Origin of the sequence: Ruficoccus sp. ZRK36, from assembly GCF_019603315.1 — a bacterium.
Lineage (GTDB): Bacteria > Verrucomicrobiota > Verrucomicrobiia > Opitutales > Cerasicoccaceae > Ruficoccus.
On the sequence record NZ_CP080649.1, the window covers coordinates 444,053 to 903,123 of the forward strand.

The window sequence follows — 459,071 nt, forward strand, 5'->3', positions numbered from 1 at the left end:
AGAACAACCGGAAGCTGTCCGTCGGATGCATAAAGACTGCGAAGGAGCGGTCGTCATAGTACATCTGTACCATCTCCAGCATGACCTTCATCCTTGCCCACACCTGACGCTCGTAGCGGTTTCGGGCGTGCCTGCCCAGAGAGTTGCCCGCCTTAAGAATCGCTGTCGCGGCGAGGTCTGCGGACTCAAGCGCCAGATAAACGCCCGATGAGAAAACCGGGTCGATAAAGCCTGCCGCATCCCCCAGCATGAGCCAGCGATCTCCGGCGAAATGCTGGTGGACAAAGGAATAGTCGGACTCGACACGAAAACGATCCTCCAGCTTGGCCTCAGCCATACAGGCCCGCATGTAGGGATTTGTCGCTACACGCCGGTCAAAAATTCTCTCCGGCGTAGCTCGCTCACCCTCGTGTTGAGCGACCAGCCCAACCGACGTCCGCTCTTCATCCAGTGGGATCATCCAGAACCACCCCTTGGGGATGCGCGTGAGAATGACATTACCGCCCTCGGGCCCCTCCGCACGGGCCACACCCGTGAAGTGGCCATAGACCGTAAAACGCTTGTGCAGGGGCAGTGGCTCCGTAGGCACACTTAACTGACGCCCCAGCCAGCGCCCACGACCAGCCGCATCGAGCAGCCAGCTCGCCTCTACAGTCCGGGGGCTGCCATCTACATCCAGCTCGACCTGCCAGCCTGTATCGGTCTGGGTCAACGTACGCGCCTCTGCGGGCTGGAGTACCTCGCACCCAGCCTCCCTCGCGCGCGCTAAAAGCAGTCGGTCAAACTGGGAACGCTCCACCTGATAGGTGTAGTCGAGGCCCGGCACCCAGCCATCCTCGAATCGGTTGTGGACCCGTTTTTCTCCGGTACCGAAGGTAAATTCCGCCCCCTCCTTGCGGACAAAGCCAGCGCGCTCGACCTCGTCCCACACGCCCATCTTGCGCAGGACGCGGTTGGCAGCAGGGATCAGAGACTCGCCGATGTGGAAGCGCGGAAAAGGCGCCTTGTCCACAATCAATACCCGACGCCCGGCCTGAGCCAAGAGCGTCGCGGCTGCGGTGCCCGCAGGCCCGGCACCGATCACCAGACAATCATACACGCTCGCAGCCATAAGTATCAGCGTGATCGCAGCCGTCACGCTCGGCGAGCGTGGAGCGCGAATTTAAAGTGTTCATTAAACCGCCGGGCCAGGACAGCTCGACCTCGACCATCAGCTCCTGCCGGCAGATGTCTGCCTGCACCACAGATGTCAGCTCTGCGGCGTACCAAGGCTGCTCCTCCAGCCAGGCAAGAGCAGTCAGTGTGTCCTCGGCTCGCCGCAGATAGACTCGGCCGATAGGTTTGCCCAGCGCACGAAAGGTATCTGCGCCCAGCGCGTGCTCCGTCTGCTTCTGCATGCGGTCGAGGTTTTCACCGGTGGTCTTGAGCTGCGCCTCCAGCATGCCAGGGGCCACGCTGGCCGAGCCAAGCACAGCCGATGTCCCGGAGACATAGACGACCGGTTCACCGCCCGCCACCAGACTGGCGCGGCTGAAGCTCGGCGGGCGAGGCCCGTACTCCTCAGGATATTCATAGGCCGGGCACTGGAATGGGTTTTCGAGTTGGACGACCGAGCGCTCGCTAGCCAGTGCGACAACCGTCAGCCGTGGCTCTTCAATGCCGACAGCCGAGGCCGCGCAGAAATGCCGCTCGGGGACGCCTTTAAAATGAGCGCTGAATGCCTCATGACGCCCCAGACAAAACGCACGGTAATTCTCCAGCCCATCCCTGTGCTCGTTGATCCATGGGACGAAGTTCCAGATACGCAGACAGTGGTCCGTACCAAGCTCACCGAGTAAACGCCCGAAAGCCAGACGTGTGGCTTCGGCCAAGTCATCCCCCGTCGGCATGCTTAGAGCGATACAACGCCACGGGCCCTGCCTGCCCTGCCACAGCAGGTCGTCAGCCGATGTCAGCTCGCCCGACCAGAGAAACTCCTGACCTGACCCCGCCAGTAACGGCAGTGCCAGATCAAGAACACTCTGCTGCGGCGAATAAGCGGAACGACTCGCCCCGAATCGGACGCTGACAGACATGGTGGGGCGCCCCGCGCTTAGCGCTGGAGATTGGCGATGCGCTCGGGCAGGTCCTTTTGCAGGTTTTCCAGCCAGCCCAACGGAACAGCCGGTACCGGCTTGCCGGTTTTGAAGTCCTCCAGCTGCGTGGAGTCCGAATAAAGCTTAACCACATTACCTTCGCGCTTCATGGTGACCTTGGCCTCGAAACCACGGTGATCCAGGGTCCCGACAACTTCGTTCGGAGAAGATGAAACAACCGTCCACTGGCGCTCCTGGAAGGTATCAACCATGGCCTCCTGCAGCACCTGCGGGGAAACATCCGGGGCCACGGACACCGTCAGCGGATCGGCATTGTACTCAGCCACATCGTCGCTACCGGAGATGGTGGTATTGCAGCCAGTAAAGGCAAAGGCACTCAGAAGGAGAACACTAGAAACGAAAACAGCTTTTATAATCATAGGAACAAGCGTGCACGATCCCGACATAAGTATCAAGCTTGTATGGCGTTTTATAACGGTCTGATAGCGTTAATATCGAAGCATCGCTACCCCTGTGCGGCACGCTTAACGCCGAGCGACATGCGTATGCCTACGCACACCTGATTACCCCTGCAGGGGCGTCCAGGCTGCGTTGCTCTGGCTGCTTTTGACACAGGCTTCAATGAAGGCCAGTCCACGGACCCCGTCCTCAATCCCCGGATAGTCGGCGCTCGACTCCGAGCCCGCATCGCCACTGAGGACACGCCGCAGGTCCGCCGCAAAGCTGCGGTAGATATTGGCGAAAGCACCGAGGTAGCCCTCCGTGTGCCCGGCGGGAAGCCGGCACATACTGCTGGCCGCCGGGCTGAGGTAGTCCTGCCCACTGCGGTAAATCTGACTGGGCTGGCCAAGACGGTGAACGATCAGCGTATTGGGCTCCTGCTGTTTCCACTGCAGGCCGCCCTTTTCACCATAGAGGCGGATGTTCAGATCGTTTTCCTCACCGGTGGAAATCTGCGAAGCATGCAGGACGCCCTTGGCTCCGCCCTCGAAGCGCAGGAGGACGTTACCGTCGTCATCGAGTGTACGCCCTTCGCCGAACCGGCTCAGGTCAGCGGCCAGCTCCTTGAGCCTCAAGCCGCTGATGTGCTCGGCCAGATTCTCGGCATGGGTGCCGATGTCTCCCATACAGTTTGAGCTTCCAGCGCGTGTGGGATCCGTGCGCCATCCCGCCTGTTTCTGCCCGGTCTGCTCGACCATGCTGGCCAGCCACCCCTGCGGATACTCGACCACGATCTTGCGAATGGCCCCCAGCTCGCCACTGGCCACCAGGTCACGGGCCTGGCGCACCATGGGGTAGCCGGTATAGTTATGGGTCAGGCAGTACTTAAGGCCGCTGGCCCGGACCCGGTCGCGGAGCGCACAGGCCTGCTCGAGGCTGACGGTGGCGGGCTTCTCCGACAATACATGGAAGCCGGCCTTCAGCGCGCACTCAGCGATCGCAAAGTGCATGTGGTTAGGCGTAACAATCGCGACAAAGAGCATCCGCCGCTCGGGCGGCAGTGCAGCCTCACGCGCGATCATGGTCTGAAAATCCGGGTAGCAGCGCTCCGGCTCCAGCCCGAGGCTATGCCCGAAGGACTCGGAGCGGGCAGGGTCTGAGCAAAACGCGCCGCAGACCAGCTCTATCTGCCCATCCATCGCGGCGACACAGCGGTGAACTTGACCGATGAAGGCATCGGGACCACCGCCAACCATTCCCATGCGAATTTTGGTTTCCGGGGTAATCATAAGAGAGAAGGGGTTGAGAGTTTTTGAAGTAGGAGAAGTTGCCCGACGTAAGACTCAGGCACCTGTCGAAAGTCCGCCCGAGGGCATAGCCTCAGACTGTACGCAGGGCGTGCTCAGGTCAACCCTGCGCCCGGTGCGCTCGGCCTCATCAAAGGCGAGCATGGCCTCAAGGATGTGGCAGGCTTTTTCACCACTGGCCCGGTGCGGACGCCCCTCGCGAATGGCCAGCGCCATATCGGCCAGCCCCAGTCCGCGCCCGGCCGGATAGGCATGGGTGGCGGGAAGCTCGGTATAGTTTTCTTCACCGGCCCGGCGAAGATAAACCGTCCCGTCAAAGCGGTTCGGGTCGGAAGACTTGAGCGTCCCCAGCGTGCCGATGATTTCAGGCATCTTGTCAAATTCACCACGCCCGGGCATGTCAAAGCTCATCAGCGTGAGAGCATGGGCACCACTCCGGGTCTCCACGACACCGGAATAATGCGTGGGAACCTCGACGGGGACGCGCGTGCCATTCAGCGGCTCACTCGTGATCAAGCGCTCGCTCAAAGCCTGGCGGGAGCGACCCGTGACCGAGCGCAGCGGCCCGAGCAGCTCAACCAGCGCGGTCAGGTAGTACGGTCCCATGTCCAGCATAGGGCCGCCACCGACCTGATAATAAAAGGCGGGATTGGGATGCCAGGATTCGTGGCCACCCCCGCCCCACATCAAGCGCGCTGCTACCGGCTCCCCGATCAGCCCATCGGCGATCGCCTGCCGCGCGGTTTGCGTACCGGGGCCCAGGACGGTATCCGGAGCACAACCGACCCGCAGCCCCTTTTCCTCTGCGACCTGCAAGACACGCTTCCCATCATCTAGGTTGAGCGCGAAGGGCTTCTCGCAGTAGACGTGCTTGCCGTTTTCCAGCGCTTGCAGGTTTATCTCAGCGTGCGCAGCCGGATGCGTGAGGTTCAGGACCATGTCGATCTGTGGATCGGCCAGGAGCGCATCGACAGATAACACTCTCGGGATTTCGAAATCGGCGGCAAGCGCCTGTGCCATATCGGCGCGCAAATCAGCGCAGGCAACGATGCGAAAATCTTCACAGGTGGCCGCGAACGGCAGGTAGGCCTTGCGGGCGATGTCGCCACAGCCGATGAGGCCGACGCGCAGAGGTTCAGGGGTATGCTTAGTCATACAAGATCAATAGTTAGGAGTGATAATCCGGGGGGGGATATTTATGTCATGATTTTCCATGACAAGCAGGCGTTGAGCATTTAGCGGCAGGCCCAGACCAGGCCGCGCACTGTCATATCCCAGACGTGAGGATATTTTTTGAACTCGTCGGACTTATGGCCGAGAGCCGAGCAGAAGACCCGCCCCTGCCCCCAGGACTTCGTCCACACGACCGGCATATTCACGCACTGCCCCTCGCGCTCATAAACGGTGCTCGCGAGGACGCGAATGCCCGGGTCAACCTGCAGGTAATACTGCTCGGAGTCGTAGTCGAAAGAGGCAGCCAGTCCCGCCATGATCGGGTGCTCAGCATCCATGACATGCACGCGATAGGGCCCGACATAAGGGTGCCCGACAAAACGCCCGCCGACCATCCACTCGTAGTTGAGGCTGCCCCGAAAGGCATCGGCCATGCCCCCGTGAAAACCTGCCAATCCCGTACCTGTCCGCACGGCTTCGCAGAGATTTTTCTGACGCTCGGGGGTCAGCTCACCCATCGTCCAGACCGGGACAATGAGGTCAAATGCCTGAAGTGCCGTCAGATCATCCAGACAATCCAGCGAGCTCTGCGACTGGACCTCGTAACCGGCCTCGCGAAGTGCGATCGCGGTCAACTCGGACATAGGGCCGGGCTCGTGGCCGTCCCATCCGCCTTGGAAAATCAATGCTTTCTTAGTAGGGGTGTTATTCATAAATAGACTTTTTAGCTACTATATCAGCATTGCGGCCCCTTTAAAATAGGGCTTTTATTCAAACTCATGGATAATTTATCCATTCATTCCGGACAAACGCCTCGCCTGCTACGCGGCGCGGAGGAGATCCAGCACGCAGGCTATCTGCCCGCCAAGCAAGACGTTATCGACTGGAGCTTCGACAGCTTCAACTACTCGTTCATCCTCTCCGGGGGCGGGTTTTATTCCATCGATGGACGACGTGTGCAGATCAAAGCCCCCTGCGTACTCACCCAGTGGCCGGGCGTGCACTTCCACTATGGGCAGGATGAACAACAGGCCGGGTGGGAAGAGCTTTTCTTCATTTTCCCCAAGCGCAGTCAGGCGCAATTCCAGAGCAAGGGCATGTGGAGAAAAGACCGCCCCTGGTGGCCGATTGCGATGGCCGAGACGACCCGCCGCCTCGCGGACGCGGTCACTACGCTGATGAGGCATCCCCGCACCGTCGAAGTCATCGATCTACTGGACCGACTGGCGGAGGCGATGGTCGTCGCCAGTCTGGGCGCAAATCTCCATATCCGCGAAAAGCAGGACGAGCGCTCCAGCCGCATCGCCCAAGTGCGTGAAGAGCTCGCTGAAAACCCACGAAGACAACTCGACTGGGAGCGCTGCGCGCAAGACTGCGGGTGCAGTCTATCGACATTTCGGCGACTGTGGATCGAGCAGGTCGGCATCCCGCCACAGCGCTATGTCATGCAAATCCGGATACAGGAAGCGGCGCGCATGCTCCTGGAGACAGACCTGACCATCGCGGATATTTCAGCCGCTATCGGCGTGGACGATCCGCTGTATTTCTCGCGACTCTTCCGCCAGCAGACGGGAGAGTCCCCCACCCTTTACCGTGAGAACAAGCGTACCATCTTCGCCAAGCTCGGCGGGCACACCTACGACGCATAGACCGATCACCGTTTACTCGGATGAGCGCACAAGCTCTTGATCGAAGAAAACCTTTAGCGCGGCCTGCTCGGCCTCCAGCGTGAGCGGGGTCTCCCCAGCCACATCGCCATCGAGGATAAAGCTCTGCGCAGGCTCAGTCTCGATACGGATTTTCTTTCCCGAGAAGTGAAGCACGGTCTGGTCGCGACTTTCGCTCTCGGCATAGGTGCCCACAAAGAGTTTGCTCATCGTCTCGACGGCGTGTGCGCGGGATTTGAAGTCGGTCACGATCGTGACGTCGAGCTTACCATCTGCCAGATCGGGCGTCCCCCGCCCCTGAGCAAAAACCGATGAGGGGGGAGCGGCGTTGGCCACGGTCACGCAGCTGGCCTCCAGTTTTTCCTCCTGTCCATCAACCTCCAAGCGAAGCTGAAAGGGCTTCTGCTCGTCAATCTGCTGCCAGGCTCCGACCAGATAGGCGAGCACGCCCCACTGGTCTTTGGCCTCGCGCTCGGCCTTTTCGATCATACCGGCCTCGATCCCGATGCCAGCCAGCAGCACCATCACGCGCCCGTCACAGCGAGCGATGTCAATCGCCCGCGTGCTGCCCGCCAGGATATGACGGCAACAGGTCCCGACCGGGTCCGCCTGCACAGAGAGTCCGTAGAGGCAGGTGGCCAGAGCGTTGGCGGTACCGCGCGGGATGATCCCCATCGGCACATCGGTGCCAGCGAGAACTCCCGCCACCGCCGCCACCGTGCCATCACCACCGGCAGCCAGCACCTGGTCGGCCTTTTCCTCGAGCGCGCGTCGGGTCAGCTCTTCTGCACCGATGTCGGGCGTCGTTTCGAGTATCCGAAGTTTGTAAAAAGGTCCCAGCAGCTCGATCAACAGCGAGCGGTCCTTCTGCGGATCCCGCTTACCGGAGACAGGGTTTAATACGACAAACATGCGCGGCTTCTGGCGGCGCGCCTCCGATCGCTGAAAGCGTGCCAGCAGGCGCAGCTGGAGGGCATTGGGATTAGCAACCGAGCGTATGCCCTGAATCTCCTTTAGAATATCGTGGAGGTCGGCATCCGGATCGGAGTACAGCAGATACGCCATCAGCGCCGTCACCGAGCGCCCCTGACCCAGCGCACAGTGGATGAGCACCTGCCGGTTGTGCGCACGCTGCCGGGCGATCCACTTGACCGCAGCGGCAAGCTGGCCGATGCGCGGGCGATGACGATCAAAGACCGGGATATTCAGATAGGCGATATCGTCGCTGAGAAGGTCAGAGCAAGGAGTGTCAAACTCCGCGGTGACATCGAGGATGGCGGTGATGTCGTTTTCCTCCAGGAGCGTGCGCTCCGTCAGCGTCAGCCGACGCCCCAGCCACAGACCGGGGCGAATCTCGTGCAGCGGCTCTGCCTGGTCGAATTTCTTGGCGATCCGGTGATAGACGACCACCCCTACCAATACCGGCAAGAGGAGGAGCTTCATCGCCCAAGGCAGCCGACCATGGCGCGACTTGGCCATGATCTCCCCCCAGGCAGTCACATAGCCGATGCCGAAGTACAGGCCGGAAAGCCCGATCCACGTCAGCAGAGCTTTCCAGGGCCAGGCCGCATCCGTCAACCAGATCGAGAATGCTGCCAGTGCCAGCACGAAGTAGAGATAACCACGGTTCATGTTCTTCGCATCAATACATCCAGCTCGGCCAGCAAGTCAAACGGTCGCCCGAAAGGGAGCACCGACAATCCTGCAAGGCCCGCATCGCTGGCACGTTTAACGGCAGGCAGCCACCCCCGCATGCAGGAGGTGCCCCGGACACCCTAGTGGTGGTAGCCGGTCGCCTCTTCAGAAGTCACCGGCGAGGACACCGGATGCTTTTCAAAGTACTCCAGGCAGCGCTTGAAATCCTCGAGGAGCAGGTTGATCAAGTCCCGCGTCACGCCGTGGCGGACCAGTACACGCTGGATGACGAGGTCCTCACGCTTGGGCGGCATCGAGTAGGCGGGCACCTGCCAGCCACGCACACGCAGGCGGTCAGCCAGGTCGTACAGGGAATACGAAAGCTCTGCTCCGGGCTTGACCATCCAGCTCACACAGGGGATGCCCTCTGCGGGATTACCGTCGTAGATCACGGAGAAGGGCCCGAGCTTTTCGATCTCACGGGCAAAGTGCTGGGCAGTTTCGTAGCAGGCGCCATGGATCTTGCCGTAGCCCTCCTTACCCAGGCGGACGAAGTCATAGTACTGCGCGATCACCTGCCCACCGGGGCGGGAGAAATTCAGCGCAAAGGTCGGCATATCGCCACCGAGGTAGTTGACTTTGAATACAAGGTCCTCGGGCAGGTCCTGCTTTTCACGCCAGATGATCCAACCGGCCCCGAGCGGAGCGAGCCCGAACTTGTGCCCGGAGGCATTGACCGACTTAACGCGCGGCAGACGGAAGTCCCACAGCAGGTCGGGGGCACAGAAAGGAGCGAGGAAGCCGCCGCTGGCACCGTCCACGTGGATCGGAATGTCCAGCCCGGTTTCGGCCTGCAGTTTATCCAGCGCGTCGTTGACGGCCTTGACCGGCTCGAACTGGCCGGTGAAAGTGACCCCGAGAGTCGGTACGACACCGATCGTGTTTTCGTCGCAGCGCTTGATAACCTCCTCCGGTGTCATGATCAGGCGGTCGCCCTCCATGGGAATTTCGCGCAGCTCGATGTCCCAGTAGCGGGCGAACTTATGCCAGCAGACCTGGACGGGGCCGCAGATCATGTTAGGCTTTTCAGTGCTCTTACCCTCAGCGCGACGCTTGGCCCGCCAGCGCCATTTCATAGCCATCCCGCCAAGCATGGCGGCCTCACTGGAGCCGGTAGTCGAGCAGCCGACGGTGTTGGCGGCGTCGGGAGAGTTCCACAGGTCGGCGAGCATGTGCACGCAGCGGGCCTCGATCTCGGCGGTCTGCGGGTACTCGTCCTTGTCGATCATGTTCTTGTCGATGCACTCGTCCATGAGCTTGTGCACCTCAGGCTCCTCCCAGGTCTGGCAGAACGTGGCCAGATTCTGGCGGGCGTTACCATCGAGCATAAGCTCATCGTGCACGAGCTGGTAGGCATCGCGGGCGGCGGTCTCGTCTTTGGGGAAACGGTACTTGGGCAGCGAACCGGACAGACCGCTGGAGGCGAAGACCTCGTCGTTTATCTCAGAGAGAATGGAATGCTTGGCGTGTAGGGACATATCTGGTGAGGAGGATGGTGATTATAATCGGTGAAAGCGTCTCGGGTAGAAACTCGGGATGAGTCTTAACGTAAGCCCCCGCAGCGAGTCCAATTTAAAAGGCCCGGACACCCGGAGCATTAAGTGCCGTAATCCCATCGGGGCGTAAAAAAAACCGTCCATGAGCCAAGCCCATGGACGGTTTTAACAAAGCGATTCGACTGAATACGACTAGAAGCCCTTTATATCGAAGAGGCCGGTCACGCTCTCATTACTGTGAATGTGCATGATCGCCTTACCGAGGATCTCATTCACGCTGAGCACGGTGATCGGCAGGCCACGAGCCTCAACCGGAGTGGTGTTGGTCGTGATCAGCTCGTCAATCGGGCCGTTGCGGAGGCGGTCGTAGCCAATCTCGTTGAGGACACCGTGGCTGACAGCAGCACGCACCGAGCGAGCGCCATTGAGCTTGAGCAGATTGGCAGCGGCCGTGAGCGTACCGGCGGTTTCGGTCATGTCATCGACGAGGAGGATGTCCTTGTCGGCGACATCACCCACCAGGTTGAAGGCCTCGACCTCGGTCGCGCTGGTGCGCTTTTTCGCCACAAAGCCGAGCGGGCACTTGAGGATATCAGCGTAGGCAGCAGCCATCTTCATCCCGCCAACGTCGGGCGAGTACACGACGAGGTCACTCTCGAGCTTAAGCTGCGTGAGATAGTCGGAGAACACCGGCGAAGCATAGAGATGATCGACCGGGATATCAAAGAAGCCCTGAATCTGCTGGGCGTGCAGGTCCATGGTCAGCACGCGATTGGCACCGGAAGCGACCAGGAGGTTTGCCACGAGCTTGGCCGTGATCGGCACGCGCGGCTGGTCCTTGCGGTCCTGCCGGGCATAGCCGTAAAACGGCAACACCGCGGTGATGCGGCTGGCCGATGCACGCCGGGCTGCATCAATCATGATGAGCAGCTCCATAATATGGTCGTTAGCCGGCGGGCACGTGGGCTGGATGATAAACACATCCTGACCGCGGACATTTTCGTCGATGCGAACGAAGGTCTCCCCGTCCGGGAAGCGCTTAACTGTCGCGCGCCCCAAGGGGATATTCATGAACGCGCAGATTTCCCGCGCCAGTTCAGGGTTCGCATTGCCGGTGAAGACTTTTAGTCCCTGCTCTCTCATAAAAACCGTGTTTTCATCCTGCCGTCATCTTCTCCAAAGAGGCAACCCTTTTAAACAATTCAGGCAAACGTTTGCTCAAAATATCGATACGGTGCTGGAGCGCGGCGGTGTTCGCGGGCGAGCCGCGATAGTATGCACCGGGCTGTGTATCGCTGTGCAGACCCGCCTGGGCGCCGATCACACTGCCCTTGGCCAGCGTCAGATGGCCAGTAATCCCGGCCTGCCCGGCCACGATGACAAAGTCCTCCATCGTCGTGCTGCCGGAGATACCCGCCTGGGCAACGATGAGGCAGCCCTTGCCGATGACGACGTTGTGGGCGATCTGGACGAGGTTGTCCAGTTTGCTGCCCTCCCCAATACGGGTGCTGCTGAAGCGTGCGCGGTCGATGGTAGTGTTTGCACCGATCTCGACATCGTTCTCGATGACGACGTTACCAATCTGGGGCACCTTCTCGTGGACTCCCGAGTTCGTCTCAAAGCCAAAACCGTCCGACCCGATAACAACACCCGGATGCAGGCGCACGCGGTCGCCGACCTCGCAGTAATCGCCAATCGATACGTGGGCGGAAATACGGCACTGCGCCCCCACCGATGCCTCACGGCCAACAGTGACAAGCGACTCCAGGTTGGAGCCAGGGCCGATCTTCGCGCCTGCGCCGACGACACAATACGGGCCGACCCATGCGGTCGGGTCAACCTCCGCACTCTCGTCGATCACGGCAGTGGCGTGAACGCCCGGCTGAGGCTTGGGCCAGAGCATGGCCTCGATCGCACCGCAAAGGCGAGCGAGCCCGAGAGACGGATTCTCGAGGCGGACAAAGGCCTGGCCGGGAGCAGGAGCCCCCTCGTAGTCATGAAAAAGCAGGATGACCGAGGCGCGGCAAGTTTTGACGTCAGGGGTATACTTACGGTTCCCGAGGAAAGCGAGATCACCCGGCTGGGCCTGCGCCAGGGAGGCGATACCGGTGATGGGCTGATCGAGCGATCCCTCGACCACCCCATCCTGCAAAATGCGGGTAATGTCCTCCAGGAGGAAGGATATGTTCATGCCGGGCATTGTCGTAAGGATGCAGGTGTCTGTAAAACCAGAAAACTCCCTTCGCAGGGAAGGGAGTTTTCTAAAAAATGTCTTTAAAATTAGTTCTGAGAAGCAGGGCCAGCAGCCGATGCAGTATCCTTCTCAGCATTAAGCTTGTTCAGGACTTCCTGAGTGATGTCAAAGGACTCGTCGAAATAAACGACAGCCATACCGGCGCTATTGAGCACGAGGTCAGCTCCCTTTTGCTTGGCCACTTCGATCACTTCTTCACGGATTTCAGTGACGTGCAGCTCAACGATGCTCTGACGGCGCTGCTGGAGGGTCTTTTCGGTGTTCTGGCGGTAGCGGTTGACTTCGGCTTCCTTTTCACGGATGGCCTGAGCCTTTTCCTGTGCCTCAGCATTGAACTTCTCACGGGCTGCCTCAGTCAGGGCCGGGTTGTTCATTTTGCTCTGGATGTCCTGGAGCTGGTTAGCCATGCCCATGCCTTCTTCGATCATGGCCTGGATCTCCTGCTGGGCGTTTTCCACCGAGCTCTGGAACTTTTCGTCAGCTTCCTGAGCTTTCCAGTAGTTTTTGTAAAGTTCGCCCATGTTCACGGTGACGACCATCGGGGTCTTTTGGGCTTGCAGAGCGCCGACCATCAAAAATGCGGCCAGGAAGGTGAGTAAGAATTTCTTAGTCATGAGTGGGTTTGAATAGAGTTATAGGAACTATGAGTTCAAAATGTGCAGAAAGTTCCAAAGTGCCGGGAAAGCGGAAGGGGTTCAACCCCGAATTTCAGTCTAATTAAACGTTAGTAAGCGGCCTAGAAGACCGTACCGAAGGAGAAATTGAACTGCATACCGTCGTCGTTGAACTCGTCGGAGGTGAGCGGGAAGCCGAAGTCGATGTTCAGCGGAGCCCCCATCAGCAGGATGCGGAAACCAAAACCGTAGTCGTCGTTGTAGGCGCTCGGGTCCCAGTTCAAGTCACCAGAGTTAACATAGCCCCAGTCATAGAACAGGGCGAAGCGCAGAGGCTCAAGGATCTGGAAGGTGTACTCGATCGAGGCGAAGGCCATGGTGTTACCGCCCAAGGTCTCCCCATAGCCGGGCTTACTCTTGTCCGTCTGCTTCGGGCCAACATCGCGGAACTGGAAGCCACGCAGGCTGTAGGGACCACCCAGATAGTACTGGTCGAAGAAGGGAACGACGTTGTTGTCGTATGGGATGACGGTACCGGTGCGGCCACGGAAGCTGATCACCTGGTTGGCCCAGTCAAAAGTCTTGATCCACATGGCACCCGAGAGTGTCTGGCGCACATAGTCAGTCTGGCCACCCAAGGGGCCACCGGCAAACTCGGTCAAGCTCTCCAGACGCGTCCCCCGATCCGGGAAGATCAGGTTGTTACGCGTATCACGCAGCAACTCAAAACCGATCTTGGACACACTGGTGTTACCGGCCTGCTGCTGCACATCCAGCGGAGCACCCGTGCTGACGTCCTTAATGTTCACGTCTTCAACCGTGTAGGAAAGCTTACCCTCAACCAGCTCGAAGAGGCGCTTGCGGAGATAGAACGTAGCCCCCATGCGCAACTCGTTATAGTTGACGGACAGGTAGTTAGACTCCGTGCGGTAGAGCTCGAAGCCACCTGCCAGCTCACGTTCCCAGAGCCAGGGCTCTTCGAAAGCGAGCAGCACCTGATTGGACTGAGAGCCAAGAGAGATACGCAGGCGGAACTTCTGACCACCGCCCTGGAACCACGAGCCCGGGCTGAAGATGTCGAAGTTACTCTGTGAAAGCTCAACAAAGCCAACGATGGACTCGACCGAGCTGAAACCGGCACCAAAGGTCAAGTTACCCGTTTGCCCCTCCTTGACCGTGATGCGCAGATTGCGGCGACCAGGGATGTTGGTGGCTTCGGGCGAGAGGCGGACCTCGTCAAAGAAGCGGGTGTTCTCCAAGCGGGCCTGGCTGCTTTTCATCCGCACCAGGTCAAAGGTATCGCCCGGGGCGAGCGCAAGCTCGCGGACAATCACGCGGCTACGCGTCTTGGTGTTGCCCTGCAGGTTGATGCTTTCGACGAAAAACTTCTCACCCTCGGTGACGATAAACTTAAGGTCAATGGTGCCGCCCTCGATATTCGGGTAGCGCTCGACACGTACAAAGGTATCCAGATAGCCAACCTGACCGTAGTAGTCCTTGAGGTTCTCGATCGTCAGATCGATCTGGCTCGGAGAAAAGGGGTCACCCGTACGCAGGCGGATGGCGCGGAGCAGTTCATCGGTCGGGAACAAGGTGTTACCCTCGATATTGATATCACCGATGTAGTAGCGACGGCCCTCGTGGATGTGGATAACGACGTTCAGCTCGCCTTCATCCGGATACTCCAGCACGACCTCAGACTCGGGGATCTCTACGTCGAGGTAACCCTGGTCCTTATAATAAGTGCGGAGCTTTTCCAGGTCGTCCTGAAAGATTTCCTCCTGCAAACGACCGGTGCCCATGATCCAGGAAATCAGCCAAATGTACTCGCTGGTCTCCATCTGGCTCGTCAGATCGCTGGACTCGACATGATCGTTGCCGACGAACTCGATGTTGTTGATAGCCAGGCGCTGGCCCTCATCGATATCGAATACGACCACCCCGGTGCCGAGCTGGTCGTTACGCTCGATCTCGTAGGAGACCTTGGCGTTGGTATAGCCCTGCTTCTGGTAGTAGCGGTAAAGCTTGGTCGCGTCGCGCTTGACCTGCACCTCGTCCAGCGGCAGGCCCACCTGGCTCTCGATCTCGTCCTGCAGGTCGCTATCGGACTCCCCGTCGTTACCCTCATAGAGGATCTGCGAGATACGGTACTTCGGGACGACAATAAAGGTCACGGAGATGCGCTCATTAGCCATCATCTGGCGGCGCACTTCGATAAACTCGAAATTCCCGGTCTGGTAAAGGGCCCGGATCGACTGGTCCACCAGATTTTGACTGAAGGTCTCCCCGACCCGCAGCCGCACGTGGGCCATGATGTTTTCAACGCTGACGGTCTTAACGCCCTCGAATATAACCTCGATATCCCCCACTACCGGATCCGCATCGGGAGCCAGCTGGGCCCGTGCCGGGCTGGGGGCGAATACAGAAATTAATAGTGTGAGGACGAGAAAGTAGCGTAGCCTAAGCAGAGTGTCTCTGTGAATTTTCAAAACGCGTCAGGTGCTTGATGAAATATAAAGGCACAGTTCCTATGGGGCCGTTTCGCTGCTTGGCAACGATTAAATCCCTCGGGACGGCCTCGGCGGCCATTTCTTCATCCTCATTATGATCCCGGGACTTGGAGAGGAGCAGGACCACGTCGGCGTCCTGCTCGATAGAGCCGGACTCACGCAGGTCAGAAATACGCGGCTGGCGCTTCTCTTTTTCAGACTCACGGTTGAGCTGTGCAAGGACGATAACGGGGACGCGCAGTTCCTTGGCCATGCCCTTCATACCACGGGAAATTTCTGCGATCTGCTGCTCACGCGGGATGCGTGAGTCGGTGCCATTGACGAGCTGGATGTAGTCCACGGCGATGAGGCCGAGCTTGCCCTTCATCTGGCTGGCCACACGGCGGGCCTTGGCACGCAGCTCGAGGATGGTCAGGCCGGAGCTGTCATCGATCATGAGGGGGGCGCCCTTCAGCTCCTGAGCGGCGCGAACGATGTCCTGCTGTTTTTCCTTCGGGACGAAGCCGTCGCGCAGCTTGGTCATGTTGACCCGGGCCCGCGAGCAGAGCAGACGCATGGCCAGCTGCTCGGCAGGCATTTCCAGTGAAAACATCAGCGCACCGACCGCCTCGTGGCCCGGACGCGGGCAGATGGCCGGCTCGATCATGTTCAAGGCGATGGAGGTCTTACCCATCGAGGGACGGGCGGCGACGACGATCATTTCCCCGTCGTGCCAGCCGGTGGTCATCTTGTCCAGGTCGGCAAAGCCGGTTGTCACACCGGTGATCTGCCCCTTGTTCTGGATCATGTTGTTGACCAGCTGGACAGCGTCGTCAATGGACTTTTCCAGCGGCTGGGCAGCGTCGGTGATGCGGTTCTCGCTGACAGAGAAGATGTTCTGCTCGGTCTTTTCGAGGAAGCTGGCGACGTCCTGTGTCTCGTCATAAGCGCCCTCAATAGCCTCGTTAGAGAAGCGAATAACTTCGCGCAGGAGGTAGGCGTCGCGCACGCGCTGGATGTAGTAGCTGAGGTGCGCGTGGGTGTCGATGCGGTTGGAAAGCTCGATCAGGTAGGCATCGCCGCCGGCGGCCTCGAAGTTCCCGTCCTGACGCAAACGGTCCCCCAGGGTAATCTCGTCGATGGGGTTCTGCTTCTCATAGAGCCCGATCATCGCCTTGTAGATGAGCTGGTGGCGGGCATTGTAGAAGCTGGCGTCCCGGACGCGCTCCTGCACGCACAGAGCCATGGTCTCGCTACCGCCTTCCAGGATAATGGAGCCGAGCAGGGCCTGCTCCATGTCGATGCTGTAGGGGACGCGCCGGGCGATCGCAGGAGAATCCTTGCGGCGGCGGGAATCGTCGGGAGAGGGTTGGAAAGATGTGGCAGTGGCCATAGGCGAAAAAGCTGTCCGAAACAACACAGGCGCGCGGCGAGGTCAAGCCCGCCCCGTGATCTCATGAGAGGCAACCACCCAAAGACTCCCGCCCCCGACAGGCAACAAGGACTTGTTGGAAAAAACTCCCTGATTATTCACAACGATTTGTGGATAACGGGAATAACTCCCTATTTTTGGGGCATTTAAGGCACTTTGGCCCCAATCCGTGACGCCTTTTTTACAATTCGATGCGCCGGGCATCACTTTCGGGGTACGGATACTCCATATGGCGGGCGGTGGCTCGGGCCACCGGCTCCCCCAAAACGTCCGCCACGAGGGTCAGCGCCATGTCTATCCCGGCGGAAATCCCGGCCGAGGTGTAGAGGTTGCCGTCGCGCACGAAATGCTTGTCGCGCACCACCTCGGTGCCCGGAAAAAGCTCCGCCATCCAGTCCAGCGACTTCCAGTGGGTGGTGGCGCGGCGGCCCTTGAGCAGCTCGGCCTGCCCCAGCAGCAGTGAGCCGGTGCAGACCGAGGTCAACAGGCGCACCTGAACGGCGCGTTCGCGCAGCCAGCCAAGGAACACCGCGTCCTCCAGCAGGGGACGCGTCCCCCACCCGCCCGGCACGAGCAGGATGTCCAGCGGCGGACAATCGGCAAAAGCGCAATCGGGCGTCACCCGCATCCCGCCGGAGGTGGTGACAGACCCGGCACGGGACGAGACGAGCTTGACGTCGAAGGGCGATTGCGACTCGCGGCGCTTGTCCTCGTCCAGCCGCACGGTTGAGAACACCTCAAACGGCCCACAGTAGTCGAGCACCTCGACCTCGTCAAAAATCACGATCCCGACCGTCATTCGCTCCATGCCCTACCCTTCGCTCAAGTTTGGAGCGGTGTCAAAGTGATCCGCGTCGTGGAATCTATGGCCTTTTTTCGCGGGGCTACGCGCCCCGCACCCGCGGTGCGTGACCGCACAGGACATTATTAAACAAAAAAGCCCCCGGCGGTGAGCCGGAGGCTTTGAAAACTTGTTAGATCGTTCGGGTGCGCCCCGCTCAACCCACGGCGGTGGTCTGGGTGAAGACCAGCTTGTCGCCGTCGAGGGTGACATGGATCGGGTCGCCGGCCTTGACCTCACCGCGCAGGATGGCCTCGGCGAGCGGGTCCTCGAGGTGGCGCTCGACGGCGCGGCGCAGCGGACGTGCACCGTACTTTTCGTCGTAACCATTCTCGATGAGGAACTCCTTGGCCGGGGCATCCAGGGTGATGTGGATGTCCTGATGGGCGAGGCGCTTCTGAACCTTGGCCAGCTCGAGATCGACGATCTTGATCATGTTCTCCTTGGAGAGCGGCTTGAAGAGGATGATCTCGGTCAGGCGATTCAGGAACTCGGGCTTGAAGACACGCTTGGTCTCGTCGAGCACGCGGTCCTTGGCCTTGTCGAAGTCGCGCATCATGTCGATGCCCATATCGAAGCCCATGGCGCTGTTTTTCTGGAGAATGTCGGCGCCGACGTTCGAAGTCATGATCAGCACGGTATTACGGAAGTCCACCGTGCGGCCGAGACTGTCGGTCAGGCGGCCATCCTCCAGCACCTGCAGGAGGAGCTGGACGACGTCCGGGTGCGCCTTTTCGATTTCGTCGAAGAGGATGCACGAGTACGGCTTGCGGCGGACGGCCTCGGTGAGCTGGCCCCCTTCCTCGTACCCGACGTAGCCCGGAGGCGAGCCGATCAAGCGGCTGACCGCGAACTTCTCCATGTACTCGGACATGTCGATCTGGATCAGTGAGTCCATGTCGCCGAACATCTGCTCGGCCAGAATCTTGGCGAGGTGCGTCTTACCGACCCCGGTCGGCCCGAGGAACATGAACGAACCGATCGGGCGGCGCGGGTCCTTCAGGTCAGCACGCGAGCGGCGCAGGGCCTTGGCGATGACCTCGGTGGCCGGGTCCTGCCCGATGATGACCTTCTGAAGTTCGCTTTCGAGGGCGAGCAGTTTCTTGCTCTCGGCCTGCTCCATGCGGGTGAGCGGGATACCGGTCCAGTCAGAGACCACGCGGTGCAGCTCGTCAACATCGACGGTGATCTGCTTCTCCTCGCGGTTCTGCTTCCAGTCCTCGATCATCTGCTCACGCTTGGAGCGGAGCTGCTTCTCGCGGTCGCGGAACTTCGCGGCCTCTTCGAAATGCTGCTTGCTGATGGCGTCTTCCTTCTGGGCGCAGACCTCCTCGATCTCCTTCGCCATGTCCTCGATCTCCGGCGGGCGGTTGAGCGACTCGATGCGAGCGCGGGAACCGGCCTCGTCGAGCACGTCGATCGCCTTGTCCGGCAGATACCGGGCGGTGATGTAGCGGTCGGAGAGCTTGGCGGCGGCTTCGAGGGCCTCGTCGGTGTAGATGACCTTGTGGTGATCCTCGTACTTGCCCCGGATGCCCTTCAGGATCTTGACGGTGTCCTCGATGTTCGGAGCGTCCACCTTGACCGACTGGAAGCGGCGGTCCAGGGCGCTGTCCTTTTCGATGTACTTGCGGTACTCGGCCAGCGTGGTGGCACCGATGCACTGCAGCTCGCCTCGGCTGAGGGCGGGCTTGAAGATGTTCGAAGCGTCCATGGCGCCTTCGGCGGCACCGGCTCCGACGATCGTGTGCAGCTCGTCGATAAAGATGATGATGTTCTTGGCGCGGCGGATCTCGTCCATCACGGCCTTGATGCGCTCCTCAAACTGGCCGCGGTACTTGGTACCGGCCACCATGAGGGCGAGGTCGAGTGTGATGACGCGCTTGTCCGCGAGCAGCTCGGGGATGAGCCCCGAGGAAATCTCCTGGGCCAGTCCTTCGACAATGGCCGTCTTACCGACACCCGCCTCCCCGATCAGGACCGGGTTGTTCTTGGTGCGGCGGCAGAGGATCTGGATGACGCGGCGGATCTCGTTCTTGCGGCCGATGACCGGGTCGAGTTCGCCGTTGCGGGCCAGCTCGGTCAGGTCGCGCCCGAAGGCCTTCAGAGCGGGAGTCTTGACTTCCTTCTTCTCGTCAGCGGCACTGGCCTGCGTCGGGCCGGAGCCCGCACCGGTCGGCTCTTCACCAGGTTCACCGGCGAAGTTCGGGTCCAGTTCAGCCAGAATGGCATTGCGGCACTGCTCGATGTCCACATCGAGGCTCTTGAGCACACGTGCGGCCACACCCTCTCCTTCGCGGAGAAGGCCGAGCAGGATGTGTTCGGTGCCGATATAAGAATGGTTAAGCGCCTTGGCTTCCTTACCGGCGAGGGCGAGGACCTTTTTGACGCGAGGTGTGTAGGGGATATTACCACTGGGCTTGGTTTCAGGCCCGGTACCGACCTGCTTCTCGACGGCCGAGCGGACTGTTTCCAGATCCAGGCCCATCTTCTGCAGGACGTTCACGGCTACCCCCTGGCCGAGATTAATGAGACCGAGCAGCAGGTGCTCGGTGCCCACGTAGTTGTGGTGAAAACGGTCAGCTTCCTTACGCGCGAGCGCCAGGACCTGCTGGGCACGGGGGGTGAAGTTGTTCATTGGCTCCGGCATATCGGTTAGTGTCGTGGATGATCGTTTATCCTTTCAAAGGATTTATGGTCTAAATGGTTGGGACTTATTGTAGGTTAGAAAGTGCCATGCCAATTCGCTCATGGCTCAAAAGTTGGAGAAGGAACCTTGCTGATTTCTTCCCGGATAAGTCGGGCACGGGCCGTATCACGCATATCGCTCTCGATGGGCTCGTGGGCGGCCAGCTGGATGTGGCCGGGCTGCAGCTCTATGAGCAGACGGTCGATGGAGACCCGCCATTTCTCGGCAATGAACTTGCAGTCGATGCCGAGACGGAGGAGCGACAGAAGGTTCATAGCTTCTGCAGAGCTTAAAAGATGCCCGTTTTGCAAAATTCCGTAGGCACGGCCAATCTTGTCGCAAACGTGCTCGGGTTTCGTCTCCAGCAGGCGGGCGCGGGCATTTTTCTCCTGCTCGATGATCGAGTGGATCGCCTCGCGCTCCAGGCGCGAGATAATCTCCTGCTCGCTCTCACCCAGCGTCTGCTGGTTGGAAATCTGGAAAATGCTTCCCGTGGCGTCCGAGCCCTCACCAAAGAGGCCGCGTACGACCATCCCCATCTGGTTGACGGCGCGAATGACTTTCTCCATGTCGTTCGACATGACGAGACCGGGCAGGTGCAGCATCACAGAGGCGCGCATCCCGGTACCGAGATTGGTCGGGCAGGCCGTCAGGTAGCCCAGATCTTCGGAAAAGGCGAAATCGAGGAGGTCTTCGAGCTTGTTGTCGATGGCGTCAATGACCTCCCATATATCCTCGAAACCGAGCCCCGTGCGAAGCACCTGGATGCGCAGGTGGTCCTCCTCGTTGATCATGATCGAGCAGGCCTGATCGCGGCTGATAACGACCCCGGAAGCATCCTCCGACTGGGAAAGCTCCCGGCTGATCAAATGGCGCTCGACCAGCACCTGCCGCTCAAGCTCAGAAAGTTCCTCCAGGTGCAAAACGGTGCCCCGCTGCATCTGCGGCAACTGCGCCACGGCCTTCTCGCAGGCGGACAAAATTTCCCGGCGCTGGGTCTTTTTGGCCCAACCGGGAAAGGCACGTCCGTCGAGGTTACGCGCAAGCCGGATCCGGGAACTCATCACGATGGGTTCCCCCGGTGCCCCGCCGCTGGTTAGCTCGGCGTTGGCGTCAAGTAGGGGTTTAATCGTCATCTGGGAATCAAAGATCACCGAGCCGGGGGCTCGGATTGGGATTTAAGCTGGTCGAGTTCGTCGCGATAGCGGGCGGCGTCCTCGTACTTCTCCTGCTCTACGGCGTGGGCCAGTTGGTCCTGGAGGCGGTTAATCGCCTTGCGGAGCCCGACGCGGTGCAGGAGCTCATGGGGGATCTTACCGGTATGGTGCGTGCCGCGATGCATCCCCTTGAGCAGCGGCTGGATAAGGCTGTCAAAGGCTTCGTAGCAGTCCGGGCAGCCCAGACGGCCATTACGCTTGAAATCGCGGGGGGTGCAGCCACAGCTCGGGCACACCACTGAGGGCACCTCGACGGAGTCGGGGCCGCTGGTGGACTCGATGTTCTTGGCCATGAAGTCAGCCAGAGAAAAGCCTTCCGGGTCGGTCACGCCCTTTTTCTGGGCACATTCCTCGCACAGATCGACTTTCTGGATCTGATTATTGATAATCTGCGTCAAATGCACGGTGGCAAGCTTGCCGCAGATGTCACATACTAGCGATTCACCCATATCTTATACCTATCACAAGTTACTCTATATGGAAAGAGAGTTTGATGGATTCGCAGTTTTCATGCCGGTTTGGCCCGTCAGCCTCAGGGAGGCGAAGTGATATGTAAAGGTCTTCTCTTATCTATCGGATTTTTCGCATAAAATTGAAGCAAAATGACCGTTTCGCACGCCCCTGCCCCCATCTCCAGGTCGACAGCACGGAAATTCACCTAAAACCTTGACCCTGCGCCACGCGGGACAATCTTTTCTAGCACCAACGTCTCCATGCCCTTATCCCGCTTTTTTACCCTATTCGCCCTTTTTAGCACACTCGCCTCCCAGAGCGTACAGGCCGCCGATGCCAACGTTCAGGCCGGGCCAATGGTCGGCTACGTCGAGATGCGCGAAGCCGCCCTGTGGGTGCAGACGAGCGAAGCCGCCCTCGTGCAGTTCTACTACTGGCCCGAAGGCCAGCCAGATCTCCGCACGCACACGGCAAGCGCCCTCACCCAGCAGCAGGACGCCTACACGGCCACCCTGATGGCCGACCGTCTGATGCCCGGCACGACCTATCGCTACGAGCTCTATCTGGACGGTGAAAAGGCTCCGGTCCAGTACGACACGAAGTTCTCCACGCCCCCCGACTACCGGGACCGCACTCCCCCGCCAGACTTTACGGTGGCCCTCGGAGGCGGTAACTATGTCAACGAGCCGCTTTACGATCCGCTTAACCGGACCCCCGGCGACAGCTACCACATCTTTCTCGCCCTCCTGGCCAAGGAGCCGACGTTCATGATCTGGCTGGGGAACAACATTTACCTGCGTGAGGCCGACTGGGGCTCACGCTCGGGCATGCTTGCCCGCTACAGCCGTAACCGCTCCCAGCCCGAGATGCAGCCCCTCCTCGCCTCTGTCCCCAGTATCGCCACCTGGAGCAGCCACGACTACGGCCCACCGGAGGCGGACGTGACCTTCCTCGGCCGCAAGCATACCCAGGAAGCCTTTCACCGCTTCTGGCCAAACCCCGATTACGGGTTGACCGAAGAGCTCGGGATGGCCTGCACCATGCGCTGGGGCGACGCTGAGTTTTTCATCCTCGATGACCGCTCGTTCCGCGACCTGACCTCCCTCAGCGACGAGCGCAAGCAGGTACTTGGCAAGCAACAAACAAACTGGCTCATCCAAGCCCTGCGCAAGAGCACCGCGACCTTCAAAGTCGTTGTCATGGGCTCTCCCATGCTCAACCCCGCTGAAAACCCCGGGCACTTCATCGCCGCCCCGCAGGAGCGCAACGACCTCATCCAGCAGATTACCTGGGCTGAAATTGAGGGGCTGTTCTTCGTCAGCGGGGGCAAGGATTTCGGCGAATTGACCAAGATGGTCCGCTCGGCCGCCCCGGATGTCTACGAGCTCACGCTCGGGCCCTTAACCGGACGCCCCGCTGAGGAAACCAGCGAGCTGAATTACTTCCGCGTGCCGGGCACCACGGTCTTTGAGCGGCAGTTTGCCACCCTCTCCTTCCATGGGGCCGAGGGCAGCCGCCAGCTGACCGTCACGGTGTACGATGCCGACGGCAACCAGAAGTGGACGCGCACCTTTGACCGTGCGGACATGGGCGAATAAAAGCCGCTCAGCAAGGGGAGCCTCGCATCAGCCAATCCGGCCGTGAGTGCGTCGGCCTCGCGGCTAGCAAACCAGCGCTAAGGCAAGCAGGCCTAACGCCATCGCCAGCACAAGCCAGGCCACCGTCATGGTGGTACGTCGCTCCAGAATAACGGCCATCACGACGATCAACCCTACGCACAGGGCGAGGAAAAAGGTACACATCCGCAGCGTATCGCTGAGCTCACATTGAGCATGGACAAGTGCCGGACTGTAGTCACTCCCGGTAAGTGCACATGGCAAAGCGATAGAAGTCGGATAAACCAGCACGACACCCATCGCGACCATGACCGCTAACACACCGAAAAACCATAACAACACCGGCCGCTGGGGTGGCGTCGGTTCGTCCCGGCTGTCGGGAACTGGCGATGGCGATAGCTCCGCTCCCATGGAGCTAGTATAACCGCTCATTTTACATCAATTTAGCAACCACAAAAACAGGCAGAGCACCGTTAGCCAGGCACAAAAAAGGGCGGGCCCGCAGGCCCACCCCGGAAATCAGGCGCTTGGAGCACCGTCCAAGCTACTTACACTCGCACTTGCAGCAGCAGGAATCCTTGCCGGAGTCCTTGCAGCCAGAGTCACCGCTCTTGGTAGGGGTTCCGGCGAAGGCCATGGCGCTACCGATGAAAATAAGGGCGCTAACAGTGCTAAGAAGTTTCTTTTTCATAATGATATTCTTTTGTGTGTACTTAATGTTTGTTGATGGGTCTTGAGTTGGTCGAGAGGACGGATGAATCGCCCCATCGACGTCCTCAGAGCAACAAACGCACACTGCTGATATGATCAGAAATACCGGGTGGCTGCAGCAACGGCGACCACACCGAAACAAATGCTACGCCCGTATAGGCGGCCACTGTCAGCCGCCCGGTTTCTACTGAAACTGTCGCCGGAACAAGGATCGCCCCCGAGGTCCGATACAGATCAAGCCGTTCACCGAGGAGCTGCTGACAGGGGCTGATGGAGCAGGCGCAGTCATCACCCTGAGTCGGATCATGACCACCGTGCGAGGGTGCATCTTAGGAGCAGCCGCATCCACTCACCGCTTGGGTATCCGCATATGCCATGCAGGTTACCGGTGTAGCACCGAAAACCAGGGCCAGGATAACAAGCAGGCTGAACAGACTCTTCATGGGTGGGCGACGGAAGCATACACAGCCCCGCACACTTGTCTAGGGGCAGCGGGCCAAAAAACGGTAATTCGATGCATCCAACAGCCCAATAAGGCCGTTGCGCCTAGTTGGGATACACGAAGTCCGGCTGCGAGATATTGGTCAGGCGACCGGAGGGCAGCTTGGTCTTCTTGCCCGTCTCCGAGTCGATCAGCCAGAGAGTCTGCTGGCCCCGCGCGGCATAGGTAGCCACGAGGTGACGACCGTCATTGAGCCAGCGCGGTTGACTGAAGCTGCCACCGCCACTGGTCAGGAACTGACTCTTGCGGGCGCTCAGGTCGTAAAGGGCGATCTGGTAGCTGCCACGCGTCGAAGCGGTAAAGGCGATCTTGTTCATGCCGCTGACCGGGTTCCAGGCCGGCTCGGTGCAGTACCCACTGATGTTCGTGGGCAGGCGGCTCGGGCGGCCCCCACGGGCAGATACGACAAAAAGCTGCGGTCCGCCAAGCTGGTCGCTGGTCAGGACCAGGCGACCTCCGTCCGGGGACCAGTCCGGGTCACTCTCGACGCTGCGCGTCGTACCCTGGCTGACCAGCCGGGGGCGCTGCCCGTCCGGGCCTGCAACATATACCTCGGGAGAGCCGGAGGACGACAGCACCATAGCGATGGACTGCCCACTCGGGCTAAAGACAGCTCCGGTGTTTGTCCCCTTGTACCCGGCCACCGTGACGCGGCGCCCGGTGTCCAGGTCGATCATGAACACGTCCGGGAAGCCTGTGCGGTAGTAACCGGTGTAGAGAAGCTTACGGCCATCGGGAGACCAGCGCGGGTGCTGGGAGTAGGAGTTATCGCCCGTCAGGCGCTTGGTGTTCCGGAAAAACAGGTCGCTAGTGTAGACCTCCTGCTTCTTGCCGTTGGCGCCGACGAAGGCGAGCTTCCCGGCGAAGAAGCCGGGCTTACCCGTGGTACGAAGGACAGCCAGGTCCCCGGCCCGCAGGGCGGCGTCGGCCAGGCTGTTACCGCGGACGGTCTCGGTCAGCTGCGTCACGGCCGGGCGGCCAGACTTGATCTGAAGCTGCACCGCGTTGGAGCCAGCGGGCGTCACAACAAAGGTGAAGACGCCCTCACCGGGCTTGACGACACGGAATCCTCCGTGCGTGCTAAAAGCGACCTCCAGCAATCCGGCGACGTCGGCATTTGAGCTGACGATGGCAACGGGCTTTGTACCGGCCTGTACGGTCGACTGGATGACGCCCCCGTCAATCACTTGAGCCTGAACGGCAGGGCGAGCGACAAAAAGAAGCGCGGACAGGGAGAGGAACCAGAGAAAACGGGTGGCGACTGTCATATCTCTTAGAGAAAAACAACTTACCCCGCCTGTTGAAACGAAAATCGGGAAGAAAAAATAAATTCTGCCCCTCATACCTCCACTGACCCTTGCCAAAGCCGCCATTTTCCCCATGGATGGAGTTTTTCCACTCATGATCGACGACACGCTACTGCCCGCCCTCAAACAGGTAAAATATCCCGGTTTCAGCCGGGACATCGTTTCTTTTGGTCTCGTCACCGGGGCCACCGTCGAAGGCAATCGCGCCGTCGTCGCACTGGCCGTGAGCACTGCCGACGAGCGCATCCCCCGCCTCCTCAAGCAGGACGTGGAGCAGGCCCTGGCCACCGTGCAGGGCATTGAGGGAGCAGATGTCCACATCTCCGTGACGGTCCCGAAAAACGCCGGACACGGCCAGAAGCGTAACGTGCAGGGCCCTGAGCAGCAGCGTCTGCCCGGTGTGAAAAAGATCATTGCCGTGGCCAGCGGTAAGGGCGGTGTGGGCAAAAGCACTGTGGCGGTTAACCTCGCCTGCGCCTTTGACAAGCTCCTCTCCGAAAAAGGCCGCCCCCACCAGGTCGGCCTCATGGACTGCGATATTTACGGCCCCTCCGTCCCCCTGATGATGGGTATGAGCGCACGACCCGAGGTCCGCGACAACATGCTGACCCCGCTGGAAAACTTCGGCATCCGGGTCATGTCGATGGGCTTCCTGCTCGACGAGTCCACCCCGGTCGTCTGGCGCGGCCCGATGGTCATGAAGACCATCCAGCAGTTTGCCGCTAATGTGGACTGGGGCGAAATGGACATCCTCGTGGTGGACCTGCCGCCGGGCACCGGCGACGCGCAGCTGTCTCTCGTGCAGACCCTACCGCTGGACGGAGCCGTCATCGTCACGACGCCACAGGGCGTCGCCGTCAGCGTCACCCGCCGCGGTGCCATGATGTTCGGCAAGGTCAACGTCCCCCTCCTCGGCGTGGCTGAAAACATGAGCTACCTGGAAAACCCGGACGGCTCGAAGAGCTACATCTTCGGACAGGGTGGCGGTGAGGTCGCCGCGCGTGATCTGGAAACGCCCCTGCTGGGGCAGATCCCGCTCGACCCAAGCATCAGCCAGGGCAGCGAACGCGGGATACCCTCCGTCATTGGCCACCCGGATAGCACCGCCGGACAAAGCTTTGTCGAAATGGCCCGCACACTGCTGACAAAACTTGAACTATAGAAAAAACACGTGAGCAGTGATAGGTTATAGGTTCAATCGTTTGAGCAAGATGCTTTGCGAAGCGGCTTTACAAAGATAGGACATTACTTAATAGTTAATTCGTAAATGCAACCTAGCGGCACATCATCGTCCCCAGGTCAGCTATGAAAGCCCCGTCACGCAGATCCAACCCCAACGGCAAGGATTTCGTCCAGCGCTCCAGTCTTTATCAGGAGTTCCTGGCCGAACGGGAGGAGATTCTCAAACACAAGTGGCTTGAGTCCGAAAAGGTCGGCCACGACATCGGATTTGAGCGAGCTCTCCTGGACTGGATCCGTAATCATCGGGATAACTGGCGCGCCGGACGCCAGAGCCAGGCGAGTAACTAGCCTGCGCGCGAAGCGCTAAAACGGGCCCCCGCATTCGGGATTTCAGCCTTGGCAGGCGACGCGTGGCACCCGGCCAAGAGCGTGGGCATTTTTCTGCTTGCATTGGGCTGCCGGGCGCGTATGTTGGCACGCTTTTCAACACCTAGCAGCCATGCCCAGAGAAGTCGTAATTATCGAATGCACGGAAGCGCGTAAGGAAGGCAAAGCAGCCTCCCGCTACATGACCACGCGTAACAAGAAGCTTTCCCAGGAGAAGGTTGAACTGAAGAAGTACAACCCGCACCTTCGCCGTCACACGGTGCACAAGGAAATCCGTAGCGCGGCCCACTAAGCCCTGCTTCCGATCGCACACTTTTACCAACCGGTACTCCAAGGAGTGCCGGTTTTTTTGTGCCTGCCGACCGGCATAGAGTGAATTCGCGCACACCCCTGCAACAGGCACAAAAAAAAGGGGGCGCGAAGATCCGCGGGTTTCCCGCCTTCACGCCCCCATTTGGGGTAATCAGTGTAAAGCTTTACGCTCTGCTCCAGAGCTTAGAAGTCCACCTGGAGCTGCAGGCCGATGACGAGTGCGTCATCCAGCTGGTGCGTGCCACCCGGATTGATGATGCCCTGGATGTTCGGTTGGACGTAGAAATACTCCGTCACCTGATAGCGGTAGCCCAACTCCAGCTCGAGCTCATAGTCAGGAGCGCCCTGCCCGATGCTCTGCTGGGACTGCGAGTAGCTGTCGCTGAAGTTCAGCCAGGCCGCACCAAAGGCGAGGATGTCCTGATCGCGGCCGGGGAACAGCCCCCGATAGTAGGCACCACCACTGACAAAGAAATCTGACTGGAAAGCCTCGTCACTCAGGTTGAGTTGACCGCTGCTCCACACGTAGAGCCCCTGCACGACGTCCATAAAGCTCTGGTCGGAGCCCCAGACCTGCCGGTCTTCCAGACGGGTGGAGTTCGGCTCAGCCATGTTTCTGCCTTCACGGAAGACATTCTGCTCAAACATGTAGTAGATACCGCCGATGTTGTCGGTCGTACCGCCGAGGTTCTTCTGGAACGGGCCGGTGAAGACCCAGCCGCCTATCGAGTACTTACCGGGGTGGCCGGTCGTATCATCGGTCCAGTTACGCTTGTACCCGATCTCACCCATGATGTTGGCGCCCTGATCGAAGTTGAAGCTGAAGTTCGTACCGTGGTTGTCGGGGTTACCGAGGTCCGAGTCAGCACCGTAGGCACCAAGCTTACCATAAAAGCCATCCTGATCGCCCGTGGCTGCGCCACCACTGACGAGGGCACCCCAAGTCGTTACCGGGTAGGCGGTGAACGGTCCCATGAAGAAGAACCCGACCGGCTGCCCGTCGAAACCGTTGTTCATGTAGAAACTGAACGAAGGCGTGATTGAGAAGTCGTCAAACTGTGCGATACGACCAGCTTTGATCGCCATGGTATCATTCAGGAAAGTCTGCTGCGCGTAGAGGTTAACCAGCCGGTAAGTCTGGTTCCCGTAGAGCTGCTGAACGCTGACGATGTTATGGATGTGTCGCTGGGTCAGGCTGGTACCACTGCGGTAGGCCATCGAGGCGAAGAACGTCAGCCCGTCAACTTCGGCCAGTTTTTCAAAGTCGACGCCGAAGTTTACACCCGTGCTGTTAACCTGCGTCACGCCCTGGTTATTCCCGCCTACGGCGTTACCGGCGATATTCATGGCAAAGGAGATGTCCAGCGACAGGCCAAGCTCTTCAAGCGTCGGTCTCGCTCCCCAGGCATCGCCGAGGAGGTATTCGCGCTGCGCCATGTCATCCCAAAACGAGGTGGGCTGAGAGGCCTGCGTGTCCGCCTGAGCGGTCGCATCTGCGGGTTGATTAGCGGTGGGGGTACTATCGGTGTTGTCAGCCGCATACATGGGGCCGGCAAGCAGGGTGCACAAGCACCCGATACGGAGAGCGGTGGGGTAACGCATCGTTCAATGGGGGTTGGAGTGATTGTGTATTCGCGGACGTGAACCAAGCAAAAATTCGCGTCCCGAGATGTAGAAATTCGCAACTCATGCGATGGTTTCCAATATGCACGCAACCCCCCGTTCACAAGTTGAATCGTATCCAATTTACATGACAGTAAAGCTAACGTCCCTATGAAAAAGCGTAGCCATCCAGCAGAGAGCCAGCGAACCCTTTGTTCATCGACGGGGGACTGCCGCCTCAGCGTATTTCAAGTGAAAATGGCAGGCGTGCGTAAATCCCCTTCGGGTCATTGAAAGAGCGGACCATCCCCAGCTCGGCCTTGAGGCGGGCTTCGAGCTGGCTGAGCAGGTCGGCCGATGTCTTCGCCACAGGAGGCTGCTGTCCCCCACCCTGCATGGCGCGTTCCAAAGCCTGCGGGAAGTTCATCCGCTCAGGGATCTGGGTGACGGTATAGTAGTCAGCGACTCCTGCCTCATCGGCGGCATAGCGGATAGCGTCCCCAAGACCGCCGATCTCATCGACCAGCCCGATCTCAAGCGCATCCTCACCGGACCAGACCCGCCCCTGTGCAATACGCTGCACCTGCTCGGGACTCAGGTCGCGCCCCTCGGCCACCTTATTGATAAAGGCATCGTAGAGAAAATCCGTGTACTGCTGCACGAGGGCCATCTCTTCCTCGCTCTTCGGGCGCGAGATGGTGAACAAGTCGGCGTAGGTCGAGGTTTTCACACCGTCAAAGGTGATGCCGTGCTCTGCCGCGATATCTTCGACATTAAAGAACAATCCGAAAACACCAATCGAACCGGTGATGGTCGTCGGCTCGGCAAAGATCCGGTCTGAGTAGGCGGAGATCCAGTAGCCACCACTGGCGGCCAGCGACCCCATGGAGACGATCACGGGCTTCTTGTCCCGAGCCTCACGCATTTCCCGCTGGATGACCTCAGAAGCCAGCGCGCTGCCTCCGGGGCTGTTTACGCGTAGCACGATAGCCGCGACGTCGGGGTCATCGCACAGGTTGCGCAGATCACGGGCGAGCCGATCACCCCCGACTTGATTTTTAAAGCCCTCACCATCGACAATGTCGCCCTCTGCGTAAACGACTGCGATCTGGTTACCGCCATAGCGGTGCTCGGGCCCGAACCCGGCCAGCTTCACATAGTCTGCCAGTGCGACCTGCCGGAAGGACTCGGCCTGCTCATCGTAGCCGACCTCATCCACGAGCGTGTCGATCACCTCGTCCAGATAGGCCACTCGGTCGACCAGTCCAGCCTCCAGTGCCATCTGCCCGGTAAAGAAGCCCTGCTCGTTGCTCAGCGCACGAAGCTGCTGCACATCGAGCTCGCGGCCACTGGCGACATCGGCGAGGATCTGACCCCAGATGTCATTCAGCAGCTCGGTGACCTGCAGCTTGTCGGGCTCGCTCATCTGTGAACCGGTAAACATCTCGACCGCGGACTTATACTTACCGACCCGCGTCGTCTGCACGCCGATCCCGTACTTCTCGAAAGCCTGCCCGAAGTACATCATCTCGCTGGCGAGACCGTTGATGCTGAGCAGGCCAAAGGGGTTCAGCACCACTTCGTCCGCGGAAGCCATCAGGTAGTAGTCCCGCATGGTCGGGTCGATGGCATAGGCGTAGACAGGCTTGCCGGTCGCCTTAAAGTGCTCGATCGCCTCACGCACTTCGCGCAGGGCGGCCAGCCCCGATCCGTAGTTATCAGGGATCAGGCTGCCATAGAGAAATAGAGCCTCGATGCGGTCATCCTGAGCGGCACGCTCGATCCCGTCCACGACCTCCAGCACAGACAGGCGCGGGACCTCGGGGCCGTAGATCACCTGGTTGACGGCGGCGCCCAGGCTCGCCTCGGGGGGTGCGTCAGAAATATTCATCCACAAGTCCACTACGAGGACCGCCTCGTCCTTGACGGTGGGCTTGGGCTGATTCGCCGAGACCAGCGCAAACAGGATCATGAGGAAAAACCCGCCCATGATACACACGCCCAGGGCGATGGAGAGCGCGGTGAGGTTGGCCGCAACCATCTTAAGGAAGGCTTTCATACGGCCTAGTATGCGCACCTGTGCCCGTCCCTCAAGCGCGAAGGTAACAGCCGGATATTTTACCCCAATGGGTCCCGCCCAACCCCAGATTCTCAAATCATCCATGTAACGAATCGGCAACCTCAGGATCGGGCATTGCCGAAACGGCAGGATTTCTGCTTAATGGCTCCCACAATCCATGAAAGATCCCCAGCTCGAACCCAGCGAACTCACCACTAATCGCAAGGCTCTCCTGGTCAATCTGGACCAGAACGTTTACGGCACCTTTGCAGAAATCGGGGCCGGACAGGAAGTCGCCCGCCACTTTTTTAAAGCCGGGGGGGCGGCCGGTACCATCGCCAAGAGCATGTCGGCCTACGACATGAAGTTCAGCGATGAGATCTACGGCAAGGCCAGCCGCTACGTCTCCCGGGACCGGCTCAGCCAGATGCTCGACCACGAGTACAACCTGCTCATCAACCGCCTCGACGAAAGCCGCGGCAAGGACACGACCTTCTTTGTCTTCGCCAACACCGTCGCAGCCGCCAGCTACAACAACAACAAGAACTGCCACGGCTGGATGGGCATCCGCTATCAGATCTCCCCCGAGGCTCCGCCAAACGACATCATCATCCATGTGCGCATGTGGGACAAGACCGGCAGCGCCCAACAGGAGGCGCTCGGGATCGCCGGGGTCAACTTCATCTGGGCCGCCCTCGTCTACTACGACGACATGGAGGAGTTTATCCCCTCCCTGCTTCACAGTCTCGGTAACGAGCGCCTGGAGGTGGACATGCTGGAGTTCCACGGGCCGGACTTCGATGACAAGGTAGAAAACCGCGTGGTCTCGCTCCAACTGGTCGAGCACGGCCTGACGAACGCCGTCATGTTCGGCTCCGATGGCTCCGTGCTCCAGCCCTCCGAGTTCCTTTACAAGAAGTCGCTGCTGGTCGAGCGCGGGTCGTTCCGCCCGATCACGCACGTCAACACCGACATGCTCAAGTGCGCCGGGGCGCAGTTCATGCAGGAAGACTCCGTCCAGGGCGAATCCGTCGTCGCCCTGCTGGAGATCACGATGAAAAACCTCCTGGCCGGCGGCAAGGACATCGACTACGAGGACTTCCTGGCACGCGTCGACGCCATCAACGTACTGGGCTACCATGTATTGGTCTCTAACTACATGGAGTACTACCGGCTCAGCGCGTACTTCCGGCGCTATACCCAGAAGATGATCGGCATCGTCCTCGGCATTAACCACCTGCAGGAAATCTTCAACGAGGAGTACTACGAAGACCTCGACGGAGGCATTCTGGAGTCCTTCGGGCGCTTATTTAAAGCCAACGTCAAGCTGTACGTCTACCCGATGAAAGGCACCAGCTACAACAGCTACATCGGCCACACCGACCTGCAGGAGAAGCTCGTCGAGAGCGGGGCGGGCGGATTCGCAGACGATATGCTCATCAGCGCCGACAACCTGAAGGTCAAAAGCAAGCTGCGCCACCTCTACACCTACCTGCTGGAAAACCACTACATCGAGCCCGTCCTCGGCGCCGACGCCAGCCACCTGAACATTTTCTCCCGCAACATCCTCAAAAAGATCACCGAGGACGACCCCAGCTGGGAGGAATGCGTCCCGCCCCGTGTCGCCGAGCTGATCAAGGAACGCGGCCTCTGGGGCTACCACGACTAGCCCAGAGCATGATATGGGGGCTCTGCGCCCCGTGCGTGACAGCACAGGACATTGGGGCTACGTTCTGACAGTCCGCGACCCCGAGTGAAGAGTGTGTAAGTTCCGGGTTTGATAGCCTCACATCAATGGTGGCGCACAATTTTGATGCTCTGCTCAGCGATTGCTAAAACCAGCGAAGCTGGTTTTAGCAATCGCTGACACGATGCGTAGCATCAAAAGTGCAGGCTCCGCCTGCCGCGGGGCGTGGGGGGGGGGGGCGCGCAGCCCCCACACCTCACACTTCCCCACTCAGAACTCCAGCTCGACGCTGACGAGGCGATGGTCGCTGCCGGTGAGGCTGGCCGGGACGATGTCCACGATCTTGGCCGAGCCGGGCACGAGGCGCTTATCCAGTGCCGGGGAGAGCAAAACAAAGTCCACCCGCTCGTAGATGTCTCGCTTGCGGTAGTGGAAGGTCCACGCTTCGTCGCGCGAATCCACAGCCTCAGCCATACGGGAGAGTTCGCGCCCGCTGACCTCCAGAAACCGCCGGAGCGGAGCGGTATCGCGCAGGTCGTTAAAATCACCCACGATGAGATAGTTGTCCGACTCGGGATCTGCAAACTGCGCACGGATGAAGTCGCGGCAGGCTTGCGCCTCGGCGGTGCGCTCGCGGGCGGCCGTTGGGTCGTCCTCGCGGACCGTCCAGCGGCTTTTCAGGTGCACGACAAACAGCGCCCACTCGACGCCATCGGTTCGGAAGTTCAGTTCCAGCAATCCGCGGCGGACCTGCCCGGCCTCCCCCTTCAGGGTATAATCCACCGTCTCGTGGGCGAGGGCGCGCCTGAACGGCAGGCGTGAGAGCACGGCGCACATGCGCACCGTATCCGGCCCCTCCAGGATCGCAGCATGGGGATAGTCCAGTCCCTCGGCCTTCAGATCGCGCTGCAACTCCTCCAAAAAGGCAGGACCACCGATCTCCTGCAGGGCTAGCACATCGGCATCGGCCGCACGGATAACCTCTCGCAGGGCGGCCTTCTCGGCTTCGGGCTTGGGATACTCCTCGCGCCAGTGCCCGTCCACCGAGCGGTCCATCACGAGGTAGTTCTGCAGGTTAAACGTCGCCAGCCGGACGGTCTCCGCCCCGAGCGTGAGGGGGAGAATAAACAGAACAACCGTCCCGAGGAACCGGTTTAAAACCACGGATAACACGGATGGGCACGGATATTTTGGCGGCTGACTGCTATCCGTGGCCATCTGTGTCATCCGTGGTTCATTACTACCTATTTAAATCTATACGGTGCCGCCTTTGAGGGCGGTTTCGCGCTCAAGGAGGGTCGGATGCGAGTAGTGGAAGGCGCTATAGAGCGGATGCGGGGTGAGGTTGCCGAGATTTTTCTCGGTCAGCTTATGCAGGGAGGTGACCAGCGGCTGCGGGTCGTCCCCCATCACATTGCGGGCAAAGGCGTCCGCCTCGTACTCGTGCTTGCGGGAGAGGCCGTTGAGCAGGGGCGAGAGCCAGAAGCTGAACAGCCCGCTCAGGAGCATAAACAGCAGCAGCGCCGGAACCATCCCGTCGGCCACTTGGAACCCAAAAGCCTCGAAGAACCACGCCTGCCCGGCCAGAAAGCCGAGCACACCGAACCCGGCCAGACTGGCCAAGGCGGAAATGATCAGCATTTTCGGCACGTGCCCCTTCTTATAGTGGCCGATTTCGTGCGCGAGTACGCTCTCCAGCTCCACATCATCCAGCTGCTCGACCAGCGTATCGTAGAGCACGATGCGGCGGAACTTCCCGAAGCCGGTAAAAAAGGCGTTGGAGTGAGTGGAGCGCTTGCTGCCGTCCATCACGTGGATGGTCTGAGCGGAGAAACCCGTGCGCTCCCCGAGCTTAAGCAGGCGGGCGCGCAGGTCTCCCTCCGGCAGGGGCGAGAGCTTGTTAAAGAGGGGCAGAATCAGGCGCGGATAGAGCAGCAGCAGCAGGAGCTGGAAGCCGAAAAACGCGAAAAAGGCCCAGAGCCACCAGGTGTGCGGTAATGCCTGGAAAAACCACAGCAGCAGGCAGAGTAGCGGGTAGCCGAGGATGGCGGCCAGCAGCAGGCCCTTGAGCTTGTCACTAAACCAGGTCCCGAAGGTCGTCTTGTTAAAGCCGTAGCGGGCCTCGATCTTGAAGGTGCTGTAGAGCTCCAGCGGGATACCCGGCAGCGAGAGCGCGATCAGGATAATAAAAAGCACCAGCGCCTGCCCCCAGAGGCTGATCCCCAGCCCGGCCGTCAGCCCGTTAAAGAGCCACGGCAGGACACCGGAGGCCAGTACGACAGCCAGCACGACGGCATCCCAGGCCGTCTCGATCATGCCAAAGCGGGTATGCGTCTGGGTGTAGGAGACGGACTTTTTATAGGTTTCCTCGTCCATTACCCCGGCAAAAGCTTCGGGGATGCGGTCGGCATGGCGGCGGACTTCGCCCAGATTGAGCCAGTCGAGGACCAGCTCAGTGGCCAGTTTGAGCCCGATGAGGACAAGAATTGCGATCAGGAAGGGATGCATACGGTAATTTTTTAGGCCAGGGCGACCTCTGAAACCCCCATGCCATATCGCCCGAAGCCCGCTGGCAAGGGCGAATTGCGCGCCTATAAGCGGGGCTTTTAGGGTACCAGAATCAGGCTTGCGTTTCCGGCACTCCGGGGTTTCACTTGGCCGTAACCTAAATATGCCGAAAACGCAAACGACGGAAGACGCTGCGTCTTTTGAGGAAGCCCTGGAACGATTGGAAAATATCGTCGAGAGCCTCGAAAGCGGAGACATCCCGCTCGCCGACCTGGTCACCAAATACGAATCGGGAACCCGGCTGGCGAAGTTTTGCCAACGCAAACTCGACCAAGCAGAACAGAAAATCGAAAAACTCAGGCAGGAAGACGGTCAGATCAGCCTCGAAGCGTTCGACGCCGATACCGCCTCCTGAGACCTCTCATTTCTTATATTCCGGGATCAGATATTCTCTCTCCCTGACGACTCAGACTATACGCTATGGCTATACTTCCCTCCATTAAGGGCCCGCAGGACGTTAAAGCACTCAACAAGGAAGACCTTCCCGAGTTGGCGAAGGAAATCCGCCAGGAAATCCTGGAAGTGACCTCCGAGAACGGCGGCCACGTCGGCCCGAACCTCGGTGTGGTCGAGTTGACCATCATGCTGCACCGGCACTTCAACACGCCCGAGGACCGCTTCATTTTCGACGTCTCCCACCAGGGCTACGTGCACAAGCTGCTCACCGGCCGCCAGGGCGAGAAGTTCCGCAAGCTGCGCCACAGCGACGGCTACTGCGGCTTCCTGACGCGTGACGAGTCCGAGCACGACTGTTTTGGCGCCGGCCACGCCGGTACCGCCCTCTCCGCCGCTGTCGGTATGGCCACCGCCCGTGACCTCAACGGCACGCCCGAGCACGTGGTCGCCATCATCGGTGACGCCGCCCTGACCTGCGGTATCACGATGGAGGCGCTTAACAACATTAAGAGCAGCTGCAAGAAGCTGATCGTGATCCTCAACGACAACAAGTGGTCGATCGCCCCGAACGTCGGCGCCATCCCCACCTACCTCAACGAGCTGATCACCAACCCGGTCTACAACCGCTTCCACCAGGACGTGGAGAGCTTCCTCAACTCCGTCCCCGGCGGTAAGGCGATCAAGAAGTTCGGCAAGAAGGTCAAGCAGGAGGCCAAGGACTTCCTCATCGACCAGAATCCCTCCCTTTTCGAGAAATACGGCCTGCGCTACATCGGCCCCATCGATGGTCACGACATGGACCTGATGGACCAGTACCTGCAGTTCGCCAAGGAATCGGACGAGCCGGTCATCCTCCACACCCTGACGACCAAGGGTAAGGGCTTCGATGTGGCCATGGGCGACCCGGAAAAGTGGCACGGCACGAGCCCCTTCTGCCTCTCCAACGGCAAGGCCAAATCCGGCAAAGTCAGCGCCCCCCCCGCCTATCAGGATGTCTTCGGCAAGGCGCTGGTAGACTTCGCCAAGGCGGACAAAAGCGTGGTCGGCATCACCGGCGCCATGCCCTCCGGGACTGGCATGAAGCACCTCGCCGATGAAGTTCCCGGTCAATACTTTGACGTCGGCATCGCCGAGGAGCACGCCGTACTCTTCGCAGCCGGTCTGGCCACCAGCAACATCAAGCCGGTTGTGGCCATCTACTCGACCTTCCTCCAGCGCGCGATCGACCAGATCATGCACGACGTGGCCCTGCAAAAGCTCGACGTGATGTTCTGCATGGACCGCGCCGGGCTCTCCCCCAACGACGGCCCCACGCACCACGGTCTCTTTGACATCTCCTACCTGCGCGCCGTCCCGAACGTCGTCGTCATGCAGCCCAAGGACGAAGACGAGCTGGTCGATATGATGAAAACCGGCCTCGACCACAAGGGCCCGAGCTTCATCCGCTATCCGCGCGGCTCCGGCGTCGGCGTCCCTATGAAGGACGAGCCCGAAGCGATCGAAATCGGCAAGTCCGAGGTCCTGCGCGAAGGCGACGACATCATCATCTGGGCCCTCGGCACGATGGTTCAGGATGCCTTCAAGCTCGCTAACAAGATTTCCGCTGAGCAGGGTCTGAGCGTGGGTGTGGTCAATGCCCGCTTTGCCAAGCCCATCGACACCACCCAGCTTTTCAAGGACGCCAACCACGCCCGCCTCATCGTCACGATGGAAGACCACGTCCGCAAGGGTGGCTTCGGCAGTGCTGTCCTCGAAGAGCTTCAGGACGAGGGTATCATGACGCCGGTCGTCCGTCTCGGCTGGCCGGACAAGTTTGTCGCCCACGGCAGCAGCGGCAGCGACCTGCGCGCCGCCAACGGCCTCAGCCCGCAGGACATGGAGAACGACATCCTCAAGCGCTACCGCGCCCTGCCCGTACAAACCGCCGAGACCTCGGACACCTCCGTCCCCTTCCCCTCCGGTAAGTAAGCGCGGCAGAGCAGTCGCTCAGCCACCACCATTTTCTACGCACGGGTCTTCGGCCCGTGCGTTTTTTTGTGCTCTACTCCGTCTCCTCGACCTTGGGTATCATCCGCGTCACAAGCTCGAGACGTTCGACCGGCTCAGTACATACGACCACGATGGTTGCCATATTCAGCATTCTGTCCAACTCCTCCGGTTGGGCGGAATCACTCTCAATAGAGGACGCCTTATAAGCACGTAGTTCAATCGGAACATCTGCATCAAATATGAGCGTGAACTCGGCCGACTCCAATACGGCCCGTTTACCATCCTGCGTGCGAGTAAACCCCCCTGGACAATAGAACGAACCGACAAAGGAGAACGCGAACGCCTCTCCCTTTTCGGCGACCATCTCGTCGTAAAGGCGGATTTCCCAATCGTCACGCCAGACAACGTCTCGGCTCCAGGCCGCAAGCTTAGGATCCACCTGGCTGAGATCCATATGCACCTCACCACCAGCATTATCCAGTCGACGTACCAACACCGGAATATCCGCTGTCCCTACCTGGGAGAAGCTTAAGCCATAAGCATAGGATGGGTCCTCCAGCCGCGATAGGGGTAAAACCGGCATCAGACCGAATAGAGGCTCTTGGTTATGGGACAAGCCGACAGCCCCCGGCATCATTCGCATTCCCTCCATCATTCCGCATATGATGATGCCACTCCCCTCCAGATTCAGGCCCTCTCCCCAAACCAGCATCGCAATCGGCTTATCATTACTGACAGGTGATCTTCCACTCGCTGACCAGCTTGAGGCCCCTTGTCCCACCACATATACAAGCTGCCGCATCGTCTCATCCTCAGCAGCCGTAGCGGCTGCTATGGCCTCGGATAACTCCTCGGAACTCATGGGCTCTCTAGAGGATGAAGGCTTACAGGCGCTCATGACCAAGGCAAAAGCGATAAGAAGAAACAGCGAGATTAGACGGAACATAGTCTGAGTACTATCGTCGCGACCCTAAGAAAAAGGACAATCCAAGAATAGCTAACTGATCATAGCGCAAGCTTCCTCAGTGCACGAATAACAAACAGCTACTCTTGACTCACCGTCGCGGTGTGGGCCTTAGCGAGGGCCTTTTCCGGAATCAGGCGGGTCATGACGCGGATCTCCGGCGGTTCTTCTACACTCTCGACCGTCAGCAGGGTCAAGGAAGCGGATTGCCCCGATGCATCTGCAGCCAGCGGCGTAGCCGTTACGCGCAGGGATGCCCCCGACTGGACGATCAGGGTGGCCTCCGGCCAGTCGACGATCGTTTTCTTTTTATCCTGCTCAAGGGTAACGGGGCCCTCCGTCCAGAGCCACCAGGTCACCCGGTAGCGGTGCTTCTCGCCCAGGCGGGTGGCGACGTTATCGATCACGCGGACCTCTCCCTCGTGCTCCCAGAAGACATCCCGGTTCCAGACGGACACTCCGAGCTCCGACTCGCTCAAGTAGATACGCCCCTCGCCGCCGGTGTCATCAATACGCCGCAGCAGGATCGGAGCACGCGCATCAGCGACCTTGCCGGATTCGGCAGCGTGCGTACCCGACACCTCGGCCGCCTGCGGGCTAAGCACGTCGCTATCACCCCGTGTAATCAAGGGGCGTCCCCCCACGCTCAAACTCAATCCACCGGGCTCCTGTACCTCTCCCGGCGCCCCTCCCCATATTTTAAGCTGCTCGGCCCCACTCTCCCAGACCGTAAGCAGGACGGGGTCCGTAGGGATCGGCGCCCGACCCTCTGAGCTGGCGGGCACTCGCGTGGTCTTCCCACCGGCCACATGCTTAACCAGGCACAAGGGCCCTGCCAGTACGTCGGCACCGTGCTCCACGGCGTCGTGGCTCGTGGCGGGACGGCAGGCAGCCAGCATGCAACCTAGAACAGCGACAGCGGCCAGAAAGCTCAATCGGGGCATCACACCCGTAAGTGTGCCGGCCTCTCCTAAAAAAACAACCGGATATGCGGCCACTCCTTTAGTATTTCAGGTAAAAAGGGAATAAATCTCACCTCACTGCATCATAAAGACGCCCCATACGGGCAAGATACCCGACCCAAGCCTGAAAATGAGATACAAATCCGCCCGGTGAAATTGTAAAATTAATGCGAAACGATATATTATTCTTCTCGAATATGCCGTTTTTCGCGGCATGAGCCGACAAAAGGTAGGGTTTTTGCTTTATTTTGAAAAAAATTTAATATTAGCCATAAAGGAACACCTCAAACTGACGATGTATCAGGCCTGAGGTAGGGGTATACCTTTCGATACGCATACATTTCTTACACTTCCGACTATGAACCTGAATTTCAGCAAGACGACCATCGCCAAGGCCGCCCTGGGGGTAGCAGTGATCTTCGGCATGAGTGCCGCAGCGGACGCCACACCGGTGTCTTTCTCCTTCGATAGCTTTTCGAACAGCCACAGCGTCCGGGTAAAGCTCAATGGCTACACCCGTGACCTCCACGTGGGCACGATCGACCTGACCATCAAGGGTGATAATGTCGCCAGCAACATGCAGACGGTAGCCTTCTGTGCCGAGATCGCACAGAGCATCACCAGAGGCCAGACTTACGACAATTACAGCGTCAGCCCGCTGACGACCGCCAACAGCGGCCTCAGCAACGCTCAGGCTCGTAACATCGCGATTCTTTACGACCTCTACTATCAGGGCCAGGACGCCAGCTCCTGGTCGACTGAGCAGTCGACAGCCTTCCAGCTCGCCCTGTGGGAGCTCTCCCACGACGATGACGGCAGCATGACCTCCAGCGGTCTCAGCCGTGGCGACTTCCAGGTCAGCATTGATGCCCAGATGGACGGCAACCAGCCCGACAACACCACCCGTAACTATGTTAACCGGGCCATGGACTACCTGAATGAGGTAGAAGCCAAGTCCAAGAACAACTACAATCCCTACACCGAGCTCGTCGCCCTGACCAGCACGGCCAATCAGGATTTGGTCGTTCTCGGTGTGGCTATCCCCGCCGGCGGTGGTAGCGGTGGCGGTGAGCCGACTGCAGTTCCCTTTGGCGTCAACCCGCTGCCGGGCCTGGCCATTGTCGGCCTGTTCGGATGGCGCCGCCTGCGCAAGCGCCTGAACCGGGACACCCCGGAGCAAGCCGCCTGAGGGACTTCCGTCCTATAAATTAGGTTGAAGTTACCGGGTTTTAAGCCTAGAGCCTGTCCTCAACCAGACGAGTGGTACGCATCACTCACGCCATGAGAACTATGCCGTGGCAACTCCAGCTGACGGTGAAGATGCGTCCTCCACTCTAAGGCAGCGCTCTACAGCAGCACTAAAAGACCCGTCTCTCCACCACCCGGTAAATGAAACTCACCGAACGCCTTAAACAGTATTACCGTCCCCTGGAAGTCCAGGACAGCACGCCCAGCCCGCTTCCCATCGTTGGGGCCGCGTTGGTCATCTACTCGATTTTCCAGTACGCCTACATCATCTATCCGGTGCAGGCGGGTAATTTCGACTGGGAGTTTCGCGTCATCAACGCGCTGGTGGATAATGCGTTCACACCGATCCTCGGTATCGCCCTCTTCTTGTTTGGCTCGACCATTGAAATGCCCCTGTGGCGTCTCATCGGCTCACGCATTTTGACGTGGTTGAGTATTGTCCTCGCTCTGAGCTTCATCCTGCTCATCCCGCTCGCGGTTAACGATGGCCTGCGCCTGGGGCGCGTGATGAGTAGCCAGATGGCCACGGCAGAGAACGTCTCGCGGACACAGCTGGACAAGGTCCGCAAGGCACTCGACAGTGCCACCACCATGCAGGAGCTTGAGGTCCTGACCACTGTGCTCAACCTGACTCCCTCCATGGAGCAGCGTGACAAGCAGATGCCCAATGATTCGTTTGTCGCAAGACGCGAATGGCTGTGGGAAACGATCCGGTCCAACCAGAAGCGGATCCTGGAGAACGCGAAAGATGTCTATACCGCCAATCGTACGACCCTCCGCAAGGACGTCACCAAGGCGACTTTCGGGTGTGCCTTTATGGGCACCGTATTCGGCTACTTCTTCTTTGCCTTTAAAAATGTCCGCAAGAAGCACCGCATCCTCGAAGAGGACGAGTAGTCGCACCTGCGAAACATCCTGTATTTCATAAAAAAATCCCGACCGCACAGGCCGGGATTTTTTTATGCCCTCAGCATAGGAGCTGATCGGACAGCGCCCCTCAGTCCTCCTCGGGCAGATCCGGGACGTTGCGCTTACGCATCGTAAAGGTGTTCGTATCGTCCACTCTGCGGTACTCGATGTGGTCCATGAGCTTTTTGCAGAAGAAAATACCCAGCCCTCCAATCGGGCGATCCTCCAGCGGCGCGTTGATGTCCGGGTCCTTGGCATCGCGCAGCGGGTCGAAGGGCTTGCCGTGATCTTTCACGATGGCCTCGACCTCCCCCTCATGTAAGCGCATCGCCAGATAGATGTGGTGCTGGGCGGGCCGCTCATAGGCATAGGAAATGATGTTGGTCAGGACCTCGTCCAGACAGAGATTAAAGGTGTGGACCACCGCAGGGTGCACATCGTGCGCCTCGCCAAAGCTTTCGAGATCGGCGGCAAGCTGGTCGAGTTCCTTGAAGTCATTGATGTAGGTAAAGTCCATCGTGGCAGAGAGAAATATGCAGATCAGGGGGGTTAAGGGTGCGGGGACAATCAGGCCGCGATTCGGCTATTTAAAAATAATCTCCATGAGAGAAAAGTCGTCTTCAAAGGCGTCCTGCCCCTGAGCGCGACGGACCCAGTCAACCATCCCGGCGACTTTGGTTTTACCTTCCTCAGCGGGCAGGCAGAGCCCCTCGGCAAACTCCTCCTCGGTCATCATCCCGTTACCGTCAGCGTAGTTCACCTCGTACACCCCGTCGCTGAAGACGTAGAGCTTACTGCCCGCAGGGACCTCAGTGCTGTCCGTGGTAAAGGGTGCATCCGGCATCCCGCCGATGACCATGCCCGGCGTGGCCAGTGTCTGGAGAGAGCCTTGTGGGTTGGTCGGGTCAGTGATGAGCACGGAGGGCGGGTGCCCGCCGGAGGAAAACTTGAGCGTGCGGGTGGGCAGGTGGTACACGCCGTACCAGAGCGTGAAGTACATCTGGTTGTGCTTGTCCATGTCAAAGGCCTCATTGAGCCCGGCCAGCACCGCTCCGGGGTCCTTAAAGTCCACCCCCGGCAGCGACTGCGCACGCATGACGTTAATAGCCGAGACGGAGTGCAGGGCCGCTCCGACCCCGTGCCCGGTCACATCCAGCAGGTAGATGGCGAAGTGCTCGTCGTCGAGGTAATGGTACCCGAAGGTATCTCCGGCCAGGTCCGAGGACGAGATAAAGACCCAGTCAGTTTTAACAGTGGCATCCTCCATCGGGTCGGGAAAGAGGGAGCGCACGTAGCGGGCCGCCTCGTCCAGCTCAGCCTTCAGGGCGGCCTCGGCCTGCTGGCGCTGCAGGAGGTTCAGGTAGCCCTTCGAGTGGTAGCGAATGCGGGCGATGACTTCCAGCTTGTCGGGCAGCTTGACCATGTAGTCGTTTGCGCCCAGCTCGAAGGCCTTCTTTTTCGTTTCCGGCTCTTCCTTTGAGGAGAGCACGATCATCGGCACCTCCTTCGTCTCGGGTTTGGCCCGGAAAAACTTCACCAGCGTCAGCCCGTCAATATCGGGCATGACCAGATCCTGCAGGATGACCGTCGGCTTGATCTCCATGGCGGTTTCAATGGCCTTGGAGGGGTCGTTGATGGCGTGAAAAGAGATATCCGGCTCATCGGCGAGCATACGGCGCACCGCCTCGCAGACCATCATCTGGTCGTCTACCATCAGAACTTTGATGGCCGGTTCCTGACCGGGATTATCGGGACTGGCAAGAGCCTGGGTGAGAGCGTCCTTCATGCACGGATTGAAAACACCTGCGCCCCCGGCGGCAAGAACGTAAGTGCCTGATCTCACCACACCTCACTTTCCCGGATAAACGTGGGCATTTAACCGCTAAAATCAGCCTCCGTGAAGGAAAAGCTCGCCACTGGAGGCCGACTGGGCATCCTCCTGCAGACCGGAGCAGCATGGAAAAAGAAAAAAACCCTTGCCAAGCGCCCCGGAACGTCTACTTTTCCACGTTTTTCACTTAAGAGGAGAACCAATTCCATGTCACGCATCTGCTTCGTCACCGGCAAGGCCCCCAAACGCGGCCGCCGCATCCACCGCAAAGGTCAGACCAAGAAAAGCGGCGGTATCGGTACGCACGTCACCAAGACGGTTAAGCGCACCTTCCGCCCCAACCTGCAGCGCGTCCGGGTCAAGCTCCCCAGCGGCCAGGTCAAGCGCGTATGGGTGTCCGCCAAGGCTCTGAAAGCCGGCAAAGTCGAGAAGGTCTAAGACCTCTCCACTGCAAACACCGCAACCTTTCCAAAACCCGGCTATGGCCGGGTTTTTTTATAGCTATACCGTTGCATAACCTGCCCCGGCCCACTAGCTTGTGCGACCATGCAAGCGGGCCAAGCCGTCAAGCGCCACTACCCTATCCCGCGGATCGACTTCGCCGACTTCTGGGACATTTGCGGGACTTTTATGCGGGTCCAGCCCGGACTCTCGCATATCCGCTACACGATCGAAGGCAGCGACTCCACCGTGGCCGACCGGGAGAAGGACGTCTCTAAAATCCTCAGCCGCCTCCAGCGCCATCCGCAGGACATCCTGCTCATGGAGGCCGAGTTCGAGGGCCCCAACACCCGTGAGGGCCATGCCAGGGCCATTTACCGCCCCGTCGCAGTCGAGGACGAGCCCGCCGGGCTCACCATCATGAGCCAGAGCCTGTCCAAGCTCCTGCTCTTCCAGTTCGAGAGCCTCCTCTACGACAAGTACGACCTCGACGACAGCGCGCACACCACCATCGAGTTCGGACGCCCCTGCGAGGTCCTCGCCGCCATCATCGACCTGCGCGGCTTCTCCCAGTTCTGCGAAAAGCCCAGCATCGAGTCCCCCTACACCTGCGGGCTCATGCACTCCTTTTACCAGGCCGTCCACCACAGCTTTATCAAGTACCCGCCCGAAATGGTGAAATTCCTCGGGGACGGCGTGCTCGCCCTCTGGGAAACCACCGCGCAGGACCGCGAGATCGCCATCGACATCTGCCTCTCCGGCTCCCTGGAGATCCATAACCGCTGGCAAGTCGTGCGCCGCAGCCCGCAGTTCACCCATGGTGCCCCCGAGGAGGTAGCCATCGGCATCTCCTTTGGGCTGGCCAGCCGCCTGCCCGAAGTCGGGGACTACATCGGCCGCCCCATCAACATCGCCAGTCGCCTGAGCAGCGTCTGCCCCGGCGGCCAGATCTACATCGACAAGTCCGTCCCCAGCATCAGCGACGACTATGCCAAGGACGATGCCACCGCCCACATCAAGAGCTTCGGGCGCTACTACATCTGGCGCATCATCGCGGGCTAAGCGGCAGCAAGAGCATAATCCTCCCGATACTTTCCCCAAGCGGCACAAATCGAGCTCAATCGTGCCGGGCGCGAAACGCCCTCCCCTTTCTCTCAAATCTCCAAACTCTCACGCACTATGGTCATCATCCTCATGGGCGTCTCCGGCTCAGGTAAAACTACCATCGGAGAAAAACTTGCCGCCGCCACCGGCGGAACCTTTTTCGACGGGGACGACTTCCACCCCGAGGCCAACATCCAAAAGATGCACGCAGGCATCCCCCTCACCGACGAGGACCGCCTGCCCTGGCTCCAGCGCTTGCGTCAGCTCATCGAAGAGCAGGAGCCCAAAGACACTCCGACCTTTATCGCCTGCTCAGCCCTCAAACTCAGCTACCGCCACATCCTCGACCCCGATGATGCGCAGGTACGCCTCGTCTATCTAAAAGGCTCCTTCAGCCTCATCTCCGAGCGCCTGCACGCCCGCCACGGACACTTCATGCCCGAGAGCCTGCTGCGCAGCCAGTTCGACGCCCTGGAGCAGCCGGACGACTGTGTGGTCGTGGACATCGACCAGACTCCCGACGAGATCGTCACCGACCTGCGCGACAAACTCGGACTCTAGTGCAGGGCAGCGACTGCAAGGAGCGATGGGGCAGAGCCCCATCATCGTCCTGTGCGGTCACGCACTACAGTCCCATGAGGAACTGGAATGCTTTCTCGTTGGCACCGGGCAGATTCTCGTGCCCAAAGTCCGGGTACAGCACGTAGGACTTATCGGACGTGATCGCGTTGTAGGCGGCAAACTGCGTGGACGGCGGGCAGACGTCGTCGCTCTGCGAGATCGCCATCGTCACCTCTGCCTTAATACGCGGGGCCAGATGCGTGACGTCGATATAGCCGAGCTTTTCAAAGATTTCCTGCTCACGCTCGTGGCAGGGGTCGAAGCGGCGGAAGTAGTCCCGCAGCCCGGAGTAGGCACGCTGGTCCAGCGCCATCTCCCAGACACGCCGGTAGTCGCAGAGGAAGGGGAAAGTCGCCCAGCAGCGCTTCAGGCTCGGCACCAGCGAGGCACACACCAGTGAAAGGGCACCACCCTGGCTTCCCCCGTTGGAGCCCACGCGGGTCTCATCCACCCACTCGAAGCCCATCACGATCTTGGCCAGCAGCGCGGTATCGAGGAAGACGTTGCGGTAGTACATCTTCTCGGGCTCGTCATCGAGACCCTTGATGATGTGCCCGTGCAGGGTATTCCCGCGCGTCGAGACCGTGTCCTCAGAGAGGCCACCCTGCCCACGACAGTCCAGAGCAGCGACGGTATAACCGGCGGCCACAAACGGCAGCATGGAGACCCAGTCCGGTGAAGAGCCGGAGTAGCCGTGGAAAATCAACAGGGCCGGGCCCGGCTCCTTCGGGAGTGTCTTGGGGGTGACGAGGCGGGCATGCACGCGTGAGCCACCCGTACCGGTGAAGTGCATCGACTGGCAGCTCGCGTAGCTGACCGGGAAGTCAACGTCCTTGAACGTCACTTGCGGATCGAGAGCGTCCATTTCAGCCAGCCCCTTGGCCCAAAAAGCATCAAAATCAGCCGGGCGGGGGTTGGACGTCGTATAGTTTACGAGATCGCGGAGCGGTTTATCAACAACGGGCATAAGACTTCCTGCTTACGCTCTTGCCTGAAAAAAGCAAGCGCAGGCCGCTCTGTGCCTAAAAAAAGACACCGTAAGCGATCAAGCCCGCACAATTGGCTAGCCAGACAGACTGACTAATGCCCCCGACTCAGGAGGCAAAGATCTTACCGAACGGCTCGCTCGGTGCCTTTTCCCACTGCTCATAGGAACAGCCGTAGATCTGGACAAAGAGATCATCAAAGGCGTCATCCACCAGCGAGATAGCTTCCTCGTCGCTCTTACCATTGGCGATCGTGGCAGAACACAGCCAGTGGCGATTCGTAAAGGCATCGGCCAACAGCTTAAACTCGACCTCGGGGTGCTCCTTGGAGAGGGCCTTGAGCTCCTTGAAGGGGGGCTCCCAATCCGTATTGAAGTTAATCTTCTCCCCCTCGACCCGCACATGGTCCCAGTTCTCGCGCACGAGCTTTTCGAGCGCCGCCAGAGCAGCTCCGCGTTGGGTGTCGTCACCACCGATCACTGTGATGAGGTTATTGATGTCCCGTTCTTCAGCCATAGTCAGGTATAGTCGCGGCACAAAGTACCGTCATAAAAAATAAGGCATTAGGCGCTCACCCGCCTTGGGTCAACCGCCTTTTTCCCGCCCAGTGGCTAGCCGCTAGCCAGATATCTGCGCCAGGATGTGGCGCACGTTCTCACTGTAGTAGTGCTCGTCGCGCGAGAGCGCCTCAATCGCGTACTGAAACTCCTCCAGCCCCTCGCCTTTTTCAATAAAGCCATCCACATGCCCGTCGCAGGCGATGCGAACATTTTCCGGGGTGGCTGAGCCGGTAAACAAGATCACCTTCGCATTCGGAAGCTCCCGTTTTATGAGGAAAAGAGCCTCCAGGCCCGAGAGCGCAGGCACCCTAATATCAGCCAGGATCAAGTCCGGCCGCAAGCGGCTGATCTCCCGCATAGCCTCGGCGCCATCTCCAGAGCTACCGAGGATCTCCATTTGGGTAAACGAAGAGATGAAAGTTTGTACTAACTCCCGTAGCAAAGGTTCGTCTTCGATGATGTAAGCCGTTTTCACCTCAATAGATACAGCCTGCAACCCCTTGCAATTCCCGTCAATCCACAATACGCACGGGCGATTGCAGATTATACCCTAGAAATACGTCTACATAGTATTACCTACTCGAGGACCTTCCCTTATAAAAACGCAGATCAAAAGCCACCTCCAGCCACACACACCACCCAGAACGCTCATCTGGAGCCCCCAGGACAAATAACAAACGCTATCCAGACTGGTTTCAAACTTGCTTCGCCGGTAGCACTCACCCCCACACGCCATGCCTCCGATGAAGTCCCCCAATCGCCAGTTCCTTTACGGGACCAGCTTGTTCCTGGGGACGATCGTGGTCGGGTTTCTCGTCTTCTGGCTGGCCGGGTGGCCCGCACTTGATGCCATCTATATGGTCATCATCACCATATTCGGTGTTGGCTACGGCGAGGTAAACACCATGACGCCGGAGCTGAGGATCTTTACCATCATCTTCATCGTCGCTGGCTGCACCGCCCTCATCTACACGATCGGTGCCTTTATCAACTGGCTGACCGAGGGTCAGCTCCAACGTTTGCTCGGAGAACGCAAAATGGAAAAAGACATCGAACAGCTTTCAAACCATGTCGTCATCTGTGGCTTTGGGCGCATCGGGCGGCTCCTGGCCGAGCAGCTCCACAGCGCCGACAGGGACTTTCTCATCATCGATCCCGATGCTCACCAGATCGAGCAGATTCGCGAGAGCGGCTACCTCTGCATCCAGGGTGATGCCACCGAGGAGACCACGCTCAAGAAAGCCCGCCTCAAGCAGGCATCCATCGTAGCGACCGTCATCCCCAACGATGCCGCCAATGTCTTTATCGTCCTAAGCTGCCGCCAGCTCAACCCGGAGCTCATCATCATCGCCCGCGCGAACCAGACCTCCACCGAGTCCAAGCTCAAGCAAGCCGGTGCCGACAAGATCGTCATGCCCGCAGCCATCGGCGCCGACCGCATCGCCCATCTCGTCCTCAAGCCCAACGCACGCGAAATCCTTGAGAAAGACCTCCACGACAACGCCTTTGTCGAAGGCCTCAGCGAGATCGGCCTCGAGATGAACGAGATCACCCTCCCCGCCGACTCCCCCCTCATCGGCTGCAGCCTCGAGGAGCTGGAAACCCGCGGAAAAAGCGCCTTTATCGTGGTGGCCGTCCGTAAGCCCGACGGCCAAACCACTATCCGCCCATCACTCGACCTCCAGCTCGAAAGCAACGACACGCTCATCCTCATGAGCCACATCGGCATCACCCCGGACTTCGTCCGCCTCAAGCTCAACCGCAAGGAACGCTTCTACCGCGGCACCCGCCACTAAGCCCCAACCAGGGAAGTGAGTATCCCCCCAACTCTTCCTCAATAAAAGAAACTGGCAGGGGCAGAGGGACTCGAACCCCCGACCAATGGTTTAGAAAACCACTGCTCTATCCGCTGAGCTATGCCCCCAGGATTTTCAATAAAAAACTGTTATGAGGAAATTCTATCGGCGATTCCTCAAACTTGTCACCCATTTGTGCAACCAGACAGATTTTGACACATGAGCAACCCGAAGAAAGCCAGGCAACCGGGCTTTCTAAAAGTGGGTGAGTGTCTCTATCGCCATGAAACATCGGGCACTTACTATGCGTTGGTAAAGCCCAACGGCAAGCAAATCCGCCGTCCCCTCAAGACCAAGGACCTCCCCCTCGCCAAGCCCTGCCTGCGCGAATTTCGGGAGAAAATCGGTCGCCTCGACCTCACCGACGGCAAGTCCAAGCTCAGCGCTCCGCCGCGAGGCATCGTCCTCGATACCACTGCGAAGTCCTCCCCCACCGCAAGCAACCCAAACCCGCTTATCCTGATCCCCACTCGCGAGCAGGACGAGGGCCTCTCACCTCGGTGCATGTAGGGCGCAAAAGCGGGCGTTCCGCCTCTCAATGCAGTCCAGGTGAAACGCTTTGGGGTTATTCCGGAGCTACATAGCCTTCGTCGCCGCCGAACTGCTTAAATTTCCGGAAGACCAGGAATGTCATGATAAGCGCCGAGATCGCCAGCACCATACCGCATAGGAAAACCAGGCGATACTGCTCGCCGCTCACATCAATAATCGTCCCTACAATAGGACCGATACCGATCACACCCACGGCCGTAAAAATACCTCCGGCTGAAGCAAATTGCGCAAATTTATTGTGGGGGAAAAGGCGCAACCCCAGAGACGCAGACGTGGTGAAATAGCATCCAGATGTAACCCCATGGAGTACCCAGGAGATCAAGAAACTGTTTTGGTCATGCGTAAAAAGGAATCCCCAAAGCATCGACAGAGCATATAGGGTTAAAACGGCCATATCCATGCGCAGGGGATGGAATTTATCGACGAGCCAGCCCAGGAAGTAAGAAAGACACAGGGAAATCGTAAACATGAGCGCCATCGATTTTCCATACGCATCCATGCTGACGCCGAGTTTATGGGCGTAGGGCATCACAAAGATGTTCACTGGCATGACGGTCAACTTCCCCACGACGATCATCACATACACCGTCAGGTAGTAGGGGCTTTTGTAGCACTCCCTTACGTAGGTTTTTACGCCTCGGAGAAATGCGAGTGCGAGCGGGGGGTTATTGGGATCTTTGGGAGGAGGTGGAGGATATTCGCCTTCCTTCACCTTCAAACACACAAGCATGAATGAAACCCCGTAGAAGATACCGACGACGACGAGAATGAGCGTGAAATGCGTAGAGGCATGCCCGAATACCCAGTAGTTGAAAATGATGCCATCGATGAGACTTACGGCACGGAACAAACCAAAAAAACGTCCGAGCAACTCTCTGGGGACAACATCATTGATGAGCCCACCGAACACGGCTTGGCCTGCAACCGTTGAAAACTCGAAAAAGGCCCAGAACACGGCAAAGCAGATAACTCCGATGACCCAATCGTGTTCGCTAGGGAAGTGGGAGTGCACCCACCTCGCGACAATCGGCGTTATGCCAATGCCGATGATGCCAAGGGCCGCGATCGGTGTCGTAAATAAAAGGAACGGAAGACGGCGCCCCCAACGGCCACGGTGCCGGTCCGACTTAACACTGATAATCGGGCTGAGAATCAGGCTGATCACCGCCGGGAAAGAACTGATGATCAATCCGAAGTACAGGTTGGGTACTCCCAGGTCACTCAAATACCACGATGCCAAGGGCCCCACTGAACGTTCTCGCATCGCCCAGGAGAAGTCACCCAGTAATAACCATACGAACAGCATCATCAAGCCCCCGGCAGAATACGTCAGGGTGCCTACGGTCCATACCTTGCCGGGCTGCTTCGGTTTTAGTCGAGATGGTAATAATTTAGAAAACATGATGCGAATGACCAAATTCCATTTTGCTCACAATATTCGACCGATGGTCGAATCGCGGGGTAATCTGCGATGCTAAATATATAGGCGCATGAGTGCCAATAGCCTATATCGGTCCAATATATAGAGCGGGATAGCTTGTGTGGCGGCCCAACGGAAGCCGTTAAGCCACCACCCGTGAAGAAGAAGTGTTCTAGAACTAGCTGCGCTTGTTCCGACGGCGACGGAGTGCAAGCAGAACAAGTGGGATGATCCCCATATACAGGCTGCTTTCGCTGATCTCGGGTATGGAGATGCTGTCATCAACAACGATGTCATCCAGATACATCGTGCCGGTAAACGCGGGCGAAGTTTTAGCGGTAATGTTGAAACTGCGAATATTCACGCCTGTGCCAAGGCTACCAGCTCTACCCAGGTCATCGCCCACCAGCTCCCCGTTTAGGTAGACATCCATGGCTCCGGCAACGATGGTACCTCCGCTGTAGGTGAGCGGGCTGTCCGAGTTGTTGAATACAATATCCAATTGGTTGGCTTCATTCTGATTGTAGCTGGCGAAGGAGGTGGCGCTTGGTATGATGTCACTGCCGTAGGCAAGGATCAGTTCGCCATTCTGAATAAATATGGCAAACGCAGCCTTGGCGTTCCCCGAATCTTGATTGCTAATGCGGAACACAAAGCCGTTACCCGAATGGGGCTCGCTAGAGGGATCGTAGAAGGCGAAGCTCATCTGCCCAGTCTGCGTTCCCGGTCCATCGAAGACCGTGCTCCTGGCCACCATTTGTGACGATAGATTACTTCCCGACAGACTGCCATACTGATTCGGTCCCGCAGAGAACATGTGACTGCTGTCAGTCTCAGTGTCGAAGTCGTACGCGACGACCTGAAGCCAGTTTTCGCTGTAATCTGTATTCCACGGTACGGGTTCGCCGGCCGTGTATTCGTCAAAATTTTCTGAGAATATCACCGTCGCGTGGATGGCTGACATGCTTCCGAGCAGTAGTGTGGAGATGGCCAATGCTTTCGCTATCTTATTCATGCTATTTAATATTGGGGGTTCGTGTGGGTATTAAGTTTGGTGTTTTGAAGCGCTACCAGGCTCAGGTTGAGCGGAGGTAGCTTTCTAAAGTGACGATCGCCTTAAGCGGTAACTGATGGGTGTAGTTTTGAATATTTTCCAGCGCCAGGCGGCCGCAGTCCTTGTAGAGGTCTTGCGTGGGGCCGGCGATATGAGGTGAGAAGACGGCCCCCTCCAACTCATGGAACTCCGAATCGGGCGGCAGAGGTTCACGGGCAAAAACATCGGTGCCGAGTCGAATACGGCCCCGACGTATTTCATCGGCCAGCGCGCTTTCATCGACCAGAGCTCCCCGCCCTACGTTGACGAAGACACCATCATCGGGAAGCAGGGCGAACATCTCGGCGGTGACGCTATGCCGGGATTGCTCGGTGAGTGACTCACATTCGATAAGGATTTCACTGTTCGCGAAAAGATCCGACAAGCTGCCATAAGGTTGCACACCAAACTCGTGCATTAAATCATCGGGTACCCCCTGCGAATACGCGCCAATAGTGACATCGTAGGGTTGTAGTAATTCGGTGATTTTCTGGGCCACATTGCCAAAGCCATGTAAGCCTACTTTTTTTCGGGCAAGTGACTGAGTCTTCAGGGCCAGCTTAGACGATTCATAATCTTTTTGGGGCTTCCGTAGTACTTGTTGCCAACGAGGCAGCGCCCGCAAACACGCTAAAACCAGCAAAATGGCATGCTCTGCCACAGACATACTCGCTAAGGTTCCCCAGTTGCTGACCACGATGCCTTTTTTGAATGCCAGCTCGGGCACAAGCTTACGGACAGTCCCAGTAAGGTGACAGATATACTCTACGCCGAACCAGTCGCTCTGAACCATGGACTCAGTGACAGGGGGCGTGGTCCATCCGGTCACAAGTATCGTAGGATTGTGGAGCTTTAGCAGCTCCTCCCAGCGGCCGCGGTTCTCACTGCACAGCGGTAATAGCGTCCAGGACACGTGATCGGTACTCTCAGGTAGCCCTTGAGGCAGGAAGCGGGTGAATTCCTGCTCACTTACTGCCACCAGGACTCGCTGTCGGTCCGCAGAGGGTATTCGAGGGGTGTCCTCGTGAATAGCCGGGGTGGTCAGATTCGTATTCAGCATTATGCATAAAATACCCCGTATATTTAACGGCTAAAGCAAATCCCTGTGCACACAGTTGCACACTACTATTGGAATTAAGGATAACTGCTATAACTTTGAAGGCAGGGTCTCCCCCTCTATCCATACGCCTTCGATGTGCACGCGACGCACCTTTGCGGGCACACCACGCTCACCCCGCATGATCATGTTGGTGAGCAAGTCCACCGCAACTTCCCCGATGTGGAGGGAGTCCTCATAAACCCCGGACAACTTGCCGTCACGATCAGTCAGGAGCGGGCAAGCCGCTGGGTAGTCTTCGGGTAGGCGCAGGCCGATGCTGGGACACTTGCGCATGATGAGATGGTCGCCTACGACCAGTGCATCGATAGTCTTACCCTCTTTTCTCTGCTCCTTCAGGAAGGCCGGTAAGCCTTCAGGGGCCTCTACATGATAACTATAAATGATGGGCGCTTCGCCAATCTTATGCTGCGCCGATAAGTAGGCAGAAAGATAGTTATTGTCGGCGCGCTCATCGTGTTTGGGGTCGAACACAAATGCGATTTTGCGATAGCCGCGCTCATGCATCATTTTCATTGTGTACTGCATGGCGCGATACTGAGTCGCCGTCACGGTATGCAGCTCCGGCTTACTCAGGGTGTAGCCAAAGGTAATCAGCGAAAAATCTTCCCACGCGAAATCGATAGTCGTGGAGGGAAGCGATTGTGGGCACAAGAGTATGCCTTTGACGTTCCGGGCCCTCAAGATGGAGGCCATCCGCTTCGTGGTGTACTTTTTCTGATCGAACTCAAAAATCTCCAGTTGGTAGCCATATTTGTCCGCCTGCGCTTTAGCTCCCTCGTGGTACAAAGAAAAAGTTTTGGAGCGAAACCATTTAAATTGCTTGAGGTTCGTGTATATAACAAGCCATGCCAGCACACCATGGTAGCCGCTCTTTCTATTACTCGATCGATAGGCGGCCAGGGATGCCAGCATCGGGTCAGGGCGATAGCCCAGCTCTTCAGCAATGCGCAGGATTCGCTCGCGAGTCGAGGCAGGGATTCCCGGATGGTTACTGAGCGTCCGCGAGACGGTGCCACGGTGGACACCTGCCTTTTTTGCGATGTCTTCTTGTGTGACGCGTTTCATCTGCCCTCAGTGCTTCAGCAGAATGGTGGCTATCCGCTATTTGTTCGTCAACAAGGGAACACGTCATAGAATTCGCCGAGGGCAGGCATCAGGCAATGGTTTGAGTGATTGCAGCGTCTATTTGGATTCTGGGGCAGCCCCTACCAAGGTAAACGAGTCGATATTGATAGAAGCCGACGGGGCCGTCAGCTCGATGTTGTGCTTGCCCTGGGCCAACTCGATCGCGAGCGGGTTACCGTCTTCATCGCTGAACGTGTAGTCCCTCCAATCATCGGACGCATTGGCCCAGCCTCCGGTGCTAGCCAAAGGTATTGATTGTGCCTTTTCAGAAGGGGCCAGCCCATCGATGAGCAGCGTTACTGTCGGATTTTTCATACTGCAGTAGCGCATGGTCAGGTAGTAGGTTCCCTCCTCAGGGACGTCGACTTCCCATGTCAGGCTCTCGCTGTAGTCCCGGCTTCCAAAAGATTTTAGCGCCATACCTCCCGACGCAGCTACCTTTTCTGCGGGCAGCGCATTGCTATTCTGGTTAACAATGTCCACCTCGGCTTCCCAATTGATTTTCACGGATGCCGGTGCCGGGGGCAGGCCTTTAGTGGGAGCTATGTCGAAGGTTGGCTTTTCACGCGTTCGCATTTGCTTACCGGGCACTGCCATCAGCGACTGGACATCGCTTTTGTTGGCCGCCAGGAAATACTGGCCTGCGGGCAGCTCCAGTCTCGGAGACATGGGGACGAGTTCACCTTTAGCGCTATAGACGAGTAAGCCAGATGCTGCCTCAAGTCTTCCATCGAGAGGTGTTATAAGATCCAAAATCCAACCCGACTCATGGCGCGACAGCTCAAAGCTGACGGGCGTAGAGGACTCCAGCTTCATAATCTCCGATTGAATGGAATGTCCGTTGTAAGCGAATAGACGGCTAAGCTCTCCTTTCTCAAACCGAGCCACCGCAACATCCGCATTAAAATGTACGGGAGCGGCGTCCTCGCATACAAAAGTCTGCGGAGTGCCATCTGCATGGACGAGAATCTCGTCTGTCCAATTGGGGTGCGTGACGGTGGCGGTCCATCCGGACTCACCGCTGGGCGCACACTGAGTTGTCAGCGTGGGGCCTGCGCCCCCGCCAAACACGGGTTGCATCAAGAAGGCGTATTTTACCGAGTCACCACGCTGTACGGCGGTATACGTGCGTTGAGCATTGTTCTTTTTATCTATTTCAGGGCTCGTTGGTTCGCGCAGGGTGAAGTCCGTGCCATTCGGATAAATAGAGTTGATCTTTAAACGGCCAGCGCGACCAGTCAGGTTGATCGTACCGGCATCCACCTGAGCAGAGGCAGCTGTTTGCGCGAGCCAATCGACGGTTATCGGTTCGGGTGAATTGATGGAGTCGAACAACAGGAAATAGTCGTCGCGCACGTGTAGGATGCTACGCCGGGCTTCCGGTCTCGTTGCGTAGGCTTCGCTGAGATCGACCGAGGTCCACATGAAATCGGGCGTCGTTGCAAACTGGTCAATGGTGCCACGGGCCTGCGGCTCGAAGCTCTGGTTCTCGCCATTAATCAAGAGGGTCGAGTGGGACTCCGTCGCGTTTGAGAAAAACTCCCAGCGGGGCCCGGATGAATTCCAAAACTTGCGTTGACCAGCACCCGTCCCATAACCAGGCGTTAACAAGAGCCATTGATCGCCGAAGATGAATGCGATGGCACCTGCATCCAGATGGCTGTGATTGCGGTTGGTGTAGCCCGATTTCAGCGTGAGCAGGTAATCGTTAATACTCCAGCCACTGCGCGTTGTCACCACATCCCAATCCGCGATGTGGTAGTCGAGTTTACTCGGGGCCTCGGGGGTGACTGCCGCATCATACCACATGAGCAAAAGTGCTGTTGCATCGCTACCGCCTTTGGGGCCGTAGGGCATGTTTTCAGCTATATACTGTGCAGCGGAGTTATCGTATTGAGCAGCCAGTCTGGCCAGCAGGTGCTGGGGTCCGTAAAAATCGTAAGTCGGCGCGTCTCCCCAGGGCAGGACCCCCTGAAGGCCGGGAGCCGCACAGGCGACTCGGTAATTCGCAGCATGCTTCAGGAACGGCTCCTCATAGTAGACTTGTGCCCCGGTTATCGGGCGCGTGCCTTCGATGTACTGCAAAATAAAAGACAGCGAGTAAGACCAATAGGGAACGCCCTCGGCTGTGCTCCCGTCATCCTCAAGATAGCTCATAACAAAGTCGAAGTTCGTCTTTGCCGCTGAGAGCCAATAGCGCGCTTCGCGCAAGTCACCGTAGAATGCGACTCCGGCAAAACCCAGCGCCGTCGCATTGATATGATTATGGTTTTCGGTGTAATTATTGGCCCAGAATGCTTCGCCCCGAAGCCCCTTATACAGCGTGCCAACACGCTCCTTTATGACCTCACGTATCAGGTTTTTCTCGTCCTCACTGAACAGGTCTTTGTGCCAGTCCCAAGCCAAGGCAACACCACGGGCCATATGACCACAGGCCAAGTCCATATTCGTTTTTGGCGAGAGACCCCACTGCGGGTAATGGCAGCCGCTTATCACCAAATCATGGAGGCTCTTTCGGTATTTCGGGTCTTCACTCAGCTTGGCGGCCAGGCAAAGCAGGAATATATCGTCACCCACGCGGCGCTGCCATTGCTCTGCCAGTTTCTGCCTGTGCGAGTGATGCGGATGGTCGTTCTCTTCGGGGGACATATACGCCCGGGCAGGGTGCGAAGAGAGTTCATCGGCAACCTCAAAGACGTGCTTTCGAAGCTCGGGATAGTCGCCCTCGTCAGAAAGCATGCGCGCGATAACCTCAGGCCACTCCTCTTCCAGGTAAAATAGACGAGAGCCTTTTTCTGGCATGCGTTCCTGCCATTGGGCTTCATCCAGCTGAAAGGTATTCTGAATATGTGCCGGGGAAATATGAGGCCAGCTCGCATCGGCCAAAACGGTCAAAGGCGCAAGCAAGATAAAATACAAGAGGGATTTTCGATGGGTAAGATACATAATTCGCAAATAGGGATAAAGGGCTTGTTGCCTAGAGTAGAGGGCCGGGAAGATGGCCATTGTTTGCATTGGCGTAAAGTTGAGCGCCGACTCCGATCTGGCGGAAATGACTCGAGCAGGTAATGAGTTGCGATCTACTCCTGTCGGGGAAGTGCGGCAGGGGTAATGATCGCTGCCGAAACGGCGACCATCACGGCCATGACCAGCAATCCGATTCGAGTAAAAGCCCGGCGGGTTGGGGTTGAGCGAGGCATACGATCTATACACGCAAATATAGCTCGTTTTGCACCTCCCCTTAAAGGCACACAGTTGCATAGCTTGTCGCTAGAATCAGACGATTTGGGCGAGAAAGCCCGTTTCGTGCCAGGAAACCACTGCGCTACCCACTGAGCGATGCCCACGCGGTGTATGACCGAAATCCCGGACTGACCGGATGCCGCGGAAATCGCTGCACATACATGAAGACCGTGCCCAAACGGCAATCAAATCCTCCGGCGAGGAGAGCGGCCTTCGGGCGAAGCGAGATCCCTGCGGGAAAGGATTGAACCCGGAGACTGCGAAGTGATAATTTCACAAAATCACAATGAGCGCCGCAACCGGCAGGCGTTCATCCCGGCGACATCGCCAACGACTCAGCTCCAACACCATACCTGATCCTTTTATGAAACGTGCCCTCATCCCTTTTCTCTCTCTGATTGTCATGGCAGCCACGCTCAATGCCTCTCCAGAATCGAGCTTCATCGATAAAATCTGGAAGGCTCTCGAATCCGGGAAAGCGGAGTCCTTCATTGCGCTCTACCAGCCTGCCCTCCCCGACACGCTGGAGCCCACCTTTGAGCAACTTTGGCAGAACCCGCTGGACAAGGGCATTTCCAGTGTCGCCATCGTCCCCTTTAGCGCGAAGCAATCCGAGGCCGAGAACAAGGCATTGACCATCAAGGGCGTCACCTATGTGCGCCCTACGCCTGCGAGCGCCTACCTCGTCATCACCTTTAAGGACGAGAAAAAGAGCACGGGGCTTATCCCCCTGAGTCAGGAAAAAGGGAAATACTACCTGGCCAGCTGGAAGGTCGAGTAGCCAGCCACTCCCGCAGCTAGCATACGCAGTCGAAGTCACCACCCTGCGACAAGCTACTTGACGGTCACAGATGAGTGACGGAAGTTTTTCTTTCCATTAGCGGGAAAGCTCTTAGCCTTCTGGGCATGTCTGTCACTGAAAATTTGAATATCGACGCTCTCACGCAAGCCGCCCTCGAAGCCCGCGGCCTCGCCATGGACGGCGTAGCAGCCGCCAACTCCGGCCACCTCGGCCTCCCTCTCGGCACCGCTGAGTGCGGCGCCGCCCTCTTCGGCCACTGCCTGCAGTACAACCCCGCGGACCCCAAGTGGCTCAACCGCGACCGCTTCATCCTCTCCGCCGGCCACGGCAGCATGTTCCTCTACAGCTGGCTGCACCTGGCTGGCTTCGACCTCTCGCTCGACGAGGTGAAGAACTTCCGCCAGCTCGGCTCGAAGACCCCCGGCCACCCGGAGTATGGGGAGACTGACGGCGTCGAGGCCACCACTGGCCCTCTCGGCCAGGGCACCGGTAACATCGTCGGCTACGCCTGCTCGCAGAAGATGCTTCAGGCTCGCTTCGACAACCCGGCTGAACCGCTCTTTGACTACCACTGTGTGGCGCTCGCCGGTGACGGCTGCCTGCAGGAGGGCATCTCCGCCGAGGCCGCTGCCTACGCCGCCCGTTTCGGCCTGGATAACCTGATCATGTTCTACGACAGCAACGACGTCACCCTCGACGCCATGGCTGACAAGACCCAGTCTGAGAACACCGCTGACCGCTACGAGGCCTACGGCTGGGACGTCACCGTGCTGCCCGACGGCCACGATATCAAGGCCATCGTAGAAGCCTACGACAAGGCCAAGGCCGACGACAACGGCCGCCCGAAGCTCATCATCCTCAAGACCGAAATCGGTCGCGGCATCCCCGAAGTTGCCGGGACGAACAAGGCTCACGGCGAAGGTGGCGTAAAGTTCATCGAGGCCGACCGCCTCGCCCTCGGCCTGCCCGAGGAGCGCTTCTACGTCTCCGAGGACACCAAGGCCTTCTTCGCCGCCCGCACCGCCGCCCTCAAGGAGCAGTACGACGAGTGGCAGAAGAAATTCGCCGTCTGGAAGGGCTCGAACCCCGAGCAGGCCAAGCTGCTTGAGGATGGTGTCGCCCACAAGCACGCCACCGAGCAGGAGCTGCTCAAGACGATCCCCGAATTTGACCCGGAAAAGAAGCTCGCTACCCGCGCCGCCGGTGAGGCCGTCCTCAACGCCGTTGCCGCCGCCTGCCCGCTGGTTACCAGTGGCAGCGCCGACCTGCACGGCTCCACCAAGAACTACATCAAGGGCGTGGGCGACTTCGACGTCGACAACTACGCGGGCCGCAACTTCCACTACGGCATCCGCGAGCACGCCATGGGCGCGATCATGAACGGCATCGCCTACGACGGTATCTTCAAGACCTCCGGCGCCACCTTCCTGACCTTCTCGGACTACATGCGCCCCTCCGTGCGCCTAGCCGCGCTGGCCCACCTGCCGACCTTCTACATCTGGACGCACGACTCCGTCGGCGTCGGTGAGGACGGCCCCACGCACCAGCCCGTCGAGCACGTGGCCGCCCTGCGCTGCATCCCGAACCTCGACGTCATCCGCCCGGCCGACCCCGAGGAAACCGCTGCTGCCTACGCCGCCGCCGTCGAGCGCGCGGACGGCCCGACCGCCCTCATCCTTTCCCGTCAGGGTGTTCCCACGCTCAAGTGCACCCCGGTGGAAACCCGCCGCCAGGGCACGCTCAAGGGCGGCTACATCATCAAGAAGGAAACCGCGCCGCTGGAAATGATCCTCATCGGTACCGGCAGCGAGCTGCAGCACTGCCTCGTCGCCGCCAAGGAGCTGGGTGACGGCTGCCGCGTCGTCTCCATGCCCTGCCAGGAACGCTTCGAGCGCCAGGACGCCTCCTACCAAGAGGAAGTTCTCCCGGCCTCCTGCACCAAACGCCTCTCCATCGAGGCCGGCATCACCTTCGGGTGGCAGAAGTTCGTCGGCCTCCAGGGCAAAGCGCTCGGCACCGACACCTTCGGGATCAGCGCCCCCGGCGACATCGTGATGGAAAAGTTCGGCATGACCGCCGACAACGTCGTCAAGACCGCCAAGAGCCTCTAGCAAGTGCTTGGCGCTTGACCCGTTTGAGGGGCTCCCCCCTTGAACAATTGTCACCAATCACATTTCCAAAACCGCGCTGGTAACGGCGCGGTTTTGTTTTATGTTGATCAATAGACAGGCAGCTAGCAGAGAGAACGTGAGGAGATTATGACGTGGCCATTTTCAGATTCCCCCAACACCGCGGTTTTCACAACTCGCGCAGTCATGTCCTCATCCAAACCGATTCTATTGGTTTGCCATGATGAAGATGACGGAGCCTGGCAATTTCTCGATGACACAGAGCTGGATGCAGACCAGGCGATGCTTGTTTCACTGCACGAAGTGTTTAATGTAGATTCAACGATCGCAGATTTAGCCAACCTCCCGCTGGGAGGTAAGGCCTGGAGAAGCACTCCAAACGATCCCTGGCATAAAGATTGACCTCCGTGCCTCTGCGTCTCCGTGTGAGGTTATTGCAAAAGCTCGATGCCTGCCACGTCCTACCGTTTAGGCAGCAGCTACCACCCGAGTGAAAATTGCAGCTTGCCGGGCGTGTCAGTGGACGTTTTCCTTTCGCTCACGCTCAAGGGATATTCTCCGGCGGGCGTGGCATCTTTTCACCCGGCGTTTATGATCCGTCGCGACGACGCATCCGCTGAGTGATGGCAGAATTATAGAAAAAATGTCAGAACTCGTACGTGTACAAAAATTTTTAGCGGACCGCGGGATGTGCTCGCGGCGCGAGGCCGAGGAGTGGATCCGCAACGGCCGCGTCAAGGTCAACGGCGTGACCGCTGAGCTCGGCTGCAAGGTCGACCCCGAGGTCGATCAGATCTCGGTTAAAAACAAGAAGATCCCACAGGCCCCCAAGCGCAAGATCACGCTGGTGATGAACAAGCCGAAGGGCACGCTCTGCACCAACCACGATCCGAATGCCGTGCTGACCGTCTTCTCGATCCTCCCGAAGGACTACCGCTTCGACCGGTTGTTCTGCGCCGGACGGCTCGATAAGGACAGCGAGGGCATGCTCATCTTGACCAACGACGGGGACTTGGCCAACCGCATCACCCACCCCAGTGGGGGCGTGGTCAAGCGCTACCGCGTCAAGCTCCAGAAGCCCTTCGACCCCGCCATCATCCCCAAGCTCCTCAAGGGTGTGATCGACGAGGGTGAACACCTTTTCGCCCGCAAGATCATCCCCGCCACCGTGGGCGCGGAGGCCGACCATCGCGTCGAGGTCCACCTCGACCAGGGCCGCAAGCGCGAGATTCGCCGCCTCTTCGAGGCCTTCGGCTACCATGTCAAAAAGCTGAAGCGCTTCCAGATGGGCCAGCTCAAGATGAAGGGCCTCGGCCCCGGCGCCGTCAAGCCCCTCACCGAAAAGGAAATCGAGAGCCTCTTCGTCCACAAGGACTAGGATTTTTCGAGGCTGTTTTTTATCTGGGGCTACGTGCCCCAGACCTGCGGTGCGTGTCCGCACTCGACCTTAGATGCTGCGCATCATGCCAGCAAATAAATGCCACGCACCCGGGCAGCGAGCCTTTCCGGCTCCGTAGGGGCGCAGCCCCTCAGTCGGACCAAACGCCGAGCTTTTGCGAGCGATGGGGCAGAGCCCCATTAATAGCCAGCGGGTGTAACCCGCCTAGCGGGACTGGAGGCGGACCTTGGGCAGCTTGGCCTTGCGGGACTGGTCCATGACAAAGGTCACGAAGTGCAGCGGCACATCCTGGTCAGCCATGAGCAGCACCGAGGGCGGCTCCTTTTGCGCGGCCGCCTCATTAAAGGCGGTGACGAGCTCGTCTTCGCTTACGGGCTTATTATCGATAAAGTACTGCCCCTCGGTGTCGATGCCGACCATGAGCTGGATGATCTCCTTGTCCTTGCCCGCGGTCTCGATCTGCGGCGGGGTGATGTTCAAAACGTCCATGTTCTTGAACTGCATGGTCATCAAGAAGAAGAAAATGAGCACAATCAGCACGTCGATCAACGGCACGATGTTGATCTCGGTCTTTTTCCTGCGCTTTTGGATGTCCATCCGGCGAGCGAGTTAGGCCTTGGCGAGCTTGGACTTGGCGATGTCGATCATGCGCTCGACACCGACGTTGATCTGCGCGCTGAGCATGTCCACTCGGCGCGTCAGGTAGCTATTACCGACCAGCGCGGGGATGGCGATCGACAGACCCAGCATGGTCGTGCCCAGTGCCAGTGCGATCCCCTGCACAAACTGCGTGGGATCAGGCATGCCACTGGCCGGGTCGATGCCCTGAAAAACTTCGATCAGGCCCGTCACCGTACCCAGCAGGCCAAGCAGCGGCGCAGCCCCGACCACGATATCGAGGATGAACATCCCGCGCTCCAGCCGGGCGATCTCCAGTGCCGCAAAGGCCTTGAGTGCGTCCGGGTCCGGGGCATTGAGCTTGTAAAAGAAAAGAATGCGGCCACCGACGGAGTGCGGGTCGCCCTCCAGCTCCAGCACGTCGCCCGTCACGAAACTGTCCACCAGGTCCTTGGGGAGGATGCGCGAGCTGCGCAGCGCGATCAGGCGCTCAACGATAATAAAGACCGCCAAAACCGAGCACAGGCCCAGCGGCAGCAGAAAGGTCCAACCGATGTCGTGGAGAAAACTAATCATAAGCGGCAGAGAGTCCCAACCAACACGGGCTAAAACCCCGCCCCGCGCAAGGTTTTTCTGCGGGGCTGCGCACCCCGCGCCCACGGCAGGCGAAGCCTGCACTTTCGATGCTGCGCATCGTGTCAGCGATTAGTGAAACCAGCGCGCTGGTTTCACTAATCGCTGAGCAGAGCATCCAAACTGAACCGACTCATTAAGCAGTATCCGCCCCCGCGCAGTAGAAAACTGAAACATAAGGTGAACACAACGCGACAGCAGAGCCCTTCATTTTCGATAAAGGCCGAGTGCGTAGCACTCGGCCTTTATCGAAAATGCAAGCTTCGCTTGCCGCGGGTTTGGGGCGCGCAGCCCCAAGTAAACCCCGACTAGACGTAGTGGAGGCGGTCGGCGACGGCCTCGATGTCCTCAGGCTTGTTCAGCAGGAGGGCGAGCGGGTCCCATTCACCGGCCAGCAGGCCATCATGGGCGCTTTCGGCCAGAGTGATCGGGTAGCTGTTTTCGCCGGCGGTCACCGTCATTTTCTCCAGATCGATGGTGAGGGCCTTTTCCGGGTGCGCCTCGACGAACTGGGTCAGCGTGTGCAGTGTATTCTTGTCCACCGAGACACAGGGCATGCCCAGCGTGGTGGAGTTTCCGAAGAAAATCTCGGCATAGCTCAGGCCGATGATCGCACGGACACCAAACTTGTGCAGGCTCTGCGGGGCGTGCTCACGGGAGCTGCCGCAGCCGAAGTTCGAGCCCACGAGCATAATCGTGGCACCCTCGAAGCGCTTCTCATTGAGCGGATGCTGCTTCTTGTTGCCCTCGCCGTCGTAGCGCACGTCGTAAAAGGCGAACTCGCCCAGGCCGTCAAACGTGACGCACTTCATGAAGCGGGCCGGGATGATCCGGTCGGTGTCCACATCGTCACCCGGCACGGGAACGGCCCGTCCGGTGACCTTGGTGATCTTTTCCAAAGCTGCCATAGTATTACTCTCTTAAAATGTTTACGCGCTAACCGTTTCGGCGAAACCGAAGACCTCGCGGGCGTCGCAGACCTCGCCGGTAACGGCGGCGGCGGCGACCATGACCGGGCTCATCAGAATGGTGCGGCCAGTCGGGCTGCCCTGGCGGCCCTTGAAGTTGCGGTTCGAAGAGGAGGCGCTGAGCTGGTTGCCCTTGAGCTTGTCCGGGTTCATAGCCAGACACATGGAGCAGCCTGCGCCGCGCCACTCAAAGCCAGCCTCGCGGAAGACCTCGTCCAGGCCCTTTTCCTCGGCGATCTTGGCCACGACCTGCGAGCCGGGCACGCAGATGGCAGTGACGCCGGGAGCGACATGCTTGCCCTTGATGTACTTGGCGGCTTCCTCCAGGTCGCTCAGGCGGCCATTGGTGCAGGAGCCGATAAAGGCCACGTCGATCTTCGTGCCGCGGATGGGGGCACCCGGTGTGAGCGACATGTGCTCGAAGGCTTCAGCGGCGTTGGCGCGGTCCGTCCCATCCAGCTCGTCGAGCAGGGGCAGGTTTTCGTCGATAAAGACGGCCTGGCCGGGGTTGATGCCCCAGGTGACGGTCGGCTTGATGTCCTCGGCCTTGATGTTAACGACGTCGTCGTACTCGGCGTCCTTATCGCTGGCGTAGCTCTTCCACTTCTTGACCGCGTCTTCCCACTTGGCGCCGTTCGGCGTGTAGGGGCGGCCCTTGAGGTACTCGAAAGTCTTCTCGTCCGGGTTGACGTAGCCGCAGCGTGCGCCGCCCTCGATGGACATGTTACACACGGTCATGCGCTCCTCCATGGAGAAGTTGTCAAAGACTTCGCCGCCGTATTCGTAGGCGAAGCCGATCCCGCCGTTGACGCCCAGCAGGCGGATGATGTGCAGGATCACGTCCTTGGCGTAGACGCCGGGGGCGAGCTTGCCGTCCACATTGATGCGGCGAACCTTGAGCGGGCTCAGCGCCATAGTCTGAGTGGCCAGCACGTCGCGCACCTGGCTGGTGCCGATCCCGAAGGCGATGGCCCCGAAGGCGCCGTGCGTGGCGGTGTGGCTGTCCCCACAGGCGATCGTAGTACCCGGCTGGGTGATGCCCTGCTCCGGCCCGACGATGTGCACGACACCCTGCTTACCGGTGTTCGTGTCAAAGAAAGTGATCCCAAACTCCTTGGTGTTCTTGCGCAGGGCCTCGATCATAGCCTGGGCCAGCGGGTCGCTGTAGGGCTCGACCAGTTCGTTGGTCGGCACGATGTGGTCCACGGTCGCAAAGGTGCGGCTGGGGTACTTGACGGTCAGTCCGAGGTCGCGGAGCATCCCAAAGGCCTGCGGCGAGGTCACCTCGTGAATGAGGTGCGTGCCGATGAACAATTGCGTCTGCCCATTAGGCAGCTTACGCACGGCGTGGTCTTCCCAGACTTTATGAAACAAGGTCTTACCCATAAGAACCGGTCAATAAATACGCGCACCGCCCCCTTGTCAAACACGTGTTGCGGGACTTCGTGCGGTCGCGGGGATAGTTTCGGCCAGCCTAACGGCTTGTTCACCAGAGAAAAAACACGCCCCTCACGTGAACGCCCCTGTTTACATGTTCTGCGTAGCGGATTGAAGGGGTAGGAACGCAGTGCCGCAGGGGCAGAGCCTCTCTATCGGATCAAACGCCGAGCGTTTGCTCCGGGATCATCCCCTACCCCCGTAGAAATACCAACCCAAGCCAATGAAGAACAGGAAGTTACCGTACAGGGCATGCTCGATGGTGACGAGCGCCAGCGAGCGGGTCTTGGCGTAGGTGGAGGCGAAGATCAGCCCGCCCACGAAGCTCAGGGTCGGGGCCACCGGGTTGATGAACAGCACGTGCGCGTAGGCGAAGACGACCGCGCTAGCCCCGACGATGGCCCACTGCGCCGGGAAAAACAGCTGGTAGCGGGCGAAAAAGAAGGTGCAGAAAATGAACTCCTGCGGCAGGGCCGACAGCAACGGGTACGCCACGAACAGGATCAGCATGAACCCCGCCTTTTCGCGCGGCAGGTAGAGCATCCGCCCCGGATCGTAGAAGTACAGAAATGCCACCATCGCAGCCGCCACCAGCACAAAACGAGGCAGGATGACCCGCAGGTTCGCCCAGTTGACCTCGCCCCAGCGCCAGACCTCGCCCCACCCCCGGTGAAACTTCAGCCGATAAACGATTCCGCAGTACAGCGCCGCCGCCCACAGAAACAGCAACATCTCCGCCGCCAGCCGGTACACGATAATCACCGTCGGCAGCCCCACGCACAGAAGCAGGAACTCGAGGGCGAGAATCAGACGGCTCCGAGAAGACATAGAAAGCATATCTAGATATCTAGTGCTTCAATCGACAATTATAGGGCGCTAGTAATCTTTAGATACTCGATCGTAATCGCTCGCGCAGGTCAAAAATTCATCCCCCCACCCATTGTCTGTTGATATGTCCTGAATGGGGCCAGTTGGGGCAAACAACATCTCAAGGTGTTTCACATCAAAGCCAATACCGGACTCAACGTCGTTGATCGCTGAACGCAAATCCACACAAACCTCTTCTCGGCTGAGGTTTGCCCACATTGAACCATCGGAAGTCTCAATGCGTGCAATCACTTCATTCAAACACCGCCTGAAGGAGGCAATATCCTTTGGAATCCTCCTCAGCTTACGCATAATCAAGCTCCTCAGCCCTCTTTCTTCGCCCAGGAGTCGCGGAGGGTGACGGTGCGGTTGAAGATCGGCTTGCTGCCGGGGACGTGATCCTTGCTGTCCGGGGTGAAGTACCCGATGCGCTCGAACTGGAAGTGCTGATCCGCCTCGGCGGTAGCCAGCGCGGGCTCGACGTAGGCCGTCACGGTCTGGAGCGAGTCCGGGTTGACGAAGTCCGTAAAGGGCCGGTCCTTGTCCGCCTCGGGCTTTTCCACCGAAAAGAGCCGGTCAAAGAGCCGCACCTCGGTCTTCACCGCATGCTCGGCACTGACCCAGTGGATGACGCCCTTGACCTTGCGGTCCTCGGGGTTGGAGTGAAGGGTTTCCAGGTCCGCCGTGCACAGCACGCGGGTGATGTTGCCCTCGGCGTCCTTTTCGACTGACTCGGCCTTGATGATGTAGCCGTAGCGCAGGCGCACTTCGCCGCCCAGTTTTAAGCGGAAATACTTGCGGTTGGCCTCCTCGCGGAAGTCATCGCGCTCGATCAGCAAGCGCCCCGTAAAGGGTACCTTGCGCGTACCGGCGGCCTCGTCCTCAGGGTTATTGACTGCGTCCACCTCGACCACCTGTCCCTCGGGCCAGTTGGTGATGACGACCTCGATCGGGTCCAGCACGGCCATGCGGCGCTCGGCGGAGCGGTTGAGCTCGTCACGGGCGGCGTACTCCAGCAGCGCGATGTCGCTGGTGGAGTTAAACTTCGTCAGCCCCACCCGGTCGATAAAGGTGCGTACGGCCTGCGGGGGGATGCCCCGGCGGCGCATCCCCGACAGCGTCGGCATGCGCGGGTCGTCCCAGCCAGAGACGAAGCCCTCCTCGACCAGCGTACGCAGCTTGCGCTTACTCACGACGGTGTAGTTGAGGTTCAGGCGGGCAAACTCGGTCTGTTTGGAGGGGAAAATCTCGAGCTTTTCGATGAACCAGTCGTAGAGCGGGCGGTGATCCTCGAACTCCAGCGAGCACAGCGAGTGCGTGATGCCCTCCAGCGAGTCACTCTGCCCGTGGGTAAAGTCGTAGCTCGGGTAGATACACCACTTGTCGCCGGTGCGGTGGTGGTGCATGCGCTTGATGCGGTACATGACCGGGTCGCGCAGGTTCATATTCGGGGCGCCCATGTCGATCTTGGCGCGCAGGACCATGGCCCCGTCCTCAAACTCACCCGCACGCATGCGAGCGAACTTGTCCAGACTCTCCTCGGCGGGACGGTCACGGTACGGGCTATCCACGCCGGGCTCGGTCAACGAGCCGCGGTTCTTGCGGATATCGTCGGGGCTCTGCTCGTCCACGTAGGCGAGGCCCTTGCTGATCAGATCGCAGGCCCAGGTGTAGAGCTGCTCAAAGTAGTCGCTCGCGTAGCACTCCTGGTCCCACTCAAAGCCCAGCCAGCGGATGTCGGTCTTGATCGCGTTGACAAACTCCTGGCTCTCCTTCTCGGGGTTGGTGTCGTCAAAGCGCAGGTTGCACTTGCCGCCAAACTCCTCGGCGATGCCGAAGTTCAGGCACACGGCCTTGGCGTGGCCGATTTGCAGGTAGCCGTTGGGCTCCGGGGGGAAGCGCGTATGCACGCGCCCACCGTGCTTGCCCGCCGCGACGTCTTCGGCGATCATCTGGCGGATAAAGTCCTTCGGCTTGTCTGTCGTCTCGCTCATAGGGAATCCTACAAGGAAATCGTAACCGGCCCGCTTGTCCAACCCATTTCACGCCCCGGCGCCAAAACCCGCCCCGCTGGCCCACGGGCCGAGGCTACTCCCCTGCCCGGCCGAAGACGTTCCTCACCGCCTCCAGATAGCCGTACCCGTGCTCCGTATCGGGCTCCAGACAGGAACCCTCGGTCCACTCGTTCCAGCAGGACAGATGGAGCAGATCACTGCTTGCCTGCCCCGAGGCCATAAACTCACGGGTCTTCGCCAGCACTTTCTCGAAGCGCTCGGGGGTGTTTCCGGTCACGACCGTCCCAAAGGGATAGTCGATGTTGTCGAACATGTCGGACTGCACCGTACGCGGGCTACAGTCCCAGCCCTGCAGGACCACCGGGCTATACGGCACACACAGCGAGGAGCTGCGCGCAACCTGCTCGGCGTAGTTGCGCTCGGCCCATAGATCATAGTCGATAGCCGGAAAAACATCGTTCTTGTACCCCCAGCTGTACTCCGAGCACATGTCGAAGCCAGCAGCGCGGATCAGAGCGTTGGCAGCCTCGGCACCTCCTTGCGCCATGAGATTGCCCGCGTTGGCATCAAAGGTCACCTCGCCCAGCCCGGCCTTGGCGACACGATCCCGGAAGTCCCGCAACAGCAGCCGCGCCACCTCGGGGCCGCCCATATCCTTGATCATCTGTGCGGGGCGGAACACCGAGAAGTAAAGGCGTCCGTCCACCCGCAGGTAGTTGGGCTGGCTGAAGTAGTGCTCGATGCAGTGATTGGTGCAGGCGATGAAAATCGCCGGGGACACCTCGCCGGTCCAGACGATATCGCCCGGCTGGCGGTAGTTACCCGGATGCGAATAGGGGTGGCCGTGGTTGGCCCACATGAACGCGAACTTAATGTCCTGACAATTCGCAGCCGGAAGGAAGCCCTCCTGCAGGCAGCGTTCACGGAAGGGGCCGTTGGAGTCGTAGTACCAGTCGAAGATAAAGGCATCGATACCGTGGTCGGTGGCGGCCTTGATCTTTTTAGCCATCACCGCCGGGTCCGCCTCGTCCTCGTACCCCCACAGTGGCACCCGCGGCTGCTCATGCCCGTCAAAGCGCGGAGTCGCATACTGGGCGACCCGCCACTCCGTCCACCCCTTGCCATGGTACTTCTCATTGCGGGGGTCCACATGCCAGTTGGGGAAATAATAGGTGCAGATTGTCGGTCTTTTCATCGGGAGGTTTTTCGTGTGGTAAAAAAACCTTTATACACGAAAAGCCTCCGCAAGACTTGGGCCTGGCAACACGCCTCTGCGGTTTTCCCAAAAAGATGACTGGAGTCCAAAAAACAGCCAGATCCCCTCAGATCACGAGCTCAAGACACCTGATGATCGCGGCGAAAGCTGCCGGGATTCACGCCGGTCTCCGCCTTGAAGACGCGATAGAAGTAGCTCAAGTCATTGAAGCCGCTGCTGTAGCAGACATCCGTCACCGGGCGATCCGATTGGCTGAGCAAACGCCGGGCGTTCTCCAGGCGTATCCCCAGCAGCGTACGCCCAATGGGCTCCCCCTCCTGCTTACGGTAGAGCGTGCACAGATAGGCGCGGCTGATGCCGACCTCGGCCGCCATGCTCTCGTAGTCGAGCTCCTCGTCGAAGTGCCGCTCCAGATAATCCCGGACATAAGCCGTCACGATCGAGCGCCGCTTCTGACCCGACTGCCGGGTGCTCAAGCGCATCAGCAAGATCAGCAGCTCCATCAGGTTCAGCCGCAACATCATGCGTGCACAGGCATCCTGGCGGCGGCATTCGCGCTCCATCTTGCGAACGAGCGACTGGATATCCCGATTTGCATCCAGCAGATAGAGCGGGTCCTTGCTAGACTTACTCGCACGATCATAGGCATTGTAAAAAATAGAAAAGAAGCTGGAGCTGCCCTTGAGCTCGTCCATCCACTCCGCAATGACTTCGTGCTGAAAAGCGATATTCGTGATGTCGATGGAAGGCGTTTGGAGCTTGAACGTCGTTAAATCCTCGGGGTGGACAAGACTGACAAAGCCGGGCCCAAACGGATACTCGCGCCCGTTGATCACCTTCGTCCCCGAACCGGCGTGCACATAAAACACCTTCCAGAAATCCCGTTGGTGGAGGCACCCGGTTACTTCGTTAAACTCCTCTTTCAGGTTCAGCCCACGCCAGACCGCGATGGGAAAGTCAGAGCTGGATAACTCTTTAAACCGATATCGATTGTATTTACTCATCTATACCCGGCGGTAAAGAAGACCGTACATCGAGGGAGGCCGAAACCGGCCCGCTTGTCCAACCCATTTCACACCACAACACTAAAACCCACCCGCAACGGCGTTTGACTCAAGCGCCGATCGGTGCAGGCTGTTTGATAGAATCTCCTCTCTACACTGACGATGGCTGACGACTCTCACGCTCACTCTGACACACCACACCGCGTACGCGGCATCTTCCGGGAAGAATTTGCCCTCTGGGTCGGGATCGCCAGCACTCTGGTGCTGCTGACGGTCGGCTCGCCCTGGCTCAAGCATCTCGACAGCCCTATCCTCTTCACGCTGCTTTTCGCATGGGTCTTCGGGATCATGCTCTGGCTGGCCTTCGGGGTCGTGCGGCACGCTGACTGCCTCGCCATCAAGCTCGGAGAGCCCTACGGCACGCTGATCCTGACTCTCTCAGTCATCAGCATCGAGGTCGTCATGATCACAGCGGTCATGCTCACTGGCGGTGAAAACCCCGAGCTGGCGCGCGACACGATGTTTTCCGTGCTCATGATCGTGCTCAACGGCATGCTTGGCGTCACCCTCCTCGTCGGTGGCTGGAAACACCGTGAGCAGGTTTACAACCTCCAGGGCGCCAATACCTATCTGGCCGTCATCATCCCGCTGGCCGGGCTGGGGCTGGTCCTGCCACGCTTGACGGACTCGGAGCCCGGCGGTGTCCCCTCCGTGCTGATGGAAATCTTTCTGGCTGTCGTCTCGATCGTGCTCTACGCCATTTTTCTCACCATGCAGAGCGGACGGCACCGTAACTACTTCCAGCAGCCCGCCCTCCCCAAGACCGTCGACGGACAGAAAAGCCATGACGCACCCGGCGGGCACGATGACCACGGCAACCTCGTCATCCGCTCAACCGCCTACCACGTCATCTTTCTCTTTCTGACCATGCTGCCCATCGTGCTGCTGTCCAAAAAGATGGCGCTACTGGTCGACCACGGGATCAGCGCCCTGCACGCTCCGCAGGCACTGGGTGGCTTCCTCGTCGCCATCCTCGTCCTCTCCCCCGAGGGCATGGGCGCGATAAAATCCGCGCTGGCCAACCGCCTCCAGCGCACGGTGAATATCGCTCTGGGCTCGGCCCTGGCCACCATCGGCCTGACCATCCCGGCCGTACTCATTGTCAGCCTGACCACCCACAAGACCGTCGAGCTCGGTCTGGAGATGCCGGAGATCCTCTTGCTGGCCCTCTCCATAGGCGTAGCCGTGGTAAATTTCGCAGGTACCCGCACCAACCTCCTGCAGGGCGCCATCCACCTCGTGCTCTTCTTCGCCTACCTGCTGCTCATCTTCGATTAGAAGGGCATAACCCTTCACCCCCGGTGCTTTGCACCGTGATGGGGCTCTGCCCCATCGGCACTACGTGCCTGCCCCGTCAAGGGCATGCCATTCACACGTAAAAGGCAGCGACTCCCAAATCCTGCAGGGGAGGTCTCTCGACCAGTTCTACGCCTTATCGACAAAAACCTGGCGGGGCTCGATTCCGGCAGGGACCTCTTCCTCGATCACGGGGTTGGTCAGGCGGCCGATGCCGTCGATCTCGACGGTGACCTCGTCACCCGGCACGAGAAAGCGCGCGGGCTCACGGGCAAACCCTACCCCGGAGGGCGTTCCAGTCAGGATAATCGTCCCCGGCAGCAGCGTCGTGCTGCCACTGACAAAGGCGATCAACTGCGGGATCGAAAAGATCAGGTCCGAGCTGGCCGAGTCCTGAAGCTTCTCGCCGTTCACAAACGTACGCAAGCCCACCGCCTGCGGGTCGGCGAACTCGTCCAGCGTGCTCAGGCACGGCCCCAGCGGGCAGAAGGTGTCAAAAGTCTTGCCGCGTACCCACTGGCGTCCGCCACCCTTTTTTTGCCAGTCGCGGGCGCTGACGTCGTTGGCGGCCGTGTAGCCATAGACATAGTCCATCGCCTCGGACTCAGGGATGTTCTTGCCCTTCTTGCCGATGACCACAGCCAGCTCACACTCAAAATCCACCTCATCGCTACGCAGCACGCGCGGGAGAATAATCGGCCCGCCGGGATGCTGGACGGCGGTCGGCGCCTTCATAAAGATCACCGGATGCGGCGGCAGCTTGGCGCCCTGCTCCTCGGCATGAGCGCGGTAGTTCAGGCCGATGCAGTAGATGGCCGGAGGGCTGACCGGAGCCAGAAAGGCGGTCGGTACGACCTCCTCATCGGTCGGCGTAAAGGCGGGAAACTCGCCCGCCAGACGCAGGTAGCGCCCCTCAAGCAGTTGCGCCCAGGCGCGTTTGCCCTCGGCGTCCTCGTAGCGGATGATCTTCATCGCCAGTTAAAGCAAACCGGGGCCTCAGGCCTCGAGTTCGTAGCGGAAGTCCTCGATCACGGGGTTGCTCAGCAGGTCGTTGCAGAGCTTGTCCAGCGTGGCGCGGAACTCCGGCGTATCCTGCCCATCGACCTCAAACTCCACGGTCTTACCGACGCGAACATTGGCGGCGGAGGTGAAGCCCAGGCTATGCATGGCGTGGCCGACAGCGGCCCCTTGCGGGTCGAGTACGTTCTTCTTAGGTGTGACGAAAACGATGACTTTCACGCCCCACAGCAAGACAGTCCCGGCGGACCCTAGCAAGCTTTTGCAGGCAGCGGTGAAATTTTTGCCCTCAAACAGGCGGGCAGGCGGTCATTTCTGCTTCAACTGGGCCTTAACCGCGCAGGCAATGGCGGGCATCGGCAGCACCTCGCAGGCGGCCTTGAGGGTGACGGCCGCCTTCGGCATGCCGTAGACCACGCTCGTATCCTCGTCCTGAGCGATGGTGTGCCAGCCCTTGCGGCGCAGGGCGAGCATACCCTCTGCCCCGTCGCGCCCCATCCCGGTCAGCAGCACACCGATCCCGCCGCCGTGCCAGTAGTCCGCCGCCGAATCGAAAAGCACATCCACCGAGGGGCGGTTGATGAGGTTCGTCGGCTTGGGGCTATAGGAAAGAAATCCGCCCGGACGCAGGCTCAGGTGCTCATCGCGCCCGGCGATCAGGACCTCTCCCGGCTTGGGCACCTGGAGGTTACGCGCCAGGCTTACCGGGAGCTCGCTACGGTGGTTGAGCCACTCCGCCAGCCCGGTTGCGAAGTCCGGGTCCACGTGCTGGACGATAACCACCGGGGCCGGGAAACCCGCCCCGAAGCCCGATAAAAGTGTCGCCAGAGCCTGCGGCCCTCCCGTTGAGGCGCCCACCACAACCATCGGCGGCTGTCCCTCCGAGCTGCTGCGCTCCGCATCAAACGGCGGCATCGTGTAGCCACTGCCTTTCGAGGGCTGGCTGCGCCCGATGACGTAGCCGACATGCTCGATTTTATCCAGCAGTACCCGCCCGCCCTCGGGCTCACCCTCGGGTCCAAGCGTGGGGGTGACAGCGGCATCCAGCGCCCCGAGCCCCATGGCCTCATAGACCTGCTCGCCATGGGTATCGACCGAGGCCGTCACGATCAAAATCGCACAGGGACACTCCAGCATGATGCGCCGGGTGGCCTCTACGCCGTCCATCACCGGCATGACGAGGTCCATCAAGATAAGGTCTGGTGTGTCCTCGTGGCACAGGCGCAGGGCCTCCTCGCCGTCACGGGCCATCCAGGCCACCTCGTGCTGACCGGAAGCGGAAACCACGCGCCGCAGGGCCTCGATGGCAAGAGCCATGTCGTTGACGATGGCGATCCTCACTCGCGGGCCTCCCCGATCAGGTCGTTAACTGCGCCGATAAAAGTTTCGTCCTGAAAGCTGCTCTTGGTCAGGTAATAGTCCGCTCCGGCCTCCAGGCCCTTCAGCCGGTCTTCCTCGCGGTCCTTATAGGAGACGATGATCACCGGCAGGCGCTGCAGGCGGGCATCCTGCCGGATGCGGGACACCAGCTCGTAGCCGTTCACACGCGGCATATCCACGTCGCTGACCACCAGGTCGTAGTCACCTAGGCGCACAGCGTTCCAGCCATCCGCGCCATCCACCGCGACCTCCACGGCATACCCGGCATTTTCCAGCAGCTGACGCTCGGTCTCCCGCACGGTGATCGAGTCATCCACCACCAGTACACGCTTCGCGGGTGCCTCCTTCTCAGACTCCTGAGTGTAGCGGGCCTGAATGTTCTCTCCTCCGGCGAGCAGCTTGTCCACCGAGTGAACGAGGTCCTCGACATCTAAAATGAGAATCGGCTCGCCGTCCTCGGAGAGTGCAGCAGCGCTCACACCGGGGACCTTGCCCAGGCGGCGGTCCAGCGGGCGCACCACCAGATCGGTCTCCCCGGTCAGTTTGTCCACCTCGACCCCGTAGAGGTTGTTGCGGTCATTGACGACCACGACGTTGATATGGCGGGCGATCATACTGACCGCCCCGGCCAGCCCCAGCGCGGAGCGCGACGAGACCAGCCCGATGTTTTGCCCCTCCAGCTCGAAGTACTGGCGATTTTCCAGCATCTTGAGGTCGCCCAGGTCGAGTAGCAGGGTGCGGTTGATGCGGCTAAGGGGAAAGGCATAGGGCTCGCCGTCGATCTCCACCAGCAAAGCCCGGATCACCGAACGCGTGATCGGCAGCTGCAGGTGAAAAGTCGTCCCCTTCCCTAACTCGGTGGAGATGCGTACCTGCCCGCCGACCTGCTGCATGAGGGTCATCACGACATCGAGGCCGACGCCCCGGCCGGAGATCTCCGTCACCTGCGAGGCGGTCGAGAATCCGGGCAGAAAAAGAAATTCCAGCACCTCGTCATCGTTGAGGTTTTCAGCCATTTCCCCGGTGGCGAGTTGCTTCTCGACGATTTTCTCCCGCAGCCGCGCGATGTCGATCCCGCGCCCGTCATCGCGCACCTCGACAATCAGCATGCCTGCGCTGTGGCGGGCGATCAGCCGCAACGTGCCTGTCGCGGGCTTATCGGCGGCCTCACGGTCAGCCGGCAGTTCCATCCCGTGATCACAGGCGTTACGCAGCAGGTGGTTCAGGGGGGCCTCCAGCCGGTCGAGGATGTCGCGGTCCACCGGCGTATCCTGCCCCTCGATCTTGAAATTAATCTTCTTACCGGTGGTCTTGGCCAGGTCGCGGATCAATCGCGGAAAGCCCTGAACGCCGTCCCCGAAAGGCCGCATGCGGCTCTCCAACACCTCCCGGTAGAGCCGGTCCGAGAGCAGGGTGTTCCGGCGCGAGAAGTTATCGAAGACCTCAATCTGGTGGCGAATGGCGCGCAGGCTTTCGTTGGCGGCTAGGCGGATCTGCTCCAGCTGGCGGCCCAGCCCACTGATGTTCGAGCTGTCCTCCATCTGCTTGCGCCCCTGCTCGACGCGGGCGTTGAGCTCCGACTGCGTCTCTTTCAGGCGTAAAAGACTATCCCGAAAATGCTCCAGCTGACGCGTCTCGACAAGGGTCTCGGCAGCCAGCCCCATCAGGCGGTTGAGGTTATCCGCCGACACGCGCACGACTTGATCTCCCGCTGCGGCAGGAGCCGGAGCAGCCTTCGTGGCGGGGGCCGCAGGCTTGGCGGCAGATGCTTTGGTCGGCTCAGGCGGGGGGCCAGCCTCCGCAGGCAAGCCGGATGGTGCGGCTTTAGGGCGCTCGTCTGCGGGCGCCTCATCATCCGCGGCCACGGAGGGCGAAGTCTGTGCAGCCTCATCGGGCGCCTCTGTAGGATCGGCTACATCAGCCTCGGCGGGTATCTCCCCCTCACGAAATTCCTCCGGGACGGGACCCCCGGCATGGACCGCGCGCAGGGCCGCGGTAAGGGACTCGGAGCGGGCCTGGTTTTCTTCCAGCCACGCGGGCATGGCGGCAGCATCGGAACCACCCGAGTCCACCAGAAAGTCTACCGTCTGCAGCAGCAGGTCAAAGAAGCCCTCGGGGAAATCCAGCTTCCCCTCGCCGACCTTTACAAAGACATCCTCCAGCGCATGGGCGACCGTGGAGACCACGTCCAGGCCGAGGATGCGCGCCGCGCCCTTCAGCGAGTGAGCCGCCCGCATCAGGTCGTTGATCAGCGTTTTGTCATCCGGCGCATTCTCCAGCGTGAGCAGGCCATTATTGAGCGCAGCCCCATGGGTCTCTACTTCTTGCTGGTAGAGATCGAGCATGGAAAAGTCGGGTCCGTCACTCATGGAAGTTTAGAAGGTCTTACTGCCGAGGCTGTGAAAGATGAGTTCGTCGTCGAGCCAGCCGATTTGCTGGCCGCGCAGGTTAAACAGGCCACGGGCATACGTGGCCAGAGACTTGGAAACGGTGACCGGCACGGCCTGCATCTGTTCCAGCTCGAAGTGCACCACCCCGTACACCTCCTCGACGCGAAAAGCAAAGGCGCCGCCTGCCTGCTCGATCAACACCATGCGCGGATACACCCGGCGGCTGAGCGTCGAGGCGCTGTCCTTTCGTTCAGTCAAGCCCAGCAGGGCCCGCAGCGAAACGGCTAGCTGCAGCTCACCGCGCACATTAGTCACCCCCCGCAGCACCTCGTTCGTCCGACGCGGGATACGGTGAACCGCCCCCTGCGAGCAGACTTCCTTGACCACCGAGCAGCTCAGGGCCAGCCACTCGTCCCGCAGGCGAAAGACCAGCAGCGGCACCGTCTCGCGCATTTCCTGCTCGGGCGGATTTTTGATGCGCTCAATCCACTCCTCGCGGTAGCCCTCTGGATAGGGGCGCTCAAGCAGACTCTCGATCTGCTGCACGTTATGATCAGAAAGGGGTTCCTCAGGCATGCGCGGCCTCCTCCAGCTTACGGGCGCGGGCCCTCAGGCGCTGCGCCTCGCGGGGGGCACCCCGGCGTTCGGCCAGAAGCGCCATTTGAATGATCGCCTCCAGGTGATTCGGGTTCAGGTAAAGCGCCTTGCGGATGCAAGTCTCGGCCTCGGCCAGCCGCGAGGTGGCCATCTCAATCTGCCCCAGTAAAAATAGCGCATCGGCAGTGGGCGGATGCTGCTGAAGGTGCTCCAGGCATTGCGCACGGGCAAGGGCAAGGTCGCCCAAATCGGCCAGGCGGACCACGTTCGCCAGCGAGGCTTCTGGTGAGTCAGCGGCCGATGAAGCGGGAGCGGCGGGCGGCTCGATGGCCTTGGCGGCTCGCTTACTCTTTTTTGATGTTGTGCTCTTACGCACAGGAAACCGGGCCGAGGGTAAACGCTTTGCAGTGGGCGATGGCGGGGCGCTTGGCTCGATCACCGTACGGCGGCGATAGCAAAAAGCCCCGGTCGGTCCCGCCGTCTCAAACTCGCGACTGAGCATCGGCAGTCCGTCCGCATGCCCGACGAAGAACAATCCGTCATCAGCCAGCAACTGCCGCAGATGCTCCACCACGCCGCGCCGGGCTTCCTCGCAAAAATAGATCAACACATTACGGCAGAAGACCACGTCGAAAGCCGGAGCAAAGGCCAGGCTGCCCGGATCGAGCAGATTGCAGCGTTTGAAGGACACGCAGTTACGCACGTTATCGCGCACGCGCAGGCCACCGTCGGGCAGGTTCTCAAAATGATGACGCCGCCCCTCCGCATCCGTCCCCCGGAAGGCCATCGGGCGGTATTCGCCGAGTCGGGCGTTGACGAGGTTACGCTCGCTCACATCCCCGGCGTACACGCGGAAGCTCTTGGGAGGCAGTCCGGCATCGAGCAGTGTCATGGCAATCGAATACGGTTCCGGCCCCGAAGCACAGGGCACACTAAGCACCCGCAGCATCCGCCCCTCGGCCTCGTAGGTCATCCAGACCGACTGCACCCAATTGGCCAGAAAATCGAACGGTGCGCGGTCGCGAAAAAACCACGACTCGGGCACAAGCAGCTCATCGGCGAAAGCTTCAAACTCCTCACGCGAACCTGAGAGACGCTCCAGATAGGCATCCTCATCGTCCAGATCAAGCTGACGCATACGGTGGTGCACAGCAACCAGACATCCCGGCCCGCTGAGCACGGCATCATCCAGCCCGTAGGTCCCGCGCAGACGCACTGAAAGCTCCGGCGGCAGCATCATGCATCCACCTCCTGTCGTTCTTTTAATAGCTCGCGTATCTCCGGCGTGACCAGCTCCTCGACCTCCACGCATTGGATCAACCCGCCTGCAGCATCGCGCACAAGACGCCCCAGGTGCCGGGCACCGGGTGGCACCAGGCCCGGATCGAGCCAGGCCCCATCCTCAACATTGAGGGTGTCCGTCACCTTCTCAGCCAGCAGCGCCATCAGGCGCTCGCCGCTCTGGCCGGTTTTCACGACCAGATAGCGCGTGCTCAGAAAAACATTTGCCGGGCGGCCCACCGTGAGCGTGCACAGATCAATCACGGGAAGCACCTTGCCGCGGTATTCAAAGAGCCCCTTCACGGCCTCGGGCGTACCGGGCACCTCGCGGACCGGCATGGCGGGCACGACCTCCACCACCCGCTCCGAATCCAGTCCGTAGCGTTTGTCGCCGAGGGTGAACAGGATGATCAACATGGCAAAGGTCAGGAAGCGCCGGGCTTTTTACCCCCGCGCATGGGGAAAGGCATGTTTGTCATCCCGGTGGAGTGCCGCTCGGCCACCTTGAAGCGCGCGACCTCGCGCCGCAGGTTGTTGACCGCGGTGTGGAGCGCCTGCGTGGCCTTGTCGAACTCGACCAGCGAGTCGGCGCTGCGCTGCGCCCCGTCCTTGAGGTTCGTCATCGCGTCGCTGATCTGGGCCGCACCCTGTGTCTGCGACTGCATGCCCTCACGCACTTCGGCGAAGCGGGGCGAAAGCTCCTGCACGCGGCTGATGATGCCATCGAGCTGACCGCTCAGCTCGTCAATCTCACCCACCCCGGTGCGCACGCCCTCGGAGAACTTGTCCATCTCCATCACCCCGGCCGAGACGGCGGACTGCATCTCTTTAACCATCTGGTCAATATCCACCGTGGCCTTGGCGGTCTGGCTGGCGAGGCGGCGGATTTCACGGGCGACCACGGCGAAGCCGAGCCCGAACTCGCCCGCCTTCTCGGCCTCGATAGCGGCGTTGAGCGAGAGCAGGTTTGTCTGCTCGGAGACCTTGTTGATCGCGGTGACGATACGGGTGATGTTGCTGGCCTTGTCGGAGATGGCAGCCAGCTTATCGGAAATCGACTCGGTAGCCTCGTCCAGGTGGCTCATGGCATCGGCCATGGCGGCGAGCTGCTGGCGCCCGGTCTCGGCCATACCTGCTGTCTCGGATGAGCGGGAGGAGACCCCGTCCATGGTGTTGAGCAGTTCGCGCGAGGTCGCGGTAATCTGGCTGACGGCGGCGGCGATCTGCGTGGTGGAGGCCCCAAAGTCCTGAATCGTCGCCTCCTGGCTTTTAGCCGTGCCGGTGATGCGCGTCGCCGTCGAGACGAGCTGGATCGTGGCACCCTTCACCTGAAGCAGAAGATTATTCAGGCTGCCGACCATGTCCTTGATCGCCTGCAGCAGCTGGCCGGACTCGTCCTTGGTGTCCACTTCCACATCCGCCGTCAGGTCGCCGTTAGCGACGCGCTGGGCCAGGGAGTTGGCGACACTGATGCGGCGCGAGAACGAGTTGGCGAAGAACCAGATGATTAAAATGATCAGCAGGATCGTCACCCCGACCATGGCAAAGGCCAGGGTGGCAGCCTCACGCGTCGAGGCCATGACCTCGCTGCGGCTGACGCTCATGATCAGCCGCCAGCCTCCGGTCGGGATATAGGCACTCGCGATAAAGGAGTGCTCGCCGTGGAGCGGGTCGTCGATCTCGATGACCTCCGTATTCTTACGGGAGAGCGAGAAACGCTGGAAGAGATCCCGGTAGGTATTACTGATGTCGTCATCCAGGAGGCGTTCGGCCTTGGCGGAGTCAAACTCGAGCTTACCGGTCCCCTCGTTAAAGGTAAAAATCCCGCTGACGATCCGGCCCGGTCCGTCCCGATTTTCTTTGACGAACAACTGCTCGATGGGCGCAGTCCGCAAGTCGGTCCCGTAGGTGGTAGCAACGATGCGCCCACGGCTGCTGATCAGGAAAAACTCCGCCGAGTCGTAGGGTTTGAGCTTGTTGATAAACTCGTCGAGGAAGTCCAGCCCCCGGTCAATCCCGACGATCCCCATAAAGCGCCCGTCAATGATGATCGGCGCGATCTGCTCCACAATGAGGTTGGCCTGGTTATACACGTACGGCTCGGTCACCATGAAGGCCTCCGCATCGCCGCGGATGTATCTTTCCTTCACTCCGGCATAGTAGAGAGCATTTTCCATGTCCACCAGCGGCTCCAGCGTGTAGGCACTGTTGCTCTGCGGATCGCGGAACCAGTAGGCGAGGAAACGCCCGCTCTCGCCCAGGTAGGTGTCGCCGTCCTGGAAATTCTGCACGTAGTCGGCGTCCTGGCCGTCGGCATTGGGCTCGTAGCCACAACCGGCCCCGATAAACTGCGGAAAGGTATCGAGCACATTACGCAACAGGGCAACGGTGTCCTCGCGCTTACCAAAGAGGCCGTTCTGCTGCGCCAGCGCCAGTGAGCGCACGACGGAGATGGTCTCGCTGTTGCCTTTCTCGATCTCCATGGCGGCCCGTTGTAGCTCCTCGGCGATCAGGCTTTTCTGGCTCTCCATCATGTCGTCGTGGACGCGGGCCATGTTAAACCCGGCCAGCGCGAGCATGATGACCAGTACCGGCAGCACCATGGTCAGGAGAATTTTCGTGCGCATCTTCATGCCTTATCCTCCTGGCTGTCGTCCTTGGCGCTGTCATCCATGCGGAACTGGGCGATCCCCTCCTGCATGGCATGGACGGCGCGGTTAAGTTTATCCGTGGCGTTCTTGAAACCCTCCAGCGAGGCCGTCGTCTGGTGTGCGGCGAGGTTGAGGTTCGCCACAGCCTCGGATATCTGCGAAGCGCCCACGGCCTGCGAAGACATCCCCTCGCGCACACTGTCAAAGCGTGGCGAGACGGTCTCGACCTGCTCAATGATCGCCTCCATCTGGCTACTGAGCTCAGCGGTACTCTCGATCCCGATGCGCACCGCCTCGTTAAATTTGTCCATCTCCATCACCCCGGCGGTGACGGAGGACTGCATCTCTTTCACCATCTGCTCGATGTCCTGAGTGGCCACAGCCGTCTGGTCGGCCAGGCGGCGAATTTCACGCGCCACCACCGCAAATCCAAGCCCGTACTCACCGGCCTTCTCAGCCTCAATGGCAGCATTCAGCGAGAGCAGATTCGTCTGGTCGGCCACCTTGGCGATCGTCGTGACGACGGCGTTAATGTTCTGCGCGCGCTCGGCGATGATCGAAAGCTTTCCAGTAATCGAGCGGGTGGCGGTCTCAAGCCCCTCGGAGCTCTGCCGCATACCGTCCAGATGGGAGCGACCGGCCCCGGCGGTGGACGTGGTCTCGCGGGCACTTTCAGAGACTTTGTTCATGGTCCGCGAAAGCTCCTGCGAGGTGCTGGAAATTTCCTTCACTGCGGCGGCAATCTCACTCGAAGACGACCCAAAGTCCTGCACGGTGCCCTCCTGTGCGCGAGCGGTCTCGGTCATCTCGGTGACAGCCCCCGTCAGCTGCTGGCTGAGGTTACGAACGCGCCCGATGAGCGAATTCAGGTTGCGGATCATCTTGAGGATGGCCCGGAAGAGCTGACCGGTCTCGTCCTGCTGATGCACGAGCTTGCGGTTCACACCGCCCTGCTGGCGGCAGCACTCCTCCATCTTGCCACCGGCTTCGCCCAAGCGCCCTTCGGCTACCAGCTCAGCGATGTTGGTCAGATAAGTAATGGGCCGGGCAATCAATCCGCCCAGCACCGTGGCCAGCAGGCCGACCAGAATCAACGTCACGACGGCCCCGTATACGGTGTAGCGCAGGATCGTCTGAAAGGCTCGGGAGACCTCCTGGTGCGGCTTGGCAAACTCGCCCTCAAAGGCCGTCACCCCGACGACCCAATCCCAGGGCTTGAAGTAGGCGTAGTGGATCTCCTTATGCCGGACGACTCCTGACGCATCCTGCCAGGCCACATCCATCGTGGCGACCTCTCCGGGCTGCAGCTTGATCGCTTCCTTGCGGATCTCCTCGATGTAGTTGCGGCCGTTCACATCGCGCACGCGGGAAATATCCTGCAGGTCGCTAGCGCCGTCGCGGAAAAATTCGTAATGGCCGCGGTTCATTTTGTCCTGACCGGGCATGATCCAGGCATAGCCGCTATCCCCGACCTCGACCGAGGCCAGCGAGCGCCGCAGGCTGTCCACGCTCTCGCGCTTCACGCCCACATAGAGCATGCCGATGATATCTTCCCCTTCGGGATCGTAGATGGGCTTGTAGGCGGCGAGGTACCAGTTGTTGACCACGTAGGCATTCCCGCGAAAGGTCTCGCCCCGCAGCACCGCCGTGACAACGGCATTAGGCGTACCATCGGGGTCCACGGCCGGAATGTAGGTGCCGATGGCCCGGTCGCCTTGCAGCGTGAGCACATTGGTGGCGACCCGCAGCATGTCGCCCTCCTCGTTCATGCGCTGGAAAATAGTAGCCGTACCGCCAACCATATCGCGCACATCGTCCACCAAGGGTGTCGCAACGCCTGCGTCACTGTTCTTCCCCAGCCACTCCTGGCCGATGAGGACCTCCGGCAGCTCAAGCTGCACCTCATCGTCGTTAAACTGGTTAATCGCGGTCCACGGCACCTGCTTGGCACCCAGCCGGAGCCCACCCTCTTCATCCACCGTGTGATCCGCCACGCCAAGGGCAGCATCCACCTGCAGCTGCACCAGATCATTGGCGCTCAGGCACAGGTTGTAAATATCGCGCGTGGTCTGGTCGAGGTTTTCGGCGACGATGGCATCGAGCTGTGCGTCGATAACCACTGTGCTCTTACGCTGCTGCACATAGATAAGCAGCGCGAGCACGACTGCCGGCAACAAGGCCGAAAAGAGCGCCAGACCGGTGACTTTGTGCCGCAGCTTAAATTTCATCAAGACAGAGACTTACTAATCTCGCACCCACCCCTTTGGCAAGGCGGGAGTTCGCAGCCAAGGACCCCTGAGGCAGCCCCTGGCCAGACAAAAAAAGCGGCGTGTGTGCGCCGCTGAAAAGGATTTGGCCGAAACAGCCAAGACATCTCAATCTGGCGCCTGGCCAGCAGACGGCAGAGATGTTTCAAACAACCGCAGGCGGCAGGCTCAGGAAAGAGCCTGGAGCGCTTCTTCGCGGGTGGCGTAAATCGGGAAAATGCTGGTGAATCCGGAGATTTCGAAGACCTGCTTGACGTTCGGGTTGAGCGTCGAAAGGGCGATCGAACCTTCCTGCTTCTTGAACTGCTTGGCAGCCGAGAGCAGAACGCGCAGACCGGCACTGCTGATGTAGTCCAGCTCGCGGCAGTCCACCAGTACCTTGGCTTCGCCGGCTTCGACCAGCGCAGTCAGCTTTTCATCGAGTGAACCGGATGTGCTGACATCGAGACGCCCCTGGAGGCTGAGAATGTTAATGGAGTCCTGTTTTTCCTGGGTAATTTCCACGGTGAGGGAGGTTTGATGGTTTTAGGTCGCCCCGGCGGGGATTGGGCTTGATAAAGACGTTTACCCCAGCCCGTTTCAAGCGTTTTCTGACAGGGCCTGGCGAGTTTTAATACGCCGATGAGGGCGGTTTAATAACCAGACGCACCGTGCGCAGCATGATTTCCAGGTCCATCCACACGGACCACTCGTTAATGTATTCCAAGTCGTAATGCACCCGCTGGCGCAGCAGCTCCACATCCGTGATCTCGCCCCGGAAGCCCTTACACTGGGCCAATCCCGTCAATCCTGGCTTCACAAAATGCCGCTGCGGGTAGATCTTTACGTCCTGGCTGAAAATCCGGTCGTGCTCGGGCAAATGCGGCCTCGGGCCTACGACGCTCATCTCCCCCTTGAGCACATTGATGAACTGCGGCAGCTCATCCAGACTGGTGCGCCGCATAAACTCCCCGAAACGGAAAACCCGTGGATCGTGCCGGGTGGCCTGCTGCGCCTCATCGCCCTTGCGCCGCACGTGCATGGTACGGAATTTATAGAGCACAAACTCCCGGCGGTTGTAGCCCCGGCGGATCTGCTTAAAAAAGACCGGCCCCCGCGACTGCATACGCTGCTTGATCCAGACCAGCGGGATCATCACCGGCAGGATGAGAAACACCACCGGGATCGCTACCGCGAGGTCCAGCAGGCGCTTGATCATGCGGTTGAGCGGGCTCTCCAGCGGTTCCTCACGCAGCGTGAAAAACGTGTAGGGCCCGTCCTTCACGCTGATCAAAGGATAGTCGAAGTACTCCGCCCACGGGTTAAAGATGAGGATCTGGCACCCCTCCTCGTCAGCAGCGTCCAGGATCTCCTTCACCCATTCCTTGGAGTGGCGGGTCTCCAGCAGGATGATCTGGTTAACGCCTTGCTCGCGGATCGTCTCCCGCAGCCGCGAGACATCCCCCAGCAGCGGAATGTCCACCAACTCGGGCTCTTCATCGGAAAAGTTGAGCAGGCCGACCACACTGAACCCCAGCGCCTGCCGACTATGCAGCCAGCCGGAAATGCGGGCGCAAGAGGCCGTCGTCCCCACCACCAGGCACGAGCGTATGTTCTTCCCCCCCAGCACATAACGTGAGATCCAGGCGGGCAGAGACATATTCAGCGAGAACAAGACCGCATACGTACAGACCAGATACGTGCTGATAAACACACGTGAGATGGCTTGGTCCTTCGTGGCAAAAATGATGGTGAACAGAATCAGCACGAGGATGAATATCTGCAGGTTCGTCACCTGAAACACCCGCGCCCGGTCCTGCGCCGATATACTCGGCCCCAGCATGGTGTAGAAATTAAAGAAAATCGCCCCCGAAGCCACCAGCCCCATCATATACAGTGGCCAATTGATGAGGTCATAGGCCAGCCGGCCCGTGACCTCCACCCCAACGGCGGCCAGGGCAAAAAACAGCAGCGGCAGCACCAGCACGATCACACATCCGTGCAAGGCCAATAATCCTCTGAAGCGGCTATCGAGCATGATCTATCATTCTCTTATTAACATCGGCTGTTTCAGAACGGTGTTAATATTCATCCAGTGCCGCAAGGTTGACGTGATTTTTTCGGTGGCCCAGCCCAAATCCGGGGTCCCTGCCCTATACGTCAAACAGCCCTCCCTGCGCTCTGGCAAATCTTTTCCCGTAAAATCCCGCTATAACAAAACTCTTTTGCCAGCAACGTTTTCAGGATTGCGTCCCCAGGGAATCGGTTTAACTTCATTTTTTATTGAAATAGGCTAATTTCCCCGCGAATCCTGCCGATGGAGACCATGATGGACACCGGACCCTCAGCCACCGACTCACAAGAGGTCGAACAGGAGATTATCACCCTGATGGCCGGTGCCGTCCACACACTTGGCCTGCCCCGCTCGCTTGGCGAGATTTACGGGCTGCTCTACGCCTCCCCCGCCCCCCTGTGCATGGACGACATCATCCGGCGGCTGGATATCAGCCTCGGCACAGCCAGCCAGGGCCTCAAACAGCTCCGGAACTTCCGCGCAGTGCGCATCGTCCACCAGCCGGGACAGCGCAGGGACTACTACGAGCCCGAGACCGAGCTGCGTAAGCTCCTCGCCAATGCCCTGAGCGAGCAGTTCCAACCCCGGCTCGACGCCGGGCAAAAGCGTCTAAGTGAGCTAACCCTGAAGCTGACAAAACTGCCAGAAGACACCCCGGCTCACGAGCATCTGCGCCACCGCGTGGACAAACTGCGCCAATGGCACGAAAATGCTAACCAACTCCTGCCCCTGCTCAGCTCCCTCGTGCACCTATGACCTTTTCCGACCAACCAGCCTGGTACTGCCTAAAGACCCAGCCCAAGCGCGAACGCACCGCTGCGATGAGCCTGCGGGCAATCGATGGCGTTGAGGTGCTCTTCCCGCAGGTCCGCTATCCGCGCCAGGGGACACGCGGTAAATCAACCGCCACAGAGCCGCTTTTTCCCAACTACCTGTTCGTACGGTTTCAACCCCTCAGCCACCTGAAGGCTGTCGGCTATGCCCGTGGTGCGGCCTACGTTGTCAGCCGTGGCAGCGAGCTAGTCCCAGTCCCTGACCGGATCGTCGACGAGCTGGCCAGTCTGGCCCCAGCCTCGATCCTTGAGCTCCCCCTTCAGACACTCCAGGCCGGTGACAACATCCGCATCATTGCTGGTATATTTAGCGGCAGCTCGGCAGATGTAGTGAAGCTCGTCCCCGGCGTCGAGCGCGTACGCCTGCTGCTGGACATCCTCGGCCGCGGCCAGGAGATTGAACTTTCCCTCGACGAGGTGGAGCGCCCTTACGGCCATCCCCTTCGTTACGCCTCTTCCCAAGGCTTCTGAAAACATCACCCCAAATAACCTTCGCGATTGGCTTTACCAACCGGTATCCGGCCAAGGGCGGCAGCGTGGCCGGATTTACCCTTGGCCAGACTCCCTCGCTCAATAGAATGAGAAAGCTGAATCAGAAACGGTTCTTCACCCATGAGTACCAAGACTGAAACGACGAAGTCCGTGACCGTCATCCAACCCTCCCAAGGCTGGCTGACCATCAACGGGCGCGAAATCTGGGCTTACCGCGACCTGCTGGTGTTGCTCGTGCGCCGCGACTTCGTAGCCCGCTATAAGCAGAGCGTACTCGGCCCGATCTGGTTCGTCCTGCAGCCGCTGATCATGACCGCGGTCTTCACGGTCATCTTTGGTAAAATCGCGCAGATCCCCTCGGATGGTGTGCCGCACACGCTCTTCTATCTCTGTGGCCTCTTGGGTTGGAACTTTTTCGCCCAGACCCTTAACGGCACCAGCACCACCTTCACCGCCAACGCCGGGATCTTCCAGAAGATCTACTTCCCCCGGCTGGTCGTGCCGCTCGCCGTCAGCGTCTCATCCGTGTTCACCTTCATCATCCAGCTATTGCTGTTTATGATCGTGTTTGTCGGGTTCAAGTTTTTCAGCCCGGCGGGTGACACCTTCGGGATGACCTGGCGGGTAGCGCTGGTGCCTCTGCTCCTGCTGCACTCTGGGGTTCTGGCACTGGGTGTAGGCCTGTGGATGAGTTCGCTCACCGCCAAATACCGCGACCTCAGCCACCTGAATAGTTTCATCATCCAAATATGGCTGTACCTGACCATCGTGATCCCGGTTTCCAGTGTACCAGCCAAGTACTTGCCCATCGTCCTCCTCAACCCGATGACCCCCGTCATCGAGATGTACAAGCTCGCCTTTCTGGGTAAAGGAACGGTTGAGCCTTCGTACTACCTGTTCTCCCTCGCCGTCTCGATAGCTGTGCTCTTCAGCGGTATCCTCGTTTTCCAGCGTACGGGCCGCACCTTCGCCGACACCGTTTAGCCCCACAATCCCTGCTTTTCCGATCAGCGATGCCTTCGCCCATCATAGAAATCGAAAACCTCAGTAAGCTCTACCGGCTCGGCACAGTCGGGGCCGGCTCTTTACGCGAATCCCTGGAGCAGTTTTGGACGACCCGTGTTCGTGGTCGCCCCCTTCAGGACTGGAATAAACGCGCAAAGCTGAAAATCCCGGACGGACGCGCCGGTCCTCGCCCCAATACCATGTGGGCCCTGCGGGAAACTTCGCTCACCATCAACGAGGGTGAAACTGTCGGGATCATCGGCCGTAATGGCGCGGGGAAGTCCACCCTTCTCAAGCTACTCTCGCGTATCACCGAGCCCACAGGCGGGCGCGCCATTATCCGCGGGCGTGTCTCCTCGCTCCTGGAGGTCGGCACGGGCTTCCACCCCGAGCTAACCGGACGCGAAAACATCTTCCTCAACGGCACCATCCTTGGCATGAGCCGACGCGAGATCTGGGAGAAGCTCGACGCGATTATTGAATTCTCCGAAATCGGCGCTTTTGTCGACACACCGGTCAAGCGCTACTCCAGCGGTATGACTGTGCGCCTGGCCTTTGCGGTAGCCGCCCACCTGGAGCCCGATGTGCTCATCGTGGACGAAGTCCTCGCCGTCGGCGACGCAGCCTACCAGAAGAAGTGCATCGACAAGATGCGTGACGTCGCCGCTCAGGGCCGCACCGTGCTCTTCGTCAGCCACCAGCTTTCCACCCTGGCCAACCTCTGCGAGCGAGCCATCCTCCTGCATGACGGCCAGCTCCAGGCCGACGGGCCCTCCCGCGAAGTCATTGGCCAGTACCTCAACAGCGGCTCAGAGCGCACCCACCAGCAGGTCTGGGACTCCGTGGAGACGGCCCCCGGAGACGACACCGCGCGACTGCACAGCGTCACCGTATTCAGCGACGGCCTGCCGACCGAGAACGTCGAGAGCGACCACGAGATCGTAGTGGAAATTCAATACTGGTGCCTCCGGGACGGCGCACGCATCAACCCCGCCTTTATCCTGCTGGATAAAATCGGGACCCCCATTTTCTCATCCCCCAATCTGCCATCCGCGCGTCTTGGCGAAGATGCCTGGGGCTATCAGCCGCACCCTCAGGGGCTCTACCGCGCGCGCATCACCATCCCCGCCGATTTCCTTAGCGACGGACTCTATCGGGGCCATGTCGCCCTCCAGACCGATGCCTCTGAGCTCAACGCCTGGCAGGAAAATGTCGTCACGCTGATGGTGCATGACACCGGCTCCATGCGCGGCGAGTACCACAACTACTGGATGGGCCTCATCCGTACCCGCTTCGCCTGGGAAACCGATAAGATTGAATAACCGGCCATGACTGCCCCCGCCTCAAACACACCTGCGATCTTCGCACTGCCTGAGTGGCTTCCCCACCTCGGCGGGCTGGCGACATTTTACGCACAGCTGGCTCGTTGCCGCAGCGAGCTGGGACTGCCGACCATTATCCTCACCACACAGAAGGGCGCCGAGGACCCCGGCTGGCCGGGTGTCGAGGTCGTCTCGATCCTTAAAGAAAAAAACGAGCGCTTCGTCCAACTCTGCCAGACGCTCCCCGAACACTGGGAGGTCGCAGCGCTTGCCCTCTCGACGGGCGATGCCATGCGCAACTGGTTAAAGGATCACGCCCCGTCCGGAGCCGTTGTTTTCGCCGCTGAGTTCATGGGCTATGCATCCTGCCTGCGCGGGCCCGACCTCCCTCCGCTCGTCGTCACCGCGCATGGGTCTCTGGGGCAGATTGCCGCGCGCTCACACGGCGGGCCACCCTCGCCCGATCTTCCCCTCCTGCGCCTCCTTGAGTCGGACGCACTCCTGCGGGCACACGCAGTCAGTGCCTACAGCCCGGCCAACGCAACAGAGTGGACAAAGGCCCTCGGGCGTGAAGTCCCCTGCGTGGACCCGCCTTACTTTGTGTCACAGAATTTGGATACGCCAACAGCGAACCGGCCCAAGGAGAGCCTCACCGGTGTCGTTCTCGGCCGACTCCAGGACTGGAAGGGGGCACAGGTCCTCGCCAAAGCACTGGATAAGCTTCAGAGCGAATGCCCCGTCCGCATCGACTGGTATGGCAGCGACACGCCCACCGCGCCCGGCGGTCAATCCATGGCCAGCTGGCTCGAAAAGAGCTACCCCGGCATCTGGCAAAAAAGCTTTCACTGGCACGGTCCTCTGCCCCGTGAGGAAGCCATCGCGCGTCAAGCCGAGGCAGACTTTGCCCTCATACCTTCGCACTGGGACACCCTGAACTTCACTGTGCTGGAAGCCATGGCTGCCGCGAAGCCCGTGCTGGTCTCCACCGGTGCCGGTGCGTCTTACCTGATCGAAAACGGCGTCAACGGGCTAGTCTTCCCGGTCGATGACAGCGATGCTCTTGCACGCACGCTCCAGCACCTGATCAAGACACCCGCCCGCCTTCCAGCGTTGGGGCAAGCGGCACGCGAAACGCTGGCCGAGCGCTTTACGCCAACTGCCTGCACGGCAAACTACACCGCACTGGCCCATCGGGCTACGGAGGCTGCGTCATCGACGTTGAGCACCTACACCGCGGACAGTGCAGGCAGCATTCTGCTACCCCTACTCGAAGCAATAACTCACGCCGACACGCTGCCGCGACACAGTGGCCGCGATCTCCTAAACGCCCTCACCCGCAAGCTCAGCCAACAGCTTGGCATAGACCACCTCTCATGAGCTCGCGTCCCCGCATCTCCGTGCTGATGCCGGTCTACAACGCCGAGCAGTACCTGGCCGAAGCGCTGGGTAGCATCCTTGCCCAGGACGGCGCAGACTTCGAGTGCATCGTTGTCGACGATGGCTCCACCGACGGCAGCGCAGGCATACTCGAAGATTTTGCCAGCCACGATGACCGCCTCATCATTATCTCTCGCCCCAATACCGGCATCGTCGGTGCACTCAACGATGGCCTTGAGCAATGCAGCGGCTACTACCTCGCCCGCATGGATGCCGATGATGTAGCCTGCCCGCAGCGTCTGGCCCGGCAGGCCGCGTTCCTGGATACCCACCCTGAGCACGTAGGCGTAGGCTGCTGGGTCGACTACCTGGACCCCGAGGGAGAACACATCTGGACCTGGAAGATGGATGCCGACTCCTCGCACATCGAGCAGCGACTCCTGGAGGGCGATATCGGAGGCCTCGTCCACCCGGCCATGATGCTCCGCCTGACCGATGTGCAAGCAGTCGGAGGCTATCGCCCTGAGTGCGAATATGTCGAAGACTATGATCTGTTCCTACGCCTGCTGGACCGGGGAAGTTTTACCGTCATCGAGGAGTGCCTGCTGGGCTATCGCCAACACCCAGCCAGTATCAATGCCACCCGCGACCGGGACAACCGCGTCGCCATAAAAAACCGCATTCTGGCCATCACCCGCCAGGAGCGTGGTCTTCCCCCCAAGACGCTCTCCGTGACACCCGTCCGCACCGAAGAGACCATCCTGAGATGGGTTAGCCTGGCCCTGCTCGACAACAACTGGCACAGCGCCCGCAAGAATACGCGTAGGCTGCTGCGAACCGCTCCCTTTACCACCGCCCCCTGGCGCGCCCTTTGGCGGCTGGCCGGTGCCGGCATCGGAAAACTACGGACACGCGTTGGGAAATCCCTGCATAACAATGTAGCCGTTTCATGAATACAGCCGTAGCATTCATTATATTCAACCGCCCCGATACGGCCAAGCGCGTATTCGAATCCATCCGCCAGGCTCGCCCCCCGCGCCTATACGTCATCGCAGACGGCCCTCGCCAGAACAAGCCCGGTGAGGCCGAAGCCGTCTCCGCCACCCGCGCCGTCATCGACAGTGTCGACTGGCCGTGTGAAGTCACCCGCCTGTATAGCAGCGAAAACCTTGGCTGCAAACAGCGCGTATACACCGGGCTGAACTCGGTCTTTGAGCATGAGGAGCAGGCCATCATCCTGGAGGACGACTGCCTGCCCGACCCAACCTTTTTCACTTATTGCGAGACCCTACTGGAGAGGTACCGAGACGAGGAGCAGGTGTTTCATATCGGCGCCAACCAATTTCAGAGACCACGCCTGAAGCGCCCCTATACCTACTACTTCAGTAAATTCCCTCACTGCTGGGGGTGGGCGACATGGAGACGAGCCTGGCGCCTGATAGACCTCAACCTATCCACTTGGGATGAAGCCCAACCAACGCTTGCTCACTACATGAAAAGCGACATCGAGCAGGCATTCTGGGGGCGCATCTTTGGCCGTATTCGCGAGAATCCTGCCGCCAACAGCTCCTGGGCCTATCCGTGGCTCTACACCATGTGGGCTCGTAACTGCGTAGCGATCAACAGTACCGTGAATCTCGTCGAGAACCTTGGTTTCGGCCCGGATGCCACCCATACCGTCGAGGGCGCCTGGTGCCTCCACCGCAAGGCACACCCACTGAAAAAGCTCATTCCTCCCGCCAGCATCACCCTGGACGAAGCAGCGGATGAGCACACCTTTAAATGCAACCACCTGCTGCAAGAAACACGCGGGTGGAAAATCTGCTGGAGCCGGATGAGAATGTCCCTCGGCGCGCTACGCCGCAAACTACTCCCATGAAACGCTTGCTCGCCATTTCGGACCATTTGGATACCGGCGGGGCTGCGATCGCCTGCGGCCGCATCCTGGAGGCAGTCAGCCAATGTGACCCGACCCTTGAGATCAGCCGCATCGTCCAATACGCGCCCGAGGAACCGCATCCCCATACCTGGCGCCTCAGCCCGCACCTCACTCTTCAGACCTGGGCTCGTCGCCTCAAGCCTCTTGGCCTCGGAGCACTTCTTGAGCAAGCGACTTCTCGCAATCTGCTAGACCGATTTCACCGCCTGCTGGATCAACTTCAACCAGACCTGATCAACATCCATAACATTCACGGGGCCTCCAACTGGGGGTTGGAGTTGATAGAGGCTGCGCTTGAGCACGCCCCCGTCGTATGGACCCTCCACGACATGTGGTCTTTCACCGGTGGCTGCGCTTATTCTTTCGAGTGCGAACGCTTTCGCACCCATTGCGACAGCTCCTGCACCTGCCCTCCCCAGTCCTGTAAGCCCGAAGACAAGCTGTTAGCCGCAAGCTGGGAGCACCGCCGCCGTCTGTTTCAGCATCCGAATCTCTATGCAGTCAGCCCGTCACACTGGCTGGCCCAATGCGCAACGAACGGCAATGGCTGGCCACGCGAGCGCCTTAGCACCATCGCCAACCCGATCGACCTCGACCAATACAGCCCCAGCCTGCGCGAGCACGGCCGCGAGGACCTAAAGCTGGCCACGGGACAAACATCAGCCCTGATCGTGAGCGAGTACCTCCATCAGCCCCGTAAGGGCGGGCACCTGATACATGAGGCGCTGCGAGCCATCACTACGCCACTGACCCTGTTGACGATGGGTAACGCTCCGGCTAAGATCGAGAACCCCAACATTCAATGTAAGCATCTCGGCTATATCGCCGACGAGGCAACCAAAGCCCGTATCTTTGCCGCGGTCGACCTACTCATCCACCCGGCCCCCGTTGACAACCTACCCTGCGTGATCAGCGAAGCCAACGCATGCGGCACGCCTATTGTCGGCTTTCCCATCGGAGGCGTGAAGGAAATGATACGTGAAGGCGAAACCGGCTGGTTAGCCGATGAGCTCTCGGCACCATCTCTGACCAAGGCCATACGCCGCGCCCTGGATGATATAGCCGCCGGGCGAACGCTCCGCCAGAGCGCCCGCGCCTATGCCTCCGAAGCCTACAACCCACAACAGCTCGGGCAAGCATACCTAAGCACCTTTCACCAAGTCCTCGAAGCTTCGGCATGAGCAATACCCACACCATACTGGGAATCCCTTTCTATACGGGGTCCCTCGAGGAAATCATCGAGACAGTCGTCCACGACGGTGGTTTACTTGTCGCACCCTCGGGACCCGGGCTAGCCACGCTGCCCGACGCCCCCGCCTACCAGCAGTCCGTCGAGCACGCTGATGTCGCCCTCACTGACAGCGGCCTGCTCGTCCTGCTGTGGAATCTCACCCACCGGCCCCGCATTCCAAAGATTTCCGGCTACCTGTTTTTCCGGACGCTTATCCAGCATACAGCGCTGCGCGAGCAGGGCGCGACTTTCTGGATCATGCCCAGTGAGGAGGAGATGCACATCAATCTAGCATGGCTCAACAACGAGCAGGGAATACCTGTCACCGAAGATGACTGCTACGTGGCCCCGCACTATCCCGCCCAGGGTGAACTGCACGACGAGACACTTGTGCAGCTCATCGAGCAGCGGAGACCTCGCTTTGTCTTTAACAACATCGGTGGCGGCATCCAGGAGCGCCTCGGCTATGGGCTGCGTCAACAGCTTACCTACCGCCCCGCCATTATCTGCACGGGAGCGGCGATCGCCTTTTTCACCGGACAGCAGGCCAATATCCCCGGCTGGGCCGACAAGCTACACCTGGGCTGGCTGGCGCGCATCGCGGCCGACCCTCGCCGCTACCTCCCTCGCTATCTGGCCGCCGTGAAGTTGGTCCCGCTCTTTTTCCGCTTCGGCAGCCAGAGTCCCCGAACTCGCACCTAACCGCTCTCCCTCTCAATCCATGATCTCCGTCGAACGCCATTTACCCGTCAACCTGATCGAGAGCGACCGCTCGTTGTTTGAGCCGCATCTGCATACGCAGATCCCTGACCCCGGCTTCAAGCATTACCACGATGTGCGCGCAAACGGGCTAGGCATTCTGGTCAAAGGCCTCACACTGCTGCCCGAGAGTTTTCCCGACACGCTCGAGTCTAAGGAGTGGAGCTGGGAGTCCAACCGCTACAATCAACCGCTAACACGGCTGAAGCTGATTCTCCGCAGCCGCCAGCCCGGCCGGACAAAAGCGCTCGAAGAGCCCTGCCTGTGGTTCACCGACACATGGTCGCTGTCCTACTTTTTCTGGATCAGCGAATCCCTGTCCCGACTGGAGTTTTCACGCGAGTTGATCGAGAAAGGATACCCTGTCGTCATGCCCGCACATTTCATGGAGGTTGATTTTGTTCGCACCTCACTGGAGATGTTCGGTGTAGAAAATATCGTCCCCGTCTCCATCGGCCACAACTGCCTCATGCGGGATGTCACCATCCCCACTCGCACGGCTGGCATTCACCACTTTAACCCCGAGCTCATTCGCCGCGTAGGTGAGCGCTTTCGTTCCGTTGCCCCGCCTCCTCCGGATGGTATCGGAGAAAAAATACACATCAGCCGTCGCAAAGCCCGCATGCGCAAGTTTGTCAATCAGGACGAGGTCGAGGCCATGTACGATCGCTTTGGCTACACCACGGTCTGCATGGAGGACTACAGCTTCCGTGATCAAGTCGGCATGCTTAGCCGTGCGCGTGCGCTGGCATCCATCCATGGCGCAGGACTGGTTAATATCCTGATGATGCCACCCGGCGCAGCTGTCTTTGAGATGAAAATGCGCGGCCCCCTCAACAGTAGCTTCTTCAACCTGGCCTCGGCCTGCGGCCATCCCTATTTCTACCAGGCATGCGAGCCGGAAAAGCCCGACGTCATCGAGCAACAGAATAATTTCATAGCCGACATCGACCAGCTCGAGCGCAACCTCGAATTAATCGAGAAAAGCCTTTCTCGACCATGAGCGAAGCACCTCTCATCACCGTCATCACTCCGGTGCTCAACTGCGCGCGGTTCATCACCGCCTGCATGGAGAGCGTCGCTACGCAGGACTGCACGCTGGTCGAGCATCTCATCGTGGATGGGCTCTCAACAGATGGCACCCCCGAGCTCGTGCGTGACTTCGCAGCTACGCACCCGCATGTCCGCCTCATCAGTGAAAAAGACTGCGGCCAATCCGATGCCATGAACCATGGCATCCGCGAGGCCAACACGCCTTACATCGGATTCCTCAATGCCGACGACTACTATGCACCCAACACCCTGAACCGCGTTTGCGGGCTGGCCAAAGGCCTCCCCGAGCCCGCCTTTCTCTACGCCAACCTGCACGTCTGGGGAGACGACGACAAAGACCTCGGCCTACAGAAGCCCGCTCCCTTGAGCCTTTACAATCTCTGCCGCGGCAAGCCCTTCCCCCTCAACCCGGCTTCATACTTTTACCACAAAAGCCTGCACGAGGTCGCCGGACCGTACGATATTGACGACCATATGACCATGGACCTCGACTTCATTTTTCGGGCCTGCCAGCACGCTCACATCCACTACTATGACGAATGCTGGGGACACTTCAGACTCATTGAGGGCACAAAGACCCAGGGCGAGCTATCCACTGGCGCCACCTTCAAACGCCAGCGCGTATTGGTTAACAAATACATCAACGACCTCCCCCTACCCTGCAAGCTCCGGGCAAAGGTCCTGAATGCCATGGAGCCCATCCAGCGAAAAATAGCCCGCCGCCTAAAGAGAATCTAGCGCCACATGGCAGACGTACAAACAGACACCCCCAAGTCCGGCATCAGTGTCGTTATTTGCTGCTACAACAGCAGCGAACGACTGCCTGCCACCTTGCGCCACCTGCAGGCGCAGCAGGACGCTGACGGTATCGCATGGGAAGTCATCGTGGTGGACAACGCCTCCACCGATAACACCGCCGCCGTCGCTGAGAGTATCTGGTCCGAGAAATCCATCACCCCCCTGCGCATAGTACACGAGCCCCAAGCAGGCCTCAGCTACGCACGAGCTCGCGGGGCAGCAGCAGCCAGGTACGACATCATAGCGCTGGTTGACGATGACAACTGGACCCCACCGCACTGGCTGACCACCGTAGAGCAAATATTTCGCCAGCACCCGGAGGTCGGCGTCGTGGGTGGCCCCACCACCGAGGTCTGCGAGAGCGAGCCGCCTGCCTGGTTTCAGACATTTAAAGGACACTATGCCGTCTACGGCCTGGATTCCCCCGGAGGCATCGTGGAGCAGTACGTCTGCGGCGCGGGCTTGTGCTTCCGAAAGGCAGCTTGGGAGCAACTGCTCTCAGATGGCTTTGAGGGAGAGCTCACCGACCGCAAGGGCAAGGAACTGACATCCGGCGGCGACACAGAAATCTGCGCTGCCCTACGCCTAAGCGGCTGGAAAATCTGGTACGAGCCTGCCCTGCTTATTCAGCATTTCATCCCCACCGGTCGGCTGAACTGGGACTACCTCACCCGGCTCAACATTGGCTTCGGGAAGCAGTCCGTCTACCTCGATGCCTACTATGCCCTGCTGCCGAGCTTCACCCACGGCACACCCGCACCGCCCTGCTGGATGAGCGAATCACTCAAAGCCGTCCGGGCTCTGATCGGGCTATTCCCACAGATCGCCTTTCGCTCGGAGCAATCCCGCGAAGGCAGCGCCAGCTGGCTGATCTGGAAAAACCAGTGTGCCCGCCTGGCAACACTCCTGCGTGAGCGAGGAAGCTACGCGGAGCGCTTCCGGCGGATCGCCGGGGCCAAGTGGAATCACAGCAAAACCCCGCCCCTGTAGCGCCAGCCCGTCGCCTGTCCGTTTACGCAAAGACAATGCCCACGAAAAAGTTTCCCTACGCTCTTTCCTTTTAGTTCCGATCAAACTGGTTTAGGAACCCTTTACCGAACCTCAACACACTTACAATCATGCCCAGACCAAGCTGTATGGTATTCGCTGCCCGCTACCTGCCCCCGGAGGAGATCCGCGGCAAGGAAGTGATCGAAGTCGGCTCCTGCGACTTCAACGGCTCCATCAAACCCTATGTCATGCACTGGGAGCCCAAGTCATACCTGGGCATCGACATGATCGAAGGTCCCTGCGTGGATAAAGTCCTCAACGCCGACCTGCTGGAGCAGGAGTATGGGGCCGAGTCCTTCGACATCGTCCTCTCTATCGAGATGATGGAGCACACACGCTGGTGGCGCACCTCGCTCACAAACATGAAGCGCATCTGCCGCCGCGGCGGTATCCTCATCATCACCTCGCCCGCCATCGGCTACCCCTACCACGGCTACCCGACGGATTTCTGGCGCTACGAGATTGAGGACATGAAAAAGATGCTCTCAGACTTTGAGATACTCGGCATCGAGCGCGATGAGAGCGGCCCGGGCACCTTTGTCGCAGCCCGTAAGCCGATGGACTACCAGGAGTGCGATCTGGACCCGATTGAGCTATACAGCGTGGTAAACGGGCAACGCACCCGTGAGCTCAGCGAAGAAGATTTCAAGAGCAAGTACTTCAAACGAGTCACCACGAAGGTTCGCATCAAAGTCGCCGTCGAAAGCACATACCGCTGGCTGGGCCGCACCGTAACCAAACTACTGAGGATCTAGCACCATGAAGATCGATAAAATCATCACCTTGGGTAACGAGCGGGTCAAAATCCCGCTACTGGCCATGATCCGCTCACTGCGGGCGGTCGGCTGCGAGCTGCCCGTGTGGGTCATCCCCTACGACGAGAACACCTTTGACCTGCCTGAGGGCTGCCAATGGTGGCGAAATGACGAGCTGTACGACTGGCTCAAACAGCAGGGGGGGCGCCCTGTCATGCGCAAGTATCAGACCTTGCTCGCGGACAATTACCAGTTCGTCGACTCGGATGTGATCTTCATTCGCGACCCTGCGCCCGTGCTCGCCCCCTACGAGGGCTGGGTGGCCAGCTGTTGCCACTGGAGCAACCCTGAGCACACCTACACCGAGCACTCTCTCCCCATCCTGCGCGCCCGCACCACGACCTGGCCGAGTAAGATATTCAACACCGGACAGTTCGCCTGCGACCGGGCGCTGTACGATCTGGAGTCCTTTAAGGCCACCGCCGCGAACCCCGACTACCGCCGCACGATTATCGACGACCCCTTCCACGAGCAGCCGGGGATCAACCTGCTCGTCCACCTCTCCGGGGCACCGATCTCCAACCTGACCCTGCCGCCCATTAACATGGAGTCCACCTGGGCGGGCGACTACATCGACGCGGACTACGAGCGCTACTGGCAGGACGAAGCCCGCAAGCCCTATATCATCCACTGGGCCGGGGAAAAGATGAACCCCGACAAGCCCATCTCCGGACTGTTTTTCCAGTACCTCAGCGAAGATGAGAAGAGCAAATTTCTGGCGGACAGTGCCGAAAGCGCTCCCAGTAATGCCAAACGCCTCAAGCGCAAGATCGGCGCCGCCTGGGACGCATTGAAAGACACATGAGCGGACCCCGCTTCTCAGTCATTATCCCGACTTGCCGCCGCAATGACCTGCTGGCGAAGTGCCTGCAGGCGCTTGCTCCCGACGTGCAGACACTTGGCGAGCCGTACGAGGTTATCGTCACGGACGACAGTGGAGATGAAAAAGCACGTCAGCTCATTGAGGAGAAATTTCCCTGGGCGAAGTGGACACCCGGCCCCTGCCGCGGACCAGCCGCCAACCGCAACCACGGCGCCGCTCTGGCCACCGGCCAGTGGCTCGCCTTTACCGATGACGATTGCATCCCGAGCGCCGACTGGCTGGCCGCCTTTGCACAGGCGCTAGCCTCTGGCCGCCAGGTCTACGAAGGCCGCACCACCACCGACCTGCCGCTGAAAGGCCCACGCTATCAGGCCCCTGCAAATGAGCACGGGGGCTACCTGTGGTCCTGCAACATAATGCTGAGCCGTCAGTTATTTAATGAGCTCGGAGGCTTCGATGCGCAGTTCCCGTACCCGCACTTGGAGGATGTGGATCTGAGGCTACGCATCGAGCAGGCAAACCAGCCCTGGGACTTCGTGCCCGCAGCCGTCATCCTGCACCCACAGCGGCCCGCTACCCCCTGGCTCAGGCGGGCTCGCTCCCAGCAGTCAGCCGTGTACATGTGTCAGAAATTCAAGAAGCCCCTGAGCTTCGCAAACCTCGATCTGGTCTCGTACCTGCGCCGCATCAAGCAAGTCGCATGCGGAGCGGGTCCACTCCTCGACCGCGCGGCCGCAGTCGCAGGGCTTTGCGCTGAGTACGTCTACATCAAGACGCGCATACCGTATTGGAAAAATAAATACAAATAACGGTGAAGATCGCATTCTTGTGTAACTGCCTCGAACCCGGCCGTGATGGCGTGGGGGACTACACCCGCACTCTCGCCGGAGCCTGCGAGGCAGAAGGTCACACCACCCAGACATTTGCCCTGTGCGATCCGCATGCCACAGAGGGAGACAATCGGCGGTTCTCCAACGTATTGGAATCTCTCGATCAACAGCAGAGCCTGATCGAGCAGCTTCACGCCTTTTCCCCTGACTGGGTCAGCCTGCAATTCGTCCCCTACGGGCTGCATCCGAAGGGATTACCCACGCGGCTACCGGCGTTTCTGCGCGCATGCAGCGGCCCGTGGCGCTGGCAGGTGATGTTTCACGAGATCTGGATCGGATGCAGCATAGGAGCCCCGCTCAAGGAGCGCCTCGTCGGCATGCTCCAGCGCCAGCTCATCGCCCGAAGCATGCGTGTGATCCATCCAGTCGTCCATACGCATGCCGAGCCCTACAAGGAGCTCCTGAATCGCCTAGGACTGCGCGCGCGGACGCTTCCGCTCTTTTGCAACCTGCCCATGGAGCCAGACCCTGGCAGAGACAATATGTATTCATTTATGAATACATGCGGCGTCCCAATAAGCGAGGAGAGTCGAAAAGAGTTCTTCGTTGGCGGGCTTTTCGGAACCCTCCACCCCGAGTGGCCGCCACAGCCACTGCTCAACACGCTGCGCGAAACTGCGCTCCGGGAAGGCCGAAAGATCGTCATCATCCATTTTGGCGGGATCGGCCCTGGAAAAGCGCTTTGGGAGGCCCTCATGCACCGCAACGATGAGCACCTCACACTGCTGGAGCGCGGACGCATGGAGGCAGCTGAAGCCTCACGACTGATGAACGCGCTGGACTTTGGGCTGACATCATCACCGCTGAGCCTCATCCAGAAGAGCAGCAGCGCAGTGACCCTGCTCGCCCACGGGCTACCCGTCATCGTCAACCGCGACGAAGTCCACTATCCACGCGTCCCGCGCGAGCTACCCCTGAACGACCCCCAGATCATCCCCTTCCGGGGCAAGCTCCCGATTAACTTTTTCACACTCCCCAAGGCCACCCCCCACACACGGCTTGGACCGGTCACCCGCACTTTTCTGAACGACCTCGGCGCATGATCCTGCTCAGCCACCCAACCGGTAACGAGAACCTCCGCCAGGCGTTGCAAGCCATGCGTGAGGCGGGGCTGCTGGATGCTTTTTACACGACGTTGGGGTTTTCAGAGGAAAACGACCTGAGGCGCCTGCCCATCCCCAACAAACTCCGACGCCAGCTCCTCAAGCGACGGTTCCCACTTCCAGCGGCACAGCTGCACACCTCCCCCTGGCGCGAACTGGTGCGCACACTGATGATCAACCGGCCGGAAAACTTCCTCACCCGGCATGAGTGCGGACCGTGCAGCGTAGACGGTGTCTATCGCGCCCTCGACCGCAGGATCGCCCGGCGGCTACGCAACAACACGGGCTCCATACGCGCCGTTTATGGCTATGAGGACGGTTGCCTGGAGCATTTCCGCGCTGCCCATGAAAAGGGCCTGACGACGATCTATGAACTTCCCACCGCCTATGGCCCTTATGCACATACCGTGCTTGATGAGGAGGCACAGCGCCGCCCAGACTGGAAGCCAACCCTGATCTCCACCCGCGACTCCATGGAGAAGCTGGAGCGGAAAAGGCAGGAGCTTGAACTGGCTGATGTCGTCGTATGCCCGAGTGCCTTTGTGGAGAATTCGCTCCCCGCAGAAATACGCGCATCCAAGCACATCCTGCGCATGCCCTATGGCATTGACCCGGTTGAAAACCTCCCCGCCTACTCCGCCCCGACAAGCCGACCGCTAAAGTTCCTCTACGCCGGGGCATTGAGTCAGCGAAAGGGGCTGGCCGATTTATTTGAGGCCTGGAACCTGGCTCAACTACCCGAGGCAGAGCTTCATGTGATGGGCTCACAGCTCATGCCCGCGTCCTTCTATAAAGAACGCTGCCCGACTGCGATTTTCCATGCGCCCCGCCCACGCCAGGAAGTTCTGAGCCTGATGGATGCCTGCGACGTACTGGTCCTGCCCTCCTTGATCGAGGGGCGAGCCCTTGTCCAGCTGGAGGCCATGGGCAGAGGCTTACCGCTACTGATCACCCCCAACACCGGCGGAGACGATCTGATAGAACCGGGCCGCACAGGCTTCATCGTACCGACTCGGTCTCCACAAGCGCTGGCGGAGCGCCTGACCTGGTTCAGCGAACACCGGGCGGAGCTTCCCCAGATGCGCGAGCACTGCCTGCGAAAGGCTGCCGAGGCATCATGGGGTCACTACCGCGAGCAATTGGCTGGCTCCCTACTCTCAATTATGAAAGAAGACCTGCATGGCTAAACGGCTGGGAACAAAGGACCTCATCAAGTGGCTGCTATGGCTCTACATCGCCCTGCTGATTGGCGAGGGCGCGCTGCGTAAGTGGTTTCTGACCCCGCTGGCCGAGCCGCTGCTCATCGTCCGCGACCCGATTGTCGTCTTAATCTACCTGATGGCTTTCCGGGCCAAACTTTTTCCGATGAATGGCTTTGTCGCGGCGACCGTGTTTATGGCCTTCATGGCGTTCTTGTTCGGCGCTCTCTCTGCCGATTCGAACTTCATAGTCACCCTGTACGGGCTACGGATCAACTTCCTGCAGATTCCACTCATATTCGTCATCGGGCAAGCGCTGGACTACAAGGACTGTGTATTCATCGGCAAAATACTGATCCTGCTAGCGCTGCCGCAGGTCATGATTATGGTGCTGCAGTTCAGCTCCGGTCAGGGAGCATGGATCAACAAACAGGTCGGAGAGGGGGAAGCCATCCGTGGGGCACTGGGCCGGTTCCGCCCACCGGGAACCTTCTCCTTTATCACGGGCCCGGCGGCCTACTTCCCACTGGTGCTGGCCTTTGTCATTTCTTTCATGCTGCACGAGGGTAAGCGCTACACCTGGCTCTGCGCGATAGGAGGCGCAGCGGTCGCACTCTCCGTCCCCGTATCGATCAGCCGTCTGCTGGCGCTGACCTGCGCGATGGTCATGGGCGCAGCAGTCTATGCCTTTTACCGCCTGCCTAATCCTCCTAAATTAATCATGCGGACAATCGCGATCGCGGCCGTGGTGCTCGTATTCGTACCCATGCTGCCAGTCTTCGATAACGCAACCGAGGCCTTTACCGCCCGCTGGGAAGACGCAACGGGCGAAGGGACAGAGGGCTTTAAGGAAAACATCGTGGGCCGCTTTTTCCACGGCTTGATCGGCCTGCCGATGAATGCCTTCTTCAATGCCCCCATCACCGGCTACGGGGTCGGCGTCGGCTCCAACGTGGGGGCCAAGATGCTGACCGGGTCCGTCACATTTCTGATGGGTGAGAGCGAGTGGGAAAAGATCATGATGGAGCTGGGGCCCATGCTCGGGCTGGGCTATATCATCCTGCGCTTTGCCCTTGTCATCTTTATTTTTCGCTACGCACTGAGCGCCCTAAAAAGTGGAAATGCCATGCCACTGCTGATCTTCACCTCGACCTTTATGCTCATCCTCAACGGGCAATGGGGGCCACCGACGATTCTGGGCTTTGCGATCCTCGGGGGCGGGCTCACCTTGGCCGCGACCAAGACATCCTCCCTCGACCCTGAAGACGCCCCGAAGCCACGCGAACCCGATGATGAAATCGCCGCTGAATCTGGCTCTCATAGCTAACTACCCCCCCGACGGGCAATACAGCATGCAGCGTTTCGCGGACCTGCTGGAGGGCGGCATGCGCGAGCTTGGCGTCAACGTCACCAGAATCGAGCCCAAGCGCATCCTGGGAGGGAAAGGGGCCTTAAGTAAATGGCGCGGATACGTGGACAAATTTGTGCTATTTCCCAGGCACGCGCGCCATGAGCTGCAACAGCTAGCCTCCATAGGGGATAAAGTGATCGTGCATATTTGCGATCACTCCAATGCCCCCTACCTCCAACTATGCGAGGGACTCCCGACCCTGATCACCTGCCACGACGTCATGGCGATCAAGTCAGGACTGGGGCTCGTCCCACAAAATCCAACGCGCTTGAGCGGCCGCCTACTGCAAAAGTGGATATTTCGGCATCTGAAAGACGCGCCCTTCACAGCCTGCGTTTCGGAAAAGACCCGTCACGACCTTCAAACACTAAGCGGCCTGCCGGACGAGCGACTTACCGTCATCCCAAACGCACTCCCCTTCCCTTTTTCTCCGGTCCCGACAGACGAGGCGGAACGCTTAACCCCGGACACAAAAGGCCCCTTCTACCTGCATGTCGGCTCAAATGCCTGGTATAAAAACCGCGTCGGGGCGTTTGCCCTTTATCGAGCCCTGCTACGCAGCCAGCCTGAGGCCAGGATGGTCTTTGTCGGCCCCCCGGACCCGGCTCTGCGACAAGCCATCGACAAGCACTTCCTGAGGGCGCGGGTCAGCTTCCTCACTGGGCTGAGTAACGAGCAACTCGCAGCCCTCTACAGCCGGGCCGAGTGCCTGCTCTTTCCCTCCTGGGAGGAAGGCTTTGGATGGCCCATCGCCGAAGCCCAAGCCTGCGGATGCCCCGTCGCGATCCTGGATCGCCCGCCGATGAGCGAAGTCGGCGGTAGTGCCGCAATCTCCCTGCCAGGCCCTTCAACCAATCCGAAAAAAACCGATGAGTGGGCTCAACGCTGTGCCCCCCTCATCCTCGATGCACTCAAACGGCGCGAAGAACTGAAAACTAACGGAATCGAGCAAGTGCGTAAATACACCCCAACGCGCATGATTCATGCTTATCATGAACTCTACCAGCAACTCACCCAAGCACCGTTGAAACAATGATCCCGCCCTGACACACTCACCGCATCGCCTGCCCCCCTAATCGCTACTCTGTCATTTCTACCTGTAATATGAAAATTTTGCATGTCATCCACACCATGCGGCCTGAGGCCGGAGGTGTGGTGGAAGCCGTCCGGCTGATTGCCGGAGCACAGCTACTACTTGGACACCAGGCTGAGGTCCTCTGCCTCGATGTAGCAGGAACCAACTACAGACCGCTCCCCTTTCATCTGCACGAGATCGGACCGGCCAAACGCACCTACGGCTACTGTCCGTATCTAAAGCCCTGGCTGCGCGCCCACCACAGTGAGTACGATACGATTATCGTCCACGGTCTCTGGCAATATGTAGGGCTGGCCGTCCATAGCTGCCTGCGTAGCACCCAGACGCCCTACTTCGTTTTCCCCCATGGGATGCTGGACCCGTGGTTCAACAAAGCCTACCTGCACAAGCGCATCAAAAAGCAGCTATACTGGCGCTGGGGTGAGTATCGTGTCCTGCGCGATGCCCGTGCCGTGCTGTTTACCTGCGAGGCCGAGCGCGAGCTGGCCCGGACCTCATTCAGCCCCTATCGGGTAACCGCTTCCGTAGTGGGGCTGGGCATCGAAGAGCCGCCCACCGACCTGGCCGAGGCTCGTAGCGCCTTTGAGAAGAGCTACCCGGAGATAGGCAAAGACTACCTCCTTTATCTGGGCCGGATCGACCCTAAGAAGGGACTCGACCTGCTCGTGCTTGCCTATGACGAGCTCGTCAGCAACGGAGCCCGTCCGCCCCAGCTCGTCCTGGCGGGCCCCGGCGACAAGACCGCCTACGCGGAGCGCCTCAGAAGCCTCAGCGAAGCTCCCAATATACACTTTACGGGAATGCTGACCGGCGACCTGAAATGGGGCGCCCTCGCTAACTCACAGGCCCTCATCCTGCCGTCCCATCAGGAGAATTTCGGCATCGTCGTCGCGGAGGCACTCGCCGTAAACAAGCCCGCCCTCATCTCCGACAAGGTTAACATCTGGAAGGAAGTCGTTGAGGACGGAGCTGGCATGGCCGAGCCCGACACGCTGCCCGGTACCGAGCAGCTCCTGTGCAACTGGCTCAGTATGAGCCGTGGCCAAAAGTATGCCATGGCCCAGGCGGCCCGGCGTTGCTATGAGCGGCGCTTTTCAATCCCGGAGGTGGCGAAACGCCTGATGGAAACCATTGACCAGCCAGCGATGCCGTACTAGTTCTTACGGCAACGCATGAAAGTGGTCGCCACCTACTCAAAGCCAGAAGAGGCTTATCTGACCGCCTCGCTTTTAGAGGCCAGTGGCATCGAGGTTGCCATCTGGGACGACAACACGGTCGCCCTCTACTGGCTCTACTCCAACGCTATCGGAGGCGTAAAAGTAGCCGTCTGCGAAGAGGATTATGAGCAGGCACGAGAGATCCTGGACCTGCCGCCTCTCGACCCTGGCATCCTGAAGTGTCCCCACTGCGGCTCCGCCCGCGTACACGTGCGGGAGCTGGGTCTACTTACCGCGATCCTGATATTCATAACCGGGCCGCTGCTGCCCATACGCTCACGTAAGGCGGACTGCCTGGACTGCAAGAAATCGTTTGAGCTGAAAGCAGCGGACGGTCAAATAAAGGGCGACCAGCCCTGACAATCAGACCGGCACGACTCAATACGCCCGGACCATGAGCAGGGTGATCAGCTTGAGTTTGTGCTCAGCCCAGCGGGCCTTGTAGTCGATATCCATCCCGAGATCGTATGTCTCAAGCCCCTCCTCGGCGCAGTGGCGGATCAGCTCCCACTGACAGAGATTACCCGGGGCAAGATCGCCATGCTCCCGGTGGTAGCTCATCTGCAGCCCTCGAAAGACACCGCCCAAAGCGGCTCCGAATGCATAGCCGATGTCTACACCCTCCCGACGGGCAAAGGCGACACGCAGTCGCCCGGAGGCACAGCTGCGCGCGATCAGCTCCTCGTAAAAGGCACGAGTGTTGTCCGTCTGGAAAATACTCTCGCCCGCCTGCCATTTCCAGGAGCTCTGCTCGGTTGCCAGCAATCGCTTAAATAAGGCGGCAGGGTCGGGCGCGTCGCGCACAAGTTCGAAGCTGACATCGTGCTCGTTTGCCAGCCGTACGGAGCGGCGCAGCCCCGCCCGAAACTTACCACTGCGGCGCGACAGGAAGCCATCGGCCCCACCCTCCAGGCTAGCCTGCAGGCAATCCGTACCCGGCAGCGCGTGCACGCGCCAGCGGCCACCGTATCCACGTCGCAAATACAGATGCAGATCGCTGTCCCATGGGATGCCACCGAGCAGCGCCATCTGGGGCGGTGGCGTTTTATCCTCCAGAAAATCCTCCAGCAGATCCACACTCGCCCGTGCATCCGGACCGATCAGCGAGGAGCTAAAGCACCACAGCGCGTCCAGCGGCTGAAGCGTATCCATGACCTGCATGAGCGGCCCCTCCGCCAGCGCAAGCCAACTGTCTCCCTCACGGCGCACATGCAGCCGACGCTCCCCACATAGGTGACGATGGGCTGGCAGCACCCAGTCTGAGCAACTGCAGTAGCGGGCAACAGCCGGCGTCACCGCCACAGCAGCATTGTATTCATCACCCAATACGGGCTCCGAACCGGCCGACTCTCCTGCTGAATGCACCGCCTTCATCACTTAATGCTATTCAAGTTCCATGCCAGAGCATCGGCAACCCGAAGTTGCTCCCCTTGCACACAGCACAAGAACCAATAGCCGTACATTAAACGAACACAACCATACATTAAAGGACGCCATCTGCACACATATTCCCCAAGCAACAATCGGCAATAAAATATTTAATCCATTATCAGTAAGAATCTTACAAAACACAAACACACCCACAGTCCCTTTCTGGCATGGCTCAAGTTATAGAGGATGCGTCCGCATCAAGCGGGCATTTATAAATCCTCAACGACTGAAAACATCATGAGCACATTCTGGAAACGCTGGAAAATCACGATCGGGAGCGGCTTCGAGTCGCTGATCTCACGTGTGGAAAACCACGAGGCACTCGTCACCGAGGCCATCCGTGAGGCCCAGGCTGCCTCGGCCAAGGCCAAGGTCAAACTCTCCCACGTCCACCGGGACGGCGAGCGGCTACGCGCCCGCATCGAAGCCCTCACCACCGACGCCGAAAACTGGGAGCGACGCGCTCAGGCCCAGGCCGACGACAACCGGGAGCGCGCCCTGGAGTGCCTGCGCCGCCGCAACATCGCCCGCCGCGAGCTTGAGCACCTGAGCACGGAACTCGCACGACATGAGCAGACCGAGCGCTCCCTAAGCACTGACATCGGCAAGCTTGAAGAGCACATGGCCGGCCTGCGCCGTCGTAAAAACGAGTTGGCGGCCCGCGACTTTCGGGCTCGTGCCCTGAGCGCATCCGCCCCCGAAGAAGGCACCCTGCTATGCGGCATCGACGACATCTTCGAGCGCTGGGAGCTCAAGCTGGCCGAGACCGAGACATTCTGCGAACCGACTCCGGTAGACACCTTTGCAGACAGTTTTACCGCTGAGGAGGAAAAGGCCGGGCTGGAGGCCGAGCTGGACGAGCTGACCCGGCCTGACAGCAGCGCCCGCAGCTGAGCCCCTCGCGTCACTAACTCTAAATTAACTTCCGATGAACACTTCTGATTCCACCAACAGCCTCCCGCCCAAACACGTTCCCCGTCCGCTGGGCACACCGCCCCCGCTGCCGCCCGCACCTCCTGCGGCGGCCGGCACGAAAAAAACATACCTGCACAGCGAGCCCGACCAGCCGCTGGCAAGCCATTCCTCCACCGACGATGCTCCTGCCGAGCGCCGATCATGGACAGAGCTTTACCCGCGTATCCTGCGCTGGACCGGTGCGCTGCTGCTGGCTATTGCGGCCCTGAGCTTTCTGGTCAGCGGATGGGTCAACGGCTCGCCGCTCCTGCGCACCGGCAGCTTCCTCGGGTTCACGGCGCTTCTCAGCGGGGCGGGTATTTTCTGCACCTACCGCTGGCGTGAGGACAAAGGAGCCCGCACGTTTCTGGCGCTGGCCACGGCGTTTTTGCCCGCGAACTTCGCCCAGCTGGGTGCGCTCATCTACGCGCAGATGCATGGAAGTATGGCCTACCGCGTGGGCCTGAAAAAGGTCTTCACCTTCGAGCCGGTCGGGCTCACGCCCCTGCTGGCTACCATCGGCATCAGCCTGATCGTCCTGATCCCTCTCGCCTACACGGGCTTTAGCGCGCTGGCCCGCAACGGTGCTAAAAAGATGACCGCACTCTTTCTGGTCGGTAACGCGCTGCTGCTGCTCCCCTGGCGCGATGGCGACCTCGTGGCCGGACTGGCCGCGCTGCTGGTGACGGGGCTCATCGTGGCCGACCGTGTGTGGTTCTCACGCGGGGCATCATTAAAAACCTGGGACGGCGTAGCCATGCGCAGCCTGCTCTTTGCTCCAGTGGGGCTGCTCGTCATCCGCAACCTGTGCATGCACCCGATGAGCGAAGGGCTTATGTGCTTCATCCTCACTGCTGGCGCACTGCTGCTCTTCAGCGGACTGCCGCGCTGCCTGCCGCTGTCCGGCCTGCGTATCGCGAGCCAGTCTTTCTCCTATCCGCTCATGCTGGGGGCATGGATCGTCGCTGTGGACGCCTGTCTGCCCCTTCATCATCTGTCCGACACCATCATACTGCCTGTGCTCCTGCTGCCGTGGTGCCTCGGGCTATTTGGGCTGTCCTTCAAGTCCGAGGGTAAAGGCATCGCTCTGCGTGGCATCGCCTCGATCCTGATGCTCATGACCTGCCTGTTGAACATCTCCGTCCTCGGCGAGGACGGCTACCTCCCTAGCATTATCGGCCTGCTAACTGCGCTCGCGCTCCTGCTGGTGGCCTTCGTACTGGAAGAGCGCACCGTGCTGCTGGCCGGGGCCGCGACCCTCATCTTCACAGTCGGATACCACCTGCACCTGGCCTTCAGCTTCGTGCAGCAGAACCTCTGGATCTCCCTCGCCGTGGCCGGGACCAGCATCATTCTCGCCTCGTCCTACCTTGAGCGCAATGGCGGCGGCCTGCGGCAGCGTGCCCAGCGCGTGCGCCACCGGCTCAAGAGCTGGCACTGAGGCGGTCATCGGAAGTCCACATAAACAAACCGGCGGTCCCAAAGGGGCCGCCGGTTTTTCTGTAGAAGAGTGGTCAGGCTCGGTCTGCTTAGTTAGCAGCCCACCAGTCAGTCTTGGAGACCTTGACCGGCTTGACGTAATCCTGACGGATGGTGAAGTCACCGAAGTGCTCGCCCTCTTCACGGTGCTTGGCATAGCTCTCGATGATGGGCTTGAGGACAGAGACGATCTCGCCCTCCTTCACGTTTTCCTTATAAAGCTTGTTCAGGCGTGAGCCGTCAAAACCAGCCCCGAGGTACAGGTTGTACTTACCGGGGGAACGGCCAACCAGACCGATCTCGCCCAGATAGGGGCGGGCACAGCCGTTGGGGCAGCCCGTCATGCGGATGACAATCTCGTCCTGCCCCAGACCGGCCTCTTCGACGACAGTCTCAAGCTCGCCGATCAGGTCCGGCAGGTAGCGCTCGCTCTCAGCCAGGGCGAGGCCACAGGTGGGCAGCGCGACGCAGGCCATAGAGTTCAGGCGGATGCCGGGACGATCGAAGCACTTATCGAGCTTGTACTCGGCCAGGATCTTTTCGATCTGCGGGCGCTTGTCGGCACTGATGGCACCGATGACGAGGTTCTGGTTAGCGGTCAGGCGGAAGTCCCCGTCATGGATCTTGGCAATCTCGCGCAGGGCCGTCTTCATCTTCAGCTCACGGTCGTCACGGACGCGGCCGTTCTGGACAAAGAGGGTGAGGTTAGACGTGCCATTGATACCCTCGACCCAGCCGTAGCGGTCGCCGGTACGCTCAAAGGTGTAGGGGCGCGCCTCGCCAAGCTTGATCCCGGAGCGGGACTCGACCTCGCCGCGGAACCAGTCCAGCCCGCGATCATCGAGGGTGTACTTGAGGCGGGCATGCTTGCGGTCGGAGCGATCACCGAAGTCGCGCTGCGTGGTGACGATGGACTCGGCCACCTTGAGCACATCCTCGGGCTTCACAAAGCCGAGCAGCTCACCCAGACGCGGGTAGGTGGCCTTGTTGTTATGGGTCATGCCCATGCCGCCACCGACGGTGAAGTTAAAGCCGACGAGCTTGCCGTCCTCGATAATCGCGATCAGGCCGAGGTCATGCGCGAAAAGGTCCACGTCGTTGCTCGGGGGGACAGCGATGACGATCTTGAACTTACGCGGCAGGTAGGTCTTGCCGTAGATGGGCTCCTCGTCGGGCTCGCTGGAAATGGTCTTTTCCCCGTCGAGCCAGATCTCGTGGTAGGCACTGGTCTTCGGAGTCAGGTGATCGCTAAGCTCTTGGGCGACTTTGAGAACCTCGGCGTGTACCTCGGACTGCTCGGGGTTCGGGTTGCACATGACGTTACGGTTAACGTCACCGCAAGCGGCAATGGTGTCCAGGAGCACATCGTTGATCGCGCGGATGGAGCGCTTGAGGTTGCTCTTGATGATGCCGTGAAACTGGAAAGCCTGACGCGTGGTGAGCTTGAGCGTGTGGTTCGCGTAGTCGTCGCTGAGCTTGTCCATGGCCAGCCACTGGGTCGGCGTGCAGACGCCGCCGGGGACGCGCACACGGACCATGAACGAGTAGGCGCGCTCGAGCTTTTTGTTGCGGCGCTCGCTGCGTACATCGCGGTCATCCTGCATGTAGATGCCGTGGAACTTCGTCAGCTGGGTATCCGCCTCGGAAATGGCGCCCGTGGATGTGTCGGCCAGCCCTTCGAGGATCGTCCCCCGCAGGAAATTACTGTCCTCTTTGAGGCCTTCGTTTTTGGAAAGTTTTTTCTCAGTTGCGCTCATCTTGGTGCAATCTTTGGTTTGTTGGGTAACTTACTTATATTCGATCTCTTTTCATGGCAAGATTATTTCGCGCTTTTCGCGGGGCGTGCGATCCGTTAGAGGCTAAAAGCAGCAAAACTATGCCGAAAGAAGAGGGACAGCATCACGATTTTGCGCGTTTGAATCAAGCGAAAGCGTTCGCGCACGTCCCGATATCAGGGTATCAGGTAGGGGCGGTGCTTATCACCGCACGGGGGCGAGTTTTCCTCGGTGCGAACCTGGAGTTCCCCGGCCAACCGCTGTCCACGGCCGTCCATGCCGAGCAGGCAGCTCTGGCCGCCGCCCTCATGGCGGGTGAGCAGAGCTTTGCCCGGCTGGATGTCTCCGCCCCACCCTGCGGGCACTGCCGGCAGTTCCTGAGGGAGTTCGACCGGGGCGGGCTTGGGATCCGCATTCTGGCCGCCGAAACCGCTCCCGCAACCAGCACGTTGGACCATCTTCTCCCGCAAGCCTTTGGGGGAGAGTACTTTTCGTCCGGGTTAAATGCATCGGAAGCTCGACTCCCCGAACTGCCCGACAAGGAATGGGCGGCGGCCGCACGCGAAGCCCTCGCCCGCTCTCATGCGCCCTACTCCGGTAACCGTGCCGTCGCCGTCCTGGCCGGGGGAAAGCGGCTTTTTATAACCGGGGCCAGTCTCGAAAACGCGGCCTTTAACCCCAGCTTGGGCCCCATGCAGTGCGCACTCTCCCAATGGCGGATGGCCGGACACGATTTTAAGCACATCGAAGCCGCCTGGCTCGTACAGAGCGATACCCGTCGCGTTGACTGGGAGCTCCAGTCCCGTGAATTACTGGCTAGCGTGGGAGTTCCCGGGACTACGCGCCCCGGACCCGCGGCAGCCGAAGGCTGCACTTTCGATGCTGCGCATCGTGTCCTGCGATTGCGGTAAGGAACTGCGTTCCTTACCGCAATCGCAGGAGCAGAGCATCAAAACCGAAGTGCCTCATTTTGTTTGTGAGTGCGTCAAAAAGAAATCCGAGTGATCACAGGTCCAAGACACTTTCTTGGTTGCACCCCAGTTTAGATGTTGGTTCCTCGGCGTTTGTTGAAAGCAGAGCAGCTGCTTTCAACAAACGCCGACGCGATGCGCAGCATCGAAAGTGCAGGCTCTGCCTGCTGCGGGGCTTGGGGGCGCAGAGCCCCCAACACCAGGCTCGTTTAACGCAGCTGGAGGATGGCGCCCTTGAGGTAGTGGCTCTCGGGCATGGTCAGCAATACGGGGTGGTCGGCGGGTTGGCCCGTCTCCTCCAACACCGCAAAATCCCGGCGAGCATCACCGGCAGCCTCAGCCAGCACCGACATAAACTGCGCCGGAGCCACATTCTGCGAGCACGAGTAAGTCGCTAATATACCGCCCGGGGAGAGCATCCGCATCGCACGGAGGTTCAGCTCCTTATACCCCCGCAAGGCGCCATGCAGCGATTTCTTGCTGCGGGCAAAAGACGGCGGGTCGAGCACGATGAGATCGAAGGTCTCGTTGCGGTTGGCGGTGAACCAGTCGAACATGTTCATGACGCCGAAGTCCACCGTCAGGCGGTTCTTGCCTGCGTTGAGTTGCGCGGTTTTGACGCACTCCTCGGAGATATCGACCGCCAGCACCGATGAGGCGCCAGCCTTGGCGCAATGCAGGGCGAATCCGCCCTGATGGCAGAATCCGTCCAGTACGCGACGCCCCTTGGCCAGCTCAGCCACACGCTGATGCTGCACCCGCTGGTCCAGGTAAAAGCCGGTCTTGTGGCCGCTCTGTAAATCGACAAAGAACTCGATCCCGTCCAGCTCCAGCCATTCGGCACCGGCACGCTCACCACTGAGGGTGGTGACGGAGTTCTCCAGCCCCTCCAGCTTGCGGCTGGGGGCGTCGTTGCGGAAGACGATTTCGTCAGGGGCGAGCAGGCTCTGCAGGCAGTTGGATATCAGCGGCAGGGCGTTATCCATACCGGCCGTCAGGGCCTGGACGACCAACACCTTACCGAACTGGTCCACGACCAGACCGGGTAAGCCATCAGCCTCGGCCCACACCAGCCGTCTCGCCGTATCAGGCGCACGACGGGAGATAGCGACCTCCAGTGCCTTCATCAGAAACGCCTCGTCAAAGGCATCCTTGTCGCGGCTGTAGCGACGCCAGGCGATCTGGGAGCGACCATTGTAGAGCCCCATCCCCATGAAACGCCCGCGGGCGTCACGCAGTTCGACGGCCTCGCCGTTATGCTCGGCAGGCAGGAGGCGAGTCAACTCGCCCGCAAAGACCCAGGGGTGCCCGCGAAGGACCCGCGGGGACGGACCCGGTTTGAGTTTTAATGTCGCGCTCATAATGGTGGGCAGGGCTAAACGGGAAGGTTAAAGGCGATATATCACCCTATGACGAGTTAATTCACCAGCAGGCGGGAGGGTGGCACCTCTGGGCGACATAGGAGGATACTTGGCGTGAGGAAAAGTGCTCCTAGACGACCTTGCGGAAAAGGTAAACAGACAGGCCCAGCATGAGTACGAGCGGCAGCCAGGCCGAAATCAACAGCGGCAACAGGCTTTGCTCCCCCAGCATGCGGCAGACACTGGAGACCACATAGTAGAGGGCAAAGAGGCCGACCGACTTGGAGACGCCGACGACCGGATTCGTCCGCACCCCGGCCACGGCAAAGGGGATGGCGATCCCCACCACGACCAGACAACGGAAGGGGCTGGCCAGAATGTTCATGAGGCGGATCTCGTAAGACTTCATCCGTGGGTTCGTCTCGACCGGGATTTTGTCCAGAATCATCTGCAGCTCAAAGAAAGACAAATCCTGCGGCTTCTTGCTCAAGGTCTTCATCAGGACCGGGTCTTCGGTAAACTCAGGGAAGACCTGCTCTTCGAAGGCCTTGGAGAAGTAGACATCCCCGCTGGCCGGATCGACCTTTTGCACGCGCCCGTCGATAAAGACCCAGTTATTGTCCACATCGTCGAAATAGCCTTCGCGGGCCGTCACGCGGCCTGTTTCGCGGCCATAGGCATCGTGCTGGTAGACGTTGATCCCGAAGCCCTCGTAGGAGTACTCGCTGAAATTGTTCATGAACCACATGCGCCCCTCGGCCTGATTGTCGAAGCAAAGCAGCGGCAGATAACCGATGTAGCGCCGGTCCGTGTCCTTCTCCTCCTGGGCGGCGAAGTTGAGGTTGTCCTTGAGGACACGGCTCTGCTCGACCGACCACGGGACCAGCCGGGCATTCAGGTACAGCAGCAGGGCCGAGAGAATTGCCCCGGCGACCCAGAGGCTGCGGGTGATGCGCCAGAGGTTCATCCCGGCTGCACGCATGGCCACGACCTCGCTGTTGCGGTGGAGATTTCCCAGCGAGAAGAGCAGCGAGATCAGCAGCGAGATCGGAATGATCGTAGGCAGGAAGCTCGGCGTATACAGGCTGAAATACTTGATGACCTCCCAGGTCGTCGCCCCCCAGTCGATGAAGTCCGGCAAGTCGTCGTACAGGCGCTCAAGCAGCAGCAGCCCCAGTGTGGCCGCCATGGCCAGCACGAAGATCTTCAGCCACTCGGAAAAGACGTATCGGTCTAGCAAGCTCATGGATACACTCGAAACGCACACCCTGCCCAGCGAACGGCTCCAAGTCGATTTTTTTCTGGCTCCGTGGCACGGAAGCTGTTGTATGCAAAGCACCCATGGCAAAACCCGGCTCCAATGAAGGATGGAACTCGCGGCTCGGCGTCATCCTCGCGGTGGCCGGCAGTGCGGTCGGTCTTGGCAACTTTCTGCGTTTTCCCGGTCAGGCAGCCCAGCACGGTGGCGGCGCCTTTATGGTGGCCTACGTGATCTCGTTTCTGATCATCGGCCTGCCCATCTGCTGGGCAGAGTGGACGATGGGCCGACGAGGGGGCCAGCTGGGGTTCAACTCCAGTCCCGGCATCTTTAACGCTATCTGGCACAACCCGGCAGCCAAGTATGTGGGCCTGATCGGCGTGCTCATCCCGGTCATCATCTACATGTACTACGTCAATATCGAGGCGTGGTGTCTGGGCTATGCCACCAATTTCCTCGCCGGGAACCTCGACTTCGAGTCGGCCAAGGAGTCCACCGGCTGGTGGGCCAGCTTCATCGGTGTAAGTAAGGATGGTGCCGCCCTGAAGGAATTTGGCCTACAAGGTGTAGGCCCGTATCTGCTGGCAGCCTTCATCTGTAATTTTGTCCTTATCTACAGGGGTATCTCGGGAGGGATCGAGCTATTCTGCAAGGTCGCTGTCCCCACCCTCGTCGTCCTCGCCATCATCGTGCTGATCCGGGTCCTGACGCTGGGCGCCCCCGTCCCCAGTGAGCCAGCCGAGAACGTAAACAACGGCCTCGGCTTCCTCTGGAACCCGACCAAAACCTTTTTTATCGAGCATGACCCGGCCACCGGTGAGCAGATCCACAAACGCGAAGTCGTGGACAAGGGGCTCATCGCCGAGTTTAAAGCGCAGGCTGCGGCAGATCCTGCCCGCTACACCGTGGAGGCAGTCAGCATCTGGGCCCAGCTCGCCCATGCGCAGCTCTGGCTGGCGGCAGCCGGGCAGATATTTTTTTCCCTCTCCGTCGGCTTCGGAGTCATCATCACCTACTCCAGCTACATGAGAAAGGACGACGACGTGGTCCTCAGCGGGCTGGCTGCCACCAGCGCGAACGAGTTCTGCGAGGTGGCACTGGGGGGGCTCATCACCGTGCCCGCGGCGGTGGCCTTCATCGGGGTAGCCGGGCTGGCCGGGGTCGGGCTGGGGACCTTTGACCTAGGCTTCAAGGTGCTGCCACTGGTTTTCTCAGAAATGCCGTTCGGTAATCTCTTCGGCTTCCTGTGGTTCTTCCTGCTCTTCCTGGCAGCTATGACCAGCTCGATTTCCATGCTCCAGCCGGGGATCGCCTTTATCGAGGAGGCCCTGAAGACCGACCGCAAGCGCTCGACCGCGATTCTGGGCTTCATCACGGCAATTGGCAGCGGCTTTGTGGTCTATTTCAGCGAAGGCATCAAGGCGCTCGATACGCTCGACTTCTGGGTCGGCACGTTTCTCATCTTCGTGCTGGCCACTATTCAGATCCTCATCTTCGGCTGGGTCATCGGCGTGCGACGCGGCCGCGAGGAGGCCCATGTGGGCGCTGCCATCCGCATCCCGGGCATTTACGTGCCGATTATGAAAGTGATCTGCCCGCTGTTCCTGATCGTGATTTTCGTCCTGTGGGTGCTGACCAGCGTTTTCGGGATCAACCGTGTGTTCGGGATTAATCTGACCGGCGACGGCGAGTCCCACCTCAGCGGCTACGTAACGGATCTCTTCGTCGATCCCAACCCGGTGGCCTGGATGAGTGTCGCTCTCGTGGCGATTCTTGCTGGGGCGTTCGCCCTGATCATTTCGACCGTACAGCGCTACAAGGATGTCCATAAACAGGAGGCTGACTCATGACCCCATCTGGCTGGATAGTAATGATTCTCTCGGTCGGCGCGGTGTGCTGCCTGTTCGCCTGGTGCATGTGGAAAGTCATGAGCACCCCCAATGAGACCGAGCACATGAAGGGCATTCAGGACCACACTCCTGACGAGCAAGAGCACGAGACGCACACCAAGGAGATCGGAGCCTGACCTTGGGGGCTCTGCGCCCCCAAACCCTGCAGCAGGTACAGGACGCTGTCCTGCCTCACTCCTCGCCGGTGAGCGTCAGCGCGGGATGAAAGCTCAGCCGCTCGGCGGGCAGGCAGCCCTCAGGATCAACCCAAGCCGCAAAGGCGATCATGGCCGCATTGTCGCCCGTGTGCTTTTTCAGCGCAGGTAATAGCGGGAGGCGCTCCTTGTCGGCCAGCTCAGCCATCGCTTCACGCAGGGGGCCGTTGTTGGCTACCCCACCGGACAGCCCAAGGCTGGCGTAGTCCCCCGCCCGCAGCACATGGCGGGTCTTGCGGACCAGTTGGAGCACCACTGCACGCTGGTAGGACGCGCATAAGTCGGCAAAGTCGCGCTCCAATTCGGCGTCGTCCATCTTTTCCAGCCGGTAGCGCAGCGAGGTCTTCAGGCCCGAAAAGCTGAAACGCCAGTCACTCGCCTCCGGGATACCGGCCGGGAACTCAAAGCGCCTGGCATCGCCCGCGGCGGCAGCCTTTTCCAAAAGGGGCCCGCCGGGATAGTCCATCCCGAGCAGCTTGGCCCCCTTGTCCAATGCCTCACCGGCAGCATCATCCACCGTCTGCGCGAGGATCTCGATCTTCAGATCGGAGCCGATACGGAAGAGGAGGGAGTTCCCCCCAGAGGCCAGCAACCCGAGGTGCGGGAGACAGGCCGCAAGCCGTTCACGGAAAGCCGCCGGGTCCTCCGCATGCAGCGGGATAAAGGGTGAAAACGCGTGCCCGCGCAGGTGGTTCACCCCGACCAGTGGCACATCAAGCGCGAGAGCGAGAGACTTGGCCAATGAGATACCGATCGCCAGACAACCAGCCAGGCCGGGCCCACACGTAACCGCGATTTGCTCCACAGACGCAAAATCCCCGTGCCCCGAAGCCTCCTCCAGCAACCAGCCGAAGTTACCCAAGTGTTCGCGGCTGGCCAGATCCGGCACCACCCCGCCATAGCGACGGTGCAGAGCGACCTGACTGTGGACCCACTCGCCCGTCAAACCCGCCACCGGATTAAACAGCGCCAGTGCCGACTCATCACACGAACTTTCCACTCCCAGCCACATATGCAGACACCTAGGGATTTCACGCCAGCAGCCCAGAGACAAGCCAAACCTGCACGCCACCACGGACGGGACTGTAATCCCGCGACTTGTCCGGAAAAAACCGGCGTATCCCGGCAAAAAGATGGCCTTGGCGGGGCGGGGCATCCAGATTGGCACTACGTAAAGACCTTGGCCGCCCTGCCTGCCGACTGCCCGATACGACCTGCAAACGAACCCACCATGAGCGCCTCCTTTCAAGACGTCCTCCGCGAAGCCGCCAGCCCAGACGGCCTGCTCTCGTACGCCGACTTTACCCGGCTGGCACTCTACCACCCCGAATACGGCTACTACCTGCGCAGCCGGGAGCGCGTCGGGCGTAGCCAGGACACGGACTTTTACACAGCAGCCAGCCTCGGGGGCGTCTTCGCCCGACTCCTGCGCGAGGCCATTGCGCAACTCCTCCCCGGCCAGAGCTCCGACTACGCGCTGGTGGAGCTCGGAGTAGAGCCGGGAAAAGGCACCCTCGCGGCACAGGCGGGAGATTTCGCTGCCTACCACGAGATCGGGGCCGGGCAGGACATGCAGATGCCAGAGCGTGCTGTGGTCTTCGCCAACGAGCTGCTCGACGCCCAGCCTTTTCATCGGTTTATCTATCAGCACGATACCTGGCAGGAGCGCGGGGTGAAGGTCGATGCCGAAACACTCAGCGATACCCTCCTGCCCTCTCCCAGTCCCGAGGCACAGCCGTTCCTGAGCGAACTTCCTCCCTCGTCCGAAGGATACCGGCTAGATATCTCACTGGAGGCCGAGACGCTCCTTGCGCAGATCGGGAAACAGGTCCGCGAGGGGCTGCTTATCTTCTTCGACTATGGTAAAAGCTGGCCTCTGCTGCTGGAGGCCTCACCGGCGGGTAGTGCCCGGGCCTACTACCGGCATGAGTTGAGCGATGACCTGCTGGCCCGGCCCGGCGAGCAGGATCTCACCTGCCACGTCTGCTGGGACCGCCTGGCTACTGCCCTCGAAAGCGCTGGCTGGGCCAGGCCCCGACTGGAGAGCCAGGAAGGCTTTTTCGTGCACAACGCCACTGCCGAAATCGAGCGCATTATCACCGCGCAGGGCAGCGCGTTCGACCCGGATCGCCAAACGCTCAAGGAGCTGATTTACCCCGGCCATATGGGGCGAAAGTTTCAGGTTCTCTTCGCGCAAAGTACGAGCCACTGAGTCCGCTTGCTGCGAGGTTTATTTCGGCGTTCATCATAAGAGTTCACTAGTGGCTCGCTCTCATCTACAGAAATCCCTGTATTTACGGGTGTTAGCAAACCTCAGAAGCGGTAAATTTAGTTTCAAAATAGGCGCAAAAGCTCATTGCTCATTGCATATGGATTCTTTCTGAGGCTTAATATATCGGCCTTAGAAAGGATATAAGCATGCGTCCAGGCCGGAACTCAACTACCCCCAACCGCTCCCCAGGGTACTCCCTGGTGGAGATTATGATAGGTATGACCATCCTGGCCATCGTGGCCGCTGGCACGACTGCCGCCGTATTTACGAGCCGCATGCTCGCCGAGAGCAGCATTTATCAGAATACGTCCTTCACGGTCGCACAAGGCTATGTCGAGCAGCTCAAAAGCGTCGAGTATGTGCTGATGACGAATGCCCTTGAGAGCTACGAAAGCCACACCAGCACGGTCAGCGGCTGGGGTATACTCGACAACGACAGCTACAAGACCAACAGCCTCGCCGAGGATGTCATGCTCGACACCAAGAGCATCGACGCATCGACCACCGGGGTCGCATCGACCACGAATGTCGAAACCGACTCCCCGCTGTACATCGGTGCCTGGGTCCAGCGCAACGTCTTGATCGACATCCAAAACCCCGGTGAAGACGACCAGCACGAGCTGCTCATGCCCATGCGCTTTAAGGTCATGATGAACAACCTTTCCGACTCATCATCAGATGTCGAAGCCCTTGAGATCACCCTGTCCTACCGCTACCAGATGAAAGTCCGCGGTGTGTCCAAGTGGTATGACGGCGAGCTGCGCTTCGTCCGGTGTAACGCCCCCACCTTCTAATCACGATAGCCATGAAACTTTCCCACCGATACGACACCCCCCGTGCGGCCAGCGGTTTCACCCTGGTCGAGATGATGTATTCGATGGCGATCATCGGTCTGCTCGTCGCCGGTTGGCTCGCCTTCTACCGCGACTCGACCATCGTGATGTACGAGAGCGAAAAGAAGTCCATGATCAATAACGACATGAGGGCCATCACCAATGAGATGACCCTGGAGGCTCGCAATGCGAGCCACTTCGTCATGTACGAGTCGTTCTCACAGGACTTCCGCAACGTCCCCAACAATGTCCTCCAGGGTGAAGATAATTACTACGATAACAGCGAGTGGACATCCAGCTACCTGACCTCCGGCGAAGACGACTCGGTGCCCAGCAGCAACCAGGGCTCGGACTTTGACCCCGCCAGCTACTATCGTAAGCGCGACGGCGAATCAGGCGACTTTCTGATGCTCATCACCTACGGGGACGACCTCGCCCCATACGACACCTCGGAGGGCACCAAGTACCCCGATGATGTCGACTACAGCAAGCCCATCATCAAACTCGTGGGCTACTACCGTGTGGTCGAAAATGAAACAGAGCAAACCGGCCCGGTACGTAAGTTTGTCATCTATCCGACCGGCAGTGATCGCTACAAATCCCCCGAGACATTGATCCCGCCGTCCACCAGCGCGGGCGACTACCCCGTCGTGATCCAGCTCTCCAAGGGCTTGGCCAACCAGAGACTTTTCTACAACTACCGTGACTCAAGCATCATGGTAAATGGACAAATCATGCATGGGACCAGCGCCAAGCGCGTCACCGACACCTATAACTTCACCATATCACCCAGGGGTTAATCATGAAAAACGTACCTCATAGCACCCTCCCCTCCTCGACACGAGCCATGCGCTGGCTGCGCAAGCGTAAGGGCTCGATGCTGATGATCGCCCTGCTCATGACGGCAGCCATCAGCATGGTTCTCGGATCGGTTCTTTCATTGGGCATATCCGAAAAGAAAAACAACTCTCGGCACATCCTCCAGCAGGAGGCGAAAAACGCCGCCGAGTCCATTGTTGAATATGGCTTCGCCGACCTGATGGAACGCTTTCGCACCAAGAGCGCTGTCGGCCTGGTGCGCGACTCCCTCACGGCCGACCCCATTACCATCCCGAGCTCTGCCACCACATTCTACAATGGCTCCAACATCGACCTCAGTAAGTGCGAGCTCGTTGTTGGCGAGATCCCGGATGCCGCTACCGAAGTTTACATCGACCCGACCGACCCCAGTAACGAATACGACCCGCTCAAAGGCAAGCGCGCCTACGTACGCCGCATCGAAGTGCTCGGCAAAGCCGTGGCCAGCTCGACGATGAACGGCGGCATGGAGATGAAGGCGTTCGCACGTGAGGTGCTCGAGATTCGCGACTCACCGCTGTTTGCCCACGCGATCTTCTACAACATGGACCTCGAGCTTCACCCTGGTGCGCAGATGCGCATTTACGGCCCGGTCCACACCAACAAAGACTTCTGGGTACAGACCAGCTCGGGCCTGAAGTTCTACGAAACGATCAGCTCCGCCGGGCGCATCCTGCACGGCTACAAGACCAGCAGTATCTACGCTGACGGCAGCCTCAAGAGCAGTAACGACCATACCCAGACCGCCTCCGTGGAGATCGTAAACTCGACCGGTAACTTTAAGGATATGTACATCGGCGGCTCCCGAAGCTCCGATGCCGGATGGCTCGACTACCGCGACTATGACTGGCGCTCCAAAGCCTCCCAGCGCTGGGATGGCTACGTCCAGGACACCGCCCACGGTGTGCCGGTCCTGAACCCTATCGGGATCGACGACTACGAGCCCCTCGACCAGTCCATCCTAGAAGGTGCCAAGCTCAGCAGCGACCCGAGCAGTAAGATCAACGTCATCCAGAACCACGCCTACGCGCTCATCGAGCCCGTGCTGGCCGAGGGCCATCCCAACTACAAGGGCGATGGCATCCGCGAGGAAAAATACGCCTACAAGGCTGGCCTCATCCTGAAACTCGAAAAAGTCAGCGATGACGTGCACCCCTACTACGCCGACGGCAAATACTCCAACCTTAGCGCCGGGCAGGCTGAGTTCTCCGTGCGCCGCAATACTTACTTCGTCAAGGCCTACAAGTATCAGCGCAATGCCGATGGCGATCCAGTCATCAACAGCTCCACCGGCTATCCGGTGATGATAGAGGTCAAGCTGCCGAAGGGTCTCATCGGCGCAGCTAATGCTAATATGAACCAGATCGAGGACGGTATGGAAGGCCAGCTCGAAAGATACAAAACCCAGCAGGAAGTCGATGAAGAGGAACAAGAAGCCGAAGACGCTGCCAACTATCCTGAGTACGTACAGGTCGGCTGGGGCAGCAATAAGCATTGGGAGCTAAAAGAGCCTTTCGTAAAAACCAATGACTACGTCCCCGAGGATAGCTATGTGGTAGGTGGCCTCTATGATCACCGCGAGGATAAGGCGCTCGACCTGCTCTCGATCGACATTGAGCGGCTTTGCGAACTGGTTGACAACACCGACCCCTCCTACGACCCGACAGACTGGCAGAGCCACTACGGCCCCGACACAGAGCCCTTGGGCGAGTTTAACCCCGCCACCGACTGGAATGGCATTATTTACGTGCAGTTCCCCGTCAACTCCACGGTGACCTCCACCAGTTCGAGTGCAGACGTAAACTTCGACAGCACCGGCAAACGCGTACGCTACGACAACATCGTCACCGGCAATGACCAGTTTGTCGCCCTGCAGATCATCGACGGCAGCCGCTTCCCCCGCCCGACCTATCCGGAGGAAAGCGGCCTGACTATCGCCACCAACGCACCGCTCTACACCGTGGGTAACATGAACGCCAACGGCATCGCCCACACGAACGACGCCAACATGCCGGACAACAGCAACGAGCCCTCCGCCTCATTCGCGTGCGACAGCATCACTGTCCTCTCGAACCGCTGGTATCCGAACAGCGCCAACAACCGCAGGTACAGCAACAGCAGCAGCACCTCCAACCGATACGCGGAGTATACGGAATTCTCTGCAGCCATTCTGACCGGGCTGAAGCCCACCATCCCCAGCGACTCGCCAAACATGCCATCGCGCGGGGCGATCAGTGGTGGTGCCCACAACTTCCCGCGCTTCCTGGAGTACTGGAACAGCGAGCTGACTATCCGTGGTTCGCTGGTCGCACTGTTTGAAAGTGAAGTCCACCATCTGGCCATGCCCGGCAACTCCGGCAACTACTACAACCCGCCGACTCGTGACTGGGGCTTTAACGAAAACTTCCGCAACGGCACGTACCCGCCCGGGACTCCCAACACGCGCACCTACCGCCGCGTCTCCCTGCAGGACATCCCTGAAACGTCCAAGGGCACCAGCAGCGACCCCGACTACAAGGAAGGTTTCGTCCAGGCCAAGGCGCGCATCGCCAACCCGAGCTAAACATAATCAGGCATGCGCTTCATTACCCTACCTGTCCTGCTCTTAGGCCTCGCCACGCTCAGCACATACGCCCAGCCGCAGACGGCTCCTCCCAGGAGCGGGCCGTACACAGGCCCCGTCTATACGCGACCTGAGTCGAAGCCGGTGCCACTTCAGTTCGAGGTCGTCCCCTTTACCTTCGACGGCAGGGAGGGCACGCGCTCGGAGCTGAGCTGCGCGCTGTTCAAGGCGACAACGCTGCAACCCAGGCACTGGGTGAAGGCCGACATACCGGACACATCCCTCGCCTTTCAAGGCACTTACTACCCGCAGGTAAAGTGGTCGATCTCCATCTGGGCCCCGAAGCGCTACCTGCCGGACCTGAGCGCTGACAGTATGGCCGCGTGTGTCGCCGGACTGAAAAAGTCCTACCCGGAAAAGGACCAACTCGTGATCAACAACGAGGGCACCAAATACCGCAGTAAGTTGACCCCCGTCATCTTTAATCGCATCCCCCGCACCATCGACTACACGGTGAAAGATCCCGAGACCGGCGCCGTCACCCAGCGCTACGATACCTTCATCCTTTTCAAAGGCAGCCTGGTTGAGTTCTCGATATGGGGCCCGCCGCAGGAGATGAAAAGCATGCTCGGGTGGTTCTCCGTCCTGCTGGAAAACCTCTCCCTGACAACACCCGACACGACCTACGACTCGGACACGCGCGCAGACCGCATCACACTCCGGAAGGTCAACCCAGAGGATAAAAACAACGTCCGCGGAGGGGGCTGAGCGACCCGATCAGGCAAACACCGATACGTGTATCAATAAACGGATACAATGAGACGACCGAGAGCAGGAGTCGCCCAGGCTGAATTCTGCTGAGGTCTACTCGACGTTCTGAGCCTGCTCGCGGATGCGCTCCAGCTCGTTCTTACAGTCGATGACGATACGGGTGAGCTCAATCTGGTTCGCCTTACTCCCGGAGGTGTTGACCTCGCGGTGAATCTCCTGGCACAGGAAGTCCATCTTGCGGCCGATAGCGCCCTCCTCCTCAAGCGTGGCCCGGAATTGCTCAATGTGGCTGGAGAGGCGCGTCAACTCCTCGGAAATGTCCGCGCGGTCGGCAAAGAGGCAAATCTCCTTGAGCACGCGCTCGTCTTCGAGCTCCAACTCGAGCCCGGCCTTCTGCAGGCGGGCAAAGAGTTGCTCCCGATACGTCGGGACGACCTCCTCGGCCACGGCGCGCATATTCACAACCTGATCTTCGAGGAACGCGAGGCGCTCCAGCAGGTCTTTCTTCAGTGCCTCGCCTTCGCTCGTACGCATGGCAGCAAACCCCTCCAGCGCCGCGCCCACCGCCTGCATGAGCAGGGGCTTCGCCGCGTCGGCCTCGGGCAGCTCGGAGCCGGTGTCGAGGCTGTTGATGACGCGTAGCAGCAGGTCGCCATCGGGGGCGATCGTCATGCCGTGATCGTGAGCAAAGGTCTCCAGACGGCGCACGGTGGAGAGCACCTTCTCATCGTCCCAGTCCAGACCGCCTCCCTGCGCGCCCTTGCGGACCTGCACATAGACGGAGACCTTACCGCGCAGCGCGCAGCCGCGCACGGCCTCGGTGATGTCGCGCTCCAGCGACTGCCAGTCGCGCGGCAGGGACACGCCAACCTCGAGCGACTTGCGGTTGACGGAGGACACCTCCACGGTGATCTCCACATGCTCATTGCGCGCTTCACCGCGCCCGAATCCGGTCATCGACTGCATGAGGGGGAGCGTAGTGGAATTCTTGGCTGAATCAAAAGCGAAAAGTCACAACCGGTTCTCCCCGTACAGAACCTGCAAATGTCCCTGAGGAAGGCATATCCTCCCCCGAAACATACGGGGTCAGAGGTGAGCTTTTATCGCCTCGGCATGTTCTGCGAGCGAAGAATACGGCGGCTTGGTAAAATACTCCGGCGAGAAAGTTAAACCAAAACCATCGCCCTTAAAGCGCGGAAAGACATGCATGTGAAAGTGAAAGACTTCCTGCATCGCAGCCTCGCCATCAGCCAGGAAGAGGTTGATACCCTCGCATTTTAAACCTGAGGCACGTATCGCCAAACTCACCTTCTGGGAAACAGTCATGATGTGCTTCGTATCCTCAGCGCTAATGTCCTGAAGTCCCACAGCATGCTGAACAGGGATCACCAGCACGTGACCGGGGTTCACAGGCTGAATATCCATGAAGGCTGCGACTCGCTCATCCCGATACACAAAGTGCGCAGGCAGTGAACCTTCGAGTATTTTGCAAAAGATACAGTCCATGACATTCACTGACTAATCCTGCTTCAGGTCCATCAGGCGCATGACTTCCTGCACGTCCTTATCGCCACGACCGGAGAGGTTGACCACGAGCAGCTCGTCCGAGGCCATCTGCGGCGCACGCTTGAGCGCATAGGCGACGGCGTGCGTGCTCTCCAGCGCTGGGATGATCCCCTCTGTGCGGCTAAGCACCTGGAACGCCTCCATGACTTCCTCATCCGTCGCAAAGCCATAGTGGATACGCTCGCGGTCATGATAAAACGCATGCTCGGGCCCGATAGCGGCGTAGTCCAGCCCGGCTGAGACCGAATGGGTCAGGTTGATCTGGCCGTCGTCGTTTTGCAGGATGTAGGTCTTGCAGCCTTGCAGGACACCGACGCGGCCACCTTCGAAGCGGGCTGCGTGCTGGCCTTCCTTGATGCCATAGCCACCGGCTTCGACACCGACGAGGCGCACCTCGAGGTTTTCCAAAAAGTCGTAGAACAAACCGATGCAATTGCTGCCACCGCCGACACAGGCGATCAGCTCGTGCGGCAGGCGTCCCTCCGCCTCAAGAATCTGGCGACGAACTTCCTCGCCGATAATTTTATGGAAATCGCGCACCATCATCGGGAAGGGATGCGAGCCCAACGCGGAGCCCAGAATGTAGTGGGTATCCCCGACACTGGCCACCCAGTCGCGCATGGCTTCGTTGACGGCATCCTTCAGCGTCTTCTGTCCGGACTCGACGGCGCGGACCTCCGCACCCATCAGGCGCATACGGAAGACATTCAGCGCCTGGCGGCGCATATCCTCGGCCCCCATGTAGATGACGCACTCCATCCCGAAGCGCGCGCATACGGCAGCCGTGGCCACTCCGTGCTGCCCGGCACCAGTCTCGGCAATGATGCGCTTCTTCCCCATGCGGCGAGCCAGCAGGGCCTGGCCGATACAGTTATTGACCTTGTGAGCGCCGGTGTGCAGCCCGTCCTCGCGCTTGAGGTAGATCTTGGCGCCGCCGCAGTGCTCAGTCAGCCGCTCGGCAAAATACAACTCAGTCGGGCGACCGGCATACTGGCGCAGGAAATACTCCAGATCGACCTGAAACGAGGGGTCGTTTTTCGCCTCCCGGTAAGCCTCCGTCAGCTCGTAAAGCGCGGTCATGAGGGTCTCGGGCACGTACATGCCGCCGTAGGGGCCAAAGTGGCCGCCGGCGTCCGGCAAGCTGGTGCGGTCGAGGGTCTCGGGAGTTGTCTGCTGGGCCATGGTAGGAAATTGCTATCGTGAAAAACAGCCATAGTAGGCCGTCCTCCGTGATTTGGCAAGAAGACAGACCCGCGGTGCGTGACCGCACAGGACACTGAGGGGCTTCGCCCCTACTGCGCTGCCTACCCCATTGAATGTCGTGTGTGGTCACGCACCTAGTCCAGGCGGACCTTTCGGTAATCGCTGAGACACAAGCATCAAAACTGTGTGTGCCTATTACGGGATTAATCTGAACCGAGAGGTGACTAACCACTGATGGCATTTTCTCCTGAAAATGCCAAGGTGATGCGAAGCATTACAGGTCCAGGGCCTGTTCTGGTCAGGTATGCTTGACGGTGATGAGCGTGAGGTCGTCGGCAAACTTCGCTTGGCCAGTGTAGCGCTCGACGGTGGAGACGATCCCGGTATTGAGGTCTCGGGAGGAGCGGTTACGGAGCGTGCGCACACACTCGGCCAACCTCGCCGAGCCAAACTCCGTGCCCTCCTCATCGGCAGCCTCGGTGACGCCATCGGTATAGAAGACGGCGATATCCCCATGCTGGAAGGGCACGGTCTTGTCCTCGATGACAAAGTCGAAAATCTCCGCCGGGACCATTCCCAGCCCCATGCCCTCAGAGCCGACAAAGGTCAGCTCCGGTTTGATGTCCTCACCGCCATGCACGCATAGCAGCGGCAACTCGTGGCCAGCGCGCGCCAGCGTCAGTGTCTGCTGCGTGGTATCAATGATGGCATAAATAATCGTGATAAACATGTCGCGGCGGATCTCCTCGGACATCTCACGGTTCATCGCCTTGAGGACTTCTGACGGGCTGCGGTAAGACTGCGCGAAGTGCCGCAGATTCGTCTGGCAAATCGTCATGAGCAGCGAAGCCGGCACCCCCTTACCGGAAACGTCTGCGATCGCCAGCCCCACGCGATCATCATCCAGTCGGATGACATTGTAGAGGTCGCCGCCTATCTTCTGGGCGGGCCGGTAAAAGGCGTCGATGTCCAGGGCCGAGTTGTCCGGGAACTTCTGGGGCAGGATCATGCCCTGGATGCTGCTGGCCACCGCAATGTCGAGGTCGAGTTTACTCTTCTCGATCTGCATCTCCATCAGGTCGGAGTTATGGATAGCCATGGCCGCCTGCTCAGCCAGCGACTGGACGAGCGAGAAGTCCGCTTCATTAAAGGCGATCCCATCGGCCGGGTTGGCCACGGCAAGCACGCCCAGTATCTTGGAGCGGAATGCCAGCGGAGCAACCACCAGTGAGCGCACCTTTAGCGCGGGGTCGTCGTGCTGAATGACACGCGGATCGTTACGGGCATCCTCGATCAGCACGGCCTTACCGGTGCGGGCAACCGAGCCGATCAGCCCCTCGCCCATTTCAAAGACCTCGGACTTGAGGATCTGCTCGATGAACTTGGAGCGCGTCGAGAGCTTGTCCCGGGACTTCTCGGGCAACTGGTGCTGCGGCGGGAACAACCCCTCTACAGCGATGCCCTTGAGGGTGTTTTTACCGGTGCGCTCAAAGATGCAGGCGCTCATGGCACCGGTGCTCAGGATGGAGGCATGCACGATGTGCTGAAAGAGCTCCTCGCGCCCGACACCAGCACCGATGGCCTCGACGAGGTTGTGCATGAACTCCACCACGATCTGCTTTTCCTGGTGGACGAGCTGTTTCTCTTCGTCGATTTGCACATTTTTCCGACGCTGGCGGATATACAGCAGCCAGCCCAGGCAGGCCCCAACAAAGAGGCCCATTGCAAATCCTAAGATCAACCAGATCATGACTCACTCAAGATGGACGCGAATGCCCCGCGCTGCAATCCCTGGCTTGCATGATTTTCCTACCCATAAAACCGTAACGATCGATACAGGGACCCTTACAAAAAGAGCCGTCCATGATGGAACGGCTCTCGGTCAATAATGTTGGCAAAAAGCACTGCCTTTCAATCCTCGTCAGCTTCCTTGTCTTTCTCCACCTGCAGCCGCAGGTACGCGAGCACGTCCTGAAACTTCTTCAGGTTGCCCTTGTCGGCCTCAACCAGGTGCTCATGCGCGCGCAGCATACTCTCGGCCGAGGCATGCGCCGGGCCGGGCGCCTTGGTGGCGACAGCTTGCGCACGGTCCACATCGAAGCTCAGGGAGCGCCCCTCGGCATCGACCTCAAGAATGCGGTGCAGACCGAGATTGCGGACCAGCTCCAGATTTCGCTCACTCAAGCGCACCAGTGTAAGCTTGCCGGGCGGCTTTTGCTTGCGGAAGTCCATCGCGGCCCCGGCCAGAATGCCGAGGAAGGTACTGTCCATCGCCGTACAACTGGCGAAGTCCACCACCACGTGGGTGCGCCCTTCCGACAGCATATGCTTAAAGAAGTCGCTGACGGGCGCACAGTTCAGGTAACTGGCCCGCCCCTGTATACGCAACAGGGCCGGGTCGGAATATCCATCTACGAGGAAAACAGGTGTGTCGTTATCTGCCATAACGCCTAGGTTAAGCAGGGGTTTCATAACCCCTTTATATCGGCATTAAAGGAGGTTTCTTAAAACATACGGAAGGATGCCGCCATGGCGGTAGTACTCGACCTCGATCGCCGTGTCGATGCGCAGCTTGAGGGTCGCCTGCGCGGTAGAGCCATCGGCTTTCTTGATTTCGAGCGTAACGTCCTGGCCGGGCTTGATGTCGTCATCAATCCCGAGGAGGGAGAAGGTTTCGGTACCGTCGAGGCCGAGAGTGTCGATGCTTTCGCCTTCCTGGAAGCACAGGGGCATGACGCCCATGCCGATCAGGTTGCTGCGGTGGATGCGCTCAAAGGATTTGGCGACCACGGCGCGAACGCCGAGCAGCGCCGTACCCTTGGCGGCCCAGTCACGGGAGCTACCCATGCCATAGTCCACACCACCGAAGACGATCAGCGGGGTCTCGCGCTTTTTGTACTCCTGGCAGGCGTCGAAGATCGTGGTGACCTCGCCCTCGGGCTGGAGCTTGGTGAAGCCGCCTTCCTTGCCGTCGGCCATGCGGTTCTTGATGCGCACGTTGGCGAAGGTACCGCGGGTCATGATGCGGTCGTTACCGCGGCGCGAGCCGTAGGAATTGAAGTCCTTAGGATCGACACCCTTCTCCACCAGATATTTACCGGCGGGGGTCTCGGGCTTAAAGGAGCCAGCGGGGGAAATGTGGTCCGTAGTGACGGAGTCACCCAGCAGCGCCAGCGGGCGCATGTCGGTCAGGGCATCGATCGTGCCGGGCTCCGGCGTGAAGCCCTCGAAGAAGGGCGGCAGCTGGATGTAGGTCGAGTCGCCGTCCCACTTGTACACGTCGCCCTCGGTGATCGGGATTTCGTTCCACTCGGGGTTGGCTTCGTTGATGGTCGAGTACTTCTCGCGGAACATCTCGGGCTTGAGGCCCTTGAGGATGTTTTCCTGGATCTCATCGCGTGAGGGCCAGATGTCCTTGAGGTAAACGTCCTGGCCATCCTTACCCTTGCCGAGAGGCTCCTCGTCGAGGTTGATGTTGACCTTACCGGCGAGCGCAAAGGCCACCACCAGCGGGGGCGACATGAGGAAGTTCGCCTTGATGGAGCCGTGCACGCGGGCTTCAAAGTTGCGGTTACCGGAGAGCACGCTGGCGGCCACGAGGTCGCCCTCGGTGATGGCCTCCTCGATCTCGGGCTCCAGCGGGCCGGAGTTACCGATACAGGTCGTGCAGCCGTAGCCGACGAGGTTAAAGCCGAGCTTATCCAGGTACTGCTGCAGGTCGGTCTCGGCCAGGTAGTCGGTCACGACGCGGGAACCGGGAGCGAGGCTGCACTTGACGGTCGGGTCAACGGTGAGCCCGGCCTCGACAGCCTTCTTCGCGAGCAGACCGGCGGCCAGCATGACGGAGGGGTTCGAGGTATTGGTGCAGCTGGTGATAGCCGCGATCAGGACCGAGCCGTGCCCGATGTCGGGAAGCATTTCGGTCGCGGTCGGGGCGCCGCCGTCGTCCTGCCAACGGGCATCGGACTTGGCGTACTTGACCGTAGAGCGACGATCGAAATCTTCCGGGGCGACCCCGAAGCCACCGTCGGCCGCCGGGGTTTCCAGCAGCTTGAGGAAAGTATTCTTGAGCGCAGGCATGTCGATGCGGTCCTGCGGGCGGCGCGGGCCAGCCACGGACGGCACGATGCTGGCCAGGTCGAGGTCGAGCACCTTGGTGTAGGTGACTTCGCCCTTCTTCGGGATGCCGAAGAGGCCCTGAGCTTCGTAGTAAGCCTTGACCAGCTCGATCTGCTCCTCGGTGCGGCCGGTGGCGCGCAGGTAGTCGAGCGACTTTTCGTCCACCGGGAAGAAGCCCATCGTGGCGCCGTATTCGGGAGCCATGTTGGCGATGGTGGCGCGGTCAGCCAGGGTCAGCGCAGCGGCGCCTTCACCGTGGAACTCGACGAACTTACCCACGACCTTTTCCTTACGGAGCATCTCGGTGATGCGCAGGGTCAAGTCGGTAGCGGTGACGCCCTCGTTGAGCTCGCCGGTGAGATTCACACCGATGACCTCGGGAGTCTGGAAAGCGATGGGCTGGCCGAGCATACCGGCTTCGGCCTCGATACCGCCCACGCCCCAGCCAACGATACCGATACCGTTGATCATGGTGGTGTGCGAGTCGGTGCCGACGAGCGTGTCGGGATAAAGAATGTTTTCGCCGCCGATTTCCTTCTGGAAGACCACGCGGGCCAGGTACTCCAGGTTGACCTGGTGGATGATGCCGATGGCGGGCGGGATGACCGAGAAGGTCTCGAAGGCCTGCTGCCCCCACTTGAGGAACTCGTAGCGCTCGCGGTTGCGCTCGAACTCGATCTTCAGGTTGTCCTTAAAGGCGCTAACGGTCCCGGCGCGGTCCACCTGTACGGAGTGGTCGACCACGAGGTCAACCGGTACGAGCGGCTCGATCAGGCCGGGTTCCTTGTTCAGGTCGGCCACAGCGTCGCGCATGGCGGCGAGGTCGACCAGCAACGGCACCCCGGTAAAGTCCTGCAGGACGATACGGGAGACGATGAAGGGGATTTCGTTCTCGGAGGGCTTGGTAGCGTTCCAGGCGGCGAGGCGCTTGACGTCTTCCTCGTCCACGCCGGCCTGCCCGCAGTTACGCAGGACCGACTCCAGCACGATACGAATGCTCACGGGGAGCTTTTTAATGTCGCCCAGTCCGGCCTCTTCGAGGCTCGAGAGCGCGTAATAGACCCCGGCTTTCTTGCCGGAGACGGTGAGTTCCTTACGGGCGTTGAACGGGTCTTTGGGTGCAGTCATTTTCCAGAATTGAAGTCATATTTTAAAACCGGCCCCGGGCGCAGTCACTGTCCGGCGGCCTTATTGCAGAGCGGCCTTGACCTCGTCAAAGGGAGGCAGGTCGTGCGGGTCCTCGCTGGACCAGCTGTAGGCGATGGTGCCGTCCTTATCGACGACGAAGGCGGAGCGCTTGGCCACGCCCTTGAGGCCGAGCAGGTCGGCGTAAAGGACATCATAGCCGGAGGCGACCTCCTTATTAAAGTCACTCAGCAGGGTGACGGTGATCTTGTTAGCCTTGGCCCAACCCTCCTGGGCGAACGGGCTGTCCACGCTGATACCGTACACGTCGGCTTCGAGCTTTTCGTAGTCATCCATGCCGGAGGAGATGCTGCACATCTCATTCTGGCAGACACTGGTGAAGGCGAAGGGGAAAAAGAGCAGAACGGTCTTCTTCTTGCCGAAGTTGTCACTGAGGGTGACTTCCTTCAGGCCATCGGCCGTTTTGGTATTCAACGTAAAATCAGGGGCTTGGGAGCCTTTTGAGAGAGCCATAGGTTTCCGTGTTGACGTTAGAAACGAGTGAAGGAGCAAGCTACGCAGCACCTGCGTATAGTGCAAGCACAACCTCGTGATTTCGCTGTCATTGGACAGGGGAAAGGTCTGGTGGTGAGAAAGTTGCACCACACATACAGCAAGTCCGATGCCGTCCGGGAACCTTATTTAAAATAGGAACCATTTGCAAACAGCGGGCCGCTTTTCCTCACCGTACGGATGAGGATGCAAGTTTGCGCTGCGGGTTGTTGACGAAGGCGGAAGCGACAAAGAGCACGAGGCAGCATCCACAGAAGATCCAGGTCGCGGTCGAGTAGGTCCCCGTAAAGTCCTCTGAGAGGCTCCAGATCAGCGGCGCAACCGCACTGGCAATGACCAACGAGAACATGGACCAGCCACTGATCGCCCCGAGGTGCACCCGCCCGAAATAGCGCGGATAGACGACCGCCATCAACGTCCCAAAGCTGGCACCCGCGTAGCCGCCCGCGACCACATACACAATCACACCCCAGGATGCGTTCAGGTAGAGCAGCCCCAGCCCGGAGATCGCCATCGTCGCCGCCATGGCCATGAGCAGGGGCTTCAGGCGGATGCGTCCGGTCAGCCAGCCAATGAAAAAGCCGGTCGGGATGTTAATACACGTCATCCACAGGAACAGCTTATAGAAAGCCGTCGCCTCCCAGCCGGACTCCCGCGCGATGTCCACCGCGTGAAAGCCGACTGCGGTCAGGAAAAGGCTCATCAGGCTGAAGACGGCGGTAAAGATCCAGAAGGGGTACGTCCGGATCGCCTCCGGCGCAGTAAACTCTTTGTGGACATTAAATTCCGGGTCGGACGGGCCGCTCGGCTCCGCTGGAGGGGCTTCGCCATCCATGACCAGCCCGCACTCCTCCGGGTTGTCCCGGTAGAGCAGCCAGCACAGGGCGGAAACGCCAAAGATCAGCACGACCCCCATCGCCAGCCAGGCCTCGCGCCAGCCTAAGCGAATCACGATCGAATAGAGCACCAGCGGTGCCGCTGAAAAGCAGACCCCTCCGATGGCTCCCCCCAGCGCGCTGGCGAGCCCACGTTTGCGGTTGAACCACTTGCCAAGCATGGCACGCGAGGTCATGGCGATCACGCCCTGCCCCAGAAAACGAATCATAAAAAAGCCCAGCATGACAAGCGGCAGAGCCAGCCAGGGCGCTGGCTCGTCAGTCGGCTTGAGCAGGTGGTAGATACCCGAGCAGGCCGCCATATAAAAAAGGCTAAGCCCAAAGGCGATCTCGACCAGCGTTCCTGTGACCCGAGCCCCAAAGCGGTCAAAGAACTTCCCGATACGGGGCAGGATGAACCCGCTCAGCGCCGTGCCCACAAAATAGGCCGTGCTCAACTGCACCCGCGACAGCTCCATGTGGGAGAGCAAGTCCTCGGTAAAAGGCCCCACCCCGGCCGTCTGCCCCGGCATACTGGAGACCATACCCATGACCGAAGCACCCACTACGACCCATCCATAAAAGAACGGTACTCGCGACGGCCTAAACGGCACATCCGGATGCAGCCACTTTCCATTACCAAACCCCATAAGCCGCCCAGCATGCCCATCGGCAATCCCCTCGCCAAGCGCCGAATACATGAAGGATGTAACTTCGGGCTTACGCAGCCCGAACCCGCGGCAGGCAGAGCCTGCACTTTCGATGCTGCGCATCGGGTCGACGATTACGTAAAAACAGATTCTCTGTTTTTACGTAATCGTCGAGCAAAGCATCAAAACTGGGTGCCACCATTCTCAAATTCATCCGCTACCGGGGCAGCGAAGCCCAGATCGTCCAGTATTGAGGGAGCATAGCCCCATAAAAGTCCTGTGCGGTCACGCACCTTCAGGGTGCACCGGCCGAGCTACTGGCGCTGATGAAGTGCTTGCAGGACCGGGAATTTGCCGAGAAAACCGCGCGTTTTCTGAGTAATCCGGGCGCCTGATACGCCTATGGGCGGAGGGGGGCGCGTTTTTCCCCTTGTCGGGAAGCCCCGGTCCAGCCTTAATCTGCCCGCAAAGACTTTTACCTTTTTCTTCTCATGAGCAGGCTGGACATTCTGAAAACAAACGCCGAGAGCATCATCGGTGACGAGGACATGATGGAGCGCATCCGCGCTGGCAAAAAGCTGAAGATCAAGCTCGGCGTCGACCCCACGCGCCCCGACCTGACCTTTGGGCACATGGTCGTCTTTAACAAGATGAAGCAGTTTCAGGCCATGGGCCACGAGTGTATCCTGCTCATCGGTGACTACACCGCCACGATCGGCGACCCCTCGGGCCGCTCCGAGACACGCCCCGTCCTGACCGACGAGGAAGTCGCCCAGAATGCCGAGACCTACCTCGACCAGGCCTTTAAGATCCTCGACAGCAATCTGACCACCGTCCGCTACAACAGCGAGTGGTTCCGCAAGATGGACTTCTCCGAGGCGCTGAACCTGACCCGGCAGATGACCGTCGCCCGCATGCTGGAGCGCGACGACTTCGCCAAGCGCTACGCCTCCCGCACGCCGATTTCCATCGTCGAGTTCCTCTACCCGCTGATCCAGGGCTACGACTCGGTCATGCTGGAGTCCGACGTCGAGCTCGGCGGCTCCGACCAGCTCTTTAATATGCTGGTGGGCCGCGCCCTCCAGAAGAACGCCGGGCAGCCGGAGCAGACCGTCATCACCATGCCGCTGCTGGTCGGCCTCGACGGCTCGAAAAAGATGTCCAAGAGCGCGGGCAACTACATTTCGTTCAACGACTCGGCCAAGGACATGTTCGGCAAGATCATGTCCATCAACGACGACACCATGTGGGACTACTACAAGCTGCTGCTGGAGGTCGATGACGAGGTCATCGCACGCCACAAGCAGGAGCACCCGATGGAGGCCAAGAAGCACCTCGCCGTTTCGCTGACGGCCATGTTCCACTCGCTGGAAGAGGGTCGCCACGAGCGCCAGCAGTTCGAGCAGGTCTTTTCCAAAAACAAGCTGCCCGACAACATGCCGACCTTCACCTGGCAGGAAATCGCCGGTGACGAGCCCCAGCTGCCGCTGCTTGAAACGCTCAACCGCACCCAGCTCTTTCCCAGCAAAAAGGAAGTCCGCCGCCTGATCGAACAGGGCGCGGTCAAGCTGAACGAAGAAAAGGTCTCCGATGCCTTCGCTCCGCTCGAAAAACCCGAAAAGGAGCACATCCTCCAGGCCGGTAAGCGCACCTTTGTGAAGATCGTAGCCTAGCAGGGCGCAGATAATCGGCCGCGTCACACCCGGTGGCACTGATGCCACCGCCAACGCGGCGGCATGGGCTGCGGCGGTTGTCGCCGACTCAAACGAACCTCGTTTGGTATCACTTGTGCAACCCGCGGGGCCGCGAACGGCAGGACGCAGTCCTGCACCTGTGATCCAGCCGGATCACTGATGCCACCACTTGAGCGGCGTCATGGGCATCGGTGATTATCGCCGACTCAGACGAATTTCACTGACATAACAGGGAATAAAAAGGGGGCAGCGAACGCAGTGAGCGATGGGGCGGAGCCCCGTCATTGTCCTGTGCGGTCACGCACGGGCGGAGCCCCATCAGGATGCGAAGCATCCAGGGTGAAGGGCTTGCCCTTCAGCGCCACTCGTGCTTGGGGTAGCGGCCGCGGAGTTCCTTTTTCACGCCTTCGTAGGAGGTCGTCCAAAAGGCGTCCAAGTCGGTCGTGAGCTGGGCGGGACGGCCATTGGGGGCGAGCAGCTCGACCACCAGCGGGTAGCGACCGCCGCAGATGGTCAGCTCCTTGTGGGGCACGTCGTAAAAGTCCTGCAGCTTACTGGAGACAATGGCGCGCCCGTCCTCATAGCGGAGCGTAACGGCCCGGCGGCGACGCGGCAGCTCAATAGTCTCGGGTACGAGTGACTCCATCGCAGCGCGCTGCTCGTGCGTCAGCCAGTCGTACACGTAGGGCTTTACCTGCACATCGCGCAGCTCCTTGGCACTGGCTGCACCGTGGCAAATCTGCTCCAGGATCATCAGGCGCCCCTCGTCGTCCAGCGGCTCGATCTCCAGCTCCGGGCAGTGCTCGGCCGCGAAGTTTACCCGTGCGATCCAGCGGTCGATACCCGTATCCCAGCTTTTGAGCGGGAGGCGTCCGGCGTGGATTTCTGCCGAGAGCAGGCGGGCGGCGGTATCGGGGTCCGGGTCGCCGCCTTCGCGGCTTTCCAGCACGAGGCCACGGAAAGTCGTCTGGCGGCGCGATTCCACGCGCTTGAAGTCCGGATCGTAAAAAGTGTCGGCAATCTGCTCGAAGTCGTCGGGGAAGTATTCGCGCAGCCACTCCTGCTCGACCTCGGTGGCAAGAGACAGGAAAACCGTGACGTCGCCGCGGGCTTCGATCTCGTCGATCTCAGCAGCCACAAAAAGCTGGGCATCCCGCAGCGCACTGTGGCGACGCAGCTCGCCCCGCCGCCCATGAACCAACCCGCAGCGCAGCGTGCCCCGGTCCAGGCGCATGGCCAACTGGTCCGAGAACGCCAGCAGCAGGCAGCGGCGCACGGCCTCTTCATCCAACGGCCCCTCGGACGTATTCAGCCCCTGAGCCTTGGCCAATCGCAGAAATTGGGAGGCCCCACGCTCAGCCTCGCGGGCGGCCCCGGCGTGGATGGCCCATTGGCGACAAAAGCCCATGTTGTAGTTCTGCTTACGGGCCATCCCCCAGGCACGCAACAGGTGGAAAAAGTCGGAAGCAGTATCGCCCAGGAGATCTTCGCGCTCCTCGCGGCGGCGCTTGTTATCAATGGGCAGCAGGAGATTGCGGCCCTGCGCGAGCGCGGCGATGACCGCTACGTGCCAGACACAACCCAGCTCACCCGCTGCCAGAAAGAGCCGCGCGTAGCGCGGATGGGCCGGGAAGGACGCCATGCGCTGCCCCATCTCCGTCAGCCGCCCCTGATGGTCAAGGGCACCCAGGTCGCCCAGCAGCGTGACGGCGCGTGAAAGAGATTTTTCATCCGGCACATCAAACCACGGGAATGCCTCCAGATCAGCGAAGCCCGCAATCTTCAGGGTGAGCACGGTCTCCGCCAAATCAACACGGCGGACCTCCGGCAGCTCACGCGGCGGGCGGTGCTCGTGGTCCTTCTGCGTCCACAGCCGTAGGCACACCCCCGGCGCGGTACGCCCGGCGCGCCCGGCGCGCTGCTCGGCGGAAGCCTGGCTGATCTTTTCGATCAAAAGCGTATTGATGCCACGATGCGCATCAAAGCGCGCCACGCGGGCCAGCCCGGCGTCGATCACGCCACGGATACCGTCAATGGTGAGTGAGGTTTCGGCCACATTGGTAGCGACCACGATCTTGCGCCGATCATAGCGGGCCACGGCCGCATCCTGCTCGGCAGGCGGCAGCTCGCCATAAAGCGGCAGCACGATAAAGTCACGCAGGGCACGCGTAGCCTGAAGCTCCTCCACCGTGCGCCGGATTTCGTAGGCCCCCGGCATGAAGATCAAGAAGTCGCCCTCGGGCAGCTCCTCGGCCAGGCGGGAAGCCTGGCGGGCAGCCTGCTCCCAGACGGCAGCCTCTCCCCCGCCCCCGGCGTATTTGACCTCGATGGGGAACATCCGCCCCTCGGCCTTGAGGATCGGGCAGTCACCCAGGTAGGCTGAGAGCTGCTGCGTCTCCAGCGTGGCGGACATCACGACCATGAGCAGGTCCGGACGGGACTCCTGCAAGCGCCGCACCAGCGCAATCCCCAAATCCCCGTGCAGGTGGCGCTCGTGAAATTCGTCAAAAACAATCGCGCCCACGCCCTTCAGGTCTGGGTCGGCGAGCATCATGCGCAGCAGAATGCCCTCGGTCACGAACTTGATCCGCGTATCCGCGCCAAACACCCGGTCGAAGCGAATGTGGAAGCCCACCTCACCTCCGAGCGGTACGCCGCGCTCCTCAGCCACCCGTCGGGCAAGCATCCGCGCGGCCAGACGCCGGGGCTGCATGACGATGACTTCCTTTCCGGCGGGGACCAGCCCCTCATCGACCAGCATCTGCGGCACCTGCGTGGATTTACCCGAGCCAGTGGGCGCGCTGAGCACCGCCCGGTTGCCGGTGCGCAGTGTCTGGGCCAGGTCAGCCCGTAGAGCCTCGATCGGTAAATGTGTCGCCGCCATAAAACACCCAGCGCAAACCACCGCCGCCCCCGCGACAAGCCTGGATGTGTGTGGGCTAAATGTTTTTCTGGGCTTATACCGCCCTGACCCGTAGCAGCCAGAGGCTGCACTTTCGATGCTGCGCATCGTGTCAGCGATTGGTGAAAACAGCTTAGCTGTTTTCACCAATCGCTGAGCAACGCATAAAACGAGCGCACCATTTAGTACGTGGGTCCGTTGATGATAGAAACGCCTCCTTGGCATTTTTCTCCTGAAAATGCCGAGGTAATTCAATGGATCACGGGTGCAGGGCATACCCCGCAAAAAAGAACCGGCCCCCATGGAAGGGGGCCGGCCGCTGATGTGCTGTTACTTACTTACTGCTAGGATTGTCTGCTACTAAAGTAAGAACCGCACACTCCTGATTTATTCCATTCGCACTGCCTAAACTCAAAACTCACAGAGCCTGGAAAAACCGTGGTCGCTTATTTCACGCTGATCTGGCGCGGCTTCGCTTCCTCGGCCTTGGGGAGCTCAAGGGTGAGCACGCCGTCCTCGACGCGAGCCTGAATCCTGGCGCCGTCCACCGGCACATTCAGGTGCAGACGCAGGCGGTAGTCCTCGTGCGGGATCTCCCGGCGCAGAGCCTTCCAGCCCTCGGGGGTCTTGGCGTCAGCGCGACGGGCCGTGATGTCGAGCGTGTCGTCTTCGAAACCGATTTCGACGCCGCTTTTGTTCACGCCGGGCACATAGACCTCGACCAGATAGCCATCTTCGGACTCCGAAGTGGTAAACCAGGGCTTACGCCAGCTCTGGGGCTGGGCATGCTGCACGGAGGTCTGTTCGTCACGTTTTTCAACTTCGCATTTCATGGTAAGTGTCTCCTTTTCAGTATGGTTGGTTAGGTTTGAAATTTTAGTCAAAACGGGCGGGCGCTCCGAAGAGCCTACCCACACCGGTGTGCTTAGCTCACGTCGATCTGGCGCGGCTTGGCCTGCTCGGCCTTGGGGAGAGTGACGGTCAGGATACCGTCCTCGAATCCAGCCTGGATGCCCTGGGCATCGACCCCATCGGGGACGCGAACCGTGCGATTAAAGCTGAAGCTCTGCTCATCCTCGCCCTGCTTGTGGGTACGGGTGGCGGAGAGGGTCAGCGTGCCACGATCGTATTCTAGCCGGACGTCGGCCTTTTTCACGCCAGGCAGCTCGGCCTTCACGTAGTAGTGGTCGGCGTCTTCATAGAAGTCGGTCGCCGGAGCATTGCTGAAGGGCCCGCTTTCAAGGGCGCGTCCCCAAACCCCGCCACGCGGCAGAGCCAGGTCAAACAGGCGATCGAATTCACGGAAGGCTTCGTTAAACGGATTGTATCGGGTAATGAAGTTCATGATGTTTTTCCTCCTTTTCAGGTTAAAGTTGTTGGACGCTCTCTATTGCATAGTCGATGCCACTTACCATAAAACTCTTATATAATTGTTATACAGATACTTACATAAAATACACCGATCCCGAAAAAGAGACAAAAAGTCCCACTCGTTTAATTGCTCGTCACGCCACCCTCCCGCATCAGGGCATTTTTGTCACACCTCGACATGGGATTGCCAGCGGGCGAGCACTCTGCCAACTTTCCTGCCATGCCCACCGACCACGAGGAACGTTTTAATGAGCTGGAAGCGCGCATCGCCTACCTGGAACGCCATCTGGAGCAGCAGGACCGTGAAATGCTCAAGCAGGCGGAACGGATCACGCTGCTGACACGTGAACTGTCGAAACTCAAAGGCCGGGTAGACGACGGGCTCGACGGCTCCAGTATGCCCGCCCAGGAAAAGCCACCCCACTACTGAGACGGGAGCGGAGCCGAACCGGCAGAGCAACCCCCAACGGCCCGTATAAAAACAGCGATTGGCAGCCTGGCCGTTACAATTTGCACCATTGTGTTTGCCCTTTCGGCCTATCCCGGTACGAAAGTGTGGAATGGGGAAGGCAAACGCGCGCTGAGCGACTGGCTTTGCGTGTGATTCCAGACCGGGCGAAATCCCGGTCCGGAAACTTTTGCGTCCCCTCAGCCACTCAGGCTGGACAGCCAAAGACGCAATACGCCATCAACGAAGAGGCTTGAAACCCCACTGCGCGGGTAAGCCCAACAGCGAGAGCGGAGCGTCTTAGCTTAACAGCCTTGTGATCCAGACCGCTCATCCATGACGAATCCGACTGACCCACACGAGACCCGCTCATCCAAGGCTTCCAGCTTCCCGCCGGTAGTAAAGATCCTGCTGGTCGCCAATATCGCTGTTTTCCTGGTCCAGCAATTCACTCCGGCCAAGCGCTTCCTGATGGAGTACTTCGCCCTCTGGCCGGTCAGCAACCCATGGATTTTCACGACGCATCCCGCCTACATATGCCCGTTCGCACCGTGGCAGGTCATCACTTACAGTTTTCTGCACGGGGGATGGGAGCACCTGATTTTCAACATGTTCGCCTTCTGGATGTTCGGCTCGGTGATTGAGCGGGTCTGGGGCTGGAAGCGCTTTACCTTCTACTACTTTGCGTGCGTCTTTGGGGCGGCGCTGGCCCAGATGGTCGTCTCCTACGGCAAGTACTACCCGACGATCGGGGCCTCCGGCGGGGTCTTTGGACTGCTGCTGGCCTTTGGGATGATGTTCCCGCGCCAGAAGCTGATCTTCATCGCCTTTCCGGTCGAGGCACGCTGGTTCGTCCTGGGCTATGGCGTCGTCGAGCTGGTTCTTGGCCTGACCAAGACTATGGCTGGCGTGGCGCACTTCGCGCATCTGGGCGGGATGATCTTCGGGTTCCTGCTGATCCAGTTCTGGCTGGGCAAGTTCCCCCTCAAGCCCCGCCCCGGCAAACTCTTCTAGCCGGGTTGCACCCGGAGGCACTCCGGCTGGAGCAGCAATAGCGATGCGCCATCATCACGGGGGCAGGACTTGCCCCGCTCATGGATCCGGGACTCAGCTCTTGGGGGCTGAGTCTGGCTGGCGCAGGCGGGAGAGAACCATGAGTGGTAGCAGCAGGACCGCCGCACCTACTGCGTACGTCACACTCGCCCCGAGGGCATAGTACAGGAGCGCGGCAAGGATCGGCCCAAAGGCGCGGGCGAGCGATCCGGCACTACGGAACAGCCCCAGATAACGGCCCTGCTCGGCACTATCGGCATGGAGCGAGACCAGCGCCACCAGACAGGGGAAGACCAGCCCGGAGCCGATCGACATAAACCCGAGCGCAACGAAGAACGAGCTCTGGCGAATGATGGCCGCAATGAGGATAAACGAGAGCATCATGAAAACGATGCCCGCCAGGGTGAGCTTCTTTTCACCCATGCGCGGCGCCATACGGCGCACAAAGCCACCCTGCACCAAAATCAGCATGAACCCGATAAAGAGGAACATCAGCCCGATGTCCTTGGCCGAATAGGCAAAGTATTCCACCGCATAAAATGCCAGCATGAACTCCATGCCGCTAAACGAGAGCGTGTACCAGAAGTTCGTACTGCAGGCCCGGCGGATGTCCCCTGACGGGACCCGGAAGAGCGCCAGCAGACGGTTATCGGCCTTATCCTTGCGCTGGCGGGCAGCTTCACGATCCGCCTCACTCAGCGTTTCCTTAAAGCCCCACTGGATGAAGGCCAGATTCGCGGCGGCCAGCACCATCGCCACCGCGGCAGGGACGGAGAAGGGGTTGACGCCCCAGGCCGCCAGGCCGGGGAACGCTTCGAGCAGATTCCACTGGGCACTGATACCGCCGATGGCCGGCCCGAGCAGGAAGCCCAGCGCAAAGGCCACGCCCACGATCGCCATGCCGCGTGAACGGTTTTCGCGGCCCGTCACGTCCGAGACGGCAGCCGTAGCCACCGCGATATTACCGCTCATGATCCCGGCCAGCACGCGCGTAGCCAGCAGCATCCACAACTGCCCGGAAAAGACCCACCCGAGGTAGCTCAGGGCCGTGGCGGCCTGCGTCAACAGCAGCACCTGACGGCGACCGATACGGTCTGAGAGACGCCCCCAGATCGGAGAGAAGGCAAACTGCAGGATCGAGTAGAGCGAGCCAAGGATGCCGCCAAAAAGCACCGTCACCAGAAAGCGTTTGTCCGGGCTGGAAAAGGTTTCCCCCAGCCAGCCGCCCCCGTCCGGTCCCAGGTAGTGATCCAACATCGCCGGGTAGAGCGGGAAGATGATGGAGAAGCCCATCAGGTCGATGAACAAAACGAAGAAGACCACGCCAAGGGCGCGCCGTTTATGCGGGGATTGCGGCATGCGCTTAGTGTTAGCTACCGAGAGCTTCTTTCAAGGCCGCGAGTGAGTTTGGCGGAACAAATTTTGTCGTCCGCACCGGATCGTAGGTCGCGATGGCCTTAACCAGGCTCGAAGACGTGTAAAAATGCTCCTTCTTCGGCATGAGGAAGATCGTCTCAACCTCCGGCGCGAGGTCGCGATTCATCTGCGCCAGCTGGAACTCGAACTCAAAGTCCGAGATAGCCCGCAGGCCGCGTATAATCGTCTGGGCCCCCATTTTACGGGCGAAATCGACCGTCAGCCCGCTGAGAATCTCGGCACGGGCATTGGGAAACTCGGCAAGATTTTCCTCAATGAGTTTAGCCCGCACCTCAACCGAGAGCAGCGGCTTTTTATCCTGATTAGGGGCAGCAGCCATGATGACCTCGTCAAAAAGGTCGCAGGCACGCCGCAGGACATCCAGGTGGCCATTGGTGACCGGGTCAAAAGTTCCAGCGTAGAGCGCTCGTCGCATGGGCCTATGCTGCTAACCCCGACAGGCACGCCTTGGCAAGCTTTCTCCGGGAACAGGGATTCGTAAGGCACACAATCCTGCGCACAAACCGTCCTATTTCAGACTCTGCAAAACCGCCGCCACAGCGATGGGGCGGAAAATTCTCGCCAAGGGCCAAACGAATCTAAAAGCTGATCGCCCTTCGATGAATCTGCCTAACTTGCTGACCCTGTCGCGGATCGCCTTCCTGTTCGTGATCGTGGCCCTGCTTTACGCCCCCTTTCGGGGTGCGGTGGTGCTGGCGTTCCTGCTGTTTATCATAGCCGCCCTGACGGATTGGGCGGATGGCTACCTCGCCCGCAAGACCGGGCAGATCTCCGACTTTGGCAAGCTGATGGATGCCCTGGCCGACAAAGTGCTGATGGTCGGTATCTTCGTCACCCTGGTCGCCCTGGAGGGCTTTCTGCCGTGGTGGTGCATTTTCCTGTTGCTGCTGATCATCATGCGCGAATTTCTCATCACCGGGCTGCGACTGGTCGCTGCCTCACAGGGCAAGGTGCTGGCCGCTGAAAAAGGCGGCAAGATCAAGACCGTGGTTCAGATCGTCGCCGCAGCCGTCCTGCTGGCCGCCCGCTCGCTTGCTTTTGATTTCAACGCCGGCACAGGCATCTACGCCTTCTTCTACTGGACCGGACTGGTCGCCTTTATTCTGGCAGCCATTCTCACGGTACAGTCGGGCAGTGTCTACATGATCAAGTACTGGTCCCTCTTCCAGGGAGACAGCGCCACTGGCAACAAGGCATGAACCCGAGCGCCTGGAAAGACTACTTCCCCTGGACCCGCGCCCTGCCCACCCCCGTGGTGGTCAATATTGCGACGCTCGGGCCGCTGGGCACGAAGTTCAAAGCCCCCGGCACGGTCGGCTCGGCAGCAGGCATCATCTGGTACACCGCCTGTTTCCACTTCGCCAGCCCCTTCGGGTATCTGCTGCTGCTGTTGCTCTCGCTCTACTTCGCCACCGGCATCTGCGGAGAGGCCGAGAAACGCCTCTACAAGCGCGATCCGGGCGAAGTGATCCTCGACGAATTTGCCGTCATGCCGATCTGCTTTATCGGCCTGCAAGGTGCCGTGGTCGCACTCGGTGGCTGGGCATGGACGCTCATGCTGGCTGCCTTCGCGCTGTTCCGGCTCTTCGACATCGCCAAGCCTTTCGGCATCTCCAAGCTGCAGGACCTCCCCGGCGGCTACGGCGTGATGGCCGATGACGTCGCCGCCGCACTCGTCACCTGCGTGCTCCTGCACATCGGCGTCTGGCTGTGGGCCATGGCGTAGGGACAGAGCCGCTCAATACCACCGGGTGCAACCCCGGCTAACGCTTGATCACGCCGTCCGCGTGCAGCGCCTGCACGAGATCGATCGCGGAGTCGGAACGGTTGAGGATGTAGAGGTGCACGCCGGGTGCCCCGGCCTCAAGCAGGTGTTTGACCTGCATGTGCGCCCACTCGACCCCGGCCTGGCGCTCGGCCTCCTCATCGCCCTGAGCCGCTTCCAGTTTGGACATCAGTCCCTCTGGGAGCTTGGCCTGGCAGAAGCCGCAGAACTTCTTCACCTGGTCCAGCGAAAGGGCTGGCAGGATACCGGGCACGATGGGCTGGTGGATGCCACGGGCGCGGCATTTTTCCACAAAGGCGAAGTAGTCGGCGTTGTCAAAAAAGAGCTGCGTGGTAATGAAATCCGCCCCCTGCGCCGCCTTGTGCTGGAGGTGATCGAGGTCCGACTCCAGACTCGGGGACTCGGGGTGCTTCTCCGGGTAGCCCGCCACGCCGAGGCAGAAGTGCGGGAAGCGCTCGCGGATAAAGCGCACCAGCTCGGAGGCGTAGCGCAGGCCGTCGGGGTGCGGCTGGAAGTCCGTCTGCCCCTTGGGCGGGTCACCGCGCAGCGTCATGATATTCCGGAAGCCCGCCTGCTGGAAGCGCTCCAAGATCGCGGCCAGCTCATCGCGGCTGTGCCCCACGCAGGTCAGGTGCGGCATCACCTCAAAGTGAAACAGATCGCGCATGAGCTCGCCATACTCCAGTGTGCGCTCGCGCGTCGAGCCACCCGCCCCATAGGTGATGGAGACGAAGTCCGGCTGATAGGCCGACAGGGCCTTGGCCGTGCGCAGCATCTGGCGCGCCCCCTCCTCGGTCTTGGGGGGGTAAAATTCTACAGAGAAAACGGGCTCTCCCGCAGAGAGCATATCGGAGATGGCGCGACCGGGCTTATTCATATACGCATCAACGTATCTTGATGTTTTGATGTGTAAAGAGAGAAATTTAGATTAAGCTGCATGGACAAAATACGGAACGAGCCCGCGAAGGCTGGTTTTGAGACCCTTTTTTGGGCTTCGAGGTGAGGCAATTTTGAGAATTTCCGAGCTGAGAACACGGAAAAGGGGCCAAAGTCCAACCGAGCGGGCGACAAGAGTTATTTTGTTTATGTAGCTCAACTCCAGCTTTACCGTCGCCTCGCTCAGCGCAAGCGCATAAGCCCCTATCGAGAAATTGAGAAACGCCCTCCACCCATGGACGCTGACGCAAACCTCCTGAAAAACCTGCCGGATGCCCTCCCCGATGAGGTGACGGACATTCTCCTGCGCAGCCAGGGAAGCTTTCGGCTGGAGCGAATCGTCTCCCACGGGCAGGCCTCGCATCCGGACTTCTGGTACGACCAGGAGGAGCACGAGTGGGTCCTGCTGCTGGAGGGAGCGGCCGGGCTACGCTTCGAGGATGAGCCCACGACACGGGAACTCCACCCCGGCGACTCCCTGCTCATCCCCGCCCACCGCCGCCACCGGGTCGAATGGACGCAAAAAGAGCGCCCCACCGTCTGGCTGGCGCTCTTTTGGGAAGGTTAGTCTCTACCGAGTAGAGGCTAGAAGATATACGGAGTCGAGTGATGCTTAGGCATCACCGTCGTCATCGTAGTCTTTATCCTTGTTTTTGCCTTTGCCCTTATCTTTGTCCTTGTCCTTATTTTTACCCTTACCCTTGGCGTCGTCGTCGCTCTCGGGCTTGCCTTTCTTACCCTTGGCAGCCTTGTCGAGACTCTTGCCGCCGGTGGTTTCGCGCAGTTGCTTACGCAGCTTCATGAGGGCTTCCTGGTGTTCTTTCATTTCGTCCACGATGGCGCGGATCTGGAAGGCACGGTCGCTACCATAGGCAGTGACCAGATCCTCATCGGAGGCATTTTGCAGCTCAACGACCATACCTCCTTTTCCTTTTTCGGGTTTGGGGCTGTCGTTTTCGGCATGGGCATAGCCCAGCGGGAGCAGAAGAGAGAGGGCCAGAAGAATGGTTTTGGTCATAGGAGTACGGGTTAACGTTTCAGAGTTCAGCTTAACAGTGAATCCATGACACCGCAAAAGTCCATCCGGAACGCATAAATACGGGCTTTTGACAACAAAGTTACTTGCCAAAGCGGGGGTGTTGGTTTGGATTGCCTGCATGAGCGTCGAAGCCTTCGTTCCCGTGCTGATCCAGATCATCTTCGCAGTCGTCCTGGCTGCGGGCATCCTGGTGGCCAGCCATATTTTCGGTCAGCGTTCACGCGGCAACTACATCAAGGACAAGGCTTACGAATGCGGTCTCCCCTCCCTCGGCAAGAAACACCCGCGCTTCGGGCTGAAGTTCTACGTCGTGGCGATGCTCTTCATCCTTTTTGATATCGAAGTCGTCTTCCTCGTACCGTGGGTCCTGGTGTACCGGGAGTTCATCGTCGGACAGATCCCGATTCTGCTGCCGGTGCTCTTCTTCCTGTTCATCCTGGCTGTGGGCTTCGCCTACGAGATGAAAAAAGGCGGCCTCAAGTGGGAGCGCTAGGCTGACGGATGCAGAAGACCCGGGGACGCACGCAACAGACTTTCCGCCCGCAAGGGCAAATGCAGCCCTATCCATACCGGCTCCTGTTCCGGTTTCCTGACGCCCCTCTCACCTCCGCGTCTTTCGTCTTCATCGTCCAGCCCTGATATTCTCCATGCGCCTCGACCGCTACATCGCAAAAAACCGGATCATCGACATCGTCAGCCGCGACCTGGAAGGCGCGCTGAAAGAACTTCTCGAGGTCTGCGACACACGCGGCGATAAGCTTGACCGCAAGGAGCTGCTGGACGATCTGCTCGAGCGCGAGAAAACGATGACGACCTACCTGGGCAGCGGGATCGCCCTGCCCCACGTGCGCATCCCGATGAAGCGCCCGTACATGTTTGCCATCGGCCGCTGCCCGGACGGACTGGAGTTCGATGGCCACGGTGAGTACAAGGAGCTGCGCCTGGTCTTTCTGCTGCTGGCATCCGAGCGCGAAAAGTCCTACCTGAACGTGCTCGCCTCCCTCGCGCGAACCTTTCAGGAGCCCTCCATCATCGACCGGCTTATCGCCTCTCCGAATGTCGAGAGCCTCCGCAAGAACGTGGCCGATGCCTTTGGGGCACCCCGCGACCAGAAGCGCACCAAGGACAACAAGTTTAACCGCCTCATCCTGCGCGAAGCCGTCAAGATCGCGACCGGTGCGAAGTGCTCCGCCGTCATGGTCTTTGGGGACACCTTTGCCGGGGGCGTGGACGCCGCCGACGATTTCGGCGACTTCAAGACCCTGCTCGTCACCCAGTCGGCCTCCGAAGTCACCCAGGCCAAGCGCGCCTTTAACGCCATCATCCCGGTGCGCTCCTTCGGGTACAACCGCCTCTCCCAGCTGCGCAGCGCCATGCTCATCGGCCTCACTCGCGGGCTGATCAAGAGCAACGAGCGCCTCTGCTGCGTGGGCGGCATCCCGCAGAGCAACCAGTTTGACACCCTCGTGGTGGTCGATGTGGAGCGGGAGTTCCAGTCGGTCTTCACCCGCCAGAGCGATATGCTCCCGGCCTCGGTCAAGCCCGAGGTGCTGGAGCGCGTGCTCGGCATCGCAACAGAACTTTCCATCGAGGGCCGCGAGGGCAAACCCATCGGCACCCTCTTCGTGCTGGGCGAAGCCGAGAAGCTCAAGCCCTACACCAAGCAGCTCGTGCTGAATCCCTTCCAGGGCTACGAGCGCGAGGAGCGCAATATTCTCAACCCCTTCATGGACGAGACCGTGAAGGAATTTTCCTTTATCGACGGGGCCTTCCTCATCAACGGGGACGGCGTGCTCGAAGCCGCCGGCAGCATGATCCACGCGCCGGACTTTCCCTCGGAAATGCCCAGCGGGCTAGGCACGCGCCACGCTGCCGCCAACGCCATCTCCGTCGCCGCCGACTGCATCGCCCTCGTCGTCTCGGCCAGCAGCGGCCAGGTCACGCTCTTCCGGCGCGGCCAGATGCTCCCACTCATCGTCCGCTCCCACAACAACAGCCTGTAAGAGACAGCGACTATTTTCATGTGGTGGCTATGCACCCCCACTCCCGCAGCAAACGCTCGGCGTTTGATCCGATTAAGGGGCTCCGCCCCTACGCTCCTTGCAGTCGCTACCCTGGCTACGGACAGGTTTGAAAATGGTAGTACCCAGTTTTGATGTTCTGCTCGGCGATTAGTGAAAACAGAAAATCTGTTTTCACTAATCGCCGACACGATGCGCAGCATCGAAAGTGCAGGCTTCGCCTGCCGCAGGAGTGGGGCGCGCAGCCCCACCAACAAAAAAACTCCCCACTACTGCCGCGCCAGCAGGAAAGCAAAGCCGCGAAAGGGTTTGCCGGCGGGCAGGGTCAGGCGGTTGCCGTTGATGGTCGGCTCGGCGGTGGTGCCGTCCCAGAGGGAGGACTCGATCTTCCATGTGCCGTCGGCAGGCAGATCGATCTCCAGCGCCTCGTCCGGCAGGCCGTCGTAGGTGTGGACGACGACCAGTGCGCGATCAGCGGAAGCGTTCTCACGCCAGATACCGGACCACCCCTCGGGGTGCGGCCAGTTCTGCGGCGTTTCGCCGAGGAAGCGCGTGAAGCCCTCGCGGATGAGCGGGGCCGCTTCTTTATAAAAGGCGGTCGCAGCCTTCACGGTCTCGACTTGATTGTCGGTGAGATCGTGCACCGGCCCAGAGAGGCACATGCGCCCATAGAGCGTAGCGGTGAGCGAATACATGAAGCGCTCGGTGGAGTCGTCCGGGTAGAGCACCGCCCAAATCTGGGACTGGCGCGGCGGCATCAGGTAGTGAAGCTGCCGGGCGATGATCGGAATATTCCAGCACTCGTGCGCGTCGGAGAACGAGCTCATGGAGGTCAGGCCAATCATCGAAGGCTCCAACCGGTGACCGCCTGAGGAGCAGTTCTCGATCACCAGATCGCCGACCTTTTCGCGCAGGCGGCGGAACGTGCGGTGGATACCCTCGACGTGGCGGCGCAAGCCCTCACCCAGTGAGTCCGGGTGGTCGATGCCGACGCCCAGGTGGTCATTATAATCCACCTTCAAGTAGCCGATGCCGTTATCGGCCAGAAAATCCATCAGCTTCTCGTCGAGGTAGGCCTCGACCCACGGATCATTCAAGTCCCAGAAGTGACGCGAACCGGAGCGGTAGGGGCGGCCATCGCGCTTCACATGGTGATCGGTTTGCTCAAAGGCCTTCGAGCCGGGGTTGCAGACCTCGAACTCGAACCACACGCCGGGCACGTAGCCCATCTTGCGCAGCTCGTCGCAGGTGGCCTTCATCCCGTGCGGGAACTTCTCCGCATCCACGATCCAGTCCCCGTTGGACTGCATGGTGGCCTCGGGCGGGCGCTTGGCCCAGCCATCGTCGATGACGATGTACTTGATACCGGTGCCCTGCAGGCGGCGAGCCAGAGCGAGTGTCTTGTCGTGACTGGGCGATCCCCAGTTCGTGCACCACTCGTTGAACATCACCGGCAGCTCTTCTTCGGAGGCGGGCAGGTTTGTCAGGCGACTTTCCTGAACGGCGACAAGCTTGTGCGTCAGGTCTTCGAGCGTCCCCTTCACGCAGGCCAGGTGCGCCACCGGCGTGGTCAGCGACTCGCCGGGCTGGAGAACCTTGCGCCAGTGCCCGAACTCAAAATCAGCCAGACCACCGGAAATCGAAAGCGAGTCGGCGCGGCGGGTGACCTCCATCTGCCAGGAGCCTGCCCAGGCCAGCTGCGCGCCCCAGAATACGCCCGCCTCGGTGTCTTCGATCGCGACAAAGGGGAAAAACTGCCGCACGGGCATGGTCCCGATTTGGCCAAAGCGCTCCGAGCAGGGGTTAAAGCCCTGCCAGCTGCGGATGAGCTGCAGCTCCTCAATCGAGCGGCACTCGTGGCGCCCCTCGTTACTCCACCAGGTCCGGAAACGGTGCACCTTCAGACGGCCCGAGCCATCGTCGGCGGCGAAGGGAGTCATACCAGATAGGACAAAGCTGCTCAAGTTTTCCAGCGTGACCGGCTCGGCACCTTCGTTTGTGACCGTCGTCCATGAGCGCAATGTTCCCTCGACGGCGGTCGGCTCCAAAAACTGCCGGACCTTCAGACCGTGCTCGGCATTAACCAGCGTCGTCATCAGCGTACCGGGCACGCTGCCCTCGGGCAAAGCTTCCTCGACCGGGCGCAGCTCCTTCTCGGTGCGGCTGTCCTGCATGGTCGAGCCCGAGGAGAAGGGAATCGTCATCGGATCTTCGGCCAGCTTGATGTGCACCATGCTGTCCGGCGAGTGCGTCATGGGCTTGAACTTGCGGTACTCGGGCTGGTCAGGAATTTCCTTTCTGCGCTCGACCCGCTGGTCAGCCATCTGTGCCGGGCACAGGCGCAGCTCGATGCCGCCGTTTGCGATCTCCACGCGATCGACCGTCAATCCGTTCAGTTCGTTCTTCATCTCAGTTTAAAAGTAAGGGGTGCTTTCGCCCGCACCGCGTACCATGTACCACGATCAGGCGCTCTTATCGGTAAAAGCATGCGCAGCAGCCCGAGTGCTCCAAGTTAAATCCATTGCTGAAAATTGGTACACGTTCAAAAGCCCCGAGAACAGGCTTGCGCGGGGGCAATAATTCATATTTAATATATATTCTAAATATGAAACCAATCACTCCCCTCAGTTTCTGTGAAGCCGAGACGGCGGCACCGGCCCTCAATCGCGGCCTGGGCATCCTGGCCGCGCTGGCTCAGTCTGCCCCGCAGTCTCTGGAAGCTCTGGCCAGCAGCCTGAAGCTGCCCAAGGCCTCGGTCTTTCGGCTGCTCGGCGCATTGGAAACGGTCGGTATGATACGCAAGACCGCCCAGAAAACCTACGAGCCCCTGTGGAGCCTGCAGCCTGCTGCCGATGCCCGGACGCTCCTGCGCCATCGCCTCGAGCCCCGCATGGCTGAGCTCTGCGCATCCACTGGGTGCACCATCGAGTGGTACGAGCCTGACGCCGAGGGCATGCGTCTCATCTTGCAGAAAAACCCGGAGAGCGAACTTTGCGTGAAGGCGCGCCCCGGCTTCATCCGACACTGGGGCGAGCAGATCGAGGCCGTTGCCCGGCTCGGCTACGCCTTTTATCAAAAAGCACCCGAGCCCGGCTCCATGCAGCTCTTTGTCAAAAACGGCGAAAGCGAAGTTCTCTCCCTGAAGAAGGTTACGGCGCTGATCGAAGCGGCTCGCCGTGAGAACACCGCCGCCGACCTGCCCTACAATGACAACGGCGTGCGGCGCTTTGCCGTGGCCGTCCACGACCCCGAGAGCGGGGACTTTCTCGGCGTCCTGTCACTGGCCGAGGCCTACCACTTTACCGAGCGCCCCGGCGCTGACTCCTATCTGGAACAACTCAACAACCTCCTGCATTAACCACCATGCGCATTCTGTACATCGACATCGACAGCCAGCGCCCCGATCATCTGGGCTGCTACGGCTACCACCGCGCCACCAGCCCCGCCATCGACCAACTCGCCCGCGAAGGCATCGTCTTTGACCAGGTCTACACCCCCGACGCCCCTTGCCTGCCCTCCCGCACCGCCTTTTACTCGGGCCGCTTCGGCATCCAGACCGGCGTCGTCGGCCACGGTGGCACCGCTGCCCAGCCCAAGATCCAGGGCCCCGGTCGCAACTTCCGCGACAGCTTCGATGATCAGGGCCTCGGCCGCCAGCTTCAGAAGCTCGGCTACCACACCGCCATGATCAGCCCCTTTGGCCAGCGCCACGCTGCCTGGCACTTCTACGCGGGCTTTAACGAGATCCACAACACCGGAGACGGCGGCATGGAGTCCGCCGAGGTCGTCAAACCCGTTGTCGACAAATGGCTGGCCGATAACGCCGGCAAGGATGACTGGTTCCTGCACATCAACTACTGGGACCCGCACACCCCCTATCGTGCCCCGGAGGACTACGGCGACCCCTTCAAGGACGACCCGCTCCCGGCCTGGCTCAGCGATGACGAGGTCATCGCACGCCACCGCAAGATGACCGGCCCGCACACCATGGGCGAGATCGGCATGTACAACGACAACGAGTCACCCGAGTACCCGCGCCACCCCGGTAAAATCACCGACAAGGACTCCCTGCGCCGCATGGTCGACGGCTACGACACCGGCGTGAAGTACGTGGACGACCAGGTCGCATCCATCATTGCCCAGCTCAAGGCAGCCGGTGTTTACGACGACACCGTGATCATTATTTCTGCCGACCACGGCGAGAACCTCGGCGAGCTTGGCATCTACGGAGAGCACGGCACCGCCGACGCCGCCACCTGCCGTATCCCGCTTATCATCAAATGGCCTGACGGTCCGCAGGGCGTTCGCAACTCCAAGCTGCACTACAACCTCGACCTGGCCCCCACCCTGATGGACCTGCTCGGCGGTGAAAAGCAGCCCCTGTGGGACGGCGAATCCTACGCCAGCGCCCTGACCGACAACGTCAACGTCGGCCGCGATGAGGTCACCATCAGCCAGTGCTGCCACGTCTGCCAACGCTCCATCCGCTGGGACAAGTGGCTCTACATGCGTACTTATCACGACGGCTTCCACCTCTTCCCGCAGGAAATGCTCTACGATCTCGAAGCCGACCCGCACGAGCAGAACAACCTTGCCGAGCAGCATCCCGAGCTTTGCCGCGAAGGCCAGTGGCGCCTCTCCCGTTGGCATGATGCGCAGATGCAGGCCATGGCCTTTGAAGGGAACGATGTTGTCGATCCGCTCTGGACCGTCGTCCGCGAGGGCGGCCCCTTCCACGCCCGCATCTGCGACGATGACCTGCCCGGCCAGCCCAAGCTCAAGGGACTCAAAGCCTATCTGGAGCACCTCGAAGCTACCGGCCGCCAGGACGGCGCGGATGAAATCCGCCGCCGCTACGCCAAGCAAATTGCCCGCCTGGACAAGGCAGGCGCCCTGGAATCCCGACCCGCCAAGGTTTAAAGATCCAGCCCGGACTTTCGCCGCATGCAGTGGCCAAAGGCTTCGGTACGCTCTTCGCCTCAGTTCCCTTTTTCGCGGAGCTGACGCGGGGAGCAGCCGAAGACCCGGCGGATCACCTTGTTAAAGTGCTGGAGGTCCGGCAGGCCGACCTCGCAGGCGACGACCTTCACCGGTACGTCTGAGTGCATCAGGAGTTCACGCGCACGATCCGTGCGCTGCTTGCGCAGCCATGCCTGCGGCGTGAGCCCGGTGTGGCGCTTGAGGATGCGGATAAACTGGTTGTGCGAGACCTGGCAGCGCCCGGCCAGCTGGGCCACTGTCGGGCAGTCCGCCATCTCCTGCTGGCAGATGCGGGCAGCCTGATCGATGAGGCGCATATGCGCCGTCCGCTCCCCCGGAAAACGCGCCACCGTCGCCAAGCCAAAGAGCACATCCCAGAGCCGCGCGTTTGTGCGGGCGGGCTCCTGCACTCGGTAGCCCACGACCTGTCCAAACCGCTCCCGCAGGGCATCCAGTCGGCGCTCAGGCGGGAAAAAGAACCCCCGCTCAGGCAGCTGCTGTCCCGTCGCGGGCAGGCGAAAGTGTGCGTACAAATGCTCGGAACGCCCCCGGTAGACATAGGTCACCGGGATCCCGGCAGGAACCAGCGACACCGAACCGGGCTGGAGTGGAAAAACCTCGCCTGCCACATGCAGCTCACCCTCGTAGCGGTAAAAGTGAAGCGCCCAGCTCTCCCGCAGCAGAAAGCTTTCCCGCTCCACATGCTGACCGTGGACAGAGTATGCCAGCTGCACGACCTCGGGAGGATCATTAAGGCATCGCCACCATTCAGACAGGACTTTCATGGTGAAAATATACCACCACAGACTCTATCTCGACAAGCATTTATCCTTTAGCCAATGGGCGAAAGCGAGCAAGCTTTGCCCCCATGACAGACCCCCTTCGTTTTCGACAGATCCACCTAGACTTCCACACCTCCGGCGCGATTGACCAGATCGGCTCGAGCTTCGACCAGCAGGCCTACCAGGCCATGCTCAAGGAAGCCGCCGTGGACAGCATCACGACCTTTGCCACCTGCCACCACGGCTGGAGCTACTACGACACCAAGATCGGCCAAAAGCACCCCGGCCTGAAGTTCGACCTGCTGCGCGCTCAGTACGACGCCTGCAAGGAGATCGACGTCAACGTCCCCATCTACCTGACCGCCGGTGTCCACAACGTCATGGCCGAGGAACATCCCGAGTGGCGCATCATCACCCCCGAGGGTAACTACGGCGGCTGGACAAAGTCCCCGCTCGATCCGGGCTTCAAGTCCATGAGCTTCCACTCACCCTACCTCGACTACCTGTGCGAGCAGGTGCAGGAAGTGGTGAAACTTTTCCCCGAGGCCGACGGCATCTTCCTGGACATCATCACCCAGTACGAGGACTGCTCCCAGTGGGGCCTCGCCCACATGAAGGAAAAGGGTCTCGACCCGATGAAGAAAGAGGACCGCCTCCAGAGCAAGGTCGACGCCCTCTATAAGTACTACCAGCGCGTGACCGACGCCGTTCGCAGCATCGACCCGAAGATGCGCATCTTCCACAACAGCGGCCACATCATCCCCGGCTACCGCGAGATCTTCCCGTATTTCAGCCATCTGGAGTTGGAGAGCCTGCCCACCGGCGGCTGGGGCTACGACCACTTCCCGCTCTCGGCCAAGTACGCCAAGACACTGGACCTGGACTTCCTCGGCATGACCGGCAAGTTCCACTCCACCTGGGGCGAATTCGGCGGCTACAAGGCCCCCAATGCCCTGCGCTACGAGTGCTGCGCCATGCTCGCCTACGGCTCCAAGTGCAGCATCGGCGACCAGCTCCACCCCACCGGTCAGCTTGACGCCAGCACCTACGGCATCATCGGTGAGGCCTACCGCGACGTAGCCCGCAAGGAAGCCTACGTGCAGGGCGCAGCCAACGTCGCCGACGTGGCCCTGCTCAGCAGCATCTCCACCCACGCTGAGGACGCCTTCAAAGGCACGGGCGATCGTGACACCTCCTCGGACACCGGCGCAGCCCGCGTCCTGCTCGAGGAACACATCCTCTTTGACGTGATCGACACGCAGACGGACTTTACCGCGTACAAGATGCTCGTCCTGCCCGACGATGTTACCGTGGACGAGGGGCTCGAAGCCCGCCTCCAGGGCTTCCTCAAAGCCGGCGGTAAGCTTCTCCTCTCCGGCGACAGCGGCATCGACCCCGAGCGGGGCATGCTCTTCGACATCGGCGGCGAAGTCGGCGAGACCTCCGAGTTCCTGCCGGACTACATCGTCCCCACCGAAGAACTGCGGGCCGAATTCGTCTCGAACCCCATGGTCATGTACCGCCCCAGCCGCCGCCTGAAGGTCACCGACGGCGAATCGCTGGGCGACGTTTACGACCCGTACTTCAACCGCACCTGGGATCACTTCTGCAGCCACCAGCACGCCCCCGCCCGTCCCGACTCCTCCGGCTACGCCTGCGGCGTGCACAAGGGCAACATCCTCTACCTCGCCCACCCGGTCTTCTCGATCTACCGGGGCTTCGGGCAGGTCGCCCTGCGCCAGATCATCGGTAAGGCGATCCGCCGCCTGCTCGGTGAGGACGAAACGCTCAGCCTGAGCGGCCTCCCCTCCACCGGGCGCGTGACCTACACCCGGCAGGACCTGGAGAACCGCTCCGTGCTGCATCTGCTCTACGCCAACACCATCAACCGCGGTGGCGCGACCGAGCTCCACGGGGGTAACGTGGCGGGCCGCCAGATGTCCTACGAGGTGATCGAGGACCTGACCCCGGTGGACAACATCGGCGTCGAGCTCAAGGTGGATAAAAAGGTCTCGGCCGTCACCCTCCAGCCCGAGGGCAAAGCTCTGGCCTTCCAGCAGGACGGCGGTGTGCTCAAGCTCACCCTGCCCCGCCTGTTGTGCCACCAGATGATTGTCCTGGAAGACTAGAAGCAGCTACAGTCACTCTTTTTCAAGCACGCATCCTAACGGGTGCGTGCTTTTTCGTCACTTAACCACAGTTCCAGCGCTGGCCTTCCATACGGGGCGAAGGGAATGGCCCGTAACCCAATTGGGACGCATCCTAGACATAAAATTTTTGCTAAAGTCACCGAGTACTTGATCGATACTATTAGGCAAAGAGATCGTTTAATTGAGTTCTTACGCCCCCCGTAACACTAGAGCGTCCGTCCCTCGGGAGACGTTTCCTGCCTTTACAGGAGTATCATCGCAAAAAGAGTGTGAACATGACTTCCAACCCAGAACGCCGAATCGTACGTATTACTGTCATTGATGGGCATGAAATCGTACGTCACGGCCTGGAGCATCTCCTCGGTACCACCGAGGGGCTGAGCGTTGTTGGCTCTGTCTCGACCCTCAAAGAAGCTTACGCATCTCTCCCGAGTCAGCGACCCGATGTGGTCGTGGCAGACATGTTTCTCCCGGATGGACAGGCCATCGAGCTCCTTTCCTGGCTCAAAAACAATCTGCCCGGTTGTGCGCTGGTGTGCCTGAATCCGCAGCCGGACTCACAATTGGTTCACGAGGCGATATCCAGCGGCATTCACGGCCTGATCCCCAAAACAGCCAGCACGGAAACGATCATCGATACCGTGCGGCGCACCTCCCGTGGCGAATGCTACGTCGACAGTGACATTCTCCTGAGCGCCTTTAACCATACCCAGCCAGGCTCCAGCCCCCTAAACGTCCTGTCCCAACAGGAGTCACGCGTCCTCACCTTCATGGCAGACGGCATGACCAACCGTGAAATCGCCAGCCGCATGAGCCTGAGCGAGAAAACGGTGAAGAACTACAGCTCACACATGATGGGCAAGCTCGGCGTCACCCGCCGTACTGAGGCGGCGGCGCTTTTCTGGAAGCACAACAAAACTCAGTAAGCCTGAGCATTCCAGACTTTCCCCCCGGCGGTAACTGCGCTAGGCTGCGGCTTCATTCCCGTGTTATGAAGCTTTTCGCCCCCATCCGTCGCTTTTTTCTGCCAGCCCTTTTTGTTTTAGCGGCCCTGCCTGCGGCCCATGCGAATCTCGTGATCCGCTACGGGGAAATCAACAACCCGGCAATCTTCGGCGTAGAAATGCCCGGCGAGCTATCCTTTTACGGGCGGGCGGACATGGTTTATGCCCTTTCGCTCCAGCAGTACCAGACCGGCCCCTATCTGGTGACCGAGCTCGTGGTGGACATTGGTGGCGTGACCTCGCAGTTTCGCGTTTACGCGACCGAGCCCTTTGACCCGGAGAGCCTGAAAGACAAGCTCCCCGAGCAGACCCCCGCCGCCGTTACGAATCAAACAGGCGTCCCGCCCGCCGTGCAAAAGCTCCGCCAGCGCGGGAACGAAACGATTGCCCCGACCGAGGGTGGGCTCGTGATCAAGGATTACCCGACCTCCACCCACGCCAAGACCATCGAGTACCGTCTGGGCAGCTCCAAGGATGTGCGCGACCTCTACGAGGCCATGATGGACCTGTACATCCGCAACGGACGCGAGGCTGTCGTCAGCCGCCGCGAGAGCGTTAACGACTCCGAAGAGGTCAAGCAGGTCATCAGCCGCCTCGGCGGCACGCTGTTCGTCTTTGAGTGAGCTATTTCCGGCAGCAGGAAACGGAGATAGCACTGCTTTTCCCTTGTCGCCGGGGGCACAACGCGCACATATAACAACCATGCGCTGGTGGCGACTTTGCCGCGGGCTTGTACCCGTCATCCTATTTACCCTGTGCGTGCATGATGCCGCAGCACAGGCGGAGTTCCGCAATGGCGGGCTGGTCATCCCGCTGCAGCCTGGCGAGAGCGAGGTCAACGCCGAGATGGACGTCAGCGACATGGCGGCCGTTCACACCCTGGACCCCGGAGCCACCCTACCGACCATCCCGCCCGAGACGCTGGAGCGCTTCGGCGAGTATATCGCCGGGCTCAGCCAGGACTACGGGCTACCGGGCATGGCCTTTGCCGTCGTGCAGGACGGCGAAATCGTCCTCCAGCAGACCCTCGGCTACGCCAATGTCAAAACCGGCGAAAAGCTGACCGAGCACACGCGGTTCAACGCCGGTCCCGCCACCCAGGCGCTCACCTCCCTGCTCGCTGCGACCCTTGAGGACGGCTCCTTTACCTACGACAAGCCCGCCCAGAAGCTCTGGCCGCGCTTCCGCCTGAGCGCGCAGTCCCTCTCCGATAAGGTCACGATCCGCAACCTGTTGACCATGACGGCCGGCATCCCTGACTACACGGACGACATCCTCGATCCCGCCTGGGCGCGCCCTGAGGATGTGCTCGCCCTCATTGCACAGGCTCCCGTCATTGCCGAGCCCGGTGAACGCTTTAACGTCAGCCAGGTCAGCGTCGCCGCCGGGGGCTATCTTCTGCCCCGCGCAGACGGCAAGGAAGGCGAGTTTTACGACGATTACGTCGATACCGTGCAGGAGAGGATCTTTACCCCGCTGGGCATGGCGGACTCGACCTTTTCCCTCGCCACCGCTCAGGCCTCCGGCCAGATGGCCAGCGCCCATACCTACACCGACCGCGGCCGCTATGACCCCACTGAATTCTGGCAGCCCGAGCAGAACGCCTTTACCCCCGCCATCGGGCTCAAATCCAGCCTCTACGACATGACCCGTTGGCTCATCACCGAGCTAAACATGGGCGTAGGCCCGGACGGGCAACGCATCGCCGATCCGGTCAGTATCCGCGAGCGCTGGCAGCCCGCCCGCACCGCGGACAGCCGCAACTACGGGATGGGCTGGTCACGCCGCTACTACCGGAATGTCGAGATCATCGGCACGATGGGCAGCTACGACCGGCACAGCATGGCCATGGCCATTTTCCCCGGCTACCGCACGGGCTTCGTCGCACTGGTCAATGCCGAGGGCCCGGACGCCCTCAAGGTCCTCTCTGAGCTGCCCCTGGGGATTGCCGAAATGCTCAAAAGCGCCGAGCAGCAAAGCGCCCGCTAAGCTGCCCTGCCTAAAAATCCTCCACCCAGCAGATCAAGGGCGATGCCTAACCACGAACGGCTGTAAAAGCCGATCAATACAGGCCCGGCCTGAGTGATTCATTGACTTTGGCCGAATATCTGCTTTGTTGGAGTGTTTGAATCCATCCCGGTCATGACCGTAGAAATACTCAAAAGTAAAATCCTGCGTGCGGAAGTCACCGAAGCCGTTGCGGACTATGAAGGCAGCCTCGCTATCGACGGTGCCCTCATGAAGCGCATCGGCCTGCTGCCCTTTGAAAAAATCCTGGTCGGCAACATCACCAACGGTGAACGTCTGGAAACCTATGCCATCGAGGCCCCCGAGGGCTCCGGCACTTTCGCGCTGAACGGTGCGGCCGCCCACAAGGGCAAAGTCGGTGACCTGCTGGTGATCATGAACTTCGCGCAGATCTCCTACGAAGAAGCCAAGAGCTGGAAGCCCCGCGTCATCGTGATGGCCGACCACAACCGCACCATCCTCAAGGAGCGCAGCCCCGAGGGGGACAGCGGCGAGCCCTTCCGCGTGGCGGCCCTGAGCGCAGCCTCCTGAGCCGTTACCGTCCCGCCAGGTCGGATATTCGCCGCTGGGAGTAGACCTTTCCGGCCTTTGCCCGAGCCTGTCAGGACGGGGTATTAGGCCGAAAAACCATACCAACTGCCGGTTATGAGGCCCGTAACCGGGGATATTAACTTTTTTGCGGATGCAAACTCTGTTGACGATTCGCCGGTTTCTGATTCGCTATTCAACTTTTCCATGAGCTATAAACTCTACATTCCCGGTCCGGTCCAGGTGTCGGAGAAAACCTATCGCGCCATGGCGACTCCCGTCGTCGGGCACCGTAGCAAGGACTTCGTCGCACTGTTCCAATCTATTCAACCCGGGCTCCAGCAGCTCTTTTATACGCAGGACCCGGTCTACATCAGTACCAGCAGTGCCTGGGGCGTGATGGAAGGCTCCCTGCGCAATGTGGTCAAAAAGAAGGTGCTCAACTGCTGCACGGGCGCTTTCTCGGACAAGTGGTACGACGTCTCCTGCCGCTGCGGTATCCCCGCCAAGGAGCTCAAGTACGAGTGGGGCACCCCGATCAACCCCGAGGACGTCCGCAAGGAACTGGCCACGGGCGAGTACGACGCCATCACCATCATCCACAACGAGACCTCCACCGGCACGATGAACCCCATCGAGGCCCTTGCCGAGGTCCTGAAGGACTTCCCGGACGTGGTTTCGATCGTGGACACCGTCAGCTCCTTCTCGGCCATGAAGATCGACAAGGACGCCCTCGGCCTCGACGTCATGCTGACCGGCACCCAGAAGGCCCTCGCCATCCCTCCCGGCATGGCCCTGCTTTCCGTGTCCCAGAAGACCCTCGACCGCGCCGCCAGCATTGAAGGCCGCGGTTACTACTTCGATTTCATCGAGTTCCAGAAGAACTACGAAAAGGGCATGACCCCGAGCACCCCGGTCATCCCGCTCATCTACGCGCTCAAGAGCAAGCTCGAAGACATCTTCGAGGAAGGGCTGGAAAACCGCTACGCCCGCCACAAGCGCCTCAATGAGACCGTCCGCGCCTGGATCGCCAAAAACGGAATGGAGCTGCTGCCCGCACCGGAATTTGGCTCGGTCACGCTGAACTGCATCAAGAACCTGCGCGAAATCGACCTGCCCAAGCTCAACGACGCCCTCAAGACAAAGTACAACTGCGTTATCGACGGCGGCTACGGCAAGCTCAAGGGCAAGGCCTTCCGCATCTCGAATATGGGCGACGAAACCGACGAGACCATGGCCGAGCTTCTTGCTGCCCTGGACGACCTCGTCCCCCAGTTCGCGGCCAAGTAATTCGGCGGATTCACCCGGATTTTCCTTTCGGCCCAATCCTGTCACCGGGATTGGGCTTTTTATTTATTGCTTGCCATAGCCCCTGCCTTACCGCTTCCCTCCCTGACTTTCAGCCAGCACTGTCCTCATGAAAACCCTTGTCATAGCGGAGAAACCCAGCGTCGCCGGAGACTTGGCGCGCGTTCTTGGCCGCATCCCCCGTAAAGGCGACCACTACGAAAACGACGAGTACATTATCGACTCGGCGGTCGGCCACCTGGTCGAGCTCATCATGCCTGAGGACATCAGCGCCGACTACAAGCGCTGGACGCTGAAGACCCTGCCCATCGTCCCCAAGACCTTTAAGCTCCGCCCCATCGACAAGACCAAGAAGAAATTTCAGGAGCTTAAGAAGCACATCGCCCGCGACGACGTGGGCATGATCATCAACGCCTGTGACGCCGGGCGCGAGGGTGAGCTGATCTTTACTTATATCATGGATCTGGCCAAGGGCTACAAGAAGGAGTCCCGCCGCCTCTGGATGTCCTCCATGACCCCGGACGCCATCCGCAATGCTTTCTCCAATCTGCGCTCCTCTGAGGAGATGCAGCCCCTGCAGGATGCCGCACGCTCCCGCTCCGAGGCCGACTGGCTGATCGGCATCAATGGCACCCGTGGCGCCACCGTGCAGTTCGGTCGCCGTGGCGGTACTGCTGCCACTGTGGGCCGCGTCCAGACCCCCACCCTCACCCTCGTCTACGAGCGTGAGTGTGAGATCCGCGGCTTCAAGCCCCGCACCTACTGGCGCATCCTGGCGGACTTCCACGTCCACGCTGGCGATTATCCCGGTGTTTACCAGAAGCCCGACTTCAAGAAGGGGGATGACGAGCACGACCGTGCCGACCGCCTCTGGGAAAAGGAAGAGGCCGAGCGCGTCCTTTCCGACGTCCGCGCAGCCGCCACCGCAGTCGTCACTGAGGAAAAGAAGCGCAGCAAGCAGGCTTCCCCCCGGCTTTACGACCTGACCACCCTCCAGCGCGAGGCTAACAACCGCTACGGCTTCCCGGCCGGGATGACCCTGAACATCGCTCAGGCCCTCTACGAGAAGCACAAGATGATCACCTACCCGCGTACGGACTCGCGGGCCCTGCCCGAGGACTACGGCAATACCGTCCGCGGCACCCTCTCCAGCCTCCCGGAGCCCTACGCCGTCCACGCCGAGAAGGTCCTCAACAACGATTGGGTCTACACCGGCAACAAGCGCATCTTTAATAATAAGCAGGTCAGCGATCACTTCGCCATCATCCCGACCAACACCAGTTCGAAGAAACTCCAGGAGCGCGAGCAGAAGATCTACGACATGATCACCCGCCGCTTCATGGCTGTGTTCTTCCCCTCGGCCGAGTACGACGTCACCACCCGCATGAGCGAGCTCGGTGGCCATACCTTTAAGACCGAGGGCAAGGTGCTCGCCTTCCCCGGCTGGCTCGAAGTCTACGGTAAGGGCGGCAACGGCGAGGACACCCTCCCCCCGCTTTCCCCCGAAGATGGTTCACCTGCAAAGTCCGCGCTGACCGAGGCCCGCCTCGAAGAGGATCAGACCCGCCCGCCACCGCGCTACACCGAGGCCACCCTGCTCGCCGCCATGGAAGGCGCCGGGAAATTCGTCGAGGACGAGGAACTGCGCGATGCCATGAAGGAGCGCGGCCTGGGCACCCCGGCTACCCGTGCTGCCACCATCGACCACCTGGTCAAAGAGCGCTACATCGAGCGCGAAGGCCGCGAGCTGGCCCCGACCCAAAAGGCCGAGGACCTCGTAAAGTTCCTGCGTACCTTTAAGATCGACGCCCTCACCCGCCCCGAGCTGACCGGCGAGTGGGAGCACAAGCTCCGCCAGATGGAAGAGGGTGAACTCTCCCGTGAGCAGTTCATGAAGGGCATCGTCTCCATGACCGAGGAGATGATCAGCAACCTCAACGCCCCACCCCCGGCCAAGGAGACTCACCTGCGCTCACCGCTCGATGGCACACCGCTGATGGAGGATCACCGTGCGTGGTTCTCTCAAGAGTCGCTGGACATCAAGGGCCGCGCTATTCCGAAAATTTCCGTCAACAAAGTCATCGGCAACCGCAAGCTCGTCCCGGACGAGGTCGAGACCCTGCTCGAAAAACGCGAGATCGGGCCGCTCGATGGCTTCAAGTCCCGCATGGGCAAGGCCTTCTCCGCCGTGCTCAAGCTCTCCGAGAAGGACAACGGCTCCCTGCGCGTGGAGCTGGACTTCGGCGACAGCGGTAACGGCGGCGACGAGGACATCGACCTCTCGCAGTTCCCGGTCATCGGCATCTCGCCGGTGGACGGCAGCCCCGTGCACGAGACGCCCAACGCCTACATCTCCGAGGGCAAGGACGCCAAGGGCCGCGCAGCCTTCCGCATGAGCCGAAATATGCTCGGTAAGGCACTCCCGCCCGAGCAGATCAAAAAGCTCCTGACCGAGAAGAAAACCGACCTGATCAAGGGCTTCCGCTCGAACCGCACCAAGCGCCTCTTCGACGCATTCCTCACCCTCAAGGATGGCGGCAAGATCGGCTTCGAGTTCCCGCCCCGCCCCGCGAAGAAGGCGGCCAAGAAGGCTGCGAAAAAGAGCGAGACGACGGAGCAGGAATCCTAAGCGCTATCCGCTCAGGAGAGCACATTTGCGAATCCCCCTCTATGATGGAGCCCTCCTCAGGGCTTTATGATAGGGGTCAGCGTCACCGTAAAGCTGGCTGAGGTCGCCTTGTCGTCCTTCTCCAGATAGAAGCCAGCGCGCCGCGCAGGTAGACGCTCAGGGGCGGACCCCTGATAGAGCGTAAAGGGCCCCTCGGTTTCAACGGTCAGCTGCATCACCTGCCCGCCCTCCAGGACGACGTCAAACACAGCCTCATCCGTAAAGGACGCTGCACGCACATCCTTCCAGTAGCGGAAGGCTTCCGGACGGCCCTTGGCAAAATCGTCAACCGGTGTAAATGCGTCGCCGAGCTCGGGCTGGCCGTAGAGGTTCATACTCAGTCCCAGCAGCGCGGGAGCGCTCCCGTCGTTGAGCTCGACCGTGGTCTCCTCAATCAGCTCATCATCGACCAGCGTCAGCGTTCGGGTGGCAGAGGCATTCGAGCGATACTCCGGCTGTGTGGCGCTCACACTGAGCTCGGGTCCCTCCGCATCAAAGGATAGCAGCTCGCCCGGCTGCCAGTGCTCCTGGCCTTCGCCGTTGATGAGCGGCACATTATGGGCCAGCCCCTTCGAGTAGTACTGCTTGTGCTGAGCCGAGCCGTAGCCGGTGGTGCCCACGTCCTGCGAGACGACTTCCCCCTTATAGTACGCGGACCAGTTCAGCGCTTCAGCCTGCGAGTGAGACCTCGTGAGCTGCCCATAGTGGAAAAAGAGCTGCCAGTTGTTGTCCTTGAGCAGGGCGAAGCACGTCGACTCCATATTACGTGAAACCACTTGGGGGTAGACGGGGTGCCCGTCATCCTCGGGTACCTCGATCGGGTCCAGCAGGGTGTTCCAGTTGCGAGCCTGCGCAGCTTTCTGCACGCCCAGGACCGTCGGGAACGTGCGGGCATTGTCAGCCAACACCTGGGTCTGGACCTTGGCGATCCCGTAGATGTCCGCCGGATTGGGCAGGTTATCATTCGGGAAGCGGATAAACAGGGGCGAAAGCATCAGGTTTTGCAGGATAGCGGCCTCTTCCTTGAGCTGGTCCTTTTTACCAACCAGACCCGCGAAGAGAAACAGCTGCTGCGAGGCCCGCACGACATAGCCGTTGTAGCCCATCGACTGCTCGTACCACAGATAGTCAGAGGTCACCCCCTCGCGGATCTGCTCACGCAGGCCGTGCGGCCCGTCGATGACCCGGGCCCAGATATCCGGAGAGTCATACAGCAGGGCAACCTGTGCCTGAGAGGAGCGCTGCCACACCGCGATATTGTGGGTCTGCTGCATGGACATATTGAGCAGATCCACCTCGGGCTTAAACAAATGATCGAACCAGTACTGACGCCGCTCCTCGCTCACATCATTGAAAAGCAGGCGCGCCGTTTCCGTCATATCGGTCAGGTAGTTGGCATCCGTCAGGCTGGCCCCGCCGATCCGCGAGCGCGTATCACGCACCGGAAAGGCGTCTTCGTTTTCTGCGTAAAAATCGAGCTGCTCAGCGGCCCAGTCAGCGTATTTCTGCTCGCCGGTCAGCCGGTACAGGCGCGCGGCGGTCACCATGCGCTTAAAGTGACGTGCCCGGAATCCATAGACCCAGCTTTGCTTGATCGTCTCAGTCACCTCGACGCGGTCACCGTTCCGACTCATGAGAAAGTCTGTCTCCTCGCCGGGCACTTCATCGGTCCAGACCAGAAACGAACCGTCCACCGGGCTGACGAAGCGGCTCCACACGCCGCAGACCCACTCCGTGCGGTCCTCATGGCGCTCCATCCACTCATCCACCATCTTCTTTTGCTTGGCGAGCCATGTGGCCCACTCCGGGTCATTGGCAACTCGCTGGCGTGCTCCCTCCCAATCCTCCACCGGCGTGCGATACACCGAGCCATCCTCCTGGATGATCTTCAGCTCGGCGTACTGACCTTCGGGGTCGATCTTCTCAAAGCCGGCGTTGGCGCTCTGGGCCTGAAGCGCCAGAGGCAGGGCCAACAGAGCGAGGGCGGACGCGTACGCACGCGGGGTAAGCAAGTGCATCATCATACAAATGGGACGGGGTTAAGCGAGGTGTTGGTAGCCAAACTGTCCTGCAGGATAACCTGCGCGACCGCTTGGACATCGCGCGATATTGTTTGCTGCCACAGGCCTCGCGTCAATTCCACGGTTAAGCCTGGCAACTAAACTCGTTCAGCTGCAACCGAAAGTCGTCTCTGCGTGGGTTGCTCTGTGCGGCCCTGTCCCCCTCGCCGGAACCTGTCGCCCTCCAAGATTGCACTCGTCTCCCCTCTGAGCAGTCCCTAGAAAGGTGCGCGATGTTAAAAATTCCAGCAGGTGATTTCCAGGGTGCCATCTTTGATTGCGACGGCACGCTGGCCGACAGTATGCCCGTGCACTACCAGGCCTGGGTCGAGGCCTTCAAGGCCCACCACGCCAAGTTCGACTTTACCTGGGAGCTGTTCTACTCCATGGCCGGAACCGGGCTGGAAGACTCCGTCGTGCAGCTCAACGAACGCTTCGGAGACACGCTCGATCCTCATGCTACGGTCAAGACCCAGATGGAGATGCTCGACCACTTGCACCACAAGATCACCCCCATCGTCGAGGTGATCGAGATCGCCCGGCAGTATGCGGCCGAGGGTAAGAAGATTTCCGTCTCCAGCGGCGGCACCTACCGCCATGTCCACGAGACCCTCCAGCAGGCCGGCGTGCACGAGCTGTTCCCGGTCATCATCACCCGCGAGGACTACACCCACAGTAAGCCTGCCCCGGACTGCTTCCTGCTCGCCGCCGAGCGCATGGGCGTCCCGCCGGAGAGCTGTGTCGTCTTCGAGGACAGCCTCCTGGGCATCGAGTCCGCCAACCGCGCCAACATGGCATCCGTCTACGTCCAGCCCGAGATTTACTCCAAGGGCAGCGGGATCTAGCAGGACTGCGTTCGCTGCCCCCAGTAACGGATTGATCAATCTCGTTGGCCTGCCTCTCGCCTATCCCTTAGCAGGGGCAAAGTAATGTGATAGCATCACAGGTCCACCACTCAGTTTTGATGCCCTGCTCAGCGTTTAATGAAACAGCAATGCTGCTTTCATTAAACGCTGACACGATGCGCAGCATCGAAAGTGCAGGCTCTGCCTGCCGTGGGTGCGGTGCGCGCAGCCCCGCCTCCTTCCCTCCCCCCGATCAAGGCAGCCAGGGGAACTGGCTGAAGTCAGGCTTACGCTTTTCGACGTAGGCGCGGCGGCCCTCGTCACCCTGCTCGGTTAAGTAGTACAGCAGCGTCGCGTTACCGGCCAGCTCCTGCAACCCCTGCTGGCCGTCCACATCCGCGTTAAAGGCACTCTTGAGACAGCGGATGGAGAGCGGGCTGTGCTGCATGATCTCGCGCGCCCACTGCACACCCTCCTCCTGTAAGCGGTCCACCGGCACGACCTCATTGACGAGGCCCATTTCCTTGGCCTGCTCAGCGTTGTACTGGCGGCAAAGATACCAGATCTCGCGCGCCTTCTTCTGGCCGACGATGCGAGCGAGATAGCTCGACCCAAACCCGCCGTCGAAGCTCCCGACCTTCGGGCCGGTCTGCCCAAAGACGGCGTTGTCGGCCGCGATAGTCAGGTCGCAGACCACGTGCAGCACGTGGCCACCGCCGATCGCGTACCCGGCCACGAGCGCGATCACGACCTTTGGCATGGAGCGGATAAGCTTTTGCAGGTCGAGTACGTTGAGGCGCGGCACCCCGTCCTTACCCTGGTAGCCACCTGCCTGATGGCCACGGATTTTCTGGTCGCCCCCGGCACAGAAGGCGTACTTGCCGTCGGTCTGCGGATTGGCACCAGTCAGCAGGACCACGCCGACCTTGGGGTCTTCACGCGCATCGGTAAAGGCGCAGATCATCTCGGCCACCGTATCCGGGGTAAAGGCGTTGCGGCGGTGCGGGCGGTTGATCGTCACGCGGGCAATACCCTCGCCCTCCAGCTTCTCGTATACGATTTCTTCAAAATCCCTGACTTTGGTCCAATTCATGACCCCAAACCATGACAACCCCGCCCCGCTTTGACAAGCCAAGCGGCACCGAACTATTCACCCCCGAGACAGAACCTCCCGGAAAAACGCGACGCTGCTACTTTTCTTGGTCTCCAGCGCTGCTGTCGGGCTTTGCGGGAGCATCATCCTGACTCGACGTCTTTCGACGCGGGCGGCGAGCAGTCTGCTTACGGGCCGCAGCCTTACGGGCGGTTTTCTTCTTCGGCGTCGCAGCCGTCTTTCGAGCAGCCTTCTTCACGGGCTTTTTCTTAGCGGTATCAGCAGCCGGCGCCTCAGGAGCCTCGGCAGGCGGCACGTCTACCTCAGTTTTATCCGGACCACGATCCGCCTCTGGTTGCTCGGGAGCATTCTGTTCAGAAGCTGGCGTCGGTCCCGCATCTTTCGGCGCAGGGCGATCTTTAGCATGCGAGCGGCGACGCGGGCGGCTTTTCTTTTTCGAGCTACCGCCCTCAGGTTCGACACGTTCGCGCGACTCGGGCGATGCGGAGGCGTTACCGGCTACATGCTTTTGCGAAGACACATTAGCAGCATCACCACCGAGCAGTTCCTTACGCAGGGGCACATCATCAGCGGGGTCGGTCACCACCTCGATGATGCGCAGGCCCTGCTTCGGTAACTGGCTTACGAGCCGGTCCAGCTCGGGCCAATCCTTCGGCTTGATGTATTCGATGCCGTGCGCGGCAGCCAGCTTCTCAAAGTCCACCTGCTGCGGGGTGGCAAAGTAGTCCTCAAACGGCGGATCAAACTCGCGGATCGGGAGGTTTTCAAAAATGCGCCCGCCACCGTTGTTGACGAGGATCACGGTCAGGCTGCCCCGCAGACGCGGAGCCGAGAGCAGCCCGTTACTGTCATGCAGAAAAGCCAGATCGCCCGTCAGCAGGACAGCTGGCTTGCCATCATGGGCCAGGCCAAGTGCAGTCGAGAGCGTACCGTCGATACCGTTCGCCCCCCGATTCGCCTGCACGCGGTACCCACGCTCAGACGGGAGCCAAAACAACTCCGCGTCGCGCACCGGCATACTCGCCGCCACCAGCACCGGTGTACGCTCGGGTAGACGCCGCGAAAGCAGCCAAGGAATTTTTCCCTCAAAAAACGATTCGCATGAGCGTAGTTGATTTTGGATACGACCCGCAAACTCGCGATCCCTCCGCAGCCACTGCTCGGTGTAGCGCGAGAGCGGCGAGGGCCGCATATCCAGCGGCTCAGCGTACACATCGTCCCCCAGTCGCAGGTGCATCGTGCGCGCATGCGCGCTGTCGAGGTTACGGTACGAGCTGTCGATAATGAGCGTATCAGCCTCGGCCTCCGCCAGCCAGGTCCGCAAAATCTTACTCGTGGGCAGGTCCCCAAACTGGAGCACAAAGTCCGGGCGTTGACGCTCGGCCCAGGCCCGGTCACGCAGGAGTGCGTGATAGTTGGTCACCAGCGGAGCCTCCTTCGGGGCATGTGCGCGCAGTGGCGATAGCACATCCGCCAGCACAGGCCAGCCAAGTTGTTTCGCCATGCCGAAAACCGTCTCGGCATAGGCCGCGGGATTCTCCACCTGTGCGCACCCGGCCACGATCAGCCCGCGCTCGTGGGGCTCGATCGCATCGAACTGCGCAGCGGTACCGGACACCTGTGGCGGGCACACGCCTGCCAAAAATTCATCGAGTTTGAAGCCCTTGGGCAGGAACGGCTCGGGGCTTTCAACCGGAGCGAGCGGATCGCGAAAGGGGACATTGAGGTGCACCGGGCCGGGCAGAGGTGTCAGGCTGCGGCGCACGGCGTGGCGCAGCGTCTGGCGCAGGTAGCGCAGGCGATCCACGCCGGGCAGTGCCAGTTCATGCTCCCATACCGCATAGCTGCCAAACAGCTTACGCTGGTCGATCGTCTGCCCGGAGGCACAGTCGCGCATTTCGGGAGGGCGGTCGGCGGTGAGCACGATCAGCGGCAGGCCGCTCATCTGGGCCTCGATCACTGCGGGAAAATAATTCGCGCCTGCGGTACCTGAAGTGCACACGAGTACGACGGGCTTACCGGTGCGGCGGACCAACCCGAGAGCAAAGAACCCAGCCGAGCGCTCATCCAATACAGGGACGGCCTCGATCTCCGCACTCGTCGCAAAGGCCAGGGTCAGCGGTGCCGAGCGCGAACCGGGCGAGATCACCGCGTGCCGCACACCGAGGCGGGCCAGCGTCTCGGCGATGAGACCACCCCAAAATACGTTGAGATTTGCCAGGCAGAGTTTGTCCATTACGTGTCGCTCGCGCTCCCCAGAGCCAAATACAAGCTCTGTTTCCACGCCAGGTATTTGTAGATTAATAGGCGATTTTCAGCGGAGCGTATCGAGCATGGCCCGCAGTTTCAAATCTGTTTCCGCCTTTTCGCGAGCCGGGTCGGACCCCTCGACCACACCAACACCCGCATAGAGGCGGGCTCGATTCCCCTCGACCAGCGCCGAGCGGATCGCCACGACAAAGTCGCCCTCACCGCGATAGTCGATCCATCCCAGGGCGCCCGCATAGAGACCGCGGTCAAAGTTTTCGATGCGCCCGATGTGCGGGACGGCATCCTCGCGCGGCACGCCGCCAACAGCGGGCGTCGGGTGCAGTGCACCGGCGGCATCCAGCAGCGAAACACTTTGCGGCAGCACTGCCTCGATCGGCGTTAGCAGATGCTGGACATTGGGCAACTTGAGCAGGCGCGGCTGGGCGGCGCATTCCGGATCAAGCCCGAGCGCGCGCAGGCGCCGCTCGATGGCGTCAGCCACATGTCGATGCTCGCGCAAATCCTTATCGCAGGCGAGTAGCTCCGCCCCCAGACGGGCATCGTCACCAGCGCGTTTACCGCGCGGCGCAGATCCGGCCAGAGCACCGGTGATCAAGCGCCCGTTCACCGCCTGAGCCAAACGCTCAGGGGTCGCGCCGATCAGGCTGCGTCCATCGCCGCCGGAAAAAGAAAAGGCGAAGCACGCCGGGTAGCTCTCACGCAGGGCGTTGAGCGTCTCCAGTGGGTTAAAGTCACGCTCAGCCTCAAGATCGACCGCACGCGCAAGCACGATCTTACGGTAGAGCCCGCTGCGAATATCTGCCAGCGCCTGCGTCACGGCCTCGGGGAACCACCTCTCACCACCCACGTCATGGTTTTTGAATACAGCAGGGGGCGCAGCCTCGTCCGCAGGCATGGCGGCGTAGTCGAAGACGGAGAATTTTGTGTGCGCGGCGAGGACCTTTTCCGCCAGCAGTTCGATCGGGGCATCGGCCGTCACCGGCACATTCGCCACTGCCGTCGATACCCCCTGCCGGCGAGCGACCTGCCAGCGGGGAATAAAAACCGTACCCGGCGCGAATGAAGACGGGTCGCTTCCTCGCTCTTCCGAGAAAGTAAAAGCCGCAAAGGCACGCGGTCCACTATGAGCGCAGTCGAGATCGCCGATGGCGATCGTGTTGTCCCAGACCTGAGCGAGCCAGTCCCGCGTCTGCGCGAAGCGGTCCGGCCCGGTGAAGCTAGCACTCAGGATAGCCTCGGCTCCGGCCACGGCCTCGTCCGACTGCGGCTGCTCCAGGTACATGTGCAGTTCGCCCGGCTCGTAGATGGACTCCAGCACGGCAAGCGGGTCGATGTGCTTGACCGCGAGAGAAATGCTGGCCAGTTGCGGGCGGCCCTTCTTCGCGGCCACTTCACGCACATACCCGAGAAAGCCCAGCAGGCCCTGCGGGTCGCGATTCGGGAAACGCTCTGATGGGACGATCTCCATGCCGTCAGCTAGTCACATCTTCTATCAATAAAATCTAAAGATTAGCCACAGAGACACAGAGAGCACAGAGTTATTTTTTCTCAGTGTCCTCTGTAACTCAGTGGCCATTTACGACTCGCTTTGCGGACGGGGGAAGAGAATGGTCTTTTCGCCGAGAGTCTTGCCTTCGAGGCGGTAGTCCCAGTCGAGGTTGCCCGCGTAGGCGGTGACGGCATCGGTGCCGAGCAAGCCGAGCGTTTTCTCGGCCACGCCGGGCATGACGGGCGTCAGCAGCACGCAGGCCAGGCGCAGGCCCTCGGCCATGGTGGCGAGCGAGGTCTCGAGCTTGGCCTTGTCGGCGGGGTCTTCGGACTTGGCCAGCTTCCAGGGGGCGCGGATCTCCGCGTAGCGGTTGATGGCACGGATGAAGGCGAAGGTCTTGTCGAGGCCGTTGTGGAACTGGAACTGCTCGAAGCGCTCCTGCACCTCGGGGTGCGTTTCGTTCCAGAGCTTGCGCAGCTCCTGCTCGGGCTCTTCGTTCACCGTAGCGGCGGGGATGGTGCCGCCCTCACAGTAGCGGCCGCCCATGTTGAGCAGGCGCGAGAGGAGGTTACCGAGGTCGTTACCGAGGTCATCGGTATAGCGGGTGAGGAACTGCTCAGTCGTGAAGTCGCTGTCCTGCCCCACGGTCATCTCGCGGATGAAGAAATACCGCAGTGAGTCGGCACCGAACTTCTCGGCCAGCTCAAAGGGGTCCACGATGTTGCCCGCGCTCTTGGACATTTTCTGGCCGGAGAGATTCCACCAGCCGTGCACCAGCAGGTGGCGCGGCAGCTCGATGCCCGAGGCCTTGAGCATGATGGGCCAGTAAACAGCGTGCGGGGGCACGAGGATGTCCTTACCGATGACGTGGAAGTCCGCCGGCCAGCGCTTTTCGAAGTCGCCGGTGCCGTCCCCGTAGCCGGGTGCGCTGATGTAGTTCGTCAGCGCATCAAACCAAACGTAGGTCACATAGTCCTCGTCGAAGGGTAGCGGGATGCCCCACTCCAGGCGCTCCTTGGGGCGGGAAATGCACAGGTCGTTCAGCGGCTCCTTGAGGAACTCCAGCACCTGCTTCTGGCGGAAGCGCGGGAAGATGAAGTCCTCCTGCGTCTTGAGGAAGTCGATCAGCCAGTCCTGATACTGGCTCAGCTTGAAGAAGTAGTTCTTCTCGGTGATCTCGATCACCTCGCCGAAGATTTCCGGCCACTTACCGTCGACCTTGTCCTTCTCCTGGAGGAACTGCTCCTGGCGCGGGCTGTAAAAGCCACTGTACTCGGCCTGGTAGATCTCACCCTTGTCGAAGAGCTGCTGCAGGATGCCCCGGACCACGTCTTTGTGGCGCGGCTCGGTGGTGCGGATAAAGTCATCGTTGGAGATGAGCAGCTCGGAGCATAGCCGCTGAAACTGCCCGGCGACGTTGTCGCAGAACTCCTGCGGCTCGATCCCCTGCTTACGGGCGCTCATCTGGACCTTCTGTCCGTGCTCGTCCAGCCCGGTCAGGAAGTACACTTCGTCCCCCTGCAAGCGACGATGCCGACAGATAACATCGGAGAGCACCTTTTCATAGGCGTGCCCGATGTGCGGCGAGCCGTTTGCGTAGTCAATAGCGGTCGTGAGCGTAAAAGTCTTCATGGCCAAAGCGACAAGCAAACCGCCCCCACCCCTAAAGCTCAACCCAAAATGTGCGTGGCCGCACGGGACACTGAGGGGCGACGCCCCTACGGCACTGCTTGCCTACCCCTGGCAGGGCAAGTCCTGCACCCGGCATGGATCTGGGCTGCATAAGCCCAGAGAACCTCTATGCGTCGCCCTTCAGCCACTCGATCAGGGCCTGAACAGCACGGGCGCGGTGGCTGATGGAGTTTTTCACCTCCTCGCCCAGCTGCGCGAATGTCTCCTCATAGCCCTCCGGCACAAACAGCGGATCGTAGCCAAAGCCGCCCAGACCCCGACGGGTCTGGATAATCCGGCCCGGACACTCACCGGTGAAGATGTGTTCGCGGCCCTGACGGTCGAGCAGGACAAAGCAGCAGACGAACTTCGCGGTCCGGCGGGTGGCCGGCACCATAGCCAGCTCGTCCATCAGACGGCGGTTGTTATCGTCGTCAGTCGAGCCGACACCGGCATAGCGGGCGGAGAGGATACCCGGAGCCCCGGACAGGATGTTTACGCACAGGCCGCTGTCATCGGCCAGCGCCCAGGCGCCTTCCGGCAGCTTAGAGGCGAGTGCCTCGGCCTTGAGCCGGGCGTTGGCGGCAAAGGTTTTGCCGTTTTCGTCCACCTCGGGCATGCCGCCAAGGGCTTTGGCGGACTCGACCTTTACCGGCAGCCCGGAGGCAGCCAGCATGGCGGCGATTTCTTCAACTTTGTGGGCGTTGCCCGTGGCAAGATAGATCGTGGTATTTTGCGTCATGTAGGATACTCGATGTGACCGCGCATCAGCTGGTCGTCCCCGTGAAGGGCGTGGCGGATGTTTTTCAGGCGGGGGGCAGCATCGAGTGTCGTAGAAACAAGCCCTTGCAGGGCGGGCAGGGCCTCCGGGTCGGCCAGAAAGACCGGCGCGCGGTAGGCGAAGAGGTAGTCGATCCGGTGCTCCTCAAGCAGGAGCCCCAGCAAGCTGGAGCCACCCTCGACATAGAGGCCGGTGATCTTGGCCTGAGCGCACTTTTCCAGCACGGCGTCGAAGAAGTGCTCGGCGTGCATGTTCCAGACCGCCACGCCCTGCTTTTCGAGGAGCTTGAGGCGGCGGGGGGCGTCGGCCGAATCGGTCACGACAATGGTATTCGCACGCCACTCGTCGGAGTAAACCTGGGGCAGCGGGTCGCGCACGGTGCGCAGAGTGCGGTCGAAAATGAAACGGATGGGGCAGGAGGTTTCCTCCAGGCGGCTGGTCAGCGCGGGGTTATCGGTGCGCAGGGTGTTCGAACCGACGGCGATAGCCGGGAAGTAGCGGCGCCAGCGGTGCACATCGCGGCGCGCCTCCTCACCGGTGATCCACTTGGAGTTCCCCTCACGGGTAGCGGTGCGCCCATCGAGGGTAGCGGCGATCTTGGCAGCCACCAGCGGGCGCTGATTCACGATCCAGTGGTTAAAAATCAGGTTCAGGTCCTCGCAGTCCTTTTCCAGGACCCCGGAAATGACCTCCACGCCATTCTCACGCATGTAGTCGTAGCCTCGCCCGGCGTGGGCGGGGTTCGGGTCAGTCGCACCGACTACCACCTTGAGGATACCGGCACGGCGAATGGCCTCCGTGCAGGGCGGCGTGCGCCCCTCTGTGCAGCAAGGCTCCAGCGTCACATAGAGCACGGCACCGGGCTTGGGATCGCGCCCAAGCGCCCGGATGGCAGCGACCTCGGCATGGGCCTCACCGGCCTTCTCGTGCCAGCCCTCGGCCACGACCTTACCCTCCTCCACGATGAGCGCGCCCACCAGCGGGTTCGGGTGGGTCTTGCCCCAACCGCGCTTGGCCAGAGCGATCGCGCGTCGCATAAAGGTGGTATGGGCCGGATCAATACTCATGCAACTTACCGGTCTACGTCTTCACCCGGTCCCGTGGCGAGGGAAATATTTGTCACTATCTGGTAACGCTGCGGTGCGTGACCGAATGGCTGAAAAGCGGGTGCGCGTAGCCTCACTATCGATGCTACGCTCGTGTCAGTTGACAAAAGAAACGCGCTCATGGCATATTCCCCTGAAAATGCCAAGGTGATCCGAAGGATCACGGGTCCAGGGCTAGCCCTGGCTAGGCTGTTACGTAGGGGTTGTTTTTCTTTTCGTAGCCGACGCTGGTGACGGGGCCGTGGCCGGGATAGATCACCGTATCGTCGGGCAGGGTAAAGAGCTGGGTCTTGATCGAACGCTCCAGCGTCGGCCAGTCGCCACCGGGCAGGTCCGGGCGGCCCACGCTGCCCGCGAAGATCGCGTCGCCGACCACGCAGCACTTCTCCTCGGGGAAGTAGATCGCAATATTGCCGGGCGAGTGGCCGGGTACGTGGCGGATTTCCGCCTCCTGCCCAAGGAGTTGCACCTTTTCACCGGCCTTGAGGATGCGGTCCACTTTCGCGCCGGGGATCTCGAAGCCGGGCGGCAGAAAAGCGGCCTGCTGCATCGGCTCCTCGATCCACACCCGGTCGTCCTCGTGGGCCCAGACCGGGATCTTCGCCCCCTGAAAGGTAGCCGTGTCGATCATGTGGTCCCAGTGGCCGTGCGTCAGGATGAGCGCGTCGAGCGTCAGGTTTTCCGACTCGATGATGGGTAAAATCTTCTCCCAGGCGGTGGCCGGTGCGTCAAAAAGCACGGCGTGCTCGCCGTTGTCGAAAAGGATGGCGTTAGTCCCGATGGGCGGCAGTTCGAAGGAACGTATCTGCATACGGGTCTCAATTAACGCCGGGAACCGCCCGGAGGAAAGGAAAAACGCTTTTCATTCGCCGCGCTCTTCTATTTACTGGCCCGCTTTGCCATGAAGACACTTAAATTTGCGGTACTGCCCGGCGACGGCATCGGGCCTGAAGTAATGGACGCCACCCTCGCCGTGCTCGAGGCTGCCACCAAGCCCGAGGGCATCGCCCTGGAGTTCACCCACGCCGACGTCGGCGGCATCGCCATCGACAACCACGGCACGGCCCTGCCCGAGAGCACGCTGGAGGTCTGCCGCGGCGCAGACGCCATCCTCTTCGGATCCGTCGGTGGCCCGAAGTGGGAAAACCTCCCCCCGAAGGAACAGCCCGAGCGCGCCGCCCTGCTGCCCATCCGCAAGGCCTTTAACCTCTTCGCCAACATCCGCCCCGGCCTCCTCTTTAAGGAACTGGTGGACGCCTCCCCGCTGCGCCCGGACAGCATCCCCGAAGGGATAGACATCGTCTGCATCCGCGAGCTGACCGGCGGCATCTACTTTGGCCAGCCCAAGCAGACCACGACGCTGGAAGACGGCGACGTGCAGGCCGTGGACACCATGGTCTACAAGGTCAGCGAAATCGAGCGCATCGCCGAGGTCGCCGCCGTCACCGCCAAGGCCCGCGGCGGTCGCGTCTGCTCCGTGGACAAGGCCAACGTCCTCGAAACCTCCGTCCTCTGGCGCAAGACCGTGGTCGAATACTTTAAGAAGAACCACCCGGACCTCGAGCTGAGCCACCTCTACGTGGACAACGCCGCCCAGCAGCTCGTGCGCGACCCGAACCAGTTCGACGTCATCTTCACCGAAAACATGTTCGGGGACATCCTCAGCGACGAGATGGCCATCATCTGCGGTTCGCTCGGCATGATGTCCAGCGCCAGCCTCGGCACGGACAACAACTCGCAGGGCCTGCCCTACGGCCTCTATGAGCCAGCCGGTGGCACCGCCCCGGACATCGCCGGTAAGGGCATCGCCAACCCCTGCGCCCAGGTCCTCTCCGCCGCCATGATGCTGCGCTACAGCTTCGGCCTCGACGCCATCGCCGACCGCCTCTCCGCCGCCATCCGCAAGGCCGTCGAGGACGGCGTGCGCACCGGCGACATCGCCTTCGGTAAGACCCCCGTCGGCACTAAGGCCATGGCCGACGCCATCGTCGAACGACTGTAAACTTCTTTATTTTTTAACCACAGAGGGCACAGAGAACACAGAGCGCCATGAGCGAAGGTTACGCCATCATCATTTCTGCCGTCTTAGGCATATTGAGTTTGGTTGGTTCGCATCAGTTTGCGGCTTGGCGCGACCGCGAAAACAAGAGAAGAGAGCAGCGTATTAATTATCTCATCTCCGTTTATAGAAAAATAACAAGAGGCGCGAATTCATCAGGGTTTGTCCCCGGGCTAGCGGACGATGTTCAGCAGGCCCTCGCAGACATACAAGTTTTCGGCTCTGTAGATCAAATCAAGTTGGCGCGCGAATTTGCCCTAGACCTTGCGAATAAAAAAGTAGCCCGAGCAAATCCAATCATAAGTTCCTTGAGAGACAGTTTGAGGAAAGAGTTAGGATTAACGTCCCTCGATGACGAATGGTTCTTTTTGACAATTCCGAAACAATGACCCTTTCGCTCTCTGTGCTCCCTGTGCCCTCTGTGGTTTATTCATAAAATCTTATTCCCATGACCTCCGCTGAACTTCGTCAGAGCTTTCTGGACTTCTTCGCCTCGAAGGAGCACACGGTCGTGCCCTCGGCTCCGTTGATGCCGAGCTCGCCCAACCTGCTCTTCACCAACGCGGGGATGAACCAGTTCGTCCCGTACTTTCTGGGCGAGCAAAAGGCCCCCTACCACCGTGCCTGCGACACGCAGAAGTGTATCCGCGCCGGGGGCAAGCACAACGACCTGGAGGATGTCGGCTTTGACACGTACCACCACACGTTCTTCGAGATGCTCGGGAACTGGTCGTTCGGGGACTACTTCAAGCGCGAGGCGATCGAGTGGGCCTGGGAGCTGCTGACCTATGTCTGGGGCCTGCCCAAGGAGCGCCTCTACGCCACCGTGTACCGCCCTGACGATGGCGACCCGGCGGAGTTTGACCAGGAAGCCTACGACATCTGGAAGGAAGTCTTCGAGGCCGATGGCATGGACCCGAAGAAGCACATCCGCACCGGCGGCAAGAAGGACAACTTCTGGATGATGGGCGACACCGGCCCCTGTGGCCCGTGCTCGGAGATCCACATCGACCTCACTCCGAAGGGCGACACCGGCGGCGAGCTTGTCAACGCCGACAGCCCGTACTGCATCGAGATCTGGAATCTCGTCTTCATGCAGTTCAACGCCGAGCCCGACGGCTCCTTCAAGTCCCTCTCCGCCACCCACGTGGACACCGGGATGGGCTTTGAGCGCGTGGCAGGGATCTTCGCCACCACTGACGGCTTTAAGGATTTCACCAAGCCTCCGAGCAACTACGACAGCGACCTGTTCGGCGATCTGTTTCACCACATCTCCAACGCCTCGGGGCGCACCTACACCGCTACCGTCCCGGCCAACCGCGACGACCTCTCAGCGCAGGAAATGACGGACGTCATCTTCCGCGTACTGGGTGACCACATTCGCACCCTCTCCTTTTCCATCGCCGACGGCATCCTGCCCGGCAACGAAGGCCGCAACTACGTGCTGCGCCGCATCCTGCGCCGCGCCGTCATGTTCGGCAAGCGCATCAACCTGCCGAAGGGCTTCTTCGCCAACCTGGTGCAGCCGCTGGTCACGAAGATGTCCCCCTTCTTCCCTGAGCTGGAGGAGCAGCAGGAAGTGATCCTTAAGGTCATCCGTCAGGAGGAGCAGGCCTTTGAGCGCACGCTCGACCGCGGGCTCCAACTCTTTGACAAGTTCACCCTCGACGGCACCGGCATCACCGGCGAGCAGGCCTTTATCCTCTACGACACGTATGGATTCCCGCTGGACCTGACGCAGATCATCGCCCGCGAGCGCGGGCTCGACGTGGACTGCGCGGGCTTCGAGTCGCAGATGGAGCAGCAGCGCCAGCGCGCGCGCGCCGCCCAGAAGAAGGACATCATCTCGGTCTTTGAGGATGGCGGAAAGGTCCACTCCACGCAGTTCGTCGGCTACAACTGCAGCGAAGTATGCGGCGTCGAGACACACCTCGTCGGCACCTTTGACGGAGAAAACGAGAGCTACCTGATTTTCGCACAGTCACCCTTTTACGCAGAAATGGGCGGCCAGGTCGGGGACACCGGCGTGGCTGAGATCGGCGGCCAGCGTATCGAAATCCTGGATACAATCACCGACCAGGCCGGGCATGTCCTCCACAAGGCAGCGAAGTCCGACAGCTACAACCAGCTCATCGGGCAGCCCGCCACCCTGACGGTCGACCTGGAGCGTCGCCGACAGATCCAGCGTAACCACTCCGCCACCCACCTGCTGGACTGGGCCCTGCGCGAGCAGCTCGGCGCTCACATCCGCCAGGCCGGATCGCTCGTCTCGCCGGGCCACCTGCGCTTTGATTTCAGCCACTTCGAGGCGCTCAGCCCCGAGAAGCTGCAAGCGATCGAGGACATGATCAACGCCAGGATCATCGCCAACGACACCGTCAACTGGTACGAGATCCCGCTGGAGGACAAGCCCGAGGACGTCGTCTCGGTCTTCGGCGAGAAGTACGGCGCCATCGTCCGCGTGGTCGATATCGGCGGCTACTCCAAGGAGCTTTGCGGCGGCACCCACGTGCGCGCGACCGGCGAGCTGGGGCTGTTTAAGATCACCTCCGAGTCGGCCATCTCTGCAGGCACACGCCGTATCGAGGCCGTAAGCGGAAGCAGTGCGGTCGAGCTGGCCTCACAGAACTTCAGCCGCCTGCACAGTATTTCCCGCAAGCTCTCCTGCCGTCCCGACGAGCTTGAGGAGCGCCTGCAAACCTTGCTCGATCAACGGACCGAGCTGGAGAAAAAGCTCCGCAACATGGAGCAGAAACAGGCCGCTGCACAGGGCGGAGACCTGCTCTCCCAGGCGGTCGACAAGGACGGCATCAAGTGGATCGCCGCCTCCGTCAAGGTCGCCAACCCGAACGACATGCGCGGGCTCGCCGTGGACATGCTGAAGAAGCTCGGCGAGGGCGTGGTCGTGCTCGGCGGGGACTTCGGCGGCAAGGTCACAGTGCTGGCCACCTGCTCCCCCGAGGCCATCAAGCAGGGCCACAAGGCTGGCGACATCGTCCGCGATCTGACAGCCGCACTCGGCGGCAAGGGCGGCGGCAAGCCGGACTTCGCGATGGGTGGCGGCAAGGATGCTGACAAACTCGACGAAGCCCTCAAGGCCCTGTTGAAGTAGCAGCAGAAAACACTTCACCAAAAAGCGCGTAGTTATTTTCAACTACGCGCTTTTTATGAATAAATTTCTCTCACTCGCTGCCAAACTACTCCAGGCAGTGAGGATCGCGCCGCTCGTCTTGCCGGTGCTTTTTATGCTTCAGCGCTGCACTCACGGCCCAGCTACCGGCTACAGCCAGCGCAACCATCGGCCACATATCAGGGCGGGCTCCGCTCAGCTCGATGATCAGGACGCCTGCCGTCAGCGGTGCTCTGAGTGAGCCGGCCAGAAACGCGCCCGCACCGAGCAGCGCGACCATACCGGCATGCACCGGGAAAAGCAGTGCGCAGCCAGCCGCCATCACGGCCCCCAGCGCAGCCCCGGTCGATAGCGAGGGCGTCAGCTTACCGCCCGTAGCCCCGGCGCGAACCGTGAGCAGCGTGGCGATGGGTTTAGCAAACACAAGCATGGCGACCATAGCCAGCGGCACCTCCCGGCGTACGAGGTTCTCAGCCAGTGCGTGGCCGTTACCGAGGATCAGCGGAAAGGGTATCGCCAGCGCGGCCAGCAGCAGGTAGCACAACGGCATCGTCCACAGGATGGAGCGTCCCTGCGGAGCGCTTTTACTCGTACGCTCAACGATGCGCCCAAAGCCGTAGCCTGCCACCCCGGCCAAAGGACCAACCACCAGCGCAACTACCAGCAGCAGGGGCTCCGTCGTAGTCCAGTGCACGAGGTACGCGGGGCGATCCGGCACCGCCATTCTCGCCACCAGCGTGGCCAGCCAACTCACGGCCAGCGCGGATACCACCACGGGCAAAAACGACTTCCTCGAGGCCCACAGGACGCGACAGCCGATCATGATCTCCAGCGTAAATATTGTACCGCCCAGCGGGACATTATAAATCGCAGCCAGCCCTGCGCCTGCCGCGCAGGCCGTCAACAGGCGGCATTGCGCCGTGTCCAGGCCCAGCCGCGCCCCCGCCTGCGCAGTAGCCAGCGCGCTCGCCTGGCGCGGAGCACCCTCACGGCCGATAGAGCCCCCAAAGGCGACATTGATCACCTGCAGCGTGGTGTCGGCAGCCATCCAGATGAAGGGGATCTTTTTACCCTGATAGAGCTGAGCGACCGAGGGGATGGAGGGGCCGAAGCGGCGCAGCAGATACCAGGCGACGGCTACAAACACCCCGGCAGCGCACACCACGATGAAGCGCCGCTGCACCTCGACCCGCGTGATCGCCTCGGCGAAGGAACCCGTTGTAAACCCGTAGGCCGCGTGCTCTACCCCGCTTAGCATCCACGTAAACACCGCCCCAATCACTCCACAGGCGACGGCGGCAAGCACGCCTGCGAGCAAATAGCGCCACCGCAGGTATGTGCGCAGAGCCGGAAACGTGCACACGGATACCGTGGGCTCATTCGCCGGGGTTACGCCGCGTTTACTCATGCGCGATTTGTCGCGGGTGAGCCAGGACAAGGCGAGCTAAATCACATGGCCGCAGCGATGCATCAGGCTCGCTTACTTGGCCACGCCGATCTCGAAGGAAACCTTTGCCCCGTCCTTGGCGAAGCCGCCATCGGGCGGATTCTCCGTCACTCGGGAAGCGTCGATCTGCTGCTTGGAGAGGATAAAGTCCCTGACCTCATCCGCACGCTGACGGGCGAGCCCGCGCAGAGCGGTATCCGGCACTTCCTGCACCTCGACGAGTTTGGCCTTCATCACGCCCGGAGTGAGCGTGACCTCGGTGCCATCGGGCTTCGGGGGTAGCCCCTCGGGGAAAGCCTGCTCAAAGAGCGTTTCGATGGCGTCCTCCTCATCCTCACCCTGGGCGACAAGCTCGCCGATGCGGTCCTGGACAAAGTCCTGCCGGAAGTCGGCCACATCCTTCTCCATATCGACGGAGGGCACGAGCTTGAGGGCGAGGGCCGGGCGATCATAGAGCGCCTGAGCCAGCAGCGTGAGCGGCTCCTCAGAGGCAGGAGGTAGCAGTGCGCTGCCGGGCGCAAAGGCGACCTGCGAGGGCGGCGCTTCACCGCTGGAACCAAAGGCCGAGCCCAAGAGCGCGAAGGGCGCAGTCACGACCTTTTCAAAGATGTTACCGAGGGCGGTCTGCACCACATGGTTCAGCGTGAACTGCGGGTCATCGAGGCTACCGTCCACCGGCACATTCAGGTCGATAATGCCGTTGCGGTTCTCCATCACGGCGATACCGAGCTCGAGCGGGAGCTTAGGCGCTTCAGAGTCGGGTACGCGCTTCCCGAAGCGCACCTTCTTGATCTGCATCTTGTTGTCGCCCTTGAGCTCGTCGGTCTTGATGTTGTAGGCGAACTCCCCACTAAAGGCGCCGCCCGTCATGGGCGAGCCGACGGCCTGCACGGCGTAGCCGGAGAAGCCCGCCATGGGCACACTGTCGAGCTTCACCGTCATGGTGGAGTTAGCCATCGGGTCCATGAGCTGAGCTGAGCCCTTGACCGCGATGGTACCCGCTCCTCCGCTTTCCAGCGTCAGCGTGGTGTCCATGTCCGTCATCGCGTCCGGCACGAGGCTAAACGGCCCGGCATCGACCTCGATCTGGGAGAGGGTAAAGGCGGAGGCAGGCTTCACGCTCTCGTCGGTCACGTTGACGGTGCCTTTCTTTAAAACAAAGCGGTTCACTCCGACTGCTGCCAGATCGACATCAGGCTGAGCGGCAGGGGCGGCCTCGCTCGGAGCATCCGCCGGTGCCTTCTCGCCGGGCTGGTCTGCCTGCTCAGCCGTGGGCGCCTCAGCGTTGTCCGAAGCAGTGGGTTGCTGTGGAGCGAGGGCGAGCAGGTTGAGGTCGCCGTTCGCATCGCGGACGACATCAGCCTTAAACTGCTCAAGCGTGATGGTGTCGATCTTGGCCTTGACCGGATGAGTCGCCATGTCGATGCCTGCGATGCTGAGCTTGGTCCAACTCAGGGGCGGCTCCGCATCGCCGAGCCCGAGTGAAAAACCATCCACGGCGGCATCCGCACGGGTGCTCACGACCGGGTCGCCATCGGCGGGGAAGTTCGCACTGACGCGGCCGCTGTTGGCCATACGGGTGGCTTTGACCCGCAGGGATTTACCCTCGGGATACAGCGGCGCACCGACCGTGGCGTCAAAGTCACTGAGGGAAACATTAAAGCGGGTCTCCACGGTGGGCAGGGCCTGCTCCGGGAAGCTGGCCTTGAGCGTGCCCTTGTTCGCGAGCACCGCACTATGCAGGACGGCGGGCGATGAAGCCTCCACGTAGGGAGAGAATACGCTCAGGTCGATGCCGCTGACATTGTACTCGAAGTCCGTCCCCGGCGGCTCGGCCGTAAAAGTGCCCTTGGCCGTGACCTTGCCGGACTCGTTGACCGAGAGTGAAAGGTCGAAGGGGAAAGGCGTCGTGCCCTGATTACTCATATCGGACACGTCCAGATTAATATCACCGAGAGTGACGTTGACCGGGCTGGCCGGGACCTCGTCCACCAGCACCAGGTTCTGGTTCTCGACATGGAGCGTCGCGACCTTGAGATCCCAGGTCACCTGCACCATGTCCTGAAGCTGCTGCCAGGCAGAGGTAAAGGCCAGGCCGATGTCCTGCTGGTCGGCGACCAGCCCGAAGACAAACTGCCGGTTAGCCTTATCCTGGGCCTGCTCCTGTGCCACCTGCTGCTCTAGCTGAGCCTGTTGCTCCTCGGGCAGCATGTAGCGCATCAGGTTGAGCACACCGGCCTTGTCGCGGACGACCTTTAGCATGCCGTTGATGACATCTACCCGCTCGATGCTGACCGCACCACGAAACAGGTAGACCTCGATGCCCGACATCTCGAAGCGCTCCAGAGTCTGGAAGGGCTCATCCTCGCCCGCGGGGCGCAGCTCCAGCCCATCCAGCAGGAAGTGCCCCTTCTGGATAAACAGCTCCGGCTGCTGGCGGACGGGGCGGAAGGCATACTCGGCGGAAAAACTCATGTCCCCACCCGCGAGGTCAAACCCGAGCATGCCGTCGCTGAGCTTGTAGAAGTCGGGGAGGTGGATCTTGTCGATGCGAATGGAGCCGTCCGAGCTGAGCGGGTCGAGCCGGATCGCCCCGTTTACCTCGACCTGTTCGCCCGCCTGAGTGTCAAAAACGAAATGGTAGGGGTTGTCACGGTCAGGCGAGGTGCGGATATCCTTCATCACGAAGGACAGGTTTTCGATATCGCGCTCGAAGGGCTGCTGCAGGTTTTCAATACGGGCACCGATGGAAGCGTTCTCCACCTGAAAGGACCCAATCTCGATCACCGGAATCTCGAAAGGCGTGTCATCCTCTTTGGCCTTCTCGGCCTGCTCCTCCAGCGTTTCGTTCATCTGGTCCTGCAGGCTGGCGAGGGCGCTCTCAATGTTGACCTTACCGTCCTTGTCGATGACGAGGTCCAGCGAGGGCTCACCGAAGTAAATCTCCTCGAATCTGAGGTTCTCGCGAAAGAGAGAGAGGAAGTCGAAGTTTGCCCGAAACTCGGTCAGGCCGAGCGCCTGCCCGCCGTCCGGGGTGTAGCCCCTGACATCATCGACCACGAGGCGGTACGAGTAGGGGTTGAAGTAGATCGCATCGATCTTCACCTCCCCGGCAATCGTGTCATTGACCTTTGACAGGCCGACAAAACGGATCAGCAGGGGCACGCCCCAAAAGCCGAACACCGTATAGAATAACAGGAGCGACGCCAGAGTGATAGCGACGCGCTTAGGCCATTTACGCCGGGGTTTATCCGCCATATTGGCAAAAAAGCTAGGGGCATTTGGCTGCCGGTGCAACCGTTAGAGCCATAAAAATACAGCCCGTCCCTATTCCTTACACGTTAGAACAGGCCGGAACTCTCAGGCTCCCACGTAGCATCAACCATCTGCTTGCGCTCCGGGCAATCGTCCTGAACGGCGCTCAGCGTGAGGATTCCGTCGTCGCGCTTGTAGGTGTAGATACCGGTCGTGCCCGAGCACAGGCTCAGACGCGAATCAAACTCCAGGCTCACGTGCCCGCTCTGGGGATAGTAGGCCCAGCCCGTCAGGTGCCGGGGCTTGTCACCGGGCACGAGGAGCTCAAAGCGGTTGTTATCCTGAAAGTTAAGGGTACTACCGTCGGCAGGGTTGACCCACTTGCCAGCCAGCGTCGCTGGCGGCGGGTGCCGGAAAGAGTCCTCAGACTTACAACCGGCAAGCCAGGCCAGGGCTGAGAGCAGAATCGAAAATACCAATACTTGACGCATAGGGAACTATGGGCCGGGCCTTATGTAGAAGGCAATCTTTAGTCGCTCCCGGAGGGGTTAAAACTCGTAACCCACGCCAGCCCCAAACCAGACCATGCTGTCCGGCCCCATGTCGATACCGTTGATCCCGGTCGGGCCTGTCCCGTCATTATTCCAGGCGTAGCGGACACCAATGTAGGTCGAGAGCCCCTCGGTGATGTTGTAGATCAGGTCGAGCTTGCTCTCCGAGTACACGTAGCCGTTGCGCCACTGCTCGCCGTTGGGGGTGCGGCCGTTGCCGAGCCAGGCATTCGCACTGAGCCAGCCAAAGCGGGATTCGAAGTCCAGCACGAAGCCCTCGGGCAGCCCCAGCTTCTCGTGCAGGTCCCAGTCCTGCTGGATGGCAAAGATGAGGTTCTTCTGGTCCAGCATGAAGTCGTACTCCATGTAGACGGACGGGTGCAGGAAGCAGTCCGCGATCAGCCCGATGTACACCGTACCCCGGTCCGACCAGCCGGTCCCCCACGGGGTGGGCACGCCGGGGCCGTAGTTCTGGTTGGAGGCCAGCACGATATTACCGCCGATATCGATGTCGATAACGGGGGTCAGGTGGTACTTCCAGCCGCCGTAGATAAACATCTGGTCGCTGTACCCGGAGTCCAGCGGGATGATGCCGCTCACCGAGGTGTAGCCCTCGCCGCCGAACAGCGGTCCGAGCCATACAAACTCGGGCATAAGGGACTGCTGCGCGGCTTGAGAGCCCCAGATCACAGTCTGCGACTCGTAGCTCAGGTTGAGCTGAAAGGCCTGGTCATCCCAGGTGCCGAGCCAACGCTCCATGTCAAAACTCTCAAAGCTATCCCAAGCCTCGCTGTTGATGTCATGCCACTCGTCCCAGTCCTCGCCAGTCGGCGTATAGGCATACTCCCCGGCCGGATCACCGTCCTGGGCATGCAGGGCATTAACCGCGAAAAACGGGGTGAGAAGAAGAAGCGCAAACAGGGACAGAGGAGCCGATTTCATGGGCGCAGTTAACAAGCACGCCATTGGCTCCACAAGCCTTGAAATCAAAATCCTGTGAGCCACAGACGGCCATGCTGGCGGCAAATGACGCCCCGCAGCCCGCTTTTTGTCTGGATTTTTCGGCCTCCGTGGCGATAGTTCGAGGCACGCATGACTATCCTCCGCTCTCACATTCTCCGTTTTGTTCTGTTTTTCGCGCTGGCCCTTCCGCTCTTCGGGCAGGATGCCGACCGGCCCAACCTGAGCCCCTTCCGCGTGGCTCCGCTGAAAGTCGGCGTCACCCCGGACTCCCCGCCCATGGTCTTCAAGAGCGCGGACAAGCTGGAAGGTGTTGAGATCGACCTGGCCCGTGTGCTGGCCAAGCAGCTCAAGCGACCCGTGCAGTTCGTCGAGCTTCCGTGGGACGAGCAGATCCCTGCCCTGATGGACAAGCGCATCGACATCATCATGTCGGGCATGACCGTGACCCGCGAGCGCGAGGACGTCGTCGCCTTTTCCGAGCCTTACCTGGAGTACGGGCAGATGGCCATGGTCCGCAGCGAGGACAAAGTCCGCTACAACTCGATCAAGAACATCCTGAGCACCCGCTCGCCGACGGGGATCATCCCCGAAACGACCGGCGCTAACTTCGTGGACAACCACTTCCAGCGCGCCAAGCCGATCGAGTTCAGCACGCCGGACAAGGCCACCGACGCCCTCGTGCGCGGCGAGGTCGACCTCTTCATCTACGACTCTCCTGTCATCCTCTGGATCGCCTCCAAGCGCGCCGGGGACGAGATCGTCGCCATCCCGCAGAACCTCACCATCGAGCACCTCGGCTGGGCCATGCGTCAGGACGACCTGAGCCTTCAAAAGAAGGTCAACGCCGCTCTCGAAGCCATGCAGGAAGACGGTTCACTCAACCACACCATCTCCCTGTGGCTCCCGCAGATGCCGGGGATTTTGTAGGTTAAGGCCGACTTGAGTAGACGCCAAACGTGATAAGCGATCCGACCCGAACGCTTGCTTTGCGTCATTGATTAGTGGGCCAATGTAGCCCGTACCTGCGGCAGCAGATGGCTGCACGTTGGAGATGCTTGCGCCTCGCCTCAGTGGCTGTGGCCTACGGGCGGGGCGTTGTTAATGATCTCGCCGGGAGGGACCTGCTGCGTGCCGATGGGGTTTTGCACGCCGACAGGGAGGTCTTCCTGCATGTAGCCGGGGAGGAACTTCTCCTGGGGCTGCGCGGGCAGGCGCTGAAGCGCGGGGATATCCAGCTCTTTCTCCAGCTCACGAATGCGCTCCAGGATGACCGGCTTGTTGGCCATCGGGTCGTCATCGGGCAGCTCGGCATAGAGCTTACGGTAAAAGTTGTACGCCTCCTCCTTGCGGTCCAGCTGGCGAAGCAGCTCAGCATGAATACGCGCGGCAAAGTAAGGCCCGCCCTCGGTCTCGTAGGCTTTGAGGAAGTACTCAGCGGCCTTTTCCTTGTCGTTGAGCTTGTTGTTGTAGATCTGGGCCTTTTCCAGAGGGATCTTGTGGTTACCAGGGAAGTACTCGGCCGCCTTGTCCATAAGGTCGAGCCCACGCTGGGCCTGCTCCTTGTAAATCTGGGTCTGGATGCTCTTCGGGACCGTGTCCAGCCCACCCGCCTCGCGGATGCGCCAGATCGGAATGTCATAGGCCATGATGCGGGCCCCATTCACCCAGAAAAACATCGGACGCGGGTCGATGGAGGTCGTCAGGTTGATCAGAGCCTCGGTCTTTGCCCGGTCCTTTTTCTCCCAGTAGACATTGGCGCGGATGAAGACCATGTCCGCAATGATCGTGCGGAAGCCGCCCAGCAGGCCAACAACCAGCCCCTGCCCCAGTGCACCTTCCACGCCCTTGAGGTTTAGCTCAGGCTGGAGTGAGCGCACATCCCCCCAGGCCTTACGCTGGAGGGGCGAGAGTGCGAGCCCGGCGATGACGAGCACACAGACGCATACCGCGAGCGTCAGCACGCGCTGCAGCCAGATATTGCGCTTGAAGTCCATGGCTTAGATCTCCCGGCGGCGGAATGAATAGACGGACAGGCCGATAAAGACGATGATGTACACCAGCCCGTACCCGGCGATGGCCCACGGCGTCGAGGCGCTCAACGTCTCTGTCCCGCCCGGGAAAAGCATGACATCGCCGACGTTGAACATCTGGAAGTTCGGGAAGAGCAGTGAAAGCGTCCAAACGACACCCTTGATCACAGGGTTGCCGATACTGTCCCAACTGTCGCGGGCAATGTACTGGAGCTGACAGATGATCATGACGAAGAACGAAACCACCACCGAGTAGAGGTTCGTGTTCGAGAAACTGGAGACGAACAGCGTAATCGCGCAGAGCACCCCGAGCTTGATCCACTGGAGCGCCGCAAAACCGGCCAGCCCCAGGTAGTTCACCATGCGCTTACCCTCAAACTGGTCGCCAAAGCGCTGCATGAGCGAGCTCTCGCGCCAGTAGAGCATGATCCCGAGGATACCCGTCATCAGAAGAATGAAGACGAGCAGCAGCAGGAACACGCCGAGAAACTTACCCGCCAGGAACTCCCAGCGGTACACGGGCTTGGCCAGGATGGTCAGCGCGGTGCGGTTCTCGATCTCGCTGTAAAAGAGCTGCGCGGTGGCGACGACGGCCAGAATTGAACCGAAGAGCAGGATCGCCCCCAGACCAAAGTCCGCAATGAACTTCAACTCTCCACTCCCGAAGTCGAACTGGCGGAAGAAGCGCGAGCTGACGATCAGCGCGATGGAAAGAATGACCAGGGCGTTGAAAAACTTCTGCCGGACAGCGTCCAGAAAAGTGTTTCGCCCGATGGTGAGGATACGGCGACAGGCTCCGTTCATACTACTTGCTCCCTCCCTTCCCGGTGCTCTTGAGGAAAAGATCGTCCAGTGAAATACGTGGCGTCCCCACATCGAGCAGCTTGCCGCCATGTTTGGCGAGCACGGCCTCGATCTCGGCCTTGGCGGCCGGGTCAAAGTTTTGGACAACCAGCGACTGCTGATCATGCTTGGCCAGCAGATCGTCGACCGGACCGGCCAGGACGACCTTGCCGCGGTCCATGATAGCCACCCGGTCACACACGCCCTCGACCTGCGCCAGCAGGTGCGAACAGAGCAGGATGGTCTTGCCCTGCTTTTTCAGCTCGCGGATGAGGTCGGCGATAGCCGCTGAGCCGATCGGGTCGACCCCGGCAGTAGGCTCGTCCAGGATGATAAGCTTCGGGTCGTGGACAATCGCCTGGGCGATCCCGATGCGCTGGAGCATCCCCTTGGAGTAGGTGCCTACCCGGCGGTCAGCCGCCTCGGTCAGCCCGACCATCTCCAGCACGTCTTTCACGCGTGCCTTAATGCTGCGGGGCTCCACGCGGCAGACCTTGGCGTAGAACTTGAGCAGCTCGCGGCCGGTCAGGTATCGGTAGAAGTACGGGGCCTCCGGCAAGAAGCCGACATTGAGCCGGGACTTCACCTGTCGGCTCGGCGTACCGTAGATCTCACAGCCGCCGGATGTCGGCTCCAGCAGACCGAGTACGACCTTCATCGTCGTGCTCTTACCGCAGCCGTTGGGCCCGAGCAGGCCGAAAACCTCGTTATCGTTAATATCGAGAGAGACATCGTCCACGGCCCGCAATTTCCAGCCTCTGAGGCCGATGCGGAAGTCCTTGACGAGATTATGGATACGAATGGCGGGGGCTTCCATTAACGCGTGATGGTAAAGCCACGATAGTTCGCTTGGCAAGTTTCTGTTTTCACCTCCGTATCGCGGATGTACGAGCGCAGCGTGCGCTGCACCTCCTCGACAAACCCCTCGACCTCTTTCCGTTCGCCCTCGGCCCGCACATAGACGCGCCCGTCGGCCAGATTCTTGACCTCCCCGACGACCGCGAACTCCTTGGCCACCTGAAGGGTCGAGTAGCGGAAGCCCACTCCCTGGACATGGCCGGAGAAGTGTACATCAGCAGCAAAAACAGTGTCGGACATAGATTTTAGGAAAATAGGGGTGATCGGAGCGCCCATGTAAGAGGATCGAGAGCGATTGGTCAATTTTTTGACAACCGACCAGCGCATGCAAAACCAGCGCGGCAGCTCTCGGCAATTCGCACAAACGTTAGGCCAGGATATCGTTTCCCTTTAGCAGACAGGCTTCGAGGGTGACAAGCGGTAGAAAAGCCAAAACAGGCGGGGTTTCGGGTGAGAGAAATGCAAAAAAATTGGCCTCTTACCTGCTGGATGAGAGCACGATAGGACTTCTCATGAATTGGAGATTGAAAATTTTTACCTTCTGAGAAAGCTTAGCATCAACATTAACCGCCAACCCAGGCACACCACATGAGTGGATTCGATTTCGAAAACTTTTCAGACGGAGATTGGGATCAGAATGAAGAATTGGCCTGGAATGAGTATGATTGGCAGCGGTACCTGAGGCAGAACGAACGCGAAATTTCCGACTTCCTCACCCACTACCACAAACTCAAACACGAGCCTGATCACCTGGACGCCATCGCCCGCATCATGGGCTGGGACCGGGAAGAATGGTCCCCCGGCGAAATGGTCGAAGACACGGACTTCGACGCCCAGGAAGAAAACGAGCGCCCGCGCAGCTCCAGCGAAGGTGACATGGATCCGTACACGATCCACAAGCACCCGGTCTTTATCGTCACGCATGGACTTTACCAGCACCTCTTCAAGTGCTGGGAGATGTTCACGCTCCAGAACCAGCGCTCGATCAGCCCGGTCATGGTGGGGCGCTTCGGGGCGAGCCTACACGCTGGCGAGATCAACGCAGTCATGGCCATCAACGCCCTGGACATGGGCGACTACAACCTGACTATCTGCCACCTGAAGAACTCGCTTTCCGCGCTCAACCACAGCCTGGCCCTCCTCCAGAAGCTCTCGATCAAGAACGATCGCATCCTCAACCTCTTCCAGTCCGAGACGACACGCACGCTCTTCGACTTGCGCGAGGTCTGGCTGCGCGTCATGAACGACTGCCGTGAGGAAGAACGCCGCGGCTCGGACAGCGAATAGCTTCGTCCAGAAAGCTGAATCATTTAAACAAAAAGCCCGGTTCGATCACGAACCGGGCTTTTTTATGAATACTGAAAAGAGACCTTAGAGCATGGTGCCGTCTTGGGTCACGCGGGCACGGAAGGCTTCGAGGAAGCGCTGGGTCACGGGGCCGGGGGTGCCGTCTCCGATCTTGCGGTGGTCCACCTCGATCACGCCGATAATCTCCGCCGCTGAGCCGGTGAGGAACATCTCCTCGGCCACCCACAAATCATAGCGGGTGAGCAGGGACTCAACCACCGGCACGTCGAGATCGGCCGCGATTTCCAGCACGGCTTCGCGGGTGATACCCGTGAGCGAGCCCGAGGCAACCGGCGGAGTGAAGAGCTTACCGCCCTGCAGCACGAAGAGGTTATCCCCGGTGCACTCGGCCACGTAGCCCTCGTTGTTGAGCATGATGGCCTCAGCGTAGCCGAGGTTGCCCGCCTCAATCTTCGCCATGATGTTATTGAGGTAGTTCAGGCTCTTGACCATCGGGGGCAGCGCTGCCGGGCTGTTACGCCGGGTGGCCGATGTGATGACCTTAAGGCCCTTCTGGTAAATCTCGGGCGGGTACAGCTCAATCTGGTCGGCGATGATGATCATCTGCGGATCGCTGCAGCTCTTGGGAGAAAGCCCGAGCGCACCGGCACCGCGCGTGACGATGAGGCGGATGTAGCCGTCGGTCACGCCATTCTGGCGGCAGCTCTCACAGACGGCCTCGGAGATCTCGGCGCGGGTCCAGGGCAGATCGAGCATGATAGCCTTGGCGGAGTACTCGAGGCGCTTGAGGTGCTCATCGAGCTTGAAAACACAGCCTTCGTATACGCGAATGCCTTCGAAGATACCGTCCCCGTAGAGGAAGCCATGGTCGAAGACCGACACCTTTGCCTCGTGTCGCTCGTAATACGTGCCGTTTATATAGATTTTCATCACTCGTAAAAAGAGCGAGACATACCCCTCAAGGCTGAGATTGTCTAGGCAGAAAAGCGTCTAACCTCGCGCGGAGGTGCTCAGACGGCGAGCTTAGCCAGCATCCACCAGCGACGGTGCTGGCTGGGCACGAGGCTTACGCTTGAGCGACCTGGCAGAAACAGGGCACAGGGTAAGCACCATGGGAGCTTCCACAGCCTCCCCATCGGGGTCCCTCAGCGGCAAAAAGGACGCGCGGCGCACAGCCTCTGTGCATATCGCCACCACCTCCAGATGGGTCGTGCGCACCATCTTTATGTTGGTTGCCTTGCCGGTTTTGCTCACCGTAAACCTCAAAACCGTCTCGGGCCGTATGCCCCAAAACTCCAAGTGCGACGGTAAAACCGGAGGCTCCAGATATGCCACTCGTGGCAAGCCCGACTCCATCTCCTGGCCCGGAACGGGGGCTCCCGGGGCAGGCGTCTGACCACCCTGGCCAAAGCACAACGCGAAGACGAACACAAGCAATGCGCCTGCAACCAAGGCGATCAAGGGGATGGCGTCTGATGAAATGAAGCTCGTGTCCATACCGCAAGCAACCGGTGGAGAGTTGGCAGAGTATCTTCATAAGGCTGTGACAAAACAAGCACACGCATGTAACCCATTCTCAATATTCACTTAGCTTATAAAATAACGCTCAAAAGCTAATGCCCAACATCCTAACAACACTCGCCCAGAGAGTAGAAACTTTGTTTCGCCATGGGGGCGCGGCTTTGCTAAGCCTTTGGTCCCATGAACGCCTTGGACTGGACGATCGTTGTGCTCTACCTCGTCGGCATGATCGGTCTGAGTGCGTGGCTGTCCCTGCGCCAGCGTGACCAGAAGGACTATTATCTGGGTGGGAACAACACCGGGCCCCTGCCCATCGCCCTCTCCACCATGGCCACACAGTGCTCCACGAATAGCCTGCTGGGTGCCCCGGCGACCGTGGCCTTCGTAGCTGGAGGCGGGCTGGTCTGGCTCCAGAACGAGCTGGCGGTGCCCTTTGCCATGATTGTGCTGATGGCCTTTCTCATGCCCAAGCTGCGCAGCCTCGGGCTGGTCTCGATCTACGCCTATCTGGAGAAACGCTTCTCCCTGAGCACACGGCTGCTGATGAGCGCAACCTTTCTGCTGCTAAGGGCCTTTGCCACCGGGGTGACGGTCTATGGGGCGGCACTGGTCGTCCACCTGACCACCGGCATCGACATGACGCTGGCGGCAATCACACTGGGCGTGGTCACGGCGGTCTACGACATGCTTGGCGGGATGAAGGCCGTCATCGTCTCCGACGTGATCCAGATCATCATCCTGTGGGGCTCGATTCTGGCCGCACTCGGCATGGCCCTGTACCTGAACGGTGGCTGGACGGCCACCTGGGCAAACTTCCCCGAGGCGCGCTCGGCGGCTCTCCAACTGGGCGACTTCGGTTTTAACAAGGGCGACACCTTTGCCTTCTGGCCGATGGCGATCGGCGGATTTTTCCTCTATCTGGCCTACTACGGCTGCGACCAGACACAGGCCCAGCGCAGCCTCTCCACCCGCAACATCCGGGAGACGAATCTGGCGCTGTTCATCGGCGGGATACTGCGCTTCCCGCTGGTAGCCAGCTACTGCATGCTGGGCGTGGCCATCGGGGCCTACTCCGCCCTGCACAAAGACTTTATCATGTCCCTGCTGGGGCCAGACGGGAACCCGCGCTTTGACCTGGCGGTGCCGGTCTTCGTCACGCACCACTTCCCCCACGGGTTGATCGGGCTGGTCATGGTGGGGCTGTTTGCCGCGGCCATGTCCTCGCTGGACTCGACACTGAACTCCATGAGCGCGGTCACGATGCAGGACTTCGTGGAGCGCTTCAGCAAGAAGGAGCTGAGCTCGCGCGCCCAGCTCATCTGGTCGAAGCTGACCACGCTGTTCTGGGGCATGCTCTGCCTGGGCTTTTCCTTCTTCGTGGATCAGCTGGCCGGGTCGATCCTGGTGGCGATCAACATGATCTCCTCGCTCATGAACGGCCCGCTCCTGGCCATCTTTACCATGGGGATGCTCTCGCGCCGGATCAACGCCGCCGGAGCGATCAGCGGTCTGGTGGCAGGGCTGGGCGTCAACACCGCACTGTGGGTCTGCGCCCCGCAGGTGTCGTTTCTGTGGTGGAACGTGTCAGGGCTCATCGCCGCCTGGGTGGTCGGCTACGCCGTCAGCCTGAGCACGAAACGCCCGGCACCGGAAAAGCTCGCCGGCAACGTCGTCTCCTTCGGCAAGGAGCCCGGCATGGACCACAAACAGTGGATGCCCTACTACCTCACCCTCGCCGCCTATGGGGTCGGGATTTTTATTTTACTGGCGTGCCTGTGAGGTAGCGGGTAGATCCTTTTTACCGCCTCTCCAATGAATATCCTTCGACTCATTCTCAGACTTATCATTATCGCCCTGTGCGGAATGACGATCTTCCAAAACCTGAGCACGGTGGACGGAAGTCTGCCTCTCAGCGACCTGATGAATCCGGTCTTGATCTGTTCACTCATCCCCCTCGGGCTGATTATCCTCGGTGCTGCCCTCTGTGGGAAGTACCCCGGCTGGCGATGGTTGGCAGTATGGACATCCTTACTCGCCTCAATCGGCGTCGTAATTCACGGTGTAAAATATGCAGTACCCTTTTACTTCGGCCTGAATTTCTCCCAAACCTCACCGACAAATGAAGGACCGGTAGGCTTTGTGGTCGGTCTCCATTTCCTAATCATTGCGGCTGTCATGGCAAAACTCGGCGGACCTAAACGCCTCGAGGAGGAACCCCTCACAACTCCTGATACATGACGAGCGTGTCCACGTAGCCGCGGGTCGCATGCTTGAAGGCGCCGGGGCAGCGCCCGATGATGCGGAAGCCGAGCTTCGTCCACAGGGACACAGCGGCCTCGTTGGTGGAGACCACGATGTTAAACTGGATGGCCCGGTAGCCCTCCTCACGACTGTGTTTTAAAGAAAATTCGCCCAGCGCGCGCCCGACACCCTTACCGTGGTGGTCGGGGTGGACCATGTAGGAGCCATTCGAGATGTGCGAGCCGAGCCCCATCTGCACGGGCTTGATGATGCAGGTGCCAACGATCTCACCGTCAATCTCGGCGACAAAGGGCTTGTGCGCGATCCAGTGCGCGCGGAAAAGCTCCGGGCTGGAGTCCTGCGGAAAGACGTAGGTATCGCCACCGGCGACGACGCGGCTGAAAATTTCCCAGATGGCGGGCTCGTCCTCGGGGCGGGCGGGGCGGATGCGGATTTCACTCATGGTTCGTTATGGCAAGAGAGACATCCTCTAACGACGCAAAGTTCCTCCGCTTAAGCGACACTAGCCAGCGTCCCCTAGCCTACGCTCTCGGCACGCCCGATCGGGAACGATCTTTTTACTGGCCGGCCGGGGCCGCCATCAGTTGATCGTAGACATACACAAACAGATCCGTACCGGCGGGGAGCTTCGGCAGGTCGTTATTGCTGTCACCAAACACAGTGACGGGTATTCCCAGCTCACGGCAGCGTTCGGCCATCAACTCCGTGTAGCGGGGATGGTGAACAATATCCTCATAGTCGGCGTGACTGAAAAGGGTCAGCGGGATCGGTCTCCCGTGGAAAAGATCCTCGTACTCGTCAAAGCGGTAGGGCTGAGCGATGGCCAGGCACGCGGCGATGGGCAGGTCCGTGCCGTAGCTGAGATACTCGACGATAAGAGCGCCCGCCGAGCTGCCACACAGGACGATCTGCTCCGGGTCGATATTGTACTCGGCCGCATGCTCGATGAGAAAATCGACGGCCAGCTCAGCCTCCTGCGCGATGGGAACGTAACCCCGGTGGTCCAGATCGGGAATCGTTTCCCCGGTCTCCTGATGGGCGTCTCCGATCACGGGGTACTCGACGCTGACCACGGCGACGCCCCGGTCCATCATCAACGACAGACGTGTCTTCCCGATACCGCCGTTCTTATCACCACGCTTAAATCCGCCTCCATGGAAAAAGATGAAAACCGGCGTCGGCTCGTCGGACTCGGGCAGCCAGATATCGAGGAGCGAGCGCTCGTAGTTATCGCTGTAGCGGACGTCGTAATCGGCGGGAGGAGGAGGGGGCGGAGGAGGAAGGTCCATGATAAAAGCTGGCGGAAGAAGCGCTATCTCAGATCCCGGCACCGGCTTCCTCGACTTCGATAGCCTCGTCGGTCTCGGAGTTGAAGCGCATGGAGACCAGGCGGGTGACTCCGCGCTCCTGCATGGTGACGCCGTAGATCGAGTTAGCGGCAGAGACGGTACGCTTACTGTGCGTGACCACGAGGAACTGCGAGTACTTCGTGAACTGCTTCAGGATGCCGACGAAGCGCCCGATGTTCGCGTCGTCGAGTGGAGCGTCCAGCTCGTCGAGCACGGCAAAGGGGCTGGGCTTGACCATGTAGATCGCGAACAGCAGGCCCACGGCCGTCATGGTGCGCTGGCCCCCGGAGAGCAGCGAAAGCGTCTTCAGCTTCGTACCGGGAGGGCGGGCGGTGATCTCGATCCCGGAGTCGAGGATGTCCTCGGCCTCGATCAGGGCGAGGTCGGCCAGACCGCCACCAAAGAGTTTCTCGAAGGTGAACTTAAAGTTTTTGCGGATCTGCTCGAAGGTCTCGGAGAACATCTGCTGCGAGGTCGTGTTGATCTCGTCGATGGCCTTGAGCAGCTCTTCCTTGGACTTCCAGAGGTCCTCGCTCTGGGAGTTGAGGAAGTCGTAGCGCTCCTTGAGCTCGGCGTACTCCTCGATGGCCACGAGGTTAACCGCGCCCAGCGAGTGGATGCGGTTGCGCAGGTCGCGGATCTCATCCTCCACGCTCGACCAGTCGGTATCGTCCATGGCTGCGAAGTCCTCGGCGGTGGGCTCACCACGCTCGCCCTTGGACTTGGCGACCAAGCCCTCGTCCTCGTCAATGTCGTCGAGTTTGATCCGAGTCTCGAACTTCTCGTCAGCGGACCAGAGTTCCTTCTTCCAGTCGATGTACTGGATGTCGCGCTCGTACTCGGTCATGACCTTGTCGGCCAGGAAATTGGTCTGCGAACGCTCCTCGGCCAGCTTAACCTCGCAGCCGTTGAGGGCGGTTTCCTTTTCGCGCAGCTCGGTGCGCTCGCCACCCAGCTCGTTCTCGTACTCGCGGATGGCGGCCTCAACGGTGTTGAGGGCTTCGCGCTTACCCGCGAGAGTCTCGCTGGTGACGGAAAGGGTCTTCTCGATCTCGGTGGCACGGGCGCGCTGGGTCTCCGAGTTAGTCTCCAACTCCTCAACCTGACTGCGGAGCGTGTCGGCCTCCTGACGGCGGCGCAGCAGACGCTCCTCAAGCTCGCGAGCCTGCGAACGGGCCTCTGTCAGGCCACGGTCCAGCAGCTCCAGACGCTGGCGCTTCTCCGCCAGTTCTAGGCGTACCTCGGCCAGGCCCTCCTGGTGAGCATCGCGCTCAGTACGCATATGCTGGAGTCCGCTCTCGGTGGCTGAAATTTTCTCGCGTTGCTCGTTGAGGGCGGCCTCTGCCCCGTCGAGACTGGCCCGCCCCTCCTCAAGGCGCTTTTCGGCGTCCTCGCGGTTTGCCTCCAACTCCTCCAGCTGCTTCTGCTGGCGGTTGAGGGCGTGCTGGTTCTCGTTGATCGAGCTCTCGACGGCGCGCAGCTCAGCCTTGAGACTGGAGAGCTCCTGGCGCATCTCGTTTTCGCGCTGGCGGTTCTCCTCGACAGCCTGATCGGCCGCGTCCATGTCGGACTGCAGTTGCATCGCCCGCTCGTTGAGCTGAGTCAGCTTTTCGTTGTCCTCGGTAATCTGCGTACGCAGCTGCTTAATGAGCGCCACGCGCTGGATAAAGCTCTGCTCCTGCTGGCCCTTGCGGGGGCCGCCACCGAAGACCAGACCCCGGCGGTCGATCAACTCGCCGGTCTGAGTGGCCACGAGCGTAAAGTTAAAGTCCGGCCGCTCGGCCCAGAAGTCGAGAAACTGCCCCAGGCTCTCGCACAGGTAGCAGCCTTCGAGGAAATTACTGACCAGCTCCTTGGCGGAATCATCGCGGCCACGGGCCACCGTGTGTGCGGGCACGAGCCACTCCGGCAGGCCCTCGTTGGCGGTACCCGAGGCGGGAGCTGCAACCTGCAGGCAGACGCGCCCGAGCTTGCGCTCTTCCAGCGCGGCCATGACCTCGGAAGCGCGGGACTTGTCCCGCAGGACGATGGCGTCAGCAGAGCCGCCCAGCAGGGTTTCAATCCCCCCAGCGTATCCCTCGTTGATGTCGAGCAAGGCCGTCAGCGGGTGAAATTGATCGCGGGCAACGACTTCGTCGAGCTTGCCCTGAAGAATGGCCTTGGCCCCGGCAGAGAAGCCCTCGAAGCGCTTCTGGAGGTCTTCCAGCGTGGTCAGCTTCGCGCTCTGGCGGGCGACCGTGCGGTCCATTTCCTGGATCTCCTTTTGCAGCTCACGGAACTCGCCGCGCAGGCGCTGGACATCCTCCTGAGCCTGGCTGACGGATGCGGCAGCCTCCTCGGCCTGGCGCTCACGCTCCTCCAGGACACGGGCGGTCTCATCACGCCGGGCAGCCAGCACCTCTCCCTGCTCACGGGTCTGGTAGACGCCGTCGCTGAGGTCCCCGTGCTTGACCTGAAAGGTCTTCAAATCCACCTCCAGCGTCGTGCACTGGGAGCGCAGACGGGTGAGCGAGCCCTCCTTGATCAAGAGGTCGCGCTTGAGTTCCTCCAGCGAGTTTTCGGAGTTACGCAGGTTGGCCAGCAGGCCCTGAAAAGCTTCGTTACGCTCGCGAAAGGCCTCGTCGGAGTTGCCCATGAGGTCGAGCGCCATCTGTTTGTCCTGCTCGGTGGAGGCGGCCTTCTCGTCGAGCGAGGAGCGCTGCTGCTCCAGGCCCACCAGCTCGGTCTCGATCTCCTCGATGCGCTTGGAGACATCCCCGATACGCACCTCGGCAAAGTCGGCCTGGTTGGCGGCGTTCTCCATCTGCGAGCGCAGGTCGGAGACGGCCTGCTGGGCCTCCTGCAGGGCGGCAAAGAGTTCGGTGCGCTCGGCACGCTGGGTTTCCAGCCCCAGCTCGGCCTCGGACAGATGGGCAGAAAGGCGGCTGACCTCGGAGCGCAGCTGCTCGGCCTTTTTCTCCACATCGGCGACCGCGCCCTTACGGCGAGCGTACTGGAAGGTGTTCCAGGCCAGGTCGAGGTGCGTCAGGCGGTGCTTGATACGCTGGTAGCGCAGGGCCTTACTGGCCTGGCGCTTGAGGGAGCCGATCTGGCGGCCCACCTCCTCGATCACGTCGGTGACGCGCGAAAGGTTCTGGTCGACCAGCGCGAGCTTGTTCAGAGCCTCCTTGCGCTGGGCCTTGTAGCGGGTGATCCCGGCGGCCTCTTCAAAGATCGTGCGGCGCTCCTGCGGGTTCGAGGAAAGGATCTGGTCGATCTGCCCCTGCATCATAAACGAGTAGCTGGCACGGCCAACCCCGGTGTCCATGAACAGGTTCTGAATGTCCTTCAGGCGGCAGCGCTTGCCATTGATGAAGTAGTCGCCCCCACCCTCACGGTCCACGCGACGGGTGATTTCCACCTCATTAAAGCGCGTCCCCAGCTCGGCCTCACAGTCCGAGAAGATGAGCGACACCTCGCAGGAAGGCAGCGGCTTACGCCGGTCGGTCCCCTGGAAAATCACGTCCAGCATCTTGGTCCCGCGCATGGCCTTGGCGGACTGCTCGCCGAGCACCCAACGGATCGCGTCCACGATGTTGCTCTTGCCGCAGCCGTTAGGCCCGACAATACAGGTCACACCCTTGTCCAGCTGGACGCGCGTGCGGTCGGCAAAGCTTTTAAAGCCGTTGATAACGAGTTCGCGGAGATACATTCAGACTAAAAGTTGGTCTATGTAGGCCCACAGGCACGTTCCCGCAACCCCTTTTTGCGGATGGGCACGGAGGGGGAGAAAGACAGGCCCCTGCCGCAGCCGGGGATTCCCCTCACTATCCGCTCAGGGAGCACCGGGCATGCCAGCTAAAAACACACCTCACTTGAGGTCCTGCTCGGAGGGCTGAGGCGGGGCGGCGTTGAGCAGGCTGTTTTTGAGGGCCTCCGTATCGTCGAGCGAATCCAGATCGGGCCGGGTCCAGCCACCCCCGAGAGCACGGATGAGGTCGAGCTGGCGGGCATAGAGCGCGTTTTCGAGCTCGGCCAGGATGAGGGCGTTGTTGAGGGCGGTGCGCTCGGTGTCCACGACCTCCAAATAGTTGACCAGCCCGTTTTCATAGCGCTGCTGGGCCAGATCGGCGGCCGAGCGAGCGTCCGTGGCGGCATCGCGTTGGGCGGCAATCTGATGGCGCAGGGTCTCCAAGGCAGCCAGCGCGTCCTCGACCTCCCGGAAAGCCGTCAGCACCTGCCCGCGGTAAAACTCCAGCAGCTCGCGGTATTCGGCCTTGGCCTCATCGACCTGGCTGGCAACACGCCCGGCGTTGAAAACCGGCATGCTCACGCTCGGCCCCAACGATCCAAACAGGCTGGAGCGGGTAAACCAGTTCCCCGCGTCGGCGGCGGAAAAGCCCACATCCCCGGTGATCATGATGCGCGGAAAGTACTCGGCCGTACGGGCACCGATACGCTCGCTGGCAGCACGGACGAGGTTCTCGGCCTGGGCGAGGTCCGGGCGGCGCTCCAAGAGCGTGGAGGGCACGGCGCCCGGAGAGGGCGGCAGGTACGGCACCCAGTCAGGATCGGCAGACACAGAAAAATCGCTCGGATAAGCGCCCAGGAGGATGGCCAGGGCGTTTTCGGCCAAGGCCCGGCGGCGACGAAAACCCTCCAGCTCCGAACGCGCGATGGACCACTCCGTACGGGCCTGAAAAAACTCCAGATCATCGGCCAGACCGCTGGAGCGCCGAACCTCCACCAGATCGAGCGACTCCCTGCGCCCCTTCACCGTCCGCTCCAGAAACTCGATGCGCTGGTCGAGCGTACGAATCTCAAAGTACTGCTGCCCGACCATGGTCTGCACGAGGACAACGGCGTAGCCGTAGGCATCGGCCTGCGCCTGCGCTTCAGCCAGCGCGGAAGCACTCAGGCGGCGAACCCGCCCCCAGACATCCAGCTCCCAGGCCAGCCCGAGAGCCGAGGAGAAATTATTGCGCGTGCTGGCATCCCCGTAGGGTTGGGTCTGATTACCCGAGCTGCGCTGGCGCACCGCCTCGGTGAAAAAGTCCACCTGCGGGAAAAGCTCTGAGCGGGCCACACCAACCGAGGCGGCAGCACGGTCCACCCGTGCCAAGGCAGCTCCGATGTCAGGGTTAGCTTCCGTGGCGGTTTCGATCAGGGCTGTCAGCTCCGGGTCATCGTAGGCAGCCCACCACTGGGCAGACATACGCTCCTGCGTGGCTTTATCCTCGTAGCGCAGCTCGGCAGGCGTCTCCAGGTCCGGGCGCTCATAGTCGGGGCCGACCATGCACCCTCCTACCCCCAGGGCAACGAGGGCGGGCACAGTCGTTTTCAGATGGGGAAAGGGCGTCATTCCTTGAAAGCTTTCTGGCTGGCTTCGGCTTCGATGCGCTGGGCGCGCGCGTTGGGGCCGGAGGTGAAGCGGCCCAGGAAGTTGTAGGCCCACGGCACCGCGAACAGCGTCAGCAGCGAGGCCAGCGACACGCCGAAGAAGATCACGATACCGATCGTCATGCGATTCTCCGAGCCAGCCCCGGTGGCCAGCACCAGCGGAATCGCTCCGAAAACGGTCGAAATCGCCGTCATCGCAATCGGACGCAAGCGCAGCTCTGAGGCCCGCAGGATGGCGTCGCGCACGCTCATGCCCTCCTCGTCACGGAGCTGGTTGGCAAACTCCACGATGAGGATGCCGTTTTTAGCCGCCAGGCCGACCAGCATGACAATACCGATCTGCGAAAAGATATTCAGCGTGCCGCCGATAAACACCAGCCCCCACAGTCCACCGGCGATGGCCAGGGGCACCGTCAACAGGATGGTAAAGGGGTGAATCCAGCTCTCAAACTGCGCGGCAAGCACAAGGAAAACCATGATCAGCGAGAAGCCGAAGACAAAGTAGATCGCCCCCTGCGCGTCGATAAACTCGCGCGACTCGCCCTTGTAGTCGATCTGGGCACGGGCGGGCAGCTTCTCACGCACGGTTCCGCGCAGGAACTCCAACGCCTCACCCAGCGTGTAGCCCTCGGCCAGGTTCGCGGAGATGGTCACCGCCCGCAGGCGGTTAAAGCGGTTGAGCGTGGAGGCCTCGGCGGTTTCGGTGATTTCGACCAGATTACTCAGGGGAATCAGCGTGCCGCTCTCCTCGGAGCGCACATAGATATTTGTCAGGTCGGTCGTGGTCTCGCGGTCGCTGTCACGGCCCTGCAGGATGACATCGTACTCCTCCCCTCGTTCCAGGAAGGTCGTCACCCGGCGCGAGCCGAAGAACGTCTCCAGCGTCTGTCCGATCTGGCGCAGGGACACGCCGAGGTCGGCGGCGCGCTCCTTGTCGACGTTGACGCGAAACTGCGGCTTGGTCTCCTTGAAATCCGTATCGACGTTGAGCAGATTCGGGTTGTCGCGGGCAGCCTCCAGGATAATGTCCTGCCACTCGCGCAGCTCCTCGTAGGTATTACCCCCGATGACGAACTGTACCGGCTCGCCGACGTTACGGGTCAGCCCGCTACGCTGGACGGGGAAAGCCCGCACACCGGCCAGACGCCCGAACTTGGGAGCAACCTCCCCCACGATCTCGTGGGAGGAGCGGCGCTGGTCAAAGTCCTCCAGCACCACGATAGCCATGCCGCCATTAAAGGAATTGGGGCTGCCGAAGCTGCGCGGCGTGCGCACCAGAATACGGTTGGCCTCACCCGCCTCGACCAGTGGCATCAGGTCGTTCTCGATCTCGCGCATGTACTGCTGCGAGTATTCATAGCTCGCGCCTTCCGGGGCGTTCATCAGGACAAAGAACACACCGCGGTCCTCGCGCGGGGCGAACTCAGAGTCCAGCTGCTTGAAACTAAAGACCATCGCTCCGGCGGCCAACAGGATCACACACGCGACGACCAGCGGGCGCGTGAGCGCACGGTCCAGCCAGCGGCGATACAAGCTCCCGGCATAGTGCAGTGAGCGGTCCACCTGCTGCGCAAAGCGTCCCTCTGTCTGCCCGGTGGACAACAAAAACGAGCACATCATGGGCGATAGCGTCAGCGCAATGATACTCGACACCCCGACCGCAGCCGCCAGCGCAAAGGCGAACTCACTGAAGAGGCGCCCGGTATTACCGGAGAGGAAACCAATCGGCACAAACACCGCGATCAGGACCAACGTGGTCGCGATGACGGCGAAGCTCACCTGCTTGGCCCCGCGCACAGAGGCCAGCGGCGGAGATTCGCCCAGATGGATGCGGCGGTAGATATTTTCCAACACCACGATGGCATCGTCCACCACCAGACCGATGGCCAGAAGCAGAGCCAGCAGCGTCAGCAGGTTCAGGGAGTAGCCCATGAACTGCAAAAAGATGAGCGCCCCGATGAGCGAGATGGGCACAGTAACCGCCGGCACCAGCACGGCCCGCACACTGCCCAGAAAAGCGAAGATCACCAGCACGACCAGCAACAGGGCGATCAACAGTGAAACGTAAATCTCGTTGATCGAGTCCTCGATGAAAAGCGTCCGGTCGTAGCTGCTGAACAAGCGCGTCCCCTCCGGCAGGGATTCCTGGATACGCTCGACTTCTTTTTTCACGCCACGAGCCACCTCCAGGGTATTGGCCGTGGACTGCGGGATGATTCCCAGCCCGATCATGTCCTGGCCGTTACCGCGCAACTCCTGGCGGTGTTCAACCGCACCGATCCGCGCCTCGGCGACCTCGCCCAGGCGGATCAAGTGGCCGTCAGCGCCCTCCCCGACCACGAGCCGGGCAAAGTCATCCTCCGTCTGATAGCCGCGCTGCGTACGCACGGTAAAGTAGCGGTCGGAGGAGTCGACGCGCCCGGCGGGCAGCTCGACGTTCTCGGCACGCAGCGCCTCCTCGACATCCGCCACCGTGATGCCGCGAGCGGCCATCGCGTCGCGGTCCAGCCACACACGCAGCGAATACTCGCGCGAGCCGCCGATACGGACGCGGGCCACGCCGTTTACAGTCGAGAGGCGGTCCACCAGGTAGCGGTCGGCGTAGTCGGTCAGCTCCAGGCCATTGAGGTTATCGCTGGCGAGGTTAAACCACATGATGACGTCGCCGCTGGAGTCCACCTTGAAGATTTCCGGCGGGTCGGCCTCGACCGGGAGATTATCCAGCGCACGCCCCACGCGCTCGCGCACGTCGTTCGAGGCGTTGTCGATGTTGCGGCTGAGCTCAAACTCGATGCTGATGTCGGACTGACCATCCTCACTGGAGGAAGTGATCGAGCGGATGCCCTCGATCCCGCTGATGCGGTCCTCCAGAAGCTGCGTGATCTTGGTATCAACCACGGCGGCGGACGCGCCCGGATAGGTCGTCTCGACCGAGACGATGGGCGGATCAATGTCCGGGTACTCACGCACCGGCAACTGCCGAAAGGACAGGTACCCGACCACGATCAACAGCAGACTCAGAACGGCTGCGAAGACCGGGCGCTTAACCGATAGTTCGGAAATATGCACGGCTCGTCGGGGTCAGGAGTCACTGGAGCGGGTAAAGACCTGCTCCTCGGTTAACACGTTGACCGGCTGCCCTTCGCGGGCACGGTGCCCGTGGGTGACGATCGTTTCTCCGCTCTCAAGCCCTTCGAGGATCTCGGCCATGCCCTTCAGGCGGCGGCCGATCTGCACCGGCACACGCTCGGCGGTGCCCTCGGCTGTGACACGGTAGATAAACTGCTGGTCCCCGATCGGGCTCAAAGCGCTCTCGGGAACGGCCCGCACGGTCTTGCTGCCGAAGTTGAGCTCCACGACCAGAAGCATCCCCGGACGCAGGGCGAAATCCGCATTCGGGACAAAGGCGCGGGCCTGAGCCGCACGGCTGATGGGGTCGATCCGGGGAGATACCGACCGGACCTCGCCCTCGAAGATGCGGTCCGGATAGGCCTCCGCGCGGGCGCTGATTTTCTGGCCGGGCTGAAGCTGGGCGAAATGGCGCTCGGGGACGGTGAAATCCACTTTAACCGGGGTCAGGTCGATGATTTCGATGAGGTCGTCACCGGCCTCCACCAACTCACCGGGGCTGACATCGCGCAGCCCGACCACGCCGTCAAAGGGCGCGTAGATGCGGCGGTCCTCGACGCGGGCCTTGGCCAGATCGACCTGCGCACGCGCCATATTATAACGGGACACCTCCTCATCGATCACCGAACGTGAAAGCGCCCCGCTGTCCTCGACCGAACGCACGCGCTCAAGCTGGCGTGAGCGCTCGTCCAGGCTGGCCTGCATCTCCTGGAGCTGGGCCTGCTGCTCGGCATCATTGAGCTGGACGAGCAGGTCCCCCTCCTTGACGTGCTGGCCGGACTCGAAATTAACCTTCGTCACCCGCTCGGTGATCTTGGGGGCGAGCATAGCCTGCTCGTTGGCACGGACCGTGCCCAGTGCGCGGACCGTTTCGTCCCAGACGACTTCCTCGACCTCGGTCGTCAACACCGGCGGAGGCGGCGGGGCCTTCTGGCTCGTCTCACGCTCCGGGGCAGGAGCGAAAAAGAAGTAGGCGGCCAGAGCAAGCAAAGCCAGGCAGACGAGGGCGGAGACCACTCCTCCAAAGGAGCGTTTGCGCTTCGGGTCCGTTGATGGTTTTTCGGCGGGCACGCTTCGGACTAAACGGGCAGTTTGTTCGAATGCAACCGAAACTGCCCGATTCTTATCCGCGACACGTTCGGAAGCGTATGGCCTTGGCAGACTGCTCGCCGAGCACCCAGCGGATCGCGTCCACGATGTTGCTCTTGCCGCAGCCGTTAGGCCCGACAATACAGGTCACACCCTTGTCCAGCTGGACGCGCGTGCGGTCGGCAAAGCTTTTAAAGCCGTTGATAACGAGTTCGCGGAGATACATTCAGACTAAAAGTTGGTCTATGTAGGCCACCGGCCCGTTCCCGTAACCCCTTTTTGCGGATGGGCGTGACCGCACAGAACAATGATGGGGCTCCGCCCCATCGCTCCTTTCAGTCGCTGCCCCTGTGCGTGCATCCGGTGGCGATTCGTGACCGAGCAGATTCTGGATCACCTTTTCCCGGAGAACAGGACATACACTCGCCGTTTGACAAGCAGACAACCACCGGCCACCATGAATCGTACGCCACATGAAGCGGTCATTTCTCATTCTCTCGATCCTGTTTTTTAGTGTTCTCCCCTGCCGGGCAGCAGAGAATGGCATCCGCATCACAGTGGACTATCTGACTGGAGAGTTGCCCGCAGACATTATTGGTAAACTCACGCCTCCTCCCGAGGAGCAAGGCGTACCCCGCGCACTGTTACAGGGAGCGATTGAAAAACCGGGGGTGTACAGCTGTCAGCCCAGTGAAAGCCTTACAGCTATCGTCAGCCGAGCAGGCGGCCTCACTCGGTTATTCCGAAACCCCATCATTATTGCCAACATCCACAGCGATAAGCTCATCCGAATTGAAAACATCAATACCTCTAAACCGGACGAGAGTTGGGCAGCGCTATCTAGGATTCTGGTTAAGAATGGAGACTTCATTTATTTAGAAGAAACGATAGAGTAAGCAGTAAAGGCGCATTCAGTCCGGCGGGCTGGAGGCGGAGTACTTTTGACACCAGTTCACTTGACCTGCAGCTCGCTGCGCCCTTATCTACCCCTCCATGTCCGATCTCCAAGCCGAAGTATTGAGTATTTTTAAGGAAACCGGTGCCCTGCTTACGGGGCACTTTGTGCTGCGCAGCGGGCTGCACAGCGGGCACTTTTTTCAGTGCGCCCGGGTGTGCGAACGCATGAAGCAAGTGACCCGGCTGGCCGAGCTGCTGCTCGAAAAAGTCGGCACGGACACCTTTGACACCGTGGTCGCCCCCGCCATGGGTGGGCTCGTCATCGGGCAGGAAGTCGCCCGCCAGGCGGACGCGCGATTTCTTTTCGTCGAAAAAGTGGACGACAAGCTGGCTCTGCGCCGCAACTTCAAGATCGAGCCGGGCGAACGCATCCTCGTGGTCGAGGACGTCATCACCCGCGGCGGGCGCGTGCGCGAGGCGCTCGACATCGTCAAGGCCGAGGGCGGCAACTGCACCGGCGTGGCCGTGCTGGTGGACCGCAGCCAGGGGCAGACCACCTTTGAGGTGCCGCTGACCTCTCTGCTGGAGCTGAGCTTCCCGACCTACGAGGCCGACAAGCTCCCCCCCGAGCTGGCCTCCATCCCCGCCTCCAAGCCGGGATCGTAACCGGATTGGGTGCGGAGCGATCGACCAACCAGACAGACTCGGCCCCCTGAAGGAGCTTTGACTCGAAGGCCAAAACGCCTTTTCCAGTTGACCCTCAGGCAGCTTTGCGTGATAGGTTTAGGCACTAGCGATGCGTAGCCTAATCGCCATTTTATCCCTGCTGGGAATGACTGCTTTGAGCGCCCAGCCCGCCGTGAACCTCTATCTGGAGCCGGAGGCAGCTGCCGTGGCTTTCCAGACCGTGCCGCTCTCCGAGGCCGAGGCCCTCGCGCCCGAGCACCCGGTCGTGAACGGCAAGGTCGACAACGACTGGTACCGGATCGCTTATCCGGGCCACTACGTCGGCTTCGTCCAGACGGCCGCGACCAATAGCGACGGCACCTTTAACCCCGGCGCACGGCTCTTCATCCGCAAGAGCACTGACAGCGGCATCATCGCCCGCATCCAGATCGGCGATAACGCCAAGGTCATCGACCGCAGCGGACAATGGTCAACGGTTTCCTATCAGGGCAAGGGCCACGTCTACTACCGCAACCCCGAGATTTTCTCGCCGCTGCCCTCCGTGGCTGCCGCCCAGCGCCCGGTCAGCGTCTCCAGTAGCAGCGCTCCGGCTGTCGCCTCGACACCGGCAGGCTCCGCCAACGCCTCCGGCATGGCCATGAGCACGATTCCCGTCACCCAGCAAGGGGGCGAAATCATCGCCGTCGAGGAGCTGGAAGTGGTCGAAGCCGTCCCAGCTGCTCCGCAACCAACCCCCAAGGCTCCGGTTGCCACCGCCCCCCGGCCCGCTCCCGCACCGCAGCAGGCCCCTGTGACCACACCGCGCCCGAAGCTGCCCGCCCCCGGCTACGCGCCGGTCCTGCCCTCCAGCCCTTCGCAGAACAACATTCTCAGCCGCGAGGTCCCGAGCTTCTACGAGGGAACTTTTTCGCGTGTCAGTGGCTTTAACCTGAACTTTTTCGGCCCCGACTACAAATTCGTCCTTACCGATAAAGCCGGTAAACGCTTCGCCTACGTGGACATCGAGAACGCCCTCATGGTCTCCCCGATCGAAGCCTACCTGGGCAAGCCCGTCATCGTCGAAGGCGTCCCGGAAAAGGTTGGCGGCACCGTGCCGATCGTCATCCGCGCGAAATTTGTGCGCCTCACGCACTAAGCAGGACACGTCCTGCACCTGTGATGCTGACGCATCACCAATTGGTATGCAATTGCCGGTGGGCAGCACTCCTTGCGTTATGGCATTGCCAAGCGTGTACGAGGGGCTTTGTTTCGGGGGATGGAATTGATTGATGGTAACGCGATATCGAAACAGGTTTTGGCCGACGTCGGCAAGGAAGTCGCCTCCCTCATGGGCGAGCCCTGCGTGACCTTTATCCGTGTGGGCGAAGACCCCGCCTCGGTATCCTACGTCAACAAAAAGCAGCGCGTGGCCGGTGAAGTCGGCATCGAGAGCCGCCTGTGCGTCCTGCCCGAGAGCACGACGCAGGAGGAGCTGTTTATGCTCATCGACGAGCTCAACGCCGACCCCGGCGTCCACGGCATCCTCGTGCAGGCCCCCCTCCCGTCCCATATGGACGAGCGCGCCGTCTTTAACCGCGTCTCCCCGCTCAAGGACGTGGACGGCTTTAACGCCGCCAACCTCGGCAAGCTCTGCCAGGAGGACCCGACCGCCTTTGTCGCCTGCACCCCCGCCGGCATCATTGAGTTGCTCCAGCGCAGCGGCGTCCAGACCAAGGGCAAAAACGTGGCCGTCGTCGGTCGCAGCCTCATCGTGGGCAAGCCTGTTGCCCTGCTGCTCGGCATGAAAGCCGAGATGGGCGACGCCACCGTCACCATGTGCCACTCGCGCACGCAGAATCTGGCCGAAGTCACCTCGCAGGCGGACATCGTCGTCGCCGCGATTGGCCGGGCTAATTTCATCACCGCCGACATGGTCAAGGAAGGCGCTGTCGTCATCGACGTGGGCATCAACCGCGTGGACGATGCCAGCCGCAAGCGCGGATACCGCCTGGTCGGGGACGTGGACTTTGAGGCCGTAGCGCCCAAGTGCAGCCAGATCACCCCGGTCCCCGGCGGTGTCGGCCCCATGACCGTCGCCATGCTGATGAAAAACACGGTCAAGGCGTTCAAGCTGAGCCAGTCCTGAGTCTGTCCCATGGCCAGCCAGACTCCCCCTCCCCTGCCTCAGGCAAGCTCCAAGCCTCCGCTCATGCCGTTACCGCGGCGTGCCGGGCTGGGGGTGCGGTTTCTGGCCTTTGTCATGGATTTCCTGCTGCTGTTCTTCATCAGCCTGTTTCTGCTGGTAAAAATCCTGCTCCCTCAGAACCACTACGAGGGGATGCAGGAGTTTACACAGGCCGTCGATCACTACGCCGCCGCTGTCGAAGAGGCCCAAAACGCGGGCGAACCCACTCCGACCATGCCGCGTTTTGAGGAAAATCCGGCGATCATCGACATGATCACCTACGCCTGGACGGTGATGGCGCTTATCTACTGGCTCTATTTCGGGCTGCTGGAGGGCTTTTTCAAGGGCACGACCCTGGGCAAGCGTACCTTTGGGCTGCGAACGATGCGGCTCGATACCGGTCAACCTCCGCGCTTCATGGAAAGCACGGTGCGCGGTGCCATCAAGGCTCTCACCCTGCTCTTCGCCATCCCCCTGCTGTGGGTGAATTTCCTCGTTTGCCTGTTTAACCGCAACAGGCGGACCGGGCATGACTTCATCTGCCGCACGGTTGTGATCGCCGAATAAGCCCTGAGCCCGCCAATAACGCAAAAAATGGGTTTGCGCTAGGCACAGGAACCCGCTCATCATAGCAGGGAACTTCAAAACACCTCCGCGCTGTGAAGCCCGCTAAAATTCTCGTTGTCGACGATCAGCCCATCAACATCAAGCTACTTCAGCGTAAGCTTGAGCGGGAGGGCTATGTCGTGCAGACCGCCTATAACGGGCTGGAGTGCCTCGAAGCGGTCAAGAGCAACCCGCCTGACCTGATCCTGCTCGACGTCATGATGCCTGAGATGGACGGCATCGAAGCCTGCCAGCGTCTCAAGGAAAACGAGGACACCAAGGCCATTCCGATTATTTTCATCACCGCCAAGTCCTCCAAGGAGGGCAAGCTGGAGGGCCTCAGCGCCGGGGGCGTGGACTACATCACCAAGCCCATCGACCTGGACGAAACCCTCGCCCGCGTTAAGACACAACTGCGGCTGCAGGAGATTTTCCGTGAGAACATGGACCTCCAGATGCGTCTGGCCGACTCGCGCAAGACCGCAGCCATCGGCGCCATCACGCAGGGTATCGCCCACAACCTGAACAATTTGCTCGGGGTCGTCGTCGGCTACCTCGACCTGCTCAAGAACGGCTTTGACAGCCCGGACATGGTGCAGCGCAGCGTCACCCTGATGGATCAGGCCATCAGCCGCATGGTCAACATCATCCGGCAGCTGAGCACCATCGCCACCAACGAGCGCGTCGCCCTGACCCCGCTCAACCTGCAAGACATCCTGGAGAGCAGCATCACGCGCTTCAAGGAGGAGTCCGGCGTGGAGACCACTGTCACCATCACCAACGAACTGCCGGAGGAATTTACCCTCACCAGTAATGCCGAGGTGGTGGAGAGCATCATTGGCAAGCTGCTCATCAACGCCTGGGAGTCCTACCCGAAAAACGAGCCGGACGAAAACCGCGAGGTCTGGATCGAGACCGAACTGGTCGATATAGGCGATTCCCAGCGCCTGCTGATTAAAGTCAACGACGATGGAACGGGCATCCCCGAGAACATCCGTGACACTATTTTCGAACCGTTTATCACCTCCAAGACTTCCGTAGGCCGGGGGCTCGGGCTCACCATGGCCCGCCACGCGATCCGCAACCTGCGCGGAGATCTGGACCTACAAGAGCGCCCGAGCGGCGGCACCTGCGCCGTCGTCAGCTATCCGATCTCCAAGACCGTACCGGAGCAAATGGCCGGACGGACGATCGGTTAATTTCCAACTATGGCAAAAGTGGTTTTCCTCGGCGCCGGCCGTATGGCTTCGGCTATCATCGGCGGCCTCATCCGCAAGCAGCTCTACAAGCCTGAAGAACTGGCCTGCACCTGCGGCGACGACGACACCGGGCCTTCCCTGGCCCAACAAACCGGGATCGGGTTCTCCCGCGACCTGGCCAGCCTGCTGCCGGAGGCGGACATCATGGTCCTCGCCTGCAAGCCGCAGCAGTTCAGCGCACTGGACACAGGGCTGACTGCGCTCACGGAGGGCAAGCTCGTGATCTCCATCCTCGCCGGTACCACGCTGGAGCGACTCGGGGCGAAGTTCCCGCAGTGCCGCAACCTCGTGCGCGCCATGCCCAACACCCCCGGCCAGATCGGCGCCGGTGCGACCGCATTTGCCTCACGCAGTACGCTCAGTGATGCGGACCAATCCGCCGTCGAGGGCATCCTCGGAGCACTCGGGCTGACCGTCTCCCTGCCCGAAGAACAACTCGACGCCGTGACCGCCCTCAGCGGCTCCGGCCCTGCCTACGTCTTTGAATTCACTAAAGCGATGGAGGAGGCCGGCGTTTCGCTCGGTCTTGACCGCACCACCGCTGCTATGCTGGCCAAGCAAACCGTGCTCGGCTCAGCCCTGCTCATGGACGCCTCCCCCGAGGACCCCGAGACCCTGCGCAACCATGTCACCTCACCCGGTGGCACGACCCAGGCCGCCCTCGAGTCATTCACCGGGAACAATCTGCGCTCTGTCGTGACCCAAGCCTTGAGCGCCGCCCAGCGCCGCTCAGTCGAACTCTCTCAGCTCTAAAGTCAACTATGTCTGTTCTTGATAAAGGCCGCATTCTCGTCACCGGCGGTGCCGGATTCATCGGTAGCTCCCTGATCTGGGCGCTGAACAAACGCGGCTACGACAACATCCTCGTCAGCGACTTCCTCGGTGAGGACGACAAGTTCAAGAATCTGGTCCCGCTGCGCTTCGCCGACTACGTCGAGGCCGACGACCTGATCGACGAGCTGGAGGACTTTAACGACATCCGCGCGATTTTCCATCTGGGAGCCTGCTCGGCCACGACCGAGAAAGACTGCCGCTACCTCGTCCACAACAACTACGAGTACACCAAGGTGCTCGCCGAGTGGGCCCTGCACAAGGGCTGCCGCTTCACCTACGCCTCCAGCGCCGCCACCTATGGCGACGGCGCCCAGGGCATGGACGACAAGGACCCCGAACTGTCCCGCCTGCGCCCACTGAATATGTACGGGTACTCCAAGCACCTCTTTGACCTGTACGCCCAGCGCAACGGCTTCCTCGACCAGATCATCGGTGTGAAGTATTTCAATGTCTTCGGCCCGAACGAAGACCACAAGGACGACATGCGCAGTGTCGTCCACAAGGCGTTCGCACAGATCCGGGATACCGGCAGCGTCAGCCTTTTCAAAAGCTACCATCCCGACTACGCCGATGGTGAGCAGAAGCGCGACTTCCTCTACGTGAAGGATGCGGTGGACATGACCCTCCACCTGGCCGAGAACCCGAAAGCCGGTGGACTCTACAACCTCGGCTCCGGGCAGGCTAACACCTGGATATCACTGGTCACCCCGATCTTCGAGGCCCTTGACCTGCCGGTAAAGATCGAGTTCATCGAGATGCCCGAGCAGCTGCGGGGCAAGTACCAGTACTTCACCCAGGCCGACACGGCCAAGCTAACCGAGGCTGGCTACGCAGGCTGCCAATGGTCGCTGGCGGAAGCTGTCGCTGACTACGTCAAAAATTATCTCACCGGGGACAAACGGCTCGACCCGGCCACCGTCTGAGCTTTGCCTGAAAGTGCCCATGAGCGAGCCTTCCAGTCTGGACCCGAACGCACCAGAGAACTGCAGCGATGAGAAACTACTCATCCTGGGGAAACTTTCCCGTGGCATCGCCCACGATTTGAAGAACCTTCTCGCGGGCGTACAGGGCAACACCGAGCTCGCTCTGCGTGAATTTAAAAACGAGAAGCTCGCCCGCAAGGCCCTGACGAATGTCATGCTCGCCGCGCGCAGCGCCCATGAGCTGACCGAGCAAATTTCCGCCTACAGCCGCCACGACAACATCCCCCATAAAGTCCTCGACCTACGCGAAACCATCGCCTCCGTCGAACGGCTGCTGGAGGGCTTTGTCAGTCCGTCTGTAAACTTGCGCATCTCCGTCCCAGATTCGCCCGCCTGTGTCGTGGCCAACCCGAGCCAGATGCAGCAGCTGATCATGAACCTCTGCCAGAACGCCCTACAGGCCATCGGCAGTAAAGAGGGAGAGTTGTGCGTGACTCTGGGCATCGATGACACAGGCGCGAACATCACGCTTGAAGTAAGCGACACCGGCCCCGGCATTTCCGCTGAAATCCTGCCGCGGATCTTCGACCCATACTTTACGACCAAGGAGCTCGGGCTCGGAACCGGGCTCGGGCTGGCCGTCGCCCAGAAGATCGTACAGGACAGCGGCGGCGACATCCAGGCGGCCAGCATCGTGGGTAAACGCACGACATTCTCCATCACACTACCGCACTCAGACGAGGCCCCCGAGCCTGAGGCTCCGCTCCCCACGCCGGAAGATTTTCCCGAGGACAAAAAGGCGATCCTCCTCGTCGACGACGAGCCCATCATGCGCGGACTGGGCATGGACATCCTCCACACCCTTGGCTACCGCGTGAGCGTGGCTGAGAACGGGTCTGAGGCTCTGGAGATGATCAAGCGCCACCCAGACTATTTCGACGTCATTCTGTCGGACTCGAAGATGCCGGAAATGTCCGGACCAGAGCTGGCCGAGCAGCTTTACTCGATCCGCCCGGGGCTCCCTTTCATCCTCGTAACGGCTTTCAATGACGCCAGCACCGAGGCACGCCTGAAAGAACTGGGCGTCACGGAGATTGTCCAGAAGCCCTTCCTGATCGAGAACCTTTCCCGGGCGCTGAGCAATGCGCTCGCCCAGGGGAAACAAAGCGCTAGCTAATCTCCCCGATGGCGGCTCGTTCCGATAACGCGCCGGAGACATCCCCGGCAAAGGCACACAGTCCACGCCATCATCGTGCCCGCTGGCTGTTTCCCGTCGGACTAGCTCTAGGCATATCCTTGCTTTCGGGCGGCACAGTTCCATCTGGCGTTGTCCCTGGCATCTTCCAGATCGACAAGCTTATCCATGTGCTGGTCTTTGGCCTGCTGGCCACCGCCGTGTACCGGGCACTCGATCCGGCCATGCCGCCAGCACGTCGTGCACTTTGGGCTATTGGCTTAACCATCGCCTTTGGGCTCTCGGATGAGCTCCACCAAGGCACGAATCCCAACCGCACCATGGACTTCGCCGACCTCCTGGCCGACATGGCAGGCGCCATCGTAGCGACGCTGGTTTACCAACGCTGGGGCCTGTACCGGCGTTTGCTGGAATGGCGTTTCCTGCCTGCAAAAAAGCAGAGCTAAGCCACGCGTCTGAAGGGGTGAAAAAGCGATAGAGGCCGGTGAGGTATCCGGCCATGTTTTCCCGATGCTGAAGCTTGCCCTCTGAGCAGGGGCTTCGCATGCTCGGAGGTGTATGATGGACAAGTCCGAGGCCTCCCGGCGCATCCCCCAGCTACGGGAAACGATCACCCGTCACGACGAGCTATACTACCGCCAGGGCAGCCTCGAAATCGAGGACCAGCAGTACGACGCGCTCAAGCGTGAACTGGCCGAGCTGGAGGCCGCCTACCCCGAGCTGGCCGAAGGCCCCTCCCCCACTGAGCGCGTCGGCGATGACCGCACCGAGGGCTTTGCCAAGGTCAAGCATCGCGAGCGCATGATGTCGCTCGACAACACCTATAGCGAAGCCGAGCTGCGGGAGTTCGACGCACGCCTGCTTCGGATTTTCCCCGAAGGCAAGCTCTCCTACGTCGTTGAGCCCAAGATCGACGGCGTGGCCGTCTGCCTGACCTACGAAAACGGCAAGCTCGTGCGGGCCGTCACCCGGGGCAACGGCGTCGAGGGCGACGACGTGACCGCTAATGTCCGTGAAGGTGTTCCTAACCTGCCGGACAGGCTGGCAGGGGATGCCCCCAGCTTGATCGAGATTCGCGGCGAGCTTTACATGACCCATGCCGAATTCCAGCGCATCAACTCCGAGCGCGAGGAGAAGCAACTCCCCCTCTTTGCCAACCCCCGCAACCTGACCGCCGGTACGATCAAGCAACTGGCCGGTGTCGGCGGGCGACGGCTGGAGATTGTCCTCTACGGGTTGGGGGCATGCGAGCCACGGACATTTGCCAGACAAAGTGAATTCCACGACGCGGTCAAAGCCTGGAAGCTGCCCACCCTGGAAAAGTACTGGATGGCTGAGAATATCGACGAAGCCTGGAAACGTATCGAAAAACTCGATACACTCCGCCACGACTTCACCTATGAAACGGATGGAGCCGTGATCAAGCTCGACGATTTTGCCCTGCAGGCCGAGGCCGGCGCTACCGCGAAATCCCCCCGCTGGGCGATCGCGTATAAGTTTGCGGCCGAGCAGGCCGAGACACTGCTGGAGAAGATCGATGTGCAGATCGGCCGTACCGGCGCCGTCACCCCGGTCGCGCACTTGCAGCCCGTGCAGCTCGCCGGAACCACCGTCTCCCGCGCCACCCTGCACAATGAGGACGAAATCGCCCGCAAGGACATCCGCCCCGGCGACACCGTCGTCGTGCAGAAAGCCGGGGAGATCATCCCGCAGGTACTGCGCGTCGTGACTGATAAGCGCCCCGCGGACAGCCAGCCCTTTGACTTCGCGGCGTTCCTGAAACAGAAGAATATCGAGGCCGAGCGCGTGCCGGGGCAGGCATTCTGGCGGCTCAAGGGCCGAGACGACCCGGCACTCATCCGGCGCAAGCTCAAGCACTTTGCCAGCAAGCCCTGTCTCGACATCGAAAACCTCGGCGAGGCCGTGGTGGATCAGCTCGTCAGCCGTGGGCTCGCGCGCACGCCTGCGGACCTCTACACGCTCAAGGTCGAGGACCTCCTGGAGCTGGATAAGTTTGCACAAAAGTCTTCGGAGAATCTCGTCAGTGCCATCGATGCCAGCCGCGACAAAGAAGTCTGGCGGCTCGTGCACGCACTGGGCATCCCCAATGTCGGAGCCCAGTCGGCCAAGGACCTCATCGCCCACTTCCACAGCCTGCCCGCGCTCATGCGCGCCACCGGGGAAGAGCTGATCGAGGTGGACGGCATCGGGGAGATTGTCGCCCGGAGCATTCACAGTTTTTTCAAGGACGAGGAACAGCTCGAACTGGTTAACCGCCTGATCGAGCACGGCCTGCGTATCGAAGAGGAGGCACCTGCCGCCCCGGCGGAGGACGCGCCCCTCTCGGGTAAGACTGTCGTCCTGACCGGTACGTTGCCCTCACTCAGCCGTAGCGAGGCCACCGCCCTGATCGAGAAAGCCGGAGGCAAGTCCAGCTCCAGCGTCAGCAAGAAGACCGACTACGTGCTGGCCGGTGACTCCGCCGGGAGCAAGCTCGACAAGGCCCGCAAGCTGGGCGTAACGATCATTGACGAATCCTCATTCCGTGAGATGATCGGAGAATAACGCCCGTTGCTTATGTGGTACTACGCGCTCTCCAACCAACAGCACGGCCCCGTGAGCGAGGCCGACATGGACCGCCTCATCGCCCAGCGCATCATCACCGCACAGACACTGGTCTGGCGCGAAGGGATGAGCGACTGGCTGCCCGCCGGACAAACCGAGCTGGCCTCACGCCTGCCTTTATCCATGAATTCAGGTCAGGGGCTACCGCCCATGGTCAGCCACTCCCGCTCGCGCGCGGATAGCTCGGCCGTCCCACCAACCCAGCTGGAGATACCCGCCCACGCCACGGCCCGCCAGCTCATGGGCATGGCCAGTGATCTGATGAGCGGGCGCTGGGGCCTCGGCATCGGCTTTTGCCTGATCTACGGACTGATCGAAATCGGGGTGAACATGATCCCGTATATCGGCAGCCTCGCTAACCTGCTCCTCTGTGGCGTCCTGATGGTCGGATCGCTGCGCTTCTGGCTCACCTATACCCGTGGTGGCGAGGCCAAGATCGACCAGCTTTTCTCCGCCTTCCCCCTCTTCTGGAAGACCCTGCTCGCCTATCTTCTGTACGCGGCCATATTTATGTGTGTGCTGTTCCTCTCGGCGATTCCGGGGGGGATTTTACTCGGGATTGGAATCCCCATGGAGACAAGCGGGGGTGGAGACCTCGGCCCACTTACGATTGCCGGCAGCGTTGTCCTGGTTCTGGGACTGATCATCGCCGTCACCATCGTCAGCCTGATGCTTTCCCAGGTTTTTTATATCCTGGCAGACGATCCAGATGCGCAGATCTTTGAGAGCTTTAAGCGCAGCCATGCGCTCATGATCGGGAACAAATGGCGGCTGTTCCGACTGCAGTTGATCTTTATGCTGCTGGCGCTGGGCTGCCTCTTCACACTGATGATCGGCTATCTCTGGCTAGTGCCATACATGCACTGCACGCTGACCTGCTTCTACGAATCCCTGCTCAAAGAAGAGGCCGAGAGCGAAGCGGCTCCGGCCTAACAACCCTATGCCACGCCCCACCGCACCCGCTGCCCCGCCCGAGTCGTCACGGTGGCTGGCATGGCTGGTGTGGGCCGCGGCCGGTGGGTTTGTCCTATATCAATTCGTTTTGCAGGCATCCACGACGGTGATGCAGGCGGATCTGATCCGGAGCTTTCACATCGACGAGGTGGGCTTTGGGGTCATCTCGGCGGAATTTTATACCACCTACCTGCTGCTGCAGATGCCCGCCGGGGTGATCGTGGCCCGCTTCGGACCACGGCGGGTAATGGCTGCCGGACTCCTGCTGTGCGCGCTGGCGTCGCTTTTGTTCGGGCTCGCTCCCACACGCGGCGTAGCGGAGGCTGCCCGTATCCTGATGGGGGTCGGTGCCGCACCCGCGGTCGTCAGCACGTTGATCCTGGGTGCGCGGTGGTTTCCGCCGGAAAAGTTCGCGCTCATCGCCGGTCTCACGGAGATGCTCGGGATGGTCGGCGGAGCCGTGGGGCAGGAAGTGCTGGGCGCCACCGTCCACCATATGGGCTGGCGGGCATCAATGGTCGGAGGTGCTGCCATGGGCCTGGCGCTGGCGGCGTTTGCCTGGATCATGGTGCGTGACCGCCCCCAAACGACTCCCCACCCGCAACCCGAGGAGCCGCGCCCACGGCTGGGCGAAGCCCTGGCCAGCCTCGGCCCCCTGCTCACCAACCGGGCGCTATGGATCAACGGTCTGGTCACCGGGCTGCTGTTCGCGATCATAACAGCCTTCGGGCTCGGCTGGGGCGTACCCTTTTTAGAGCTGCGCCTCGACGCCAGCCTACCCACGGCCTCCTTTGCCTGCTCCCTGCTCTTCTGGGGAAGCGCACTCGGCCTGCCCGCCGCCGGTTGGCTGGAGCACCGGATCGGCACCCGCAAGCCCATCGTCTGGATCAGCGGTCTGATCTCGCTCGGGCTGACCTGCGCACTGTTTTACCTGCCGGGGCTCGGCATCACCTCGGGGTGCGTGCTGATCTTTGTCCTCGGCGTCACCCTCTCCGGCTACGTGATGGGGTTTGCGGCGACGCCCGACCTCGTTAAGCCCAGTCAGCACGGCCCGGCCATGGCCTTTACAAACATGATGGCCCTGCTCATCGGCGGATGGTTCATGCAGCCGCTGATCGGGTGGCTACTGGTGCGCAAAAGCGGACAGCCCGCCGAAGAGGCCTACGGCAAGACGCTCGATCTGGCCACGTATCAAGAGGGGCTGACTCTGCTCCCGCTCGGGATGGCAGCCGCACTGGTGCTTTTAGCATTTCTACCGGAGACCGGCAGGCGCCGCAGGACAACAGCCTAGGGCAGGCGGCCGGAACGCTGCAGCTCGCGCTGAAGCTCCATCTGGAACGCGCCGAGGTCCTCCTCGCTGGGGCGGTACTCAGCATCGTCACCACGCGGGATGAGGCCGAGGCGTCCCATCTGGTCGAGCTGCCAGTCCATGGTCTTGCCGTCGCTGAAGGTGACCGAACCGCTCAGCACCGCGCCGGGGCGCTGCACCTTGTCGAGGTCCACACTGACGGAGCTACCCAGCCCGGCGGGCTCATCCTCAGCTCCGGGGAACGGCACGGGACCCTCCTCACCAAAGGGCTCGGGAGCGGCGGCGGGGGCCGGAGGCGGCGGGGCCTTACTCAGGTCGGCATCGGGCTTGGGGGCCTTGTCCACCAGCTCCAGATCGAGGTCGTCGACGAGGAAGCGGACGTCCATAAAAGTCATGTTGATGTCCAGCTCTTCGGCCAGACGCTTTTGTACCTCGGACAGACCGAGTCCTTCGCGGACCCAGGCGGCGACCTGCGCCTTTTGTTCGTCGTTCAACTCCATGATTAAGAAGGGTTCTTGGGGCCAAAAGCGCCCCGCGCAAGCCTTATCCGCCAGGACAAGTCCTGGACCTGTGATGCTGGCGCACCACTGATGCCTTCGCCAAGGCGAAGGCATGGGAAAATTCGTTACGTACCGGGTTTATTCGTTGGTGCAGGACTATCCCCTGCTGGCGGTCCACAGTTCGCGGATCCAGCTCTCGTCGACATCGGCCACGGTGACGGCGCGGCCGATCTCCTCCATGGCCACAAAGCGCAGGCGGCCGGAGCGGACTTTTTTGTCCCGGCGCATGGCGTCCAACAGTTTTTCCAGGTCGAGGGCGGGAGCGGCCTGGCCACCGATGGGATCGCGGAGGGAAGTCGGCAGGCCATTGGCGGCGACGAGCTTGCGCACGGCGGCGGCATCCTCGGCGGTGAAGTCGAAGCCGATCGCGCCGTCATCGCTCAGGCGGACAGACAGCTCGGCGGCAAGCACCAGGCCGATGCCCACGGCCTCACCGTGCAGGTAGGTGCCGTAGCCGGCGACGTTCTCGATGGCGTGCGCGAAGGTGTGCCCGAGGTTGAGCAGGGCGCGCCCCCCGCTGGCGGCGGTTTCCTTTTCGTCGGCCTTGACGACCTCGGCCTTGATCTCGCAGCAGCGACGGATGATGCCGGGCAGCGCCGGGTGCTCCCAGCTCAGGGGCTCCTCCAGCGCGGCGAGCTGGTCGAAAAGCGCGCGGTCGTAGAGCATCCCGTACTTGATGATCTCGGCCATCCCGGCAGCGAACTCGCGCGGCGGGAGCGTCTTTAAAAACTCGGTGCAGATGAAAACCGCCTGCGGCTGCCAGAAGGCGCCGACGAGGTTCTTACCGGCGGCGATGTTGATCCCGGTCTTGCCGCCGACGGAGCTGTCCACCATGGCAAGCAGCGTGGTGGGCACCTGAAAGAAGTCGATCCCGCGCAGGTAGCTGGCAGCGGCGAAGCCGCCGAGGTCGCCGATGACACCCCCGCCGAGCGCGATCAGCTTACCGCCACGATCGATGCGGGCCTCAGCCATCTCGTCCATGATGCGCTGGAGGTTGGTGAAGCACTTGGTCTGCTCCCCGGGACTAAAGCCAATACTTACAACTTGATCGGGCACCCGATTAAGACAATTTTTGAAGGTATTATGATCGTAGATGACGGCAGTATTTCGCACCATACCGCCGTACTTGTTTAAAGCAATATCATGCTCGTCACGGGTGGCGGTGATGATGATCGGGTAGCTGCGCTCCCCCAGTTCGACGGTCAATTGCTCGCTCATGGTATTTGGGTTTTACTCACACGGAGGCACAGAGGCACGGAGATTTTTTAATAGATAAATTCGCTACGCGTTTTTTCGCGTCCCTTCGCGGGCAGCCTTAACTAAGCCTCCAGCCCGAAGATGGCGTTGACGTAGTTATCGACGCTAAAGGGCTGGAGGTCCTCCTTCTGCTCGCCCAGCCCGACGAAGGCGATGGGGATGCCCAGCTCGCGGTAGATGCCCACCAGCGCACCGCCCCGGCTGGTGCCGTCGAGCTTGGTGATGATGAGGCCGGTCAGCCCAAAAGCTTCGTGGAACACGCGGGCCTGGTCGATGGAGTTCGAGCCGAGGGAGCCATCCACCACCAGCCACGCATGGTGCGGGGCGCTCTCGTCGTGCTTTTGCAGGACGCGGCGAATTTTCTTCAGCTCCTCCATCAGGTTGCTCTTGGTGTGGAGGCGACCGGCGGTGTCGAGAACAAGGATGTCGCGGTGGCGCGAATTGGCGGCCTGCCAGGCATCGAAAGCCACGGCGGCGGCATCGGCCTTGTGCTGGCTGGCGACCAGCTCCAGGTCGAGGCGGTCGGCCCAGGTCTTGATCTGCTCGTTGGCTGCAGCGCGGAATGTATCGCAAGCGCCGAGCACGACCCCGCGCCCCTCTTCTTTAAAGCGCCAGGCGAGCTTGGCAGCGGTGGTAGTCTTGCCGGAGCCGTTGACCCCGATCAGGCAAATGACCTCGGGGTTGTGCTCGCGGAAATCACCCGTCAGCTCGGCCCCCGTCAGCACGCGCTTGAGCACGGTGGCCCCGATGCGGGCGGCGTCCTGCCCGCGCAGGGACTTGTCTTTTTTGTAGGCGGCCTGAATCTCCTCGATAATCTCGGTGGCGGTCTCGACCCCGAAGTCCGCCCCGTAGAGGGCCTCCTCCAGCTCGTCGAGGCTGGCCGCATCGAGGCTCTTGCCGCTGAAAATGCCCCCGACCTTACCGAATATCTTGTAAAAGGTCGGCGTGGTCTTTTTCAGACCATCTCTGAATCGCGAAAAAAATGAGGCCATAGGGAGGATTTACTTTAGTCGCAGCCTCGTACTAGAAAAGGATATTCGCATACCCCCCCCAGTAAAGGTTGACACCTGAACACCAAATAGCAAGTACACTCAAATATACTATGAGGAGCTCAGATTGGATTCAGGTTTTGATTGCAGCAGGAACATTATTAAGCCCAGCAGCAACAATGTTGGCAGCAATAATACCACTCGCAAAAAACAGAAAAGGCTCAACCGAAGATAGTCCCGACACTCGGTTGATAAGAAAACTAGTAATATTATTAATCCCCCTGTCCGTCACCATCTTAGCTGCAGGGATATTCATACTTACCTATTTTCTTGCGAGCGAAATCAATTCCATACAGGCCAAGTACAACATATCAGTGGGAGCACTTTGGTGTTTTGCTATAGCCGGTGGAGCAACAATCGTCCTATCCTTTGTCACGATAGGAGATGTATGACATCTTCACACATCCGCCGTGCGCAGCGGACGGTCGAGGGTGCCTTTGAGCTTGTCGAGGATGCCGTTGATGAAGCGCTTGGCGTCGGGGGTGGAGAACTCCTTGGAGAGGTCGATGGCCTCGTTGATGGAGACGATGGGCGGGATGTCGCGGCGGAAGAGCAGCTCGTAGATGGCCAGGCGCAGGATGGCGAGGTCCACCTTGGCGATGCGGTCAAAGGCCCAGTTTTTGGCGTGCTCGCGGATGGCGGCATCCACCGCTTCGCGGTTTTCCCAGGCACCGGAGGCGAGCGACTCGGCAAAGGCGTAGAAGTCGCGCGGGTGCTCGCGGTTGTGGAAAAAGTCGTAAAGGGAGGCGGCCAGCTCGGTGGGCACATTTACCTCGGCCATGTAGAGAAACTGCATGGCGGCGACGCGGTTCTGGCGGCGGGGCGAGGGTGCCTTGGCACGGGGAGCCTTTTCCGCGGGCTGAGGGAGCTGCGGATCTTCACCGGGGGCTTGTTCGTACTCGGGCATGGGTCAGTTCTTGTTAAAAAGGTCGTTGATGTCGTTAGCGGCGGCCTCGGCGTCGATGTCGTCCAGCAGCTGCACGTACTTGAGCTTGTGGCGGGCCATCTCCAGGGCTGCGCGGCCAAACTCGGCCCCACGGTCGGCATGACCGTTTACGCGCTCCTCGGCCTGCTCCAGATTGTTGACGGTGAGGATACCGTTGATGATCGGGCACTCCGTCATCATGGAGATGCGCTGCAGGATGCCTGCGGTGCTGTGGGCGATAACCTCATCGTGTGCGGTACCGCCGCGAATGATCACGCCAAGGGCGACGATGCAGTCGTACTGGCGGGAGGCGGCCATCATCTGGGCCACGTAGGGGATCTCGTTTGAGCCGGGGACGCGCTCCACGCGGACATTGGGAGCCGGGACGCCAGCCTCCTTGAAAATATCGGCGATGCGCTTGATCAGGGCCTCGACATAGTCGCCGTTGTAGCGGGCTGCGACGACACCGAAGTAGAGGTCCGAGCCATCGATCTTTAAAGGTTCTGGTGCGTGGAAAGACATGTCAGGTAAATTTTAGTAAGAACAGCAAACAGCGGTAATGGCGGAGGGAGGAGTTTTAACAAAAAACGCCCGAGTGCAAACCGAAGTTTTGCCCGGTTTTACCGTAATCGCAAGCGCTGCGGTACGACTCAGAGTGGGACGGTCTCGACGATTTCGAGGTCGTAGCCGTCGAGGGCGACGACGCGGCGCTCGGTGCTGGAGAGGAGCCGGATCTTGCGCAGGCCCAGCTCGGAGAGGATCTGCGCGCCGATCCCGTAGTCGCGGAAGTCCATCTTGGCGGGGGCCAGGGCAGGCTCGCCGTCGGCACCGGGCACGAGCTTCACGCCGCCATCGGGCTGCTCCATGTAGAGCACAACGCCGTGCCCCTCCTCGGCCACTCGCTGGAGGGCCTTGGTCAGGGAGGAGTGGCCGGTTACAGCCTTGGACAGAAAGATGTCGCCGAGGATGTTCTCGCTGTGGACGCGCACGAGCGTGGGCTCGGCGTTGAGCTCGCCACGGGTCAGGGCAATGTGCTTGCGGTGGTCGGACTGACTCTGGAACACATGCAGGTCGAACTGCCCGAACTCGGACTCGAAGGGCAGCTTCGCCACGCAGGTGACGAGCTTCTCGCGCTTGTGGCGGTAGTGGATCAGGTCCGCGATGGAGACGAGCTTGAGGCCGTGCTTCTTTTTGAACTCAACCAGGTCCGGCAGGCGGGCGGACGAGCCGTCCTCTTTTAAAATCTCACAGATAACGCCGACCGGGAACAAGCCCGCCAGCGTGACGAGGTCCACGGCAGCCTCAGTGTGACCGGCGCGCTGGAGGACGCCACCGGGTCTCGCCCCGAGCGGGAAGATGTGGCCCGGCTGCACGAGCTGGTCGGGAGTGGCCTCCGGATCGGAAAGGATGCTGATCGTCTTGTAGCGGTCGTAGGCACCGATACCGGTGGTAATGCCCTCGGTCGCATCGACCGAGACGGTAAAGTTTGTCCCGTGCGATTCGCGGTTGTTAGCCACCATGGAGTGGATGCCGAGGCGCTGAAGCTGCGGAGCGGCCATGGGCACGCAGACCAGGCCGCGTGCCTCGCGGATCATCAGGTTGATGATCTCGGGGGTGGCTTTAGAGCCGGCGACGATGATGTCACCCTCGTTTTCACGGGATTCGTCATCGGTCACGATCACGGGTTCGCCCGCCGCTATCGCAGCAATGGCTTCCTCGATCGAATCGAAGGGGTTGGTGGCTTCGTTGGACATTAGAACCACCTATCCAAACCGATCCGCGCGCCAATGACAAGCGCGGGTTACACCTGTCGGCATTCTGGCAGGAGCAGCTTTTAATGCACGCGATACGGTGTTGCCGCGGGGGTAAAATTGGGCAATGGTTCAGGCTTCCGGTATGGACACCGCTGCGGCAATCCCCTCATCCGAACCGACCGGCGACCTGTATACACAGCTCGGCCAGCGACTGGGTGAAGATAACCTGGAGCGCCGCTTGCGGGCGCAGCAGGAGCTCGAAGCCCACATGGCGATACAGGGGCGGGGCATCTTTCGGCTGGAGAAATACATCCGCATGGAGAACCTGCTCACGGTCCTCTTTAAATCGACCGGCCTCTATGGGCGCGGATACCGGAACTTTCTCGATGTGCGCCTGATCCATAACCGCGTCATCCTGCCAAGCCTGCCCGAGGCATTCGAAGGCTACCGTATCCTCCAGATCGCCGACCTGCACACCGACCTCGACCCGGCGCTGCCGGACAAGGTCGTCGCCGCGCTGGAGGGCATCGAGTACGACCTGTGCGTGAACACCGGGGACTTCCGCAACCGCACCCGCGACTGCCACCGGACCAGCATGCGGCAGACGGCGCTCATTTACCGCCACGTGCACGGCCTCATGCTCGGCGTGCTCGGTAACCACGACTTTATCGAAAAGGTGCCCGATCTGGAGGCCATGGGGATTCGCGTGCTGCTCAACGAGGCCACCCCGATCGAGCGCGACGGACAGGTGCTATGGTTCGCGGGCGTGGACGATGCCTACTATTATCAGACCCACGACCTGGCGCGTCCCTGGCAGGGCATCCCATCAGGAGCCTGCACGGTCCTGCTCTCCCACAGTCCACAGACCTACCTGGAGGCCGAGGCGCTCGGAGCGGACTTCATGCTCTCCGGTCATACCCACGGGGGGCAGCTCTGCCTGCCCGGTGGCCGCCCGCTGATCACTCACTGCCCTGTGCCGCGCAGTTTCTGCTCCGGCCCATGGCGTCACGGCAAACTTCAGGGCTACACCTCGCGGGGCACAGGCGCCGGATGCGTCCCTCTGCGCTTCAACTGTCCGGCCGAACTCACCGTTCACACACTGACCCGAGGGATTACCCGATAGATTAGAGCACTTTCGTTTTAGTGGTATTTTTAGAATAAAAGGTGAACATAAACCACTGATTTTCCACAAATCAGCTTCTGTAAGGCCCTCTAGAACAGCGGCTTCACCCCTTTAAAATCCACGCCTCAAGCGGTAATTTCCCTTGCCAGTTCGCTGACAGCGTGGCTTGAATAAAATCTTCATAAAACGCCAAAATCATCCAACACGTATCATGGCCAATAAAACCCCCGCAAAAACCGTCCTCCTCGTTGCCAGTGGCGACCTCCGCCTCTCCGCCAACCAGATGTGTTGGCCCGAACAGGAGAAGATGGAAAATGAACTGAAGAAGATCGTTTCCCTCCTGGGCTATAAGCTCAAGCGTGCCCACTCGTTCAAGAAGAACGAAGGCCACGGCTTCATCGACAGCCAAAAGGAAGGGATGGAGATCTTCTCGAAGATCGACCGCAAGGCCCCCCTCATCGTGGCCGAAGCCGTCTGGCAGTACTCCCACCACCTGCTCGCCGGTCTGATCTCGCACGAAGGCCCGATCCTGACCGTCGCCAACTGGAGCGGCACCTGGCCCGGCCTCGTCGGCATGCTCAACCTTAACGGCTCCATGACCAAGGCCGGCGTCAAGTACTCCACCCTGTGGAGCGAAGACTTCTCCTCCGACAAGGCTTTCCAGAAGAACCTCGAAGGCTGGCTCAAGACCGGTGAGGTCAAGCACGCCACCTCCCACGTGCGCAAGTACGCCCCGAAGAAGGCCCCCGCGCGCGCCAAGAAAGTGGCCGAAAAGATTGCCGCCGACCTCGACAAGAACAAGGCAATCATGGGCGTGTTCGACGAGTTCTGCATGGGCATGTATAACGCCGCCATCCCGGACGAGCTGCTCTTCCCGCTCGGCGTCTACAAGGAACGCCTCAGCCAGAGCGCCCTGCTTTATGAAATGAGCCAGGTTTCCAACAAGGAAGCCGAAGAGGTTTACAAGTTCATCGAGAAGAAGGGCTTCACCTTCCACTACGGCAAGGACCCCAAGACCGAACTGGTCAAGGAACAGGTCATCGAACAGTGCAAGATGTACATCGCCGCCTGCCGCATCGGGGACACCTTTGGCTGCGAAGCCATCGGCATCCAGTACCAGCAGGGCCTGAAGGACCTCTGCCCGGCCTCCGACCTCGTCGAGGGCCTGCTCAACAGCTCCGACCGCCCGCCGGTCAAGAACGCCAAGGGCGAGATCATCAAGAAGGGCCTGCCCTATCCGCACTTCAATGAGGTGGACGAGTGCGTCGGCCTCGACGCGATCTTCACCAACCGCATCCACCGCGCCCTGGGCCAACCGCCCGAAACCACCCTGCACGACCTGCGCTGGGGTGACTGGGACCAGTCCGGCACCACCGACGAGTACGTCTGGGTGTTCCTCATCTCCGGTGGCGCTCCCGTCGAGCACCACGAGGGCGGCTGGAAGGGCTCCCACGGCTACCGTCAGCCCGCCATGTACTTCCCGGCCGGTGGCAGCACGCTCATGGGCGTGGCCCATCCAGGCGAGCTGGTCTGGAGCCGCATCTACGTCGAGGACGGTAAGCTCAAGCTCGACATCGGCCGTGGTAAGGCGATCTCCCTGCCCGAAGAGGAAACCAAGCGCCGCCTGGAGGAAACGACTCCGCAGTGGCCGATCATGCACTTCGTCAGCTACGGCGTCAGCCGCGACCAGATGATGGCCCGCCACAAGGCCAACCACCTCAACGTCGCCTACGCCAACACCGCCGCCGCTGCCGACCAGTGTCTCTACGCCAAGGCCGAGCTGGCTCGCCAGCTGGGTATCGAGGTCTCGATCTGCGGCACCAACGCCAAGGGCGAGAAGATTTAAGGAGTATTTTGGGGAATACATGCGAGAGACCCTTTTGTGGACAAAAGGGTTTCTCGCGCTCTTCCCAAAAAACTTTGATTGCGGCGCTGCGCGCCTTGCTTCATCCCTAGCCCCACCGTGGGGCGTGAGACCGAAGTCTTCTCAACCCTGAGAAAAACAGCGATTTCAACCACCGAAGCCGGTGCGGTCTTGCCGCACCGGTTTTTTTGTGAATGTCTATAACCCGCTATGAAAACCCATCACCCGACCATGCTTCATCCCTGCGCCTCCCAACACGGTGAAGGCGCCTACTGGTGGGACGACCGCCAACAACTGATCTGGGTAGACATCCTGGCCTGCGAAGTCCACCTCTACGATCCGGCCAAGGATGAAGACCGCATGTGGAAGGTACCCTGCCACGTCGGCTTCGCACATCCGACCGTCGAGGGGGATCTGCTGCTGGGGACCCGTGATGGCATTGCCCGGCTCGACCTCAAGAGCAACGAGATCACCTTTATCGTCGACCCCGAGGCCGGGATGGACGAAACGCGCTTTAACGACGGTAAGCCCGGCCCGGACGGACGCCTCTATGGCGGCTCCATGGCCTACGGCGGCAAGGGCCCCTGGGGCAGCCTCTGGCTGATCGAGAAAGACTTTAACTACCGCCACCTGATCGACAACGTCACCATCTCCAACGGCCTGTGCTGGACCAAGGACGAGCAGACGATGTTCTACATCGACTCCCCCACCCGCCTGGTCGAAGCCTTTGACTACGACGCCGCTACCGGCAACCTGGAAAACCGCCGCACGGTGGTCGAGGTGCCGCAGGACCTCGGTGTGCCCGACGGCATGACCATCGACGCCGACGACAACCTCTGGGTCGCGATCTACGGGGGCTCCATGGTCGCCTGCTATGACTCACAGACCGGCCAGATGATCGAGCAGGTCCCCTGCCCGACCCCCAAGGTGACCTGCGTGAGCTTCGGCGGTCCCGACCTGAGCACCCTTTACATCAATACCTCCAAGGCAGGTATCGACGAAATGACCCCCGATGAGGCCAAAGTCGCCGGGCACCTGTTCGCCTGTGAACCGGGCGCCAAAGGCCGCCGCAACTACGTCTTCGGGGAGTAGCTCTAGATAAGGCTTAAAATAACAGACCTCACACCGAGGCACTGTGGCACGGAGGAAAAGCATCCTGTCCGGATCAATCTTAGTGTTTCCACAGTTGATGATTAACCACAAAGAAGAAGTCCCCTTGGGCGGATTCTGTGGTTAAAATATTCTATTGCGTGGCATTTTAAGCCGTAGTGTAAAGGGACTACATCGGAGCAAGAAAGTCCTCACAGACTGGCATTCTTACCTTGCCAGAGGCAGGTGTATCCGATGAACTGTGATAAACCCCATCCGGCACGTCTTGAACCCTCTCTCACCGCAAGATTTCCCTGCCCCGGAAGCCCCGGCCGTTGCCGGTCCGTATCCGTGCGTGCCGGTAGGGATGCTGCGGTCAACCCCTCTCGTTGCCCATGAGTAATCCAGCCTCGGCCCAATCGTCTATCCCCACCCATCTGCGCGCTATCCTCGAAGAGGTCGAGAGCGCACTGGAAAAGGTCGCCATCAAACCCCTGAGCAGCTTCTTCGTCGGCACGGTCGCTGCCATGTCGGGGGTGCTCTTCGGCTTCGACGCCTCGATCGCAGCCGCCACCGGCAGCTCCGTGAACAATTTCTTCGGGTTGGAGCAGGCTCCACTGCTGCAAGGGCTCTGGGTCGCCGCAGTTCCGCTGGGCGCCCTGATCGGGGCTCTCTTTGGCGGTAAGGTCTCGGACCGCTTCGGGCGAAAAAAGGGGCTCATCTTCAACGCCATTTTGTTTATCGCCGGGATCGCGGTGGCCGCTGTCGCCCCGGCCTTCGGGGTCTTTGTGGCCGCGCGCCTGATGATGGGGCTGGCCATCGGTAACTCCGCCGTGATCACCCCGATGTATATGGCCGAGGTGGCCCCGCCGGAATCACGCGGGCGCATCCTGTTCATGTATCAGCTATCGATTGTGGTCGGCATTCTCTTTTCCTTCATTGTCGGTGTGGTGGTGGATGCCTCCATCAAGGACACCTCGATGAACTGGCGCGTCATGCTCGGCATCGGCCTCGTCCCGGCGTTTATCTTTCTCTTTGGCATGCTGCGGATGCCGAACAGCCCCCGCTGGCTGATCGAAAACAAGTACCTGCAGGAGGCTCACCATGTGCTGCTGAGGATGATGGGGCGCGAGGAAGCTCGCTCGACCTTCTGCGACATCCACGAAGCCGCTGCCCGCAAAACCAGCGTCAACATCAAGGCCTGCTTCGGGAAGTTGATCCTGCCGGTCATGCTGCTGGGCTTCTTCCTCCAGTTTTTCCAACAGTCCACCGGGATCAACGCGGACATGTACTTCGGGCCGCAAATCTTCAGCCAGGGAGGATTCAGCGCCTCGGCGGCGATGTGGGCCCAAGTGGCGATGGGGCTGGTCAACCTTATCGCTACGATTGTCTCGATCTTTTTGGTGGATAAACTGGGCCGCCGTAAGCTGATGTTTATCGGCGTGACCGGGATCATTATCATGCTCGGTGCGCAGTCGTACCTGTTTCACCGGTATGAGAAGTTCCAGCAGACTGCCGCCCCCGAGGCACAGGCCATCACCACGACCGACAGTGCCGGCCAGCGCCATACCCTCCCGAATGCCGGGTCGGCCGTCACCCATGAGCAAACCTCCGACACCCGCGAGGCCGCTCAGGCAGGTACAGCCGTGAAGCCCGGTAAGCCTCCGGCCATCACGTACTGGATCTTCGCCAGTATCCTGCTGTACATCATCTGCTTTGCCATCAGTGCCGGGCCGCTGTGCTGGCTGATGATCAGTGAGATTTTCCCCATCCGCTTCCGCGGGATCGGCATGAGCGTGGCGGTTGCCGCCAACTGGCTCGTGGACTACTTCGTGAGCCAGCTCTTCCCGGTGATGAAAGACGGGCTGGGCATGTCGTTCACCTTCCTCATTTACGCCGGATTCACAGCCGTGGGACTGGCGCTGGCCATACGCTTCCTGCCGGAAACCCGTGGCGTGCCGCTGGAGAAAATCGAGGAAAACATCTACGCGGGCAAGCCGCTGCGGCATATCGGGCGTTAAATAAGTTTGAGCGTTCCGCGTCTGGGCGTTTGAAAGGTGTGGGGCCGATAGGCCCCGCGCAGCCACGCTTTAACGATTAATCGCTCAAACTTTGAACCTGAACAAGATCCTCGAAACCTGCCTCTACGCAGACGACCTGCCTGCGGCGGAAACCTTTTACACGCGCCTGCTCGGGCACGAGCCGCTGGCCCGCGAGGAGGGCAAGTACATCTTCTACAAGCTCGACGGCACCATGCTGCTGATCTTCGATCCGCAGGCCTCGGCTGATAACGACGAAGTGCCCCCGCACGGCACCCGCGGCTCCACCCACGTCTGCTTCCGCATCGAGGCGGCGGATATCCCCGGCTGGAGGTACCGGCTGGAGGAGCTGGGCATCCCGCTGGAGATGGAGCACATCTGGCGCGAGGGCGTGCACTCGCTCTACTTCCGCGATCCAGCCGGAAACAGCCTGGAAATTGCCCCCTGGAGCCTCTGGGACGCCCTGACGGAAGAATAGCTCCATCCCAGTGGAAGCAACTGAATGTTTTTGACAGTTTATGGAAGCGCCCTAGATTGACGGACGTTTCCATGACGAATAAACAGCGCCTCGACCTGATCGAAAAGTATATCCGCGAACACAAGTACGCGGACCTGCATACGCTTGCCGACAAGTTCGACATCAGCCTGTCCACCGTCCGGCGCGCGCTGAACGAGTTGGAGGCCGCCAATATCATCTGCCGCCACCATGGCGGAGCCAGTCTGGTCGAAGAGGACACCAGCTCGACCGGCTACGACTTTATCACGCAGGACAACCGCCAGACAGAGCAGAAGCACGCCATCGCCCGCAAGATGGCCGAGCTGATCGAGCCGGGCATGACCGTCATGCTCGATGGGGGCACCAGCACCTATACCGTGGCACGCGCCCTGGTGGAAAAGCGTCTGGTCGTCATCACCAATTCCCTGCCGATCGCTGCGCTCTTCGGCGAGGTCGGCTCCTCGGAGACGATTGTCACCGGTGGCACGGTCTACTCCCGCCTCGGCATCCTCTACGGCCCGGCCTGTGAGCAGGCGATCAACCGCGTACACGTGGACATCGCCGTGTGTGGCTGCGCCGGGATGACCCCCGAGGGCATCTGGAACAACAACTCCTTTATCGCGTCCTTCCAGCAGCACATGATCAATGTCTGCGACCAGCTCTACTTCGTCATGGACAGCACAAAGATGGGCAAACGCGCCCTGAGCCTGGTGACGGAGCTCTCCGACAAGTTTACCATCATCACCGACAAGGAGCCACCCGCCGAGATAGCGGAGCCTGCCGCCAAGGCCGGAACCCGTATCATCGTAGCACCTCCCAGCCGGATCGAATCCTGAAGCCACCTCTCGAACCCCAACCTTTTTCCAGCAACCCCTCCATGAACAAAGTACACGCCGCCGCCATCGACCTGGGAGCCACCAGTGGACGCGTCATCGTCGGAACCTGGTCTGACGATGGCCTCGAACTGACCGAGGTCCACCGCTTTCCCAACGGCTTCAATCGCCTGAACAATAACGACTACTGGGACATCGGCTCCCTCTTTGCCCAGGTCCGCAAGGGCCTGCAGGAGGCCAAGCGGCTCTTCCCCGGTCTGGTCTCGTGTGGCGTGGACACCTGGGGCGTGGACCACGTCCTGCTCGATGAGGACGGACGCCTGTGCTTCCCGATGCATGCCTACCGCGACCAGCGGACGGAGGCCCTGCGCAAGCGCATCATCGACTCCGGCGACGACCGTAAACTCTACGACTGGACCGGACTCCCCCCGATCAACTACAACACCGCCATCCAGCTCGGCGAAACCCTGAGCGCCTTCCCCCAGCTGAAGGAGATGGCCAACCGCGTGCTGCTGCTCCCGGATTATTTCAACTACCTGCTCTCGGGCAAGATGTGCAATGAGGTCTCGATTGCCAGCACCGGCCAGCTGCTCGACATCGACGGCGTCTCCTTTTCAGAAGAAACACTGGAGTACTTCGGCATCCCGCAAAAGTGGCTTGAGGGCCCCTCGAAAGCCGGAGCCAAGCTCGGCAAGGTCCGCGACATCGAAGGGCTCGAAGACGTCGAGACTATCCTCGTCCCCGGCCACGACACCTCCTGCGCCTTTGAGGCGATCCCGAAGACCGGTAACGATATCTTTATCTCCGCGGGCACCTGGCTGCTCGTCGGGGGCCTCACGGCCCAACCGGCTAAAGGCGACGATGCCTACAAGCTCGGAGTCAGCAATGAGCGCGACGGCCTGGGCGGCTATCGTCCGAATAAAATCCTGCTCGGGCTCTGGCTGCTGGAGCAGCTCTCCTCCAAGCTCCCCAACAAGCCCAAGAGTGGTGCCGAGTGGGATGCTGTCACTGACCAGGCCGCAGACCTGCCCACCCCCGATGTGCTCATCGACTGCACCGACGAAGCGCTTTTCAATCCCGAGGACATGAAGGCCGCGATCGACGAAAACCTGAGCCGCCAGGGTGGTACACCGCCTGAATCCCTCGCCGCCTATATGCGCTTGATCTGTGATTCACTGGCCCGCTCCGTCGCCGACTCCGTGGCCCTCTTTGGGCGCATGACGCACGAGGACTTTGACAACATCGCCATCGTTGGCGGTGGCTCCAAAAACCAGCTCCTGTGCCAGCGTATCGCCGATGCCAGCGGCCTGCCCGTCACCAGCTACAGCCTGGAGGGCACCTCCGTCGGCAACATCGGTTACCAGCTGCTCGGCATGGGCGTGATCGAGAATCTCGATGTGTACCGCGCCAAGATCGCGCAGGGCATCAACAAGCACGTCTACCGCCCGGCCTGACACAAAGCCGGGGCTCAGCCCCTATTTCCCAATAGGGGAAGCTAGTAGCCGAAGCGCTTGTTTCGGAAACGTCACCGCTACGCCACGCGTATGCCGTGCTGACACAATAATGTCGTCGATGTGACGGCTGTGATACCCGCAGCCGACACATTGATTGCCATGAAACTGCTACCTGCCCTCATCCTTTGTGCCTTGCTGTGCCCGGACATCCTGACCGCCGCTAACGCCCCCCGAGAGCCGGGACTTCGGGAAGTCCTGGCCGAGTATCAAAAAGTCCAGGGCGGCAAAACCTACATCTCGTCCATCGAGACGCTACGCATGGAGGGAACGATCGAGCAGGAAGGGGAAACCTACAGCTTCGTTCAGGTGAAGAAGAAGCCGAATCTGATGCGCATGACCATCGAGCTCGAAACGACAGACCTGATCATGGGCTACAACGGAAAAACGGCCTGGCAGACCACACGACAGCGCCCTCAAGCCCTGGAGCTGACCGGGGCCGCAAAACAGGAGCTGATTCGCGATGACGAAATGTTCGGGCATCTTCATACAGACGACAATACCACCATCACCCGCACCTACCTCGGCGAGGCCGAGCTGGATAACATCAAGGTCTTGCAGATCGAGGTCCAGCTAGAGGACGGTGGTGTCGAGCTCTACAGTATCGATCCGGACACCTATCTCGACTACGCCATGGCTTATACCTGGGTCGAGGATGGGCAAACACACACCACCGAGTACCGGTTTTCAGACTACCGCTCCGTGGACAAGCTCATACTCCCCCACCGCATCGAGTGCTATCAGGAGGGGGAGATTGCCTCTGTGGTGACGCTCGACAGCATCCGCCTGGATGCCGGTGTTTACCTGCCCTACTTCGATCCGCCGGGCGGCATTGAAGGGCGCGACGAGCTTCCCGTTAAAAATGAGACCCGGACCATGCCCACCGGGATGACGATTTCCGGCCCCAGCGCCCTGGCCAACGCTAATTAATGTCGCCGAGATAGAGGCGGGTCGCATTCACCTGCCCGTCGTCTATCAGCTTCTTTAGCACCTCGGGGTAGAACTCGATGTCGTTGAGTTTACTGAGGGGCAACCACTCGACCCCGATCTGGAGCCGGTCGCGCTCGGTGCCGGGGCTGGGCTCAACCCCCTCGGGCAGCGAACAATGGAAGACCACCTCAAGCTGGTGAAAATCCTTGTGAAGCTTGCGCAGGTGGTGATGGCGGCCGATGTACTCCCGCACATAGGCGATCTCGCCGGGAATGACCTTGGTGCCGATCTCCTCCAGGCATTCGCGCTGGAGGGTGTCCTGCAGCGTTTCGCCATGGCGTTGGCCGCCGCCGGGCAGGATGTAAAACACCTGAGAGGGTACGCGCTGCATACGCACAGCCAGTAACTGGCCGTCACGGATGATCAAAGCGCGAGCTGCGCTACGTACCCACTTTAACATCCCACCATGAAAATGCCAGCCACCCCCTCATGGCAAGCCCGCATCCCGCGTAGATCAGATTTGCCGATAATGCGTTCTTAAAACGTGTGCGGTGAATCCCTAAGCAGCGCCCCGCCCTCACAGTGCGTCGGCATCCTTGAGAGCCTTGCGGGCGACTCGTGCGATGTAGACAGAGGCAAACAGCGCCACGATGGCGCCCACAATCATGCTGGCATAGTGCACCCAGCCATGGTGCTCCTGGCCGGTGGCCAAGCGCGTCAGGTGCCGGGCGACGACCCCGTAGTAAACCACGGCCAGCAGGCTCGGGAGCATACCCACGCTGGCCAGCATATACGTGCGGAAGCGGATACGGCTCACCCCGAGCACATAGCTCAGCGGGCTGAAGGGCACCGGCCCCAACCGCAGCAGGAAGCCAATCCGCAGGCCCTTTTTACTGACAGCCTTGTCGATGGCACGGAAGCGCGGATGCTTCTCCATGAAGCTTTCGATACGTTTCTTCAGAAAGCCGCGCGCGATAAAAAACTGGATCACCATCGCGATGTACTCCGTCAGCGCCGCCAGCGCAAAGCCCCACCCCAGATCAAAGAGCGTACCGGCCGTAAAGACGAAGATGTCCGCCGGCAGACAGAGCAAACTCGCCACCAGAAAAATCGCGCAGAAGATAACCGGCATCCACGGCCCCTGCTCCTCGATCCACCCCTCCATACCCGGCAGGTCCGCATCGAGATGCTTACCAATCACAACCACCAGCACGATCGCGATCGTGATGACACAGCCACGAATCAACAAGGTGCGCCAATGATGGCGGGCGTAGACAGGGACTTTGGCCGCGGTTTCCAAATGCCGGACAAGGAAACGGTGCATGATCACGGATTATCCCGGAAAGCTTTCCCGCTTCAAGCGCGAATCCATACCGTCTTGCCAAGCCTGCCGCACCCGTCAATACTAGGCTCAGAATGATCCTGAGCGTCATCGTACCCTGCTACAACGAGGAGGAAACCGTCCTCAAGATACTTGGCCGCATCAAGGAGAGCCCCGTCTTTTCCGAGCACGAGCTGGAGCTCATCGTCGTGGACGACTGCTCGACCGATAACACGCTCGGCGTGCTGGAGGCTAGCCCCGATGCCTACCACAAGCTCCTGCGCCACGAGGTCAACCAGGGCAAGGGCGCGGGCCTGCGCACCGGCATTGCCGCCGCCACGGGGGACATCGTCATCATCCAGGACGCTGACCTCGAGTACGATCCGCGTGACTACCCCGTGCTCATCGCGCCGATTCTTTACCGCGGCGCGGACGTGGTCTTCGGCTCACGTTTTCTGGGTGGCGGCCCCCACCGCGTGGTTTACTTCTGGCACATGCTCGGGAATCGCTTCCTGACCACGCTCTCGAACATGTTCACGAACATCAACCTGACCGACATGGAAACCTGCTACAAGGTCTGCCGGCGGGACATCATCCAGCAGTTCCAGATCGAGGAAGACCGTTTCGGGTTCGAGCCAGAGATCACCGCCAAGCTCGCCCACTCCGGCTGTATCATCTACGAGGTCGGCATCAGCTACGACGGGCGCACCTACTCCGAGGGTAAAAAGATCGGCTGGAAAGACGGCGTGCGCGCCATCTACGCCATCCTCAAATACAACCTCTTCCGTAAGCACAAACGCTTCTACGGCATGGGCGGATGAACTGGCCAGCTACACTTTTTTCGGGCCTACGCAAGCTAGATAAGCAAGAAGCCCCGCACGGGCTGTACGGCTTGCGAAAAAAGCACAGCTGGCCCAATCGACTCATACCTCTCTATCAACTCTACGGGGGAAAAATCCCTGAGGCCGATTTGGGAAAACAGTGCGGCTGGGAAGTTCACTGGAAAACGACCGATCGAATTATCTTTCGTCTCGAGAGCGATGAATATCTGGATCTGCATCTCCACACGCAGGCATCCACAAAAGTTCGCTGCTTTGGCGATACATTTCGCCTAGATAAACAACATGACAAAGAACCTATCGACCTAGCGAAACGGGTACTCAAGCTTGCGCCGAAATTGCATACAGAAAGCAATCTGTATAGGCCCTACCAAGGTCTTCTCATCATTGCCCATGCCCCGGGAGAAAGAGATTTTGAGAAACACTATCAAAATCCTCTTAACCCCGATTTTCTTAACCGCTATCACCTATCGCACCACCGAACAGTCTGGAAAGACATGCACGGTCGGAATTTCTTCACAGGCCTTTTCCTGTGGGCGCATGAACAGAGCTGCTAGCCCTGCCGTTGCCGGACGGCCTCGAAGAGGCAGACGCCGGTGGCGACGGAGAGGTTGAGGCAGTCGACGGAGCCGAGCATGGGGATCTTGACCAAGAAGTCGCACTTGTCGGCGATGGACTTGCGCACGCCGAGGTCTTCGCGGCCGAGCACGATGGCCAGCGGGCCTTTCATGTCCACCTCGTAGAGCAGCTGCGACTCCTTGTCACCGGTGCCCACGATCCACAGGCCGATTTCCTTGAACTTCTCCAGGGTGCGGTTGAGGTTCTGCACCTGGATGTAGGGGACCTTGTCGGCCCCACCGCAGGCGATGCGGCGCACGGTCTCGGTCAGCCCGACGGTGTGCTTCTGCGGAGCCACCACGAAGTCCACCCCGGCAGCGTCGGCGCTGCGCAGGCAGGCCCCGAGGTTATGCGGGTCCTGCACGCCGTCGATAACGAGCACGAAGGGGTCCTCGACCTCGCGGAGCTTGGCCAGGAACTGCTTCTCGTCCATCGGCTCGATGGCGATGCGGTCACCGGTGTGGGCGTTGTCGCGGCCGTGCTGGCCGTAGCGGCGTTTACTCATGGATAAATGGAAAGTTGGGACGTCGCGCCTAGGCGGACTTGAAGACGGTGACGACATTCGCGCCGCCGAAGCCGCTGCTGTTGGACAGGGCGACTTGCGGGCCCTTGTCGAGCGTCTCGCGGATGATGTTCAGGTCGGCACCCTCGGGGTCCATCTCGGTGATGTGGGCCGAGCCGGGCGTGAAGCCTTCCTTCATGCCCAGCAGGGTGAAGCCTGCCTCCATCGCGCTGGCCAGCGATAGCCCGTGGCCGGTCAGGGCCTTGGTGCTGGAAATGGCCGGGCCACCCGTCCCGAAGACCTTGCGGATGGCCTTCAGCTCAGAGGTGTCGCCAATCGGCGTGGAAGTAGCGTGGGCGTTGATGTAGTCCACCTCGCTGGCCGCGGTGCCGGTAGCCTTGAGCGCCAGCTCGGTGGCACGGGCCAACCCATCGCCCTCAGGGTGCGAGATGGCGACATTGTAGCCGTCGGAGGCCTGCCCCCATCCGCTGAAGCGGCCATAGACGGGCGCTCCACGGGCAGCGGCGCACTCCTCGGACTCGAGAACCAGCGCGGTAGCGCCGCCGGTGCCGACGAAGCCGTTACGGGACTTGTCAAAGGGACGGGAGCCGGGCGGCTCGGCATCGGGGCTGAGCGCACGCATGGCGCCAAAGGGCAGGATCGTCTCCAGGTCGCCGTCTTCGGCACCGATCACGATGATCCGCTCCTGGCGGCCCAGGGCAATCGTGTCCCAGGCGTAGCCCAGGGCGTGGTTAGAGGAAGCACAGGCCGAGACAAAGCCCCCGGAGGCACCGAGGATCTTGTGCAGGGCCACGAGGTTAAAGGTGAGCGTACCGGTGACCGAGGAGACGACCCCCATCGGGCTGGCGCGGCGCAGGCCGAGCTTTTTCAGCCGGTTCATGTGGTGGGAAAGCAGTCTGGCCGAACCCGCCGAGGAAGCAAAGAGGCCGGTGTCGGGGTTGGAAATATCGTCGGGGCTCAGACCGGCATCCTCGACCGCCTGCACCAGCGCGCAGTGCGCATAGAGGACGTGCGGAGCCATGGCGCGGATCTGCTCGCGCTTGAGGGCATAGCGCTCCGGGTAGGTCCAGTCTTCCGGGTCAATCGCACTCACGTCAAAGTCCTTGACCTTGCCTGTGAGGTGAATGCGCTCGCCCGCTTCCTCGAAGCGATCATACACAGCGATGCCGTGTGTGAGTTCTCGCAAGCTCCGGGAGACAGTGGCCTTATCATTACCGATACTGGTAATGAAGCCGAGGCCGGTAACGACAACGTTTCTCATATAGTTGAACTCTACGGGTCGGCCCGTGGGCTTCAAATGGAAAAAGCACCCAAAGGCAGATCGTTACGCCGGTCAGGAACGCCAGTCAAACATCAGGTTGATCCCCTCAGCATAGGCCGTACGCTGCCCATCCACGGTGATCGACCCCTGAAAACCGGCCCGGGGGTGGCGAATGCGCCGCGCCTTGATCTGCATGTCCAGCACATCGCCGGGGCGGCAGAAGCGCGAGCAGCGCACCTCGTCGCTGGAATGGAAGAAGATCTTGGCCGGGTCAGCGGTTTTGCCCTGCAGGAGGGACGAAGGGGCCGAGACCAGGAAAAGGACAGCGAGCTGACCCAGTGCCTCCAGCATGATCGAAGCGGGAAAGACCGGATTATCCCGAAAATGCCCGCGCAGGAAGAACTCGTCGCCGCGAATACGGTAGGTGCCAGTGGCCGATTCCTCACTCAGCGTCGCCGAGTCGAGGAAAAGGAAGGGGTCGTCGTGGGGGATGGCGGCCGCAATGGCTGCCGCATCAAGCTGCAGGGACTCCTGGCCCATGCCTAGTCGTCCAGCTTCTTGGTAATGAAGGTCTTGACGTCGCCGATCGTAGACAGGTTACGCAGTTCGTCGTTGTCCACGGTGATATCGAGCGTTTCCTCAACCATCATGATAACTTCTACCATGGTGAGCGAGTCGATGCCGAGGTCTTCGTTGATGCGGGTATCGTCGTTGCCTTCTTTGAGCTTGGGGCGAGCATCGGGCTCCATCACGCGCTCCAGAATGCCCATAATGATGACCGGCACCTGCGACTTGTCGCCGTTTTTACGATAGGCGATGGCAGCATCAATAGTTTCGGGCGAGCAACGCTTGAGAGACTCCTTCAGTTCCGCTTCGTCTTCAGCGGTAAAAGGCTTAGGTTCATTAGCTTCCATGGCCGATTTAAAAGATACAGACCCCTACTTTGGCAAACCTCTTTTTGCCCCGATAAGTGCTGGGGGCCGGATTGGGCATGTTATTCAAAAAGACGATAGTTAACACGCGTGGCATAAATAAGTGCGCCTGCTGCCAACACATACTGCGTAAACCCGCCTACGTGCCTCAAACGCCTTGGCCATGATCCTGCTCTTCACCGCGTGCGAACTGCTCCAGGGAGATCGTTGAGCGGGGAAAGGCCTCCAACAATCGCTCGTTGGCAGTCACCAGCAAGACATTGAGCTCCTGGGCGAGAGCCACGTACTCGCACTCATAGGCGGAGCACACGCTCTGGGCCGCCAGCAGGATAACCGTCTCCGAAAGGATGTTGTACTGCCGGGGGTGCATCTTCTCCTCCGCCGCGTTCATAATCTCCAGGCAGGCAGCCGGGTCGACTTTGTGCTCACGCTGGTAGCGAGCGAGTACGTTACGCAGCTCGGAGCGCCAGAGTGGGCTGGACGCCCATGCGCTGTCGCGTTCGTAGGTCTGCTGCGCCCAGGGCGTATTGGCACCGGGCAGGAGCAAAGGGGCTATTACGGTCGTATCGACAACAATCATGGGGCAGCAGGAGAGGGTTGAGAGAGCCTAGGGCCTGTTCAGATAAACGGAAAAGATGGGAAAATGAGGGGTTTTCATGACAGAAAGGAGCTTTTGAGATGAGGTGAATCCAGATTCATCGAGTCGAAAAAGGTCAGTTTCGGGCTAAAAACACCCATTTCAGCCGCTTTGAGCGTTAATCTGAAAAGGCCCTAAGCCCGGCCGTCATCAATCAGGGCAGCGAGCTGGTCGCGCTGGAGAAAGGCAGAGGTCTTCTGACGCAGGCGCGGGGCTGTTTGCCGGAAACGCTCTTCACGCCGGATCATCCGCTCCAGGCCGACCTCCAGACACTCAGAAAGCTCTTCCTGGAGGCTGGTGTGACGTCGGTGGGCGCGAAATCTCAAACGACGTAAAAGCAACGGGGGTATATTAACATCGTCCATACCCACAATAAGCACCAACACCCCACCCCCTGTCAAACGGGCGAGCGATTCTTCAGAGGCGGCTAAAGGTGGTGATCTCAGGCCCGCAGGCGCAAAAGCTCATCCTCGCTGATACGGCGAAAACTGGCCCGATAGCCGCCAGCCACCGCAATGCCGTAGAAGAGCACATCTATCGGCTGGAAGGACTCGATCATCACCTCTGGCAGATAGCTATAGTCAAACAGGACAAGCACCTGCCAGATACTGACCTCATACTCGATGCTGACAAAGCCAAGCTGGCTGAGGAAATTACCCAGCACGCAGCCCAGCAGGGCAAAACAGGCACCGGCGACGCCAAAAGGAGGCGTCATCCCCCGGCCCGCGATCCGCACCGCCAAGCCGACGAAAAACCCGACCGCTACAGCGAAATAGCCAATCTGAAAGTGGGTGAGGACCGTGATCCAAGCCCACACTCCGGCGGCAACCACCGAGGCTACCAAGCCAGCAACGATCCCCAGTGACAGACTCTGCCGGGACTGGATCTCTCGGGCGAAGTCATCCGCACTGAGATAAGGCGCGGTCGTTGGCCTTGCTTCAGGATTAACAACGGGCGGCGGCGTATAGTTAGCCATGATAATAAAACAGGGATGGATGGGAGGCGTGATGCCAGCATGCCGACCTATAATACAGTATGACAATTAAAATACGCAAAAACACATTGTTAGTAATAAATCATAAAAACCCAATTAGGGTGTCTGATTCACCAACATCAAGGCTAACGCCCCTAAGCTATTCAGCCCGCTCGCGAGGCTCCTGGGGCGATTTTACCCCCTCGCGCGCATCGAGGATCTCCGCACGCACGTCGAGCTCGGTCTCACGCTCCTGCTGCTCCATCGTCTTCTCAAAGAGGATATTCTCAGCCTGTTCGACATATGCCTCGCGCTCCTTGAGCAGGGCACGAGACTCCTCCAGTGAGCGCTCCTGTTTTTCCAGCTTCTGCTGTAGGTCAAGTAGCGCCTCGCGCTCCTCGTCGGAAATCAAATCGCTCTGCTCCTCCTGCTGTTGACTGGCGTGGTGCCGCTGCGACTCAAAGACCTTGCGGCGAGCCTCCAGCAAGGCCTCAGCCTCCCACAGCTCGCGCTCCTTCTCCGTCAGGCGCGTTTCCAGCTCCTGAACATGGCGCTCACGCTCCAGCAACTCTTTCTCCAGGCGGCGGAGGGTCCGCTCAACCTCATCGACCTCTGTCGGCTCCAGAGTACGGGGTTCGCCAAAGGGATGGCGCGTCTTTTTGACAAACGTATCAATCGCCTCCCGCGACTGCAGCGAGACTTCGGCCGTGCGACGCTGCTCCGGGCGCAGGCTGAGGACACGTTTTTTGGGTAGGATCGGTTTAGCCATAGCTGACGGGTTGAAATATGCGGGGAAATCGCAGCAAGGAACCCGTCAAGAATCCGGCAGCACGCCGACAACGGACTCAACGGCCAAAGAACCGCCCGAAGAACCCCTTCTTTTTGACCGGTTCGTCGCCATCATCAACGGCGCCGCTGCGCTGCTTGAGGTAGCGGGCGGTGACACGGATCGCGATGACTTCTTTTTCCGGGTCGTTAAGAACCATAAAAATACGTTCCAGCGTGACCCCTGAGCGGATTTTTTGATCCAGCTCGGGCACCTGCTTGTTGAAATACAGGCACTGCTCGATCACTTTCTGCATCAGCACTTCTTCGAGCTGGGCGGCCTGCTCCTTCGTGAGGTTGGCCTTGGCGCTCTCGATGGGTCCCAGCTTGGCACCATAGCGCTTGAGGAGGGTGTACTTCTCATTCTCTGCCAGCTGATTGAGGACCAGTCCGATCGCCTCGGGCAGGTGTAGCCCCTTGTGGCCGGGCCGGAACGGCAGGTACCGGGCGATGGCTTGCTCGTCGGGCGCACTCAGACCACTGAGCAAGCCCTTGAAATCACCACCCACCACGACGTTTTGCGCCATGCGGTGGGAGAAATCAGCGAATTGACCGAGCGTGCGAATGTCCTCGGCCTGGCAGAAATCAATCGTCTCGGGCGAAAGGCCGCTGAAGTTGAGCGGAAATTCCTTGTCGATTTCGAAGCGGGCAAGGTTGCGGCCGATCTTGTCTTCACGCTGAGTGGCGGCATCCACCGTGGCAACCATCTCACCAAACGGATCCTCAAAGGCGATGGTTTCACGTAAAATATCAATGAGCAGGTCGATGCGGTCAGGGTTTTCCGCCAGCCCGTGCAGCTCGTGCAGCTCCTCCCAGGTATAGTCGATGTATTTACCGGGGACCTCGCCTTTACCGCGCAAGGGCCACTCCGACAGGCCGGACTCCTCCGCCAACGCCTTCAGCCGTACCTCCGACATCGTCGGGGTCATTCCGGAACGGACTTCGTCCCAGTCTTTTTTTCCGTATCGGCGAGTGCTGGTAGGATCGGTATCGGCCATAGCTGAATTCATTGCTTAGCCTTACCCTATGCCATAGGTTCGTGTTGATCAAGCTCTGCAGCCACTCGCTGGTAGTCTGTCGCGACGGAGTCCTCCTCACGGGCCACCTGGCCGACGAGGTTGACGGGCAGGCCGAGCGTCACCGCACGGCGTACCACCATCGCGTCGCGAATCTGGGACTCGAAGATCTTGGTCGAGGGATCGATACGGCGTTGATTGCGGAACTGGTTGATCCGGAGCTGCATGCGCATTTTCGGAACTTCGATATCCACGTTCGCCTTGATCGAGTTAAAGATGACACCGCGGCAGAGCGCGGGGCGGCCCATGCCCGGGATCCGGAAGCTGGCCGAGCGCTGATGGAAGAGCAGGAGCTTCTCCACCAGTAGCGTAAAGCCGATCAGGCTGAGCGCGTCCGGGTTAGCGGGCACGTATATCTCATTACTGGAGAAGATGCCACACTGCGAGGCACGCAGGACATTCGGCGGGCAGTCAAAAAGGATGTAGTCGTAATTATCCTCGATCGGCCGGAGCTGATTATAAAAGCGCAGGTACGGGGGCTCCGAAGGGTCGGACTGGTACTCGTTCTCGAGGTCGACGAGGTTAAAGGTGGTCGGCAGCAGGTCGAAGCCCGGCAGCAGGTTTTCGCCAGTCTTACTGGCCACGACGTCGCGTACGAGGATGTCCGAGAGCACCTGTTTCGCCGGATCAAAAATGGAGAAGACGGAGCCTTCACCATTAATGTTCAGCTTATTCCAGCGATCGAGCCGCATCAGCCAGATACTGGCATTGGACTGGGTATCGAGGTCAACAAGCAGCACCTTCTTACCCATCTGGGACAGACAGGCGGCAATATTGACGATCATCGAAGTCTTACCGACGCCGCCCTTATAGTTTACGAAACAAATTTTACGTGGCATGGGAATGCAATCTCAACGGTAACGGGTCAAAAGGGCGGATAATAAGGAGGTTTTCCTATTCTTCCAGTTTAAAAACAAAGGCTAATCATGGCGAATGCTGAACTGCAACCATCTTGATTAGCAGGGGCTAAGAGAGCTCAGCATAACAGAACGAGCCTGAAATTAACATGCGGATCATTACCTAGTCCGACTAGGTAAATCCCTGTATATAAGCGGCTCAAAACACAGTGGTTGCGCGAGCACGAGGCTAGATTCCATCCCTTGTCCAGACTAGTGATAATTACACGAGACACTAGGTGGGAGACCTAAGAATTTTTATTTGACCACCTCGTTACTAACGGTTCCAATAGCTACTCCCTTCCGAGGCACTTACGCGTGTCGCAACTTCTACTTACCCCCGCTATGATGCGTAAATTCAAAGTCAGTACGGAAATCGTAACGTACATCTGGGCCGAATCTTCTGAAGACGCGGCCAAGTACCAAAGCGAGCTGATCAATCAGGAGCAGCTCACCCTGAATAAAGACGGCCAGCAAACGGTCCGCTTCTCGCGGGCACTCGGAGTCAAGTTCCTCGAAGCCCCCGAAGACATCTCCTGCACCCGCAACCCGGCCGAGAAGCCCCGCCCCCAGGACTGGCTGGAGATTTCGCAGGACGGTCTCTCCACCGTCGCGCTGGTCCGCCGCATGTCCAAGCGGCGCGTGTACTACTACGAAGCCGTCACCGGCACCGAGCGCTCAATTTCCCGTGAAGCCTGGACCCGCTGGGCCTCCAACTACACACTGCACCCCGCCTACGAGCACGTCCTGCCGACCTTTATCGCCGCCGAGGCCATCCGCCTGCACGAGGAGAAAGGCCTGCTCACCGGCACCAGCGCCACCCCGGAATCTGCGATCATCCTCGCTGTACTCGAAAAGTACGGCTACGAGCCCACAGACTGGGAACTGCGCAATGGCTACTGGGCGGAAAACGCTATCGAAAAGTCCATCGCCCAGCACATCCTGGACAAGACGCCTACCGCAGATCAAATGGCCAACGCCGGCAGCGGTGGAGAGGAAAGCTGGGGCGACATCCAATTCTCCAGCAATCTGCCCACTATCGACGACCTCTAGTGCGTGACCGCACTCGAGATTAGTGGGGCTATGCCCCATCGCTCGCGGTCAATTGTGATTTGCCGACAAATTTCGCGCCCTACCGGTGCGGGATCTGCGAAGTTCGTTTGAGTTGGCGACAACTGCGCTGCCCCAGACAGGCATAGCTTTGCACCCAGTTTTGATGCCCTGCTCAGCATCGAAAGTGCCGGACTTAGTCCTGCTGGTCTGCGTAGGCCCAGCACATGACACAATCCTAGCGCTGAGGCGGGACGCCGCGTCCGGGAGGTGGGCCGGAGGGAGCCTCGTCTTCGGTGAGGGTGCCGTCGCCGTTTTTATCCAGCACATCGAAGTGGTTCGGAGGGCCGTCGAACTCGCTGCGTGAGACCTTGCCGTCCCCGTCGCGGTCCAGATGCTCGATAAAGCTGGGGCGATTGCCACCCGGGCCCCGCATGCCACCGGGCCCCTGGTCCGAGTTACTCTGCCCCTGCCCTCGCATCATACCTCCAGTGCGAGGGCGCACGGAGCTACTCTCGGCAGGCTTATAGCGATGCCCGTCCACCACGACTTGGGTCGGGTAGGCATCCGGATCGCTGGCGGGAGCTTTTGCTCGAAAGACCGCCGCGCCGCCACGGACGCAGCGCACAAAGTTGTTCACGCGGACAATGTCTCCCTGCGGACCGTGGCCCTCGGGGTTGGCCTCACCGGTCTTGGGGTCGCTTCGCTGAGCGCCAGCCCCGTGCACGTCCATCAGTTGGCCGTGCATGCGCCCCAGCGCCCGCCCAAAGGCGATGTAGGCGGCCTGGACATTGGGACCGTCACAGTGCGTGGTCGATGTCCAGTAAAAGGCCCAGTCCTTAGCTCCGCCCTCATTCTTAATCGCGGTACAGGCGAAGACCGGGTCGATCGCGGGCGAGTCCGTGGTATCCGGGGAGCGGGTGTAATCGACGATCGACTGCAGCTCCTTGGCCGTCGGCAGACGCCAGTCGTCGAAGCCGCCCAGCTGCAGGTTTTCGGCGTAGGCGAGCGCGTCTTCCCAGTTCATGCCCTTCCCGCTGTCAGCCTGCATCCATACCAGGCCGGTGGCGGTGTCAGTGACGGTGCCGTCCTCGTTGTGCACGAAGCTATTCTCACCATAAGGCCCGCCACGCACATAGCGGACATAGAATTTCTTTTCCCGGTCACGTCCGGGTAGCGTGTAGCCGTAGCCCTTGATGCGGCCATCGGCGAAGTTCACCCCAAAGAGCGTTTTGGCGCCGTGCATGGTCGTGCTGACATACTCGGTGGAGCTCAGCCACTGCGCGTCGATGTAGCGCTCCCCCGCCGCCTCGTCCCCGTAGGCAAAGGCAAAGTAATCCGTGTCGATGTAGGGGATGGCATCTGCCGGAGCCGACCCACGGGACTGCCCGCCCGTGCCGGTGCGCCCGCGAAAGTCCATCAGCGAGTAGAGTTCCTTGATCGTGGGCACCCGCCAGTCATCGTACCCGGCCAGCTTGAGGGTCGCGGCGGTCTTCTTGGCTTCGGCAAGCGAGAGCTTGGTTTTATCCAGCCCTTGCGACCACATCAGCCCCGTGTTGAGATCGCTTACCGTGCCGTCGCCGTTGTCACGGTAAGCGGGCGGATGGGCGGCGAACTCGGCGTCCTGCCCGTAAAAAGGCTGTCCCGGCTGCGGATAGGCAATGGCACGGGTGTTATCATAGCAGGTGACCTGGCCGGTATCGACCACGGTAAAGGTACCGACTTGGGCCGAAACGATCAGGGGGAACAGGCAGCCAACCGCCTGGAGAGAGAAACGTGTGAGAAGGGTACAGGATTTCATAACGAGAGGGAGGAGAGACTCCTTGAGGCAACCCCGCCCAGCGTGGAAAGTTACCGCTCCCCTCCCCTTCGAGCCCTAAAAAAGCAGGCGCCCACCGGGACGCCTGCTTTCAAAGTTAGCAATCTTGGGCGCTGATCAGCCCTTCTTGCACTTCATCGCGGCTTTCACGAAATCAGCGAAGAGCGGGTGCGCTTTGTTCGGCTTGCTCTTGAACTCCGGGTGGAACTGCACCCCGACCATCCACGGATGATCGACCACCTCGGCGATTTCAACCAAGTCGCGCTTCGGGTTAACCCCGCCGATACGCAGGCCGCTTCGGGTAAGGATATCGCGGTACTTGTTGTTAAACTCGTAACGGTGGCGGTGGCGCTCCTCCACGGTCTTCGGCTCGCCCTTGGCGAAGTCGGCCTTGGAGAGGTCCGGGAAGTACGCGGCGGCGGAGTGTGTTTCAGGGATGATCTGGCAGGTGTAGGCCCCCAGGCGCATGGTGCCGCCCTTTTCTGTGAGCTCCTTCTGGTCCTCCATGATGTCGATCACCGGATCTTTACAGTCCGGGACAAACTCCGTGCTGTTAGCCCCCTCGATAGCCGCAATATGGCGGGCATACTCGATAACGAGGATCTGCATACCCAGGCACAGCCCGAAGTACGGGATACTGTTCTCACGCGCCCACTGGGCAGCCATGATCTTACCCTCGATACCGCGATCCCCAAAGCCACCCGGCACGAGCACACCGTCCAGCCCCTTGAGGTGCTTTTCGGGTCCGTCCTGCTCGATTGCCTCGGAGTCGAGACGCACGATATTGATCCCGCAGTCGTTGGCGATGCCACCGTGGGTGAGGGATTCGTAGACGGACTTGTAGGCGTCCTGAAGCTCAATGTATTTACCCACAACGCCAATCTCGACCCGGTGGGCCGGATACTTGAGGCGGCGGACCACGTCCTCCCACTCAGTCATGGAGGGGGCGGGAGCTTCCAGGCCGAGAGCCTCGGCCACAATGTCGTCCAGGTCCTCACGGGCCAGCGCCAGCGGCAGCTCGTAGATGGAGAACTCCACATCCATCTCTTCGATGACGTTGCGGACGGGGATATTACAGTAAAGGCTGAGCTTGGAGCGGATCTCGTTGTTGATCGGCTTCTCGGTGCGGCACACCAGCACGTCCGGCTGGATACCGATCTCGCGCATGCGGGCCACCGACATCTGCGAAGGCTTGGTCTTCAGCTCGCCGGCGGCATTCAGGTACGGGATCAGCGTGCAGTGGATAAAGAGCACGTTCCCGCGCCCGGCTTCCAGTGCGAACTGGCGCAGCGCTTCCAGAAAGGGCAGGCCCTCGATGTCCCCGACCGTCCCGCCGATCTCGGTGATGAGGATGTCCACATCCTTACCGGCCTCACGGATGCGGTTCTTGATCTCGTCGGTGACGTGCGGGATCACCTGCACGGTGCTGCCGAGGTAGTCCCCGCGGCGCTCCTTTTGAATGACCGACTCGTAGATCTGCCCGGAGGTCAGGTTATTAAAGCGGGACAGGCTGCCGCTGGTAAAGCGCTCGTAGTGGCCCAGGTCGAGGTCCGTCTCGGCTCCGTCGTCGAGGACGTACACCTCGCCGTGCTGATACGGGCTCATCGTGCCGGGGTCGACGTTCAGGTACGGGTCGAACTTCTGCAGGCGTACACGCTGGCCGCGCTGCTCAAGCAGGGCGCCCAGGGCGGCCGCCGTCAGGCCTTTACCCAGAGAGGAGACAACGCCCCCGGTCACAAAAATATATTTCAACGGTTTGTTCTTTGCCATCGGTAAACTAGAAAAGGGTGTTTGGCGCGATGGCTCGGGTGCCCTCGTCCGGGGCCATATTCGAAGGAGTCTCCTAGGGCAGTGGCAACCTTTTAAAAGCGAAAGTTTACAGGTCCTCCCAAGCAAGCCAGCCACAGGGAGGTTGCTGGTGTCCAAACTCGGGGCAAAACCTGATCATTTAAAACGATGGCATATCATTACAAAGGGAGGACATACGGAATTTCAAATTTGACTCTACTAACAGTAGAATTTTCACGTTCAGATTTTTTTCCTCCCCCTGCCGTTATACCGGCAATGCAAAGTCCACCACCACCGCTGAGGCTTTCATCCTCACGAACTGTTACCGCAATATCAAATTCTGCAACGTGAACCGGTTGCCCTTCCCATTCGAGACTATTGCGTGTGATTAGAGCTCCATCAACCCGTAAAGTTGGTGGCCCGAAGACAGATTTTGGGGAATTGGCTTCCGTCCTAGCCTTCTCAACCCCAGACACAATACCTACGAGAACTTTGGATATAAAATCGTCAATATTCATTAAATGTGGATATTGCCTAACTAGGCTAAAGTCTAGAAAATCACATTCCTTAAAACATGATCATAACCAAATGCCACAAGTCACACCCCCGGTCCGGCCAAATTGGCAGGTCCGCAGGGATTTGAACCCCGACAAGCAGAACCAAAATCTGCTGTGCTACCATTACACCACGGACCTAACTGAAACGCGGCAAAGTAGCAGCTTACGCCCGCGCGTCAAGTATTTGATCACGCCAGATCATCTCGCCAAGCAAGTGGTTGACGCCGGCGGCTCGCTCCTACATAGACTCAGAGACTATGGTGGATCAACTGGCTGACGACCCTGCGCAACCCAAATTCAAACGCATCGTGCTCAAACTGAGCGGCGAAGCGCTTCGCAATACCGAGAACGGCGACCCCATCGATGGGGACATTCTCCAGACCGTTTGCGAAGAGGTAAAAAAAGTTCACCTCCTGGGCGTACAGATCGGTCTGGTCGTCGGCGGCGGAAATATCTTTCGCGGGCAGCTCGGAGCCGAGCACCGCAACGTAGACCGCACCACCGGCGACACCATGGGCATGCTCGCCACCACCATTAACGGCCTCGCCCTCATGGACCGCCTGGAAAAGAACGGCGTGCCCGTGCGCGTGCAGACCGCCAGCCCCATGGACAAGGTCGCCGAGCCGTTCATCCTGCGCCGGGCCTCACGCCATATGGAAAAGGGCCGCGTCGTCATCTTTGTCGCCGGCACCGGTAACCCGTACTTCTCCACCGACACCACCGCCGCCCTGCGCGCCAGCGAGATCCACGCCGACGTCATCATGAAGGCCACCAAAGTCGACGGCGTCTACGACAAGGACCCCATGAAGCACGACGACGCCGTGAAGTACGAGGAGCTCAAGTTCTCCGAAGCCCTCGGCAAGCGCCTCAAGATCATGGACGCCACTGCCTTCTCCCTGTGTATGGACAACCACGTGCCGATCCTCGTCTTTAACATGCACGAGCAGGACAGCATCCTGAACGCCGTCATGGGCAAAAAAGTCGGCACCCTCGTACACGAGTAGCCCCGCCACCGGTAACAGGCCGTAACTTTAGCCTGTTCATCCGGCAAAATCCTGTAATCCTTATCCCCTGATAACCCACCGCAACTATGACACCCGAAGCCATTCTTAAGAATACCCAGTCCGAGATGCAGAAAGCTCTCGACCATACCCTGCACGAATTTAGCACCATCCACACCGGCAAGGCTTCGCCCGCCATGGTGGAAAACGTCACCGTCGAAGTCTATGGCAGCAATATGCGCCTGATGGAGGTCGCCGCGATCACCACGCCGGACTCGCGCACCATTTCCATCCAGCCTTGGGACAAGGGCGCCCTCAAGCCCACCGAAAAGGCTATCCAGACCGCGGGCCTCGGCCTCAACCCGATTATCCGCGGTAACACCATCATCTGCCCGCTGCCCGAGCTCTCCGGTGAGCGCCGCAAGGAAATGGTCAAGATGGCCAGCAGCCTGTGCGAAAACGGCCGTGTCGGTATCCGCGCTGCCCGCCAGGAAGCCATGACCGCCCTTAAGCAGGCCAGCAAGGACAAGGAAATCTCCGAGGACGAGCAGAAGCGCGGTGAAAAGGAAGTCCAGACCCTGACCGACGATTTCGTCAAGAAGATCGACCAGTCCTTCAAGGACAAGGAAGCCGAGCTGCTCAAGGTCTGAGATAATCCTTTCCCCAGCCCGTCCAGATTGGATTGACGGGAAAACGTCCGACCGGTTATATCATATTATGACCGATATATACCTTGCGAAGGTCTTCAAGGACTGGGTCAATGCGCCCGACAACGCAGGTACTGTCAAGCGGCTCCGCATGTTCGTCACTGGGCTTAATCTTGCCCTTTTTGCATTGCTTGGATACCGCCAAACGCTTCTTGATCTGATCAATGTGATTATCTTGGGAGCGTTACTTTTATCTCAAATTCTTCAATCCAAGTTAGTCACAATCGACGAAAGAATCAATAAATACACCATATCCTTGCTCACCTACCAGACGCGCCTGAAACGCCATGGTGCAAAGGGTCTAAAGGTGATTAGAATCACATCAGTGGCAGCAACAACATTGACGATCATCGCATGCTTTGCGAGCACACTTGAAGATGCCGGCCTCGTCCCAATCATAACATCCTTCGCTCTCTTTTTCCTGGCGTGCAAAGGCTTAACCTACACAAGCAAGCCCTCCCCAGACAAAATGCTGAAAGAGCTGGGCATTGATCCAGAGCATATGATTGCGATTGCAGGGCAGGAACAGACGATTCACAGTTCCTAGCTTATGCACTTTCTGGAAAACGCCCGTCGCGTCGTGATCAAGCTGGGCACCGGTGTGCTCACCTCCGGCTCGGGCGATCTCAACACCGAGGTCGTCGAGGGCATTGCGCGCGAGATTGCCGCCCTGAAGATGCGCGGCCTGCAGGTCGTGCTCGTCAGCTCCGGGGCAGTCGGGCTGGGCCGCGGGCGGCTCGGGCTCAAGCAGCGCCCGAAAAAGCTCTCCTCGCTCCAGAAGTGTGCCGCCGTCGGCCAGAGCCTGCTGACCGAGCTTTGGCAGCATGCCTTTGAGCCGCACGGGATCAATGTGGGGCAGCTCCTGCTCACCCGCGAGGACGTGCGCTCCCGCAAGCGCCACCTGGCTATCCGCGATCTGTTCGAGGAAATGCTGACCGAAGGCATCGTGCCCATCGTCAACGAAAACGACACCGTCAGCGCGGCCGAGATCAAGTTCGGGGACAACGACGTGCTCTCCGCGCTGGTCGCCTCCATGACAAAGTCCCAGCTGCTCATCATCCTCTCCACCGCCCCCGGGCTGGTGGACATGAACGGCACGGGCGAGATCGTTCCCGTGGTCGAGTCCATCACCGCGCAGATCGAAGCCATGGCTGGCGGCTCCGGCACCGTGGTGGGCACCGGCGGTATGATTACGAAAATCCAGGCCGCGCGCCTGGCCATGCGCTCGGGCTGCGGAGCCTTCATTGGCTCGGGCTCAGACCCGGCCATCATTACCGATCTTTTCGCCGGGCACGCCACCGGCACGATTTTTATCCCCAGCCGCCTGCCGCTGGGCTCTCGCAAGCGCTGGCTGGCGTGGTTCGAGGAGCCGCGCGGTAAGCTCAGCGTAGACGCAGGAGCGGTCAAGGCCCTGCGCGAGAAGGGCTCCAGCCTGCTGGCCAAGGGCGTCACCGCCGCCGAGGGGCGCTTCGCACGCGGCGAGGTCGTATCCGTACTGGGGCCAAAGGGTGATGTCGTTGCCCGCGGGCTGGCCGGGTTTGCCCATGAGGATATGAAAAAAATCCTCGGGCAGAGCTCCGAGCAAATCCAGGCCCTCTACCCCACGCGCAAACACGTCGAGGCCATTCATCGGGACGAACTCGTCCTTATTGGACGCTGAGGGATTCCCCCTGTTCTTAGGGGTTTGACACCTATACGCGATGCTATGTCCTTAAGATATAGTGAGATATGCCGAATAATCCGGCGTATCACACATAACCTGTAACTTTTGTTCTCCCAAGCCCCACATGCTGATGCACAGACACGCCAGCCGCCGCCACTCTGATGCCGACGATGATATGCGTAGCGGAGACCGTCGCGTACGCCTCCGCAACCGGGTCTTCGCCGACTTACTGCATCTCCCGATCATACTTGGCGTCCTTCTAGTCGTAGTAGGCTTCGTCCAGGCACTGGACTGCTATGTGCCGATGAACTTCGCTGATCCACTTTGGGAGTACGGACTTTTTGGAGATCTGGTCTCTTGCCTCTGGCTGCCCTTGATTGGCCTCGGGTTGATCCTCATCCCTGTTAGCCTCGTCTGCCCCTTTTGGCAGTTGAAGCTACGGGGCACCTTAGGCTGGCTCGCACTGGTTGCCGGTATCGCAGCGCTGCTACTCATCCCGTATGGGATGTTCTCAACGGCTCGCGTCCAGTCCGCACTGGCCCCCGCCCCCCAAGGGCTTGAAATCCAGCCCAACCCCTCCCCCAGCCTCAGCGCCGAGGTCGTGCGCAGCCGACAGTTTCCCAAGCTCACTCAGGTCGACAATGAAGCCGAGAACATGCGTCTGCTGAAGATCCGCCTCTGGAGCCACTCGATCAGCAATGCCCTCCAGGCCTTGCTCGCGAGCGCCTGTTTCTTACTGCTCTTTTTCAAGACCGGCGTCTACCGCTACCTCCTGCATCAGGATGCGATCGGCAAAGGCGAGCACGTGGGGATCTCGCGCGACCCCTACGATGAGGATGATCATTGATCAAGCGCTTGTGCTGCTGAGCATTATTTTGCGCTAAGAGGCTAAAAATCCTCGCGAACCGGTCGATTTGAGTCGAAGCATCCGGACGCTTGCCGCACGATTCGCGCCATACCTGCGCCTGTTTCCGCGCTCATAGCAGACAACATCTGCGACACCCACTATCCGCATGCCGCCACAGGTTTCCAGCCCATCCTCAAGCCGTGTCCTCTGGACACAGCGGTTGATCATCGGTGCAATCGTCGCGGTATGCGCAGCGCCCTTTTTGGCCCACACCAGCCCGGATGAAAAATCCCGGATGATGATCAAGGCGATGGCCATCGCGGCGGCCCTGGCCTGCATCACCCTCAACCGCACGCGCTTCACTCTACGAGCAAGCCCGCTTCAAAGCATCTGCGGGCTCTTGCTGATCCTGACCGGCTGCGCACTGACACTGGCCGATACCCTCGGCGGCTTGCGCGATCCGGGGGCAGGTTTCATCCTGGGAGCTGCCGGGGTCTCGATCATTGCCACCGGGTGGTGCTTCAACAGCCTCAAAATACGCTGTATGGGTCTGTTTGCCCTGGCCGCCATCCCCGCAGGTGCAGCGGAAAACCTGATCGAGAGTGGCCTGCGCTACTCCACCGTCGTGGCGAAGCTTGCCGCCTTCGTCCTGCACTACGTCGGCTTTACCGTACGATCTGAGGGCAACATCATCTACACGCAGGGGCACGCCGTCGAAATCATCGCCGAGTGCTCGGGTCTTAAGCTTTTCTTCATGCTGGCCGCCTTCTGCGCCATCCTCCTGCTGTGCCTGCCGCAACTACGCACGATCACCGGACGCATGCTTCTGGCCGCCTTTGGAACGGGCCTGATCGTGAGCATCCTCAGAATCGATTTTCTCGTCCTGATCGTCGGCCAACCCGCGCTTTTTGAGTTCTTCCATCACGGCATCGGCTCCGAGCTGATCTCACTGGCCGCCATTCTGATCTTTTTCGCGTTTATCAAGGAGCAGGCCTTTACCGCGCTGGAGTCGTACTTCCCCATCCCGGAGATACCCAGCAGCAGCCTGCCCACGCCCAGCGACCAGAAGCTGCTCAACGCCTCCCTCATCGCGGCCATCGTAATCGGGCTGGGCACCGCTGCAGTGGTAGAGCTGGCTGCCTAACCTCTGAAGACAAGCGCGCCTAGCGCAGGCTGGCCCAGAGCTTTTCCAATGCGGTCAGGTAGCGCTCCTGCGTCTTGGTGATGACTTCCTCCGGCAAGGAAGGGCCAGGGTAGGATTTGCCCCAGTCAAGCGTCTCCAGATAGTCGCGTACGTATTGCTTATCAAAAGCAGTCTGCGAGCGGCCCGGCTGGTAATCCTCACGCGGCCAGTAGCGGGACGAGTCCGGCGTCAGCACTTCGTCGATCAGGTGCAGCTCGCCCTCGGCATCCGTCCCAAACTCGAACTTCGTGTCGGCCAGGATGAGGCCGGACGATGCGGCCTTCTCGGTACCCATACGGAAAATCTCCAGGCTCACGCTCTGGATACGGTCATAGACCTCCGCCCCGATGAGTTCCTTGGCCCCTGGCTCGTCGATCGGCATGTCGTGCCCCTCGGCAGCCTTCGTCGTCGGTGTAAACAACGGCTCGGGCAGCTGCGAGCTCTCCTGCAGGCCCGTGGGCAGATCGAGCCCAAAGAGCTTACCGGTGGTCTTGTAATCCTTCCACCCGCTCCCGGCCAGATAGCCGCGCACGACCGCCTCCAGCTTTACCGGAGTGAGCTTCTTGACCAGCATGCTGTACGGGATGAGGTGCGGGAAGCTCTCCCCCAGCAGCTCCTGCAGGGCCGCATCGTGGTCGGGCACCAAATGATTGGGGATGAGCGACTCCGTCTGCCGGAACCACCACAGGCTGGCCTGCGTCAGCAGGATACCCTTACCGGGGATGCCGTCAGGGAGCACCACATCAAAGGCTGAGAGCCGGTCTGTGGCGATCAACAGGAGGCGATCTCCCAGATCATAAATCTCACGGACCTTGCCCGAGCCGATATGCCGGAAGGGCAATCCTATCACTGCACGCATGGCCTGCCGGGGCAGCGCCGCCTTGACGTCATCGAAGGTCATAATCACTTGGCATAGGTCTCTGCGCGCCCGGTAGCAAACGCGGAATTGCCCTCAGGGCATTTTTTTTAAATTCCTGCAAAAAAAGCCTTGCGCCCGCTTTCTTTAAGCCTAACTTCAACCGCTTCCAACCGGCTAAGTCCCCATCGTCTAGTCAGGTCTAGGACACTGGATTTTCATTCCAGCGACCGGGGTTCGAATCCCCGTGGGGACGCCACTTTCCCGCCTGTGTCAGGCGGGGTCAAGACGGCGCAAACTGCATCAGATTCAACAAGTTCCGAAACGGAATTTTCGTGATCATTTATGTCACGTTTTGTCAGGATTTTGCCCGAGATACCAGAAATCTGTGACCCTATGTGTGACCCTTTTTCGAGCGCGGGCAGTGCCTCGACTTTCTCAAAGAGCCGCAGGTGGTGCGTATCGGTGTAAATCTTCGAGGTCAGGCGCTCGTCCTGATGGCGCATTAGCTCCATCGCTTCTCGCTGCGTCACGCCGTTGACCTGCAAAAACGTGCCCCAAGTATGCCGCAGGGAATGGAAGTCCACATAGCGGCCCTCCTCGTCCTGATAAGCGATCCCGGCAGCCTCGAGGTCCTGCCTTAACACATCCGCACGCGGAATGCCCTTCTGGAACACCAACTCGCCCGGCTGGGCATTCGCAGGCTTGAACTTCTCCAGTGCCTCACGCACGTCCGCCATAAGCGGCACAAAGCCTTCCTTACCGTTTTTCGTAGTCGAGGCCCGCGCCGCCACAAAAGGCCGCTCAGCAGTCAAATGAACATCCGCCCAGCGCAGATTACCCATTTCCTGCCGCCGCAAGCCAGATCGGCCCGCCAGATGGTAAACCATGCCCCGATAAGGTGGCGCCACTGCCAGCAGCCGCGCAAACTCGGCATCACTCAAGGCCCGGCGCTTACGAACCTCCTTGCCACGCTCCTGCACCTTGACCACTGAGCGCAACGGATTATGCGGGATGCGCTCCATCTTCACCAAGGCATTGAAGAACACATTCGCCGCATCCAGATAATCGTTAAGCGTGGCCGGAGCGAAGCCCGTCTGTCGATTGCGCCAGAGAATAAACGAATCCGCCGTCACATTACCAACCGTGCGCCACCCACAACCTTTCATCAGCCGCTTAATGCGCCCCCGGTACTTGATCAGCCCTTCGTCATTGCGCCCCGCCTTTTGACGCTGCTTGAGATCGGTCAGAAAATCTTCCAAGTGCTCAGAGAGGGGCTTTTTCACGCCATCCCGCAACGTCTTGGGAGGTAACAGCCCCGCCTGCTCGGCCTCCCACTCTTTGCGGAATTCATCGGCCAACTTGTCCGCAACTTCCTTTTGCGTCACTTTGAGCGACTTCCACTTGTCCACCAACATTTCGCCGTAGCGATACCGCAGGTAATAGCACTTGCTCAGCATCCGCTTGCCGTTGATCGATTTGGGCTTCTTTTGAACCTTGTGAATCATGCCAGACCTCCCTTCAGGATACGCTCAATATCTTCCAGAGGGATACGGACACACCCGCGAACTTTGACCTTTCGAAGCATGCCGTCTCGCAACATCCGGTTGATCGTCGAGACGGAGACCTCGAGCAGACCTGCGGCTTCGTTTTTGTTAGCAAGTTTGTGTGGTTTGTGCTCCATCAGATTGCCTCCCGCTCTTGGGGTTCGACCGGCAGACGACCTTCAGCTAGCGCCCGTGAAATCGGTGGCAGTGTCGCCAAGGCCTCACGGCGTATTTGCTCCGCCCGTTCATTCGGGACCAGCTTGCCCTCGACACAGATCGCACCCAACAACGGAAGGTGCATTAGGTCCTCGGCAAAGCGTTCAAGAAATTCACGGTACTCGACGTCGTAGTACTTCGAGACGGGCTTGGAATCATAATGTCCCAGTTTATTAAGGAACAAACATCCATATGCGTGTGGCGACTTTTTGCACGTCTTCTGGAGCTCCCTGGAAAAGGTCTTAGTGCGCTTTCGGACTGTAGCAACTGGCGTCAAATTTACCCTCTGGCCATCCGCGTGATCCAGCATTTGATCAAAGACACCCGTATTGTGGATGGAAGCACTGCGAACATGATCCCACTCAAGACTGTCCAGGCATTCGTAAAACTCTTCATTGGTCTCGAATGGCAATGACTGCCCACACATGGCCATTGGCCCGTCATTGTACTCCAGATCGAGCGTCGGCTTCTTGCCGTCAAAAACCATGTAGTAATCGACATCATCCGGAAAAACTCCGTCCAGATAATCGACCAGCGCCTGCATGTCCTCCAGACACTTCCCCGCCAAGCCGGGGATTTTCTCTATGACGGTTTCTCTGTCTACGAAAAGGAGTCCGTCTTCAGACTGAGCCAGAGCTGCGGAATCCTTGAGTGAGTGATTGAGCTCGAAGATATTTATCATTCTCGTTTCCTCCTTCTCCTGGGTTTTGTGGTTATTTCCTTTTGCCACGCCGGAGTCGTCCTGACCGCCTTTCGGCTTTCTGCGATGAACTCAATCAACTGCTTTTCGGATTCCTTTTGCTCTTGGGTCGACCTGTTTTCGACTACGCTCTCTAGATATAGTAATGTTATTTTAGCTAATAGTGCGGACCGGGTCAGACGGGTGCAGACACCCAGCGTGTCAACAGCAGCTTTCTCCTCCTGGCTCAGCGTGAAGCAAACGGGCTTGTCCCGGGGACTTTGAATATCCACGGCCTTGCGGCGTCCGGTTTTCTGGCGAGGAGTTTCCTGCTCAACTGTCATTTCTATATCTTAAACATATAAGTTTAAGATACAAGTAAAATCTCTCACTCCTAGGACGCCAACAGCTCAACAGCATCAAAGCTGTTGTACAGATCACCGAGATTTCTGGAATTAATGCGAAATTGGCTTCGTCGCTTTATCTTGGCACGACCAGTTGACCAATTCTCTCCCTTTATACCTGGATCATAGTAAACCGAATCCTTGCTCATGGCCGACAGGAACATGGTAAAATCCGTCCCTCGTCCCGTAAAAATAGTGCCCCCGTACTGATATTGTCTTGAATCCAAAACCTGGCACATCGAGGGAATATAGGCAGCTTGGGCGTGCTTGCGCGACCAGTGCTCAACCAATGCCGGGAACGGCCATTTGGCGGCAATATCCGTTCCATTTGTCAGTACGATTCCACCCTCGAAGTCCGTAATCTTATTCGTAAACGGGCAATAGCCGTCCAATTTCAGAAATAGCCCCGTCCCGGCATGAACTGAATTTGCTTTGTGAACGCCGCCAAAATTCATCCTATCAGGCCTCCCTCTCTTGTCCGGGTAGCCATATTTCCGCAAGAATGCCTCAACGCCTTGTTCGGCATAGTAACCGCCCGTAGGCTCGGGCGTCATAAGTGTGATGGTTGCCACACCTAAAGGGTCAAATCTGGCAACGTTGTATTGCTTGATTTCCCAACCAAGGTAATCCGGTTCCGCCCGACCATTGGGGATAACGCCCAACTCGGCCTCCAGTGTGTACCCTCCGCAATTCGGTGCCTCGCATGGACCGGTTGACCCGTCAGCCAACAGCCTCTTTGAATTTATCCAGCCACATTCGTGAATACGCCGCAGTTGCGCAATCAACTGCTGATAGGGCGACAAAATTTGAGACTCGCTGAGCAGTAGTTCCAAAAAGACCCCTACACATTCAAGGCCCGTCTGCGATTCAAGCTCTCGGGCAACCCGGCTTTCCCGGCCACAGGCATAGGCAAGGATTTCACCGGTATCGCAGATTCCCAACACAAGGATACGCCCCTCATCCCTTGATGCCATGATGGAGGATGGAGCCAATTTACATCTCTTGAGAAAGCCGGACATACGTACCTCAGGGTATTGGGGATACAATATCAATTGGCTGTCTGGAGCCTTTTCCCGCTGGCCGTTTTCACCCACCCAGAATAAATCCAGCGGAGCCTTATATCGCCACTTGTCTCTCTTCACATTGTGCTCCCTTTGTATTCCCTTGTAGGGCAGGATATTCAGGGCTGACAAATTCCCGGCCAAATAGACTTGGTTCTTGGAATTATCATTGGGAGCCAGCTTTTTGATAAAAATACGTTTCGCGCCCAGATCAGTGAGAACATACTTGATGCGGGATAGGCTGATATCGTCCATTTGTACTCCTGTTAGCGATTTCCCCCTTCGAGGCAGAGAGCATAGCTGTCAGACTTTAGCCAAGAATCAATCATCGTCACAACGGCTTCAATTCCAATTGAACGCTTACCTTTCAGGGCGCATTCCCAGAGTGTGCATACCCGCCACCCCATTTCGGCAAGACGTTTTCGCGTTTCCATGTCCCTGTGTTTGTTTTGAGCGAGCTTGTTTTTCCAGAATTCAACGTTGGATTTTGGCCATTTGAACAACGTACAATCGTGCTGATGCCAAAAGCATCCGTTAACAAAAATAACGGCATTATATTTTTTCAACACAATATCCGGCTTCCCGGGTATCTTATTGCCATGAAGCCGATAACGGTAACCCAGCGCAAACAAACCAGAACGCACCAAAATTTCGGGTTTGGTGTTCTTGTTCCTGATACCCCGCATCATCCGACTGCGGGTCTGCCCGTCGACAACGTCCACGTTCAGGCAGGAATATTGATGTAAGTTTGCCTTTGCACCCGTTCGGGCTCCTTCAGAGCCATGACATGAGGCTTCATGATTTTGGCAATGGCAGTCACGACCGGAACAACCACGGCATTTCCGAACTGCTTGTACGCTCTGGTGTCGGACACGGGGATCACCGTTTTGTGCGTATCATTATCGAAGCCCATCAACCTGGCACATTCCCGCGGAGTCAGTCTTCTTGGATTCTTGCGAATTCCCTGAGATACAAGTATCTCACTGCCATCCTTGTAGTAACGGGCAGAAAGCGTACGGCTTGTATCCTCAGGCTGAACCAGACCGTAGCCGAAACCATTCCCGCTGGCCTTGTGCTTGGCTGCATAATCCTGGAGGTATTGCCAAAGATGGTCCGAAAGCGTGTACTTGTCTGCCACTTTGGCCTTGGGGCCCGAAGTATAAGGCTCTTCAGGCATTTCCGAACCATCCTCTGGATGAAGAATAGAATTTAGCTTGGGGCCTTTCTTCAAGTCAGGCAGTTTAAGGTCATTCCAGGAAAACGCGGTCTCACTCCTGAATCCGACTATAAAAGTACGCTCGCGATGCTGCGGAACGAAATGCTTCGCATCGACAACCCGGTGGCTTTCGTCGCCACTTCCAACAATATAGCCCAGCTCTCTGAGGGTATTGATAATGACCTGAAACGTTTTGCCTTTGTCATGGGATTTCAGGTTTTTCACATTTTCCAGCAAAAATGCAATCGGTCGCTTGGCCTTCAGTATCTGAACGATATCAAAAAACAGTGTCCCCTGTGTCTCATCTTCAAAACCGTGCTTTCTTCCCAAGGAGTTTTTCTTTGAAACCCCTGCAATACTGAATGGCTGGCAAGGGAAGCCGGCAACAAGCACATCATGGGCTGGGATTACGGACTTATCCTGAACCCCCTGGATATCGCCCACAATCTCATGATCGATCGGAAAATTTGCGCGATACGTCTTCTGCGCATAGCTGTCCCACTCACTGGTAAACACGCATTGGCCACCAACTGCCTCAAAGGCTAATCGCATACCACCAATACCGGCGAATAAGTCAATAAACGTAAAGTCATGGGCACCATTTGCATTGTTTGATCGAGGATAGAGCATCTCTCTCATCATGGGGAGATATGCCTGAATAGGCTGCGAGTCTCCATGCTCCCAGCGTTGAATCGTTTTTGGAGCCACCCCAAGGCGGTCTGCGATTTCAGCTTGCGTGTACATACGTCTTAATGCGCTTAGGTACCATTCAAGTTCATTTTTAAACTCTCTGGGCATAATTGTGGACATTCTGTCCATTTTATGTCCCTGTCAATTGTCTTTGTGGTCAAGAACTGACGCCGCAAGATTATTTAGTGATACAATTAGACTTGAATTTGCTGTGAGCAAGAGGAAACAACCAAAACGAGAAAGACTTTTCGGCTCACCATTCTATGCTTTAATGTGCCGTTTAATGCGAACAATCGGCTCATGTCTACCGCCCAACACAACTGCCAGTTCAAGCGGTGTAGCATCTGCAAAGGTCTTGAGCAGGTTCAGTGCGTGGTAGGCCCATTTCTTGCCAAGGCGTTCCTTTAGGGCATCGAGTGAATCGCAGCCGAGAATGTGGGCGAGTTGGGCAACGAGCTTGCGCCACTCCCTACCGGTATCGAGCCACGCGAAGGTTTGCGAGACGGCGCGCCAGCCCCGTGAGTAACGGACCATGCGGGCACCTTTGAATTGCTCTCCCCGGAACTGGCTGCCTTTCTCCAGGTATTTGCCGACGTACTTGGCAATGCCTTCGGCGTTGGAGCGGATCGGCAGGAGTTCGCACCGGCCAAAGCCGTAATGCCCGGCAACCTCTCGAAGGTGTACCCAGAGGTGGCGAAGTTCAGGGGAAGCGGTGGAAGCATATTGCTTGAGCAGTGAATAGAAGCGGGCAGTTTTGCCGTTGGTGCGGTATTCGTTTTGGCATTCCCGAAAGGCCGTGAAGTCAAAGCCCGTGCGAATGTCCGACCGGCACACCACCACCAGATGATAATGCACCGCCCCGCGCTTCTGTGGTTCGACCACGATCACCCACGCTTCAAAGTTCTTGCGCAGGATGTTTGTCGCCAGCGAGTTGAACCGGCGTTGCGCTTCGCGGAAGTCCGTCACGTTATCGGCAAAGGTCAGCGTCAGGAATCCTAGCCGCTCGATCCCAAAATGATTGGCCATGTACTCGATGTTCTTTTCCAACGCGAAGTTCTTCTTGAGTTCACCCTGAGTCGGAGGCCCGAAACGGCGTTGTGACCCGTCCGGCAGGTTAAGCCAGATTCTAGGCCCGTCCACCTTGTGAACCATCTCCGGCGGGTGTTGCCTCAGAGCATTCGCTGCCTCTGTTATTGAGTTGTTTTTCTTTAGACAAGGAAGGGCGGCTGCGCCGCCCTCGGGGCCGCCGGGCAGTGCGGGCACGCCCTCCGGCGTGCTCCGCGCTGCCTCGTCGTCCCTCGCGGGAGCTTGACAGCTACTCGTTGGCCGAATGTAATCAGCACTATTCGAGAGGTTTTCCGCTTCCGATGTTTGCCCTTCGCCGTGTTGCCGCATGGCAGGGGCTTTTTTGCGGGTGCTCATTGGGCACCTCCCCCGGTTGGCGGGTTAACGTCATCGACTGGGCCTAGAGCCAGTCCCGCCGCCTGCTTCCGTGCCTGAGCAAGCGAGCCAGAAGGCACGCTGTCTTGCTCAGCACGGGGCGGCTCCCCATCGACCCGGCCAACCTCGACAGTCGCACGGATGACCTGTCTTTGTCCGGGCGATAGATGCGGCCATGACTCAACCACCTTTGCCAGCAGGTGCCAGTCGTTATCAGAAATCTGTGACCCTATCAGTGACCCTTGCTCGGGACAACTTTCGCAACCTAGCGGGTCATCAGCACCTTGTATATTTTCCGACCGGGGTTCGAATCCCCGTGGGGACGCCACTTTTTAAGGTTAAGTGGCTTGGGCTTAGGAGTAGGAGAACGCAGTTTAGCAGGCGTCTTATAAAAACCGGGCCGTAAGACAACACGGCAAACCGTGGCGTTTTTTTGCTTTCGCCCAACAGGCAGGCATGATTACGATATATCATGCCATCCACTACTCATCCGCCATATCCATCCCCCCCGAACGCCCTCAGCCTGGTAAGCTTTGAACCAGTCCCACACTGGGTAAAATCGCATGAGGCAGCGCATAGTGTCGCGCGCAAAGACAGTGATGCACTGACCCAGCTGCTGATCGACCGGCAGCACGATCTAGCTAGCCGCACCGTCTTTGACCGGCGAGTCCTTCGCCTGGAAAATATGGATGCGGTGCAGCACCTCTCACAGTGGACACTGGATTTCTCCCCCCTCACTCAACAAGTCGTCCTGCACGACTTAACTGTCATTCGTAACGGCGAGCGAAAACAGTATGCGATACGCGAAAACATCCGCCTGCTCAACCGGGAACGCAACCTGGAGGCTTTTATCGTAGACGGCATGGCGACGCTTCTGATCGTGCTGGCCGACATCCGTGTCGGGGACATCATCGACCAGTCTCTATCAATCACAACCCGTCCACACCTGCTTGAAGACGATGCGTTCGGATTCTACACACTCCCCCCAGAGACACAGATTGGCGCATTTCATTACTCCATTACGGCCCCGAGCGGTGAGCTGCCCAAGTGGGCAAGCTCCGACGCATTGGGGGACCCTGAGCAGCGCACGGACGCAGGACATGAAACCCTCAGCTGGGAGCTCGCTGAGGTATCACGCTTTGAGACCGAGCGGAATACCCCCGCGTGGCAACTGCCACCCGCGTGGATCAGTTTCTCGACGATCGAGAGCTGGGAGCGCATTTCGTCAGCCACTGCCCAGGCTTGGCCCGCCTGCGGCGACACCACTGCTATCGACGAGATTGTTTCCCGCGTTAAATCAGAGCATGCCGATCAGGCGTCTCAGATCGAGGCCCTCATCGCATTCGTCCAGGACGACTTCCGCTACCTGAGTGTGACTGAAAGCTTTGGCGGACAGATCCCTGCGGCTCCGGAGACCGTGCTGAGCCGCCGCTATGGCGACTGCAAAGACCTGTCCTTGCTACTGTCTACACTCCTGCGTCAGCTCGGCGTGCAGGCCAGGCCCGTCGTCGTCAGCGCCGACATCGGAAGGACCATACCGGAACTACTCCCGAGCCTGAACGCCTTTAACCACGCGATTATATCGTTTTTCCACGAAGACCATGAATACTGGGTGGACCCCACTGCACACGCACAGGGTGGCGGAGCGTTAAAGCGCCACGTCAGTCGGTTTTACTACGGACTGCCCATTGAGAGCGAGGGCTGCGCACTGGCCACACAACCACCCATCCCCGGCAAAGACACGTATCAACTTCACGATACAATCCTCCTGGACACCGCCGGTGGGCACTCTCTACTCCGTATCCAGATTTTCGCGACAGGCCTCTACGCAGACCATCTGCGCGAGCGACTGCGCGGAAACGGCGAAAATGGATTCAGTCAGTATCTGATCGATCGAACACGTGATCGCTACAAGGTAGAGAAGGCACTTGAAGAACCTCTTTACGAGGATGATCGAGCAGAGAACACATGGAAAATGGTCGAGCTCTACCAGCTTCCACCCCTGCATGGGAGCCAGAACGGAGTCTATGGTATCGACCTTCCAGCCTCCTTGCCCCTGAACATACTGCCCTTCCCGGATTCAGAAAAACGCCATGCCCCCTTCGCCATTCCAGATGGCGTTGACGTATCACATACCACAGAAATCCGAGCCAGCTCAAACCAAGCCCAACCAGGTCGCTCTGAGCTTGCTGAGTTTAAGGGTATTCACTTTAGCGTAGATACCCGGCTCAAGAAAACCGTGTGGACACACACCGTCGCGCTAAAGACGCAATGCGACCACCTCGCACCAGAGGATCTCCCCGCCTTTCGGACAGAGTTCCGGTCGGCCATACAAGCGGCAGGCCTGGGTATACAAGCCGCCAAGGGACACCGCCGTCTCAAACGGGAAAGTAATTTCTTCACCCTACCTGAAGCAGCCTCTCAGCGAGCACACACATCGGCAAGAAGCCGGAAGGTGCACTATGAGACGTTACAGTCAGGCTCAGACCACCGCTCCCACCGACGCACTCGCTCTGGGAGACCCCGGACCCATGCCCATAGAAGCAGCAGCTCTGGTTCACGCAAAGGATGGTGGGTCATGGGTGTCGTAATCGTGGTCGTAATCAAAGGCATCGTCCTACTGACAAAGCTCGGCACCTCGACCGCCCCCTGATCTCAATGCGATAAGACCAGGAGGCTGACAGGTCCGAAAGGCTTACTTGTCCAGGACGACCATGGCCTCGCAGATAGAGGTCCAGCTATTGACGGAGTTGCCCTTACCGGTGATGCGGACATAGCGGGCATCGACCGGGTCGAAGCCGATGAACTCGTACTCATCCTGCGGGGTCTTACCGGAGCCCTTGCCGTCGAAGACCGTCTTCCAGTTTTCCCCATCGGTCGAGACCGAGATGGTAAAGATGGCCTGACGCTGCATGGACTTATACCACATGATGTCCATGCCCTTGATCTTAAGCACACGGCCGAGATCGAAGTCCAGCTGCACATCAATGACATCGGAGGCGAAGTACGTCGAGGGCTCGCCATCCGCCGCGTCGATAGCGGGGTGCTCAGCACTCGGGTGCGTGGTGCGCACACGGCGGTAGACCGGATACTTGTTACGACCTTCCGGATAGGCATCCAGATAGACGGCATTACCGGCCTCGGACTTACTGAACCGGTACTCGAGGAAACCGGCGATCAAGTCGATCGGGAGCAGGACAGATTTGTTGCTCCAGTTCAAGGGCTTGTCCAGTTGCATCTCCTGTCCCTCGATGGTGCAGACGGTCGCGCCGTTTTTGCAGACCAGGCGGTTGCCGTTGTAGTCGGCCACCAGATGGCGGTCATCCACCTGCACGGGGATCTTCAGCGCCTGAAAGATCGGCACCACGTCCACGTAGCATTCCGACTCGTTAAAGATCAGGTTGTCGACCAGCACGCGGCGACCGTTCACGATCACGCGGGCCGGCGGCTCGCCGCCGACGTTAACCGGCTTAACATTTGAGTAGTCCGGCAGAGGGCTGGCCTTGCCCTTTTCCGGGGCACCGGGGCTAAGCTCATAGTCACCGGGCTTGAGCTCCATGTAGAGCGTCGTCGCCTCTTCGGAGACCTCAGCGGATTGCAGCTTATCCGAGCCCTTCTGCTTCAGGGTCCATGTGCCAGCCTTCAGGCCGGTCATGAGCACCTTGGCCGGGCCATCGGTGACACTAAAGGCCAACGCATCGCCGACCACGGCGTCCGTGCGCGGGAAGTAAACCTGCCAGCCGTCGATGGCTACGCCATCCATCTGGTCGAGGCTGAGGCGCTCGACCGGTTGGGCTTCGCCGTACTCGCGGTCCATGATCTGCATCACGTTGAGGAAGGTCGAGAGCGGCTGATCGGAATAGTCCTCGATCTGCGTGCGGTAGCCGAGGTTAAAGGGCGGCACGCTGCCGTGCTTGTTTTTCCCGATGGGATAGGTCCGGTCAAAGACAGGGTTGTCGCCGTCGGGACCACCCACGGTCTCGATGTCGATGTCTTCAGGCGCAGGGAGAAGCGTCTCGACCACCATGCGGCCGGTATCGTTTTCCTGGCCGGCATCGACGATCAGCTTGCCGTCCTCCTCGACGGGTTCGGCCAGCGTCTGCAGCAGCCAGATCTTGCGCAGGCCGGGCTTGGCGGCGTCCATGCGGTCATAGACCAGGACGGTAGCGGGCCGGTCAGAGTCGTCCATGTTCAGGGTGACGAAGTGCCGCTGATAGGACTTCAGCTTGTCGCCGTAGGAGGGGGTCAGGTCCGCACGCAGATAGCTGTAGAGCGGGCGCTTCTCGTTGGGGCCAAATTCGTGGCCCAGGATGGAGCCGGACTTCGCATGCTTGAGCAAGGCCTCAAGCTTGGCAAACTCCCCGCGACCATTCGGGAAATGCTGCCCCCCGTCGTTATCAACCGGACCATAATCTTCATCCGGGTCGTAGGCCAGCATGACGTTGTGGCTGATGCTGCGCTTGTTGTAGTTCCAGTCGAAGGGAGTGCCGTACTTCGGGTACGCACCGGTATCGATGGCCAAGTGCCCGCGGTAGTAAATCTGGAAGGCACCCGCATCGAGGTGCATGTGGTTATTGAAGTGGTAGCCGGCGCCCTTCATCTCAACGACCGCCACATCGCTGTCGCGGCCCATGGCCCAGCCGGTACGGGCGATCATGCTGCCGAGCGGCTCGGCAAAGTACTTGGTCGTGGGCAGCCCGGACAGGTCGGCCACATCAACAGACGGATCATAGAAGAGCAGGAACTCAACCGGCTTGCTCTTGGCAAAGCGATGCACCCGGCGGCGCAGGGACTCCGCATGCAGGTAGGGGTCGTTATAGTAGCTGGTGACCTCCATCAGACCGTCCATGATATTGAACTTGCGGCCCCCGAGGTTCGTATCGCCATCGATGAGAGCGCTGCCATCCGGGCACAGCGCGTAGATCCAGTGGTAAGGCATCTTGCCCTGATCCGGGCTGTAAACATCGACACCCGCCATGCGCTTAAAGAGCCAGGCGGAGTAGATTTCCCAATGGAAACGATATACCCCGTAGGAAATGCCCTGGTTGTGGCGGTGGGCCTGGTAGTTGAAGTTACGCGGCTCGATGAACTCGACGAAGAAACGCCCCGCGGAGTGATGATAAATGCTCGGGTCTTCGTCGTAGACGGCGATCCCGGCCGAGATCAGGTCGCGCATGAGCTGCGCCTCACCTCCATGGCCGGTGACGGCTCCCTGCCGGTACGGCGGATAGCCGATCTCCATGTGGCTGGCCAGTTCCTTGATATGGTCGATGATCTGCTGCTTCTGCTCGGCGTCCATCAGCGGGTAGCACCAGTCGTAGACCAGCGAGACCGTGAAGATCACCTCACCGTAGTCACGCGTCACATCATGGCGATCCGGGATGACCAGTCGCGACAGCATATCGAGCGTATTGGCAACCGCGTCCTTACCCATCTGCTCGTCATCCTCCACCGCATAGCGCAGAGCCTGGGAGCTGATGGCAATCAAGGTCGGGCGGCTGAACTGATTATCGTCGGGCAGGCGGACCTGCTTACTCTCAGAGCGCTTGCAGACCGTTTCCCATGCCTCTGCGCAGAGCTCGTCATCATCGATACGCTGTTGAAGCTCGGGGATGAACTCCGGGGTCAACAGCAGGCGCGGATGATACGAGGGCGGCGTAATTTCCGGCATCGGAAATTTAAACTTCTCCTGCGAGCCCTCGGCTCCCGTCGCAGCGGACGGAGTGAGCACAAAGAGCCCCAGAAGAGTGATAGCAGCTAAACAAGCGCCACGCATGACCGCAGTGGCTTTGGGGAGGGTTGGTATCGGCATATAACGGGAGGAATGGAGGTTTTCGAACAACCGGCTGCCGCCGGTCTTACAAGCTCAATATGGGTTGGTTTGGGTTCAAAGGGTTAACATTGGAAGGGAGGCATGCCCCCTTATTTTTTCTCAAAAAGCCAGAGCGCCTGAGCGTAGGGCTCGAGTTCTACCTCAAGCACACCGTCCGAGGGAATGGGTAGCGCCTCGGTCGGCTGGAGCTTACCCGAATGGGACGGGTCGGTGATGACATTGTTATGGGCTGAGTCCAGACGATAGAGGAGAAGTTCCCCATTTCCAGCCGGGAGCGGGTCCAGAACGATGCGCACCTCACGGGTTGCCTTGGAGTAGTTCCAGACGTGCACGCAGAGGCCGGATTCGTCGGTGGAGGCGAGCGCGTAGACCCCGAGGCCATCGGCATCCTCGCCATCCGAGACGACGGACAGCTCATCACGCCGGTGCAGAGCAAGCATCGCCATAGCCATGCCGTGCGGGGTCATCTTGCCATCGGGCAGATGCTGGGTCGACCAGAGCTGAATCTCCGGATCGTGGTAAATGCACCACGGGAATGCGATCAGATCGTGCTGGCGGCGTACTTGCTCAAAGAGTGCGGGAACTCCGGCAGCCATGCAGACGTTGCCGCCTTCCTTACCCTCGTGCGTACCCATCTCCGTGATGTAGGCGGGCAGATCCAGCGGCAGGCCGTATTCCTTGAGCCAGGCATCGAGGCGGACGCGCAGGTCCCCCGTACGCACCGGGCGGTCACCGCTGGCGTAGTCGTGGTAGGAGATGAAATCGAGGCGCTTGTCCGGATCGGTATCCGCCGTGTAGTGCTTCAGAAAGAGCCCCACGAGGTCAAAGCGGGCCTTATCCGTCACCGGACCGCCTACGCCCAGCTCGGGACCGGGCAGCCCCTCGGCGTTGATCCGCGCAGCCACGCGGTAAAAGGATTGGTAGAACGCGTAGTAGCCGACGTCGTCGAGGCCGCCAAAGTGGTCGTTCGAGGACTCATTGAGCACCTCCAGGTAGCGCAGGTTCGGGTGACGCTCCTTGATCATGCGCACGCCCGTGTAGAGCACTTCCTCGTACTTTTCCCGGCTGATCACACCGTTGGTGACCTCGTGCTCCAGGCGGCGCACACACAGGAGCAGCTCGTCCACCTGCGAAGCCACGCCGTCGATGTAGTCGAGATAATCGACCTGCGACTCCTTCGAGCGGGCGCGGTCGTAGCCGTGGATGCGGCTGTCGCCCTTGTAACGGTCACGCCCGATGCGGTAGTTCGGGTGAAAGCTCTCGTCGCGAAAGTCCCAGTATTCATCCAGCGTCAGGAAGATGCGCGCCATCTTGAAGGGGCCAAAGTTTTCGTTGGCGGTGGCCAGAATCGGCGCGGTCGGCGCGTAGCGCAGAGACGTGTTGACGTATTTCTCGGAGCGATGGAGGCGCCCTTTATTACTGGACGTATCGACGCGGGTGTTAACGAGCGGGAGAGCTTCTGTCGTGGTAGTCATGGAAGTCGGTAATGGTCTGCAAACGCATGTTTACAGACAGACGCAGCGAAGCAGCGCAGACCTTGAGTTTCGCATAGTCGCGATGACATGAGAAGTCGCATGCAACACACACATACGAGTGAGACCCAATCAGGCCAGCAGCCTGACCGTGTCACACAGCAGCCCACAAAAAGCCTGCCCATCAGGAGCGAACAGGAGTGACTGCCACATCGCTCTGGCCAGAAACTTCGCGCTGCGCCAGCGTCCATGGCACGACATCCGAAGTCTCCAGCAGGTGTCGCTGCGTCAGCGCGCGCAGGCGCTCCAGCTCACCGGCCAGTGCCGGATCATCGATCCGGTTCGTCGTCTCAGCAGGGTCGGCTTCGAGATCGTAGAGCTCATCCTGCTCGTAAAGGCGGGTGACGAGCTTGTAGCGCGCATCGCGGCACATCAGCCCCTTGCCGTGAGCGACGGGATCTCCTGCCTGCACACGCAGGCGCGGGTAATACAGGAACTCTTCATGCTCGTGCCCGCCGTTGCCCTCGACCGCACAGTGCATTTCGTGCGTCGTCCGACCACCGCTGCAGAAGACCGCTTCCCGGTGCTCCCCGTCCCGCTCCAGCAGGGGCAGCACCGAGCGGCCAAAGTGCGTGTACGACGGCTCAATCCCGGCCAGTTCGTAGACCGTAGCGGAGAAGTCCACCAACTCGACCAGCCCCTGACGAATCCCCGAAAACGTCCCCTGCTCGCGCGGAGGCTTCAGGATGAAGGGCACACGCGTGATGCAGTCCTCGAAGAGGTTCTGCGCCTTCTCCACCAAGTCGTAATCCCCGGTAAAATCGCCGTGGTCCGAGAAAAAGAAAAAGGCCGTCTCATCATAGCGGCCACTGTCGCGCAGCGCACCGAGAATACGGCCCGCCTGCGCATCCACCCGGGCACACATACCGCAGTAGGTTGCCCGCAGTTCATCCCACCAAGGCTCGGGCCGATCTTCCAGTTTAAAACCCTGTCGCAGGGCTTCATGCATGGCAGGTTTGCCCGTGAAGGCTGCCGAGCGAACGCGTGGGGGCAGCTGGCTGCGGTCAACATCGCTGAAGTACGGCTCCTCCACCCCATAGGGCGGATGCGGGAACTGCAGCGGCAGAAACACGCACAAGGGCTGGTCAGAGTCCCAGTCACGGATCAACTTCTCTGCCGCCAGCACGTGCGACCAGTCACCGTCGAGGTAGACATCCTCACCGGGCAGTTTATCCAGCTTGCCCGCGTAAAAGGAGTAGTCCCAGCGGTCACCATCTCGCTGGCGCCAGCTCAGATCCCCGTGCAGCCCCTCATGGTGGACCTCGGCGCGGTGGCGCACATCATGCGAGCGGGCATAGCCTTCGGGGTCGGTCACCAGATCGTTTTTACCACCCCACCAGACATGGTAGCCAGCCTGCCGCAGCTCCGCCAACAGGTTGGGCTCATCGGCCTGCAAGAGATGATGCATGCTCCGGTGCCCACGTGTGTGCGGGTACCAACCGGTCATAAACGAGCAACGGCTGGGCGTGCAGACCGGGTTTTGGCAGAAAGCCTGCGAAAAGGATACGCCATCCGTCTCGACCAGATGATCCAAGTGCGGCGTGTGCACAGCCGGGTGCCCCATATGGCCGAGCGTGTCGCCTCGAAACTGGTCGGGGATAAAAAATACTAGATGCGGGGGGCGGGGGCGCGGAGCAGACATAATATAATTGGGCATATCCCTTTCCCCCGGCAGGTCAACGCCGTTGAAGTCCATACATAGTGACTTTGCGCTCCAAATATCATTCACGGGCAGGACACTCTCTACCATACCGGCTATGCGCGAATCTCCCCCTCAACAACTCGTAACCACAGACACCAAGCGCTCTCCCCGCTACTGTCGCCTTACTTCAATAATATCCACTCAACCAATCGAGACGCGACGGACCGCCATCACTCAATATTCACTTTAACTATCAAATAAGGGGCCAAAGACCTCGATGAAACACACAAGGGAGTTGCTGAGCCCGCACGCGTTTTACCAATAGCCACCATTAGCCCAGCTTTTCCCTTTTTGGCATTTACCTATTGAGACGCCATTTGCAGGAACCGGCAGAGAATCTGCTGTCTTACTCTCCAACACTGCCATGAATACGGATATCATCGACGAAGATCCAACTTTCCCGGAAAACGAGGGCCTGCCCGCACGCAAGCTCGACTATCTGGGCTACGCGCCCTGTCCGATCCGCGCCGAGATGCAGCGCCGCATGCATGCGTACTTCCGCGCGCACGAGCCGGAGTTCGGCCCGATGGACTGGTTTTCGCCTGCCGGTTGCTTCCACGGCGGCGGCGGTAACGACCCCTACGACACCATCTGGCAGGACGGCCACGAGGCCGACATGCCGGGCGTCATCTCCGACGGCGGCAGCAGCGATTTTCTTAAAAACGAGGGGCACGACCGTTGGATCGCCACCGGCGTTTACGGCCCGGTGGACAAGCCTGACCGGCCCATGCGCCCGGAGTTTGTGGAGGCGGGGATCATTGACCCGCTCGACGCCATGCACCTCTATGCGGCTTTCCCGACCGTCATGCTCGTCGACACCGAAAAGCTGGGCGACCGCCCCATGCCGACGGGCTGGAGCGCACTGGCGGACCCGATCTACGCCGGGGACATCACACTGGCCGGGCATGGCGACGGCGAACTCTCCGACAACCTGCTCTTTAACACCTGGAAGCACCACGGCGAGGAGGGCCTCAAGGCCATCGCGGCCAACGTGAAGCAGTTCTGGTCGCCCGCGCAGATGGTCAAGGCCGCCGGAGCCGGCCACAGCGACGGGACCGCCATCTACACGCTCAACCTGTTCTTTGCCAAGGGCCGCCGCCGCGAGGACAAGGTCAAGCTCGTCTGGCCCGAGGAGGGCGCGCTCTTCCAGCCGCTCATGGTGCTGGGTAAGCGCAACCGCCGCCCCGTCAGCCAGCTCGCCATCGACTTTCTGATGAGCCCCGAGTGGGGCCAGTACCTGGACAGCGTGGGCTTCCCCGCCGTGTACAGCTATCCCGGCCAGCAGCCACTGCCGGGTAAACTGAGCTGGGTCGGCTGGGACTTCCTGCGCGGTAACGACCTCGACGCGCTCCGCCCGGAGCTCAACGCGGTCTTCAAGAGCGCCCTGAAAGTCCCATGCAGCTAATCACCGTCGGCGGGCCGCCCGCGTGCGGCAAGAGCAGCGTCATCCTCAAGACGATCCAGCACCTGCGCGAGGAGGGGCTCAAGGTCGGCGTGGTCAAGTTTGACTGCCTCAGCTCGCAGGACGCGGAGCTGTTTCAGGAGGCGGGCTTCCCTGTGCTGACTGGCATCTCGTCCAACTACTGCCCGGACCACTACTTCGTCACGAACATCGAGGACTGCGAACAGTGGGGTCGCCGCGAGGGGCTCGACGTGCTGATCAGCGAAAGCGCGGGCCTGTGCAACCGCTGCGCCCCGCACATCAAAGGCTTTCTCGCCGTCTGCGTGCTGGACAACCTCTCCGGCGTGGGCACGCCGCGTAAGGTCGGCCCGATGCTCAAGACCGCGGACCTCGTCGTCATCACCAAGGGTGACATTGTCAGCCAGGCCGAGCGGGAGGTCTTCGCCTACCGCGTGCGCCAGGTCAACGCCAAGGCCCGCATCCTCTTTCTCAACGGCATCACCGGGCAGGGCTCCTGGGAGCTGTCCCGGCTCTGGCGCGACGCCCCCGACGACGTGCCCCTGACCGGCGGACGTATGCGCTTCAGTGTGCCCACGGCGGTTTGCTCGTACTGCTTCGGCGAGCTGCGCATCGGCGAGGAACACCAGCAGGGCACCGTCCGCAAAATCCGCATCCCTGAGCCGGAGACAAACGCAGGGTGAGAATATTATTTTACCGCAGAGGCGCAAAGACGCAGAGATTGGATAAAAAAGACTCCGTGCCTCAGTGCCTCCGTGTGAGCTAATCAAAAACAGAAAGTCCAACTGGCGCCGCTTTTGTTCTTCGTGCTTTTTCATGTCCGTTGTGACCCATTTCATTCTTCCAATCAACCATGAGCGAAACCAACGCCAGCCCCACCCCCGAGGCCCCTGCCGAGACGCAGCTGGGCGCGTTTCTGGCACTCAATCACCTGCCCGCGCCTGCCCGTGACGCTGAGAGCCTCGAAGCCTACTGGGAGGCCCTCCCGTGGGAGGAACGCCAAGCCAGCGGCTTTGCCTTGGAAAAGCTCCAGGCCGACTACCGGGCCTTTCTTGAGAGTGCGGGCAACGAGGCCTTTGGGGACATCCAGCCCATTGACGAGTTGACCGTCCTCAAGGGCCGCGACAAGTCCGGCCAGCCCGAGCGCTTCGACCTGAAATTCCGGCCCGGCGAAGTGGTCTGCCTCGTCGGCCCCACCGGCGCGGGAAAGAGCCGCTTCCTCGCCGACATCGAGTGCATGGCCCAGGGGGACACCCCGACTGGCCGCCGCGTCCTCATCAACGGCGAAGTCCCCGCCGGGGAGGACCGCTTCTCGGGCGAGAGCGGGCTCGTCGCCCAGATCACCCAGAACATGAACTTCATCATGGACCTGACGGTGGAGGACTTTCTCATGATGCACGCCGAGAGCCGGGCCCTCAGCGACCCTCAGCAGGTCGTCGAGCGCGTACTGCGGGCCGCCGTGGATATGGCGGGGGAGCCCTTCGACGGGCAGACGCAGATCACCCAGCTTTCCGGCGGTCAGTCGCGTGCCCTCATGATCGCCGACGCCGCCTTTCTCAGCCCGAAGCCCATCGTCCTCATCGACGAGATCGAAAACGCCGGGGTGGACCGCAACCGCGCCCTCCAGCTTTTCGTGGAAAAGGGCAAAATCGTCCTGCTCTCGACCCATGACCCGATCCTGGCCCTCTCCGGTGACCGGCGGCTGGTCATCCGCAACGGCGCAGTGGCCGACGTCATCGAGCCCGGACCGGAGGAAACCGCCGTCCGCACAAAGCTGGCCCGGCTGGACACCGTCACCGCCGGTATCCGTGAGCGCCTCCGCAAAGGCGAGCGCATCGAACTCTCCCACGCCGAGGCGCTGGACGGCTCTTAAGGTGATTCGCCCCCCTCAAAAAAGACTGGTTTCCGGGCCGTAAAGCCTCTATCTGTTACCGTCTTTAGTCCTTCCTGGCTCTGGCCGGAGGGAACCTTTGAGCATTTGGCTGTCAAAATGACGGTCCGCTGATTAACTTCATCGACTATTTGCCAACCATTGATTCATCCGCACACTGTAAATACCACGCATACCGGCTAAACAGCGCCCGATGACGGGCCCCTGGACGTTCCTGAGGAACAGCCAAGACTAACCTAGGATACTTGCTTGAAGCAACCACTGCACACCTCTTCCCAAGCCTCCAGCGAATCCGCCGCTCCCGATGCCGGCGCCGTACGCGCCCTTTACCGGTGGATGCGCCTGTCACGCGAAGTTGAAAAACTCGAAGCCCGCCTGATCAAGCGCGGGGAGGCCTTTTTCCACGTACAATGTGCCGGGCACGAAGCCATGGCCTCCCTGAACGAGTTTCTCGGCCCTCAGGACTGGCTCCACTGCCACTACCGTGACCGCGCCCTCCAGCTGGCCCGAGGCATCAAGCCCGAGACGATCTTTGACGCGCTCTTCGGGAATGCGCGCTCCAGCTCCAAGGGCCGCCAGCTCAACACCATGCACTCCGACCGCGAGCTGCATGTGATGACCATGCCCACCGCCGTCTCCAATAACCTGCTCCCCTCGGTCGGTGTCGCCGCCGAGGTCAAGGACCAGCCGGAGAAGCCTATCGTGTACTGCTCGATCGGGGAAGGCAGCACCCAGCAGGGGGACTTTTTCGAGGCCGTGGCCGAAGCCGTCCGGGACCAGCTCCCGGTCCTCTTCGTCATCCAGGACAACCATTTCGCCCTCTCGACCCTGACCGAGGGTAAGACCTTCTACAACCTGCCCAACGGTAAGAAGCACTACGAGCTCTTCGGGATGGAGATGACTCTCCTCAACGGCCGCGATGCTCTGGGCACCCGCGCTGGCTTCGAAAAGGTCGTTTCGAAGATGCGTGAAGACCGGGGCCCCGCCCTTGTCCTGCTGGAGACCGAGCGCCTCGGCAGCCACTCCAACGCCGACGATCAGAGCCTTTACCGCACCCCCGAGCAGATCGAAAAGATCGCCGAGGAAGCCGACCCGATCTCCCTGCTGGCCAAGAAGCTGCCCGAGCTCGGCATCTCCGAGGACGAGATCAAGGAGATCGACGAGGAATGCCGCAAGCTGGCCGAAGCCGCCGCCGAGGACTCCCGCAAGGTCCCGGCCCCCGCACTGGCCCCCGAGGTCAAGCGCCCCCTCTCCTCGCACTACCTTTCCAATAAGGAATACACCGGCAAGGACGGCGCCAGCGACCTGTCCATGCGCGAAGCCATCGTCGAGGTCCTCAAGGAACAGCTCGACAGCAATCCCGCCGTCAGCCTGTACGGGGAAGACATCGAGGACCCCAAGGGCGACGCCTTCGGCGTGACCAAGGGCCTTTCCACCGCTCATCCCGGACGCGTGCGCAACTCGCCCCTGGCCGAGTCCACCATCCTAGGCACCGCCATTGGCCGGTCCATGGCTGGCGGTCAGCCGGTGGCCTTCGTCCAGTTCGCAGACTTTTTCCCACTGGTCTACAACCAGTTCCACAGTGAGCTGGCCATCACCTACTGGCGCAGTGCCGGTGAGTGGGAGTGCCCGGTCATCATCATGGTCTCCTGCGGCGGCTACCGCCCCGGCACCGGACCGACCCACACGCAGACCATGGAGGCTATCGCCGCCCACAGCCCCGGCGTGGACGTGTTTATGCCCTCCAATGCCGGCGATGCTGCCGGGATGCTCCGCGCGGCCTTCGCCTCACGCCGTCCCACGGTCTTCTTTTACCCGAAAAACCTTCTCAACAACCGCAGCCTGTGCACCTCTGCTGACATTGATAGGCACTGGGTACCCGCCGGGCGTGCACGTGTCACCCGTGAAGGCACGGACCTGACCCTTGTCGGCTGGGGGAACACCCTCCCGCTGTGTGAGCAGTCCGCCGCCGCGCTGGATTCGCTCGGCGTGAGCGCCGCTGTCATCGACCTGCGCAGCCTCAGCCCCTGGGATAAGCCTCTCGTGACCAAGTGGGCCGAAAAGACCGGGCGGCTCGTCGTCGTGCACGAGGACTCGCTTTCCTATGGCCCCGGTGCGGAAATCTGCGCCGCCGTCGTGGAGGCCGCTCAAAACCCCGTGGCCGTCCGCCGCGTGGCACGCCCCGACACCTACGTGCCCTTCCACTTCCCCAGCCACCTGGAGACGCTGCCCTCCGTGCGCAGCATCGTGACCGCCGCCGCCGACCTGCTCAAGCTTGAGATCGGCTGGAATCGCGAAGCCGACGAAAACGACGAACTTTTCACCATCGAGGCCATTGGGGTCTCCGCCTCCGACGACTCCGTCACCATCGCCGAATGGCTGACCGAGCCGGGCAAAGAGGTCAAGGTGGACGACGTGCTGGGCGTCTTCGAGTCCGACAAGGCCGCCGCCGACCTGCTCTCTCCGCAGAGCGGGACCGTCGAGGAAATCCTCGTCGAGGCCGGAGGGACCGTCCAGATCGGTACACCCATCCTGCGCCTGCGCGTGGCCAACGAAATCGCCGCCGCCGCCGACTCTGCCCGCCGCGTCAAGGAAACCCCTTACCTGCTCTCTGAGCCCGCCAAGCCGATCCAGGCTGCCGCCTCCGTTGAGGCGCCCGCCATCGTGGCTCCGAAGGAACACTTTATCGGCATCAGCGGCATCGCTTCATCGCGAGGCTCGCGCCAGGTCTCCAACGCCGAGCTGCTGCAGCGCTTCCCCGACAGCTCCGAGGAAAAGCTCATCCGCCAGTGTGGTATCCACTCACGCCCGTGGGTGGCCAAGGGCGAGACGGTCCTCACCCTCGCGGTGGACGCCGCCACGCGCCTGCTCAGCAACCTCGATATGTCGGTCGATAACATCGACATGGTGATCTGCTCGACCACCACGCCCGACTTGGCCACGCCTTCTCTGGCCTGTCGCCTGCTGCACTCCATCGGCGGCGACCACGAGTGCCCGGCCTTTGACATCAGTGCTGCCTGCTCCGGCTACATTTACGGACTTTCCATCGCGCATGATTTCCTGCGCAGCCGCCCGGACGCACGCGTGCTCATGGTCACCTCCGAGGTGATGAGCTCGCTGCTGGATATGGAGGACTACGACACCGCGATCCTCTTCGGCGACGCCGCCACGGCCACACTTCTTGAGGGCCCCGCCATCGCGGACAAGCCCAAGTTCTGGCTCCACCGCCCCGCCCTCTCAGGCGAAGGCGAAACCGGCGAGTTCCTTTCTGTGCCGCTGCCCGATGCCACCCATAAAATCTCGATGAGCGGGGGCCGGGTCTTTCAGAAGGCCGTGCGCAAGATGCGTCAGATGCTCGAAACGGTCTGCGAACAGTGCGACACGCCGCCGACCGACCTGGAGGGCATCATCCCCCACCAGGCCAATGACCGCATCCTCGACGCCGTCGCCCGTCAGCTCCACATCGATCCGGAGCGCGTCTGGCGTAATGTCAAGCTGGCCGGTAACACCTCCTCCAGCTCCATCCCGCTGTGTCTGGAAGAAAACCTCCACCGCATCAGCCCTGGCGCCAAGTACGGCCTGGTCGCCTTTGGTGGCGGCTACACCTACGCCGGTGCCATCGCCCACGGTGCGTGACCGCACGGGACACTGAGGGGCTTCGCCCCTACGGCACTGCGTGCCTACCCCACGCGCCGCACCCTGCGGGCACTCCGGCTGGAGCAGCAATGATGGGGCTGTGCCCATCGGTGAGTGACCGCACTCGACATTTATCGCTTCGCCCTACGCTCACTGCGTTCGCTGGCCAGCTGACAGGTGGGGACAGGGGACACGACTAGTGGGCCACAGCAAGTCACCACTCACCAGCATAATGAAATCCATTACAAATAAGGACATCCACAAATATATAGCTTTGATACTCCTTGCTATTGAGTTTGGCCTGCTGGTGCGCTTTATTATTAGCTTTAAGTATGATTTATCTATTCCCGTAGGTCCTACACCGGGACTCTTTTACATAGTATCTTTCAGCCTTTGCGTGTTTGCATATGTTAAGTACAGGGCTGAGCCCAAGCTACTGTTTTGGAGAGTCATACTTTTCTTAGCATTCATTGCCCTATTGTTCTTATTTCTCATTCCATCAACTGGCAGTTAACCGTGTCCTCATCCCCGAGTAACGACCGACTACCAGGTAACAAAGGGGCGGGTCAATTAATGTAAATATTGATTAGCTCCAGTTGGGATGTGAGTCGGGCAGGCAACCCGGTCCTGCCGCCTTACTTGTCCTTGAGTGTAAAGGAATCGGCGACCCCTAGCAGGGTTTCGCGAACGGTCGGGTCATCGCCCTCACGGGTCACGCAGGTGATCTCGTAGATCGCGGCGTCCTTAAAGACGACAAAGCTGTCCACGTAGCCCACCATGCCTTCAAAGAGCATTTCGGTTGAGCATTGGTAGGCATCATACCCGGCGACTTTCTGCGCCGAGTAGTCTTCCAGCTCGACCCCGCGCTTACGGAGCTGAGCGGTCTTTTTATCCAGCCACTGCTGCGGGGTGACGCCATCAGCGAGCTCCCCGGTTTTGACAACCACCATGCCCCGGCGCTCATCGCGCTGCTCAGTGGTGACATCGATCACCATAAGATCGCTTCGGGAGCTGGAGGAAATGGCCAGCCAGCCCTGGGGCACATCCAGCGTGTAGCCGGTCCCATCGACCACGTCAGCCCGGGCTTCCGGAGAAAAGACGATACCCGCCAGCAGCACACCGACCGCCAGGTAAGATAATAGGCAATTTTTCATTATAGATATTCTCAAGCAGGTACAGCAGTATGCGAACCAGTCTCACAGCGCAATCTATTCCCACGCCAGGACTGAGACTAAAACTCAATAATCCAAGCATTGTTTGGACAAAGTGCAAAAACGTGCTTAGCTGACTCTTTTCCATGAAAACCATCTGGCGTGTCGCCCAATACCTTTTCCGCTACCGGCTGCTTTACTGGCTGACGATCCTGTTTGCTGTGCTCTCAGTGGCCTTCACCCTGGCGATTCCTCGCTCGATTGAGACGCTCATCAACGACCTCGGCGCGGCCAACATGGTCGGCATGTGGGTCAGCGTGACGCTGATTCTGGGCTGCTTCTTCGGCCGCGAGCTGTTTAACTTTTTCCGTATCCGGGTGAACAACATCCTGGAGCAGAAGGTGCTGCTGGACATGCGCCGCGACATCCACGCCAAGCTTCTGCGCCTGCCTGTGTCCTTCTACGACCAGCGCAAAAGCGGCGAAATCGCCTCCCGCGTGGTGGACGACGTCAACAACGTCGAGCGCGCGCTGCTGGATGGCACCGAGCAGGGGACGACCGTGCTGGTGCAGGTCGTCGGCATCACCGTGATGATGTTCCTCATGCAGCCGTTTCTGGCCTTCTGGGTGGTGCTGCCGCTGCCCTTCGTCCTCTGGTGGGCCTATCACTACGCGAAAAAGTCCCGCCGCCACTGGAGCGCGGTGCGTAAGTCCGCCGCCAACCTCAACGCCCTGCTGGTCGAGGACATCCAGGGTAACCGCATGATCCAGACCTTTGCCCTGCAGGAGCGCGAGTCCCGACGCTTCGAAGCACAGGCCGAGGACCTGCGCGGCAAGACGCTCAAGACGATGTTCCTGTGGTCCTTTTACATGCCCGGCAGCCAGTTCGTGGCCAGCCTTGGCATGGTGGCGGTGTTCGCCGCCGGGGGCTACCTGATCATCCACGACAAGGGCTTCACCGTCGGCGAGCTGTTCGCCTTCTTCTTTTACGCGCAGATGCTCTACATGCCGCTGTGGCGCCTGACCATGCTCAACCAGATGCTCGCCTCCGGTAAGGCCTCCGGCGACCGCGTCTTTGAGATCATCGACGCCGAAGTCGAGGTGGACGATCCGCCCACGCCGCAGCCCTTCCCCGCCGGGAACATCGAGGTGAAGTTCGACAATATCGACTTCCGCTATCCGGGTCGCCCCGCTGTGTTGGAAAACTTTAACCTCACGCTGGAGCCGGGCAAGGTCACCGCTCTGGTCGGCCACACCGGCGCCGGTAAGTCCACCGTGGCCAACCTCGCCATGCGCGCCTACGACGCCACCTCCGGCGCCGTGTTGGTCAACGGCACGGACATCCGCGAGCTTTCCCTGCACGATGTCCACGGCCAAATCGGCCACGTCGCGCAGGAGCCTTTCCTCTTCGAGGGCTCCGTCCGCGAAAACCTCCTGCTCGCCCGCGAAGACGCCTCCGAGGAGCAGCTCCGCGCCGCCCTTGAGGGGGCCAGCGCATGGGAGTTTGTCCAGCGCCTGCCCGAGGGAATGGACACCAACATCGGCGAGAAAGGCATCCGCCTCTCCCAGGGCGAGAAACAGCGCCTGACCATTGCCCGCGTGCTTTTAAAGAATCCGCCGCTGGTCATCCTCGACGAGGCCACCGCCTCGGTGGACACCATCACCGAGCGCCAGATCCAGAGCGCACTGGACAACCTGATGGCGGACCGCACGGTCCTCATCATCGCCCACCGCCTCTCCACTGTCCGCAAGGCCGACAAGATCGTCGTCCTCGAAAAGGGCAAGATCATCGAGCAAGGTACCCACGACGAACTCCTGCTCCAACAGGGCCACTACGCCAACCTCTGGCTCCACCAGGTGGACGTCATCCAGGAGGACTTTGAGGAAACGCAGGCGTAAGTACGAGGCTGAGCTTTCAGGATAGTCTTCGCTCTTCAGACTCATCTCCTGCCCTAAACGCAGCCTTTACCTTGCGGAAAGATTCGGCTTAGCTGGTGAGCTTTCATGAAACCGCCCAGCATTATCGCCCTGCTCTCCGGGCCGGACCAACCCGGTCTGGTCGCCCGCGTCGCGGGCTGGATCTACGAGCGCCAAGGCAACATCATCCACGCCGACCAGCACCGCGACAACGAAGCCGAGGTGTTTTTCCAGCGCGTGGAGTGGGTCCCCGCCGGGGACATCGAGGAGGAGCGCACCGCGTTTCTCGCCATGGCCGAGGGCATCCTGGGCATGAATGCCCGCGTCGTGCTCTCTACCGACCGCCCCAAGGTCGCGATCATGGTCTCAAAGATCGACCACTGCTTTCACGACATCATCCTGCGCTTCCGGGCCCGGGAGCTGCCGGGTGAGCTCGTCGCCGTCGTCTCCAACCACGAGACCCTCGCCGCCGCCACGGAGGCCTACGGGCTGCCCTTTTACTACATCCCCGTCACCCGCGAGACCAAGGCCGAGGCCGAGGCCCAGCAGGTAAAAATCCTCCGCGAGACCGGGGCCGAGCTGGTGATCATGGCCCGCTACATGCAGGTCCTGAGCGAGTCTTTCCTCAAAAATGTGGGCTGCCCGGTGATTAACATCCACCACAGCTTCCTGCCCGCCTTTGCCGGCGGCAAGCCCTACCACCAGGCCTACGAGCGGGGCGTCAAGCTGATCGGAGCCACCGCCCACTACGCCACCGCCGACCTCGACGAGGGGCCGATCATCGCGCAGGACGTGGCCCGCATCAACCACCGTCACGGTCCGCCGGATCTCGTGCGCCGTGGTCGCGACCTGGAGAAAACCGTCTTCGCGCAGGCCATCCGCTGGCATCTGGAGAACCGCATCCTCGTCTACCACAACAAGACCGTCGTCTTCGACTAGCGGGGTGCCCCCGCTGGCATTAAGGGGCTTCGCCCCTACGCTCCTTGCAGTCGCTACCCCCGGGGGCGCGCATCTACTCACAATTGTATTTTAGAAGTACCCTGCCTCCACCTCAGCGGAGGTATCAGTGATCCGCCAGGATCACAGATGCAGGACTGGTCCCGCCGGGGCATAGCCCCATCCATGCCGCCGGGTGCAACCCGGTATTGACTTGGCGGGCGCGGTGGCCAAGAGTGCGCCCCTTTTCCAGATACCATGAACCGCCCCCCGAAAAAGCATAAGAAGAAAAAGGACGACATCCTCAACGATCCGCGCTTCGACCGCAAGGACCTCGAGGAGGCCGACCGCCGTCTCCACAAGGACGCCTCCAAGGGCGACGACCGCAACCTCGTACACATCGACGATGCCTTCAAGGAGGCCGACATCGAGGACCAGGTCTGGCTGTTCTGGAACAAGTACAAGAACTCGATTTACGCCCTCGTGGTCATCGTCCTGCTGGGCGTCATCGGGGTGCAGGGCTACCACATGTACCAGCGCAGCGCCGTCCGTACCATGCAGGAAGCCTACATCCAAGCCGACACCCCCGAGGCCTTGAACGAATTTGGCCAGAAGTACGTCGGCAAACCGCTGGCCGGCTTTGCCCTTTTGCAGTCTGCCGACAAGCAGTACCAGGACGGTAACTATTCCACCGCCGCCGATCTTTACAAAGATGCCGCTGCTTCGCTGACGGACACCTACGTGCAGGGCCGCGCCCGCCTGGGTGAGGCCATGGCTGTCATTCAGGATGGTCAGACAGAGGCCGGGAAGGCGCTACTCACCAGCCTGAGCAGTGACACCAAGGCACTTTCCGCCATCCGTGCCGAGGCGACCTTTGATCTGGGTGTGCTCGCCCTGTCCGCCAAGGACTACGACGCTGCCGGCAGCTACCTGCAGCAGGCCAGCACCCTCGACCCGCAAGGCCCCTGGGGCTCCCAGGCAGACCGCCTGATCGGTAAGACACCGGAACTCGCAGCCACGGTGGCCCCTGAAGCAGCCACGGCTCCTGCCGCTGCTGAGACGACCGCCCCCGTCAGTGCCGGACCGGCCAATGTCGAAACACCGGATAACACACCGGTCGCTGATGATTCAGCCGAGAGCATGACCGAAGCCGAAGCAGGCGACGGTGAATAAGCTCCCTTCTGATTTCAGATTTCAAAAAGGCCGCCTCCTACGAGGCGGTCTTTTTTGTGCCCCTTGAAGGCAGAAAATCAGGCCAGCGAGACCGCGACCGAGAAGACTTCGCTCTTACCCGGCTCGACGAAGTGCAGGCCCTTCTGAAGCTCTGGGCTGTTGGGCGGCCCCATCCAGGGCTCGACGCAGTAGAACGGGCTGTCGTCGCTCATTGTCCAGGAGACGAGCGTCGTCCACGGAGCCGGGACTTTCTGGTCACCGATGCGGATGAGGATGTCCTCCTCGCCCCCGCGCGGCCCGAAGCGTACCTCGTTGCTCTTGAGCTTGCAGCGGATCAGGTCCACGAGAATCTCTTCATCAAAGCCCGCCGCCTCCGGGAAGGGTTTGACCGGGACAAGCTTGCCCTCTCCGTCCTGGTGGAACGCTTTCTTGGCCGGGGCGCTGAGCTGGTAGTCTTTGCGCGAGAGGCCGTCATGCCACGGCAGAGAGAAGTAAAAATGATGCCCGGCTGACCACGGGATAGCGGTGGAGCCGTGGTTTTCCAGCTCGTAATCGACATAGAACGCCAGTTGCTCGAAGCGATAGCGCACGATGAAGCTGAAGTCGTACGGGTACGCCACTTTGCACTCCTCGGAGGGGATCAGCTTGGCGGCAAAACCGTGGTCGTGCTCGGTCATGATCTCGAAGCGGCCCTGACGCGCGTAGCCGTGCATAGCCATCGGGCGGCGCTCGCCATCGGGTGCGCGCCAATAGCCGATGTCGCCACGGTCAAAGGTGCGAGCGGAGAAAGGGAACAGCACCGGGTTACCGCCGCGCACATGCGCGATATTGTCCAGGTCTGCATCCTCGGGCCAGTGAATGACATCGCGGTAGTTCCCATCGGCCAGGCACAGGTGCCAGTTCATCAGGCGTGCCCCGGCCTCCGGGTAAGCGATAAACGTGGAGGCTCCGACCTGCCATTTGCGCACCGGGTGGCCGTTCATGTCGATGGTTTCCAGCATGGGAGGCAGGCTAGAGTGTCTGCGCCCCCCGATAAAGCGAAATTACCGCCCATCGGTAAAACCGTCATAAAAGCCATTCCCGCAAAGGATAACGTCCGCTTCGCCTTGCTTTTCGCCGTAGGCCCCCTAGCCTGTACGCATACCATGTCCCCCCGGGTATTTCTGTTTGTCACTCTCCTGTTCCTGTTGGGTCCGCTAAGGATCTCGCTGGCTGGCGACGATGTCGCCCCCTCGCCAGAGCCAACCGAGGCTATGGCCCCCGCTGAGCAAGCGTCGGAAGTGGATAAAACCCAAGCATCGTCTGACGCCGAGACCGATGATACGACAACCGTTGAGAGCGAAGCCGCAGCCGACGTGGCAGAGGTCACAGAGCCTGTACCGCTTGTGATCCCCGAAGGCGGTTTCGACGTGTATGTCGTGCCCATCGAGGGGCCCATCGGCCCGCCTCAGCTTTTCATCCTGCGCCGCGCCCTCAAGGACGCCATCGAGAACGGCGTCGAAACCGTCATCCTCCAGATGGACACCCCCGGCGGGCGTCTGGACACCACCCTCGAAATGATGGAGGCGCTGGACAACTTTGAGGGCGAGACCATCACCTTTGTCGATAAGGACGCCATCTCCGCGGGCTCCTACATCGCCGTGGCCACCGACGCCATCTACTTCGCCCCCAAGGGCAAGATGGGCGCAGCCGAGGCCGTCACCGGCCAGGGCGGAGACATCGACGAGAGCATGCAGCGCAAGATCAACAGCTACCTGCGGGCCGTCGTGCGCGTACTCTCCGAGACACACCGCTACCGGGCCGATGTGCAGCGCGCCATGATGGACCCGACCTTTACCCTCGAAATCGACGGCGACCTGATCAAACCCGAGGGCGAGCTGCTCACCCTGACCGCCACCGAAGCCGCCAAGCAATACGGCAACCCACCCCAGCCACTGCTGGCTGCCGGGATCGTGGACGATGTGGACCAACTCCTGATGGACCGCTACGGCGAGGGAAATTACCACATCCGCGAGTTTCACCTCAGCTGGTCCGAGGAGTTCGCCAAGTGGTTCTCCGCCATTGCGCCGGTGCTGATTTCGATCGGCATCCTGATGATCATCATCGAGATCAAGACGCCGCACTTCGGGCTGATCGGAGGGATCGGGATTGCGCTCGTTGTGGTCGCATTCTTGAGTAACAGCTTTGCCGGGCTCGCCGGTAATGAGCCCATCTTGCTGTTCATCCTTGGCGTGATCCTCATCGCGCTGGAGCTCTTTTTCTTCCCCGGTGTCATGCTGCCCGTCATCCTGGGGCTGCTCAGCATCGCCGCCGCCATCATCTGGTCCATGGCCGACATCTGGCCTACGCCGGACGGAGGCTTCACGATCAGCCGCGAGGCCATGCTCGACGCCCTGCAAAACGGCCTCATCGCCCTCGTGTTGACCGGAGTCGGCCTGGCGCTGATCTGGCGCTTCCTGCCCGGCTCATCGCTCTTCAAGCGCTTCATCTCAGTGGGCGCGATCAACGGTGTCTCTGAAGTAGATGCCCATGGAGGCAGCACCAGCGCCGGTCAGACCACACTACCTGAAGCGGGCGCTACGGGCATCGTCGTGCGCGACCTGCACCCAATGGGGACAGTGGAGATCGACGGCCAAACCTATCAAGCCCGCTGCCAGAACGGCGAAATCCGCCGTGGACAGCCGGTCGTCGTCGTCAGCCGTGCAACCTTCGCGCTCGTGGTGGAACCTTTAGACTCATAGCCATGACCCTCATTATCGCTCTCATCGTCATCGCGCTAGTCCTGTTCTTCCTGGAGATTTTTCTGCCAGGCGGGATTCTCGGCATATTGGGCTTTGGCTGTCTGCTGGGAGCCTCGTACCTGACCTATGACAGCTATGGGCTGGTGCCGGGCATTGCGGTGCTGGTCGGCTCACTCATTCTCAGCGTAGCCTTTTTTATCATCGAGCTGAAGTTCCTCAGCAGTAAAGGCGTCGGTAAGTTCCTGCGCTCCGAGGGCTCGATCAAGGGCGGCGCCAACACCCCCGCCGGTGACGACTCACTCGTCGGCCAGCAGGGGACCGCCTTGACAACCATGGCCCCCTCGGGCAGGGTCCGCATAGGTAAGCAGAATTACGAAGCCTCCGCACAGGGAGGCTATGTCTCCAGAGGCGCCGCCATCGAGGTCGTGCGCGTCGAAAGCTTTAAACTCATCATAAAACCACTCCCATGATCTCACCCGCACTCGCAGCAAATCCCGTCGCTCTCGTCGGTCTCGCCATCCTTGGCCTGATCGTCCTGGTACTGTTTTTCGTCTTTGTTTCCTTCTTCACCGTCTGGATGAAGGCCCTCTCCTCGGGCGCACAGGTCAGCATCGGCACACTGATTGCCATGCGCTTTTTCCGGCGCCTGCCCTACTCCCACATCGTGGATGCCCGCATCATGTCCGTAAAGGCCGGGATCGACCTGTCGATCAACCAGATCGAAACCCAGTACATGGCCGGTGGTAACATCATCGAGACCGTGCAGGCGCTCATTAACGCCAAGAAGGCCGGGATCTTCCTGGAGTGGGACAAGGCCTGCGCCATCGACCTCGCCACCAAGGGCACGAGCAAATCCGTCATGGAGGCCGTCCACACCTCGATTAACCCCAAGGTCATCGACTGCCCCGCCCCCGGCTCCGGCCGCAACACCATCGACGGTGTGGCCAAGGACGGTATCCAGGTCAAAGCCCGCGCCCGTGTGACCGTGCGCTCGAACCTCGACCACTATGTCGGTAACGCCCTTGAGGAAACCATCATCGCCCGTGTCGGTGAGGGGATCGTCACCACCATCGGCTCGGCCGAGAGCTACAAATTTGTGCTGGAGAACCCGGACCGCATCTCCAAAAACGTGCTTGAGCGCGGCCTCGACGTAGGCACGGCCTTTGAGATTATTTCCATCGACATCGCCGACGTGGACGTGGGCGATAACATCGGGGCCAAGCTGCAGGAAGCCCAGGCCATCGCCAACAAGAACATGGCCCAGGCCCAGGCCGAAATCCGCCGCGCCGCCGCCGTCGCCCTCGAACAGGAGATGAAGGCCAGGGTGCAGGAAATGCAGGCCAAGGTCGTCGAAGCCGAGGCCGAGGTGCCGCTCGCGCTGGCCGAGTCCCTGCGCTCCGGTAAGATGGGCTTCATGGACTACTACCGCCTGCAGAATATCCAGTCGGACACCGCGATGCGCGAATCCATCTCCAAGCCTGAGGAAGACTCCAACCCGCAGGGTTAACCCTGCCTGCCTCCTCGCCCTGAACCCTGACCTCTGATCACCATGGTATACACCGCTTCCCTCGAAGAATGGCTCGTGCCCGTCGTGGTCTTTGTCATCTGGGCCATCAATGCCGCCATCTCGCTGGCCAAGAAAAAGCAGGGTGAGGGCGAGGAAGAAGAGGCACCGCGACGCAACTACACGCCGCTGGACCACCCCTCTAACGACGACGCTGAGCGCACACGCCGGATCCAGGAGGAAATCCGCCGCAAGATCGCCGAGCGTCGCGGAGGTACGGTCCCCCAGCAGCAGGAAGAGTCTGAATTCCAGCCCGCCCACCAGCCGCCGCCCATCCGGCGCACGGCTGAGCGGACACCGTCCCCGCTGGAGGCTCCGCGGCCCATGACCTCTCCGCGCGAAGTGGCCCACCGCCGCCAGCGCATGCCGGAGCCGACATATACGGACTACCGCGACCCAACTCAGGAGCTGATGGCCCAGCTGGAGGCCCGCCAAAGGGAGGCCAAGGAGGCTGAGCAGCGGGCAGAGGCCATCCGCCGCCAATCGCGTGAAAAGATCTCCCAGAGCCAACGGGCAAAACCGATTCTGAAGAAACGGAGCACGGGCCACTCCTTTTCATCGATGCGCAGCAGCATCAAGCAGGAGCTCAAGGACCCCGAGAGCGTACGCCGCGCCGTCCTGCACTACGAGATTCTGGGCACCCCGGTCGGCCTGCGCCGCGACGACCAGCTCTACCCTCAGTGGAAGTCATGAGCCTGGGCGAGTTTCGTTAGCAGGTTCATCAAGCCAGCGACAACCTTTCGCACGTAACTCAACCCATGCCATCATGCTTAAAGCCCTACTGACGACTCTCCTTCTGACTTTCACCCTCAGCCTGTGCCACGGCGCGGACTTTCCCCGTGACCTGGGAGAATGGGAACTGATGGGTGTCACTGTTTATGACAACCCGGACGCGGGCTTCAGCGTGAGCTACCAGCGGCCCGACAGCTCCGACAAGCTCGACATCTATTTCTACGACAACGGGCAGCAGGACCTGGGCACCGGCCTGTCCGACGCCGCGAGCAAGGAGTTCGCCATGGTATTCGCAGGTATCAACGAAATGCAGCGCCGCGGCTACTACGCCGATGTGTCAAAGCCGCAATTCGGGCAGGGAAAGATGGACCTGTGGGGCGAGGAGGTGCCGCTCCTCTTCGGGCGCGTCTCCTACCGCCAGACCGACAAGGCCAATGGCCCCAACACCAATCAAGACCTGCGCCAGTCGTTCACGATTCTTACTGCCTACAAGGACCGCTACCTCAAGGTGCGCTTCACCGTCATCAGTGACGATGCCGATGCCGCCTTTGCGCAGTTCAACCATATCATGGGCGAGATCGAACGCAGCTTTGACCGGCGCCCAACCGCCGCCCTGATCAAAAAGGAAACCGGGACTGCGCCCGCTGCCCCAGACGAGCACTAGCCGTCCGAGGTTGCGCGTTGCGTAACTGCACGGGACATTGAGGGGCGCTGCCGCATCGCTAGTGATTTACCTACAGGTTCCGCACTCAAACAGTATGGAATATGCGGAGTTCGTTTGAGCCGGCGGCAACCACCGTTGCCCATGGCTCTGCCTAAGGCTGAGCCATCAATGCCCCGGGTGCAATCCGGTCCTGGTGAGGACGGCGACGTTCTCGATGTGGCGGGTCTGCGGGAACAGGTCAAAGGGCTGCACCTCTTCCAGCCCATAGCCACCGGCCAGGAGCATCTTTAAGTCGCGGGCCTGCGTGGCCGGATCGCAGGAGACATACACCACGCGGCGGGGCCCCAGCTCCAGCAGCTGGCGGATAAAGGCCTCATCACAACCGGCACGCGGCGGGTCGATGATCATGGCCGTTTCATCGCCGGGGAAATTGATCGTGGAGAAGATCGACTCGGCCTCGCCGATGAGGAACTCGGCGTTGGAAATGCCGTTGATGGCGGCGTTGGCGTTAGCCCACTTCACCGCGCTGGCATTGACCTCCACCCCGGCCACCCGCTCAAAGTGTCGGGCGCCGCAGAGCGCGAAAACACCGACGCCACAGTAGGCATCCACCAGATAGCGCACGCCGTCGATACGGGCGCGCTCCATCACAAAGTCGATCAGCTCGGGCAGGATGAACGGGTTGTTCTGGAAGAAATCACCGGCCAGAAACTGGAACACGGTGGAGCCGATTTTCTCGGACACCGACTCTTTGTTGTCCGTCGTCACCCCCTCCAGCGTATGCCGCAGCAGGAGCGTACCGCCCTTGCGTAGCTTGGCCGAGCGCTCGCGGATGCGCTTACGCTCAGTCGGCATGGCTTCATTAATCGCCTCGGTGGCGATCGGACAGGCGGGCACATCGACGATGCGGTTGCGCTGCCCCTGATGCAGGAAACCGATGGGCAGCTCACGCGGCGGCCCCTCGCCACCGGGCTTGGGCTTAAAAGGCTTCGGGTAGTGCGGGGTGAGCTTCGAGCGGTAGTGGTACTCGCGCGGCGAGCCGTGGGTGGGGTTCACCGGGTGGGTGATGCCCGCCAGTTTGACCAGCAGTTCGCCGACTTGTTGGCGCTTCCACTCGCGCTGCGCGGGGTAGCTCATGTGCTGGTACTGGCAGCCGCCGCAGCGGCCGAAAAGCTGGCAGCGCGGCTGCACGCGCTCGGGCGAGGGCTCCACCACCTCAATGAGATCCGCCTCCGAGTGCTGTTTATGGTTACGGTACACACGCGCACGGACGAGCTCGCCCGGCAGCGCAAAGGGCACCATGACCACCCAGCCGTCCACACGCCCCAGCCCGGAGCCGAGGTTGGTCAGCGTATCCACACGCAGCTCCAGCTCCTGATGGTAGGCGAAGGGCTCGGGGTTAAAATGCTTCGGTGTCTGCGGCGTGCTCATAGTCCCAAAGGGCAGAACTATTTCCGCCGCCCCACCGCGCGTCAAAGCAAATGCACACACGCCGGACAGCTCGCCGATCAAGCGGAACCCAAGGATGCGATGGAGTTTGAAAAAGATACCACCCCGCATGGCGCATCCGGTTGACGCGGACGCGTTCGCCGCTAAGCTGCCGTTTTCGATCACCATGCCCGTCACTGAAATCACTTCGCGCCAGAACCCCCGCCTGAAGCAGAGCATACGCCTGCGCGAGCGTAAGGGCCGCCTCGCCACCGGGCAGTTCCTCGTCGAAGGGCGGCTGGAGCTGGCCCGCGCCCTGGAGGCAGGGCTCACCTGCGTAGAGTGCTGGCAGTGCCCCGAGTACGCCGGGTACGAGCGCGAGCTGGCGGGGCAGCTGACAGAGGCCGCCACGGAAACCTTTCGCGTGCCCAAGTCGGTCTTTGAGAAACTTGCTGGGCGCGAAGGCCCGGACGGATTGATCGCGGTATTCGAAGCGCCCGAGCGCAGCCCAGACATACTCGCTCTCAGCGAGGCCCCGCTCATCGTCTTGCTGGAGGGCGTGGAAAAGCCCGGCAACCTTGGCGCCATCATCCGCAGTGCGGAAATCGCCGGAGCCGACGCCGTCATCGTCAGCGGAGGCGCAGACCTCTACAACCCGCACGCCATCCGCAACTCGCGCGGTCTGGTCTTTACCTTTCCCGTCATCGCGATGGAGCCACAGGCCGCGCTGGCATGGATGCGCGCCCGTGGGATCAAGCTCTACGCCACCACCCCGGCGGCCACCCTCCCCCACTGGAGCGCCGACCTGGCCGCGCCCTCCGCCCTGCTCATGGGCAGCGAGGCCGAGGGGCTGAGCGATCTCTGGCTCAAAGAGGCGGACGCCAGTATCCAAATCCCGCTACAGGGCCACGGCGACTCGCTCAACGTCTCCGTCAGCGCCGCAGTCGTGCTCTTCGAGGCCGTCCGCCAACGCCAAGTGCGTGACCGCACGGGACATTGATGGGGCTGTGCCCCATCGCTCCTTGCAGTCGCTGCCCCGGCAGGGCGAGTCCTACACTCCTGATTCTTCCAGTCACTCTGGCATTTTCAGGAGAAAATGCCATGAAGGTACACCGCCCCTGAATGTCCGGTGCGCTCACGCACTGCAGGTCTGGGCTGCGTAAGCCCGCTTTAACTCCGGTTACGTTTCCAGTCCGCCACCAATTCATCCACGCCTGCCTCGGTGGAAACTTCGGGTGCGTAGCCGAGGTCGCGACGGGCGGCGGTGATGTCGTACCAGTGGTCCTTGGAAAGCTCGACGGCCACGAAGCGCGTCATAGCAGGCTCACCGGGCAGGCAAAACTTATCGTAAATCCACTCCAGCGAGCTGCCCACACGGTAGGCAGTTTTGGCGGAGATCGAGCGTTTGACCGGTGGCTCGCCCAGACGCTTGAGCAGGTTGTTGATCCAGTCCCAGAGCACGACCGGCTCACCCTGTGAGAGAAAGTACGCGCAGCCCGCGGCCGTGCCCTTGTCCAGCGCATCGAGTGCGAGCACGTGGGCGAGAGCTGCATTCGCAACGTGGGTGATGTCCACGCGGTTCTTACCGTCGCCGACGATACGCAGACGCCCCCGGCGGGCACGATCGACCAGGCGCGGCACGATGTGCGGGTCGCCCACGCCCCAGATCAAGTGCGGCCGCAAGGCGCAGGTAAGGAGGCCGTCACGGCCATTGGCTGCGAGCACTTCCTGCTCAGCCTGAGCCTTTGTTTCCGGGTAGGGGCAGAGCCAGTTTTTCCCGTAGGGCAGCGATTCGTCCGCCCCGGCAAAAGCCTCGCCGGTAAAGACCACGCTGGGCGTACTGGTGTAGACGAGGCGCTTGACGCCGTGGCGGGCACAGGCGGCCAGCACATGGCGAGTGCCCAGGACATTGGCGTTAAAGTAGTCCTCACGCGCCCCCCAGACTCCGGCCTTGGCGGCGACGTGAAAGACCGCATCGGTCCCGGCCACGGCGCGGTCCACCGCCTCGGCATCGGCGATGTCGCCCTGAATAACCTCGACGCCCTGAGCGACCAACTCCGGCTGGGCCGAACGGCCAAGACTGCGCACGGTATAACCGCGCGCCAGCAGCCGACCGACCACATGGCGGCCCAGAAAACCTCCCCCGCCGGTTACCAGTACCTTCATACGGCGACGGTGGGGAGTGCGGGCTTGCTTGCCAACCTTTTTTCCCAAGCATGGGACTTCCGATGAACGCTCCCGCCCACTCCCTGCCCCGCTGGCCGCTTGCGCTGGCAGTAGCTATTTTAGCACTGCTGCCGTTTCTGCCCGCGCTGGGGAACGGCTTTGTCTGGGACGACGAGCTGAACATCACCGCCAACGAGCACTTTCGCGGGCTCGATGCGGAGCACCTGGGGTGGATGGCAAGCAGCCGCCACGCGGGGCACTATCAGCCGCTGACGTGGCTCAGCTACGCGCTCAACTACACTGCCGACGGGCTGCACCCGCGCGGCTATATCGCAGTCAACCTCCTGCTGCACGCGGTTAACGCTGCGCTCGTTTTTCTGCTCATCACCTGCCTGCTGCCCGATGGTGGACGACGCGGGCTCTACTGGGCCGTCGCCGGAGCGCTGTTCTATGCGCTGCATCCGCTGCGCGTCGAGTCCGTCGTGTGGGTCACGGAGCGCCGGGACGTACTCGCACTGTTCTTCCTTTTACTCAGCCTGCTGGCCTGGCTGCGCTCACAGCAGAAACCTGAGCGGCTCGGGCTCTTCTATGCGCTCAGTCTGATCGCCTTCGCCCTCTCGCTGCTCTCCAAGGCCTGGGGGATCGTCTACCCGGCGGTACTGTTTATCCTGTGCCTTTACCCGCTACGGCAGCGTGCATTTGGGAAAATCATTGTCCGGCTGCTTCCCTTCGCATTGCTGGCGCTGGGCGCGGCCCTGTTGGCAGCATGGGCCCAGTCCGAGCAGGCTATGGCCACGCTCGCCGAGCACGGCGTAGCTGCGCGGCTCGTCCAGGCCATCTGGAGCCCGGCCTTTTATCTCGGGCAGACGGCATGGCCGCTGAATCTCTCCCCCCTCTACCTGCTGCCAAAAGACTTTAGCCCGTGGACAGCGAGCATGCTCGCGGGAGCAGCCGTTACACTGGCGATCACCGCCCTACTGATCGCGCGAGCCCGACGCGCACCGGGCTTGCTGACCGGTTGGCTGATCTTTCTGGTGCTGCTCGCGCCGGTCTCGGGGCTGGCTCAGAGTGGCCCGCAACTCGCGGCCGACCGCTACACCTATCTGGCTGGGATCGTCCTCGCCGTCGGTGTCACAGCTGCTGGACGGTTCGCCGGGCAGCGCTGGCCCGAGCAGCAAAAGCTGCACGCGGTTGCCATGGCGATGGCCCTGGCGGTGCTGGCCATGCTCACCGTGCGCCAATGCACGGTCTGGGAGAATGCCGAGACGCTCTGGGGGCGCGCCATCTCGGCTGATGCGGACAACTACGTGGCCTACTTTAACCGCGCCCAGCAGGCCGACCACGCAAACACACCTCACCGGCTACAGGACCTCAACCGTGCGATCGAGCTGGACCCATCCTATGCCCAGGCCTACGCACTGCGGGGCGAGCTGAACCTCAACGCCGGGCATACCGCAGAGGCCCGTGCAGACCTCGACCACGCCATCGAGCTGGACGCCTCGCAGGCCCAGGCCTGGAACAACCGCGGCGTCCTGCGCCTAAACACCGGTGACAAGAGCGGCGCGCGCGAAGACTTTACCGCTGCCCTTGAGCGCGACTCCAGCCTCTACGAAGCCCATATCAATCGCGGTCTGCTCCGACAGCAAGACGGGGACCGAGCCGGAGCCCTGGCCGACTATGATGCGGCCATCGCCCTCAACCCCAACGTGTGGCAGGTCTACTACAACCGCGGCCTGCTGCGTGCTCAGCAGGGCCAGGCCGAGGCGGCGATTGGGGACTTTACCCGGGTCATTCAGCTCAATCCGGGCTTTCCCGGAACATATCGCGAGCGAGCGGTACTGTATAACAAGACCGGTCAGGCCGCCGCCGCCCAGCAAGATCTGGTAACCGCACGGCGCTTGACGCAAAAGCCTTGATCCGTGATCTGCGGTCAGGGCCGTGTCGCAATCTCAGCACAGGTGGGCACCCATCACAGAACCCGTACCGCACCATGAATTTATCATCTGTACTCAGTACGTCCGCGTGCGTGCTGGCCCTCAGCCTCACCTCTCTCCACGCCGATCAGGCACTGGCCGAGGGCTTTTCACTGAGCGATAACGACGCCAGCGTCCACATGAACAACATCGGCCAGCTCGGCGAATGCGAGAGCGGAGCCGTACGCTTCCCCGGCGAGGAGGAAATCCTGCTCACGATCATCCCCTTTGGAGAGCAGGGTAAGGCGACCTTTAACCGCGAGCGCTTCACACAGGCCGTGCAGGAGCGCATCGCCATGAGCCTCACCGGCACCACCGATACCGACAGCCTCAAAGATCAGGCTCTGGGCCAGAAGATCGACCAGCACTGCACCAGTCAGGGCATGAGCAGACCCCACTGCTATCTGGCAGGGGCCAGCCTCACCGCGTCTTCAGATAATGCCTCGGAGTACAGCGATGCGGTGATGTTTATCCTGACGGATAAGGCCATCCTACAGGCGGTCTACAGCCCCTATCCGGGCGCCCGCAAACCCTCCGGCACCACACCGGCCGAGCTGATGAAACAGCTCGCAATGAACCTCGAGTACTCGAGCCCAACGCCCGACAAAGGCACTGAATCATCCTAGTCAGAGAGGATAGCCGGACTCATCCATTTCCAGCAGATAGATGGGCCACAGAGGTGCGGAGTTTTTCTCTTTGTTCTCCGCATCTCTGTGGCGACTTTACTTCGACATAGACTCCGGTGGGATAAGGTTCATATAAGGTACCCCATCATGAAGGGATATACGCGTTACGTTAGCCATATTCTGCTCCTACTCTTGCTGGTAATCCCCGGCTCGCGGCTGCTCGCCGACCAGGAATTGGGCTATGGCTATCGCTTGAGCGACAACAAAGCTGCAGTAGACATCAGTGAAATAAAAAGCGATCCGAACGCCAAGGCCTTGGCGGTTACGCTAACCTACGAGGGCGAGGAGCCGATTTTGATCTCCTTGATACCTTTTGCAAAGGATGGCGCCGAAGGCGTTAACAGAGATGAACTGACTCCTGAAACCCTAAAGACCATGTCGATGCTTTTGACCGGAGTCAAAGACCCGAGCCATGTACAGGAAATCGACTTGGGAGAGGGGGTCGGCAAACACTTGTCCGAACAGGGCATCCAGCCCAGCTACTGCTTTCTGACCTGGGACAAACTCTATGACTACAAAACCGGCAAGGCTTTCAATGAGACAGTCTATGCGGGCTCAATGCTCACGTTGTTCACCGACAAGGTCCTGCTGCAGGCCTTCTCACAGCGCTATCCGGTCAGTGGCGAGGAGCTTCCCACCATCCCTGTGGAGCTGATGAAGCGCCTGGCGATGGATATTAAATTTACCCCTGAGCGCGAGTAAACTTCCGCCCCAGGGCGAGGCGGTGGATCTTGGCGTTGTGGCGCACATCCACCGGCAGACCCGCCTCGATAAAGACCCGCCCGATGCGCTGCGTGAGCGGGTGAGAAGCGGCAACCGCGAGCATCTCTTTTTCAAAAGCTGTCCGAGCACTCGGGCTCGTGGGGAGCTTGCCCGGGTCAGGCTCGATCACGATAGCCGGGGTCTGGTGGCCGGGTTTCCCGAGGCCGATCAGGGCACTGCGGTAAACATCCGGGTGTCGGTTAAAAATCGCTTCGCAGCAATCGGTGTAGAGGTCGCCTTCGGGCGTCTGGACACGCTCGGCCTTACGGCCACAGAACCAAAGCCGCCCGTGCTCGTCGAGATACCCCAGATCGCCCATGCGATGCCAGATCCTGGACGGGTCAGCGGAATCAGAGAGTTTGGCGGCAGCGGTGGCCTCGGGGCGGGCTTCGTAGCTCTTGGTCACTGTGGGGCCGCAGACAGTGATCTCGCCAATCTCACCGACCGGCACACACAGATCGTCAGCCATTTCACGTAAGGGAGCGTCCGTCAGGCGAATGATCCGGACCGTCATCTCTGGAAAAGCCGTACCCACGCAGGTGCCGCGCCCCTCATCGGTAAGCGGCTGCGTCTGCTCCAATATCTCGCGCCCACAGATGCTGGCGACGGGCAGCGCCTCGGTCGCGCCATAGGGGGTGTTGATCTCGCCAGCGGGCAGGAGGGGCTTCATACGCCGGATCAGACCTGGCGGGACGGGTGCGCCCGCCATCTGAATACGCCGGACGGACGGCAGGGTCTTCCCCTCGCGCTCGCAGTAGCGGGCAATCAGGCTCCACAGGGCGGGCGAGCCAAAGCTGTTCGTGACCCCGGCCTTCTGGATCGCTTCCACGATTTTAGCGGGATCAGCGGCAGCCGGTTTTGAGGGGTCCATCTCGGGGACCACCGTGGTCATGCCCAGCGCCGGGTTGAACAAAGCGAAAACCGGCAGCAAGGTCAGGTCCACCTCGCCGGGCTCAACCTGGTAGCGCTCCTTGAGCAGACGCACCTGCGCCTCGAACATCCCGTGCTCGTAGCGCACGCCCTTGGCCGGACCAGTCGAGCCGGAGGTAAAAAGGATGGCCGCTAAGTCCGTAGGGCTGGCGACCGCGAAGTCGGTCGGAGGACGACTCGCAGGGGCAGACTGCTCAGCACTCTGAGCCAGGCAGGCGCGCCAGCGACGGGAGCCGACTGTCAGCTTATGCCGGAAGCGGCAGCCCCTTAGCAGGAGCGGGGAGAGCCAGGTGGCGGCGGGGATACCCATCAAGGCTTCGGGGCGGCTTTGCCGCACACAGGAGCGGAAGTGCTTCCACCCCATCCCCGGATCGATCACGACCGGAACGGCCCCGACCTTAAAAAGTGCGAAGACCGACAGAATCAGGTCAAAGCCGGGTTTGACCATGAGTAACACACGCGTCCCCCGGCGGATACCGTGCTTTTCACAATAAGCGGCTGCGGCGCATGCGCTGGCTTCAAGGCGCTTAAACGATATCGCCTCGTACGACAACTCTCCCTGGCTGCGCAGCGGCAGCTTAAGGGCGGGTGCATCCGGGCTGGCCTGAGCAGCTAGCGTCAGGTAGCGGGCGACATTGGCGTTACCGTCGCCCATTATGAAACCCGATTGGCCCCTGGGGCCGGGATTAGTAGTCGGCTACGACGATCGTGCCCCAGAGCAGGGACAGATTGTCGCCGGATACGTTCTTGGTCGGGTAGAGCTGGTCGGTGTGGACGTTGATGTTGTCGTCCTTGAGCTTTTTGTACGAGCCGGGCGAATAGCTGACCAGACCGAAAGCGTCAAAATCCTGATTTGCACGCACATAGGCGGGATGGACACCATCCGGCACATTGCTGCAGCCAGCGAAAACCATAGCGGCAAGGGCGGTAATACCAACGAGAAGGGAAGCAGAAGACTTTTTCATGTACTTAGAGTGAAGGGTCAGTTGACGTAAAATTAGGTAACACTTCAAGGTTAAATTTTCCTGCGATCTTTCGCCAGTCTTTTAATTTCCACCGGCAGGAGCAGATTCGGGGGCGATGACACTGCGGATGACCCAGCTGAGCTGCTGAATCGTATAGGGCTTCTGGATCGTGGCCTGAAAGCCGTACTGCGCAGGATTGAGCAAGACGGGGTTATTCGTATAGCCACTGGTGACGATGCATTTGATGTCAGGGTAACTTGAGCGCAGCCTCTCGGCAGCCTCGACTGCGCCAAGACCACCCGGCACGGTCAAGTCCGCGATCAGCACGTCGTAGGAGTTTTCGCGGGCCTCCGCCTCTTCATAGAGGCGGATCGCCTCGTCCCCGTCCGCAGCAAACGCCACCTCGTAGCCCAGGTGGGTCAACATGTCGCCGGCGATCTGGCGAATCATCTGCTCATCATCCATGAGCAGGATCCGGCCCTTGCCATGGTAGAGCTTCTGCTCCGGCTCGCGCGCCTGCACTGAGGCACTGGGCAGCCCGGGCAGATACAAGATGAAGGTCGTCCCCACGCCGGGCTCGGAGTCCACCATGATATGCCCATCATGGTTTTTGACGATGGAGTAGCTGGTGGCCAGCCCCAGCCCGGAGCCCGTCTTTTTCGTGGTAAAATAAGGGTCGAAAATCCGAGCCAGATGCTCAGGCGGGATACCGGGGCCATTATCGGACACGGAGACTCTTACGTAAAAACCGGGCTCCAACGGGATCGACGGCTCGGCCCCCAACTCGGCATTCTCCGCCTGAATCTCGATACGGCCGCCCTTCTTCATCGCCTGGGTGGCATTGATGAGCAGGTTATTCAAAACCTGCGCGATCTGGCCCTCATCCACCTCGACCGCCCACAGGTCCTCGGGGACACTGAGCTGGCAGCGGCAATTCGAGCCGCTCAGCACGAACCCTGATGACTCACGGATGAGCTCGTGCAGGCAGGTGCGGTTCTTGACCGGCACACCGCCCTTAGAGAAGGTCATGAGCTGATGTGTCAGGTCACGCGCCCGCAAGGCGGCTTTTTCAGCGGCCTTGAGAATCGTAAAAAGCTGGTCCTGGGGCTCGCAGCGGTTTCTTGCCAGAGAGATATTACCGAGGATACCGGTCAGGATGTTATTAAAATCGTGCGCGATCCCACCGGACAGGAGCGCGATCGACTCCATACGCTGGTTTTTCTGAAGCTCGCGCTCCAGCCGCACCTGATTGGTGATGTCGGAAAAGACCAATACGCAGCCGGTCAGCCTGTCCTGGGCGTCTAAAATCGGGGAGAGCAGGAAGTTGATCTTACGCTCGATCCCATCAGCCGTCACCAGATGCCGATCTGCCAGGGGGCCAACCGCCTGGCCGCTGCGGAAGACCCGCTCCAGCGGCAGGGGGCTCTCCGCCTTTGACTCAGCATCCAGCAGGTGAAAAATCTCCCGTAGAGGCTGCCCGGCCACATCCTCCAGCCGCTGCCCGATGAGGCGCTCCCCCTCGCGGTTCACATAATCGATAGCGCCCTTCACATCCGTAGTGATGACCCCCTCGCCAATGGAGCTGAGCGTGACAGCGAGCTTCTCGCGATCCAGTTCGCGCTGGGCCTGCTCAGTCCGCTGGCCGGAGATATCTTTCAGGATAAGGACACACTCGCCAGTAGCAGCTTCCGGCGCGAGGACCTCTACCCCAGCCCAGAACTCCCGGCCATCCGCGCGGGAGAAAGACATTTCGCAAGCCTCGGAGCGGCCTGCCACCACCAGATCCGCCAAGACCCCAAAGGTAGCGGGGCGGGACTCGCCCAGATCAAAGGCTGCCTGCACCTGCGCCCGGCCATAACCACTCAGATGCTCCCAGGCCGGATTGACATACTCGACAGTAACCTCCCCCGGCGTTTCGACGGGGTTACGAACAACGGCAATAGCGATATCCAGACGGTCCGCCAGGGAGCGGAGCGTTTCGTATCCGGGACCACTTGGCATGAAGACAGGTATGTTGGCTGCTTCCGGACAAGAGGTTACAGGTTTTGAACGAAAGCAGCGGGTCGGCCCAAACGAGGGGCTTGGTATGCCTAATAAATTAATACACGGGCAAAGAGCCAGAAGAAAAATCATCTGCACTTGCACAATGTCCCGAAATAAAACGACGGGCATCTGCCGCAAACACTGGCCTGATGAAGCTTGACCAAGCCCGCTCGGCTTTCATGCTGGATCCCTTATGGCCAGCGACAACGCCTCCACCCCCACCATGGACACCCTGATCGCCCTGTGCAAACGGCGCGGTTTCGTTTTCCCGTCTTCGGATATCTACGGCGGCTACAACGGCTTTTTCGACTTCGGCCCGCTGGGCGTGGAGGTCAAAAACAACATCAAGAATGCCTGGTGGAGTGACTTCGTGCACCGCCGCGACGACATCGTCGGCCTCGACTCCTCCATCATCATGCACCCGAAGATCTGGGTCGCCTCCGGCCACGTCGGCGGCTTCTCCGACCCCATGGTCGACTGTAAGGAGACCAAGCTGCGCTACCGCGCCGACCAGCTCTTTTTCCAGAGCTTCACCTTTACCCCCGACGGCGAAGGCGAAGCCATGACCTATAATGTCGTGGTCGTGGAAGCTGACGACATGGATACCGCTCTGGCCGAGCGCGCCGCCAAGGTCGCCAAGCTCCTCGGCAAGCAGGCCGGCGGCAAGGTCCGCGGTGAGCCCACCGAAGGCGCCGCCATCATCGAGTTTACCGAGTCCACCGAGGAGCAGCGCACCGCTGCCTATGGCCCTGAGGCCACCGAGGCGGGCACGCTGACCGAGCCGCGCGACTTCAACCTGATGTTCGAGACCAAGGTCGGCCCGCTCGCGGACAAGTCCGCCACCGCCTACCTGCGCCCCGAGACCGCCCAGGGGATTTTTAGCAACTACCGCAACGTCGTAGACACCGGCCGCGTCAAGGTGCCCTTCGGGATCGCTCAGGTCGGCAAGGCCTTCCGCAACGAGATCACGCCGCGTAACTTCCTCTTCCGCTCGCGCGAATTCGAGCAGATGGAGATCGAATACTTCATCCAGCCCGACGCCGACTGGCAGACCCTGCACCGCGAATGGATCGACAAGTGCATCGACTGGCTCGTCTCCATCGGCCTGCCCCGCGAGGGCATCGGCGAGGACGTCCACCCCGCCCACAAGCTTTCCCACTACTCCAAGGGCACGACCGACCTCACCTTCCGCTTCCCACACGGGGTGCAGGAGCTGTGGGGCATCGCCTGCCGCGGTAACTTTGACCTCACGCAGCATCAGGAGCACTCCGGTAAGTCCATGGAGTACTTTGACGAGCAGCAGAAGCAGAAGTACATCCCACACGTGATCGAGCCTTCGCTCGGCGTGGACCGGACCTTCCTGGCCGTGCTCTCGGCCGCCTACTGCGAGGACGAAATCCCCAACGACAAGGGCACGCCCGAAAAGCGCAGCGTGATGAAGTTCCACCCGCGCATCGCCCCGTACAAGGCCGCTGTCTTCCCGCTGGTGAAGAACAAGCCCGAGCTGGTCGAGCGCGCCCGCAAGCTCTACGAGCGCCTGCAAAAGCGCTGGACGGTCTTCTGGGACGTCTCCGGGGCCATCGGCCGCCGCTACCGCCGCCAGGACGAGATCGGCACCCCCTTCTGCATCACGGTGGACTTCGATACCATCGAGAAGGACGCCGGCGTCACCATCCGCGACCGCGACACCACCGAGCAGATCCGCCTCTCCGAAGACGAGCTGTTCAACTACCTGTCCGAAAAGATCGACGGCTAGGCGGGTTGCACCCGCTGGCATTGATGGGGCTCTGCCCCATCGCTCGCTAAGGCTCGCTGCCCCGGTTTCTGTAAGGTGAATTAAGCCTGACTTGGCTTACTGTGCTCATTGCATAGCATCGCCATAGCAGAGCGCGTTGAGTTCCCGTAGAGAGACGACATCACCAGTTGCCGTCCGTCTCAAGTCTGCTACCGCCGGGTCAGCCTTGCTCAACGCAACCATCAGGTCGCAGTTCGCCGACAGCAATACATCCGCATCATCCTTTCCGTCTATCCCCTGCTGGAAGGCGTAGGCCTGCATAACAATGTAGCGCAGGGCGGATAGATCCTTTTCGTTGGGAGTCGCATCATTAAGCACACGAATGGACTCCAGAAAACCTTTTACACTCTGATCGCGCTCAATCATGTCTATGCTTGGGACTTCGCCCAGCAAGACACCCGCAGAAGGAGCGAACCAGTGACGTCTGATTTGCCAGGCAACAGCCAACGTGACAATGACTAGACACGTAGCCAGGAGCCACCTTCGAGTGTGTGTAATCTTCACCGTACCGTGATGGTGCTGGTTATACCAAACGCCCACAAGCCTTTTCAACATGTCGAAGTCTCCTCGCCCAAAGGTGGCGACCCAGTTTGGATGCTCTGCTCAGCGATTACTGAAGACAGCAAAGCTGTCTTCAGTAATCGCTGACACGATGCGTAGCATCGAAAATGCAAGCTTCGCTTGCCGCGGGCCTGGGCTGCACAAGCCCAGAAATAAACAAAACCACGATGCTGGGGTAGCGGCCTTTCTGGCCGCGTAGGGGCGCAGCCCCTCAATGCCCGCGGGTGCAACCCGCCCAGTCCACCAGCTCCAGGCGGGGGGTGCGGCGGCCGTTCCAGACGTTCCAGGTGAAGCGGACGGCGAGGTCGATCGGTTCACCGGCGGGTGGCGGGTTGGAGGCACCGTTCCAGGCGATCCCCTGCACACGGCGGCCATGCGCGCCTTTTAAGTCAAAGCGCAGGTGCTTCTGGGCAAACACCTCCGGGGCGCGGGCGAGCATGACCCTTTTGATGCCGAGCACGGGCTCCGGGTTTTCCTGACCGTAGGGACGAAGCTCGTCGAGCTGGGCGAGCAGGCGTTCGCCGAGGTCCCCGGCCTTGACCCAGGTATCGATTTTCAGGCTGGGCTCGGGAGGCGTGTCGGCAAAGAACTTGGCGACCCCCTCGGTGAAGGCAGCGCGAAACTCCTCCAACCGGTCAACCGGCAGGGCAACCCCCACGGCCATGCGGTGCCCGCCCCACTCGGCCAGCAGCCCGTCGCAGCCGTGCAGCACCTCCTGCAGGTCCACCTCGGGGATACTGCGGCCTGAGCCGCGCAGCAGGTCGCCATCGCGCGTCAGCACGATAGCAGGGCGGTAAAAGCGCCGGGCGAGCCGCCCAGCTACGATCCCGACGACGCCGGGGTGCCAGTCGGTGCCAGCGGCGACGAGCGCGTCAGGCGCATGGTCATCGTCAAAGTCCGCCACCGCAGCGTCGAAGACACCGCGCTCGATGGACTGACGCTCACGGTTGAGCGCATCCAGCTCAGCGGCGGCGGCTAGGGCGCGGCTTTTCTTGTCGCACAAAAGGAGTTCCACCGGCAGGGCGGCATCGGCCAGACGGCCTCCGGCGTTGAGGCGCGGGCCAAGGCGGAAGGCGATGTCAGCGGCGCAAAGCGGATGGTCCCTGCCGAGACCGGAGACCTCCAGCAGCGCGGCCAGTCCGGGACGACGCCCCTCGACAAGCTGGCGCAGTCCCTCACGGGCCAGGATGCGATTCTCTCCGCGCAGAGGGACGAGGTCGGCGATAGTGCCGAGCGCGACGAGATCGAGCCAGTGCTTGAGCTTGAGGTCGTAGGCGCGCGGGTCGTCGAGCTGGCGCAGGCGCATGATCAGCGCGTGCACGAGCTTGAAAACCAGCCCCGCCGTACACAGGTCGCGGGCCTGCTCGTCACCGGGACCGGGATAAAGCTTCGGGTTGATAAGCAGGCAGTCGGCGGGGAGTGCCTCCTTGGACTCGTGGTGATCCACGATGATGACGTCGATCCCGCGTTCACGCAGGCGGGCGACCTCGGCCACGGAGTTTGTACCGCAGTCCAGCGCCACGAGCAGGTCAGGGGGATTTCCGGCCAGCACGCGGTCCAGCATGTTGTCACTGAGCCCGTAGCCTTCCTCCAGCCGTCGGGGGACCTGGTAGACAGGATCTCCGCCAAAGTACCGCAGCAGGCTCACCAGCAGCGCTGTGCTGGTCATGCCGTCCACGTCATAGTCTCCGATGACGAGGACATCCTCCCCTGAGCGCAGGGCCGTGAGCAGACGCTCAACGGCCTCTGAGACGAAGCTCAGCTCGAAGGGATTCTTGAGGTGCTTCAGGCGTGGGTCGAGGAAGGCCGCAGCCGGGCCGGGCTCAGGCAGTCGGGCTGCCAGGAGCTCGGCCAGCACGCTGTCCAGCCCCAGCTCCGAGCGCAACGCCTGTACGGCGGAGTCCGGAGGCGGGGTATGGGTCCAGCGCATGAGCGGCACAGATCAGGCCTTGTCCGGACCGGCGTCGCGCGCACGGCGGGTGGTGGTTTCCCACTCGTAGGTCGGGCGCGTGAGGTGGCGCTCGGTCACGTGCTGACGGCTACCCTTATGCCACCAGAAGAATACCGGGCTGGCGATAAAGATGGACGAGAAGGTACCGGTGAGGATGCCGATGATGAAGATCAACGCGAAGTCGATCACCACGCCTGCCCCAAAGATGTACAGTGCAATCGCGGCCATGAGGGTGGTCAGCGAGGTCAGCAGCGTACGCGAGAGCGTGCGGTTGATCGCGAGGTTGACCGTGTCAAAGAGGTTCATATCGGGGTTCAGATCGAGCTCCTCACGGATACGGTCGAACACGACGATGGTGTCATTGATCGAGTAACCGACGATCATGAGGATCGCGGCCACCATCGGAGCGGTGAACTGGCCACTGCCAATCCCGAAGTACTGCCCGACCACGACAAAGAGGCCGATGGACATGAGCACGTCGTGCACGGTGGCCACCACGGCACCGATCCCGTAGCCAAACTCGAAGCGCAGGGCCACGTAAAGGAGGATACCGACCAGAGCCACGGCCACCGAGAGGAAGGCATTGCGGGTGATCGAGTCGCTCACCGTCGCGCCCACGGCGCTTTCACTGAGCTTGGTCAACTGCGAGTCGGGAAAGGCCTGCTGGAGGGCGGCTACAACCTGCTCGGCACGGCCTTCGGCGGTGTCGATCTGCAGCTTGAGCCGCTCATTGCTGGTCCCGATGATGCTCTGGAAGCCAGCCTGGATCTCGCCCAGATCGTTGGCTTCAGCGAGGCTATCGATCTCAGCGATGCTCGGCCGGTGAGCAGAGTCAAAGTCCATCGTGATCTCCACGCCCCCGCGGAAGTCGATCCCGAGGATGTGGTTCATGTGGGTGGCCACGGCGAAGATACCCAGCGCGACAATGCACCAGGAGCAGATAAAGGCCGGGCGGCGCACACGCAGGAAGTTGAACTTGGCCTTGTTGAGGAAGCCGAAAAGCGAAATGCGCTTCAGCAGGCCGACGCTGACGAGGATCTCCAGCAGGAAACGGCTGATAACCAGCGCACCAAACATGGAGGCGCCAATACCGATGGCCAGCGTCACCCCGAAGCCCTTGACCGGACCGGCACCGAGCCAGATGAGGATACCGGCGGTGATGAGGGTGGTGATGTTGGCGTCAACGATGGTGGAGAAAGCCTTTTCGTAGCCGCCGCGCAGGGCGTTCTTCGGGTTCTTGCCCGCGGTCAGCTCCTCACGCATACGCTCGAAGATGAGGATGTTCGCGTCCACGGCCATACCGATGGTCAACACGAGGGCCGCAATACCGGGCAGGGTCAGGGTACCGCCCACACTCATGAGCACACCCAGCACCACAACCACAGACAGGCCAACGGAGGCCACGGAGACCACACCTGCCAGCAGGTAATAGAAAATCATGAAGGCCACAACCAGACCGGCACCGAGCAGGCAGGCCTCGATAGAGGCGGTGCGAGCATCGCTGGCCAGCGTCGGGCTGATCACGTATTTTTCGCCGACTTCCAGCTCGAACTTGAGCGGGTTGTTGAGGACATTGGCCAGCTCCTCGGCCTCGATCTGAGAAAAGCGTCCGGTAATGCGGGCGCTGCCGCCGGTGATAGGCTCACCGTTGTTCAGACCCAGAGCACTGTACAGCTTACCGTCGAGCACGATAGCCATCTTACCCGAGCCCAGAGCGTTGCGGGCTTTGTCCTCGGCAGCGATCTTGCGGGTCATGTCCGCGAAGGCTTCTCCGCCCTCGCTGGTGAAGTTGAGCCCGATCTCGAAGCCACCGTACATACCGGTCGTCGGGTAAGCCCGATCGACAATATCACCGGTGGCTTCGGGGATGATTTTTACAAAGTAGGGGCGCTCGACGATGTTGCCCTTGTCGTCCTCGTCTTCGAGGATCATGGCCTCATAGCCGACAGGGGTCGTCACGCCGGGGCCGGGGACGAGATCGCGATGGACGAGGCGGAACTCCAGGTGCGCGGGCTTCTTGAGCTTGTCGGCGGCTTCGGGGTTCTTCTCCAGGTCGAGACCGGGCAGCTGGACTTCGATCTGGTTGTTACCGACCTCACGGATGACCGGCTCGGCCACACCCAGGCCGTTGATACGGCTCTGAATGATCTCGACCGCCTCCTTGAGCTGAACCTTGGCAGCGGCGGCGTTCTCGGGGGTATCCTTAAGCTTGAGGGTAAAGGCCACACCACCGGCGAGGTCGAGGCCGAGGTGGAGCTTGCCGCGCGACTCCTCATAGAGGACGTTCATGATGACGTTGTTGCGCTTTTCCTGGTTCTTGACGTACACCAGATCCACATCCGGGAAGAACTCGTGGTACAGGTCCAGGTTTTCCTCATCGGCCTGCTGCTTGATAGCCAGGAACAGCGGTGTGCCGTCGTCAACGCGCCCTTCAGCACGGTCGAGGAAGGCCTGGTACTCGTCCTGATGGGCGGTCGCGCGGGTCTGGATGAACGTGTCGAAATCCTCGTTCTCCATCGGCAGCAGGTTGAGCACGGCCCAACCGACGATGACAACACTAAGGATCAGTTTCCAGATAATGGAACTTTTCATGGGAGAGGCGTGGGCAAAGCGTTTACTTGGCGGGCTCAGTCGGAGCCGGCTGGAGGTCCTTGGCGTCGCTGTCCCCCTGGACTACGCTGGCGACAAAGTTTTTGGCCAGTTCGGCCTTGGTACCGTCAACGAGCTTGATGATCAGACGGTCGCTCTTGACGCTGGTCACGGTGGCGAAGAGGCCGCCGTTGGTCACGATGCGGTCACCAGCCTTGAGAGACTCGATCTTCTTCTGGTGTTCCTTCTGCTTCTTGCGCTGCGGCGCGATAACCAGGAAGTACATCCCGGCGAACATCAGGATAATGACGATAAAGAAACTGCTACCGCCACCGGGCTGACCGGCGGGGGCATCCTGGGCAAGGGCGGTGAAAAATGCTAGTAGGCTCATGATATTAATGTGGGAAAACCGTCGAGGTAAGAGCAGCACCTCTTAAAAGGCAAGCGGATTGTCAGCCCCCACCCTGCCTCAATCAACCCCCGTCCCAAGCGGCCTTGAGCAGTCCCTCGGAGACGGGAGTTCAAGATTCTCTCGCCTGCGGCCTTGATTTGCCGGAACTTTTTCACTAGCGGAAGGGCTTGCAAAACGGCGAGCAGGACAACTGGTCGGCCTCCGCGGCCGACGCCTACTACGGCTTTTCACGCTGGGGAAAGGGACACTTTTCCGTCGATCCCGACGGGGCACTCTGTGTGCACCCGATGGCCGACTCCCAAAAAATCCGCATCATGGATGTGGTGGAGGAGGCCCGCCAAAGCGGTCTCAACGCTCCCCTGACCATCCGCGTGCAGGACCTGCTGCGCAAGCGCGTGGTCGAGCTGAACGAAGCCTTTGCTGCCGCCGTCGAGGCCGAGCAGTACCCCGGTCACTATCAGGGAGTCTTCCCCATCAAGGTCAACCAGCTGCGCGAGGTCGTGGACGAGATCCTCGACGCGGGCAAGCCCTGGCAGTTTGGCCTGGAGGCCGGGAGTAAGCCCGAGCTGCTCATCGCTCTGGCCATGCTTCAGACCAAGAACGCCCTCCTCGTCTGCAACGGCTACAAGGACCCCGACTACATCCGTCTGGCCATGCTGGGGACGCGCCTGGGCAAGAAGGTCGTCATCGTCATCGAGCAGCCCTCTGAGGCGGACATGATCATCCAGGTGGCCAAGGAGATGCAGGTCACCCCCATCATCGGTCTGCGCCTCAAGCTCAGCACCACCGGCGAGGGCCGTTGGTCAACCTCCAGCGGCGACCACGCCAAGTTCGGCCTATCCGCCCCGGAGATTGTCTCCGTGGTCAAAAAACTTCGCCGCGCAGGGCTGAAGGACGCCGTCCAGCTCGTCCACTTCCATATCGGCTCCCAAGTGCCGAGCATCATTACCCTGAAAAAGGCCGTCGTTGAGGCCGCCCGCTACTACTGCGAGCTGCACAAGATGGGCCTGCCCATGAAGTACCTCGACTGCGGCGGCGGGCTCGGCATCGACTACGACGGCTCCCGCAGTAATTTCGACAGTTCGGCCAATTACTCCCTCCAGGAGTACGCCCGCGACATGGTCTTCAATATCAAGAGCGTGTGCGAAAGTGCCGACGTGCCCCCGCCCGACATCGTGACCGAGAGCGGCCGCGCCCTTGTCGCCCTGCACTCGATCCTCGTCGTTGAGGTCGTAGACAGCATCGCTAAAAACGATGAACCGGCCCCGGCGCCCACCACCCGGCGCAAGCGCAAGGAGCCTCAGGTGCTCAAAGACTTACGGGAGATCCTCAACGGCGATGAGCACTGGACCCCGCTGGAGCGCTTCCATGACGCCCAGCAGAAAAAGGAGGAGGCCCAGTCCCTCTTCAGCCTCGGCTACCTCGACCTCGAGAGCCGGGCCGAGACCGAGCGGCTTTACTGGGAAATCTGCCGTCGCCTACAAGCGGCCAGCAATGTGCGCGGCTACGTGCCTGACGACCTGGCCGAGCTGAGCCCGACCCTCGCCGACCAGTACGTGTGCAACTTCTCCGTCTTCCAGTCCCTGCTGGACCACTGGGCGCTGGACCAGCTCTTCCCCATCGCGCCGATTCACCGGCTCGATGAGGAGCCCAATGTCGAGGCCACGCTCGTGGACATCACCTGCGACTCCGACGGCAAGGTCAGCCAGTTTATCGACCTCGAAGACGTCAAGCAGTCTCTGCGTCTACATCCGCTCACCCCCGGTAAGCCCTACTATCTGGGCATCTTCCTCGTCGGCGCCTATCAGGACATCATGGGGGACCTGCACAACCTCTTTGGCCGCGTCAACGAGGTCCACGTCTTCCTCGAAGACGACGAGGACGATGGCTACTACATCGAGGAGACGATCAGCGGCTTTACCACGGACGAGGTTCTGGGCTTTATCCAGCACAAGGGCTCGGACCTCATTCGCCAGATGAAGAAGCAGATCGACCGGGCCACCCGCAACGACCAGGTCAAGCCGCGAGAGGGCATGCGCATGCTCAACCTCTACACGCAGCTCATCGGTGAAAAAACCTACCTGAGCACCGCTGGACAGAAGAAGCCCCGCCGCAAGCGCGCCAAGAAGGCCTAAGGCGGGTTGCACCCGCTGGCAATAATGGGGGGCGCCTGCCCCATCGCTCCTTCCAGTTGCTGCCCCGTGTGTGCAGGTACTGGACGTTAAGGGGCTACGCTGCCTATACGGTACTGCGTATCTGCTCTCTTTTCGCTTTAGAGCTCGTAAGCGAAATTTGTTTGGGCAGGGGTCACCCAGCACTGCTCCAAGCAGTTGCCGCAGCGATCCGAGGGACCACAGCTCCAGGACCGCGTCCCGGCCCTTACAAGACGTCGGCGTAGGCGGCGGCGTCGAGGAGCTTGTCCAGCTCGGCCGGGTCGGAGACCTTGACCTTGATCATCCAGGCGGCGCCATAAGGGTCGTTGTTGACGGACTCGGGCGTGCCGTCGAGATCGGCATTGGTCTCCACGACCTCACCGGAAACCGGCATATACAGATCCGAGGCGGCCTTGACGGACTCAACCGCACCAAAGGTCTCGCCCTGGGCGAAGCTGTCCCCGACTTGGGGCAGGTCCACGAAGGTGATGTCCCCGAGGCTTTCCTGCGCGTGATCGGTGATGCCGATCAGGGCCGTACCATCGTCCTTCAGCAGGATCCATTCATGGTCTTCGGTATACTTCAGTTCGCCGGGGATCTCACTCATGGCAGCAAGCGTGGCGATACGCCGCCCGTGTGAAAAGGCAAAAAATCAGCGGGGGCAAAGAAAAGGATACTTCATCGGCCCAGCGGCTCTCGTACCCGTAAAAAGAGCGAAGCCCGGTCACTGGGACACGGGCTTCGCAGGGGGGTATAACAACAAGCAACAACCTTAATTCGTGTAATATTCCAAAAGTCTATCCATCTTGTATTTGTGCTCGGCGGGGCTGATCTGGCCATTTTCGCGCTGCTGATCGATCTCGGTGATCAGGCGGGCCATCTCGGCGTATTGGTCACCACTGCGGGAGGTCGGGACCTCGTTCGGGACCAGATCCACGTCGATGGGATTCGGGGTCAGGTCCTGGTAGTAACCGAGCTCATAAAGCGGGCCAAACTTCACCACGTCCTGGGAGTTGGCGTTATCCTTGGGAGACACCATAACCGTCTTCGAGCGGTAGCCGTCTTTTTCGACGCGAACGCGAGTCGTCACACGACTGCCAAGAGAAAGCTGGTAGGGGGTCTGCCCCACCTTATCTCCATTCACGTATACGTCAGCGCCAGCCGGAACGGTCTGAACTTCAACGGTTTCTGGGGATCCCTGCTCCAAACTGGTGCAGCCGGTAATAACTGAGGAAAGGAGGAGGGCGGGAACAAGCAGCTTAACTTTTTTCAACATGATGAGGGTATCAGGATTAGGAATGGTACGACTCTAGCTCAAAGGCGGTCAAGGCTTTTAACTACTAAGGATTTGTAAAACTAAGGGAATAAAATGGTTTGCTTGTCCACGAACAGGACGCTTACTTAACTATCACTTGCTTGAGTAAAACGTTTTGAAATAATTCTGAATTCGAGCTCTGCCACCATGATGAAGATGCAAAACCGGTTCCTCACTGGAAGCCAGCCTACGCAGGCTGGCGACGCAACGGTGCGCCCCGATTGCCTCATCGCCCGTTATGGACGACGACGACTCTTCTCCTAGTAGCCGCCAGGAGGCGGCTTCCCACCGATGATTGCGTTCTGGATTGCAGTCATCTTCACGCTCGGCATTTCCGCCTTCTGCTCGCTGCTGGAGGCTATGATCCTCAGTACCACTGCGGCGGAAGTTGAGACGCTCAAGACCCGTAACCGGCGTAAGGGCGACATGCTTGAGAAGTTCAAGGCGAACATCGAGGAGACCTCCTCGGCGATTCTCTCCCTGAACACCGTGGCCAATACCCTGGGAGCAACCGTCTCCGGCGTGCTCGCTGCCGACCTGTGGGGTAGTGACAGCTCGGTCGCCAAGTATATCGTCCCCCTGTCGATGACGCTAGGCATCCTGCTGCTCTCGGAGATCCTCCCGAAAAACCTCGGGGTGCTCTACCGCCCGTCCATGCAGCCCCATATGATTATGCCGCTGCACATCGTGCGCGTGGTCATGCGGCCCATCTCCGGCCTGTGCAGCTGGTTCATCCTGATCATCGCCGGCCGCAAGAACGTGGAGGAAATCGGTGACGAGGAAATCCGCCTGCTGGCCGAAAAGAGCGCCAAGGAGGGCTCGCTGACCGAGGACGAGAGCATGATCATCTCCAACGCCCTCAAGCTGGACGAGATCCGTGTCAACGAGGAGATGACCCCGCGCACCGTCGTGCTGGCCTTCGATCAGGACGAAACCGTGGGCGAGGTCTTTACCGAGTACCCGAACATCCCCTTTGCCCGCATGCCCGTCTACGAGGGTAACATCGACAACATCGTCGGCCTCGTGCGCCGCCGCGACCTCCTCAAGGCCAAGGCCAACGACGAGGACGGCAAGACGCTTTCGTCGATCATGCACGACACGATCTTTGTCCAGGAAAACGCCAGCGGCGCTCACGCCCTGGAGAAATTCCTCACCAGCCACCAGCAGCTTGCCGTGGTGGTGGACGAGTTCGGATCGACCGCCGGGGTGATCACGATGGAGGACATCATCGAGCACATCCTCGGGCAGGAAATCTTTGAAAAGGACGACGTAGCCGTGGACATGCGCGAATTCGCCCGCCAGCGCCACGAGGACGAGGAAGCCGAAAACGGTAACGGCCACAGCGAGTCGGAGCATGCCAACGGTAGCGCATCGACCGAAAAACCGGGCGAGCCTTCCGCCGAGAAGCCGCAGGCGAACTAGAGCGACGCGTGAACCAGCCGTTATCCCGCCCCGTAATCTCTGCGCTAAAAGAGGTGGACGAGTCGTGGCCGGGGCGTCAGGGTGGTTGGCTTTATGGAGCCTCAGCTGCAATACCCGGTCTGCGACTTTGATCCGTTTCTGATCCGCTTCCCGGAGTGGATGCCGGTACCGGGCATTCGCTGGTATGGACTGGCCTATGTGATGGGCTTCATCGTGGGAGCGCTTCTGCTGCGCCTGTACTACAAGCGCGGGCGCTCACCGCTGAATCCGGACCAGCAGATGAGCCTGATGACGTACCTCATCATCGGCACGCTGGTGGGCGGGCGGCTCGGCTACATGCTGCTGTATGTGCCGGGCGAGTTCTTCCGCAACCCGCTACTGTTCTTCAAGGTCTGGGACGGCGGGATGGCCAGCCATGGCGGCTTTGTCGGCATCTACCTGGCCGTGCTACTCTATGCCCGGCGTGTGAAGCAGAGCTTTCGCTTTATCGCGGACATCACCGTCACCCTGGCCCCGGCGGGTATTCTCTTCGGACGGCTGGCGAACTTCATCAACGGCGAGCTGTGGGGCAAGATCACCGATGTCCCGTGGGCCTTTATCTTTCCCAAAAGCATGGAGGGCGTCCCGCTTTGGCAAATCCCGCCCCGGCATCCCTCGCAGCTCTACGAGGCCGCCCTGGAAGGACTTTTTCTGCTCGTGTACCTGCAACTGCGCTTCTGGCTCTCAAACCCGAAGAAGCGCCCCGCTGGCTCGCTGCTGGGCGAGTTCTTCATGCTCTACGCAGTGGGGCGGATCTTCTGTGAGTTGTTCCGCGAGCCAGACGGCGGGAACATCACTCTCATCATGGGCCTGAGCCGCGGCACCTTTTACTCGGTCCTGACCTTTGTCTTCGGGCTGGGCATCCTGCTCTACGCTCGACGGCGCCGAAGCAAAGCCGCTTCCAAACGAGTTTGATAAGAGTCTCACACAGAGGCACAGAGACACGGAGGCAAGACCTCAATACGAAAGCGAGTTTATCATCTGTGAAATCTGTGGATCATATCACCATGCTTTTTTAGAAATGGCATAAGGCCACCCCAGCGCAGTCCCCAATCCCTCTCTCTACCATGAGCACCCCACTCGACAAAAAGTCCTCCAACGCACAGATCCAGGCCCGCTTTGACGCCGACGTGGAGCGCTTCTCCAACCTCGAAACCGGCCAGCAGGCCGTGATAGACGCACCCCTCATGCTGGAGCTGATCAGCGCTCTAGCCCCGAAAGTCGTCCCGCAAGCACGCACCCTGCTGGACATCGGCTGTGGCGCGGGAAACAACACCATCAAGATACTGAGGCAACTGCCAGGGTTGGACTGCGACCTGCTCGACCTGAGCGCGAACATGCTGGAGCGCGCCGCCGAGCGGGTAAACGCAGAAAAAAGCGGCACCGTCCGCACCTTTTGCGGGGACTTCCGGGCGCTAAGCCTGCCGACCGGGCACTACGACCTGATCGTGGCCGCCGCCGTCCTGCACCACCTGCGCGACGAGGAGGATTGGCGGCAGGGTTTCAGGAAAATTTACGAGCTGCTTGCCCCAGGTGGCGCGCTCTTTGTCAGCGATATGTTTTTCCACGAAGATCCGCAGGTGCACGCCGCCATGTGGACTCGCTACGGTGAGTATCTCTGTACACTGGGCGGCGAAGAGTACCGCGACAAAGTCTTCGCCTACATCGACCAGGAAGACTCTCCCCGCGACCTCACCTTCCAACTGGAGCTGATGCGCGAGGTCGGCTTCTCTAAAATCGACATCCTACACAAGAACTCCTGCTTCGGCGCCTACGTAGCGATCAAAGACCGATAGATCCGGCAGGGACAGGGGCACATGGCCCGAGAATTACAAAATCCTCACTCAGGGCCGACACGAAAGCGGTAGGTGCGCACGGGCCGGGGGGCTGCGTTGAGGGAGACCTGATAGACCTTTACCTCGCCATCGATCAGGGCTTCGTTGCCACCAAAGCCGCCCGTCACGCGCTTCAAGTCCATGGAGACGGGATCGGCGTACTTGGGAGACATCTTGAGTGTTTCCGGCGTAACGCTAATGCGGTCTCCCCCGGAGAGCTGACTGTTAATAACAATGATGAGACGCGGCCCGCGGATATCATTGGACTCGATCTCTACATGCGAGGGTCCGGTGTTGCTGACGATCGCGATGCGTATCGGCATCTCCACCATCTTGTTGGCATCATCGGTAAAGGCACACACGCCACCATATTCACCCAGCCACGTCACCAGCACAGGGTCGAGCGCCTCAGGGGCAACCGTCTGCGCCACTGGGGCTTTATCAGCTGTCGATGCAGGCGCCTGCTGAGCCCAGGCTGGAGCAGCCAGTGAAAGGCACAGGGCCAGAAAAGTGGTGGGGAATTTCATGGTATGCCGATACACCATACCTCCGGGCGAAGCAAGCCCGGTGTCCTGTCTCCGTGAAGCTCCAGCGCCCGCCCTGAGGATTTGCCCCTCCGCCTTAGCGGAAGAGCAGGACTGGCACGCGGCAGCGGCGCAGGAGGTCGCTGGTCGTGCTACCGATAATCAGCTGGCGGATGCGGCTGTGGCCGTAGGCCCCCATCACGAGCATGTCAGCCTTACTATCGACCACGTAGCCCTCGATAGAGTTCTCGACATCGCCGGTCAGGACCTGAGAGGTGACCGTCAGGCCAGCCTCACGGAGCTTCGGCTCGGCCTCAGCCACCCGGCTGGAGGCTTCACCCTTACCGTGGCCTTCGCCGACGCTGATCAGGTGCAGATCGAGCCCCTTGAGGAGCTTGCTGCGGCACATCCAGGCAAGCGCCTTCTGGCAGCTCTCGCCACCGTCATAGGCGAAAACAACGCGCTTGATATCCCGGTACACGCGATTGGTGACCAGACAGGGCATGTTGCTGGAGCGTACGACACGCTCCATATCATGCCCAAGGTGCTCCATCGCGGTCTCGGCATTGATCCCGCGCTTACCGAGGATGATCAGCCCACCCTCCTCCGGCAAATACTGCTCCACCGAGTCGACAAGCGTACCGGTGTCGTGGTGGAAAACGACCGGTACCGACACCTCGGCCTTTTCAATGGTCTGGAGCGCATACTCCTCGATCATCTTGGCCTTTTCCTTTTCGATCTCGGTGAGCTGATCGACGATACCGATGTACGGGGAAGCGCCAATGCTGCCTCCCAAATCCATCAGAAAGGGTGCCTCGTACTCTGCCATGTTGGAGACATAGAGCAGATCAATGTGAGCACCCGTGCGGCCAGCTACCCAGGCGCCGTATTGGCAAGCGGTTCCAGAGTAGGCAGAGCCATCAGTACAGAGGAGCAGTTTCTTCATAGGAGTAAGGCGTTGAGGTTAATAGCCTCATTGCGGTGCCTGAATGACACTTCAGCATGGGCTGTCATGACAAAAAGATACGGCAATAACGCACTTGTGACAAGTGCTTTAGGACGAATCTACCCTCACTCAGTCCACACCCGTCACGACAACTGCTCTGGCGGGGTGGTACTGCCGCCTCAGCTGTCCTGTCGCGGCAAATGACTCTTGCGGAAGCTGTCTTCTTCCTTCTGGAGGTGACGACGCAGCACGCCCATCACGGCCAGAACCTTCAGGGCACCGAGGAACAGACCCAGCGCCATAAGCGGGCCGAGCAGATTGTTAAAAGAAAAAGGAGGGGCGATAGTCGCTATAAGTGAGAGCATGTCCTAAGGTTGAACAACCGTGCCGCTGGGGACAACTCCCTTTTTCGTCACGATGAGCACCCCGTCACGCACATAGACGGCCCCCTCCTGCCACTGGTCAGGCTTACCGGCAGGGTCGAGGATGACGTTGTCGCCGATGCGTGCATTTTTGTCGATGATGGCGTTACGGATCTTGCAGTTGCGGCCGATGCCCAGGGGCAGCGGGTAGCGCTTGGCATCCTCGGCAGACTCCATCCAGTCGGCACCCATGATGACGACGTTCTCCAGGTCGCAGTTCTCGCGGACAACAGAGCGTACGCCAATCACGACGCGCTTCATGCGGCCCTTGTCAATCAGGCCACCGCCGGCGGCGATGACGTGATCCAGATGGCAATTGTTAAACTTCGAGGCCGGCAGGTAGCGGGCGCGCGAGTAAACAGAGTTGTCCGGATCGAAAAAGTTGAAGGGGGGCACGTCGTCGGTCAGTGCCAGGTTCGCATCGAAGAACGAGCGCACGGTCCCGATGTCTTCCCAGTACCCGTCGAAAAGGAAGCTCACGAGCTTCTTCTTGCCGAGCATGTTCGGGATGATCTCCTTACCGAAGTCGGTCTGATCGGTATTGAGGGCCTCGTACATGACCTTCTTGCTGAAGACGTAGATCCCCATCGAGGCCAGGCAGCAGTCGCCGATATCTTTGGACTCGGTCAGGGATTCACGCAGCTTGTCGCTGATCAGCAGTGAATCGACCACGGCCGGATCGCTCGGCTTTTCCACAAATTCGCCAATCGTGTAGTCATCGTTGACCTTCATCACGCCCAGACCGGTGACCTCGTGCTTCGGCACGGGCTTGGCAGCGATGGTCACGTCTGCCTTGGTCTCCAGGTGGTGCTCGATGATCTTGCGCAGGTCCATCCGGTAGAGCTGGTCACCGGAGAGGATGAGGAAAAGGTCTTCGTCGTTGGCGCCGTAGTGGTGCAGGTTCTGCCGCACGGCGTCCGCCGTGCCCTGGTACCAGTTTTCGCCGCGCTCGGTCTGCTCAGCCGAAAGGATGTCCACAAAACCACCGCCGAAGGGGTCGAATTGGTAGGAGGACTGGATGTGGTTGTGCAGGGAAGCGGTGTTGAACTGCGTCAGGATGTGAATCCGGTTGTAGCCGGAGTTCAGGCAGTTACTGATCGGGATGTCTACCAGCCGGTACTTGCCCGCCAGCGGTACGGCCGGCTTACAGCGCTCTTGCGTGAGGGGATAGAGGCGAGTGCCGCGGCCGCCGCCCATAATGACAGAGATGACTTTCCTTTTCATGACAGGGTAAGAGATGGGGTTCGAGATGAAGATGTTCCAAGACAGTCGGTCGATCGTAACCGGCATTCTAAAAATGACTTGCCGCCAAATTGCTTGAAAAAAACGCCGATTTCCAGATTCTTTTGTCGAGCAGTCCAATAAAGTATCACCCCAGTTGGTAAACTCCCGGGAGTTATTCTCTCACTCCTCCTCTTTAACTTTTCAGAATATGTGCGGAATCGTAGGTTATGTCGGCAAGCATGCCGCCAGCTCCATCCTTGTCGAAGGGCTAAAACATCTCGAATACCGGGGCTATGACTCCTCAGGGATCGCCCTGGCAGAGGGTAACGGCATCGAAGTCATCAAAAAGACCGGTCGGGTAGCCGTGCTTGCCGGGCTGGCCCAGAAGCATGCCTCCAAGGCCAGCATGGGCATCAGCCACACCCGCTGGGCCACCCACGGCGGCGTGACCGACGAAAACGCCCACCCCCACCTTAGCTGGGACAGCAAGATCGCCCTTGTGCACAACGGCGTGATCGAAAACTACAAAGCCCTGCGCACCTTCCTCGAAGGCGAAGGGGCGACCTTCCGCTCCCAGACGGACTCCGAGGTGCTGGCCAACCTCATCGCCTACTACTACAACCTCGATGAAACGGCCCAGAACGGCAACCGCCTGGTCTGCGCCGTCCGCCAGAGCTTGATCCACGTCGAGGGCACCTACGGCATCGCCGTTATCTGCGCCGACCTCCCCAACGAGATCGTGGGTGCCCGCAAGGGCTCTCCGCTGTGCATCGGTGTCGGCCACGGTGAGAACCTCATTGCCAGCGATGTGGCGGCCTTCGTCGGGCGCACCCAGAACGTCGTCTACCTCGACGACGGACAGATCGTCCACCTCAGCCGCGAGGACTTCAGCATCACCACCATTGCCGAGGAAACGGTCAGCCCCGTCATCAACCAGATCGACTGGAAGATCGAAGAGGCCGAGCTGGGCAGCTACAAGCACTTCATGGAGAAGGAGATCTTCGAGCAGCCCCAGGCGCTCGAAAACGCCATGCGTGGCCGCTTCTCCGACGACGAGTCCACCGCCAAGTTTGGGGGGCTCAATCTCGACGCCCGCGAATGGCGCCAGGTCGACCGTATCGTCTTCTGCGGCTGCGGCACCGCCTGGCACGCCTGCCTCGTGGCCGAGTACCTGATCGAGCGCTTCTCCCGCATCCCCGTCGAGGTCGAGTACGCCAGCGAGTTCCGCTACCGTAACGCCCCGCTGGACAAGAACGCGCTGTTCTTCGTGGTCAGCCAGAGCGGCGAGACGATTGACACGCTGGAGGCGCTCCGCGAGGCCCAACGCAAGGGCTTCCGCGTCCTGGGCATCACCAATGGAGTCGGCTCCACCATCGCCCGCGAGTCCGACGGCGGCGTTTACCAGCACTCCGGCCCCGAGATCGGTGTGGCCTCGACCAAAGCCTTTACCTCGCAGCTGCTCATCTCCGGCATGCTCGGGCTCTATCTGGGCCGCATGCGCGACCTGTCCTTCGGGGACGGACGCGAGATGGTCAAGGCCTTCAAGTCCCTACCCGGCCTCATCAGCCAGATTCTCGACCAGGCTGACCAGATTAAGGCTATCGCCGAACGCTACGCCGAGTTCCAGGACTTCCTTTTCCTCGGCCGCCAGAGCATGTTCCCGATCGCTCTGGAGGGGGCGCTCAAACTCAAGGAAATTTCCTACATCCACGCTGAGGGCTACCCGGCAGCCGAGATGAAGCACGGCCCCATCGCCCTGATCAGCGAGCAGTGCCCGAGCGTTGTCCTGTCTCCGCATGGTGACACCTTGAAAAAGGTCATGTCGAACATCGAGGAGACTCGCGCCCGCAAGGGCCGTGTGATCGCCATCACCAGCGCGGGCAAGGACTTCCCGGACTCGGCGGCGGACGACATCATCCGCATCCCCACGGCCCACAGCTGCATCATGCCGATCCTCAGCACCATCCCGCTCCAGCTGCTGGCCTACTACATCGCCTGCAAACGCGGCTGCGACGTCGATAAGCCCCGCAATTTAGCCAAGTCGGTGACGGTGGAGTAAATTTCCTATAACAAAAAGAGATTGGGGTATCCTTATCTCTTTTACGGCAACGCTCAAGACTCAGCGACTGTCGGTCAACTACGTCGGGAATAAGCGTACGTCTCGTCAAGCACTTATCATTGAGCTACATAACCAAGGGCTCAATGACCGTCAAATAGCCGATCACCTAAACGGATTGGGTATTACCTCGCCTACGGGGAAAAAGTACTATCCAGAGCTCGTATTCGCAGTCCGTAAGAAGCTAAAGGCCCGCCAGCAAAGACTTGAGGAATCAGAGCTATCCATTGGGAAAATGGATATTTGTAAATTAAGTGTTAAAACAAAAGAAATGCGATAAATTTTCTAAAAAAACCAAAATCCGGAATCGAGGCCTATAAATACTGGTAAAAGGGCCCAATAATGACTTCGGATAGTATACGCAATGCAACCAGATTATTTCTAAACAGTAGGATAGATGACTATTCAAATTGCATAGCTCTCACCTTGACGATGAAACAGCACTCAGGGGGCTTTAAATTAGACGAAGTGCGTGCCAGTAAAGACTTTAGACACTTCATGAATGTACTAAATAAGAAGACATTTGGCAAGGCTTTTCAACGTTTCGGGAAACGAATATCAGTCTTACCAGTAATGGAAAACTCAGAAAATGAACGTCTGCACTTCCATGTCTTACTTCAATGCCCTGATAAATACTCTTCGACTGCGGGCCAGGCCATTTTTGCGCAAAAAGCACAGTCTTTATGGAAAAAGACATACTTTGGATATGACCAAACGTCCAGTCGGTTGGCGGCCGACGAAGGCTGGACAGGTTACATAACCAAACTCAAAGGACAAGCCGATCAGATAGACTGGGAAAATTTCCACTGGAATTGACGGGTATAAACCCCTTTTCCATTTCCGAGTAACATATCAAGGAGCGGGATAGCCCCTTGATACTTTGTTATATACAGAAATAACATATTCTTAGAGTATATAATATCCTATATATCAAAGAATAAAGTTACTCAGACAGTACACAGAGTTCTCCTAAGATAATTCTGATTCATATCTACAGAGGTATGCCGCAAGGCATCAGGCATCTTGATGCCTTCTCAAGGTTCCACTACTGGATCCAAGCCCTCTAGTTCCTTGATTATCTCTGACGGGAAACAGTCAAGAGCCCGTGCAATCAAGAAAATCGTAGTCAGCGTCGGCTGAAATTTACCGTTCTCGATTTCAGACAGGAAACTACGGTCTATCCCTGCTCTTTCGCACAGACTATCCTGCGAAAGCTTCAACTGACTCCTTCTGCGAGCTATTACACGGCCAAATGCATGCTTAATATCCAAGCCATGATTATAAAAGATTTACATTGCCCCATCTGTAGGATATATCCTACAGATAATTAGCCTCTGCAGTAATGCAATCTAGTCACTTAACCCATCACTGAAACATGTCCGAAACCGACGTCCCTCAACAATCGAAGAAAAAGAAAAATGGCTGCATGATCGCCATCATAGCTATTGTAGTAATCGCCATATTGGGAATCGGAGGATTTCTACTAGTAGGCGGCCTGTTTGTAACCGGAGCCGCAGTTGCCGTCGATCAGGCCATAAAGGAAGAAAACCGTATTCCAGAAGAGATATTGCCCCTCGACGGATCAACACAAACTGGCGAATACAAGATCACGGTCTATCAGGTCCAAGAATTTGATTCAGTTGGCAACGAGTTCTACTCAGAGCAAGCCTCCGAAGGAGCCACATTTGTAGCTGTACTTTGGGGCTATAAAAACACCACCAGCACCCCAATCAGTGCCTTTGATGCCCCACGTATAGAGCTGATTTCGCCTGACCTAGCTCGCTATGATCCAGCCGTAGGAGCGAGTAGTGCCCTTGCCTCAACGATTGATGGCCTGAACCAAAAAGCGCTGAGTGACATCAATCCTGGTATAAGCGTCAAGACAGTAGACGTATTTGAGGTCAGCCAAGAGCTACTCCTGCAACCAGGCTGGACTCTTTTGATCAAAGCCGACGAAAAAGTAAGAATGAAACTCAATTAACATAAGGCATCCCTGCCTATAGTCCTCCCATGAAAAAAATCGCATTATTTCTTACATTCTTATCCCTTAGCTCGTATCTATTAGCTGAGGAAAATCCACTTATAGGATACTTTAGTAATGGAGACGATTACGCAAACATTCGCATCGATAAAACTCCCCTCGGTAAATATGAACTGTACCTCAAGCAAAGCGAAGACGGCGACTGGAAAAAAGCATGCGACCTAAGGTATCCACGATGGGAAGAGCTAAAGACATTATTTGGCGATACCGCCTTCAGAGTCGGATATGCCTTAGTTCTTCAAGAACAAGCACTGCCGAATGTAGGATTCTTTTACATCAAGCCCGGTCAATTCGGCACCACCTTCCTACCGGACCCAGTGTACTTAATGTATCTCCAAAAAGGTAACCAAACTATAGTCATCGAGAAAGTAAAGAGGGAATAGCAGACCATCAAAAGATATATAGTGTGCCGCATTAGCCAAGAATGCCACTCCTACCTCATCATTACTCGGTAGTGCTCAGGATATCCAGCAGCTACAAAAACCAACCTCAAGCCCTCCTTAAAACATTCATAATCAAACTCTTTATGGTCAAATATATTTTGTCCGATAGAGTGTGATTCTCGATTCATAAACCTAGAAAACGCCGCATAGCGGTTCTCTAATAATTCCTTGCGTTGAAATACGTTATTAAAACTCTCTTTACCAATAAAACCAAAAAAATACTCGATTACATTTCTCATGCAGTTAGCTATTAAAGCAGGCGGCTGATTCGAATCTTTAATTACACTCCAATATGACTGATAGTCATTCTGAATCTCATCATAAACCATATTATCGATCCGACTTCCATTCTCATTTTTTATTATCCTAAACAGCCGTTGAGTTTTTTCCCTTCGTTCATGTTTAACATCCGTAAGTTCGTAAAAAAAATACAAGCTATGCGTAAGAATAAAAACTTGAGAAAATGTGTCTGAGTTAAACATTTCATTTATAATCATTCTTCCCACATGAAATATAAAAATATGGGAAAGGCTGGAAATCGGGTCATCAATGACTGCGATTTTTTTGGTACCCACCTCGTCGGCACTACGCTTTCCTTTACATAGTTCCAAAAAGTACAAGAACGTTATTATCGTCTTCTCCCCCTCGCTCAATGTACGAAACTCACTGTCATCCTTGCCTGGTCGAACTAATCGATAGAAGTCATCAGCAACCTTAACTATATTAAACGAGTCGATTCCTAAATTTAAAAGCCCATCATTAATAGACTGCACAGCGTCATCTACGTTTACGGTGTCAGCTTGATGAAGCCTAATAGCCTCTCGATAGCCATCGAGACGTTTTTCGCATTCTAGAACGTCCGCCTCTAGCTGCGCCAATGAGCCTTGACTTTGCTTACGAGTAGCGACCCATGTAGCAATGGTTTGATCATAGTCAAACCGCATATTTGCCCAAAACTCTTCCTTTAAAGACGCCAGCGCACGATCTCTGTTATCAATCTTACTATTATGAGATGATATTTCTTTGTTCACATCCTCGATCAACTCATTGACGCTAGCTACCATATCACCGGATTTCTCTAGCTCCAAAGACTTGCTCGGATTGGATAACTTATCCTCAATAATAAGTATATTTTTATCGAAACATGCCTTCATCCGATTATACCTCAGCTCAAACTCATCATGATGCTGCTTTAAGAATTGATTATCGGCATAACGTGAAATGTCAGGAATCCGACTTATTTGGCTACGATATTCACCTAAAACATCCTTAACCGCTTTTACCTTCTCCTCGTAGCTTGTATCAAAATAACTCCTAATTGATTCAACAACCGCCCTCGTAATTGTCTCGTTTTGGCAAAAAGGGCACTTCAAAGCCTCATCACCAACGTCATCTTTAATGTAAGCCAGCCCATCCCGGACCCAATCAGAATTCCCCAGTTCATCGATCAATCCTGAAACAGCACTATCCTTATTACCCAAAATCGGAGCTGAAAGTATATCCGCATACTTAGATTCATCTAAATCTAAGTTGATGCCAAAAATTAAATCGCATTTCGAAGCCGATGGACCACTCAACGACTCCACCTCTTTTTTAATTTCCTGAATAGTTTTTTTAGGCTTATCTTTTGGCAAATCAACGGAGAGTATATGCTCAAAAAGCCTACTCTTGTTGCCCCTCAAACCATCTAAGCAAAATTCAAGAACACGGTCACCTCCGCAGTATGCAGTCTTAATCTTCCAAATCGTATTTTTATGTACATCTTCCTGCCCCTGAGCATCCTCTGTAAGCTTAGCGATCTCTTGCTTCTTCAGCCGAAGTTTTTCAGTCTCCTCAGCCTTGAGCTTCGATGCATCCTGTATAGCTTTTGCTGCAGTGGAATTTTCTTTGGATAATGTAAATATTCCGGGAAGTTGATCTTTTACAAAGAAATAATCATTAATAAAGCTATCATTATACACTAAAACTTCCTCATCCTCCATCCCTTCAAAATTACAATATGCATAACGCTCGTCTTCGGGGTTATACAAATAATGAGAGAGAGTGCTTTTTCCAGTACCGTTTAGACCATAAATAAGGTTTACTTTTTTATCAGTCTCCAGTGATGTTTCGGCAACGTAGCTAGCCACACCGTTCATTGTGATTTTTGTGATCATAATCCGACGGCCTTGAGGTTGGGGGTTTTACTTCACAAAATCAGAAAAACACCCCATGTATCACAAATCAAACATATTCACCCAATGGCAAGGAAAAGCTGTAACATAGAAAAACAATCTAACTATTCATAAACAAAATCTAATTCACACTCGGTTATTATAGAATATAAATTCCATAATCAGTTACACAAGCCATTGGTTACCATTTACTTATTTTAAGACTTTTTATTTTACGCCCCACACTGATTATATTATACTAATTCTATTATAAAAAATAATCAGTAAATGGCCCTTGGTAAGCAATCAAAGACACTTTCGAGCAAGCAGATCGATGCGATAAGTACCTACCTGCGGAACCGCAGGAATGGGATACGAAACAATGCGATCTTCCTTCTCTCAGCCAAAGCTGGACTCCGTGCCAAAGAGATAGCCAATTTAAGATGGTCAATGGTCGTAGACTCTGATGGACACCTAACCGATACCATTAGCCTCACAGATAGCGCAGCCAAAGGTAGCTCTGGCCGGACTATCCCCATGAATAAGACCGTCTATGCTGCCCTAGATGAGCTACTCCACATCGAACAGCCGATAGATGGCTTCACGATACAGACTTCATACGTTGTACGGTCTGAACGCTCGACCAGAACAAGCCCGCAGGTCATCGTGAATATGTTCCAGCGCTGGTATCGAGAGCTTGGCTTCATTGGTTGCTCCTCTCATTCTGGGAGACGAACCTTCATCACCAACGCTGCTCGTAAAATAAGCCTAGTTGGGGGCTCCATACGTGACGTACAGGCCATCGCCGGACATAAACATCTCCAGACCACTCAACGCTACATAGAATGCGACTCTGAGTCCCAAAGAAAGGTAGTAGACCTTGTCTGAAATACTCCACATCTATACACGGGTCAGTACCCAGGCTCAAAAGGAAGAAGGAACCTCTCTGGACTCCCAGAAAGAGCAAGGAATCAGAAAAGCAAAAGAGCTGGGATTTGAATATCAAATTTGGAACGAAGGCGGGCAATCAAGTAGCCATGATGACTTGAGCAACAGGCCAGTCCTGGCATCCCTGCTGGATCACATCGAAGCAGAAGAGGTAAAACACCTTTGGGTTTACAACACAGACAGGCTTTCACGAAACGATAACACGTGGAGCATGATCCGCCTGAGCCTCGTCAAAAACACAGTCACACTCTACACCAACTCCGGCCTCTACCAGCTATCCAACGAAACCGACAAATTCACGCTAGGGATTCTTTCGTTAATGAGTTCCTACGATAATGCCCTCAGAGCCGAACGAACAAGAACAGGCAAAGTCCAGCGAGTCAAAGAAGGCTTCTGGATGGGCGGCCCACCGCCATATGGGTACAAGCTCATAAACAAAAAGCTAGAAATCGATCCAGATGAAGCCAAATGGGTGAGATTCATCTTCGAGCAGTTTAGCAAGGGACAGACCGTCAGATGGATACGAAATAAGCTTCTTGAAAACAAGGTGATGACACGGCGGAAAAACCCCGTTTGGAGCCTTGGGTCCATAGAAAAATTGCTAACCAATACGCATTACGGCGGAAGCTACACCTACAAAGACAATAGAGACGGCAATGTACACACGAGTACCTGCCCTAGCCTGCTGCCTGCCACTCTGATAATAGAGGCACAAAAAGAGAAGGAGCGACGGTCAAAATTCAGGGCAAAAGAAAGTAATCAGAAGCATTTCTACCTCCTGCGAGGCTTACTTCGGTGTGATCATTGCGGAGCACACTTCTCCGCTAGACGGTACGCAGTCCAAAAGCGCTCTAGCTACTACTGCCCGAGAAAGGAAAGAAATTATGCCAATGTCCCAGAACGATGCGATAACAGTAGGTACCTGAAAATCGAAGAAACCGATGCCCTTATCGTAAGCGCCGTAAAAGAAGTCCTGGCCAACTCGGGCCTATTCAAGCAGGAGATACGAGATCATTATCTACAGCAGAATCAAGAGCAGCTACCCAACAAAGACGCTAGGCGAAAAATCAAAGCTCGGATTAGAACACTTACCAAAGACATCAATGATATCCGGTCCAAAATAACCATACTGAAGGCAGATCATCTACTTGAAAAGACAAGCAACACTCGCCTCAGCTTCATGAAAGTCATATCCGAGATTCAACGCCGGATGCTAGTTGCCCAAGCGGAAAAGGAAAAGCTCGAAGAGACTTTGTATAATTTCGATCATCAAGAGCAGTTAAGTGATTGGTTTACAAAATATTCAGAAAGACTCAATGAGCTGGATGGCATGGCTGAAAAAGAATGCCAAAAGTTCCTTCAAGGCATTATCGAGTATATTTCAGTGCGCACGATCGATAAGAGGACACACCAACTCAAAATCAAATTTCGCTTACCGTACATTAACGGATATTTAAACCCCGATCGCTCCGACGATACAGGCCAAACCCCAGAGGGACCATATGTTAAAACCCTGACTGTTGAGGCTAAAAAAAAGCCCACAAACAAAACACTTCAGCCGAAATAAACTGTTATAGGAAATCTACATTTCCACGGTGGAGTAAAAGGCTGCCCACCTGGGTTATACCGCAGTCAAAAAGCAGCTTATTCTCTATCATAAGAACGTATCGCCCTCGCTGTATGGGGTTGCATTATGGCATGCGTGGTCATAATAAGTGATTATCCCACTTGTTATTATATGAGCGACCAACCTACCCCCATACCAAGACCAGCTCCCCACCTGTCCCAGAATCCTCCACCCGCTGAAAAAGCTGGCTGCCTTGAGTCCCTTCTCGGCATCCCCATCTTTCTAATTATATGCATCGGTCTCATCTGCATGATAATCGGAGCAGGTGTGGTCATTAACAAATTCGACAAAACCAAAGTTTCTCTCAACAAGAATGATGGCTCGGTTAGAGTCGAAGAGACACACTTTTGGTTCTTCAAGGAATACAAAAAATTCCAGTTCCAAGGCTCAAAATGGGTGGAGGTATCAGAAACAGGAGAAACAAAAGAGCTCTCCCAGACAGAATACCTTCTCACGGATAATTCCGCACAGTAAAGCTACAGCTGTTTCCACAGGAACTACCCACGGCTTCAATGGCGATTTCGCCACGTTCATTCGCAACTGAAAACGGGGATTTACTCATCGCGCAGGTTCGGTTTCACTATTAGGGTATTTTTCAAACCATGAAATTTTACCCGACACAGGACGCATTCTGCCAGTTGGCGGAGCAGGGCAACCTGATCCCCGTCTATGCCGAGGTGACGGCCGACTTTGAGACACCCGTCTCGGCCTTCGCCCGCCTGCGCAGCCGCAAGCCCGCTTTTCTGTTCGAGTCGATCGTGGGCGGCGAGCATATCAGCCGCTACAGCATCATCGGCTCGGCCCCGCGCAAGGTCATCACGTCCTGGGCCGATAAAACCGTGGTCACCCATGCCGATGGCTCCCGCGAGGAAGTCCCCACCCCGGCAGACCCGCTGAAGCTGGTCGAAGCCGAGATGGAGGGCCTGAAACCCGTCCGCATGCAGGACGAGCCGCTCTTCACCGGGGGGGCTGTGGGCTTCATCGGCCACGAATATATTCACAGGATCGAGCCGAGCGTGCCGAGGGCCGAGGAAGACACCCTGGGCATGCCTCTGATGTGCTACGCGATTGTCGATACGGTGGTCATTTTTGACCGCGTGCGGCAGACCCTGCGTATCATCTCCAATGCCCGCCTCGACGACGACAAAAGCGACCCTCAGGCCGCCTACGCTGCCGCCACCACCGCGATTGAGGAAACCTTTAGCGAACTGCGCGCCTCGCAGGCCCCGCTGGACCCGATCCCGCTGGGCGAGGTGGACGAAATCACGGTGCCGCCCGGTAACTTCACTCAGGAGCAGTTCGAGACTGCGGTGGAGAAGGCCAAGGAGTATGTACGCGCCGGAGATGTCGTGCAAATCGTTGGATCTCAACGCTTTGAAATCCCCTACGCCGAGGACGGGCTTTCCCTGTATCGCGCCCTGCGCATCGTCAACCCCTCGCCGTACATGTTTATGTTCGAGACGGAGGACTTCTCCGTCATCGGGGCCTCGCCGGAGGTCCATGTCCGCAGCACCGAGGGGCGCGTGGAGATCCGCCCCATCGCCGGTACGCGCCCCCGTGGCGCCACTCCCGCCGAGGACGCCGAGCTGGAAAAAGATTTGCTGGCCGACCCCAAGGAACGGGCCGAGCACCTCATGCTCGTTGACCTGGCCCGCAATGACATCGGTCGCGTCTGCGAGGTCGGCACCGTTCAGGTGCAGGACTATGCCATTATCGAACGTTATTCGCATGTTATGCACATCGTTTCCCAGGTGGAGGGTCAGCTCGCCGGGGACAAGACCGCGTTTGACCTGATGCGGGCGACATTTCCGGCCGGGACGCTCTCCGGCGCCCCCAAGATTCGGGCCATGCAGATCATCGCCGAGCTGGAAAAACAGTGCCGCGGCGTCTATGGCGGCGCGCTGGGGTATTTCAGCTATAATGGCAACCTGGACTCCTGCATTGCGATCCGGACAGCCCTCTTAAAAGAAAAAACTTTATTTATTCAGTCAGGTGCAGGCCTCGTCGCCGACTCAATTCCGGAACATGAGTACCAGGAAACGGTCAATAAAGCGAAAGGAATGCTCAAAGCGGTTGCATTATCCCAGCAAATAGCTAGGATAACTGATGCTTAATCAGGTAATGCCCGCGCCACGAACTGAATCCGATATGCCCACAAAAAAGGCAAACTCCAGGAAGTCGGCGTCACAATCCGCAGCTGATAAAGCTACGGAGCCGTCGGCAAATTCCTCACATAATAACCCCGCTCCCGAGCGGGTTAGCGTCCCGCGTGATGCGGAACAGGCGCTAAACATTAATCGGCCGGACGTCAGTGTGCCCGAACCGGAAACACTTGCCGACCTGCCGCACTCCGAAAAGAGTGCCATCAAGCTGTACCTGGCCGAAATCGGCAAAACTCCCCTGCTCAAGCCGGAGGAGGAAGTCGCACTGGCCAGACGTATCCGCAAAGGCGACCAAAAGGCCCGCCAGCACATGATCGAGGCCAACCTGCGCCTCGTGGTGAAAATTGCGCACGACTACGCGAATTTTGGTCTCCCGCTGCTCGACCTGATCAGTGAGGGGAACATCGGCCTGGTCAAAGCCGTTGAACGCTTTGACCCGGACAAGGGCGGCAAGCTCTCGACCTACGCGGCCTGGTGGATCAAGCAGTCCATCAAGCGCGCCCTGGCCAACCAGAGCAAGACCATCCGCCTGCCCGTCCACCTCGTCGATAAAATCGCCCGCATGCGCAAGCTGACCACCGCGCTGCAGGAGCTGCTCGGTCGCGAGCCCACCAACGAGGAAATCGCCCTCGAGATGGGGATGCCGGTCAACAAGATCGCGCACCTCAAGACCGTCAGCGTGCGCCCGACTTCGCTCGACGCACCCGTCGGCGAGGACGACGACACCGAGTTTGGCGATCTGGTCGGCGACGAGAATGCGCCCACGCCCTTTGAGAATCTCAAGAGCAAGTCCATGCTCACGGACGTGAACGCCATGCTCGACTCGCTCGACGAGCGCGAATCGGAGATCATCCGCATGCGCTTCGGCATCGGTGGCGACCGCCCCCAGACCCTCGAAGAGGTCGGCCAGCACTTCAACATCACCCGCGAACGCGTCCGCCAGCTCCAGAACATGGCGCTCCAGCGTATGCGCCGCGAGATGGCCAAGAAGGAAAAGCAGCGCACCGCCGAGGAGGTCCATCAGGAGAACCTCCAGAAGAAGCGCATGCAGGTGCTGCATGAGTTCTTCCAGCAGAGCGCTCAGGACGAATCCCGCAACTAGGCGGACCGCATCCCTCCCCTTTCAAAACCTCGCGTCGGATAAATCCGCGCGAGGTTTTTTCATCCATACACGGATCGGGGGGCGAGACGTGCCTAAGACCCATGTTAATGTGAACATGAGCCAACTCTGGCTGTGCCTTTCGATCCATAAGAAACTCTGGCGACGTATCCACCCAGAACCGGAGTTACTCATGAAATGGATCCAAACCGCCCTGCAGACTTTTCTCCTGCCGTGCCTGACAGCTGCCTGCCTCTCCCTGCACGGGGCCGACCAGCCGAGGCCAAACATCCTGTTTATCTTTTCCGACGACCAGCGGGCCGACGCACTCGGCGCTGTTAACCCGGACATCGTCACCCCGCACCTTGACTCACTCGCCAAGGATGGCGTCGTCTTTGACCGGGCCTACGTGACGACCGCCATCTGCTCGCCCTCGCGCGCCTCCACGCTCACCGGGCGCTACGGCACCCGCAACGGCGTGTCTACACTCAGCGCCGCCCTCAACGAAGGTGAGCGGACCTTCGCGCAGTATCTGGGAGACGTTGGCTACCGGACGGCCCAGTTCGGCAAGTGGCACATCAAGACCACCCCAGCCGAGGCGGCCTTCCAGTCCTACGCGCAGATGTACTCGAACGGCTCCTGGTACCACCGCAACATTGACAGTAACATCCCCGGAGCCCCGAAGGCTCTCAACGGCCGCTTCTACGAGGAGGTCATGGCCGATATGCTGATCGACTACATCGACGAGAGTGCAAGCTCCGGGCAGCCCTTTGTCGCGTGGTGGTGTAACCAGGTCCCACACCTCGACGAAAAGATGCAGTACCCCGATGTGGACGACACCCAGGCCCTCTACGACCCGGCGGACATGCGCGTGCCCACGAACTGGGCCGACGAGCCCTCAGCCTGGACAGTCGAGTCCGGGGAGCGCCCGCCCTATCTGGCTCAGTCACGTTTTGTTTCCAAGTCCGCCGAGGAAAACTACGGTGGCCCCGGTGGCTATGACAACCCAGCCCCCGGCATCCGAAACCGCACTGTCGGTGAGGACAACGTGCAGAACCACCTGCGCGAATACTACGCTGCCGTGACCGCCCTCGACCGGCAGATCGGCCGCGTACTGGCCCGCCTGAAAGACCCCAACGGCGACGGCGACACCTCGGACAGCATCGCCAACAACACGTGGATCATCTTCATGGGCGACAACGGCTGGTTCACAGGACACCACCGCTTCACCTCCAAGGTCCTCCCCTACGAGGAGGCCTCGCGGGTGCCGATGCTTGTGTGGGGGCCGGGCGTGTCCCCCCGCACCGAGAGTCATCTCGTGCTGAATATCGACCTGACCCGCCTCATCCTCGACATCGCTGGCACTCAGGCCGACACCTCGCACATGCAGGGGCTAAACCTTCGCACGCTCATCGACGAACCGGACACCAACTGGCGCGAAAGCGTTTATCTGGAGGGCGTTATCTCCGAGCCCAGCCTCGGCGCAGAGCCCTTTGACGCTGTAGTTAAGGATCACTACAAACTCATCCGCACCTATGCCGATTCATCCGGTGAGTCCGTGGTCTGGCTGGAGCTCTACGATCTGGAGACCGACCCGGACGAGATGCACAATCTCTCCAACGACCCGGCCTACGCCAGCATCAGAGACGACCTGACGCGCTCGCTCGTCGCACAAAAATCCGCCATAGCCGCCTCTCCAAACGCAACCCCCAAGCCTTGACCCCGCCAGTAAAACAGAAGTCCCGGCCATTGCTGACCGGGACCTCTTAGGCTGATTGATCTATTTGGTGACGCAAAAAGTGAAAGCTTATGCAGATAGCTATGGAACCTACTTGGCGGGGGCGGGCTTGGCGTCGGGGGCCATGTTTTCAAAGATATTATTCCAGTACAGGACGGCCTCGACATGCTCCTTGTGCGGGAGCCAGACCATGTTCTCCCCCGGCTCGGGATCACCCCCGAAGACAACCGGGTCGATGTACCACTTGATCTTCTGGTAGTAGCGGGCGTCGCGATCGAGCTTGAACTCGGCATCGGCCAGGTCGATATCACAGGGCTCGCGGTACTCGGGCCGCATGGGCAGGGTCAGGACTTTGTAGACCTTGCCGGTCTTGTCCTCGCGCACGATAAAGTTGTCCCACGCAGCGAGGCCGAGCAGCGTATGCCCAGGCATATACGTGGGGATCGCGTAGTCATTTGTGCGCGCTTCGATCTCCTCCCCCTCGAACAGGACGAGATATTCGTTGCCGTACCAGCCTTCCTTCATGCCTGTGGTAAAGCTGGAACCACGCCAAACCCGCACAGGCCGAGATTTGCGGACACGCTAAAGCCGCTGCTAATACTGACATCCATTATCGTTGATAAGAGTTCTCCTCTTACCAATCGCCCGAAATACGCACAAAAAAACCCCGTCGGTAGGACCGACGGGGTTTGAAATGTAGGTTTGCATATCGCACTCACGGGGTAGCCGCCTTTTGGCGGCGTAGGGGCAGAGCCCCTCATTGCCCGCAGGTGCAACCTGCTATTCCTTGGTGGCTTCGTCGAGGATGTCGCCGAGGTTGGTCAGATCGGTGTCGCTCTTGACCTTGTCGAAGGCAGCCACTTCGGCGGCGAGCTGGTCGCGGTCGTAGGAGGCAGCCTTGATGGACAGGCCGATGCGGCGGTCGTCGCGGTCGATCTTGATCACGCGGGCGTCGACTTCGTCGCCTTCCTTGATCACGTCCTTGATCTTCTCGACGTGGTCTTCGGCGATCTGGCTGATGTGAACCAGTCCGTCGATGTCCTGATCGAGCTGGATAAAGGCACCGTAAGAGGTGATCTTGGTGACCTTGCCCTTGACCACGTCGCCGATCTTGAAGTAGCGGTCGATTTCGCTCCAGGGGTCTTCGGTGAGCTGACGCATACCGAGGGAGATGCGCTGCTGGTCGACGTCGACGTCGAGGACAATAGCGTCGATCTCGTCACCCTTCTTGAGCATTTCGCTCGGGTGGTTGATCTTGCGGGTCCAGGACATGTCGGAGACGTGAACCATACCGTCGATGCCTTCTTCGAGCTCAACAAACGCACCGTAGGTGGTGAGGTTGCGAACCTTGCCGCGGACGCGCGCGCCAACCGGGTAGTTGTGGCGGGCCATATCCCACGGGTTGACTTCGAGCTGGCGAACGCCGAGGGAGATCTTCTGCTCGTCCTTCTGGATGCCTAGGACAACGGCGTCGATTTCTTCGCCCACCTTGAGCACTTCGCTCGGCTTGGAGATGCGCTTGGTCCAGGACAGCTCGGTAACGTGCACGAGGCCTTCCACGCCCTCTTCCAGCTCCACAAAGGCACCGTAGGGGACGAGGTTGACGACCTTGCCGGAGACCTTGGCGCCGACGGGGAACTTCTTCTCGATGTTCTCCCAGGGGTTTTCCGTGGTCTGCTTGAGGCCGAGCGAGACGCGTTCGCGGTCGCGGTCCACCTCGATGATCATGACGTTGATTTCTTCGCCCACCTTCAGCATTTCGCTCGGGTGCGAGATGCGGCCCCAGCTCATGTCGGTGATGTGGAGGAGGCCGTCGAGGCCGTCCAGGTCGATAAAGGCACCGTAGTCGGTGATGTTCTTGACCGTGCCGCGGCGGGTGTCGCCCGGCTTGACTTCTTCAAGCAGCTTGCGGCGCTTTTCCTGGCGCTGCTCTTCGATCAGCTCGCGGCGCGAGATGACGATGTTGCGGCGCTCGGTGTTGATCTTGAGGATCTTGAAGTCGTAGGTCTGCGAAAGGTACTGGTCCAGATTCTTCGGAGGCTGGATGTCGATCTGCGAGGCCGGCAGGAACGCGTCCACGCCAATGCTGACGATGAGGCCGCCCTTGACCTTGCTCTTGACGCGACCGGAAATGATCGTGCCTTCTTCGCACTTGCTGAGGATGTTCTCCCAGTTCTTCTTCTGTTCGGCCTTGTCGAAGGACAGGATCGGGTTGCCGTCCTTGTCTTCGAGCTTTTCGAGGAATACTTCGATTTCCTCGCCGATGGAGAGTTCGCCAACGTCGAAAAATTCGCCGGCGGAGATAGCTCCTTCAGACTTGCCGCCGATATCAACGATAACTTCGTTCTGGCGGACTTCGGTGATGGTACCCTTGACGATGGTACCGGAGTGCAGGTTACCCAGCTCGCTCTGCGCGAGCAGTTCTTCCATAATGGAACTCATAGGTCTTTGACTGTTAGCCGGAAAGCACACCCCCCAATATTCGGCGGCGCTCCGGGGTTAAGGTTAGGTTGTTTGGTTTATTCGTTTCTGACTGGGGCCCGCCAGTTAAGGCGGCGAAAGGGGAAAGAAAATGCACCCTAAAGCCCACCCTGACAAGCACAATCGGTGCGTGACCGCACAGGACATTTATGGGGCTAGGCCCCATCGCTTAGAATTCAATGCATATTTGCCGGTAGCAATACGCTGTCCCGACGATTCGACAACCGTCGTAGCCCATGCCACTGCCCTAGCAGTGGCATCGGTGATCCGAAGGATCACGGGTCCAGGGCTTTGCCCTGGTGTTGGCTGAGGCAGTGGACGGCGCCGCCTTCTTCGAGGAACAGGCGGCAGTCGAAGCTGACGGCCTTGCGGTCGGGGAAGCAGTCGGCGAGTACGCCGCGGGCGAAGTCGTCGTTCTTCGGCTGGCCAAAGGCGGGCACGATCACGGCGTCGTTGACCAGCGCGTAGTTCAGGTAGCTGGCCGGCCTCGGCGGGGTGCCCCCGCTGGCACTCATGGGGGCTCTGCCCCCATCGCTCGTTGCACTCGCTGCCCCCTTGCCACCCACGGACAAATAGGGCTCGGGCAGGGGCAGCTCCAGGACGGTCTCGAAGCGCTCCTTCAGGCGCAGGCGAGCCTCCTCCAGCCACGGCTGGGGGACGACGCGGGGAGTGATTTCCCGAGGGTCCACGGCGGTGATGACGGCATTTTCGCCGATGAAGCGGGTCATGTTGTCGATGTGGCCGTCGGTATCGTCGTGGTCGAGCCCACGCGGGAGCCAGAAAATTTCCTTCACGCCCAAGAGACGCCGCAGCTCGGCCTCAACATCAGCCTTGGACCACTCGGGGTTGCGGTTCGGGTTGAGGAGCACCTCCTCGGTCGTCAGAAGCACGCCCGCGCCGTTGGACTCGATCGCCCCACCCTCCAGGATCAGCTCGGAGCGGTGGCAGGGCACCCCGAGGGCATCAGCCATGCGCACGGCGGCCTCGTCGTCGCGGTCGAAGGGGGTGAACTTCCCCCCCCAGGCGTTGAAGCGCCAGTCGGTAGCGGCAAGCTTGCCCGTGGCCGCATCGCGGACGAACACCGCGCCGTGGTCGCGGCACCACACGTCGTCCGTCGGGTGGTCGTACAGCTCGATCACGGAGAGGTCCGCCCGAGCGCGATTGAGGTGCTCGCGGATCTTCGCGTGGGCACGGCCGTCGGCGTTGATCTTGACCGGCTCAAAATAGCTGAATTGCGCGGCAAGCTGCGCAAAGGCTGGCTCAATCTCGGCCCGGAACTCCGGCCAGATGTGCGTGCTGACTGGCCACGAGAGCCAGATCGCGTCCTGAGGCTCCCACTCGGCAGGGAGGATGAATGTCGGTTCAGCGGGCATTTTTTTTAAATGGTATGGGATTAACCGCAAAGAGCGCAAAAGACACAAAGGTCAACGGGAAATGGGCTCACGCTTGAGCAAACTCAAAGTCTTCTTATCGACGCCTCACACGCCAACACCAAGGGAAACAATCCTTCCAAAATCTCTTCGCACTCTTTGTGGTTAAAAAATTCCAGCCAACGGCTAGTCGATGGCGCGCTTGGTAATCTCGCCGTAGGCGTCGATGCGGCGGTCGCGCAGGAACGGCCACCAGCGGCGGAACTCCTCCAATGCATCGATATCGACCGTATGCAAGAGGATTTTCTCGCTCTCCCCGGCCTCGGCCACGCGCTGCCCGTAGGTGTCGGCCACGAAGGAGTGCCCCCAGAACTCCGTCTCGCCCTCGGTGCCGACGCGATTGATGGCGGCGACGGCGCAGCCGTTGGCCACCGCATGGGAGCACTGGATGGTCTGCCAGGCGTTGAGCTGACCCGCGCCGAGCTCGGCCTTTTCGGCGGGAAGCCAGCCGATGGCGGTCGGGTAAAAAAGAATCTGCGCCCCGGCCAGAGCGGTCAGGCGGGCGGCCTCGGGGTACCACTGGTCCCAGCAGATGAGCACACCGATGCGGCCATAGCGGGTGTCCCACGCGCGGAACCCGAGGTCGCCGGGCGTGAAGTAGAACTTCTCCTCAAAGCCCGGGTCCTGCGGGATGTGCATCTTGCGGTACTTCCCCAGCAGCGTGCCGTCGGCATCGATGACGGCTGCGGTGTTGTGGTAGAGGCCCGTCATGCGCTTCTCAAACATCGGAGCGACGATGACCACCTGTAGCTCTCTGGCCAGGGCGCAGAGCACGTCGGTGGTGGGGCCGGGCATGGGCTCGGCCAGGTCAAAGGCGTCCGGGTCCTGCGTGCGGCAGAAGTACAGCGTGGTGAACATCTCCGGCAGGCAGATGACCTGGGCCCCCTGGGCGGCGGCCTCGCGGATGCGGGCCTCGGCGGTGGCGAGGTTGTCAGCCGGGGCTTCAGCCATGGCCATCTGGATCAGTCCGAGGGTGACATTCATGCAATAAAGGGAAAGAGATTAACCACAGAGGACACAGAGCGCACAGAGTTTTTATCAGGCAATAAATCTATACCTGCTCGTTTCGGTACGCATTAAAGGGACAAGGTGGCGTTTGTCGAAAGCGAAGTTTGCATCGCAGACGTCCCACCCACCCTTCGGGCACAAAAAACGCCCGGCACGAAGCCGGGCGTTGGTAAAAAAGTTCGTCAGAAGCACCCCGCAGGGGTAGCCGTCTTTCTGGCGGCGTAGGGGCGATGGCTGGTCCAGCCGGACCCCTCATTGCCACCGGGTGCACCCGGCTCAGGGGACGACTTTGTTCAGCGGGTACTCGATGATGCCCTCGGCGCCGTGGGCCTTGAGGGTCGGGATCATCTCGCGCACGACCTTTTCGTCCACGATGACTTCCAGCGCGACAAAGTCGCCGTTGGTCAGGGGGGAGATGGTCGGGTTACGCAGGGCGGGCAGCTCCTTGAGGACCTCGGTGACCTTATCCTTGTGGATGTTCAGCTTCAGGCCGACCTTGGAGTTGGCGGTCAGGGCGGCGGTCAGCAGCAGGGCGATGGTCTCGATCTTGGCGCGCTTGGCCGGGTTTTCCCAAGCCTGCTTGTTGGCGATCAGCTTGGTGTTGGTTTCCAGCAGCACGTCCACGATGCGCAGCTTATTCGCGCGCAGGGAGTTACCGGTCTCGGTCAGGTCCACGATGGCATCCACCATGTCGGGCACCTTCACCTCGGTCGCACCCCAGGAGAACTCCACGTCAGCCTTGACGCCGTTCTTTTCGAGGTAGTTGCGGGTGAGGTTGACCACTTCGGTGGCGATACGCTTGCCTTCGAGATCCTTGACGCTCTTCACGGAAGAAGCCTCCGGGACGACGAGGACCCACTTGCTCTTCACATTGGAAGCGCGGCTGTAGATCAGGTCGCAAACTTCGACCACGTCGGAGCCGTTTTCAACGACCCAGTCATGACCCGTGAGCCCACAATCAAAGAAGCCGTGTTCGACGTAACGGCTCATTTCCTGGGCACGGATGAAGCGCCCGTCGAGCTCCGGATCGTCGAAACCGGGGCGGTACGACCGTGAGCTCTTGGTGATGTTGAAGCCGGCCTTGGCGAACAGTTTGAGGGTCGCCTCTTCGAGGCTGCCCTTCGGCAGGCCGAGCATGAGCATGGGTTTATTCTCGTTCACAGCCCACCAGTGACAACGATCTGAGCCCCCGGGGGCAAGCCAAAAGCAGGCTATCTAGGGTCATCACTTGTAAAAAAATGATTTGATAACTGCGCCGGGAAATGTAAAAAAATGGCTTTCAGCCTCAAAACCAACGGCATCCGTACTCTCATACATGGCCACGACCAAACCGCTTATCCTGATCCTGGAAGACGAGAAAGAACTCGCCGGGATGGTCGCGACTCAACTCGAGGAAGCCGGGATGATGACACAGGTCTTTCATACCGTCGCCAATGCCGAGCGCTACCTGCAGCGGAATTTCGCCAACCTGATGCTGCTCGATGTGGAGCTGCCGGACGGGAACGGCTTCGACCTCTTTGAGAGCCTGAAAAAGCGCAACATCAACATCCCCGTCATATTCTTTACCGCCGCTAACTCCGAGCTGCTCAAGGTGCGCGGCCTCGACATGGGCGGAGATGACTACATCACCAAACCCTTTAGCTTCCCGGAGCTGATCGCGCGCATCAATGCCGTGCTCCGGCGCGCTGAGACGGCCAAGGATTTCCAGATCACCCAGAACGCCAAGCTCACCGAGGAGCCGTTCTCATTCTGTGGCGCAGAGATCAACCCGCTGCGCCTGGAGGCAACCTTCCCGGATGGTCAGATCGAGAAGATCGGCCGCAAGGAGCTGGGGATCATGATCTATCTGGTCTCCAACCCCGGCACCGTCCTGACCCGCCGCAGCCTCATTCACGCGGTCTGGGGCGTCCACGCCGACGTAAAGAGCCGCTCACTGGACCAGTACATCGTCAAGATCCGTGACCTGCTGGCTCGCCATGAGTGCCCGGCTGATTTCTTCCGCACCATTCACGGAGTCGGCTATATTTACGACGAGTCCGGCGAGTCAAAGTAGGTCCGCCAATCCGATCTACTGCCTGGCCGGTATCCCCCCCTTAGGGTTTCCCGAACCACAACCTGGTGAGTATATGCTATTTCGCGTGAGGAAATATATTGACCGCCTATCGGCAGTTAGTATTACACATGCTCATGACCGCCATTAGGTTAAAGCATTACCTTTCCATTATAGCCTGCATCATCGCCTGCAATGTCCAGGCTGAGATCATTAACTACACCTTTACTGGTGTCATGAAGGGCACCTCGCCTAATGGCAGCAGCAAGGCGAATGTCAAAGATGGCGACGCGTTCGAGCTCACCTTCTCCATCGACACCGATGCGACACCGACTTCCCGCGGCCCACAGTACGGCACGACCTATGTGAATGGCGTCAATATCCTCTCCTCGACATTGACCATCACAAGTGCCAGCAGCTCGACCGTGACGGTCGATCAAACGTCTACGACAGGCACCCTGACCCTCAACCACACCTACAGTCCCTATATTGGGGAGCCTTACGACAGCTTCGCCTTTTCCGCCAGCCTTCCCGACAGTACCTATATTGACCAGGGCACACCCACAGCCAGTTCGTACTATCTGACCTCCATCGGGCTATACTTGAAAGGCGACCTGAACACGCTCCCCATGGATTCGGGCGGCCAGTGGCCCCTTTTCCCCGAGAGCCTGACTCTGAGCGATTGGTACGCCTATAATACCTCCACCCCTTATACCAGCTCCAGCTTGGAAATGACCTTCGAGCAGGGCTCAACCAGCGGCATAGTCAGTAAGTACGGCGAAATCACTGGTGTCTCGGCTGTCCCGGTCCCAGAGCCGGCAACCTATGCCGCCCTCTTCGCAGTGGCAACATTTGCCGTCGCTGTCATCCGCCGAAGACGCAAGTAAGACTCTCAAGCATAGCAAAGAAAACCGGCATGTTCTGTGCCGGTTTTTTTATCGCTATCAGCGAGCTCAGCGCAGGCCCAGGCCGTAACGCTCCTGCGCCTGCAGCGCGGCATGCTTCATCTCCATTGACGCCAGCAAATCAGCCAGAGCACCGGTATTTGGCGGCTCAACGGTGAACTCCGGCACCTCGAAGTCATCCTTCAGCCGAACGAGCTTGAGATTACGGCGGAGCAATTCTCCGCTATCGGGCAGCACCTGCCTGAAACGGGGCGGGCTGATCTCGGCGGCATTCTCCAGCACCCCATCGATCCCGCCATATGCGTTGATCCACTTAGCGGCGGTCTTGGGCCCGACACCGGCAATGCCAGCGATATTGTCGGCAGTATCGCCGACCAAGGCCAAGTAATCAGGGATCTGCGCCGCGGTGACGCCAAACTTTTTCACCACACCATCGGGATCGAGGCGACGCCACCCCAGACGTGGGTTGGCGGTCGGCGCGGGCAGCAGTTGGTGGGTCTGCTCATCGACGAGCTGTGCCAGGTCCTTGTCAGCACTGACCACAACGATCCTCTCCGGGCTCCCCTGTAAGCGTCGCGCAGCAGAGGCGATGAGATCATCCGCCTCGACGCCACGCTGCGAAATAACCGGGTACCCCATCAGACGGGTGATCTCGCGGATGGAATCCATCTGCAGCCGCAAAGGCTCAGGCATCTCGTCGCGGTTGGCCTTGTACTCAGGCAGCAACTGCAGGTGCCGATCCGAGCCACCCTCGTCGAAAAATACTGCGATACGGTCCGGCCGCTCCATGTCCTCGAGCTTCCAGAGCGTCTTGACCCAGCCGTGGAGAGCTCCCGTGGGCACACCATCACTGCGGGTCAGGTCGGGCAGCGCATAGTAGCTGCGAAACGCCAGGTTGAATCCGTCCAAGAGAAGCACTTTCGCCATAGGACCAGTAACCCTGAATACAAAAAAAGCGGCAAGACCAATCCGGTCTTGCCGCCTGTAAAGTCGTGTGACTCGGTGCGATTACTCCTCGCTGATTTCGCGGCCAATGCCACCACCCGGGGTCACGAGGATCGGGTTCTGGAAGAGCGAGTTGGCCTCGACGTTACGCAGGCGCTGATTGCTCGGGGAGCCTCCGGGGGAGATCAGGTTCGCGGTCACGAAGATAAGCAGGTTGCGCTTGGAGGTGGTTTCACCCTTGGACTGGAACAGACGGCCCAGCAGCGGAATATCACCGAGAAGCGGAATCTTGTCGTTCACAGTCTTGACCTCTTCGCGCGTCAAACCACCGATGACCACCGTGGCACCATCGTACACGGTTACTTCGGTACGTACCTCACGGGTACTGAAGATCGGCTGATAGAAGCCGGAGGGAACCGCAACCGTCGTGCCGCGGGAGATAGCCACACTGGTACCACCGTACTCAACGAAGCCTTCGAACTCGGTTACCCGAGGCTCAAGCTTGAGCGAGATGTTCTGATTTTCTTCGACGGTCGGCGTAACTTCCATTTCCACACCGACATTACGGACGGTGAAGTCCTGCGGCGTACCAGCGGTGATGGTGACACCGGCGGAACCGCTGCTACCAGTCGTGCTGCTGGAGGTGCCAACCTCGGATTCGATGTCGCTGTAGTTTTCCGGATAGCGCAGTTCTTGGGCGACCACGATCTGTGCCGTACGACCGGAGAGCACTGTCAAGCGAGGCGAACTGAGCAGGTCACTGCCTTGCTTGCGCGAAAGGGCTGTAATGACGGCCTGAACATTTGTGCCCATGATGGCAAAACCGACGTTAGCCTGGAGCCCACCATTGCTACCCAAATCAATCGTATTGGGCAGGCTCGGAGGAGTTTGGGGATACTCTTGAGGAGCCGGATCAACGATGCCACCTGAGCCGTCAGCATAGCTCCCCTGGTCAACAACCAATTTGCTGGAGGATGCATCAATACCGAACGCAGTGGCGAGGCTGCGGTTATTGGTCTGTACCTGAGTACCCGGACCGACAACAGAGGAAAGCGGCGTATTTACATTCCAGTTGAAGCTCATCTCATCCAAGACGCCCTGATTGACTTCGAGGAACTTGGCTTCGATTTCAACCTGCTTGGGTTGGTCGTAGCGGCGCAGGATATTGCGCATCTTTTCGAGGTTCTTCGGGGTCTGGGTCACAATCAGCTGTGTGCCGTCAAAGGCCAAGCTGGAGCCAGTGGTACCCTCAAAGGAGACACCGGCCTTCTGGAAGAACTGGAGCAGCGCGCCTTCCGTGTCGGTGGTCGAGTTGCCGCCGCCACCAGACGGAGCTGCCGGCGCAAACGGATCGCTGGAACCGCCTCTGGAGCTGCCGCTGGAGTCACCGACACCGGTGAGACGGATAACAACACCACGTGAGATCGGGAAAAACTCAGTTTCGAGGAAGGTGCTCTGGTCACCGGGGCGAACCACAACAGCTTCGTTCTGCACGTCCCAGGTGTAATCGACAGACTGGGTGACGAAGTCGAGAATCTTGTCCAGGCTCAGGTTACGCAGAGTGATGCTGACCATCGGGTCATTACCACCCCAGTTGGCCGGAACGATATTCACACCCTTGTTATCTCTTTCTTCAGTCGTCTTATCATATTCGACGGAGAGCTCGGAAAGGGTTTCCACCACGCGGGAGAGCGGGACCTGTGCAAAGCTGACACGGGGGATTTCGATCTTGGAAAGCTTTTGGAGGATGGTGTCACCGCCAACTACGGGAGCAGCGACCGTGCCGACTTCGAAGATCTGCGGGCGCTGCCAGGAACGGGCAACCTCCTGCAGCATTTCGTCGCGGGTCTTGGAGTGGTCGAGGTAATTGGTGTCCTTGAGCTGCTGCATGATCTCGATCTGCAGGCCCTTGGCTGAAGGATTGGTGGGGTCGCGGGCTTCGATCTCACGGAGGGTGGCCGAGGCGCCTTCGAGGTCACCGTAAAGCATCTGGGCACGGGCCTTGACCATCAGCTGGTCAACCGTTCCCTGATTATCCATGAACTCGGGGCTGAGCTCCTCGGGGTTCTGGTACCAGGGGTTGTCCTTGAGAGCCGTCACCTTGGCTTCAAAAGCACGTGCACGCTCGTCGTCACCCAGCTTCTCGCGGTATTCAGCGAGGTAGGTTGCGGCTTCAGCGGCATTATGATTGTCGAGAGCGTCCTCGCCCTGATCGAGAAGGATATCACCACGCAGTTCGCGGATTTTCTCGATGGTGGAAGCCGTCGCGGTATTCAGCTTGAGGGCACCCTGGGCCTGAGCCAAGAGAGCATCAGCGTCAGCGTAGCGGTCAGCCTTGATCAGCTTCTTCGCATCAGAAATGGCCTGCTTTGCCATGTCCAGGGCCATCTCTTGAGAGGCAGCCTCAGCCTCGAGGACGGCGTCCAGAGCGGAAACACCAGCATCGTCAGTCACGACTTCGGTCGTAGTGTCACCGTTGGCGTTTTCAGTAATGGCAACCACTGTGGTCGCCTGCACGCCGTTGGAGGAATTGGTGGCACTGCGAAGATCCGTATTGGCAGCCTGGCCGTAGACGGTGGCTTGGCCCTGATCGCGACGCTCGATGTCCTTATTGACGGCGAGCAGCAGGCGCTGAACGTTAACGTCGTTGGGAGCGAGGCGGAGCAGTTCTTCCAGATTTGCCTTAGCCTGATTGAGGTCACCAGCGTCACGGGCGCGGATAGCGGTGGACATCAGGCGAATCTTGTCCTGAGTGTCGCTGCTTTGGCCCATCGTGGGGGTAGCAAGAAAAACCTGTCCCGTCAGCACAAGCGCCAAGCAGGCAATAGTGGTCAGGCGAGGGAGTTTGATGATGTTTGTCATGTGTGAGGCAACGTAGATCAGCAATACTTACGCTGAGGTGACTGATTAATTAAAAAAACTTTCGAATCCTTCTGCCACAGCACTATCACTTTTTGACGTGCTTGGCTGAGTTTTTTCTTCGGGTTTGGGCTCTGGGGTTGTTTTTACGGGATAAAGAATCTTTGTCTCCGGTTCCGGTGTCGTGCCGTCTTCGGTGGCAAAGGGAGTTTTTTCGACGGTTGCGGACTGGTTGTCAAAGTTAAACTCCACTAAAGTGAACTCTGCGTCGTCGAAGCGTTTCTTATCACCGACCTGGGTCCAGGTGAATGTTTCCGGCGGGTACGGCTTGGTCGTGGCCATGTTCACTTCGAACTGGTCAGGCACGTAAAGTCGCTCAGCGGTAGTGAGGGTGAGCTGCTCGCCGCTGCGGGTATCATTGATCACCACAGTCGGGTAGCGGAAGATCTCCGTGGAGCCTTCCCGCTCGATCACCTTGCGCTCAACCTTGAAGGAAACGATTTCGAAGTCCTGGGCCGGGAACTTGTCACCCACGCTACCACGAATGGTCTCGCGGTTTTCATGATTAAAGAACTGCACAATGGCGTGGTCGAAATTACCGTCATCAGACTCGAAATAGGCCTCGAACTGAATACGGAACAGCTCGCGATTGACGCTGGTGAGGATCAAGCCGAAGGGCGGCTTTTTCGGGCCACCATTGATATAGGGCGCGTCCCAGGTAAGCACACCGGCGACCGGATCCCAGTAGATCTTAGGCGGAGTAAAGACCTGGTAAACACGGTTCGGGTTTTCATCCACGGGCGTAACCTCTGGCCAGTCAGTGCTGCCAGCCTGCGTCTGCTCAGGCGCAGGAACGCTCTCATAGGCAGGCCCGGTGGGCTTGCTACCGAGGGCACTTCCGGCTGGCCCGGAGGGCGAGCCCACAAAATAGTACGCCAAGGAGCCGGCCAACAGCAGGAGCGCAACAGCGAAAAGGATCTTATCGTAAAACTTCTTCATGCGGCAGTCCGATTACATGGGGTTTTCCGAAGAGGAGGCATCTTCAAGCGCGGCGACATCTGAGGGCGGCTTAACCAGCACCTTGATGTACTCAACCACGACTGTGAACTGCGAAAGGTTTTCCTCAACTACCGGTTCACGGGTAACAGGCTTCTCTCCTGTCTCGCTGGCGGAATCGCCGCCACCAAAGACATTGAAGGGGTTGTTGGTGCTGGCGGGCTCTGTTCGAGCACCCTTTGAAGCCTTGTAGGGCTGCACCTCGACGCTGCGCACCACCAAGGGAAGCTCAAACTCTTCCAGCTGCTTCAGGAACAAACGAAGGCTCGGTGTGTAGCCCGTGAAGACAAAGCGAAAGGCAAGGGTCTCAACCGCACCGGGGACGCGGGCACTAAGCTCGCCGATCTGGAACTCGTCGTCCTTGGAAGTGGTTGCCGTGTCGCGGTCGTTGTTACGATTAGCCCGGCGGCGGTTGGCATTGTCCTGAGCCCCACCCTGAGCCTCGATCTCTTCCACCTGCGTCTCGCGCTGGATAGAAAGGATGCCCGTCGGCTGGCTGTCGTAGAGCTTACGAAGCAGGTAGCCGAGCACTTCCTTCTGCTCGAAAACGGCCGGGATAAACTTCGAGGGAGGCGGCGTGCCGGACTCCAGGAAGCGGGAGAAGCTGAAGTTGAAATCATCCGGCAGCTGGATGCCGACCGTATCATCGGCAGCCCCCAGCGGCTCAACATCGGCAGCGTCCTTGGTGAACTGCTCCTTGAAGGCTTCCAGCTGGAAAAGCATATCGGCCTCGGTCTTGGGCGCATCCGTGGACACGATCGAGGGAGCGTGCCCCGCGGTGGCGTCAATCTGTGCCTGAAGCGCAGCAGCGAGCTCCTGAACATTTTTCTCGGACTGCTGAGCATTCTCAGCGGTCGGTGCCGGGCTCAGAGAGAGGGCCGAACGGTAACTGCGCTCAGCCTGCGTGAAGCTCTTGCGGGCCTTTCCCAGGCCGCCAAAGCCGAGGAAGATGAAGACGAGCCCTGCAATAAAGAGCAGGAGGCAGATCGCGATAAAGCCGCCGAAGATAGGGTATTTTTTAAAGAAGCCCATGCTAGCAGATCAAAGGGGTTTCTCCGGGTTGGTGATGAGATTGAACTCGAATTTGAGAATCCGCGGATTAGCCGTGTCGAAGCGGATGTTCGCCACTTTCTCGATAAAGTCGGACTCGGTGAAACTGCTGAGCAGCTTGTTCACCCGGTCAGCCGCCTGCTGATTGCTGGCCGCTGGGTTGTTCGGGTCGAAATTCGTGACAAGGATCCGCCCGGTCATTTTCAGGCTGTTGCCGCTGACGCGGTCGAGCTGGAGATTTTCGATCCAGACGTCCTGCACATCCTGGAGACGTTGCTGCAGGTCGGTAAAGAAGATGATCCAGTTCGAGCGGGAATTTACCAGGTCCTCAAGACCTCCGATGTCCTTGCGCAGAGCTTCAGCCTTGTCGCGATTGGACAGGATTTCTCCATGCAGCGCGTTCAACGGAGCGGCCTTTGACTGAATCTGTCGGGTCTCCTGCTTGTAGGACGCGGTCTGGCCCTTGATAGCAAGGATCGGGGGCACGGTCGCCAGCGCGAGGAAGATCGCAGCCATGGCGAGGAAGGGGCGCTGCTTTTTGAAGCGCATCTCCTCAGCCAACCCGGCAGGAAGCAGGTCCATGCTCACCGGGTCGGGCAGCACTTCGCGGGCTGCTTCACCCACAACCTCACCCAGTGAGTACAGGTCCGGCCCGAGAGCCTCGGTGTCGATGCCGGGAGCGACATGCACGTTCTGGAGGGCGTCAAAGTAATCGACCGGCACCTTTTGCTGCTCAGCCAGGAACTCAGGCAAGCCCGGCAGCAGGGAGCCGCGACCGGTCAGCAGGATGCGGGTGGGTGCCTTAGCCCCATGCTGGCGGCGGAAATTGACGATCGAGCGGGTAATGTCCTGGCTGATCCGGCGCTGGAAGATCTGCGCGTTGTTCTGCAGGATCTGGACAGAGGGATGGTCGGCCTCATAGCTGGTCTGGCCAGAGAAGAAAGCGACCTTCACCTTTTCCGCCTCGCTGAACTTCTTGCCCAGGTTGTCGGCAAGATTCTGGGTCAACGAGTTACCGCCCAAGGCGATGTTGCGGATAAAGAACCCGTCCTGATTGATGAAAATGAGATTCGAAGAGCGCGCCCCGATGTTGACCAGCAGCGTGTCCTGATCGTCGTCCTGGTAGTTCAGCTTGTAGGCATTGTAGTCCAGGATGGAGGCAGCGCCGATATGGGCCGGGCTGATGCCATAGCCGCCGACTTGCTGGCCGAAGCTGTTGATGACGTCCGACTTGATGGCGATGAGGACAACCTCGGTCTCGACACCATCATCGGCGATCACCTGATAGTCCCAGACCACATCTGAAAGCGGGTAAGGGATGTTCTGCTGTGCTTCGAAAGCGATGATCTGTGCCTGCTTGCCCTCTTCGACATGCGGGACCTTGATCGTCTTGGTCAGCAGTTGGTAACCGGGAGCGATCAGGGTGGCTGGGCCGCTGGATTTACTGCTGCGCAGGATGTCTCCGAGCTTGAGCGTCAGGGCGCTCAACCACTCCTCGTCGATGGAATAATCGTAATCGAGCTCTTCGATGACGACATCTTCCAGCATCAGATCTCCGCTGTTAACGGAGAAGGTAGAGACGGACACGTGGCTAGCGCCACAATTAATAATCAGGGTCTTGGAAGCACTCATGCGGGGAAACTGGGGTTTTCCAGACGTTCGGACGGCAGGGCAAGGAAATTTTTCACAGAGCAACGCTTATATCACTTCGCGGCGCCCAACTTCGCCTCTTTCCGAATAAAAGCCGGAGGAGAGCGGTCGATCGGCAGATAAGGCGCCAAATAACCGGGCAGCATAATACCCTCGGTAATGGCGCTCTCTGTATTTGCCTTGTTCATGAAGTTCGACAGCTCACTAGCGTTACTGATGTTGCTGGAGGTATTTTCCTTCTGCATCGGCAGGACCTTACCGCCTACGCTCAGCTCAATCACCCAGTAGTCGGGCTGCTTGTTAAAGTTACCGCGCTGCACGATGTCGTAGGGGATCCAGAAAGCGAATTCCTTGTCCTTATTGATCTCAAGGGTCGCGATCTCGACCTCGCTCTGGAGGAAGTAGTAGATCTCCTCGCGGCGATCAATCAGGAAGGCAATGGTCAGGCGTACCCCGACGTTGTCCACGTAGTTCTTGTTCGGGGCTTTCTCGTCGGGGTTGAAATTCCCGCGAACTTTGATCGCAACATTGTTCCAGCGGTACTGGCCGACACTGCTGTTGAAATTCACATTGGACACCGTAACCGGCATCTTATCCTGCGCCTGGAGGCTGGATAGACCGACGAAAAGGATGAGAATGGGTAGAAAACAACGAAACATGGGCATCGTAAGAGTAAAAAGCACTCAGGCTTTACTGTTCAATCACAAATCTTGGGGGGTAATAAAATAAGCAGAACTTTCGGGGATCAGAACACGCAGTTGACCCCGAACGTACTAACGATATCACTTCCAGGATGAGTTCTGTCCTCCCTTTTCGCATCAGCGTGCTGCTTTTCATCCGGGATGAAGCCGGAAAGCTGCTGCTTATCGAGCGCCGCAAGGCCCCCAACAAGGACTGCTGGAGCCCGATCGGGGGTAAGCTGGAAATGACCGAGGGCGAGTCCCCCTTCGAGTGCGCCATCCGGGAAACTCGCGAGGAGACCGGTCTGGAGATCACCGAAAAGGACCTGCACCTGTTTTCCATGGTCTCCGAAAAGGGCTACGAAGGCTCCGGCCACTGGCTGATGTTCCTGTTTGACTGCTCAAAGCCACTTACGTCCCTCCCCCCGGAGATCGACGAGGGGCCGATGGGCTTTTTCACCCGCGAGGATGTCGATGGCCTGAAAGTTCCGCCTTCGGACCGACATTTAATCTGGCCGCACTACGACCGGCACAGATCCGGCTTCATCGCTTTGCGGGCCGACTGCCGCCCGGACAGCGATTTACAAATTGTTGTTGAAGAAACGCACTAGCTGATCCACATTCGACAACCCTAACGCCGGGCCTCCACCTCCCGGATAACCTCTTCTATGCCGTGAGCAGCGATACAGATATCTATAAAAAACCTGAATATGTCAGCGTCATGCCCGACTCGGATTACTCCGATGCCGAGGTAAATAAAGTCCTCACTCCGGAGCAAAAGATCCAGCTCTACCGGGACATGGTACGCATCCGCCGCTTTGAGGAGCGCAGCATACGTGTTTACCAACAGGGCAAGATCGGGGGCTTTCTTCACCTTTACATCGGCCAGGAAGCCGTTGCCGTCGGTACCGTCTCCCTCCTGGGAGCTGACGACCACGTGATCACTGCCTACCGCGACCACGGGCACGCCCTGGCCGTGGGCATGAACATGAACGAGTGTATGGCCGAGCTTTGCGGCAAGCACACCGGCTGCTCCAAGGGCAAAGGTGGCTCCATGCACTTCTTCGCCCCGGATAAGAACTACTGGGGCGGGCACGGCATCGTCGGCGGGCAGACTCCGCTCGGAGCCGGTATCGCCTACGCCCTGAAGTACCGCAACCTGAAGGGCTGCTGCATCTGCTTTATGGGTGACGGGGCCGTCAACCAGGGCGCCGTACACGAAGCCTTTAACCTGGCCCAACTCTGGGAGCTGCCGGTCATTTACGTGATCGAGAACAACGGCTACTCCATGGGTACCAGCCAGGTGCGTTCCTCCGCCTTTAACGAGTACCTGGCCAAGCGCGCCGAGGGCTACGCCATGGCCTGGGACGTCGTCAGCGGCAACAACATCTACGACGTGCGCGCCGCCACCGCCAAGGCCATCAAGCGCGCCCACGAGGAGTCCATGCCGACCCTGCTGGAGATCATCACCTATCGCTACCGCGGCCACTCGATGTCCGACCCGGACAAGACCTACCGCGAGAAGAAGGAAGTCCAGGAGTACAAGGAAAAGAAGGACCCGATCACCGTTTTCCAAAACATCCTGCTGGAAGAGAAAGTACTCACCGACGAGCTCATCCAGTCCATCGACAAGGAAGCCAAGCAGGAGGCCGAAGACGCCGCCAGCTTCGCCGACAAGAGCCCCTTCCCGCCGGTCGAGTCCATTCTCGAGGACATCTACTGGGAGGAAGACAACCGCTCCGACGAGACCACCTCGCAGGGAACCATCATTTTTGAATAACCGCGCGCCGCGCCCTAATCTTTTTGTCTGAAAATGGCCCAGATTACTTACCGCCAAGCAATTAACGACGCCCTCGCCGAGGAAGTCGAACGCGACGAAAACGTCGTCGTTATGGGTGAAGAGGTCGCCCAGTTCGACGGCGCCTACAAAGTCACCGAAGGTTTGCTCAAGCGCTTCGGCCCGAAACGCATCGTGGACACGCCGATCTCCGAAGCCGGCTTTATCGGCATGGGCATCGGCGCCGCCATGATGGGCATCCGCCCCGTCATGGAGCTGATGTTCTGGAGTTTCTCCTACGTGGCCTTTGACCAGCTCTGCAACAACGCCGCCGCCGTTCGCTACATGTCCGGCGGGCTGATCAACTGCCCGATCGTCGTCCGCGGCCCGGCCAATGGCGGAACCAACGTTGGCGCCACCCACTCCCACACACCGGAGAACATCGTGGCCAACCACCCCGGCATCAAGGTCGTGTGCCCAGCCACCGCCTACGACGCCAAGGGCCTCATGAAGACCGCCATTCGCGACAACGACCCGGTCTTCGTGATGGAAAACACCATCCTTTACAACGACAAGTGGGAGGTGCCCGAAGAGGAGTACCTCGTCCCTCTCGGCAAGGCCAACATCCTGCGCGAGGGTAAGGACCTCTCGATCATCGCCCACGGCCGCGCCGCCATCACTTCGCTTCGCGCCGCTGAGGAGCTCAAGGCCAAGCACGACATCGACGTGGAAGTGCTCGACCTGCGTTCCATCCGCCCGCTGGACGAGGACGCCGTCATCGAGACCGTCAAGAAGACCAACAACGTTCTGCTCGTCGAGGAAAACAAGCCCTTCTGTGGCGTCGGTGCTCAGCTCACCTACCTCATCCAGGAGCGGGCCTTTGACTACCTCGACGCGCCCATTAAGCGCATCAGCTCGATCGACGCGCCGCAGATTTACTGCAAAAAGCTCGAAGACACCCAGATCCCCAACGTCGAACGCGTCGTCAAGAAGGTCCTGGAGATGGCGTAAGCCACACGCGAAACTCACATTTATCCTATTACTGAGCCATGGCTGAAATTATCGAAATGCCCAAACTGAGCGACACCATGACGGTGGGCACGCTCGTGAGCTGGTTGAAAAAGGAGGGCGACGAAGTCGCTTCCGGTGACATGATCTGCGAGGTGGAGACCGACAAGGCCACCATGGAAGTCGAATGCTTTGCTGACGGCGTCCTCCTCAAGCACTATGTCGCCGAGGGCGGGGAAATCCCCGTCGGCTCCCCGATGTGCGCTGTCGGCGAGAAGGGTGAAGAGCCCCCCGCCGTCGATACCGGAGCCATCGCTGATAAGGCCGAAGAGCTCAAGAAGGAGGAATCCGAGGAAGAAGACTCTGAAGAAAAGCCGGCGGAAAAGCCCGAAGAGGCTCCCACCCAATCGGCCCCGGCTCAGCCCTCCGGCGGTGCCAAGCCCGAGCCCCAAGGCCGCAAGCAGGAATTTATCCCCGAAGAAGACGACTCCGAGCCCGCACCGGCACAGGCCGAAGGTGGCCGCATCAAGGTCTCTCCCCTCGCCCGTAAGCTGGCCGAGGAAAAGGGTATCCCGCTCTCAGCCATTTCTCCCTCCGGCCCGCATGGCCGCATCGTGAAGAAGGACGTCCTCAAGGCCATCGAAGAAGGCGTCAAGGCTCCGGCCCCGAAGACCGCCAAGTCCGATGCCCCGGCTGCCTCCAGCGCCCCGGCCCAGTACGTGCCCTCGGGTGCCCCGATCGCCGAAGACGGCCCGATCAAGGTCACCAACATGCGCAAGGCCATCGCCACGCGCCTGGTTGAGTCCAAGACCACGATCCCGCACTTCTACCTGGAGGTCGAGGTCGACGCCGCCCCGCTGCTTGAGCTGCGCGCCGAGATCAACCATCACCTCTCCAACCGCGCTCCCGAAGAGGGCGGTATCAAGCTGACCGTCAACGACTTCATCCTGAAGGCCGCGACGGAAGCCCTGCGCCGCGTACCGGCTGTCAACGCCTCCTGGATGGGTGACTCCATCCAGCAGCACGGCTCCGTACACATGGCCTTCGGTGTCGCCGTCCCGGACGGTCTGGTGACCCCGGTCATCCGCGACGCCCACGCCAAGACCCTGCGCCAGATCAGCATCGACACCAAGGAGCTGATCCAGAAGTCCCGCAACAAGAAGCTGACCCCGCAGGACATGAGCGGCTCGACCTTTACCGTGACAAACCTCGGCATGTACGGCACGAGCGGCTTCTACGGCATCATCAACCCGCCCAATGCCGCCATCCTCTCCGTCGGGGCCACGATCAAGAAGCCTGTCGTGGACAAGGACGGCAACCTCGCCGTCGGCCAGCGCATGGCGATCGGCCTGTCCTGCGACCACCGCGTGATCGACGGGGCCACCGGTGCCGAGTTCCTCCAGGCCCTGCAGTCCATACTGGAGAGCCCGGCTCTGATGCTCGTCTAGGCCCTTTGCACACTGCATTTTTTCAGGCGCCCCCGTCTTCGGACTGGGGCGCTTTTTCTGTATTGGGGGTGAGGGGTGCTCCAGTCAAAAAATAGGTAAACGCATTCAGCCGTTTGACTTATATCCGATATTAATGACGCTATGAGAATGCCCCCAGCCTCCGAGCCCCCGTTCCCGAAGCGGAATCGTGATTTGGATTATAAGCGTGTCCTAGTGGCGATAGGCATCATGTCAGCGCTGGCCTGCGGGATTGCCGGGCTGACGATCTGGATGCTGTACAAGGCCCGACTGGATCAGTTTAGCCAAAACCTGCTCTCGGTCGCCCAAAACAAAGCTGCCCTGCTGGATTACATCACGCACATCCATCTGGATGAGCATCACCCATCCACCCACCAGCATGATTCAACGAAAACAAAATCCAGCACGGAACACGTATTTACAGACAGCGAGCGCGAGACCATCCTGAACCACTTCGCGAATAGTATCGCTGAGAGCGGTACATTTCGCAGCACAGGGGAATACGTCCTGGGCTACTATCAGGGCGACAAGCTGTATATCTACCACAGCCTGCAAGACGATCCGGACGACCCGGTTGTTTTGGACCGCAACGCACCTCTGGCAGAGCCCATGCAGGAAGCACTCACGGGTAAGAGCGGGACCATCGTAGCGGTAGACTATCGAGGGGAGAAAGTTCTCGCCGCACTTGTTCCTCTCCCCCAGCTCGACGCCGCCATGGTCTTCAAGATAGACATGGCAGAGTTTGATGCCCCCTACCGGAGTGCGGTCATCACGTCGCTGGTGGCTGTCGCTTTCCTTGTTTTGATATGCGCCCTCCTCTGTTGGCGTGAAGGCAAGCGCATCATCGAAAAGCTCGCCTACAGCGAAAGCCGCTACCGCACGCTCATGGATAACGTGCCCGTATGCGTGTTTCTCAAAGACGGACATGGTAACTACCTGACCGCGAACCGCTACTTTTACATGCGCTATGGCGTCGACAAGCTATCGATCCCCGAGCTGAGCGACCGTGGTATATTCCCGCCCGACATTGCCCGAAAACACATCGAAGATGACCAACGCGTGCTTAAAAACGGCGTCACCATCACCGGCTATGAAAAGCAAGACCTCGACGGCGAAGAGCGCATCATCCGCTATTTAAAGTGTCCCCTCAAAGGCGAAAACGGGGACCCCATCGGCATTATCGGTATCCACCAGGACGTCACCCAGGAGCGCCGTAACGCTGAGGCCCTCCAGAAGCTCAATGCCGAGCTGGAAAGCCAGGTCCGCCGCCGCACGGCTCAGCTCGAGCTGGCCAACCGGGAGCTGGAAAGCTTCGCCTACACCGTTTCGCACGACTTACGGGCACCGCTGCGGGCGATGGCCGGGTTTAGCCAAGCCCTCAAGGACGACTACGGCGAGAGCCTCGACGCCACTGCCACCGATTACATCAACCGGATTTTCCGAGCCACCGGCAGTATGGCCGAGCTGATCGACAGCCTGCTCAGCCTCTCGCGCTCGACCACGGGCCAACTCAAGATCGCGAATCTGGATCTCTCGCAGATGGCCAACGATGTCATCGAAGACCTGCGGCGCTCCGACCCCAATCATCCAGTCGAGGTCACCATCCAGCCCGGTCTCCAAGCCGAGGGTGATAGCCGACTCATCCGCAACGTACTCGAAAATCTCCTCGGTAATGCGTGGAAATACTCGGCCAAGACACCCGAGCCACGGGTGGAGTTCGGCCAGTGCGTCACACGCTCGCCCGAGGATGAGCAGAGTGAGGTGGAGGCTTTCTTCGTCCGCGACAACGGAACAGGCTTTGATATGGCTTACGCAAACAAGCTGTTTCGCCCCTTCCAGCGTATGCACAGTGAAAAAGAATATCAGGGGTCCGGAATCGGTCTGGCCACCGTCGAAAGAATCGTTCATCGTCACAATGGTCGGATTTGGGCCGAGAGCGAACCGGGTCTGGGCTCGACCTTTTACTTCACCCTCGACCAACTCGTCCATTGACCTTCATGAAAGTAAAAAAAATCCTACTCGCAGAAGACAACCCGGACGACGAAGCGCTGACGCTGCGAGCCCTCAACAAGTGCGGCGTCATCAATGAGGTAGACGTCGTCCACAATGGCAGGGACGCAGTCGACTACCTTTTAGCCAAGGGTGAGTACCAGGACCGCAACCCGAACGATCTGCCCCAGCTTGTCTTGCTCGACCTGAAGATGCCCATGCTCGACGGCCTCGAAGTGCTGGAGATCATCCGCCGTGAAGAGCTGACCTGCACCCTGCCCGTTGTTATCTTTACCTCGTCAAAGGAAGAATCCGACCTGACCAAAGGTTATCGCCTGGGGGTTAACAGTTTCGTCTGCAAGCCGATAAACTTTGCAGAGTTCAGCGAATCCATCCGCCAGCTCGGGCTGTACTGGCTCCTGATTAACGAGCCCCCGCCCAGCACGATGTAGACGCTTTTTTCTCTCTAATTCTACTCCCCCCTTCTCACATGAGCAAAGCGCTCGATATCCTTCATATCGAAGACTCCGAAGACGATAGCCTGCTGGTCAAGCTGGCGCTGCGGGAGTTGGAGTTTGAGGTAGACCTGAAGCGGGTCGAAACGCTTTCTGGCCTGCAGCAGGCCCTGTCCGAGCGTGACTGGGACCTGATCCTGTGCGACCACAATCTCCCCAGCCTGACGATGGAGGACGCCTTCTCCCTGGCACTGGAGAATAACCCGATGCGCCCCTTCATCCTCGTCACGGGTGCCATCGGGGATGAGGCCACGGCCGACATCATGCGCCTGGGCGTGAATGATATCGTCCTGAAGGAGAACCTTAAACGCCTGCCCAGCGTCATCCTGCGCAATATGCGCGAAGCGGATATCCGGCAGGAAATCCGCGTCGCCCAGAAATCCCTGCGCGAAAGCCAACTGCGCTACCAGACCCTTTGGGAGAACTCCACCACGGGCTACATGCTTACCAGCAAGGGTGTGATCGTGGACTGCAACCAGACCCTCTGCGACCAGTGGGGCTACTCCAAGGAAGAGATCGTCGGTAAGACGCCGGGAGAGTTTTCACCTCCGCAGCAGCCGGACTCCCGGTCATCGCTTGAGCTTGCGCAGCGGCTCTATGACGATGCGGCCGCCGCCAGCCAGCCAACCTTTCGCTGGGTCCACCAGCACCGTGACGGCACGCCCATCCACTACTCCATCACGCTTAACCGGCTCCGCCTCGGCGAACGCTGGCTCGTCGTCGGTGGTTTACTCGATGTCAGCGAGCAAGTCGCCAACCAGGAGACGCTTGCCCTCCAGGACCGTGCCCTCCAGTGCACGAACAATGGTGTAGTTATTTGCCGCTACGACGGCCAAACCAACCCCATCACCTGGGCCAATGCCGCCTTCTTGCGCATGTCCGGCTACACGATGGAGGAAATCATCGGCCAGGACAGCCTCTTTCTCCAGGTCGAGGATGCCAGCGCAAAGGACATCAAGCGTATCCGCGACACCATGGCCCGCGGCAGCAGTGCCACCACCACCCTCAAAAGCCATCGCAAGAGTGGCCGAGTCTTCTGGAATGAGCTGCGCCTGGACCCCGTCTACAGCGAGAAGGGCGTACTGACGCACTATATCGTCATCCAGCGCGACATCACTGAAACGGTCGAGGCCGAGGAGAAAATCAAGCGCAGCGAGGCCCTCCTCCATGCTGCTGGTGAGATCGCCCGTGTCGGCGGCTGGGAGATCGATGTCATCAACGATGTCATCTCCTGGACCGACATCACCCGGGAGATTCACGGTGTCCCCGACGACTATGTGCCGGAAATGGATTCGGCCCTGAAATTCTTTCCTCCGCCTTACGATAAGATCGTTCGCCAGAGTGTTGAGCATTCCATTGAGACGGGAGAGCCTTTCGACTTCGAGTCCCCCTTCATCAACTCAAGTGGGCGCCTGATCTGGGTGCGCTCCCTCGGTATCGCTGTGATGGAAAATGGCCAGTGCACATATCTGCGTGGAGCCTTTCAGGATATCACCGAGCGAAAAGCGACCGAGCAGGCGATCGAGCAGAGCCGCCAGCGCCTGGCCATGGCCATCGAGCTGGGTAATCTCGCGGTGTGGGATTATAACGTGCTGGAAAAACGCCTCGTCCTGGAGGACAGCTGGTACAAGCTCTTCGGCTACCCCCAGGGTGAAGACTTCGGTCAGCTCGAGTCCATGCATGACCTCGTGGCCGAGGACGAACGCTCCCAGATCCGGTTCAGCTTCCAGCGCCTGCTCAGTGGCCAGGAGCAGAAGATCACGGAAGAATGCTTTATGCGCTGCGGGGATGGCAGCATGCGGCGTGTCTTACTCCGCGCCCAGGCCCTGCACGACAACGAAGGACGCCTCACTCAGGTACTCGGAAATGTCTGGGATATCGACGAGCGCTGGCGCTCCGAGGAGCGGCTGCGGCTCTTCCAGCGGTTGATCAACCAGAGCCCAAGCTCTGTCGTGGTCACGGACCCACAGGGCAATGTCGAGTACGTCAACGACACCTTCTGCCGCATCACCGGCTACAGCCGGGAGGAAGCCCTGGGCGAAAACCCCCGCCTGCTCAAGTCCAACCGCATGGACCCCAAGCACTACTCGCAGATGTGGAAAGCCATCACCAATGGCCGCGAGTGGCAGGGTGAGTTCCTGAACAAGAAGAAGAACGGGGAGTACTACTGGGAGCGCGCGATCATCTTCCCCATTAAGGGCCGCAACGGAGCCATCACCCACTTTGCCGGTGCGAAGGAAGACATCACCGAGCTCAAGGAAAACGAAATCAAACGTGAGGAGTTGAACAAGCAGGTGCTTCAGCTCCAGCGTATGGAAACGATTGGCACCCTCGCAGGTGGTATCGCCCATGACTTCAACAATCTGCTCGGTGCCATCCGCGGCTGGACGGAGCTCGCACAGCGGCACGTCGAGGGCAATGACAACGCCCGCGAGGATTTACGCCATGTCCTGGTCGCCACCAAGCGGGCCCGCGCCCTGGTTGAACAGATCCTCACCTTCTCCCGTGAGAGCATCGGCAACATGATTCCGATCGACCCCGCCATGGTGGCCAACGAGGCCATGAACATGCTGCGCTCGATCATCCCGACGACCATCATCATCAACAAAGATATCCCACAGGGGCTGGGCCAGATCAAGGCCGACCCCAGCCAGTTCCACCAGATCATCTTCAACCTGTGCACCAACGCCTCTCAGGCCATGGGCGATAAAGGCGGAGAGCTGCAGGTCTCCCTCAGCCACTGCGAGGTGCCCCACAGTAACCCGGACAGCCCCTCAAAGTTTCCGGGCGGGTCATGCCTGTGCCTGAAAGTCTCCGACACTGGCCCCGGCATCCCCAAGGAACACCTGAACCGCATCTTCGAACCTTTCTTTACCACCAAGCCCGTCGGTGAAGGCACCGGACTCGGGCTCTCTGTCGTCCATGGTATTGTGGCCTCCCACCAGGGAGACATCACGGTCCAAAGCGAGCTGGGCGAGGGTACGACCTTCCAGCTGTATTTCCCCTGCATCAAGGAAGGGCCTGCCGAGGATCAACTGCCCGAGGTCGAAGAAAAGCCGCAGGGCGGCTCCGAGCGCATCCTCCTCGTCGATGATGAGCGGGAAATCATCAACGTGATGCAGCGCCACCTGACGTTCCTCGGCTACGATGTGACGATTTTCTCGGAAAGCCCGGAAGCGGAGAAGGCCTTCCTGAGCGCCCCCGATGATTTCGACATCCTCGTGACGGACCAGGTGATGCCCAACCTGACCGGCCTGGAGCTGATTGAAAAGATCCGCACCGTGCGCCCGGACTTCCCGGCCGTCATCATGACCGGCTTTAGCCGCACGGTCTCCCCCGAGCGCATGGAAATGCTCAAACGCTCCAGTGTGATCATGAAGCCCTACTCGCTGACGGATCTAACCAAGACCATCCGCAGCCTGCTCGAAGACGAAACCGCCAAGCAGGACAAATAAGCAAAAGCACTCGGGTAGCTCCTCACAAGAAGAGCCCTAAAACACGATCGGCCCGGATGGGCTACTGGTAGCGCTGGGAAGGATTGTAGGCCGGGCTATCGAAATTCGTACCAGAGGAGTACCCCTCTTTGAGCATCGGATTTTCCGCAGCTTCGGACGTGCGCTTTTGATTGGCTGCCTTTACACGATCAGTGTAGGTCGAGGCCTCATCAGGGTTACCGGTGAGGGTCGAGCTGATGGGGTCGTTACCCACATCGTCATGATAGGAACTGCAACCGGCCCCTAACAAACAGGCTGCACAAAGACTGAGGAGAATAACCGGTTTCATGGCAGTCAGTAAGCAGTTCTCATACCCCAAAGTCAAGCAGACGAATGCTCTATGATCTTCGCATCGTGTATTTCGCTCGATGACACACAGGTACCTTGACTTTGGCTGGCAAGCAGACATACCGGCTAACTTATGTCCGAATTCTCCAATGTCACCGTGGTCCGCGAGGCCAATGTCTACTTTGGCGGCAAGGTCGTCAGCCGCAACGTGCTCTTTGCCGATGGTACGCGTAAGACGCTCGGCTACATGATGCCCGGCGAATACACCTTTGACACCGGCGCGGCCGAGATCATGGAAGTGCTCGGCGGCGAAATGACCGTCCTCCTCCCCGGCCAGTCCGAATGGCAGACCTTCACCGTGGGCCAGTCCTACGACGTCCCCGCCAACTCCAGCTTTTCCCTGAAGATCAGCGGTGACGGCGCCGACTACTGCTGCTCCTACGCCAAGGCATAGACAGAGCAAATTTGTGGGCTTACGCAGCCCACACCTACGGCAGGCAAAGCCTGCACTTTCGATGCTGCGCATCGTATCAGTGATTACCCAAACCAGCGTCGCTGGTTTGGGTAATCACTGAGCAAAGCATCAAAATAGACTGCCCCATGTGGGGAAACATTCGTTGCCCAAAGGAGTCGGGGCAGCGAACGGAGTGAGCGATGGGGCGGAGCCCCATCAATGCCAGCGGAGGTACTCCGCCGCAGGTATGAGCTGCGTAAGCCCATAAACCCCCGCTGCTGTTTACGCTTCGGCGCGGGCGCGGGCGTCAGCTTCGAGAGCTTCCTTCATGGCAGCGACTTTCTCGCCGGTAGCGGCCTTCACACCGTTCAGTGCTTCAGCCGACTCAACGTCCTCGCGAGCGAAGCAGTAGAACTTGATCTTCGGCTCTGTGCCGGAACCGCGGACCGCGTAGCGGTAGCCGTTGTCCAGCTCGACGAAGTAGAAGTCTTCCTTCGGGATGGCCTTGGCGTCGGCGTCATCGATGTCATCGCGCCCGAAGTCGATCAGCTTCACTACCTTGGCCCCGGCGATTTCCTTGGGCGGATTCGTACGGTAGCTGTCGATGATATTACGGATCTTCTGGGAGCCTGCGGCGCCCTCGAAGTACAGGTTCAAGAGGCTCTCGGCGTAGTAGCCGTACTTGAGGTAGAGGCCGTCCAGATACTCACCCAGCGTGAGGCCCTGCCCCTTGAGGTAGGCCATCAGCTCGCTGAACATCAGGATCGCGCCAGTGGCGTCCTTGTCGCGCACACGGTCGCTGGCCAGATAGCCGTAGCTCTCCTCGCCCCCGAAGACGTAGTAGGTGCTGTAATCGAGTAGCAGGCTGACACGGGTGGACAGGTCGGTCTCATCGTAGTTGATGGCCAGCCCCTCCTCTTCGAACAGACGGTCCTCCAGGTCCTCCTCGTAGTGCTTGAGCTTCTCCCCGATCCACTTGAAGCCGGTCAGGGTATTAATGCACTTCAGGCCGTGGGCATCGGCGATAGCCTCTTGTAACGGAGTGGTGACAAAAGTCTTGATCAGGGCGGCGTTATCGCTGCCCTCCAGCGGCACGATGCCGATTTCCTTGAGCTTGGACACGCGGTATTCGGCCAGGCAGGAGCCGAGCTGGTTACCGGTGTAGAGAATCATCTCCCCGTTCTTGTCGCGTGCACCGACGCCGAGGCGGTCAGCGTCCGGGTCGGTAGCGATAACCGCATCCGCCTGCACCTCTTCGGCCAGCTTGAGAGCCTCGTCAAAGGCGCTCTTGACCTCGGGGTTGGGGGACTTGACGGTCGGGAAGCGCCCATCCTGCACCATCTGGGCCTCGACCGGGTGGACCTCCACGCCAAAGGTCTCCATCAGGGGCATGGCGCTGATCGCACCGGTGCCGTGGTTGGGCGTAAAGACGAACTTCGGGGTCGCTTTCTCGAAAACTTCCGGGTCGAGCACGTTGTCTTCCAGCGCTTCGTAGTAGGCCTCGTCGACTGACTCGGGCAGCGTGACGACACCGGAGAGGTCCTTCTCCAAAAAGGCGGGCAGCTCGGCGGCATCCACAGCCTTGAAGGCATCGATAATGGCCTCGGCGTGCGGGCTGACGACCTGGGCTCCGTCGCAGAAGTAGGCCTTGAAGCCGTTGTCGTGCGGCGGGTTATGGCTCGCGGTGATCACGACACCAGCGGTGGCCTTGAGGTAGCGCACCGAAAAGCTCAGATGCGGGGTGGCGCGGGGGCCGTCAAAGATCATGGCCAGGCCGCCAAGCTTCGTCCAGGTCGAGGCGGCCAGCTCGCAGAAGTGCCGCGAGTAGTGGCGCACATCGTGCCCAATGACGAGCTTGGGCGTCTCGAACTGCTCGATCTCCGCCAGGTAGCTCTCGCAGTGGCGGAAGAGGCCGATGGTGGCGCGGATGAGGTTAAAATCATTGAGCATGTTCGAGCCCACCGCCGGGTGCTCGGGAGCGCCCTGCTCAGTCGGCGTGCCCTGCTCGGCCTTGGGGGTGATCTCGCCGATGGTGCGCGTGCGCATGCCACCGGTCCCGAACTTGATCATCTGGTAGAAGCGGTTGTTCAGCTCGTCCCAGGCCTCTTGGGCGACCAGCTCATCGATGGCCGAGACGGCCCACTCCGGCAAGAAGCCGCCTTCCAGCCAGGCGGTAATGTTTTCAACGCTTGAGGGCAGCAGTTTACCGGCTTCGCCAGCCTGCTTGACAGTTTCCAGTGTGCTCATGTTCGGTTAAATCAGGGATTATAAAGTATTGGGCGTCCGTCCACTGCGGGCGGGCGCGAGAAAAAGACAGTCCGGCCTTACTCGATGACAAGCCCCTCGACGATGGCGGGCGGGTTCTCGAGCTTGCTCCAGGCCTCGACGAAGGTGGCTTCGCTGTCGGCAAAAAGCGGGCTGACCTCGAAGCAAACCGTAGGCAGGCCCGTGTCATCGTGCTCCACGGGTGTCCCGGCCGCTGTCAGCCAGCGTGCGTACTCGCGCAGCTGGTCGTCACGGCAGGTCTTGGGGGAGTCGTCGCCTTCGGCATTCTTGACCGGGCTGAAGTCATCCGCACGGGCCGTCTCGATGATGACCGGATTCTGCGCAAAGGGCAGCGCGTCAAAGACGAACATCTCGAACTTCACGCCATTGGGAGCGTCGGGCTTCGCCACGTGTCCCTCAGAGGTGACAACGGGAATCTTCTTATCAGCGCGGTGAAACGGCAGGCTGGCGTCGGGGTTATTCCCACCCATGCGGGCGATAAATTCGCGGCTGAGGATGTGGATGGCGATGCTGCCACCAAGGAACTGCAACTGCCCCTTGTCGTCGCGGGCTTCGGCCAGCTCATCCGGCATATCACTGTACTCGATAACAACGGTGCTGCCGCGCTGCACGCAGAAGTGGCCGACCTTTTCCTTGGCGTGGGCCTTGGGGAGCATCTTGGAGGACATCTCGGACTGCCCCTTGAGGTGGAAGCCGATGAAGGCCGGGTCCACACACTTGACCAGCGGATTGTCCACCTGGAAATAGCTGAGGGTGTCGATGCCCATCTTTTCCATGGTGGCGAGTGCACCACTGCGGACCAGCGCACGCAGCGAGCCGCCGTGCCCGTCCGGGCTCATGGCGATCTTACCGGGGCCTTCCAGGAGGATCTTGCCATCATAGCCGACGGCGGGCATCAGCCCCTGCTGGAAGAAGTGCACGTGCTCCTCCTCCAGACCAAAAAAGGCGTGCTGCTCGAAAAACTTCACCGTGGCAGCGTGGTTGATGTGGCTCGTCATGATGAACCACGGCACCGGCTTACCGTAGCGGCGGCCTGCGGCGAGGATCTTTTCAGCAAAGACCTGGAAAAGCGCATGCTTGCGAACGGGAGTCACCGGGTAGGTGCCCTTCGGGCCATCGTAGCCCAGGCGTGTGCCCTGGCCACCGGCCACCACAAAAGCGGCCACTCGACCGTCCTTGAGGGCCTTTTCACCCAATGCCCTGGCCTCGGCCCACTCGGCGGCATCGCCACCATTGGTCGGCAGCGGCGTGTACGGAGCCGGTTCGAGGTCGCTCAGGTCAATGCCTTGTGCGCCCTTACCAAAGACCAGATCGGCCACCAGCCGGTCAATTTCCTTCAGGTCGATTTGCTCGGCCTGCGCGCAGAGCGCATCTTGCTCCTCAGCGGAGAGCTTATCCCAGAAGCGGAACACTTGTTCCTGCCCGGCAGCTTTAAAGGATTCCCGTAACGCAGCATGATCAGACATGCCGCCGTGTGTAAGCACAGCCCGCCCTCAGGGCAACGAAAAAGGTCGGGCTGGACCAGCAATCTAAGGGCCTAAGCCCCATTAATAGCGTTTATGAGCGCCGGGATTTGCGTGTTGGAAAGTTAAACCGCAAGCAACCGCTACTGTCGCTGGGTGCGAGACTGGGGCGGGCTGGGCTGCTTATCGAGGGCGGTCTCCACCCAGCTCAAGGCCGCAGTCAGATCAAAGAAGACCCCGACGGGCATCTTGGGCATAAAGCCACGCTCGACCTGCAGCGCCTGCCAGGTGGCCGTGCGATAGGTGACGATGGCCATCGCTTGCATCAGCGGCACCCGATCGAGCTCCCGGTAGAGTTTGGGGTCGATGGAGTAGCTGTGGATGCGGTTGGCGACGTAGCCGAAAGGTCGGGTAAAGTGCTCCTGCGCGATAGATGTAAGGGTGTCCAGCATCGGCAGGTCAAAATTCACGCCTTCCATGAACTCGCCGATCATATAGCGGTCATGGATCGTGAAGTTACCAAAAGGAAGCTTATGTGTAATCATGGCAACGACCGTGTTGGGTATCAGTCATACCGGTGAATGGGGGTAAAACGCCCCAGAATACACGCGAAAGCAGGTTTTTTCAACGGATTGCCCTATGCTTTTGCTAATATATCGGTATGTCTGCGATACGCTCCAGGGGTAAAATCGCGCGCCTGCTAAAAGTCAGTCCTCCTCGAATCGAATGATCATCTCGTCCTCACGCGAGTAGCCGAGGCGCTCGCGGGCGACACGCTCGAAAAAGGCGGGATCCGTTAACAACTTGTTGAGATAAGCCTGCTTATAGCCGCGGTCAGCCTGCGCACGCACCATGCTCTGCTCGAGCGCAGCCTCACGCGTCTGGTAGACCGAGTACTCCCGCCAGGTCCGCAGCAGCAGCAAGGAAAAGACTGCTACGACCACAACCAGCCCGGTAGCCAGTGCTCCGGCCACGAACTTGTGCATGAATTGGGGAGAAAGTCGCATTGCTTATTCGCGTAAGAAGTAACACAGATGAGCGCTTCGGTAAAGACCAAAGCTTTACGGGTCAGCTTTTACATATCCCTTACCGGATCTAAAGCCGAAAATACTGGCCAAACTTGGGCCCTTTCCCTAACGTCTTCAATTCAAATCGCTTAAACGGCGCGCATATCTGCAACCAGCCCCAACCATGTACCAGCAATTTTATGGTTTTGAGGCGATGCCCTTCAACGTGACGCCGGACCCGAAGTTTCTCTTTCTGAGTCCGACCCACCAGGAGGCCCTCTCCCACCTGCGCTACGGGATCACCGAGCGCAAGGGGTTTATCGTGCTCACCGGGGAGGTCGGCTGCGGGAAATCCACACTCTGCCGCGCCCTGCTCAACGAGCTGGATGACGAGCGCTACGAGTCCGTGCTCATCCTCAACCCCCGCGTGGACGAGGAGCAGCTCGTCCTGGCCATCCTCCGCGAGCTGGGCGAGCCCGTCGACGAGCACACCCATGCCGACCGCACCGGCCGCCTCAACGAGGCCCTGCTCAAGCGCATTCACGCCGGTAAGGAGATCGTCATGATCATCGACGAGGCGCAGAATCTTTCCTTCGAGGTCATGGAGCAGGTCCGCCTGCTCTCCAATCTCGAAACCGACGAGCAGAAGCTGCTCCAGATCATCCTTATGGGCCAGCCTGAGCTGAAGGTGAAGCTGCGCGAGAAGCGCCTGCGGCAGCTGCGGCAGCGCGTCCTGGTCTACTACGATCTGCACCCGCTGGACCGGCAGCAGACCGAGGCCTACGTCCAGCACCGCCTCTCCCTGGCCGGTGCCAACGGACGCCCCCGCTTCACCCCGCGTGCCCTGCGCAAGGTCTACCGCGCCAGCCGCGGCACCCCACGGATGATTAACAACCTTTGCGACAAGGCCCTCCTCTCCGCCTACATCCGCAATGCCGACGACGTCAACTGGTGGGACGTCCGGCGCGCCGTCAAAGAACTTAAACGCCTCGAACACGCATGAGCCTGATCAATGACGCCCTCAAAAAGGCCCAGCGCGATCGTGAATCCGCCGGGCAAGGTGAAAAGCGGCCCGCTCCCGTCGGCATCGGGCCGCGCCCCGGGAACCCGGCCGCCACCCGCTCGTTCCGGTGGACACGCCGGATCGTCGCGCTGACGCTCGTCATCGCCGGTACCACCTCCACCGTTATTTTCCTGCTCACGCTCATCGACCCCGAGCCCGTACCGGAAGCTCCCCTGCCCTCCGAGGTCGCCGTCCACATCAAGCTGGCCGATCCAAGAACCGAGCAAGCCGCTGACAAAGGAAGCGTACCCACCCAAGCCGAGAGACCATCCGTGGCGGCGACCGAAACGACTCCAGATGCGGCAGCGGCCGAGGGCACCGAGACCGCCATCGCTTTTAAGATTCCGGAGGACGCCCCCACCGAGGCTCCGGCACCCCCGGCCGCTGAGCAGGCCCCAGCCCCCACCCCGCCAGCGGAAACATCCGCTCCAGACACTGCCGTAGCCGTCAACGAAGCAGCAGACAGCGTGTCTCCTAGTAGTGACAAAACTCCGCCAGCAAGCCCTGCACCGGCAGCCCAGCCTCAGCCTACGGCTACCACGCCCGTTACCGCAGCTCCGCAACCCGTCTCCGAGGAGCCCGCACCGATCGCCTTTGCCATGCCGGATCAGCCGGTCTCAGTCGCAGGCACGGCTGACGTCGAGGAGGAGGCCGCCCAGACTGAGGCGGACGAGCAGACAGGGGATCCCGCCATTGTCGCCTTTTTAAACGCATCCCGCATCACCGGGGTCAAAGTCGCCGGCAAGCAAAGCCGCGTGCTGATGAATAATCAGGTCTTCTTTATCGGCTCTGTCGTGGACCCTCAATCCCGCTTGCGGATCAAAGCAATCAAGAACAACGAAATCGAATTTGTTGATGAGTCAGGACTCGAATACCGAAAACGGTTCCAGCGCTAAGAAAAAGCTCTCGCTCAAGCGCGGCTCCACGCCCCGCAAGGAAGAAGCAGCCCCTCCTCCGCCCGTAAAGCGTGAGGACGGCCCGCCATCTGCACCGCGGATGAAGCTGTCCCCCAAGCGTGAGCAACAGGAGCCATCCAGTCCGCCACCAGCCGCCGTTGACCCGCTCGTCCCACCGCCGCCGGCCCCCAAGCAGCCCACCATCAAGCCACGCCTGAAGACCGACGACAAACAGGATGAGCCGAAACAGACTCCTCCACCGCCGTCCGCATCCATTAAGGATATTTCACCTCCACCGGCTGCGACACCGCCGCCCGTAGCCCCATCAGACTCGAAACTTTCACCGCCGCCGACCAGCACTCAGCGGCCACCAGAGGACGCCCCGCCGCCTCTGCCCCCCGTCATTGGCCCCAAAACAAGTGCCGGCACACCGCCACCTCCGCCCTTCACTCCCCCGGAAGGACTCACCGATAGCGACCTGGAGGTCAAACCCGTCAAGACCAAGTCCAGTAAGGGCATTCTGCCCGTCATGCTGACCTTTCTCATCATCCTGATCGCTATCGCCGGGGTGGCTTTCGCCTTTATGAAGCTCCTGGGCGGCACAGAGAACGCGTCTGAGTTTGTCGAGTGGGAATCAAACACCCCGGAGGATGCGAACAACGGCCCCTCAGCCATCGGCTCTGTCGAGGACCCCCAACCGTCCACCGACGGAACAGTTGGCGACTGGAATCGAGGACCTCTGCTCCCTGATGATGTTCAACCCTCAACGCCCGCATCATCTGACACCGCAGACATTCCTGATTCGCCGACACTGGCAGACCCGCAAAGCGGCCCGGGGCAGCCCAATCCTGCTGTCACCGCCTGGATCGAGCAACTGCGCCCCAATGTGATACGTGGGAGCCGCATGACGATCGAGGGTGTGAACTACCACATCGGCGACCAGGTCAGCCAGGCCCCCGTCATTCTCTGGATCGGGCATGACCGTGATCTGGGCCTGCTCACCTTTGAGGACGCCAACGGCATCATCTACGAAAAGGACTATTAAGCGCCTGACAGGTCCGAGCGGGATCTAGAGCACTTTCGTTTCAGTCCAGATACGGCGTGTACTCGGGCACGATGTGTTGCAGCATTTGCTTGAGCTGGTTGCGGTCGTACTGCTCCACCTTTTCCACCAGATCCTTCAGGTTGCTCTCCAGCTCAGCCAGATCGCAGGGGCTGGAGATAAAGCGCTTCACCCGCGGATGGGCCGTCGCGACGTACTCCTCACCCTTGTGTTGAAGCTCCTCGAAGAGCTTTTCGCCGGGGCGCAGCCCCACGAATCGGATCTCAATGTCCACGCCAGGCTTGAAGCCACTCAGCTCAACCAGTTGGCGAGCCACGTCCACCACCTTAATCGGCTGGCCCATATCGAGCACAAAGATATCGCCACCATCGCCGAGAACAGCCGTCTGCAGGACTAAGCCCACCGCCTCGGGGATGGACATGAAATAGCGGGTCACATCCGGGTGAGTAACGGTAACCGGCCCGCCTTCGCGAATCTGCTTCTTAAAGATCGGAACCACTGAGCCCGAGGACCCGAGCACGTTCCCGAAACGCACGGCCATGAAGACCGTTTTATTACCGGGCTCCCCCTGAAATGCCTGCAAGAACAGCTCGGCCAGGCGCTTGGAGGCACCCATTGCGCTGGTCGGGTTAATGGCCTTGTCCGAGGAGATGAAAACAAAGCGCTGGCACTGATACTTGCTCGCCAGACGGGCAAACTGGGCCGTGGCCAGGGTATTGTTCTTGATCGCCTCTCCGGGCTGCAGCTCGATCATGGGCACATGCTTGTGAGCCGCGGAGTGGAAAATGATCGTGGGCCGATAGCGATCGAGGATGAAGTCCATCCGCTCCGTGTCGTTAATATCAGCCAGCAACGGCAGCACGATGGCCCCAAACCCCTCTGAGCGCAGCTCCTGCTCAATCACAAAAAGCGCGGCCTCCGACTGCTCAACCAGTAGGATACGGGATGGATTCTTAGCGGCAATCTGGCGGCTCAGCTCGCCGCCGATACTACCGCCAGCTCCCGTCACCATGACCACACTCTGGGAGATCAATTGATGGATCTCGATCGCATTGGTCTCCAGGCTGCTGCGGCCAAGGAAATCCTCCAGCTCGACCGGGCGCAACTGATCGGCACGGACCTGACCGTAGAGCAGCTCCTGAGGAGAAGGTACAATCAGGACGTCCAGGCGTTCACGCCTCGTCATCAGAAGCACGTCCCGGATCATGGCAGGGGAGATGTCCGGCTGGGCAATAATGATGCGGTCCAGATCGTAGCGGGCGACCGCACGGCTGAGGGTATCGATCCCGCCAAAGACACGCAGCCCATGATACTTGTGCCCGATGACCGCCGGATTGTCGTCCAGGATAGCTACCGGCTGCATGCCAAACCCGCGTTTGGTCTGCAGTTCCTGGATGAGCGTGTTGCAGATAAAGCCCGCGCCATAGATCGCCACACGATTGTTACGAAAGCCGGAACGCTCATCAATACCCAGCGCCTCACCCCGCACATACTGCAGCAGGCCGCGAAAAAGTGTCAGCGCCAACAGCGTTAACATGAAGTTGATCAAGATAACTCCACGCGAGGGGCAGTCCTTACCGTCAAAGACATACCAGAGGTACAACAGGAACAGCGTCGTCAGGCCAAGGGCTAGCAGCAGCTGGAAAAAGTCATAACTTCGAAAGCGCGCCGCTGTCACCTCAAACTGTCCAAAGGCATACAGCACAACAACTTCCAGAGGGATCAGCCACAGCATAATCTCCACTCGCATGACCTGATAGCGGTCAGGCATCTGAAATTCCCAGCGAATTTCGTTAGCGAAATAGAAGCTGGCGATGCAAAGAAAGATAATCAGTGCAGCGTAAAGAAGCCCTTCGCGGTTAATTTTTTTGGCCATACAGTGAGAGCGTATTAAGGAAGTATACCGAGCAACTAGAACCTTTATGGTTTAGATTATGCCATGCCTGGAAACAAGCCCAAAGGCGCCCCCGGCCAGCCTCATCCGGCTTGACCGCAACAGGCTCAGCGGGTAGCGTCTGCCACTCTGCTCACCCTCTTTCTATGTCCAGCAACTACTATGACTTTCTGATTATGTTCGGCGGGCTGGCCGTTGGATTCGTGCTGACGCTGGTGACAACTCTCATCCTTTGCCGCTACGCCGAACGTCTCGGGCTGATCGATAAGCCCGACCACCGAAAGATTCACAGCAAGCCCATCCCGCGCATCGGCGGGCTCGGGCTTTTCGCTGGGTTGATGGGGAGCCTGTTGTACTTCTCGCTCGTGCGTCAGATCTGGCCGCAGGAGCTCGGCGGCCTGCAGATGCCCAACATCTACTTCCTGACAGGCGGCGTTGTCATCGCCGTCACGGGGCTGGTGGACGACTTCAAGGGCATCAGCTTCCGGCAAAAGCTCGTCGCCCAGTGCCTGATCGCCGTCTATCTCATTCTGGCCGGCTACCGGCTGCAGCTTAATTTCGGCATTCTCGACGGTTACGCAAATATGGCGTCTATCCCCGTGACGTTCCTATGGCTCATCGGCGTCATCAATGCCGTGAACCTCATTGACGGGATGGACGGGCTGGCCGGAGGCATTTTCCTGATTTCGCTACTGGCCTTGACGATTTGCTACACCTTGCTGGGCGGCGCAATCGACCTGATCTTCCTCTTCAGTATCACCGGCACAGTCCTGGGCTTTCTCGTCCTCAACACTCACCCGGCTAAAGTCTTTATGGGGGACACTGGAAGTCTTTTCCTGGGGTATGTCATCGCCTGCTATTCCTTGAATGTCAGTACGTTGGGCCACAACCACTTCATGTATATGGTGCCCATCATTGCCGTGGGCCTGCCCGTTTTTGATACGCTTTTGTCGATGACTCGCCGCTTCCTTAAAGGGCGACCGGTGTTTTACCCGGACAAGGACCACATGCACCACCGCGTGCGCAAGGTCTTTGGTGGTGGTCAACGGGCCGCTGTCATGCGCCTGTACTACATCAACCTCGTCCTCGGGGCACTGGCCATCCTGCTCAGCCTCGCGGGGGACTGGATGGCGATCCTGATCATGCTGGTGACCGTCTGCTTCGCAATCGCCGTGATCTGGCGACTCAAGTACCTCAAGCCCAAAGAGCTGCTCAAGCGTCGCAAGCAACCGCGCCATCGCGGCCTACTTTCGACCGGCGGTGCGTTCCCCTATCGCTTCTGAGCGAACGCCTTTTCCACGCAGGCGCAAACACGCTCTTGCTGCGCTTCACTTAGCTGGCTGGGCAGGCTCAGCCCCCGCGCCGCCAAGCCCTCGGCCACAGCTCCACCGTAAACACGGCAGTGGGCAAAGCAGGGCTGCGTATGCAAGGGACGCCACAACGGCCGGGCTTCAATCTTCTCGGCTTCGAGTGCGTCAAGCAGCTCGGAGCTGGAGATCCCTGCCTCCTGCTCATCAATGAGCAGCGAACTGAGCCAACGCGTGCCCTCGCCCCCTGGCGTTTCAGGCATCAGTGTCACCCCGGGCAGTGCGCCCAGACGCTCCCCATACCGCTCAAAGACCGCACGTCGCTGCGCGACTTTTTCGGGGAGGCTTTTCAACTGTGAAAGCCCAAGTGCCGCCAGCAGATTGCTCAGGCGATAATTATAGCCGACCTCCAGGTGCAGGTATGCACGACCGGGCTCGCGCGCCTGCGTCGACAGGTAGCGCACCCGGTCAGCCAGTGCGGACTCGTCGGTCAACAGCATCCCGCCCCCTGAACAGGTGATGATTTTGTTGCCGTTGAAAGACATGACCGAGGCTCGCCCAAAGGTACCAGCGGCCCTCCCCTTGTAGGTCGCACCGAGGGCTTCGGCGGCATCCTCGATCAGCACAACTCCATGTTTTTCGCACAACGCCGAAATAGCATCCATGTCCGCGCACTGGCCATAAGCCTGCACCACCTCGACCGCAGCAGGCAGCTTCCCCGTCTTGGCCGCCGCTTCAAGCGCTTCCTCCAGACGGGCGGGGTCCATGTTCCAGGTGCTGGCCTCCGAATCGATAAAAACCGGCTCAGCCCCACAGTACGCAATGGCATTCGCAGAAGCCGCAAAACTGAGGGTCGAGCAAAACACCTGATCTCCGGGACCCACACCGGACTCTTTGAGGGCCAGATGCAGGGCAGCCGTCCCCGAAGCAAGAGCGACCGCGTGAGCCGCGCCCGTCTGACGGCACATTTCGGCCTCAAAGGCTCCCAACGCAGGGCCGACAGGGGCGATCCAGTTACTCTGAAAGGCCTCGGTCAAAGCGGCCAGGTCCGCCTCAGACATCGCCGGTGGGGACAGGTAAATACGCTCGCAGCTCATGGGTGGGAGTAGGCTTGATAAAAACCGAATGAACCTTAGAGTATTTCCCCTGTCCCCTAACTCAACCCTTTCCTCGCTTTCATGAAAAAAGCCCTTCTTTTCTTTGGAGCTCTCGTCTGCGCAGCACTGGTGGGCATCCTCGTCCGCCAGGAGTACTTCTACCATCCCGAGATCACGCTGACGGAACCGCTGGCCGATTTGATCTCCAATGACCTGCCCGGCTGGGACTGCGAAGAGCTGGAGCTGGCAAGCTCGCCGGAAATGCGTGAACGCACCGAGGATATCCTCAACTTCGAGGAGGCCATCTACCGCCGCTATACACAGGGCGACCGCCAGATCAGCGTCTATGTCGCCTACTGGAAGCCGAAGCAGATGCCCGTGCGACTGGTGGAGGCCCACACCCCCGACATCTGCTGGGTCAGAAATGGCTGGCAGCGCATGGATGCCGAGGAAGGCGTCGATCTCCAGGCGGGCCAGGAGGAGCTTTTCCCTGCGGAATACCGCACCTACACCCACCCCAAGGCCGGAAGCGACCTCACCTACGTCTACTACTGGCACACCGTGGGCGAGTCCATCTACGTCAACCGTGTCGTGGGCGAATGGGACCGGCTCGACCCGATCAAGACCATCTTCAAGTACGGGCTGAACCAGATGCAGGAGCAGTTCTTTGTACGCATCTCCAGCAACATGCCCTTTGGCGATGTTTTCGAGGCTGATCCCGGCATGCATATGCTGATCCAGGAGCTTGCTGACCTCACGCTCGCCCCTCCCCCGGAAGCCATTCAGGCGGAGATGCCGCAGAGTTCTACCTGAGCTTACTGGACGATCAACCCGCCGCCTCGATACAACGGCGATAGCACGGGCAGCTGACAAGGTGGTCGTTGACCATGCCCACCCCCTGCATAAAGGCGTAAAGGGTCGTTGAACCCACGAACTTGAACCCGAGCTTTTTCAAATCGCGGCAGAGGGTATCGGAGAGTGCTGAGCGGGCCGGCAGCTGACTGATCTCCGTCCATGCGTTGATAACGGGCTGGCCCTCCACGTAGCGCCACAGGAAAGCGTCCAGCGAGCCATGACGCTCGACGAGTGCCGTATAGGCACGGGCGTTTTGAATCACAGCCTGAATCTTTAGCCGGTGGCGGATGATGCCGGGGTTCTGCATCAGCTCGTTCACGCGGTCCTCATCAAAATCCACCAGGCGGGCGGGATCGAAATCCGCGAACGCCGCATTAAAAGACTTTCGCTTACTCAGGATCGTGGACCAGCTGAGCCCCGCCTGCTGCCCCTCCAGATTGAGCATCTCGAACAGACGTCGGTCGTCGTGCACTGGCATGCCCCACTCTTCGTCGTGATAAACGCGCTCCAGCTCGCCGTGTTCGGCCCAGGGACATCTTGCCTGTTGTTGCACCATGCGTAACAGCTATTTCACGGACGCCATTACGTCAACGTCCCCGAAAAGAAAGCCGCCTATGTCAGGCCTATGCACTAGGAGCGGGCGGGCGACTACTGCTCACCCATAAACTCGGACATGGTTACCTCGCCATCTGCGGAAATCCCCTCCCGCCGCAAAACCGCGCGAACCGTCAGGAAAAGGATCTTCAGGTCCAGCCAGCAGCTGCGGTTGTTCACGTACCACACATCCAGCTTGAGCCGCTCCGGCCAGGACAGTGCATTGCGGCCCTTGACCTGGGCCCAGCCGGTCAAACCGGGGCGCACCTCATGGCGGCGCGCCTGCTCTGGACTGTAGCGCTCAAGATAGCGCACCAGCAGCGGGCGTGGGCCGACCAGGCTCATGTCGCCCTTGAGCACATTGATCAGCTCGGGGAGCTCGTCCAGACTGGTCGAGCGCAGGAAGCGCCCATAGCGGCCCAGCCGCTCGGCATCCGGCAGCAACTCGCCATCAGGACCACGTGCATCGCTCATGGTCCGCAGCTTGAGGATGTTAAAGACCTTCCCGTGCAGGCCAGGACGGGGCTGGCGAAAAAGTATCGGGCGCCCCAGCTTGTACCACGAAACCAGGCATACCCCCACCAGCACCGGAGAAAGCATCAGCAGCGCCAGTGCAGAAACAGCTATATCGAAGAGTCGCTTGGCCATCGCATCTGCCCAGTTGAATGATCCGCCGAGTGGATCAGTTCGGTTCAGGTAGACCTTGGTAGAGCACGATATCATCCACGTCAATCCAGTCTCCCGGCGCCTGGTTCATAATAATAAATCCGACCTGCACACGTGGGATGTTCTGCCCGGCATGCGCCTTTACCGTAAGCGGCAGCCAATCGTGCTCTCCCAGTGACAAGGCATCGATATTCCACGCGTTGTACATCTTACCGTCTGCATCCAGCAGCGCCAGCTGCAGGAAAACCTGAGTCTCCCCACTTACCCGTCCGCGCACCCAGGCACGCAGATACAGATCTGTGCCCGGCGTCACCTCCAGCTCAGTGAGCATGCGATAGTAAGAGCCGCCCTCGATCCGCAGCCCCTCACCCGTCGCATAGGCGGAGCCCGAAGCCTGCTCGATCCGTAAATCCTGCGTATGGCGCATGTTCAGCATCCACTTACGCTCCCCCTGATTTTCCAGGGTATAGCCAGGATAAGTAGATGCAACAATCCGCCCATCCGGGACCATCAAACTCTCGAAATCTTCATCAAGGATTTTAGTGGCCCCCTCCGGGGGCGCTGCTCCCCGGTCGGTGGGATCGCTGTAGAGCAGAAAATACAGGCCCATGCTGCGCTTCCATTTGTCTTTGATCACGGCATTAAGGGGCTCAAAGCCCTTCTCAAACGCAGCCTTTTCGCCCGGGGACACATGGGCCTGAGCGGCCAGCGTTTTCCACTGTTCATAGCGCTCAGAGGCAACCTCTGCCACCCTGAAGCTCGCGGAGACCCGCTCGATCCTGCGGCGCACTAAATCGCTTTCGGCCATGCTCATGGCCTCGTCCAGGCAAGCCCGCATCCGCTTGCACAACTCAGGCGGGAACAGCTCCGCCTGCGAAGGCGAGGTGAAGTACTTGATCCAGCTGCCCGGCGGCGGCTGGTCCATCCAGGCCTGCTCGCACAGATCGAAAAAACGTCGCATCGGTACGGCAGAGGCCTTGTAGCAGCGCTGGAAAAACTCCTCCTGAAGCCGCTCGGGGTCCTGATCGACATCCCAAAGCAGCTGCGCCGCGAGCCAGTACTTGGGGTCATCGATCCCCGGATTGGCGATGCCCTCGGCGAAAAAGCCCCGCCCGTCATGCGCATGCAGATACTTAATCGATTCGGCAATCAACGTCGGATAGTATCGCGGGATAAAGAAGGGGATGCCCTCGTAGTAGTCCCAGGTGCCAATCATGTTGAGCCCCATACGGCTCCAGCGCCGGATCAACGCCTCATCCTCGCTGCGGTAATTCGGGTCAAACCATTGGGCCCGGTCCGAGGTCAGCCAGGGAATGATCTGTGGGTGGAGCTCGATATCCGGCACCTCCTCGGCGTAATAGTAGGCCAACTGGCTCAGAGACTTATCCGCAAAACGGTCGCCAAACTCTTCATCCTCAAAAAGCCGCACGGCGACAGCGTTCGTGAACCCGAAAACCAGATCACTGTAGTTGGGGCGATTACGAAAGTAGGTGAAGGGCTCGACCACAACGCGCGTCTGCTCCGTCTCGTCAAAGCTGACGCTATCGGTGATCCCGAGCGATACGCCCGGGTCATCGGGGTGCCCTTCCCAGTGCGCCCGCACCCGATCCGCGATGTACTCCCTGTAACCAGTCGAGACGAGATTGGGCTGAACGCCCGTACTCGTCACCCGCGTTTGTTTTTTACCCCGTGCATAGGATTGCCATTCAGGATGCGCGGCGAAAACCTCCGGCTCGGTCAATTTGTGGAGGTTGTGGTTGATCTGGAAACGATTGTTCAGACCGTTCAGCAACCGCCAGCTCTTGTATGGCTCCCCATGATCGTGCCCCAACCTCCGATGAATAAACGAAGGCTCGATCACGCCCCGATCGCGGGGCAGCAGGGGGGGCTCGACCGTGGGCAGATCGAGACCATCCTCACCCGGGAAAAGCCACTGAACACCATAGTGCTCCCTCAGCAGCCAGGCGGAGCCATAATAGGTCCCCAAAGGACTCGCACCCACAACGGCAATCCACTCCGGCTCATGCATACGAGGTCGGCGCGCTACGCGAAAAGGCGTCCGCCGCGGTCCTACTCGCGGCTGCCAGATACGCGGACCGATCAGGGCAAAACCATCCGGGTCCACACCCTCCAGGCCGCATGTCTCAATCCCCTCCGGAGGCTGCCCCAGGTAAATTTTCAGGCCGCCATCTGGTGCCTCATCACGAGACACACGCTCGATCTTGCCTGGATAGATTTTTTCCAGCGTATCGGCCATCAATGCTGCCGCATCACTCTCCCACTCCTCGGGCGCTGAAGCCTCAACAATAACCAGCGACGGTGATGCCTGCGCTGCTTCAGTAGCGGACAACCACGAAGCAGATAAGAGCAACAGACAAGACAGGGATCGAAAACGCATAATATTGAGCCGGGCGGAGAAGGCTGCGCTGAAAGACTTCCCCAACATACCCCAATGCGTCAACTCAGCAAGTCATGCATACGCAGAATGCCACTGACCAGCCCCGCCTCGTCTACCACAGGGACCACGTATATCTTGTGACGTTCCATCAGGTCCATGATTTCCCCCACTGCCGTCTGGGGCAGCACGGTCTTGGGGCCGGCCGTCATCAGGCGATCTGCCCGGGCAGGGCCGACTCCTCCCGGCAGCATGGCGCGCCGGATGTCTCCGTCCGTGATAATCCCCAGCAGGTGCCCTTCCGCATCCGCGACAAAGACGGCTCCCAGATTTGGGCGGTTCATCTCGGCAATCAGTCCCTCAAAGTCGACGTCTGGTCCGACCACAGGCACGGAATCGCCCGTCAACATGACATCGGCTGCAGTGAGTAGAAGCCGGCGCCCCAGCGTACCGCCGGGGTGAAAGAGTGCGAACTGCTCAGGCTGAAAATGACGGGCATTCATCATCGCGACCGCCAGCGCATCCCCGATCACCAGAGCGACCATCGCGCTGGTCATCGGAGCCAGATTCAGCGGGCAGGCCTCACGCTCGATGGACGCATCCAGCACCACATCGCAACGCTCGGCCAAGCGCGTATTCGTCTTGCCGAAAATCCCCAGCACCTTCGCTCCGATACGCTTGATCGAGGGCAGCATCTTGACCATCTCGACCGTCTCGGCGCTGTTGGAGATCATCAATACGATATCGCCCGGAGAAACCACTCCCAAGTCCCCATGGAGAGCCTCGCCTGCATTGATATAGACAGCAGGGGTGCCCGTACTGGCAAAGGTCGCGGCTATCTTGTGGGCCACGATCCCGGACTTGCCGATACCCGTCATGACGACCTTACCTTGAAGGCTGAGCAACTCCTCCACGAAACGGTCAAAATCGGGGCGGATACGCTCCAGCGTCTCACTCAAGGCAAGCTGGTCGCGCTCGAAAACATCACGGGCTGAAGAGAAATGGTCAGGCATGGCAAATGACTTTATGAGCAACGATGAACAGCACTCCAGACCCGCAGGCAATCCTCAACCAGGGCCGGAAACTGCTCCAGAGGTATCTGGTTGGGGCCATCGGAAATAGCCCTGTCGGGGTCGGGGTGGGTCTCGAAAAACAGGCCATCCGCGCCAGCCCCCAGGGCTGCGCGGGCCAAGGCCGGTACGAACTCCCGTTGCCCGGTCGTCTTACCCCCACCCGCTCCAGGGAGCTGCACACTGTGCGTCGCATCGAAGACCGTCGGATGCCCATAGCCCTTCATGATCGAAAAGGACCGCATATCCACCACGAGATTCTGATAGCCAAAGGTCGAGCCACGCTCGGTCTGCCAGAGCTCGGCAGCCTCGGCACCTTCCAGCTTGTCCACCACGTAGCGCATCTCCGTCGGAGAGAGGAACTGCCCCTTCTTGACATTGACCACGCGGCCGGTCTTGGCAGCGGCCACGAGCAGATCTGTCTGGCGGCAGAGAAAGGCAGGGACCTGGAGCACATCGCAGACCTCACCCACAGGAGCGGCCTGCTCCGGGAGATGAAAGTCTGTCGTCACCGGCAGGCCGGTCTCGTTTTTAACCTTCTGCAGGCGAGCCAGCCCCTCCTCGATACCGGGGCCACGATCGCTGCCCAGAGAAGTACGGTTGGCCTTATCAAAGGAGCCCTTGAAGATGATGTTCAGCTCCGGGTGCCGCGCAGCCAAAGCAGACAAGCACTCGGCCACCCCGAAGGTGACGGCCTCTGTCTCCAGCGAGCAGGGTCCGGCAATCAAAAGCAGGCGTTGGGGATCGTAAAGCATATCAATGGGAATCAGGCAGCATCCTCTTTGGGCTGAAAACGCGGGTGCAGGCGCATCCAGGTCACCGTGGCAGCCGTCACCGTACTGACCAGCAGTAATATCGAAGGATTACTCAGGTTAAACTCAAAAGTCGCATGGATCAAGGCCAGGCCTGCGCCAGAAAGGATCATCAGGTGCTCACACTCCAGCGCACGCCAATAATACAGTACAGCCCCACCCCAGAACAGAATGATCAGCACGAGCAGCCCGCCCCCGACCGCGCCCAGCTCAGCGGCAAATTCAAGGATATCATTGTGGCCATGGATGATGATTCTGGCATAGGGGAGTCCATTCTCAGGGTCGAGATTATGCGAAACCCATAACAGCCTGTACTTATCCATGAGCTGGTAGTGACGAATCGCCCAACGATAGGACCCGGCCCCCCAACCCCAGACCGGCCGATCCAGATACATTTCAGCGGTCGCTTGACTCATCAACACCCGCATATTGGCCGAGGCGTCTTTCGTCAGCCCGGAGCGATCGCTCAGCCGAAGGGATTCAAAACGTTTTTCAATCGCAGGAAGATCACCAAAGCGTACGACAGCAAAGCCTCCGGTAGCCAAAACCAAGAGAAGAACCACGATACCAGCAATCATCGAACGGAAGCTGCCGGAGCTCAGGATACGCACAAAAAAAAGTAAAATGAACACCAACAACGCCCCGACGCTCATCAAAAACGCGCCCCGGGAGCCATTCATGGTCTGAGCCACAACAATCAGCAAACCGAGCAGTAAAAAGACGATCCCCGGATGGGAACGCTGCATACGCCTCCGGGCGCGCCTCGAGTAATAGAAAAACATCCCCAGACAAAGTGTCAGAATCGGGTAAAGGTACGCACCGGCATGATTGCGGTAGTGGAACGGGCCGAAAAAGTTTTTGTTACTGGAAGCAAACGTCCACAGCAGCGTATCGCTCCCCGTCATCTGCTGCAATACCCCTACCAGCGCTATCACTGACCCATTGATACAAATGACCCAGAAAAGCGCTTCCACACAGGAGCGGCGCTTCAGGCCGACCCAGGCCGACCAGATGCCCATGATGACGGCCGCCCAGTTTACCAGTGCGCGCCAGGCAGAGCCATGTTCATAGGGTGCACTCACCCCCGAGGGTAGCCAGTCGATATGGTTAACCGGCACCATCGACCACGCCCACGACGTAAGCTGCCATTGGTCCACATCCTTGTACTCCACCCGGTACGCCGGGTTCAGCCCCTGGATGATGATATATACCAGCAATAGCCCCCCCACCCAGAAAAGCGGAAAGCGCAGCAAAGAGCGCATATGCATGCGAGGAGCTTCGTCACGCGGGTTCGACGGAATAAATAATTGAATAAAGGTAAGCAGGCTAATCCCGAAGAGAATCAACTGCGGCAGGAGCCGCATACTGCCGAGCATCCATGGCCCCAAGCCCACCAGCAGAGATAAGCCGATAACCGTGCACCACTCATGACGACTCCAGCGTACGCGGGCACTCCCCCCCGTACGTGACGAGTGACGTCGAAAAGCTTCTACCGCACCGTATTCAGCTTTCTGCATCTGGCCCCCCATGATTACTCGGCGTTATCGTCCACAATCGCGCCTAGGTCCAGTCCTCTGCCTCGACCATCTCCAGCCACTGGTGGAGGATAAAGGTATGTACCTCCTGAATACGCGCTGTGGTGCGCGAGGGTACGATAACCGCATGGTCAACAAGCTCCCGGGCCTTCCCCCCGTCACCACCGGTGACGAGGATACTCGTCACACCGCGTACCCGGCAGGCCTCAAACGCCGTCAGCAGGTTGGCGGAATTTCCACTCGTCGTGAAGCCGACAAAAACATCACCCGCACGGCCTAAGCCCTCGATCTGACGCGAGAAAACTGCGTCGAAGCCATAGTCGTTGGCGATACAGGTCAGGACCGTAGCGTCCACACTCAGGCACAGACCCGGCAGTGAGGGGCGATCCCCCTTGTAGCGCCCCGAGAACTCTTCGGCCAGGTGCAGCGCGTCTGCCGCACTCCCACCGTTACCGGCCGAGAGGATTTTTCCTCCCTTGCGCAGGCAATCAATGATGACACGGCCTGTGGCCTCCACCACGGACAGCTCCTTGGCGAAAGCGGCCAGGACCTCGGCCAGTTCAGCATGACCTTGAGCGATCTTATCCTTCATAGTCGAGAATCTCCTGGGGCGTGACAGTAGCCGTACCGAGCTTACCGATGGCGATACCCGCGGCACGGTTGGCCAGGTGGGCGGCCTCCTCGACGGAAGCGCCCGCGGCCAGAGCAAGAGTGAGAGTGGAAATAACAGTGTCGCCAGCACCGGACACGTCGAAAACTTCGCGAGCCACCGTGGGGATGCGGTGGGCAACCTTACCCTCATCGCAGACGAGCATCCCGTCCGCACCCAGCGTCACCACGAGGTGGCGGGGGGCATAGTTGTCAGAAATACCGCGTACGACCTCTTCCTCCGGGAAGGGCTCGTGGGGGTCGATGCTGATACCGGCCATCTGGAGTGATTCGTCCCGGTTCGGTGTGATCAGGTCCATGCCCTTCACGTTCAGCTTGCGCTTGGGCTTAGGATCAACCGCGATCAAACAACCCGTGGACTCGCGGCACTCAATGAGGCGCGAAAGCAGCTTCTCGGTGACAACGCCCTTGGCATAGTCCGAAACGATGACGGCCTTGGCGGTAGCCATCTTCTTCTCCAGCAGAGACAGGCACTCGTCGCTGTCGAAAGCATAAACCTCCCGATGCGCCTCGCGGTCGATGCGGCAAAGCTGCTGCTGGCGCACCATGACGCGGGTCTTCTCGATCGTGGGCTTCTCCGCCGAGCGCCAGCGCGCGTCGAAGGCGATATTGTTACTGCTGAGAACCCCCGTCAGCACGTCACCAGGCGTATCCCGGCCGATCCAGCCGAATAGCTCTACCGGGGCTCCGAGTGAGGCGAGATTCATCGCCACATTAGCCGCCCCACCGGCGGTATAGGTATCGCGCACTTGCGCAACAACCGGGACGGGTGCCTCGGGCGAGATTCGGGTAGCGTCTCCCCACAGGTAGTGGTCGAGCATCAAATCGCCCACCACCAGCACCGGGGTTTCTTTAAAATGGTCTAACAACTCCTGGCCAGTCATAGCAAAATTAACCGGAGCCGGCCGTAAACCAGCCACCGGAATAAAGCGTTGAGCATGGGCAACACGCGCCCGGGTTCAAGCCTTTACAAACCTCTCGTTAGCCTGCCAAACACCCGTAAAAGAGCGGATGGTGGGGTTGGGGTTCTGTTTCCGTTATCAGTGGCAGCGAGCCTTGTGGGCAAGAGGGGCAGAGCCCCGCGCGCTCACGCACCTAGCGGCTGCCCCCCTGGCCGATCCCATGTGCCTCGAAGCCGATTTTACGCAGCTCGGCAAGGTTCAGGATATTACGGCCATCGAAGACAAAGGCGGGCTTGAGCATGTCCTTGTAAATGCGCTCCCAGTCCAGTTCCTTAAAGGCATCCCACTCGGTCAGGATCGCCACAGCATGGGCGCCCTTTACGGCTTCATAGGGGTCCTCGCAAATATCGACGGCGCTATCACCCTCATCCAGAGCGAGCTCCTGGCGGATCGACGCCGCGGTCACCTTCGGGTCATACACGGCCAGATTCGCCTGCTCTTCCAGCAAGTCGCGACAGACATCGATAGCCGGTGACTCACGCGTATCATTGGTATCCTTTTTAAAGGCAAACCCGAGAATCGCGATTTTCTTGCCCGATACGGTGTTGAAAAGCGTGGAGACCATGCGATCTACGAAGCGGCGCTTCTGATAGTCATTCATGGTCACGACCTGCTCCCAGTATTTGGAGACCTCGGGCAGCCCGAAGTGCTCACAGAGATAGACCAGGTTGAGAATGTCCTTCTGGAAGCAGGAGCCCCCAAACCCAACGGAGCTGCGCAGGAATTTCGGACCGATGCGCGAATCCCGCCCGATGGCGTGCGCAACCTCGTCCACATTCGCACCCGTGGCTTCACAGAGGGCGGAAATAGCGTTGATGGAGGAAATGCGCTGGGCCAGAAAGGCGTTAGCGGTCAGCTTGGACAGCTCGGAGGACCAGACATTGGTCGTCAGGATGCGCTCACGCGGCACCCAGTGGGCATAGACATCGACAAGAGCCTGCACGGCCTTGTCACCTTCTGCCGACTCTTCGCCGCCAATCAGCACGCGATCCGGCGCCATCAAGTCCTCAACAGCGGTCCCTTCCGCCAAAAATTCCGGATTTGAGATGACCTGGAACTTCAGGTCCTTACCGGAACCGGCCAGGATGCGCCGCACAGACTCAGCCGTCCGCACCGGCAGGGTGGACTTTTCCACCACGATCTTATCCGACTCGGCAACGTCAGCGATGCGACGGGCGCACAGCTCAATATACTTGAGGTCAGCCGCGCGGCCAGCCCCGACCCCGTAGGTCTTGGTCGGCGTGTTCACCGAGATAAAGATCATCTCCGCCTCGCGGATTCCTTTATCCACATCCGTGCTGAAAAACAGGTTGCGGCCTCGCGCCTCGCGAACCACTTCATCCAAGCCTGGCTCAAAAACCGGCAGAGAGTCGGAGTTCCACGCGTCAATGCGCGCCTGGTTGATGTCAACGACGGTGACCGGAATATCCGGGCACTGCTTGGCAATCATGGCCATGGTGGGTCCCCCCACATAGCCAGCTCCAATACAACAGATTTTCATATCAGCTTTTTTCGGATTAGGGAAAGCCCCTGATCGTCCTTATATCGCCACTATTGACAATCCTTTAATCCCGTATCGGGCGACAATTGGGTGACAACTCCAGACCTCAAACGCAGTGGCACCAACGGACTTCATGGCGGTTTGAGAGTTGTCAGGCCACCGGCAACCTCTTGTGATCGCAGCATGCCGGAAGCCCCTGACATCTCGGTCATCATCCTGACACTCAACGAGGAGCGTGACCTGCCCGGCTGCCTGGACTCCCTTAAATGGTGCGACGACATCCACCTGCTCGACTCCGGCAGCACGGACCGCACCGTCGAGCTGGCCAAAGCCAGCGGAGCCACCGTCTCGGTCAACGCCTTCCAATCCTTTGGGCAACAGCGGAACTGGGCGCTCGACCACTGCCCCATTAAGCACAGTTGGGTGCTCTTTCTCGATGCCGACGAGCGCATCACCCCTACCCTGCTCACCGAGCTAAGCGATAAGACCGCCCATGCGCCCAACTCGGTCGCTGGCTACTACTGCTGCTGGGCGCTCATGCTCGGCGAGCGCTGGCTCAAGCGCGCCGACAACTTCCCCAAATGGCAGTTTCGGCTCATGCGGGTAGGCCGGGCGCGCTTCACGGACTTCGGCCACGGCCAGAAGGAGGATCAGGTGGACGGCGAGATCGACTACATCAAAGAACCCTACCTGCACTACGCCTTCGGGGGCGGCTGGGAGGTCTGGGAGAAGCGCCACCGCAAATACGCCCAGCAGGAGGCCCTCGCCCGCCGAACCTCCGATGTACCGCTATCCCGTGTCTTTTCCCGCCATGCCTCGCGCCGCAACCCCGCCATCAAGCGCCTCGTCAGTCGGCTGCCCGGATGGCCGCTGTTCCGCTTCTTCTACACCTATGTCCTGCGGGGCGGCCTCCTCGAAGGGCGTGAAGCCTGGGAATACTGCCGTCGCCTGGCGTGGTACGAGGCGTTGATTCAGAAAGAAATGAAAATCCTGCGCCGGAGCTGACTTGCGCGGCACTGCTTAAGCGCGGGGCTCCCGGTCGCGCGCAGCTCCCACTTCCAGGATTTTCTGGCGGATCTCGTAGAAATAGATTCCTTTGAAAACTGAGAAGACGAAGCCCTTTCTGCCGTCCAGGAAGCCGAGCTTGAGGAAGTAATTGACGACAAAATACGCCGGCGACCACCACCACTTCGCCAGGTTGCGGTATTTCTTTTTCTGCCGCGGCGTCAGGCGCAACCATTCCTCCTCACTGGCCTGGGTGATCTTCCAGTACCGATGCGCCTCCCAGGAAGAGTACGCGTTGTGCTTGGCAATGAAAGCCTCCAGCCCCTTGTAGTCCTGGTGAACGATCCGGGCGGATATCTCCCCGATTTTGCCCTCGATGATCGGATGCTCGTGCACCTCCATGTCGATCCTGCTCCAGTGGTCCTCTTCAATCCGCTCATATTCACCCGCGCCCGTACGAAACAGCGCCAGCTTCCTGAACGCGACGCCGTGGCGCATAAGCTTACCCTGGAAGTAGTTATGAAACCCCATCCAAAAGCCCTGCTCAGTGGCCTGCGGCAGCCGCGCCTCCAACTCGGCCCGGACATCATCCGTCAAGTACTCGTCGGCATCGAGGAAGAGCACCCATTCAGTCGTGATCGGGTGGTTCCGCAAGGTCCAGTTGCGCTTCTTTGGGAACTGCCCGTCCCAGACAAAATTTACATACTGCGCCCCGAACTCCCGGGCAATCTCAGGCGTACGATCCGTGCTGCTGGAGTCCACCACCACGACCGTGCGCGCAAACCCCTTCAGCTCCCGCAGGCACAAGGGCAGATTTTTCTCCTCATTTTTAACGGGCACTATGACCGTAAGATCAAGCATGGCAAAAAACGTTAGTTGACCGTTGGAGACAACCCGGCGCGTGCGGCCTACGAGTCTCTCTCTTAGCCCGATATCCTCGCAAATCACCCGATGACAGCGCAACTCCATATTTTTCTTTATTTCAGAAAAAAATGAATTTATAAAAAACATAATATCATGACAAACTCCTCGACCACGCTGGAAGACTGGGAAATCGAACTGCTGAATACTTTCGTCGGTTTGTTTGATTCGTTTGGTGTGCCCAAGTCCGTGGCACAGATCTATGGAGTTCTCTTTTGCGCGGACGAGCCGCTGAGCCAGGAAGAGATCGGACAAAAGCTCCAGATCAGCGCGGGGTCAGCCTCCCAGGGGCTGCGGCTGCTGGTAGATATGGGAGCAGCCCACAAGCAGTCTGTCCCCGGGCAGCGCGGGAACTATTTCACCCCCGAACGCTCTATGAGGCGTCTGCTGGGCTACTTCATCGACGCCAAGATGCGCCCCCGCATGCGCACCGGTAAGGAGCGCCTGGAAAACCTGCGCAAACACCTCCCCAAGGACAATGAACTCGCCCTGAAACGCCTGGACACCCTGCTGCAATGGCAATCCAAAGCGAACAAACTGCTGCCCGTGATTTCCAAATTCCTCGGGTAAAATCTCAGCATAACCCTTTACGATCATCTTTAATGAGCAAGTCCCAACCCATTCTCGTGACCGGCGCGGCCGGTTTCATCGGCAGCAAGACCGCCGAGATGCTCCTGGATGCCGGGCAGCCCGTCGTCGGCATCGATAACCTCAACGACTACTACGACCCGCAGGTCAAACAGTACCGTCTGGACCAGCTCAAGAAGCGCGAGGGCTTTACCTTCCGCCCTCTGGACATTGAGGACCTGCCCGCCCTGAAAACGCTCTTTGGCGAGCACTCGTTCTCCGCCGTCATCAACCTGGCGGCACGGGCCGGTGTGCGGTACAGCATGGATAATCCGCACGTCTACATGACGACCAATGCCCACGGCACGCTCAACCTGCTGGAGTGCATGAAGGAGCGCGGCGTGCAGAAATTTATACTGGCCTCCACCTCCTCTCTCTACGCGGGGCAGCCCATGCCCTTTGTCGAGACCCTGCCGGTTAACACACCGATCTCGCCCTATGCGGCCTCGAAGAAGGCCGCAGAGGCCATGGCCTACACCTATCACCATCTGTATGGCATCGATGTCAGCATCCTGAGGTACTTTACCGTCTTCGGCCCGGCGGGTCGTCCGGACATGTCCATCCTGCGCTTCATCAAATGGATCGACGAGGGTACCCCCATCGAGCTCTTTGGCGACGGCTCCCAGAGCCGTGATTTCACCTATGTCGACGATATCGCGCGCGGCACCATCGCCGCCCTCAAGCCGCTCGGCTACGAGATCATCAATCTCGGCGGTGGAAACAACCCCGTCTCGATCAACGCCATGATCGAAAGCTTTGAAAAGCACCTGGGCAAGAAAGCCGTCATCAACCAGAAGCCCTTCCACAAGGCCGACATGAAGGAAACCTGGGCCAATATCGACAAGGCCAAATCCCTTCTGGGCTGGGAACCCCAGATCGACCCCTTTGAAGGCTTCCGGCGCAGTGTCGCATGGCACGAAGCCAACCGCGACTGGCTCAAGACGATCAAGCTCTAGCGGACCGCCAAAGGCCACGATGAGCCCCCGTCACACCGCCACGCAAGCATCCTGAACGCATGTAAATGAGTAACGAATGTCCAGCAACACGTCCCTCGGACCGCTATTTCAGCGACAAGGACGTCCTCAAGGATATCGGCAAGCGTACGGCCCGCGGGGGCGTTATTATGCTCCTGGGGCAGGGTGTGCGCCTCGTGCTGCAGATGGGCTCTACGATCGCACTGGCACGGTTACTCACCCCCACGGACTTCGGCCTGGTAGGCATGGTCACTGTCCTGATCGGCCTCATCGTGCTGTTTCGCGACTTTGGTCTCACACAGGCGACCGTCCAACGCGAAAGCATCCACCACGACCAGATTTCCAACTTGTTCTGGTTCAATGTCGTTCTCAGCACACTCGTCGCCGGGCTCTTTGCGGCCAGTTCGCCACTGATCGCCGCTTTTTATGAACAGCCAAAGCTGGTGCCCATCACGCTAGCCCTTGCTGCCGGGCTTTTCGTAGAGGGCATCGGCCTGCAGCACCGCGCCCTGATGATGCGGGCGATGCAGTTCTCCAAGCTGATGGGAGCCGACGTCATCTCGCAGGTCATAGCGGTCGGCCTGGCTATCTACATGGCCTGGGCTGGCTATGGCTACTGGGCGCTGGTCGTCCTGAATGTGGCCGGAGCGTTCGGCCGCACAGCCTTTTACATACTGAATGTACGCTGGTTACCGGGGATGCCCAAGCGCTACGTCGGCACCAAACCTTTCCTGAAATACGGCAGCAATCTCTTCGGGTTCAACACCGTCAACTTTTTCTCCCGCAACGCCGACAATATCCTCATCGGCAAATTCGTCGGGGAGCAGGCGCTGGGCTACTACTCGATGGCCTATCGCTTGATCCTGCTGCCGATGCAGCAGATCAACTCCCCCCTCTCTCAGACCTTTCTGCCGACCCTGAGCCGTCTGGCCAATGACACCCCACGCTATCGCAGCACATATATCAAGCTGCTGAGTATGATGGCCTACCTCTCCGTCAGCATCATTTGCTACACCGCCATCAACTGTAAAGAGGTCGTACTGCTTGTGCTGGGCGAAGAGTGGGCACCCGCCACCAAGCTGTTTCTGGCCTTGCTACCGCTGGCCTATATCAACGCCACCAACATTGCCGACGGCATCGTCTATGCCAGCCTCGGGCATACAGACCGGCAATTCAAGTGGAGCTTCGTCGTCGTTCCCATTACGGTGCTGAGCATGATTGTGGGCCTGCCCTGGGGAGCCCTGGGGGTGGCAATCGGAGCCAGCGCCTCCTACATTTTAATCCGACCCTTTTCGATAGCTTATTGCTACCGTGGCACCTTCCTGCGCAATCGGGATTTTTACAGTGCCCTCTGGCGGCCCACGCTACTGGCGATGACGGCCGCACTGGTGGCCTACCTGTCTGGTGGCCTTGTCTGCGAGTATTGGGCCATCCAACAACCGCTGCCCGGCCTTATCCTCAAGTCCATTTTCTACGTCATCGCCTTTCTGGTCATCGACTATCTCTTGGTTGGCCAAGACAAGTTTTACCTGTATGCCATCGAGTATGTAAAAAAGCTGATAGCCAAAAAATCCGCGCACACAAATAAGGCATAGCTATCCCCCAAGTTCGACAAAGACGTACCCGTCCAAAATACACATGCATCCGAACAATCCAAATAACGTCAACGCTGGCGCTATCCTTCTATGAAACGTGTCCTGATAATGAGCACACTGTATCCGCCTTATGTCGTAGGTGGAGCCGAATTGAGTACCCAGCAAATAGCGGAGGAAATGAGCCGCTATTACGACGTGTCCGTCATCACATCCTCGCCCGACAAGAATACCCATCGCGAACAGATGAACGGCGTGACGATCTACCGAGTCCCCGCCCGCAATGTCGGCTCATGGAAACGCCCGGCAGATACGAAGCTCAAAACCGCACTCTTTCACATCGGCGAGAATTACAATTTCCCCCGCGAGGCGCAGATACGCAGCATCTTCGATGAAGTAAAGCCCGACTTGCTCCACACCAATAACCTCGCCTGGCTTTCGACTCAGATCTGGGCACACGCCAAAAAACAGGGCTGCCAGGTCATGCACACCTTACGCGACCGCCGCCTGCTGTGCCCCTACCACATGTTCGGACACGGGCTGTGCCACCGACGCTGCAACTTCTGCAAGGCCTACAACCTGCGACACGACAGCCACTCCAAGCACGTGGACCAGATCGTGGGGGTATCCCGCGATGTGCTCGAGGCACACCTGCGCGAGGGCCTCTTCCCCAATGCCCAGAGCCATGTCATCCACAACGGCGTCAAGGACCTCTACAACAAGCCGTACCACCCCAAGCCTCCCTATACATTCGGGTTCCTGGGTGCCCTCTCCCAAAGCAAAGGCATCGACCAACTGCTGCGTGTATGGCCCAAGATGCCCCCCGAAAACCGGTTGCTTGTCGCGGGCACTTCAGGCAGTGTGGATTCTGATCAAGCTCTCAAGGAGAAATACGCCCTCCCGAACATCACATTTCTTGGACGCGTGAAGCCCGACGAATTCCTCAGTGAAATCGACATCCTGGTTACCCCCAGTAACTACTGGGAACCCTTCGCCCGATCCATCCTCGAAGGATTCTCGTGCGCTATCCCCACCATCGCCAGCAATCGGGGGGGATTCCCCGAAGTCATCGAGCCCGATCAAACCGGCTGGCTCTTTGACTGCGACAACGACGATGATCTTCTCCAGCACCTCAAAAAGATTACTGAACTACCCACCGGTAAACTTGAGGAAATGAGCCTGCGGTGCCGTGAGCGCTACCTAAAGGACTTCACGGCCGAAACGATGCTGAATAACTACCGGCAGCGTTACATGAAACTCTTAAACTCGTGAAACCAGCATCACACCTTGTCTGCGTTCTCAGTGCCAAGCTCCTGGCGCCGGACGCAGCGTGTTTCACGCTCCTATCTCACCTCCAAGTAAACTCTTTTATTTTCCGCCTCCATGCAACGCGCGTATAGACTATACATCGCCTTCTTCCTCGTGATCGTCTCGAACTTCGTCTATCAGTTCATAGGCGAGGGGCCGGCGACCCTGACCTACCCGATACTTTATCTGTTCGCATTCTATTTGCTGGCGGAGCACGACAAGGGCTACGTAAACGTCTTTGCCATCCTGTTTCTGGCCTACTCTGTTTTTCTAACAAAGACCGAGTATCAACTCTTTGATGCCTCTGTGAACCAGTTCGGGGAATTCGAAGGGCACACCTTCACCTATCTCTCGATCAGTGGCATCGGGGCCACCATCGCGACCTTTGTGAGCATTGTCTCTGCCCCGTTCATCCTGGCGAACACCAAGCTTCGAGATACCCTGCAGATCCCGGTCGTCCGCAACGCCCTCATCATGTTGGGCCTGGTATTTGCATTCCACCTGTTTCAGAAAGTCATCTACTTCCGGTCCTCGGGCTTCAATCTCATCACGATCAAGCCAATCGTTCCAGTGGCCTTTTTGTGCATGGGGGCGGTTGCAGTCTCTTATGGCTACACGTTTAGAAAGTTCATGGTCACCTTCTTCCCCCTGTCCATTATATTCTGTGTCCTGGCAGTAACCACTCCCTTAGCCCTGACTCGCACCATATTTATGGGCGTCATCGGTGCGTCTCTATTATTCATCTACCTCTTAAACAAGCGCACCGCACCATCTTTTCTCCTGGCGATGTTGTGCCTCGCAGTGATCGCCTATGGTATCGTCTTCGCGACGTTCTGGACGAAGATCTACATCATCGGCTTTTTCTTTTTCTATGTCCTGGCGAAGTTCAACGAGAAGCTGCTGCGTCCCATGTTGATTTTCGGCTTCGTTTTTCAGCTCGCGATGGTCTTTACGGTTTCGAGCATGGACATGGACAAATACGCCACCAAGGCGTACTTGGAGGAGTCCCGGCAAAAGGGTGACGATCGCATCGGTAACTTGACCAGCATCGGTTCGTTTGAGGAACTTAAAAATCGCCTGATCTTCAAGGCCACGGCCGACCGTGCCAGCGTCTGGCGTGGACAGCTCAACGAACTGTGGAACAACCAGCCGCTGCATGGCGCTTTTCCCCTCCCGGGGGCCATATATCTCTTTCAGGGACTTGATGGTAAGACGGCAGTGTGGAGGACTGCCCCCCACAACAGTTTCCTGTTGGCCTGGCGATACTACGGGTTCGCTTTCGGCACCTTGTACCTGTTTGCTCTATACTATGTCGCCTACAAGGTTCTGGGCTGTCGAAGTGATCCGGATCCCGTCGTGAACGCTCTGTACAAGTCGCTGGTGCTAACCATCTTCACCATTGGTTTCTCTGCGGGTGACTACTTTATTTCGGACACTTACGTCGTCATCTTTTTGACGATTCTCGGGATCGGTATCGGACACATGCACATGAAGTCCGCTCCCTACGGCCCCATGCCGATGCAAGGCCCGATGCCTATGCCTGGCCCTATGCCCGGCCCCATGCCAATGCCAGGTCGCATGCCGATGCCGCACAGGCGGCCTCCCCCTCCCCATCACAGGGGACCGATGCACTAGAACTGCTTCTCCCGCCTCATGACGCCCAGAAAGCTCACGTTTTTTTACCGGAAGCAAAGCAAAGGGATCAGCATTCAGCGTCTTTTTGCGGACATCCGGCAGGCTATCAGCCCCGACTATCGTCAGAGCGAGTGCTACTGTCCCCATGCCAGTGCCAGTAACCCTGTCAAAATCCTGCTCAATCTGCTGCACGCCTTCAACCACCGCTCCGAGATCAACCATATCACCGGCGACGTGCACTACCTGTGCCTCGCCCTACCGCGCAAACGCACGGTGCTCACCGTCCATGACGTTCATTTCATCGACTGGGACGAGCGCAGCCACTGGCAGCGCGCAATCTACAAATTTCTCTACATGCGCGTGCCTGCGTGGAAGTGCAGATTCATTGTCTTTATCTCCAAGGCCTCACAAGAACACTTCCAACAGCACGTACCGCTTCCGGCGCATGTGAGCCATGTGATCCCTGACTGCGTGTCAGAGTTTTTCACCTATAGCCCACCCCGTCCACTCGCTGGCAAAGCACGCCTGCTGCAAGTCGGCACCACGCAGAACAAGAATCTCTCCCGTACCATCGAAGCCCTGCGCGGATTCGATGTACACCTGCGCATCATCGGGAAACTCTCGCCCCAGCTCCAGGAACAGCTCAATGCCAGCGGCCTGGAGTACTCCAGCGACCACCAGATCAGCGACGAGCAACTTCTCCGTGAATACCAGGAGGCGGACATCGTTCTTTTTCCCTCGCTGACCGAGGGCTTCGGCATGCCCATCATCGAGGCACAGTCTGTCGGGCGCCCGGTACTCACCTCCGATCGCCTACCCATGAGAGAAGTTGCCGCAGGAGCCGCTCTCCTGATCGACCCCGAAGATGTGAGCTCTATCCGCACCGGCATAGAGCAGCTGCTCAACGATGAACAGCTCCGCGCGCGCCTGATTGAGGCCGGACTGAATAATGCGCGGCAGTACCACCCCTCCCAAATCGCAGCCGCCTACGAATCCCTTTACCAGCAAATACCATGAACACAGACCAGCCAAATAAGCTGAAAGTCGTCTTCTGGTGGAACATCCCCTGCAAGGCCATGCTTCCCATCTTCGCCGAGCTGTCGAAGTTCGAGGATATGGAGATCAAGGTCGTCACCGCCTCCGGCCTGAGCCAGGGCCGCAAATCTCTGCACTGGAAAATCCCCGACATGGCCAATGCCACTCTGGAGATCCTGGAAGAGGGGAACTGGCAAGAGCGCGCACAGGCGATTTTGGAGGAAAACACAGACGCCACACATGTGCTCAGTAACTACCAGCGCCACAAAAAGCTGGTGCATGTCCTGCAAACGGCCACGGCCATGGGGCTACCCGTCGCAGCCATGAGTGAAGCCCCCTGCAACATGAGCACCGGCATCAAAAGGTGGCTCAAGGCGCTCTACCTGCAGGCGGTTCTGCCCCGAGTCCTGAGCAAGCGCATTGCTGCGGTGCAGAAAGTCTTCTGTCTTTCGGGCAACCGGCTTGAGGCCATGCGCAGAATCGGCTGGCCAGTCGAGAAGATCATACCCTTCGGTTACTTTCTCAGCCCACCCCCAATCGAGAATACATTTCTGCGTTCGCGCACTCCCGATCAGCCGCTTCACTTGCTGTGTACCGGCTTCGTCGAGGAGTTCAAAGGAAGCGGACTGCTGGTACGAGCCCTGCACCTGCTCCATCAGCAGGGCCTCCCTTTTTCCTGCACGATCACCGGCAGCGGTTCCTATCTCCCCAGCCTCGAACGCTACATCAAGCAGCATAAGCTGGAGCAGCAGGTAACTCTGCCCGGCATCCTCCCCTATGAGGAGTTCAACGCACTCAAAAAGAAAGCGCATGTCTTGATCGCCCCAGGCTATGAGGAGCCATGGGGGATCCGTATCAATGAGGCGCTACAGGAGGGCATGCCTGTGATCTGCTCAGACCGACTCGGAGCGGCGGACATCGTCCAGGCCAGCCAGGCGGGACTGACTTTCCGCAGTGGCGACTACGGCGAGCTCGCCTGCTGTATCCGACAGCTTGTCCTGAAGCCAGAGCTCCTGGCTGGCTTAAGCCAGCATGCGCTTGATTTCGCACCGCGCCTGCACCCACAGGTAACAGCCGCATATCTAAGGGCCCACCTGCAACCACAGGCCAATAGCGACCCGAGTAAACTTTACCTGCCCTGGGGACTTTAACCATGCCCGCACCCACCAGCCACCCCCCGAAAGCCCTGCTTCATGTGCCGACGCTGGGCGTTAATGACGGCGGCCCTCCCCGCTCTGTCAGCGCACTGGCTGACTCCATGTATCGCAACGGGGACGACGTCACGCTACTCTATGGCAAGAGCGAGGACCAGGGCGAGGTGTCCGTCGCCCCAGGCATGACGATGTGCCCATACAGCCGCACCTCCGGGCCCCTCTCCGCCTGCATGAGCACAGCTCTCGGAGACAAGGACGTTGATCTCGCCCACGACAGTGGCATCTGGGGCCCCAGTAATCTGGCCTTCTACCGCTATGCGCAGCAACGCAAGCTCCCCCTGGTGATCTCTCCCCGCGGCATGCTCGAGCCCTGGGCCATGAACCACCATAAGTGGAAAAAGAAAATCGCCTGGTTCGCCTATCAGCGCAAGATCCTGCATGCCGCTGCAGCCTTTCACGCCACGGCGAACTCCGAAGCCGAGCAGCTCCGTAAACTGGGCTTCCGGCAACCCATCGCCGTCCTTCCCAACGGCGTTAACCTGCCCACTCTAGCTGCCTCACACCACGAAGACACCACCACCCGCACGCTGCTCTTCCTCTCCCGCGTCCACGTGAAAAAAGGCATCCCGCTCCTGCTGGAAGCCTGGTCCCACCTGCGCCCGCAGAACTGGAAGCTCGTCATCGCCGGGAATGACGACGGCGGACACGCGGCCGAGGTCGTCCAGCAGATCAAACAGCTCAAGCTGGAAGAGGTCGCGCAGGTCGTAGGCCCCCTCGAAAACGAAGCCAAAGAGGCGGCTTTCCTCAACGCAGACGCTTTCGTACTCCCCACCTACTCCGAAAATTTTGGCATCGTTGTCGCCGAAGCCATGAGCTACGGGCTTCCGGTACTGACCACCACCGGCGCCCCATGGCAGATGCTCCGCGATGAAGACTGCGGCTGGTGGGTCGAGCCTGTCACCCCTGAGATTGAAAAGGCGCTGCAGCAGCTCTTCGCCTGTGAGCGCACGAGGCGTATCACCATGGGCCTCAAAGCCCGTGAGCTCGTGCAGACGCATTTCGCGTGGCCCTCCATCGGCGAGCGGATGCGCGCTTTTTACGAGCACCTGTTATTTAAAACATCCAAGCCTGACTTTCTCTATCCATGAGCACCCAGACCGACGGCCCTAAACAGAACTTCTATCAGCAATCCTATCGCTCCGAGTTGAGCCTGGGGAACAGGCTGGGCCGGATCTTGTGGGCCATGGTGAAGCCTCTCGTCAAACATAGCCCCAGGCCCTGCTTCGCCTGGCGCAAGTTCATCCTCCAGTGTTTCGGGGCAAAGATCGCCAAAGGCGCGCGGGTGTACCCAAACGTCAACATCTACGCCCCCTGGAACCTGGAAATGCGCAGCCGCAGTGGCATCGCCGAAGATGTCGAATGCTACTGCGTCGACAAGATCATCCTGCATGAGGATGTGACCGTCAGCCAACAAGCCTTTCTGTGTACTGCCTCCCACAATATCGACAGTATGCAGCGCGATCTGGTCACCGGCCCCATCATCCTGGAGCAGGGTAGCTGGATCTTTGCACGCGCCTTCGTCGGACCAGGCGTAACCGTCCACCGAGGTGCTGTTGTCGGTGCTTGCTCGGTCGTGGTCAAAGACGTCCCGCCGCTCGCCGTCGTAGCCGGTAACCCGGCCCGACTCATCCGACAAAGACACATTGAACCCCAAGACTCCTAGACTCAGCCCCCTGTCACCATGAGCAAGTTTGTAAAACGCATCCAGGTTTACCTGATAAAACCCCTGCAACTGATCTTCCTCAGCTTGCTTCACTACAAGACGATTAAGGTCTATCTCTGCAACGATTTCACGATCGGCCTGAAAACACTCATCGCGAAAAAGACCCGTTTCCCACACCCCGTGGGGATTGTCATTGGGCACAGTGTCGTGATGGGGAACAACTGCGCCATCTACCAGAATGTCACGCTGGGGACAAAGGAGACGCGCAACGCTCACAGCACCGCATACCCCAAGCTCGGAGATAATGTCACCATCTACCCCAATGCACTCGTGATCGGCGACATTCGTATCGGCGACAATGCGGTTATCGGTGCTGGCGCCGTCGTGCTACACGACGTCCCGGCCAACGGTGTGGCGGTGGGAAATCCGGCCCGTGTGCTCCCTCCCAAAGCACCATTGATCAAACCTTAAGGATGCACATCTCATCACGTTAAATAGCCGTAACACAGCGTCTTAGGTTTGCCTGTTGCAGACCATTCAGTGAATAAAGAGACATTCCAGACCCTGGCCCGCAGGGGGGTGTAGACTTCGGTCGCAGGGCTGTTCACTCTTGCCAATAGTTCGTTTATTCGAAATATAATTCTTCTTTGGCAACTTACTGCCAGAGGCGTTCCGCTCACTTGAATTTCCATGAAAAAAATACTCGTTACCGGCTCTTCCGGCCTCATTGGATCGGAAGTTTGCGTCTTTTTCGCTAAACAAGGCTTCGCTGTTCATGGCCTCGATAACAACCAGCGGGCTGTCTTTTTCGGTGAAGCTGGTGATACCCGCTGGAACCAGCAGCGCCTGCAGACCGCCCTGCCTGAGTTCGCGCACCATGAGCTGGACATTCGCGACCGTGCCGGCGTACAGGAGCTGCTCAAGACATTACGCCCTGACGTGATTGTCCATACCGCTGCCCAGCCCTCACACGACCGCGCCGCCCAGATCCCCTTTGACGATTTCGACACGAATGCAGGCGGTACGCTCAACCTGCTGGAGGCTGTCCGCCAGCACTGCCCGGAAAGCCCGTTCATCCACATGTCCACGAACAAGGTCTACGGCGATGCCCCTAACAACATCGCCCTCAAGGAACTGGACACACGCTGGGAGTACGATGACTCCACCTACGAGAACGGTATCGCTGAGAGCTTCACCATCGACCAGTCCAAGCACTCGCTCTTTGGGGCGTCGAAAGTCGCCGCAGACGTCATGGTCCAGGAGTACGGGCGCTACTTCGGCATCCCCACTTGCTGCCTGCGCGGCGGCTGCCTGACCGGCCCCAATCACAGTGGTGTCGAGCTGCACGGATTCCTCAGCTACCTGGTCAAGTGCAACCTGGAAGAGCGCGAATACACCGTCTTTGGCTACAAAGGTAAACAAGTCCGCGACAACATCCACTCGCTGGACGTGGCGCGCTTCATGTGGGCCTTTTACCAGAACCCCCGCATCGGCGAGGTCTACAACCTCGGCGGCGGCAAGCAGAACAGCTGCTCCATCCTGGAAGCTTTCAAGCGTATCGAATCCCTCGGCGGCAAGCCGATGAAGTACAAGTATGTGGACAAGAACCGCGAAGGTGACCACATCTGCTACTACAGCGACCTGAGCAAGATGCGCAGCCACTATCCGGACTGGGACATCACCAAGAGCCTCGACGACATCTTCAGTGAAATCCTGATCAGCTGGCGTGAGCGCCAAGGCTAATACAGCGAGGGTCTTCACATGCGCTGTACCATCGTAAACCGCAACATTCCTTGCGGAGGCAGCATCACGGGGCACCCGGCGTCCGAACTGGCCGAGTACCTGACCAAGCGCGGCGTCCAAGTCGCCAAGGTCGCCCTGCGCAGCTCCGAGAACGGCGATGCGGACCCCTCGGACGAATCCCTCCATCTCCTGCGCCGCTACTACGACGGTAAAAACAAGATCCTGCGACTGCTCTCCAGCATGATGGAGGGTCGTCAACTGGCTCGCAAAGCCGCCAGCCTGCAGCATGGCCCGGTCATCTGCATGACCGATCCGCCCCTCCTTAATTTCTGGATGGGGCGACAGGCCCGCCGTCGCAAGCTACCCTGGATTTACTGGTCCATGGACCTATACCCGGAAGCCTTTGTCGCGGCCGGACTCGTCAAGGCAGACAACCCGGTCTACCGCTTTATCAAAAAGAGTGTCCACGCCTGTCCTCCCAGTCACTTACTGGCACTGGGGAAGGCCCAAGGTCAGCACATCCAGAGCTACTATGGCTCCCCGCCTGCGGCCTCTGTGCTGCCCTGCGGGATCGTACACACCGGTGGCAGCCCGACTCCGCCCCCATGGGCACAAGCGGACGGAAAGATCATCCTCGGCTACGTCGGTAATCTCGGCGAAGCCCACAGCGACGCATTCGTCGAGGCGGCCTTGAAGTATTTCGACCCCGAGCGCTACCGCTTCATTCTCGCTGCCTCTGGCTCAAAGTCGTCACGCATCCGCGCCCTGGCAAAGGACATGCCAGAGGTCGTCCTACTCGATAGCGTGCCGCGCGAACACCTCAGCTACATCGACGTCCACCTGGTCACCCTGCTCCAGCACTGGGACCACATTTGCGTCCCCTCCAAAGCCATCAGCGCGATCTGTGAGGGCGGCAGTATCCTTTTCCACTGCTCGGACAGTAACGACAACTGGCAACTCCTGCAGAAGGCCGGCTGGCGGCTATCTCCGAGCGAGGACACAGCTCAGACGATTAAGAGCTTTCTGGAAACACTCACTCCCGAGGCACTTCAGGAGAAAAAGCAAGCAGCACAGGCCCTGACGCAAGAGCTCTTTGCCATGCGAGATCAGGCCTTCGAAGAAGTTTACCAGAAAATCCGCGACCTACTGTAGCGCCGTATCCTCAGCCTACACCTGCTGAAAAGCTGCTGCCCACTGCCGCGCGACAGCGGGACCGGAATAATCACGTATCCCACAAGCTTGGGCTCGCTGCTGACACTCCCACACCTCCTCCGGGTGAGTGAGAATATATTCCAGCGTAGACCGTAACCCCTCAACGTCCCCGGGAGCAACCAGCCAGCCACACTTTTCAAGGCGGATAATCTCGGCTAGATCACTATGCTCCGGAGCGATCGCCAAGAGGGCTTGGCCGGCCACCAATGCACTGTAAGCCTTGCTCGGCATGAGAATGTTTTCCGCGCCTTCTCCCATAATGATGAGCGCGATATCGGACTGCCGCATTTTATCCACCCACTGCGCATCGTCTAAAAAACCATTCAGCGACACCCATCCTGGCACCGCATCACCAAGCATTTCCATCAGGCGCGCGTACCCTTTACCGTTGGAGTGAAAGCTAAGGCGACAACGCTCGGCAATGGTCTCGCCCGGTTCTTGTATCAATTTTCCAATACTCGCAGGATCGTGCATATACCCCATGTTACCACAATACAGGATTCGAAAAGGTTGACCCGGCTCAGCAGGCTTTCGCGGAGGGAAAGGCACCTCGTTGGCACCGACGGCAATCACAACAGAATTCGCCACTTGCGAGTGTTTATTCTCCAAATAAGCCTTTAGATTTTCGCCCAGTAAAATATTCAAATCGGCCTTACGCAGCACCCACGCTTGCAGACGGTTGAGCAAGCGTGCCCCCGGGCTTTGTTCCTTGAGCATTCCAGCATGAATGAGTGACTCAGGGAAAAGATCATACACCAAATGAATCACCCGCTGTTTCCTGGAGCGCAAAAGCAATGCTACTGCAGGAGCGTAAAAGGTGTTCGTGGTCACAACCAAAATCGCTTCCGAGCGGTTAAAGAATACTCGTGCAGACAGATAGAGCGGATACAGGGCATACATTTTAAAACGCAGCCAGAGCCTCCCCAGAGTGCCTTGGGCACCACGGTACGACTGATACGGAATCAGATAGCGATGCGAGCAGTCCCAGCCATCTTCACGCAACAACTCGACGATGCGTGGCATAAAGCCGGTGTATTCGCAATTTGACCAAAACTCGACCCGGGCTTTATCAAAGGCAGACTTCATCGCAGACAATTCTCTAAGCTCGCCGTAAGCCCCGAAGCTCAGGCAACGGTGTCCGTGCCCAGGTTTTGCTGAGCGATGGCCTCATCGCAGGCCATTTCCTTTCTGGCCAGGGCGAGATCGGCATCGACCATGATTTTGACCAGGTCCTTGAACTTCACCTTGGGCTCCCAGCCGATCTGCTTCTTCAGCTTGGCCGGGTTACCCACGAGCAGGTCCACCTCGGACGGTCGCTCATAGCGGGCGTCGTACTTGACGTACTTTTCCCAGTCCAGATCGAGCAGCCCAAAGGTCTCCTCACAGAACTCGCGGATGCTGTGCGTCTCGCCGGTCGCGCAGACGTAGTCGTCCGGGTTGTCCTGCTGCAGCATCTGCCACATGACCTCGACATACTCCTTGGCGTAGCCCCAGTCGCGCCGGGCATCGAGGTTGCCGAGGTAGAGCGCGTCCTGCAGGCCGAGCTTGATGCGGGTGGCCGCGCGGGTGATCTTGCGGGTGACAAAGGTTTCGCCGCGGCGCGGGCTCTCGTGGTTGAAGAGGATGCCGTTGCTGGCATGGAGGCCGTAGCTCTCGCGGTAGTTGACCGTCAGCCAGTAGGCGAAGACCTTGGCACAGCCATAGGGTGAGCGCGGGTGGAAAGGCGTCGTCTCGGTCTGCGGCACCTCATGCACCTTACCGAACATCTCGGATGAAGAAGCCTGATAGTAGCGGACCTTGTTTACCAGATTGGCCTCACGGATGGCCTCCAGCATGCGAACCGCAGCCAGGCCCACTACGTCGCCCGTGTACTCGGGGATGTCGAACGACACGCGCACGTGACTCTGAGCCCCGAGGTTGTAAATTTCGTCCGGTTTGAGCTCGTAAAGCAGCTTCACCATCTGCACGGAATCAGCCAGATCACCATAATGGAGGAAAAGTCTGGAGCCGTTAACGTGCGGGTCCTTGTAGAGGTGGTCGATCCGGCTTGTGTTAAACGTCGACCCCCGGCGAATGATGCCGTGGACCTCGTAACCCTTGTCCAGCAGAAGCTCGGCGAGATACGAGCCATCCTGACCGGTAATGCCGGTGATGAGTGCTTTCTTCATGAAGCAGAGTGTTCAGATTAACAGGGAGTATAAAGACCGGGGATTATCCCTCTCGGCGTGCAAATCGCAAACCAAAAGACCGCCACGCACAGAGTTGCCACGGCGGCTACCTGAGACCCGCAAGCTCAACCCCGCACCTGGCGGCGGCGATACTCGGCCGGGGTGCAGCCGACCGCACGGCGAAAAAGCGTGCACAGTGCCGAGGCGTTTGAAAACCCGCAATCAGCCGCCACTTGCTTGATCGGGTCATTTGTACCGGCCAGGCGCACACGGGCGCCCTCGATCCGGCGCTCGATCAACCGCTGGTGCGGGCTCTGGCCCAGCTCTTCACGGAAGCGCGCATGCAGGTGCGGCACCGACCACTGGGCGACATCCGCCAGCGTCTCCAGACGGAGCGGCTCGTCGTAGTGCTTGTCCAGATACGCGAGGACGCGCTGAAGCTCTACAGGAAGCATATGCTTGGAGGCTTCACGCACATAGAGCTCTGCCTGCAGACGCAGGCGGGAGACGATATAATCCCGCAGAACCGGTCGCTCGAGCTGCCCACGGGCAAATAGCTTCACAACTTCCGCCGTAAAGTGCCGCACCCGGTCCAGATCCAGCCACCAGGTCACATGCGGAACATTGGCAGGGCGCCTGATGGGATCCAATGCCTCAACGCGTACCGTCAGGCAGCAATACGGGTCATCCCAGTCACTGCGGCCGATGGTGTGGTCGCCGGGCTGGTGCCACATCAGTGCTCCCGGATACAGCTCCACCCAATCATCGTTATCCAAAACCCAACCATGCCCGTCCGTCACCAGCTCAAACTGGAATGTACCCTCGGGGACAGCCCGTCCCGTGGGCTGACGCCCCGGCGCCTGATGGTAATGGCCCGTCCCGATTAACTCACCCAGAAGCATATTTTCCTACACCGATTTTTTCGTAACAAATCATAGGTTTCAATTATCATATGCCATTGAACTGCCGTTTTTAAAGGGCAAAGATGCCCACCTAAGCTAACTTTTAAATACCCATGAATAAATCAGATAAAATCCGCTTAGGCGTAGTCGGTACCGGTCAGATCACCCAGTCGGCCGCAACACAGATCAATGCCCACCCCAACGGCGAAGTTGTCGCCGCTTTCGATACCAACGAGGAGCGCGTCAAATCGTTCTGCGAGAAGTTCGACGTCGCCAACGCCTGCACGACCCTTGAGGCCCTGCTGGCCGATGAGAATGTTGACGCCATTTACGTGGCGACCCCGAATAAATTCCACATCCCGACCACGATGGCTGCCCTTGAGGCTGGCAAGCACGTGCTGCTGGAAAAGCCCTTCGCGATGAACCTCGACGAGGCCAAGGCCGCCGCTGCCCTGGCCAAGGAAAAGGGTCTGACCCTCAGCCTCGGCATGAACCAACGCTTTAACCCGGAATCGCAGAAGGTCAAAGCTCTGGTCGAAGACGGCAAGCTCGGCGAAATTTACCACGTCAAGGGCTACTGGCGCCGCCGCTCCGGCATCCCGAAGATGGGCACCTGGTTCGTCAGCAAGGAACTGGCCGGCGGGGGTGCGCTCTACGACATCGGCGTGCACATGCTCGACCTGTCCCTCTACCTGATGGACAACTTCGAGCCCGTCTCCGTCTCCGGCGTGACCTACAGCAAGTTTGGACCGCGCGGTCTGGGCGAAGGCGGTTGGGGCATGTCCGACAAGAGCGACATCGCTTTTGACGTGGACGACTTTGCCAGTGCCTTTATCCGCCTGGCCAACGGCGCAACCGTTTCCCTCGATGCGACCTGGGCCTGCCACACCGAGAAAGCCGGCGACAACAACGTCCAGCTCTTCGGCACCGAAGGCGGCGCAACCACCTACCCGGCCCGGCTCTACCGCTTCTCCAAGGAGATCCCCGGTGCCTACGAAATCGTGGAAAACCTCCCCGACCCGAAGAAGCCCACCATGGGCAACCGCTTCGCCAACTTCATCGACCACCTGCACGAGGGTACCCCGGTGTGCTGCACGCTGGATCAGGCTCTGGCCGTCCAGAAGGTCCTCGATGGTATCGCCGAGTCGACCCGCACCGGTCGCGAAGTCGTCCTGGCCTAGGGCGAGCATTTAACATCTACACGAACCACAAGATAAATATCTCATGAGCCTATCATCCAATCTCGGAGTGCAGAGCTACTGCTTCCGTAACTTCAAGGATAACGTCGAAGTCGCCGCCAAGGTGAAGGAAATCGGCCTCGACCGTATCGAAATCTGCCGCCTGCACGCCGGGGGCGACTTCCACAATCTGGAAAACTGGAAGGAAGTCGTGAAGACCTACACCGACGCCGGTGTGAAGATCGTCTCGGTCGGTGTGGAAACCCTGGTCGGCGATCCGTCCGAGCGCGACGCCTTCGAGGCGGTTGCCATGGCCGGTGCCAAGCACATCTCCGTCCACTTCAAGGTGGACAGCTTCGGCAAGGCCATCGCCCAGGCGCGCAGCTTTGCCCGTGAGTACGGCATCAAGGTCGGCATCCACTGCCACGGCGGCTACATGTTTGGCGGCCAGCCGGACGTGATGGAGCACCTGATCAACCTCGGCACCCCGGAAGTCGGTCTGTGCATCGACACCGCCTGGTGCATGCAGATCGGCCCGAAGCAAGGTGTGCCGCTCGAATGGATCAAGAAGTACTCCGGTAAGGTCCACGGCATTCACTTCAAGGACTTCGTCTTCGAGAAGAACGCCGGCTGGAAGGACACCGTTGTGGGTCAGGGTAACCTCGACCTGCCCGCCTTCGCTGCCCAGCTCAAGGCCGACAACTACGACGGCATGGCCGTGATCGAGTACGAAGCCGATCCGGAAAACCCCGTCCCGGCCCTGAAGAACTGCGTCGAACAGATGCGGAACGTCCTGTAAGCCCACGGCTTACGCAGACACACCACCTTTTACAGCAAGGGCGCGGTCACTCCGACCGCGCCCTTTTCATTCCTTAAAATCGACAGGCTGGCTCAGTAATATGAGTCGGCGCTTCGTTGGCACGCGTTGCGCTTAGTGGGTATCGCCGTTGACGATGGCCATGATTTCATCGCGGTAAAGGGCCAGATTAATCGCCACCGTCAGATTCCCGAAGAGCCCCGACCCGATGACGCGCTCGCCGCCCTCAGTCGTGTAGATTCCGGGCTGGTTCGGATACAGGCGCCCGACCGTTACGATCATGCCGCAGAGCTTCCAGCCATCTTCGGTTTTCATAAAGAAGCATCCACCTGAGTCCTGCGAAGTCGCCTGGGCTTCATAGGCCGTCTGCTGGGCAGGATCCCCGGAAAAATCCGTAACCAGGGCTTGCCCGGGGATGGGCTGGTCGCCCTCCCCCAAAATCCGGTTTGTCCCCCAGCTCATTTCCCACTGCCGGGGATTGTGCCCGAGGACTCCTGCCATATTGGCTTCTTTGGGATCACTCACCTCCGTCCACGTCCAGGGGCGTGTGCTCTGGTCGACTTTCCAGTATGTCATGTGGTCCACCGCCGTGATACCGGCACCGATCATAATCACCTCGGTACCAGGTGTCGGGGCGGTGGTGGCAATCTCGGCAACGGGCAAATTCGGAGCCTCTTTCAAGTGGATGAGCTGGAGATCCGCCTTTTTGAAGGCGTGCGTCTTATCGATCACATCCTCTCGCTTCAGTTTCTTCCCATCAATAACGATCAAAGAAGGAGAAACATGCCGAGGCGTCAAAAACCAGCCATTGCCCAGGTAGGCAGCGGCACCCCCTCGCACCTTGACCATACTGGCAAAGCCAGGGTCCTCAGGCTGGCCGTCCTTGCCTGTCGGCGCGGACAGATTCCCTCCGGGAGAGCTCGCATTTACAATCGCGTGGGAAAGGGTAGCGGTGAGTGCCAAGCCGAGAGAAAAGAGGATAATACGCTTAAGCATAGACCGTGATATACGCCAGAACCTGCTCTGAGTAAACCATTCATTGCTCTTTGCTCCCCTCCCTCAGCTATCGCGCGCTTGCCAGATGGGATTGCCTCAGCAACAGTGGCGCCATGTCTGGTTACGTTTTCCTCGCCGTGGCCATCGTGGCCGAAGTCATCGCCACCACCGCCCTGAAGCTCTCGGAGCAGTTCACCCGGCTGATCCCGAGCGCAGTCGTTATCATCGGCTACGGGATTGCCTTCTACTGCCTGAGCCAGGTGCTCAAGACCATCCCTGTGGGCATCTCCTACGCCATCTGGTCCGGGATGGGAGTCGTCCTCGTCACCGCTGCGGGGGCCGTGCTTTTCAAGCAGATACCCGATCTCGCAGCCATTGCCGGGATGGTGCTGATCATCGCGGGCGTTATCGTGATCAACCTGTTCTCGAAAAGCACGGTGCACTGAGCAGCGACACGGTACGCACAGGCAACATGCGCTAATACCCACATAGACGCGTCCCGCACACGCCGCAAACGTGAAGAAACGGCTTTTCGCGGCCGGCAATTCCCGATAAAGGAATGGCCATGACCACCGAGAAGACGGTAAGCACCGCCCCCGGCCAGATGCCGGATGAAATCGTTACGGCCGAGCAACTGGCCGACCTGGCGCTGGAGGCGGGCGTCCTGCTGCTCTCGGCAGGCGCTCACAGCGGTCGCGTCTTCAGCAATATCAAGCGCTTCGCGGACCGTTGGGGTTTCCCCATCCATGTGCACCCGACCTTCACGGGGCTGATCGTGACTGTGCGCGACCACGCCGACCCGGAGCGCACCGTCACCCGCTATCAGGATGCCCCACCCCCGCGCGTTCACCTGCTCACCCTCACCCTCTTCAGCCGTCTGTCCTGGCGCGCGCTCGACCAGCGGCTGTCCTTCGCCCAGATCAAGCGAGAAATCGAGACCATCAAGGCCGCCCCCGGCTACCCGCCGTTAGCCGTCATTCCGGCCGTCGGCATGGCCTGCGGCTGCCTGTGCATGCTTTTCGGCGGTGATATCCTGAACGGACTGTGCGCGTTTTTCGCTGCCGCCATCGGGCAGGCCGTACGCATCTGGATGGGGCGGCAAGACTTTAACCCCATGCTCGTGAACGTCGGCTCGGCCTTCGTGGCCACGCTCATCGCGGGTATCGACACCTTTTGGAATATCGGCAGCTCCCCCGAGGCCACGCTGGCGACCAGCGTACTGTTTCTGATCCCCGGCGTCCCGCTTCTGAACAGCGTCATCGACCTGATCGAGGGCTACCTCTCCGCCTCACTCGCACGCGGGCTCTTTGCGGCCTTTACGGTGCTGTGCATCGCCGCAGGCATGACAGTCGCCATCACCCTCATGGGTATCGACAACCTCTAAACCTGCCCCCACACACCGTCTCTTTTAAACCAAAAACCTTTTCGGATCATGACTACCGACATCCTCCTGGCCAGCCTCCGCGACATGTCCCTGGCCTTCCTCGTCGCCATCGGCTGGGGCGTGCTCTTCGGCACCCCCAAGCGCGTCCTCTGGGTGGCCGCTGTCCTCGGCGGCAGTGGGCACTGCCTGCGCTTCGCGCTGCTGGAGTGCGGCCTGAACATCATCCCCGCCACCCTGGCCGCCTCCCTCCTCATCGGTGTGCTGGGTATCTACTTCGCACACCGGGTGGACAACCCGCCGGTGGTCTTCACCATGCCCGCCTGCATCACGATGATCCCCGGCATGTACGCCTACCGCTCCATGCTGGGCGGGATCAAGATCACCAGCGAACGCATGATCGAGGAAGACCCGACGCTCATCCCCGACATCGCCCACAACATCACGCTCACCTTTTCCCTGCTCGCGGCGTTGGCCATCGGCATCTCCGTCGGTGTCCTGCTCTTCCGCAAACGAAGCGTGCGCGACATCAACCTGCCCGTACCCCCACTCCCCTGGAACAGCAGGACATAGGCCTGCACCCAGTGACCCATCGGATCACCCTGACATTTTCAGGTAAACGGTGTCGCGCTAAGCCTTGGTAGTCTTGACCTCGACGACGTCGTGCGGAGAAGACTCGCGCTGGCCAGCGGGGCTGACCCGGATGTAGCGGGCGCGTTCACGCAGCTCGGGCAGCGTCCGTGCTCCCAGGTAGCCCATGCCGCTCTGGATACCTCCAATGAGCTGAGCGAGGACCTGATCGATCGAGTCGGAGACTTCCTTGACCGCCTCGACGCCTTCGGCGGCGACCTTGGCGTTCTTGTTCGCGTTGGAGTGACCGTAACGGGCGGCGCTACCGGCCTTCATGGCCTCCAGGCTGCCCATCCCGCGGTACTCCTTATAAAGCTTTCCGTTGATCTCCATGATCTTGCCGGGAGCCTCGGGGCAACCGGCGAGCAGGCCGCCACACATGACGGCGTCGGCCAGTGTGAGCGCCTTGACGATGTCACCGCTCTTGGTGATGCCACCGTCGGCGATGATCTTGACACCGGCCTTGGCGGCCTCGCGGGTGGCGACATAGAGCGCCGTGAGCTGCGGGATGCCCACCCCGGCGACGATGCGCGTGGTGCAGATGGAGCCCGGTCCCTGGCCGACTTTGATGGCATTGGCACCGGCCTCGGCGAGGAAGCGTACGCCCTCGCCGCTGGTGACGTTACCGGCGATAAGGGTGAGGTCCGGATACTCCGCACGCAGGAGGCGGACGGCGTCACCCACCCCGGCGGTATGGCCGTGAGCGGTGGAGACGGCCACAACGTCTACGCCTTCGTCGACGAGAGCGGAGACGTGGCCCAGCAGCTTGTCCTTGTCGAGGTCCCCTTCCGGGGTGCGGGGGGCCGAGACGGCGGCCCCGCAGACCAGACGGAATTGAGAGTCGCGGGCGGGCTTGACGTTGGTGCGGCTCTCCTCGGTGATGCGCTCAATGTCGCTCAGAGTAAAGAGTCCGGCCAGGTGGTCCTCGTCGTCGACGACGAGGAGCTTGTGGATGCCCAGGTGCTCGTTAAAGAACTTGTCGGCGGCGGCGATGGGGTCGCCCTCGATGTCGGACTGACGGATGGTGAAGACCTGAGCGCGCGGCTGCATGGCCTCGTGGACGGTGCGGTCGCGGTAGCGCTGCTTGACGGTGCGGCCCGGCAACAGGCCCAGGAGCTTACCACTCTCGTCCACCACCGGGAAGGTGCTGAACTTGAACCCGCGCTCGTCCATCATATCAAGCACCTCGGCGATGTGCATCTGCGGCTTGACGCTGATCGGCTCCTGGATGAGCCCGTGAATGTTGTTTTTCACCCGGGCGACCTGCTTGATCTGCGCGCGCTCGGACATGTTGTAGTGGATCAGCCCGATGCCGCCATTGTTAGCCATGGCGATGGCCATGGGGGCCTCGGTCACGGTGTCCATGTCGGCCGAGACGATCGGCACAGAGAGGTGGAGCTGCTCCGAGAGGACCGTCTCCGGGTTAGTCATGCGGGGCAGGACCTCAGAGTAGCGGGTCGCCAGCGTGATGTCGTCGTAGGTCAGAGCGACCTGTGCGTTATCCGGGAAAAACTGATCCGCGGCTTTGTAAAAATAAGAATCAATGTCTTTGCTCATGGCAACGGTTGTTGCCCTTGGGAATTATGGGCGAACAAGGAGAGGCGACAACTGAAAAAACACGGGGATCGACACTTTGCTCATGACCGGTCAATATCTGTCCCGGAAGCCCTCGTTAACCCGTCTGTTTCCGCCTCTCGCATCACCCCCCGGAACCTATGGACAGTCTTGCCTGGAAGCCCTACTGCCGCCCCTTCCGCTCCCCATTGCGGACGGCCCATGGTGAGTGGCCCCAGCGCGAGGGGCTGATCGTACGGCTTGAGCACGAGGGGCAGGTGGGCTTTGGCGAAGTCGCTCCCCTGGAAGACTTTGGGACAGAGAGCCTGCTCGATGCATCCGAGGCCCTCGACGCCCTGATTGAAGACCCGGAGCTGGAGCTGCCACCTGAGCTGGTCTGTACACGCTTTGCGCTGGACTGCGCGGCTGGGATGCTTGAGCGCGCGCCTGCCCGTCCACACCACGTAGCCGGGCTGCTCCCGGCGGGCATTACGGCCTATGCTGCGCTTCAAACGCTACTGGATCAGGGCTTTACGACTTTTAAATGGAAAATCGGCGTCGAGTCTATGGAGGCGGAGCAGCACCTGTGCCGCGAGCTGTTCAAGCTGCTGCACGGCAAAGGCATCCTGCGGCTGGACGCCAATGCCGGACTCGACTACGCAGCGACAGAGGCGTGGATGGCCTTTCTGGAGGACTATCCGGTGGAGTTTCTGGAGCAGCCCTTGCCCCCCGGCGAGGAGGCAAGTATGGCCATCTTGGCCGAGCGGTATTCAGTGCCCGTGGCTCTGGACGAGTCGCTCTGCCAGCCGGGTGCGTTGACGGCCTTTACGGAGCTTTTCCCCAAAGGCCCGTTTGTGATAAAACCCGCTCTAATCGGCTCAGTGAAGTCGTACCTGTCCTGGCGGGCTTTCCGGCCCGGTGTGCGGGTGGTTTACTCCTCGGCTTTCGAGACGGCGATCGGCATCGAGGCAGCGCTGCGGCTGGCCTCGATGGATGAGCACAGCTCGGCAGCCGTGGGCTTTGGCACGCTGGAATACTTTCCGCATGAAGATGGTTTTAGCGGGCACATCTATGGGCCGATCTTGACTCCCGGTCTGCCAGTGGATGCTTTTGAGCGCTTATGGAAGCGACTGTAGCCGCATTTCGCGAACGCCTGAAAAAGCCCTGGCTCGATGAGCATCGTCAGGGGGCGGTCGTCGAGTGTTTTGAGGCCAGACTGGACACGTTGACGGCCTTTTTAGAGAAAGAGCCGACCGCGACAATCCTGCTCGCAGAGGAGGATGCGACTGCATTTCTGGGAAGTCTGCTGGCGGCAGTGGCACTGGGGGCTCCGGTCTTTCTGGCCAATCCTGCCTGGCGGCAGAACGAATGGTCGCAGGTGGCCGCCCAACTCCAGCCCAGCCTGGTCTGGGGGCATACACAACTGCCACATTCGCTAGGCCTGCAGGAGCTGCCAATGGCACCCTACCGCGGACATATTATGATCCCTACCGGGGGCACGGGCGGGCGGGTGCGCTTCGCCATGCACAGGTGGGAAACACTTGCGGCTGCGGTAAAGGGCTACGCCACATTTTTCGACCAGCAGCAGCTCAATGCCTGGTGCACGCTCCCGCTGTGGCACGTGAGTGGACTGATGCAGGCCATGCGGACCTTTATGAGCGGTGGCCGGCTCATGCTGGCAGATTACCGTGAGCAGGTCGAGCCGGGCACCGGTATGCCGGATCGCAGTGCTTTCCATCTCTCGCTCGTACCCACACAACTTGGGCGCATGCTGGCGCAGCCCGGTGGTGGCGACTGGCTGCGTGGCTTTGGGCTGCTGCTGCTGGGCGGGGCAGCCGTGCCGGAGGATCTGCAAGACCGCGCCCGGCAGGCCGGACTGCATCCGGCCTGTAGCTATGGGATGACGGAAACGTCAGCAGTAATCGCTATCCAGCGGCCGGAGGCGTTTGAAGCCCGAAAGCCCCTGGCAGGCGAGATTCTTCCGCATGCGCAGGTTTCGATCGGCGCAGAGGGGATCGCGATTCAAGCGCGTTCCTTGTTTCGGGGTTATTACCCGGAGGTGCCCGCCGCAACAGAGGTCTTTTATCCCGGCGATGATGGGGAACTGGACGAGGCAGGGCGCCTGCATGTATCAGGGCGCCGTGACCGGATCATTATAACCGGCGGTGAAAAAGTCGACCCCCTGGAGGTCGAAGCCGCCATCCGGCGCTCAAACCCAGAGGCGGAAGCCCTTGTCACCGGTGAGCCAGATCCGGACTGGGGGCAGTGTGTCGTGGCCTTGGTGGCCGGGGTTAAGGAGCAGGAACTCAAACCGCTCCAGAAGGCTCTGCAAAGTCAGCTACAGCCCGCCAGTAATCCTAAACGCTGGCTATGGGTTGATACCTTACCCCTTAAGCCGAACGGAAAAGTCGATCGTGACCGCCTCGCTCAGCTGCTGGCACCGCCAGGGGAGTAGATGAAAAACTGCCAGAGCAGAAAGAGGCTCAGCAGAGTAAAGATACTGCCCACGATTTTCAGGAACACGATGTTCCCGGTCGTGATTTCCAAATCTCTGAGGTTGAAAACATTGCTGAAGACAGACTCAAGCTTCACACGACTCATGACCAACATGTAAATACCGCCAACAAGCAACAGGGTGACAAGTCCTGTCTTCAGAATAAATTTAATCAAATCAATGTTAATCATAGCGGTATGCCTGTCTCATTAAGGACAGCAGTGAAAAGGCTTTTGGATGCGTTTGAGTCAAGGAAAAACATTATTGGCAATAGTTCCCAAGGTCTTCACTTTTAGCACAAATGACAACGCCCGTTCATGCAGTTTCGTATTCCTGTTGGCATAAGCTGGGGCGTATCGTCTGGGGAATTGCGTGGCTTTGTTTATATCGGCCGACTCCGCGTAATCTTTATGCCTGGCGCAGGTTCCTGCTACGCTGTTTCGGGGCGAAGATCGCCCCCGGGGCCAAGCCCTGCTCTGGGGCGCGTATCTGGGCTCCATGGGATTTGACCATGGAGGAGGGAGCTACGCTCGGTGATCACGTCGATTGCTACACGCAGGCACCGATTGTCCTGAGAAAGTTCTGTACCGTGAGCCAGTACAGCTTCTTGTGCACCGGGACGCACGACTACCAGTGCGTGGACTTGCCGCATCAGGTGGCGCCGATCGAGATCGGGGCGTACGCCTGGGTCACAGCCGATGTCTTTGTGGGGCCCGGCGTCACCGTCGGAGAGGGAGCGGTCGTGGCCGTGCGCTCCACTGTGCTGAAGGATGTCGAGCCGTGGACGATTGTCGCCGGTACGCCAGCCAAGTTCGTTAAAAAACGCGAAGCCGAACGCCCGTCATGAACTTTATCCCCCGCCATCTTCAGGACTCAATTAACGCCGAGCTTGAGCCACGAGAGGAAGTCCTGTGGCAAGAAATGCCCACCCCCCGGTTTTTCACGCGTGGGTCGATCGCCAGCTTTCTTTTTGGTATCCCCTGGACGGCCTTTGCGCTGTTCTGGATGTGGGGAGCCTCAGGGATGGGACAGGGGGAGTTCGAGGGACCTGCCTCGTATTTCTTTCTTTTTGGGCTGCCCTTTGTGCTGATCGGCATCGGCATGCTTTCGTCCCCGCTGTGGGCGTACTGGAAAGCCACCCGCACGGCCTACGTGATCACCGGTCGGCGCGCGATTGTGTTTGAGGGTGGCCGCGGGATAACGGTCCGCAGCTATCCGCCCGAAAGACTTCAAAGCGTCTACCGTAAACAACACAACGATGGCAGTGGGGATGTGATCATCGAGGTTAATGCTTGGCGCGACTCCGACGGTGATCAACAGTCGCAGACACTCGGTTTCCTGCGTATCCGTAATGCCAAGCAAGCCGAGACCCTGCTAAAGACTTTGGCCGAGGAGGCCGCCCCGCAACGATCATGAGCGTATCCGTCATTATACCCGCCCGTCTGGACTCCACCCGCCTGCCCCGCAAGGCCCTGCTCGACCTCGGCGGCAAGCCCATGCTCCAGCATGTCTGGGAGCGCGCCTCAAAGATGCAAAAAGCCGACAGCGTGGCCATCGCGACCGACTCCGAGGAGATCCGCGAGCGCGCCGAAGGCTGGGGGGCGACCGTCCACATGACCAGTCCGGAGTGCCAAAGCGGCACCGAGCGCCTGGCCGAGCTGTTACCGAAGATCGACAGTCAGTTTTTCCTCAATGTGCAGGGCGACGAGCCCTTCATCGAGCCTGCCCTGCTGGACAGCCTCGTACAAGTCTGGGAGGACACCGGCTGTGACCTCGTGACGGCGGTCTTCCGCATCCACGACTCGGTAGATATCTTTGACCCGAACCTGGTCAAGGTCGTGCGCCGCGCCGATGGGCAGGCGATGTACTTCTCGCGTAGTCCTTTGCCCTACGTGCGGGGCTTCTCGCAGGAGAACTGGATCGCCGAAGGCCCGGCCTTCTGGGCGCACATTGGCGTGTACGGCTACGCCCGCGAAACCCTGTCCCGCTACACCGGGCTGACCCCCGGTGTGCTCGAAAAATCCGAAAAGCTGGAGCAACTGCGTTTCCTGGAGCACGGTTTCTCTATCCAGGCCGTCGAGACCGCCTACGAGCCGCTCGGCATCGACACCCCCGACGACCTTGAGGCCGCCCGCCGCCGGCTGTAGCACAGGCTTTCATCACCCAGGTCTTGCCTCTCAACTCCTATTGAGGCTGGACAGCATTTGGTATAGACCAATGATGATAGTCTATACCAAAAGAACATGAAATGCTTGTGCTTATTATTCAGTCTAGCGGTGCTAATCAGCTTGCCGGGATGCGTTCAGACCGCAGGGCAGATTTTTGAGCCGGGACTGGTTGATCGGCTGGTTCTTGGCCAGACTACCACCGAGGTTGCCTTCGATTTGATGGGACCTCCACAGTCTCGCCGCACGGTGACCAAAAATGGTACCACTTTTACGATGGCCACCTATATCTATGGTGAAGCAAAAGCGCCGATCATGGGTGGTGACTATTTCATGGATTTGCTAGTCATCGAATTCTTTGAAGATACACTCCATGGCTACATCCAGCTAGCACTGGATAATCAAGCGGGCCAGCCCCTAAATATTGAGGGTACTAAAACTCTCGAACGTGATGTATCTACCAAGCAGGATGTTTTAAACCTCTTGGGACGTCCGAACGGCAAGGCCCTATCTCCCAGCAACTTGGATATTTTCGAGGACGCCTATGGCGATGAGATTTGGGTCTGGTTGAGCAGCCGTGAAGAGGGCACAACCGTCGAAGTGCAGAAAATTGTGGTCGGCTTTAAATACGATGGCCGCGTGGACAGCGTATCCTCGTCAGTCAACGTGACGGAGTACTAACCCCGGATGTTGCCCTTGGCCAGCTCCTGCTTGAAGTGGGCGTAGGTCTTTTCGATGCCCTCACGCAGGCCGATCTTGGGCTCCCAGCCGGTGGCGCGGATTTTTGAGCTGTCCATGAGCTTGCGGGGCGTGCCGTCGGGCTTGGAGGTGTCCCACTTCAGCTCCCCCTGGAAGCCGGTCACATCGCGCACAGTCTCGGCCAGCTCCTTGATGGTCACGTCGGAGCCGAAGCCCACGTTGACCCAGTCCGGCGGGTTGTCCAGCTCCAGCAGGTGCAGGCAACCGGCGGCCAGATCGTCCACGTGCAGGAACTCGCGCAGCGGGCTGCCCGTGCCCCAGAGGGTGACGTCCGGCGCGCCCGACTCGACCGCCTCGTGGAAGCGACGCAGCAGGGCGGGCAGCACATGGGAGTTCTCGGGGTGGTAGTTGTCACCGGGGCCGTAGAGGTTGGTCGGCATGGCCGAGTGGTAGAGCACGCCGTACTGCTTACGGTAGTACTGGCAGAGCTTGAGCCCGGCGATCTTGGCGATGGCGTAGGGCTCGTTGGTGGGCTCCAGCGGGCTGGTCAGCAGGCAGTCCTCGGTCATGGGCTGGGGAGCCTCACGCGGGTAGATGCACGAGCTGCCCAGAAAGAGCAGGCGCTTGACGCCGTGCTTCCACGAGAGGTGGATCATGTTGTGAGCGCTAGCCAGGTTCTCGTGGATAAACTCCGCCGGGTAGGTGCTGTTGGCATGAATACCGCCCACGCGGGCCGCCGCTACGATGACGGTTTCGGGCTTTTCCTCGGCGAGGGTCTCCTCGACCGCCCCCGCGTCGCACAGATCCAGCTCGGCGTGCGTGCGCAGCACGAAGTTGTCGTGACCGTCAGCCAGCAGGGCGCGGTGAATGGCGCTGCCGACCATCCCGCGATGGCCGGAGAGAAAGATTTTAGAGTCGGGGTTCATGATAGACTTTTATTTCACCGCAAAGACGCAGAGACGCAAAGATGTTTTTTAGTCAGGCTTCAGGCAATCAAGTTAGTTCTTTCTTGCTTTTCGTAGTTCATACCTTGCTTTTTTAAACTGCTTACGTTTGCACCAGTGCATGCGACCAAATGGATCTTTGATACCTACTTGATCGAATTGACTATCTAAGAAAGTCTCCGAGTTACGATAAAATGTAAAATTCGCTTTCTCTCCTACATCGAGAGAAATTGGTAAAGTACTACTCAGTGGATCTTCGAATTGTGGGTTCAATAGGCCATAGCCTGGTTTATTTCGGATCCGATAATACAGCCTTTTATATACAGATGAATGGCGTAGCCATAGTAGGCAGGCTTTCGTTTTCCCGGGGCCGTGGTTTGTGGCTGTGATTACTATTCTCTCGGCGCTATATTCTGGCTTCTGAGTATTTGTTATATCAGACACTGTTACATTGAGAACAAGTTTAGGTTTTAGGATGACATCTCGATATACATTCCATCCAACTGAGAATGCAGCAATAACTATTGATAGAATACTAATCCATATAGCCGTTGAATTATCACTCATATCATTATATCGCAAACCGTCGAAGGCTAGATGCAATCAAAAACTCACTGCCTCTGCGTCTTTGCGCCTTTGCGGTTCAAAACTTGAACACCATCAGGGAGCGGCTACATTTCCTCCCATGGAAAAAGCCGACATCGTCGAAGTGCTCGAAGCCATTGCCGAGTTGCTCGAACTCAAGGGCGAGAACGCCTTTAAGATCCGGGCCTACCAGAACGGTGCCCGCTCGCTGGAGACGCTCGACGAGGACCTCGGCACGGTCATCGAGGAGGACCGCCTGGGTAAGATCAAGGGCATCGGTAAGGCGCTGGTGGAGAAGATTACCACTCTGCACGAGACCGGCGAACTGGAGTATTTTGACAAGCTCAAGGCCTCCGTGCCCGCGACGATGCTCCAGATGCTGGAGATCCCCGGTCTCGGCCCGAAGAAGATCAAGAAGCTCCACGACGAGCTGGGCGTGGAAAGCATCGAGCAGCTCACCGCCGCCTGCAAGGACGGTAAAGTCGCTGAGCTGGAAGGCTTTGGCGAAAAGACGCAGGAGAAGCTCCTGGCCGGGATCGCCAACCGCGAGGCCTACGCCGCCCGTCACCGCTGGGCCGATGCGGAGGCCGCCTCCGCGCCCATTCTGGAGGGCTTGCGCGAGCTCAAGCAGGTCAAGCAGGCCGAGGCCGCGGGCAGCCTGCGCCGCAAGCGTGAGACCGTCGGCGACCTGGACTTTCTCGTGGCCGCCACCGAGCCCGGCCCGATCATGGACTGGTTTACCGCGCAGGACGGGGTGGTCGAGGTCACCGCCAAGGGCGAGACCAAGTCCTCTGTCCGCTTGGAGGGCGGCCTGCAGGCGGACCTTCGTGTCGTCCCACCCGCACAGTTCTTTTACGCGCTGCACCACTTCACCGGGAGCAAGGACCACAATGTGCGCATGCGCCAGCGGGCACTTGAGCGCGGGCTCAGCCTCTCCGAGTGGGGGCTCTTCCCGGAGGACACGCGCGGCTCAAAGGAAAACGCTCCGAAGCCCAGCGAACGCGAGCCCGAGCCGATTGATGGCGAGGAGGAGCTCTTTAAGAAGCTCGATCTGGCCTATATCCCGCCTGAACTGCGCGAGGACAGGGGCGAGATCGAAGCCGCCGCAGAGGACCAGCTGCCCAAGCTCGTCGAGCCGGAGGACATTCGCGGCGTTTTCCACAACCACACCACCGCCTCCGACGGGCGCGCCACCCTGGAGGAGATGATGCAGGCTGCGCAGGACCTGGGATTCGAGTATCTCGGCATCGCCGACCACTCGAAGTCCAGCTTTCAGGCCAACGGCCTCGACGCGGATCGCCTGGCTGAGCAGATCGAGCAGATTAAAGCCCTGAATGATGCAAAAAAGTTTAAAACATTTGTGTTTACCGGCTCTGAGGTGGATATCCTCTCGGACGGTAAGCTGGACTTCCCGGACGAGGTATTAAAGCAGCTCGACTGTGTGGTCGCCTCCATCCACGCGGGCATGACCAAGGACGAAAAGGCCATGACGAAGCGGCTCGTCAAGGCACTGGAAAACGAGCACGTCACCATGCTCGGGCACATGACCGGGCGGCTCCTGCTGCGTCGCGAGGGCTACCCGGTGGACACGGCAAAGGTCATCGATGCGGCCATCGCCAACGGCAAGATCATCGAGCTGAACGCCAACCCCTGGCGGCTCGACATGGACTGGCGTCTCTGGCACAAGGCAGCCGAGCGCGGCCTGTTGACCTCGATCAATCCCGACGCCCACGCCACCGACCAGCTGGATTTCTACCGCAACGGCGTCTACGCCGCCCGGAAAGGCTGGCTGGAGCCGAAACACATCCTCAACACCCGCCCTCTGGCCGAGGTGAAGAAATATCTGGGCTGTGCGTAACTGCACAGGGCATTGAGGCCCCCACCCGATCGCTCACTGTGTGGGCGCACCAGCGGCACCCAAACCCAAAAAAAGACCAGGGGCGGATCGAAATCCGCCCCCGGCAGTGTATTGGGGTGAAACAGGGGCACATGGGAAGTGCCAGTGTAGGGTGCTATACCCTAATTGTTATAATAGGCACTTTTCCTGAATAGTTAAGGCCTTTTTTATTATTGTCCGACGGTCACGTTGCTCATGTAGCGATCTCCCACCAGCTTCATGACAGACAAATCGCTGTCATAGTCGCGGTAGTCATCGTCAATCTCCCAGAACATAACCCCGCCCAGGCCCATCTGATCGACGTAGTCGAGCTTGTTGGAGACCATTGCCGGGCTGTCATAGGAGATGAAGGTGCCGTTGTGGTAGATGTAGGAAGCCTCCGACTGCGCATCCCAGGACTCGGCATAGCTCGAGTCGTTTTGCATCGTCTCGACGATCGTGCGGTAGGACAGGATGCCGTTCTCGACGGTACCGGCTCCCAGGCCAGACGCACTGGCATAGAGACCGTTGTTAGCCGAGGAGACGCCCGTCCATACGTAGCCGTAGAGCGGGATGCCGAGGTTGATCTTCGAGGCCGGGACACCGGCGTCGAGATACCCCTGCACCGCAGAGTGTGCGTTGTACTCGGTCATCGGGTCGGAGCTGTTCGCGTACAGCGGAGCATTGTGACCCGTGCGGCTTCTGTCCCAGCGACCATGGAAGTCGTAGGTCATCAGGTTGAGCCAGTCGACCTGATCAGACAGGGCGGAGAGGTTGATCTCGTCGTACTTGTCATAACCGGCGGGTACGGCTGCGCTGATCAGGTACTGCTTACCGTCGATAGCCCCCTGGGCATCGAGCGCTTCACGCAGGGCCTGCGCCAGCAGCGCGTAGTTCTCGCCGTCCTCGGGGCGGACATTCGTATTCGCATCGGTGGCGATGACCGGGTACTCCCAGTCCAGATCGATACCGTCGAAGTCATACTTGACCACGAAATCGACCACAGAGGCGGCGAACTTCTCACGGGCGGAGGCACTGGCCGCGATGTCCGAGAACCGGCCCGAATCATACCAGCCGCCAACGGCGATCATGGTCTTCAGGTGTGGGTACTGCGCCTTGAGTTCGAGGTACTGGTTGAAGTTCCCGCGCAGCGGCTGGTCCCAGGTGTCGTCCCCAAAGGTCTTCTCCAGGTCGGCCCAGGTGTCGTGGATGGCAATCTCGCCGTTACCGTCGATGATCGCGAAGGCGTGCACGATGTGCGTGACCTTGTCAGCCGGGATATCGGCAACCTCGTAGCCACGGCCATAGATGCTCCAGCTGGCATAGTAAACGACCACGCGACCGTCACTTGAGGCGGAGTCATTACCGCCACCGGTACCGGTGCCGTTATCGCCGGAGTCATCCGAACCGTCGCCCGTGCCCGTATCACCCGTGCCGTCGTCAGTCGATGAATCATCGTCCGAGCCATCGCCGGTACCCGTGTTGTCATTACCGTCATCGGTGCCAGTGCCATCATCGACCGTACCGTCGTCATCATCGGTGTTACCGGTGGTATCGTCGGAGACGCTGACGCCATTGAGGGTGACGTTGACAGGCTGGCTGGCGACATCACCGGGGGAGCCGTTGAAGCCGAAGCTCACGCTCTGGCCGGCGGCCAGCGATCCGTTCCAGCCGAGGCTGGAGATGGTGTAGGTGTCACCGTCCCGTGAGACCAGTTTAGCGTCCCAGATGCTGGTGATGGTGTAGGGCCAGTCGAAGGTGACCGTCCAGCTGTCGAGATCCTCGTCTGTGGTATTGGTCAGCGTGGCGTTAGCGGTGAAGCCGCTCCCCCAGTCGCTGGATACCGTCACCACAAGCGCGGCTGTCGAGCTGTCGCCGTCATCGCCGGTGTCGGTGTCATCGTCGTCGTTGTTACCGGTGTCATCATCGGTCGTGTCGTCATCGTTGCCGTTATCCGTGTCGTCACCCCCGTTGCCGGTCGTATCGTCATCATCGCCGGAGAGGCTGACGCCGTTGACCACGATGTTGCTCATCTGTGCCGAGGAGTCACCGGTAGCCTGGAAGCCGAAGCTGACCGTCGAACCGGCGGCAATGGTGCCGTTCCAGCTCTCATTGCTGAAGGTGTGGCTGTCGCCGTCGCTCGTATCCTGCACCGCGCTCCAGTAACCGGAGATGTTAACAGGCAGGTCAAAGCTCAGCGTCCACGCACTGACGGCGGCGGTGCCGTTGTTGGTCAGGCTGACCGTGGCGGTAAAGCCGCTGCCCCAGTCGCTGCCGACGTTGTAGGCAACCGCGATGTCCGCGCTGCCGGAGTTCGAGTCTCCCGTACCGGTGCCGTTACCGCCGGTGGAGTCTTCACCGTCGTCCGTCGACTCACCATCACCGTTATCGGAATCACCCGTACCGTCGCCGGTTGTGTCATCGCTGCCATCGGGCAAATCGATCCCACCGGCTTCGCCGAGGATGACCGGGTTATCGTAGTACTCCTGTACCTTCGAGATGAACCAGTAGTCATCGGTCGGGGGTGAGCCCACGCCATCGGTGCTGGCACCGACACCCGCGCCAAAGAGCGCAACGGCGACCCCGGCGTCCTTGGCCAGGGTGAGGTGCGAGCCCCAGGTCACGGAGTCACCGCTGACGGATACATCGGCCGTACCGTCATCGGTCGAGCCAAAGTAGGCCAGGCGCGTATCCGAACCGGGTGTGAAGGTGTCGCCCAGGAAGTACGTGCCGGAGGAGTCTTCGTAGTGCTGCACCGTGTTGTTCAGAGATTCAAACAAGCCATCTGAGGCGTACGGATTAGTCGCATGCGTGGTGTTAATATGACCGACGGGAAGCTGCCAGAGGACAACCGGGAGGCCCGTGGTCTCATGCATGGCGTTCACGAAGACCAGATAGTTGGTCCAGTGAACGGCGTTCCAGAACCAGATGCTGTTGGCAGGGTTGGCGGCATTACCGTCATAGGCGGCATCGAGGCCGTACTTGTCGATACTGACAAAGCTGGCTCCATGGGAGAGCACACCGGCGTCCACATAGTACTGGGAGATAGCGGCAGCCTCATTGTAAATAGCCAGGCGGCCGTCGGAGAGACCGAGCGAGTCGGTCAGGCGGACCACGCCCTTACCGCCGACGGAGGTCGTCCACCCACCCGGAGGCGAAGCCCAGAGGTTGAACTGCCAACCGTAGATAGCGCTGGGCTGGTACTTCTGGAAGGTGTAGTTAATCGCCTGCACAAGGCCGGCCAGCGTGTCGGGGAAAGCCGGGTCATTGGCATCCAAGACGCCCGCGGTGTAGGCGGCGCTGGTGGCGGCGTAGATTGCATCCGGGCTGGAGGTGTCATTCTGGGCGAAGTAGCCGAGGAAGTCCGGCTCGATAACCCAGCCGATGACTTCATCACCGGCGACCTGCCGGGTGATTTCCAGCGCGTACTTGAGGTCCTCAAAGTAGCTGGCCATGTAGGCGGCGTCCTGCATGTGTGCCTTGTCGGTATAGTAGCTCTCGCCGCTGGCGGGGATATTATACCAGACGAAGAAGGGGATCATCCCGAGCTTTACGCTCTCCTCGACATAACCGGTCGCACGCGAGCCGTCCTCGCCGTCCGAGCGCCAGTTCCAGCCATCACCGATGGCTGCGGTGGCCCCGCCGTTGAGGTAGATATAGCGGATGTCCACGCGCTTGTTCTGGTCGGCATTCTCAAAATCCTTCCAGAAGTCCAGGTCCGCCGAGGAGTCTTCACTCACCGAGCCGACGGCCAGGTACTCCGGTAGTCCGGGGACGGAGCCATCCTCGTTGAGCACACGCACGCCCACATAACGCACCGCGCCCGTATCCGTATTTTCAATACGCAGCGAGGCACGCCCGGCAGACAAGCCGTTCAGGGTGACGCTCTGGCCATCGACCGAGGGCTCAAGCACGTCACTGTTATTGGTCGCAACGGTGTAAGTACCAGCGGTTTCAATGGTCAGCGCACTGGTCCCCTGCTCGATGGATACCTGCAAAGCGGTACCGTCGCCATCAACGCCGGAGAGCACAATCGAGCCGCCAGAGCCCGAACCGGTTCCCGGCGTGGGCGTATCACCGCCCCCTGAGGAGGATTCGCCGGAGAGGGTTGCCGTCAGCGGAGAGGCAACGCTGCCCGATCCGCTAAACCCGAACTGGACGCTCCCGCCGGCACCGACATCGCCGTTCCAGGAGGCATTACCGATGACCACGGTGCCATTCTCCTGGCTGAGGATTTGCGCATTCCAGATACTGGAAATCGTGAACGGAGCATCGAAGGTCAGGGACCACCCGCTCAGGGCGCTCCCGGTCGTATTAGTGAAGGTCGCATTGGCCGTAAAGCCACCTCCCCAGTTATCGGACACATCTACGTTTAACTGGGTGTCTGCAGCGCTGGCAGCTGTCCATGCCAGGATGGCATTGAGGGCTGCTGTCGCCGCTAGAGGTCGTATTCTGAACAATTTTGACATAATCTCATCTGATTTGAGGTTTGCATGAGAGCCGTGAATCACGGGCTCTTGTCAGCGTCTGGAGCGGAGCCGCAGCTGCCCTGCTCATAAACGCGGTTTTGGGGTGTGTTTGCGGGTTTCGGCGGTACGGGCGTTGAAAACTATCGTATCTGCCTCCACCGCGGGAAAACGGCCTGACGATGGCCGCCGCTAGTTGGAGTACGGGGTAATTATGACTATCTGCTGATAGGGATGACTCCTTTCGTGGGGACGAAAACGCCCCGGTTTTGTCAGTAGGAGTCCCCCGGAAGGGCTTTATTTCAGCCCCTGCAAAAAAACTTATCGCGTTTTTTAGCCCATCTGAATGCCTCGTGAGCGGCTTGGGTATTGCATTTGTCCGGGCAAGTGGACAACCTGTCCGGTTTGTTCATGTCCGATCACCTCACACTCAACGCACAGGTTTTTTAATGGCGCTGACTCCGTTTACTAGTCAACTGCTGGCCGACGTCGGCATCAGCATGGGCGATGAAGGCAAAGGCCGCGTCGTCTACGAACTCATCGCCGAGCTCAAGGAGAGCTCCAAGCTGGCCAAGCCCGTGGCCGCTGTCCTCAAGGTCAATGGCGGCGCCAATAGCGGCCATACCGCCGGAGGCCTGAAGCTGAACCTGCTGCCCGCCGGGGTGATCGACCCGCATATCGACATGCTCGCCATCGGGATGGGCGTCGTCGCCGACCCGCGCAAGTTCTGGTGGGAAGCCAAGCCCCTCGAAGCCAACGGCTACGATGTGATTTCGCGCCTGGTCATCGATGAGCGCACGCTCGTGAGCGACGTCTGCCACCGCCTGCTCGACCTGGCCTGGGAGAGCTACCGCTCGAACATCATCGGCGAGGAGCCGCGCGGCTCCACCGGTCGCGGTATCACCCCCGCCTATCTCGACGAGGTCGGACAGATGCAGATCGGTTATGCTGAGTTCCGGGGCACCCGCGAAGAGTACGCCCGCAAGCTCGCTGCCCGCGCTGACCGCGCGGCACGCACCATCGAGCACGTCTGCCAGGTCACCCCGGAAGCGTGGCACCAGTTCTTCGAGACCCTGACCCAGGCCGAAACCCGCGCCAATCAGGCTGCCATCGACGAAGGCATCTTCCCGGCCAGCGAGTTCGACTTCACCCGCTTCCGTGGCGAAAAGCCCTTCACCCTTAACCTTGAGGCTCTGACCGAAGCCTACTGGGAGGCCGGCAGCGCGCTGGCCCCCAACGTCATCGACATGCGCGAGCGCATGCTGGCGGAGCTTCGCGACGGCCGCTCCATCATCGGTGAGTTCGGCCAGTCCTACTGGTTGGACAAGCGCCACGGCTTCGCCCCGAACGTCACCGCCTCGCACACCTACTCGCCCGAGTTTTTCCAGTCCGCCGGGCTGCCCGTGCAGCCGGTACACACCGTCGGCTGCTGTAAGGCCTACGACACCAAGGTCGGCACCCACATTTTCCTCACCCAGTTCCCGGACAAACACCCGCTGGGCGAACGGCTCAAGCGCCTGGAGTTCGGCACCAGCACGGGCCGCCAGCGCATGGTTGGCTGGTTCGACGCGGTGGAAAAGGGCGATGCCCTGCGCTTCGGTGGCTACGAAGACCTCGTGCTCAACAAGCTCGATGCCCTCACCGATGAAACCGGGGAGCTCGGCACGCTCCAAGTCTGCACCCACTATCAGGACAAGGACGGCAAGGCCTACTACGAGGTGCCGCGTGACGACCGTGTCCGCAGTGCCCTGGAGCCGGTCTACACCGAGCTGCCCACCTGGAAGGAAGACATTTCCGGCGTGCGCTCGTTTGCCGACCTGCCCGCCGAAGCCAAGCGCTATGTCGCCTTCTGTGTAAAGAGCCTGCTCGCCGTCGCCGAACGCAACGGCCACAAGCTCACCAAGCCCAACCTGCGCTACGTAGGCGTCGGCCCCGGCACCTCGCAGATCATCCGCGACGTCCCCACCACCGACGAGCTGCTCAAGCTGGCGTAATCAAACGCACGGGATGATTGTTTTATTTTGCGGGGCTACGCGCCCCGCACCCGCGGCAGGCGGAGCCTGCACTTTCGATGCTGCGCATCGTGTCGGCGTTTGTACGTCTGCTGGCCGCAGAAGTTGTGATCATGGCATTTTCTCCTGAAAATGCCATCAATGTCCGATGCGGTCACGCATGACCTGGAAGGTCATGACGATCGGGTAGTGGTCGGAGCCGATCTCCGGGCCGACCCACTCAGCCAGCGGCTGAATCTGCTTCGAGACGAAAAACTGGTCAATCGGCACCCACATGAACGGCAGCCCGGCGGGCCAGGTGCGGCGCGGTAACCAGCGCACATCCGGAGCACTCAGGCCGCTTTCATGCTCAAACTTCTTATAGAACGGTGACCACGGCGAGCAGTTCATATCGCCCATCAGCAAAACGGGGTCACTCTGCCGGGCACAAAAGGTGGCAATATCCCGCAGGGTACCGTTACGCCAGCCCCAAGCCATCTTGCTGACGGGGGCCTGCGGGTGCATGGCGACGAGCATGATCGGCCCCTCTGGCAGCTCGATCCGCACAGGAACGGTCCCCACCCCGGCCCAGCCAAAGCGCTCCTCGATGATCGGGTAGTGGCTGTAAATCATCGCCCCGAAACCACCGCGCCCCATACTCCGGCGCTTAATCTGGGGGTAGATCTTTTCGAGTTCTTTATAAAGCGGCTCCATCGCATTGGTGGCCTCGACAATGACGAAGAAGTCGGGGTCTTCCTCGCGTACCCAGGCCAGGATTTTATCGAACTCGCGGTTGGCCGTGTGGATGTTAAACGAAGCAGCCTTGTAGACACGCGCCTCAGGCGCAGGCTCTGGCGAGTCTGGAACGCTAAAGATCTCCGCTCCGTTCCAAAAGAGAAACACCAGCGTCAGCACAAGCAGGATCGGGCGGCGCGTGAACAGGCAAAAAAGCCCCAACAGACCGAGACAGGCGAAGTACTCCAGCCGGAAATGGCTTAGCCCATCCAGGCGCCAGTCCTTTTCCCCAAAATGGCCAGCCAGGGTAAACGCACCCAACGCAAGCACCAGTACAGCACACAACAGCGTAACCAGCGTGCGCCATGAAATCAGCCCGTGCGAATGTTGGGTAGCCCTGTTCATTTCCTAAGCGCTCCACTGTGGCCGAGCCGACGCGAGTTTCAAGGCAGGAAAAGTTTGTCTTGGCAGGAGCAGACGGTTTTCATCGCTGCATGGTTCAGCTCACGGCATCCTACGAAGGCGACCTGCACTGCACGGTCACTCACGGCCCTTCGGGGCAAACAATCGCCACCGATGCTCCGGTGGATAACCAGGGACGCGGCGAGACCTTTTCGCCTACCGACCTCTGCGCCTCGGCCTTTGCCACCTGTGTGGCCACGATCATGGGGATCAAGGCACGATCGCTCGGCCTCGACATCAAAGGCATGACCCTCACGGTGGAGAAACACATGTCCACCAACAGCCCGCGCCGCATCGCCGCCCTGCCCATGACGGTCACCGTCCCCACCCCGACCACTCAGGAGCAGCGCGCCGCCCTCGAACGCGCCGCCTACGGCTGCCCCGTCCACAACAGCCTCCACCCCGACATCGAAAAGCCCATCACCTTTAACTGGCAGGACTGAGGCGCCATTTAGCCAATTCCCAGGCTACAGCTCGTCGCCCGGTATGGGGCACAAACTCAGTAGGAAGTTCACCCTCACGATATAACCATGACTACCCCCATGACATCGACAGGCCACCAGCGGCTGCCCCTGGAGAAGCTGAAAGCCTGGGAAGCCCTTGGCTACGGGATGTTCATCCATTTCGGGATGAGCACCTTTGACGGTGATGAGCTATCTGCCGGAGACAAGCCCTCGACTCTCTACAATCCCGATCGCCTCGATGTAGACCAATGGGTCAGTATCATCCGAGACGCCGGGATGAAATATGCCGTCCTCACGGCCAAACACGTATCCGGGCACTGTCTATGGCCCACCGCACAGACGGACTACCATGTGGGCACCAGCGGGAATCCCACCGATGTCGTCGAGGCCTTCGTAAAGGCTTGTGAAAAGCGAGGCATCCTGCCCGGCTTGTACTACTGCTCGTGGGACAACCACAACCGCTTCGGCTCCCTGACGGAATCCGATTGCACGAAAATAGAGCGGGAACAGCCCTTTAAGGTCGGGACGCAGCCCAAACAGCCCTATACGACCCGTGCCTACGAAGAGTTCCAGAGCGCACAGTTGGAGGAGCTGCTCACCCGCTACGGACAGATCGCACAGGTCTGGATTGATATCCCCCATGCCCTGACTGCGGACTACCGCCAACGCCTCTACCAACAGATCGTCGGCTGGCAGCCAGAGACGGTCATCATGATGAATAACGGCATCGGCAATGGCTCCGAGCTCAAGCTTCATGGGGCATGGCCGACCGACCTGATCTCCATCGAGCGATTCCTGCCCCCCAGTAAAGATGGCCACGTCGTCTGGCGCGACATTGAGGGTCAGCCCTATTACCTGCCCGGAGAAGTCTGCGAGCCGATCGGGCGTGAGTGGTTCTATGCCGAGCATGACGCTCCGCGCAGCGACGCAGAACTCCTCGGCATGTATCTGGTCACCCGAAGCCGCGGGGCTAATCTCCTACTGGACGTCGGCCCGGACAAGCACGGGCTCATCCCTCAGGCAACCACTGACGCCCTCATGCGCCTGCGGGATAATATCGAGCGCTTCTCTTCACTCCCGACTTCCTCACCCTCAAAGGCCAATCCTGCCTGATCTTTTCAAGACGTGTGCTCTCGTCGCCAAACGTCGGGGGCAACTCAACAGATGCCTGCCTTAAAAGGCCGGAAACACACGCCTGTCCACGACGATTCTCTCCATGACCACCGTCCGCCACCTGATCTGCAGTCGCCCCGGCACCGCCTGGGAGGAGGCGCTGCGTCCGTGGTTTGAGCAGATCGGGCGTGAAGCCTGGGCAGCGGAAAAGCCCGTCGCCGTCCTGCTGCCGGACGGAGTGGCTGCCTCCGTGCTCAAGCGCCAGCTCGCGCAGGCGGGCCTGCCTCTGGTGGGGATCGACATTTTCACCCCCGGACGGCTGCGCCACCGGCTGGCCGACGCTGCCCGCCGGGACCGCCCGGTGGCGGTGCGCGAGGAGCTGACCCTCTTTCTGCGGCTGGCCGCCCAGCAACTACCGGACAACGTCTTTGCCCGTGCCGTTCTGGCCGATCCGCAATCGTTCCTGCGTGATTTTGACCGACTGGAGGCAGTGGGCTGGATGGATGAGGTCTTTGACTTTGCTCCGGCTAACGAGCTCCTGCGCGCCCTGCGGAGCCAGCTCGAAGCCGCCGGGATGCAGACGGCCGCCGAGGCCGCGCGCCTCCCCACTCCCACCGAGCCGGTTTTCACCCACCTGCTGGCCAGCGGCTTTGGCCCCGGCCATGCTGAGCATTTTTTCCTGCTCCAGAGCGCCCTGTCTGCCGCCGAAACGGCGACCGTCATCTTCAGCCAACCCATTTCCGACTCCCCGGCTGATTTCGCCTGGTCGGAGGACTGGGAATCGCTCCTCGGCCCCGCCGAGCCCGCTCCCGGACTGGCCGATCCGCCCGCCACTCCTGAGAGCGAGCCGGGCTTCCTCCTCGCCCCCGACCCCCGCATGGAGGCCGCGCTCATCGCCGATCAGGTCGAGCGTTGGCTGGCCGAGCAGGCCGATGCCGTCATTGGGGTGGTGTTCCCACACCGCGCCCTGTCGCTCCCGCGCGAAATCGCCCTGAAGCTGGAAGACGCACGCCTCCCCCACTACGACGCCGGTGGCCATACCGCAGCCCGACCGCCAGGCTTTCAACTGCTGGAGGCATGGAGCGCCATGCAGGAGAGCCAACGCCTGCAGGAGGCGGTGGACTTCGTGCGCGCGCTGCGGGCCCACCGTGAGCTGCCCGCTGACGAGGCCGAGCGCCTGCTGCGTGTTCTACGTGAAACATTTTCCATGGCCATGACCGACGACCTCGCGGTCATCCGGGCCGCTGCGGCCACAGTCCCAGAGGCCGTCACGTTTTTCTCCCAATGGCCCACGCTACCCGAGCGCGCCACGCTGGCCGAGTTCACCGAGGCAGCCCGCCCCGTGCTGGAGCGGTTCGCCTGGCCGGAGCGGCTGGACTTCCTGACCGAACGCGTCGCTCTGCTCGCTCCCCGGCTGGACGGCCCCCTCGAACGCGCGGGCTTCCTCGGCTGGCTGAGTAAAATGGTGGACCGCCCCGGCCGCACCCGTGGTGAAGCCGGACGACACCCCCTGGCGCGCGTGGCACTCGTCACCGCTCAGGAAGCCCTCACCGGGGACTGGACGCACCTGATCTTTACCGGGATGAACGGCCGCCAATGGGAGTCGCCGACACCGGCCTCCGGGCTGCTAAGCGAGCCCCTCATCCGCCGCCTCAATGCCCGTGCCGGGTATGCCGAGGACGGAGGCGGCACCTTTGACGGGCAGCATGGCCGCCTGCTCACCCCCGGCGAAGAGGCCGCCCTGATCGAGTCCGGTTTCTGGCATCTCTACTCTCAGACCGGTGCCGAAACCGTCTGCACCGCCGCCCGGCGGGACAACCCCGCCTCCACCCGCTCCAGTCCGCTCAACGACCTCTTTCTCAAGGCCTGGCACCTCACCCACGGCGAGATCCCCGGCGAAGAGGCCTGTGCACGGCTCGAAGCCACCAGTCTGTCCCGCCTGCCCGCAGCCGAGGCAGGGGCAGACTTCCCCGGCTGCGCGGGCTTTATCGGCGTCCACCAAAACCGCCGCAACCCTGCCCTGCCCTTTGACGGACACTTTTTCGGCTTCGATATCGCCCCGCCCGGTGGGCTCGACTTCTCCTTCTCGCAGTGGGAGGAGGTCTTTAAAACCCCCGGCTACACCTGGATCAAACAAGCCATCCGCACCGATGTAGCCTGGAACCCGGACGCCGAGCGTTCGCTCGCTCAGGCCCTCGGGCTTTGGGTCCACGATTGGGCCGACCCGCTCCCCACCGACGCCACCTGGGGCACACCGCCCGACGAGGAGGATTGGCAGAAACGGGCCGAGACCAAAGCCGACAAGGTCGCCCGGCGCTTCTCAGCTGCCTACGAGGCGGCCCACCGCCGCCTGCCCGACTGGTGGAGCGAATCCCACGCCTCCGCCCTCGCCCGTACCAAGCAACTTATCGAGGCCACCGCGACCGCCGCCCGTGAATTCGCCCCCCGGGGGCTGCTGGCGGGAGAGTTCAAGCTGCCCGAGGGCGCACTGGAGCTTTATCCCGGCAGTGCCTCCCTGCGCATGCGCGGCCGCATCGACCTGATTTTACACAACGGCCCCGACCCGGAAAACACTCCCGGCGAGGCCTGGATCGTGGACTTTAAAACCGGGAGCCGCAGCGCCCTCAATGCCAAGCGCTTCGCCGAAGCCGACGGGCTCCAGCTCGGGCTCTACGCACTGGCCCTGCGCCAGCTTGGCTACGGCCCCGTCCTGCTGAGCCTGCTCACGCCCGGCAAGCCCCTGAAAACCCAGCTCACCGACGAAGACGTGCGCGGCAGCGTCGCCCTGCTCTCAACCGTCTCGGCCATCCACAGCAGCGGCACGGTCGGCCACCGCGGCGCCTTTCGCGACCGCTTCAGCTTCTGTGGGCACTACCCGCTGGCCACGCTCGTCATCGGCCCGGCCACCCTCAAGGGCAAGTGGCTGCGCACCCACGGCGGCGAGGAAGACGAGGAGGTTGCGACATGAGCGGCTTCCCTCCCCTTCCCGACCAGGCCGACCGCGACCGCTTTCTCAACGAGACGGACCGGAACTTTTCGGTCATTGCCCCGGCGGGTGTCGGTAAAACGACCTCCATCGTGGGCCGCATCGCCCAACTCGGCGCTCAGGACGCCAACCGGAGCGAGCCCCTGCTGCCGCATCTGGCCGTCGTCACCTACACCAACAAGGCCGCTGAGGAGCTCCAGGAGCGCGCTCGGCGCAAGCTCCTCGATCAGGCCGCCGGTAACGAGCACCTGCTCAAGCTCTTTGGCCGCGCCTTTTTCGGGACGATCCACAGTTTTTGCCTGGAGCTGCTCCGACGCCATGGCCACCACCTCGGCCTGCCCCCCGCGCTTGAGCTGGTCGAGGATGAGGAAGCGCTCTGGCTGCGCTTCCTGCGCGCACAGGACCGCCTAAGCGAGCTTGTCCCCGCCCCGATCCGGGAGGACTTTCTAAAAATCGCCCCGCTGGGCAAGATGCTGGAGCTGGCTCGACAACTGCCGGGTGCCGACCTGCCCGCACCCGGCCAGTTGCCGGAGCCGGACTTCACCGAGTTGCTGGCCTGGGAGGCCAAGGGCCGCTCAGCGGCCACCATCGAGCGTTCGCAGGACGCGATCCGTGCCTGGAGTAACGCCCTCGCTGCCCCCGAAACGCGCTCGCTGGGCATCCCCGAGCCCGCCTCGAAGACGAAGGGCTTCCCGGAGGCCTGGGCAGATGCCTTTGCCCCGGTCCAGGATTGGCTGGCCGACGCGGGCCTGCACTTCGCCTCGGCGGTGGCGCGACGCTACCGACAGTTTCGGCTGGAGGCCGGTCGCCTGACCTACGACGACATGATCTATCTGGCCGACCAGTTACTGGCCGTGCCACAGGCTTTAAACGAGATCCGCGCCCACCGCTGGCGGATCATCCTCGACGAGGCCCAGGACACCGACCCGGTGCAGTTCCGCATCCTCACCGCCGTCAGCCGCGACCGGGGTGCCCCAGATGGCTGGCCCGGTACCGCCGAAGCACCCCCCGGAGGCCGTTTCTGTATGGTCGGTGACCCGCAACAATCCATTTACAGCGACCGCGCCGACCTGCCCACCTATTTACGTCTGCATGAGGCGTTGGCCGACGACCCCGAGGGCGGCGAGCTGACCTTTAGCGTGACCATGCGCTGTGACGCCGCCGTGGTCGAGGCCGTCAACACCGCCTTTCCCGCTGTGCTCAATGGCGCGGAGGGCCAGGTCGGCCTCGTTCCACTGGAGCCCAAGCCCGGCGTCGGCCCCGGCTGCGTCGAGCGCCTGCCCCTCAACCCCGCAACCGAGGGCAACGCCAAGCGCGACCGGCTCGACGCCGAAGCCGAAGTACTCGCGATCTGGCTGGAGGCTCGCGGCCCTGCCGAGCTTGGCGCACGCGGCTGGGGAGAAGTCGCCCTGCTATGCGCCCGCAAGGACGGGCTGGAGGCGCTCGCCTTTCAGTTGGAGAAGCGCGGCATCCCCGTGCAGAACCACTCCCGCAACGACCAGCTCGGGGATGACCCGGCCTTTGCCTGGGTCGCCGGGCTGATGCAGGTCATGGCCGATCCGGCGGACAGCTTTGAGCTCTTCGGCGTGCTTCGGGAGGTCTTCGCTGTCGCCGACGGTGAGATGGCCACTCTCGTACAAACGGCCCGCGATGCCGGGCAGCCCTCCCCCCTGCATCTGGAAAACCGCCCCGAGGACATCCCCGGCCTGACCGGTGAAATCCTGAACCTGCTCTACGCCCTGCGCCAGCGCTGCCTGCGCCTGCCCCTGCGGGAGGCCCTAGAGCACCTGCTGGCAACTACCGCACTTCACGAGCGCCTGTCTGCTCTCCCCGGCACCTCTCCGGTACGACTGGCGCACACCCTGGATGCCCTCCGCCTGGAGGCCGCCAATGCCGAAAATCGCGGCGAGGGGCTCTTCGAGTTTGCGCGCAGCCTGCGTCGCCGTACCGCTGATGCCCCCGGCGAGGCTCCCGCCGCGCCGGACCGCCTCCAGCTGCTCACCTGCCACAAGTCCAAGGGCCTCGAATGGCCGGTCGTCATTCTGCCCCTGTTTTTTTCCCCGATCAGCGAAGCGCGCGCCAACTACCCGCAGCTCCTGGGCGGTCCCGGCGAAACGCCCCTGCTGGCGGTCTCCGCCAGTCACGACCGAAGCATGGCCAAGGCCGTGCAAGCCCGCCGCAGCGCCCAGACCGCCGAGCGGCTGCTCTACGTCAGCGCCACCCGTGCCCGCCACAGCCTGATCGTCGTGGCCGACGAAGCCCTCTTTGATAAACCTGCCGGTTCCTTCGCCGCCGGGCTGCGTACCCTGCCCGAGGAGGAGAACCGCTCCTGGTGGGATGCCCTCCCCGCCTTTGCGCCGAAGACGGAGCTCTTCCCGGCGCGCCATGCCCCTGAAACAGAGGAGGCCACCACTCCCGACGGGGCGACTCCCCCGCCCGATCGCAAGGCCGCGCGCACCCACGCCGGGAACTTCCCCGAGCGCGTGCTGCCAAGCTCACTGGCCGTCCACGACAACTTCGAGGGCCACCACCGCGATGAGAGCGATCTGGCCGCCGAGCCTCTCTTTCCTGAGCTCGCCGCCGCCGCGGCAGCTAAAAAAGGCGCCGACTACGGCAACTGGTGGCACCTCACCCTGGAAACCCTGCCCTGGCCCAAGGGCCCCGAAGCCTGGCACGCACACGGCGAGGCCCGCCTCGCCCACTGCCCGGACCCGGACCGGGGTCGCCACGAGCTGGAGCTGTTCTACGCCTCGGAGACCGCCCGCCGCCTGGCCGACCCGGCCCTGACCATCCGCACGGAGGTCCCGGTCTTTTGGCCCGATGGTGAAGGCCGCGTCTACGACGGCACTATCGACCTGGCCGCCCGTACCCCCGAGGGCTGGCTCGTCGTCGACTGGAAGACCGACCGCGTCCCGGCTCCAGAGGGGCTCCCCGCGCTCGCCGCCATCTACGGGCCGCAGCTCGACTGCTACCGCCGCTCCCTCAGCGATATTTACAGCCTCCCCGTCGAGGTCTACCTCTACAGCACCCGTCGCGGCGAGTGGCTCTCCCTCTAGGTCAGGGACACGCGCGGTCAGACGCGCGCATCGATTCCATTACTGCGCCAGCACCAAGGGAACATCCCCCGCTCCGGAGACTCTTATGAGTCTATACGATGAAGAACTTCCTTTTCGACTTCGACGGTACGCTGGCCGACACGCTACCGCTGTGCATCACCGCCTTTCGCGAGGCGATCGAGCCCCTGGCCGGACGCAGCCTCAGCGACGCGGATATCATCGAGACTTTTGGCCCCTCTGAAGAAGGCACCATCGCCGCCCTCCTGCCCGACAACGAATCCGTCGGCATGACCGCCTATCTCGAACGCTATGCCGCCCTGCACGGAAACTGGCCCGCCCCCTTCCCCGGCATCCCTGAGCTGCTGCACTATTTAAAGGAAAAGGGCGCGTTCGTCGGGCTCATCACCGGCAAAGGCCCCCAAAGCGCAGCTCTCAGCCTTGAGCACTATGACATGGGGGCGTTTTTCCAGACCGTACAAACCGGAGACCGATCCGGGCCAGTCAAAGAGCAGCGCATTGCCCACGTCATAGAAGCCTACGACCTCGACCCCGCCGAGACCCTCTACATCGGCGATGCTCCGAGCGACATCACCGCCTCTCACGCCTGCGGTATCCGAGTGGCGGCCGCTGCCTGGGCTGCCTCTGCCGACGTTGAAGCCCTTCAGGCACTGAGCCCCGATTACCTGTTCACTTCACTAGAGGATTTTTATACATTTATCCACTGCCTATTCGAGTGAAGGGACAGCCTATTTCCGCACCTATCCTGTCCCCCCTCAAGAGCTGGTCCAGCCACCCCTAGCCCAGGCGCTCCAGCAGCTCGGCATGTGAGCCCAGGACCGGCACCCCACAGGCCGCCAGACGGGCGCGGCTCTGGTGCCCGCCCTCCAGCAGCACGCAGTCGGCCCCGATCTCGCAGGCCACCTCGTAGTCGTGCACAGTGTCGCCAATCAGGAGCACCTCGTGCGGCGCATGCGGCAGGCTCTCCATGTGCGCCCGGCCGTTGGCGGCCTTTCCGGCGGCGTAGATATTGTCGAGGCCGATGAGCTTAGAGAAATAATCGCTGAGGCCGAGCAGCCCGACGAGCTCGGTCAGCGTGCGGTGCTCATGCGCGGAGAGGATGACCTGCTCGACGCCGAGCGCCTGCACGGCCTCGATCGTCGATCGCGCCTCCGGGAATAGCCGGCACTCCAACCGCCGGCGGTTGTAAGCGCCGATGAACTCATGGCTGACCGTGTCAAACGGGTCCCGCTCCAGATCGAAGCCCAGCTTACGGTAGTAATCGACCACCGGAAACCCAAACTCGCGCTGATAAAAGTCTGCCGTCACCGGGGCCATCTGCCGCTGCGCCATGAGCGCATTCATCACCTCCAGGCACAGCCAGGCGTCGTCCAGCAGCGTGCCGTTCCAGTCCCAAATCAGATGCCGGTACCTCGCCATGCCTTTTAATAAAGCGCCTCTGCACGCATAGCGCCAGCCCGGGCATCGGAAATTTTTGTCCCCGAGAGGGCTGATCAGTAATTTTCAAAAATAGTGAACAAATTAACACATTAGACTTGCGCTCGTCCCCCAAGCTGACACCGTAGGCAAAAACCCAACTCACCATGGCTGCTCCCAAAAAAACATCCGCTTCACCCGATAAAAAAGACGAGAAGGCCCTCGAATTTGCCATCTCCGCCATCAACAAACAGTTTGGCGAAGGCTCGATCATGCGCCTGGGTGAGAGTACGAAACTCAACGTCGAGACCGTCTCGACCGGCTCCGTCGCCATCGACCTCGCACTCGGTGTCGGCGGCCTGCCCCGCGGACGTATCTGCGAAATCTACGGCCCCGAATCCTCCGGTAAGACCACGCTGTGTCTCTCCATCATCGCCGAGGTTCAACGCCAGGGCGGTAACGCCGTCTTTATCGACGTCGAGCACGCCCTCGACCCCCGCTACGCCAAGGTCGTCGGTGTCGACCTCGACAACCTCATGATTTCCCAGCCCGAATCGGGCGAAGACGCGCTCAACATCACCGAGACCCTGATCCGCTCCGGCGCGGTCGATGTCATCGTGGTGGACTCTGTCGCCGCTCTCGTCTCCCGCACTGAGCTGGACGGCCAGATGGGTGATACTACGGTGGGCCTTCAGGCCCGTATGATGAGCCAGGCCATGCGCCGCCTGACCGGAGCGATTAACAAGTCGAAGTGTATCTGCATATTTACCAACCAGATACGTGAAAAGATCGGCGTCATGTTTGGCAATCCGGAGACCACTCCCGGCGGCCGCGCCCTCAAGTTTTTTGCCTCCGTCCGCATGGACATCCGCCGCATCGGCGCGATCAAGGACACCTCCGGCGCCGTCAAGGGCAACCGCACCCGCATCAAGGTCGTCAAAAACAAGGTAGCCCCACCCTTCACCGAGTGTGAATTCGACATCATGTATAGCGAGGGTATCTCGCGCACCGGCTCACTGCTTGACCTCGGCGTCGAACACAAGCTCCTCGAAAAGAAGGGCGCGTGGTTTGGGTACAACGGTGATCTCATCGGGCAGGGCCGTGAAGCCGCCAAGGCCTACCTGGCCGAGCACGATGATGTGATGCAGGACCTGCAGGCAAAGATCCTGGAAAAAGTCCAGGTCGTGGGCGGAACTGCCCTCGCTGAGTCCAAGGGCATCACCGACGACAATTAAAGTCGGGCGAAAAGCCACTCCCACTACGAGCAGCCGGATTGACTGCGTAGACATGCCCTCCTGCTGTGGGGCATTTTCTGCGTGACGGATGCGCCTGCGCCCCTGACAATGCGCCCTTACGCATGCCATTCGGAGATACCATAGTTGCCCTGTCCACACCGGCCGGGGAAGCCGCCCTCGCCCTCGTCCGCCTGTCCGGCCCGGACTGTGAGCGCCTGGGGCGTGATTGCTTCGGCCCCAAATGGGAGCCAACCCCACGCATGGCCCAGCTGGTTAAGCACAAATCACTATCCGGCAACACCTTAGACCAATGCATAGCGCTCTACTTTGCCGATGACGCCAGCTATACCGGTGAGCCGATGCTTGAGCTCAGCCTCCATGGTAGCCCGCTTGTGGTTCAGCTCGTGCTTGAGGATCTGCTGGCCCGAGGCTGCCGGATGGCCGAAGCGGGCGAGTTCACGAAAACGGCTTTTACCAACGGCAAACTCGACCTCAGCCAGGCTGAGGCCGTCGCCGACTTGATCCATGCCCGCAGCACCCGCGCCCTGCAGGTCGCCCAACGCCAACTGGCTGGCGCCATCGGCAAGCAGATGGACGCCTATACCCAGCGGCTTCTGCGCGTACAGGCCGAACTGGAGGCCTATATCGACTTCCCCGAGGAGGATTTACCCGAAGAGGACCAGAGCGGACCGATATCCGCTCTACAGGCCTTGACGGGCGACATCAAGCATCTCATTGATACCCAGCATTATACCACTCTCCTACACGAGGGCGTTCAGACTGTCATCCTCGGTGCCCCCAATGCCGGCAAGAGCAGTCTGCTCAACTGGCTGGCGGGGCAGGACCGCGTCATTGTTAGCGCGACCCCCGGCACTACCCGCGATGTCGTTTCTGAGCGTGTCGTGGTTGACGATTATGTTCTGCAGTTGATGGATACCGCCGGGCTGCATACCTCGGCTGATGAGCTTGAGCGCCTGGGCATGGAGAAGACCATCCAATGGCTCGATAAAGCAGACTTCTTCCTCGTCGTCATCGACAGTGCTGCGCCCTCCCCCACCCTCCCACAGGCTGTCTTGGATAAAGTCCAGGCTGCGAACGCTCTCGTGATCGAGAACAAGGGTGATTTGCCCGACAGTACGGACAAAACCGACTTTTTACCCGACTGCCGCCACATTCGGCTTTCCCTGAAGACAGGCAAAGGCTGTGAGCACCTCAAAAGTGCCCTGACCGAGGCTCTGTCTGCCGGTCACATCGTCCCCAATGACGACGAGCTGGTCGTCAGTGCCCGCCATGCTGCCGCCCTCACCCGCGCGGTGGAGGCCCTGGAGACAACTCTACTACGCCTGACCGAGGGCGCGCCGCCCGAGCTGGCCGCCTCAGACCTGCGTCTGGCCGTGGAAGCCTTTGGCGAGGTCGTGGGTAAAATTGACAATGAGGTCATGCTGGATCAGCTTTTTGCTTCTTTTTGCATCGGAAAATGAAGCCACCACTGAAATTCGGGCCTAAACAGCCCTACGACGTCATTGTCTGCGGAGCCGGGCATGCTGGCTGCGAGGCTGCACTAGCCGCAGCACGCATGGGGGCTGATACCCTGCTCCTGACCGGCAATATCGATACAATTGCCCAAATGAGCTGTAATCCGGCCATCGGTGGCCAGGCCAAGGGGCATATCGTGCGTGAGATCGATGCCCTGGGCGGTGTCATGGCCCTGAATGCCGATACCACAGCCATCCAGTTTCGCCTGCTCAACGCCTCAAAGGGCCCTGCCGTGCAGGCACCACGTGCCCAATGCGATAAAAAGGCCTACCAGTTCCGCATGAAGCACATCATCGAGCTGCAGCCGGACCTCACCCTGTTTCAGGCGCTGGTCGAGGGGTTAATCTTCGAGGATGACGCGGTTAAGGGTGTTCGGACGAACATGGGCATCGAATTCTACGGTAAAAGCGTCATCGTCACCACGGGCACCTTCCTGCGCGGGCTGATGCACATCGGCAACAATCGCAACGAAGGCGGCCGACTGGGTGACTTTACCGCAAAAGGCCTGTCCGGCAGCCTTAAAGAGGCAGGGATTGAGCTCGAACGGCTTAAAACCGGTACGCCGCCGCGCATATTGGGCTCCAGCATCGACTTCAGCGTCTGTGAAGAGCAGAAGGGCGACGAGAAGCCCACGCGCTTCGCCTTCTACGACACCCATTTCGGGGAGGAATTGTTCCACGTGGAACAATTTGAGCAAAACCCAGAGTGGGATCGTCGATTGTTCCACGTGGAACAATCACACCAGCGACTCCTCGGCTGGCCACCTGGGGCTGACCAGGTATCCTGCTGGGAGACGACGACCACGGGGCAAACCGGCGAGGTCATCCGCCAGAACCTCCATCTATCTCCGCTCTACGGTGGCATGATCGAGGGGGTAGGGCCACGCTACTGTCCAAGCATCGAGGATAAGATCGTTCGTTTCGCAGACAAGCCCACCCATAAGCTCTTTTTAGAGCCTGAAGGTCGGAATACTGACGAATGGTACATCAATGGCCTATCCAGCAGCCTCCCATTCGAGGTACAGATCGAGATCCTTCACAGCGTACGTGGGCTGGAGAAAGCCGTGATGCTACGCCCCGCCTATGCCGTGGAGTATGATTTTGCCCCGCCGACCCAGATTTTTCCCTCCTTGGAGTCCAAAAAGGTCTCAGGTTTGTTCTTTGCTGGCCAAATCAATGGCACCTCAGGCTATGAGGAGGCAGCAGGGCAGGGGCTTTTAGCAGGTATCAACGCCGTCCAGAAGCTTCGCGGCGGGGAACCGCTGATCCTTGGCCGCCACGAGGGCTACCTCGGGGTACTGGTCGATGACCTGGTGACCAAGGGCACGAAGGAGCCCTACCGCATGTTCACCAGTCGCGCTGAGTACCGCCTGCTCTTTAATCACGGTAGCGCTGAGGTCCGACTAGGCGGCCACGCCATAGAGCTCGGACTCGTAGGAGAGGGCAGGGCAGGGCGCGTCCGTGAAAAGCTCACCCAGATCGAACACTGGACAGATAAGCTAGAAACGACCACGACCCGTGGGGGTACCTACGGCGACCTGCTGCGCAGGAACCGCAATGAGACGGAAAGCCTGCTACCAGCGGACTTTCTCGCCCTGCCGCAGGCTACCCGGGACGAAGTCCTGTACGACATCTGCTACCGCGGCTACCGAGAACGTGAGCTGCGGCACATCGAAAAGCTGAAAGACATAGCTAAAATCAAGCTCCCCAAGGACTTCGACTACACGGCGATCAAGGGCTTGCGCAAGGAAAGCGCCTTAAAGCTCGATGAAATCCGCCCGCTGGACCTCGCCCAGGCAGGCCGCATCAGCGGGGTCAACCCGGCCGACATCAGCTTGATCATGATCGCCCTCAAGGCTCGCCGAGGCTAGTATCTAAGCCCCCGGCCTCCTCCGCCGCAGTCGAGCCGCTCGCACAGCCGTGAAGTCGACATCCGCATTCATCAGAATCGCAGTTCGCGTCCAGGCACAGGATTTTGCACGCAGTGGTAGGTATACCCCACACCACAGGCTTGCCATACTACAGCACAGTCTCCCAGCGCCTGTTCAGATAAACGCCCAGGGAGGCTGAAATGGGTCTTTTCAGTCCGAAAGAAAACCTTTTCGGCACGATGAACTTAACCCAGCAGATCATTGAGTATGATGCATGGCTTCCAGTCCAAGCCACACCGGCGTCAACGCATAGCTTCACTTTGTTGCGTAATTTTATGGTTACGGGCGTGAAACAAACACGTAACGGAACCCACAGGCTTAACCACAAGGCGTTGAGAGCCAAACATTTACAAGTAGCACGACCCCAGCTACTTTCTTTTACAATTTATTTACAAAATGTTTTCATCATTGGCAAGTCTAATCTTTTAACGCAAACCCAAGGAAAGCTATTACTTCGGTGAACAAAGATAAGAAAATCCTCGTCGTTGACGATGAACCTGACGTAACCGAGCTGCTGGACTACAAGTTGCGGCAGGACGGGTACCGCGTCTCGGTCATCAACGACCCCTTGATGATCATGGGGACGGCTCGGTCGTTCCACCCCGACCTGGTCATCCTTGATATTATGATGCCTGACCTCAATGGCATCCAGATCTGCCGCATGCTGCGTGCCGACCCCGTGATGAAGGCCGTGCCCGTGATCTTTCTGACAGCACGCGGCGAGGCCGAGGACCGCATCCGTGGCTTTGAGACGGGTGCAGACGACTACATCAGCAAGCCGTTCGATACCCGTGAGCTCCTTTTGCGCGTCAAGGCCCTGTTTAAGCGCCTGGGCCAGAGCGCCGAGGCGAACGTGGAGAAGGAAATCTCCATCGGTAAAGTGGTCATCGACATCGAAAAGCACCGCCTGAACGTAGACGGCACCGATGTGGACCTGACTGCCACCGAGTTTAAGCTCCTGCGCCTGCTGATGGAGCGCAAGGGTAGGGTGCAGAGCCGCGAAAACCTTTTGGTCAATGTCTGGAACTACGAAGCCGATATCGAGACGCGCACCGTCGATACCCATATCCGACGCCTGCGCGAGAAGCTCGAGGACCATGCCGCGATCATCGAGACCGTGCGTGGCGTAGGTTACCGGGCAGTTGACAAGTAGGCCGCTCCGCCGCCACCATTCCAGCAGCATGGAGGTCATCGTATTGCTTTTGGCGGTCTGGGTGCTGGTGTTGCTGGTGCGCTTGGCACGGCTGCGCACGCTCTTGCGTAAGTCCGCCGAGGCCATCGAGGATCGCAAGTCATTGCTGTTAAACGAGAAGGGGAACTGGCCGAAGCGCTACTACCTGGACCGTCTGGCACGTGAGATCAACACCCTGACGGATATCCGCCGCCACACCGAGCGCCGCGAGGAGAGCTATCTGCACCAGATTGAGACGGCTCTGGAAAACCTGATCGAGGCCGTGCTGGTCGTAAATGACGAAAACCAGCTCATCATGGCCAACCCCGCCGCCCGCCGCCTGCTGCGCATAGAGGGGCGCACCGAGGGTAAACGCGTGGAGAGCTATCTGCAGAGCCCGCAGTTCCTGGAGCTGATGAAGCGCATACGCGCCGGTGAGTACAGTGGCTTTCAGGAGATCGACCTCGTACGGGGTAAGAGCTCGCACACCTTTGAGATTACCGGCGCCCCGATTTCGAGTATCGACCCCCAGGCGCCAGACATGACGCTGTTTGTGCTGCACGACATCACCCGCCTGAAGGTCCTCGAAGGCATCCGCAAGGAGTTCGTGGCCAATGTCTCCCACGAACTGCGCACGCCCGTCACGATCATCAAGGGCTATTCGGACACCCTCTTGGAAGACCAGGACACCCTGAGCCCGGAGGAAATGGCCCGCTTTCTGGCCAAGATCCAGAAGAACGTCGATCGGCTACACCTGCTGCTGGAGGACCTGCTGGTGCTCTCCCGGCTGGAGTGGGGGACTGAGTCGGTCTCCAAGGAGCCATACTCGCTGCCGCAGATCATCCGCGAGCTCCAGGAGAATATCCAGCCGCGGCTCGACGCCGGTGGCCAGCGCGTCCTGCTGGACGTAGACCCGATGATCGACCGGCTGATGATCGATCCGATCAAGATTTCGCGTGTCTTTCAGAATGTTTGCGACAATATCACCCGCTATGCCAAGGGCTTTACCAAGATACAGATACGCGCTCACTTCGAAGACGGGCGCATCCGGGTGTCGATCGAAGACGATGGCTGCGGCATCCCCAGCAGCGATCTTTCGCACATTTTCGAGCGTTTTTACCGCGTGGACAAAGGCCGTTCGCGCGAACTGGGAGGGACGGGCCTGGGCTTGAGCATCGTGAAGCACATCATCCAGCTCCACGGGGGCGAAGTCTCTGCGCACAGCGTGGAGGGCGAGGGCACCCGCATCGAGTTCACACTGCCCGATACCAGCGCCGAGGCCGACGCACGCGTCAGCCGCAAGCGCCGCATATCCCAGCCTGCCGACCCCAATGTCTGAGCAAGCAACCTTTACCGGCCTGGACGGGCACGCCGCGGCGCTCGCCCGCTCACGTCAACGCTGCCGGGAGCTTTCCGCGTGGTGCCAGGAGCACCTCGACCCGGCCGAGCCCATCGTGCTGGAGTTTGGCTGCGGGCACGGTCATTTTCTGACCGCCTACGCGCAGGCTCACCCGGATCGCACCTGCGTAGGGATCGACATCATGACCAAGCGCATCGAAAAGGCGACCTCCAAGGCCGCCAAGCGCGGGCTCGACAAGCTGCACTTCCTCAAGGCCGAGGCCGATGAATTCCTGGCTGCGCTAAAAGGTCGGGCTCAGGCGGAGCTTGTGTTCATGCTGTTTCCGGACCCGTGGCCCAAGAAGCGCCACCATAAGCACCGCATGATCCAGAGTGGCTTCCTGGAGGAGCTGGCCGAGGTCACGCTGCCGGGCGGGCGCTTCTGCTACCGCACCGACCACGCTGGCTATCACCTGTGGACGGCGAACCACCTCTATGAGCATTCGCGCTGGCAGATCAGCCCGCAGGAGCCTTGGCCCTTCGAGCAGGAAACGCATTTCCAGGGTTACATGGACGCCTACCGGTCCATCGTCTCCACACGCGTGGTGTAGTCTCGGTCTGCGCTGAGCAACCGGCGCCTTAGGCGGCTTTGACCTGACTTGCCTCCTCGGCGAGCAGTCGGCGCTTGATGGTGAGGCCCCAGCGATAGCCGCCCAGCGTACCATCCCGGCGGATGACGCGGTGGCAGGGGATCAGCCAGGCGAGGGGATTACGACCGATAGCGGTGCCCACAGCACGGGTGGCACTGGGGCGGCCCACAGCCTGGGCGATATCCGAGTAGGTGCGAGTCTCTCCCGCCGGGATCGCCTTGAGGGCATCCCAGACGGCTTGCTGGAAGGCCGTGCCAACGGGCGCGGTTTCAACGTGTTCACCGGAAAAGACTTGGTCGGCCAACCACTGGGCTGCGCTGTCATCGCGGGCGAAATCACTGCCAAGTCGAGCCCCTTGCAGGGTGTCCTCCGGCTGCTCGCCAGCTTCTGGAAAGCCGAGGTAGAGTAAAGTTTTACCGCGAAAAGCCACCAGAGAGCGGCCGAAAGGGGAGGAAGCGAGACCGTAGCTGACCTTGGAGGGATTCATGCGCTAGAAGATATCCAGAGCAACGATCAATGCAAGCTGCCCCAGCAATGCGATGAAAAGTAAACTATAGACCCAGATACCGAAAAGGTCCGGGTTCAGGCGCCGTTCGCTCGGAGCAGCAGGGGCGTTAACCGGTTGACCCATGGCGGGTTGCGGGTCCGGTCGAGCCGATTTCCGCTTTTCCCAATCTGACAGGGAACCGGTGATATCCTTCGGGCTGGGCATGCGTCCAGTCATGCAAAAGGGCCAGCGACCGTCAAGCCGGGAACCATGCACGCAAAGCATAACGATTACTAATTAATGCCACGTCTGGTTGCGACCGAACCGTTGAACGTGAATAGAGAGTTGACGACAATTCCCGTGGATTCGAGTGTTGACGCGTCTAGAAGGATACGTCAATGCGTATGCCCTTTATTCAAAAATCTCTCCAGCCCTATTAGTACAATTATCATGCCCGTGCCCAGGAAAACGGCTTCTCTCATCGGCGCCGCCGCCCTTTTCACCACCCCTGCTTTCGCTAGCAGCAGTGCGGTCAGCCCCTACGCCTACGAGATCACCGAAGTGCTCGGGCTGCCGATCACCAATGCCATGCTCACCGGCTGGGTGTTGTCGATCCTGCTGATTCTTGTCATCCGCTTCATGGTCGGCCGCGCCACCCTGATCCCCGGAGCCGGGCAGGCCATGGTCGAAGGGCTCGTACAATGGGTCTATGACACGATGGCCCCCATCGTTGGCAAAAAGCTGATCAAGAAAGTCTTTCCCCTGCTCCTGTGTCTGTTCACCTACATCCTGATCATGAACTGGAGCGGCCTGCTCCCCGGCGTGGGTACCTTCGGGCACTTCGTCCCGACTCAGGAGATCAGCATGGAAGAGATGCAGGCCAAAGAGGATGCCGGCTATGTCGTGCGCGAGATTGACGGTAAGTACTATGACGGGCACTTCGAGTACTACTTCCGCCCGGTCAACTCGGACCTGAACACTACCTTGGCTCTTTCTATTATATCCTTCCTGGCGTGGATCTGGTTTGTCCTCAAATACGCAGGCCCGAAAATACTGCTCTTTGACCTATTTGGAAACAAAGCCGACAAGAACGAGGTACCCGGCTTCATCTATATACCTCTGTTCGCCATCTTTATGGGCGTCGGCCTGATTGAGGTCATCTCCATCCTGTCCCGCCTTGTTTCGCTGCCGTTCCGACTCTTCGGTAACGTCTTCGGGGGCGAAAACCTGCTGACCAGCATGCACGGCATGTTCGAGTGGGTCCTGCCGGTTCCTTTTTACTTCCTGGAGATCCTGATCGGTTTCGTCCAGGCCCTGGTCTTTACCCTGCTGACGGCTGTGTACATCGGCCTGATCTGTAACCACGACAGCGCGGAGGAACACGCCCACGCGCATTAGAGACTTTCCCGGACGGGACCATGCCAACGCGTGTGGGCGCCCGGGTTTCCAACCAAAAAGAAAAACCAACTCATACACATCATGTTCGATCTGATCGCACAAATCACCGGTGACATTGGCTCCGGCATCACGGCTGGCCTCGGCTGTCTGGGTGCTGCCCTCGGCGTGGGCTTCGTCGGTACCAAGGCTGTTGAAGCCGTTGGCCGCAACCCCGGCGCTTCCGGTAAGATCCTCGTTCAGGGCATTCTCGGCATGGCGCTGGCTGAAGCTGTCGCCTTCTACGCCCTGTTCCTGTACTAAGGCTTAAACCCTTCTATGTGTGCGGGTCGCCTGAAACGGCCCGCACCGACACTTTCCCATGATCGATCTCCTGCCCAACCTTATCGCTGCCGCCGCTGAAGTCTCCCACGAGGGAGTCGGCTCTGGCAGTGTCATCGAAAAACTGGCCGCTACCTTTCACGTAGAGTGGCACCTGCTGCTGGCTCAGGGCATCAACTTCATTCTTGTGGCCATCGTGCTGTGGAAGTTCGCCTTCAAGCCGGTCGTCTCCACCCTCGATTCCCGCAAGAAGAAGATCGAGGACGGCCTCCAGTATGCCGAGGAGATGAAGACCCGTCTGGCCGAAGCCGAAAAGCAGTACGCCGAAAAGATGAAGGACGCGGCTGTCGACGGCGCCAAGATCATCGAAGAGGCCCGCGCCAACGCCAAGACCTACCTGGAGAAGCAAACCCAGGAAGCCGTCACCAAGGCCGAAACCATCATCAACAAGGGGCACGAATCCGTCGAGCTGGAGCGCAAGCAGATGCTTAACGAGCTGCGCCGCGAAGTGGCCCAGCTGGTCGTGCAAACCTCCGGCAAAGTTCTCAACCGCGACCTTTCCGGCGAAGAGAAGACCCGCTTCAGCGAGGCCGCCGCGAAAGAACTCTACGGCAAGAACTAAGGCCCCCTTTAGCCGCAATGGACCGCAAAACCCAAGACCAACTGAAAACCTTTGCCCACAAGCTCGTGGAGCTTTCGCTCGACGAGACCGGTCGCGTCAGCGCCGAGCGGGTAGGGGGCGTCTTGACCACGCTTGAGCAGAACCCACCGCGCCACCTGCGCGCCCTCCTCAAGCAGTACCTCGTGTATATCCGTCAGGAGCTGGCCCGGAGCCAGGCTCAGGTGGAGTACGCCGGTGAGCTTCCCGCATCCACCCTGGCCGAGATCCGCCAGGAACTCAGCGAACACTACAATCGCGCGGTGGACGTAATGCCCCGCGAAAACGAAAGCCTGATCGCGGGCTTCCGGGTGGCTATCGGTGACGACGTCTACGACGCCTCTCTGGCCGGTCGCCTCCACGCCCTCGAAACCGCCATCGACTGATCCTCTTTTAATCCCTTACCCGTAAACCGTACCTCTCAGACCTCCGCATTGATATGAGCACCGTTCTTGAACAAATCCAGGCCGAGATAGCCAAGCTCGAAACCCAGGCCGTCAAAACCAATGTCGGCAACATCGTACAGATCGCCGACGGCGTGGCCCGTATCGACGGCCTCTCCGAGGCCATGTACAACGAAATGATCGAGTTCCCCGGCGGCGTGTACGGCATCGCCCTGAACCTTGAAGAAGACGACGTCGGTGTCGTTATCCTCGGGGACGCCTCCGAGCTCAAGGAAGGCGACCAGGCCAAGACCACCGGCCGCCTGCTCTCCGTCCCCGTCGGTAAGCCCCTGCTGGGCCGCGTAGTGGACGCTCTCGGCACGCCGATCGACGGCAAAGGCCCGATCGAAAGCAACGAATTTTACCCGGTTGAGAAGATCGCCCCCGGCATCATCCCCCGTAAGTCTGTGGACCAGCCGGTGCAGACCGGTATCATGGCCATTGACGCGATGATCCCCGTCGGCCGTGGCCAGCGCGAGCTGATCATCGGTGACCGCGCCACTGGTAAGACCACTGTGGCCATCGACACGATCATCAACCAGGCCCAGATCAACGAGCAGCACAAGAACGAGGACGGCAGCTTCGAGGAAGGCTTCCGCCCCATGTACTCGATCTATGTCGCTATCGGCCAGAAGCAGTCCAACATCGCCCGTACCATCAAGGCCCTCGAAGCCGCCGGTGCCATGGACTACTGCACGATCGTGACCGCTCCTGCCGCTGACAACCCGGCCAACCAGTACATCGCTCCCTTCTCCGGAGCCGCCATGGGCGAGTACTACATGAACAACGGCATGGACGCGCTCATCGTCTTTGACGACCTTTCCAAGCACGCCGTGGCGTACCGCCAGATTTCGCTCGTGCTGAAGCGCCCCGCCGGTCGTGAAGCTTTCCCCGGTGACGTCTTCTACCTGCACAGCCGCCTGCTGGAGCGTTCCGCCCGTGTCAACGAAGCCAACGGTAACGGCTCGCTGACCGCCCTGCCGATCATTGAGACGCAGGCCGGTGACGTGTCCGCCTACATCCCGACGAACGTCATTTCCATCACCGACGGTCAGATCTTCCTGGAGACCGACCTGTTCAACCAAGGCGTGCGCCCGGCTATTAACGTCGGTATCTCCGTCTCGCGTGTGGGCTCGGCCGCTCAGGTCAAGGCCATGAAGCAGGTCGCCGGTAAGGTGAAGGGTCAGCTGGCCCAGTACCGCGAGCTGGCCGCCTTCGCGCAGTTCGGCTCCGACCTGGACGCCCGCACCAAGGCCACCCTCGACATGGGTGACCGCATGGTCGAGCTGTTCAAGCAGCCGCCGCTCTCCCCGAAGCGCACCGAGGTGCAGGTCGCCCTCATCTGGGCCGTCCAGAACGACTTTATGGCCGACATCGAGGTGAAAAAAGTCACCGCCGCCGTCACTTCGCTTGAGCAGTACCTGATCGCCGGTAAGGCCGACCTTTTGAACAAGATCCGCACTGAGGGCAAACTCACCGACGATATCAGCGCCGAGCTAAAGACTGCCATCGCGGACTGGAAGAAGACCTTCGTCGCCTGATCCCATGCCGAGCACCAAGGAAATCCGAGGCCGCATCAAGGCGGTCAAAAACACCGGGCAAATCACCCGGGCGATGCAGCTGGTGGCCGCTTCCAAGATGAAGCGGGCGCAGGACGATGCCATCTCAGGCCGCCCCTACGCCATGCTTCTGGCTGAAATCCTTGAGTCGGTCGCCGACCAGGAGACGGAGTTCCGCCATCCGCTGCTGGAAGGCCGTGAGATCAAAAAGCGCGGTATCCTCGTCATTTCCACGGACAAGGGCCTGTGCGGGGCGCTCAACGCCAACTTGATCAAGGAGATCATCAAGATCAAGGACCCGGCCGCCTACGTCTCCATCGGCCGCAAGACCACGCAGTTCCTCAGCCGCACTCACCGCGAACTCAAGGCAGACTTCACCATCTCGGATAAGGTCGCCTACCACGAGATTCGCGCGGTGGTCGAGTACATACTCAACCTCTACTACGAGGGCGAGATCGACACCATCGAGGTGCTCTACAACAGCTTTATCAACACCCTCGCGCAAGAGCCGACCCTGACTCGCCTGGCCCCGATGGACCAGTTGAGGGAGCAGCTTGATAAACTGCGCAAGCGCGAGAAGTTTGACCTGGCCGAGACTTCGGCTGACGAGCGCGAGTTCCTGTTCGAGCCTGATGCGAAGTCGATTCTCCAGGAGCTGCCCAACCTCTTTATCAAGGAAGAGATCAACCACATGGCACGCGAGGCCAAGGCCTCCGAGCACAGTGCCCGTATGGTCGCCATGAAGGCCGCCACGGACAACGCCAAGACCCTCGTGGATGACCTCACCCTCGAATACAACAAGGCCCGACAGGCTGCCATCACCCAGGAAATCGTCGAAATCGCCGCCGCTGCGGCCGAATAACTCAACCCATTCCCTCTCACCCATTTACACACAGTTCGAAAATGAGCAATACCGGTAAAATCACCCAGATCATCGGCGCCGTGGTGGACGTCAAGTTCAGCGCAGACAGCGTGCCGAAAATTTACAACGCCCTGCACGTCACCTACAAGCTCGGCGAACAGGACAAGATGATCGTGCTGGAAGTCCAGCAGCACCTGGGCGACGGGATGGTCCGCGCCGTGGCGATGTCTTCCACCGAGGGCCTCGTGCGTAGCCTCGATGTGATCGACACCGGAGCCGCTATTTCCGTGCCGGTCGGTGAAGAGGTGCTCGGCCGTATCTTTAACGTTATCGGTGAGCCGGTCGACGAGCGCGGCCCGGTCGAAACCAAGGAACGCTACCCGATCCACCGCAACCCGCCGACTCTGCTGGAGCAGGACACCGAGGCACAGATCCTCGAGACCGGGATCAAGGTCATCGACCTGATCTGCCCCTTCATCAAGGGCGGTAAAGTTGGCGCCTTCGGGGGCGCGGGCGTCGGTAAGACCGTCGTCATCATGGAGCTCATCAACAACATCGCCAAGGCGCACGGCGGTTACTCGGTCTTCGCCGGGGTGGGTGAGCGCTCCCGTGAGGGTAATGACCTTTACTGGGAAATGAGCGAATCCGGCGTCATCGACCAAGAAAACATTTCCAACTCAAAGGTGGCCCTCGTCTACGGTCAGATGAACGAGCCCCCCGGTGCCCGTATGCGTGTCGGCCTCACAGGTCTGGCCATGGCCGAGTACTTCCGCGATGAAAAGAACCAGGACGTGCTCCTGTTCGTGGACAACATTTTCCGCTTCTCGCAGGCCGGCTCCGAGGTGTCCGCTCTGCTCGGTCGCTCCCCCTCCGCGGTGGGTTATCAGCCGACCCTGGCCCAGGAAATGGGTATCCTGCAGGAGCGCATCACCTCGACCAAGAAGGGCTCCATCACGTCCTTCCAGGCCGTGTACGTGCCGGCGGACGACTTGACCGACCCCGCCCCGGCCAACACCTTTGCCCACCTTGACTCGACCATCGTGCTTGAGCGCCGCATCGCCGAGCTGGGTATTTACCCGGCTGTGGACCCGCTGGCCTCAACCTCGAACGCCCTGGCCCCCGACATCGTGGGTGAGGAGCACTTCGCAGTCGCCCGTGGTGTGCAGAACGTCCTCCAGCGCTACAAGGACCTGCAGGACATCATCGCCATTCTCGGTCTGGACGAGCTCTCCGAAGAGGACCGCAAGACCGTGTACCGCGCCCGTAAGATCCAGAAGTTCCTCTCGCAGCCCTTCCACGTGGCCGAGGTCTTCACCGGCTTCCCGGGCGTCTACGTCCCCGTCGCCGACACCATCCGTGGCTTCAAGATGATCCTCGACGGTGAGCTGGACGACGTGAACGAAAACGACTTCTACATGAAGGGCTCGATCGAGTCCGTCACCGAGCCCGCCAAGGCCTAATCCCGCTTCCTCATGCCTCTGACACTGGAAATCGTCACCCCCGAGGGCAAAGCCTTCAGCGGCGAAGTTGCCGACGTGGTCCTGCCCACCGCCAACGGCGACGTGGACATCCTGCCCGGTCACCAGCCGATGATGACCATCCTCGAGCCGGGCGAGATCCAGGCCACCATGGACACCGGCCGGGAATACCTGGCCGTGGACAAGGGCTTCGCGCGCATCCAGAACGACGTGGTCTCCGTCCTCTCCGAGGGCGCGATCAACGTTCAGGAGATCGACCTGAACTTCGTCGAGGATGCCCGCCAGAAGGCTGAAGCCGCTCTGAAGAAAGCCCGCGAGGAAGGCCACGACGCTGCTCAGATCGAGAAGCTCGAGTCCCTCGCCCGCTTCGCCATGACCCAGCAACTGGTCAAGCGCAAGAAGCACTAGCGGGTTACACCCGCTGGCAATCATGGGGCTTTGCCCCATCGCTCGCTAAGGCTCGCTGCCCCTCTGTAGGGGCAGCACATTAGCATTGTCTGTGCGCTACGCGCCCTCCCTCAGGCACCTCACCGGTGTCCTGTCGGCCCTGCCACTGGCATTGAGGAAACTTTTGAACGCGGGACCGCTCAATGCCGTCTTATATCAACAATGAGTACCCTTACTGGCTTGGCCAAATCCGCCACCTTCGTGCCGTTCGAGCGGCTCCGCAAACCGGTTTCGCTTATCATCGCCTGTGCACTTATGGCCGGGGTCTTGGTCGGTGTCCCCAAGGGGTTTTGCTCGATGCCCTATGAGGGGATAGAGTTTCTCGGCATGATGATGCTCGGCTGTGCCGCCATGGGGCGCATCTGGTGCCTGCTCTACATCGCCGGGCGCAAGAATGAGGTGCTCTGCCAGTCCGGGCCCTACTCCCTGAGTCGGAACCCCCTGTATCTGTTTTCCTTTATCGGGGTCGTCGGCTTTTTCCTCGCTGCCCAGAGCGTGATCTTTGCGGGGCTGGCCGCTCTGCTCTTCCTGGCCTATTACCGTGGCGTCATCCTCAGCGAGGAGGCACGCCTGCAGACACTCTTTGGGGCGGACTTTACAGCCTACAAGGCTGAGACCCCGCGCTTCTGGCCGAGCCATCTGCGCATCCAGCGTGTGGACGAGATCATGATCAAGCCGAAGATTATTGAGCGAGGGATGTGTGAAGTGATCTGGTTCCTCATGGCCATCGTACTGGCTGACGTGATCGAGTGCCTGCACGGCAACGAGTACCTGCGATTCTTCACGTTGCCCTTCTAGGGGCATATGCGCGGAATTTAAGCTTTCCCACGCGTCCCGGCTCGGGCAAGCTGAGTGCTTCATGTCCCTCTTTCTGGCAACATTCCTGACCGGCCTGGTCCTGCTCGCACTGGGCAGCTGGTTTCTTTGGAAAGGCCCCTCCGGGCAATCCGCGTCTTTTGCCTGGATGCGCTCAACACCGGCAGCCGTCGTGCTGTTTGGAGCGGCAGCGATCTGGTTTCTGTGGCATGTTGCCCATCTGGGACAGGCGGACTTTGGTGACTACAAGCAGCTCCTGCTGCTGCTTTTCGGCGTGACCGCCCTGGGTTCGTTTTTCTTCGTAAAGGATTTCCTGGCCGTACGCGGGCTGGCGGTGCTGATCCTGTTGTCAGCCCGGCCCCTGCTCAACGCCGCCTACATGCAGTTTGACCACCCGCAGCGCCTGCTCATGGTCGCCGTCGTCTATCTGGCTATCATTGCTGCCCTAATCATCGGTGCCTCGCCTTTTCGCCTGCGAAACTTTTTCACCTGGCTCTATGCCAAAGCTACGCGCCTGAAGACCCTCGGGGGCATCCTTACCGCGTATGGCGCGGTCCTCTTTATCCTATCCTTCACCTACTAAGCCGCCCTGCATGCGTGATTCCGAGCCGACACAGGCCAAGCTGATCATCCTCTCCGGCCCAGCCGGTAGCGGTAAAACCACTCTATGCGAACGCCTGCTGGCGGAGCATCCGGACAGCTTCCGGCGCGTCATCACCTGCACCACCCGCAGCCCCCGTGAAGGCGAAGTCCACGGCGAGGACTACTACTTTCTCAGCCCCGAGGAGTTCGAGCAGCGGCTGGCGAAAGGCGAGTTTTACGAGCACGCCCAGGTCCATGGCCGCTACTACGGCACCCTCAAGAGCGAGATCGACCGCCATCTGGACGCTGGGCACCACGTGCTGCTGAACATCGACGTGCAGGGTGCAGCCTCCTTCCGGGAGGCCGAAAAGGACAGCCCCGCCCTGACAGGGCGGCTACATACGATCTTCGTCAGCGTCACCCCCGAGCAGATGCGCGAGCGTATGCTGGGCCGTGGCGACAATGACGAATCCGACATCGCACGCCGCCTGAAAAGCGCCCAGGATGAGCTGGCCCGCACCGGAGAATTTGACCACGTGATCCCCAGCGCGGACAAGGAAAGCGACTATCAACGTGTGCTAATGCTAATCAAGCGCTTAACAAGCGGCCTAACTGGCCGATAATTCGGCTCGACTTCGGTGTGTCTTATTCCATTTATTAATAGGACAGTTCTCCAAGATCTCCACATCAACGCATTACATCGTATGAAAAACCTGAGCAAACTCCTCTCTCTCACTGCCGTGGTCGCTCTCGGCACCACCAGCCTCTCCGCCATGCAGAGTGCTCCCTCCGAAGAAACCGCACCTTCGAAGACCCAGTATGCTGAAACGCTGGACAAGACAGCCAAGTCAGTCGCCACGGAAAACACCACCAAGGCCATTGACTCGCTGAAGAGCTCTTTCTCCGGCAACAAGGAAGCCAGCGGCCTCCTCAGCAGCGCCATTTCCAGCTTTAAGGGCGGCGATACGCTCAAGTCCCTCGACAACCTCAACAAACTGAGCGAACTCGACCTGACCGATGATCAGGCCAAGATCGTCGACGAGGTCAAGGGCACCGTATCGGCCTACGCCATGAACCAGAGCTTTGACACCTCCGATCCGGACATGAGCGGCCCCGTCAACAATGCCATCGCCGCCATGAAGACCGGTGACAAGGATGCTGCTGCCAAGAGCCTGACCGAAATCTATCAGATGGGTTCGCTCAGCGACGAGCAGAAGCAGGTCCTCCAGAGTGTCGCCTCCGACTACGCTGGCGTGGATTTGACCAAGGTTGGCAATGCGGTAAACGCAGCCAAGTCCGTCAAGGACATGTTCTAGAACATCTGGAGCGCACAAACGCTTTTCGATAAAAGAAGCCGTCCGGTATCCTCCGGGCGGCTTTTTTGTGGCAGGTGAGAAGCCTGACCCGGATGCGCAGCATCCAGGGTGTCGGGCATGCCCGGCTATTTACCGGTGAAGTTGGGCGGGCGCTTTTCCTTAAAGGATAGCACGCCCTCGTGGTAGTCCTCGCTATCGTAGACGCGGCGGCGCAGGCCCTGGATCTCCTCGAAGGTCTCGGCAGCCAGCGGCGACCCCTTGAGCAGGAGGCGGAACTGATGCTTGATCGCGCGGATGGCGAGCGGAGCGTTAACCGTGATGCTGTCAGCCAGCGCGAGGGTAAAGCTCTCCAGCTCGGGGGCCGGGATCACATGGTTGACCATACTCACGTTGTGCGCCTGCTGCGCGGAGATGGGCTTGGCGGTGAAGAACATCTCCTTGGCGATCTTCGGGCCGAGGACATTCAGGAAGTGGACCACGCCGGAGGCGTTATAGGGCAGGCCGAGCTTGGCCGGGGTGATGGCAAAGGTCGAGCTCTCCGCGCAGACGATCATATCGCAGGAAATACACAGGTCGCAGGCCCCGCCCCAGACCGTGCCCTCGACCATCGCGATGACGGGGTAGGGGAAGTCCTGCACACGGCGCAGGAGTACCTCCAGGCTGTCGTAGTAGTTCAGGGGGTCGCGTCGGCCGTCAGGCAGCTCCTTGATGTTGTGGCCGGCGCTCCAGACCTTCACACCCGGCTCGGCCCGCAGGATAACCGCATACACCCTGTCCTCTTCAAAATCATCAAAACCACCGACCAGCGCCTCCACCATTTCCTGGCTCAGGCAGTTGCGCTGCGCCGGGTTACTGAAGGTAAGGATACCGGTTTTCCCGTGGAGAGATTTAGTGACTAGAGGCATGCCTCCTTTTTGATCCCACAAGCAAAATGCAGCAAGGCCGGAGTTGAGCTGTCACCGCTTTGTTCCCAATCAACAAAAAACCCCGGACCGATTCGTCCGGGGTTCGTTGGGAAAGGAGACCTTACCGAGGGGGCAGGCGCGCAGCGCCGATGGGGGGCAGAGCCCCCATCAAACGGATCAAACGCCGAGCGTTTGCTAGGACTTGATCTGCGGACGCTTCGGGTCGGGCCAGTCGATGTGGAAGAACTCGCCGCGCGGCTTGTCGGTGCGCTCGTAGGTGTGCGCGCCGAAGAAGTCACGCTGAGCCTGGAGGAGGTTCTGCGGGAGATTCGCGGTGCGGTACCCGTCGAAGTAGCTCAGGGCGCTGCCGAAGCACGGGACGCTGACCCCATGAGTGACGGCGGTCGCGACGACCTTGCGCCAGTTGCCTTCCAGCTTGACCACGGTTTCCTTGAAGTACGGGTCGAGCAGAAGGTTCGCCAGGTCGGACTTGGTGGCAAAGGCGTCGGTGATCTTTTGCAGGAAGCCAGCACGGATGATACAGCCACCGCGCCAGATCTGGGCGATTTCACCGTAGTTGAGCACCCAACCGAACTCCTCGGCCGCGGCACGCATGAGCTGGAAGCCCTGTGCGTAGGAGCAGATCTTCGAGCAGTAAAGGGCGTCGTGGATGGCCTGGATGAGCGCGTCCTTGTCGCCTTCGTACTTGGCGGCGGGGGCGGCGATTTCCTTGGAGGCGGCCACGCGCTCTTCCTTGATCGCGCTCAGGCAGCGGGCGAAAACAGCCTCGGCCACAGTCGGAGCGGGCACGCCCAGGTCCAGGGCGCTGATCGAGGTCCACTTACCGGTGCCCTTCTGGCCAGCGGTATCGAGGACGATGTCCACAAAGGCGGCGCCGGTCTCAGGATCGTGCTGGGCGAGGACTTCGCCGGTGATCTCGATCAGGAAGGAGTCGAGGATGCCGGTGTTCCACTTCTTGAAAATCTCGGCCATTTCCGGGGCGGAGAGGCCCAGAAGGTTACGCATGAGGTCGTAGGCTTCGCAGATCATCTGCATGTCGCCGTACTCGATGCCGTTGTGGACCATCTTCACGTAGTGGCCAGCGCCGTTCTCACCGATGTAGGCGGTGCAGGGCACGCCACCTTCGACGGGCTTGCCGGGGGCGGCACCTTCGAGGGGCTTGCCGGTCTTGGCGTCGACCTTGGCGGAAACGGCTTCCCAAATCGGCTTCAGGTAGTCCCAGGCCTCGGGCGTACCGCCGGGCATGAGGGAGGGGCCGAAGCGCGCACCTTCTTCACCGCCGGAGACGCCGGAGCCGATGAAGCGGAAGCCCTTGGCGGTCAGATCCTTCTCGCGGCGGATGGTGTCGTTCCAGTTGGCGTTACCACCGTCGATGATGATGTCGCCCTCTTCGAGGAGCGGGACGAGGCCGTCAATAACGGCGTCCGTGCCGCGACCGGCCTGGACGAGGATGATAATCTTGCGCGGGCGCTTGAGGCTGGCGACAAAGTCTTTCAGCTCGGCACAACCGACGAGGCCACCGGGGGTATCCGGATGCTTGGCCACAAACTCCTCCATCTTGGAGGTCGTCCGGTTGTAGACAGAGATCTTAAAGCCGTGGTCGGCGATGTTGAGAGCGAGGTTTTGGCCCATGACGGCGAGGCCGACGAGACCGATATCGGAGATTGCTTCTGGCATAACTTACACGTGTTGGATTAGGTCAAAGTGTAGCAAGCCCGACCATCGGTCAAGCCGCAAGCGAGAGTTTCAGGTTCAGGGCTGGGGATGCAATGAAAAAGCGCCCGGCCAGAACGACCGGGCACCGGAAAATGAATGCTTAAGAATCCGCTGTACTTACCCCATCGGGGTGACACCTGATTTCTCCAGGTGGCCGCCGAACTGGTAGCGCATGGCGGAGCAGACCTTGTCCGCAAAGGCGTGCTCCTCGCGGGAGCGGAAGCGCGAGTACAGGGCGCTGGTCAGCACGGAGGCGGGCGTGGCGGAGTCGATAGCGGCCTCGATCGTCCAGCGGCCTTCGCCGGAGTCCGAGACGCGGCCCGAGAACTTCTCCAGCTCTGCGTCGCCGATGAAGGAGGCAGCGGTCAGGTCGAGCAACCAGGAGGCGATGACAGAGCCACGGCGCCAGACTTCGGAGACCTCACCCAGATTGATGTGGTAGTCGAGGTCACCGTGCATGGAGGGCGCGGTCTCGGCATCCACCTCCTGAGCGCGGGTGTCGCAGTCGGCGTTCTTGAGGATGTCGAGGCCCTCGGCGTAAGCGGCCATGATGCCATACTCGATGCCGTTGTGGACCATCTTCACAAAGTGCCCGGCCCCGGCCTTACCGCAGTGCAGGTAGCCCTTGTGGGCGGTGCCGCCGGCGGGGCGATTGGGGGTCGGCTCGGCGTCGCCTTCGCCGGGAGCGATAGTGGCGAAAATCGGGTCGAGGTGCTGCACCGGGCCATCCTCACCGCCGATCATGAGGCAGTAGCCACGCTCCAGGCCCCAGACACCACCGGAGGTGCCGCAGTCAATGTAGTGGATGCCCTTGGGCTCCAGCTCCTTCGCGCGGCGGCGGTCGTCGCGGAAGTAGGAGTTACCGCCATCGATGATGATGTCGCCCTTGTCCATGAGGTCGGCCAGCTGCTTGACCACCTTGTCGGTGATAGCGGCAGGGATCATGACCCAGGCGGCAGCCGGTTTTTCCAGTTTGGAGACAAATTCTTCGAGTGTACTGGAGCCCACCGCGCCCTCGGCTACCAGTTCAGCTACAGTTTCCGGGTTGGTATCGTAAACGACACACGTGTGCCCGGCTTTCATCAAACGGCGCACAATGTTAGCGCCCATACGGCCGAGGCCGACCATTCCCAATTGCATGACAGATCCTTGGTTGAATTGAATAGGAGAGAGGAGAGTGCTCAGGCTTATCCATGAGCAGACAATCTGCCAACCCTTTTCCCACAGTGGCAGACTTTTAACTTACACTCAGGGACGGCCCTGAGGGCCACTACCGGACTTCTCGGGAGGTCGTGTGCGTATGAGTTGCTGGTCGATATAGTCGAGCTCGGCCTTGGCCTGCCGGTCCTTGGGATTCATTTTGAGACATTGTTGGTAAAGGGCCTTCGCCTTGTCGTAGTCGCCCAACTCGACGTAAACATACCCCTGCATACGCAGCGCACGACCGAGATCATCGAGTTTGTCTGCCTCGGGTGAAAACTCCGTCGCTTTCTCAGCTTCCTGGTAAGTCTTCAGTGCCTTTTGCATATGCCCTTGCTTGATGTATGTGTAGCCCAGCTCGTTCAGAAACATGGCGTTCATAGGAGATAGGTCCAAAGCTTCGTTCAGGTACTGCTCGGCCTGATCAAAATTGCCCCGCGAGACCTCAATGTATCCGCTGTAGTACAGAGCAAGTGCGAACCGATAATCCACCACAATAGCGCTCTTTTTATCCGTGGGCCGGATCGGCTTTCCCGCGGCGATAGCCGCCAGGTAAACCAAACTTTCCGTATTACCACGGGCGCAGTAAAACTGCTGCCCGTCCGCCTTCTCCAGCGCGTGCAGTTGCGCGATCGCCGGAAGGAGGATATCCTGCATCGCACGATTTGTCTTACCCTCGGTGACGAGAGTCGGCACTTCGAGAACCGGATACTTGCAGGTTAAGTCCCGATCGGTCTTGGAGGGGGTTTCCTGTGCTTGTATCGGGAGCGCAAGACAGGCAAAAAACAAAAGTCGGAGATAGCGTGCGGGTATTTTCACATCCACAAAAGGTTGGGTAAGACACATCATGTTATATACCCAGTGCAAAGATACAACCGCATACTACTAGTGAATACTAATCTGGCTGGATACGTGCCCCACAACTCGTCAGACCCAATCCCAAATAATCTTGCCGCAACGATCAGCTCCTTCCATAACCGCCTTATGCTCCGATTTGCCGAAGAAATCATCCTCCTCGCCTTGAATGATGAAACCGGCAAGATCAGCCGGAACGTCCCCGAGCTCTCGCTCGAATGTGCCATCGCAGGCGCCCTGCTCATGGAGCTGGACTTCACCAAGCGGATCGACACCAGCGTGGACAGCATCACGCTCGTCAACTCCGACCCCACCGGCGACCCGCTGCTGGACGAAACCGTCGCCATGCTGGGCAAGGTCGGCCAGAGCACACCCATTACTCAAGCTCTGGCCAAGCTGATGCTCAAGGCGGACGAGTTCGAAAGCCGCCTGCTGGCCTCGCTTATCCACAAGGGCATTCTGAAAGAGGAGAACAAATCCTTTCTGTGGATCAAAGGCGAGCGGACCTACCCGGCCATCGACGGCTCTGAAGAATCTGAAGTGCGCACGCGCATCCGCATGATCATCCTGACCGACACTCTGCCGGACCCGCGCGACGTGGCCATCATCTCGCTGATGGAGGCCTGCCGCCTGTACCGCACGGTCTTCCTCAACGAGGAGCTCTCGCACTGCCGGAAGCGCATCGCCCAGGTGGCGAAAATGGACTTCATCGGGCAGGGCATCGCCCGCGTGCTCAAGCTCACCGATACGCATCCGATCGAAGAAATCGCCCACATGGGCTGATCACCTCGATCATTCCCCATTCACGGCCGGATTATCGTTTTCTGGCTTCGGCGATTGATCTGCGCTCATCGCAGGCACAGCCACCACATCTACCTGCGAGAAGTCCGGGGGCTCCAGTAGGTGATCAAAGCTTTGGCCC

At 59.9% G+C, this 459,071-nt stretch carries 406 protein-coding genes and 3 tRNA genes (2 of these 409 running past the window's edge); 205 read left to right on the top strand and 204 right to left on the bottom strand.

Features of this window, described 5'->3' with window-relative positions; all coding sequences use genetic code 11:
* The 6 genes from K0V07_RS01915 to K0V07_RS01940 form a co-directional block, all read right to left on the bottom strand.
* Positions 1 to 1,111: the 5' portion of a tryptophan 7-halogenase gene (locus K0V07_RS01915; protein WP_220622841.1), read on the bottom strand. 128 nt of this gene lie to the left of the window's left edge; the window shows 1,111 of its 1,239 coding nt (coding positions 1–1,111); its start codon is at positions 1,109 to 1,111; its stop codon lies beyond the left edge, outside the window.
* The gene (locus K0V07_RS01920; RefSeq protein ID WP_220622842.1) at positions 1,092 to 2,075 is read right to left on the bottom strand and encodes a hypothetical protein; all 984 of its coding nucleotides are present in this window, start codon (positions 2,073 to 2,075) and stop codon (positions 1,092 to 1,094) included. The genes K0V07_RS01915 and K0V07_RS01920 overlap by 20 nt, the downstream gene beginning before the upstream one ends.
* 17 nt (positions 2,076 to 2,092) lie before the next feature.
* The gene (locus tag K0V07_RS01925) at positions 2,093 to 2,515 is read right to left on the bottom strand and encodes a hypothetical protein (protein ID WP_220622843.1); all 423 of its coding nucleotides are present in this window, start codon (positions 2,513 to 2,515) and stop codon (positions 2,093 to 2,095) included.
* 144 nt (positions 2,516 to 2,659) lie between these two features.
* Positions 2,660 to 3,826, bottom strand: a complete 1,167-nt coding sequence (locus K0V07_RS01930) for a Gfo/Idh/MocA family oxidoreductase (RefSeq protein ID WP_220622844.1) — start codon at positions 3,824 to 3,826, stop codon at positions 2,660 to 2,662.
* Between the two features lie 54 nt (positions 3,827 to 3,880).
* Positions 3,881 to 4,999, bottom strand: a complete 1,119-nt coding sequence (locus K0V07_RS01935) for a Gfo/Idh/MocA family oxidoreductase (RefSeq protein WP_220622845.1) — start codon at positions 4,997 to 4,999, stop codon at positions 3,881 to 3,883.
* A gap of 80 nt (positions 5,000 to 5,079) precedes the next feature.
* Positions 5,080 to 5,730: a ThuA domain-containing protein gene (locus K0V07_RS01940; RefSeq protein ID WP_220622846.1), complete on the bottom strand. Its 651-nt coding sequence runs from the start codon at positions 5,728 to 5,730 to the stop codon at positions 5,080 to 5,082.
* 66 nt (positions 5,731 to 5,796) lie between these two features.
* Here K0V07_RS01940 and K0V07_RS01945 point away from each other — a divergent pair, with 66 nt between their 5' ends.
* A complete protein-coding gene (locus K0V07_RS01945; protein ID WP_220622847.1) occupies positions 5,797 to 6,666 on the top strand; it encodes an AraC family transcriptional regulator in 870 nt (289 codons plus the stop codon).
* 12 nt (positions 6,667 to 6,678) lie between these two features.
* Here K0V07_RS01945 and K0V07_RS01950 read toward each other — a convergent pair whose 3' ends face one another.
* The 11 genes from K0V07_RS01950 to K0V07_RS02000 form a co-directional block, all read right to left on the bottom strand.
* Positions 6,679 to 8,316, bottom strand: a complete 1,638-nt coding sequence (locus K0V07_RS01950) for a diacylglycerol kinase family protein (RefSeq protein ID WP_220622848.1) — start codon at positions 8,314 to 8,316, stop codon at positions 6,679 to 6,681.
* A gap of 143 nt (positions 8,317 to 8,459) precedes the next feature.
* Positions 8,460 to 9,857: a glutamate decarboxylase gene (locus K0V07_RS01955; protein WP_220622849.1), complete on the bottom strand. Its 1,398-nt coding sequence runs from the start codon at positions 9,855 to 9,857 to the stop codon at positions 8,460 to 8,462.
* Between the two features lie 210 nt (positions 9,858 to 10,067).
* A complete protein-coding gene (locus tag K0V07_RS01960; protein ID WP_220622850.1) occupies positions 10,068 to 11,018 on the bottom strand; it encodes a ribose-phosphate pyrophosphokinase in 951 nt (316 codons plus the stop codon).
* A 13-nt stretch (positions 11,019 to 11,031) separates the two neighbouring features.
* Positions 11,032 to 12,066 carry a UDP-3-O-(3-hydroxymyristoyl)glucosamine N-acyltransferase gene (gene lpxD / locus K0V07_RS01965; protein WP_220622851.1) on the bottom strand — a complete coding sequence of 345 codons (1,035 nt, stop codon included), beginning with the start codon at positions 12,064 to 12,066 and terminating at the stop codon, positions 11,032 to 11,034.
* 89 nt (positions 12,067 to 12,155) lie between these two features.
* Entirely contained in the window at positions 12,156 to 12,743 is a 588-nt protein-coding gene (locus tag K0V07_RS01970) for an OmpH family outer membrane protein (RefSeq protein WP_220622852.1), read from the bottom strand.
* Positions 12,744 to 12,865: 122 nt separating this feature from the next.
* Positions 12,866 to 15,232, bottom strand: coding sequence for an outer membrane protein assembly factor BamA (bamA, locus tag K0V07_RS01975; RefSeq protein ID WP_220622853.1), 2,367 nt, complete (start codon positions 15,230 to 15,232; stop codon positions 12,866 to 12,868).
* On the bottom strand, positions 15,204 to 16,625 hold the full coding sequence (gene dnaB, locus K0V07_RS01980; RefSeq protein ID WP_220622854.1) for a replicative DNA helicase: 1,422 nt from the start codon (positions 16,623 to 16,625) through the stop codon (positions 15,204 to 15,206). The genes bamA and dnaB overlap by 29 nt, the downstream gene beginning before the upstream one ends.
* A gap of 220 nt (positions 16,626 to 16,845) precedes the next feature.
* On the bottom strand, positions 16,846 to 17,472 hold the full coding sequence (locus K0V07_RS01985; RefSeq protein ID WP_220622855.1) for a DJ-1/PfpI family protein: 627 nt from the start codon (positions 17,470 to 17,472) through the stop codon (positions 16,846 to 16,848).
* Between the two features lie 190 nt (positions 17,473 to 17,662).
* Entirely contained in the window at positions 17,663 to 20,143 is a 2,481-nt protein-coding gene (locus K0V07_RS01990; RefSeq protein ID WP_255568079.1) for an ATP-dependent Clp protease ATP-binding subunit, read from the bottom strand.
* Between the two features lie 110 nt (positions 20,144 to 20,253).
* Positions 20,254 to 21,330: a protein arginine kinase gene (locus tag K0V07_RS01995; RefSeq protein ID WP_220622857.1), complete on the bottom strand. Its 1,077-nt coding sequence runs from the start codon at positions 21,328 to 21,330 to the stop codon at positions 20,254 to 20,256.
* Between the two features lie 14 nt (positions 21,331 to 21,344).
* Complete coding sequence (locus K0V07_RS02000; RefSeq protein WP_220622858.1) at positions 21,345 to 21,860, bottom strand: UvrB/UvrC motif-containing protein; 516 nt, start codon at positions 21,858 to 21,860, stop codon at positions 21,345 to 21,347.
* A gap of 264 nt (positions 21,861 to 22,124) precedes the next feature.
* Between K0V07_RS02000 and K0V07_RS02005 the strand changes: the two genes are divergently transcribed.
* A complete protein-coding gene (locus tag K0V07_RS02005; protein WP_220622859.1) occupies positions 22,125 to 23,462 on the top strand; it encodes an alkaline phosphatase D family protein in 1,338 nt (445 codons plus the stop codon).
* Positions 23,463 to 23,525: 63 nt separating this feature from the next.
* Here the strand turns inward: K0V07_RS02005 and K0V07_RS02010 are convergent, their stop codons facing one another.
* From K0V07_RS02010 to K0V07_RS02020, 3 genes are all read right to left on the bottom strand, one after another.
* A complete protein-coding gene (locus K0V07_RS02010) occupies positions 23,526 to 23,912 on the bottom strand; it encodes a hypothetical protein (protein ID WP_220622860.1) in 387 nt (128 codons plus the stop codon).
* 112 nt (positions 23,913 to 24,024) lie between these two features.
* Positions 24,025 to 24,171, bottom strand: a complete 147-nt coding sequence (locus K0V07_RS02015; protein ID WP_220622861.1) for a hypothetical protein — start codon at positions 24,169 to 24,171, stop codon at positions 24,025 to 24,027.
* Positions 24,172 to 24,737: 566 nt separating this feature from the next.
* Positions 24,738 to 25,961 (bottom strand): hypothetical protein, encoded by a 1,224-nt coding sequence (locus K0V07_RS02020; RefSeq protein ID WP_220622862.1) that lies wholly within the window; start codon positions 25,959 to 25,961, stop codon positions 24,738 to 24,740.
* Positions 25,962 to 26,094: 133 nt separating this feature from the next.
* Between K0V07_RS02020 and K0V07_RS02025 the strand changes: the two genes are divergently transcribed.
* The 3 genes from K0V07_RS02025 (at position 26,095) to rpmG (ending at position 27,861) form a co-directional block, all read left to right on the top strand.
* Positions 26,095 to 27,162, top strand: a complete 1,068-nt coding sequence (locus tag K0V07_RS02025; protein ID WP_220622863.1) for an Mrp/NBP35 family ATP-binding protein — start codon at positions 26,095 to 26,097, stop codon at positions 27,160 to 27,162.
* A gap of 143 nt (positions 27,163 to 27,305) precedes the next feature.
* Positions 27,306 to 27,530, top strand: coding sequence for a DUF4032 domain-containing protein (locus K0V07_RS02030; RefSeq protein WP_220622864.1), 225 nt, complete (start codon positions 27,306 to 27,308; stop codon positions 27,528 to 27,530).
* Between the two features lie 151 nt (positions 27,531 to 27,681).
* Positions 27,682 to 27,861 (top strand): 50S ribosomal protein L33, encoded by a 180-nt coding sequence (gene rpmG, locus K0V07_RS02035; RefSeq protein ID WP_220622865.1) that lies wholly within the window; start codon positions 27,682 to 27,684, stop codon positions 27,859 to 27,861.
* Positions 27,862 to 28,064: 203 nt separating this feature from the next.
* Here rpmG and K0V07_RS02040 read toward each other — a convergent pair whose 3' ends face one another.
* Together K0V07_RS02040 and sppA are read right to left on the bottom strand one after the other, a co-directional pair.
* Positions 28,065 to 29,483 (bottom strand): carbohydrate porin, encoded by a 1,419-nt coding sequence (locus K0V07_RS02040; protein WP_220622866.1) that lies wholly within the window; start codon positions 29,481 to 29,483, stop codon positions 28,065 to 28,067.
* Between the two features lie 238 nt (positions 29,484 to 29,721).
* Positions 29,722 to 31,542, bottom strand: coding sequence for a signal peptide peptidase SppA (gene sppA / locus K0V07_RS02045; protein WP_220622867.1), 1,821 nt, complete (start codon positions 31,540 to 31,542; stop codon positions 29,722 to 29,724).
* Positions 31,543 to 31,720: 178 nt separating this feature from the next.
* On the opposite strand from sppA, the gene K0V07_RS02050 reads away from it, so the two are divergent.
* Positions 31,721 to 33,211, top strand: a complete 1,491-nt coding sequence (locus K0V07_RS02050) for a TonB-dependent receptor (RefSeq protein ID WP_220622868.1) — start codon at positions 31,721 to 31,723, stop codon at positions 33,209 to 33,211.
* A gap of 288 nt (positions 33,212 to 33,499) precedes the next feature.
* On the opposite strand, the gene K0V07_RS02055 is transcribed toward K0V07_RS02050, so the two are convergent.
* Both K0V07_RS02055 and K0V07_RS02060 read right to left on the bottom strand, forming a co-directional pair.
* A complete protein-coding gene (locus tag K0V07_RS02055) occupies positions 33,500 to 34,402 on the bottom strand; it encodes an endonuclease/exonuclease/phosphatase family protein (RefSeq protein WP_220622869.1) in 903 nt (300 codons plus the stop codon).
* Positions 34,403 to 34,483: 81 nt separating this feature from the next.
* A complete protein-coding gene (locus K0V07_RS02060) occupies positions 34,484 to 35,737 on the bottom strand; it encodes a M48 family metallopeptidase (protein WP_220622870.1) in 1,254 nt (417 codons plus the stop codon).
* A gap of 163 nt (positions 35,738 to 35,900) precedes the next feature.
* Between K0V07_RS02060 and xseB the strand changes: the two genes are divergently transcribed.
* Together xseB and dxs are read left to right on the top strand one after the other, a co-directional pair.
* Positions 35,901 to 36,152 carry an exodeoxyribonuclease VII small subunit gene (gene xseB / locus K0V07_RS02065; protein ID WP_220622871.1) on the top strand — a complete coding sequence of 84 codons (252 nt, stop codon included), beginning with the start codon at positions 35,901 to 35,903 and terminating at the stop codon, positions 36,150 to 36,152.
* 65 nt (positions 36,153 to 36,217) lie between these two features.
* Entirely contained in the window at positions 36,218 to 38,161 is a 1,944-nt protein-coding gene (gene dxs, locus K0V07_RS02070; RefSeq protein ID WP_220622872.1) for a 1-deoxy-D-xylulose-5-phosphate synthase, read from the top strand.
* Between the two features lie 73 nt (positions 38,162 to 38,234).
* Here the strand turns inward: dxs and K0V07_RS02075 are convergent, their stop codons facing one another.
* Both K0V07_RS02075 and K0V07_RS02080 read right to left on the bottom strand, forming a co-directional pair.
* Complete coding sequence (locus K0V07_RS02075; RefSeq protein ID WP_220622873.1) at positions 38,235 to 39,128, bottom strand: hypothetical protein; 894 nt, start codon at positions 39,126 to 39,128, stop codon at positions 38,235 to 38,237.
* A gap of 98 nt (positions 39,129 to 39,226) precedes the next feature.
* Complete coding sequence (locus tag K0V07_RS02080; RefSeq protein WP_220622874.1) at positions 39,227 to 40,090, bottom strand: hypothetical protein; 864 nt, start codon at positions 40,088 to 40,090, stop codon at positions 39,227 to 39,229.
* A gap of 376 nt (positions 40,091 to 40,466) precedes the next feature.
* Here K0V07_RS02080 and K0V07_RS02085 point away from each other — a divergent pair, with 376 nt between their 5' ends.
* Both K0V07_RS02085 and K0V07_RS02090 read left to right on the top strand, forming a co-directional pair.
* Positions 40,467 to 41,297 carry a Cys-Gln thioester bond-forming surface protein gene (locus K0V07_RS02085; RefSeq protein ID WP_220622875.1) on the top strand — a complete coding sequence of 277 codons (831 nt, stop codon included), beginning with the start codon at positions 40,467 to 40,469 and terminating at the stop codon, positions 41,295 to 41,297.
* Between the two features lie 200 nt (positions 41,298 to 41,497).
* Entirely contained in the window at positions 41,498 to 42,253 is a 756-nt protein-coding gene (locus K0V07_RS02090; RefSeq protein WP_220622876.1) for an HpsJ family protein, read from the top strand.
* A gap of 100 nt (positions 42,254 to 42,353) precedes the next feature.
* On the opposite strand, the gene K0V07_RS02095 is transcribed toward K0V07_RS02090, so the two are convergent.
* Positions 42,354 to 42,782, bottom strand: coding sequence for an ATP-binding protein (locus K0V07_RS02095; protein ID WP_220622877.1), 429 nt, complete (start codon positions 42,780 to 42,782; stop codon positions 42,354 to 42,356).
* Positions 42,783 to 42,848: 66 nt separating this feature from the next.
* A complete protein-coding gene (locus K0V07_RS16590) occupies positions 42,849 to 44,051 on the bottom strand; it encodes a SpoIIE family protein phosphatase (RefSeq protein ID WP_220622878.1) in 1,203 nt (400 codons plus the stop codon).
* 252 nt (positions 44,052 to 44,303) lie between these two features.
* On the opposite strand from K0V07_RS16590, the gene rpmB reads away from it, so the two are divergent.
* The 3 genes from rpmB to K0V07_RS02115 all read left to right on the top strand — a co-directional run bounded on the left by rpmB (position 44,304) and on the right by K0V07_RS02115 (position 46,202).
* Positions 44,304 to 44,534 (top strand): 50S ribosomal protein L28, encoded by a 231-nt coding sequence (gene rpmB / locus K0V07_RS02105; RefSeq protein WP_220622879.1) that lies wholly within the window; start codon positions 44,304 to 44,306, stop codon positions 44,532 to 44,534.
* Between the two features lie 108 nt (positions 44,535 to 44,642).
* A complete protein-coding gene (locus tag K0V07_RS02110) occupies positions 44,643 to 45,599 on the top strand; it encodes an adenylate/guanylate cyclase domain-containing protein (RefSeq protein ID WP_220622880.1) in 957 nt (318 codons plus the stop codon).
* Between the two features lie 117 nt (positions 45,600 to 45,716).
* Positions 45,717 to 46,202 carry a gluconokinase gene (locus tag K0V07_RS02115; protein ID WP_220622881.1) on the top strand — a complete coding sequence of 162 codons (486 nt, stop codon included), beginning with the start codon at positions 45,717 to 45,719 and terminating at the stop codon, positions 46,200 to 46,202.
* 64 nt (positions 46,203 to 46,266) lie between these two features.
* Here the strand turns inward: K0V07_RS02115 and K0V07_RS02120 are convergent, their stop codons facing one another.
* The 3 genes from K0V07_RS02120 to K0V07_RS02130 all read right to left on the bottom strand — a co-directional run bounded on the left by K0V07_RS02120 (position 46,267) and on the right by K0V07_RS02130 (position 48,283).
* Entirely contained in the window at positions 46,267 to 47,229 is a 963-nt protein-coding gene (locus tag K0V07_RS02120) for an acetylxylan esterase (RefSeq protein WP_220622882.1), read from the bottom strand.
* 127 nt (positions 47,230 to 47,356) lie between these two features.
* Entirely contained in the window at positions 47,357 to 47,764 is a 408-nt protein-coding gene (locus K0V07_RS02125) for a hypothetical protein (protein ID WP_220622883.1), read from the bottom strand.
* Positions 47,765 to 47,866: 102 nt separating this feature from the next.
* On the bottom strand, positions 47,867 to 48,283 hold the full coding sequence (locus K0V07_RS02130) for a response regulator transcription factor (RefSeq protein WP_220622884.1): 417 nt from the start codon (positions 48,281 to 48,283) through the stop codon (positions 47,867 to 47,869).
* 268 nt (positions 48,284 to 48,551) lie between these two features.
* Between K0V07_RS02130 and K0V07_RS02135 the strand changes: the two genes are divergently transcribed.
* Complete coding sequence (locus K0V07_RS02135; protein ID WP_220622885.1) at positions 48,552 to 49,604, top strand: potassium channel protein; 1,053 nt, start codon at positions 48,552 to 48,554, stop codon at positions 49,602 to 49,604.
* Positions 49,605 to 49,656: 52 nt separating this feature from the next.
* On the opposite strand, the gene K0V07_RS02140 is transcribed toward K0V07_RS02135, so the two are convergent.
* Positions 49,657 to 49,732: transfer RNA gene (locus tag K0V07_RS02140), tRNA-Arg, on the bottom strand.
* 91 nt (positions 49,733 to 49,823) lie between these two features.
* Between K0V07_RS02140 and K0V07_RS02145 the strand changes: the two genes are divergently transcribed.
* A complete protein-coding gene (locus K0V07_RS02145; RefSeq protein ID WP_220622886.1) occupies positions 49,824 to 50,174 on the top strand; it encodes a hypothetical protein in 351 nt (116 codons plus the stop codon).
* Between the two features lie 55 nt (positions 50,175 to 50,229).
* On the opposite strand, the gene K0V07_RS02150 is transcribed toward K0V07_RS02145, so the two are convergent.
* The 5 genes from K0V07_RS02150 to K0V07_RS02170 form a co-directional block, all read right to left on the bottom strand.
* A complete protein-coding gene (locus tag K0V07_RS02150) occupies positions 50,230 to 51,618 on the bottom strand; it encodes an MFS transporter (RefSeq protein WP_220622887.1) in 1,389 nt (462 codons plus the stop codon).
* Between the two features lie 196 nt (positions 51,619 to 51,814).
* Positions 51,815 to 52,651: a hypothetical protein gene (locus K0V07_RS02155; protein ID WP_220622888.1), complete on the bottom strand. Its 837-nt coding sequence runs from the start codon at positions 52,649 to 52,651 to the stop codon at positions 51,815 to 51,817.
* Between the two features lie 61 nt (positions 52,652 to 52,712).
* The gene (locus K0V07_RS02160) at positions 52,713 to 53,522 is read right to left on the bottom strand and encodes an NAD(P)-dependent oxidoreductase (protein ID WP_220622889.1); all 810 of its coding nucleotides are present in this window, start codon (positions 53,520 to 53,522) and stop codon (positions 52,713 to 52,715) included.
* Between the two features lie 354 nt (positions 53,523 to 53,876).
* Positions 53,877 to 54,914, bottom strand: coding sequence for a LacI family DNA-binding transcriptional regulator (locus K0V07_RS02165; protein WP_220622890.1), 1,038 nt, complete (start codon positions 54,912 to 54,914; stop codon positions 53,877 to 53,879).
* Between the two features lie 117 nt (positions 54,915 to 55,031).
* A complete protein-coding gene (locus tag K0V07_RS02170; RefSeq protein WP_220622891.1) occupies positions 55,032 to 57,980 on the bottom strand; it encodes a heparinase II/III family protein in 2,949 nt (982 codons plus the stop codon).
* 601 nt (positions 57,981 to 58,581) lie between these two features.
* On the opposite strand from K0V07_RS02170, the gene K0V07_RS02175 reads away from it, so the two are divergent.
* From K0V07_RS02175 to K0V07_RS02190, 4 genes are all read left to right on the top strand, one after another.
* Complete coding sequence (locus tag K0V07_RS02175) at positions 58,582 to 58,998, top strand: hypothetical protein (protein WP_220622892.1); 417 nt, start codon at positions 58,582 to 58,584, stop codon at positions 58,996 to 58,998.
* Between the two features lie 125 nt (positions 58,999 to 59,123).
* Positions 59,124 to 61,130, top strand: coding sequence for a transketolase (gene tkt, locus K0V07_RS02180; RefSeq protein WP_220622893.1), 2,007 nt, complete (start codon positions 59,124 to 59,126; stop codon positions 61,128 to 61,130).
* 204 nt (positions 61,131 to 61,334) lie between these two features.
* A complete protein-coding gene (locus tag K0V07_RS02185) occupies positions 61,335 to 61,550 on the top strand; it encodes a DUF2185 domain-containing protein (protein ID WP_220622894.1) in 216 nt (71 codons plus the stop codon).
* Between the two features lie 241 nt (positions 61,551 to 61,791).
* Positions 61,792 to 62,526: a pseudouridine synthase gene (locus K0V07_RS02190; protein WP_220622895.1), complete on the top strand. Its 735-nt coding sequence runs from the start codon at positions 61,792 to 61,794 to the stop codon at positions 62,524 to 62,526.
* A gap of 225 nt (positions 62,527 to 62,751) precedes the next feature.
* Here K0V07_RS02190 and K0V07_RS02195 read toward each other — a convergent pair whose 3' ends face one another.
* The 9 genes from K0V07_RS02195 to K0V07_RS02235 all read right to left on the bottom strand — a co-directional run bounded on the left by K0V07_RS02195 (position 62,752) and on the right by K0V07_RS02235 (position 71,305).
* Positions 62,752 to 63,144: a biopolymer transporter ExbD gene (locus K0V07_RS02195; RefSeq protein WP_220622896.1), complete on the bottom strand. Its 393-nt coding sequence runs from the start codon at positions 63,142 to 63,144 to the stop codon at positions 62,752 to 62,754.
* A 12-nt stretch (positions 63,145 to 63,156) separates the two neighbouring features.
* The gene (locus K0V07_RS02200) at positions 63,157 to 63,741 is read right to left on the bottom strand and encodes a MotA/TolQ/ExbB proton channel family protein (protein ID WP_220622897.1); all 585 of its coding nucleotides are present in this window, start codon (positions 63,739 to 63,741) and stop codon (positions 63,157 to 63,159) included.
* 365 nt (positions 63,742 to 64,106) lie between these two features.
* A complete protein-coding gene (gene leuD / locus K0V07_RS02205; protein WP_220622898.1) occupies positions 64,107 to 64,706 on the bottom strand; it encodes a 3-isopropylmalate dehydratase small subunit in 600 nt (199 codons plus the stop codon).
* Between the two features lie 21 nt (positions 64,707 to 64,727).
* Positions 64,728 to 66,152, bottom strand: a complete 1,425-nt coding sequence (gene leuC / locus K0V07_RS02210; protein WP_220622899.1) for a 3-isopropylmalate dehydratase large subunit — start codon at positions 66,150 to 66,152, stop codon at positions 64,728 to 64,730.
* 237 nt (positions 66,153 to 66,389) lie between these two features.
* A complete protein-coding gene (locus tag K0V07_RS02215) occupies positions 66,390 to 67,031 on the bottom strand; it encodes a CPBP family intramembrane glutamic endopeptidase (RefSeq protein WP_220622900.1) in 642 nt (213 codons plus the stop codon).
* A 48-nt stretch (positions 67,032 to 67,079) separates the two neighbouring features.
* Complete coding sequence (locus K0V07_RS02220) at positions 67,080 to 67,382, bottom strand: hypothetical protein (protein ID WP_220622901.1); 303 nt, start codon at positions 67,380 to 67,382, stop codon at positions 67,080 to 67,082.
* 11 nt (positions 67,383 to 67,393) lie between these two features.
* On the bottom strand, positions 67,394 to 69,064 hold the full coding sequence (locus tag K0V07_RS02225; protein WP_220622902.1) for a glutamine--tRNA ligase/YqeY domain fusion protein: 1,671 nt from the start codon (positions 69,062 to 69,064) through the stop codon (positions 67,394 to 67,396).
* A gap of 94 nt (positions 69,065 to 69,158) precedes the next feature.
* Positions 69,159 to 70,280, bottom strand: coding sequence for a glycoside hydrolase family 99-like domain-containing protein (locus K0V07_RS02230; protein WP_220622903.1), 1,122 nt, complete (start codon positions 70,278 to 70,280; stop codon positions 69,159 to 69,161).
* Positions 70,281 to 70,420: 140 nt separating this feature from the next.
* The gene (locus K0V07_RS02235) at positions 70,421 to 71,305 is read right to left on the bottom strand and encodes an AraC family transcriptional regulator (RefSeq protein ID WP_220622904.1); all 885 of its coding nucleotides are present in this window, start codon (positions 71,303 to 71,305) and stop codon (positions 70,421 to 70,423) included.
* Positions 71,306 to 71,467: 162 nt separating this feature from the next.
* Here K0V07_RS02235 and K0V07_RS02240 point away from each other — a divergent pair, with 162 nt between their 5' ends.
* Positions 71,468 to 72,643 carry a hypothetical protein gene (locus tag K0V07_RS02240; protein WP_220622905.1) on the top strand — a complete coding sequence of 392 codons (1,176 nt, stop codon included), beginning with the start codon at positions 71,468 to 71,470 and terminating at the stop codon, positions 72,641 to 72,643.
* Positions 72,644 to 72,790: 147 nt separating this feature from the next.
* Here the strand turns inward: K0V07_RS02240 and K0V07_RS02245 are convergent, their stop codons facing one another.
* The 11 genes from K0V07_RS02245 to K0V07_RS02295 form a co-directional block, all read right to left on the bottom strand.
* Positions 72,791 to 73,633, bottom strand: coding sequence for a fumarylacetoacetate hydrolase family protein (locus tag K0V07_RS02245; protein WP_220622906.1), 843 nt, complete (start codon positions 73,631 to 73,633; stop codon positions 72,791 to 72,793).
* Positions 73,634 to 73,657: 24 nt separating this feature from the next.
* Complete coding sequence (gene purS / locus K0V07_RS02250) at positions 73,658 to 73,900, bottom strand: phosphoribosylformylglycinamidine synthase subunit PurS (RefSeq protein ID WP_220622907.1); 243 nt, start codon at positions 73,898 to 73,900, stop codon at positions 73,658 to 73,660.
* Positions 73,901 to 73,987: 87 nt separating this feature from the next.
* A complete protein-coding gene (locus K0V07_RS02255) occupies positions 73,988 to 75,019 on the bottom strand; it encodes a chemotaxis response regulator protein-glutamate methylesterase (RefSeq protein ID WP_220622908.1) in 1,032 nt (343 codons plus the stop codon).
* Positions 75,016 to 77,427, bottom strand: coding sequence for a hybrid sensor histidine kinase/response regulator (locus tag K0V07_RS02260; RefSeq protein WP_220622909.1), 2,412 nt, complete (start codon positions 77,425 to 77,427; stop codon positions 75,016 to 75,018). Before K0V07_RS02260 ends, K0V07_RS02255 begins: the two co-directional genes overlap by 4 nt.
* Positions 77,428 to 77,433: 6 nt before the next feature.
* Complete coding sequence (locus K0V07_RS02265) at positions 77,434 to 78,024, bottom strand: chemotaxis protein CheW (protein WP_220622910.1); 591 nt, start codon at positions 78,022 to 78,024, stop codon at positions 77,434 to 77,436.
* On the bottom strand, positions 78,017 to 79,285 hold the full coding sequence (locus tag K0V07_RS02270; protein WP_220622911.1) for a protein-glutamate O-methyltransferase CheR: 1,269 nt from the start codon (positions 79,283 to 79,285) through the stop codon (positions 78,017 to 78,019). Before K0V07_RS02270 ends, K0V07_RS02265 begins: the two co-directional genes overlap by 8 nt.
* Positions 79,282 to 79,743: a chemotaxis protein CheW gene (locus tag K0V07_RS02275; protein ID WP_220622912.1), complete on the bottom strand. Its 462-nt coding sequence runs from the start codon at positions 79,741 to 79,743 to the stop codon at positions 79,282 to 79,284. Before K0V07_RS02275 ends, K0V07_RS02270 begins: the two co-directional genes overlap by 4 nt.
* Before the next feature lie 8 nt (positions 79,744 to 79,751).
* Entirely contained in the window at positions 79,752 to 81,959 is a 2,208-nt protein-coding gene (locus K0V07_RS02280; protein WP_220622913.1) for a methyl-accepting chemotaxis protein, read from the bottom strand.
* Positions 81,956 to 84,205 carry a methyl-accepting chemotaxis protein gene (locus K0V07_RS02285; RefSeq protein ID WP_220622914.1) on the bottom strand — a complete coding sequence of 750 codons (2,250 nt, stop codon included), beginning with the start codon at positions 84,203 to 84,205 and terminating at the stop codon, positions 81,956 to 81,958. Before K0V07_RS02285 ends, K0V07_RS02280 begins: the two co-directional genes overlap by 4 nt.
* A gap of 207 nt (positions 84,206 to 84,412) precedes the next feature.
* Positions 84,413 to 84,748 (bottom strand): STAS domain-containing protein, encoded by a 336-nt coding sequence (locus tag K0V07_RS02290; protein ID WP_220622915.1) that lies wholly within the window; start codon positions 84,746 to 84,748, stop codon positions 84,413 to 84,415.
* 106 nt (positions 84,749 to 84,854) lie between these two features.
* Positions 84,855 to 86,261 carry an exopolysaccharide biosynthesis polyprenyl glycosylphosphotransferase gene (locus K0V07_RS02295; protein WP_220622916.1) on the bottom strand — a complete coding sequence of 469 codons (1,407 nt, stop codon included), beginning with the start codon at positions 86,259 to 86,261 and terminating at the stop codon, positions 84,855 to 84,857.
* A 288-nt stretch (positions 86,262 to 86,549) separates the two neighbouring features.
* Here K0V07_RS02295 and K0V07_RS02300 point away from each other — a divergent pair, with 288 nt between their 5' ends.
* Positions 86,550 to 87,053, top strand: a complete 504-nt coding sequence (locus tag K0V07_RS02300; protein WP_220622917.1) for a hypothetical protein — start codon at positions 86,550 to 86,552, stop codon at positions 87,051 to 87,053.
* Positions 87,050 to 87,601: a transcription termination/antitermination NusG family protein gene (locus K0V07_RS02305; protein ID WP_220622918.1), complete on the top strand. Its 552-nt coding sequence runs from the start codon at positions 87,050 to 87,052 to the stop codon at positions 87,599 to 87,601. Before K0V07_RS02300 ends, K0V07_RS02305 begins: the two co-directional genes overlap by 4 nt.
* Before the next feature lie 5 nt (positions 87,602 to 87,606).
* Here the strand turns inward: K0V07_RS02305 and K0V07_RS02310 are convergent, their stop codons facing one another.
* Positions 87,607 to 87,744 carry a hypothetical protein gene (locus tag K0V07_RS02310; protein ID WP_220622919.1) on the bottom strand — a complete coding sequence of 46 codons (138 nt, stop codon included), beginning with the start codon at positions 87,742 to 87,744 and terminating at the stop codon, positions 87,607 to 87,609.
* Here K0V07_RS02310 and K0V07_RS02315 point away from each other — a divergent pair.
* The 19 genes from K0V07_RS02315 (at position 87,743) to K0V07_RS02405 (ending at position 107,070) form a co-directional block, all read left to right on the top strand.
* On the top strand, positions 87,743 to 88,606 hold the full coding sequence (locus tag K0V07_RS02315) for an ABC transporter permease (protein WP_220622920.1): 864 nt from the start codon (positions 87,743 to 87,745) through the stop codon (positions 88,604 to 88,606). The genes K0V07_RS02310 and K0V07_RS02315 overlap by 2 nt on opposite strands.
* Positions 88,607 to 88,635: 29 nt before the next feature.
* Positions 88,636 to 89,949: an ABC transporter ATP-binding protein gene (locus tag K0V07_RS02320; protein ID WP_220622921.1), complete on the top strand. Its 1,314-nt coding sequence runs from the start codon at positions 88,636 to 88,638 to the stop codon at positions 89,947 to 89,949.
* A 6-nt stretch (positions 89,950 to 89,955) separates the two neighbouring features.
* Positions 89,956 to 91,326: a glycosyltransferase family 4 protein gene (locus K0V07_RS02325; protein ID WP_220622922.1), complete on the top strand. Its 1,371-nt coding sequence runs from the start codon at positions 89,956 to 89,958 to the stop codon at positions 91,324 to 91,326.
* On the top strand, positions 91,323 to 92,279 hold the full coding sequence (locus K0V07_RS02330; protein ID WP_220622923.1) for a glycosyltransferase: 957 nt from the start codon (positions 91,323 to 91,325) through the stop codon (positions 92,277 to 92,279). Before K0V07_RS02325 ends, K0V07_RS02330 begins: the two co-directional genes overlap by 4 nt.
* A complete protein-coding gene (locus tag K0V07_RS02335; RefSeq protein ID WP_220622924.1) occupies positions 92,276 to 93,205 on the top strand; it encodes a glycosyltransferase family A protein in 930 nt (309 codons plus the stop codon). Before K0V07_RS02330 ends, K0V07_RS02335 begins: the two co-directional genes overlap by 4 nt.
* Positions 93,202 to 94,446: a glycosyltransferase gene (locus tag K0V07_RS02340; protein ID WP_220622925.1), complete on the top strand. Its 1,245-nt coding sequence runs from the start codon at positions 93,202 to 93,204 to the stop codon at positions 94,444 to 94,446. The genes K0V07_RS02335 and K0V07_RS02340 overlap by 4 nt, the downstream gene beginning before the upstream one ends.
* Entirely contained in the window at positions 94,443 to 95,198 is a 756-nt protein-coding gene (locus tag K0V07_RS02345; RefSeq protein WP_220622926.1) for a WecB/TagA/CpsF family glycosyltransferase, read from the top strand. Before K0V07_RS02340 ends, K0V07_RS02345 begins: the two co-directional genes overlap by 4 nt.
* Positions 95,199 to 95,217: 19 nt before the next feature.
* Positions 95,218 to 96,258: a glycosyltransferase family 61 protein gene (locus tag K0V07_RS02350; RefSeq protein WP_220622927.1), complete on the top strand. Its 1,041-nt coding sequence runs from the start codon at positions 95,218 to 95,220 to the stop codon at positions 96,256 to 96,258.
* Positions 96,255 to 97,046 carry a glycosyltransferase family 2 protein gene (locus K0V07_RS02355; protein ID WP_220622928.1) on the top strand — a complete coding sequence of 264 codons (792 nt, stop codon included), beginning with the start codon at positions 96,255 to 96,257 and terminating at the stop codon, positions 97,044 to 97,046. The genes K0V07_RS02350 and K0V07_RS02355 overlap by 4 nt, the downstream gene beginning before the upstream one ends.
* 6 nt (positions 97,047 to 97,052) lie before the next feature.
* The gene (locus tag K0V07_RS02360) at positions 97,053 to 98,096 is read left to right on the top strand and encodes a glycosyltransferase (protein ID WP_220622929.1); all 1,044 of its coding nucleotides are present in this window, start codon (positions 97,053 to 97,055) and stop codon (positions 98,094 to 98,096) included.
* A 128-nt stretch (positions 98,097 to 98,224) separates the two neighbouring features.
* A complete protein-coding gene (locus K0V07_RS02365) occupies positions 98,225 to 98,911 on the top strand; it encodes a methyltransferase domain-containing protein (protein WP_220622930.1) in 687 nt (228 codons plus the stop codon).
* A gap of 4 nt (positions 98,912 to 98,915) precedes the next feature.
* On the top strand, positions 98,916 to 99,776 hold the full coding sequence (locus tag K0V07_RS02370) for a hypothetical protein (protein WP_220622931.1): 861 nt from the start codon (positions 98,916 to 98,918) through the stop codon (positions 99,774 to 99,776).
* On the top strand, positions 99,773 to 100,603 hold the full coding sequence (locus tag K0V07_RS02375) for a glycosyltransferase family A protein (protein WP_220622932.1): 831 nt from the start codon (positions 99,773 to 99,775) through the stop codon (positions 100,601 to 100,603). The genes K0V07_RS02370 and K0V07_RS02375 overlap by 4 nt, the downstream gene beginning before the upstream one ends.
* A gap of 2 nt (positions 100,604 to 100,605) precedes the next feature.
* Positions 100,606 to 101,727, top strand: coding sequence for a hypothetical protein (locus K0V07_RS02380; protein WP_220622933.1), 1,122 nt, complete (start codon positions 100,606 to 100,608; stop codon positions 101,725 to 101,727).
* A complete protein-coding gene (locus K0V07_RS02385; protein WP_220622934.1) occupies positions 101,724 to 102,974 on the top strand; it encodes a glycosyltransferase in 1,251 nt (416 codons plus the stop codon). The genes K0V07_RS02380 and K0V07_RS02385 overlap by 4 nt, the downstream gene beginning before the upstream one ends.
* The gene (locus K0V07_RS02390) at positions 102,967 to 104,313 is read left to right on the top strand and encodes a hypothetical protein (protein WP_220622935.1); all 1,347 of its coding nucleotides are present in this window, start codon (positions 102,967 to 102,969) and stop codon (positions 104,311 to 104,313) included. Before K0V07_RS02385 ends, K0V07_RS02390 begins: the two co-directional genes overlap by 8 nt.
* The gene (locus K0V07_RS02395; protein ID WP_220622936.1) at positions 104,276 to 105,433 is read left to right on the top strand and encodes a glycosyltransferase family 1 protein; all 1,158 of its coding nucleotides are present in this window, start codon (positions 104,276 to 104,278) and stop codon (positions 105,431 to 105,433) included. The genes K0V07_RS02390 and K0V07_RS02395 overlap by 38 nt, the downstream gene beginning before the upstream one ends.
* 68 nt (positions 105,434 to 105,501) lie before the next feature.
* Positions 105,502 to 106,650 carry a glycosyltransferase gene (locus K0V07_RS02400; RefSeq protein WP_220622937.1) on the top strand — a complete coding sequence of 383 codons (1,149 nt, stop codon included), beginning with the start codon at positions 105,502 to 105,504 and terminating at the stop codon, positions 106,648 to 106,650.
* A 15-nt stretch (positions 106,651 to 106,665) separates the two neighbouring features.
* Positions 106,666 to 107,070 carry a DUF2007 domain-containing protein gene (locus K0V07_RS02405; RefSeq protein WP_220622938.1) on the top strand — a complete coding sequence of 135 codons (405 nt, stop codon included), beginning with the start codon at positions 106,666 to 106,668 and terminating at the stop codon, positions 107,068 to 107,070.
* Between the two features lie 18 nt (positions 107,071 to 107,088).
* Here the strand turns inward: K0V07_RS02405 and K0V07_RS02410 are convergent, their stop codons facing one another.
* Positions 107,089 to 108,084, bottom strand: coding sequence for a GNAT family N-acetyltransferase (locus K0V07_RS02410; protein ID WP_220622939.1), 996 nt, complete (start codon positions 108,082 to 108,084; stop codon positions 107,089 to 107,091).
* 294 nt (positions 108,085 to 108,378) lie between these two features.
* Here K0V07_RS02410 and K0V07_RS02415 point away from each other — a divergent pair, with 294 nt between their 5' ends.
* Positions 108,379 to 109,035 (top strand): PspA/IM30 family protein, encoded by a 657-nt coding sequence (locus tag K0V07_RS02415; RefSeq protein ID WP_220622940.1) that lies wholly within the window; start codon positions 108,379 to 108,381, stop codon positions 109,033 to 109,035.
* 34 nt (positions 109,036 to 109,069) lie between these two features.
* On the top strand, positions 109,070 to 110,536 hold the full coding sequence (locus K0V07_RS02420; RefSeq protein WP_220622941.1) for a hypothetical protein: 1,467 nt from the start codon (positions 109,070 to 109,072) through the stop codon (positions 110,534 to 110,536).
* Between the two features lie 88 nt (positions 110,537 to 110,624).
* On the opposite strand, the gene K0V07_RS02425 is transcribed toward K0V07_RS02420, so the two are convergent.
* A complete protein-coding gene (locus tag K0V07_RS02425) occupies positions 110,625 to 112,331 on the bottom strand; it encodes an NADPH-dependent assimilatory sulfite reductase hemoprotein subunit (RefSeq protein WP_220622942.1) in 1,707 nt (568 codons plus the stop codon).
* 158 nt (positions 112,332 to 112,489) lie between these two features.
* Here K0V07_RS02425 and cdd point away from each other — a divergent pair, with 158 nt between their 5' ends.
* Positions 112,490 to 113,260, top strand: a complete 771-nt coding sequence (cdd, locus tag K0V07_RS02430; RefSeq protein WP_255568087.1) for a cytidine deaminase — start codon at positions 112,490 to 112,492, stop codon at positions 113,258 to 113,260.
* 269 nt (positions 113,261 to 113,529) lie between these two features.
* Here cdd and K0V07_RS02435 read toward each other — a convergent pair whose 3' ends face one another.
* A complete protein-coding gene (locus K0V07_RS02435) occupies positions 113,530 to 114,681 on the bottom strand; it encodes a class I SAM-dependent rRNA methyltransferase (protein WP_220622944.1) in 1,152 nt (383 codons plus the stop codon).
* 130 nt (positions 114,682 to 114,811) lie between these two features.
* Positions 114,812 to 115,927 carry an LptF/LptG family permease gene (locus K0V07_RS02440; protein ID WP_220622945.1) on the bottom strand — a complete coding sequence of 372 codons (1,116 nt, stop codon included), beginning with the start codon at positions 115,925 to 115,927 and terminating at the stop codon, positions 114,812 to 114,814.
* Positions 115,928 to 116,022: 95 nt separating this feature from the next.
* Here K0V07_RS02440 and K0V07_RS02445 point away from each other — a divergent pair, with 95 nt between their 5' ends.
* Both K0V07_RS02445 and K0V07_RS02450 read left to right on the top strand, forming a co-directional pair.
* Positions 116,023 to 117,789 (top strand): sodium:calcium symporter, encoded by a 1,767-nt coding sequence (locus K0V07_RS02445; RefSeq protein WP_220622946.1) that lies wholly within the window; start codon positions 116,023 to 116,025, stop codon positions 117,787 to 117,789.
* Entirely contained in the window at positions 117,786 to 117,965 is a 180-nt protein-coding gene (locus K0V07_RS02450) for a hypothetical protein (RefSeq protein WP_220624111.1), read from the top strand. The genes K0V07_RS02445 and K0V07_RS02450 overlap by 4 nt, the downstream gene beginning before the upstream one ends.
* 55 nt (positions 117,966 to 118,020) lie before the next feature.
* Here the strand turns inward: K0V07_RS02450 and tsaD are convergent, their stop codons facing one another.
* A complete protein-coding gene (tsaD, locus tag K0V07_RS02455; protein ID WP_255568088.1) occupies positions 118,021 to 118,998 on the bottom strand; it encodes a tRNA (adenosine(37)-N6)-threonylcarbamoyltransferase complex transferase subunit TsaD in 978 nt (325 codons plus the stop codon).
* Between the two features lie 276 nt (positions 118,999 to 119,274).
* On the opposite strand from tsaD, the gene K0V07_RS02460 reads away from it, so the two are divergent.
* The 5 genes from K0V07_RS02460 to K0V07_RS02480 all read left to right on the top strand — a co-directional run bounded on the left by K0V07_RS02460 (position 119,275) and on the right by K0V07_RS02480 (position 125,337).
* Positions 119,275 to 120,255: an SAM-dependent methyltransferase gene (locus tag K0V07_RS02460; RefSeq protein WP_220622948.1), complete on the top strand. Its 981-nt coding sequence runs from the start codon at positions 119,275 to 119,277 to the stop codon at positions 120,253 to 120,255.
* Between the two features lie 269 nt (positions 120,256 to 120,524).
* Complete coding sequence (locus K0V07_RS02465; RefSeq protein WP_220622949.1) at positions 120,525 to 121,109, top strand: hypothetical protein; 585 nt, start codon at positions 120,525 to 120,527, stop codon at positions 121,107 to 121,109.
* A gap of 11 nt (positions 121,110 to 121,120) precedes the next feature.
* A complete protein-coding gene (locus K0V07_RS02470) occupies positions 121,121 to 121,948 on the top strand; it encodes a prepilin-type N-terminal cleavage/methylation domain-containing protein (protein WP_220622950.1) in 828 nt (275 codons plus the stop codon).
* 2 nt (positions 121,949 to 121,950) lie between these two features.
* Entirely contained in the window at positions 121,951 to 124,569 is a 2,619-nt protein-coding gene (locus tag K0V07_RS02475) for a hypothetical protein (protein ID WP_220622951.1), read from the top strand.
* 12 nt (positions 124,570 to 124,581) lie between these two features.
* On the top strand, positions 124,582 to 125,337 hold the full coding sequence (locus K0V07_RS02480) for a hypothetical protein (RefSeq protein WP_220622952.1): 756 nt from the start codon (positions 124,582 to 124,584) through the stop codon (positions 125,335 to 125,337).
* Between the two features lie 96 nt (positions 125,338 to 125,433).
* Here the strand turns inward: K0V07_RS02480 and K0V07_RS02485 are convergent, their stop codons facing one another.
* From K0V07_RS02485 to K0V07_RS02520, 8 genes are all read right to left on the bottom strand, one after another.
* On the bottom strand, positions 125,434 to 126,306 hold the full coding sequence (locus K0V07_RS02485) for a YicC/YloC family endoribonuclease (RefSeq protein WP_220622953.1): 873 nt from the start codon (positions 126,304 to 126,306) through the stop codon (positions 125,434 to 125,436).
* Positions 126,307 to 126,426: 120 nt separating this feature from the next.
* Positions 126,427 to 126,846 carry an HIT family protein gene (locus K0V07_RS02490; protein WP_220622954.1) on the bottom strand — a complete coding sequence of 140 codons (420 nt, stop codon included), beginning with the start codon at positions 126,844 to 126,846 and terminating at the stop codon, positions 126,427 to 126,429.
* A gap of 12 nt (positions 126,847 to 126,858) precedes the next feature.
* A complete protein-coding gene (gene trpB, locus K0V07_RS02495) occupies positions 126,859 to 128,088 on the bottom strand; it encodes a tryptophan synthase subunit beta (RefSeq protein ID WP_220622955.1) in 1,230 nt (409 codons plus the stop codon).
* 319 nt (positions 128,089 to 128,407) lie between these two features.
* Positions 128,408 to 129,832, bottom strand: a complete 1,425-nt coding sequence (locus K0V07_RS02500) for a GAF domain-containing SpoIIE family protein phosphatase (protein WP_220622956.1) — start codon at positions 129,830 to 129,832, stop codon at positions 128,408 to 128,410.
* Between the two features lie 188 nt (positions 129,833 to 130,020).
* Positions 130,021 to 130,554 carry an STAS domain-containing protein gene (locus tag K0V07_RS02505; protein ID WP_220622957.1) on the bottom strand — a complete coding sequence of 178 codons (534 nt, stop codon included), beginning with the start codon at positions 130,552 to 130,554 and terminating at the stop codon, positions 130,021 to 130,023.
* 45 nt (positions 130,555 to 130,599) lie between these two features.
* The gene (gene acnA, locus K0V07_RS02510; protein WP_220622958.1) at positions 130,600 to 133,356 is read right to left on the bottom strand and encodes an aconitate hydratase AcnA; all 2,757 of its coding nucleotides are present in this window, start codon (positions 133,354 to 133,356) and stop codon (positions 130,600 to 130,602) included.
* A gap of 60 nt (positions 133,357 to 133,416) precedes the next feature.
* Positions 133,417 to 133,848 carry a redoxin domain-containing protein gene (locus K0V07_RS02515; protein WP_255568089.1) on the bottom strand — a complete coding sequence of 144 codons (432 nt, stop codon included), beginning with the start codon at positions 133,846 to 133,848 and terminating at the stop codon, positions 133,417 to 133,419.
* 247 nt (positions 133,849 to 134,095) lie between these two features.
* On the bottom strand, positions 134,096 to 135,574 hold the full coding sequence (locus K0V07_RS02520) for an MFS transporter (protein WP_220622960.1): 1,479 nt from the start codon (positions 135,572 to 135,574) through the stop codon (positions 134,096 to 134,098).
* Positions 135,575 to 135,942: 368 nt separating this feature from the next.
* Here K0V07_RS02520 and tyrS point away from each other — a divergent pair, with 368 nt between their 5' ends.
* Positions 135,943 to 137,124 (top strand): tyrosine--tRNA ligase, encoded by a 1,182-nt coding sequence (gene tyrS / locus K0V07_RS02525; RefSeq protein WP_220622961.1) that lies wholly within the window; start codon positions 135,943 to 135,945, stop codon positions 137,122 to 137,124.
* A 376-nt stretch (positions 137,125 to 137,500) separates the two neighbouring features.
* Here tyrS and hrpB read toward each other — a convergent pair whose 3' ends face one another.
* From hrpB to K0V07_RS02540, 3 genes are all read right to left on the bottom strand, one after another.
* The gene (hrpB, locus tag K0V07_RS02530) at positions 137,501 to 140,029 is read right to left on the bottom strand and encodes an ATP-dependent helicase HrpB (RefSeq protein ID WP_220622962.1); all 2,529 of its coding nucleotides are present in this window, start codon (positions 140,027 to 140,029) and stop codon (positions 137,501 to 137,503) included.
* 464 nt (positions 140,030 to 140,493) lie between these two features.
* The gene (locus K0V07_RS02535; RefSeq protein ID WP_220622963.1) at positions 140,494 to 140,880 is read right to left on the bottom strand and encodes an Hsp20/alpha crystallin family protein; all 387 of its coding nucleotides are present in this window, start codon (positions 140,878 to 140,880) and stop codon (positions 140,494 to 140,496) included.
* 92 nt (positions 140,881 to 140,972) lie between these two features.
* Positions 140,973 to 141,392 (bottom strand): Hsp20/alpha crystallin family protein, encoded by a 420-nt coding sequence (locus K0V07_RS02540; RefSeq protein WP_220622964.1) that lies wholly within the window; start codon positions 141,390 to 141,392, stop codon positions 140,973 to 140,975.
* A gap of 204 nt (positions 141,393 to 141,596) precedes the next feature.
* On the opposite strand from K0V07_RS02540, the gene K0V07_RS02545 reads away from it, so the two are divergent.
* Both K0V07_RS02545 and K0V07_RS02550 read left to right on the top strand, forming a co-directional pair.
* Positions 141,597 to 141,848, top strand: coding sequence for a SlyX family protein (locus K0V07_RS02545; protein ID WP_220622965.1), 252 nt, complete (start codon positions 141,597 to 141,599; stop codon positions 141,846 to 141,848).
* A gap of 354 nt (positions 141,849 to 142,202) precedes the next feature.
* Entirely contained in the window at positions 142,203 to 142,880 is a 678-nt protein-coding gene (locus tag K0V07_RS02550; protein ID WP_220622966.1) for a rhomboid family intramembrane serine protease, read from the top strand.
* A gap of 93 nt (positions 142,881 to 142,973) precedes the next feature.
* Here K0V07_RS02550 and K0V07_RS02555 read toward each other — a convergent pair whose 3' ends face one another.
* Positions 142,974 to 144,278: an MFS transporter gene (locus tag K0V07_RS02555; protein ID WP_220622967.1), complete on the bottom strand. Its 1,305-nt coding sequence runs from the start codon at positions 144,276 to 144,278 to the stop codon at positions 142,974 to 142,976.
* Positions 144,279 to 144,288: 10 nt separating this feature from the next.
* Positions 144,289 to 144,771, bottom strand: a complete 483-nt coding sequence (coaD, locus tag K0V07_RS02560) for a pantetheine-phosphate adenylyltransferase (protein WP_220622968.1) — start codon at positions 144,769 to 144,771, stop codon at positions 144,289 to 144,291.
* A gap of 184 nt (positions 144,772 to 144,955) precedes the next feature.
* Here coaD and pgsA point away from each other — a divergent pair, with 184 nt between their 5' ends.
* Both pgsA and K0V07_RS02570 read left to right on the top strand, forming a co-directional pair.
* Positions 144,956 to 145,555: a CDP-diacylglycerol--glycerol-3-phosphate 3-phosphatidyltransferase gene (pgsA, locus tag K0V07_RS02565; protein ID WP_220622969.1), complete on the top strand. Its 600-nt coding sequence runs from the start codon at positions 144,956 to 144,958 to the stop codon at positions 145,553 to 145,555.
* A complete protein-coding gene (locus tag K0V07_RS02570) occupies positions 145,552 to 146,082 on the top strand; it encodes a phosphatidylglycerophosphatase A (protein WP_220622970.1) in 531 nt (176 codons plus the stop codon). Before pgsA ends, K0V07_RS02570 begins: the two co-directional genes overlap by 4 nt.
* A 37-nt stretch (positions 146,083 to 146,119) precedes the next feature.
* On the opposite strand, the gene metF is transcribed toward K0V07_RS02570, so the two are convergent.
* The gene (gene metF, locus K0V07_RS02575) at positions 146,120 to 147,019 is read right to left on the bottom strand and encodes a methylenetetrahydrofolate reductase [NAD(P)H] (RefSeq protein ID WP_255568091.1); all 900 of its coding nucleotides are present in this window, start codon (positions 147,017 to 147,019) and stop codon (positions 146,120 to 146,122) included.
* Positions 147,020 to 147,313: 294 nt separating this feature from the next.
* On the opposite strand from metF, the gene K0V07_RS02580 reads away from it, so the two are divergent.
* Positions 147,314 to 147,646, top strand: a complete 333-nt coding sequence (locus K0V07_RS02580) for a cupin domain-containing protein (RefSeq protein ID WP_220622971.1) — start codon at positions 147,314 to 147,316, stop codon at positions 147,644 to 147,646.
* Between the two features lie 45 nt (positions 147,647 to 147,691).
* Here the strand turns inward: K0V07_RS02580 and K0V07_RS02585 are convergent, their stop codons facing one another.
* Positions 147,692 to 148,096, bottom strand: coding sequence for a hypothetical protein (locus tag K0V07_RS02585; RefSeq protein WP_220622972.1), 405 nt, complete (start codon positions 148,094 to 148,096; stop codon positions 147,692 to 147,694).
* A 139-nt stretch (positions 148,097 to 148,235) separates the two neighbouring features.
* On the opposite strand from K0V07_RS02585, the gene K0V07_RS02590 reads away from it, so the two are divergent.
* The gene (locus K0V07_RS02590) at positions 148,236 to 148,610 is read left to right on the top strand and encodes an NADH-quinone oxidoreductase subunit A (RefSeq protein ID WP_220622973.1); all 375 of its coding nucleotides are present in this window, start codon (positions 148,236 to 148,238) and stop codon (positions 148,608 to 148,610) included.
* A gap of 154 nt (positions 148,611 to 148,764) precedes the next feature.
* Positions 148,765 to 150,120, top strand: a complete 1,356-nt coding sequence (locus K0V07_RS02595) for a PTS sugar transporter subunit IIA (protein WP_220622974.1) — start codon at positions 148,765 to 148,767, stop codon at positions 150,118 to 150,120.
* A gap of 287 nt (positions 150,121 to 150,407) precedes the next feature.
* On the opposite strand, the gene K0V07_RS02600 is transcribed toward K0V07_RS02595, so the two are convergent.
* Positions 150,408 to 152,546 (bottom strand): glycoside hydrolase family 36 protein, encoded by a 2,139-nt coding sequence (locus tag K0V07_RS02600; RefSeq protein ID WP_220622975.1) that lies wholly within the window; start codon positions 152,544 to 152,546, stop codon positions 150,408 to 150,410.
* Between the two features lie 197 nt (positions 152,547 to 152,743).
* Between K0V07_RS02600 and K0V07_RS02605 the strand changes: the two genes are divergently transcribed.
* Together K0V07_RS02605 and K0V07_RS02610 are read left to right on the top strand one after the other, a co-directional pair.
* Positions 152,744 to 153,496 (top strand): helix-turn-helix domain-containing protein, encoded by a 753-nt coding sequence (locus K0V07_RS02605; protein ID WP_220622976.1) that lies wholly within the window; start codon positions 152,744 to 152,746, stop codon positions 153,494 to 153,496.
* Between the two features lie 5 nt (positions 153,497 to 153,501).
* On the top strand, positions 153,502 to 155,058 hold the full coding sequence (locus K0V07_RS02610) for a sulfatase (RefSeq protein ID WP_220622977.1): 1,557 nt from the start codon (positions 153,502 to 153,504) through the stop codon (positions 155,056 to 155,058).
* Between the two features lie 59 nt (positions 155,059 to 155,117).
* On the opposite strand, the gene K0V07_RS02615 is transcribed toward K0V07_RS02610, so the two are convergent.
* A complete protein-coding gene (locus tag K0V07_RS02615) occupies positions 155,118 to 155,903 on the bottom strand; it encodes an AraC family transcriptional regulator (protein ID WP_220622978.1) in 786 nt (261 codons plus the stop codon).
* 83 nt (positions 155,904 to 155,986) lie between these two features.
* On the opposite strand from K0V07_RS02615, the gene K0V07_RS02620 reads away from it, so the two are divergent.
* The 7 genes from K0V07_RS02620 (at position 155,987) to K0V07_RS02650 (ending at position 165,547) form a co-directional block, all read left to right on the top strand.
* On the top strand, positions 155,987 to 158,029 hold the full coding sequence (locus K0V07_RS02620) for a beta-galactosidase trimerization domain-containing protein (protein ID WP_220622979.1): 2,043 nt from the start codon (positions 155,987 to 155,989) through the stop codon (positions 158,027 to 158,029).
* A 296-nt stretch (positions 158,030 to 158,325) separates the two neighbouring features.
* Positions 158,326 to 158,976, top strand: a complete 651-nt coding sequence (locus K0V07_RS02625) for a response regulator transcription factor (protein ID WP_220622980.1) — start codon at positions 158,326 to 158,328, stop codon at positions 158,974 to 158,976.
* Positions 158,977 to 159,041: 65 nt separating this feature from the next.
* Positions 159,042 to 159,677 (top strand): hypothetical protein, encoded by a 636-nt coding sequence (locus K0V07_RS02630; protein WP_220622981.1) that lies wholly within the window; start codon positions 159,042 to 159,044, stop codon positions 159,675 to 159,677.
* A 79-nt stretch (positions 159,678 to 159,756) separates the two neighbouring features.
* On the top strand, positions 159,757 to 161,043 hold the full coding sequence (locus tag K0V07_RS02635; protein ID WP_220622982.1) for a serine hydrolase domain-containing protein: 1,287 nt from the start codon (positions 159,757 to 159,759) through the stop codon (positions 161,041 to 161,043).
* 153 nt (positions 161,044 to 161,196) lie between these two features.
* Positions 161,197 to 161,613: an aspartate 1-decarboxylase gene (panD, locus tag K0V07_RS02640; protein ID WP_220622983.1), complete on the top strand. Its 417-nt coding sequence runs from the start codon at positions 161,197 to 161,199 to the stop codon at positions 161,611 to 161,613.
* Positions 161,614 to 161,817: 204 nt separating this feature from the next.
* Positions 161,818 to 162,900, top strand: a complete 1,083-nt coding sequence (locus K0V07_RS02645; RefSeq protein ID WP_220622984.1) for an alanine--glyoxylate aminotransferase family protein — start codon at positions 161,818 to 161,820, stop codon at positions 162,898 to 162,900.
* A gap of 127 nt (positions 162,901 to 163,027) precedes the next feature.
* Positions 163,028 to 165,547 carry a DNA topoisomerase III gene (locus tag K0V07_RS02650; protein ID WP_220622985.1) on the top strand — a complete coding sequence of 840 codons (2,520 nt, stop codon included), beginning with the start codon at positions 163,028 to 163,030 and terminating at the stop codon, positions 165,545 to 165,547.
* A 56-nt stretch (positions 165,548 to 165,603) separates the two neighbouring features.
* Here the strand turns inward: K0V07_RS02650 and K0V07_RS02655 are convergent, their stop codons facing one another.
* Positions 165,604 to 167,610, bottom strand: a complete 2,007-nt coding sequence (locus K0V07_RS02655) for a heparinase II/III family protein (protein ID WP_220622986.1) — start codon at positions 167,608 to 167,610, stop codon at positions 165,604 to 165,606.
* 269 nt (positions 167,611 to 167,879) lie between these two features.
* Here K0V07_RS02655 and K0V07_RS02660 point away from each other — a divergent pair, with 269 nt between their 5' ends.
* Complete coding sequence (locus tag K0V07_RS02660; RefSeq protein ID WP_220622987.1) at positions 167,880 to 168,491, top strand: HAD family phosphatase; 612 nt, start codon at positions 167,880 to 167,882, stop codon at positions 168,489 to 168,491.
* Positions 168,492 to 168,744: 253 nt separating this feature from the next.
* Here the strand turns inward: K0V07_RS02660 and menB are convergent, their stop codons facing one another.
* From menB to K0V07_RS02695, 7 genes are all read right to left on the bottom strand, one after another.
* On the bottom strand, positions 168,745 to 169,584 hold the full coding sequence (gene menB, locus K0V07_RS02665; RefSeq protein ID WP_220622988.1) for a 1,4-dihydroxy-2-naphthoyl-CoA synthase: 840 nt from the start codon (positions 169,582 to 169,584) through the stop codon (positions 168,745 to 168,747).
* Positions 169,585 to 169,681: 97 nt separating this feature from the next.
* On the bottom strand, positions 169,682 to 171,841 hold the full coding sequence (menD, locus tag K0V07_RS02670) for a 2-succinyl-5-enolpyruvyl-6-hydroxy-3-cyclohexene-1-carboxylic-acid synthase (protein ID WP_220622989.1): 2,160 nt from the start codon (positions 171,839 to 171,841) through the stop codon (positions 169,682 to 169,684).
* 78 nt (positions 171,842 to 171,919) lie between these two features.
* A complete protein-coding gene (locus K0V07_RS02675; RefSeq protein WP_220622990.1) occupies positions 171,920 to 173,344 on the bottom strand; it encodes an isochorismate synthase in 1,425 nt (474 codons plus the stop codon).
* A gap of 108 nt (positions 173,345 to 173,452) precedes the next feature.
* Positions 173,453 to 174,997, bottom strand: a complete 1,545-nt coding sequence (gene metG / locus K0V07_RS02680) for a methionine--tRNA ligase (RefSeq protein WP_220622991.1) — start codon at positions 174,995 to 174,997, stop codon at positions 173,453 to 173,455.
* A gap of 166 nt (positions 174,998 to 175,163) precedes the next feature.
* Positions 175,164 to 175,778, bottom strand: coding sequence for an RdgB/HAM1 family non-canonical purine NTP pyrophosphatase (gene rdgB, locus K0V07_RS02685; RefSeq protein WP_220622992.1), 615 nt, complete (start codon positions 175,776 to 175,778; stop codon positions 175,164 to 175,166).
* A complete protein-coding gene (gene ribD / locus K0V07_RS02690) occupies positions 175,775 to 176,884 on the bottom strand; it encodes a bifunctional diaminohydroxyphosphoribosylaminopyrimidine deaminase/5-amino-6-(5-phosphoribosylamino)uracil reductase RibD (RefSeq protein ID WP_220622993.1) in 1,110 nt (369 codons plus the stop codon). Before ribD ends, rdgB begins: the two co-directional genes overlap by 4 nt.
* Positions 176,885 to 177,107: 223 nt before the next feature.
* Entirely contained in the window at positions 177,108 to 177,734 is a 627-nt protein-coding gene (locus K0V07_RS02695) for an MBL fold metallo-hydrolase (protein WP_220622994.1), read from the bottom strand.
* A gap of 90 nt (positions 177,735 to 177,824) precedes the next feature.
* On the opposite strand from K0V07_RS02695, the gene leuB reads away from it, so the two are divergent.
* Genes leuB through alaS form a run of 3 tightly spaced genes read left to right on the top strand, consistent with a single transcriptional unit; the run spans position 177,825 to position 182,094 of the window.
* On the top strand, positions 177,825 to 178,925 hold the full coding sequence (leuB, locus tag K0V07_RS02700; protein ID WP_220622995.1) for a 3-isopropylmalate dehydrogenase: 1,101 nt from the start codon (positions 177,825 to 177,827) through the stop codon (positions 178,923 to 178,925).
* 47 nt (positions 178,926 to 178,972) lie between these two features.
* Positions 178,973 to 179,371 carry a hypothetical protein gene (locus tag K0V07_RS02705; RefSeq protein WP_220622996.1) on the top strand — a complete coding sequence of 133 codons (399 nt, stop codon included), beginning with the start codon at positions 178,973 to 178,975 and terminating at the stop codon, positions 179,369 to 179,371.
* Between the two features lie 59 nt (positions 179,372 to 179,430).
* Positions 179,431 to 182,094, top strand: a complete 2,664-nt coding sequence (alaS, locus tag K0V07_RS02710) for an alanine--tRNA ligase (protein ID WP_220622997.1) — start codon at positions 179,431 to 179,433, stop codon at positions 182,092 to 182,094.
* 85 nt (positions 182,095 to 182,179) lie between these two features.
* On the opposite strand, the gene K0V07_RS02715 is transcribed toward alaS, so the two are convergent.
* The 4 genes from K0V07_RS02715 to K0V07_RS02730 form a co-directional block, all read right to left on the bottom strand.
* Positions 182,180 to 183,520: a chloride channel protein gene (locus K0V07_RS02715; protein ID WP_220622998.1), complete on the bottom strand. Its 1,341-nt coding sequence runs from the start codon at positions 183,518 to 183,520 to the stop codon at positions 182,180 to 182,182.
* Positions 183,521 to 183,592: 72 nt separating this feature from the next.
* Entirely contained in the window at positions 183,593 to 186,817 is a 3,225-nt protein-coding gene (locus K0V07_RS02720; protein ID WP_220622999.1) for a DUF748 domain-containing protein, read from the bottom strand.
* Positions 186,818 to 186,900: 83 nt separating this feature from the next.
* On the bottom strand, positions 186,901 to 187,305 hold the full coding sequence (locus K0V07_RS02725; RefSeq protein ID WP_220623000.1) for a hypothetical protein: 405 nt from the start codon (positions 187,303 to 187,305) through the stop codon (positions 186,901 to 186,903).
* Positions 187,306 to 187,362: 57 nt separating this feature from the next.
* Entirely contained in the window at positions 187,363 to 188,307 is a 945-nt protein-coding gene (locus tag K0V07_RS02730) for a hypothetical protein (protein ID WP_220623001.1), read from the bottom strand.
* 150 nt (positions 188,308 to 188,457) lie between these two features.
* Here K0V07_RS02730 and K0V07_RS02735 point away from each other — a divergent pair, with 150 nt between their 5' ends.
* On the top strand, positions 188,458 to 189,255 hold the full coding sequence (locus tag K0V07_RS02735; protein WP_220623002.1) for a transporter substrate-binding domain-containing protein: 798 nt from the start codon (positions 188,458 to 188,460) through the stop codon (positions 189,253 to 189,255).
* A gap of 140 nt (positions 189,256 to 189,395) precedes the next feature.
* On the opposite strand, the gene K0V07_RS02740 is transcribed toward K0V07_RS02735, so the two are convergent.
* Genes K0V07_RS02740 through K0V07_RS02755 form a run of 4 tightly spaced genes read right to left on the bottom strand, consistent with a single transcriptional unit; the run spans position 189,396 to position 192,299 of the window.
* Positions 189,396 to 190,322, bottom strand: coding sequence for a tetratricopeptide repeat protein (locus K0V07_RS02740; protein ID WP_220623003.1), 927 nt, complete (start codon positions 190,320 to 190,322; stop codon positions 189,396 to 189,398).
* Between the two features lie 3 nt (positions 190,323 to 190,325).
* Positions 190,326 to 191,162: an ABC transporter permease subunit gene (locus K0V07_RS02745; protein ID WP_220623004.1), complete on the bottom strand. Its 837-nt coding sequence runs from the start codon at positions 191,160 to 191,162 to the stop codon at positions 190,326 to 190,328.
* 1 nt (position 191,163) lies between these two features.
* Positions 191,164 to 192,018 (bottom strand): ABC transporter ATP-binding protein, encoded by an 855-nt coding sequence (locus K0V07_RS02750; protein WP_220623005.1) that lies wholly within the window; start codon positions 192,016 to 192,018, stop codon positions 191,164 to 191,166.
* On the bottom strand, positions 192,018 to 192,299 hold the full coding sequence (locus K0V07_RS02755) for an acylphosphatase (protein ID WP_220623006.1): 282 nt from the start codon (positions 192,297 to 192,299) through the stop codon (positions 192,018 to 192,020). The genes K0V07_RS02750 and K0V07_RS02755 overlap by 1 nt, the downstream gene beginning before the upstream one ends.
* Before the next feature lie 348 nt (positions 192,300 to 192,647).
* On the opposite strand from K0V07_RS02755, the gene K0V07_RS02760 reads away from it, so the two are divergent.
* On the top strand, positions 192,648 to 193,346 hold the full coding sequence (locus tag K0V07_RS02760; RefSeq protein ID WP_220623007.1) for a hypothetical protein: 699 nt from the start codon (positions 192,648 to 192,650) through the stop codon (positions 193,344 to 193,346).
* 84 nt (positions 193,347 to 193,430) lie between these two features.
* On the opposite strand, the gene ilvE is transcribed toward K0V07_RS02760, so the two are convergent.
* Both ilvE and K0V07_RS02770 read right to left on the bottom strand, forming a co-directional pair.
* On the bottom strand, positions 193,431 to 194,297 hold the full coding sequence (ilvE, locus tag K0V07_RS02765; RefSeq protein ID WP_220623008.1) for a branched-chain-amino-acid transaminase: 867 nt from the start codon (positions 194,295 to 194,297) through the stop codon (positions 193,431 to 193,433).
* A 93-nt stretch (positions 194,298 to 194,390) separates the two neighbouring features.
* Positions 194,391 to 194,864, bottom strand: coding sequence for a hypothetical protein (locus tag K0V07_RS02770; protein ID WP_220623009.1), 474 nt, complete (start codon positions 194,862 to 194,864; stop codon positions 194,391 to 194,393).
* 204 nt (positions 194,865 to 195,068) lie between these two features.
* On the opposite strand from K0V07_RS02770, the gene K0V07_RS02775 reads away from it, so the two are divergent.
* Entirely contained in the window at positions 195,069 to 196,667 is a 1,599-nt protein-coding gene (locus K0V07_RS02775) for a sodium/solute symporter (RefSeq protein WP_220623010.1), read from the top strand.
* 33 nt (positions 196,668 to 196,700) lie between these two features.
* Positions 196,701 to 197,126, top strand: coding sequence for a hypothetical protein (locus K0V07_RS02780; protein WP_220623011.1), 426 nt, complete (start codon positions 196,701 to 196,703; stop codon positions 197,124 to 197,126).
* On the opposite strand, the gene K0V07_RS02785 is transcribed toward K0V07_RS02780, so the two are convergent.
* The 7 genes from K0V07_RS02785 to K0V07_RS02815 all read right to left on the bottom strand — a co-directional run bounded on the left by K0V07_RS02785 (position 197,107) and on the right by K0V07_RS02815 (position 208,322).
* On the bottom strand, positions 197,107 to 197,592 hold the full coding sequence (locus K0V07_RS02785; RefSeq protein WP_220623012.1) for a GNAT family N-acetyltransferase: 486 nt from the start codon (positions 197,590 to 197,592) through the stop codon (positions 197,107 to 197,109). The two genes, K0V07_RS02780 and K0V07_RS02785, sit on opposite strands and share 20 nt — an antisense overlap.
* Positions 197,593 to 197,707: 115 nt before the next feature.
* Positions 197,708 to 198,439, bottom strand: coding sequence for an alpha/beta hydrolase (locus K0V07_RS02790; protein ID WP_220623013.1), 732 nt, complete (start codon positions 198,437 to 198,439; stop codon positions 197,708 to 197,710).
* Between the two features lie 28 nt (positions 198,440 to 198,467).
* Positions 198,468 to 202,190 carry a chromosome segregation protein SMC gene (smc, locus tag K0V07_RS02795; protein WP_220623014.1) on the bottom strand — a complete coding sequence of 1,241 codons (3,723 nt, stop codon included), beginning with the start codon at positions 202,188 to 202,190 and terminating at the stop codon, positions 198,468 to 198,470.
* Between the two features lie 159 nt (positions 202,191 to 202,349).
* The gene (locus K0V07_RS02800; protein ID WP_220623015.1) at positions 202,350 to 203,840 is read right to left on the bottom strand and encodes an efflux transporter outer membrane subunit; all 1,491 of its coding nucleotides are present in this window, start codon (positions 203,838 to 203,840) and stop codon (positions 202,350 to 202,352) included.
* Positions 203,837 to 206,947: an efflux RND transporter permease subunit gene (locus K0V07_RS02805; RefSeq protein ID WP_220623016.1), complete on the bottom strand. Its 3,111-nt coding sequence runs from the start codon at positions 206,945 to 206,947 to the stop codon at positions 203,837 to 203,839. Before K0V07_RS02805 ends, K0V07_RS02800 begins: the two co-directional genes overlap by 4 nt.
* A gap of 12 nt (positions 206,948 to 206,959) precedes the next feature.
* Positions 206,960 to 208,078, bottom strand: a complete 1,119-nt coding sequence (locus K0V07_RS02810; protein ID WP_220623017.1) for an efflux RND transporter periplasmic adaptor subunit — start codon at positions 208,076 to 208,078, stop codon at positions 206,960 to 206,962.
* 52 nt (positions 208,079 to 208,130) lie between these two features.
* Positions 208,131 to 208,322: an AAA family ATPase gene (locus K0V07_RS02815; RefSeq protein ID WP_220623018.1), complete on the bottom strand. Its 192-nt coding sequence runs from the start codon at positions 208,320 to 208,322 to the stop codon at positions 208,131 to 208,133.
* A gap of 247 nt (positions 208,323 to 208,569) precedes the next feature.
* Here K0V07_RS02815 and K0V07_RS02820 point away from each other — a divergent pair, with 247 nt between their 5' ends.
* From K0V07_RS02820 to K0V07_RS02880, 13 genes are all read left to right on the top strand, one after another.
* On the top strand, positions 208,570 to 208,992 hold the full coding sequence (locus K0V07_RS02820; RefSeq protein ID WP_220623019.1) for a hypothetical protein: 423 nt from the start codon (positions 208,570 to 208,572) through the stop codon (positions 208,990 to 208,992).
* Positions 208,993 to 209,089: 97 nt separating this feature from the next.
* On the top strand, positions 209,090 to 209,659 hold the full coding sequence (gene pyrE, locus K0V07_RS02825) for an orotate phosphoribosyltransferase (RefSeq protein WP_220623020.1): 570 nt from the start codon (positions 209,090 to 209,092) through the stop codon (positions 209,657 to 209,659).
* A 130-nt stretch (positions 209,660 to 209,789) separates the two neighbouring features.
* Positions 209,790 to 210,815, top strand: a complete 1,026-nt coding sequence (locus K0V07_RS02830) for a hypothetical protein (protein WP_220623021.1) — start codon at positions 209,790 to 209,792, stop codon at positions 210,813 to 210,815.
* A 120-nt stretch (positions 210,816 to 210,935) separates the two neighbouring features.
* Positions 210,936 to 211,805, top strand: a complete 870-nt coding sequence (locus K0V07_RS02835) for a bifunctional 5,10-methylenetetrahydrofolate dehydrogenase/5,10-methenyltetrahydrofolate cyclohydrolase (protein ID WP_220623022.1) — start codon at positions 210,936 to 210,938, stop codon at positions 211,803 to 211,805.
* Between the two features lie 63 nt (positions 211,806 to 211,868).
* On the top strand, positions 211,869 to 212,411 hold the full coding sequence (locus K0V07_RS02840) for an RDD family protein (RefSeq protein ID WP_220623023.1): 543 nt from the start codon (positions 211,869 to 211,871) through the stop codon (positions 212,409 to 212,411).
* Positions 212,412 to 212,503: 92 nt separating this feature from the next.
* The gene (locus tag K0V07_RS02845) at positions 212,504 to 213,649 is read left to right on the top strand and encodes a hybrid sensor histidine kinase/response regulator (protein ID WP_220623024.1); all 1,146 of its coding nucleotides are present in this window, start codon (positions 212,504 to 212,506) and stop codon (positions 213,647 to 213,649) included.
* 9 nt (positions 213,650 to 213,658) lie between these two features.
* Complete coding sequence (gene proC, locus K0V07_RS02850) at positions 213,659 to 214,462, top strand: pyrroline-5-carboxylate reductase (protein ID WP_220623025.1); 804 nt, start codon at positions 213,659 to 213,661, stop codon at positions 214,460 to 214,462.
* A gap of 8 nt (positions 214,463 to 214,470) precedes the next feature.
* The gene (gene rfaD, locus K0V07_RS02855) at positions 214,471 to 215,466 is read left to right on the top strand and encodes an ADP-glyceromanno-heptose 6-epimerase (RefSeq protein ID WP_220623026.1); all 996 of its coding nucleotides are present in this window, start codon (positions 214,471 to 214,473) and stop codon (positions 215,464 to 215,466) included.
* Between the two features lie 19 nt (positions 215,467 to 215,485).
* The gene (locus K0V07_RS02860) at positions 215,486 to 216,643 is read left to right on the top strand and encodes an ATP-binding protein (RefSeq protein WP_220623027.1); all 1,158 of its coding nucleotides are present in this window, start codon (positions 215,486 to 215,488) and stop codon (positions 216,641 to 216,643) included.
* 8 nt (positions 216,644 to 216,651) lie between these two features.
* Complete coding sequence (locus tag K0V07_RS02865) at positions 216,652 to 217,107, top strand: VanZ family protein (protein WP_220623028.1); 456 nt, start codon at positions 216,652 to 216,654, stop codon at positions 217,105 to 217,107.
* 112 nt (positions 217,108 to 217,219) lie between these two features.
* Positions 217,220 to 219,226 (top strand): NAD-dependent DNA ligase LigA, encoded by a 2,007-nt coding sequence (gene ligA / locus K0V07_RS02870; RefSeq protein ID WP_220623029.1) that lies wholly within the window; start codon positions 217,220 to 217,222, stop codon positions 219,224 to 219,226.
* Between the two features lie 12 nt (positions 219,227 to 219,238).
* Positions 219,239 to 220,219 carry a DUF975 family protein gene (locus K0V07_RS02875; protein WP_220623030.1) on the top strand — a complete coding sequence of 327 codons (981 nt, stop codon included), beginning with the start codon at positions 219,239 to 219,241 and terminating at the stop codon, positions 220,217 to 220,219.
* A 7-nt stretch (positions 220,220 to 220,226) separates the two neighbouring features.
* Positions 220,227 to 221,531 carry an MFS transporter gene (locus K0V07_RS02880; RefSeq protein ID WP_220623031.1) on the top strand — a complete coding sequence of 435 codons (1,305 nt, stop codon included), beginning with the start codon at positions 220,227 to 220,229 and terminating at the stop codon, positions 221,529 to 221,531.
* Here K0V07_RS02880 and K0V07_RS02885 read toward each other — a convergent pair.
* From K0V07_RS02885 to ribB, 7 genes are all read right to left on the bottom strand, one after another.
* Positions 221,528 to 222,049: a hypothetical protein gene (locus K0V07_RS02885; protein WP_220623032.1), complete on the bottom strand. Its 522-nt coding sequence runs from the start codon at positions 222,047 to 222,049 to the stop codon at positions 221,528 to 221,530. The two genes, K0V07_RS02880 and K0V07_RS02885, sit on opposite strands and share 4 nt — an antisense overlap.
* Before the next feature lie 156 nt (positions 222,050 to 222,205).
* Positions 222,206 to 223,327 carry a 3-dehydroquinate synthase gene (aroB, locus tag K0V07_RS02890; protein ID WP_220623033.1) on the bottom strand — a complete coding sequence of 374 codons (1,122 nt, stop codon included), beginning with the start codon at positions 223,325 to 223,327 and terminating at the stop codon, positions 222,206 to 222,208.
* 101 nt (positions 223,328 to 223,428) lie between these two features.
* Positions 223,429 to 224,358 carry a signal recognition particle-docking protein FtsY gene (gene ftsY / locus K0V07_RS02895; RefSeq protein ID WP_220623034.1) on the bottom strand — a complete coding sequence of 310 codons (930 nt, stop codon included), beginning with the start codon at positions 224,356 to 224,358 and terminating at the stop codon, positions 223,429 to 223,431.
* 130 nt (positions 224,359 to 224,488) lie between these two features.
* The gene (locus K0V07_RS02900; RefSeq protein WP_220623035.1) at positions 224,489 to 224,671 is read right to left on the bottom strand and encodes a hypothetical protein; all 183 of its coding nucleotides are present in this window, start codon (positions 224,669 to 224,671) and stop codon (positions 224,489 to 224,491) included.
* Positions 224,672 to 224,812: 141 nt separating this feature from the next.
* Positions 224,813 to 225,322: a transcription antitermination factor NusB gene (gene nusB / locus K0V07_RS02905; RefSeq protein ID WP_220623036.1), complete on the bottom strand. Its 510-nt coding sequence runs from the start codon at positions 225,320 to 225,322 to the stop codon at positions 224,813 to 224,815.
* Between the two features lie 3 nt (positions 225,323 to 225,325).
* Positions 225,326 to 225,862, bottom strand: a complete 537-nt coding sequence (gene ribH / locus K0V07_RS02910; RefSeq protein ID WP_220623037.1) for a 6,7-dimethyl-8-ribityllumazine synthase — start codon at positions 225,860 to 225,862, stop codon at positions 225,326 to 225,328.
* Between the two features lie 128 nt (positions 225,863 to 225,990).
* Positions 225,991 to 227,094: a 3,4-dihydroxy-2-butanone-4-phosphate synthase gene (gene ribB, locus K0V07_RS02915; protein WP_220623038.1), complete on the bottom strand. Its 1,104-nt coding sequence runs from the start codon at positions 227,092 to 227,094 to the stop codon at positions 225,991 to 225,993.
* Between the two features lie 124 nt (positions 227,095 to 227,218).
* Between ribB and K0V07_RS02920 the strand changes: the two genes are divergently transcribed.
* The 8 genes from K0V07_RS02920 to K0V07_RS02955 all read left to right on the top strand — a co-directional run bounded on the left by K0V07_RS02920 (position 227,219) and on the right by K0V07_RS02955 (position 236,979).
* Positions 227,219 to 228,217, top strand: a complete 999-nt coding sequence (locus K0V07_RS02920; RefSeq protein ID WP_220623039.1) for a metallophosphoesterase — start codon at positions 227,219 to 227,221, stop codon at positions 228,215 to 228,217.
* Between the two features lie 211 nt (positions 228,218 to 228,428).
* Positions 228,429 to 230,063, top strand: a complete 1,635-nt coding sequence (locus K0V07_RS02925) for a hypothetical protein (RefSeq protein ID WP_220623040.1) — start codon at positions 228,429 to 228,431, stop codon at positions 230,061 to 230,063.
* A gap of 228 nt (positions 230,064 to 230,291) precedes the next feature.
* Positions 230,292 to 231,173, top strand: a complete 882-nt coding sequence (locus tag K0V07_RS02930; RefSeq protein WP_220623041.1) for an SMP-30/gluconolactonase/LRE family protein — start codon at positions 230,292 to 230,294, stop codon at positions 231,171 to 231,173.
* A 392-nt stretch (positions 231,174 to 231,565) separates the two neighbouring features.
* Positions 231,566 to 233,191 carry a sugar porter family MFS transporter gene (locus K0V07_RS02935; protein WP_220623042.1) on the top strand — a complete coding sequence of 542 codons (1,626 nt, stop codon included), beginning with the start codon at positions 231,566 to 231,568 and terminating at the stop codon, positions 233,189 to 233,191.
* A gap of 91 nt (positions 233,192 to 233,282) precedes the next feature.
* Complete coding sequence (locus K0V07_RS02940) at positions 233,283 to 233,687, top strand: VOC family protein (protein ID WP_220623043.1); 405 nt, start codon at positions 233,283 to 233,285, stop codon at positions 233,685 to 233,687.
* A 71-nt stretch (positions 233,688 to 233,758) separates the two neighbouring features.
* Positions 233,759 to 234,541 carry a DeoR/GlpR family DNA-binding transcription regulator gene (locus K0V07_RS02945; protein WP_220623044.1) on the top strand — a complete coding sequence of 261 codons (783 nt, stop codon included), beginning with the start codon at positions 233,759 to 233,761 and terminating at the stop codon, positions 234,539 to 234,541.
* A gap of 41 nt (positions 234,542 to 234,582) precedes the next feature.
* Positions 234,583 to 235,992: an FGGY-family carbohydrate kinase gene (locus tag K0V07_RS02950; RefSeq protein WP_220623045.1), complete on the top strand. Its 1,410-nt coding sequence runs from the start codon at positions 234,583 to 234,585 to the stop codon at positions 235,990 to 235,992.
* Between the two features lie 159 nt (positions 235,993 to 236,151).
* Positions 236,152 to 236,979, top strand: a complete 828-nt coding sequence (locus tag K0V07_RS02955; protein WP_220623046.1) for a hypothetical protein — start codon at positions 236,152 to 236,154, stop codon at positions 236,977 to 236,979.
* On the opposite strand, the gene K0V07_RS02960 is transcribed toward K0V07_RS02955, so the two are convergent.
* Entirely contained in the window at positions 236,972 to 237,439 is a 468-nt protein-coding gene (locus tag K0V07_RS02960; RefSeq protein ID WP_220623047.1) for an NUDIX domain-containing protein, read from the bottom strand. The two genes, K0V07_RS02955 and K0V07_RS02960, sit on opposite strands and share 8 nt — an antisense overlap.
* A gap of 117 nt (positions 237,440 to 237,556) precedes the next feature.
* Positions 237,557 to 238,303, bottom strand: coding sequence for a TVP38/TMEM64 family protein (locus K0V07_RS02965; RefSeq protein WP_220623048.1), 747 nt, complete (start codon positions 238,301 to 238,303; stop codon positions 237,557 to 237,559).
* Positions 238,304 to 238,395: 92 nt separating this feature from the next.
* On the opposite strand from K0V07_RS02965, the gene K0V07_RS02970 reads away from it, so the two are divergent.
* A complete protein-coding gene (locus K0V07_RS02970; protein ID WP_220623049.1) occupies positions 238,396 to 239,121 on the top strand; it encodes a glycosyltransferase family 2 protein in 726 nt (241 codons plus the stop codon).
* Positions 239,118 to 239,696: a hypothetical protein gene (locus tag K0V07_RS02975; RefSeq protein WP_220623050.1), complete on the top strand. Its 579-nt coding sequence runs from the start codon at positions 239,118 to 239,120 to the stop codon at positions 239,694 to 239,696. Before K0V07_RS02970 ends, K0V07_RS02975 begins: the two co-directional genes overlap by 4 nt.
* Here the strand turns inward: K0V07_RS02975 and rlmB are convergent.
* The 10 genes from rlmB to K0V07_RS03025 all read right to left on the bottom strand — a co-directional run bounded on the left by rlmB (position 239,693) and on the right by K0V07_RS03025 (position 246,823).
* Positions 239,693 to 240,262, bottom strand: coding sequence for a 23S rRNA (guanosine(2251)-2'-O)-methyltransferase RlmB (gene rlmB, locus K0V07_RS02980; protein ID WP_220623051.1), 570 nt, complete (start codon positions 240,260 to 240,262; stop codon positions 239,693 to 239,695). The two genes, K0V07_RS02975 and rlmB, sit on opposite strands and share 4 nt — an antisense overlap.
* A gap of 28 nt (positions 240,263 to 240,290) precedes the next feature.
* On the bottom strand, positions 240,291 to 241,541 hold the full coding sequence (locus tag K0V07_RS02985) for a beta-ketoacyl-[acyl-carrier-protein] synthase family protein (protein ID WP_220623052.1): 1,251 nt from the start codon (positions 241,539 to 241,541) through the stop codon (positions 240,291 to 240,293).
* 72 nt (positions 241,542 to 241,613) lie between these two features.
* Positions 241,614 to 242,081, bottom strand: a complete 468-nt coding sequence (locus tag K0V07_RS02990; RefSeq protein ID WP_220623053.1) for a hypothetical protein — start codon at positions 242,079 to 242,081, stop codon at positions 241,614 to 241,616.
* 2 nt (positions 242,082 to 242,083) lie between these two features.
* Positions 242,084 to 242,455, bottom strand: a complete 372-nt coding sequence (locus K0V07_RS02995) for a phosphopantetheine-binding protein (protein WP_220623054.1) — start codon at positions 242,453 to 242,455, stop codon at positions 242,084 to 242,086.
* A gap of 166 nt (positions 242,456 to 242,621) precedes the next feature.
* The gene (locus K0V07_RS03000; RefSeq protein WP_220623055.1) at positions 242,622 to 243,053 is read right to left on the bottom strand and encodes a type II toxin-antitoxin system VapC family toxin; all 432 of its coding nucleotides are present in this window, start codon (positions 243,051 to 243,053) and stop codon (positions 242,622 to 242,624) included.
* A 191-nt stretch (positions 243,054 to 243,244) separates the two neighbouring features.
* Entirely contained in the window at positions 243,245 to 243,436 is a 192-nt protein-coding gene (locus K0V07_RS03005) for a hypothetical protein (RefSeq protein ID WP_220623056.1), read from the bottom strand.
* Between the two features lie 116 nt (positions 243,437 to 243,552).
* Entirely contained in the window at positions 243,553 to 244,086 is a 534-nt protein-coding gene (locus K0V07_RS03010; protein ID WP_220623057.1) for a hypothetical protein, read from the bottom strand.
* 157 nt (positions 244,087 to 244,243) lie between these two features.
* On the bottom strand, positions 244,244 to 244,852 hold the full coding sequence (locus K0V07_RS03015) for a hypothetical protein (RefSeq protein WP_220623058.1): 609 nt from the start codon (positions 244,850 to 244,852) through the stop codon (positions 244,244 to 244,246).
* 76 nt (positions 244,853 to 244,928) lie between these two features.
* Positions 244,929 to 245,906: a hypothetical protein gene (locus K0V07_RS03020; protein WP_220623059.1), complete on the bottom strand. Its 978-nt coding sequence runs from the start codon at positions 245,904 to 245,906 to the stop codon at positions 244,929 to 244,931.
* Between the two features lie 26 nt (positions 245,907 to 245,932).
* The gene (locus tag K0V07_RS03025) at positions 245,933 to 246,823 is read right to left on the bottom strand and encodes an AAA family ATPase (RefSeq protein ID WP_220623060.1); all 891 of its coding nucleotides are present in this window, start codon (positions 246,821 to 246,823) and stop codon (positions 245,933 to 245,935) included.
* Positions 246,824 to 247,225: 402 nt separating this feature from the next.
* Between K0V07_RS03025 and K0V07_RS03030 the strand changes: the two genes are divergently transcribed.
* Positions 247,226 to 247,933, top strand: a complete 708-nt coding sequence (locus K0V07_RS03030) for a hypothetical protein (protein ID WP_220623061.1) — start codon at positions 247,226 to 247,228, stop codon at positions 247,931 to 247,933.
* Positions 247,934 to 248,168: 235 nt separating this feature from the next.
* Here the strand turns inward: K0V07_RS03030 and K0V07_RS03035 are convergent, their stop codons facing one another.
* From K0V07_RS03035 to K0V07_RS03050, 4 genes are all read right to left on the bottom strand, one after another.
* Positions 248,169 to 249,731: a DUF1566 domain-containing protein gene (locus tag K0V07_RS03035; RefSeq protein ID WP_220623062.1), complete on the bottom strand. Its 1,563-nt coding sequence runs from the start codon at positions 249,729 to 249,731 to the stop codon at positions 248,169 to 248,171.
* A 135-nt stretch (positions 249,732 to 249,866) separates the two neighbouring features.
* A complete protein-coding gene (locus K0V07_RS03040) occupies positions 249,867 to 251,519 on the bottom strand; it encodes a CTP synthase (protein WP_220623063.1) in 1,653 nt (550 codons plus the stop codon).
* A 197-nt stretch (positions 251,520 to 251,716) separates the two neighbouring features.
* Entirely contained in the window at positions 251,717 to 252,055 is a 339-nt protein-coding gene (locus K0V07_RS03045) for a hypothetical protein (protein ID WP_220623064.1), read from the bottom strand.
* A 103-nt stretch (positions 252,056 to 252,158) separates the two neighbouring features.
* Positions 252,159 to 252,232, bottom strand: a tRNA-Gln gene (locus K0V07_RS03050).
* Positions 252,233 to 252,351: 119 nt separating this feature from the next.
* On the opposite strand from K0V07_RS03050, the gene pyrH reads away from it, so the two are divergent.
* The 6 genes from pyrH to K0V07_RS03080 all read left to right on the top strand — a co-directional run bounded on the left by pyrH (position 252,352) and on the right by K0V07_RS03080 (position 257,456).
* The gene (pyrH, locus tag K0V07_RS03055; RefSeq protein WP_220623065.1) at positions 252,352 to 253,098 is read left to right on the top strand and encodes a UMP kinase; all 747 of its coding nucleotides are present in this window, start codon (positions 252,352 to 252,354) and stop codon (positions 253,096 to 253,098) included.
* An 86-nt stretch (positions 253,099 to 253,184) separates the two neighbouring features.
* Positions 253,185 to 253,745, top strand: a complete 561-nt coding sequence (gene frr, locus K0V07_RS03060) for a ribosome recycling factor (protein WP_220623066.1) — start codon at positions 253,185 to 253,187, stop codon at positions 253,743 to 253,745.
* Between the two features lie 67 nt (positions 253,746 to 253,812).
* On the top strand, positions 253,813 to 254,349 hold the full coding sequence (locus K0V07_RS03065; RefSeq protein WP_220623067.1) for a DUF1153 domain-containing protein: 537 nt from the start codon (positions 253,813 to 253,815) through the stop codon (positions 254,347 to 254,349).
* 3 nt (positions 254,350 to 254,352) lie between these two features.
* Positions 254,353 to 255,462 (top strand): glutamate 5-kinase, encoded by a 1,110-nt coding sequence (proB, locus tag K0V07_RS03070; RefSeq protein WP_220623068.1) that lies wholly within the window; start codon positions 254,353 to 254,355, stop codon positions 255,460 to 255,462.
* 127 nt (positions 255,463 to 255,589) lie between these two features.
* Positions 255,590 to 256,312, top strand: coding sequence for a hypothetical protein (locus K0V07_RS03075; RefSeq protein ID WP_220623069.1), 723 nt, complete (start codon positions 255,590 to 255,592; stop codon positions 256,310 to 256,312).
* Positions 256,313 to 256,478: 166 nt separating this feature from the next.
* On the top strand, positions 256,479 to 257,456 hold the full coding sequence (locus K0V07_RS03080) for an exosortase/archaeosortase family protein (protein ID WP_220623070.1): 978 nt from the start codon (positions 256,479 to 256,481) through the stop codon (positions 257,454 to 257,456).
* 19 nt (positions 257,457 to 257,475) lie between these two features.
* Here the strand turns inward: K0V07_RS03080 and K0V07_RS03085 are convergent, their stop codons facing one another.
* Complete coding sequence (locus K0V07_RS03085) at positions 257,476 to 258,396, bottom strand: phosphoribosylaminoimidazolesuccinocarboxamide synthase (RefSeq protein ID WP_220623071.1); 921 nt, start codon at positions 258,394 to 258,396, stop codon at positions 257,476 to 257,478.
* A 136-nt stretch (positions 258,397 to 258,532) separates the two neighbouring features.
* Here K0V07_RS03085 and K0V07_RS03090 point away from each other — a divergent pair.
* Both K0V07_RS03090 and K0V07_RS16495 read left to right on the top strand, forming a co-directional pair.
* Positions 258,533 to 258,610 (top strand) — tRNA-Glu (locus K0V07_RS03090).
* Positions 258,611 to 259,358: 748 nt separating this feature from the next.
* A complete protein-coding gene (locus K0V07_RS16495; RefSeq protein WP_255568107.1) occupies positions 259,359 to 259,664 on the top strand; it encodes a hypothetical protein in 306 nt (101 codons plus the stop codon).
* 191 nt (positions 259,665 to 259,855) lie between these two features.
* Here the strand turns inward: K0V07_RS16495 and K0V07_RS03100 are convergent, their stop codons facing one another.
* The 7 genes from K0V07_RS03100 to K0V07_RS03130 all read right to left on the bottom strand — a co-directional run bounded on the left by K0V07_RS03100 (position 259,856) and on the right by K0V07_RS03130 (position 265,586).
* A complete protein-coding gene (locus K0V07_RS03100; RefSeq protein ID WP_220623072.1) occupies positions 259,856 to 260,035 on the bottom strand; it encodes a helix-turn-helix domain-containing protein in 180 nt (59 codons plus the stop codon).
* Positions 260,035 to 260,796, bottom strand: a complete 762-nt coding sequence (locus K0V07_RS03105) for a hypothetical protein (RefSeq protein ID WP_220623073.1) — start codon at positions 260,794 to 260,796, stop codon at positions 260,035 to 260,037. The genes K0V07_RS03100 and K0V07_RS03105 overlap by 1 nt, the downstream gene beginning before the upstream one ends.
* Positions 260,793 to 261,137, bottom strand: a complete 345-nt coding sequence (locus K0V07_RS03110) for a hypothetical protein (protein ID WP_220623074.1) — start codon at positions 261,135 to 261,137, stop codon at positions 260,793 to 260,795. The genes K0V07_RS03105 and K0V07_RS03110 overlap by 4 nt, the downstream gene beginning before the upstream one ends.
* Positions 261,138 to 261,187: 50 nt before the next feature.
* Positions 261,188 to 262,513 carry an MvaI/BcnI family restriction endonuclease gene (locus K0V07_RS03115; protein ID WP_220623075.1) on the bottom strand — a complete coding sequence of 442 codons (1,326 nt, stop codon included), beginning with the start codon at positions 262,511 to 262,513 and terminating at the stop codon, positions 261,188 to 261,190.
* An 11-nt stretch (positions 262,514 to 262,524) separates the two neighbouring features.
* A complete protein-coding gene (locus K0V07_RS03120; RefSeq protein ID WP_220623076.1) occupies positions 262,525 to 262,980 on the bottom strand; it encodes a very short patch repair endonuclease in 456 nt (151 codons plus the stop codon).
* Positions 262,981 to 262,982: 2 nt separating this feature from the next.
* Positions 262,983 to 264,218: a DNA (cytosine-5-)-methyltransferase gene (dcm, locus tag K0V07_RS03125; protein ID WP_345778169.1), complete on the bottom strand. Its 1,236-nt coding sequence runs from the start codon at positions 264,216 to 264,218 to the stop codon at positions 262,983 to 262,985.
* Positions 264,219 to 264,425: 207 nt separating this feature from the next.
* The gene (locus K0V07_RS03130) at positions 264,426 to 265,586 is read right to left on the bottom strand and encodes a replication endonuclease (RefSeq protein WP_220623078.1); all 1,161 of its coding nucleotides are present in this window, start codon (positions 265,584 to 265,586) and stop codon (positions 264,426 to 264,428) included.
* A 490-nt stretch (positions 265,587 to 266,076) separates the two neighbouring features.
* Between K0V07_RS03130 and K0V07_RS03135 the strand changes: the two genes are divergently transcribed.
* Positions 266,077 to 268,257: a DUF3857 domain-containing protein gene (locus K0V07_RS03135; protein ID WP_220623079.1), complete on the top strand. Its 2,181-nt coding sequence runs from the start codon at positions 266,077 to 266,079 to the stop codon at positions 268,255 to 268,257.
* Between the two features lie 42 nt (positions 268,258 to 268,299).
* On the opposite strand, the gene K0V07_RS03140 is transcribed toward K0V07_RS03135, so the two are convergent.
* From K0V07_RS03140 to K0V07_RS03150, 3 genes are all read right to left on the bottom strand, one after another.
* On the bottom strand, positions 268,300 to 271,416 hold the full coding sequence (locus K0V07_RS03140) for a discoidin domain-containing protein (RefSeq protein ID WP_220623080.1): 3,117 nt from the start codon (positions 271,414 to 271,416) through the stop codon (positions 268,300 to 268,302).
* Between the two features lie 110 nt (positions 271,417 to 271,526).
* Positions 271,527 to 272,912: a hypothetical protein gene (locus K0V07_RS03145; protein WP_220623081.1), complete on the bottom strand. Its 1,386-nt coding sequence runs from the start codon at positions 272,910 to 272,912 to the stop codon at positions 271,527 to 271,529.
* A gap of 181 nt (positions 272,913 to 273,093) precedes the next feature.
* Positions 273,094 to 274,611, bottom strand: coding sequence for a sulfatase-like hydrolase/transferase (locus K0V07_RS03150; RefSeq protein WP_220623082.1), 1,518 nt, complete (start codon positions 274,609 to 274,611; stop codon positions 273,094 to 273,096).
* A 424-nt stretch (positions 274,612 to 275,035) separates the two neighbouring features.
* On the opposite strand from K0V07_RS03150, the gene K0V07_RS03155 reads away from it, so the two are divergent.
* From K0V07_RS03155 to K0V07_RS03170, 4 genes are all read left to right on the top strand, one after another.
* A complete protein-coding gene (locus tag K0V07_RS03155; RefSeq protein WP_220623083.1) occupies positions 275,036 to 276,076 on the top strand; it encodes an ABC transporter substrate-binding protein in 1,041 nt (346 codons plus the stop codon).
* On the top strand, positions 276,067 to 276,774 hold the full coding sequence (locus K0V07_RS03160; protein WP_220623084.1) for a GTP-binding protein: 708 nt from the start codon (positions 276,067 to 276,069) through the stop codon (positions 276,772 to 276,774). The genes K0V07_RS03155 and K0V07_RS03160 overlap by 10 nt, the downstream gene beginning before the upstream one ends.
* Before the next feature lie 170 nt (positions 276,775 to 276,944).
* Positions 276,945 to 277,964, top strand: a complete 1,020-nt coding sequence (locus tag K0V07_RS03165) for an ATP-binding cassette domain-containing protein (protein WP_220623085.1) — start codon at positions 276,945 to 276,947, stop codon at positions 277,962 to 277,964.
* A gap of 267 nt (positions 277,965 to 278,231) precedes the next feature.
* Positions 278,232 to 281,618 (top strand): beta-ketoacyl-ACP synthase 3, encoded by a 3,387-nt coding sequence (locus K0V07_RS03170; protein ID WP_220623086.1) that lies wholly within the window; start codon positions 278,232 to 278,234, stop codon positions 281,616 to 281,618.
* A 635-nt stretch (positions 281,619 to 282,253) separates the two neighbouring features.
* Here K0V07_RS03170 and K0V07_RS03175 read toward each other — a convergent pair.
* The gene (locus K0V07_RS03175) at positions 282,254 to 282,772 is read right to left on the bottom strand and encodes a hypothetical protein (protein WP_220623087.1); all 519 of its coding nucleotides are present in this window, start codon (positions 282,770 to 282,772) and stop codon (positions 282,254 to 282,256) included.
* 143 nt (positions 282,773 to 282,915) lie between these two features.
* On the opposite strand from K0V07_RS03175, the gene K0V07_RS03180 reads away from it, so the two are divergent.
* From K0V07_RS03180 to K0V07_RS03190, 3 genes are all read left to right on the top strand, one after another.
* Positions 282,916 to 284,667 carry an ABC transporter ATP-binding protein gene (locus K0V07_RS03180; protein WP_220623088.1) on the top strand — a complete coding sequence of 584 codons (1,752 nt, stop codon included), beginning with the start codon at positions 282,916 to 282,918 and terminating at the stop codon, positions 284,665 to 284,667.
* Positions 284,668 to 284,772: 105 nt separating this feature from the next.
* Positions 284,773 to 285,624, top strand: a complete 852-nt coding sequence (gene purU, locus K0V07_RS03185) for a formyltetrahydrofolate deformylase (RefSeq protein ID WP_220623089.1) — start codon at positions 284,773 to 284,775, stop codon at positions 285,622 to 285,624.
* Positions 285,625 to 285,879: 255 nt separating this feature from the next.
* Positions 285,880 to 286,794: a tetratricopeptide repeat protein gene (locus K0V07_RS03190; RefSeq protein WP_220623090.1), complete on the top strand. Its 915-nt coding sequence runs from the start codon at positions 285,880 to 285,882 to the stop codon at positions 286,792 to 286,794.
* A gap of 77 nt (positions 286,795 to 286,871) precedes the next feature.
* On the opposite strand, the gene K0V07_RS03195 is transcribed toward K0V07_RS03190, so the two are convergent.
* Positions 286,872 to 287,795, bottom strand: coding sequence for a hypothetical protein (locus K0V07_RS03195; RefSeq protein ID WP_220623091.1), 924 nt, complete (start codon positions 287,793 to 287,795; stop codon positions 286,872 to 286,874).
* Positions 287,796 to 287,939: 144 nt separating this feature from the next.
* Here K0V07_RS03195 and K0V07_RS03200 point away from each other — a divergent pair, with 144 nt between their 5' ends.
* The 5 genes from K0V07_RS03200 to K0V07_RS03220 all read left to right on the top strand — a co-directional run bounded on the left by K0V07_RS03200 (position 287,940) and on the right by K0V07_RS03220 (position 292,495).
* Positions 287,940 to 289,535, top strand: coding sequence for an NfeD family protein (locus K0V07_RS03200; protein ID WP_220623092.1), 1,596 nt, complete (start codon positions 287,940 to 287,942; stop codon positions 289,533 to 289,535).
* Positions 289,536 to 289,537: 2 nt separating this feature from the next.
* The gene (locus K0V07_RS03205) at positions 289,538 to 290,005 is read left to right on the top strand and encodes an NfeD family protein (protein ID WP_220623093.1); all 468 of its coding nucleotides are present in this window, start codon (positions 289,538 to 289,540) and stop codon (positions 290,003 to 290,005) included.
* Positions 290,002 to 291,042 carry a flotillin-like protein FloA gene (floA, locus tag K0V07_RS03210; protein WP_220623094.1) on the top strand — a complete coding sequence of 347 codons (1,041 nt, stop codon included), beginning with the start codon at positions 290,002 to 290,004 and terminating at the stop codon, positions 291,040 to 291,042. Before K0V07_RS03205 ends, floA begins: the two co-directional genes overlap by 4 nt.
* A gap of 42 nt (positions 291,043 to 291,084) precedes the next feature.
* A complete protein-coding gene (locus K0V07_RS03215) occupies positions 291,085 to 291,792 on the top strand; it encodes a hypothetical protein (protein ID WP_220623095.1) in 708 nt (235 codons plus the stop codon).
* 73 nt (positions 291,793 to 291,865) lie between these two features.
* Positions 291,866 to 292,495, top strand: coding sequence for a hypothetical protein (locus K0V07_RS03220; RefSeq protein ID WP_220623096.1), 630 nt, complete (start codon positions 291,866 to 291,868; stop codon positions 292,493 to 292,495).
* A gap of 165 nt (positions 292,496 to 292,660) precedes the next feature.
* On the opposite strand, the gene K0V07_RS03225 is transcribed toward K0V07_RS03220, so the two are convergent.
* Complete coding sequence (locus tag K0V07_RS03225; protein WP_220623097.1) at positions 292,661 to 293,926, bottom strand: class I SAM-dependent RNA methyltransferase; 1,266 nt, start codon at positions 293,924 to 293,926, stop codon at positions 292,661 to 292,663.
* Positions 293,927 to 294,053: 127 nt separating this feature from the next.
* Here K0V07_RS03225 and K0V07_RS03230 point away from each other — a divergent pair, with 127 nt between their 5' ends.
* The gene (locus K0V07_RS03230) at positions 294,054 to 294,923 is read left to right on the top strand and encodes an RNA methyltransferase (protein ID WP_220623098.1); all 870 of its coding nucleotides are present in this window, start codon (positions 294,054 to 294,056) and stop codon (positions 294,921 to 294,923) included.
* Positions 294,924 to 295,093: 170 nt separating this feature from the next.
* Here the strand turns inward: K0V07_RS03230 and K0V07_RS03235 are convergent, their stop codons facing one another.
* A complete protein-coding gene (locus tag K0V07_RS03235) occupies positions 295,094 to 296,089 on the bottom strand; it encodes an NAD-dependent epimerase/dehydratase family protein (protein WP_220623099.1) in 996 nt (331 codons plus the stop codon).
* A gap of 62 nt (positions 296,090 to 296,151) precedes the next feature.
* On the opposite strand from K0V07_RS03235, the gene K0V07_RS03240 reads away from it, so the two are divergent.
* From K0V07_RS03240 to K0V07_RS03250, 3 genes are all read left to right on the top strand, one after another.
* The gene (locus K0V07_RS03240) at positions 296,152 to 298,005 is read left to right on the top strand and encodes a tetratricopeptide repeat protein (protein ID WP_220623100.1); all 1,854 of its coding nucleotides are present in this window, start codon (positions 296,152 to 296,154) and stop codon (positions 298,003 to 298,005) included.
* A gap of 74 nt (positions 298,006 to 298,079) precedes the next feature.
* The gene (locus tag K0V07_RS03245) at positions 298,080 to 298,688 is read left to right on the top strand and encodes a hypothetical protein (protein WP_220623101.1); all 609 of its coding nucleotides are present in this window, start codon (positions 298,080 to 298,082) and stop codon (positions 298,686 to 298,688) included.
* A 147-nt stretch (positions 298,689 to 298,835) separates the two neighbouring features.
* Positions 298,836 to 299,450, top strand: coding sequence for a hypothetical protein (locus K0V07_RS03250; RefSeq protein WP_220623102.1), 615 nt, complete (start codon positions 298,836 to 298,838; stop codon positions 299,448 to 299,450).
* Here K0V07_RS03250 and K0V07_RS03255 read toward each other — a convergent pair.
* From K0V07_RS03255 to K0V07_RS03265, 3 genes are all read right to left on the bottom strand, one after another.
* A complete protein-coding gene (locus K0V07_RS03255) occupies positions 299,431 to 301,095 on the bottom strand; it encodes a fatty acid CoA ligase family protein (protein ID WP_220623103.1) in 1,665 nt (554 codons plus the stop codon). The two genes, K0V07_RS03250 and K0V07_RS03255, sit on opposite strands and share 20 nt — an antisense overlap.
* 31 nt (positions 301,096 to 301,126) lie before the next feature.
* Positions 301,127 to 301,405 (bottom strand): hypothetical protein, encoded by a 279-nt coding sequence (locus K0V07_RS03260; protein WP_220623104.1) that lies wholly within the window; start codon positions 301,403 to 301,405, stop codon positions 301,127 to 301,129.
* 81 nt (positions 301,406 to 301,486) lie between these two features.
* A complete protein-coding gene (locus K0V07_RS03265) occupies positions 301,487 to 303,406 on the bottom strand; it encodes a PAS domain-containing sensor histidine kinase (protein WP_220623105.1) in 1,920 nt (639 codons plus the stop codon).
* A gap of 235 nt (positions 303,407 to 303,641) precedes the next feature.
* Between K0V07_RS03265 and K0V07_RS03270 the strand changes: the two genes are divergently transcribed.
* Complete coding sequence (locus K0V07_RS03270) at positions 303,642 to 305,204, top strand: glycine--tRNA ligase (protein ID WP_220623106.1); 1,563 nt, start codon at positions 303,642 to 303,644, stop codon at positions 305,202 to 305,204.
* A gap of 105 nt (positions 305,205 to 305,309) precedes the next feature.
* Here K0V07_RS03270 and K0V07_RS03275 read toward each other — a convergent pair whose 3' ends face one another.
* From K0V07_RS03275 to yajC, 4 genes are all read right to left on the bottom strand, one after another.
* Entirely contained in the window at positions 305,310 to 305,609 is a 300-nt protein-coding gene (locus K0V07_RS03275) for a hypothetical protein (protein ID WP_220623107.1), read from the bottom strand.
* Between the two features lie 406 nt (positions 305,610 to 306,015).
* Positions 306,016 to 307,734 (bottom strand): single-stranded-DNA-specific exonuclease RecJ, encoded by a 1,719-nt coding sequence (gene recJ, locus K0V07_RS03280; RefSeq protein WP_220623108.1) that lies wholly within the window; start codon positions 307,732 to 307,734, stop codon positions 306,016 to 306,018.
* Positions 307,735 to 307,746: 12 nt separating this feature from the next.
* Positions 307,747 to 310,347, bottom strand: coding sequence for a protein translocase subunit SecD (gene secD / locus K0V07_RS03285; RefSeq protein ID WP_220623109.1), 2,601 nt, complete (start codon positions 310,345 to 310,347; stop codon positions 307,747 to 307,749).
* A 22-nt stretch (positions 310,348 to 310,369) separates the two neighbouring features.
* The gene (gene yajC, locus K0V07_RS03290) at positions 310,370 to 310,735 is read right to left on the bottom strand and encodes a preprotein translocase subunit YajC (protein ID WP_220623110.1); all 366 of its coding nucleotides are present in this window, start codon (positions 310,733 to 310,735) and stop codon (positions 310,370 to 310,372) included.
* A gap of 188 nt (positions 310,736 to 310,923) precedes the next feature.
* Here yajC and speA point away from each other — a divergent pair, with 188 nt between their 5' ends.
* The gene (gene speA / locus K0V07_RS03295; RefSeq protein ID WP_220623111.1) at positions 310,924 to 312,891 is read left to right on the top strand and encodes a biosynthetic arginine decarboxylase; all 1,968 of its coding nucleotides are present in this window, start codon (positions 310,924 to 310,926) and stop codon (positions 312,889 to 312,891) included.
* 244 nt (positions 312,892 to 313,135) lie between these two features.
* Here the strand turns inward: speA and gcvH are convergent, their stop codons facing one another.
* Both gcvH and K0V07_RS03305 read right to left on the bottom strand, forming a co-directional pair.
* Positions 313,136 to 313,516 carry a glycine cleavage system protein GcvH gene (gcvH, locus tag K0V07_RS03300; RefSeq protein WP_220623112.1) on the bottom strand — a complete coding sequence of 127 codons (381 nt, stop codon included), beginning with the start codon at positions 313,514 to 313,516 and terminating at the stop codon, positions 313,136 to 313,138.
* Positions 313,517 to 313,681: 165 nt separating this feature from the next.
* Positions 313,682 to 314,185: a PEGA domain-containing protein gene (locus K0V07_RS03305; RefSeq protein WP_220623113.1), complete on the bottom strand. Its 504-nt coding sequence runs from the start codon at positions 314,183 to 314,185 to the stop codon at positions 313,682 to 313,684.
* 330 nt (positions 314,186 to 314,515) lie between these two features.
* Here K0V07_RS03305 and K0V07_RS03310 point away from each other — a divergent pair, with 330 nt between their 5' ends.
* From K0V07_RS03310 to K0V07_RS03320, 3 genes are all read left to right on the top strand, one after another.
* Entirely contained in the window at positions 314,516 to 315,646 is a 1,131-nt protein-coding gene (locus K0V07_RS03310) for a hemolysin family protein (protein ID WP_220623114.1), read from the top strand.
* A gap of 93 nt (positions 315,647 to 315,739) precedes the next feature.
* Positions 315,740 to 316,600 (top strand): prolipoprotein diacylglyceryl transferase, encoded by an 861-nt coding sequence (lgt, locus tag K0V07_RS03315; RefSeq protein ID WP_220623115.1) that lies wholly within the window; start codon positions 315,740 to 315,742, stop codon positions 316,598 to 316,600.
* 152 nt (positions 316,601 to 316,752) lie between these two features.
* On the top strand, positions 316,753 to 317,481 hold the full coding sequence (locus K0V07_RS03320) for a class I SAM-dependent methyltransferase (RefSeq protein ID WP_220623116.1): 729 nt from the start codon (positions 316,753 to 316,755) through the stop codon (positions 317,479 to 317,481).
* A 44-nt stretch (positions 317,482 to 317,525) separates the two neighbouring features.
* Here K0V07_RS03320 and K0V07_RS03325 read toward each other — a convergent pair whose 3' ends face one another.
* The 4 genes from K0V07_RS03325 to K0V07_RS03340 all read right to left on the bottom strand — a co-directional run bounded on the left by K0V07_RS03325 (position 317,526) and on the right by K0V07_RS03340 (position 320,636).
* A complete protein-coding gene (locus K0V07_RS03325) occupies positions 317,526 to 318,047 on the bottom strand; it encodes a hypothetical protein (protein WP_220623117.1) in 522 nt (173 codons plus the stop codon).
* A gap of 94 nt (positions 318,048 to 318,141) precedes the next feature.
* Complete coding sequence (locus K0V07_RS03330) at positions 318,142 to 318,990, bottom strand: universal stress protein (protein ID WP_220623118.1); 849 nt, start codon at positions 318,988 to 318,990, stop codon at positions 318,142 to 318,144.
* A 179-nt stretch (positions 318,991 to 319,169) separates the two neighbouring features.
* A complete protein-coding gene (locus tag K0V07_RS03335; protein ID WP_220623119.1) occupies positions 319,170 to 319,355 on the bottom strand; it encodes a hypothetical protein in 186 nt (61 codons plus the stop codon).
* A gap of 3 nt (positions 319,356 to 319,358) precedes the next feature.
* Positions 319,359 to 320,636: a glucose-1-phosphate adenylyltransferase gene (locus K0V07_RS03340; RefSeq protein WP_255568114.1), complete on the bottom strand. Its 1,278-nt coding sequence runs from the start codon at positions 320,634 to 320,636 to the stop codon at positions 319,359 to 319,361.
* 208 nt (positions 320,637 to 320,844) lie between these two features.
* On the opposite strand from K0V07_RS03340, the gene glmS reads away from it, so the two are divergent.
* Positions 320,845 to 322,695: a glutamine--fructose-6-phosphate transaminase (isomerizing) gene (gene glmS / locus K0V07_RS03345; RefSeq protein WP_220623121.1), complete on the top strand. Its 1,851-nt coding sequence runs from the start codon at positions 320,845 to 320,847 to the stop codon at positions 322,693 to 322,695.
* A gap of 489 nt (positions 322,696 to 323,184) precedes the next feature.
* Positions 323,185 to 323,568, top strand: a complete 384-nt coding sequence (locus K0V07_RS03350) for a hypothetical protein (protein WP_220623122.1) — start codon at positions 323,185 to 323,187, stop codon at positions 323,566 to 323,568.
* A gap of 218 nt (positions 323,569 to 323,786) precedes the next feature.
* Here K0V07_RS03350 and K0V07_RS16635 read toward each other — a convergent pair whose 3' ends face one another.
* Positions 323,787 to 324,023, bottom strand: coding sequence for a helix-turn-helix transcriptional regulator (locus tag K0V07_RS16635; protein ID WP_220623123.1), 237 nt, complete (start codon positions 324,021 to 324,023; stop codon positions 323,787 to 323,789).
* A gap of 104 nt (positions 324,024 to 324,127) precedes the next feature.
* Between K0V07_RS16635 and K0V07_RS03360 the strand changes: the two genes are divergently transcribed.
* Both K0V07_RS03360 and K0V07_RS03365 read left to right on the top strand, forming a co-directional pair.
* Positions 324,128 to 324,733: a DUF4352 domain-containing protein gene (locus tag K0V07_RS03360; RefSeq protein ID WP_220623124.1), complete on the top strand. Its 606-nt coding sequence runs from the start codon at positions 324,128 to 324,130 to the stop codon at positions 324,731 to 324,733.
* Between the two features lie 29 nt (positions 324,734 to 324,762).
* Positions 324,763 to 325,176 carry a hypothetical protein gene (locus K0V07_RS03365; protein ID WP_220623125.1) on the top strand — a complete coding sequence of 138 codons (414 nt, stop codon included), beginning with the start codon at positions 324,763 to 324,765 and terminating at the stop codon, positions 325,174 to 325,176.
* A gap of 50 nt (positions 325,177 to 325,226) precedes the next feature.
* Here K0V07_RS03365 and K0V07_RS03370 read toward each other — a convergent pair whose 3' ends face one another.
* Positions 325,227 to 327,392, bottom strand: coding sequence for an AAA family ATPase (locus tag K0V07_RS03370; RefSeq protein ID WP_220623126.1), 2,166 nt, complete (start codon positions 327,390 to 327,392; stop codon positions 325,227 to 325,229).
* Between the two features lie 285 nt (positions 327,393 to 327,677).
* Here K0V07_RS03370 and K0V07_RS16640 point away from each other — a divergent pair, with 285 nt between their 5' ends.
* From K0V07_RS16640 to K0V07_RS03400, 6 genes are all read left to right on the top strand, one after another.
* A complete protein-coding gene (locus K0V07_RS16640; protein ID WP_220623127.1) occupies positions 327,678 to 328,277 on the top strand; it encodes a site-specific integrase in 600 nt (199 codons plus the stop codon).
* Positions 328,270 to 329,904, top strand: a complete 1,635-nt coding sequence (locus K0V07_RS03380) for a recombinase family protein (protein WP_220623128.1) — start codon at positions 328,270 to 328,272, stop codon at positions 329,902 to 329,904. The genes K0V07_RS16640 and K0V07_RS03380 overlap by 8 nt, the downstream gene beginning before the upstream one ends.
* Positions 329,905 to 330,075: 171 nt before the next feature.
* Positions 330,076 to 330,438: a hypothetical protein gene (locus K0V07_RS03385; protein WP_220623129.1), complete on the top strand. Its 363-nt coding sequence runs from the start codon at positions 330,076 to 330,078 to the stop codon at positions 330,436 to 330,438.
* 128 nt (positions 330,439 to 330,566) lie between these two features.
* A complete protein-coding gene (gene trpE / locus K0V07_RS03390) occupies positions 330,567 to 332,078 on the top strand; it encodes an anthranilate synthase component I (protein WP_220623130.1) in 1,512 nt (503 codons plus the stop codon).
* A gap of 199 nt (positions 332,079 to 332,277) precedes the next feature.
* A complete protein-coding gene (locus K0V07_RS03395; protein WP_255568117.1) occupies positions 332,278 to 333,228 on the top strand; it encodes an RNA polymerase sigma factor RpoD/SigA in 951 nt (316 codons plus the stop codon).
* A gap of 190 nt (positions 333,229 to 333,418) precedes the next feature.
* Complete coding sequence (locus tag K0V07_RS03400; protein WP_220623132.1) at positions 333,419 to 334,945, top strand: sulfatase-like hydrolase/transferase; 1,527 nt, start codon at positions 333,419 to 333,421, stop codon at positions 334,943 to 334,945.
* Positions 334,946 to 335,053: 108 nt separating this feature from the next.
* On the opposite strand, the gene K0V07_RS03405 is transcribed toward K0V07_RS03400, so the two are convergent.
* The 5 genes from K0V07_RS03405 to hisG form a co-directional block, all read right to left on the bottom strand.
* Positions 335,054 to 335,488 carry a hypothetical protein gene (locus tag K0V07_RS03405; RefSeq protein ID WP_220623133.1) on the bottom strand — a complete coding sequence of 145 codons (435 nt, stop codon included), beginning with the start codon at positions 335,486 to 335,488 and terminating at the stop codon, positions 335,054 to 335,056.
* A gap of 255 nt (positions 335,489 to 335,743) precedes the next feature.
* Complete coding sequence (rpsA, locus tag K0V07_RS03410; RefSeq protein WP_220623134.1) at positions 335,744 to 337,405, bottom strand: 30S ribosomal protein S1; 1,662 nt, start codon at positions 337,403 to 337,405, stop codon at positions 335,744 to 335,746.
* Between the two features lie 314 nt (positions 337,406 to 337,719).
* Entirely contained in the window at positions 337,720 to 338,817 is a 1,098-nt protein-coding gene (locus K0V07_RS03415) for an agmatine deiminase family protein (protein ID WP_220623135.1), read from the bottom strand.
* Between the two features lie 183 nt (positions 338,818 to 339,000).
* Complete coding sequence (locus K0V07_RS03420; protein ID WP_220623136.1) at positions 339,001 to 339,858, bottom strand: carbon-nitrogen hydrolase; 858 nt, start codon at positions 339,856 to 339,858, stop codon at positions 339,001 to 339,003.
* Between the two features lie 300 nt (positions 339,859 to 340,158).
* A complete protein-coding gene (gene hisG, locus K0V07_RS03425) occupies positions 340,159 to 341,019 on the bottom strand; it encodes an ATP phosphoribosyltransferase (RefSeq protein WP_345778170.1) in 861 nt (286 codons plus the stop codon).
* 178 nt (positions 341,020 to 341,197) lie between these two features.
* Here hisG and K0V07_RS03430 point away from each other — a divergent pair, with 178 nt between their 5' ends.
* Positions 341,198 to 341,935, top strand: a complete 738-nt coding sequence (locus K0V07_RS03430) for a response regulator transcription factor (protein WP_220623137.1) — start codon at positions 341,198 to 341,200, stop codon at positions 341,933 to 341,935.
* Between the two features lie 134 nt (positions 341,936 to 342,069).
* Positions 342,070 to 342,819: a PEP-CTERM sorting domain-containing protein gene (locus K0V07_RS03435; protein WP_220623138.1), complete on the top strand. Its 750-nt coding sequence runs from the start codon at positions 342,070 to 342,072 to the stop codon at positions 342,817 to 342,819.
* Between the two features lie 66 nt (positions 342,820 to 342,885).
* Here the strand turns inward: K0V07_RS03435 and K0V07_RS03440 are convergent, their stop codons facing one another.
* The 6 genes from K0V07_RS03440 to K0V07_RS03465 all read right to left on the bottom strand — a co-directional run bounded on the left by K0V07_RS03440 (position 342,886) and on the right by K0V07_RS03465 (position 351,056).
* Positions 342,886 to 343,764: a 5'-3' exonuclease H3TH domain-containing protein gene (locus K0V07_RS03440; protein WP_220623139.1), complete on the bottom strand. Its 879-nt coding sequence runs from the start codon at positions 343,762 to 343,764 to the stop codon at positions 342,886 to 342,888.
* Between the two features lie 81 nt (positions 343,765 to 343,845).
* Positions 343,846 to 346,644, bottom strand: coding sequence for a hypothetical protein (locus tag K0V07_RS03445; protein WP_220623140.1), 2,799 nt, complete (start codon positions 346,642 to 346,644; stop codon positions 343,846 to 343,848).
* Positions 346,645 to 346,689: 45 nt separating this feature from the next.
* Positions 346,690 to 347,640 (bottom strand): hypothetical protein, encoded by a 951-nt coding sequence (locus K0V07_RS03450; RefSeq protein WP_220623141.1) that lies wholly within the window; start codon positions 347,638 to 347,640, stop codon positions 346,690 to 346,692.
* A gap of 12 nt (positions 347,641 to 347,652) precedes the next feature.
* Entirely contained in the window at positions 347,653 to 348,729 is a 1,077-nt protein-coding gene (locus K0V07_RS03455) for an Amuc_1100 family pilus-like protein (protein ID WP_220623142.1), read from the bottom strand.
* 9 nt (positions 348,730 to 348,738) lie between these two features.
* Complete coding sequence (gene pilM / locus K0V07_RS03460; protein WP_220623143.1) at positions 348,739 to 350,379, bottom strand: pilus assembly protein PilM; 1,641 nt, start codon at positions 350,377 to 350,379, stop codon at positions 348,739 to 348,741.
* Between the two features lie 71 nt (positions 350,380 to 350,450).
* Positions 350,451 to 351,056 carry a hypothetical protein gene (locus tag K0V07_RS03465; RefSeq protein WP_220623144.1) on the bottom strand — a complete coding sequence of 202 codons (606 nt, stop codon included), beginning with the start codon at positions 351,054 to 351,056 and terminating at the stop codon, positions 350,451 to 350,453.
* Positions 351,057 to 351,190: 134 nt separating this feature from the next.
* Here K0V07_RS03465 and K0V07_RS03470 point away from each other — a divergent pair, with 134 nt between their 5' ends.
* The 7 genes from K0V07_RS03470 to K0V07_RS03500 all read left to right on the top strand — a co-directional run bounded on the left by K0V07_RS03470 (position 351,191) and on the right by K0V07_RS03500 (position 361,287).
* Positions 351,191 to 351,688 (top strand): NUDIX hydrolase, encoded by a 498-nt coding sequence (locus K0V07_RS03470; protein WP_220623145.1) that lies wholly within the window; start codon positions 351,191 to 351,193, stop codon positions 351,686 to 351,688.
* 110 nt (positions 351,689 to 351,798) lie between these two features.
* Positions 351,799 to 352,857: a pyruvate dehydrogenase (acetyl-transferring) E1 component subunit alpha gene (pdhA, locus tag K0V07_RS03475; RefSeq protein WP_220624060.1), complete on the top strand. Its 1,059-nt coding sequence runs from the start codon at positions 351,799 to 351,801 to the stop codon at positions 352,855 to 352,857.
* Between the two features lie 33 nt (positions 352,858 to 352,890).
* Entirely contained in the window at positions 352,891 to 353,865 is a 975-nt protein-coding gene (locus tag K0V07_RS03480; protein ID WP_220623146.1) for an alpha-ketoacid dehydrogenase subunit beta, read from the top strand.
* A 38-nt stretch (positions 353,866 to 353,903) separates the two neighbouring features.
* Positions 353,904 to 355,310, top strand: coding sequence for a pyruvate dehydrogenase complex dihydrolipoamide acetyltransferase (locus tag K0V07_RS03485; RefSeq protein WP_220623147.1), 1,407 nt, complete (start codon positions 353,904 to 353,906; stop codon positions 355,308 to 355,310).
* 228 nt (positions 355,311 to 355,538) lie between these two features.
* Positions 355,539 to 357,320, top strand: coding sequence for an ATP-binding protein (locus K0V07_RS03490; RefSeq protein ID WP_220623148.1), 1,782 nt, complete (start codon positions 355,539 to 355,541; stop codon positions 357,318 to 357,320).
* A gap of 5 nt (positions 357,321 to 357,325) precedes the next feature.
* Positions 357,326 to 357,769 (top strand): response regulator, encoded by a 444-nt coding sequence (locus K0V07_RS03495; RefSeq protein ID WP_220623149.1) that lies wholly within the window; start codon positions 357,326 to 357,328, stop codon positions 357,767 to 357,769.
* Between the two features lie 38 nt (positions 357,770 to 357,807).
* Positions 357,808 to 361,287, top strand: coding sequence for a PAS domain S-box protein (locus K0V07_RS03500; protein WP_220623150.1), 3,480 nt, complete (start codon positions 357,808 to 357,810; stop codon positions 361,285 to 361,287).
* Between the two features lie 61 nt (positions 361,288 to 361,348).
* Here K0V07_RS03500 and K0V07_RS03505 read toward each other — a convergent pair whose 3' ends face one another.
* Positions 361,349 to 361,615 (bottom strand): hypothetical protein, encoded by a 267-nt coding sequence (locus K0V07_RS03505; RefSeq protein ID WP_220623151.1) that lies wholly within the window; start codon positions 361,613 to 361,615, stop codon positions 361,349 to 361,351.
* A 132-nt stretch (positions 361,616 to 361,747) separates the two neighbouring features.
* Between K0V07_RS03505 and K0V07_RS03510 the strand changes: the two genes are divergently transcribed.
* Positions 361,748 to 362,068 (top strand): pyrimidine/purine nucleoside phosphorylase, encoded by a 321-nt coding sequence (locus tag K0V07_RS03510; RefSeq protein ID WP_220623152.1) that lies wholly within the window; start codon positions 361,748 to 361,750, stop codon positions 362,066 to 362,068.
* 282 nt (positions 362,069 to 362,350) lie between these two features.
* Here the strand turns inward: K0V07_RS03510 and K0V07_RS03515 are convergent, their stop codons facing one another.
* The 4 genes from K0V07_RS03515 to K0V07_RS03530 all read right to left on the bottom strand — a co-directional run bounded on the left by K0V07_RS03515 (position 362,351) and on the right by K0V07_RS03530 (position 366,824).
* Positions 362,351 to 364,315 (bottom strand): phospho-sugar mutase, encoded by a 1,965-nt coding sequence (locus K0V07_RS03515; RefSeq protein WP_220623153.1) that lies wholly within the window; start codon positions 364,313 to 364,315, stop codon positions 362,351 to 362,353.
* Positions 364,316 to 364,392: 77 nt separating this feature from the next.
* Complete coding sequence (locus K0V07_RS03520) at positions 364,393 to 365,820, bottom strand: UDPGP type 1 family protein (protein ID WP_220623154.1); 1,428 nt, start codon at positions 365,818 to 365,820, stop codon at positions 364,393 to 364,395.
* A gap of 140 nt (positions 365,821 to 365,960) precedes the next feature.
* Positions 365,961 to 366,362, bottom strand: a complete 402-nt coding sequence (locus K0V07_RS03525; RefSeq protein WP_220623155.1) for a hypothetical protein — start codon at positions 366,360 to 366,362, stop codon at positions 365,961 to 365,963.
* Between the two features lie 162 nt (positions 366,363 to 366,524).
* Positions 366,525 to 366,824 (bottom strand): septum formation initiator family protein, encoded by a 300-nt coding sequence (locus K0V07_RS03530; protein WP_220623156.1) that lies wholly within the window; start codon positions 366,822 to 366,824, stop codon positions 366,525 to 366,527.
* A 184-nt stretch (positions 366,825 to 367,008) separates the two neighbouring features.
* Between K0V07_RS03530 and K0V07_RS03535 the strand changes: the two genes are divergently transcribed.
* The 3 genes from K0V07_RS03535 to K0V07_RS03545 are packed head-to-tail and all read left to right on the top strand — an operon-like array spanning position 367,009 to position 369,828.
* Positions 367,009 to 367,827: an AAA family ATPase gene (locus K0V07_RS03535; protein WP_220623157.1), complete on the top strand. Its 819-nt coding sequence runs from the start codon at positions 367,009 to 367,011 to the stop codon at positions 367,825 to 367,827.
* Positions 367,824 to 368,783 carry a hypothetical protein gene (locus tag K0V07_RS03540; RefSeq protein WP_220623158.1) on the top strand — a complete coding sequence of 320 codons (960 nt, stop codon included), beginning with the start codon at positions 367,824 to 367,826 and terminating at the stop codon, positions 368,781 to 368,783. The genes K0V07_RS03535 and K0V07_RS03540 overlap by 4 nt, the downstream gene beginning before the upstream one ends.
* Entirely contained in the window at positions 368,743 to 369,828 is a 1,086-nt protein-coding gene (locus tag K0V07_RS03545) for a hypothetical protein (protein WP_220623159.1), read from the top strand. Before K0V07_RS03540 ends, K0V07_RS03545 begins: the two co-directional genes overlap by 41 nt.
* A gap of 40 nt (positions 369,829 to 369,868) precedes the next feature.
* Here K0V07_RS03545 and K0V07_RS03550 read toward each other — a convergent pair whose 3' ends face one another.
* On the bottom strand, positions 369,869 to 371,722 hold the full coding sequence (locus K0V07_RS03550) for a nucleoside-diphosphate sugar epimerase/dehydratase (RefSeq protein WP_220623160.1): 1,854 nt from the start codon (positions 371,720 to 371,722) through the stop codon (positions 369,869 to 369,871).
* Between the two features lie 164 nt (positions 371,723 to 371,886).
* On the opposite strand from K0V07_RS03550, the gene K0V07_RS03555 reads away from it, so the two are divergent.
* Complete coding sequence (locus tag K0V07_RS03555) at positions 371,887 to 373,023, top strand: MraY family glycosyltransferase (RefSeq protein ID WP_220623161.1); 1,137 nt, start codon at positions 371,887 to 371,889, stop codon at positions 373,021 to 373,023.
* On the opposite strand, the gene K0V07_RS03560 is transcribed toward K0V07_RS03555, so the two are convergent.
* A complete protein-coding gene (locus tag K0V07_RS03560; protein WP_220623162.1) occupies positions 373,011 to 374,144 on the bottom strand; it encodes an aminotransferase class I/II-fold pyridoxal phosphate-dependent enzyme in 1,134 nt (377 codons plus the stop codon). The genes K0V07_RS03555 and K0V07_RS03560 overlap by 13 nt on opposite strands.
* Before the next feature lie 81 nt (positions 374,145 to 374,225).
* Here K0V07_RS03560 and K0V07_RS03565 point away from each other — a divergent pair, with 81 nt between their 5' ends.
* Positions 374,226 to 374,957: an exosortase-associated EpsI family protein gene (locus K0V07_RS03565; RefSeq protein ID WP_220623163.1), complete on the top strand. Its 732-nt coding sequence runs from the start codon at positions 374,226 to 374,228 to the stop codon at positions 374,955 to 374,957.
* Between the two features lie 13 nt (positions 374,958 to 374,970).
* Here K0V07_RS03565 and K0V07_RS03570 read toward each other — a convergent pair whose 3' ends face one another.
* The 9 genes from K0V07_RS03570 to K0V07_RS03610 form a co-directional block, all read right to left on the bottom strand.
* Entirely contained in the window at positions 374,971 to 375,555 is a 585-nt protein-coding gene (locus K0V07_RS03570; protein ID WP_220623164.1) for a DNA-3-methyladenine glycosylase I, read from the bottom strand.
* 92 nt (positions 375,556 to 375,647) lie between these two features.
* A complete protein-coding gene (locus K0V07_RS03575; RefSeq protein WP_220624061.1) occupies positions 375,648 to 376,241 on the bottom strand; it encodes a sugar transferase in 594 nt (197 codons plus the stop codon).
* Positions 376,242 to 376,275: 34 nt separating this feature from the next.
* Complete coding sequence (locus K0V07_RS03580; protein ID WP_220623165.1) at positions 376,276 to 378,609, bottom strand: DUF4838 domain-containing protein; 2,334 nt, start codon at positions 378,607 to 378,609, stop codon at positions 376,276 to 376,278.
* Positions 378,610 to 378,716: 107 nt separating this feature from the next.
* Positions 378,717 to 379,667, bottom strand: a complete 951-nt coding sequence (locus K0V07_RS03585) for a KpsF/GutQ family sugar-phosphate isomerase (RefSeq protein WP_220623166.1) — start codon at positions 379,665 to 379,667, stop codon at positions 378,717 to 378,719.
* A gap of 11 nt (positions 379,668 to 379,678) precedes the next feature.
* The gene (gene kdsA / locus K0V07_RS03590; protein WP_220623167.1) at positions 379,679 to 380,479 is read right to left on the bottom strand and encodes a 3-deoxy-8-phosphooctulonate synthase; all 801 of its coding nucleotides are present in this window, start codon (positions 380,477 to 380,479) and stop codon (positions 379,679 to 379,681) included.
* An 11-nt stretch (positions 380,480 to 380,490) separates the two neighbouring features.
* Positions 380,491 to 382,053: an O-antigen ligase family protein gene (locus tag K0V07_RS03595; RefSeq protein WP_220623168.1), complete on the bottom strand. Its 1,563-nt coding sequence runs from the start codon at positions 382,051 to 382,053 to the stop codon at positions 380,491 to 380,493.
* 43 nt (positions 382,054 to 382,096) lie between these two features.
* The gene (locus K0V07_RS03600) at positions 382,097 to 382,663 is read right to left on the bottom strand and encodes an SIS domain-containing protein (protein ID WP_220623169.1); all 567 of its coding nucleotides are present in this window, start codon (positions 382,661 to 382,663) and stop codon (positions 382,097 to 382,099) included.
* Complete coding sequence (locus K0V07_RS03605; protein WP_220623170.1) at positions 382,653 to 383,624, bottom strand: bifunctional ADP-heptose synthase; 972 nt, start codon at positions 383,622 to 383,624, stop codon at positions 382,653 to 382,655. The genes K0V07_RS03600 and K0V07_RS03605 overlap by 11 nt, the downstream gene beginning before the upstream one ends.
* A gap of 211 nt (positions 383,625 to 383,835) precedes the next feature.
* Complete coding sequence (locus K0V07_RS03610) at positions 383,836 to 385,203, bottom strand: UDP-glucose 6-dehydrogenase (protein ID WP_220623171.1); 1,368 nt, start codon at positions 385,201 to 385,203, stop codon at positions 383,836 to 383,838.
* Between the two features lie 183 nt (positions 385,204 to 385,386).
* Between K0V07_RS03610 and K0V07_RS03615 the strand changes: the two genes are divergently transcribed.
* Positions 385,387 to 386,208, top strand: coding sequence for a glycosyltransferase family 2 protein (locus tag K0V07_RS03615; RefSeq protein ID WP_220623172.1), 822 nt, complete (start codon positions 385,387 to 385,389; stop codon positions 386,206 to 386,208).
* A gap of 15 nt (positions 386,209 to 386,223) precedes the next feature.
* Here K0V07_RS03615 and K0V07_RS03620 read toward each other — a convergent pair whose 3' ends face one another.
* The gene (locus K0V07_RS03620) at positions 386,224 to 387,069 is read right to left on the bottom strand and encodes a glycosyltransferase family 2 protein (protein ID WP_220623173.1); all 846 of its coding nucleotides are present in this window, start codon (positions 387,067 to 387,069) and stop codon (positions 386,224 to 386,226) included.
* 156 nt (positions 387,070 to 387,225) lie between these two features.
* Between K0V07_RS03620 and K0V07_RS03625 the strand changes: the two genes are divergently transcribed.
* The 12 genes from K0V07_RS03625 (at position 387,226) to K0V07_RS03680 (ending at position 400,072) form a co-directional block, all read left to right on the top strand.
* A complete protein-coding gene (locus K0V07_RS03625; protein ID WP_220623174.1) occupies positions 387,226 to 387,699 on the top strand; it encodes a hypothetical protein in 474 nt (157 codons plus the stop codon).
* Positions 387,700 to 387,731: 32 nt separating this feature from the next.
* Entirely contained in the window at positions 387,732 to 388,712 is a 981-nt protein-coding gene (locus K0V07_RS03630; protein ID WP_220623175.1) for an NAD-dependent epimerase/dehydratase family protein, read from the top strand.
* Positions 388,713 to 388,777: 65 nt separating this feature from the next.
* Positions 388,778 to 390,325 (top strand): lipopolysaccharide biosynthesis protein, encoded by a 1,548-nt coding sequence (locus K0V07_RS03635; RefSeq protein ID WP_220623176.1) that lies wholly within the window; start codon positions 388,778 to 388,780, stop codon positions 390,323 to 390,325.
* Positions 390,326 to 390,433: 108 nt separating this feature from the next.
* On the top strand, positions 390,434 to 391,594 hold the full coding sequence (locus K0V07_RS03640) for a glycosyltransferase family 4 protein (RefSeq protein ID WP_220623177.1): 1,161 nt from the start codon (positions 390,434 to 390,436) through the stop codon (positions 391,592 to 391,594).
* Between the two features lie 111 nt (positions 391,595 to 391,705).
* Positions 391,706 to 393,265 carry a hypothetical protein gene (locus K0V07_RS03645; RefSeq protein WP_220623178.1) on the top strand — a complete coding sequence of 520 codons (1,560 nt, stop codon included), beginning with the start codon at positions 391,706 to 391,708 and terminating at the stop codon, positions 393,263 to 393,265.
* 18 nt (positions 393,266 to 393,283) lie between these two features.
* Entirely contained in the window at positions 393,284 to 394,282 is a 999-nt protein-coding gene (locus K0V07_RS03650) for a glycosyltransferase family 1 protein (protein WP_220623179.1), read from the top strand.
* The gene (locus tag K0V07_RS03655; RefSeq protein ID WP_220623180.1) at positions 394,279 to 395,451 is read left to right on the top strand and encodes a glycosyltransferase; all 1,173 of its coding nucleotides are present in this window, start codon (positions 394,279 to 394,281) and stop codon (positions 395,449 to 395,451) included. Before K0V07_RS03650 ends, K0V07_RS03655 begins: the two co-directional genes overlap by 4 nt.
* Before the next feature lie 2 nt (positions 395,452 to 395,453).
* Entirely contained in the window at positions 395,454 to 396,602 is a 1,149-nt protein-coding gene (locus K0V07_RS03660; protein ID WP_220623181.1) for a glycosyltransferase, read from the top strand.
* The gene (locus tag K0V07_RS16595; RefSeq protein WP_220623182.1) at positions 396,599 to 397,177 is read left to right on the top strand and encodes a putative colanic acid biosynthesis acetyltransferase; all 579 of its coding nucleotides are present in this window, start codon (positions 396,599 to 396,601) and stop codon (positions 397,175 to 397,177) included. Before K0V07_RS03660 ends, K0V07_RS16595 begins: the two co-directional genes overlap by 4 nt.
* 18 nt (positions 397,178 to 397,195) lie before the next feature.
* Positions 397,196 to 397,648, top strand: a complete 453-nt coding sequence (locus K0V07_RS16600; RefSeq protein WP_220623183.1) for a serine acetyltransferase — start codon at positions 397,196 to 397,198, stop codon at positions 397,646 to 397,648.
* 219 nt (positions 397,649 to 397,867) lie between these two features.
* Positions 397,868 to 398,920 (top strand): NAD-dependent epimerase/dehydratase family protein, encoded by a 1,053-nt coding sequence (locus tag K0V07_RS03675; protein WP_220623184.1) that lies wholly within the window; start codon positions 397,868 to 397,870, stop codon positions 398,918 to 398,920.
* Positions 398,921 to 398,938: 18 nt separating this feature from the next.
* Positions 398,939 to 400,072: a hypothetical protein gene (locus tag K0V07_RS03680; RefSeq protein WP_220623185.1), complete on the top strand. Its 1,134-nt coding sequence runs from the start codon at positions 398,939 to 398,941 to the stop codon at positions 400,070 to 400,072.
* A gap of 15 nt (positions 400,073 to 400,087) precedes the next feature.
* On the opposite strand, the gene K0V07_RS03685 is transcribed toward K0V07_RS03680, so the two are convergent.
* From K0V07_RS03685 to K0V07_RS03695, 3 genes are all read right to left on the bottom strand, one after another.
* Entirely contained in the window at positions 400,088 to 401,218 is a 1,131-nt protein-coding gene (locus K0V07_RS03685) for a hypothetical protein (RefSeq protein WP_220623186.1), read from the bottom strand.
* Between the two features lie 38 nt (positions 401,219 to 401,256).
* On the bottom strand, positions 401,257 to 402,300 hold the full coding sequence (gene gmd / locus K0V07_RS03690) for a GDP-mannose 4,6-dehydratase (RefSeq protein WP_220623187.1): 1,044 nt from the start codon (positions 402,298 to 402,300) through the stop codon (positions 401,257 to 401,259).
* A gap of 125 nt (positions 402,301 to 402,425) precedes the next feature.
* A complete protein-coding gene (locus tag K0V07_RS03695; protein ID WP_220623188.1) occupies positions 402,426 to 403,202 on the bottom strand; it encodes an AraC family transcriptional regulator in 777 nt (258 codons plus the stop codon).
* 113 nt (positions 403,203 to 403,315) lie between these two features.
* On the opposite strand from K0V07_RS03695, the gene K0V07_RS03700 reads away from it, so the two are divergent.
* Together K0V07_RS03700 and K0V07_RS03705 are read left to right on the top strand one after the other, a co-directional pair.
* Positions 403,316 to 404,383 (top strand): Gfo/Idh/MocA family oxidoreductase, encoded by a 1,068-nt coding sequence (locus K0V07_RS03700; protein ID WP_220623189.1) that lies wholly within the window; start codon positions 403,316 to 403,318, stop codon positions 404,381 to 404,383.
* A 43-nt stretch (positions 404,384 to 404,426) separates the two neighbouring features.
* Complete coding sequence (locus tag K0V07_RS03705; protein WP_220623190.1) at positions 404,427 to 405,179, top strand: sugar phosphate isomerase/epimerase; 753 nt, start codon at positions 404,427 to 404,429, stop codon at positions 405,177 to 405,179.
* A 132-nt stretch (positions 405,180 to 405,311) separates the two neighbouring features.
* Here K0V07_RS03705 and K0V07_RS03710 read toward each other — a convergent pair whose 3' ends face one another.
* Complete coding sequence (locus K0V07_RS03710; RefSeq protein ID WP_220623191.1) at positions 405,312 to 406,193, bottom strand: hypothetical protein; 882 nt, start codon at positions 406,191 to 406,193, stop codon at positions 405,312 to 405,314.
* 113 nt (positions 406,194 to 406,306) lie between these two features.
* Here K0V07_RS03710 and K0V07_RS03715 point away from each other — a divergent pair, with 113 nt between their 5' ends.
* The 3 genes from K0V07_RS03715 to K0V07_RS03725 all read left to right on the top strand — a co-directional run bounded on the left by K0V07_RS03715 (position 406,307) and on the right by K0V07_RS03725 (position 408,147).
* Positions 406,307 to 406,639: an SMR family transporter gene (locus tag K0V07_RS03715; protein WP_220623192.1), complete on the top strand. Its 333-nt coding sequence runs from the start codon at positions 406,307 to 406,309 to the stop codon at positions 406,637 to 406,639.
* A gap of 119 nt (positions 406,640 to 406,758) precedes the next feature.
* The gene (locus K0V07_RS03720) at positions 406,759 to 407,577 is read left to right on the top strand and encodes a threonine/serine exporter family protein (protein WP_220623193.1); all 819 of its coding nucleotides are present in this window, start codon (positions 406,759 to 406,761) and stop codon (positions 407,575 to 407,577) included.
* 48 nt (positions 407,578 to 407,625) lie between these two features.
* Positions 407,626 to 408,147, top strand: coding sequence for a threonine/serine exporter family protein (locus K0V07_RS03725; protein WP_220623194.1), 522 nt, complete (start codon positions 407,626 to 407,628; stop codon positions 408,145 to 408,147).
* A 57-nt stretch (positions 408,148 to 408,204) separates the two neighbouring features.
* Here the strand turns inward: K0V07_RS03725 and K0V07_RS03730 are convergent, their stop codons facing one another.
* Positions 408,205 to 409,761, bottom strand: a complete 1,557-nt coding sequence (locus K0V07_RS03730) for an IMP dehydrogenase (RefSeq protein ID WP_220623195.1) — start codon at positions 409,759 to 409,761, stop codon at positions 408,205 to 408,207.
* Positions 409,762 to 409,919: 158 nt separating this feature from the next.
* Between K0V07_RS03730 and menC the strand changes: the two genes are divergently transcribed.
* The gene (gene menC / locus K0V07_RS03735; protein WP_220623196.1) at positions 409,920 to 410,894 is read left to right on the top strand and encodes an o-succinylbenzoate synthase; all 975 of its coding nucleotides are present in this window, start codon (positions 409,920 to 409,922) and stop codon (positions 410,892 to 410,894) included.
* Positions 410,879 to 412,213 (top strand): AMP-binding protein, encoded by a 1,335-nt coding sequence (locus K0V07_RS03740; protein WP_220623197.1) that lies wholly within the window; start codon positions 410,879 to 410,881, stop codon positions 412,211 to 412,213. The genes menC and K0V07_RS03740 overlap by 16 nt, the downstream gene beginning before the upstream one ends.
* On the opposite strand, the gene K0V07_RS03745 is transcribed toward K0V07_RS03740, so the two are convergent.
* Entirely contained in the window at positions 412,186 to 412,443 is a 258-nt protein-coding gene (locus K0V07_RS03745) for a hypothetical protein (protein WP_220623198.1), read from the bottom strand. The two genes, K0V07_RS03740 and K0V07_RS03745, sit on opposite strands and share 28 nt — an antisense overlap.
* 320 nt (positions 412,444 to 412,763) lie before the next feature.
* On the opposite strand from K0V07_RS03745, the gene K0V07_RS16645 reads away from it, so the two are divergent.
* The 4 genes from K0V07_RS16645 to K0V07_RS03765 all read left to right on the top strand — a co-directional run bounded on the left by K0V07_RS16645 (position 412,764) and on the right by K0V07_RS03765 (position 415,098).
* Positions 412,764 to 413,099, top strand: coding sequence for a hypothetical protein (locus K0V07_RS16645; RefSeq protein WP_220623199.1), 336 nt, complete (start codon positions 412,764 to 412,766; stop codon positions 413,097 to 413,099).
* Complete coding sequence (locus K0V07_RS03755) at positions 413,096 to 413,668, top strand: PH domain-containing protein (RefSeq protein ID WP_220623200.1); 573 nt, start codon at positions 413,096 to 413,098, stop codon at positions 413,666 to 413,668. The genes K0V07_RS16645 and K0V07_RS03755 overlap by 4 nt, the downstream gene beginning before the upstream one ends.
* Positions 413,665 to 414,399: a 3-deoxy-manno-octulosonate cytidylyltransferase gene (gene kdsB, locus K0V07_RS03760; protein ID WP_220623201.1), complete on the top strand. Its 735-nt coding sequence runs from the start codon at positions 413,665 to 413,667 to the stop codon at positions 414,397 to 414,399. The genes K0V07_RS03755 and kdsB overlap by 4 nt, the downstream gene beginning before the upstream one ends.
* A 129-nt stretch (positions 414,400 to 414,528) precedes the next feature.
* Positions 414,529 to 415,098 (top strand): outer membrane protein assembly factor BamE, encoded by a 570-nt coding sequence (locus tag K0V07_RS03765; RefSeq protein ID WP_220623202.1) that lies wholly within the window; start codon positions 414,529 to 414,531, stop codon positions 415,096 to 415,098.
* On the opposite strand, the gene K0V07_RS03770 is transcribed toward K0V07_RS03765, so the two are convergent.
* Both K0V07_RS03770 and K0V07_RS03775 read right to left on the bottom strand, forming a co-directional pair.
* Entirely contained in the window at positions 415,095 to 416,042 is a 948-nt protein-coding gene (locus K0V07_RS03770; protein ID WP_220623203.1) for a GDP-L-fucose synthase, read from the bottom strand. The two genes, K0V07_RS03765 and K0V07_RS03770, sit on opposite strands and share 4 nt — an antisense overlap.
* A 72-nt stretch (positions 416,043 to 416,114) precedes the next feature.
* Positions 416,115 to 416,627, bottom strand: coding sequence for a hypothetical protein (locus K0V07_RS03775; RefSeq protein ID WP_220623204.1), 513 nt, complete (start codon positions 416,625 to 416,627; stop codon positions 416,115 to 416,117).
* Between the two features lie 118 nt (positions 416,628 to 416,745).
* Between K0V07_RS03775 and polX the strand changes: the two genes are divergently transcribed.
* A complete protein-coding gene (polX, locus tag K0V07_RS03780) occupies positions 416,746 to 418,503 on the top strand; it encodes a DNA polymerase/3'-5' exonuclease PolX (RefSeq protein ID WP_220623205.1) in 1,758 nt (585 codons plus the stop codon).
* A gap of 209 nt (positions 418,504 to 418,712) precedes the next feature.
* Here polX and K0V07_RS03785 read toward each other — a convergent pair whose 3' ends face one another.
* Positions 418,713 to 422,885, bottom strand: coding sequence for a glycosyl hydrolase family 18 protein (locus tag K0V07_RS03785; RefSeq protein ID WP_220623206.1), 4,173 nt, complete (start codon positions 422,883 to 422,885; stop codon positions 418,713 to 418,715).
* A gap of 551 nt (positions 422,886 to 423,436) precedes the next feature.
* On the opposite strand from K0V07_RS03785, the gene K0V07_RS03790 reads away from it, so the two are divergent.
* On the top strand, positions 423,437 to 424,981 hold the full coding sequence (locus K0V07_RS03790; RefSeq protein WP_220623207.1) for an adenylosuccinate synthetase: 1,545 nt from the start codon (positions 423,437 to 423,439) through the stop codon (positions 424,979 to 424,981).
* A gap of 156 nt (positions 424,982 to 425,137) precedes the next feature.
* Here the strand turns inward: K0V07_RS03790 and K0V07_RS03795 are convergent, their stop codons facing one another.
* Entirely contained in the window at positions 425,138 to 426,118 is a 981-nt protein-coding gene (locus tag K0V07_RS03795) for an endonuclease/exonuclease/phosphatase family protein (protein ID WP_220623208.1), read from the bottom strand.
* A gap of 89 nt (positions 426,119 to 426,207) precedes the next feature.
* Here K0V07_RS03795 and K0V07_RS03800 point away from each other — a divergent pair, with 89 nt between their 5' ends.
* The 5 genes from K0V07_RS03800 to K0V07_RS03820 all read left to right on the top strand — a co-directional run bounded on the left by K0V07_RS03800 (position 426,208) and on the right by K0V07_RS03820 (position 434,531).
* Positions 426,208 to 426,618: an OsmC family protein gene (locus K0V07_RS03800; RefSeq protein ID WP_220623209.1), complete on the top strand. Its 411-nt coding sequence runs from the start codon at positions 426,208 to 426,210 to the stop codon at positions 426,616 to 426,618.
* A 99-nt stretch (positions 426,619 to 426,717) separates the two neighbouring features.
* Complete coding sequence (locus K0V07_RS03805) at positions 426,718 to 427,752, top strand: alpha-L-fucosidase (RefSeq protein ID WP_220623210.1); 1,035 nt, start codon at positions 426,718 to 426,720, stop codon at positions 427,750 to 427,752.
* Positions 427,753 to 427,855: 103 nt separating this feature from the next.
* A complete protein-coding gene (locus K0V07_RS03810) occupies positions 427,856 to 430,720 on the top strand; it encodes a PD-(D/E)XK nuclease family protein (RefSeq protein ID WP_220623211.1) in 2,865 nt (954 codons plus the stop codon).
* Complete coding sequence (locus K0V07_RS03815) at positions 430,717 to 433,794, top strand: UvrD-helicase domain-containing protein (protein WP_220623212.1); 3,078 nt, start codon at positions 430,717 to 430,719, stop codon at positions 433,792 to 433,794. The genes K0V07_RS03810 and K0V07_RS03815 overlap by 4 nt, the downstream gene beginning before the upstream one ends.
* Before the next feature lie 98 nt (positions 433,795 to 433,892).
* Entirely contained in the window at positions 433,893 to 434,531 is a 639-nt protein-coding gene (locus K0V07_RS03820; RefSeq protein WP_220623213.1) for an HAD hydrolase-like protein, read from the top strand.
* 58 nt (positions 434,532 to 434,589) lie between these two features.
* On the opposite strand, the gene K0V07_RS03825 is transcribed toward K0V07_RS03820, so the two are convergent.
* Positions 434,590 to 435,231 (bottom strand): HAD family hydrolase, encoded by a 642-nt coding sequence (locus K0V07_RS03825; RefSeq protein ID WP_220623214.1) that lies wholly within the window; start codon positions 435,229 to 435,231, stop codon positions 434,590 to 434,592.
* Positions 435,232 to 435,395: 164 nt separating this feature from the next.
* Here K0V07_RS03825 and recA point away from each other — a divergent pair, with 164 nt between their 5' ends.
* From recA to trmB, 6 genes are all read left to right on the top strand, one after another.
* Complete coding sequence (recA, locus tag K0V07_RS03830) at positions 435,396 to 436,463, top strand: recombinase RecA (RefSeq protein WP_220623215.1); 1,068 nt, start codon at positions 435,396 to 435,398, stop codon at positions 436,461 to 436,463.
* A 122-nt stretch (positions 436,464 to 436,585) separates the two neighbouring features.
* The gene (mnmE, locus tag K0V07_RS03835; protein ID WP_220623216.1) at positions 436,586 to 437,944 is read left to right on the top strand and encodes a tRNA uridine-5-carboxymethylaminomethyl(34) synthesis GTPase MnmE; all 1,359 of its coding nucleotides are present in this window, start codon (positions 436,586 to 436,588) and stop codon (positions 437,942 to 437,944) included.
* The gene (locus K0V07_RS03840) at positions 437,941 to 439,869 is read left to right on the top strand and encodes an FAD-dependent oxidoreductase (RefSeq protein ID WP_220623217.1); all 1,929 of its coding nucleotides are present in this window, start codon (positions 437,941 to 437,943) and stop codon (positions 439,867 to 439,869) included. The genes mnmE and K0V07_RS03840 overlap by 4 nt, the downstream gene beginning before the upstream one ends.
* Positions 439,870 to 440,386: 517 nt before the next feature.
* On the top strand, positions 440,387 to 441,082 hold the full coding sequence (locus K0V07_RS03845) for a response regulator transcription factor (RefSeq protein WP_220623218.1): 696 nt from the start codon (positions 440,387 to 440,389) through the stop codon (positions 441,080 to 441,082).
* A 28-nt stretch (positions 441,083 to 441,110) separates the two neighbouring features.
* Entirely contained in the window at positions 441,111 to 442,439 is a 1,329-nt protein-coding gene (locus K0V07_RS03850) for an ATP-binding protein (RefSeq protein ID WP_220623219.1), read from the top strand.
* Positions 442,432 to 443,049 carry a tRNA (guanosine(46)-N7)-methyltransferase TrmB gene (gene trmB / locus K0V07_RS03855; protein WP_220623220.1) on the top strand — a complete coding sequence of 206 codons (618 nt, stop codon included), beginning with the start codon at positions 442,432 to 442,434 and terminating at the stop codon, positions 443,047 to 443,049. Before K0V07_RS03850 ends, trmB begins: the two co-directional genes overlap by 8 nt.
* Positions 443,050 to 443,077: 28 nt before the next feature.
* Here the strand turns inward: trmB and K0V07_RS03860 are convergent, their stop codons facing one another.
* Both K0V07_RS03860 and K0V07_RS03865 read right to left on the bottom strand, forming a co-directional pair.
* Complete coding sequence (locus tag K0V07_RS03860; protein WP_220623221.1) at positions 443,078 to 443,575, bottom strand: methylated-DNA--[protein]-cysteine S-methyltransferase; 498 nt, start codon at positions 443,573 to 443,575, stop codon at positions 443,078 to 443,080.
* Between the two features lie 3 nt (positions 443,576 to 443,578).
* The gene (locus K0V07_RS03865) at positions 443,579 to 443,719 is read right to left on the bottom strand and encodes a hypothetical protein (protein WP_220623222.1); all 141 of its coding nucleotides are present in this window, start codon (positions 443,717 to 443,719) and stop codon (positions 443,579 to 443,581) included.
* Between the two features lie 306 nt (positions 443,720 to 444,025).
* Between K0V07_RS03865 and K0V07_RS03870 the strand changes: the two genes are divergently transcribed.
* The 12 genes from K0V07_RS03870 (at position 444,026) to K0V07_RS03925 (ending at position 453,452) form a co-directional block, all read left to right on the top strand.
* Positions 444,026 to 444,973, top strand: a complete 948-nt coding sequence (locus K0V07_RS03870) for a F0F1 ATP synthase subunit A (protein WP_220623223.1) — start codon at positions 444,026 to 444,028, stop codon at positions 444,971 to 444,973.
* Positions 444,974 to 445,054: 81 nt separating this feature from the next.
* Complete coding sequence (locus tag K0V07_RS03875; protein WP_220623224.1) at positions 445,055 to 445,273, top strand: ATP synthase F0 subunit C; 219 nt, start codon at positions 445,055 to 445,057, stop codon at positions 445,271 to 445,273.
* A 58-nt stretch (positions 445,274 to 445,331) separates the two neighbouring features.
* Entirely contained in the window at positions 445,332 to 445,913 is a 582-nt protein-coding gene (gene atpF / locus K0V07_RS03880; RefSeq protein ID WP_220623225.1) for a F0F1 ATP synthase subunit B, read from the top strand.
* 17 nt (positions 445,914 to 445,930) lie between these two features.
* Complete coding sequence (locus K0V07_RS03885) at positions 445,931 to 446,335, top strand: F0F1 ATP synthase subunit delta (protein WP_220623226.1); 405 nt, start codon at positions 445,931 to 445,933, stop codon at positions 446,333 to 446,335.
* Between the two features lie 53 nt (positions 446,336 to 446,388).
* Complete coding sequence (gene atpA, locus K0V07_RS03890) at positions 446,389 to 447,933, top strand: F0F1 ATP synthase subunit alpha (protein ID WP_220623227.1); 1,545 nt, start codon at positions 446,389 to 446,391, stop codon at positions 447,931 to 447,933.
* Between the two features lie 4 nt (positions 447,934 to 447,937).
* Positions 447,938 to 448,813, top strand: a complete 876-nt coding sequence (atpG, locus tag K0V07_RS03895) for an ATP synthase F1 subunit gamma (protein WP_220623228.1) — start codon at positions 447,938 to 447,940, stop codon at positions 448,811 to 448,813.
* A gap of 41 nt (positions 448,814 to 448,854) precedes the next feature.
* A complete protein-coding gene (gene atpD, locus K0V07_RS03900; RefSeq protein ID WP_220623229.1) occupies positions 448,855 to 450,273 on the top strand; it encodes a F0F1 ATP synthase subunit beta in 1,419 nt (472 codons plus the stop codon).
* 12 nt (positions 450,274 to 450,285) lie between these two features.
* A complete protein-coding gene (atpC, locus tag K0V07_RS03905) occupies positions 450,286 to 450,699 on the top strand; it encodes an ATP synthase F1 subunit epsilon (RefSeq protein ID WP_220623230.1) in 414 nt (137 codons plus the stop codon).
* Positions 450,700 to 450,900: 201 nt separating this feature from the next.
* Positions 450,901 to 451,536: an isoprenylcysteine carboxylmethyltransferase family protein gene (locus K0V07_RS03910; RefSeq protein ID WP_220623231.1), complete on the top strand. Its 636-nt coding sequence runs from the start codon at positions 450,901 to 450,903 to the stop codon at positions 451,534 to 451,536.
* Between the two features lie 61 nt (positions 451,537 to 451,597).
* Positions 451,598 to 452,137, top strand: coding sequence for a hypothetical protein (locus K0V07_RS03915; protein ID WP_220623232.1), 540 nt, complete (start codon positions 451,598 to 451,600; stop codon positions 452,135 to 452,137).
* Between the two features lie 10 nt (positions 452,138 to 452,147).
* A complete protein-coding gene (gene gmk / locus K0V07_RS03920; RefSeq protein ID WP_220623233.1) occupies positions 452,148 to 452,759 on the top strand; it encodes a guanylate kinase in 612 nt (203 codons plus the stop codon).
* Positions 452,760 to 452,840: 81 nt separating this feature from the next.
* Entirely contained in the window at positions 452,841 to 453,452 is a 612-nt protein-coding gene (locus K0V07_RS03925; RefSeq protein ID WP_220623234.1) for a hypothetical protein, read from the top strand.
* Positions 453,453 to 453,577: 125 nt separating this feature from the next.
* Here K0V07_RS03925 and scpB read toward each other — a convergent pair whose 3' ends face one another.
* From scpB to K0V07_RS03945, 4 genes are all read right to left on the bottom strand, one after another.
* Complete coding sequence (gene scpB, locus K0V07_RS03930) at positions 453,578 to 454,357, bottom strand: methylmalonyl-CoA decarboxylase (protein ID WP_220623235.1); 780 nt, start codon at positions 454,355 to 454,357, stop codon at positions 453,578 to 453,580.
* A gap of 195 nt (positions 454,358 to 454,552) precedes the next feature.
* Entirely contained in the window at positions 454,553 to 456,055 is a 1,503-nt protein-coding gene (gene gndA, locus K0V07_RS03935) for an NADP-dependent phosphogluconate dehydrogenase (protein WP_220623236.1), read from the bottom strand.
* A 156-nt stretch (positions 456,056 to 456,211) separates the two neighbouring features.
* Positions 456,212 to 457,234 carry a phosphogluconate dehydrogenase (NAD(+)-dependent, decarboxylating) gene (gene gnd / locus K0V07_RS03940; protein WP_220623237.1) on the bottom strand — a complete coding sequence of 341 codons (1,023 nt, stop codon included), beginning with the start codon at positions 457,232 to 457,234 and terminating at the stop codon, positions 456,212 to 456,214.
* Positions 457,235 to 457,342: 108 nt separating this feature from the next.
* The gene (locus tag K0V07_RS03945; RefSeq protein ID WP_220623238.1) at positions 457,343 to 458,113 is read right to left on the bottom strand and encodes a tetratricopeptide repeat protein; all 771 of its coding nucleotides are present in this window, start codon (positions 458,111 to 458,113) and stop codon (positions 457,343 to 457,345) included.
* A 165-nt stretch (positions 458,114 to 458,278) separates the two neighbouring features.
* On the opposite strand from K0V07_RS03945, the gene K0V07_RS03950 reads away from it, so the two are divergent.
* Positions 458,279 to 458,932, top strand: coding sequence for a GPP34 family phosphoprotein (locus tag K0V07_RS03950; RefSeq protein ID WP_220623239.1), 654 nt, complete (start codon positions 458,279 to 458,281; stop codon positions 458,930 to 458,932).
* Positions 458,933 to 458,941: 9 nt separating this feature from the next.
* Here K0V07_RS03950 and K0V07_RS03955 read toward each other — a convergent pair whose 3' ends face one another.
* Positions 458,942 to 459,071 carry the end of a hypothetical protein gene (locus tag K0V07_RS03955; RefSeq protein ID WP_220623240.1) on the bottom strand. The gene runs 194 nt beyond the window's last position, so 130 of the gene's 324 nt are visible here — the last part of the coding sequence; its start codon lies beyond the right edge, outside the window; the stop codon is at positions 458,942 to 458,944.

What these genes read in the sequence shown, in the direction of transcription:
- K0V07_RS02975 (WP_220623050.1), top strand. Translation starts at nt 239,118, where the DNA reads ATGAACTGGCCAGCTACACTTTTTTCGGGCCTACGCAAGCTAGATAAG.
- K0V07_RS03715 (WP_220623192.1), top strand. Translation starts at nt 406,307, where the DNA reads ATGTCTGGTTACGTTTTCCTCGCCGTGGCCATCGTGGCCGAAGTCATC.
- K0V07_RS03045 (WP_220623064.1), bottom strand. Translation starts at nt 252,055, where the DNA reads ATGAATATTGACGATTTTATATCCAAAGTTCTCGTAGGTATTGTGTCT.
- K0V07_RS02475 (WP_220622951.1), top strand. Translation starts at nt 121,951, where the DNA reads ATGAAAAACGTACCTCATAGCACCCTCCCCTCCTCGACACGAGCCATG.
- K0V07_RS02705 (WP_220622996.1), top strand. Translation starts at nt 178,973, where the DNA reads ATGAGCGAAGGTTACGCCATCATCATTTCTGCCGTCTTAGGCATATTG.
- rpsA (WP_220623134.1), bottom strand. Translation starts at nt 337,405, where the DNA reads ATGAGTTCCATTATGGAAGAACTGCTCGCGCAGAGCGAGCTGGGTAAC.
- K0V07_RS02005 (WP_220622859.1), top strand. Translation starts at nt 22,125, where the DNA reads ATGCCCTTATCCCGCTTTTTTACCCTATTCGCCCTTTTTAGCACACTC.
- floA (WP_220623094.1), top strand. Translation starts at nt 290,002, where the DNA reads ATGATCTCACCCGCACTCGCAGCAAATCCCGTCGCTCTCGTCGGTCTC.
- K0V07_RS02650 (WP_220622985.1), top strand. Translation starts at nt 163,028, where the DNA reads ATGAAAACCCTTGTCATAGCGGAGAAACCCAGCGTCGCCGGAGACTTG.
- kdsB (WP_220623201.1), top strand. Translation starts at nt 413,665, where the DNA reads ATGAGCGTATCCGTCATTATACCCGCCCGTCTGGACTCCACCCGCCTG.
- K0V07_RS03495 (WP_220623149.1), top strand. Translation starts at nt 357,326, where the DNA reads ATGAAAGTAAAAAAAATCCTACTCGCAGAAGACAACCCGGACGACGAA.
- K0V07_RS03700 (WP_220623189.1), top strand. Translation starts at nt 403,316, where the DNA reads ATGAATAAATCAGATAAAATCCGCTTAGGCGTAGTCGGTACCGGTCAG.
- K0V07_RS03885 (WP_220623226.1), top strand. Translation starts at nt 445,931, where the DNA reads ATGGACCGCAAAACCCAAGACCAACTGAAAACCTTTGCCCACAAGCTC.
- K0V07_RS03145 (WP_220623081.1), bottom strand. Translation starts at nt 272,912, where the DNA reads ATGACTACCACGACAGAAGCTCTCCCGCTCGTTAACACCCGCGTCGAT.
- K0V07_RS02770 (WP_220623009.1), bottom strand. Translation starts at nt 194,864, where the DNA reads ATGGACACGAGCTTCATTTCATCAGACGCCATCCCCTTGATCGCCTTG.
- K0V07_RS02355 (WP_220622928.1), top strand. Translation starts at nt 96,255, where the DNA reads ATGAGCGAAGCACCTCTCATCACCGTCATCACTCCGGTGCTCAACTGC.
- K0V07_RS03610 (WP_220623171.1), bottom strand. Translation starts at nt 385,203, where the DNA reads ATGAAAATCTGTTGTATTGGAGCTGGCTATGTGGGGGGACCCACCATG.
- K0V07_RS02000 (WP_220622858.1), bottom strand. Translation starts at nt 21,860, where the DNA reads ATGGGTGAATCGCTAGTATGTGACATCTGCGGCAAGCTTGCCACCGTG.
- K0V07_RS03650 (WP_220623179.1), top strand. Translation starts at nt 393,284, where the DNA reads ATGACGCCCAGAAAGCTCACGTTTTTTTACCGGAAGCAAAGCAAAGGG.
- pyrH (WP_220623065.1), top strand. Translation starts at nt 252,352, where the DNA reads ATGGTGGATCAACTGGCTGACGACCCTGCGCAACCCAAATTCAAACGC.
- K0V07_RS02215 (WP_220622900.1), bottom strand. Translation starts at nt 67,031, where the DNA reads ATGTCTTCTCGGAGCCGTCTGATTCTCGCCCTCGAGTTCCTGCTTCTG.
- K0V07_RS03160 (WP_220623084.1), top strand. Translation starts at nt 276,067, where the DNA reads ATGCAGCTAATCACCGTCGGCGGGCCGCCCGCGTGCGGCAAGAGCAGC.
- K0V07_RS02425 (WP_220622942.1), bottom strand. Translation starts at nt 112,331, where the DNA reads ATGAGCGCAACTGAGAAAAAACTTTCCAAAAACGAAGGCCTCAAAGAG.
- K0V07_RS03685 (WP_220623186.1), bottom strand. Translation starts at nt 401,218, where the DNA reads ATGAAGTCTGCCTTTGATAAAGCCCGGGTCGAGTTTTGGTCAAATTGC.
- K0V07_RS03335 (WP_220623119.1), bottom strand. Translation starts at nt 319,355, where the DNA reads ATGCTCTCACTTATAGCGACTATCGCCCCTCCTTTTTCTTTTAACAAT.
- K0V07_RS03065 (WP_220623067.1), top strand. Translation starts at nt 253,813, where the DNA reads ATGACCGATATATACCTTGCGAAGGTCTTCAAGGACTGGGTCAATGCG.
- K0V07_RS01955 (WP_220622849.1), bottom strand. Translation starts at nt 9,857, where the DNA reads ATGTCCCTACACGCCAAGCATTCCATTCTCTCTGAGATAAACGACGAG.
- K0V07_RS02325 (WP_220622922.1), top strand. Translation starts at nt 89,956, where the DNA reads ATGACTGCCCCCGCCTCAAACACACCTGCGATCTTCGCACTGCCTGAG.
- trmB (WP_220623220.1), top strand. Translation starts at nt 442,432, where the DNA reads ATGTCTGAGCAAGCAACCTTTACCGGCCTGGACGGGCACGCCGCGGCG.
- gcvH (WP_220623112.1), bottom strand. Translation starts at nt 313,516, where the DNA reads ATGAGTGAGATCCCCGGCGAACTGAAGTATACCGAAGACCATGAATGG.
- rfaD (WP_220623026.1), top strand. Translation starts at nt 214,471, where the DNA reads ATGTCTGTTCTTGATAAAGGCCGCATTCTCGTCACCGGCGGTGCCGGA.
- K0V07_RS02295 (WP_220622916.1), bottom strand. Translation starts at nt 86,261, where the DNA reads ATGCTCGATAGCCGCTTCAGAGGATTATTGGCCTTGCACGGATGTGTG.
- K0V07_RS16640 (WP_220623127.1), top strand. Translation starts at nt 327,678, where the DNA reads ATGGCCCTTGGTAAGCAATCAAAGACACTTTCGAGCAAGCAGATCGAT.
- proB (WP_220623068.1), top strand. Translation starts at nt 254,353, where the DNA reads ATGCACTTTCTGGAAAACGCCCGTCGCGTCGTGATCAAGCTGGGCACC.
- K0V07_RS03795 (WP_220623208.1), bottom strand. Translation starts at nt 426,118, where the DNA reads ATGAACAGGGCTACCCAACATTCGCACGGGCTGATTTCATGGCGCACG.
- K0V07_RS03860 (WP_220623221.1), bottom strand. Translation starts at nt 443,575, where the DNA reads ATGAATCCCTCCAAGGTCAGCTACGGTCTCGCTTCCTCCCCTTTCGGC.
- K0V07_RS02880 (WP_220623031.1), top strand. Translation starts at nt 220,227, where the DNA reads ATGCCACGCCCCACCGCACCCGCTGCCCCGCCCGAGTCGTCACGGTGG.
- K0V07_RS03075 (WP_220623069.1), top strand. Translation starts at nt 255,590, where the DNA reads ATGCTGATGCACAGACACGCCAGCCGCCGCCACTCTGATGCCGACGAT.
- gmd (WP_220623187.1), bottom strand. Translation starts at nt 402,300, where the DNA reads ATGAAGAAAGCACTCATCACCGGCATTACCGGTCAGGATGGCTCGTAT.
- K0V07_RS02610 (WP_220622977.1), top strand. Translation starts at nt 153,502, where the DNA reads ATGCGCATTCTGTACATCGACATCGACAGCCAGCGCCCCGATCATCTG.
- K0V07_RS03625 (WP_220623174.1), top strand. Translation starts at nt 387,226, where the DNA reads ATGACAAACTCCTCGACCACGCTGGAAGACTGGGAAATCGAACTGCTG.
- frr (WP_220623066.1), top strand. Translation starts at nt 253,185, where the DNA reads ATGACACCCGAAGCCATTCTTAAGAATACCCAGTCCGAGATGCAGAAA.
- alaS (WP_220622997.1), top strand. Translation starts at nt 179,431, where the DNA reads ATGACCTCCGCTGAACTTCGTCAGAGCTTTCTGGACTTCTTCGCCTCG.
- K0V07_RS02465 (WP_220622949.1), top strand. Translation starts at nt 120,525, where the DNA reads ATGATAGGTATGACCATCCTGGCCATCGTGGCCGCTGGCACGACTGCC.
- K0V07_RS02015 (WP_220622861.1), bottom strand. Translation starts at nt 24,171, where the DNA reads ATGAAAAAGAAACTTCTTAGCACTGTTAGCGCCCTTATTTTCATCGGT.
- K0V07_RS03635 (WP_220623176.1), top strand. Translation starts at nt 388,778, where the DNA reads ATGAGTAACGAATGTCCAGCAACACGTCCCTCGGACCGCTATTTCAGC.
- K0V07_RS02405 (WP_220622938.1), top strand. Translation starts at nt 106,666, where the DNA reads ATGAAAGTGGTCGCCACCTACTCAAAGCCAGAAGAGGCTTATCTGACC.
- K0V07_RS03660 (WP_220623181.1), top strand. Translation starts at nt 395,454, where the DNA reads ATGCCCGCACCCACCAGCCACCCCCCGAAAGCCCTGCTTCATGTGCCG.
- K0V07_RS03015 (WP_220623058.1), bottom strand. Translation starts at nt 244,852, where the DNA reads ATGGCTAAACCGATCCTACCCAAAAAACGTGTCCTCAGCCTGCGCCCG.
- metG (WP_220622991.1), bottom strand. Translation starts at nt 174,997, where the DNA reads ATGAAGACTTTTACGCTCACGACCGCTATTGACTACGCAAACGGCTCG.
- K0V07_RS02655 (WP_220622986.1), bottom strand. Translation starts at nt 167,610, where the DNA reads ATGATGATGCACTTGCTTACCCCGCGTGCGTACGCGTCCGCCCTCGCT.
- K0V07_RS03130 (WP_220623078.1), bottom strand. Translation starts at nt 265,586, where the DNA reads ATGAGCACCCGCAAAAAAGCCCCTGCCATGCGGCAACACGGCGAAGGG.
- K0V07_RS02720 (WP_220622999.1), bottom strand. Translation starts at nt 186,817, where the DNA reads ATGGCGGATAAACCCCGGCGTAAATGGCCTAAGCGCGTCGCTATCACT.
- K0V07_RS02350 (WP_220622927.1), top strand. Translation starts at nt 95,218, where the DNA reads ATGATCTCCGTCGAACGCCATTTACCCGTCAACCTGATCGAGAGCGAC.
- K0V07_RS03720 (WP_220623193.1), top strand. Translation starts at nt 406,759, where the DNA reads ATGACCACCGAGAAGACGGTAAGCACCGCCCCCGGCCAGATGCCGGAT.
- K0V07_RS03525 (WP_220623155.1), bottom strand. Translation starts at nt 366,362, where the DNA reads ATGATTACACATAAGCTTCCTTTTGGTAACTTCACGATCCATGACCGC.
- K0V07_RS02390 (WP_220622935.1), top strand. Translation starts at nt 102,967, where the DNA reads ATGGCTAAACGGCTGGGAACAAAGGACCTCATCAAGTGGCTGCTATGG.
- K0V07_RS02585 (WP_220622972.1), bottom strand. Translation starts at nt 148,096, where the DNA reads ATGACCAAAACCATTCTTCTGGCCCTCTCTCTTCTGCTCCCGCTGGGC.
- K0V07_RS02080 (WP_220622874.1), bottom strand. Translation starts at nt 40,090, where the DNA reads ATGCCCCGATTGAGCTTTCTGGCCGCTGTCGCTGTTCTAGGTTGCATG.
- K0V07_RS01970 (WP_220622852.1), bottom strand. Translation starts at nt 12,743, where the DNA reads ATGACTAAGAAATTCTTACTCACCTTCCTGGCCGCATTTTTGATGGTC.
- K0V07_RS03470 (WP_220623145.1), top strand. Translation starts at nt 351,191, where the DNA reads ATGAGTTCTGTCCTCCCTTTTCGCATCAGCGTGCTGCTTTTCATCCGG.
- ribD (WP_220622993.1), bottom strand. Translation starts at nt 176,884, where the DNA reads ATGAGTATTGATCCGGCCCATACCACCTTTATGCGACGCGCGATCGCT.
- sppA (WP_220622867.1), bottom strand. Translation starts at nt 31,542, where the DNA reads ATGAAAGCCTTCCTTAAGATGGTTGCGGCCAACCTCACCGCGCTCTCC.
- K0V07_RS02730 (WP_220623001.1), bottom strand. Translation starts at nt 188,307, where the DNA reads ATGAAATCGGCTCCTCTGTCCCTGTTTGCGCTTCTTCTTCTCACCCCG.
- K0V07_RS03400 (WP_220623132.1), top strand. Translation starts at nt 333,419, where the DNA reads ATGAAATGGATCCAAACCGCCCTGCAGACTTTTCTCCTGCCGTGCCTG.
- K0V07_RS03695 (WP_220623188.1), bottom strand. Translation starts at nt 403,202, where the DNA reads ATGCTTCTGGGTGAGTTAATCGGGACGGGCCATTACCATCAGGCGCCG.
- K0V07_RS02480 (WP_220622952.1), top strand. Translation starts at nt 124,582, where the DNA reads ATGCGCTTCATTACCCTACCTGTCCTGCTCTTAGGCCTCGCCACGCTC.
- K0V07_RS02020 (WP_220622862.1), bottom strand. Translation starts at nt 25,961, where the DNA reads ATGACAGTCGCCACCCGTTTTCTCTGGTTCCTCTCCCTGTCCGCGCTT.
- secD (WP_220623109.1), bottom strand. Translation starts at nt 310,347, where the DNA reads ATGAAAAGTTCCATTATCTGGAAACTGATCCTTAGTGTTGTCATCGTC.
- K0V07_RS03875 (WP_220623224.1), top strand. Translation starts at nt 445,055, where the DNA reads ATGTTCGATCTGATCGCACAAATCACCGGTGACATTGGCTCCGGCATC.
- K0V07_RS03365 (WP_220623125.1), top strand. Translation starts at nt 324,763, where the DNA reads ATGAAAAAAATCGCATTATTTCTTACATTCTTATCCCTTAGCTCGTAT.
- K0V07_RS02400 (WP_220622937.1), top strand. Translation starts at nt 105,502, where the DNA reads ATGAAAATTTTGCATGTCATCCACACCATGCGGCCTGAGGCCGGAGGT.
- recJ (WP_220623108.1), bottom strand. Translation starts at nt 307,734, where the DNA reads ATGCGCTGGACCCATACCCCGCCTCCGGACTCCGCCGTACAGGCGTTG.
- K0V07_RS03620 (WP_220623173.1), bottom strand. Translation starts at nt 387,069, where the DNA reads ATGCTTGATCTTACGGTCATAGTGCCCGTTAAAAATGAGGAGAAAAAT.
- K0V07_RS02165 (WP_220622890.1), bottom strand. Translation starts at nt 54,914, where the DNA reads ATGAAACGCGTCACACAAGAAGACATCGCAAAAAAGGCAGGTGTCCAC.
- aroB (WP_220623033.1), bottom strand. Translation starts at nt 223,327, where the DNA reads ATGAGCGAGCAATTGACCGTCGAACTGGGGGAGCGCAGCTACCCGATC.
- leuC (WP_220622899.1), bottom strand. Translation starts at nt 66,152, where the DNA reads ATGGGTAAGACCTTGTTTCATAAAGTCTGGGAAGACCACGCCGTGCGT.
- K0V07_RS03260 (WP_220623104.1), bottom strand. Translation starts at nt 301,405, where the DNA reads ATGAAAAAGTCTTCTGCTTCCCTTCTCGTTGGTATTACCGCCCTTGCC.
- K0V07_RS01990 (WP_255568079.1), bottom strand. Translation starts at nt 20,143, where the DNA reads ATGAACAACTTCACCCCCCGTGCCCAGCAGGTCCTGGCGCTCGCGCGT.
- K0V07_RS02990 (WP_220623053.1), bottom strand. Translation starts at nt 242,081, where the DNA reads ATGGGCCAGGAGTCCCTGCAGCTTGATGCGGCAGCCATTGCGGCCGCC.
- K0V07_RS03030 (WP_220623061.1), top strand. Translation starts at nt 247,226, where the DNA reads ATGATGCGTAAATTCAAAGTCAGTACGGAAATCGTAACGTACATCTGG.
- K0V07_RS03790 (WP_220623207.1), top strand. Translation starts at nt 423,437, where the DNA reads ATGGCGCTGACTCCGTTTACTAGTCAACTGCTGGCCGACGTCGGCATC.
- gnd (WP_220623237.1), bottom strand. Translation starts at nt 457,234, where the DNA reads ATGCAATTGGGAATGGTCGGCCTCGGCCGTATGGGCGCTAACATTGTG.
- K0V07_RS03805 (WP_220623210.1), top strand. Translation starts at nt 426,718, where the DNA reads ATGACATCGACAGGCCACCAGCGGCTGCCCCTGGAGAAGCTGAAAGCC.
- K0V07_RS03330 (WP_220623118.1), bottom strand. Translation starts at nt 318,990, where the DNA reads ATGAAGAAACTGCTCCTCTGTACTGATGGCTCTGCCTACTCTGGAACC.
- K0V07_RS02385 (WP_220622934.1), top strand. Translation starts at nt 101,724, where the DNA reads ATGATCCTGCTCAGCCACCCAACCGGTAACGAGAACCTCCGCCAGGCG.
- K0V07_RS02545 (WP_220622965.1), top strand. Translation starts at nt 141,597, where the DNA reads ATGGGATTGCCAGCGGGCGAGCACTCTGCCAACTTTCCTGCCATGCCC.
- kdsA (WP_220623167.1), bottom strand. Translation starts at nt 380,479, where the DNA reads ATGCTTTACGATCCCCAACGCCTGCTTTTGATTGCCGGACCCTGCTCG.
- K0V07_RS03680 (WP_220623185.1), top strand. Translation starts at nt 398,939, where the DNA reads ATGCGCTGTACCATCGTAAACCGCAACATTCCTTGCGGAGGCAGCATC.
- metF (WP_255568091.1), bottom strand. Translation starts at nt 147,019, where the DNA reads ATGAATAAGCCCGGTCGCGCCATCTCCGATATGCTCTCTGCGGGAGAG.
- K0V07_RS03200 (WP_220623092.1), top strand. Translation starts at nt 287,940, where the DNA reads ATGTCCCCCCGGGTATTTCTGTTTGTCACTCTCCTGTTCCTGTTGGGT.
- K0V07_RS02085 (WP_220622875.1), top strand. Translation starts at nt 40,467, where the DNA reads ATGAACCTGAATTTCAGCAAGACGACCATCGCCAAGGCCGCCCTGGGG.
- K0V07_RS02875 (WP_220623030.1), top strand. Translation starts at nt 219,239, where the DNA reads ATGTGGTACTACGCGCTCTCCAACCAACAGCACGGCCCCGTGAGCGAG.
- K0V07_RS02135 (WP_220622885.1), top strand. Translation starts at nt 48,552, where the DNA reads ATGAAGTCCCCCAATCGCCAGTTCCTTTACGGGACCAGCTTGTTCCTG.
- K0V07_RS03560 (WP_220623162.1), bottom strand. Translation starts at nt 374,144, where the DNA reads ATGAGCTGCGAGCGTATTTACCTGTCCCCACCGGCGATGTCTGAGGCG.
- K0V07_RS16595 (WP_220623182.1), top strand. Translation starts at nt 396,599, where the DNA reads ATGAGCACCCAGACCGACGGCCCTAAACAGAACTTCTATCAGCAATCC.
- K0V07_RS03310 (WP_220623114.1), top strand. Translation starts at nt 314,516, where the DNA reads ATGATTGCGTTCTGGATTGCAGTCATCTTCACGCTCGGCATTTCCGCC.
- K0V07_RS03385 (WP_220623129.1), top strand. Translation starts at nt 330,076, where the DNA reads ATGAGCGACCAACCTACCCCCATACCAAGACCAGCTCCCCACCTGTCC.
- K0V07_RS02090 (WP_220622876.1), top strand. Translation starts at nt 41,498, where the DNA reads ATGAAACTCACCGAACGCCTTAAACAGTATTACCGTCCCCTGGAAGTC.
- K0V07_RS02460 (WP_220622948.1), top strand. Translation starts at nt 119,275, where the DNA reads ATGAGCGCCTCCTTTCAAGACGTCCTCCGCGAAGCCGCCAGCCCAGAC.
- rlmB (WP_220623051.1), bottom strand. Translation starts at nt 240,262, where the DNA reads ATGAGTAAACGCCGCTACGGCCAGCACGGCCGCGACAACGCCCACACC.
- K0V07_RS03565 (WP_220623163.1), top strand. Translation starts at nt 374,226, where the DNA reads ATGAAAAAAGCCCTTCTTTTCTTTGGAGCTCTCGTCTGCGCAGCACTG.
- K0V07_RS03630 (WP_220623175.1), top strand. Translation starts at nt 387,732, where the DNA reads ATGAGCAAGTCCCAACCCATTCTCGTGACCGGCGCGGCCGGTTTCATC.
- K0V07_RS03655 (WP_220623180.1), top strand. Translation starts at nt 394,279, where the DNA reads ATGAACACAGACCAGCCAAATAAGCTGAAAGTCGTCTTCTGGTGGAAC.
- hisG (WP_345778170.1), bottom strand. Translation starts at nt 341,019, where the DNA reads ATGCTCGGCCTGCCGAAGGGCAGCCTCGAAGAGGCGACCCTCAAACTG.
- K0V07_RS02955 (WP_220623046.1), top strand. Translation starts at nt 236,152, where the DNA reads ATGAAACTGCTACCTGCCCTCATCCTTTGTGCCTTGCTGTGCCCGGAC.
- K0V07_RS03465 (WP_220623144.1), bottom strand. Translation starts at nt 351,056, where the DNA reads ATGTTTCGTTGTTTTCTACCCATTCTCATCCTTTTCGTCGGTCTATCC.
- atpF (WP_220623225.1), top strand. Translation starts at nt 445,332, where the DNA reads ATGATCGATCTCCTGCCCAACCTTATCGCTGCCGCCGCTGAAGTCTCC.
- K0V07_RS02265 (WP_220622910.1), bottom strand. Translation starts at nt 78,024, where the DNA reads ATGCCTGAGGAACCCCTTTCTGATCATAACGTGCAGCAGATCGAGAGT.
- leuD (WP_220622898.1), bottom strand. Translation starts at nt 64,706, where the DNA reads ATGGCAGCTTTGGAAAAGATCACCAAGGTCACCGGACGGGCCGTTCCC.
- K0V07_RS03275 (WP_220623107.1), bottom strand. Translation starts at nt 305,609, where the DNA reads ATGATTGAGCGCGATCAGAGTGTAAAAGGTTTTCTGGAGTCCATTCGT.
- K0V07_RS01995 (WP_220622857.1), bottom strand. Translation starts at nt 21,330, where the DNA reads ATGACGATTAAACCCCTACTTGACGCCAACGCCGAGCTAACCAGCGGC.
- K0V07_RS02445 (WP_220622946.1), top strand. Translation starts at nt 116,023, where the DNA reads ATGGCAAAACCCGGCTCCAATGAAGGATGGAACTCGCGGCTCGGCGTC.
- K0V07_RS02010 (WP_220622860.1), bottom strand. Translation starts at nt 23,912, where the DNA reads ATGAGCGGTTATACTAGCTCCATGGGAGCGGAGCTATCGCCATCGCCA.
- K0V07_RS02725 (WP_220623000.1), bottom strand. Translation starts at nt 187,305, where the DNA reads ATGCGTCAAGTATTGGTATTTTCGATTCTGCTCTCAGCCCTGGCCTGG.
- panD (WP_220622983.1), top strand. Translation starts at nt 161,197, where the DNA reads ATGACCGTAGAAATACTCAAAAGTAAAATCCTGCGTGCGGAAGTCACC.
- K0V07_RS01960 (WP_220622850.1), bottom strand. Translation starts at nt 11,018, where the DNA reads ATGAGAGAGCAGGGACTAAAAGTCTTCACCGGCAATGCGAACCCTGAA.
- K0V07_RS01945 (WP_220622847.1), top strand. Translation starts at nt 5,797, where the DNA reads ATGGATAATTTATCCATTCATTCCGGACAAACGCCTCGCCTGCTACGC.
- K0V07_RS02220 (WP_220622901.1), bottom strand. Translation starts at nt 67,382, where the DNA reads ATGCGTAAGCTGAGGAGGATTCCAAAGGATATTGCCTCCTTCAGGCGG.
- K0V07_RS03040 (WP_220623063.1), bottom strand. Translation starts at nt 251,519, where the DNA reads ATGGCAAAGAACAAACCGTTGAAATATATTTTTGTGACCGGGGGCGTT.
- K0V07_RS03325 (WP_220623117.1), bottom strand. Translation starts at nt 318,047, where the DNA reads ATGAAATTCCCCACCACTTTTCTGGCCCTGTGCCTTTCACTGGCTGCT.
- K0V07_RS02885 (WP_220623032.1), bottom strand. Translation starts at nt 222,049, where the DNA reads ATGGAGTTGAACGACGAACAAAAGGCGCAGGTCGCCGCCTGGGTCCGC.
- K0V07_RS02590 (WP_220622973.1), top strand. Translation starts at nt 148,236, where the DNA reads ATGAGCGTCGAAGCCTTCGTTCCCGTGCTGATCCAGATCATCTTCGCA.
- K0V07_RS03815 (WP_220623212.1), top strand. Translation starts at nt 430,717, where the DNA reads ATGAGCGGCTTCCCTCCCCTTCCCGACCAGGCCGACCGCGACCGCTTT.
- K0V07_RS03340 (WP_255568114.1), bottom strand. Translation starts at nt 320,636, where the DNA reads ATGAAAAGGAAAGTCATCTCTGTCATTATGGGCGGCGGCCGCGGCACT.
- K0V07_RS02615 (WP_220622978.1), bottom strand. Translation starts at nt 155,903, where the DNA reads ATGAAAGTCCTGTCTGAATGGTGGCGATGCCTTAATGATCCTCCCGAG.
- K0V07_RS03600 (WP_220623169.1), bottom strand. Translation starts at nt 382,663, where the DNA reads ATGAAGGATAAGATCGCTCAAGGTCATGCTGAACTGGCCGAGGTCCTG.
- K0V07_RS02155 (WP_220622888.1), bottom strand. Translation starts at nt 52,651, where the DNA reads ATGAATAAGATAGCGAAAGCATTGGCCATCTCCACACTACTGCTCGGA.
- K0V07_RS01950 (WP_220622848.1), bottom strand. Translation starts at nt 8,316, where the DNA reads ATGAACCGTGGTTATCTCTACTTCGTGCTGGCACTGGCAGCATTCTCG.
- K0V07_RS03445 (WP_220623140.1), bottom strand. Translation starts at nt 346,644, where the DNA reads ATGACAAACATCATCAAACTCCCTCGCCTGACCACTATTGCCTGCTTG.
- K0V07_RS02060 (WP_220622870.1), bottom strand. Translation starts at nt 35,737, where the DNA reads ATGCATCCCTTCCTGATCGCAATTCTTGTCCTCATCGGGCTCAAACTG.
- K0V07_RS03850 (WP_220623219.1), top strand. Translation starts at nt 441,111, where the DNA reads ATGGAGGTCATCGTATTGCTTTTGGCGGTCTGGGTGCTGGTGTTGCTG.
- K0V07_RS16645 (WP_220623199.1), top strand. Translation starts at nt 412,764, where the DNA reads ATGGAGGAGGGAGCTACGCTCGGTGATCACGTCGATTGCTACACGCAG.
- K0V07_RS01925 (WP_220622843.1), bottom strand. Translation starts at nt 2,515, where the DNA reads ATGATTATAAAAGCTGTTTTCGTTTCTAGTGTTCTCCTTCTGAGTGCC.
- K0V07_RS03675 (WP_220623184.1), top strand. Translation starts at nt 397,868, where the DNA reads ATGAAAAAAATACTCGTTACCGGCTCTTCCGGCCTCATTGGATCGGAA.
- K0V07_RS03605 (WP_220623170.1), bottom strand. Translation starts at nt 383,624, where the DNA reads ATGACTGGCCAGGAGTTGTTAGACCATTTTAAAGAAACCCCGGTGCTG.
- K0V07_RS02695 (WP_220622994.1), bottom strand. Translation starts at nt 177,734, where the DNA reads ATGCAGATACGTTCCTTCGAACTGCCGCCCATCGGGACTAACGCCATC.
- K0V07_RS03010 (WP_220623057.1), bottom strand. Translation starts at nt 244,086, where the DNA reads ATGGCTAACTATACGCCGCCGCCCGTTGTTAATCCTGAAGCAAGGCCA.
- atpC (WP_220623230.1), top strand. Translation starts at nt 450,286, where the DNA reads ATGCCTCTGACACTGGAAATCGTCACCCCCGAGGGCAAAGCCTTCAGC.
- K0V07_RS02945 (WP_220623044.1), top strand. Translation starts at nt 233,759, where the DNA reads ATGACGAATAAACAGCGCCTCGACCTGATCGAAAAGTATATCCGCGAA.
- K0V07_RS02920 (WP_220623039.1), top strand. Translation starts at nt 227,219, where the DNA reads ATGGTTCAGGCTTCCGGTATGGACACCGCTGCGGCAATCCCCTCATCC.
- K0V07_RS03455 (WP_220623142.1), bottom strand. Translation starts at nt 348,729, where the DNA reads ATGGGCTTCTTTAAAAAATACCCTATCTTCGGCGGCTTTATCGCGATC.
- K0V07_RS02285 (WP_220622914.1), bottom strand. Translation starts at nt 84,205, where the DNA reads ATGAAATTTAAGCTGCGGCACAAAGTCACCGGTCTGGCGCTCTTTTCG.
- K0V07_RS02150 (WP_220622887.1), bottom strand. Translation starts at nt 51,618, where the DNA reads ATGTTTTCTAAATTATTACCATCTCGACTAAAACCGAAGCAGCCCGGC.
- K0V07_RS03530 (WP_220623156.1), bottom strand. Translation starts at nt 366,824, where the DNA reads ATGCGACTTTCTCCCCAATTCATGCACAAGTTCGTGGCCGGAGCACTG.
- K0V07_RS02935 (WP_220623042.1), top strand. Translation starts at nt 231,566, where the DNA reads ATGAGTAATCCAGCCTCGGCCCAATCGTCTATCCCCACCCATCTGCGC.
- K0V07_RS02370 (WP_220622931.1), top strand. Translation starts at nt 98,916, where the DNA reads ATGAAGATCGATAAAATCATCACCTTGGGTAACGAGCGGGTCAAAATC.
- scpB (WP_220623235.1), bottom strand. Translation starts at nt 454,357, where the DNA reads ATGCCTCTAGTCACTAAATCTCTCCACGGGAAAACCGGTATCCTTACC.
- tkt (WP_220622893.1), top strand. Translation starts at nt 59,124, where the DNA reads ATGTCTGTCACTGAAAATTTGAATATCGACGCTCTCACGCAAGCCGCC.
- K0V07_RS03195 (WP_220623091.1), bottom strand. Translation starts at nt 287,795, where the DNA reads ATGCTGGAAACCATCGACATGAACGGCCACCCGGTGCGCAAATGGCAG.
- K0V07_RS02345 (WP_220622926.1), top strand. Translation starts at nt 94,443, where the DNA reads ATGAGCAATACCCACACCATACTGGGAATCCCTTTCTATACGGGGTCC.
- K0V07_RS03745 (WP_220623198.1), bottom strand. Translation starts at nt 412,443, where the DNA reads ATGATTAACATTGATTTGATTAAATTTATTCTGAAGACAGGACTTGTC.
- K0V07_RS03360 (WP_220623124.1), top strand. Translation starts at nt 324,128, where the DNA reads ATGTCCGAAACCGACGTCCCTCAACAATCGAAGAAAAAGAAAAATGGC.
- K0V07_RS02645 (WP_220622984.1), top strand. Translation starts at nt 161,818, where the DNA reads ATGAGCTATAAACTCTACATTCCCGGTCCGGTCCAGGTGTCGGAGAAA.
- K0V07_RS03220 (WP_220623096.1), top strand. Translation starts at nt 291,866, where the DNA reads ATGCTTAAAGCCCTACTGACGACTCTCCTTCTGACTTTCACCCTCAGC.
- K0V07_RS02555 (WP_220622967.1), bottom strand. Translation starts at nt 144,278, where the DNA reads ATGCCGCAATCCCCGCATAAACGGCGCGCCCTTGGCGTGGTCTTCTTC.
- K0V07_RS02660 (WP_220622987.1), top strand. Translation starts at nt 167,880, where the DNA reads ATGTTAAAAATTCCAGCAGGTGATTTCCAGGGTGCCATCTTTGATTGC.
- K0V07_RS02310 (WP_220622919.1), bottom strand. Translation starts at nt 87,744, where the DNA reads ATGGGTGAAGAACCGTTTCTGATTCAGCTTTCTCATTCTATTGAGCGA.
- rpmB (WP_220622879.1), top strand. Translation starts at nt 44,304, where the DNA reads ATGTCACGCATCTGCTTCGTCACCGGCAAGGCCCCCAAACGCGGCCGC.
- K0V07_RS03535 (WP_220623157.1), top strand. Translation starts at nt 367,009, where the DNA reads ATGTACCAGCAATTTTATGGTTTTGAGGCGATGCCCTTCAACGTGACG.
- K0V07_RS03180 (WP_220623088.1), top strand. Translation starts at nt 282,916, where the DNA reads ATGAAAACCATCTGGCGTGTCGCCCAATACCTTTTCCGCTACCGGCTG.
- K0V07_RS03230 (WP_220623098.1), top strand. Translation starts at nt 294,054, where the DNA reads ATGGCGCATCCGGTTGACGCGGACGCGTTCGCCGCTAAGCTGCCGTTT.
- K0V07_RS02620 (WP_220622979.1), top strand. Translation starts at nt 155,987, where the DNA reads ATGACAGACCCCCTTCGTTTTCGACAGATCCACCTAGACTTCCACACC.
- K0V07_RS02185 (WP_220622894.1), top strand. Translation starts at nt 61,335, where the DNA reads ATGTCCTCATCCAAACCGATTCTATTGGTTTGCCATGATGAAGATGAC.
- K0V07_RS02800 (WP_220623015.1), bottom strand. Translation starts at nt 203,840, where the DNA reads ATGACGCCCTTTCCCCATCTGAAAACGACTGTGCCCGCCCTCGTTGCC.
- ilvE (WP_220623008.1), bottom strand. Translation starts at nt 194,297, where the DNA reads ATGAAAATCTATATAAACGGCACGTATTACGAGCGACACGAGGCAAAG.
- K0V07_RS02835 (WP_220623022.1), top strand. Translation starts at nt 210,936, where the DNA reads ATGGAATTGATTGATGGTAACGCGATATCGAAACAGGTTTTGGCCGAC.
- K0V07_RS03115 (WP_220623075.1), bottom strand. Translation starts at nt 262,513, where the DNA reads ATGGACGATATCAGCCTATCCCGCATCAAGTATGTTCTCACTGATCTG.
- K0V07_RS03710 (WP_220623191.1), bottom strand. Translation starts at nt 406,193, where the DNA reads ATGCTTAAGCGTATTATCCTCTTTTCTCTCGGCTTGGCACTCACCGCT.
- K0V07_RS02965 (WP_220623048.1), bottom strand. Translation starts at nt 238,303, where the DNA reads ATGCACCGTTTCCTTGTCCGGCATTTGGAAACCGCGGCCAAAGTCCCT.
- K0V07_RS02470 (WP_220622950.1), top strand. Translation starts at nt 121,121, where the DNA reads ATGAAACTTTCCCACCGATACGACACCCCCCGTGCGGCCAGCGGTTTC.
- K0V07_RS03000 (WP_220623055.1), bottom strand. Translation starts at nt 243,053, where the DNA reads ATGATTGTTGTCGATACGACCGTAATAGCCCCTTTGCTCCTGCCCGGT.
- K0V07_RS01935 (WP_220622845.1), bottom strand. Translation starts at nt 4,999, where the DNA reads ATGACTAAGCATACCCCTGAACCTCTGCGCGTCGGCCTCATCGGCTGT.
- dnaB (WP_220622854.1), bottom strand. Translation starts at nt 16,625, where the DNA reads ATGGCCACTGCCACATCTTTCCAACCCTCTCCCGACGATTCCCGCCGC.
- K0V07_RS02605 (WP_220622976.1), top strand. Translation starts at nt 152,744, where the DNA reads ATGAAACCAATCACTCCCCTCAGTTTCTGTGAAGCCGAGACGGCGGCA.
- K0V07_RS02240 (WP_220622905.1), top strand. Translation starts at nt 71,468, where the DNA reads ATGGCTGACGACTCTCACGCTCACTCTGACACACCACACCGCGTACGC.
- proC (WP_220623025.1), top strand. Translation starts at nt 213,659, where the DNA reads ATGGCAAAAGTGGTTTTCCTCGGCGCCGGCCGTATGGCTTCGGCTATC.
- K0V07_RS03305 (WP_220623113.1), bottom strand. Translation starts at nt 314,185, where the DNA reads ATGTTGAAAAAAGTTAAGCTGCTTGTTCCCGCCCTCCTCCTTTCCTCA.
- K0V07_RS03730 (WP_220623195.1), bottom strand. Translation starts at nt 409,761, where the DNA reads ATGAGCAAAGACATTGATTCTTATTTTTACAAAGCCGCGGATCAGTTT.
- rpmG (WP_220622865.1), top strand. Translation starts at nt 27,682, where the DNA reads ATGCCCAGAGAAGTCGTAATTATCGAATGCACGGAAGCGCGTAAGGAA.
- K0V07_RS03215 (WP_220623095.1), top strand. Translation starts at nt 291,085, where the DNA reads ATGGTATACACCGCTTCCCTCGAAGAATGGCTCGTGCCCGTCGTGGTC.
- K0V07_RS02950 (WP_220623045.1), top strand. Translation starts at nt 234,583, where the DNA reads ATGAACAAAGTACACGCCGCCGCCATCGACCTGGGAGCCACCAGTGGA.
- K0V07_RS02785 (WP_220623012.1), bottom strand. Translation starts at nt 197,592, where the DNA reads ATGAGTGAAATCCGCATCCGCCCCGCCCGCCCCGAGGACGAGCCCGCC.
- K0V07_RS02145 (WP_220622886.1), top strand. Translation starts at nt 49,824, where the DNA reads ATGAGCAACCCGAAGAAAGCCAGGCAACCGGGCTTTCTAAAAGTGGGT.
- K0V07_RS02450 (WP_220624111.1), top strand. Translation starts at nt 117,786, where the DNA reads ATGACCCCATCTGGCTGGATAGTAATGATTCTCTCGGTCGGCGCGGTG.
- K0V07_RS02175 (WP_220622892.1), top strand. Translation starts at nt 58,582, where the DNA reads ATGAAACGTGCCCTCATCCCTTTTCTCTCTCTGATTGTCATGGCAGCC.
- nusB (WP_220623036.1), bottom strand. Translation starts at nt 225,322, where the DNA reads ATGCCCGAGTACGAACAAGCCCCCGGTGAAGATCCGCAGCTCCCTCAG.
- K0V07_RS02635 (WP_220622982.1), top strand. Translation starts at nt 159,757, where the DNA reads ATGCGCTGGTGGCGACTTTGCCGCGGGCTTGTACCCGTCATCCTATTT.
- pdhA (WP_220624060.1), top strand. Translation starts at nt 351,799, where the DNA reads ATGCCCGACTCGGATTACTCCGATGCCGAGGTAAATAAAGTCCTCACT.
- K0V07_RS03020 (WP_220623059.1), bottom strand. Translation starts at nt 245,906, where the DNA reads ATGGCCGATACCGATCCTACCAGCACTCGCCGATACGGAAAAAAAGAC.
- K0V07_RS02595 (WP_220622974.1), top strand. Translation starts at nt 148,765, where the DNA reads ATGCGCCTCGACCGCTACATCGCAAAAAACCGGATCATCGACATCGTC.
- tyrS (WP_220622961.1), top strand. Translation starts at nt 135,943, where the DNA reads ATGAGCAGGCTGGACATTCTGAAAACAAACGCCGAGAGCATCATCGGT.
- K0V07_RS01985 (WP_220622855.1), bottom strand. Translation starts at nt 17,472, where the DNA reads ATGGAGCGAATGACGGTCGGGATCGTGATTTTTGACGAGGTCGAGGTG.
- K0V07_RS02930 (WP_220623041.1), top strand. Translation starts at nt 230,292, where the DNA reads ATGAAAACCCATCACCCGACCATGCTTCATCCCTGCGCCTCCCAACAC.
- K0V07_RS03320 (WP_220623116.1), top strand. Translation starts at nt 316,753, where the DNA reads ATGAGCACCCCACTCGACAAAAAGTCCTCCAACGCACAGATCCAGGCC.
- K0V07_RS02485 (WP_220622953.1), bottom strand. Translation starts at nt 126,306, where the DNA reads ATGCAGTCGATGACCGGATTCGGGCGCGGTGAAGCGCGCAATGAGCAT.
- K0V07_RS03755 (WP_220623200.1), top strand. Translation starts at nt 413,096, where the DNA reads ATGAACTTTATCCCCCGCCATCTTCAGGACTCAATTAACGCCGAGCTT.
- K0V07_RS03440 (WP_220623139.1), bottom strand. Translation starts at nt 343,764, where the DNA reads ATGGCGAAAGTGCTTCTCTTGGACGGATTCAACCTGGCGTTTCGCAGC.
- K0V07_RS03820 (WP_220623213.1), top strand. Translation starts at nt 433,893, where the DNA reads ATGAAGAACTTCCTTTTCGACTTCGACGGTACGCTGGCCGACACGCTA.
- K0V07_RS03915 (WP_220623232.1), top strand. Translation starts at nt 451,598, where the DNA reads ATGTCCCTCTTTCTGGCAACATTCCTGACCGGCCTGGTCCTGCTCGCA.
- K0V07_RS03080 (WP_220623070.1), top strand. Translation starts at nt 256,479, where the DNA reads ATGCCGCCACAGGTTTCCAGCCCATCCTCAAGCCGTGTCCTCTGGACA.
- K0V07_RS02335 (WP_220622924.1), top strand. Translation starts at nt 92,276, where the DNA reads ATGAATACAGCCGTAGCATTCATTATATTCAACCGCCCCGATACGGCC.
- K0V07_RS03190 (WP_220623090.1), top strand. Translation starts at nt 285,880, where the DNA reads ATGAACCGCCCCCCGAAAAAGCATAAGAAGAAAAAGGACGACATCCTC.
- pgsA (WP_220622969.1), top strand. Translation starts at nt 144,956, where the DNA reads ATGAATCTGCCTAACTTGCTGACCCTGTCGCGGATCGCCTTCCTGTTC.
- K0V07_RS03420 (WP_220623136.1), bottom strand. Translation starts at nt 339,858, where the DNA reads ATGAATGTCACCCTCGGACTGATCCAGATGGCCATGGCTGAAGCCCCG.
- ftsY (WP_220623034.1), bottom strand. Translation starts at nt 224,358, where the DNA reads ATGGCCTCATTTTTTTCGCGATTCAGAGATGGTCTGAAAAAGACCACG.
- K0V07_RS03810 (WP_220623211.1), top strand. Translation starts at nt 427,856, where the DNA reads ATGACCACCGTCCGCCACCTGATCTGCAGTCGCCCCGGCACCGCCTGG.
- pilM (WP_220623143.1), bottom strand. Translation starts at nt 350,379, where the DNA reads ATGAGTGCTTCCAAGACCCTGATTATTAATTGTGGCGCTAGCCACGTG.
- K0V07_RS01920 (WP_220622842.1), bottom strand. Translation starts at nt 2,075, where the DNA reads ATGTCTGTCAGCGTCCGATTCGGGGCGAGTCGTTCCGCTTATTCGCCG.
- K0V07_RS02235 (WP_220622904.1), bottom strand. Translation starts at nt 71,305, where the DNA reads ATGAGTAAATACAATCGATATCGGTTTAAAGAGTTATCCAGCTCTGAC.
- K0V07_RS02170 (WP_220622891.1), bottom strand. Translation starts at nt 57,980, where the DNA reads ATGGCCATCTTCCCGGCCCTCTACTCTAGGCAACAAGCCCTTTATCCC.
- K0V07_RS02735 (WP_220623002.1), top strand. Translation starts at nt 188,458, where the DNA reads ATGACTATCCTCCGCTCTCACATTCTCCGTTTTGTTCTGTTTTTCGCG.
- K0V07_RS03555 (WP_220623161.1), top strand. Translation starts at nt 371,887, where the DNA reads ATGTCCAGCAACTACTATGACTTTCTGATTATGTTCGGCGGGCTGGCC.
- K0V07_RS02440 (WP_220622945.1), bottom strand. Translation starts at nt 115,927, where the DNA reads ATGAGCTTGCTAGACCGATACGTCTTTTCCGAGTGGCTGAAGATCTTC.
- K0V07_RS02755 (WP_220623006.1), bottom strand. Translation starts at nt 192,299, where the DNA reads ATGTCCGACACTGTTTTTGCTGCTGATGTACACTTCTCCGGCCATGTC.
- K0V07_RS16600 (WP_220623183.1), top strand. Translation starts at nt 397,196, where the DNA reads ATGAGCAAGTTTGTAAAACGCATCCAGGTTTACCTGATAAAACCCCTG.
- K0V07_RS03575 (WP_220624061.1), bottom strand. Translation starts at nt 376,241, where the DNA reads ATGGCCAAGCGACTCTTCGATATAGCTGTTTCTGCACTGGCGCTGCTG.
- recA (WP_220623215.1), top strand. Translation starts at nt 435,396, where the DNA reads ATGGCTGCTCCCAAAAAAACATCCGCTTCACCCGATAAAAAAGACGAG.
- mnmE (WP_220623216.1), top strand. Translation starts at nt 436,586, where the DNA reads ATGCCATTCGGAGATACCATAGTTGCCCTGTCCACACCGGCCGGGGAA.
- K0V07_RS03025 (WP_220623060.1), bottom strand. Translation starts at nt 246,823, where the DNA reads ATGCCACGTAAAATTTGTTTCGTAAACTATAAGGGCGGCGTCGGTAAG.
- K0V07_RS03770 (WP_220623203.1), bottom strand. Translation starts at nt 416,042, where the DNA reads ATGAACCCCGACTCTAAAATCTTTCTCTCCGGCCATCGCGGGATGGTC.
- leuB (WP_220622995.1), top strand. Translation starts at nt 177,825, where the DNA reads ATGAAGACACTTAAATTTGCGGTACTGCCCGGCGACGGCATCGGGCCT.
- K0V07_RS03240 (WP_220623100.1), top strand. Translation starts at nt 296,152, where the DNA reads ATGAACGCTCCCGCCCACTCCCTGCCCCGCTGGCCGCTTGCGCTGGCA.
- K0V07_RS02275 (WP_220622912.1), bottom strand. Translation starts at nt 79,743, where the DNA reads ATGTTGATCATCCTGTTCACCCTCGGCGACAAACGCTACGGACTGGAT.
- K0V07_RS02340 (WP_220622925.1), top strand. Translation starts at nt 93,202, where the DNA reads ATGAAACGCTTGCTCGCCATTTCGGACCATTTGGATACCGGCGGGGCT.
- K0V07_RS02675 (WP_220622990.1), bottom strand. Translation starts at nt 173,344, where the DNA reads ATGGAGATCGTCCCATCAGAGCGTTTCCCGAATCGCGACCCGCAGGGC.
- K0V07_RS03870 (WP_220623223.1), top strand. Translation starts at nt 444,026, where the DNA reads ATGCCCGTGCCCAGGAAAACGGCTTCTCTCATCGGCGCCGCCGCCCTT.
- atpA (WP_220623227.1), top strand. Translation starts at nt 446,389, where the DNA reads ATGAGCACCGTTCTTGAACAAATCCAGGCCGAGATAGCCAAGCTCGAA.
- K0V07_RS03520 (WP_220623154.1), bottom strand. Translation starts at nt 365,820, where the DNA reads ATGTCTGATCATGCTGCGTTACGGGAATCCTTTAAAGCTGCCGGGCAG.
- K0V07_RS03405 (WP_220623133.1), bottom strand. Translation starts at nt 335,488, where the DNA reads ATGAAGGAAGGCTGGTACGGCAACGAATATCTCGTCCTGTTCGAGGGG.
- K0V07_RS02280 (WP_220622913.1), bottom strand. Translation starts at nt 81,959, where the DNA reads ATGAAGATGCGCACGAAAATTCTCCTGACCATGGTGCTGCCGGTACTG.
- K0V07_RS02820 (WP_220623019.1), top strand. Translation starts at nt 208,570, where the DNA reads ATGAAGCGGTCATTTCTCATTCTCTCGATCCTGTTTTTTAGTGTTCTC.
- K0V07_RS02925 (WP_220623040.1), top strand. Translation starts at nt 228,429, where the DNA reads ATGGCCAATAAAACCCCCGCAAAAACCGTCCTCCTCGTTGCCAGTGGC.
- K0V07_RS02270 (WP_220622911.1), bottom strand. Translation starts at nt 79,285, where the DNA reads ATGATGCTGCCGCCGGAGCTTTCAGTGCGTCTGCGCGGGACCTACGGG.
- K0V07_RS02970 (WP_220623049.1), top strand. Translation starts at nt 238,396, where the DNA reads ATGATCCTGAGCGTCATCGTACCCTGCTACAACGAGGAGGAAACCGTC.
- K0V07_RS03510 (WP_220623152.1), top strand. Translation starts at nt 361,748, where the DNA reads ATGTCCGAATTCTCCAATGTCACCGTGGTCCGCGAGGCCAATGTCTAC.
- K0V07_RS03480 (WP_220623146.1), top strand. Translation starts at nt 352,891, where the DNA reads ATGGCCCAGATTACTTACCGCCAAGCAATTAACGACGCCCTCGCCGAG.
- atpD (WP_220623229.1), top strand. Translation starts at nt 448,855, where the DNA reads ATGAGCAATACCGGTAAAATCACCCAGATCATCGGCGCCGTGGTGGAC.
- K0V07_RS03175 (WP_220623087.1), bottom strand. Translation starts at nt 282,772, where the DNA reads ATGAAAAATTGCCTATTATCTTACCTGGCGGTCGGTGTGCTGCTGGCG.
- K0V07_RS02900 (WP_220623035.1), bottom strand. Translation starts at nt 224,671, where the DNA reads ATGAATATCCCTGCAGCTAAGATGGTGACGGACAGGGGGATTAATAAT.
- K0V07_RS02050 (WP_220622868.1), top strand. Translation starts at nt 31,721, where the DNA reads ATGAAAGATCCCCAGCTCGAACCCAGCGAACTCACCACTAATCGCAAG.
- K0V07_RS02715 (WP_220622998.1), bottom strand. Translation starts at nt 183,520, where the DNA reads ATGAGTAAACGCGGCGTAACCCCGGCGAATGAGCCCACGGTATCCGTG.
- K0V07_RS03255 (WP_220623103.1), bottom strand. Translation starts at nt 301,095, where the DNA reads ATGGGCGACGGTAACGCCAATGTCGCCCGCTACCTGACGCTAGCTGCT.
- K0V07_RS02320 (WP_220622921.1), top strand. Translation starts at nt 88,636, where the DNA reads ATGCCTTCGCCCATCATAGAAATCGAAAACCTCAGTAAGCTCTACCGG.
- K0V07_RS02435 (WP_220622944.1), bottom strand. Translation starts at nt 114,681, where the DNA reads ATGAGCGCGACATTAAAACTCAAACCGGGTCCGTCCCCGCGGGTCCTT.
- menB (WP_220622988.1), bottom strand. Translation starts at nt 169,584, where the DNA reads ATGAATTGGACCAAAGTCAGGGATTTTGAAGAAATCGTATACGAGAAG.
- K0V07_RS02365 (WP_220622930.1), top strand. Translation starts at nt 98,225, where the DNA reads ATGCCCAGACCAAGCTGTATGGTATTCGCTGCCCGCTACCTGCCCCCG.
- K0V07_RS02790 (WP_220623013.1), bottom strand. Translation starts at nt 198,439, where the DNA reads ATGGACCTTCCTCCTCCGCCCCCTCCTCCTCCCGCCGATTACGACGTC.
- ribB (WP_220623038.1), bottom strand. Translation starts at nt 227,094, where the DNA reads ATGTCCAACGAAGCCACCAACCCCTTCGATTCGATCGAGGAAGCCATT.
- K0V07_RS01930 (WP_220622844.1), bottom strand. Translation starts at nt 3,826, where the DNA reads ATGATTACCCCGGAAACCAAAATTCGCATGGGAATGGTTGGCGGTGGT.
- K0V07_RS03235 (WP_220623099.1), bottom strand. Translation starts at nt 296,089, where the DNA reads ATGAAGGTACTGGTAACCGGCGGGGGAGGTTTTCTGGGCCGCCATGTG.
- K0V07_RS02110 (WP_220622880.1), top strand. Translation starts at nt 44,643, where the DNA reads ATGCAAGCGGGCCAAGCCGTCAAGCGCCACTACCCTATCCCGCGGATC.
- pyrE (WP_220623020.1), top strand. Translation starts at nt 209,090, where the DNA reads ATGTCCGATCTCCAAGCCGAAGTATTGAGTATTTTTAAGGAAACCGGT.
- K0V07_RS03140 (WP_220623080.1), bottom strand. Translation starts at nt 271,416, where the DNA reads ATGCCGATACCAACCCTCCCCAAAGCCACTGCGGTCATGCGTGGCGCT.
- K0V07_RS03245 (WP_220623101.1), top strand. Translation starts at nt 298,080, where the DNA reads ATGAATTTATCATCTGTACTCAGTACGTCCGCGTGCGTGCTGGCCCTC.
- K0V07_RS03595 (WP_220623168.1), bottom strand. Translation starts at nt 382,053, where the DNA reads ATGCAGAAAGCTGAATACGGTGCGGTAGAAGCTTTTCGACGTCACTCG.
- K0V07_RS02025 (WP_220622863.1), top strand. Translation starts at nt 26,095, where the DNA reads ATGATCGACGACACGCTACTGCCCGCCCTCAAACAGGTAAAATATCCC.
- K0V07_RS03615 (WP_220623172.1), top strand. Translation starts at nt 385,387, where the DNA reads ATGCCGGAAGCCCCTGACATCTCGGTCATCATCCTGACACTCAACGAG.
- K0V07_RS03155 (WP_220623083.1), top strand. Translation starts at nt 275,036, where the DNA reads ATGAATACGGATATCATCGACGAAGATCCAACTTTCCCGGAAAACGAG.
- K0V07_RS02760 (WP_220623007.1), top strand. Translation starts at nt 192,648, where the DNA reads ATGAGTGGATTCGATTTCGAAAACTTTTCAGACGGAGATTGGGATCAG.
- K0V07_RS03370 (WP_220623126.1), bottom strand. Translation starts at nt 327,392, where the DNA reads ATGATCACAAAAATCACAATGAACGGTGTGGCTAGCTACGTTGCCGAA.
- lpxD (WP_220622851.1), bottom strand. Translation starts at nt 12,066, where the DNA reads ATGAACATATCCTTCCTCCTGGAGGACATTACCCGCATTTTGCAGGAT.
- K0V07_RS02120 (WP_220622882.1), bottom strand. Translation starts at nt 47,229, where the DNA reads ATGCCCGTTGTTGATAAACCGCTCCGCGATCTCGTAAACTATACGACG.
- K0V07_RS03435 (WP_220623138.1), top strand. Translation starts at nt 342,070, where the DNA reads ATGACCGCCATTAGGTTAAAGCATTACCTTTCCATTATAGCCTGCATC.
- K0V07_RS02415 (WP_220622940.1), top strand. Translation starts at nt 108,379, where the DNA reads ATGAGCACATTCTGGAAACGCTGGAAAATCACGATCGGGAGCGGCTTC.
- K0V07_RS03035 (WP_220623062.1), bottom strand. Translation starts at nt 249,731, where the DNA reads ATGAAATCCTGTACCCTTCTCACACGTTTCTCTCTCCAGGCGGTTGGC.
- smc (WP_220623014.1), bottom strand. Translation starts at nt 202,190, where the DNA reads ATGTATCTCCGCGAACTCGTTATCAACGGCTTTAAAAGCTTTGCCGAC.
- K0V07_RS02550 (WP_220622966.1), top strand. Translation starts at nt 142,203, where the DNA reads ATGACGAATCCGACTGACCCACACGAGACCCGCTCATCCAAGGCTTCC.
- K0V07_RS02375 (WP_220622932.1), top strand. Translation starts at nt 99,773, where the DNA reads ATGAGCGGACCCCGCTTCTCAGTCATTATCCCGACTTGCCGCCGCAAT.
- K0V07_RS03490 (WP_220623148.1), top strand. Translation starts at nt 355,539, where the DNA reads ATGTCAGCGCTGGCCTGCGGGATTGCCGGGCTGACGATCTGGATGCTG.
- K0V07_RS03225 (WP_220623097.1), bottom strand. Translation starts at nt 293,926, where the DNA reads ATGAGCACGCCGCAGACACCGAAGCATTTTAACCCCGAGCCCTTCGCC.
- K0V07_RS03250 (WP_220623102.1), top strand. Translation starts at nt 298,836, where the DNA reads ATGAAGGGATATACGCGTTACGTTAGCCATATTCTGCTCCTACTCTTG.
- K0V07_RS02360 (WP_220622929.1), top strand. Translation starts at nt 97,053, where the DNA reads ATGGCAGACGTACAAACAGACACCCCCAAGTCCGGCATCAGTGTCGTT.
- K0V07_RS03725 (WP_220623194.1), top strand. Translation starts at nt 407,626, where the DNA reads ATGACTACCGACATCCTCCTGGCCAGCCTCCGCGACATGTCCCTGGCC.
- K0V07_RS02985 (WP_220623052.1), bottom strand. Translation starts at nt 241,541, where the DNA reads ATGAGAAACGTTGTCGTTACCGGCCTCGGCTTCATTACCAGTATCGGT.
- K0V07_RS02315 (WP_220622920.1), top strand. Translation starts at nt 87,743, where the DNA reads ATGAGTACCAAGACTGAAACGACGAAGTCCGTGACCGTCATCCAACCC.
- K0V07_RS02030 (WP_220622864.1), top strand. Translation starts at nt 27,306, where the DNA reads ATGAAAGCCCCGTCACGCAGATCCAACCCCAACGGCAAGGATTTCGTC.
- K0V07_RS03570 (WP_220623164.1), bottom strand. Translation starts at nt 375,555, where the DNA reads ATGGTGCAACAACAGGCAAGATGTCCCTGGGCCGAACACGGCGAGCTG.
- K0V07_RS03740 (WP_220623197.1), top strand. Translation starts at nt 410,879, where the DNA reads ATGGAAGCGACTGTAGCCGCATTTCGCGAACGCCTGAAAAAGCCCTGG.
- K0V07_RS02600 (WP_220622975.1), bottom strand. Translation starts at nt 152,546, where the DNA reads ATGAAGAACGAACTGAACGGATTGACGGTCGATCGCGTGGAGATCGCA.
- K0V07_RS02580 (WP_220622971.1), top strand. Translation starts at nt 147,314, where the DNA reads ATGGACGCTGACGCAAACCTCCTGAAAAACCTGCCGGATGCCCTCCCC.
- K0V07_RS03865 (WP_220623222.1), bottom strand. Translation starts at nt 443,719, where the DNA reads ATGGGTCAACCGGTTAACGCCCCTGCTGCTCCGAGCGAACGGCGCCTG.
- K0V07_RS02075 (WP_220622873.1), bottom strand. Translation starts at nt 39,128, where the DNA reads ATGTTCCGTCTAATCTCGCTGTTTCTTCTTATCGCTTTTGCCTTGGTC.
- K0V07_RS03950 (WP_220623239.1), top strand. Translation starts at nt 458,279, where the DNA reads ATGCTCCGATTTGCCGAAGAAATCATCCTCCTCGCCTTGAATGATGAA.
- coaD (WP_220622968.1), bottom strand. Translation starts at nt 144,771, where the DNA reads ATGCGACGAGCGCTCTACGCTGGAACTTTTGACCCGGTCACCAATGGC.
- K0V07_RS02860 (WP_220623027.1), top strand. Translation starts at nt 215,486, where the DNA reads ATGAGCGAGCCTTCCAGTCTGGACCCGAACGCACCAGAGAACTGCAGC.
- K0V07_RS02535 (WP_220622963.1), bottom strand. Translation starts at nt 140,880, where the DNA reads ATGAAATGCGAAGTTGAAAAACGTGACGAACAGACCTCCGTGCAGCAT.
- K0V07_RS02040 (WP_220622866.1), bottom strand. Translation starts at nt 29,483, where the DNA reads ATGCGTTACCCCACCGCTCTCCGTATCGGGTGCTTGTGCACCCTGCTT.
- K0V07_RS01940 (WP_220622846.1), bottom strand. Translation starts at nt 5,730, where the DNA reads ATGAATAACACCCCTACTAAGAAAGCATTGATTTTCCAAGGCGGATGG.
- K0V07_RS02420 (WP_220622941.1), top strand. Translation starts at nt 109,070, where the DNA reads ATGAACACTTCTGATTCCACCAACAGCCTCCCGCCCAAACACGTTCCC.
- K0V07_RS02230 (WP_220622903.1), bottom strand. Translation starts at nt 70,280, where the DNA reads ATGAAAAGACCGACAATCTGCACCTATTATTTCCCCAACTGGCATGTG.
- K0V07_RS03500 (WP_220623150.1), top strand. Translation starts at nt 357,808, where the DNA reads ATGAGCAAAGCGCTCGATATCCTTCATATCGAAGACTCCGAAGACGAT.
- K0V07_RS02780 (WP_220623011.1), top strand. Translation starts at nt 196,701, where the DNA reads ATGAATATCCTTCGACTCATTCTCAGACTTATCATTATCGCCCTGTGC.
- K0V07_RS02840 (WP_220623023.1), top strand. Translation starts at nt 211,869, where the DNA reads ATGCCGTTACCGCGGCGTGCCGGGCTGGGGGTGCGGTTTCTGGCCTTT.
- K0V07_RS02750 (WP_220623005.1), bottom strand. Translation starts at nt 192,018, where the DNA reads ATGGAAGCCCCCGCCATTCGTATCCATAATCTCGTCAAGGACTTCCGC.
- K0V07_RS03775 (WP_220623204.1), bottom strand. Translation starts at nt 416,627, where the DNA reads ATGAGTGATAATTCAACGGCTATATGGATTAGTATTCTATCAATAGTT.
- K0V07_RS02490 (WP_220622954.1), bottom strand. Translation starts at nt 126,846, where the DNA reads ATGGACTGTATCTTTTGCAAAATACTCGAAGGTTCACTGCCTGCGCAC.
- K0V07_RS02300 (WP_220622917.1), top strand. Translation starts at nt 86,550, where the DNA reads ATGATGGACACCGGACCCTCAGCCACCGACTCACAAGAGGTCGAACAG.
- K0V07_RS03910 (WP_220623231.1), top strand. Translation starts at nt 450,901, where the DNA reads ATGAGTACCCTTACTGGCTTGGCCAAATCCGCCACCTTCGTGCCGTTC.
- K0V07_RS03135 (WP_220623079.1), top strand. Translation starts at nt 266,077, where the DNA reads ATGCCATCCACTACTCATCCGCCATATCCATCCCCCCCGAACGCCCTC.
- K0V07_RS02225 (WP_220622902.1), bottom strand. Translation starts at nt 69,064, where the DNA reads ATGAGCGAGACGACAGACAAGCCGAAGGACTTTATCCGCCAGATGATC.
- K0V07_RS02245 (WP_220622906.1), bottom strand. Translation starts at nt 73,633, where the DNA reads ATGAAGATCATCCGCTACGAGGACGCCGAGGGCAAACGCGCCTGGGCG.
- K0V07_RS03165 (WP_220623085.1), top strand. Translation starts at nt 276,945, where the DNA reads ATGAGCGAAACCAACGCCAGCCCCACCCCCGAGGCCCCTGCCGAGACG.
- K0V07_RS03550 (WP_220623160.1), bottom strand. Translation starts at nt 371,722, where the DNA reads ATGGCCAAAAAAATTAACCGCGAAGGGCTTCTTTACGCTGCACTGATT.
- K0V07_RS02200 (WP_220622897.1), bottom strand. Translation starts at nt 63,741, where the DNA reads ATGATTAGTTTTCTCCACGACATCGGTTGGACCTTTCTGCTGCCGCTG.
- polX (WP_220623205.1), top strand. Translation starts at nt 416,746, where the DNA reads ATGGAAAAAGCCGACATCGTCGAAGTGCTCGAAGCCATTGCCGAGTTG.
- K0V07_RS02395 (WP_220622936.1), top strand. Translation starts at nt 104,276, where the DNA reads ATGATGAAATCGCCGCTGAATCTGGCTCTCATAGCTAACTACCCCCCC.
- K0V07_RS02775 (WP_220623010.1), top strand. Translation starts at nt 195,069, where the DNA reads ATGAACGCCTTGGACTGGACGATCGTTGTGCTCTACCTCGTCGGCATG.
- K0V07_RS03100 (WP_220623072.1), bottom strand. Translation starts at nt 260,035, where the DNA reads ATGGAGCACAAACCACACAAACTTGCTAACAAAAACGAAGCCGCAGGT.
- K0V07_RS03205 (WP_220623093.1), top strand. Translation starts at nt 289,538, where the DNA reads ATGACCCTCATTATCGCTCTCATCGTCATCGCGCTAGTCCTGTTCTTC.
- glmS (WP_220623121.1), top strand. Translation starts at nt 320,845, where the DNA reads ATGTGCGGAATCGTAGGTTATGTCGGCAAGCATGCCGCCAGCTCCATC.
- gndA (WP_220623236.1), bottom strand. Translation starts at nt 456,055, where the DNA reads ATGCCAGAAGCAATCTCCGATATCGGTCTCGTCGGCCTCGCCGTCATG.
- hrpB (WP_220622962.1), bottom strand. Translation starts at nt 140,029, where the DNA reads ATGGCGGCGACACATTTACCGATCGAGGCTCTACGGGCTGACCTGGCC.
- trpB (WP_220622955.1), bottom strand. Translation starts at nt 128,088, where the DNA reads ATGGCCCAGCAGACAACTCCCGAGACCCTCGACCGCACCAGCTTGCCG.
- K0V07_RS03430 (WP_220623137.1), top strand. Translation starts at nt 341,198, where the DNA reads ATGGCCACGACCAAACCGCTTATCCTGATCCTGGAAGACGAGAAAGAA.
- K0V07_RS03350 (WP_220623122.1), top strand. Translation starts at nt 323,185, where the DNA reads ATGAAACAGCACTCAGGGGGCTTTAAATTAGACGAAGTGCGTGCCAGT.
- K0V07_RS02960 (WP_220623047.1), bottom strand. Translation starts at nt 237,439, where the DNA reads ATGTTAAAGTGGGTACGTAGCGCAGCTCGCGCTTTGATCATCCGTGAC.
- K0V07_RS02500 (WP_220622956.1), bottom strand. Translation starts at nt 129,832, where the DNA reads ATGGGCCTCTTTGTTGGGGCCTGCCTGGGCTGGCTGCTGTATATCCGC.
- K0V07_RS03705 (WP_220623190.1), top strand. Translation starts at nt 404,427, where the DNA reads ATGAGCCTATCATCCAATCTCGGAGTGCAGAGCTACTGCTTCCGTAAC.
- K0V07_RS03265 (WP_220623105.1), bottom strand. Translation starts at nt 303,406, where the DNA reads ATGCCAAGTGGTCCCGGATACGAAACGCTCCGCTCCCTGGCGGACCGT.
- K0V07_RS02305 (WP_220622918.1), top strand. Translation starts at nt 87,050, where the DNA reads ATGACCTTTTCCGACCAACCAGCCTGGTACTGCCTAAAGACCCAGCCC.
- lgt (WP_220623115.1), top strand. Translation starts at nt 315,740, where the DNA reads ATGGAGCCTCAGCTGCAATACCCGGTCTGCGACTTTGATCCGTTTCTG.
- K0V07_RS03800 (WP_220623209.1), top strand. Translation starts at nt 426,208, where the DNA reads ATGGTTCAGCTCACGGCATCCTACGAAGGCGACCTGCACTGCACGGTC.
- K0V07_RS03450 (WP_220623141.1), bottom strand. Translation starts at nt 347,640, where the DNA reads ATGAAGAAGTTTTACGATAAGATCCTTTTCGCTGTTGCGCTCCTGCTG.
- K0V07_RS03540 (WP_220623158.1), top strand. Translation starts at nt 367,824, where the DNA reads ATGAGCCTGATCAATGACGCCCTCAAAAAGGCCCAGCGCGATCGTGAA.
- yajC (WP_220623110.1), bottom strand. Translation starts at nt 310,735, where the DNA reads ATGAGCCTACTAGCATTTTTCACCGCCCTTGCCCAGGATGCCCCCGCC.
- K0V07_RS03515 (WP_220623153.1), bottom strand. Translation starts at nt 364,315, where the DNA reads ATGAGCACACTGGAAACTGTCAAGCAGGCTGGCGAAGCCGGTAAACTG.
- gmk (WP_220623233.1), top strand. Translation starts at nt 452,148, where the DNA reads ATGCGTGATTCCGAGCCGACACAGGCCAAGCTGATCATCCTCTCCGGC.
- K0V07_RS02740 (WP_220623003.1), bottom strand. Translation starts at nt 190,322, where the DNA reads ATGGACTTCAAGCGCAATATCTGGCTGCAGCGCGTGCTGACGCTCGCG.
- K0V07_RS03825 (WP_220623214.1), bottom strand. Translation starts at nt 435,231, where the DNA reads ATGGCGAGGTACCGGCATCTGATTTGGGACTGGAACGGCACGCTGCTG.
- K0V07_RS03485 (WP_220623147.1), top strand. Translation starts at nt 353,904, where the DNA reads ATGGCTGAAATTATCGAAATGCCCAAACTGAGCGACACCATGACGGTG.
- K0V07_RS02260 (WP_220622909.1), bottom strand. Translation starts at nt 77,427, where the DNA reads ATGAGTGACGGACCCGACTTTTCCATGCTCGATCTCTACCAGCAAGAA.
- ligA (WP_220623029.1), top strand. Translation starts at nt 217,220, where the DNA reads ATGATGGACAAGTCCGAGGCCTCCCGGCGCATCCCCCAGCTACGGGAA.
- K0V07_RS03925 (WP_220623234.1), top strand. Translation starts at nt 452,841, where the DNA reads ATGAAAAACCTGAGCAAACTCCTCTCTCTCACTGCCGTGGTCGCTCTC.
- K0V07_RS02745 (WP_220623004.1), bottom strand. Translation starts at nt 191,162, where the DNA reads ATGAACGGAGCCTGTCGCCGTATCCTCACCATCGGGCGAAACACTTTT.
- K0V07_RS02330 (WP_220622923.1), top strand. Translation starts at nt 91,323, where the DNA reads ATGAGCTCGCGTCCCCGCATCTCCGTGCTGATGCCGGTCTACAACGCC.
- K0V07_RS03085 (WP_220623071.1), bottom strand. Translation starts at nt 258,396, where the DNA reads ATGACCTTCGATGACGTCAAGGCGGCGCTGCCCCGGCAGGCCATGCGT.
- K0V07_RS02865 (WP_220623028.1), top strand. Translation starts at nt 216,652, where the DNA reads ATGGCGGCTCGTTCCGATAACGCGCCGGAGACATCCCCGGCAAAGGCA.
- acnA (WP_220622958.1), bottom strand. Translation starts at nt 133,356, where the DNA reads ATGACTGCACCCAAAGACCCGTTCAACGCCCGTAAGGAACTCACCGTC.
- K0V07_RS02095 (WP_220622877.1), bottom strand. Translation starts at nt 42,782, where the DNA reads ATGGACTTTACCTACATCAATGACTTCAAGGAACTCGACCAGCTTGCC.
- K0V07_RS02520 (WP_220622960.1), bottom strand. Translation starts at nt 135,574, where the DNA reads ATGCGCAGCATCGAAAGTGCAGGCTCTGCCTGCCGCGGGTTCGGGCTG.
- K0V07_RS03110 (WP_220623074.1), bottom strand. Translation starts at nt 261,137, where the DNA reads ATGACAGTTGAGCAGGAAACTCCTCGCCAGAAAACCGGACGCCGCAAG.
- menC (WP_220623196.1), top strand. Translation starts at nt 409,920, where the DNA reads ATGGACAGTCTTGCCTGGAAGCCCTACTGCCGCCCCTTCCGCTCCCCA.
- ribH (WP_220623037.1), bottom strand. Translation starts at nt 225,862, where the DNA reads ATGTCTTTCCACGCACCAGAACCTTTAAAGATCGATGGCTCGGACCTC.
- K0V07_RS02630 (WP_220622981.1), top strand. Translation starts at nt 159,042, where the DNA reads ATGAAGCTTTTCGCCCCCATCCGTCGCTTTTTTCTGCCAGCCCTTTTT.
- purU (WP_220623089.1), top strand. Translation starts at nt 284,773, where the DNA reads ATGAAACCGCCCAGCATTATCGCCCTGCTCTCCGGGCCGGACCAACCC.
- K0V07_RS02570 (WP_220622970.1), top strand. Translation starts at nt 145,552, where the DNA reads ATGAACCCGAGCGCCTGGAAAGACTACTTCCCCTGGACCCGCGCCCTG.
- dcm (WP_345778169.1), bottom strand. Translation starts at nt 264,218, where the DNA reads ATGTACACGCAAGCTGAAATCGCAGACCGCCTTGGGGTGGCTCCAAAA.
- trpE (WP_220623130.1), top strand. Translation starts at nt 330,567, where the DNA reads ATGAAATTTTACCCGACACAGGACGCATTCTGCCAGTTGGCGGAGCAG.
- rdgB (WP_220622992.1), bottom strand. Translation starts at nt 175,778, where the DNA reads ATGACGCAAAATACCACGATCTATCTTGCCACGGGCAACGCCCACAAA.
- K0V07_RS02625 (WP_220622980.1), top strand. Translation starts at nt 158,326, where the DNA reads ATGACTTCCAACCCAGAACGCCGAATCGTACGTATTACTGTCATTGAT.
- K0V07_RS02410 (WP_220622939.1), bottom strand. Translation starts at nt 108,084, where the DNA reads ATGAAGGCGGTGCATTCAGCAGGAGAGTCGGCCGGTTCGGAGCCCGTA.
- K0V07_RS02190 (WP_220622895.1), top strand. Translation starts at nt 61,792, where the DNA reads ATGTCAGAACTCGTACGTGTACAAAAATTTTTAGCGGACCGCGGGATG.
- K0V07_RS03270 (WP_220623106.1), top strand. Translation starts at nt 303,642, where the DNA reads ATGGCCAGCGACAACGCCTCCACCCCCACCATGGACACCCTGATCGCC.
- atpG (WP_220623228.1), top strand. Translation starts at nt 447,938, where the DNA reads ATGCCGAGCACCAAGGAAATCCGAGGCCGCATCAAGGCGGTCAAAAAC.
- K0V07_RS03640 (WP_220623177.1), top strand. Translation starts at nt 390,434, where the DNA reads ATGAGCACACTGTATCCGCCTTATGTCGTAGGTGGAGCCGAATTGAGT.
- K0V07_RS02815 (WP_220623018.1), bottom strand. Translation starts at nt 208,322, where the DNA reads ATGTATCTCCGCGAACTCGTTATCAACGGCTTTAAAAGCTTTGCCGAC.
- K0V07_RS02160 (WP_220622889.1), bottom strand. Translation starts at nt 53,522, where the DNA reads ATGGTTCAGAGCGACTGGTTCGGCGTAGAGTATATCTGTCACCTTACT.
- K0V07_RS16590 (WP_220622878.1), bottom strand. Translation starts at nt 44,051, where the DNA reads ATGAAGGACGCTCTCACCCAGGCTCTTGCCAGTCCCGATAATCCCGGT.
- K0V07_RS02505 (WP_220622957.1), bottom strand. Translation starts at nt 130,554, where the DNA reads ATGGCAGATAACGACACACCTGTTTTCCTCGTAGATGGATATTCCGAC.
- xseB (WP_220622871.1), top strand. Translation starts at nt 35,901, where the DNA reads ATGCCGAAAACGCAAACGACGGAAGACGCTGCGTCTTTTGAGGAAGCC.
- K0V07_RS03105 (WP_220623073.1), bottom strand. Translation starts at nt 260,796, where the DNA reads ATGATAAATATCTTCGAGCTCAATCACTCACTCAAGGATTCCGCAGCT.
- menD (WP_220622989.1), bottom strand. Translation starts at nt 171,841, where the DNA reads ATGGACAAACTCTGCCTGGCAAATCTCAACGTATTTTGGGGTGGTCTC.
- K0V07_RS03585 (WP_220623166.1), bottom strand. Translation starts at nt 379,667, where the DNA reads ATGCCTGACCATTTCTCTTCAGCCCGTGATGTTTTCGAGCGCGACCAG.
- K0V07_RS02830 (WP_220623021.1), top strand. Translation starts at nt 209,790, where the DNA reads ATGCGTAGCCTAATCGCCATTTTATCCCTGCTGGGAATGACTGCTTTG.
- K0V07_RS03645 (WP_220623178.1), top strand. Translation starts at nt 391,706, where the DNA reads ATGCAACGCGCGTATAGACTATACATCGCCTTCTTCCTCGTGATCGTC.
- dxs (WP_220622872.1), top strand. Translation starts at nt 36,218, where the DNA reads ATGGCTATACTTCCCTCCATTAAGGGCCCGCAGGACGTTAAAGCACTC.
- K0V07_RS02540 (WP_220622964.1), bottom strand. Translation starts at nt 141,392, where the DNA reads ATGAACTTCATTACCCGATACAATCCGTTTAACGAAGCCTTCCGTGAA.
- K0V07_RS03840 (WP_220623217.1), top strand. Translation starts at nt 437,941, where the DNA reads ATGAAGCCACCACTGAAATTCGGGCCTAAACAGCCCTACGACGTCATT.
- K0V07_RS16495 (WP_255568107.1), top strand. Translation starts at nt 259,359, where the DNA reads ATGCGGGATGCGCTCCATCTTCACCAAGGCATTGAAGAACACATTCGC.
- K0V07_RS02115 (WP_220622881.1), top strand. Translation starts at nt 45,717, where the DNA reads ATGGTCATCATCCTCATGGGCGTCTCCGGCTCAGGTAAAACTACCATC.
- K0V07_RS03545 (WP_220623159.1), top strand. Translation starts at nt 368,743, where the DNA reads ATGAGTCAGGACTCGAATACCGAAAACGGTTCCAGCGCTAAGAAAAAG.
- K0V07_RS03505 (WP_220623151.1), bottom strand. Translation starts at nt 361,615, where the DNA reads ATGAAACCGGTTATTCTCCTCAGTCTTTGTGCAGCCTGTTTGTTAGGG.
- K0V07_RS02195 (WP_220622896.1), bottom strand. Translation starts at nt 63,144, where the DNA reads ATGGACATCCAAAAGCGCAGGAAAAAGACCGAGATCAACATCGTGCCG.
- K0V07_RS02125 (WP_220622883.1), bottom strand. Translation starts at nt 47,764, where the DNA reads ATGGCTGAAGAACGGGACATCAATAACCTCATCACAGTGATCGGTGGT.
- K0V07_RS03150 (WP_220623082.1), bottom strand. Translation starts at nt 274,611, where the DNA reads ATGTCTGCTCCGCGCCCCCGCCCCCCGCATCTAGTATTTTTTATCCCC.
- K0V07_RS03415 (WP_220623135.1), bottom strand. Translation starts at nt 338,817, where the DNA reads ATGCCCGCTGAACCGACATTCATCCTCCCTGCCGAGTGGGAGCCTCAG.
- K0V07_RS02995 (WP_220623054.1), bottom strand. Translation starts at nt 242,455, where the DNA reads ATGGAAGCTAATGAACCTAAGCCTTTTACCGCTGAAGACGAAGCGGAA.